This window comes from Variovorax sp. 10N420, assembly GCF_056394705.1.
On sequence record NZ_JBFTIJ010000006.1, the window covers coordinates 1 to 452,226 of the forward strand.

Here is a 452,226-nt window from a genome sequence, read left to right on the forward strand (position 1 = left end):
TCGCACACGCCGGAGACCACTGCCGTCTTCTTGATCTTCTTGGCCGTGGACATGACCGTCGCGAGCACGTCCTTGGCCGTTGCCTTGCCGCGCACGACTTCGAGCAGCTTCATCACGTTGGCGGGGCTGAAGAAGTGCATGCCGACCACATCCTGCGGACGCTTCGTGAAGGCGGCAATCTTGTCGACGTCCAGCGTGGAGGTGTTCGACGCCAGGATGGCACCGGGCTTGGCGACGCGGTCCAGTTCCTTGAAGACTTTTTCCTTGACGCCCAGTTCTTCGAACACCGCCTCGATGATGAGGTCCGCGTCCTTCAAGTCGTTGTAGTCGAGCGTGGTGCTCAGGAGCGCCATGCGCTGCTCGTACTTGTCCTGCTTGAGCTTGCCCTTCTTGACCTGGGATTCATAGTTCTTCTTGATGGTGGCGATGCCGCGATCGAGCGCCTCCTGCTTCATTTCGAGAATCTTGACGGGGATGCCCGCATTCAGGAAATTCATCGAGATGCCGCCGCCCATGGTGCCCGCGCCGATCACGCCGACGGACTTGATGGCGCGCTGGGGCGTGTCTTCCGGCACGTCCGGAATGCGAGAAGCCGCGCGTTCCGCCATGAACAGGTGTCGCAGCGCCATCGATTCGGGCGTGAACATCAGCGCCGTGAAGATGCGGCGCTCTTCGGCCATGCCGTCGTCGAACTTCATCTTCGTCGCGGCTTGGACTGCGTCGACGCACTTCAACGGCGCCGGATAGTTCTTCGACATGCCGCCCACCATGTTGCGCGCGAACGCGAAATACGCGTCGCCCTGCGGGTGCTTGCATGGCAGGTTGCGCACCAGCGGCAGTGCCTCGCCGGTCTTGCCGGCAACGGATTTCGCGAACTCGACCGCTTCATCGAACAGGGACTCTGCCGATCCGGCGAGCTTGTCGAACAGCTTCTGGCCGGGCAGCGAAGCGAGCAATTCGCTCTTGACCGGCTCGCCGCTCACGATCATGTTGAGCGCGGTTTCGACGCCGAGCACGCGCGGCAGGCGCTGCGTGCCGCCGGCACCGGGGATGAGCCCCAGCTTGACTTCGGGCAACGCAATGCTGGTGCCCGGTGCCGCGACGCGGTAGTGACAGCCGAGCGCGAGCTCGAGACCGCCACCCATGCACACGGAGTGGATCGCGGCGACGATCGGCTTGGTCGACGCTTCGAGCGCGAGGATGACGCTCAGCAGGTTCGGCTCTTGCAGGGCCTTCGGCGTGCCGAATTCCTTGATGTCCGCGCCGCCCGAGAAAGCCTTGCCGGCACCGGTGATGACGATCGACTTGACGGCCGGATCGTCGATCGCCTTGGCGAGACCGTCGGTGATGCCGATGCGTGTCGAGAATCCGAGGCCATTGACCGGGGGGTTGGTCATGGTGATCACGGCGACATCGCCGAGCACTTTGTATTCAGCCGTCATGCTGCGTTCCTTTGGGATGGGAGAGGATCGAAAAAACCGGTCTTCGAAAGCCATGGCACCCTCGGCACCACAACCTTCGCACTTAAAAAGCACGAGTGTTCTTTTTTTGGTGAAATTCTAGGCGTTTCGCATGCGTGGGCAACAGCCCCAAGTCGCTGCGGAGACAAATTCATTGCAGCCCCTCACCCCCACGACCTGCCCCAATCCCAGAAATACCGCGGAACCGGCTTAGCAGGGCCGCTGGTATTGCCCCCGGTAGGGGGTAGGCGAAGCGACACGAAGTGCGCGAAGCCTGGGGGCGAGCTAGACCTCCAGCCATTCCTTGCGAGTGGCAGCGTCTGCGCGGAGCGAATCAGGCGTGCCATCGAAGACGATGCTTCCGTGGCCCATCACCAGCGCGCGGTCCGAAATCTGCATGGCGATGGTCAGCTTCTGCTCGATCAAAAGCACCGACACACCCTTGTCCTTCAGGGTGCGCAGGTACTCCCCCACCAGTTCGACGATCTTCGGCGCGAGACCTTCGGTCGGCTCGTCGATGATGATCAGATCAGGATCGCCCATCAGCGTGCGGCAGAGCGTCAGCATCTGCTGTTCGCCGCCCGACAGGACGCCTGCTTCGGTGTGCTGGCGCTCCTTCAGCCGCGGGAACATGGTGTACATGTCTTCGAACGACCAGCGACTGCCCTTGCCCTTGCCTTTTTGTCCGAGCAGCAGGTTCTGATGCACCGTCAGCTTCGGAAAGATGTCGCGGTTCTCGGGCACATAGCCGATGCCCTGGTGAGCAATCTCATACGCCTTGCGGCGCAGGATGTCCTGCTCTTTCCACTGCAGAGTGCCTTCGGCGTGAACGAGGCCCATGATGGCCTTTGCCGTGGTCGAGCGCCCGGAGCCGTTGCGGCCCAGAAGTGCCACGATCTCCCCGGGGCCAACGTCAAACGAAACACCATGCAACACATGGCTCTTGCCGTAATAGGCGTGGATGTCGTGAAGCTTCAGCATGTCAGTGTCCAGCCCCTTGCGCATCGGCGACCGAGGAGCCCAGGTAAGCTTCCTGGACGCGCGGATTGGCGCGCACGGCGGCCGGTGTGTCGAACGCGATGACCTCGCCATAGACAACCACCGCGATCTTGTCGGCCAAGCCGAACACCACGCCCATGTCGTGCTCCACCGTCAGCAGCGTCTTGCCGACCGTGACCTGCTTGATCAGCGCGATGAAGTGCGACGTCTCGGTCTTGCTCATGCCGGCAGTCGGCTCGTCGAGCAGGATGACGTTGGCGCCGCCGGCAATGGTGACGCCGATCTCCAGCGCGCGTTGCTCCGCATAGGTGAGGTTCACCGCGAGCACGTCGCGCTTCTTGTCCAGGCCGACCTGGTGAATCAACTCCTCTGTGCGTTCGTTCGCATCGTCGAGCCTCGACAGAAAGCGCAGGAAGCTGTAGCGATAGCCCAGGCTCCACAGAACGCCGCAGCGCAGGTTCTCGAAGACGCTGAGCTTCGGAAAGATGTTGGTGATCTGAAAGCTGCGCGACAGCCCGAGCCGGTTGATCTCGAAGGGCTGCTTGCCGTCCACGCGCTGGCCGTTCAGCAGCACTTCGCCACTGGTGGGCGCGAGCCTCCCGCTGATCAGGTTGAACAGCGTCGACTTGCCCGCCCCGTTGGGGCCGATGATGCCGATGCGGTCGCCGGCCTCGATGGCCAGGTCGACACCGCGGATGATCTCCGTCTTGCCGAAGCTCTTGCGCAGGTCTTTGAGTTCGAGTGCGCGGGTCATGCCGCTTCCCTCCGCTTGATCTCGGCTTCGATTTCTTCTTGCGCATGGCCCCAGGCGCGGACGAAGCGGCGCCGCACGATCTCGAACAGACCCAGCCCGACGAAGAACAGCGCCGCGGCGGTCGTCCAGCTCGTGCTCGATGAAGTGTCGAGCGTCAGCCCGGCGAAGGGCAACTCGGGCCCCAGCGCTGCGTTGAGTTGCATGTGATAGATCATCTCGACAATGGCAGCGGCACCCGCGACCATGAGCGCGCCCGTGGCGATCAGGCCCACATAGAGCGCCCAGAAGCGATGGAACTTGCCGAACTTGGCGACCCGCAGGTTCATCATGATCAGGCTGGCCACGCCACCCGGCGCGAACATCACCATGAAGAGGAAGACCAGGCCCAGGTACAGCAGCCAGGCTTTGCTCAGTTCGGAAAGCAGCACCGAGGCGAACACCAGCAGCACCGCGCCGATGATCGGCCCGAAGAAGAAGGTCGCCCCGCCCAGGAAGGTGAAGAGCAGGTAGCCGCCCGAACGGATGCCGCTCAGGCTGTCCGCTGCGTTGACGATCTCGAAGTTGATCGCTGCCAGCCCGCCGCCAATGCCCGCAAAGAAGCCCGCGATGATGAACGCGAAGTAGCGCACGCGCTGCGTGTTGTAGCCGATGAAGGCCACCCGCTCGGGGTTGTCGCGCACTGCGTTGAGAATGCGGCCGAGCGGCGTGCCCGTGAAGGCATACATCAGCCCCGTGCAGATGAAGCAATACACCGCGATGAGGTAATACACCTGCATCTGCGGCCCGAAGGTGAACCCGAGAAACGGCGTGCCATAGACGCGGTTGGTCGTGATGCCACCTTCGCCGCCGAAGAAGCTCGGGAACATCAGCGCCATCGAAGCCACCAGTTCGCCGATCCCGAGGGTGATCATCGCGAAGGTCGTGCCGGCCTTCTTCGTCGTCACGTAGCCGAACAGGATGGCGAAGACCATGCCGCCGAGGCCACCCACGAGCGGGATCAGCACAAGCGGGACCGGAACGCTGCCTTTGGCTGCGAGGTTCATCGTGTGAATGGCAATGAACGACCCCATGCCCACATACACCGCATGACCGAAGCTCAGCATCCCGCCCTGCCCCAGCAGCATGTTGTAGCTCAGGCAGATGATGATGAGATAGCCGATCTGCGAGAGCATCGTGAGCGCGAGGCTGCTCTTGAAGACCAGCGGCGCCACGATCAGCGCGATCGCGAACACCGACCAGATCACCATGCGCGAGACGTTCGATGGCTTGGCGCGCTGATACGGCCGCGCCGCTCTGCTATCGCCGACTGCTTGAATGGGTTGTGTATTCTGCTGATTCATATCAGTGCTCCACCGCGTGAGGCGGGACCCACGACGCGTGAGACTGGCGTAGTCAAGGCCGGGAATACCGCGGAACCGGCTTTGCCGGGCCGCTGGTGTTGCCCCCGGCAGGGGGTTGGCGCAGCGACACAAAGTGCGCGAAGACTGGGGGCGAGCTTCATCCTAGTCTTCCCGCGTGCCGAGCAGACCCTTGGGCCTGAAGATGAGCATGAGCACCAGGAACAGGTAGGGAAGAATCGGCGCAACCTGCGAAATCGTGAGGCGAAGCAACTCGTAGCCTGGCGTCTGGTCCGTCACCGTGAGTCCTAGCATCTGAAGTCCACCCGCGAAGGATTGATCCATCGCGACCGCGAAAGTCTGGATGATGCCGATCAGCAGCGACGCGAGGAACGCACCCGCCAGCGATCCCATGCCGCCCACAACCACGACGACGAAGATGATGGAGCCGACCGACGCGGCCATGGCCGGTTCGGTGACGTAGGTATTGCCGCCGATCACCCCGGCAAGGCCGGCAAGCGCCGCCCCCCCGCCGAAGACCAGCATGAAGACGCGCGGCACGTTGTGTCCGAGCGCCTCGACCATCTCGGGATGCTTGAGTGCCGCCTGGATCACAAGCCCGATGCGCGTGCGCGTCAGCAGCAGCCACACGGACAGCAGCATCAGCATCGCGACGAGCATGATGAAGGAGCGCGACTTCGGAAACTGCGTGCCGAAGAGCGTGAAAAGTGGACCCTGCAACTGGGTCGGCAAGCCATACGGCACGGTGGAGCGACCCCACACCAACTGCACGACTTCGAGGATCAGGTAGGAAAGCCCGAAGGTGACGAGCAGTTCAGGGACATGGCCGAACTTGTGGACGCGGCGCAGGCAGTAGCGCTCGAAGGCTGCGCCAAGCGCGAACACGATCAACGGCGACAGGATCAGCGCCGGCCAGAAGCCGATGACCTGCGAGATGCTGAACGCGAAGTACGCGCCCAGCATGTAGAAACTGGTGTGAGCGAAATTCAGCACGCCCATCATGCTGAAGATCAGGGTCAGGCCAGAGCTCAGCATGAACAACAGCAAGCCGTAGCTGACGCCGTTGAGCAGCGAGATGACGAAGAATTCGACGTTCATCGGTCCTTGGGATCGCTAGGAAAAAAAAGAGGCCCGAGTTTTGAAGTCGGGCCTCGACCGGTCAATGTGCTGTCATCGAATCAGGGGCTGGGCCGCTTCATCTGGCACGTCGTGGGCGTGCTGGCGACATAGGCGTCGTAGTACTTCACAGGTGCGAGCGTGTAGCCGGTGTTCTCAGGGCTGTAGGGATACTTGGCGCTCGCCTTTTCCCAACGTGCAATGTAGAGGCCCTGCTGCATCTGGTGATCGGACTTGCGCAGTTCGACGTCACCGTTGAAGCTCTTGAAGCGCAGGCCCTCCATGGCCGCGGCGACCTTCACCGGGTCGGTCGACTTGGCCTTCACGAAGGCCTCGGTCAGCGCAGCGAACACGGTGTAAATGTCGCTCGTGTAGAGGTCGTCGTTGAACTTCTTCTTGAATTCGTTGGCGTATCTCTGCATGTCGCCGCCCATGTTGTAGTGGGCGTAGCCGACCTGGTAGACCTTGCCGTCCGAAGCCGCGCCCATGGCGGTGGGCGTGCCGGTCGTCACGGCGTAGTAGGTGTAGAACTTCACGTTCAGGCCGGCGTCGTTGGCGGCCTTGATCAGGAGCGCCAGGTCGGAACCCCAGTTGCCGGTGATCACGGTGTCGGCGCCCGACTGTTTGATCTTGGCGATGTACGGTGCAAAGTCGCGCACCTGGGCCAGCGGATGCAGGTCGTCGCCGACGATCTCGATGTCAGGACGCTTGGCCTTGAGGTCTTCCTTGGCGTACTTGGAGACCTGCTGCCCGTGCGAATAGTTCTGGCCGATGATGTAGACCTTCTTGATCTCCGGCTGTTCCTTCATGTAGGTGGTCAGCGCTTCCATCTTCATCGACGTGTCGGCGTCGAAGCGGTATTGCCAATAGCTGCACTTGGAGTTGGTCAGCTCGGGGTCGACCGCAGCGTAATTCAGGTAGAGCGCTTCCTTGCCCGGATTGCGCGCGTTGTTCTTCTCGAGCGCATCGATGATCGCCAGCGCCGGGCCGGAGCCGTTGCCCTGGACGATGTAGCGCGCGCCCTGGTCCATTGCAGAGCGCAATGCGCTCGTGGTTTCCTGCGGGCTGAGCTTGTTGTCGATGCCGATGATCTCGAACTTCACGCCTGCGGCGTTCTTCTTGTTGAACTCCTCGGCAAAGAACTGGAAGGTCTTGAGCTGGTTGGTCCCGACCGCTGCCATCAGACCCGAGAGCGGATCGAGCCATGCGATTTTGACGGTTTCACCCTTTTGAGCGAAGGCGCCGGTGGCGCTCGCTACAAGGATGGCGGCAGTTGCAATTTTCAGAGCGAACTTCATTGTGAGTCTCCTGGGTCAAGCTGTCGGAATGCGGCACGAGATTACAAGTGTTTGGAACCTCGCCCGTCAGGGAATGCCCGTAAGGGAACCGCCGGGAAGGCGGTTTCTATCACTCATGCGACACGGTACAAGCCGTTGGTGCTACCGGCCGGTAGAACGGCCTCATCAGACGGTCGGAAGCCGGTAATCGCGCAGTTGCTCGCGCAGGCGCGTCTTCAGGATCTTGCCGGTCGCACCGATCGGAATCGCATCCACGAACACCACGTCATCGGGAATCTGCCACTTGGCTGTCTTGCCCTCGTAGAAGGCCAGCAGTTCGTCGCGCGAAACCTCGCTTCCGGGCTTCTTCACGATGGCGACGATGGGCCGTTCGTCCCACTTGGGGTGCGCGACGCCGATGCAGGCCGCCATGGCAACACACGGATGCGCCACGGCGATGTTCTCGATGTCGATCGAACTGATCCATTCGCCGCCGGACTTGATCACGTCCTTGCTGCGGTCGGTGATCTGGAGAAAGCCGTCGGCGTCGATGGTTGCAACGTCGCCGGTCGGGAACCAGCCGCGGCCGTTTTCGTCGGGCATCAGCGGATTGCCGCCTTCGCCCTTGAAATATTCCTTGACCACCCACGGCCCCTTGACCAGCAGGTCGCCATAAGCCTTGCCGTCCCAGGGCAGTTCCTTGCCGTCCCCGTCGATGATCTTCATGTCCACACCGAAGATCGCCCGGCCCTGCTTCATGCGGATGGCGGTCTGCTGCTCGGGCGACATGTCGAGGTGCTTGTTCTTCAAAGTGCAGAGCGTGCCCAGCGGCGACATCTCGGTCATGCCCCAGGCGTGCAGCACTTCCACGCCGTATTGCTGCTGGAACGCGTTGATCATCGCCGGCGGGCATGCGGAACCGCCGATGACCGTGCGCTTGAGCGTGGAGAACCTGAGCCCGTTGGCCTGCAGGTGCCCCAGCAGCATCTGCCAGACCGTCGGCACGCCGGCGGCGACATTCACCTTCTCGGCTTCGATCAAGTCGTAAACCGATTTGCCGTCCAGGGCCGGTCCGGGGAAGACCACCTTGGCGCCGACCAGAGCGGCCGAGTACGGAATGCCCCAGGCGTTGACGTGGAACATCGGCACCACGGGCAAGATCGAGTCGCGCGCCGAAAACATCATCACGTCGGGCAAGGCCGCGGCGTATGCATGCAGCAGGGTCGAGCGATGACTGTAGAGCGCCGCCTTTGGATTGCCGGTGGTGCCACTCGTGTAGCACATGCTCGACGCGGAGTTTTCATCGAAGCTCGGCCACGCGTAGTCGGTGGAGCGCTGGCTCATCCACGCCTCGTAGCTGACGAGATTGGGGATGCCGGTGTCCGCTGGCAGCTTGTCCGCATCGCAGAGCGCGATCCATTTGCGCACGGTCGTGCACTTGGCGTGCACCGCCTGGATGAGCGGAAGGAAGCTCGTGTCGAAGCACAGGATCTGGTCTTCGGCATGGTTGGCAATCCACGCGATCTGATCGGGGTGCAGCCGCGGATTGATCGTGTGCAGCACGCGACCGGAGCCGCTCACGCCGTAATACAGCTCCAGATGGCGATACCCGTTCCAGGCGAGAGTTGCCACGCGGTCGCTGAACAGCAGCTGCTCATCGTCGAGCGCATTGGCGACCTGGCGGGAGCGGGACGCGATCTCTTTCCAGGTGGAGCGATGGATGTCGCCCTCCACCCGCCGCGAAACGATTTCCGCGTCGCCGTGATGGCGCTCTGCGAACTCGATCAGCGACGAGATCAGCAATGGTTGGTCCTGCATCAAACCCAGCATCTAGTGGCTCCTTGTTGAATGGGCTTCTTGAAAACGGGGCGCCGAAGCGGCGATCCCTTACCGCCCGAGGTTCGCCGATGTTGTGCACCGCACACAATGACACAAACCCGCAGTTGCGGGCTTCTGATCACCCCTGCGGGGCAGGTTTATTGCGCCTGTTGCGCGTGGATTCGGGCGGCGTCTGGACTGGCATCAAAGACGATCTTCGAGGGCCAGGGCGCCCAGTGGGCACCGAGCTCCGGCGTGTTCGGATCGCCAGTGCGGAGGAAGGCGGCGATGCTCGCGATCATCGCGTCCGACAACGCCAGGCGGCCGGCGCGGTTGGCAACGCTGTTCGTCACATTGGAAAACAGCGACGGTCCGAAATTTCCGAAGACGAAGGCAAGATCCAAAACGTGCGCCGCACCGTAGACGGCGTCCCACGGCGCCGGCTCCTGCGCCCAATCGAACTGGCAATGCCAGATGTTCGCCTGCTGCGTTTCCAGGGTGTCGAGCAGGTTGTCCCTGCTGCGCATCATGAAGCTTTGCGTGATCCTGCCGGTCATCGCGTCGTAGCCGGTATCCGGCTTTTCCACCGGCAGGTAGGACGGATCGATGAGGTCGGCCGCGGTCAGGCTGCCCGGCGCATCCGGATCGAAGTTCTGCATCATCGTGAAGCGCGTGGCGTCGTCGATTTTCAGTCCGGGCTTGCCGCCGAACAGCGTCAGGAACTGCGAGAACAGCTTTCCCTCGTCGCGCGTGACGCCGACGACCATGGGCATCCTGGCGTAGCGCCCGGCCGCGAGCGCTGCAATCGGGTCGGTCGGCAAGAGCGCGCCATCCGGAATCGGCCCGGAGCCCGTCAGGCCCTTGGCAAGGACGGTGTTCAGGATCGCTTTTCCGTCCAGCGATCGCATGAACGCGGCGATTTGCTCATTCGTCTGGCTGGCGGCCAACGCCCCGGCGGCATCCAGGTCGGCCGCCTTGCCGTCAGCTACCAGAAGATTCAGCAGCAGCGCGTGGCCTTGGGCGAGGTAGGCCGACGCAGGCATCAGCGTCGGCAGGCTGCCTTGCGGCAGGTTGCTGGGGAGCGAAATCCCGCCGCTCAGTGGCATCGCCTTGTGAATGAGCCCGGCCGACAGGGGCGAAGCGATCAGCGCCAGCAGATTGATGGCCCCAGCGGACTGCCCCATGGCCGTGACATTGCCGGGATCGCCCCCGAAAACGGCGATGTTCTGCTGGATGTAGCGCAGCACCGCCAAGTTGTCGAGGAGCGCGAAATTGCCGGAGTCGTCGCCTTCCGATCCGCCGACGCGCAACTGCGGCATGTTCAGGAAACCGAAGATACCGAGCCGGTAGTTCGCCGTGACGACCACGGCGTTCGCCTTGCGTGCCAGGTTCGCGCCGTCATAGAGCGGGTCCGCGCTGTAGCCAGAGATGTTGCTGCCGCCATGGATGAACAGCATCACCGGCAACTTTTCTTCGATGCCAGCGGGGCGCCAGATGTTGAGCGTCAGGCAATCCTCGCTGCCGACGGGTGTGTTCAGCGTGCTGGCAATGGTCGCGTCGCAAGTGTTGTTGGCGCCCGGCCCGTAGATGCGGCCGATCTGCAGGCTGGCATGGCCGAATTCGCGGGCCTGGCGGATGCCGGTCCACGGTGCCGGTTCGATGGGAGCGCGCCAGCGCAGATCGCCAACGGGCGGCTGGGCGAAGGGAACACCCTTCCAGAAGTAGGTACCGCTTCCGGCGGTGTCGTCGACGCCTTCGAGCTTGCCTTGCGCCGTAGCGCGCACCATGAGTCCGTCCATGGGCGCGACGGTAGCACCATTCCCCTTGGAGTTTGGGGGGCTGGGTCCGGTGCGGGACAATCCGCGCATGAGCATGCTTGCAGACGAAGCCGAAGTCATTGACCTCGGCCTGCGCTGGGTCCCCGGCTTTTCACGCCTGGGCTCCCAATTCTTCACCGAACTCCGCCCTCGCCCGCTTCCGGAGCCCTACTGGGTCGGCCGCAGCCTGGCCGCCGCGCGCGCACTCGGACTCGACCCCGCGTGGCTCGAATCCGACGAAGGGCTGGCGGCTTTCACCGGAAACGCGCCAATCGCCGGTACTCGGCCGATCGCCACGGTCTACAGCGGGCACCAGTTCGGCGTCTGGGCGGGCCAGCTCGGCGACGGCCGGGCGATCCTGCTCGGCGAAACCACGAGCGGCCTCGAAGTCCAGCTCAAGGGCAGCGGACTCACGCCCTACTCCCGCATGGGCGACGGCCGGGCGGTGCTGCGCTCCAGCATCCGCGAATTCCTCTGCAGCGAGGCGATGCACGCGCTGGGCATCCCGACGACCCGCGCCTTGTGCGTGACCGGTTCCGACGCGCGCGTACGCCGCGAAGAACTCGAAACCGCGGCCGTCGTCACCCGCGTGGCGCCGAGCTTCGTTCGCTTCGGACACTTCGAGCACTTTGCGGCCAACCAGCGCGACGAAGAACTTCGCGCCCTGGCCGACTTCGTCATCGATCGCTACTACCCCGCTTGCCGCACGACCGACCGCTTCAACGGCAATGCCTACGCGGCCTTGCTCGAAGCAGTCAGCGAGCGCACGGCCGCCCTGCTGGCGCAGTGGCAGGCGGTCGGCTTTTGCCATGGTGTGATGAACACCGACAACATGAGCATCCTGGGGCTCACCATCGACTACGGGCCGTTCCAGTTTCTCGACGGCTTCGACCCCGGCCACATCTGCAACCACAGCGACACCGCGGGCCGCTACGCGTACAACCAGCAGCCCAACGTCGCTTACTGGAACCTTTTCTGCCTCGCCCAGGCGCTGCTGCCGCTGATCGGCGAGCAGGACGTGGCGGTTGCGGCGCTGGAGTCGTACAAGACCGTCTTCCCGAGCGAATTCGAGTCCCGCATGCGCGCCAAGCTGGGTTTGGCGGAATCAGCCGAGTCCGATCGCGCGCTCATCGAAGGCGTGCTCAAACTGCTCGCACAGGAAAAGGTCGACTACACGATCTTCTGGCGCCGACTTTCCGGGCTTGTGGCAGGCGACAATCCCGATGTCGTCCGCGATCTCTTCATCGACCGCGCCGGCATCGACGGCTGGCTGTCCTCGTATTCGGAACGCCGTGCGGGCATTCCGGCGGCACAGTCGGCCGACCTCATGACCAAGACCAATCCCAAGTTCGTGCTGCGCAACCACTTGGGCCAGCAAGCCATCGAAGCCGCGCAGCAAAAGGACTATTCGGGCGTTGCCACCTTGCTCGGGCTGCTCGAAACCCCATTTGAAGAGCATGCCGGCCACGATGCCTTTGCCGGTTTTCCGCCCGACTGGGCTTCCACAATTGAAATCAGCTGCTCATCATGACCACACCCATCCAGAAGACCGACGCCGAATGGAAAGCCCTGCTCGCGGAGAAAGGCGCTGAACCCGCCGCTTTCGAAGTCACCCGGCATGCCGCGACGGAGCGCCCTTTCACCGGCAAGTACGAAGCCCACTGGGACGACGGCACCTACCATTGCGTCTGCTGCGGAGCCAAGCTGTTCGAATCGGCCACCAAGTTCGATGCGGGCTGCGGCTGGCCCAGTTTTTCGCAAGAGGCAGTGCCTGGGGCGATCCGCAACATCGTCGACCGCTCGCACGGGATGGTCCGCACTGAAAACGTGTGCGCCAATTGCGGTGCGCACCTCGGCCACGTGTTTCCGGACGGCCCCACCGAAACCGGCCTGCGCTACTGCATGAACTCGGCCTCGCTGGATTTCCAGAAGCGCGAGACCGACTGACCCACACCATGAAACTGATCCTCGACTTCTTCCCGATCCTGCTGTTCTTCGGCGCGTTCAAGCTATACGACATCTATACCGCCACAGGCGTCCTCATGGCCGGCACGGTCATCCAGATGGCGATCATCTGGTTCACCGAGCGCAAGCTGCAGCCCATGCAGAAGGCGACGCTGGTGCTGATCCTGCTTTTCGGAACGCTCACGCTGGTGCTGCACGACGACCGGTTCATCAAGTGGAAGCCGACCGTGCTCTACGGCGCGATGGCTTTGGCGCTCGGCGTGGCGCTGTGGGTCTTCAAGAAGAACTTCCTCAAGATGTTGCTGGGTGCGCAACTCGAATTGCCCGGCAACATCTGGGGTCGCCTGAACGTCGCCTGGATCGCCTACTGCGTCTTCATGGCGGTGCTCAACGGCTATGTGGCGGCGTATTTCAGCACCGAGGCCTGGGTCAACTTCAAGCTTTGGGGCTATGCGTTTCCCATCGTCTTCCTGATCGCGCAGGGCTTGTATATCTCGCCCCATCTCAAATCCGACGAGCCGGCCGCATGACCCTTCCCACGCCTGCCGATCTCGAAGCGCGGCTGCGCGACGCTTTGGCGCCAACGCATCTCGAAGTGATCGACGAAAGCGCTGCGCACGCCGGTCATGCGGGTGCCAACGCCGAGGGCTACGGCACGCATTTCCGGGTTCGCATCGCCTCGCCGATGTTCGCCGGCAAGCCGCGCGTGGCGCGCCATCGGCTTGTGTATGATGCGCTGCAACTTTTCATCGCACAGGGTCTTCACGCGATTGCCATCGAAACGCTTTGATGCGTTCTTGATCACACCCGCCGCCCCGTGCGGCCAAAGATTCCCCCCTTTTTTATCCCAGCGTTTTTCGCTCCCCCTATGAAGAAACACATCTTGCAGGCCCTCGCGGCCGCCGTGCTCGTTGGCGCGGTTCCTCTCGCGGCGCTCGCGCAGAACGCAGCCATCGTCAACGGCAAGCCCGTGCCGAAGGCGCGCATGGACGTGCTGGCACAGCAACTGGCCGCGGCAGGCCGCCCGGTCACGCCGGAGATGCAAGGGCAACTGCGCGAAGAAGTGGTGACCCGGGAAGTCTTCATGCAGGAAGCGCAGAAGCAAGGTCTCGACGCGACGGATGACTACAAGAATCAACTCGAACTCGCGCGCCAGGCCATCCTGATCCGCCAATTGTTCGAAAACTATCGCAAGTCCAATGTCGTTTCGGATGCCGACGCGAAAGCCGAATACGACAAGTTTGCCGCCGCCAACAGCGGCAAGGAATACAAGGCTCGTCACATCCTCGTCGAGACCGAAGACCAAGCCAAGAAGATCCTCGCCGACCTGAAGAAGGGTGCCAAGTTCGAGGACATCGCCAAGAAGCAAAGCAAGGACCCGGGTTCGGGCGCCAATGGCGGCGACCTGGATTGGGCTTCGCCGTCGAGCTTCGTGCCCGAATTCTCCGAAGCGATGATCAAGCTCAACAAGGGCGAGACCACGGCTGCACCGGTGAAGACGCAGTTCGGTTATCACATCATCCGCGTGGACGATGTTCGCCAGGCGCAGTTGCCGAAGTTCGATGAAGTGAAGCCGCAGATCGTGCAGCAGCTGCAGCAGCAGCGATTGCAGAAGTATCAGGAAGAACTGCGGGCCAAAGCCAAAGTTGAGTGATTGACTCGCCCCCAGGCTTCGCGCACTTCGTGTCGCTTCGCCTACCCCCTGCCGGGGGCAACACCAGCGGCCCGGCGGAGCCGGTTCCGCGGTGTTCCTTGAATAAGAAAAGCGGCCTTTGGGCCGCTTTTTTGTTGGGTACGATCCTCGGCTCTCCTTCCAAGGAACACCCCTGAGGCTGCCATTGAGGCGCATCCATGCGTATTGAACCGATCGTCCGCTTCCGGGAATGAACCGTTCCGGTCGGCAAGCGCCGTCCGAATCAAAATCGGCTGCGGAGCGCGCCGAGCGAACGAGGCATGGCATGACCCCAGGAGCATATATCGGAGCGGTACTTGTTGTGCTTGCCACTATGACGCCTGCCCATGCCCGCACCGAAGTCATGGGTGGTGGCCCGTCCCACCGTGGCGTGTCACACCGACCGGTCGAGAGCACCGAGTCGCCCGACGATGACTCGAATATCGCGAAGACCGAGGCCACGGTGAGCCCCGGAGGGGCAATTTACAACCCCTTCGCCGACGCATCCAAATCCAACAACCCGCCTGAAGCCACTGCGAAGCCATCCTCGGATGCCGACAACGCAGGCGTGAGTCTTGTGGTTGCAGCGGCGCTCGCGGGTGTCGCCGTGTTCGCGTACATCCTGCGTCGCGCCATGCGCGCCCATTGAGGGTCCTGTCGCCACCGCCCGTGCCAGGCGAACGCCGTGCGGGCTTTTGCCGACATGGGTATTGAACCGATCGTCCGTCTCCGCGAATGAACCGTTCCGGTCGGCAAGCGCCGTCCGAGTCCATGTCCCGATCTGCTTGGAGGCAACCATGAATATCCGACCGTCGTCGACCGCCCGTCAGCTTCGCCTCAGTCGCGTTGCCGGCGCCTGCCTTGCCGCCGTGTGCGGCATCGGCCTGTGGAGCGTCGAGGCTTGCGCAGCGCCGAACCAGCCGCCGCCGCCTTGCCATCCGAACCCGCATGCCAGGGCCGACGGCGAGGCCGTCGAGCAACGCGGCGACGTGCGGCATCTACCGGATCCATTGAGGGAGCGCCTGGAGGCGTTGGCCGAGCGTCCGCATTCTGCACTGCCGACCCAGGCCTACGCCGAAGCCGATCAGGCGAGCCAGCTGTTCCAGTACTACCTGCTCGACACCACAGGCTTCGAGCCGAATCCGTTCACCAGTCGGTTCCCAGGTGTCAACGACCAGGTGCAGTTGACCGCCACCGGATTCGACTGCGGTCTGTCCACGATCGGAGCGGTGAGGCTCGTTGTGGAACCCAAACCGGGGCTGCCGACCGACCCGACCGACGTTCGTGCGTTCATCGACATCTTCACCGACCTCTCGGGCTTGTTCGTCATCAACAACGAAAGCGGCTGGTACGAAGGCTGGATGATTCACGATCTCCGCGTCGCACCGGTGGCTGCACCGGCGTCCGGCAGGCCGGCGTTCGGCACGATCACCGCGGAGGACGCTGCCGCGCTGAAAGCAATGGGCGGTGGGCACAATGTGCCGGGCCAATTCTTCACGATGGACGGGCGCGACGTGCATTTCCCAAGCGCCAATGACCAGTTCCCGAGCCGGCAGACCAACGTCGTGCCGATCCAATTGAGCATGGGGGCGTACAACTGCCTGCAGCAAAGCGACTGCCATTCGTACTGGGAATTCAACTACACGACGAACTGGACCCATCCGACCTATGAGCTGCCATTCACCGGCGGCTTGCCGGGCAGCTTCGAGGCCGGCCAAGTCGGCGCACTGTCCTCACTCGTGCCGGGGTCGGGCCCCGCCGGCATGAAGAACAACCCTTTGACCTATGGCGACAACCCGAACACCCTCGGCACGCTGATGGGCAGCGGACCGCGCGACCCTGACAGGTTCGACGGGGAAGCCGACGCACAGCGCGAGTACCGGATGCGATTCATCCCGAGCGGCTTGGCGCACGAGATCTACCTCGATGTCTACGAGCGGGTCAGGTCCTTCGAGCCGGGTACGCCGTTCCCGCAGCGCTTGTTCGACGCGTACGCGATCGAAGTGAAGCGCGTCGACACCAATGGCGACGGCGTGATTTCGGCCGTTGAAGGCGACGTCGACACGGCCTCCGATGGCTTCGCGGACAACACACGGCTGTTCCTTCCGCCAACCTCTTTCGACCGCTTCGCGGTCACGCGTGAGATCAACGACGGGATGCTGGCACCGCGCTTTGCCCCGAGCCAGAGAGGCTGGGTGCTGAGCGGAAGCCAAAAGTCCGTGCGCCCTGCGGTGCCCGCATCCGAAGGCCGCGATGGTGACGATCGTTGATGTCGCCCTGGCTCCGACAGCCTGGGGGTTCGCTTGGTTAGCCTATCCACTTTCGCGCGTTGCGCCAGATTCGCATCCAGGGGCTGAACTCGCTTTTGTCGCCGGAGGTCCAGCTCATCTGGATGCTGCGGAACACTCGTTCGGGGTGGGGCATCAGGGCCGTGAAGCGGCCGTCGGCGGTGGTTACTGACGTGAGGCCGCCTGCGCTGCCGTTGGGGTTGAACGGGTAGCGCTCTGTGGGCTGACCATGGTTGTCGACGAAGCGCATGGCGGCGATGGCTTTGGCTGGGTTGCCGCGGTGCTTGAAGTTGGCGTAGCCCTCGCCGTGCGCGACCGCGATTGGCAGACGGCTTCCGGCCATGCCGGCGAAGAAGAGGCTGGGTGAATCGAGAACCTCGACCATCGACAGGCGCGCTTCGAAACGCTCGCTCTGGTTGGTGGTGAAGCGTGGCCAGTCCTCGGCGCCGGGGATGATCTCGGCGAGTTCGGCGAACATCTGGCAGCCGTTGCAGACGCCCAGCCCGAAAGTGTCGGTGCGGCCGAAGAAGCCTTTGAACTGCTCGGCAAGCTTCGGATTGAAGGTGATGCTGCGCGCCCAGCCGATGCCGGCACCCAGCGTGTCGCCGTAGCTGAACCCGCCACAGGCGACGACCCCCTTGAAGTCCGCGAGGTCTGCCCTGCCCGTCTGAAGATCGGTCATGTGGACGTCGAAAGCCTCGAAGCCGGCTTCGGTGAAGGCGTAGGCCATCTCGACGTGCGAATTGACGCCCTGCTCTCGAAGAATGGCGACCTTCGGCTTTGCGAGATTCAGGAAAGGCGCGGCGACGTTTTCGGCAACGCCGTCCGCAAGCCGCACGTGCGCGCCCGGGTCCTGCGGGTCGCCGGCTGCGGCGTGTTCGGCATCGGCGCAGTCGGGGTTGTCGCGCTCGCGGCAGATCTTCCAGCTGACGGAATCCCACACCTGGTGCAGATCGCTCAGGTTTGCGCTGAAGACGGACTTGGCGTCGCGCCAGACTTCGACCTTGCCCTTGCCGGCGTCCATGGTGGACGCAGCTGGGCGGGTCTTGCCGACGAAATGGCTGTGGGCACTCAGCCCGTGGGCGCGCAGGATCTGCATGACTTCGTTGCGATCCGCCGTGCGCACTTGCAGCAGCATGCCGAGTTCTTCGTTGAAAAGCGCCTTGAGCGTGAGTTCCTCGCGGCGCGCGCTGACTTGTCCGGCCCAGTTCTTGGCATCACCGTATTCGGCGCGGCTGTCGCTGATGCCGTCGCCTTCGGTGACCAGCAGGTCGACATTCAGCGCCACGCCGACGTGCCCAGCGAAGGCCATTTCGCAGGCGGCGGCGAACAGGCCGCCGTCGCTGCGGTCGTGCATGGCGAGGATCTTGCCCTCCGCGCGCAGTGCGTTGACGGCAGCGACCAGTTTGACGAGGTCTTGCGGATCGTCCAGATCGGGGACGGTATCGCCGCTCTGTTCGAGCGTCTGCGCAAGGATGCTTCCGGCCATGCGGTGCTTGCCATGGCCGAGGTCGATGAGGACCAGCGTGCTGTCGGCCTCTTCGGCATCTAGCTGCGGCGTGAGCGTGCCGCGCACATCCGTCAGCGTTGCGAAGGCGCTCACGATCAGGCTCACGGGCGAAGTCACCTTCTTCTGGGTGCCGCCGTCCTGCCATTGGGTTCGCATCGACAGCGAATCCTTGCCGACCGGAATCGAGATGCCGAGCGCCGGACACAGTTCCATCCCGATGGCCTTGACGGTCTCGTAGAGCGCCGCATCCTCGCCGGGCTCGCCGCAAGCCGCCATCCAGTTGGCCGACAACTTCACGCGCGACAGCTCGATCGGCGCGGCAAGCAGGTTCGTGATGGCTTCGCCCACCGCCATGCGGCCGGATGCGGGGGCGTCGATGGCAGCCAGCGGCGTACGCTCGCCCATGCTCATCGCCTCGCCGGCAAATCCCTTGTAGTCGGCCAGCGTGACGGCGCAGTCGGCCACCGGCACCTGCCAGGGGCCGACCATCTGGTCGCGGTGCGTCAAGCCGCTGACGGTGCGGTCACCGATGGTGATGAGGAAACGCTTGGACGCGACGGTGGGATGCGACAGCACGTCGATCGCGGCCTTCTGCAGATCGACGCCGGTCAGATCGAGCGGCTTGAAGCGGCGCTCTACGGTCTTGACGTCGCGAAGCATCTTGGGTGGCTTGCCGAGCAGGACATCCATCGGCATATCGACCGGCTGCGCCTCGGCGCTTTCGTCGCCCACCAGAAGCTGGCGCTCTTCGGTCGCGACGCCCACCACGGCAAACGGGCAGCGCTCGCGCTCGCAGAAGGCTCGAAACTGATCGAGCGACTCGGGCGCAATCGCCAGCACGTAGCGCTCCTGGCTCTCGTTGCACCAGATTTCCTTGGGCGCCATGCCGGATTCTTCGAGCGGCACGGCGCGCAGGTCGAAGCGCGCACCGCGCCCCGCGTCGTTGGTCAGTTCCGGAAAGGCGTTGCTCAGGCCGCCAGCGCCCACGTCATGGATCGCCAGGATCGGATTCGCATCGCCCTGCTGCCAGCAGTGGTTGATGACCTCCTGCGCGCGGCGTTCGATTTCGGGGTTGCCGCGCTGCACCGAATCGAAGTCCAGTTCGGCCGCATTGGCGCCCGTCGCCATCGAGCTCGCGGCACTGCCGCCCATGCCGATGCGCATGCCGGGTCCGCCAAGCTGGATCAGCAGCGCGCCGGCCGGGAACTGGATCTTCTTGGTCTGGTCGGCGTCGATGCTGCCCAGCCCGCCGGCGATCATGATGGGCTTGTGATAGCCGCGCTGCACCGTGCCGCCATCGCTCTCGACAGCCTGCTCGTATTCGCGGAAGTAGCCGAGCAGGTTCGGCCGGCCGAATTCGTTGTTGAAAGCGGCCCCGCCCAGCGGACCTTCGGTCATGATCTGCAGCGGGCTCGCAATGTGATCCGGCTTGCCGTAGCTGCCGTCCTTGGGCCAGAGCTTCGACACCGTGAAGCCGGTCAGGCCCGCCTTCGGCTTGGAGCCGCGGCCCGTCGCGCCTTCGTCGCGGATTTCGCCGCCGGCACCCGTCGAGGCGCCTGGAAACGGCGAAATCGCCGTCGGATGGTTGTGCGTCTCGACCTTCATGAGCACGTGGCTCAGCGCGTCCTGCTTGGCGTAGGCGCCGGCGTCGGACGCTGCAACGAAGCGCTCGATGCGCGTGCCTTCCATGATCGACGCGTTGTCGGAATAGGCGACGACGGTGTGCTGCGGGTTCTGCCGCTCGGTGTGGCGGATCATCGAGAACAGGCTCTGTGGCTGCGGCTGGCCGTCGATGATGAAGTCGGCGTTGAAGATCTTGTGGCGGCAGTGCTCGCTGTTGGCCTGCGCGAACATCATCAGTTCGACGTCGCTCGGGTTGCGGCCCAGGCGGGTGAAGGCGTCGACGAGGTAGTCGATCTCGTCCTCGGCAAGGGCAAGGCCGAAGGTCTTGTTGGCTTGCACCAGCGCGGCGCGGCCGCCGCCCTGCACGTCGACCTGTGCCATCGGCTGGGCCGGCAACTCCGCGAAAAGACCGGCGGCCTGGTCGAGCCGGGCCAGCACCGATTCCGTCATGCGGTCGTGCAGCAGATCGGCGACGGCGGCGAGCTTGTCGCCTTCGAGAGTGGCCGCCTTGCCCAGCGCCTTGTCGAGCAGCGGTGCTTTCAGCGTCAGGTGGTATTCGGTGACGCGTTCGACGCGGCGCAGTGCAAGGCCGCAGTTGTGCGCGATGTCCGTCGCCTTGGAAGCCCACGGAGACACAGTGCCGAGGCGGGGTGTCACGATCACTTTCGGGCCCGACCTGCCCGGCGCGAAGAAGGGTTCGCCGTAGCCCAGCAGCGCCGCAAAGCGCTCCTTCGCCGAAACGTCCAGCGCGGAATCGGTGACGACGAGATGGACGAAACGGGCGCTGAGCCCCTCGATTCGGGAGTCGACCGCCTGAAGCTTCGGCAGCAGTTGCTGCGCCCGGAATTCGCTGAGTGCGCTGCCGCCCTCGAAGAAAGTCACCACAGGTGCAACGGAATGGAGGGGCGGTTTCACGGGCAACGTCACGTTCGGATCGGCCGGTCGGCCGCGTTGGGAATGAAGAAAATGAGGCGGCAACCGCTGACTGGGGCCATCCGCGCTAACCCTGAATTTTAGCGGTCCCGATGGGATAATTCCCGCCATGAGCATTACCTACAAAGACGCCGAAGGCGTGGCCGGCATGCGCGTGGCGTGCCGCCTCGCCTCCGAAGTGCTGGACTACCTCACCCCCCACATCAAGCCTGGCGTCACGACCAACGAGATCGACAAGCTCGCACACGACTTCATCACGCAGGTGCAGGGCGCGGTCCCTGCGCCGCTGAACTACATGGGCGCGAGCAGCGTCCCTTACCCCAAGTCGATCTGCACCTCCGTCAATCACGTCGTGTGCCACGGCATCCCGAACGACAAGCCGCTCAAGAAGGGCGACATCATCAACTGCGACATCACCGTCATCAAGGACGGCTGGCATGGCGACACGAGCCGCATGTTCGTGGTCGGCGACGCATCCATCGCGGCCAAGCGGCTCTGCGCTTTCACGTACGAAGCCATGTGGCACGGCATCGTCAAGGTCAAGCCGGGGGCCCACCTGGGTGACATCGGCTTCGCGATCCAGCGTTTTGCCGAAAGCAATGGCTTCTCGGTGGTGCGCGAATTTTGCGGGCACGGCATCGGGCGCGGGTTCCATGAAGAGCCGCAGGTTCTGCACTACGGCAGGCCCGGCACGCTCGAAGAGCTCAAGCCCGGCATGACCTTCACCATCGAGCCGATGATCAACGCGGGCAAGCGCGAGATCAAGGAAGACGCCCGGGGCGGCCAATATGACGGCTGGACGATCGTGACGCGCGACCACTCGCTGTCCGCGCAGTGGGAGCACACAGTGCTCGTCACTGAAACCGGCTACGAGGTGCTCACGCTCTCGGCCGGCAGCCCGCCGCCACCCGCCTTCGTCGCCGCTGCCGTTGCGGCCTGACGTGGCATTGGCCTTGCAAGGCTGCCACGGTGGATATTTCCTCGTTGCGTGACGCCTACCGAACCCACAAGCTGGCGCTGTTCGACCAGCTCCGGAGCGCTCGCGCGCCCGCGCGCAGCGTGCATACGGTACTGCGCCAACTTGCCGCGCTGGCCGACGAAACCCTGAGCGCGCTCTGGGCGGATGCCGGCTTCGGCACCCAGATGGCGCTGGTCGCCGTCGGCGGTTTTGGGCGTGGCGAGCTGTTTCCGTATTCGGACGTCGACGTGTTGCTGCTGCTGCCCGAAGACCATGGAACGGACATCGAACCCGCCCGCCTCGAAGCCTTCATCGGCCATTGCTGGGACGCCGGTCTCGAAATCGGCTCCAGCGTGCGAACCGTGTCCGAATGCCTCGCCGAATCGGCGAAGGACGTCACGGTACAGACTTCGCTGCTCGAATCGCGCCTGATCATTGGCGACAAGAAGCTTTACGCCACCTTCCGCAAGAGCTTTTTCGCGGCCATCGATCCGCAGGCGTTCTTCACCGCCAAGTCGCAGGAAATGCGCCATCGGCATCAGAAGTTCGAAAACACGCCCTACGCGCTCGAACCCAACTGCAAGGAATCGCCCGGAGGCCTGCGCGATTTGCAGACGATCCTCTGGATGACCAAGGCGGCTGGTTTCGGCAACCGCTGGGACGACCTTGCCAAGAACGGCCTTGCGACAACCTTCGAGATCCAGCAGATCAAGCGCAACGAAGCGCTTCTGAGCCTGATTCGCGCGCGTCTGCACGTCACGGCCAACCGCCGCGAGGATCGCCTGGTGTTCGACCTGCAGACCGCCGTGGCCGCGACCTTCGGCTACGTCGGCGAATCGCAGCGCAAGGCCAGCGAAGCCCTCATGCGGCGGTACTACTGGGCGGCCAAGGCAGTGACGCAGCTCAATCAGATCCTGCTCCTGAACATTGCCGACCGTCTCCAGCCGCAGATCGAGCAGCCGACACCGATCAACGAGCGCTTCTATGAAAAGGCCGGGCTGATCGAAGTCGCGAGCGACGATCTCTACGTCAAGGATCCGCACGCGATCCTCGAGACCTTCCTGCTCTACCAGAAGACCATTGGTGTCAACGGCCTATCGGCCCGCACGCTGCGCGCGCTCTACAACGCGCGCCACGTCATGGACAGCAAGTTCCGCAACGACCGCGTGAACCACATGACCTTCATGCGCATGCTGCTGCAACCGCGCGGCATCACGCATGCGCTGCGGCTCATGAACCAGACGTCGGTGCTGGGCCGCTACCTGCGCGTCTTTCGCAGCATCGTGGGGCAGATGCAGCACGACCTGTTCCATGTCTACACGGTCGACCAGCACATCCTGATGGTGGTGCGTAACGTGCGGCGCTTCTTCATCGCCGAGCACGCGCACGAATACCCCTTCTGCTCACAGCTCGCGGCGGGCTGGGACAAGCCGTGGATCCTGTACATCGCTGCACTCTTCCACGACATTGCCAAGGGCCGCGGCGGCGACCATTCGACGCTGGGCGCGCGCGACGTGCGGCGCTTCTGCCGCCAGCATGAGATTCCGCGCGAAGACGCCAAGCTGATCGAATTCCTGGTCGGCGAACACCTGGTGATGAGCCAGGTCGCGCAGAAGCAGGACCTGGGCGATCCGGAAGTGATCGGCGCCTTTGCCAAGCGCGTGGGCAATGAGCGCTACCTGACGGCGCTCTATCTGCTCACCATCGCGGACATCCGGGGAACGTCACCGCGCGTCTGGAATGCGTGGAAGGGCAAGCTGCTCGAAGACTTGTATCGCCTGACATTGCGCGCCTTGGGCGGCCGCATGCCCGATCCGGGTGCGGAGATCGAATCGCGCAAGCGCGAAGCGCTGGTGCAACTCGCGCTGCATGCGGAGCCTCTGGACTCGCACAAGGCGCTCTGGGAAACGCTCGACGTCGGCTATTTCATGCGGCACGATGCATCCGAGATCGCCTGGCACGCGAAGCAGTTGTCGCGCCACGTGCCGCACCGGGGCGTGCCCATCGATCCGCGCACGCCGCCGCTCGTCCGCGCGCGCCTGTCGCCGGTGGGCGAAGGCTTGCAGGTGGCCGTGTATACGCCCGATCAGCCCGATCTCTTCGTGCGGATCTGCGGCTATTTCGACCAGTCGTCCTTCAGCATTCTGGATGCCAAGGTGCACACCACCACCAATGGCTTTGCGCTCGATACGTTCCAGGTGGTCACCACCTTCATTCCGGAGCATTACCGCGACCTGATCAACATGGTCGAGGCCGGGCTGACCAAGACGCTGAGCGAAGCCGGGCCGCTGCCGACGCCGAGCAAGGGTCGTGTGTCGCGCCGGGTGCGCAGTTTCCCGATCAAGCCGCGCGTCAGCCTGCTTCCCGACGAAAAAGCGCAGCGCTGGCTGCTCAGCATCTCCGCGAGCGATCGTGCGGGCTTGCTGTATTCGGTCGCGCGGGTGCTGGCTCGGCACCACCTCAATCTGCAGCTTGCGAAGATTTCGACGCTGGGCGAACGTGTCGAAGATACGTTCCTGATCAGCGGGCCGGAGTTGCAAGGGCAACGGGCCCAGGCGGCGATCGAGACGGAATTGCTGGACGCGCTGGCTTCGTGACTTTGAACGTTGGACTTTGGACTGTGGCGGCTACATCCTCCCGCTCGCCAGCCGCCGCTCCAGCCACACGCTGTACCTCGACAGCCCGAAGCACAGCACCCAGTACACCAGCGCGATAAACAGGTAGCCCTCCAGGTAGAACGGCCTCCACGTGGGATCGCCGCCGAGGGCAAGCCCCAGCGCGCCCGTCAACTCGAACAAGCCAACGACCGTCACCAATGAGGTGTCCTTCAAGGTGCCCACCACGCTGTTGGTGAGCGCCGGAACCACGATGCGCAACGCTTGCGGCAGCACGATGTCGCGCTGCACCGGCCACCGCCCGAATCCGAGCGCCATCGCGACTTCAGTCTGCCCGCGCGGCACCGCCTGCAGTCCGCCACGAATGATCTCCGCCAGATAGGCCGCAACGAACAGCGAAAGCCCTGCAAGAACACGGATCAACACATCGGGCTGCCATCCCGCTGGCCAGAGCAACGGCAACAGGAACGAGGCCATGAACAGCACCGAGATCAGCGGCACGCCCCGCACCAGTTCGATGTAGGTCGCGCATAGCGTACGGACCGCCGGCCATTGCGAGCGCCGCCCCAGCGCAAGCGCCAGCGCCAGTGGAAACGCAAGCGCCAGGCCGACGACCGCCAGCCCGATGGTGAGCGGCAACCCGCCCCAGCGGTTGGTCGGCACCGAGTCGAGCCCGAAAATGCCGCCGCGCATCAATACGAGGAACAACGCGAGCGTCGCCACCCAAAGCGGCAGCAGCCACCACCGCCAGGTGCGCGGCCACGCGCTCAGCATGGTTGTCGCCGAAAGCACCGTGACGGCGATGGCCGGCCGCCATTGGTCTTCGTACGGGTAGCGGCCGAAAAGGATCGGACGCCATTTTTCGGCGATCACGCCCCAGCACGCGCCGTGCTGCACCGCCCGGCAAGCTTCGGCATCCGGTCGAAACACGGCATGCAGCACAGCCCAGTCGACGATGTGAAAACCGGCCCAGGCGAACACAAGGATCAGCGCAATCGTCGAAGCTGCACGCAGCGGCGATCCCCACAGCTCGGCGCGCCATGCGATGGCCTGGCTTGCGCTTCTCGCGCCGCTCACCGCCAGCCCCTGAGCGCGACGCGCGCGTTGTAGCGATTCATCCCGCCTGAAATAAGCAGCGACAGCGCCAGGTACACCGCCATGATCACAGCGATGCACTCGAAGGCGCGGCCGGTTGAATTGATCGACGTGTTGGCGATGGACACCAGTTCCGGATAGCCCACCGCGACGGCGAGCGAAGAGTTCTTGGTCAGGCTCAGCAACTGGTTGGTGAGCGCCGGCACGATCACGCGCAGCGCTTGCGGCAGCACGACGATTCGAAGCTGTTGCCGCGGCGAAAGCCCGAGCGCTTGCGCTGCGAGTTTCTGCCCCTGCGAGACCGAAGTGATGCCGGCTCGCACGATCTCGGCGACGAAGGCCGCCGTGTACAGCGCCAGCGCGATCACCACCGCAAGGTATTCAGGGCTGAGCGCCGCACCGCCGCTAATGTTGAAGCTGCCACGCTCGGGCCAGTCGAAATGGCTCGGCCACCAGCCCCCATCTTCGATGACCGGCCACGGCATCGAGAGACCGCCCTTGCTGAGCCAGAAGCCGCTCGCCAGTTCAATCGGCTCGGTCGAATCCGGCAGCAGTTGCGTGAGGGCGAAGTACAACATCAGCAACTGCACCAGCAGCGGCACGTTGCGAATCGTCTCGACGTAGGCACCGCAAAGGCCACGCACCAGCACATGCGGCGCAAGCCTGCCGATACCGAGCAGCGTCCCGAACACCACCGCGATGACGGCAGCGGGAATCGCCGCTCGGATCGTGTTGATCAAACCGGCCAGAAAGGCACGCCAGAAGGGCTGGCCCGCGTTGAAGTCGAGCCATCCTTCCGAGATCTCGAAACCGGCTGGCTGAAGAAGGAAGTCGAAGCCGGACCGCACGCCGCGCCCCCGAAGCACTTCGAGGGCGTGCAGGACAAGCCAGAAGGCGGCGCCCACCACCAGCGCGATCAGCAAAGCCTGCACCGCCCAGGCAAGCCAGACGGCGCGGCGCCCGCTGGCCGCCGGCCGATTCATCGGACCGGCAATCCGTACATCAGGCCGCCCTTGTTCCAGAGGTTGTTGACGCCGCGGGGCAGCTTGAGCACCGACTTCGGACCGACGTTGCGCTCGAAGACCTCGCCGTAGTTCCCCACCGCCTTGATCGCACGGTAAGACCAGTCCTTGTCGAGACCGAGCAGCTTGCCGAGGTCTTCGCTCGTGCCCAGCAGCCGTTGCTGTTGCGGGTCCTTGCTGTTGGCTTTCAGGTCATCGACGTTGGCCTGCGTGATGCCGAACTCCTCGGCCTCGATCAGTGCATTGGGCACCCATTTGGCGATCGCGAACCATTCGTCATCGCCCCGGCGCACCAGCGGCGCGAGCGGCTCCTTGGAGATCAGCTCGGGCAGGATGACATAGTCATCGGGGTTCGATGCTTCCTTGTTGCGCAAGCCGGCGAGCGCCGATGCGTCGGTCGTGAACGCCTGGCAGCGGCCGGAGAAAAACGCCTTGAACGACGCCTCGAAGCTCTCGAACACGACGGTCTTGACCGGAATGTTCTGCGCCTTGAAGTAGTCGGCGACGTTCTTCTCGTTGGTCGTGCCCGACTGCGTGCAGATGGTGGCGTTCTTGAGCTGCTTGGCGCTGGTCACCTTGATCTTCTTGGGTACAAGGAAGCCCTGGCCATCGTAGTAGGTGATGGTGGTGAAGTGAAAGCCGAGCGATGCATCGCGCGTCAGGGTCCAGGTGGTGTTGCGCGCGAGGATATCGATCTCTCCGGCCTGCAGTGCTGAAAACCGCTGCTGCGAATTGAGCGGTACGAATTCAACCTTCTTGCCGTCCCCGAGCACCGCCGCCGCGATGGCACGGCAGGTGTCGACGTCCAGCCCCGACCAGTTGCCCTGCGTGTCAGGCGCGGAGAAGCCGGCGACCCCGTTGGTCACGCCGCACTTGACGCTGCCGCGTTGCTTGACCGCGTCGAGCGTCTTGCCGGCAAAGGCCGGCGCGGCAATGAAAGCCATGGCGGCGGCTGCGGCGGCAAGCGCCGGGCGAAAACGTTGGTTCATTGGGAGACCCTCTTCATTGTTGGAAATTGCTGCAGCGGGCAGTTTACGAGGCAGGTGACAGTCTGCCAAAGAACCGGGGGTTCGAAGCAAATTCGCAAAATGCTCATCCAGATCGAACACAATCGGGCCTCTTCAAACGACCAAAAAGGTTCCTCGTCCATGATCCGTTCCGATGACACCGGCAAGCTCGTTCTGCGCCTTGCGCTTGGCGTGCTCATTCTTCTTCACGGCATCGCCAAGCTCACCGGCGGCATCGGATTCGTCTCCGGCCAGCTCACCGCGCAGGGCCTCCCGGGTGCTTTGGCCTACCTCGTGTTGGTCGGCGAAGTCCTGGCACCGGTGCTTCTGATTGTCGGGATCTACACGCGCGCGGCGGCGTGGATCGTGGTGCTCAACATGCTGGTGGCAATCTGGCTGGTGCATGCCAAGCAGATGTGGGCCCTCGGAAGCAACGGCGGCTGGGCACTCGAACTGCAGGGCATGTACCTGTTCGGGGCCCTCGCCCTCGCCTTCCTCGGCGGCGGTCGATTCAGCGTCGCCGGCAGCGGCGGCCGCCTGAACTGATCAGTCGTCCTCGCTCGCATCGAGGCCCGGAAACAGGACCTCGGTGAAGCCGAAGCGCGTGAAGTCGCGCACACGCATCGGATAGAGCTTGCCCCATAGGTGGTCGACTTCGTGCTGGACGACGCGGGCATGGAAGCCGCTCACGGTCCTGTCGACCGGGTCGCCGTAGGGGTCGAAGCCGGTGTATCGAAGATTTGCAAAGCGCGGCACCACGCCGCGCAGGCCGGGCACGGAGAGGCAGCCTTCCCAGCCCTCTTCTTCTTCGTCGCCGATGGGGGTGATGACCGGATTGATCAGCACCGTTCGCGGCACGACGGGGGCATCGGGGTAGCGCGGGTTCACAGCGCCGGTGCCGAAGATCACGATCTGCTGGTCGACTCCGATCTGCGGCGCGGCAAGGCCGGCGCCGTTGGCGGCATGCATCGTCTCGAACATGTCTCGGATGAGCAGATGCAACTCGTCAGTGTCGAAGGCAGCGACCGGTTGCGCGACGCGCAACAACCGGGGATCGCCCATTTTCAGGATTTCGCGGATGGCCATGGCGCGATTATCGCGAGGCCAGGGCCGTCAGGAGTGTCGGCCTCCACCGCCCCCGCCGCCCCAGCGCCCGCCGCCTCCACCCGCCCCCCGTCCTGGACCGGGACCGCCGTGGCCCCATCCCCCATGACCCCAACCGCCGTAACCCCATCCTGCGCCGTGCCCCCAATAGGGGTGCCCCCAGCCACCGCGGTAGTAGCCGGATCCGTAGACGCCGCCGATGACGAGCGACGATCCGCCCCACGCCCCATAGGGGTAGGCATAAGGGTAGTAGTAAGGATAGGAGGCGTAAGGGTAAGCCCCTGAGTACACGGCACCGCTGTAGTAGGGCCCTGTCGGGTACGCCACGCAAGCGCTGAGTAAGGCGGCACCCCCGATGGCGATGCAAGCGCCCAGACGACGAATTCGATTCATGAGGACTCCTGTCGACACGCATCAGTTCAACGCCCCATCGTCCGCCTTGTTGACAGGGCTTGCCGGGCCGGCGTGTAAAGCGCCTTCTGCGGTTCGTTCAGGGCGACCGAAGGATTTCCAGCATCTGCGCCTCATCGATCACTGCGACACCGAGATCGCGCGCCTTGTCCAGCTTGCTGCCCGCTTCGGCGCCCGCAACGACGTAATCGGTCTTCTTGCTGACGGAACCCGACACCTTGGCGCCGGCCGCCTCAAGCTTGTCCTTTGCCTCGTCGCGGCTCAGCGTAGGAAGCGTTCCTGTAATCACAAAAGTCTTGCCCGCCAGCGGCTTCGGCACTCGCGCGGCAGGCTCGCCCTCCTCCCAGTGCAGCCCGCAGGCGCGCAACTGCTCGACCACTTCGCGGTTGTGCGGCTGGTCGAAGAAAGTACGCACGCTCTGCGCTACGACGGGGCCGACGTCGTTGACTTCGAGCAGTTGCTCTTCGGTCGCATCCATGATCGCGTCGAGCTTGCCGAAGTGCTTGGAAAGGTCCTTGGCGGTGCTTTCGCCCACGTGGCGAATCCCCAGCCCGAAGAGAAAACGCGGCAATGTGGTTTTCTTCGATGCCTCCAGCGCATCGACGATATTCTTTGCGGACTTTTCCGCCATCCGTTCCAGGCCGGCCAGCGTCGACAAGCCGAGCTTGTAGAGATCGGGCAAGGTTCGGATCAGTTGGGTATCGACCATCTGCTCGACCAGCTTGCCGCCAAGGCCCTCGATGTCGAGCGCGCGTCGCGCCGCGAAATGAAGGATCGCTTCCTTGCGTTGTGCGCCGCAGAAAAGTCCGCCCGTGCAGCGGTAGTCGACTTCGCCCTCCTCGCGCACGGCATCCGAATCGCACACCGGGCATTTGTGAGGCATCGTGAAGATCGGCCCCCGCTGGTCGTCGGGCTTGGCGACACTCTCCGGCAGTACGCTGACCACCTCGGGAATGACGTCGCCCGCGCGTCGGACGATCACGGTGTCGCCCACCCGCACGTCCTTGCGACGCACCTCGTCTTCGTTGTGGAGTGTGGCGTTGGTCACCGTCACGCCGCCGACGAACACCGGCTTGAGCTTGGCCACGGGCGTCAGCTTTCCGGTGCGGCCGACCTGCACCTCGATGCCGAGAACTTCGGTCATCTGCTCTTGCGCCGGATATTTGTGCGCCACGGCCCAGCGCGGCTCGCGCGAGACGAAGCCGAGTTGCCGCTGCAATTCGAGGCTGTCGACCTTGTAGACCACACCATCGATGTCGTAGGGCAACGCATCGCGCTGACGGCCGATCGTCTCGTGGAAGGCGATCAGTTCCAGCGCGCCTCGGGCGCGCGCGGTCTGCGTGGCAACCGGAAATCCCCAGGCATGAAACTGCTGCAGCCAATCGAACTGCGTCGGCCAGTTGGGGCCACCCTGCTCCGGCGGCGTGACCTCGCCAAGGCCGTAGGCAAAGAAGCTCAGCGGACGATCGGCCGCGATCGCGGGATCGAGCTGGCGCACCGCGCCGGCCGCGGCGTTGCGGGGGTTGACGAACACCTTTTCGTTCTTCTGCCCGGCGGCGATCTTCTGGCGTTGACGCTCGTTGAGCGCGTCGAAATCGTCGCGCCGCATGTAGACCTCACCGCGGACTTCCACGACCGCCGGAATCTCGGATGCGTTGCCGCGCAGCCTGAGCGGAATCTGCTGCACCGTCCGGATGTTCTGCGTGACGTCTTCGCCCACTTCGCCGTCGCCACGGGTTGCGGCCTGCACCAGTACGCCGTTTTCATAGCGCAGGTTGAGCGCCAGGCCATCGAACTTGAGTTCGCAGACATAGTCGACCTGCGCCGCGTCTTCCGCGAGCCCGAGTTCCCTGCGAACGCGCGCATCGAAGGCGCTGGCACCGCCCGGCGTGATGTCCGTCTCGGTGCGAATGGACAGCATCGGCACCTTGTGGCGAACCTTGATGAAGCCCTCGAGCGGCTTGCCGCCCACGCGTTGTGTCGGCGAATCGGGCGTGCGCAGTTCCGGGAATTCGGCCTCCAGCGCTTGAAGACGCTGAAACAGCCTGTCGTACTCGGCGTCCGGCAACTCCGGCGCGTCGAGAACGTAGTAGAGATGAGCGTGCCGGTGAAGCTGCTCGCTCAGAGCGGCGGCTTCGCGAACTGCGTCTTCATGCGTAGTCTTCATGGGTATCGAATGGCAATGTACCTAGTTCTGTACCTAGTTCCAGAGATACCGCGGAACCGGCTTCGCCGGGCCGCAGGTATCGCCCCCTCGAAGGGGGGTGGCGGCCACACGAAGTGGGCAAGCCTGGGGGTAGTCAACTAAAAAGTCGCCGCGCCAGCGGCGATCCCGCCGAGAGATCGCGCGAGTCGAGCGTGTCGTAGAGCTGCTGGAGATCGGCGCCGATGACGTCCATGGTCTCATCGCGCAATGGCTGCCCGTCGCTGTCGGTCACGACGCCGTCCATTTCGCGGGCCAGCGCCGCGGCAGCCTCTCGCATGCGGTCGAAGGGCCGTTCTTCGCGTCCGACTTGCGGCACATCGAGGCTCAGCGTGAGCTCGCGGATCGCCGATTGGGCGGGGTCGTCCGCCAGCGCCGCCTGCGTATCGAAGGACAAGCCAAGGATCGGTGGCAAGCCCGGTTCGGCGGCGGGCAGAACCATGCGCCCCGGAATCATTCCGGCGACGAAGCCCATGCGAGCGGCGTTCTGCTGCACATAGCCAGGGCTCCAGGCGGCATGGCGCGCGCGCAGCACAAAGCCGAGCTGTGCATCATGCGTGCTCGCGAACTGGTCAAGTTCGCGGCCACGGGCGACTTCATCGAGCATTTCGGGGAACTCGGGCGCACCGTTCACTGCGTCGGCGAAAGCCTGTGCCTTGACGACGAATTCGGAATATTCGATCTCGTTGAGCGCGCCTGTCCGATTGGCCAGCTGCACGCCGACCTGGAAGGCGCCGTAGCGCTGGCCCGGCACGGGCGGCTCCCAATTGCCCGTGTGTTCGTTCAAGCCTTCGACCGCGACGGGCTTGCTGCCGGCGCGCCGGGTCGAGGGCATCGCGGCAATCGCAGCGTCACCGGAAGCCAGCCCTTCGAGCGATATCGGCGCGATGACGTCGATCAGCGGATCGAGACCCCCACGGCGATCCGCCGTTGGTAGGGGCAAGGCCGCCGGCGCCGGCAGATCCGGATCGAACAGCGGCTCGTGCCGCTCGGTGCCGGGCGACCGATGCGAATCGCGGTGCAGCACGGGCTCCTGGTCGTCACGCGGCGGTGGGTTCGATTCGGGGGGCTCGCTGTCGACGGCATCGGGTTGTCGCGGCGCATTGCGACGCGACATCCAGGTGTTGTAGCCGACCACCGCGGCGAGGACGAGACCGCCAAGAATGGCGAGGGCGACGGTCAGGCTGCTCATGCAGCCTCGACCATCGACACCGCCGACTCCATGTCGACCGCCACGATGCGCGATACGCCCTGCTCCTGCATGGTCACGCCGATGAGTTGTTCCGCCATTTCCATCGCGATCTTGTTGTGGCTGATGAAGAGAAACTGGGTTTCGCGGCTCATGGCCGTGACCAGCTTGGCATAGCGTTCGGTGTTGGCATCGTCGAGCGGTGCATCGACTTCGTCCAGCAGGCAGAACGGCGCCGGGTTGAGCTGGAAGATTGCGAACACCAGCGCGATCGCGGTCAACGCCTTTTCACCGCCCGAAAGCAGGTGGATGGTCTGGTTCTTCTTGCCTGGCGGCTGGGCCATCACCTGAACACCGGAGTCGAGGATCTCGTCGCCCGTCATCATCAGCTTGGCATTGCCGCCGCCGAACAGTTCCGGGAACATGCGGCTGAAATGCTCGTTGACGGTCTTGAAGGTGCCGCCGAGCAGATCGCGCGTTTCTGCGTCGATCTTGCGGATCGCGTCTTCGAGCGTGCCGATGGCTTCGTTCAGGTCGGCCGACTGGGCATCGAGGAAAGTCTTGCGCTCGCGCGCGACGGCCAGTTCGTCGAGCGCTGCGAGGTTGACGGCACCCAGCGATGCGACTTCGCGATTCAGACGGTCGATTTCGCCTTGCAGGCCAGTGAGGCGGACCTTGTCGGTTTCGATCGACAGCGCGACGGTTTCGAGATCGGCCTGGGCGTCGACCAGCAGTTGCTGATATTGCTCGAAGCCCAGGCGAGCGGCCTGTTCCTTCAGCTGGAAATCGGTGATGCGCTGGCGCAGCGGATCGAGTTCGCGCTCCAGTTGCAGGCGGCGCTCGTCGCTCGCGCGCAACTTGAGGGTGAGGTCGTCATATTGGCTGCGCGACGCGCCCAGCGCACTCTCGCGTTCCAGCTTGAGCGACAACGCGTCCTGCAAACCAGCCTGCGCGGCTGCGTCGGAAAGGCGCCCGAGTTCGGCGCGCGCGCGCTCGTCTTCTTCGGTGAGCGCCACGGTCTGCTGGGTCGCGGTTTCGATCGCGCGGCTGAGCTCGCCACGGCGGGCTTCGAGCGTGCGCTGAGCGAAGGTCGCTTCCTGCGCCTGGCGTTCGAGGCTGCGATGCTGGTCGCGGCTCGCCGCCAGCGCGCGGGCCGCTTCGATGACGCGCTCGTCGAGTTGCGCGTGCCGCTCCTGGCTGTCGGCAAGCTGCATGTCCAGCTCTTCGAAGCGTGATTCGGCTGCGATGCGACGTTCCTGCAGCTCCTCGAGCTGGGCAACGACTTCGCCGAGATCATTCGACAGTTGCTCGCTGCGCGCGCGTGTCTGTTCGGCCAACTGCGTCAGGCGCAGCGTCTCCACCTGGAGCTCGTGCGCGCGCGATTGCGTGTCGGCGGCTTCGCGGCGGGCAGTGATGAGGCGCTGCGCCGCGTCGGCGTAGGCGGCCTCGGCGCGAGCGAGCGCGGTGCGCGATTCATCGGCGATCAGCGTCTGGGCGCGCAACTGGCGCTCCAGATTTTCCATTTCCTGCTGGCGCGCGAGCAAGCCGGCCTGCTCGGAATCCTGCGCATAGAAGCTGACGCTGTGCGCCGTGACCGCGTGGCCGCTCTTGACGTAGATCGCCTCGCCGGGCTGGAGCTTGTCGCGCTGCGCCAGGGCTTCTTCGAGCGTGGCAGCCGTATGGCAGCCGTGCAGCCATTCAGCGAGCAGCGCCTGCTGGCCGGCATCGTTCAATCGCAGCAGGTCGGAGAGACGCGGCAGCGCGGCGGCGCTCTGAGGCGCGGCGGCGACGGGCGGCGTATAGAACGCGAGCTTGGCCGGTGGTGCGTCGCTGCCGAATGCGCGGACCATGTCGAGCCGGCTGACTTCGAGCGCACCCAGACGCTCGCGCAACGCCGATTCGAGTGCGTTTTCCCAGCCCTGCTCGACGTGGATACGGCTCCACAAGCCTTGCAGGCTTTCGAGACCGTGCTTGGCCAGCCAAGGTGCGAGCTTGCCGTCGGTCTTGACCTTTTCCTGCAGCGCCTTGAGCGCTTCGAGACGCGCGGACAGCTCGGCATGGCGCGCGCCTTCCGTGTTGACTGCCTGCTGGCGTGTGCGACGGTCGTCGTCCAGCTGCGGTACCGCTTCCTGCAAATCCTGCAGCCGCGCGTCCGCTTCGGCAGCGGCCTCTTGCGCAGCGGCGAGCTGTTCCTGCAAGTCGCGCAGCCGCGCCTCGTCGGGGGCGGCGAGCGCGTTCTGGTCCGTGCGCAGACGCTCTGCGCGCTGATTGAGCTGACGGCTCTGTTCCTCGATGTTGCGCTGGTCGGCGGCCAGCACCTGGATCTGCTGCTGCACCTGCGCGACCGAAGCGCGTTGGGCATTCGCCTCGTCCTGTGCGCGTTGCTGCGCGTCCTCGAGTTCAGGAAGGCGCGCGTCATGCTCTTCGAGTTGCGCGGCCAGCAATTCGGCTTGCTCTTCGGCGTTGATGCCTTGGCCGGCGAGCGTTTCGATTTCGGCCTCTGCATCCTCCTTGCGGGCGCTCCACTGCGCGATCTGCTCTCGCAGTTGCACCAGTCGCTGCTCCACACGCTGACGGCCTTCGACCACGAAACGGATCTCGCCTTCGAGCCGCCCGACCTCGGCGCTGGCTTCATACAGCTTGCCCTGCGCCTGGTTGACCTGATCGCCGGCGGCATAGTGCGCCTGGCGAACGGTTTCAAGCTCGGCCTCGATGTGGCGGAGATCGGCGGTGCGGGATTCGAGATCGTTGATCGCCTTTTCGGCATCGGCCTTGATCTTGGCTTGGTCGGCCTCGCTCTCGGTCCGCTTCATGAACCAGAGCTGATGCTGCTTGCGTGTGGCATCGCTTGTCAGCGTGTTGTAGCGCGCCGCGACCTCGGCCTGCTTCTCGAGCTTTTCGAGGTTGCTGTTGAGTTCGCGCAGGATGTCTTCGACCCGCGTGAGGTTTTCGCGCGTGTCGCCGAGGCGGTTCTCGGTCTCGCGGCGGCGCTCCTTGTACTTGGAAACGCCGGCCGCTTCTTCCAGAAAGAGGCGCAGTTCTTCAGGCTTGGATTCGATGATCCGGCTGATCGTCCCCTGCCCGATGATGGCGTAGGCGCGAGGGCCCAGGCCGGTGCCGAGGAACACGTCCTGCACGTCGCGCCGGCGCACCGCCTGGTTGTTGATGTAGTAGCTCGAATTGCCGTCGCGCGTCAGAACGCGCTTGACCGCGATTTCGGCAAATTGCGACCATTGGCCGCCGGCACGGTGGTCGGCGTTGTCGAACACCAGCTCGACGCTCGAACGGCTGGCCTGCTTGCGCGTCGTGGTGCCGTTGAAGATGACGTCCTGCATGGACTCGCCGCGCAGTTCAGAGGCGCGCGATTCGCCGAGGACCCAGCGCACGGCATCCATGATGTTCGACTTGCCACAGCCGTTCGGGCCGACGACTCCGACGAGTTGGCCGGGCAAGAGGAAATTGGTGGGTTCGGCGAACGACTTGAAGCCGGAGAGCTTGATGGAATTGAGACGCACGGCAGGTCGGCCCTAAGCCAAGGTGTTGATTTGTAAGGAGATTTCACTGGCCTGGATCCGGAGGACCGGCCGCCACCCGAGGGCAGGATGATAACGTGCGGTCCATGCGCGCGATCCCCCGTTTTCCCCCTCTTGAACCTCATAGCTGGCGGCCTGGAATCTGCACGGCGGCCCTCCTGGCCCTGGTCGTCCTCGCACTTGGCGGTTGCTCGTCCACACAGCGGGCGGAGCCCTACAACAACCAGGAATGGCTCCAGACCGGAACCAACCGCATCGCGAACCTGGCGCTGCGCGACAACGTGCAGTCGATCAAGCGCGTGCAGCTGTCGCTCTACCGGCGCAATCCGCGCGAATGGAAAAAGTGGGCGACCAGCGCGGACGAAGCCATCCAGCGCACATGGGATGCAATCCAGCAGGAACAGCCGCTGCCCGATCTTCACGGCACCACAGGCATCGACGCCATCCGGCTGGCATTCGAGACCGCTCCCAAGCCCTACGAGGGCGACCGCGTCGCGGCTCTCGTGGTCGGCTGGGCGGCGCTGCTCAAGCAGGCCAACGGCAACACATGGGAGCAGACCATGCTGGACGGCGTGAACGCCGAGAACAGTTTTCGCGCGGCCCGCAACGTCGAGATCTCGCTATGGCTCATAGGCTCGAAGACTGGCGCGGACGGCAAGCCTCTGCTGTTTGCTACGGAAATCAGCGAGCACGGGCGCAACCTGCTGGTCGATCGCGAGCTGTCGAAAGTGGTTGCGCGGCTTGACCTGATGGCCGCACAGGCGGACGAAAAATATCGGCGCGCCGCGCTCGATTTCAGCCAGAACTGGCTTCTCGGCAGTCTGGGGCCCTTCTTTTCAATGGTGCCCAAGAACTGAGCCAGACGAACCCCGCCCCCTAGAATGCTTCGCACTTCCCCATCCAGGAACCTCATGAGCTCACTCAACTTCATCGGCGGCGAAAAAGGCGGTGTCGGCAAGTCGGTCACCGCGCGGGTCCTGGCGCAGTATTTCATCGACCACAGCCGGCCGTTTGTCGGATTCGACACCGACCGCTCGCACAGCTCCTTCACTCGCTTCTACGAGGGATTCGCGTCGCCGATCGTGGTGGACAGCTTCGAGGGACTCGACACGGTCGTGAACGGCTTCGAAACCAATCCGCAACAGAGCGTCATCGTCGACCTCGCCGCGCAGACCCTGGCGCCACTCTCGCGGTGGATCAAGGAGTCGGATCTGTTCGATGTATTCGCCGAACTCGGCGTCGCCGTCAACTTCTGGCACGTGCTGGACGACGGGAAGGATTCAACCGATCTGCTGGGAACGCTGATCGACACCTTCGGCAATCGGCCGAACTACATCGTGGTGCAGAACTATGGCCGCGGCAACGATTTCGGACTGCTGCTCGGTTCGCAATCGCTCAACAAGGCGACTGCACATGGCGCGCGCGTGATCGCCCTGCCGCGCCTGCACGAAGCCAGCATGCGCAAGATCGATGGGCGCAACACGAGCTTCTGGAAGGCGGTCAACGACCGCGAAGGACCGCACGCGCTCGGACTGCTCGAACGGCAACGCGTGAAGACGTGGCTGGCGACAGCCTACGCGGCATTCGACACGCTGCCTCTTTAGTCGTTCGGCACGACCTCAGGCACTTCAACGACCCAGCCCGCTCGCGTGAGGGCTGCGGGTGCATGCCTGCCTTGTCGCAATCAGACAACGCAAATCTCAACTTCTAGGGTCGATCTTGCAGGGTTATGGGGCGATCTTGCAGGAGCGCGTCTGCCGCAAGGAGGGGCCTCTGATGGAATCGACTCAACTTCCCAATGGGAGGTTGGCCCGGGGGCCGGTGGGGAGCACAAACGTGCCGTCACGGTGAGCCTGTCACACCGGTGCCTTTGTTGAACCTAGGAGAACCCTGAATGAAAAAATCCTTTGTCGCCCTGGCTGCCCTGGCCACCTTGACCAGCGCAGGCATTGCCTCGGCACAGTCTTCCGTCACGCTCTTCGGCGTGGTTGATGCTGCTGTGAGCAGCTACTCGAACCGGGCAGAGACCCCCCTGGGCAATAGCCTCACGACGAGCCAGACCGCTCTCACCAACTCCGGCTACAACTCCAGCCGCCTGGGCTTCCGCGGGACGGAAGACCTGGGCGGCGGCTTGGCTGCCAGCTTTTGGCTCGAAGCTGGGCTGAACAACGACGACGGCAGCGGGAAGGCAACTGGCGGTGGGCTCAGCTTCAACCGTCGCTCGACGGTCAGCCTCGCCGGAGCATTCGGTGAAGTCCGCCTCGGTCGCGACTACACCCCGACTTACTGGAACGACACCGTGTTCGACCCGTTCGGCGCCAATGGCGTTGGCACGAACCTGATCGTGTCGGCAGGCCAGTCAATGAACAACGAAAACTACACGCGCGCCAGCAACTCGGTCGGCTACTTCCTGCCACCAAAACTTGGTGGTGTGTACGGACAGTTCATGTACTCGTTCAACGAACACGCAAAGTTCGATCCGGCAGTTCTGACCCCTCGTGTGCCCGACTCGCAGCGCACCGGCCGCTATATCGGTGGTCGCGTCGGATACGCCAACGGCCCGGTGGATGTGGCTCTCTCTTACGGCCAAAGCACTGTGGCGGACGATTTCTTCCTCGGATTGACTGCAAACTCGGTCAACTGGAGCCTGGGTACTTCGTACGACTTTGGACCGGTCAAGTTGTTCGGCGAGTACTCTGACAACAAGCTCGAAATCGACACCGATAGCTTTGGCTTGCTGGCTGATCCCGGCACGAAGGGTTGGTTGCTCGGGGCCACCGTCCCCGTCGGTCCAGGTCTTATCCGTGCCTCGTACTCGTCAGTGCGTTATCGCGGCATCGAACTCGGCGAAGAGCCAAAGGCCGACAAGTTCGCGATTGGCTATGTGCACAACCTTTCGAAGCGCACAGCTCTGTACACCACGGTTGCTCGCGTGAACAACAAGAACGGAACTGCCTTCACAGTTGGAGGCCCAGCCTACAACGCAGTGTTTGACGGCGTCTGGACCGTGCCGAAATCCTCCACCGGTTACGACATCGGTATCCGTCACGCCTTCTAACGCCACCTGACAGCAAGCTGAAAAATATCAGCATCCTTAGGCAGTTCTTGAGGGCTGTCCGGCGAGAGTCGGGCGGCCCTTTTCATTTTCACAATAGCCATCAGCCGACGACCCGCACATGCCAACGGCGGATTGTTCGGTCAAAGATATGGCAAGGGAGCCTCAATGCCGAACAGTATCCTGTCCAAACACATCGCAGACAAAGCCCTGGACCTCAATGACTTGCGCGTTTTTGCGTACGTCGCATCACATGCCAGCTTCTCGATGGCGGCGGACGCGTTGCAGATTCATAAATCAAGCGTCAGCAGAAGCATCACGCGACTTGAATCGATGCTGAAAGCACCATTGATTCAGCGCACGACGCGCAAGGTTCAACTGACGCGATGCGGCATGGCCTTGAAGGTCCGCTCCGTCGAGATCCTCTCCCACGTCAATGACTCGATCGCCTACATCGGCAGCATCAACGATGCTCAGTCAAAGCGCCACGGCGGGGAGCAAGGCTTGCGCATGCAAGGCGCCTGAACGAGCGGGCGCATGGGTCATGGCTGATCAGACTGCGCGTGCGAACGCTTGCTGCCGCGCAGTCGCCATGGCCGCCCAGTTCACATGAGCTCAGCCGGACTGCGGCAGATCAATGAGCGGCGGAGCGCAAGCTCTGCCGCATCTTGCTGGGCGCGACGCGATACCAGGTCTTGAACTTTCGACCGAAGCTGGTCGGGTCTGAATAGCCCAGTTGCGACGCAATGGCTTCCATCGACAGTTCGGTGTGCTGCAAGTACCAGGCGGCGTGCTCTTTGCGCAGGTTGTCCTTGATATCGGAGTAATTGATGCCCGCATCTGCAAGCCTGCGCACGAGCGTTCGCCCGGAGATTCCGAGATCGACAGCCAACTCACCCGCTTCCGGATTGATCGCCAGCCGCTCGAGAAGCGCGCGGCGGACGCGCTGCACGAAGTCCCCCTGCCCCTGTTCCGATGCCGCACGTCCGCAAGCCTCCGCGGCTGCGACAAATGCCTTTGCATCAGCGGAAGTACAAGGCCAATGAAGCATCTCTGTCGGCAACTGAAACGTCAGGCATTCCTGGTCGAATGCCGCCCGTCGCACGTACCGCAGACACGGCACGTCGTTGCCCGCAGGCCGGGGGTAAGGCAACCCCACCGTGAGTTCGTCAGCGGGCCGCCCCAACATTGCCTCCAGCAGTCTGCAGTGCGCGCCAACGATGGACTGCGTAACGAAGACGTGGGTCTCGCACAACGGACGCGACGGCCTGACCTTGAGGATGCTCCATTGGCGCCCGTTTTCCATCTGGAACTCCACACCACCGAAGATCTGCCCGGCATGTCGGCTCACAAATTCAAGGCCTTGGCCGAGACTTTCGCTCGTCACGGCGGCGATGCCGACAGGGCTGTGATAGGGCTGGATCATCGAGCCGGCCATCAGGCCCAAGGCCGGCTCTCCGCTGCACAGCACCGCTTGCGCGACGAAGCGGCGAAAGACCGAGAAGTCCACCATGTCCTGCCCGTCGCAGAGGTCCTGCCATGCCAAACCCGCGTTTGAGAGCACTGTAGATGGCGACACGCCACGGCTGTTGAGGCAGTCGAGCACGCTTCGAACATAGACGGGATGCGCAAACGGAATGGAGACCTCGGCCTTGGGATTCATAGTCGATCGTGGATTGCATCGGCGAGTCCGTGCGCGAGGTGCCCATGTCAGAAAGGGCAATGCATTCGACTTGGAGGGATCTTCAAATCGCAGTCGGAGCCGACCGCGCCAAATCTACTCTCCGCGTCTCTTTGTTTGGCCTTCAAATGGCCGAGAAGGATCGCGAAGCTGGTCCAGAAAGGTCCAGAAAGGTCCAGAAAGGTCCAGAACTTCAATCGGAGTGCAATGATTGACGCACTCCGCGCGCCACATTGCATGGCGCGCGATATGTTTGGCCGTGCGCTGGAATCAGCGCACGTTGTTGGAGGCTCCGCGGCGGAACATCAGAGCGATCAACAGCAGTCCCAACACGGTGAATGCAATGAAAGACCAGTTGGCCAACGACAGCCCCAGCAGCGTCCAATCGACTTTCGAACAATCACCGGCCCCGCGAAAGATCATGGGCAGCGCGCGCTGGAGAGGAAAAGTCTCGATCATCCCGTAGATGTCGCGGCCGCACGTCACGACTTCCGGCGGATGCCATTGCAGCCAGCTCTGGCGCGCGGCGGTGTATGCGCCGCCCACAGCCATGATCAGCCCGAGCAGCGAGCCCGTCACCTGCAGCCCCTTTCGGCGGCTCAGTGAGGCCAGCCCCGCGAATACCGCCACCAGCACCAGCGCGTACCGCTGCACGATGCACATGGGGCAAGGTTCGAGCCCGACCACGTGCTGCAGATACATGCCAAATGCAAGCATCGCCACACATGCGGCGCAAATCAAAGCCAGGGCACGCCGAGGCGCGCCGAAATACCAGTCGATCATGGTGAAACCCAGTCCTCTACGAACACCCGGGCCTTGCGCGGCGTGGCGACAACGGTGTCGCCCTCGTGCAGACCCAGGTCCCGGAACTGTTGCGCAGGGAGTTGCGCTTCGATAATGGTTCCGGAGCCCGGATTATCTGGATTCGATTCGGTGGGTTCGAGTTCCAGCCGCGCAATGGGGCCGACCACGATCGCGCGAGTCAACGTTGCGACGATTCCGGTCGCACCGGGCGCATAGCGCCTGACCTCGAGGTCATGCGGCCGCACGTAGGCCAGTGCCTTTCCGTTCCGGAGCTCGCTGTTTTCCGGGGAGTCGATGCGGATGCCTTCGACGTGCACCTCGCCCTCGTGAGCGCGCCCGTGGAAGAGGTTCACGTCACCGAGGAAGCCGTAGACGAACGGACTCGCCGGATGGTCCCACACGTCTTGCGGAGAGCCGACTTGTTCGACCTGCCCGCTGTTCATCAGCACCACCCGGTCGGCGACTTCGAGCGCCTCTTCCTGGTCGTGCGTGACGAAGATGCTGGTGACGTGCAGTTCGTCGTGCAAGCGCCGAAGCCACCGGCGCAGTTCCTTGCGCACCTTGGCATCGAGCGCGCCAAAAGGCTCGTCGAGCAGCAACACCTTGGGCTCGACTGCAAGCGCACGCGCCAGGGCGATGCGCTGGCGCTGGCCGCCCGACAGCTGAGCGGGATAGCGATCGGCCAGCCAGTCGAGTTGCACCAGCTTCAAAAGCTCATGCACCTTGGCCTTGATCTGCGCTTCGCTAGGACGCGCACTGCGCGGCTTCACACGTAGACCGAACGCCACGTTCTCGAACACCGTCATGTGCCGGAACAGCGCGTAGTGCTGGAACACGAACCCCACCTGCCGCTCGCGCACGTGCACATCGGTCGTGTCTTCGCCCGAAAAGAGAATGCTGCCCGCGTCGGCCGTTTCCAGTCCCGCGATGATGCGCAGCAACGTGGTCTTGCCGCAGCCCGAGGGGCCGAGCAACGCGACCAATTCGCCCGACGAGACGTCGAGGCTCACATTCCGCAAGGCCTGGAAGTCGCCGAAGGCCTTGTTGACGTTGCGAATTTCAATACTCATGTTTCCTCTCCTTCACTTTCCACCGACTGCGTGGCCGCGCCACCCGATGAAACTGCCATAGTCCCCAAGCCAGGAACACCGCGGAACCGGCTTCGCCGGGCCGCCGGTGTTGCCCCCGGCAGGGGATGGGCGCCCGACACGAAGTGCGGGCAACCTGGGGGCGAGCTTCATGTCCGGGGCCGCTCTGGCGGCAGGTCGGCGATGGCCTTCATTTCACGCTCGTGCCGCCATTCGACGAAGGACTTGATCACCAGCGTGACCAAAGCCAGGATGGCCAGCAGCGATGCCACCGCGAAGGCGGCGACGGACTGGTATTCGTTGTAGAGCACTTCCACATGCAGCGGCATCGTGTTGGTCTGGCCGCGGATGTGACCCGACACGACCGACACGGCGCCGAACTCGCCCATCGCACGCGCATTGCACAAGATCACGCCGTAGATCAGGCCCCACTTGATGTTGGGCAGCGTCACGCGCCAGAAGGTCTGCCAGCCGGTCGCACCCAGCACGATGGCGGCCTGCTCTTCTTCCGTGCCCTGCGCCTGCATCAGAGGGATCAGTTCGCGCGCGATGAACGGAAAGGTCACGAAAACCGTCGCCAGCACGATGCCGGGCACGGCGAAGATAATCTTGATGTCGTGCGCTGCAAGCCAAGGTCCGAACCAGCCCTGCGCGCCGAAGATCAGCACGTAGATCAAGCCGGCGACCACGGGCGACACGGCAAACGGCAGATCGACCAACGTGGTGAGAAATGCCTTCCCGCGAAACTCGAACTTGGCGATGGCCCATGCGGCCGCGACCCCGAACACGAGGTTCATCGGCACGGCAATGGCGGCTGTCAGCAAGGTGAGGCGGATGGCGCTCCACGCATCGGGCTCCTTCAACGCATCGAGGTAGGCCTCGAAGCCCTTGCGCAGTGCTTCGGTGGCGACGGCGGCCAGCGGCAGCACCAGGAACAGCAGCATGAACAGCATCGCGATGCCGATGAGCGTTCGGCGCACCCATGCGGATTCGGTCGTTCCGGCCTGCGCGCGGCGAACGGTGGTGGAACGCGCGCTCATGACGAACTCCCCGCGCGGCGCCGCTGCCACGCTTGCAGGCCGTTGATGACCAGCAGCAGCACGAACGAAATCACCAGCATCACCAGCGCCACCGCGGTCGCACCGCCGAAGTCGTATTGTTCGAGCTTGCCGATGATGATCAGCGGCGTGATCTCCGAGATCATCGGCATGTTTCCGGCAATGAAGATCACGGAGCCGTATTCACCGATGGCGCGCGCAAACGCCATCGCGAAACCCGTCAGCAGCGCCGGCGCGATCGAAGGCAGGATCACCTTCGTGAAGGTCTGCAGGCGCGTTGCGCCGAGGCTCGTGGCGGCTTCTTCAAGTTCTTTTTCAGTGTCTTCGAGCACCGGCTGGACGGTCCGGACCACGAAAGGCAGACCAATGAAGATCAGCGCAATCACGATGCCGGTCGGGGTGAAGGCCACCTTGATGCCGAGCGGTTCGAGGTATTGGCCGATCCAGCCATTGCCGGCAAGTAGCGCGGTCAGCGAGATGCCGGCGACCGCCGTCGGCAATGCGAAAGGAAGGTCGACGAGCGCGTCCACGATCCGCTTGCCGGGAAACTTGTAGCGAACGAGCACCCAGGCGACCAGCAACCCGAACACCAGGTTGACCAGCGCGGCAATCAGCGATGCGCCAAAGGTCAGGCGATACGACGCCATCACACGAGGTGCTGTGACCGCGACCCAGAACTGGTCCCAGGTGAGCGTGAAGGTCTTGAAAACCAGCGCCGAAAGCGGAATCAGGACGATCAGGCTCAGGTAGAGCAGCGCATAGCCGAGCGTGAGGTGAAAGCCCGGCAGCACGCGCCGAGATACACCTGTGCCACCCGCACGCGCAAGCGGCGCCGCCGAGGACGGCAGCGCCGAAGACACGGCACCGCTCATTTATTTGCCGCCGGGCGTGTACAGCCGGTCGAACTGCCCGCCGTCGTTGAAGTGCACCTTCTGCGCTTCGCTCAGGCTGCCGAACAGTTCCTGCACGGTGAAGAGTTGCAGCGGTTTGAAGGTCGCGGAGAACTTCTTGAGCACCGCTTCGGAACGCGGGCGAAGCGCATGCTTGGCCGCGATTTCCTGCGCCTCGTCCGAGTAGAGGTACTCGAGATATGCCTTGGCAAGCTCGCCGGAGCCGCGCTTTGCGGTCGTGCGCTCGACGACAGCGACGGGGTTCTCGGCCAGGATGCTGATGGACGGATACACGGCCTGTGCCTTGCCTGCGCCGAATTCGCGGTCGATGGAGACCACTTCGGATTCGAAGGTGATCAGCACGTCGCCTATGTTTCGTTGCAGGAAGGCGGTCGTCGCATCGCGGCCGCCGCGCGCGAGCACCGGCACGTTCTTGAAGAGCTTGCCGACGAACTCGGCCGCCTGGGCGTCGGTGCCTCCCTTCTTCTTCACGTAGCCCCACGCGGCGAGATAGGCGTAGCGGCCATTGCCGCCGGTCTTGGGGTTGACGATCACGACCTGAACGCCGGGCTTGATCAAATCGTCCCAATCCTTGATGCCTTTGGGATTGCCGTTGCGCGTGAGGAACAGCATCGTCGACGTGGTCGGCGACGCGTTGTACGGGAAACGCTTGGCCCAGTCCTTTGCGACCACGCCAGCGTTGGCGAGGAATTCGATGTCGGTGCTGGTGTTCATTGTGACCACATCGGCGTCCAGCCCATCCGCAACGGCGCGAGCTTGCGCGCTGGAGCCCGCATGCGACTGGTCGATCTTGACGTCCTTGCCGGTGGTCTTCTTGTAGTTCGCAACGAAGGCGGCGTTGTAGTCCTTGTAGAACTCGCGCGCCACGTCGTACGAGACATTGAGAAGCGAGGTCGGTTGCGCGGACGCAGCGCCGGCGGCGGCGAGCACCAGCGCGCCGAGGATCGTCTTGATTCTGGAAGTCATAGAGTTGCCAAAGGTTCGAAATTTCGACGGCCGTCCATCAGAGTGGTCGGCTCGTCCGTCAAGGATTGGAGCAGAGCGAGGCCCAGCGGCCAGTCCCCATGCCCGGATTCGATGTTGATGTGGCCGGCATTCTGCATCCGAACGAATTCGCTTCCCCAAGCGCGAGCATAAGCACCCGCCAAACGCACGGGGCAAAAGGGGTCGTTGCTGCTCGCGACGACGATGCTTCGATAGGGCAGCTTGGCGTGAGGGACCGGCGCGAAATCGGACAAGACGGCACGGCGCTCGGGGTCCGCCGGCGCCACCAGCAGCGCGCCGCTGATGCGAGCGGCCGCGGCTTCGCAGAGGTGTGCCGTCGCAATGCAGCCCAGGCTGTGTGCGGCGATGACGACCGGCGTGGGACTCTCGAGCACAAGCTTTTCGAGTGCAGCGACCCACGCCGCACGTGTCGGCGTGATCCAGTCATCCTGCGTCACTCGAACTGCGCCTTGCATCCGCTCGGCCCACAGGCTTTGCCAGTGGCCCGGACCGGAGTCACGCCAGCCCGGCACGATCACGATGGTTTGTTTTGTCACACGGAGAATACGTTGGAGGCGTTGGTGGGCAGCCCCGGATTCTGCGAAGCATCGCTTCAAAGACAAACGAATATCTGCTTGTTTGAATATGGTGTTTTGCGCATAAGGAAAAGCGGTGGAACTCACCCGGCAAGATCGTGCGGCTCATCGCTGTCGAGGTTTTCCACGAGGAAATCGATCAGCCGGCGCACCGCCGGGACCAACGCGCGCCGGGCGGGGAACATCATGTGCGTGATGCCCGGAGCCGGCCCCCAGCCCGGCAGCACCTCAACCAGCTTTCCTGCTTTCAGTTCGCTGCGGCACATGTAGTCAGGCAGAACTGAGACTCCGGTGCCTTGCACCACGGCGAACTTGAGCGTAAGCAGGTCGTCGGCCACGTAGCGCGGCACATGCGAATGAACGGTCACCTTGCCACTCGGCCCTTCGAGGCGCCAGTTGGCACGACCATCGCCAGTCGACATCGAAACGGTGTCGAGCTTCGACAAGTCCGCTGGCGCCGACACGGGCCCCTGCTGCCGGATCTGTTCTGGATTGCCGACCAGGATGCCGCGGCTGATTCCGAAAATCTTGGCTACAAGTGTTGTGCTGTCCTCGACCTCGGGTCGCACGCGCAGCGCCAGGTCGACGCCCTCCTCGACCAGGTCGACCGGCCGGTTCAGCACACGCATCTCCACGCGCACTGCGGGATAAAGCGCCATGAAACGCGGTAGCAAAGGCCCCACGCTGCTCTGCGCCAAGGTCACGGGGCAGCTCAAGCGGACCGTTCCGCGCGGCTCCGTCTGGGCTTGCGCCACCGCCTCCGCCGCCGCTTGCGCCGCATCGCGCATGGCAGCGCAATGCTTCAGGTAGATCTCGCCGGCAGACGTGAGGGATAGGCGCCGGGTGCTGCGCTGCATGAGTTGGACGCCGAGTTGGGCCTCCAGATCGGCGACGCGGCGCGAAAGCCGCGACTTTGGAATGCCAAGCGCGCGGCTGGCAGCTGCAAAGCCGCCGCGCTCCGCCACTTCGGCAAAGAACACCATGTCGTTCAGGTCTTGCATGATCCACTGTCCTATTTTTGGAACGAACTGGGCCATTTTTACTTACTTATCAGCCAATCGCCACAAAAATAGAATCCTACTCACGCCGACCGATTTCAGCGCCGGCACTGTTCAAGAAAGACTATCGATCATGAAACTGCTGCACGTCGACTCCAGTGTCCTGGGCACCAACTCCGTTTCGCGTCAACTGAGTGCCGAAATCGTGGCCGACTGGCGCAAGGCCCACTCCCACACTACCGTCGAGTACCTCGACCTGGCCGTGGACACCCCCAACCACTTCAGCGCCGATGCGCTCGGCATCAAGGTCGGCGTTCAGGCTGAACCCACCGAAGCGCAGCGCCGCGAAAACGAAGTTTCCGAGCGCCTCGTGACGCAATTCCTGGCTGCGGATGTCATCGTGATCGGCGCTCCGCTCTACAACTTCACGGTGCCGACCCAACTCAAGGCGTGGATCGACCGTCTGGCTCAAGCCGGCCGCACCTTCAAGTACACCGACAAGGGCCCAGTCGGCCTCGCAACCGGCAAGACCGTGATCGTCGCTTCGACGCGCGGCGGCATGTACTCGACCAGCGACGGCGGCCAGGCGATGGAGCACCAGGAGAGCTACCTGAAGGTCATTTTCGGCTTCTTCGGAATTACCGATGTGCGCATCGTGCGCGCCGAAGGACTTGCCATGGGCGATGCTGCAAAGTCGGCTGCGATCGCCGCTGCACGCGCAAATATTGGCGGAGCGACAGGCAAGGCTGCCAATCAGGACGTCGCAACGCTGGCCGCGTAAGCCACACACTGGCTCGCGCACCTCTGGGTGCGCACCACCCGAATTGGCAGATTTGAGAGGTGCGCCAACGCGCAGAGCCGGTTTGCGGACACGTAGGCCAGCTATGCGAGCGCCTTCTCAGTGGTTCGAGCCGCTTTCGCTACCTTCTCGCGCAGCCAAGCGTGACCCACGTCATGCTCGTCGCGGCCATGCCAGATCGCACGCATGGTCGATGGTCGAGCTTGGTAGGGCGGCGGTCGGCGAATAAGGTCTTCGCGCTTCGTGAGAGCCACTGCCAGAGACGCGGGCACGATGGACAGCATTGAAGTGTCACGAAGCAGCGCGGGAATGGCGAGCGCGTGGGGGACGGTGATTCTCACCCGCGGCCCCTCCTTCGATTCAATGAGTGCCTCTTCCAACGCATGCCGGTCAAACATTTCCGACTGGCGTGCGAGGCCACGTTCAACGATAAACCCTCCCACTGCGCCCTCCTCCTGTCCTCCGACGGACAGGGTGACCAGCGGGTACTTCGTCAAATCCTGGAGCGTGAGTTTCCGGCGGGAGGCGGGGTGTCCCTTGCGCATCAAGATCGCCTCTCCCTGGGACAACAACGTTTGAGAGTTGAGTCGCGACGGCACCTGCGAAAAAATGCCAATAGCCAGGTCGATGCGCCCCAAGTCAATCTGCTCAGCCAAGTCCAGTCGCGTGGACGGACGGATGACGAGATCGATATGCGGAGCAATTTCTTGCAGTTCTCGGGACAAGGGCACAACAATCACCTCGGTCACGTGGTCGTTCGCCGCAATGACGAAACGCCGCTTGGATGTTTCGGGTGAAAACGGCTCCACTCCCACGATAGCCTCGATCTGGCGCAATGAGTCCCGCAGGCCCGGCGCCATCGCCGTTGCACGGCCGGTCGGCACCATGCCTTTCCCCGTACGCATAAAAAGCTCGTCGCCCACAAGTTCGCGCAGCCTCCTGAGCGCATGGCTAACCGCCGATGGCGTCAGATTGAGGCGCTTACCCGCCACTAGCAGATTGCGGTCCTCGTAGACGGCCTCGAACACCTTCAACAGGTTGAGGTCCATGCGACCAATGCTCACGACTTCACCTCCTGCAGTTGAATTGCGTTCATTATGGAACTGCAGATCTATCGTTTCCATTCAGTTCGAGTTTCGCCCATGATCGTGTCCAGGCATTCCGCAAAGGCGAGACCACGATGACCGAAACAAACATTCAGGACAGACAGGCGCTCATCGAGCGCTGCATCCCCTTCCTCGAAGAAGTGAAGGACATGACCGCCGGAGCCGCGGTCGAAAACTGGTTGAACCAGAAGTACGGGGCTGACAGCGAGCTCTATCGGACCCTGGCTCACTTGGTGTTGAAGGGCGTGCAAGACGGCTGGGCAGCGAACGTCCCGATCGACGGTCAGGCTTACCGCCGCAGCCGCATCGCGGAGCCCTCGGAGCGCACACTGCACTTCAGCATCACAGCCGTATACATGGACAGCACAGGGAATCAGCAGGGTCATCCTGATCATCACTTCCTCGGGCAGTACCACGGCCATCCCTATGGCGAGATCAACATGGTCATTCCGCTCAATTCCGGCGCCGCATTGAAGGGGCCGAATGGCTGGTGCTTTGGTGGCTGGACCGCACCGCCGCCGGGCAGTCACCACTATCCGGAAGCAAAGGGCGGCGCCGTGATTGCGCTGTTCTTCCTCCCCTCCGGACGGATTTCGTATCACGACGCGCCGCTGCAGGGGTGAACCATGGTCCAGACGGCAACTGAATGGTCCCAGGAGACCATTGCGAAATGCGTCTCCTCCGTCATGCATTCGCGCCGAGCGGTTCGTGCATTCAAGCCGGAGCCTTTGCGCCGCACGCTTGTGGAAGCGATCTTGGAGGATGCAGCAACTGCCCCAAGCGGTGGCAACATCCAGCCCTGGCGGGTGCATGTGGTCAGCGGCGTGGCCAAGGAGCAGCTGGCAAATGCGTTGGTCGCAGCGTTTCGTGCCGGAACCGCACCGGCGCCGACGCACTTCCCCGAACCGTTGCCGGATGTATTCCGTACGAGGTTGCTTGACTTCGGCGCGCGGTACTACGCCTCCCTCAAGATTGATCGCAACGATGCTTCGGCGCGCATGCGCCAAACCGAGCGAAACTTCTCATTTTTTGGCGCCCCGGTCGGTCTCATTTTCAGCATCGACCGCAGACTGAAGGCACACAGCTGGATCGACCTCGGCCTCTTCGCGCAGAACGTGATGATCGCCGCGAAAGCACGTGGCGTCGACACCTGCCCGCAGGTCGCATTTGCGCAGTTTCATGACCAGATCGCATCCCATCTTGCGATGCCCCCGGAGGAAGTAACCGCCTTCGGCATGTCCATGGGATACGGCGATCTGGAGGCCCCGGTGAATCAAGCAAGCATGCCTCGGGAACGCAGGCACGATTTCGCGCGACTTCTCGGTTTCCCGGCCTGAAGATCAGCAGAACCATGACCATGAGCAATCGAATCGACTACAACGAAGTCGCCCCAACGGGCATCAAGGCACTTGGCAACGTGTACGGGTACATCTCGCAGAGCGGTCTTTCACCGGTTCTGGTGGATCTGGTGTACTTGCGTGTTTCGCAGATCAACAACTGCGCCTACTGCTTGGACATGCACACGCGTGACCTGTTGAAGAAGGGGCAGGCAATCGAAAAGCTCGCACTGCTGCAAGCATGGAGAGAGGCAGGCGCCCTCTTTGACGAGCGGGAACGTGCCGCGCTGGCTTGGGCTGAATCGGTGACACGCGTGGCGGAGACCGGGGTCCCCGACAGCGACTACCAAGCTGCTCGCACCGTCTTTGACGAGCGGGAGCTAGTGGACCTGACCATTGCCATCGGGCTGATGAATACCTACAACCGCATGGCGATCAGTTTCCGCAACACCCCTATGGCGGTCATTCCAAAACAGGTAGTCAACGCCAGGAGAGAGTCATGATGCTTAAGGAAATATCAGGGGTGCGTATCCCGGACAGCAAACTCGCGCGCGAACTGACTCAGCTCATTCGCGATACCGAGAGTGATTTGCTCTTCCACCACTCGGTCCGAGTTTATTGCTGGGGAGTCTTGGCAGGAAACCGAACAGGATTGAAATTCGATCCTGAACTGCTTTACGCGGCTTCCATGTTCCACGACATTGGCCTCACCGCACGCTATAAAAATAGTCAGCTACGCTTTGAAGTGGATGGCGCGAATGCCGCGCGTGAATTTCTTCGGGGGCACGGCATCGCCGATAGCGATATCGAGACGGTTTGGAACGCCGTCGCTCTCCACACAACGCCTGGCATACCGCAATTCATGCGTCCGGAGATCGCATTGGTGCAGGCGGGGGCTGGCATGGATGTAGCCGGCCGCGGCTATGACCAATATACCAACGCTCAGCGGGAGGCCGTTGTCGCCGCCTTTCCCCGAGAAACTGACTTCAATCAGGGAATCATCGACGCCTTCTACCAGGGCATGAAGCACCGCCCCGACAGCACTTTCGGAACCTTCAACGATGACGTCCTGGCGTTCAAGGATCCACAGTTTCGGCGGGTTGATATGTGCAGCGTCATCCTTGCATCAAGCTGGAACAGCCGAAATGTCCCAACAGGTTGTTCATCCGCCCACGACCATCTGGGAAGCTGCGGTCACTAGGCCATCGCAACGAAGGATGGGACAACGGATGAACAGTCATAGCGCGCGCGATTGATTCGGTCGACCTAGGTCTCAGCGGTTCAGCGTTTGGGATGGCAACTCGCCGTACTTCTCGCGATAACGTGCGCTGAAGTGCCCAAGGTGAGCGAAGCCCCACCGCAATGCGACATCGCGCACCGTTTCACCGGCAAGGCGCCCTTGCGACAGCTCGTCGCGCACGCGCGCCATGCGCACATCGGACATGTAGCGCATCGGCGTGGTGCCCTTGTACTTCCGAAACCCGAGGAACAGCGCCCGCGTGCTCACGTCCACGTGGCCGGCGACGTCCGCGATCGAAATCGACTCGTGTGCGTGATCGTGGATGTAAGCCTCCGCCCGCCGCACGAAACCGGGAGAGACGCTGTGCTCGGCCGCGCCGAGAACTTCGCGGTACGTGTGCGGCTGGCATTGCAACAGTGCGGCAATGCCCGCTTGCTCAATTTGCGAAGCCAGCAGCGGGGAGTCGACCCATGGCGAACTTTTCGAGAGGTCGTCGCCGAGCTCCTCGAACAACCAGCGAATCCACCGTGCCCATGCCGCCACCTGCGGCTGATCGAGCACCATCGCTGGCGTAAAGACGAGCGGGTCGCGCAAGGGCCGGCCGAGCTGGCCGGCGCAATGCTTTTCGAGTGCCGCGCGCTCCACGCGCACGAACAGCTTCTCGCAACCTTCATGGTGGAGCATCGTCATCGACTCGCTGGGACTGACGACCGACGCGACGGCGCTCGTCGACTGCACCGTTTCACCCGCCGTGCGCACGCTTTCGTTCCCTTTCAGAAGGACCTGAACGAGATAAAAGCTCTCAAGCCGTCCCGGATCGATCGCCACAGTGGCGCCGTAGCCCATCCGCCCCAAACCCAAAGCGCCGATTCCGCGATAGTGCATCGATGCCTTGACGCGCTGGCGGCTGCCGACGACCGTCAGCTTGTGATCGCAGAACACCTGCGTGACGCGGCTGCGCGCCTCGTCGAGATCTGAAGTCTGAAAGTGGCCGACGTGAGCCAACGGGCTCTGGGCATCGGCAACAACTGAAGCTTGAATCACGCTCTCTCCGGAAATCTGGTCTGAAACGCGTCTGGGCAGTCCCGTGTCCCGATACTGGGCGCTCGCGCCGAGCCCGGACTTCGGGGATAACCCTCGACCGCCGCGCTCCCTGCGGCCATGGCGGCACAAAGACTTGCACTCATGGGACAGCGCTTGCGCGCCCGGGACACTGCCCTCGCGCCGTGCCCCTATCGTGAACCCGTCCAAGTCCACACATGCACGCCCCATGCCAATCCAAGCAACTCCCCTCCTGCAACGCAAGCACTTCCTGCTCGGCACCTTTGCATCCAACTGTTCCAGCGGCATGTCCGTCACCAAAGTGCCGGAACGTTGGCAGAACACCTGGGACAACAACCTGAAACTCGCCCAAATGCTCGACGACGCGGGCATCGACTTCATGCTGCCCATCGCACGCTGGATCGGCTACGGCGGCGAAACCAACTTCCACGGCGATGTTCTCGAAACCGTGACCTGGGCAACCGGACTGGTCGCCCAAACCAAGCAACTGACGGTGTTCGCGACCACGCACACCGCGGCCAACCATCCGGTCGTTGTCGCGAAGCAGATTGCCACCATCGACCAGCTCGGCCAGGGCCGGGCCGGCCTGAACATCGTGGCCGGATGGAACAACCCGGAGTACGAGGCGCTGGGCCTGAAGCTCCCGCCCGATCACGAGACGCGCTATGCCTACGCCGAAGAGTGGTATCAGCTGGTGCGCAAGCTTTGGCAAGACCCGGGCATCTTCGACTGGGACGGCGCGCATTTCCAGCTCAAGGGCATACACAGCCATCCGAAGCCCTACGGCGAATTGCCGCCGATCCTCAATGCGGCAGGCTCGGGGCTGGGGCGTGAATTCGCCACGCGCAATGCGAACTTCCTCTTCACGCCGGCTATTGATCTTGCCCGCTCGAAGGATGAAGTCGCCGAATTGCGAAGCTCGGCAAACGCCAAGGGGCGCGAGGTCGGAGTACTGACTTTCTCTCATGTGGTCTGCCGGCCGACGGAGGCAGAGGCGCGCGCCTATCTCTCGCATTTCGGGCAGGAGCATGCGGACTGGGCGGCCGTGGACAACCTGGTCAACCTTCAGTTCGCGCACGCACAATCGTTTCCGCACGATCTGCTGGCGCTGATCCGCGACCGCATGGCGGCGGGCCACGGTGGCTATCCGCTGGTCGGCACCCCCGAGCAAGTGGCTCAGGGGATCATCAGCCTCGCCGAGGCCGGCTTCAGCGGCACCACGCTGTCCTTCGTCGACTACGTCAAGGAGTTCCCGTACTTCCGAGACACGGTTCTCCCGATCCTCCATGCACATGGCCTGCGCGATGCATGACACGGCCGATCCAGTCGACGGCCACGCCTTCCGCACGGCCATGCGGCAGCTCGCGGGCGGGGTCAGCGTCATCACCGTTGGCACTCTTGGAGCGCGCACGGGTTTCACGGCCACGTCCGTCGTCTCGCTGTCGGTCGAACCCGCGGTATTGCTGGTGTCCGTCAACGCCTCGTCTTCGTCCTGGCCGTTGATGCGCGAGCACGGACGGTTTGGCGTCAACGTACTTGGGGAGCACCAGCAAACCGTCGCAGAGCGCTTTTCGGGCCGACAGGGCATTCAGGGCGAGGGCCGCTACGCGCGATCGAGGTGGCATCGGATCGAAGAAGCGTGGCTGCTCGACGGCGCAACGGCTGCCTTCGCCTGCGAGATCGAGGAAAGCTTCGAGCGTCACGGCCACTGCGTCGTGCTTGGCCGCGTGCGCGCAGTTCGCACCGGCGAGCGCGACGAGGGCGCGCTCGTCTACTGGAAAACCAACTACACGGCCTTGACCATTCCCACTGCTCTCACTGCTCTCACTGTTCCCACGGAGATCCGCACCCATGACACATGCCACTCTTGATCGCCTCGCCTCCGAACTGCTCGAAGGGCGAATCCGCGTCGTCGACCTCACCCAGACCTTGTCGCCCGACTTTCCAGCGCTGCAACTGCCGCCGCAGTTCGGCCAAGTCTGGGGCTTCAAGATGGAGAAGATCTCGCACTACGACGAAGCGGGTCCGGGCTGGTACTGGAACAACTTTTCTTGCGGCGAACACACGGGCACGCACTTCGATGCACCGGTGCACTGGATCAGCGGCAAGGACCATCCGAACAACAGCGTCGATACCATCGACGCCCGGAATTTTGTCGCGCCGGCTGTGGTGGTCGACGCCTCCGCTGAAGTCGCCGGCAACCCTGACTGGCTGTTGACCGTGCCCTTCCTCGAAGCGTGGGAATCAAAGCATGGCCGCATTCCAGCCGGTGCGTGGGTATTGTTTCGCACGGACTGGTCCCGCCGCGCGAGCGATCCGGCGGCGTTCCTGAATCTGCGCGAGGACGGCGCCCACACGCCGGGGCCCACCCAGGAAACAGTGCAATGGCTCATCGAGCAGCGCGACGTGCATGGCTTCGGCGTGGAGACCATCAACACCGACGCCGGGCAGGCGCATTCGTGGCCACTGCCCTATCCGTGCCACACGCTGATGCACGGCGCCAATCGCTACGGGCTGCAATGCCTGACGAACCTGCATCAGTTGCCGCCGAGGGGCGCCATGATCTGGGCAGCGCCACTGAAGATCCAGGGCGGCTCCGGCAGCCCGCTGCGCGTTCTTGCGCTTATTTCGAGTGGTCCTTGATCCAGGCGACGTACTTGTCGACCCAGCTCTGCAGAAACTGCTTGGTCGAACCTTCCGCGACATGTCCCTTGTCGTCGAAAAGGCCTTCCTTGTTCTGCAGGAAAACCTCGGGCTGGCCTAGCGTCGGCATGTCCAGGTAGGCCAGGATCGTGCGCAACTGCTGCTGCGCAATGGCGGTGCCGATCTGGCCCACCGAAATACCGATCACGCCGGCTGGCTTGCCCGCCCAGGCGCTCTGGCCATAGGGGCGCGAAGCGTTATCGATTGCGTTCTTCATCACGCCCGGGACTGCGCGGTTGTATTCGGGGGTAACGAACAGCACCCCGTCAGCCGCCGCGATCTCGGTCTTGAGGCGCTTGACCGAAGGCGCCTGATTGCCGTCCTGGTCCTGGTTATAGAGCGGGAGATCGTCGATCTGCAGATGCTCGAAAGTGAAGTCCTCGGGGGCAAGATGCGCAATGGCCAGCGCGAGCTTGCGGTTTAGCGAGTCCTTCCGCAGGCTGCCGATGACCACGGCGATTTTTTTCTGGGCCATGAAAACTCCTTGTCTATGGTTGAAGGAAGTTGCAATGAACGATGGGCGGGTCAGGCCTGCCGACGCTGCGGCGCGTTCTGCAGGCTGGCCTGCGTCACATTGGCGCCGGGCGGCACATCATCGGTGATCCACACATTGCCGCCGATGGTCGCGCCCTTGCCCAGCGTCACGCGCCCCAGGATGGTCGCGCCGGCGTAGATGACCACGTCGTCTTCAACGACCGGGTGGCGCGGCAGGCCCTTTTGCAGATTGCCCTCGACATCGGTCGGAAAGCGCTTGGCACCGAGCGTCACCGCCTGGTAGATGCGAACGCGCTTGCCGATCACGGCTGTTTCGCCAATGACGACGCCCGTGCCGTGGTCGATGAAGAATCCGGCGTCGATCTGAGCACCGGGATGGATGTCGATGCCGGTCTGTCCGTGCGCCAGTTCGGCCACGATGCGCGCCAGCAGCGGCAAGCCCAGGCCGTACAACCGATGGGCCAGGCGATGATGAATCATCGCGAGAATGCCGGGGTAGCAGAGCAGCACCTCGTCAACGCTTCGCGCCGCGGGGTCGCCCAGGAAGGCGGCGAGCACGTCGCCGTCCAGCAACCGGCGGATGCCCGGCAGCGCCGCCGCGAAGTCGCGGACTGCCGCGTCCGCGTCGGCGTCGATTTCTTCGGGAGCGCGCGGCTCATGGCGCGCCGTGTAGCGCAGTTCGAGCCGCGCCTGCGCGAGCAATGACTGAAGCGCCGCATCCAGCGTGTAGCCCACATAGAAGTCTTCGCTTTCCCTGCGAAGCTCCGGCGGACCGAGCCGCATCGGAAAAAGCGCGCCCTTCAGCGACTCGACAATGCCTGCCAGCGCATCGCGTGAGGGAAATTCGCGACTGCCGGGCTCGCGCGACCGCTTCTGGGCATCGCGCCATTCGTCGCGGGCCTCATGCAGGCCGGCGACGATGTCACTGACGTCGAACAGGGACATGCCATTCCTTTGGTGTTCGGTGTTGGGGCTTGAACCTTGCACCATCGCACAAAACCCCACCCTGAGCGGGTTTCTACCTCAAACCCGGCCCACGGTCTTCAGGCAAGTCCGGCCGTCCCTCTTACCAGCCCGCCAGCACCGAGCCCTTGAACTCGGTCTGGATGTAGTTGCGCACCTCATCGGAGTGATAAGCCTTCACCAGCTTGGCGACCCACGGCTTGCTCTTGTCCCGCTCGCGCACGACGAGGATGTTCACGTAGGGGCTCTTCGCGCTTTCCTTGGCAATCGCATCCTTGCCGGGGTTGAGGCCAGCAGACAGCGCGAAGTTGGTGTTGATGCCGGCGGCATCGAGGTCATCCAGCGTGCGCGGCAACTGGGCCGCATCGACTTCCACGAACTTGATCTTCTTGGGGTTCTCGATCACGTCGAGCGGCGTCGCCTTGAGCCCGGCTTCGGGCCTGAGCTTGATCAGCCCTTGGTCCTGCAGCACGAGCAGCACACGCCCGCCATTGGTCGGGTCGTTCGGCATGCCGAAGCGGGCGCCTTCCTTCAGGTCGTTCAGGCTCTTGACCTTTTTCGAATAGATACCAATGGGGAAATTGACGGTGTAGGCCACGTCCGCCAGCTTGTAGTTGCGGTCCTTGATCTGCTGGTCGAGGTACGGCTTGTGCTGATAGCTGTTGGCGTCGAGGTCGCCCGCGGCCAACGCGGCATTGGGCTGAACATAGTCACTGAACTCGATGATCTGGATCTTGAGTCCGTCCTTTTCGGCCACCTTCTTGACCTGCTCGAAGATCTGGGCGTGCGGCCCGCCGGTGACGCCGACCTTGATCGGCTTGTCCTGAGCGAGCGCCGGCACGGCCGCAAAGCCCGAGACGATCGTCATTGCGATGATCGACTGAAGAAGCTTGCGTTTGGGGTGAATCATGAAACGAGTTCCTTGAGAGAAAAAAAGAGAAAAGTCACTTGTGGCTGAGCCTGCGCACGAGCCAGTCACCGCCGCTTTGCAGCGCCTGCACGAAGAGGATCAGCACGATGACCACAGCCAGCATCACTTCGGGCAGAAAGCGCTGATAGCCGTAGCGGATGCCGAGGTCGCCCAGTCCGCCGCCGCCGATCGCGCCCGCCATCGCCGAATAGCCGGTGAGGCTGACGAAAGATATTGTCACGCCGGCCACGATGCCCGGGAGAGCCTCGGGCAACAGCACCTTCCACACGATCTGGCGCGTGGTTGCGCCCATGGCCTGCGCAGCTTCGACCAGTCCGCGATCGACCTCGCGGAGGGATGTCTCCACCAGCCGCGCGACAAAAGGAGCGGCGGCAAGGCTCAACGGCACCACGGCGGCCGCAGTGCCGATCGACGAGCCCGTGAGCAAGCGCGTCAACGGAATGATCGCGACCAGCAGGATGATGAAGGGCGTGGAGCGCACCGCATTGACGATGGCACCGACGATCCGGTTGGCCGGGCGGTTCTCGAGCACGCCACCGGTGTCCGTGAGATGCAGGTACACGCCGAGCGGCACACCCACCAGCGCGCCGATGAAGCCCGAGATGCCGACCATCACGATGGTTTCCCACAACGAAGCGGCGAAGAGTTCCAGCATCGGCCTGGTGAAGACGTCAAACATGGGCGACCTCCTGCACCACCACGCCGGCGCCCCGCAGATAGGCCACAGCCGAAGCGACCGACTCCCCCGCTCCGCGCGCCAGCACGGCAAGCGAGCCGAAAGGCCGGCCCTGGATTTCGTCGACTTGCCCATGCACGATGGACAGGTCGATGCCAAACCGGCGGATCACCTGCGAAAGCAGCGGCTGGTCCGCCGCATCGTCCCCTGCAAAGGCCAGGCGCAGCAACTGAGGCGCATGTGCGGCGTCGTCTTGCATCAGCGCGCGGATGCGCGCAAGCACGCTTTCAGGCAGTTCTTGTGGCGCAATGTCGTCGAGCAGGCTGCGCGTCGTTTCATGCTGCGGCCGCGTGAAGACATCGAGCACGGCCCCCTGCTCCACGATGCGGCCATGGTCGATGACCGCGACTTGTTGCGCGAGCTGCTTGATGACCTGCATCTCGTGGGTGATGAGCAGGACAGTCAGGCCGAATTCGCGGTTGATGTGCTGCAACAGCGCGAGGATCGAGCGCGTGGTCTCGGGGTCGAGCGCCGAGGTGGCCTCGTCCGAAAGCAGCACCTTCGGCCGGTTGGCCAATGCCCGCGCGATGCCGACGCGCTGCTTCTGACCGCCGCTGATCTGCGCCGGATAGCGGTCGCGCAGGCCGGTGAGGCCCACCAGTTCCAGCAGCGGATCGACCCGCCCCTTGATCTCCGAGGCACCGAGGCCGGCGAGTTCGAGCGGCAAGGCCACGTTGTTGTACACGGTGCGCGACGCCAGCAGGTTGAAGTGCTGAAAAATCATGCCGATGCCCTGCCGCGCGCCGCGCAGTTCGACATCGTTCATGGCCGTGAGCTCGCGCCCATCCACCCGCACGCTGCCGCGGATGGGGCGATTGAGGAGATTGATAGTGCGCACGAGCGAGCTCTTGCCCGCGCCGCTGCGCCCGATCACGCCGAACACTTGGCCCGGCGCCACCGTCAGGTCGATGCCCTTGAGAGCCTCGACCGGCCCGCTCGGGCCGTCGTAGATCTGATGAATATCTTTGAGTTGAATCATCCCCGTATTAGAGCTTGGCGATCGACACTTCGGTCGACTTCACCAGCGCGACCACGTCGGAGCCCGGCTTGAGTTGAAGCTCGTCGACCGAGCGCGTCGTGATGACCGAGGTCACGATGCCCCAGGCGGTCTCGACATCGACTTCGGAGACGACGTCGCCGCGGATGATCTCGCGGACCTTGCCCTTGAACTGGTTGCGAACGTTGATGGCTTGGATGGACATGGAAAACTCCTTCGGTTGGGTGATTGAACTGGATGAAGGGCTCATACGGCCCAGCGCAGCACGTGCGCGGGCCCATCGGCCCAGCGGGTATCGTTGGCCGGTTGGGCTTCGGGGCTTTGCGGCTTTTGCAGGACCCGATCAAGAATGCGCTTCTCGATCGCCGCGAAGGCCGGGTCGCCCTGCGAGCGCGGCCGTGCGAGCGCGATGTTCTCGTCCAGCGCGATGCGCCCGTCCTCGATCAGGATGACGCGATCGGCCAGCGCCACCGCCTCCTGCACGTCGTGCGTGACTAGCAGCGCAGTGAAGCGATGTCGTTGCCAGAGGTTCTCGATCAGGCGATGCATCTCGATGCGAGTCAGCGCGTCGAGCGCACCCAGAGGCTCATCGAGCAGCAACAGGCGCGGCTGATGCACGAGGGCGCGCGCGAGCGCCACACGCTGTCGTTGCCCGCCGGAAAGCCGCGCCGGCCATTCGTTCTTGCGCTCGGCAAGGCCGACTTGCGCCAGGACTTCTTCGCCATGAGGGCGGCTCTGCGCGGGCAGGCCCAGCGTCACGTTGTCGAGCACGCGCCGCCACGGCAGCAGTCGCGCCTCCTGGAACATGATCCGCGTGTCGTCGTGCAGGCCAGCGACCGAGTTGCCGTCGGTATAGAGCGCACCCTCCGAAGCCTCTTCAAGACCTGCGACCAGCCGCAGCAGCGTGCTCTTGCCGCATCCGCTGCGGCCGACGATGGCGATGAATTGGCCAGGCTCGACCGAAAGCTGCGTATTGCGCAGCACTTCGCGCTCGCCGTAGCGCTTGGAGAGGCCGCGAATATCGAGCCGGACGCCGCCGGGCTCTTCCGATGGACTGTGCGGGATTTGCGGGATGTAGGGGATGGCGCTCATGGTGTTCACTTTGCTGTCGTCACTTCATCACTTCGCAACGCGATAGCCCGGATGCCACCGCAGCCACCAGCGTTCGAGGCCGCGCGCGAACAGATCGGCCAATTTGCCCAGCAGCGCGTAGAGCAAGATGCCGACGAGCACGATGTCCGTCTGCAAAAACTCGCGCGCGTTCATCGTGAGATAGCCGATGCCCGATTGCGCAGAGATGGTCTCGGCCACGATGAGGATCACCCACATCAGCCCGAGCGAAAAGCGCAGGCCGACCAGGATTGACGACATCGCGCCCGGAAGAATCACTTCCTTGTAGAGCTGCCAGCGCGTGAGGCCGTAAGTGCGGCCCATCTCGATCAATTGCGGATCGACATTGCGGATGCCGTGGAAGGTGTTGAGGTAGATCGGAAAGAACACCGACACCGAGATCAGGAACAGCTTGGCCGACTCTTCGATGCCGAACCACAGGATCACGAGCGGAATCAACGCCAGCGCCGGGATGTTGCGCACCATCTGGATCGTCGAATCGAGCAGCGTCTCGAAGAAGCGGACCGACCCGGTGAGCAGCCCCAGGGCAAGGCCGAAGCCGCCGCCGATGGCCAGGCCGCCCAGCGCGCGACCGGCGCTCACCTTGACGTGCGTCCACAGCTCGCCCGACGCAGCCAGCGTCCAGGCCGCCTTGATGACGTCGACCGGTGCAGGCAGCACGCGCGTCGAAAGCCATCCGAGGGATGACGCAATCTGCCACGCCACGATCAGGCCTACCGGCACCAGCCAGGGCACGAGGCGCTTCGCTACCGAGACCCCGAAGCCTTTGACGGCGCCCAGCAACGGCGCCGACGTGGATGCGGGAGTTTGTGCGGGCAAAGTCTGCACTTGTTCAGTCATGTGAATCCTTTGGCTGGGTACTGCTGGGTACTGCTCAGCTCTGCGACAGAAGACGCGAAGGCGCATCGAGATTGGCGACCACTTCGCCGAAGGGGCCGGTCAGCGTCTCACCTGGCAAGCCCGGGCGCTGCTTGCGTGGCAGCAGCGGAAACACCAGTTCGGCGAACCGATAGGACTCTTCCAGATGCGGATAGCCCGAGAAGATGAAGCTCTCGATGCCAAGCGCGGCGTATTCCTCGATGCGCGCGGCGACGGTCTTCGGATCGCCCACCAGCGCCGTCCCCGCACCGCCGCGCACCAACCCTACGCCGGCCCAGAGGTTCGGACTGATCTCCAGATCGGCGCGCGTGCGCTTCGCACCGCCCGCGTGCAGCGCAGCCATGCGGCGTTGGCCTTCGGAATCCATGCGCGCAAAGGCGTTCTGTGCGCGAATCACCGTTTCATCGTCGACGCGGCTGATCAGCGATTCGGCCGCCCGCCACGCCTCGTCCTCGGTCTCACGAACGATGACGTGCAGTCGGATGCCGAACTTGACCGTGCGGCCCTTGCGCGCTGCACGTTCGCGCACGTCCGCGATCTTCTTTGCCACCTCTGCTGGCGGCTCGCCCCACGTGAGATAGGCATCCACCTGCTCGGCGGCCAAGTCGTGCGCCGCTGCCGACGAACCGCCGAACCACACCGGTGGATACGGCTTTTGCGTCGGCGGGAAAAGCAGCTTCGCGCCCTTCACGCTCAGGTGCTTGCCGTCGTAGTCGAAGCTCTTTCCTTCATGGCTGCGAGCGATGATCTCGCGCCAGATGCGGATGAACTCGGCCGACTGCTCGTAGCGCGCCGCATGGTCGAGGAACACCCCATCGCCTTCGAGCTCGGTCTGGTCGCCGCCGGTCACGAGGTTCACGAGCACACGACCGCCGGAGAGCCGGTCGAAGGTCGCGGCCATGCGCGCGGCGAGGCTGGGTTGATGCAATCCTGGTCGTACCGCGACGAGGAACTTGAGCCGCGTTGTCGCACCGATCAGGCTCGACGCGATCACCCACGGATCTTCGCAAGAGCGCCCTGTCGGGATCAGCACGCCTTCATAGCCCAGCTTGTCGGCCGCGCCGGCGATCTGCTGCAGGTAGGCCAGGTCGACCGGGCGAGCGCCCTCGGTGGTGCCGAGATAGCGACTGTCGCCATGCGTGGGAAGGAACCAGAAGATATTCATGGGATGTGCTTTCAGGGTTTGGCGGCGTCGGGGTGCCAGACGATTCGGGCGACTTCCACCGGCTTGGGGATAAGCCCCAGCTTGAGAAAGGCGTCCGCGACGCGTTGCTGGTCGGCGGTGGTCGCGGGCTGGATCGGACCCACCGGCGATGGCGGCCGCCGCTGCAGGAACAGGCTCACGATGCCGGCATCCAGTCCGCTGAATTCCGCGATGAGCTTGATCGCGGCGGGCCGGTCCTGCTGCACCAGCCGGTCGGCGCGCGTCAGCTCTTCGAACAGCGCATTGATCACCGCCGGGTGCCGCTCCGCAAGCGCACGCGACGCCAGGTAGAAAGAGTTGTTGTTCGAAAGCCCGCGGCCCGTCGCCAGCGCACGCGGATGGATTGCAAGCTCCGTCGCGGCGTAGAACGGATCCCAGATCGCCCATGCGTCGATGCTGCCGCGCTCGAAGGCCGCACGCGCATCGGCCGGCGCGAGGTAGATGGGCTGGATATCGCTCCATTGCAGCCCGGCCTTCTCGACCGCGCGCACGAGGAGGAAGTGCGCGCTCGAGCCCTTCTGCAGCGCCACCTTTCGTCCCTTGAGGTCAGCCAGAGTCTTGAGCGGCGAGTCCTTCAGCACGAGCACCGCGGAGCTGTCCGGCTTGGGCGGCTCGGCGCCGACATAGACGAGATCCTTGCCGGCCGCCTGGGCAAAGACGGGCGGCGAATCACCGGTGAGTCCGAACTCCAGACTTCCGACCGACAAGGCTTCGAGCAACTGCGGTCCGGCCGGAAACTCGATCCAGCCGATCTTCGTGGTCGGAAAGCGCTTTTCGAGCCAGCCCGACTGTTTGACGATCACCAGGTTGGCGGCGGATTTCTGATAGCCGATTCTGAGCAGCTGCAACTGCGGGGAAGGCTCAGCGGCCGAAGGCGACGCGCTCACAGGCTGTGCCAGCGCGATAGGACCGCCCAGCCCCCAGGTGCCTGCGGTGAGCGCAAGCAACTGCAGCAGGCGACGGCGAGCAGCCGACGAGCTCGGAAGCGAAGCAGTCATGGTGGTGCCTCCGTGCGCTCAGGCGATATTGGCCGAGGCGGCGTCGAACACGCGGATCTTTCGCGGGATCAAGCCAAGGGCAAAGAAGGTGTCGGCGATCTGTTGCTGCTCACCGAGGATGGCCTTGGTGATTGGCGACGTGCCGTATGCCGAGCGCGCAACCGTCACATCGACGACGGGCTTGGGCAGCCCCCAGATGGTCGACAGTTCCGCGGCAAACGAATCCTTGTTGGCAGCGGCCCAATGGTCGACGCGGTTGATCTCTTCGGTCACCGCGGCCAATACGTCCGCATTTTTCGCCACGTAGTCGAGCGACGAGAAGTAGTAGGCGCGATTGCCCACCACCCCGCTCGCATCGGCCAGGATGCGGGCGCCGAGCAACTTTTCCGCGGACGCGAGGAAGGGATCCCAGATCACCCAGGCATCGACGGAGCCCTTCTCGAAGGCGGCGCGCGCATCGGCCGGCGGCAGGAAGACGAACTTCAGGTCGCTGTACGGAAGCCCATGCTTCTCGAACAGCTTGACGATGAAATAGTGAACGTTGCTGCCCTTGTTGAGCGCAATCTTCTTGCCTTTCAGGTCAGCGACCGTCCGAATTGGCGAATCCTGCTGAACCAGCACTGCTTCCGCCGCAGGCCGGGGCACGGTGGCGGCGACGTAGGCCAGCGGCGCGCCCGCGGCCTGCGCAAAGATGGGGGGCGCCTCGCCCACATCGCCGAAGTCGATCGAGCCGACATTGAGCGCCTCGAGTTGTACCGGGCCCGCCGTGAATTCCGTCCATTTGACCGTCACGCCCAACGGCGCCAGCCGCTTCTCCAGCGTGCCGCGAGCCTTGAGCAGGCTCAACTGGCCCTTCTGGTTGCCGATTCGGAGCTGGCGTTCGCCCCGAGGTGCCGGTGCCTGTGCCCATGCGCCCATTGCTGGCAGCGCGATCGCTGCGGCGGCGCCCTGGATCAGCTGCCGGCGGGTCGAGGATGATTGCATTTGCTTCTTTCAGACGTAGCTCGCCCCGGACCGCGCAGCGGCCAAAAATCGGAACGAAATGGAATTGGGGAAGTGGGAAAGAAAGCGCCGCCATGGGCGCTGCGTCAACGGACGATCCGTCAGACGCTACATCGCACGCGCGAGAAAGCCACAGGCTCGAAGCCCCAGGTCGCCGGCAGCTTGAGGCCTTCGCTCGCCAATGTCTCGACCGCATCGTCCAGGCGCTGCGCCAGATCGGCCTGCAACTGATACGCCCCTTCTGGCTGCAGCGTCACCTGCCCGTCTGTTGCATACACACCCGGGAGGATGTGCCGCGCTGCGAGCGACTGCAGCACCGGCCGCAGCGCATAGTCGAGCGCCAGCATGTGATGCGGACTGCCGCCGGTCGCCAGCGGCAGCACCGTCTTGCCCTTGAGTGCCGACTGCGGCAGCAGATCGAGAAACACCTTCAGCACACCGCTGTAGGCAGCCTTGTAGACCGGTGTCGCGATCACGATGACGTCAGCCCGACGGACCTGCTCCACCGCGTGCTGCACCGTTGAATGCGAAGCCTCCCCCAACAGCAAGGCGTGGGCGGCCAGTTCGCGGATCGCGAGCCGATCCACCGGCACACCGCGCTCCGCAAGCCGCGCCGAGACGGCGTCGAGCAAAACGGCCGAGCGCGAAGGCGCAGAAGGGCTGCCGGCAATCAGAAGAACAGTCATGGCCGCGCGCGTTACTTGTTGCTCAGGTAGATCTGGTCGAAGGTGCCGCCATCGGCGAAGTGCGTCTTGTCGGCCTTGGTCCAGCCACCGAATGCATCGTCGATCGTGAAGAGCGTGAGCTTGGGGAACTGCTTTTCGTACTTTGCCTTCGCCTTCTCCGATGTCGGCCGGTAATAGTTGCGGCCGACCACGTCCTGGCCTTCATCCGAATACAGATACTTCAGGTATTCCTCCGCCACGGCGCGCGTACCCTTCTTGTCGACGACCTTGTCGACCACAGCCACCGTCGGTTCCGCCAGGATGCTGACCGACGGCACGACGATGTCGAACTTCTCCGGCCCGAATTCCTTCAGCGCGAGGAAGGCCTCGTTTTCCCACGCCAGCAGCACGTCGCCCACGCCGCGCTGCACGAAGGTGATGGTCGAACCCCGAGCGCCGGTGTCGAGCACGGGCACGTTCTTGTAGAGCTTGCCCACGAAGTCCTTGGCCTTGTCATCGCCGCCGTACTTGCGCTTGGCAAATTCCCAGGCGGCAAGGTAGTTCCAGCGCGCGCCGCCTGAAGTCTTCGGGTTCGGGGTGATCACCTGAACGCCCGGCTTCACGAGATCGTCCCAGTCCTTCAGGCCCTTGGGATTGCCTTTCTTCACGAGAAAGACGATGGTCGAGGTGTAGGGCGCCGAGTTGTGCGGCAGGCGCTTTTGCCAGTCAGGCTTGACGAGGCCGCCGTGCGTGACGAGCGCATCGGTGTCACCGGCCAGCGCGAGCGTCGCGACGTCGGCGTCCAGGCCGTCGATGATCGAACGGGCCTGCTTGCCGGAGCCGCCGTGCGACTGCTTGATCGTCACGTCCTGGCCGGTCTTGGCCTTCCAGTACTTCGCAAAAACCTGGTTGTAGTCGACATACAGTTCGCGGGTCGGGTCGTAGGAGACATTGAGCAGCGTCACCCCCTGTGCAAACGACGGCAATGCCGTCAGGGCGAAGCCCGCAACGGCGGCGACACCGAGGGAAAGCTTGATAAAGTCGCGGCGAAGGCTCATGGTCTAGTGCTCGTAAATGGCATAAAGCTGAAGCGACGTATTCTGGATACGGCATATGGAATAGAGAACGACTGAGTTCTCAGTTCTAAATAGCAAAATCAACTAAGACACCCCAAAGGCATCCAAATGGCACGCATGGTCCAGTGCATCAAGCTCGGCAAAGAGGCCGAAGGTCTCGACTTTCCGCCCTACCCCGGCGAACTCGGCAAACGCATCTGGGAAAACGTCAGCAAGGAAGCGTGGGCGGCCTGGCTGAAGCAGCAGACGATGCTTGTGAATGAAAACCGGCTGAACCTGGCCGACGCGCGGGCGCGGCAGTACCTGGCGCGCCAGATGGAAAACCACTTTTTCGGCGGCGGTGCGGACGTCGCTCAGGGCTACGTGCCGCAATAGGGCTCGCCCCCAGGCTCGCGCACTTCGTGTCGCTCTCCACCCCCTACCGGGGGCAATACCAGTGGCCCGGCGGAGCCGGTTCCACGGTATTCCTGTTGCTCGCCCCCAGGCTCGCGCACTTCGTGTCGCTCTCCACCCCCTACCAGGGGCAATACCAGCAGCCCGGCTGAGCCGGTTCCGCGGTATTTCTGGACTTGCGCTGTCGGCATAGCTCGGATTTGACATGGCTGAACCTGTTGATTGGCGGTTGGACGGGGTTCCGCGTAGCGCGCGGTTCGACGATATCTATCACTCGGAGACGGGGGCGCTGGCGCAGGCGCGGCATGTGTTTTTGGGGGGATGTGGGCTGCCTGCGGCTTGGGGCGGGGAGGCGCAGTGGCGGATTCTCGAAACCGGGTTTGGGTTTGGACTCAATTTCCTGACAAGCTGGGAGGCCTGGCGGGCTGATCCGCGGCGGCCTCGGTTGCTGCACTTCGTTTCCGTCGAGGGGCATCCGGTCTCGAGGGAAGACTTGCTGCGGGCTGCGTGCGCCTATCCCGAGCTGATGCCGCTCGCCGAAATGCTGGCCGATCAATGGCACGGGCTGCTGCCGGGGTTTCATCGGCTTTGGTTCGACGAAGGTCGGGTGCTGCTCACGCTCTGCGTTGGCGACGTGCAGCCGATGTTGCGCGCCCAGCGCTTTGAAGCGGACAGCATTTTTCTCGATGGATTCAGTCCGCAGCGCAATCCGGCGATGTGGTCGGCCGAAACGTTGAAGGCGGTTTCACGTTTTGCTCGGCGTGGAACGCGTGCGGCCACCTGGACGATTGCCAGTAGCGTTCGGGCGGCGCTGACGCAATTCGGATTCGAAGTGGCCAAAGCGCCTGGCTTGCCACCCAAAAGGGATTGCCTTCAGGCGGTGTTCGCGCCTGCATGGGAGGTCCGGCGGCGTGGGCCCGAGCCGGCACCGCCAGTAACGCCGGGCCATTGCGCCGTCGTCGGCGCGGGGCTGGCCGGTGCGGCGGTCGCGGCAAGTCTCGCGCGGCGTGGCTGGGAAGTCACCGTGCTGGATGCGGCTGTGCGCCCTGCGGCTGGCGCATCCGGCCTGCCGGTCGGTGTGCTGGCGCCGCATGTGTCGCCAGACGATGCGCTGCTCTCGCGCCTCACGCGAGCGGGCATTCGTGCGGCTTGGCAGCAGTTGACGCAATGGTTGGACGAAGGGCGCGACTGGCGCGCGAGTGGCGTGATCGAGCGGCGCGCCGCCGGAGATGCACGTGTACCCGACGGCTGGACTGCCGAAGGTCCGAACGAGTCGTGGCATGCGACGGCGGCGCAACTGCGAGACGCGGGTTTGCCGTGCGATGCCGTCGCGCTGTGGCACGCACGCGCCGGATGGGTGCGGCCCGCGCGGCTCGTCGACGCATGGCTCAAGCGACCGGGCGTTCGTGTGGAGACAGGCCGCCACGTGGCACGCATTGAACGCATCGGGTCGGGCTGGACGCTCCATGACGACACCGGCGCAGTCTTGGCGCAGGCCGATCGCGTCGTGATTGCCGCCGGCTTTGAAAGCCGCGCCTTCGCACCCCGCTTTCCGCTGCAGCCCGTGCGTGGCCAAGTGGCTTGGGGCGTCGCGCCTTCGGGTGCGCGTTTGCCTGATGTACCGGTCAACGGCGACGGTCATCTGATTGCCGGGGTGCCGGACGAAGCCGGCAAGTTGTGGCTGGCTGGCGCGACCTTCGACCGAGACAGCAGCGATCCATCGGTGCGACCCGGCGAGCGTCAGGTCAACTTCGAACGACTCCGACAACTGCATCCCGATGCGGCCGCTCAGCTCGCCGAAGCCTTCGCCGAGGGCAATGTGCAAGCGTGGGCCGGCGTGCGCTGCGCTTCCGGCGACCGGCGCCCGCTCGTTGGCCCGGTGGATGCATTGAACGAAAACAGCGCCTGGCTCTGCACCGCCATGGGCTCGCGCGGGATGAGCTTCGCCGCACTCTGCGCCGAAGTGCTTGCCGCGCGCTGGCACGGCGAGCCGCTGCCGCTGCCGGCGAAGCTCGCGAGCGCATTGGACACGTCGCGCGCGACATCGTCCATGTGATGGGGTCGCCCGATCTCCTTCCGCGCAGCACAATGCGCGCATGCCCATTCACTACGACGTCACGCACACCACGGTCTACAGATACAGGGCGCCCGTCACCTTCGGGATGCATCGCGTGATGTTTCGGCCCCGCGAGAGCCATGACTTGCGTGTGCTCGCGACCGACCTGCAGGTGAGCCCGACAGCCAACGTACGGATGATCCTGGACCCTCACTCCAATTCGGTCGCGCTCGTGTATCCGCTGGGCGAAGCGACTGAATTGCGCATCGTCTGCCGCTTCACGATCGAGCACGTGCCCAGCACCGTCGACATGCTGGCGCTGGACCCATCGGCCGAAGTCATTCCGTTTGCGTATTCCCTGCAAGACCGCTTCGACCTCGACTGTTACCTGCGCCCGCACCACGACGATCCCGACGCCACGCTGATCCGTTGGGCCCACCAGTTTCTCCAGATCGATGCGCCCAATGCCACCTTCGACGTGCTCAAGCGCATGAACGCGCACATCGGACAGACCCTGACGTACGCCGCGCGCGACGAGGAAGGCACGCAGACACCGCTGCAGACGCTCGCTCTCGGCAGCGGCAGTTGCCGCGACTACGCTTTGCTGATGATGGAAGCCGCTCGCCGACTGGGCATCGCGACGCGCTTTGTCACAGGCTATCTTTACGACGCCGCACTCGACACGCAAGTCGCTAGTGACTCGGCCGATGGCTCCGTCACAGGCGCCGGCAGCACGCACGCATGGCTTCAAGCCTACTTGCCAGGCGCGGGCTGGGTGGCCTTCGACCCGACCAACAACTTCCTCGGCGGCAACCAGTTGATCCGCGTGGGCGTGGCGCGCGATCCGGCGCTCGCGGCGCCCATCTCCGGCACCTGGTATGGCGAGCCAGGCGCCTATGAAGGGCTCGACGCCTCGGTCGTGATTCGGCGCATATCCGCCTGATGCCCGTCGCCTCACTCCGGCAAGCTGGCTCGGCCATTGCTTGCGTGCATCCTCTCTCTACAACGTCCGCTTGAGCAATGGCTTCGGCCTTGGAGGTCTCCCCTTGAAAACTCTCCCGATCGATCTTGCACTGCAAGGCGGTGGCTCGCATGGCGCATTCACCTGGGGCGTGCTCGACCGGCTGCTCGAAGAGCCATGGTTTCGGATCGACGGCATTTCGGGCACGTCCGCTGGCGCGATGAACGCCGCGGTGCTGGCTTGCGGCCATGCAAGGGCGGGTGCCGATGGCGCACGCGAATCGCTCGAGACCTTCTGGCGCGGCGTTTCCGAGGCGGCCCGCTTCAGTCCTTTCCGCCGCAGCTGGATGGAAATGATGAGCGGCCGCTGGACGCTCGACAATTCGCCGGCCTTCATGGCGATCGACATGGCGACGCGCCTGTGGTCGCCCTACGACCTCAACCCGCGGGGCATGAATCCATTGCGCGGCATCCTGGCCGAGCTGATCGACTTCGACCGGCTGGCCTCCTCCCCCATCAAGCTGTTCGTGACCGCGACCAACGTGCGCACCGGCCGCGGGCGCGTCTTCCGGAATGCGGAGATCGGCCCCGACGTGCTGCTCGCATCGGCCTGCCTGCCGACGATGTTCCATGCGGTCGAGATCGATGGCGAGCCCTACTGGGACGGGGGCTATGCGGGCAATCCGACCATGACTCCGCTGATCCGTGAATGCAGTTCGAGCGACACGATCCTCGTGCAGATCAACCCGGTGGAACGTCCCGGCATTCCGCGTTCGGCGCAGGAGATCAACAACCGCCTGAACGAAATCTCGTTCAACTCGCCGCTGCTGAAGGAATTGCGCATGGTCGCGATGCTGCATCAGGTGGCGGACCCGGGTCACGGCGAAGGCGCAGCCTGGGCGCGCATGCGCATTCACCGGATTTCCACGGACGCGATGCTCGAACTCGGCTACTCATCCAAGCTGATCGCGGAGTGGGAGTTCCTCTGCAAGCTGCGCGACGAAGGCCGGCGCTCGGCAACCGCATTTATCGATGCGCATGCAGGCGACATCGGCAAGCGTTCGACGCTCGACCTCGACGCGCTGCTCGAAGGAGTCTGAAGCATGGGACTCGCAGGAATCTTCGTCGGCCTCGGGCTGCTGATCTGGCTCTCGTATCGGGGCTGGAGCGTTCTGGTGCTGGCGCCGATGGCGGCCCTCATTGCCGCGCTCTTCGCCGGCGAGCCCTTGCTCGCGCACTGGACGCAGACTTTCATGACCTCGGCGGCCGGCTTCCTGGCGCAGTTCTTCCCCCTCTTCCTGCTCGGAGCGATTTTCGGCAAGCTGATGGACGACAGCGGTTCGGTGCAGACAATCGCACGCTTTATGACCGAAAAGCTCGGGCCGAAGCGCGCCATGCTCGCCGTCGTCCTGGCGGGCGCGCTCGTGACCTATGGCGGCGTCAGCTTGTTCGTCGCGTTCTTCGTGCTGGCGCCGATGGCGCAGGCGCTGTTCCGCGCAGCGGACATTCCGGGCCGCCTCATGCCGGCGGCGATCGCGCTGGGGACTTCCACCTTCACGATGTCGGCATTGCCTGGAACTCCCGCCATCCAGAACGCAATTCCGATGCCCTTCTTCGGCACCACGGCCTTTGCCGCGCCGGGGCTGGGTTTGATCGCCTCGGCCATCATGCTCGGCTTCGGCATGTGGTGGCTGCGGCGCGCTGAAGGGTCCGCGCGGCAGGCCGGCGAAAGCTACGGCGCGGTGGCGCTGGATAAGCACGTGAGCGCGTCCGAAGACCCTGTCGTGCGCGAACGTGCAACGACGTCAGGCAGTTTCGATCCCGCGGAAATCGAGCACGGCGAACACGGCACCGGGCAACCCAGCGTCGTCGTCGCACTGCTGCCGCTTGCCATCGTGGTACTGGTCAATCTGGTGATGGCGCTGGTGGTCCTGCCGCGCATGGATACCGATTTCCTTTCCGAGCCGCGCTTCGGTGGCATCACGCTGGCGAACGTCGGCGGCGTGTGGGCCGTGCTGGTGGCACTCACGGTGGCCATCGTGGTGCTGATCGCGCTCAACTGGAAACGCTTGCCGTCGCTGCGCGCGACCGTGGACGCAGGCGCCAACGCGGCAGTGCTGCCGGTGGTGGGCGTCGCCAGCCTGGTGGGTTTCGGCGCCGTGGTCGCGGCGATGCCTGCGTTCGAGGCGGTGCGTGAATGGGTGCTCGGGATCGGCGGAGGCCCGCTGGTGTCGCTGGCACTGTCGACCAACATCCTCGCGGCGCTGACTGGATCGGCCTCGGGCGGCCTGACCATCGCGCTCGATGCGCTGGGCAGCACCTACATGCAACTCGCGGCGACGATCGGCCTCGACCCTGCGCTGATGCACCGGGTCGCGGTGATCGGCGCAGGCACGCTGGACAGCCTGCCGCACAACGGGGCGGTCGTCACCCTGCTCGCGGTGTGCGGCCAGGGACATCGCGAGAGCTATTTCGACATCGTGATGGTCGGCATCGTCGGCGCCCTGTTGGCGCTGGTTGCGGTGATTGTTCTCGGGTCGACTTTCGGTTCGTTCTGAACGGCTCCCACAGCGCACCCGCTACAGGTGCGTTCGGCTGCGCCGCAGCCGTGCGACCAGTGCATTGGAAAGGACCGCGATGTGCCGCGCATATTCGGCCTCGGCTTCCTCTTGCGCTGCGGTGAGAAGCGCGAGTGCTTCGATCTCCCGCACGCCGGGCGGAGTACCGCTTCCGCAGAGCCAATCGCCGAGCGCCTCGACAAGCTCTCCGCGCGCCTGCTCGACCCTCAGGCGACTGCAAACGACTGCTTGGTACAGCGTCGTCATCTCGCGTCCTTGAACTTGCGCCACGTCAGACTTTTCCTCGGTTGTGATCGGGTTTGCAGACTACTTATGTATTACGGGTGCCGCTGTAGGTCTATACCGCTTAGGCCGTAGCCGTTCAGTCCGATAGGCGATGAGCCTATGCATCGATGGGCGTCGGCGGGATGATGGTGTCCTTTCAAAAGTAACAAGGAGACTGAATCGATGACCGCTACGAATCGCCGAGCCATGCTGCAACTCTCTACCGCGGCAATGGCGGCGGGAGCGCTCTCCGGCTGTGCCTCGACGGCTGGCGCGCAGGACGCGAGGAAGCCCATGTTCGCCGTCGCCGGGTCGACCATCCCGGTAATGGGCAGCGAGCAGTCCTTTCCGGTTCGCCGCATCTACTGCATCGGCAGGAACTACGCAGCGCACGCAATCGAACGCGGTTCGGACCCGACGCGCGAGCCGCCCTTCTTCTTCCAGAAGCCCAGCGACGCAGTGCAACTGGTGCCGAAAGGGGTGACGATCGATCATCCCTATCCGCCGGTGACGAAGAACTATCACTACGAGGTCGAACTGGTCGCCGCGCTCGGCAAGGGCGGCCGGAACATTCCGGCCAGCCAGGCGCTGGACTGCGTCTTCGCCTACGCGGTTGGTCTGGACATGACCCGTCGCGACCTCCAGAATGCCATGGCGAACGAGAAGAAGCCCTGGGAAATCGGCAAGTCCTTCGACCATTCGGCGGTGGTGAGCCACCTGCATCCGGTGAGTCAGGTCGGCCATTTCAGCAAGGGCGGCATCTGGCTCAAGGTGAACGGACAGACAAAGCAGTCGAGCGACCTTTCGCGGATGATCTGGAGCGTGGCCGAACAGATCGCGAACCTCTCGACCTACAACGAACTATTCCCGGGTGACATCGTTTACTCGGGTACCCCCGAAAACGTCGGGCCGGTGGTGCCGGGCGATGTGATGACGGGGCACATCGACGGCCTTTACGACATCAGCGTGAAGGTCGTCTGACGCGAAACGTTGCGGACGTTTTTTCCTGAGAGGACTGCGCGATGAACAAGCTCACATCCCTCCTGGTCTGGTCAGCCGTCGCCATCCTCGGCGCCTTTTCGTTTGCCGCGCTGGCGCTGGGCCGCGGCGAAAGCGTCAATGCGGTGTGGCTGGTCACCGCCGCCTTGTGCGTCTACTTCATCGCGTATCGCTTCTACAGCAAGTTCATTGCGGACAAGGTTCTGCGCCTGGACGACTCGCGGGCGACGCCGGCTGTTCGGCACAACGACGGAATGGACTACGTGCCCACCAACAAATGGGTGCTGTACGGCCATCATTTCGCGGCTATCGCCGGTGCGGGGCCGCTCGTGGGGCCGGTGCTGGCCGTGCAGATGGGCTTTCTGCCCGGCACGATCTGGATCCTCGCGGGCGTGGTGCTGGCGGGCGCGGTGCAGGACTTCATCGTGCTCTTTGCCTCTGTTCGGCGGGACGGCAAGTCGCTCGGCGAGATGATCAAGATGGAACTCGGCCCGGTTCCGGGTTCGCTGGCTCTCGTCGGCGTGCTGGCGATCATGATCATCATCCTGGCGGTGCTCGCGCTGATCGTCGTCAAGGCGCTCACGGGAAGCCCGTGGGGGCTGTTCACGATCTTCGCGACCATTCCGATTGCGCTCCTGATGGGGCTCTACATGCGCGTCATCCGCCCCGGGCGCGTTGGCGAAGCGTCCGCGTTCGGGGTGGTGCTTCTGCTGGGATCGATCTTTCTCGGCCGCGCCGTGGCGGGCGACCCGACATGGGGGCCGATGTTCACCCTCACCGGCCCGCAGCTTGCCTGGGCGCTGATCATCTACGGCGCAATCGCCGCCAGCCTGCCGGTATGGCTGATGCTGGCGCCTCGCGACTACCTGAGCACTTTCCTGAAGATCGGCACCATCGTCGCGCTGGCGCTCGGCATCTACTACGTCGCGCCGCAGTTGTCGATGCCCGCCACCACGCGATTTATCGACGGCACGGGGCCGGTCTTCTCGGGCAAGCTCTTTCCGTTTCTTTTCATCACGATCGCGTGCGGCTCGGTTTCGGGCTTTCATGCGCTGATCTCCTCGGGCACGACGCCGAAGATGATCGAAAAGGAATCTCACATGCGCATCATCGGATTCGGCGGCATGCTGGCCGAATCCTTCGTCGCGGTGATGGCGCTGACCGCCGCGAGTGTGCTCGACCCGGGCATCTACTTTGCGATGAACGCACCCGCTGCGGTGATCGGAACGACCGCTGCAAACGCCGCACAGGTCATCTCGAGTTGGGGCTTCACCATCACGCCGGACCTCATCGCGCAGACTGCCAAGGACATCGGCGAAACCAGCATCCTCTCGCGCGCAGGTGGCGCCCCGACGCTGGCAGTCGGCATGGCGCAGATCCTCGGCCAGGCGTTCGGTGGAAAGTCGATGGAAGCCTTCTGGTACCACTTCGCGATCCTGTTCGAGGCGCTGTTCATCCTGACGGCCGTCGACGCCGGAACGCGGGTGGGACGCTTCATGATCCAGGACATGCTGGGCCACGTCTACAAGCCGCTCGGCAATACCGACTTCCTGCCAGCCAACCTTGTCGCCACCGCGCTGTGCGTCGCGATGTGGGGGTACTTCCTGTATCAGGGCGTGGTCGATCCATTGGGCGGCATCAACACGCTTTGGCAACTGTTCGGCGTGGGCAACCAGATGCTGGCCGGTATCGCGCTGCTCCTGTGCACCAGCGTGCTGGTCAAGATGAAGCGGCAGCGCTACGTGTGGGTCACTTTGCTGCCGACGGCCTGGCTGCTCATCACCACCCTGACTGCAGGCGTGCAGAAAATCTTCCATCCGGACCCCGCCATCGGTTTCGTGGCGCTGGCGCGAAAGTTCGGCGATGCCGCCGCACAAGGCATGCTGATCGCACCGGCCAAGTCCATCGAGGAAATGCAGCGGGTCGCCTTCAACAACTACCTCGACGCGATCGTGTGCGGCTTCTTCGTGCTGCTCGTGGTGGCGATGTGCGTCTTCGCGGCCAAGATCTGCATGCAGGCGCTGAAGCAGTCGAAGCCGACGGCGCATGAGATTCCGCCGTTCTCTGGCGCGCAAGGGGCGATGCCTTGAACACGCCTGCAACGACGCCTGCGGGCGATACCGATCGCTGGCTGGGACGCAGCATGCGCAGCGTCTGTTCGGTGTGCCGTCAGGTTTTCGGCATGCCCGACTATGAGCGCTACCTTGCGCACGCCGAAGCCACGCATCCCGGGGCGCCGGTGATGTCACGCAACGAATACTGCGCTCGGGTGATCGAACGGCGGTACGGCCAGGGCACTGGGCGCTGCTGTTGAGTCCTGGCGGCCGTGCCGATCTGCCGCGAGCGCCGGCGCGCCGCAGTTCCTAGAATCGCTCACGTTCCGAGCCCGGTTTCGGGTGCGCGGCGGCGATTCGGCTCGCTGCTCGCCTTATCCGGAATAAGCATCCAATCGCCCGCAAACCCGCATGAAACCTGGTGAATATGCTTATCCGCATAAGGCGCGAACCAAAAAATAGTTCGTTTCCATAAGGCTCGCTTCTACATTTCGTGCCTCGCATCGGCGGGCCGTGGACGCACCGCCTTCCAGCAAGTCAAACACGATGTACCAATACACAGATTTCGACCGTCAGTTCGTGCACCTGCGCGCAGCGCAATTCCGCGACCAACTGGAGCGCTGGCAAACCGGCAAGCTTTCGGAAGACGAGTTCCGCCCTTTGCGCCTGCAAAACGGCTGGTATGTGCAGCGCTATGCGCCCATGTTGCGCGTGGCGGTGCCTTACGGCGAACTGGCGAGCCGTCAGCTGCGCGTGCTCGCAAAGATCGCCCGCGAGTACGACGCACCCGAAGCCGAGGTCTACAAGAACGCCGTCGCCACCCAGGGCAAGCTCGGCTCGCAGAAGCTGCCGACGCACTACGCGCACTTCACGACGCGCCAGAACGTCCAGTACAACTGGATTCCGCTGTCGAAGTCGGCTGACGTGATGGAGCTTCTGGCTTCAGTCGACATGCACGGCATCCAGACCAGCGGCAATTGCATCCGCAATATCACGAGCGATGAACGCGCCGGCATCGCCGTCGACGAAATCGCCGACCCGCGCCCCTTTGCGGAAATCATGCGGCAGTGGAGCACGCTGCATCCTGAATTCGCCTTCCTGCCGCGCAAGTTCAAGATCGCGATCACCGGCGCCACCGAAGACCGTGCCGCCACGGGCTGGCACGACGTAGGCCTGCATCTGCTGAAGAACGACAAGGGCGAACTGGGCTTTCGCGTGCAGGTCGGCGGCGGCATGGGCCGCACGCCGATCATCGGCACCGTGCTGCGCGAGTTCCTGCCGTGGAACCAGATCATGAATTACCTCGAAGCGGTGGTTCGGGTCTACAACCGCTACGGCCGGCGCGACAACATCTACAAGGCGCGCATCAAGATCCTCGTGAAGGCCGAAGGCCAGCGCTACATCGACGACGTCGAGGCTGAATACAAGCAGATCGTCGAGCACGACGGCGCACCGCACACCATCACGCAGGCCGAGCTGGACCGCGTGAGCGCGTCTTTCGTGCCGCCGACGCTCGCGACCCGCGTTTTCCGCAGCGCCGAGGAAACCGACGCGGACCTGCGCGCGCAGGCTGCCGACGACGTGATGTTCGCACGCTGGCTTGCACGCAACGTGGCGCCGCACAAGAACCCGTCGCTGCGCGCCGTGACGCTGTCGTTCAAGCGCCGTTTGCAGGCGCCCGGCGATGCATCGGCCGAACAGCTCGAAACGGCCGCGCGTCTGGCCGACCGCTTCAGTGCCGGCGAGGTCCGGGTCACGCACGACCAGAACCTGCTCTTGCCATGGGTGCATGCCGAAGACCTGCACGCTCTTTGGTTGGCTGCCCGCGAAGCCGGCTTCGCCAGCGCCAACGTGCACCTGCTGACGGACATGATCGCCTGCCCCGGCGGCGATTTCTGTGCGCTCGCCAATGCGCGTTCGATCCCGATCGCCGAAGCCATCACCGAGCGCTACCAGGACCTGGACGAGCTCGACGACCTGGGCGAAATCGACCTGCACATCAGCGGCTGCATCAATTCGTGCGGCCATCATCACAGCGGGCATATCGGCATTCTCGGCGTCGACAAGGACGGCAAGGAGTGGTATCAGGTCACGCTCGGCGGCTCCGATGGTTCCGCACTCAGCGGCGCGGCGCAGCCCGGCAAGGTGGTCGGCCCTTCTTTCTCGGCGGCCGAAGTGCCCGACGTGATCGAAGCCGTGCTGAACACCTACCGCGATACGCGGGAAGCGGGTGAAACCTTCATCGATGCGCTGCGGCGTGTCGGCATCGAGCCCTTCAAGGCCGCCGCGAACGGCGCGCGCTTCAAGGTCGAGGTGGCCGCATGAACAAGACGCTTCAACTGATCGCTGCCGAAGATCACATCGACAACGGCGATCCGACCGTGCTGCAACTGTCCAACGACGCCGATCCACTCGCGATCGAGCAGTGCCTTGACGACGTGGAGCGCATCGACCTGGACTTCCCGAAGTTCACCGATGGGCGCGCCTACAGCCAGGCATTCCTGCTGCGTCGCCGCCTCGGCTTCAAGGGCGAGATTCGCGCGACTGGCGACGTGCTGGTCGACCAATTGGTGCAGATGCAGCGCATGGGTTTCTCCAGCGCCGTTCTGAAGGAAGGCGTTGATGCATCCGCGGCTCAACGCCAATTCGACAGATTCGCGGCCTTCTACCAGGGCGACGCGGTGCAAGCCACACCCATCTTCAAGCGCGCCTGAACGGTTGCCTTCGCCAAATGAACATCGATCTCGAACAAATCAACGCCAAGCTCGGCCGCAACGCCGAGGGCCTCGTGGACTGGGCTATCGGCCTGGGCCGGCGGGCGATCATCACCACCAATTTCAGGCCCTTCGAGGCGGTGATCCTGCACATGGTCACGCGCGCGAAACCCGACGTGCCGGTGGTCTGGATGGACAACGGCTACAACACTGACGCCACCTATCGCTTCGCCGACGAGGTGACGAAGCTGCTGAACCTGGATCTGCGCATCTTCGTGCCCCGGCGTTCGCGAGCGCATCGCGAAGCGGTGGAAGGTCCGACACCGACGCTCGACGATCCGCGCCACGCCGCCTTCACCGAGGAAGTGAAACTGGAGCCCTTCGCGCGCGCGCTGCGCGAAATGTCGCCGCAGGTCTGGTTCACCGCGCTGCGGGCCACCGACACCGCCGTGCGTGCGCAGATGGATCCGGTCAGCATCAATCCAGACGGACTGATCAAGGTCGCACCGCTGCTGCACTGGTCTTCCAAGGATCTGCACGCCTACTGCCAGGCGCATGGACTGCCCAACAACTTCGACTACCTCGATCCGACCAAGGGCGAGGACAACCGCGAGTGCGGTCTGCACCTCGCGCATTGATGTCCCACGTCGCATTCGATTCAATCTCTGAGCGCCCCATTTCATGAACGCCCGTACCGAACACGATCTGCTGCTGCAAACTTCGCAGTCGCTTGCGCGCCTGTCCAACACGCAACTGGACGCACTCGAAGAAGAAACCATCTTCATCCTGCGCGAAGTCGCCGCCTCTTTCGAACGGCCGACGCTGCTGTTTTCGGGCGGCAAGGATTCGCTGGTACTGCTCAAGTGCGCGGAGAAGGCTTTCGGCGCTGGCCGCATCCCCTACCCGCTGCTGATGATCGACACGGGCCATAACTTTCCCGAAGTGACGGACTTTCGCGATGCGCGCGCCAAGGAACTCGGGGCGGAACTGATCGTGCGCAACGTCGAGGACTCAATGAAGCGCGGCACGGTGCGCCTTGCGCATCCTGACGAATCGCGCAACGTGCATCAGTCGGTCACGCTGCTCGAAGCCATCGAGGAATTTCGCTTCGACGCGCTGATCGGCGGTGCACGCCGCGACGAAGAAAAGGCGCGCGCCAAGGAACGCATCTTTTCGCACCGCGACAGCTTCGGTCAGTGGCAACCCAAAGACCAGCGGCCTGAACTCTGGACGCTGTTCAACACGCGCCTCTCTCCCGGAGAACACTTCCGCGTGTTCCCCATTTCGAACTGGACCGAGCTCGACGTATGGCAATACATCGAGCGCGAAAACATCGCGCTGCCGTCGATCTACTACACGCACAAGCGCGAAGTAGTCGAGCGGCGCGGGCTGCTGGTTCCGGTGACCGCGCTCACTCCGCCGCGCGACGGGGAACAGGTCGAAGTGCGTGACGTGCGCTTCCGCACCGTGGGCGATATCACTTGCACGTGCCCAGTCGAAAGCCTCGCGTCCGATGCCGCCGACGTGGTGGTCGAAACGCTCGCTGCCGATGTGAGCGAACGCGGCGCCACACGCATGGATGACAAGACCTCGGAAGCTTCCATGGAGAAGCGCAAGAAAGACGGGTATTTTTGACTCGCCCCCAGGCTTGCCCACTTCGTGTGGCCGCCTACCCCCTGCCGGGGGCAACACCAGCGGCCCGGCTAAGCCGGTTCCGCGGTGTTTCTCGAATAAGGCCTACGCGCCGCTGATGAATTGAACTGATCATGACTACTTCGATTGCTGCTTTGCCTGATCACACTGCTGCCGAGACGGGGGCTGCGCTGCGGTTTATTACTTGCGGGAGCGTGGACGATGGCAAGAGCACGTTGATTGGGCGGCTGCTGGTTGACAGCAAGACGGTGCTGCAGGACCAGCTTGCGGGGGTTCAGCGGGGGGGTGAAACTGATCTGGCGCTGCTGACGGATGGGTTGTCGGCCGAACGCGAACAGGGGATCACGATTGACGTGGCGTATCGGTACTTTTCTACGGCGCAGCGCAAGTTCGTGATCGGGGATGCGCCGGGGCATGAGCAGTACACGCGCAACATGGTGACCGCGGCTTCCAGCGCGGATGCGGCGGTGGTGCTGGTCGATGCGACCAAGCTGGCCTGGGCTGCCGAATGCGGGGACGGGGAAGTAGTGAGGCGCGAGCTTCTGCCGCAGACGCGCCGGCATACGCTGCTTTGCCATTTGCTGCGGGTGCAGTCGATTGTGTTCGCCGTGAACAAGCTCGACGCCATGGACGATGCCGAACTGGCGTTCGAGCGGATTTCGGCCGCGCTGTCGAACTTTGCCGAAGCCGCCGGCGTGCAGGTCGCCGCCACGGTGCCGATTTCGGCGCTCAAAGGCTGGAACGTGGCCTCTCGGCACGCCGACTGGGCGGGCTACGAAGGTCCCAGCCTGCTCGAACTGCTCGAGAAACTGCCGGTCACGGCGCAGGACGAAGCAGTGCCTTTTGCGTTTCCGGTGCAATGGGTGGAGAAGTTCTCTGCTTCGGCGGACACATCGCGCGGTCGCCGTGTGTTCTGGGGCCGAGTTGCCAGCGGCCACATCGAACCGGGACAACGCGTGACGGTCCTGCCGGGCAACCAGACGGCCACGGTGGCGCAGGTGCTGAGCCATACGCGCCAGCCGAAAGCCGTGCATGCGGGTCACAGCGCCGGCATCGTGCTAGACCGCGAACTCGACGTGTCGCGCGGCGACTGGCTGCTGGAACCCGGCGCCTTCGAACCGTCGCGCGAGATCACCGCCACCATCGCGTGGCTCGACGACGAACCGCTCGTGGCGGGCCGCGTCTACTGGGCGCTGCAGGGCCATCGCTGGGTCAAGGCGAAGGTGGCGCGCATCGTGGATCGCGTCAACATCACCACGCTGGATTCCGAGCCGGCCGACCGGCTCGAAGCCAATGCGATTGGCGACGTGGTGCTCAGCCTCCAACAGCCTCTGGCCGTGCTGCCTTTCACGCAATCGCGTGCGCTTGGTTCCCTGATCCTGGTAGACACCGCTTCGCATCGGACTTCCGCAGCCGTCCTCGTGCGGCCTGCCGCAAACGCCTAAAATTGCCGGTTCCCGCTTACCTTCCCGCTTTGCAATCACCATGACCCACGTCGTCTCCGAATCCTGCATCCGCTGCAAATACACCGATTGCGTTGACGTTTGTCCGGTCGATTGCTTCCGCGAAGGTCCGAACATGCTGGTGATCGACCCCGACGAATGCATCGACTGCGCGGTTTGCATTCCCGAATGCCCGGTCAACGCGATCTACGCCGAGGAAGATCTGCCCGGTGACCAGATCGCCTTCATCAAGCTCAATGCCGAGCTGGCCATGGCCGACGGCTGGAAGAGCATCACCAAACGCAAGCCCGCGCTGCCTGACGCCGAAGAGTGGAAAGACAAGACCGGCAAGATTTCGGAGCTCGTGCGCTGAGCGCGCAAGCCCCCATCGAGACAGACGCGCTGATCATCGGCGCGGGTCCGGTCGGGCTGTTCCAGGCTTTTCAACTCGGCCTGCTCGAAATCTCCTTCCATATCGTCGACGCCCTGCCCCGGGCCGGCGGCCAATGTGTCGAGCTTTATGGCGACAAGCCGATCTACGACATCCCCGGCACGCCTGTGACCACTGGTAGAGGCTTGTCGGAGTCGCTGGTGCAGCAGATCGCGCCCTTCAAGCCCCACTTCCATTTCGGTGAGCAGGTTGCCACGTTGGCGCGCCAGGACGACGGACGCCTCCTCCTGACCACTTCGCGGAACACCGCGTTTCTTGCCAGGACAGTGTTCATAGCGGCCGGCGTCGGCGCATTCGTGCCAAAGCGGATTGCCGTCGAGGGCATCGAAGAACTGGAAGGCACCAAGCTTTTCTATCACCCTGACGCATTGGATCGCTTTGCCGGCCAGCGGGTGGTCGTCAATGGCGGCGACGATGCGGCCCTTGAGACCGCACTGGCGCTGGTACCCTTCGCGCGGCACGTCACCCTGCTTCATCGAAGAGACGTCTTCCAGGCTGAAGATGCCAACGTCGCAGCATTGCGGACACACGTCGCGGCGCGGTCGATCCAGCTCGCGATCGGCCAGCCGTCCGCCTTTGACGACGCCCATCTGCAGATCATCACGCCCGACGCGCAGACCGTGTCCGTGCCATTCGATGCGCTCATCGGGTGCCTCGGCATCTCGCCGCGCCTGGGTGCTATCGCCGAATGGGGTTTGGAACTGGTTCGCAAGCAAATACCAGTGGACACGGAAAAGTTCGAGACTCGCGAACGGGGCGTCTTCGCGGTCGGCGACATCAACACCTATCCAGGCAAGAAGAAGCTGATCGTCTGCGGCTTCCACGAAGCGACCCTGGCGGCTTGGGGCGCGACAGCCGTCGTCTTTCCGGGCAAGTCGATCCCGCTGCAGTACACGACCACCAGCACGCGACTGCATACGCTGCTCGGGGTCCAGCATTGACCTTGCCGCTAGGATGCGAGGCATGCAGGAGTTGAATGTCTCGCTTTTTCACTGGCTGGCGGCCGGCAACACGCCGCATCCGCAGATCCTGTGGATCGCATCTCTTTTGGCGGTCGGCACGGCTTGGCTTTGCGGGGCCTTGGTCATCGGGGCCGCTTGGCGTCACCCTTCGCAGCGCAAATATGTGATTGCGACGCTGGTCGCAGCAGCCGCCGCATCGGTGGTTGCCCACGCCATAGCCGCCGCCATCAATATGCCTCGGCCCTTCGTCGCGGGTCTGAGCCCAAGCTACATCGAGCACGGCGCACGCGGGTCAATGCCCAGTACACACGCAACGGTCATGTTCGCGGTCGCCTTGATCCTCTGCCTGCGACCGACTCTGCGCATGACCGGTCTTGCGGTCCTTTTGATCGGGATCGTCACCGGATGGGCACGCGTCTACGTGGGCGTTCATTTCCCTTTGGATGTGCTCGGCGGCTTCGTCTTGGCAGTGGCGATCACGGGAGTGTTCTGGGTGCTGGTGAAGCTGTCGCACCGGTTCATCGATCCGCCGCACAGTTCTACAATCAGATCCGCTTCGCCAGATTGAAGCAATGCTAGGGGTGCCGGTCCGCCGTTTGCGGTGTACCGGCTGAGAGAGTCCCTTTGAACCTGACTGAGGTAATCCTCGCGCAGGGAAGCTGGTCCGGCGGCCGTCACGTTTCTCGCGTGCCTGTCGTGCCGCCGTCGCCTCGCCCACCTGCCAAACAATTTGCATTGGAGCAAATGGATGGCACACACAAAGAACGAGCAGGCGTCGACAGGCGCCAATGAGGCGCTGACGCCGCTCCGCGAATCCGGACGCGTCTTCCGATGGCACGACCACATGGCGCTGTGGTTCAGTCTTGGCGTGGGCTTGCTGGTCATGCAGATCGGCGCCTACCTGGTGCCCGCGGTCGGCACGCGCGAGGCGGCCATCGCCATTGTGCTGGGTTCGTGCATCGGCGCAGGTCTGCTGGCGTGGACTGCGCGGGTCGGCTGCGAAAGCGGACTGGCGAGCGCCGGCTTGATGCATGCGACCTACGGCAGCGCATTTGCCCGACTGCCCGTCGTCCTGAACATCGTGCAGCTGATCGGCTGGACCACCTTCGAGATCGTGATCATGCGCGAGGGCACCCAGGCCATCGGCAGGCAGGCGTTTGGCTGGTCGCTGGACGGACAAGTGGGCGCGGTCGCAACGACACTCCTCTGGGGCGCCGTGCTCCTGGCCCTGCTTTCTGGATCGATGGTCAAGCTTGTTCGACGGTTCGTGAGCCGGTTCGGCCTGCCGCTGGTCGTGCTGTCGCTGATATGGCTGAGCTGGCAGTTCGCTGCACGGCTTCATGCGAAGGGGCTCGAATCATTCTGGACAAGGCCCGGCGACGGCAGCATGAGCATGTTCGGAGCACTCGACCTGGTTATTGCGATGCCGGTGTCCTGGCTCCCGCTGGTGGCCGATTACGCACGTCACGGCAAGCGGTCCATTGGTGGGCTGGGCGGCGCATTCGGCGGCACATGGTTCGGCTATGCCGTGGCCAACATCTGGTGCTACGCACTGGGGGTGATGGTGGTGAGTGTGGCCGACCCCGGCACGGACATGCTGGCCGCGCTGCTTCTGGCGCAAGGCGGGCTGGTCGCGCTCGGTCTGATCCTGGTCGACGAACTCGACAACGCCTATGGGGATGTCTATTCAGGCTCTGTTTCGGCTCATAGCCTGATGCCGCGCTGGAGCATTCGCCGCTGGGGATTGCTGGTCGCGGCGGTCTGCATTGCCTTCGCACTGGTGTTGCCAATGCACTCGCTCGAGCCGTTTCTCCTGATGCTCAGTTCGGTCTTCGTGCCGCTGTACGGAGTGATTCTCGGGCGGCTCGGCCTCGGTACGTTGGTCGAGTCGGTGCAAACGCGGCGGGTGGACTGGACTGCCGCCGCCATCTGGATCGGCGGCATCGTGGTCTATCACGCCTGCGCCGCATGGGCTCCGCGCTGGGGGTCCGCGCTGCCGACGCTCGTGATCACCTTCGTGTTTGCATGGATCACCCGCCCTGCGCCGGCAGGCGGACGGTCGGCACTGGCGCAAAGCCGTGGTTGAGAGGCCCATGCCCGCGACCGATCTTCACATCAGCGCCGGCCGCCATCGCGGCAACGACATAGCCGCGCGCGCGCTCGACAGCCTGCGGCAAGTCATAGCCAAGCGCCAGGTTCGACGCGATGGCGGACGACAGCGTGCATCCCGTGCCATGAAGATTGCGGCTGGCGATGCGCGTCGAAGCCAGGCGCAATCGATCGCCGTTCGCCTGTGCCAGGAGATCGACCACGTCGTCGCCCGGGAGATGACCGCCCTTGAGCAGGACGGCAGTCGTTCCGAGCGCCAGCAGCTCACTTGCCGCGTCGTCGAGCGCGTCGGCGCCGTCGATCGAATGACCGATCAGCAATGCCGCTTCATCGAGATTGGGCGTCACCACGACCGCGCGCGGAAAGAGTTCGCGTACCAAGACCTGCACTGTTTCCGCTGCGATCAGCCTGTCTCCGCTGGTAGCCACCATCACCGGGTCGAGCACGACGTTCGGCAGTTTGTAGTGATCGATCGCCCATGCGACGACTTCGACGATCTCGGGCGCATGCAGCATGCCGAGCTTGACGGCATCGACGCCGATGTCTTCGACGACCGCCTGAATCTGCGCCTTGAGGAAGGCCGGCGGCACGCCATGGATTCCCGTCACGCCCAAGGTGTTCTGGGCCGTCAGTGCAGTGATGGCCGTCATGCCGTAGCAACCCAGGGCCGAGAAAGTCTTGAGATCGGCCTGAATGCCCGCGCCGCCGCCGCTGTCGGAGCCGGCGATCGAAAGGACGCGCGCATAGCGGGAAAATGCATTGGTCATGTCGAAAATTATCGACCACGCGATCAACGACTGTGCCGGAGGGGTGCGTGAAGGCTGACAAGCGCATCGGGCTCAGTCTTCCTTTCGGGTCCGCAGCCATCATCGGCGCCGGTCTGATGGGGCGGCTGCTTGCCGTGACACTGGCGCAAGCTGGCTGCAAGGTCGACCTGTTCGATGCTGCAGGCCCCGACGCCGGCGGCGCCGCAGCGCGGGTGGCCGCCGCCATGCTGGCGCCGCTGGCCGAATCCGCGGTGGCGCCGCCTTCCGTGGTGCGCATGGGCCACTACGCACTCGAACGCTGGCCCGAGTTGATCGAATCCCTCGCCGGGCCGGTCTTCTTCCAGCGCGAAGGAACCTTGGTGCTGTGGCATCGGCAGGACAGCGCGGAGGCGTCTCGGCTGTCGCGCGTGCTCGCCGGGACGCGCGCGGCAGTGCCTGATCTCCCCGCCATGCAAACGCTCGACGCTGAAGGCATCGTTGCCGTCGAGCCCTCATTGGGGCGGCGATTCGCGCAAGGCCTGCTCTTGCCAGGCGAAGGCCAACTCGACAATCGCGAGTTGTTAGCCGCTTTGCTCGAGACGCTCCAAGCGCTGCCTGGGGTGCGCCTGCACTGGCACACTCCGCGCACGCTCGACGACTTCGCGCCCGGATCGCCGGGCCAACCCGAACGCGTGATCGACTGCAGGGGCCTGGGCGCGCGTCCTCAGTGGAACGCGATTCGCGGCGTGCGCGGCGAAGTCATCCGCGTGCACGCACCTGAGGTCACGCTGCGACGCCCGACGCGACTGGTGCATCCGCGATATCCGCTCTACATCGCGCCCAAGCCTGGGAGCGTGTTCGTCATCGGAGCGACCGAGATCGAGTCGGATGACATGTCGCCCGCCAGCGTGCGTTCCACGCTCGAACTGTTGAGCGCAGCGTATTCCGTGCATAGCGGCTTCGCGGAGGCCCGCATCATCGAAATCGCGACACAATGCCGTCCCACCCTTCCCGACAATCTGCCAGCCGTGCGCCACCCGCGCCCCGGTGTGATGCAGATCAACGGCCTGTACAGGCACGGGTTCATGATCGCACCCGCCATTCTCGATATGGCGATGGAGATGCTCGCGAACGGGCACTCGACCCTAGCTGGCCGTTTCGATCTGCCGGCCGGCCTGGAAGAGGCAATCTCATGAAGATTCTGATCAACGACCTTCCTCATACGCTCCCGCCCGAATCCAAGCTCGTCGACGCGCTGCGCCTCATCAACGCCACGCCGCCTTTCGCCGCGGCAGTGAATCGCCAGTTCGTCCCGCGATCGAGTTACTCGTCGCACACGCTGCACGCCGACGACCGCATTGAAGTGATCCGTCCGGTGACGGGCGGCTGAGAACACCATGAATTCCTCTTACCCCGCGAATGACCCGCTCGTGCTGTACGGGCAGCCTTTTCAGAGCCGCCTTCTGCTCGGCACTGCGCGTTACCCATCGCCGGATATCCTCGAAGCTGCGGTTTGCAGGGCGCGACCCGCGATGCTGACCGCCTCGCTGCGCCGCCAGACGGCGGCGTCGGGCACATCCGGCAGCGACAACGGTTTCTGGGACCTTCTGCGGCGACTTGATGTGCCGGTGCTGCCCAACACTGCTGGCTGCCACAGCGTGCAGGAAGTCATCGCCACGGCGCAGATGGCGCGCGAACTGTTCGACACGCCGTGGATCAAGCTCGAACTCATCGGCGACGACTACACGCTCCAACCCGACACGCTGAACCTGGTCGATGCCGCATCGCAATTGATCCGAGACGGGTTTCAGGTATTGCCATACTGCACCGAAGACCTCGTGCTATGCCAAAGGCTCGTCGATGTCGGATGTCAGGCCGTGATGCCTTGGGCAGCGCCAATTGGCACCGGCCGCGGGCCGGTCAATCCATATGCGCTCCAGATGCTGCGCGAGCGCTTGACGGTGCCGCTGCTCGTCGATGCCGGCCTCGGTCTGCCGTCTCACGCCTGCCAAGTCATGGAATGGGGTTACGACGGCGTGCTGCTCAACACTGCCGTTGCACTCGCCCAAGATCCGGTCGCCATGGCGGGTGCATTCGCGGACGCGGTGCACGCCGGTCGAGAGGCGCATCGTGCCGGCGCCATGGCCGCACAGCTCTCTGCTCAGCCGAGCACGCCGGTGCTTGGGACCCCCTTCTGGCATCAAGCCTGAATATCAACCCCGAATGCGGTGGACGCAATGAACATCATGAATTCGCCTGAAGACGCGAGCGCCATCGCACATGCCATCGTCAAGGCGCACGCAGGTCGCTTTGGGGAGAGCAGCAACACGGCCGATGCTTTCTCGTCGACAGGAAGCGTCTATCGCGGCGCCAAGCAAGCATGCGCCGCATTCGGCTTTATCGAAGTCGACGCCGAGTGCCTTGCAAATGCATGGGATGCGCAAACGCGACGCACCGGCACCTTCGATGCAAACGCGTGGCCCGACAACCCGGTCGACTTCGGCATGAGGGCATTCCCGCCCGCTTCTCGCGAAGACGCGTTCCCCCAGTGTCCGCAGAAGTTGGGCCTCTATGCCGTACTGCCAGATTCGCAATGGGTGGGGCGCATGGCCAAGTCTGGCGTGCCGACTGTTCAGTTGCGCTTCAAATCGAAAGACGCGAAAGCAATTGCCCAAGAGGTCCGCGCGGCGGTGGAAGCGGTGCGCGGCACGGAGAGTCTTCTGTTCATCAACGATCATTGGCGTGCAGCCATCGAGGCGAGAGCCTACGGCCTTCATCTCGGTCAGGAAGACCTCGACGCGCTGACACCACAGGATCTGAAGTCGATCCAATCGTCGGGCCTCCGCCTTGGCGTCAGCACGCACGGGTACGCGGAGATGGTGCGCGCTGATGCCGTGAGCCCGAGCTACATCGCGATGGGTGCGGTGTATCCCACTACCCTGAAGCAGATGGCCACGGCACCACAAGGCGTCGCACGACTGGATGCTTACGCTCGGCTGCTGCGAGGCTATCCGCAGGTCGGCATCGGAGGTATCGATGCGGCACGCATGGCCGATGTTCTGGCGACAAGTGTGGGGTCGGTGGCGGTGGTGCGCGCGATCATTTCCGATCCCGATCCCGAAGCCGCTGCGGGCCGACTGATGACCATGATGCGAACGTCGTCGAACTTGGGATGAAAAAAATGCAGGTTGTTGCGTCGAGTCTGAAAAGCCAAAAAACGACGCTATAATTTGAGGCTTGTTCCTCGATAGCTCAGTCGGTAGAGCGCCGGACTGTTAATCCGTAGGTCCCTGGTTCGAGCCCAGGTCGAGGAGCCACTACAAGCCGCAAGGCCTCTGGAAAGCCCGCTACATTTTTGTAGCGGGCTTTTTCTTTGTGATTTCGGTTTGTGCCATTGTTTGCGCCTTTCACTCGCTGCACTTGCGACTTCCGGACTGCGGCCGCGTCTTAGACCGGAGAAGTCAGGCGGGTGGCGCCCCTACTTCTCCACTTCCGATCTACTTCTTCTCAGCCACGAGCTTCCGCAAATCCTCTTCGGCGCGATCAAGATCGAGCCTCAATTGCAGGACCACATTCTTCTGCCGCATGACGCGCGCTTCGTGACTTTCCTGCGAGGCGATTTCATCGCAGCGGCTTCGCAAGGCGTCCAGGGATTCCTGGAGTTGGCGCCGACGCAGCATCTGCCCTCTCGAACGAGCGGCACGCATGTCTTTTTCAAGCGCGGCCTGCTGCGCATAGCAATCAGCCTCAATCTTCTTGGAGGGTTGCGACTGAGCGTTGACATGCGCCGAACACAGAAGGCCAATAGCAACTGCGCTAGTACAAAGGTGCAATTTCATGAGATGGATCGAGTCAAGGGTCGTGACATCTTGCACCAAGTCCATCCGCGGACAAAGCCGCAGATGGAACGAACACTCGATCAGGCGGGGAAGCCTGTCGCAGTTGACATGCCGCGCCGATATGGTTGCGGCGCCACGTATGATCCGAGAAAGCCAAGAACCCGATCGGACGTGACGCGCCCCATTCCGCGGAAAGAAGCAACGTCTCCTTGAGCAGCGACGCTTCGGAGACTGCCGAGCGTATCAATGCCGCAAGCACTCAACGAGTCCACCGACGTGCCCAGCCAAGGCCGCAATTCGGCAATGGGGGTTTCGCCTGCCGTAGGGACCGGGAGTTCCTTCGCCGTCATCAGACCATGGCGCCAAAGATCGATTGGAGAGGCTGAACTGGTGAAGGGACGATCGGTGGCCAGCAACAGGTCGTAGATCTCTCGCGCTTCGCGCTTGCCGAAGTTTTCGCATAGCGAAGCAAGTGTCAGCCGCCGCAATTGGCCGACCGTCTCGAAGCCATGGGCGAGCGCCCTGCTCAATGTGGATGACCTCAGCCCCAGCGAGGAAACGAACGCTGAGTCCACGAGCCCGCGCAGGGCGAGCGCGCGAGCGTCGGACGGCAAGGCGAGCACCGCCTTGCTTTGCTCATGCGCGCGCTCTTCGACATTGGGGTTCGGAAGAAAGTCGAGTCCCACGCGAGCCAGCATTTCACGCAATCTTCCGACAGTTCTTGCGCCGATCGCCTCTTCGTTCAGCAACTCTTGCTCGCTGATGGCCGACAGATCCTCGATGCAGAAGATGCTGAGTTCGCGCAACGCTTCTCTCGCGCTTGCACGCACGGCAAGTTCATCGATCGGCGTCTCGGGCTTGAGTTGGACGGGTGTATCGAGGCGCTGTGGACCTTTCGGGCGCCAGTTGAACGAAGGAAAGGTGAACGGTGATCCAGAAGGTATGACGTGTTCCCGCACAGCGACTCCGTGTTGTCGCTTTGCTTCAACGATCGCAGCGCGCAGGGCGCCGAGACTTGCCAGCAATTCTTCATCCGGCAGTTGTGCCAGGTCGTCAACGGTTCGAATGATTCGATAGGACATAGCAGAGACATATAGCGGCGACGGGCAAAGTATTGGGAGTCGAAGGATCGTTGTCCATGGCGGGCGCGGATATGCGCTATGCGCCAATTGGATTGGCGCGCTGGGCACGCGCCAGCCTTGACGGCTAAGAGGCCTGAGTAAGCGGCTGGAGGCTCTTCACGACCTGGTCGCGAAACCAGGTGTGGGCGGCATGCCGATGCGTGCGGTCATGCCAGGAAAGATAGATATCCAACGGAGGTACATGCACCGGCAATAGCACTTCCGCCAAACCCAGTTCATTGCTGAAACGCTTCAGCAAAGATGCAGGCAAAAGCGCGACCATGTCAGAATCAGCAAGCAGGTGCGGAGCAGTCAGGTAGTTGGGTGTGACGAACCGGCGATTGCGCCGGTACCCTTGTGCGCCGAGGACCTGGTCCACCGATTCGCCAAAGCAGTTCACTGTGTTTGGCATGATCACAAGGTGCTCGAGCGCCGCAAACTCCTTGGGCGACAGGGTTCGGCCCACTGCGGGATGATCCTTCCGAGCGCCGCAGACGATGTGATCTCTGAACAGCAAACGGTGCCGCAAGTCGCGAAGACTCATGGGCAAAATTCCAGCGGCGAAATCCACTTCGCCGGCCTCCAGCACCTTGTTGAAGTGGGAAGGATGCACGGGATGGCGCGTCAATACGCTGATTCGCGGGAAGGCGGCGCTCAATCGTTTCAGCAGACCTTCAATGAATACGCATTCGAGGTAATCGGTGACCACCATCCGGAACTCATATTGGGTAGTCCCGGGATCGAAGGCCACCGCGTCACCGAGCAGTTCGTCCATCTCTCGGAGGATGCGATCGGCAAAGTCGCGCAGCTGAATCGCCTTGGCGGTGGGTATGAGCCCGCTTCCGCCTCGTACAAGAATCGGGTCTGCGGTGACTGCACGCAGTTGGCTCATCGCACGGCTCATTGCGGGCTGGCTGATTGAAAGCGCGTCCGCCGCTCGCGATACGTGTGAATGATCGATCAGCGCGACCAGGCACTTCAGTAGATAAAAGTTCAGCTCGCCGCTGTCGTTTCTCTTTTGCTGCATGGGTGCTGTTTTCTGCCGGGCACCGGGAGTATCGCACCCGCTTCAGGGGTGCCATGCAGGCCTCGGTTGCTCCCCGAAGCCGCGCCGACCTCAGGCTTTGCCGCTGAGCTTGAGCATGTCGATGTCGGATAGTTTGCCGGGAATGGTCACGAGCCGAAGCGCCTCGGCTGCACCAATCGGAGATTCGCTTGCCAGAAAACGGATCTGATAGCTGCCGATCTTGATCTCGTCACCGCTGCTCAAGGCGCTCACATCACCCCGATCACCGTTGACGTAGGTTCCGTTGTGGCTTTGAAGATCGCGGATCGTCATCGCATTCCCGACGGTTTCGAAGACAGCATGAGACCTGCTCACCAACGGACTGTCCAGAACCAGATCGCAGCTGTCGGCGCGACCGATGACAAATGGCGTCCCCGTGATGTTGACCTGCTTGGCCGACCCGTTTTTCTGCAGCACGATAAGTCTTGGCATCGTTCAAATCCTGGAGGCGGGAGAGACTCCCGATCGAAACCCGATCGCGCAACAGCAGCGACGCTCGACTACAACACCGGGTGACCGGTCGTGAACATACACGAGTCAGGGCCGTTGGCGGAGCTAGATGAATTTGACGAGGACTTGTCTTCCTTCTCCAGGAAGTCGCCGGCGACGCTTTCGCCCATGCCCACCGGATTCCTCGGCTTGCCGAACGGCGCGAGCCCCTGCAACACCCGTAGGGCTGACGCACCCTGGATCAGCGCTTCCGAATAATCGGGCAATCCTTGCGTCGACGAATCGATCGGCCGGTACCCAAGGCAGTCCTCGGTCTCCGCCTGTACCGGTTCCATCAGCACCCAATGAAATTCATTCGGTTCCAACTCGAGAACAGTGAGCGCAATGTCGCGGAGTGCCATAGGGAAATCTCTTATTCAGCCGTTTCAAGAATTGTTACAGCTGCCAGAAATATCCGCCAAGGTAATTTGGCACATTGCGCCTCGGCCGGGCCGCGAACCGGGTACTAAGTCTCGAACACGGTGTCGCAGCCCGTATCCGGGTCAGCTCAGGCGAACAGGCACGAAGATCTTGTCGCCATCGCGCTGGATGAGCAAGGCAACCGACTTGTCGGCCTTGGCCACGACGGCGCGGACCTGATCGATGTTTTTCGCAGGCGTGCCGTTGATGGCAAGCAGAACGTCGCCAGTCTGGACGCCGGCCAAGGCAGCCGGACCACCGACGTTGACGATCAGCAGGCCACCGTCGACCGAGGCCTCGCGCTGCTCTTCAGGTTGCAGCGGTCGCAGAGCCAAGCCGAGCTTGCCTTGATTCCCTGCGTCGTCGTTCTTCGCGACGGTTGCGGCCTTGTCCGAGGCGTCGCCGAGCTTGGCGGTGATCTCTTCGCGCGAGCCCTGGCGCCACACTTCAAGCGTGATCTTGGTGCCGGGCTTCTTCTGGCCGATCACTGCGGGCAGATCGCCCGAAGACACGATCGCATCGCCATCGACCTTGCGGATGACGTCGCCCGAGCGCAATCCGGCCTGATCGGCGGGGCCGCCCTTCTCGACGTTCGAGACCAACGCGCCTTCGGGCTTGTCGAGCTTGAAGGAATCGGCGAATGTCTGATTGACCTCTTGCACCGCGACGCCCAGACGGGCATGGCTCGCCTTGCCAGTGGCGACGATCTGATCCTTGATCTGGATCGCCACGTCGATCGGAATCGCGAACGAAACGCCTTGGTAGCCACCGCTGCGGCTGTAGATCTGCGAATTGATGCCGACCACTTCGCCGCGCGTATTGATCAGCGGACCACCGGAATTGCCGGGATTCACTGCCACGTCGGTCTGGATGAACGGAACGTAGCCGTCGTCAGGCAACGAGCGGCCCTTTGCGCTCACAACGCCAGCGGTCACGGTGTTCTCGAATCCGAACGGGGAACCGATTGCGAGCACCCATTCGCCGACCTTCAGATCCTTGGTCTTGCCCATGGCGAGAGTCGGCAGGTTCTTCGCATCGATCTTGAGAACGGCGACGTCCGTCTTCGGATCAGACCCCAGCACCTTCGCGTGGAACTCGCGGCGGTCGGTGAGCTTCACGGTGACGTCCTTGGCGTCCTTCACCACGTGGGCATTGGTCAGGATGATGCCGTCGGCGCTCACGATGAAGCCGGAGCCCTGGCCGCGAACCGGCACTTCACGCTGCTGCTGCTGACCGCGCGGGCCGATCTGGCCCTGGAAGCGGCGGAAGAATTCGAACATCGGATCATCCGGGTCCATTCCCTGCATGGCTTGGGGCCCTTCCGAAGCAGCCTTGGTACCGACGACGCTGATGTTGACGACAGCAGGGCCGGTCTCGGCGGTGATGCTGGAGAAGTCAGGCATGGAAACCTGCGGTGCGGCGGCGAGCGCTGTGGCCGTGGGCGTGGAACCCAGGGCGTTGGCGCTGGTGTAGGCACCTGTGGCGGCGGCGCCGATCAGACCGGCTGCGGCCAGCGAAAGGACAAGCGCCCGGGGAGAGTTCAAACGGTTCTTCATTTGTGATCCTTTCGAGGGTTTTGAAATCAACGAAAGGAATGTCGCGCCGCACGCTTAAGCGCGCCTTAAATTCAGGCGCGTCTGATGGCGCTCCGGGCGCACTTAGATGTCGGGTGCGAAACGAACCACTACGCGAAGACCGCCGAGGGTTTTTGAATGATCGAGCGATACGGTGGCACCGTGCAGCTCGGCGATTGACTTCACGATGGCGAGACCGAGTCCACTGCCGGGCACCTGCGGCTCGCCGGAACGGTAGAAGCGATCGAGCACCCGCTCGCGTTCATCTGCGGCAATGCCAGGGCCGCTGTCGTCGACCGTGAGTTCGACTCCATCTGCGAGCCTGAGAACAGCGACGTCCACGCGGCCACCGCCCGGCGTGTACTTGACGGCGTTGTCGAGGAGATTTCGGACCATCATTCGCACTGCCTCTGCCTGACCGGTGACCGTCGCCGGATCCGCCCGTACGAGTCCGACGTCGATGTCTTGCGCCTGCGCTGCGGCAACTGCATCGGAGATTGCCAGACGGACTACCTCCGGCAGGCTGATGGTTTCGCGCTCCGCCCCCGCCGCCGCGCTGGCCTCGTGCCGCGCCAACGCGAGCATCTGCTCGACAAGCCTGGCCGCACGGTCGATGCCCGCAGCCAGCCTCGCGACAGCAAGGTCGCGGGTGGGTTGATCGGGCGCGCGCTGCAGCCCCTGCACCTGCAGCTTGATCGCGGTCAACGGCGAGCGCAGTTCGTGGGCCGCATCGGCCACGAAGTGCTTCTGCGCGTCAAAGGCCTTCTGAACACGATCGAAAAGCAGATTGAGTTCATGCACCAGCGGCCGAACTTCCTCGGGAAGGTCGTCTTCGCTCAAGGGCGACAGATCATCGGCCTGCCGCGCGGCAACCTGCCCGCGGACGCGCGCGACCGGCGCAAGCGAACGGCTTACCACCCACCAGACGACCAGCATCAGCAAAGGTGCAGCGAGCGCGATGGGCCCGACCGTGCGCAACGCCAGCGATCCCGCCATTCGGCGGCGAGCGGCCATGTCCTGTGCGACCTGGATCACCAATGGGCCGGCTTGCATCGAAAACACGCGATAGGTCGTGCGCCGCGCCTGGACGTTCGAAAACCCCAGGACCGCTCGCTGAGGCAGTGCCGCCTGTGCGGCGGATTCGAAGATGCGGATGCCGTCGGCGGTCCAGACCTGCACGATGAATTCGAAGTTCTCTTCGCCGGCGCCAAGACCACCGAGTCCGCCCACAGTCGCGCTGGGCGGCAGCCCGGCACGCAGCGAAAGCGCCATTTGCTGCATGTGGTGATCAAAGATGTCGTCGGCTTCGTGAAGCACTGTCCTGTAGGCCACGAAGCCCTGGATGCCAGCGGCCATCAGGATGGCGGCAAGGAGAAACCACAGGAGACGCGCACGAAGTGATTTCATGTGCCCGTCATTCCTTGGGAACCATGTAGCCGACGCCGCGCACATTCCGGATCAGGTCGGCGCCGAGCTTCTTTCGCAGTCCGTGTACGTACACCTCCACGGCATTGCTGCTGATCTCGTCCTTCCAGCTGTAGAGCTTTTCTTCGAGCTGCGCCCGGGACAGCACCATCCCCGGACGCGCGAGCAGCGGCTCCAGCACCGCCCATTCGCGGGCGGAAAGCATTACCGGCTGCCCGGCAACGCTGACTTCGCGGGTGGCCGGATTGACCGTCACACCCTTGTGCTCATAGACCGGCTCCGCCCGCCCGGAGGCTCGGCGCAAAAGGGCGCGAATGCGCGCCAGGAGCTCGTCGAGATCGTAGGGTTTCAGCACGTAGTCGTCGGCGCCGGCATCCAATCCCTCGATACGCTGCCGGACGGAATCGCGCGCGGTGGCGATCAGCACCGGCATGCGCTGCTTGCGGGCACGCAGCGCACGCAGCACATCGAGGCCGTCCCGGCGCGGCACACCGAGGTCGAGCAGGACGAGGTCGTATTGCTGCGAGCGAAGCGCACTGTCCGCGGTTTCGCCGTCCTTGACCCAGTCGACCGCATACTGCTCCGCACGCAGCAAATCGAGCACGGTCTCACCGATCATCACGTCATCTTCAAGCAGCAGGAGTCGCATGGTCAGTCGTCCGTACCCGTCTGGGCTGATTGGAGATCGTAGCGGCGATCAGGTTCATTGCTCACAGAAGCGCCCTCACCTCACGCGCAGCCTCGAACAGCAGCGGCAGCATGTCGCGTCGCAATGCCTCTTCCTTGTGGTGGCCCCCTGAAAGCACGACGTTGAGTGCCGCAACGGTGTGGCCCTGCATGTCGCGCAGCGGAACCGCCAAGGCCTGCACGCCGAGTTCGTGTTCTTCGCTGGCAAAGCAGAAATCGTCCTTGCGAACCTGCGCCACGCGCTGACGGAGCATCCGCAGCTGGGTCAGCGTGTGCGGAGTGAGGCGCGGAAGGCTTCGCCCTTTGAGCCACTGGGTGAGCTGCGCGGCGCTGAGGGCTGCGAGCAGGACACGGCCCGTCGAAGTCGCATGCGCCGGCAGACGCGCACCGAGATGAAGTCCGTAAGCCAGCACTCGATTGGGCGCCCCGTAGCTCCCGCTGCGCGCGACGATGACCACTTCCTCGCCGTCGAGCACCACGGCCGAGAACGATTCCTGCGTCTGGGCGGCGAGCCGGTTCAGCGTCGGCTGCAGTGCGCGCGGCAGCCTGGAGGACGCGAGATAGCTGCCTGAAAAGCGCAGGACCTTGGGCGCCATCCAGAAATAGCTGCCGTCGGTTTCGAGGTAGCCGAGGTGGGAAAGCGTCAGCAGATGCCGACGCGCCGCAGCACGCGTCAGCCCGGCACGTTCCGCAGCCAGCGTCGCGTTGAGCCGTTGGCGCTCGGTATCAAAGCTTTCCAGTACGGCCATTCCTTTGGCGACGCCTTCGATGAAGTCTTGTTTTGCGATGGTCATGAAAGAACTGTTGCGCGATGATCGCGCAGGTGGCCTCATGATCGCACAGAGCATGAACTCGCGCCGTCACGAAACCACCTTGGCGCCCTACGCTCGGCGGCACGCCATCAGGAGACAACCATGCGAACACAGGTCGCCATCATCGGAGCAGGTCCTGCCGGACTCTTGCTCGGGCAGTTGCTGCACAAGGCAGGCATCGACAACATCATCATTGAACGCCAGACGAGCGAATACGTGCTCGGACGCATCCGTGCGGGCGTCCTGGAACAGGTCACGATGGACCTCCTGTCCCGCGCAGGCGTCGACGCCCGAGCCAAGGCCGAAGGGCTGCCGCACGAAGGCATCGAGTTGCTGTTCAAAGGTGCCCGCCATCGCATCGACATGCATGGGCTCACCGGCGGGAAACAGGTCACTGTCTATGGGCAGACGGAGGTCACTCGCGACCTGATGGCCGCCCGCGACGCCGAGAGCCTCACCACCGTCTACAGCGCATCGCAGGTCAGCCTGCACGATTTCGACACGCTTGCCCCGCGCGTCCGATACGAAAAAGACGGCGCAACGCACGAAATCGAGTGCGACTTCATCGCCGGATGCGACGGCTATCACGGCGTGAGCCGCGCCAGTGTTCCTGCGCAGTCGCTGCACATGTACGAAAAGGTTTATCCCTTCGGCTGGCTGGGCGTGCTGGCGGATGTCCCGCCTGTTTCGCATGAACTGATTTACGCCAACACGTCGCGCGGATTTGCCCTTTGCAGCATGCGCAGCGCCACGCGCAGCCGCTACTACGTTCAGGTGCCGACAGATGAACGGGTCGAGAACTGGAGCGACGACGCATTCTGGAATGAACTGCGACTGCGGCTGGACCCTGAAGCCCGCGAGCGTCTCGTGACCGGCCCTTCGCTCGAAAAAAGCATCGCGCCGCTGCGCAGCTTCGTGGCCGAGCCGATGCGCTTCGGGAGCCTCTTCCTGGCAGGCGACGCGGCGCACATCGTCCCGCCCACAGGTGCCAAGGGATTGAACCTGGCGACGGCGGATGTCGGTTACCTCTCGCGCGCCCTCGAAATTTTCTATGGCGAGAAGTCCGCTTCGGCGCTGGACCGCTACTCCGACCTCTGTCTGCGTCGCGTGTGGAAGGCCGAGCGCTTCTCGTGGTGGTTCACGTCACTGATGCACCGATTTCCAGAAACCGGCGAATTCGGCCAGAAGATCCAGGAAGCCGAACTCGACTACCTGGTTCATTCGCGCGCGGCCTCGACGTCCCTGGCTGAAAACTACGTCGGATTGCCGCTCGAGGATTTCTGAATTTCTGACAGCGGGCGGCTCAACCCGCCGAAGCCATCAACTGCCAGACCCGGGCCGGCGTCAGCGGCATGTCCAGGTGCGGCGTGCGGTCGGCCATGCCGTTCCGCGCCAGTGCGTCGGCCACCGCATTGACAATGGCCGGCGTCGCGCCGATGGTGCCGAGTTCGCCGACTCCCTTCACGCCCAACGGGTTGTTCTTACAGGGCGTCGACTCGTCCATCTCCATGCGGAACATCGACGCAAGCGTCTCGGCTCTCGGAGCGGCGTAGTCCATCAGGCTGCCTGTCAATGGCTGCCCGGTTTGGGGGTCGTACACCACTTGCTCGTAAAGCGCCTGGCCGATCCCCTGCACCGCCCCACCCTCCAACTGGCCGCGGACGATCAGTGGATTGACCACACGTCCGACGTCATTGACTGAGGCATAGCGCAGCACACTGACTTCGCCCGTCGGCGGGTCGATTTCCACCTCGGTGATGTGGCATCCGTTGGGCCACGTCGGGCCCGACACCGTGCTGGTCGAGTCCACGAAGATCTGCCGATCAGGTTGATGGCCTGCCAGCGTGAACAGATCGACCGAAAGATCGGTGCCTGCGACCTTGAAGACTCCCGCCGAGTACTCGACGTCGGCTGGGGAAACTTCGAGTTCCTGCGCCGCGAGTTCCTTGGCCTTGTCGATGGTCCGTTCGGACCCCACCCGAACCGCGGATCCGCCCGTGAAAAGCGATCGGGAACCCGCGCTGCCGAATCCATCCCCACGATCCGTGTCGCCCAGGATGATCTTCACTTTTTCGATGGGTACGCCGAATGCATCGACAACCAATTGCGCCAAGGTGGTCGCGATGCCCTGTCCCATTGCGTTGACGGCGGAAAACACTTCGATCATGCCGTCGGCCTGGACCGATACAGTCACCCGTTCCTCGAAGACATTGCCACCAGTCCACTCCAGGAATGTGGCGATGCCGAGCCCGCGAACGCGCCCGGCCTGCTTCGACTCGGCTGCGCGCGCATCGAAACCCTGCCAGTCCGCCAGCGCCAATGCCTGGTTCATGACCGATTCGAACTGCCCCGTGTCATAAGTCTGGTGCATCGGATTCGTGTACGGCATCTGCTCTGGACGGATGAAATTGCGCCGGCGCAGCTCGATACGGTCGATGCCCGTCTGGCGGGCAGCTTCGTCCATCAAGCGCTCCATCGTGTAGATGGCCTCCGGACGGCCTGCTCCCCGATAGGCGCCCGTTGGTGCCGTGTTGGTCAGCACCGCCTTGAAATGGAAATCGATGGTCTGGATGTCGTAGACGCTGGTTTGCACCCATGGCCCGATGAGCAGTTGGATCGCAACCCCGGTGCCGGTCGCATAGGCACCGACGTTCGCATGGGTCTTGATCCGAAGGCCAAGGATTTTGCCCTGCGCGTCGAGCGCCAGCTCGGCGCGCGCCTCGATGTCGCGGCCATGCGACGTCGAAAGAAATTCTTCGCTTCGCTCGGCGATCCACTTGACCGGCCGCCGCAGGGCGCGCGCTGCGAACGCGACAGCGATGTCTTCGGGATACGCACCGGTCTTCATGCCGAAACCGCCGCCGACATCGCCGACGACCACGCGCACTTTTTCCTTGGGCAAGCCGATGGCGTCGCAAACGGAGTCGCGAACACCCGAGGGCATTTGCGTGCTCATGCGGATCGTGAGCCGCTCCGATGCAGCGTCGAAATCGACGACCACGGAACGCGGCTCGATCGTGAGCGCGACAACCCTCTGGTTGATAACGTCGAGCGCCACAATGTGCTTGGCCTTGGCGAACGCTTCGGCCGTGGCCTCGCTGCTGCCGTGGCGCATCTCGGCCGCGATATTGCCAGTGGCCTCATCCCAGATCAGCGGCGCACCGTCCGCGGTTGCGCCAGGCAGATCGACAACCATAGGCAGTTCTTCGTACTCAACCATCACCGCTTCGGCGGCGTCCCGCGCTTGTTGCGCAGTCTCCGCGACAACGACGGCCACCGGCTCGCCCACAAAGCGCACCCGCTCGACGGCCAGCGCGCGTCGCGGCGGCGTGGCGCAGTCCGAGCCGTCGGCGCGCTTGAACCCGGCAGCGCCTGGCATCGGCTTGACGCCGGCCTGCGCCAGATCGGCACCGGAGTAGACGCCGAGCACGCCCGGCATGCCGGTGGCGGACGCCGTGTCCACCGAGACCAGCTTGGCGTGCGGGTACGGAGAGCGAACGAAGCTCAGCCAGGCTTGGCCCGGCAGCGCGACGTCATCGGTATAGCGGCCGGCACCGGCCAGCAAGTCTTCGTCTTCGAGCCGCCTGACTGCCTGGCCGCTCCCGAAGCGCGCGGGGTTCGTTTCAGTTGTCACCGTAGTCCTTTTTGTCTGGAGGAAATTTTCGGAACAGATAACGACTATATGGGCTTCGGGTACTTTCGGCATTGACTGACTGCGATCTGGCCGAAGCGTGTAACCATTCCAAAATGCAATTGCCCTGGCTAGACCCCGGTGACCCCTTGCCTGACGCGGCCATGGCGTGGGGCGATGCCGACCCGGTTCCCGGTCTGCTCGCAGCCGGCGGGTCGCTGGACGTCGCAAGCCTGCTGCAGGCGTACGCCCAAGGAATCTTCCCGTGGTTCAGCGACGGCCAGCCCATTCTTTGGTGGAGTCCCGATCCGCGCATGGTGCTGGAAACCGCTCGATTCAAGCTTCACCGCTCTCTTCGCAAGACGCTCCTTCGATTCGTCGCCGCCGAAGGCTGCGAAGTCCGCATCGACCAAGATTTTGTGAAGGTGATCTCGAACTGCTCGCAAACCCCGCGTGCGGGCCAGAGCGGCACGTGGATTCTTCCGGAAATGGTGCGCGCCTACACCGCACTTCATCGCGCGGGGCATGCCCACAGCGTCGAAACGTGGGTCGACGGCCAACTCGTCGGCGGACTCTACTGCGTCGGAATCGGGCGCGCGGTCTTCGGCGAATCCATGTTCGCGCGAAGACCGGACGCATCCAAGATCGCACTGGCTGCGCTCGTCTCCTTCTGCTTGCATCACGGCATCGCCATGATCGACTGCCAGCAGAACACGGCCCATCTTGCCAGCCTCGGCGCCCGGGAAATGCCGCGCCAGCGCTTCGTGTCGCACGTCGCCCACGCGCACCTCATGGACGCTCCTGTGTGGCGCTTCGACCCCGTATACTGGAACGAACTCCTGTCCGCGCGACCCTTGCCAAAGACGTGACGCACCTCAAGGACCTTCCGCTCCATACGCTGCAGTTCTACGCGACGGCTCCCTATCCGTGCAGCTATCTGCCGGACCGGCAGGCGCGCTCGCAGGTTGCCACGCCCAGCCACCTCATCCACAACGACGCCTATTCGGATCTCGTACTGAGCGGGTTCCGTCGAAGCGGCATGTTCACCTATCGGCCCTATTGCGACGGATGCAATGCATGCATTCCGTTGCGTGTGCTAGTCAACGAGTTCCGTCCGACCCGAAGCCAACGCCGCGCCCAGACCCGCCACGCCAATCTGCAAGCGCGCGTGCTGAAACTGTGCTTTGTCCCCGAGCACTATCAGCTCTATTTGCGCTATCAGAACGGGCGGCATGCGGGCGGCGGCATGGACCACGACAGCATCGACCAATACACCCAGTTCCTGCTGCAAAGCAGGGTCAACTCGCGCCTCGTGGAGTTTCGCGAAACCCTGCCCGACGGCAGCCCAGGCGCTCTGAAGATGGTTTCCATCCTCGACGTGCTCAACGATGGGCTTTCGGCCGTCTACACCTTCTACGAACCCGAGCCGGGCGCCGGGTATGGCAACTACAGCGTGCTTTGGCAGATCCAGCAGGCGCGCAAGCTTGGGCTGCCGCACGTGTATCTGGGCTACTGGATCGAAGGAAGCTCCAAGATGAACTACAAGGCGCGCTACGCACCGCACGAGGTACTGATTGACGGACGGTGGCAGGCGCCAAGTCATTTCACCACGTAAAATCGCGACCGGTCCAAAACCGTGTTGCACATGCGAAAAATCCAATCCGACGTTCCAGCCACGCCCGTGATCCAGGTCATCGAGCGAATGTTTTCCTTGATCGACGTCCTCGCTTCACGCGAAGAGGCGATATCGCTCAAGGAGATCAGCGAGAAAACGGGGCTTCATCCGTCGACCACGCACCGCATCCTGAACGACCTGGCGGTCGGCCGCTTCGTGGATCGCCCCGAAGCTGGAAGCTACCGGCTCGGCATGCGCCTGCTGGAACTCGGCAATCTGGTCAAGGGACGCCTCAACGTGCGGGACGCCGCGATGGCGCCCATGCGGGAGCTGCACAAACTGACCCAACAACCGGTGAACCTGAGCATGCGCCAGGGCGACGAGATCGTCTACATCGAGCGGGCCTATAGCGAACGCTCGGGAATGCAGGTGGTGCGCGCGATCGGTGGCCGGGCTCCGTTGCATCTGACCTCAACGGGAAAGCTCTTTCTGGCGGTGGATGAACCCCAGCGCGTCCGAAGCTACGCCACGCGCACCGGGTTAGCTGGCCACACGCGCAACAGCATCACGCAGCTGCCGATTCTCGAGAGGGAGCTTTCGAAGGCTCGCCAGTACGGCATCGCGCGTGACAACGAGGAGCTCGAACTCGGCGTGCGCTGCATGGCGGCAGGCATCTACGACGATCAGGGAAAGCTGGTTGCCGGTCTCTCGATCTCCGCACCGGCGGATCGCCTGGATGATGGATGGCTACCCAAGCTTCAAGCGACCGCCAACGAAATATCGAACGCGCTCGGCTACAAGGCCGACGCCGCGAGCGCCGCATCGCCATAGCCCTTGAAGGGCTGCGGTGGAATCATCCTGCGTTGTTTGCCGCCAGGCGCTGCTGCGCAGCCTTGCTCACCATGTGGTTCGCTTCCACCCAGCGCCGCACACGTTCGGCGTCGGCTATGCGGCTGAACTTGCCGGCCGAGTCGAGGAACACCATGATCAGCTTGCGGCCCGCGATCTTCGCCTGCATCACAAGACACTGGCCCGCCTCAGAGATGTAGCCGGTCTTTTGAACGCCGATGTCCCAGTCAGGACTCTTGACGAGCCGGTTGGTGGTGTTGAACTGCAACACGCGATTGCCGACTTCGACCTGGTATTCCGGCGAGGTCGATAGTTGCCGCACCGTCGGATCGGAATAGGCGGCATTCACGAGCAGGGCAAGATCCTGCGCGCTGGATTGATTGCGGCTCGATAGGCCGGTCGGTTCGACATACCGGGTGTCCTTCATGCCGAGCATCTTGGCTTTGGCGTTCATGACGCTGACGAAAGTCGTCAATCCGCCCGGGTATGTACGGCCAAGAGCATGGGCCGCGCGGTTCTCGCTCGACATCAAGGCCAGGTGCAGCAACTCGCCGCGCGGCAGGGTCGAGCCGACGGTCAGGCGCGAACTGCTTCTCTTCTCGGTATCGACGTCGTCCTGGGTGATGGTGATCAGCTCATCCGTTGGAAGCTGGGCTTCGCTGATGAGCAGGCCTGTCATGAGCTTGGTCAACGAAGCGATCGGCAGAACGGCGTGATCGTTCTTGCTGAGCAGCACTTCGTGCGTGTCCTGATCGATGACGAGGGCAACGCTCGACTTCAGATCGAGTGCATCCTCCGTGCTGTGCAAGCCGGCGATCTGGCCGAAGGATTGGCGGGCAGGTTCGGCGACGCGAACGACCGAGCGCCGCTGCACGGCCACTTCGGTACGGCCATTCTTCTTGCGAATGGATGCGACCACGTTGCGTCCGCCGCTGACAACCTTCTCGCTCTTCGCGGCGCTCGTGCTGCGCTTGGACACCGCAGTGCGCGTGCTCGAGACCGTCTTGCGCTTGGTATCCGCGTTCAGGGTCTTCTTCGTGGGCTCTTTCTTGGCCGCATTGGCAGCGGGCAATAAAAACGCCGTGGCGCAAAGCGCGACGGCGAGTAGGCGAAAGGCGGGAAGAAACCGCTGGCTGGAAACTCGGTGGGGACGGGCTTCGGGCATTAAAAATCTCCAGCGGCGACAAAGAAAACCGCAGTGTATCGAAATCAAAAAAAACGCGCAATATCAGTTACTTGCATCCTTTTCTTCAATCGAAAACAAGGAGCACGAGAAACTAGCCTTGTGCTGCCACTCGCTCAGCTTGGCTCTGCAACTTGTTGAGCGCACTTAAATAAGCCTTGGCCGACGCGACCACGATATCGGGATCCGCCCCCACACCGTTGACCACGCGGCCCGCATTCTGCAATCGCACTGTCACCTCCCCCTGGCTTTCGGTCGATCCGCTGATCGCATTGACTGAATAGAGCACCATCTCGGCGCCACTCTTCACATGCGACTCGATCGCCTTCAGCGAAGCGTCCACCGGGCCATTGCCGTCGGACTCTCCAGTGACTTCCTTGCCGCTGACCGTGAACACGACGCGAGCCTTGGGACGCTCGCCCGTTTCGCTGTGCTGCGACAAGGACACAAAGCCAAACTGTTCTCCAACGTGCGAGAGTTCTTCGTCGCTGACGAGCGCGAGGATGTCTTCGTCAAATATTTCACTTTTTCGGTCGGCAAGCTCCTTGAACCGGGCGAACGCGGCGTTGATGTCCGCTTCGCTTTCCATCGTCACGCCCAGTTCCTGCAAGCGTTGCTTGAACGCGTTGCGACCGCTGAGCTTGCCGAGGACGATCTTGTTGGCCGCCCAGCCCACGTCCTCCGCCCTCATGATCTCGTATGTGTCGCGCGCCTTCAGCACCCCGTCCTGGTGAATGCCGGACGCATGAGCAAAGGCATTGGCGCCGACCACAGCCTTGTTGGGCTGCACCACAAACCCCGTCGTCTGGCTCACCATGCGGCTTGCGGCAACGATGTGGCGCGTATCGATGCCCAACTCGAGCCCGAAGTAATCCTTGCGGGTCTTCACTGCCATCACGACTTCCTCAAGGGAGCAGTTGCCCGCGCGCTCCCCCAGGCCGTTGATGGTGCATTCGACCTGCCGGGCGCCGCCGATCTTCACACCCGCGAGCGAATTGGCAACCGCCATGCCCAGGTCGTTGTGGCAGTGCACCGACCAAACCGCCTTGTCGCTGTTCGGGATGCGCTCGCGCAACATCTTGAGGAAATTGCCGTAGAGCTCCGGTATGGCATAACCCACCGTGTCTGGGACATTGATCGTCGTCGCGCCTTCGTTGATGACCGCTTCTAGCACCCGGCAGAGAAAGTCTGGATCACTCCGATAGCCGTCTTCGGGGCTGAACTCGACGTCGGCGACGAGGTTGCGCGCAAAGCGGACGGAAAGCCTGGCCTGCTCGAAGACCTCGTCGGGTGTCATCCGCAGCTTCTTCTCCATATGAAGCGGCGACGTGGCGATGAAGGTGTGGATCCGGCCATTGGCCGCACTCTTGAGCGCTTCGGCCGCGCGTGAGATATCGCGGTCGTTGGCACGCGAAAGACCGCAAACGGTGGAGTCCTTGATGGCAGTGGCGATCGCCGCCACGGCGTCGAAATCGCCATTCGAACTCGCCGGGAAGCCGGCTTCGATGACGTCGACTCGCAGGCGCTCCAACTGACGCGCGATGCGCAACTTCTCGTCCTTGGTCATGGACGCGCCGGGCGACTGCTCGCCGTCGCGCAAGGTCGTGTCGAAAATGATCAGTTTGTCAGCCATCGTGGATCTCCTTTATTCAGCGCGAGGCGGAGGGCGCGCCGCTGCGGCCCTCCTCTGCCGCTCATCAGACAGGTTCGGGCACCGATTGTGCGCTGACCGCCGTCTGCGTCCGAGCCCTCGTCAGGCCCGAAACGATCGCCTTGAGCGAAGCCGAGATGATGTTGGCATCCATTCCGACGCCGAACAGCGTGACCGCCTCGTCCACGCGCAACTCAAGGTAGGCCACGGCTTGCGCGTCGGCGCCCGCGCCAATGGCATGCTGGTGATAGTCGATCACGCGCAGGGCATGACCGGTGGCACCGGCAATGGCATGGATGAAAGCGTCGATCGGTCCGTTGCCACGACCTTCGATTCGGCAAATTTCGCCGTTCCAGGGCAAGTCGGCGCGCAGGACCACCGATGCGTCTGCGCCCTCGCCCTGCTCTTCGAGCACGCGATGCTGCGGCCCGATTTCGTCCCTGAGGCCGTATTCGCTCTCGAACAGGTCCCAGAGGTCGGCTGCGGTGAGTTCCTTGCCAGCGACGTCCATCACGCGCTGCACAGTCTGGCTGAACTCCATCTGCAGGCGGCGCGGCAACTCCAATCCGTACTCGCTCTCGAGCAGGTAGGAAATGCCACCCTTGCCCGATTGGCTGTTGACGCGGATCACGGCTTCGTAGCTGCGGCCGACGTCCTTCGGGTCGATCGGCAGATAGGGCATGTCCCAGACGTCGCCGTCCTTGCGGGCGCTGAATGCCTTCTTGATCGCGTCCTGGTGCGAACCGGAGAACGACGTGTAAACCAGATCGCCTACGTAGGGATGGCGCGGATGCACCGGAAGCTGGTTGCAGTGCTCGACCGTCGCCCGGATTTCGTCGATGTTCGAGAAGTCCAATCCAGGCGAGACGCCTTGGGTGTAGAGATTGAGCGCCACGTTCACGAGATCGAGGTTGCCGGTGCGTTCGCCGTTGCCGAAAAGACAGCCTTCGATGCGATCGGCGCCTGCCATCAGCGCAAACTCGCCGGCCGCAGTGCCGGTGCCGCGATCATTGTGGGGGTGCACTGAAAGCACGATTGCATCCCGGCGGGCGAGGTTGCGGTGCATCCATTCGATCATGTCCGCGAAGAGGTTCGGGGTCGAGTGCTCGACGGTCGACGGCAGGTTGACGATGCACTTGTGGGCCGGCGTTGGCGCCCAAACCTCAGTCACTGCATCGACCACGCGCTTCGAAAACGCGAGATCGGTGCCCGAGAACATTTCGGGCGAGTACTGGAATGTCCACCGGGTGTTCGGCTGTCTGGCCGCCAATTCGTTGAACATGCGCGCATGCGATGTGGCGAGTTCGACGATCTGGTCCTCGTCCATGCCGAGCACGACCCGGCGCATGATTGGGGCCACGGCGTTGTACAGGTGAACGATCGCGCGCGGCGCGCCCTGCAGCGCCTCGAAGGTGCGCTCGATCAGGTGGTCGCGCGCCTGGGTGAGTACCTGAATGGTCACATCATCAGGGATGCGGTCCTCCTCGATGAGCTTGCGCACGAAGTCGAACTCGATTTGCGACGCGGATGGAAACCCCACTTCGATTTCCTTGAAGCCGATCGCAACCAGCGTCTCGAACATCCGCATCTTGCGGGCGATGTCCATCGGCTCCACCAGCGCCTGGTTTCCATCACGCAGGTCAGTTGACAGCCAGATGGGAGCCTGGCTCAGCACGGCGTCAGGCCAAGTGCGATCCTTGAGGCCGACCGGTGCGGAGGCACGGTACTTGAGGTTGGGTTGCTTCAACATCTGATATTTCTCGCTGTGGTTGGATCAACCAGCAACCCCAAAACAAACGGCCCGTTGCTGGTGCGAACGGGCCGTGGTGAGGGATTTGCGCGCGCGCTACCTTCTCCGCCCGTGGGGGATTAGTAGTAGGGCCAGCGAAATCTTGTTCATGGGAGGCGCGAATGTAGCACAGGCCTGATCAGTTGTGGAGACCGCGTTCGTCGGGCTCGTCCGTCGAAATGCTGATCACGCTCACCGGCTGTCCGTTGGCCTTGCGCCATCCATAGACAACATATCCACTGAGGCCGTAGGCCACGAACAGGCTGAACAGTACGGTCGGCGGATGGATGTTGATGACAGCGATCCCAAGTGCGATCAGCACGATCACGGCAAATGGAACGCTGCGCTTCACCTGCACGTCCTTGAAGCTGTAGAACGGCGCGTTGGTCACCATCGAGAGCCCTGCGTACAAAGTGAAGGCGAAAGTAATCCAGGTGATCTGCTGCCAGGAGAGATAAAGCACCTCACCGCCGCGCTTGCCCCATTCGGTCATGAGCCAGATGAAGCCCGCCACGAGCGCCGCCGCCGCGGGCGAAGGGAGGCCCTGGAACCAGCGCTTGTCGACGACGCCGGTATTGACGTTGAAACGCGCAAGTCGCAGCGCAGCGCACGCGCAATAGACGAAGGCAGCAATCCAGCCCCAGCGGCCGAGGCCCTTGAGCGACCATTCGTACGCGATCAGCGCGGGCGCCGCGCCAAAAGACACCATGTCGGATAGCGAATCCATCTGCTCGCCGAACGCGCTCTGAGTATTGGTCATGCGCGCGACCCGCCCATCCAGGCTGTCGAGGATCATCGCCGCGAAGACACCCAGCGCCGCGAGATCGAAGCGCGCATTCATCGCCATCACGATCGAATAGAAGCCTCCGAACAGCGCTGCAAGGGTAAACAGATTCGGGAGGATGTAGATGCCTTTTCGACGCTTGCGCGGCGGCGCATCATCAGGAAGCGTGTCGTCATGCATGCAACCGGCCTCCAGTGCACGTCAGGAGGGTGCAACAGGCTTCGGAAATCACGGCAAATAGGGGGGACGATCGCATCGGAGGCAGTGTAGTTCAGGCGCCGCGGCGCCCCGAAAGAAAAGGGCCACCGATCGGTGGCCCCTGCAAGCTATGAAAAAGGCCCCGATCAGTTGCGGGTCTGGTCCACCAGCTTGTTCTTCTTGATCCAAGGCATCATGGCCCGCAGCTTCTCGCCGACCACTTCGATCTGGTGCTCGGCGTTGAGGCGGCGACGGCTGATCAGCGTGGGCGCGCCGCCCGCGTTTTCGAGCACGAAGCTCTTGGCGTATTCACCCGTCTGGATGTCCTTCAGAACCTGCTTCATGACCTTCTTGGTTTCTTCGGTCACGATGCGCGGGCCGGTCACGTACTCGCCGTACTCGGCGTTGTTCGAGATCGAGTAGTTCATGTTGGCGATGCCGCCTTCATAGATCAGGTCGACGATCAGCTTCAGCTCGTGCAGGCATTCGAAGTACGCCATTTCAGGGGCGTAGCCGGCTTCCACCAGCGTCTCGAAACCGGCCTTGATCAGTTCGACGGTGCCGCCGCACAGCACGGCTTGTTCGCCGAACAGGTCGGTTTCGGTTTCTTCGCGGAAGTTGGTCTCGATGATGCCGGCCTTGCCGCCGCCATTGGCTGTGGCATACGACAGAGCCAGGTCGCGCGCCTTGCCGCTCTTGTCGGCATGCACGGCGATCAGATGGGGCACGCCGCCACCTTGGGCATAGGTGCTGCGCACGGTGTGACCGGGCGCCTTCGGTGCCACCATCCACACGTCCAGATCCGCGCGCGGCTGCACGAAGCCATAGTGCACGTTGAAGCCGTGCGCGAAGACGAGCGAAGCGCCTTCCTTAATGTGCGGCGCGACATCGTTCTTGTAGACGTTGGCGATCTGCTCGTCAGGCAACAGAATCATGACCACGTCGGCTGCCTTCACGGCATCTGCCACTTCGGCCACCTTGAGGCCGGCCTTCTCGACCTTGGGCCACGAAGCGCCGCCCTTGCGCAGGCCGACGACGACCTTCACGCCGCTGTCGTTCAGGTTCTGCGCGTGTGCGTGGCCCTGGCTGCCGTAGCCGATGATTGCAACCGTCTTGCCCTTGATGAGGCTGAGATCAGCGTCCTTGTCGTAGTAGACCTTCATGAGATTTCTCCTTCGTTGATTCGGTGGATGTGGAACTTTGTTTTCAGACGCGCAGAATGCGCTCGCCCCGGCCAATGCCACTTGCGCCGGTACGGACGGTTTCGAGGATCGCGCCGCGATCGATGGCTTCGAGGAACGCGTCATTCTTGCCGTGATCGCCAGTGAGCTCGATGGTGTAGCTCTTGTCGGTCACGTCGATGATGCGCCCGCGGAAGATTTCGGTCATGCGCATCATCTCTTCACGCTCTTTGCCGACTGCGCGCACTTTCACCATCATGAGCTCGCGCTCGGTGTAGGCGCCTTCGGTCAGGTCGACGACCTTGACGACTTCGATCAGCCGGTTGAGGTGCTTGGTAATCTGCTCGATCACGTCGTCCGAGCCGGCGGTGACGATGGTCATGCGCGAGAGGCTGGGGTCCTCGGTCGGCGCAACGGTCAGCGATTCGATGTTGTAGCCGCGCGCCGAGAACAAGCCGACGACGCGGGAGAGTGCACCGGGCTCGTTCTCGAGCAGCACGGCAATGATGTGTTTCATGGCGAGAGGACTCCTCTTTTCGCCGCCCTCCCCCGCGCACGGTAATGCGCGGGCTTGGCGGGCAATAGATTTGTCGTAAAAATTGACTGGAAACCCGGTCCCTGCGGACACGGGGACGAGGGACATTGCGTCAGAGGTCTTCGGAGCCGAGGAGCATTTCGGTAATGCCCATGCCTGCCTTGACCATCGGGAACACGTTTTCGGTCGGATCGGTGCGGAAATCCATGAACACCGTGCGGTCCTTGAGCTTGCGTGCTTCGCGCAATGCCGGCTCGACGTCCTGGGGGCGTTCGATCAGCAGACCCACGTGGCCATAGGCCTCGGCCAGCTTCACGAAGTTGGGCAGCGCGTCCATGTAGCTGTGGCTGTAGCGGCCCGAATACTCGATCTCCTGCCACTGCCGCACCATGCCGAGATAGCGGTTGTTGAGAGAGCAGATCTTGATCGGCGTGTTGTATTGCAGGCAGGTCGAAAGCTCCTGGATGCACATCTGCACCGAGCCTTCTCCCGTGATGCAGAACACCTCGGATTCGGGCTTGGCGAGCTTGACGCCCATCGCATAGGGAATGCCGACACCCATCGTGCCAAGACCGCCCGAATTGATCCAGCGACGCGGCTCGTCGAAACGGTAGTACTGGGCCGCCCACATCTGGTGCTGGCCGACGTCCGACGTGACGTACGTGTCGGCGTCCTTGGTCATGTTCCAGAGGGTTTCGACCACGTATTGCGGCTTGATGACGTCCTTGTTGCCGCGGTCGTACTTGAGGCAATCCTTGCCGCGCCAGCTCTCGATGGTCTCCCACCAGTTGGCGAGCGCCGCCGCATCGGTGCGGACGGAGCTTTCGCGAATCATCGAGATCAGTTCGGTGAGAACGTCCTTCACGTCGCCGACGATCGGGATGTCGACCTTCACCCGCTTGGAGATGCTCGACGGATCGATGTCGACGTGGATGATCTTGCGTTCGTTCTGTGCAAAGTGCTTGGGATTGCCGATCACGCGGTCATCGAACCGGGCGCCGACCGCCAGCAGCACATCGCAGTTCTGCATGGCGTTGTTGGCTTCGATGGTGCCGTGCATGCCGAGCATGCCCAGGAACTTGCGGTCGCTTGCCGGGTAGGCGCCAAGACCCATCAAGGTGTTGGTGACCGGGTAGCCGAGCATGTCGACCAGCGCGCGCAACTCGTTCGTCGCGTTGCCGAGAAGCACGCCACCGCCGGTATAGATGTAGGGGCGCTTGGCAGCCAGCAGAAGCTGCAGGGCCTTGCGGATCTGGCCGCCATGGCCTTTGCGCACGGGGTTGTACGAGCGCATCTCCACCTTGTCGGGATAGCCGCTGTACGGTACCTTTTTGAATGAAACGTCCTTGGGCACGTCCACCACCACCGGGCCCGGACGGCCGGTGCGTGCGATGTGGAAGGCCTTTTTCATCGTCAGCGCCAGATCCTTGGGATCCTTGACGAGGAAGTTGTGCTTGACGATGGGACGGGTAATGCCGACCGTGTCGCATTCCTGGAATGCATCGAGCCCGATCGCAGCAGTCGGGACCTGCCCCGAGATGATGACCATCGGGATGCTGTCCATGTAGGCGGTCGCGATGCCGGTGACCGCATTGGTCAGCCCGGGACCGGAAGTGACCAGCGCCACGCCGACCTCGCCGGTGGCGCGCGCATACCCGTCGGCGGCGTGCACAGCGGCTTGCTCGTGCCGCACCAGCACATGCTGGATGGTGTCTTGCTTGTAGAACGCGTCGTAGATGTAGAGCACCGCGCCGCCGGGGTAGCCCCAGACGTACTGGACGCCTTCAGCCTGCAGTGCCTTGACCAGCACTTCGGCGCCCATGAGCTCTTGTGTTTGATTGCCCATCGCGGAGGATGCGGCTGCCGCGGAAGTGATTTCCGCCTTTGAGATTTCCATGATCAACCTTTGTGATTTTCGGGAACGAAAAACCTTGGGTGCCCCTTCGCCAGCTCTCTTGAAGCCGCGTCAGGACTTGAGGCCACGACCATGGGCGAATTTGTCATACCGCCGGACCGTGACCCGTTTGCCTTTTGACTAGCAGCGCGGATTATGACACCGGAAGTGGCGCCCAAAGAGCAACCGGCGCCCCTTCTCACGGCCAGGATGGGTGCGGGGCATAATCCGCGGCGACAAGAAAACCCGATGTCCTCGAGACACTTTCCCACTCGGCGCGTCCCCGGCGCCAGATTCGCTTGGCCACTGAAAAAGAACTTTCCGACTTCCTGAAGAGCGTCGAACGTCGCGCGTTCAAGCGGTCCGTCTATCACGTGCGGGACGAAGAAGCCGCGTTGGACATCGTCCAGGACAGCATGATGAAGCTGGCCGAGCACTATGGCGACAAGCCGGCCAACGAGCTGCCGCTTCTTTTCCAGCGCATCCTCTCCAATTGCACCCTCGACTGGTTCCGGCGGCAGAAGACGCGCAAGGCGCTTTTCTCCAATCTAAGCGATTTCGAGAGCCTGGACGATGACGGTGATTTCGACCTGCTGGAGCACTTCCAGCTCTCGACCAACGGCCAGGAAACCGAAAGCGCCGAAGACACGACACGGCGGGCTCAGGTCTTCCGCGAAATCGAGGAACAAATTGCCGCGCTCCCCGGTCGTCAACGTGAGGCCTTTCTGATGCGTTACTGGGAGGAAATGGATGTCGCCGAGACGGCCGCTGCAATGGGGTGCTCCGAAGGTAGCGTCAAGACTCACTGTTCGCGCGCCGTTCACGCCTTGAGCAAGGCGCTCAAAGCCAAGGGAATTTCGCTATGAATACATCGCTTTCCGCCTCTTCCGCTGCACTTGAGGAGCAGTTCGGCCGCCGCGTGGCCGCCCGGCTCTCGGCCGGCAATGTAGAACTTTCGCACGAGGTCAGCGAAAGGCTCCGCGTCGCCCGGGCGCAGGCGATGGCGCGTCGGAAGGTCGTTGAACACGTTCGCAGTGCGCCGGTCGTCCTGTCGCACGGCGGTAGTGCGTCGCTCGGGCTGGGCGCCCGCTGGTGGACCCGCATCGGATCGGTCGTCCCCCTCGTCGCGCTCGTCGCGGGGCTCGTGGCGATCAGCGTGATGCAGGACGACAACCGCACCAACGAATTGGCCGCGATCGACTCGGCGCTCCTGACCGACGCGCTCCCGCCGGCGGCCTATACCGACCCGGGATTTGCCCAGTTCCTGAAGACGTCCGACACCGAGCCCGAACACTGATTGCCGCGCACCGAATGCCGCTACGCCCTCTTTCTCGCGCCGAAGCGCGCAGCCTCGCGCGGCCGCACACCTGGGCGGCCGTGTGGCTGAGCGCGGGTCTTTTGCTGTGTGCCTGCGGTATGGCCGCGACTTCGGCCAAGGCCCAGCCGGGCAAAGCGACCGGCTCGGCAACCACCTCCGCAGTCGCGCCCAAGCCCCCCTCGAAGCCGCTCTGGCGCGAGCTCACCGCCCGCCAGCAAAAGGCCCTACAACCGCTGGCCCTGTACTGGGACGAGCTGACCGAGCCTCACAAGCGCAAATGGCTTGCCATTTCGCGCGATTACGCCAGCTTGCCTGCGTCGGATCAGGAAGTTCTCCATAGCCGAATGACCGAATGGGCAAAGCTGAGCAATCAGCAGCGAGAACAGGCGCGGCTCAACTTCGCGGACGTCAAGCAAGTCCCCGCTGACGAGCGCAAGGCGAAGTGGGAGGCCTACCAAGCCTTGAGCGACGAAGAAAAAAGCAAGCTGGCGGCCCGTGCCACGACCGTGAAATCTCCAGGCGCGGCATCGACGATCCGCCCAGTGCCACGCCAGAAGCTGGCGCCCGTCCCCGCCGTCGGCCCCGACAACCTGCACATGCCCCGCATACAGCTGGCCCCGCCCGCGACCACTGCCGCGGCGGCTTCTGCGCCTGTGGGAACGGCACATCCGGTGCCCGCGCCATCTGCGGCAAACACGCCCGCGCCCGCACCCACGTCCGCAGCCTCGGCTTCCTTTCCGCCCGTGAGCGCAGAGGCTCAGGTGCCGGCTCCGTCCGCATCTGAAGCGCCCGTGCGCGTGTCCGACCAACCCGCCTCCGCGCCCTGAGCCGCTGTCGATGTCTTCCACGTCCTCCGGCACCCCTGGCTCCGATCGTGCTGCCGCCGCTGGAGCGCCCGCACAGAGTCCGCCTGTCTCGCCCGCCTCGCCCGCTTTGCCAGCACCCGGTCTGTGGCGCCGCATGGCTTGCTGGCTCTATGAAGGCATGCTGCTGTTTGCGGTAGTGTTCGTTGCAGGCTGGCTTTTCAGCACCCTCGGGCAGATGCGCGACGGCATGGATTCCCGCCGGCATCTGCTGCAGGCCTTCCTGTTCGTGGTATTCGGCGTCTACTTCGTCTGGTTTTGGTCGAAGGGGCAGACCCTCGCCATGAAAACCTGGGGGATCCGGGTCGTTGACCGTTTCGGGCGACCCCTGACGCAAGGTCGCGCGCTGCTGCGATATTTGTTGAGCTGGATCTGGTTCTTGCCGCCGCTGGCCGCCATCTCCCCGTTCAAGCTCGGCGGCGGCGAAGCGTCGGTGCTGGTTTTTGGCTGGGTCCTGGTGTGGGCGCTGTTGGCCCGGTTTCAGCCAGAGCGACAGTTCTGGCATGACGCATGGGCTGGCACGCGCCTGATTCCGTCGAAGCCGCTCAGCCGCAGATGAGCACCACGGAAACGGCCAACCCGCAAAAAGCACGTCGGGGTTTGGTTCGCATCTGGCACGCAGCGCGGATTTCAGTCGACGGCTTCCGCGCCGGCTGGCAGGAGCCCTCATTCCGGCAGGAAATCTATTGCGCCATCGTCATGGTGCCGTCTGCGTTCTGGGTGGGCCAGCGCTGGATGGAGATCGCGCTGCTTCTTGCCGTACTGGCTCTCGTGGTGATCGTCGAACTGCTCAATACGGCCATCGAGGCCGCCATCGACCGAGTGGGTGCCGAGTGGCATCCACTTTCCAAGACGGCGAAGGACGTGGGCAGCGCCGCGGTGCTTGTGTCCATCCTCCTGTGCGCCGGCGTCTGGATCACCGCAGTTTGGCAGCGCCTGGCGGGTTGACGCATGGCCCCGGAGCCCGAACGTCACGCTGGCGCGGCATGATACGGAGATGACTCCTAGATTTTCGATATGCGTTTATTGCGGCTCCCGCCCAGGTGAGCAAGCCGAATTCACCGCCGCCGCCCAGACGGTCGGCCGCTGGATCGGCGAACAAGGCGGCCAGCTGGTCTACGGCGGCGGTCGAACGGGCCTGATGGGCACCGTCGCCGACGCCACCCGTGCGGCCGGCGGCCGTGTCGTCGGCATCATCCCCAAGGCCCTCGTCGACAGGGAACTCGCCAACCGCCAAAGCGACGAGCTTCACGTTGTAGACACCATGCACGAGCGCAAGGCCATGATGGGCGAGCGAGCCGACGCCTTCCTCGCCTTGCCCGGCGGCATCGGCACCTTCGAGGAACTGTTCGAGATCTGGACCTGGCGCCAACTCGGCTACCACGACAAGCCAGTCGGCATCCTCAACGTGGCCGGCTACTACGACGCCCTCCTCGCCTTCCTCGCCCACAGCGTCCGCGAAGGCTTCATGGGCGAATGGCAAATGGACCTCATCCGCTCCGCCACCGACGCGCCCGCCCTCCTGGAAGCACTCCGGCAAGAGCACACCCGCCACCCCAAGTCCGACAAATTAGCCCAGATCCTATAAGGACCGCGTCGCAACGAGTTCCTTCCAGAAACACCGCGGAACCGGCTTTGCCGGGCCGCCGGTGTTGCCCCCGGGCAGGGGGAAGGCGAAGCGACACGAAGTGCGCGCAGCCTGGGGGCGAGCCAGCCGTCAGACCGCAGCTTCGTCCTCTTCCCCCGTGCGGATGCGCACGACCCGCTCCACGTTCGTCACGAAGATCTTGCCGTCCCCGATCTTGCCGGTGCGCGCAGCGCTGACGATCGCATCGACACAGCGATCGACATCCGCCTCGTTGACCACCACCTCGACCTTCATCTTCGGCAGGAAGTCGACCACGTATTCAGCGCCACGGTACAGCTCGGTATGACCCTTCTGGCGGCCAAAGCCTTTCACTTCGGTCACGGTGAGGCCAGTGACGCCCACTTCGGCCAAGGCCTCGCGCACGTCATCGAGCTTGAACGGTTTGAGGATGGCAGTGATTTGCTTCATAGGGGCTTTCTTCCGGCGGTTTCGTTGAATTTGCTGGTAATAGGGTAGCGCCAATCTTTGCCGAAGCTGCGATGGGTGACCCGGATTCCCACGGGTGCCTGACGCCTTTTGTACTCGTTGATCTTGATCAGGCGCGCCACTCTTTCGACCACGTCCCGGTCATAGCCCGCCGCGATGATCTCGTCGATCCCTTCGTCGTCTTCCATGTAGCGCGACAGGATGCCATCAAGGATGTCGTAGGGCGGCAGACTGTCCTGATCGGTTTGGTCCGGCCGCAACTCGGCGCTCGGCGGGCGCGTGATGATGCGCTCGGGGATTGGCTCGTGGCCTGTGCCGTAGGGGTCATGCGCATTCCGCCAGCGTGCCAGCGCGAACACCGTTGTTTTCAGCAGATCCTTGATGACCGCGAAGCCCCCCGCCATGTCGCCGTAAAGCGTGCAGTAGCCCGTCGCCATTTCGCTCTTGTTGCCGGTGGTCAGCACGATAGAGCCGAACTTGTTCGACAGCGCCATCAGCAAGGTACCGCGGATGCGCGCCTGGAGGTTTTCTTCGGTGGTGTCTTCGCGCAGCCCCTCGAACTCATTGGCCAATGCACCGAGGTACGACTCGAAAGTGTGCTTGATCGAGATTTCGTCGTAGCGCACGCCCATGCGCCGAGCCATTTCACGCGCATCGATCCAACTGATGTCAGCGGTGTACGGCGAAGGCATCATCACGGCCCGCACCCTGTCCTTGCCGAGCGCATCGACCGCAACCGCGAGCACAAGCGCCGAGTCGATCCCGCCCGAAAGGCCGAGGATCGCGCCCGGAAAGCCGTTCTTTCCGATGTAGTCCCGCACGCCGAGTACGAGGGCGTCCCACAGTTGCGCTTCGGCTTCGCGCGGTGCCGAGGCGGCGGAGTCGTCGGGCATGAAGCGCATCCCTTGCGCACTGCGCTCCATTTGCGCGAGGACCAGTTGTTCCTTGAAACTTTCCGCTTGCAGCGCGCGCGTGCCTTCAGCCTGCAGCGCGAAGGAGCCCCCGTCAAAGACCACTTCGTCCTGGCCGCCGACGAGGTGCGCATACACCAGCGGCAGGCCCACCGCCTGAGCGCGCTCGGCCATGCGCGTCAGGCGCTCGCCGCCCTTGCCGACGTGAAACGGCGACGCGTTGATGACCGCGAGCACTTCGGCACCCGCCTCCCTGGCAAGTCGCGCGGGAGTGTCGAACCAGGCGTCTTCGCAAATCAGCAGGCCGACGGAGACGCCGCCCGCCTGGAACACACAGACGCCTTCGCCGGGCGTGAAATACCGGCGCTCGTCAAAAACCTGGTAGTTGGGCAGTTCGCGCTTGGCGTAAGTCTCGAGGATGCGCCCTTCGCTGAGCACGCTGGCCGCGTTGTGCCGCAATTGCACGGCGACCGACTTGCTGCGCAGGCTGCCGCCCGTCGGATGGCCAACCACAACCACCATGCCATCGAGATCGGCGAGTTCGGCGGCCACCACCTTTACGGCATCGTCGCAGGCGGCAACGAAGGCGGGCCGCAGGAACAGGTCTTCCGCCGCATAGCCGCAGATCGAAAGCTCCGGTGTAAGCAGGAGGCGTGCCCCTTGCTGATAGGCGGATCGCGCGGCGTCGACGATCTTGTGCGCATTGCCGGTAAGGTCGCCGACCACGAAATTGAGCTGCGCGATGGCGAGTTTCAGAGTCATATGAGAGCAAACAAAGGGCTGATCGATTATGTCATCCACATATCGGCGCCCACGCCTTGCAACCCTCGGGCCACGCGGCATCGCAGGGGCTGTTACCCTCATGAAGCGATGCGCACCGGCTCTTCAATTTCCGCCTTCTTCGATTCCGTCGTTCCGAGCCCACAGGGCCAGGCCTATCTGCTGCTGGTCTTCACCACGCTGATCTGGGGCGCCAATGCCGTGGCTGCGCGGCTCGCCGTGGGTGAGGTCTCGCCGATGATGCTGACCTTCTCGCGCTGGATCGTCTGCTGTCTTGCGCTCGGTCTTACGTCGCGGCAACAGATCGCCATGCACTGGCGCTCCCTGCTGCCGTTCTGGCGGTCCATCGTGCTGATGGGTGCGCTCGGCTTCACGGGTTTCAACGCGCTGTTCTATGCGGCGGCCCATCACACAACGGCCATCAATATCGCGATCATTCAGGGCACCATTCCCGTGCTGGTGCTGGTCGGCAGCTTTTTGTTCTTCGGCACGCGCATCACTGGCCTGCAGATCGTGGGCGTTGTCATGACACTGGCCGGCATCGCGGTCGTCGCGTCTCGCGGTGAGTTTGCGTTGCTGGCGAGTCTTGCGTTCAATGTCGGAGACGTCTGGATGGTGATCGCGTGCCTCCTGTATGCGGGATATGCACTGGGTCTGCGCAGAAGACCCGCGGTGCCAGCGATCGTCTTCTTTGCTGCCACCGCCCTGGTGGCGTGCCTGGTCTCACTGCCGCTGGTGGCTGCGGAGGTCGCAATGGGCCAGTTCTTCATGCCCACGGGCAGGGGCATCGCACTGGTGATCTTCGTCGGCCTGCTGCCGTCTTTCATTTCGCAGATCACCTTCATTCACGCAGTGGGACTGATCGGGCCGGCGCGGGCCGGCGTTTTTCTCAATCTGGTTCCGATCTTCGGGCCGCTGCTGGCCGTGATGATCCTGGGCGAGCCCCTGTCGATCTACCACGCGGTAGCGCTGGCCCTCGTGCTCGGCGGCATTTACGTGGCCGAGACGCTCGGGGCCCGCCGCAGTTGACGAGTTTGCAGTGACTGACCCTATCGTTCGCATCCATCGCTCGATCGCCGAGATCGACGCCGCCGCGTGGGACGGCTTGCTCGCCAAGCAGGCCGCGCCCTCCCCCTTCATGCGCCATGCCTACCTGAACGCGCTCGACGCCAGCGGCAGCGCTTCGCCGAAGACAGGATGGGCGCCGCACTTCGTGGCGCTCTGGCGCGGCAAGCAGCTGTTGGCGGCATGCCCGCTCTATGTCAAGGACCATTCGTACGGGGAGTACGTCTTCGATTGGGCCTGGGCCAATGCGTACGAGCAGCACGGGCTGGCCTACTACCCCAAGGCGGTCGTCGCGGTGCCTTTCACGCCCGTGCCGGGTACCCGGCTGCTCGCGCGCGACGACATCAGCCGAGCGCTTTTGGCACGAGCCTTGGTCGCCTGGTGTGAGCAGACGGAAGTGTCTTCCCTGCATCTGCTTTTCGGCGCCGACGAAGATATCGCTGCGTGCGCCGACGCCGGACTCATGCTGCGGCACACGGTCCAGTTCCATTGGAACAACGCGCAATGGAGCGATTTCGACGCGTTCCTTGCGAGCCTGGCTCATGACAAGCGCAAGAAGATCCGCCAGGAGCGCCGCAAGGTCCATGAGGCAGGTGTGAGCTTTCGCTGGTCGCGTGGAACCGACATTGACAGCGCCGACTGGGATTTCTTCTATCGCTGCTATGCGCGCACTTACCGCGAGCACGGCAATCCGCCCTATCTGAACCGCGACTTCTTTCATCGCATGGCGGCGAGCATGCCGGAAGCCTGGCTGCTCTTCATCGCCGAGCGCGGCGGCAAGCCGATCGCGGCGAGCCTGATCACATTGTCCGCCGGCGTCGGCAGAAGCAACGCATCGGAGCATCCGCTCATCGCCTACGGCCGCTACTGGGGCGCGCTCGAACGGGTCGACTGCCTGCACTTCGAGGCTTGCTACTACCAGCCGCTGCAGTGGTGCATCGAGCATGGCGTTCTGCGCTTCGAAGGCGGCGCGCAGGGCGAACACAAAATGGCGCGCGCGCTGATGCCGGTCAAGACCACGAGCGCGCATTGGCTGGCGCACCCGTCTTTCGCCGACGCGGTCGAGCGCTTTCTGGAACGCGAAGGCGCGGGCATCGAGAACTACATGGACCATCTCGAAGAGCGCAGCCCATTCCGCCAACAAGAATGAAGGCATGAAAAAAGCGCCTCGCGACACATGCCACGAGACGCCCTGAAAAATGATCGACCGCGAAACTTACTTGTTGAAGTTAGCGATGCCGTCCATGATTTCCTTCTTGGCCGAGTCGATGCCTTCCCAGCCCAGCACCTTGACCCACTTGCCGGCTTCGAGATCCTTGTAGTGCTCGAAGAAGTGCGTGATGGCCTTCAGGCGCATCGGGTTCACGTCCTCCACCTTCTTCCAGTGGCTGTAGATCGGCAGCACCTTGTCGGTCGGAACGGCCAGCACCTTGCCGTCCACGCCTGCTTCGTCTTCCATCATGAGGATGCCGATGGGCCGGCACGGCACCACCACGCCAGGCACCAGCGCGTAGGGCGTGATGACCAGCACGTCCACCGGATCGCCGTCGCCCGACAGGGTTTGCGGCACATAACCATAGTTGGTCGGGTAGTGCATCGCCGTCGTCATGAACCGGTCGACGAAGATCGCGCCCGATTCCTTGTCGACTTCGTACTTGATCGGATCAGCGTTCATCGGGATTTCGATGATGACGTTGAAAGATTCGGGAGCGTCTTTTCCGGGGTGAACTTTGCCGAGGGACATGGTCTGTCTTTAGGAGTAGGAGGAGGTTAGCGAGATGCGGACAAACCCGAAGTTTACTTTCCATGTCACGGCACAGTCGCACACAAAGCCGCATTTGCCTGTAAATTGAACCCGTTGGCCAATCGGCCCCTGCCTTTGCGGCACCGGGGCTTCGAGGAAGCAACGCGGCGGAAGCACTGACCCGTACGCGTTGCGCACAGGTCGAGCTTTCGTCTCCACAAAGTTAAGTCGAACTAATGGAGAAGCAAAGGCATGACTGGCAACACCCCTCTCGTCCTCGCCATTGTCTGCGGCCTCGTGGCCGTGGCTTATGGGTTCTGGGCGCGCAGCTGGATTCTTTCGAAAGACGCGGGCAACGCCCGAATGCAGGAAATCGCAGCCGCGATCCAGACCGGCGCGGCGGCCTACCTCGCGAAGCAGTACCTCACCATCGCCATCGTAGGCGTGGTGCTTGCAATACTGATCGCCATCTTTCTCGACTTGACCACGGCAGTGGGCTTCATCATCGGCGCGGTGCTTTCAGGCGCCTGCGGCTTCATCGGCATGAACGTTTCGGTCCGGGCCAACGTTCGCACGGCGCAGGCGGCCACCAAGGGCATCGGCCCGGCGCTCGACGTGGCGTTTCGCGGTGGGGCCATCACCGGCATGCTGGTCGTGGGGCTCGGCCTGCTGGGCGTGTCGGCCTTCTACTGGTACCTGGCGGGCAGCGCCACGATCACACCGGACAAGAGCCTCGCGAGCCTGCTCAATCCGTTGATCGGTTTCGCCTTCGGCTCTTCGCTGATCTCGATCTTCGCGCGCCTGGGCGGCGGCATCTTCACCAAGGGCGCCGACGTGGGCGCCGACCTGGTGGGCAAGGTCGAAGCGGGCATCCCTGAAGACGATCCGCGCAATCCGGCCGTGATCGCCGACAACGTGGGCGACAACGTCGGCGACTGCGCCGGCATGGCCGCCGACCTGTTCGAGACCTACGCCGTGACATTGATCGCGACCATGGTCCTGGGCGCGCTCATGGTGTCCGCGGCACCGGTCAACGCGGTGATGTATCCCCTGGCGCTCGGCGGCGTGTCGATCATCGCTTCGATTATCGGCTGCTTCTTCGTGAAAGCTTCTCCAGGCATGGTCAATGTCATGCCCGCGCTCTACAAGGGCTTGGCGGTAGCGGGCATCCTGTCGCTGATCGCGTTCTGGTTCGTGACGAGCTGGCTGATCCCCGACAACGCCATCGCTCCCACCGGCAGCCAGCTCAAGCTTTTCGGTGCCTGTTTTGTCGGGCTGGCGCTGACGGCTGCACTGGTGTGGATCACCGAGTTCTATACCGGCACGCAATATTCGCCGGTACGTCACATTGCGCAGGCTTCGACGACCGGCCACGGCACCAACATCATTGCTGGCCTTGGCGTTTCGATGCGTTCGACCGCTTGGCCGGTGATCTGCGTCTGTATCGCAATCTTGGCCGCCTACACGATGGCCGGCCTCTATGGCATCGCAGTGGCGGCAACGGCGATGCTGAGCATGGCCGGCATCGTCGTCGCGCTCGACGCCTATGGCCCCATCACCGACAACGCCGGCGGCATCGCCGAGATGGCCGAACTGCCAGCCAGTGTGCGCGACATCACCGACCCGCTCGACGCTGTCGGCAACACCACGAAGGCCGTGACCAAGGGTTATGCGATTGGCTCCGCAGGGCTTGCGGCGCTGGTGCTCTTTGCCGATTACACGCACAAGCTCGAAGGCTACGGCCTTGCGATCGACTTCAATCTGAGCGATCCGATGGTGATCGTTGGACTGTTCATCGGCGGCATGATCCCCTACCTTTTCGGCGCCATGGCAATGGAAGCCGTCGGCCGGGCGGCGGGTTCCGTCGTGGAGGAAGTGCGCCGCCAGTTCCGCGAGATCAAGGGCATCATGGAAGGCACCGCCAAGCCCGAATACGGTCGCGCGGTGAGCATGCTGACTGGTGCGGCCATCAAGGAAATGATGATCCCGTCACTGTTGCCGGTGGTCGTGCCGATTCTGGTCGGCCTGGTGCTCGGGCCGAAGGCGCTCGGTGGCTTGCTGATGGGCACCATCGTGACCGGTCTTTTCGTGGCGATCTCCATGTGCACGGGCGGCGGCGCGTGGGATAACGCGAAGAAGTACATCGAGGATGGCCACCACGGCGGCAAGGGCTCGGAGGCGCACAAGGCCGCCGTGACCGGCGACACCGTGGGCGACCCCTACAAGGACACTGCCGGCCCGGCCATCAATCCGCTGATCAAGATCATCAACATCGTGGCGCTCCTGATCGTCCCGCTGGTGGTCAAGTTTCATTCGGGTGAAGCGGGTGCAATGACCAAGCCGGCAGAAACGCCAGCACCGCTAACCGCACCTGCTACGCCCGCAGCCCCCCCCGCAGCCCCCGCCGCGGCTGCGCCGGTATCGGCCCCGGTGGCCGCGGACTCAGGCGCGTCGATCAAGACCGAAGGCGGCGTGGTGAAGTTCTACTTTGCCAGCAGCAGCGCCGAAGTACCGGCCGGCGCGAACGAAGCGCTGGCCGACATCGCGAAGAACGTACAGGCCGGTGGTCATGTGGTGGTGAGCGGCTTCCACGATGCCAGCGGAGACGCAGAGAAGAACGCCGAACTCGCCAAGCAACGCGCAATGGCGGTAGGCGCCGCGCTTCGGATGGCGGGCGTGCCTGACGACAAGGTCGAACTCGCCAAGCCCGCGCAAGCCCAGGGCGACGGCTCTGCGGGCGAAGCCCGCCGCGTCGAGGTGAAGGTTCAGTAGCGAGAAACGGTCAGTTCAGGCTGACCGAGCGCGTGGGCGAGGCGCCCTGCTCGCTTCGCAATGGCACGCCCTGGAGCGTGTCGAAGTCCGATGGCGCCTCGGGGACACGCATTTCGTCGAGCTCATGCAGCGAAGCGACCCAGCGTCCGGCCGCTGAGTCCGCCGGCTCGTCATTGGTGAAGATGCCGTCGCGGATGTAGAAAGTCTCGCCCTCGGGTCGCTCCACGTGAAGCTCGATCAGCCTCGCGATAGGAAAGGTATAGGTGACCAGCTTTTCCTTGGTCTTGCGGTCCTTGGCCCCGCAATTGAAAAAACCTTCGGCAGCGATCACGATGCAAGACCCGTCGACCGAGCTGTCGATGTCAACGCCGCATCGCCACACAGCCGTCGGCAAGCGCACGCGGACCTTGTCGATGACGAGGTCGCGTTGCTTGTTCAGGGCGTTCAGGGGTGGAACGAGCGAGCGCAATTGCCGCAGTCGCTCGGCGAAGTTGTCGTCCATCGAAAACTCGACGTGGTGCGTCGCACCGCCGGATCGTTTGACGACCTGCATGATCACGTGGCGTTGGCGGCTCACAGGGCACGTCCTTTCGCATTGAATCGAAGCGTGCTCAGGGCTTGAAGAGCTATCGAATTCATCGGAAACATGGAATCAACCATCAATTGGAACTTTGCTCTGATGCAAATAGTTGCGTCAGTTGTTTCCAACTGTAGTTCGAATTCTTCCGATTTGATAGGCGGTACGAAGTACTAATTCGGCGGCCGATCGCCCCCGAGAAGGGGGCTTAGCCGCCCCCGGAAGCCACGAGTTCGTCGAGTGCCTTGCAGGAAGGCGCGCAAACCGTCTGCGATTTGCCGAGCAATTGACGGGTGCGCATCTGCGAGCGCACGCGGTGCTTTCCGCACATGAAGCACGACATCGTCGCGCCGCTGAACGACGCCGAAGCGCGAAATGGGGATCCGGACGCCTTCGCCTTGTAGCGCAGGCCGTCCTCTAGAACGGTGGTCTTGACTTCAGTCTTACTCATGGGCGGCTTCCGGGCCACGCTTCATGGCGCGCTCTATAGCGCTCTTGGCGGCCAGTTCAGCGGATAGCGATACGTCCAGCGCGGTGCGGCACAGGCCCGCATGCTGGTAGTTGAGATTTTCGTACACCTCGGCGGCGGCCGGGTAGGCGTCGAGCAATTGGCCCAGTTGGGCACCTGGTTCTACATCGCGGAATTCATCCACGAGGTGCATGACGACGGACCGATATTGCTCGGCCCCGACGGGCTCGGAACTGTGCTCGATGCGCTCGAGGAGTTGGGCCAGCACGTGCGTTACAGCCAGGTCGGACTTGTTCGCAGGAGTATGTGTAGCGTTCATGCGAAGCATGTGGGGAGCCGGAGCCGAATTGCAAGGACGGGGTGCCGTGGTGACCATCCGGGGATTACAACAGCATTTCCGGAACGATCGGCCCGACCAGCACGTTGTAAAAACGTTGAAAAAAGCTGGCCTCAGGTTCGGAAGTCAGGATTATTTCTTTTTCGCCATCGGTGGTCAGCCATTGCAAGGCTCCCGTTTCCTTGTTCAGGCGAAGGCGATACGAATTCTGGAGCTTGCTGATGTTGATGACTCGCAGCATTTCGCGCGCAAGTTGCGGGCTTTCGGCCACGACACCCATTTCGGTGTTCTGCGTCGCCGATCGTGGGTCGAGGTTCATGGATCCGATGAAGATGCGCTGCTTGTCGATCGCTGCCGTCTTGGCGTGCAGGCGGCCGAGCGAGTTGCCGAACATGCCGAAGCGTTCGCTGGCGATCGTTCGCTCGGGGCTCAGCTCGTAGAGGTCGGCGCCGCTGCGAAGGAGCCGCTCCCGATAGCGGGCATAGGCCGTGTGCACCAGCGGCTCGTCGTTGGCGGCGAGCGAATTGGTCAGCAGCGTCAGTTTGACCTTTCGCCGCGCGAGATCGTCGAAGGCGGCCATGCCCTTTTCCCCCGGCACCAGGTAGGGGGAAGTCAGGTTCACTTCGGTCTTCGCATCCATCATCAGCCCCCAGACCTTCATGGTCACGCTGGTGGCAAGCGCCTCGTCGGCATTCATGTAGGTGGGCTTCTTCGGCGGATCGGCAATCACATGGGCTTCGCCCCAGAGCAGCCCCATGCGGCCGCCGTCCAGTTCCTCCGTGATCGGGCCGTATCCCAGGACGTCCACCGGCGGAAGCTCCAGCCGGGGCGCAGGCGCGGACATGCCGATCCAATTGTCGAAATCTTCGGCCGTGGGCTTTTTCCCCCGAGTGGCGTGCACGATGTCTTCGATGGGCCAGACCTGCTCGGCGTTCCAGAAGGTGTCGAAGACTGCCTCGAGCTCCGGCACCACTTTCCCGACGACAACGGCGTCCATGTCAATGAAGTTCTGCGCCTGGCTAAGCACAAAATACTCATCGGCGATGTTGCGTCCGCCCACGACCGCCACCACGCCATCGGCAATGAAGAGCTTGTTGTGCATGCGGTGATTGAGACGCGGGATGTCCTGCGGCGAAGCGGCAAAACGCGAGATGAAGCCGTTGCGCCCGCAGCAGAACGGATTGAACAGCCGCACCTCGACGTTTGGCACCTGCGCGAGCTCCAGCAGCGGCTCCTGGCTCTTGGCGGTGTAGAGGTCGTCCACCAGCACCCTCACCTTCACGCCCCGCGCCGCGGCTTCCCGCAAAGCCCGCATCAGCAATCGGCCGGTGCCGTCGTTTTCGAGCTGGTAATACTGCACCACGAGCGCCTGTTGGGCCCGCTTGGCGAGCTGGATCCGGGCGTCGAGCGAATAGACGCCCAGCGGCATCAGGCGAAAACCGGAGTGCTCACCGGGCGGCGTCGAATCATCGACGATCTTTGCGAGCCGGGTGGACTGATCGGGTGGCGCAGCGTACTCGTCCGCGCGTTCATGCATCTGCGGCAAAGACCCGCAAGCGGTCAGCATGGCAAGCAAGGCGCATGAAAAGGCGGCGTGCAGCCAGCGGGTCGTTCCGAAAGTCATCGTCTTTCCACCTCGGTTGCTATTGCGCCCTTGCGTCCTAGAATTCGTCGGACCTTCCGCAGGGTTACATCATGACGCTCACGATCTCTGCCCGTCCGGCTTTGCTTGGGATTGGCATTGCAATTGCCGCAGTTCTGGCACCGCCCGCTTTCGCGGCACTGGACATCGGCGATCCTGCTCCCAAGTTCACGGCCACGGCGGCTCTTGGCGGAAAAACATTCCAGTATTCGCTTGCCGAGCAACTCGCCAAAGGTCCGGTGGTGGTCTATTTCTTCCCCGCCGCTGATTCGAACGATTGCTCCATCGAGGCGCACGCCTTTGCCGAAGCGATCGACCAGTTCGCGGCCCTCGGCGCCACCGTGATCGGTGTGTCGGCCGACGACATCGAGACGCTGACCAGGTTCTCGGTGAAGTCATGCCAGAACCGCTTTCCGGTCGCGTCCGACTCAGCGAAGACAGTCATCCAGGGCTTCGATGCACTCATGCAAACGCGCCCGGATTTTGCCAACCGGCTGTCGTATGTGATCGCCCCCAATGGCAACGTCGCCTATTACTACCAGAACCTGAACCCCGACAAGCACGTGGAGCGGATGCTCAATGCCGTGCGCGCCCTGCCGAAGGCCACGGCTTCGCGCTGAAACCGCCGCCTCACGAAAGCAGCGGGAGGCCGCTAAGATTTCGCCCCATGCAACTCAACTACATCGGCAACGAAAGCGTTGCCTCATCGTCCGGCCGCACGCTGCCGGTGATCGACCCTTCCGACGGCCAGACCTTCGACGAACTGCAGCGCAGCAACGCCTCGGACATCGACAACGCGGTGCGCGCCGCGCGCCACTGTTTCGAGTCGACCTGGCACAAGGTGAGCGCCGCCGATCGCGGAAAGCTGCTCTACAAGCTCTCGCAAAAGATTGCCCAGCACACGGACGAGCTGGCGCTTCTCGAGCAACGCGATTGCGGCAAGCCGGTCAAGCAGGCTCGGGCCGACGCACTGGCGCTGGTGCGCTACTTCGAGTTCTATGCCGGCGCATGCGACAAGCTGCACGGCGAAACCATCCCCTACCAAGACGGCTACAGCGTGCTCACCTGGCGCGAGCCGCACGGTGTCACGGGCCACATCATTCCGTGGAACTACCCGATGCAAATCTTCGGGCGCAGCGTGGGTGGCGCGCTCGCTGCGGGCAACGTGTGCGTCGTCAAACCTTCGGAAGACGCTTGCCTGTCGCTGATCCGCGTGGCGCAACTCGCGGCCGAGGTGGGTTTCCCGCCGGGCGCCCTCAACATCGTGACGGGCTACGGCCACGAAGTCGGCGATTCGCTGGCGCGCCATCCAGGCATCGACCACATCAGCTTTACTGGCAGCCCTAGCGTCGGGACGATCATCCAGCAGGTCGCGGCGGAGCGCCATTGCCCGGTCACGCTCGAGCTTGGCGGCAAGAGCCCTCAGATCATCTTCGCGGATGCCGACCTGGGCGCTGTCATTCCGGTGGTGATCAACGCCATCGTGCAGAACGCGGGCCAGACTTGTTCGGCGGGCTCGCGCGTTCTCATCGAGCGCGAAATCTACGAGCCCCTGCTCGAACGGCTGGGCCACGCGTTCAATGCGCTGCGCGTAGGCCCTGCGGCGATGGATCTCGACGTGGGCCCTCTGATTCGCCAATCGCAGCAGCAGCGCGTGTGGGACTTTCTGTCGGACGCGCATGTTGCGGGCATTCCCATGATCGGCCAGGGCACCGTGGTCGACGAAGCGCCCGAGAGCGGCTTCTATCAGGCGCCCACTCTCCTGCGCGACGTGCCTGTGGACCACCGTCTTGCGCAAGAGGAAGTCTTCGGCCCCGTGCTGGCGGCGATGTCGTTCCGGGATGAGGACGAAGCCGTGGCGCTTGCCAACGCGACGAGGTTTGGCCTCGTCGCGGGCATCTGGACCGAAAACGGCGGGCGGCAGTTCAGGATGGCGAAGCGCCTGCAGAGCGGCCAGGTGTTCATTAACAACTACGGGGCCGGCGGCGGAGTCGAGTTGCCTTTTGGCGGCGTCAAATCATCGGGCTATGGCCGTGAAAAGGGTTTCGAAGCGCTCTACGGATTCACGACCCTCAAGACCGTCGCCATCAAGCACGGCTGAACAACAGCAACAGGAAACAACAAAATGCGCGTCAAGGACAAATCCATCATCGTCACCGGCGCCGGCGGCGGCATCGGCGAAGGCATCGCGAAGCGGCTGGCGGAAGAAGGCGCCCAGGTGATCGTCAACGACATCAATACGGCACTGGGCGAGCAGGTGGTCGAAGCCATCCTGCGTGCGGGCGGCCGCGCATCGTTTTTTGCTGGAGATGTCACCAAATCAGCCGACATGAAGGCGCTGGTGGGCGCTGCGGTCGAGCGCCATGGCAAGCTCGACGCCATGGTCAACAACGCCGGCTGGACGCACCGCAATCGTCCGGCACTCGAAGTGAGCGAAGACGAGTTCGACCGCTGCTATTCGGTCAACGTGAAGAGCATCTATCTTTCGACCATTCACGCGGTGCCCGCCTTTCGTGCCAATGGCGGTGGGTCGTTCATCAACATCGCCTCGACCGCAGGCGTGCGGCCCCGCCCCGGCCTCACCTGGTACAACGGATCGAAAGGTGCCGTGATCACCACGAGCAAGTCGCTGGCCGCCGAACTGGGCCCCGACAACATTCGCGTGAATTGCATCAACCCGGTGTTCAACCCCGACACCGGCCTCGCCGCCGAATTTGCCGGCGGGCCCGTCACGGAAGAACGCAAGGCGAAGTTCCGGGCGACCATTCCGCTGGGGCGTTTCTCGACAGCGCTCGACGTAGCCAATGCGGCGCTTTATCTGGCGAGCGACGAAGCTTCGTTCATCAGCGGGGTCTGCATCGAGGTCGACGGCGCTCGGTGCGTGTAACGCACAAGACCAAAGTTGTGGTCGGCTCGCGGCAGGGTCAAACGGCCCTGCAGCACCGATGCCGCGGGCGATGCGTTAAATTGCTCTTTCCATGAGCCAGCATGTCGTTCCCCTCTCCGAGATCGGCCGCGCACGCCGCGCGACGGTCTCGGCCGGGCTTCCGGTCGCGGCAACGGGCGTATTGCTCGATCGCCTGGCTCGCCCGCTGACCGACCTGCGAATCAGCGTCACCGATCGATGCAACTTCCGCTGCAGCTATTGCATGCCGAAGGAAATCTTCGACAAGAACTATCAATACCTGCCGCACAGTGCATTGCTGAGCTTCGAGGAGATCACGCGCCTGGCGCGCGTTTTTGCGACGCACGGCGTGCGCAAGATCCGCCTCACGGGCGGCGAACCGCTGCTGCGCAAGAACCTCGAAGTGCTTGTGGAGCAGCTGGCCGCCCTGCGCACGGCGGATGGCGAACCCTTGGACCTGACGCTGACGACCAATGGCTCCCTTCTCGCCCGCAAGGCCAAGGCCCTGAAGGCGGCTGGGCTTCACCGCGTGACGGTGAGCCTCGACGGTCTGGATGACACCGTCTTTCGCGCCATGAACGACGTCGACTTTCCGGTGGCCGAGGTGCTCGCGGGCATTGAAGCTGCACAGGCTGCCGGGCTCGCGCCGATCAAGGTGAACATGGTGGTCAAGCGTGGCACCAATGAGCAGGAAATCCTGCCGATGGCACGGCATTTCCGCGGCACTGGCGTGGTGTTGCGCTTCATCGAATACATGGACGTCGGTGCGACCAACGGCTGGCGCATGGATGAAGTGCTTCCGTCCGCAGACGTGGTGCGGCGCATCGCAGAGGAATTCCCGCTCGTGCCGCTCGAAGCCAGCGCGCCCGGCGAAACCGCGCAGCGCTGGGCCTATGCGGATGGCGCCGGCGAGATCGGCGTGATCAGCAGCGTGACCCAGGCGTTTTGCCACGATTGCACCCGCGCGCGACTCTCCACCGAGGGCAAGCTCTTTCTCTGCCTCTTTGCCAATTCCGGCCACGATCTGCGTCCTATGCTGCGCGGCGGCGTGGACGACGCGCAGATCACATCCGCCATCGCAGACATCTGGCAGGGCCGGAGCGACCGGTATTCCGAGTTGCGGTCGCTGCGCGAGCCGGACAACGATGCGGGCGCGCCGCGCCGCGTCGAAATGAGCTACATCGGCGGATGAGCGCGGTGGCCGGCATCCCCGTCCAGGACATCACAGGCCTCGTGCTGGCCGGCGGCCGCGGCTCGCGCATGGGCGGCGTCGACAAAGGCTTGCAGAACTTCAACGGCTCGCCACTTGCCGAGCATGCGGTCAAGCGCCTGGGCAGCCAGGTCGGGCAGATCATGGTGAACGCCAATCGGAATCTCCCGACTTATCGAGCCTTTGGCGTTCCGGTGTGGCCTGACGAACTTGCGGACTACGCGGGGCCGCTGGCGGGTTTTCTCACAGGGCTGGAGCACTGCGAGACGCCTTATCTTCTGACCGTGCCGTGCGACACGCCGCTGTTTCCGCTCGACCTCGCGCGCCGGCTATCCCAAGCCCTTGTCTCCGACGGCTCCGAAATCGCCATGGCGGCCGCGCCCGAGTCATTGGATGAGGCTGATGTCACGCGACCCCAACCCGTGTTTTGCCTCCTGAGCGTCCAACTGCGCGAAAGCCTGGTGCGCTTCACGGAGGACGGGGGTCGCAAGATCCAGCGGTGGACTGCACAGCACCGGACAGTGATCGTGCCTTTCGATGGGCCAGAAGACGCGCCGGGCGCATTCTTCAACGCCAATACGCTGGCCGAGTTGCACGCACTCGAATCCCAGCGACGTCCTTGACGGCCGGCCCGATCGTTCTCGTCATCCTTGCCGTTCTTTCTCCATGAGCCGAATTGCCGACATCGCCGCCGCCCTGGCGGGCTACGACCCCAAGGCGATGGGCGTCGATGCGGTGCAGGCGTTCCTGGCGCGGCTTGCCGACCAATCCGCCGTCACGCGAGACGAAACCGTCGCGCTGCGCGATGCGCTCGGAAGGGTTCTGTCGGAGGACATCGTCTCGCCGCTGAGCGTGCCCCCGCACGACAACTCGGCCATGGACGGGTTCGCCTTCAATGGCGCGGTGCTCGACCGCCATGACGACGATGCGACCGTGCGCCTGCGGGTGGTGGGCACGGCGCTGGCAGGTGCCGCCTGGCACGGTTCGATCGCCGCTGGCGACGCCGTCAAGATCATGACCGGGGCCGTCATGCCGGAGGGCCTGGACACCGTCATTCCGCAGGAGTTCTGCACCATCGAGGGCGCGGCCGTCAGCTTTTCCGCCGCCGCGCTGCAGCGCGGCGACAACCGGCGACTGGCCGGCGAAGACCTGATGCAGGGCAGGCCGGCACTCCAACGCGGCGAGATCGTCTCTCCGGCTGCGTTGGGCATGATGGCCAGCCTGGGATTGCCCACCGTGCCGGTGCTCAGGCGCCTGCGGGTCGCTTATTTCTCGACGGGCGACGAGATCCTGAGCGTGGGCGAATCGCCGCGTGAGGGTGCGGTCTACGACAGCAATCGCTACACGGTCTTCGGACTTCTCGCGCGCCTGGGTGCCGAGGTCGTCGACCTTGGCTTGGTGCGCGACGACCCCGCCGCGCTCGAATCCGTCCTGCGGCGTGCTGCGGGCGATGCCGACGCCATCATCACCAGCGGCGGCGTCAGTGTCGGCGAGGCCGACCACACGCGCACGGTAATGCAGCGCCTGGGCGACATGGCCTTCTGGCGTGTTGCCATGCGGCCCGGGCGTCCAATGGCCGTCGGGCTCATTCACGCGGGCACCGAGATGCGCGCACCAGCGGTGCTCTTCGGCCTGCCCGGCAATCCTGTCGCGGTCATGGTGACTTTCCTCGCGTTCGTGCGCCCTGCGCTGCTGCGGATGATGGGCTGCAATGCAAGCTCGGCGGCGGCCCCACCCCTCCTTCGCGCAAAGAGCGTCAGCGCCATTCGCAAGAAGCCCGGCCGCACCGAATACCAGCGTGGCCGCGTACAGGCCGTCGCTGGCTCACTGCCGGAGGTTCGGGTTGCCGGAAACCAGGGCTCTGGCGTCCTGAGCTCGATGGTCGAAGCCAATGGGCTGGTGGTGCTCCACCATGATCAGGGAGACGTGGCCGCAGGCGATGCCGTCGACGTGATGATGTTCGACGGTGTGGTGTAAGGTCTGGCCCCGCAGATCGAAGGAGCGGAAGGAGCGGCAAGTGGGCGCGACAAGAATCGAACTGATGCAACAGATGCCCATCTTCGGAGCCGTGGGCTCTGAAACGATGGAATTCCTGCTGGCGCCGGCGCCGGTGGTCCGCATGAAGGGCGGCGACTACTTCTTCCATGAAAACGATGAGCCCGACTGCATGTACGTGCTGGAAACCGGGCACGTCACTGTCTCGAAAAGCTGGCAAAGCCACGAACTCCTCATCCGCCGGCTCGGGCCGGGCGACTGCTTCGGTGAGATGGCCCTTCTCGATCTTTCGCCACGCAGTGCGTCGGTGCGCGCGGACGAGGATTGCAGCGCAATTCAGCTTTCGTCGGCCAATCTCTATCGGGTGTTCGAGCGCGACGTCGAACAGTTTGCGCTGATCCAGATGAACATCGCGCGCGAGATGAGCCGGCGACTGCGGGTCACCGATGACCTGCTCTTCAGGGCCCAGATGGGCGAAGCACTGGAAACGCCGCAGCGCATCTGAAGCGCGTCAGATCCTCCCCAGCGCCCGCTCGACTCCCTTGTTGGCGAGCGCATCCGCACGCTCGTTGCCCGGGTCTCCCGAATGCCCCTTGACCCATCGCCACTCGATTTGATGGCCGCCCTCCGACACCAGCTTGTCGAGTTGCTGCCAAAGCTCGACATTCTTGACGGGCTGCTTCGTCGAAGTGCGCCAGCCCTTGGCTTTCCAGCCGCGAATCCATTCCGTGATGCCCATCCGCACGTATTGGCTGTCCAGATAGAGAACGACCTTGCATGGGCGCTTGAGGGCACCGAGCCCTTCGATCACCGCCTGCAGTTCCATCCGGTTGTTGGTGGTGTTGAGTTCGCCGCCGAACAATTCTTTTTCGGTGGCACCCGACTTGAGCCATGCGCCCCAGCCGCCGGGGCCCGGGTTTCCCTTGCAGGCGCCGTCGGTATAGATCTGTACTTCGTTCAAGAAACGTTCCTTGTCACTGTCGATGAGAGGGATCGCGGTGCATCCTGCCCGCGATCGGCACCGGCGCGCTCGCGCGGGCCGCAGCCCGGCGCCAGTCGGCGCTCAGCAGCCGGAGGCCGCGGACCCGTTTGACCGCGACCAGAAAATAAACCGCGCCGAAGATCGGCCACCAGCGCTCCCCTGCCGTGTCGAACCAATGGCAGCGCTCCAGCCATGCCTCGCTGCGCACCGCAGGTCGGTAGACACCGAAGCGCCCTGATTCGACCTCGAAGCTCAGCAGACGCAGCCAGTCGCGCATGCGCCTGTAGCCGATGAAGTCGCCGGCCTCCGGCAAAAAGAGCTCGCCGAATCCAAGGCGCCTGTAAAGACGCGCCCTCCGTTGCCGCATGCCCCACAGGCTTGCGGGATTGAGCCCGCAGATCACGACACGGCCTTCGGGCACCAGCACGCGCTCGACTTCACGCAGCGTCGCATGGGGGTCGAGGCTGAGTTCGAGCGTGTGCGGAAGCACCACCAGGTCAAGGCTGTTGGCCGAAAAAGGCAACGCGGAAAAATCGGTGACGAGCGCGCATCTCGCCGCCATCGCCGGGTCGGATACCGAAAGCCAGCGATACGGCATGCGATTGGCACGCAGGCCGTCCAGCTCCGGCAAGCCCAGTTGCAGCGCGTGATAGCCGAATACGTCCGCCACGGCCTGATCGAACTGGGACTGCTCCCAGGCCAGCAGATAGCGGCCTGGGGGGGTCTCGAACCAATCATGCAAACCTATAATTTGACCGCTCATGACCCTCGTTCCGCTGCCCGCCTTTGCCGACAACCACATCTGGATGCTGCAGGAAGTGTGCGACGCGAACTCGGTCGACCCGGGAGATGCCAGGCCGGTGTCCGATGCACTCGAGCGTGGCAATCTGCAGTTGGCCGCGATTCTAGTCACGCACTCCCGTCATGCCGACCCGATGAGGCGAATGTCGAATTTTCTTCCGCCCGGCGCGCATTGGCGACGAGGGCGACCTGGCATACACACTTGCTAACCCGAGATTTGCGTGTGCAGCGGAACCCCCTGCCGCAGAGATCGATCAGTAAGCGGCCGCTGCGGTGTTCGCGGCGCTGCGTTAATGGATGAACCACTTTTGATGAGACTTATCGTTGCCGCCTGCCTCGCGGGCTCCTTGTTTCTCGCGGGCTGCGCCACCGGTACAGGCAATTCGTCCTTGGCTGCATCGGAGCGCGCGACTCCGGTCTATCCGGGCGGACCCCTGACGCCGATTACTTCGGGCCAGACGAAATCACGCGCTGTCGTCACCTTGGCACCTCCCACGGACATGTGGGACCGCATCCGCAAGGGCTTCAAGATGCCCGACCTCGACAACGACCTCGTACACGATCGCGAGCAGTGGTACGCAAGCCGGCCCGACTACATGCAGCGCATGACAGAGCGGTCGAGCCGCTACATCTTCCACATCGTCGAGGAACTCGAGCGTCGCGACATGCCGACGGAGATTGCGCTGCTGCCGTACATTGAAAGCGCCTTCAATCCGCAAGCGGTTTCGACCGCTCGTGCTGCCGGCATGTGGCAGTTCATGCCCGCCACAGGCACCGACTACGACCTCAAGCAGAACATCTTTCGTGATGACCGCCGGGACGTGGTCGCGTCTACTCGCGCAGCGCTCGACTACCTGCAGAAGCTCTACGGCATGTTCGGCGACTGGCAACTGGCGCTGGCGGCATACAACTGGGGCGAAGGCAACGTGAGCCGCGCCATCGCGAAGAACCAGCGCGCCGGCTTGCCGACCGGCTATACCGACCTCAACATGCCTGCCGAAACCCGCATGTACGTCCCCAAGCTGCAGGCCGTCAAGAACATCGTTGCCAATCCGGAACGCTTCAACGCAGAGCTGCCGCTGATCGCAAACCACCCTTACTTCCAGACCGTCACGCTCAAGCGGGATCTCGACGTCGACCTTGCCGCAAAACTGGCCGACGTCAAGATCGAAGACTTCCGCGCGCTCAATCCCTCGGCGCACAAGCCGGTTCTGCTCGCCGCCGGAACACCCGAGATCCTGCTGCCCTGGGACAACGCAGCCGTGTTCCAGCGCAATTTCGAGGCTTACTCGCAAGGGCAGTACGCCAGTTGGACCGCCTGGTCCGTGCCATCGACGATGACGGTCGCGGACGCCGCCCAGCGCACAGGCATGAGCGAAGCCGACCTGCGCGCCGTCAACAGCGTGCCTCCGCGGATGCTCATCAAGGCGGGCTCGACTCTGATAGTGCCGCGTGGCGCCCGCGTTCAGGAAGACGTGGCGGCGCTTGTCGCTGACACCGGGCATCTGAGCTTTCAGCCCGAAATCGTCACGCGCCGAACGATCGTGCGCGCCGGCAAGAAGGACAGCGTCGCGAGCATCGCCCGTCGCTACAGGCTCAGCCCGGCCGCCGTCGCCGAATGGAACGACGTGAAGCCCAATCACGCCTTCCAGAAGGGCTACGAAGTCGTTGTGTATCTGCCCGTGCGCGCGGCATCGACGGCGCACGTCGGCAGCGGTGCAGCGCGCTCGAGCGGAAACCACATGCTCAAGACGACGAGCCTCTCGCCCAAGAGCACCAGTCCAAAGGCAAAGGCCGTCAAGAGCGCGCCCAAGACCTCCAAGAAAAAGCGCTAGGCGCTCAGAGCTTCTCGGATTCGCCGCTGCGGGGCTGCCACTTCATCAGGCGTTTTTCGAGCACGCCGACGATAGCGTCGAGCACCAGCGCGAAGGCTGTCAGCACCACGATGCCAGCGAACACCGTGTTGACGTCGAAGGTGCCTTCGGCCTGCAGGATCAGATAGCCGACGCCGCGCGCCGAGCCCAGGTATTCGCCCACCACCGCACCGACGAAGGCCAGCCCGACCGAGGTGTGAAGGCTCGAAAACACCCAGCTGGTCGCGCTCGGCAAATACACCGTGCGCAGCAATTGACGTTGATTCGCGCCCAGCATGCGGGCGTTGGCGAGCACCACCGGGCTCACCTCGCGAACTCCCTGGTACACGTTGAAGAACACGATGAAGAACACCAGAGTGACCGCAAGCGCCACCTTGCTCCAGATCCCCAGCCCAAACCAAAGGGCAAAGATCGGCGCGAGGATCACGCGAGGCATCGAGTTCGCTGCCTTGATGTAGGGGTCGAACACGAGGCTCGCCGTGCGCGCGAGCGCCAGCCAGAGTCCGCAGGCCAGCCCCAGCACAGTCCCGATGAGGAATGCGAGGACGGTCTCCAGCAGCGTCACCCCGAGGTGCAGATAGACATCGGCATTGCCGGGCAGCCCTTCGGGAAAGAGCACGTTCGGCGGGATCGCGACGGGCATGAACCAGCTCCAGATTCGCCCCGCGACCTGGATCGGTTCGCCGACGAAGAAGGCGAACTGCTCGTTGCGCGACGCGACGTGCCACGCCACCAGAAGCACGATCAGCAGCGCGATCTGCCAGAACGGTGCGTTGTTTTCACTGGGTCGAAGGCGCATGTCAGGCCGCCTTCTTCAGTTGTTGCGCGTAGCCCTTGAGGACTTCGTCGCGCAGCACGCCCCATATCTGCGTGTGCAGTTCGACAAACCTTGGATGCGCCCGCACCTCGGCCACGTCGCGCGGACGCGGAAGGTCGATGACGAATTCACCGATCGGATGCGTTGCCGGACCGGCCGACAGAACCACTACGCGATCACTCATCGCGATCGCCTCGTCGAGATCGTGCGTGATGAAAAGCACCGCCTTCTTCTTCGCCGCCCACAGGTCGAGCACCTCGTTCTCCATCAGTTGCCTTGTCTGGATATCGAGTGCGCTGAACGGCTCGTCCATGAGGATGATGTCAGGGTCCAGTGCCAGCACCTGGGCAAGCGCCGTACGCTTGCGCATGCCGCCCGAGAGTTGATGCGGATAGCGGTCGCCGAATCCGGCAAGACCCACGCGGGCGAGCCAGTCTTCGGCCTGTGCCTTCGCCTGCGCATCGGCAACGCCGCGGTATTGCAGACCCAGCATCACGTTGTCCAGCGCACTGCGCCACGGCATCAGGGCTTCGGTCTGGAACATGTAGCCAGCCCGCGCATTGATGCCGGCCAATGGTTGTCCAAACACCTTCACGCTGCCCGACGACGGCGCCAGCAGCCCGGCGCCGATGTTGAGCAGGGTCGACTTGCCGCAACCGGTCGGCCCGACCACGGACACAAATTCGCCCTCGCGAATGCGCAGCGTGGTGTCCGAAACAGCGGTGTAGCGCTGCCCCTGATCGTCCTTCGATCGAAAGATGCAGCTGATGTCTAGGAGTTCGAGCGCGTAGTCGACCATGGAGTGCCAGAAAAAACCCGGCCGGAGCCGGGTTGCGAGGCGTAAAGGTCAGGCTTTGAACCTGTCCTTTGCGCGCCGCGCAAAATCGTTGGTGTAGAGCTTCGACAGGTCGATCTTGTCGGCCTTGACGCTGGGATCGAAACTCGCGATGGCGTTGAGCGCCGTCTTCGGACCATCCGCCGGCACCATGCCGTCCGTGGCGATGGCTTCACGAACCTTGTCGAACGACGCGAGATACAGCGCGCGGTCGCCAAGCAGATACGTCTCCGGCACTGTCTTGATGATGTCACCCGGGCCGGCCGTCTGCAGCCACTTGAGGCCATGCACGATGGCATTCGCCAGCGCCTGGCACGTGTTCGGATTCTTCTGGATGAACTCCGCAGACGCATAGAGGCAAGCGGCCGGCATCGGGCCGCCGAACACTTCCTGCGTGCCCTTGAGCGTGCGCGTGTCGCTGATGATCTTCACGTCGCCCTTCTGCTCGAGCATCGTCATCACCGGATCGGTGTTGCTGATGGCATCGATTTGACCCGAGCGCAGTGCGGTGAGCGCCCCTGCCGCAACGCCGACGCCGATGTAACTCACGTCGCTCGCCTTGAGGCCGCCGCGCGAGAGCACCAGGTTGGCCACCATGTTCGTCGACGAGCCCGGTGCCGAGACGCCCAGCTTCTTGCCCCTCAGATCGACGATGCCCGAATAGCTCGGCATGTTCTTCGTCGAAACGCCGATCGCGATCTGCGGTGCGCGCCCTTGCAGGACGAAAGCCTGAAAGATCTGGTTCTTGGCCTGAAGGTTGATCGTGTGCTCGAAAGCACCCGAGCAGACATCGGCCGAGCCGCCGACAACGGCTTGCAGGGCGCGTGAGCCTCCTGCGAAATCGGAGATTTCCACATCCAGGCCCTCGGCCTTGAAGTAGCCGAGCTGCTCTGAGATCGTCAACGGAAGGTAGTAGAAAGCGGCCTTGCCGCCGACCGCGATAGACACCTTCGATTTTTCAAGCTTGGGCTGGCTGTGGACCAGGGGCGCGCCGACGGCTGCAGCGCCAAGTGCGGTGGCGATGGTGAAGGTGCGGCGATTGAGCATGAGTGGCGCCTTGAGGCCCTGTGTTCGAATGTTTTCGAAACGAGCTTAGGGGTGTGCATGTCCCTCTGCATCGGGAACATCCCGTGCGGGTTTTCACGTAAACATGAAGACTACTGGCGGCCCGCGAACAGGATCGCGACATTCACGAAAAACGCGAGCGCCCAGACAGCGCTGCGAATGGTGCCGAGACCTGCGATATAGACACCGATATAGACCAAGCGCAGCAAGACGTAGGCCGCTGCAAGCATGTCGAGCCGCGCCTGCGCAGCGCCCAGTTGATGCGCGATGATCACGGCGCCGATGAAGAACGGAAGCCCTTCGAAGCCGTTGGCCTGTGAGCTGTTAGCCCTCGCGCGCCATCCAGACTGGCGCGCACCCCACTCGCGCGGCTTCTGGTTGTCGCTGCCCTTGAAAGCGCCCGCCTTGGCAATGTAGGCCGACACATAGGGCAGCAAGGCAGCGATCAACACGCACCAGTAGGCCAGAGAGAGGTGGGGCATGCTCATGTGCTTCTCGCCTTGGAGAGGGTCAACGACGGTCGACCAACGCGTGCGCGATGGTGCCCAGGTCGACGTATTCGAGCTCACTGCCGGCAGGCACGCCACGCGCAAGCCGCGTCACCGTGAGCCCCCGTTGCTTGAGCGCTTCGCCGATCACGTGAGCCGTGGCCTCGCCCTCGGCGGTGAAGTTGGTCGCAAGGATCACCTCGCTCACAGTGCCATCGAGCGCGCGATCGAACAGCTTCGCAAGGCCGATGTCCTTGGGTCCAATGCCATCGAGCGGGCTGAGCTTGCCCATCAAAACGAAGTAGTAGCCACGGAACGCGCCGGTGCGCTCGAGTGCGGCCTGGTCGGCCGGTGTCTCGACGACGCAAAGCTTGGTCGCATCGCGGCGCGGATCTCCGCAGACATTGCAGATGGCGGCTTCGGTGAACGTGTTGCATCGCTCGCAATGCCGCACGTTGCTGGCCGCCTGCTGCAACGCGCGAGCCAGCATCTGTGTGCCTTCGCGATCGTGCTGCAGCAAGTGAAACGCCATGCGCGAAGCAGACTTCGCGCCTACGCCGGGCAAACGCCGCAGCGCTTCGATCAGCGCATCGAGCGAGCTGGAATCCGCCATTCAGGTGCGGCGAACCGTCAGAACGGCAGCTTCATGCCGGGCGGCAAGCCGGGCATGCCGGCGGTGAGCTTGCCCATCTTCTGCTCGCTCGTTTCTTCAGCCTTGCGCACCGCCGCGTTGAACGCAGCGGCCACCAGGTCTTCGAGCATGTCCTTGTCGTCGGCCAGAAGGCTCGGGTCGATGGTGATGCGTTTGACATCGTGCTTGCAGGTCATCACAACCTTCACGAGGCCCGCGCCCGACTCGCCTTCGACCTCGATCGTGGCGAGTTCTTCCTGCGCCTTCTTGAGGTTGTCCTGCATTGCCTGCGCCTGCTTCATGAGGCCGGCCAGTTGTCCTTTGTTGAACATCGTTGGTCCTGTGAGTAAGAAATGTTGGATGGATGAGACCAGGTGGCGCCGGCTCGGCGCCGCCGGCTCAAACCGTCATGCGGGTCGCAATGTACCTGGGACGATCCTCGCATCCCAGTCTCGCATCATCGATTGCACTTCAGGATCGTTGCGTATGGCCTCTTCGGCGATCCGCTGACGCTCCTCTGCAGCCTGCTTGTTGCGTCGTGCCGGACTGTCGACGACGGCACCGACTTCGATGGCGATTTTCACACCATGGCCGAACGCAGCAAGTGCTGCCTGAACCTTGTCTCGACTGCCGGGCTGGTTGAGTGATTCACGCTCGACCCGCAACAGCCACTGGTCGACGTCGCGAGCCACCAGCTGCGACTGCAAAGCCAGTTCGCGGGCCAGCGCGGTGATCGACTCGGCGGCCACCATCTGCGTGACGGTGGCGTGCCAGAAGTCGCCCTCCTCGCTCGGCGGGATCGGCGCCGACGGCGCGGTGGACTCGCCTTCTCGCACACCGGGTGGCGGCTGGATGCGTACGGGCATCGCCATGACCTTGGTCGCCGTTGGTGCGGATTCTTCGGCGGCTGGGCGGGGCGGTGGCGATGTATGCAGCGCCGGAGCGTCGAACACGGGGAGACGGTGACCAGGGCGCTCGACGGGAGTGGCTGAAGGCGCGGGTGGCGATGAAAGCCGTTGCACCGCCGGTGCTGGCATGGCGGGCTTGGCGGACTCGACAGACGCCGCGCGCGGCAGCGCCGGTTCGGCCTGCGGAGCTTCATTCAGAGTTTTTTTTTCCTCCGATGCTGCGCCACCGGGCTTGAACGCCAGCAAACGCAACAGCACCATCGTGAGCGCCGCATATTCGTCGGGCGCGAGACCCAGCTCGGCACGTCCGTGCAAGCAGAGGCTATAGAGCAACTGCGTTTCGTCCGCCGGCATCATCGCAGCGAGCCGCGCCGTTTCCGCAGCATCGGGGTCTGCGCCGTTGTCAGATCCGACGCGCGACGGCACCGCCTGCAAGACTGCCATGCCCTGCAGCACGGCCGTCATCTCTTCGAGTGTCGAAGCGGCGGAAAGCCCATCGCGCCGCAATCCTTCCGATGTCTCGACGACTGTCTTGCCGTCGCCCTTGGCGAGCGCCTCGATCAGCTGAAATACGTGACCGCGATCGACGCTCCCGAGCATCTGCCGCACACCGGCTTCCAGCAACTCTCCGTTGCCGAATGCGATCGCCTGATCGGTCAGGGACAAGGCGTCGCGCATCGATCCGCGCGCGGCGCGTGCGATGAGCCGCAGCGCATGCGGCTCGGCCGGCACCATCTCGGTCTGCAGGACGCGCGTGAGGTGTTCGAGCACCGTCTCGGGCGCCATCGGCCGCAGGTTGAACTGCAGACAGCGCGAAAGCACGGTGACCGGCACCTTCTGCGGATCGGTCGTCGCCAGCACGAACTTGAGGTATTCGGGCGGCTCTTCCAGCGTCTTCAGCATGGCGTTGAACGCGTGGCCCGTGAGCATGTGCACTTCGTCGATCATGAAGACCTTGAAGCGCCCCTGGACGGGTTTGTAGACCGCTTGTTCCAGCAATGCCTGCACTTCATCGACGCCCCGGTTCGATGCCGCATCGAGTTCCGTGTAGTCGACGAATCGACCTGAATCGATGTCGCGGCACGCCTGGCATGTGCCGCATGGCGTGGCGGTGATGCCGCCCTGCCCGTCCGGCCCCTGGCAGTTGAGCGACTTGGCCAGAATGCGTGAAACCGTGGTCTTGCCCACGCCCCGCGTTCCGGTGAAAAGATAGGCGTGGTGCAGTCGTTGCGAGGTCAGCGCGTTTTCGAGCGCCTGGACGACATGTTCCTGGCCGACCATCTCGCTGAAGGTTTTCGGGCGGTGTTTGCGAGCGAGCACGAGATAGGCCATCGGCGCATTTTAGGGTCGGCCGACCGAGGTCTCCGTTGCTTCATCCCACGCAATATCGGGGTGAAGAAACGTCGCCTACAATCCCCCGCTGACGGGCCTCCCCGCATGGTGAAGTGGCCAACCGGGTCAGGTGGGGAACCAAGCAGCCCTAACTGCGTAGCCAGTGCCGGGGGTAAGGCTCGTCAACCTCATATCGCGCGAAGCATCGCGCCGCGGATCGCGCCAAGGGCCTCACGCCCTCGGCGTTCCAGCCTCGCAAAACACTGTACGCAAATACAGTGACTCCGGTAGAATTCGTCGTCCCCAAGAACAACATCGAGGCGACGTCATGATTCCCCCTTCTCCCTTTGCTCCCCTTCGAGCCACTGCGCGTGGGCTTCCAGTGCTTCCATTCACGCCGAAGCCGCTCGTCAGCCGAGCCTCCTGGCCGTTTCCGGTTGCGCGTGACCGGTCAGGCCTCGGGACCATCAGGGAACAGGCAGCGAAGGTGATCGCGACGACGATACGGCACTGGCAGCCATCGCAGCGCTGACGCCAGCAGCGTTTGGGCGAGCGCCACAACAAAGTTCTACTTCAACCGCAGCAGCACGCCGTCCGCCGCCACTGCGCCGCTGGCCATCGTCGCCGTGAGCAAATAGCCGCCCGTGGGAGCCTCCCAATCGAGCATCTCACCAGCAAAGAACACGCCCGGCATCGAGCCGCTCATCAAATGGCGGTCGAGCGCCTCGAAACGCACGCCGCCAGCGGTGCTGATGGCTTCATCGATAGGCCTTGGCGCAGTCAGTTTGAGCGGCACCGCCTTAATGGTGTCGGCGACCTTTTCAGGGACATGCATGTCGTCACGCGTGAGCACTTCGTGCAGCACGGCCATCTTGATGCCGTCCAGGCTCAATCGACTTTTTAGATGACTCGCCACCGAACGCGAGCCACGCGGATGCGATACAGCGGCGCGCACCTGCTCCAAGGTTCGGTCGGGCAATAGGTCGAGGAGAAGCGTGGCGCCGCCGTTGCGGGCGATCTCATCGCGCAGCAGCGCCGAGGCAGCGTAGACGAGGCTGCCTTCAATGCCGGTGGCCGTCGCAACGAACTCGCCTTTTCGCGCGAAGGTGCGACCCTCCGAATCAGTGAACGAGATGGCCACCGACTTGAAGGGCACGCCTGCAAATCGTTCCGCGAAATAGGGAGTCCAGACGAGATCGAAGCCGCAGTTGGCAGGCAGCAAGGGCGCAACATCGACGCCGCGATCGGCCAGCCACGGTGCCCACGCACCGTCGGACCCGAGCCGCGACCAACTGGCGCCGCCGAGCGCAAGCACCACGGCGTCATGCTGCGACCTCATCTCACCGCCGGGTGTCGCGAATCGCAACGAAGTCGGCGATGCCGTCGCCTCATCCCATCCGAGCCAACGATGTCGCATGTGAAACTGCACGCCAGCCTGCCTGAGACGGTGCAGCCACCCACGCAGCAACGGCGCTGCCTTCATGTCTTTCGGGAACACTCGGCCCGAGGTGCCGACGAAGGTGTCGATCCCGAGTCCGTGCGCCCATTCGCGTACCGCATCAGGGCCGAAACGATGAAGCAAGCCCTCGATCTCGGCACGGCGGTCGCCGAACCGTTCGACGAACTTGCCGAGCGGCTCCGAATGCGTGAGGTTCAGGCCACCCCGGCCGGCAAGCAGGAACTTGCGCCCGACGGATGGCTTGGCGTCGTACAGATGCACCTGAATGCCGCGCGCGCTGAGCACTTCAGCCGCCATCAATCCGGCGGGCCCACCGCCGACCACGGCGACGTTTTTTTCTTGAATCATTCGAGTGTGACCAGTTCGCCCTGGCCGGTCAGGAACGCGGCGCGCACCGTCTCGCCGGGATAGGCTTCTTGTACCGCATCTCGATAGCGGTTCAGTTGAGCGATCAATTCCGCATCCCGCTCAGGTCGCGCGGCCGATTTATAGTCGAGCACCCACCACGCGCCGCTCTCGCGATGGCGCACCAGGCGATCGATGCGCAGGGTCTGGCCCTGGTGGATCAACGTGACTTCGTTGCCATGCCAGTCGAGTGCTTCGGCGTCCCACGCCCACGCGCCTGCGCCGGCACGAATACGCTCCGCCAGTGCGGCCGCCGAGCGGGTCGCGTGAAGATCGAGTGCAAATTCGCGTGCTGCGGCGCGCACGTGTTCCGTTGGCAAAGGCACTCCCGGTTGAGCCCATTCGAGCAGACGGTGCATGGCCTGCCCCAGTGCAGAAGCGCGCGTTTCGGCATCGCGAGGTTGAGCCATGACAGGATGGCCGTGATCGGCAGTCGCTAGCGCGGGCAGCTCCAGCATTGGGAATTCAGCCGGCGCCGTCGAGGGAGACACTGCAGCCACGGGCGCCACATCGTCGATCGGATCACTCAGCGCTTCCAGCCGTGCCCACCAACTCTCACCGCTGGACCTCGCGGCGGCGACAGCCGAGATGACGAGCTCCGCCCGCGCGCGGGTCGTCGCGACGTAGAGCCCGTTGATTTCCTCCCGACGACGCGCGGCGTGCTCCTGTGCAAGGTCTTCCGTGGCGCACGCGGGCGGATTCTTCTCGCTCGCCACGAACACGAAGCGCTCGGGCGCAACAGCATGTCCAGGCCACTTCACGAGCACGCCCATGGTCTGCGCCCGCTCCGCCGAGGCGTCCGTGTCCAGGAGCAGCACCAAGTCCGCCTCCAGGCCCTTGGCGCCGTGAACCGTCAGCAACTGAACGGCGTCGATGACCGCCACCGACGGCGCCCTGACCCCCCCAGCGCGCAATGCCCGAACCAGCCCGTAAGGTGTCGCGAAGCGCGCACCATCGAGTTCGAGCGATGCTGCCAGCAGCCCACGCAAGTTCGCGAGCACGCTGGCGCGCATGGCCGTCGGCGCCGCTGCGGCAAAGGCCGAGAGCACCCCGGCATCGTGATAGATAGCACTCAACGCATCGTGCGGCGGCAACGTGTCGAGCCAGCCTTGCCAAGTCCGCAGCCGCGCGCCGACGCCGGCGAGCGGTGCGGGCCACCCCGGGGCCTGCAGCACATCGAACCAGCTCGCTCGTGTTTCACGTCGCTTCAGCGCGATCTGCACGAGCGCGTCGTCGTCGAGGCCGAAGATCGGTGATTTCAGCGCTCGTGCAAGAGACAGATCGTGGTCCGGCGACACCAGCGCATCGATGAGCGCGACGACGTCCTGCACCTCGGGCGCGTCGTTCAGTTCATTTTTTTCCGGCTGCTGGACGGCGATGTGCAGCTTTCGCAGTTCGTCCTGCATCACGGCCAGTCGACTGCGGCGCCGCGCCAACACCATGATCCGGCTCGGAGCAAGCCCCGACGCAATGCGCCCCGCAATCCAGCGCGCCGCCTGCTCGCATTCCTTCTGCAGCAGCTTTTCCTCGGGGAGCACGCGAGGCGTAGTGAGGCTGTCGCGCCAAGGCAGCAAGCCGTCTGACGATGCTTCGCCGGGCGACGCGGCACTGGCGATCGCATGCCGGCCAATCTGCGGCAGCTTGCGAACCTGACCCACTGTGATCGATTCAGTCGTATGGTCGCGAAATCCGCTGAATTCGCCGACTCGCTGCGCCTCTTGCATGGCAGCGTTGACGAGCCCGATCACCGCTTGCGCATTGCGATGCGTGTGATCGCAATTGAGCAGATCGCCGTTCAGCCCCTGCTGGACGAACTGCTTGGCGGCGATGAAGACCTGCGGTTCCGCACGCCGAAAGCGATAGATGCTTTGCTTCGGATCGCCGACGATGAAAACGCCCGGTCGCCGCCCTGCCGCTCCAGCGTAGCTTCCGAGCCATCCGTTGAGCGCCTGCCATTGCAGCGGGTTGGTGTCCTGGAATTCGTCGATGAGCAGATGGCGCACCCGCGCGTCCAGGCGCTCCTGCACCCATCCCCACAGTTCGGCGTTGCCCAGAAGCAGGTGTGCCGCCTGTTCGACGTCGTTCATGTCGACCCAGCCGTTAGAGATCTTTACGTCCGCGAAGCAGGTGATCAGCAAACGCGTCAATCTCGCCATTCGCTGCTGATAGAGCCACGCATCGTGTTGGGCCCGCGCCGCGCAGTACTGCAACACGCGCTCCTGTGCGGCGCGCACGTCATCGAGCCCCGCGAGCTTTTCGCTGAACTTGCGGGGCTCGCCCTTCTGCGTGAGGAGTGCGTCGAGCACCCCGTCGGCGTGCCGTTCGGTGACGGCCTGTTCGAGTTCTACGCCGCGTCGTGAAAAGGTTGGAGCGCTGGCGCGGCCGAGTGCGCGAGCAGCTGCCAGCAGTGCACCGCGCCACACCGAGTCACCGAGCAATACGTCTTCCGGAGATTCAGCCCCCTCAAATGCGGGATACATCTCTGCCATTGGCGTGACGGCGCGATCGACCGCTGCATGAGCATCGGCGAGCACGAACTCGACACGCCGCGTCAGCGCTTCGTCCAAGGCCTTGCCGATCTGCCAACGGCCATGCGTCGCGACCAGCGCGCGGTAGTCGGCCGAGGCGTCCTCGTCAGCCGCCACTGCCGCATAGAACGGGCGCCGCACGCGCACCCTCGCCTCGGCGTCGTCTTCGAGCAGTTGATAGTTGGCCGGTAGCCGCAGCTTCTCGAGAACGGCCACCGGAGCGCTTCGCAGCAGGCCGGCGAACCAGGCGTGGAAGGTGCGAAACTGAACGGGCCGTCCGCCCGCGAGAAGCTCTCGATAGAGGCCCTGCAGCCGCGGGGCGGCGGCTTCCGCATCGGGCCATGCCATGCCGCGCATCACAAGTTCAGGCACCAGTTCGGCCACCGGCTGTTGCGAGAATTTCTCCAGCCACTGGTCCAGACGTTCCCGCATTTCGCCGGCTGCCTTCTTGGTGAAGGTGATCGCCAGAATCTCGTGCGGTGCGCAAGCGCTTTCGCCCTCTTCGAGCAACGCGCGCAAGATGCGCGACACCAGCATCCAGGTCTTGCCTGCCCCCGCGCAGGCTTCCACTGCGACGGAGCGACGGGGGTCGCACGCGATCGCATAGAAGCGCTCACGGCTGACGTGCGCGCCGTTGTGTTCGTAGGCCGGTGCGGTCATGCCGGACCCTCCCAGAAGTCCTTCCGGCATAGCCCGCGCGCACCGCAGTGTTCGCAGACCTGGCCCTCTCCCAACGCGGGCAGCGCGGCGCCGCCTGCGATGCGCGCAAGGTCATCCATCACACCGGTCACCAGTGCGTCCCGCGCAGCGACGACGTCCAGTTGCTCGAAGGTGCGTGTCCCGGAGGCCTTTTCGCCGACGTTGACGTAGGCTGCCCGCAAGCTGTCGTCCGGAAAGAGCGCGGCATAAAACGCAAGCTGCGTGTCTTCTGACGGATCCTTGATTCGCTCTCGCGTCTTGTCGGCGGACTCGGTCTTGTAGTCGATCACGAAGACCCTGCCGTCGGGAACCGCATCGACACGGTCGAGCCGCCCGATCAGCTTCACACGACCCAGTGGCACTTCCTTCCACGGCTCGGATTCGACAAAAATCGCGCCTTCGGCAGCTTCGTGCCCGGCTAGCCAAGCCAGGTAACCATCGCGGGTCGCCGGCCACGCAGCGGCGAATGGCAGGAATTCAGCTTCGGACAATCCGAACTCACTGGTGGCCTGCACCTCGGCAGCAGCCATCATCGTTCGCCGAATCTCCAAGTCGGTTGTGGGATCTGCTTTCAAAGCTTCATGGAAATGGCCGAGCACGGCATGCAGCCAGTTGCCGAAATCGCGCTTGTCGACCTCTGCATCCAATTCGTCGCTGCTGCGCAGACCCAACTGGCGCATGGCAAAAAACCGATAGGGGCAGCGGCGGAGATCCTCATAGGCAGTCGATGACAAAGTCGCTGGCACAAGCGCGCCGCCTCGCGGCAGCGGGTGCAGCGTGGGGCGCGCAGCGACTGTCACCGAAAGCCGCGGATCGGCAGCCATTTCAGCCGCGTGATCCAGGTGCAGCATCTGAACGAGCGGGCTCGGCCGCACCGGCTCGCCGCTGGCGTCGAACTGACGCCATAGAACATCACAATGCGGCGCGCTCATTGCAATGGCCCACGCGGAGCGCTGCGCCGCCTCCAGCGCATCGCGCGAAGGCAGCGACAGCGCAGTGCGCTGTGCCGCGCTCCAGTCGCCGGGAGGTTCTGGCGAAGCGGGCAAGCGCTGGTCATCGCAGCCGGGCACCACAACGGCGGCAAAGGCGCGTCCGAGCAACTGATACAGCGGGAGAACGACGACCTGCGGCGCATCGGCATCGGTCGGTACGTGCACGAAGCTCGCCGCTTCCAGCACGTCGCGAGCCCAACCAGTGAACTCGGCCAACGTGCAGCGCGCTCCTCGGATCTCCCCCTCTTCAACGTCGAGATACAGGGCGCCAATCAGTTCAATACCGACGGCATCGCTGGTGAGCGCAGACCATTGGCCGCTGGCTTGCAGCAGCGTGCGCGCCGCTGCGAGCCATTCGCCAAGCGGCCTGGCACGCGCCATCTCGCTGCGCATGTTCTCGAGCACATCAGTGGTAGCGACGAGCTCGACATCTTCCGGCCTCGTGCTCGCCACGACGTACGAACGCCACGTGCGCCAGTCGCGCATTCCGCGGTCCCGCAGGCGTGATTCCAGCAGCAGGACTTCGCGACGATTGAACTTGCTCGCATGCTTGAGCCAGTCCAATACCTGATCGCTGCTGGCGTCGTGGGCACAAGCTCGCAGTGCGCTCATCAGGCTCGCGGCCACTCGCGTGGTCGACAGCTTCCAGCCGGTTTCATCGCGAGGAATGACTCCGCGTGCAACCAGATGCGCCATGATCCGGCGGGTCAGCGCGCGGTCGGTCGCCACCAGCGCAACGGGTGCGTGGCCTTCCGATAGCTGACGGACGACACACGCCGCAGCGCGCTCGGCTTCGTCCTCGGGACCGGCCGCCGCATGCAGGCTGGCGACGCATGACGGCGCATCCATCGTTGCAAGCGGCAGACGCAAGCAGCGCTCGCCGAAAAGCTCTGCCAGCTTTCGAGTGAGCGGATCAGCCTGAAGGCCATCGAGGACGATGAGCTGATCGACCTGCGCCTGTGCGGCGTTCGAATAAAGCACGTCGGTGGCGTAGCCCGAGTTGGCCGTCCAGGCGAGCGCGATGCCGTTCAAGGCGCTTTCCATGTTGAACCACTCCGAGCCCTTGCCCGCATCGATGGCCCCGCGGACCCGATCGGCCCAGGCGGAACGTTCTTCGGGCCGCTCGGCAGCGGCCAGTGGCGAGAGTTGAAGCGCAATATCCACCAACCTGCCGGCGAGCGCATTCCGCGAACCCGAGAAGCCTGCGCGAACCAGCAATGACTGCGCCGTGATCAGGTCGCGCGCCATGTCGAATGCGAGGTCGTCGGCATCTGGCACGAAGCCGCCCACGCTGCGCGCCCAGTTGCGCGTGGTCTCGAACCGGGGGGCGAAACCCGACGCGCCGTTCGCGATCCACATGTTGCGCGCGACCTGCATCAATTGCGCATAGGGCACGAGAACCATGGTACGGGAAGGGTGCAGGCGACGCTCGGCCAGCAGGCGGGAAATGCGCCCGACGAGACCGGCTTCGGGGTCGCACCAAAGCGCATGCGCGGGATGGCGCTCAAAAGGATGCATTGGGGGTTCCAAGGGGTGTTGACTATCGGCGCCATAGCTTTCCGCCCGACCACGCCAATACTTGGTTTCTGTCACAATGAACCGCACTTTAGCTGCACCGAAACTCCCCGCGCACAAGGACACATCCATGGCCAGCGACCTCATCAAACATATCTCCGACTCTTCTTTCGAAGCCGACGTGCTCAAGTCCGGCAAGCCTGTCTTGGTGGACTATTGGGCCGAGTGGTGCGGTCCCTGCAAGATGATCGCGCCGATCCTGGACGAAGTCTCCAGCACCTATGAAGGCAAGCTGCAGATCGCCAAGATGAACGTCGACGAGAACCGCGACATCCCGGCCAAGTTCGGCATCCGCGGGATCCCGACGCTCATGCTGTTCAAGGACGGTCAGTTGGCCGCCACCAAGGTCGGCGCAATGAGCAAGGCCCAGCTCACCGCCTTCATCGATCAGCAGCTCGCTTGATGTTCCCTGCTGCCGCCGCGCAACGCGTCGGCAGCTTTCTCGTTTTTCCTGTCATAATTCCCCACAGTTCACCGGCCCATTCAGGCACCCGGTTCGAGTTCCCCGGTTTGTGAGGCATCTCTCGCCTCACATCAGACCTCCCCCTCCTCGTTTTGACAGATTTCCCCGCAAGGGGTCGCTCCATGCACTTAAACGAACTCAAGGCACTCCATGTGTCCGAAGTCCTCAAGCAGGCTGAAGCCCTTGAGATCGAAAACGTCGGCCGCATGCGCAAGCAGGAGTTGATGTTCGCAATCATCAAGAAGCGTGCGAAGGCTGGCGAACAGGTTTTCGCCGACGGCGTGCTCGAGATCCTGCCGGACGGCTTCGGCTTCCTGCGCAGCCCCGACACCAGCTTCACCGCCAGCACGGACGACATCTACATCTCGCCCAGCCAGGTTCGACGCTTCAATCTGCACACCGGCGACATGATCGAAGGTGAGGTGCGCACGCCCAAGGACGGCGAGCGCTACTTTGCGCTGACCAAGCTCGACAAGGTCAACGACGGCCTGCCTGAAGCGAACAAGCACAAAGTGATGTTCGAGAACCTGACGCCGCTGTTTCCCAAGCAGCTGATGCGCCTGGAACGCGACAACTTCAAGGGCGACGAAAACATCACCGGGCGCATCATCGACATCATCGCGCCAATCGGCAAAGGCCAGCGCGCCCTGCTGGTAGCGCCGCCCAAGAGCGGCAAGACGGTCATGATGCAGCATATCGCGCACGCGATCAGCGCGAACTATCCGGAGGTTCACATGATGGTGCTGCTCGTGGACGAGCGGCCCGAAGAAGTGACCGAAATGCAGCGCACCGTGAAGGGCGAAGTCATTGCGTCGACCTTCGACGAACCGGCGGCCCGCCACGTGCACGTTGCCGAAATGGTCATCGAGCGCGCCAAGCGCCTGGTCGAGCTCAAGAAGGACGTCGTGATCCTGCTCGACTCGATCACCCGCCTCGCCCGCGCCTACAACAACGTGGTGCCTTCATCAGGCAAGGTGCTGACCGGCGGCGTGGACTCCAACGCCCTGCAGCGCCCCAAGCGCTTCCTCGGCGCAGCGCGCAATGTCGAAGAAGGCGGCTCGCTCACGATCATCGGCACAGCCCTGATCGACACCGGCAGCCGCATGGATGAGGTGATCTTCGAAGAGTTCAAGGGTACGGGCAACTCCGAAATCCATCTGGACCGCCGCCTGTACGAAAAGCGCGTGTTCCCCTCCATCCAGCTCAATCGCAGCGGCACCCGCCGCGAGGAACTGCTGTTGCCGCCTGAAATTCTTCAGAAAACCCGGATCCTTCGCCAGCTCATGTACAACATGGACGAGATCGAGGCGATGGAGCTCATGCTGAAGAACATGAAGGCCACCAAGACCAATGTCGAATTCTTCGACATGATGCGTCGCGGCGGCTGATCAGCGAGCCGGCAATGCGCGCCCTTCGGCTGCGCTTTGTCGGCCGAGGTCGAGCAATTCCATCAGCTCGACCGCCTGCTCCGGCGTGACCGGATTCGGGCCTTTACCGAGAATCGCATCCCGCACGGCGACGTAGTAGTCGACGTAGTTGCCCGCACGCGTGGGTAGCTTTCGCGTCTGCATCCGACCATCCTTTGCCGCAACGGTGAGTTCGCCTTCTATCGGATCGGCACCCCATCCTGGATCCGTGGGTCGCCCACCGGCACGCAAGGCGTCTTCCTGTGGATCGACGCCGCGCTTGAGGTAGCTGCCGCGCACGCCGTGGAGGATGTAGCGCGGCGCGGCATGTCCGGCCAACGTCGTCGCGTGCAGAATCACTCGCAGCGGCGCGTGCGGCCCGCTCTCGTAGCGAAGCACCGCATGGAAATAATCTTCGACCAATGCGCCGTCTCGCAAGATGGCGCTGTCCAGTTGCAGTGTGTCCGGTCGCCCGAAGAGTTGGATCGTCTGGTCGAGCAGATGCGACCCGAGATCGACCCACAATCCCGCACCCGGCACCGGCTGTTCGCGCCAACGCGCGCGCACCTCGGGTCGATAGCGGTCGAAATGCGATTCGAAGTACACCGGCCGTCCCAACTCCCCGCTCGCGAGGACGTCTCGCAAGGTCAGGAAATCCGCGTCCAGGCGGCGGTTTTGATAGACCGACAGCACGCGCTTTTTGCCTGCAGCCAACCCGGCGAGTTCGCGCGCCTGGGCGGCGTCCAGGGTAAAGGGTTTGTCCACCACCACGTGCTTGCCGGCCGCGAGTGCAGCCTTGGCGACCGGATGGTGCTGGGCGTTGGGGGTCGCCACGACGATCAGATCGATATCGGCTCGGCTGACCAGCGCATTAACGTCGGGAACCACGTCCACACCCGGCCAATCGGCGTGGACTTTGTGCGGTTGCGAACTTGCAACGGCGCCGAGTTCAAGGCCCGGAACGGCGGAAATGACCGGGGCATGAAAGGTCTGCCCGGCAAATCCATAGCCGACGAGGCCGGCGCGCAAATTCGATGGTGGCATGGGGTGAGCCTCTGGCGCTAAAAGAGACCAGTATGCGATAATTGCCGGCTTCGCGAAAAGTGCAGCGCGACGTTGTGTCGTGTCATCCGTCAAGGTAAATCAACCACCAAGGACGGATTTTTGTGGCTCTCGCATCGACCCAAAGGAAAGATCATGAAAGAAGGCATTCACCCGAACTACCGTGAAGTTCTGTTCGTCGACCTGTCGAACGGCTTCAAGTTCGTGACCCGTTCGTGCGCGAACACCAAGGAAATGGGCAAGACCGACGACGGTCGTGAACTGCCTCTTTACAAGCTCGACACATCGAGCGAATCGCACCCCTTCTATACCGGCACGCAAAAGTCGGTGGACAACATGGGCGGCCGCGTCGAGAAATTCCGCAACCGCTTCGGCAAGACTGCTTCCAAGTAAGGAAGGCGCTTCCGTACATAGGGCAGCCCGGGTCACCGCGCTGCCCTTTTTCTTTCCAACTGACCGTCCCCTCCCCTTCCTTCGCAGTTGAACCAGCCGACGCCCGCCATCGTTGCCCAGAGCGCTGTGCGCCGCCTACCGCGCGTTGCATTGCTGCTGCTGTGCGCGGCGTACCTCATGCCGGGCCTGCTGGGCCGCGGTCCATGGAAAAGCGCCGATATCACCGCATTCGGCTACATGGCGGAGCTGGCTCGCACCACCGAAGGCATCGCGCGGTGGTTCGACCCGATGCTTCTCGGAATGCGGCCCGAGACGCCCGCGCTGATTCCCTACTGGATCGGCGCCTGGGCCATCAAGATCGCGCCGGCCTGGATCAACCCCGATCTTGCGGTGCGCATCGCGTTCGCCCTGCTCCTCGCCGGCACCTTCACCGCAACCTGGTATGCCGTCTACTACTTGGCGCGCACTTCGCGGGCACAGCCGGTGGCTTTCGCTTTCGGGGGTGAAGCTCAGCCGACGGACTATGCGCGCGCGATTGCAGATGGCGCTTTGCTGGCGCTGATCGCCTGCCTCGGACTTGCTCAGCTGGGGCACGAAACCACTCCCGCACTCGCCCAGCTCTTCTTTGCATCACTCCTGTTCTATGGCGTTGCCGCACTGCCATATCGGCGCGCGGGTGCCTTCGTCGTCCTGTTGATCGGCACGGTTGGCATGACGCTGAGCGGCGGCCCGACCGTCGGGCTCGCACTGGGCATCGGATGCGGGGTGATCCTCGTCGAAGAACGCAGGCGCGGCGCGGCCGATCAGCCCGGAGACTCCGAGCCCATCTACACGAAGGGCGCCATCGTGGCCGTGTTCGGCGCGACGCTTCTTGCAGGAATATTGGCTGCGATCCTCGGCCTGCTGCAATGGAAGATCGAACTCCCCGGAAGCCACCGCGCCGTCGCCGAAATACGCGATCAGGCCAAGCTGTTGCTGTGGTTCACTTGGCCGGCCTGGCCGCTGGCCATCTGGACGTTGTGGCGATGGCGCCGGCAATTGACGGCCCGGCATGTCGCCCTGCCTCTGTGGTTCGTGGTCGTGCCCCTGCTCGCCACCTGGACCACGAATTTTTCGGAACGCTCGCTGTTGCTCGGCTTGCCCGCGTTCGCTACCTTGGCAGCGTTCGCGCTCCCGACTTTCCGCCGAAGCGTGGCGGCGCTGATCGACTGGTTCACGCTGCTGTTCTTCAGCGGTTCGGCCATCATCATCTGGGTGATCTGGGTTGCAATGCAGACGGGCGTGCCCGCCAAGCCCGCGGCCAACGTCGCGAAGCTCGCGCCGGGCTTCGTGCCAGAGTTTTCCGCGGTCGCCTTTGTCTTTGCACTGACGGCGACGCTCGCCTGGGCATGGCTGGTGCGATGGCGCACCGGGCGCCACCGCGCCGCCCTGTGGAAGACGCTGGTCTTGCCGGCCGGCGGTGCTGCCTTGTGCTGGACGCTCGTGATGACGCTGTGGTTGCCAGCGCTCGACTATGCGCGCAGCTACGCCCCGCAGGTGCGCGCGATTTCAGAGCGCGTCGGCCAGCCTTCGTGCATTTCCGAGCTCGCACTCGACCGGCCGCACATCGCCGCGCTTCGCCATCACGGCAACTTCGACTTGCAGCCGCTGCTGAGCGGGCAAGCCTGCCCTTGGCTGCTCGTCAGCCCGAGTGCGATCGTGAGCCTTCACGAGATCGTCAACCTCGATGCCTGGCGCCTCATCGGGACGCTGCGTCGTCCGACCAGCCCAGCGGACGACCTGCTGCTCTTCCAACGGATCGTTCCCGCAGGTGACTAGCGAACGGCGTGTGATCGCGCGCCACGCAGGGACGGTACTGGTGGGGCAGCTGGCCGTGATGGCCTTCGGCGTCACCGACACGATCGTGGCCGGGCGCTATGCCGAAGGCGCTCTTGCGGCGCTGTCGGTCGGCTCGGCGATATTCATCAGCGTCTTCGTTGCCTTGATGGGTGCCCTGCAGGCGCTCTTGCCGGTATGGGCCGAACTCCACGGCGCGCAACGTACGGCGGAAGTCGGCCGCTCGGTGCGCCAGTCGCTCTATGTCTGCGCCGCCGCGGTCGTCATAGGCATGACGATCCTGCTTTTTCCGGCGCCGATGCTCCGTTGGACCGAAGTGCCGGCAGGCATGCAAGACGACGTCCAGGCGTATTTGCGGGTGCTGGCGTTGGCGTTGCCGCCGGCCTTGCTGTTCCGGCTGTTCAGCACGCTCAACCAAAGCCTTGGCAAACCCCAGCTGGTGACTTGGCTGCAATTGGGATCGCTGTGCGTCAAGCTGCCCTTGTCGATCTGGTTCACCTTCGGTGGCGCGGGGGTGCCCGCGATGGGGCTGGTCGGCTGCGGATGGGCTACGTTGGTCGTCAACTACACCATGCTGGGCGCAGCGATCTGGCTGCTGCGCAATGAGCCCTTCTATCGCGAATATCGCTTCTGGCAGCGCATCGAAGCGCCGGACTGGGCGCAGTTGCGCCAATTCGCGAGGCTCGGTGTTCCCGCTGGCCTGGCGGTGCTGGTCGAGGTGACCTCGTTCACACTGATGGCACTCTTCATTGCGCGCCTTGGCACGGCGGCATCGGCTGCGCATCAGATCGCGGCGAACCTCACCGCTGTGGCCTACATGATGCCGCTGTCGCTCTCCATCGCGACCAGCGCGCGGGTCAGCTACTGGCTGGGCGCCGGCGAGGATGGCCTCGCCCGAAGCGCCGGCCGCAGAGGATTCGAACTGACGATGTGCCTCGCCCTGCTCTTCGCCGGATCGATGGCCTTGTTCCGCTGGCAACTCGCTGCCATCTATTCAGCCAATCCCGACGTGATCGCTCTCGGTGCGACGTTGATTCTGGTCACCGCCGGCTATCACTTCGCCGATGCTCTGCAGACACTTTGCGTCTTCGTCCTGCGTTGCTATCGGGTCACGGTGATGCCGCTGATCCTCTACTGCACTCTGCTGTGGGGCGTCGGACTCGGCGGCAGCTACCTGCTGGCCTATCGCGGCATCGGCCCGTGGCCCGCGATGCAATCTCCACTGGCCTTCTGGCTCATGGGCGGGATTGCGCTTCTCATCAACGCCTTGCTGTTTCTGATCCTGCTTGCGCGAACCGTCAGGCGACCGCGCTGACTGCCGACGCCAGTCGCAGCCGCACGACCGGAAACACGAGCGCAAAGCGCGACCCCTTGCCGACCGTGCTCTCGATGCGCAGTTCGGCCCCATGCCGCTGTGCGATGTGCTTGACAATCGCGAGCCCGAGCCCGGTGCCGCCCGTTTCACGTGATCGGCTGCGGTCGATGCGATAGAAGCGCTCGGTCAGCCGTGGGATGTGCTCGGCAGCGATGCCGGGTCCGCTGTCGCGTACTGCATATTCGCCCCGGCCATCGGGCAGAAGACGCCAGGTCACGGCCACCTGTCCGCCGGCGGGCGTGTAGCGAATCGCGTTGGTCAGCAGGTTCGACATCGCGCTTTGCAGTTCAGTCGGCGCGCCTGCAATCTCGCTGTCCGCTTCCAACGAAAACGACAACTGATGCCCTTGCGGCGAGAGCCGGCTGGAGAGCCCCCGGCCCTCGTCTTCGCATTGCGCCATCAGGGCCCGCAGGCGGGTCCAGCGGTTGGCCGGCGGTGGCGCACTGCCTTCCAGGCGCGACAAGGTCAGCAGGTCATTCACCAGTGTTTCCATGCGATGGGACTGCTGACTCATCAGCCCGAGATAGCGCGAGCGCTCCTCTGCATCGAGTGGGAGGTTCTGCAATGTCTCGACGAAGCCGGCAAGCACCGTGAGCGGCGTGCGGATTTCATGCGAGACATTGGCGACGAAATCGCGCCGCATCGCGTCCGCCTGCTCCAGAGAAGTGATGTCGCGCGTGAGCAGCATCCGCCGGTTGCCTGCATAGGGATGCACCTGCACCGAAAGCCGCACCGGATGGCTGCGTTGGGGCAGCGTCGACGGAGCATCGATGACGACGTCGCGGCTGTAGTTCCACGAGGCCAGGTACGCAACGAAAGCCGGATCGCGGACCAGATTGGCAAGATGCTGGAGCAGATCGCGCTCGGCGTCGATGCCGAACTGCCCCGCCGCCGTCTGGTTGCACCATTCGATGCGACCTTGCTGATCGAGCAGCACCACACCGTTGGGCGATGCCTGGATGGCCGCCAGAAACTCCTGGAGGCGCTCCTCGGCTTGCTGAGTCTGCTTTTCGCGGTCCCGCAGCAGTTTGCGGATCCGCTCAGCGAGTTCGCCCCAGACGCCTGATCCGCGAGAAGGCAGCCCGGAAGCATCCTTGCGCAGCACATCGAGAAGCCGCTGAGCACGCCAGGCGTCGAGCACCAGCCAAACGACCGCGCCCAGCCATGCCCCCAGCCAGGCGAAACGCCAGCCGAAGGCCGCAGCCACGCCGCCGCCGACGAGCGAAGCAATCAGGAAAGTCGCGATACGAAACGGCATGCAGGTTCATTATCTCGCCCGGTCTTCACCGGCGAGCCTTCTCAAACCGTAGCCTGGGCCGTGAGCCGGTAGCCTGCGCCGCGCACCGTCTCGACCATCGGCGCGGCCGGGCCGAGCGACTCGCGCAGGCGCTTGACGTGCACATCGACCGTGCGCTCCTCGATGTAGACGTGGTCGCCCCAGACCTTGTCGAGCAACTGCGCGCGGCTGTGCACGCGTTCGGCGTGCTGCATGAGAAAGCCCAGCAGCTTGAATTCGGTCGGACCCACTTTCAGCGGAGTGCCCTGCCAGGTGACGCGGTGCGTGGCCGTGTCGAGCGCGAGTTCGCCGATCTCGACACGTTCCGTCACGACCTCCGGCGCGCGCCGGCGCAACACCGCGCGGATGCGCGCCAGCATCTCCTGCGTCGAAAAAGGCTTCGTGATGTAGTCGTCCGCACCGGCGTCGAGGCCCGCCACCTTGTCGGGCTCGTCGCCGCGCGCAGTCAGCATGAGGATCGGGATTGCCTTGGTGCGCGAATCCTTGCGCCATTGACGGGCCAACTGCAGGCCGCTTTGGCCCGGCAGCATCCAATCCAGGAGCACGAGGTCGGGCAAGAAAGCATCGATCTCGCGCTGCGCCGCGGCGCCGTCTTCGGCCCAGATCGGCTCGAAGCCGTTGTGCCGCAAGTTCACTGCGATCAGTTCGGCGATCGAAGACTCGTCTTCAACGATCAGGATGCGGGGTTTCTTCATGAATCCTCAAATTTTCCATTCGATGGCGATCACTGCAACGCCGACTCGATTTCCTGCATGGAAGTGTGCCGCACGTCCGCGCCCTTGACGATGTAGATGATGAATTCGGCAATGTTCTTCGCGTGGTCGCCGATGCGCTCGATGGCCTTTGCCAGGAACAGCAGGTCCAGGCTCGCGGAAATCGTGCGCGGGTCTTCCATCATGTAGGTGACCAGCTTGCGCACGAAGCCGTCGAATTCCTTGTCGATCAGGTCGTCGTCCTTCAGGATCGACAGCGCTGCGGCGGTGTCCAGCCTTGCAAAGGCGTCGAGCGCCTTACGCAGAAGCCCCGAAGCCAGGTCGGCCGCTATGCGCAGTTCCATCGAAGGCAAGGCGCGTGCCGATCCGCTTTCGATGATCGACTTGACCATGCGGGCGATCTTGTTGGCCTCGTCGCCCACTCGCTCCAGATTGGCGGTTGTCTTCGAAATGGCGATCAAGAGGCGCAGGTCGCGCGCGGTCGGCTGGCGGCGGGCGATGATCGACGACAGATCACGGTCGATCTCGATTTCCATCGCGTTCACGCGGTGCTCTGTCTCCATCACACGGTCGGCCGTTTCAGCGTCGAATTGCTGCAGCGCATACACCGCCTGGTGGATCTGCGCTTCGACCATTCCGCCAAGCTCCATCACGCGGGAGGAGACGGCGTTGAGCTCGCTGTCGAATTGGCTGGAAAGATGCTTTTCGGTCATGTCGGTCTCCTTAGCCGAAGCGGCCCGTGATGTAGTCTTCCGTCTCTTTGCGCTTCGGCTTGAAGAAGAGTTCTTCGGTCGCTCCGAACTCGATCAGGTCGCCGAGGTACATGTAGGCGGTGTAGTCGCTGCAGCGAGCAGCCTGCTGCATGTTGTGGGTCACGATGACAACGGTGTACTCGCTTTTCAGCTCGGCGATCAACTCTTCGATCTTGGCCGTGGAAATCGGGTCGAGCGCCGAGCACGGCTCGTCCAGCAATAGCACTTCGGGCTTGATGGCGATGCCGCGCGCGATGCAAAGGCGCTGCTGCTGGCCGCCTGAAAGGCCCGAGCCGCTCTGCTGGAGCTTGTCGCGCACTTCGGTCCACAGGGCGGCCTTCTTGAGCGCCCACTCCACCCGATCGTCCATCTCGGAAGCGCTGAGGTTCTCGAACAGCTTCACGCCGAACGCGATGTTGTCGTAGATCGACATCGGGAAAGGTGTCGGCTTCTGGAACACCATGCCGACCTTGGCGCGGATCAGGGCGACGTCCTGTTTCGACGTCAGCAGGTTTTCACCGTCCAAGGCGATGGTGCCTTCCGCGCGCTGTTCGGGGTAAAGCTCGAACATCCGGTTGAAGGTGCGGAGCAAGGTCGATTTGCCGCAGCCTGAAGGTCCGATGAAGGCCGTGACCTTGTTCTCCGGGATTTCGAGGTTGATGCCCTTGAGCGCGTGGAACTTGCCGTAATAGAAGTTCAGGTCCTTGACCGAGATCTTCGCGCGGGTCGGTTGAGCGATGGTGGTTGACATGGTGTTCAGAGCTTGTTTCGCGTGAGAACGCGCGCGAGGATATTGAGGGCGAGGACCGCGACGGTGATCAGGAACACGCCGGCCCAGGCCAGGTGCTGCCAGTTCTCGTACGGGCTCATCGCGAACTTGAAGATCGTCACCGGCAGGCTCGCCATGGGCTGACGCATGTCCGCCGTCCAGAACTGGTTGCTGAGCGCGGTGAAAAGCAGCGGCGCGGTTTCGCCGGCAATGCGCGCCACTGCCAGAAGCACGCCCGTTACCACGCCGGCTCGCGCTGCGCGCAAAGTGATGCTCAGGATGACCTTCCACTTCGGTGTGCCGAGCGCATAGGCCGCTTCGCGCAAACCAGGCGGCACGAGTTGCAGCATGTTTTCGGTCGTGCGGATCACGACCGGAATCACGATCAACGCCAGGGCCAACGCACCGGCCAAGCCTGAGAACGACTTCAAGTACGCCACGACGATCGCATAGACGAACAGGCCGATGACGATCGACGGCGCCGACAGCAGGATGTCGTTGACGAAGCGCACCACGCTCGAGAGCCACCCCTTGGGGTTGTATTCGGCAAGGTAAATGCCCGCCATGATCCCGATCGGCGTACCGATGAAAGTGGCAACCCCCACCATCGCAAGCGAACCGAAGATGGCGTTGGCAATGCCTCCCTCTTCGTTGGGTGGCGGCGTTATTTCGGTCAGCGCGCTCAAAGTGAGGCCACCGATGCCCAGGCGCAGGGTCTCCCACAGAATCCAGACGAGCCAGAAGACCCCGAAAGCCATCGCAGCCAATGACAGCGTCAGCGCGACGATGTTCACCCGCTTTCGGCCGGCGAACTTGGCCGCGCGCGTTTCCTGGAGTGTCTTGGCGCTCAGCAGACGTTCAGCCGTGGTCATGATTTGGTTCCTTCGCTCTTGCGCATCTGCTGGAGCAGCAGCTTGGACAGCGACAGCACGACGAAGGTGATGAAGAAAAGCACCAGGCCGAGATACATCAGCGAAGCCTGGTGCAAGCCAGCCCCCGCCTCTGCAAACTCATTGGCAAGCACCGAAGTGATGCTGTTGGCCGCCTCGAAGACCGAGAGTGAGTTGAGTTGGTTGGTGTTGCCGATCACGAACGTGACGGCCATGGTCTCGCCCAAGGCACGGCCGAGGCCGAGCATGATGCCCCCGACGACACCGGCCTTGGTGTAAGGCAGCACGACCTTCGACACCACTTCCCAGGTGGTCGAACCGAGCCCGTAGGCGGATTCCTTGAGCAGCGGCGGCGTCACTTCGAATACGTCCCGCATCACCGAAGCAATGAACGGAATGATCATGATCGCCAGGATGATGCCGGCCGACAGAATGCCGATGCCTACCGGCGGCCCCGACACCAGTGCGCCCAGGTAAGGAACGCCCGCAAAGAGCTTCTGCAGCGGCTGCTGCACGAAGGTGGAAAGAATCGGCCCGAAGACCAGCAAGCCCCACATGCCGTAGACGATCGAAGGCACCGCCGCGAGCAATTCGATGGCGGTGCCCAGCGGGCGCTTCAGCCAGGACGGGGACATTTCGGTCAGGAACAGCGCGATGCCGAAGCTCACCGGCACCGCGATGACCAACGCGATGGCGGAGGTCGCGAGCGTCCCGTAGATCATCACGAGGCCGCCGTACTGGTCCTGCACCGGATCCCAGACGCTGCTCGTGAGAAACCCGAGCCCGAACTTCGAGATGGCCGGCCAGGCGCCGACCAGCAGCGAAAGCAGGATGCCGATCAGCATCGCGAGCGTGAGCAGCGCGGCGCCCTTGGCGGCCATGCCGAACAGGCGATCGGTGGTGGCGCCGCTGCGTGGCCGCTTGGCCGGCGGCGGACTTGCCGTGACGCGGGCACGCTCGGCTGAGCGATCGAGCGGGCTGGCGCTTGCGGGGAATGTGGTTGACACGGTTCGCTCCGAATGGGGCGCGCGATCAAGCGGAGTGCTCATGCGCGCGCCGTCGTGTCTTGCTTACTTGAAAGCGACGGGCTTGCCCGACGCGTCCTTGATGTCGCCCCAGGCGCTGGAGATGACGCCCTTGACCTTGTCGGGCATCGGCACGTAGTCGAGATCCGCAGCGGTCTTGTCGCCAGTCTTGTAGGCCCAGTCGAAGAACTTGAGCGTCGTGGCGGCTTGCACGGGCTTGTCCTGCGTCTTGTGCATCAGGATGAAGGTCGCGCCGGTGATGGGCCACGAATCCTTGCCCGGCTGGTCGGTCAGCACCTGGTAGAAGGTCTTCGACCAGTCCGCGCCTGCCGCGGCGGCCTTGAATGCCGAATCGTCCGGCGACACGAAGGCGCCGTCCTTGTTCTGCATCAGCGCGTAGTTCATCTTGTTCTGCTTGACGTACGCATATTCGACATAGCCGATCGAGTTCGGCAGGCGGTTCACGAAGGCTGCGACACCTTCGTTGCCCTTGCCGCCCGCACCGTTGGGCCAATTGACTGCCGTGCCGTCGCCGACCTTGGCCTTCCACTCGGGATTGGCTTTGCTCAGGTAGTTGGTGAACAGGAACGTCGTACCCGAACCGTCGGCGCGGCGCACCGTGGCAATCGGTGCATCGGGCAGCGCCAGGCTGGGGTTCAGCGCCTTCACGGCCGGATCGTTCCACTTGGTGATCTTGCCCAGGTAGATGTCGCCGAGAACCTGTCCGCTGAGCTTGAGTTCGCCCGGCTTGATGCCCTGGATGTTGATCACCGGGACCACACCGCCGATGACGGTCGGGAACTGCATCAGCCCTTTGGTCTTGAGCTCATCGTCCGAAAGGGGCATGTCCGATGCGCCGAAATCGACCGTCTTCGCATCGATCTGCTTGATGCCCGCGCCAGAACCCACGGACTGGTAGTTGATTTTGGCCCCCGTGGCCTTGTTGAAGTCGGAGGCCCACTTTGAATACAGCGGCGCCGGGAAGCTGGCGCCGGCACCGGTGGCCTCGTCCGCAAAGGCGGAAACATGGAAGAACGCCGAGGCCAGGAGGCCGACAGCTGCGAATTTGAACGTCGTTTTCATGATGCTTCCTTTAGCTGCATAGAAACCCTTCAGAGGGCTTGGGACGGACTCTAGAAAGCTTCTGTGACAGTGCGATGACATCTGCCCACAGAGGGGAAAATGCCCCGATGCGCCGGACTCGGAATGACGTTGTCACACAACCGTCATGCGCCGCACCTAGCCTGCGGCGCTACGATCAGGCCCCGACATTTCCTCCTCACCATGCAAAACGGAACCCGCCTCGCTGCGGTCGATCTCGGCTCGAACAGCTATCGCCTCGAAATCGGTCGCGTCGATCACGGCCAGATTCACCGGGCCGAATACATCAAGGAGACCGTTCGCCAAGGCAACGGACTCGATTCTTCGCGCAACCTCACGCCCGATGCGATGCAGCGCGGCTGGGATGCGCTGGCGCGCTTCGGCGAACGCCTCGCAGGATTCAAGCGCTCCGAAGTCCGCGCGGTCGCCACGCAGACCCTGCGTGAAGCGCGCAACCGGGACGAGTTCCTGCTGCGCGCGCGCACCATTCTGGGATTCGGCATCGACGTCATCACGGGCCGCGAAGAAGCGCGCCTGATCTACCAAGGCGTGGCGCACATGCTGCCGCACACCGAAGCGACGAACCGCGAGCGCCGTCTGGTCATCGACATCGGCGGCCGTTCCACCGAAATGATCATTGGGCAAGGCCCCAAGGCGGAGGTGATGGAGTCTTATCGCGTCGGCAGCGTGGCCTGGTCGATGAAGCATTTTCCGCAAGGCGTCTTCACGACTTCGGCTTTCAAGGCCGCCGAAGTCGCTGCCAAGGCGGTGCTCGACGACGCGCTATCGACCTATGTGCCGGATCGGTGGGACGTGGCCTATGGCGCGTCCGGAACGATCGGCGCGGTGGGCGACGTGCTGGCGGTTGCCGGCAACGAGCCGGGCCTGATCACTCGCGAGGGCCTGGATTGGCTCCTCGACCGCCTGCTGAAGGCCGGCAGTGCCGACCGCCTGCGCATCGAAGGCATGCGGGAAGATCGCAAGGCGGTGATCGGCGGCGGCGTGAGCGTGCTTCGCGCGGTATTCGATCTGCTGGAAATCGACGAGATGAGAGTCGCCCAAGGCGCACTGCGCCACGGCGTGCTCTACGAATTGCTCGAGCGCGACGACACGGTTGCCGACCTGCGCGTCGGCACGGTGGCCCGGCTGGCAACCCGCTTCGCCGTGGATGGAGCGCAGGTCAAGCGCGTCGGCGAAACGGCCGCGACGCTGTTTCTGCAGCTGGATCCGAGCGCCCGGGGCGCCGACACCGCAAGCCGCGCCGGCCGCTCGCTGCGAAAACTGAGCTGGGCCGCGCAGTTGCACGAGATCGGCACCCACATCTCGCACAGCGAATACCACAAGCACGGCGCATACATCCTCGACAACGCCGATGCGCCGGGTTTTGCCGTCAACGAGATGCACTGGCTGAGCCAACTGGTGCTCGGCCACCGGGGCAAGCTGCGCAAGCTCGAAACCGTGCTGGACGACCCCACCTTCGTGCTGCAACTGCTGGCGCTGCGGGTGGCCGTGATCCTTTGCCATGCCCGGCGAGATCCCGACCTCGCCGGACTGCGCATCTCGCGGCGCGACGAGAAGATCTTCACGATCGCCTGCCGCTCGCAGTGGGTCGAACTCTATCCGCAATCCGCGCATCTGCTGCGCGAAGAGGTACTGGCCTGGCAGAAGACCAACTGGCGGGTCGAGCTCGCCAAGGTCTGAGGTCAGCGGGAGCTCAAAGCAACTCCGGCGCCTGAACCGTGACGACCACGGTCTGCACGTCGCCGTCGCGCTCGCGGGTGCGAATCCACCAAACTGCGCCCTTGCGCACGGGGCAGCTGTCCTGCTGCAGACCCAGCAGCAGCGAGATGGCCTGCCCGAGCGATGGCTGGTGGCCGATCAGGAGCACCACCGACTTGCCGTTCGGCCAACCCGCCACGGAAAGCAGCGCGTCGGGCGTGGTGTCGGGCGCCAGTTCGCCGCGCAGCTTGTACTTGCGGCCGAGCGCCAGCGCCGTCTGCTCGCAGCGGCGCGCCGGGCTGCAGACGATGCGGGTGCCGTCGGGCAATTGGCGATCGAGCCATGCGGCCATGCGCTTGGCCTGTTTTTCGCCTCGCGACGTCAGGGAACGCTGCATGTCGTCGCAGCCCTCCGTCCAATCGTCCGCTTCAGCGTGGCGCCAGAAAATCAGGTCCATGGATCAGTCTCGTAATGCGGCGCGCCGCAGTCCGCGCGACGCGTAGCGGTTCATCAGGGCCGTCTGCGCACCATGCGCTTCAATGGCGCGCGAAGCGCCCTCCTCACCCGGATGGGTGTCCTTGTCGACGCGCCTGTAGACGCCGTCCGAACCCAGGTCCCAGGCATCGCGCCCATCGTGCAGATAGGCCACCAGGCATTCGTCGATGAGACGCTGGCGCAGCACCGGATCAGTCACCGGCCAGGCCAGCTCGACCCGGCGCAGCATGTTGCGATTCATCCAGTCCGCGCTCGACAGGTAAAGCGATTCGTCAAGCGCCTGCCGGAAGTAGAAAACCCGCGAGTGCTCCAGAAAGCGCCCGATGACCGAACGCACGCGGATGTTGTCCGTCACGCCCGGCATGCGGGCCGGCAGCGTGCATGCACCGCGCACGATCAGGTCGATCTTCACGCCCTTCTGCCCCGCGCTGACGAGTGCGGCGATCAGGTCTTCGTCCGTCAGCGCATTCATCTTGGCGACGATGCGCGTCGGCTCGCCGGCTTCCGAGGCCGCACCGAGCGCGTTGATGCGGGCGATGAGATTGCGATGCAGGTCGAAGGGCGCGACCCACATGCGATTGAGCTTCGGCAGGCGGCTCTGGCTGGCCATGTGGACGAAGACCGCTTCCATGTCCGCCGTCAACAAGGGGTCGGCGGTCAGATGGCTGATATCCGTGTAGAGCGCCGCCGTGCGCGGGTTGTAGTTGCCGGTCGAAAGATGGCCGTAGCGGCGCATGTGCTTGCCTTCACGTCGCGTGATCAGCAGCATCTTCGCGTGGGTCTTCAGGCCGACGACGCCGTAGACGACCTGCGCGCCGATCGACTCCAGCATTTCCGCCCAGTTGATGTTCGCCTCTTCATCGAAACGCGCCTTGAGCTCGACGACCACCGTCACTTCCTTGCCACGGCGCACTGCCTCGCGCAGCAGGTCCATCAGCTCGGAGTCGGTGCCCGTGCGGTAGATCGTCTGCTTGATCGCCAGCACCTGCGGGTCCTGAACTGCCTCTCGCAGGAAGGCCAACACGCCCTCGAAGCTCTCGAACGGCTGGTGGATGAGCGCGTCGCCGCGCCGCAGCCTGTCGAAGAAGGACTGTCCCGGCGAAAGCGTGATCGGGTAGGAGGCCTCATAAGGCTGAAACCGCAGCTGCGGCTCGTCGAGCAAGTCGATGAGCTGCGTCAGGCGGGCGAGATTGACCGGCCCGTGCACCCGGTAGAGCGCCTGCGTCGGCAGATTGAACTGCGCCAGCAGGAAGCTCGCCAGCGATTCGGCACAGCTCGATGACACCTCCAGCCGAACGGCCTGACCGTAATGCCGGTGCTGCAAGCCCTGGCGCAGCGCGGTACGCAGGTTCTTGACGTCTTCCTCGTCAACGGCGAGGTCGGAATGGCGCGTCACCCGAAACTGCGAAAACTCCCCAACTTCGCGCCCCGGAAACATGCTCGAAAGATGCGCCCGCACGATGCTCGACAGCGCGATGAACAGCGTCTTTCCGTCAGATACCTTGGCCGGCAGCCGGATGAGGCGCGGCAACACCCGCGGCACCTTCACGATGGCGATCGGGTTCTCGCGACCGAAAGCATCCTTGCCGCTGAGCCGCACGATGAAGTTGAGCGACTTGTTGGCGACTTGCGGAAACGGATGCGCCGGGTCCAACCCGACAGGGATCAGCAGCGGCCGAACTTCGCGCTCGAAATAGTCGCTGACCCACTTGCGCTGGACCGGATTGCGCTCCCCATGCGAGACGATCCGGATGCCTTGGCTCGCAAAGGCAGGAATCAGCTTGTCGTTGTAGAGCGAGTATTGCTGCGCCACCAGCGCATGCGCCGCCTCGGCCAGCCGCTCGAAGGAATCGACGCTGTAGCTGCCCTTGCGCACGCCCGCCACGCTCGCCCCCAGGTGCGGCGCGGCGCGAACTTCGAAAAACTCGTCGAGGTTGGACGAAACGATGCAGAGATAACGCAGCCGCTCTATCAGCGGCACCTCGGGGCGCTGCGCCCAATCGAGCACCCGTTCATTGAAAGCCAGGATGCTGTGGTCGCGGTCGAGCAGCGTCAGTGCCGGCTTGCCGGCGACAGCCAGACTGTCGACGGTTTCGGGCGGCGTGGATAAAAATTCTGGTACGACCGGCACGGACTCAACCATAAGCCAAAACATGACAGTTTCCACGTCCATCGTGACAGTTGCATGACAACGGCGTGACGGCCTCGTCGCCCTTTGTGTCGCCCTTGGTATCAATGGCCGAGAAAGTGCTTTCGATAGCGTGCAGGCAGATCGTCGATGCGCATCAGCATCGGCAAATCGGCCGTGTTGAAGTCCGGGTCCCAGGCCGGTGGCCCGAGAACCTTGGCCCCCAGCCGAAGGTAGCCTTTGATCAGGGCCGGCGGCTCGATGTCCAGGGCGCTGTCGAGCCGATGCACCGGCAGCGGCAGCCGCGGCTGGACGTGGTACTGGATCGGCGCCATGTGGGTTGCCGAAAGCTGGCGCCAAATGCTGGCGGCCGCATCGCCGCTGGTCACACCGTGATGGCACATCGGGATGCTGGCGCAGCCGATCATCGTGTCCAGCTTGTTGCGCTTCATGAAAGCAGCCAGTGCGCCCCACAGCGCCAGAATCACTCCGCCTTGACGATGGTCCGCATGCACGCAGCTTCGGCCCAGCTCGACCATGCGCTCGCGCAAGTCACGCAGGCGAGTCAGATCGAATTCAGTGTCGCTGTAGGTGCTGCCGACACGCTTCGCCTGCGCGGGCGTAAGCACGCGATAGGTGCCGATGACGCGGCCAGTCGCGTCGTCTCGGACCAGAAGATGCTCGCAAAAGTCGTCGAACAGGTCGATGTCGTGGTTTTCGATCGGCGTCGCCAGGCGCGCGCCCATTTCGCCTGCAAAGACTTCGAAGCGCAGGCGCTGCGCTGCACGGACGTCGTCCTGGTGGCGCGCCCAGCTCACGCTGATGCCGCCGGCCAAAGGCTCTGGCGCCGCCGGCACCTGCGATGTTTTGGGCACAAGTATTGCTGCTGGACGCTGAGTCGCACCCGAGCCCGGCCAGAAAGCAGGACGCAAACCCAGTTGCGAGAACGGAAACGTCGGTGTGGGCAGTTCTTTCATTCGGGTCCCTTTCTGCAGACGGAGTCTCGGGACATGAAGTGAAACAAGCATGTCAGTCGGGTGGCATTTGCGTGACGCGCGCGAAGCCTCGCGCTTCATCGTTTAATGCCGAAGATTCGCCAACGGAGATTTCATGGCCAACGAAACCAGGGTGGAGGTCGAAACCCGCCGCCATCAGATGTTCCCCAAGCTGAGCGCGCAGGACATCTCACGCATCAGGCGCTTCGGGAGCGTCCGTCATTACCACGCCGGCGCCTGTCTCTTCACGGCCGGGGAACCCGGACCCGGCATGTTCGTCGTGCTCGAAGGCGTGGTGGCGATCAGCCAGCGCGACGGGCTCGGGCATGTCGTGCCGATCGAACGCCAAGGGCCAGGCCAGTTCCTCGCCGAAGTCGCGCAGCTTTCGGGCCGGCCGGCGCTGGTCGACGGGCACGCCGAAGGCGAAGTCGAAACGCTGCTGGTGCCGCCGGAGCAATTGCGCGCCCTCATCATTGCCGAGGCCGATCTCGGCGAAAGGCTGGTCCGCGCCATGATCCTGCGGCGCGTGGCGCTCATCGAATCGGGCGCCAGCGGCCCTGTGCTGATCGGCCCGCCGCAATCGGCCGAGGTGATGCGAATCCAGAACTTCCTCAGTCGCAACGGGCATCCCTACCATGTCGTCGACGCCACGCAAGACGCCGACGCCGCCGCGCTGCTCGAGCAGTACGGCGAGGTCGATCTGCTGGTTGTGTGCCCGAACGGGTCCGTCATGGCCAATCCGACCGAGAACGCGCTGGCGCGCTGTCTCGGCATGGTCGACTCCATCGAGCACGAAGATCTTTTCGATGTGCTGGTGGTCGGCGCCGGACCGGCGGGCCTGGCAACCGCCGTCTACGCCGCATCGGAAGGCTTGCGCGTCATCGTCGTCGACTGCCGCTTCTTCGGCGGCCAGGCAGGCGCCAGCGCCCGTATTGAAAACTACCTCGGCTTTCCGACCGGCATCTCCGGAGGCGCCCTTGCCGGCCGCGCCTACGTGCAGGCGCAGAAGTTCGGCGTCGAGATGCTGATTCCGGCGCAGGTCGCCTCGCTCGATTGCAGCCGGGCCGAGTCGGACGGCGAAGTCTCCGTGCAGCTGGTCGACGGGCGCAAGCTCCGGTGCAGGACTCTGGTGATTGCCAGCGGCGCGCGTTATCGCCGCCCCGAAGTGCCGCGGCTGGCCGAATTTGAGGGGCGCGGCATCTGGTACTGGGCGTCGGCGCTGGAGGCCAAGCTCTGCGCGCATCAGGAGGTCGCCTTGGTTGGCGGCGGCAATTCTGCAGGGCAGGCGGCGGTATTTCTTTCGCAACACGCGGCCAAGGTCAACGTGCTGGTGCGCGGGCCCTCGCTCGCGGCAACCATGTCGCGCTACCTGATCGATCGTATCGAAGCGACACCCAACATCGAGCTTCATCCGCATACCGAACTCGTGGAGTTGCAAGGCGAGCCATCGACCGGCCTGAACGGCGCCACATGGCGCGACCGCCGCAGCGGCAATCAGCATGACTGCCCCGCGCGCAATATCTTTCTCTTCATCGGCGCCGTGCCCGAGACGGATTGGCTCGAAGGCTGCGGCGTCGCGCTCGACAAGCACGGCTTCGTGCTGACCGGGCCGAAGGCGCGCGGCGGCTTTCCGGCGAAAGTCGCGGCACCGCTCGAATCGAGCGTGCCGGGCGTCTTCGCGGTTGGCGACGTGCGCTCGGGCTCCGTCAAGCGCGTCGGCGGTGCAATCGGCGAAGGCGCGGCAGTGGTCGCACTCATCCATCAACACCTTGCGTCATCGACTCAACCTTGAGGAAGCACCCGATGTCCAGCATCCGTCCTTGTTCCCACGTGCCCGACACGATCGTTCCGCCCAAGTCGGCCGGATGCGAGGAATGCCTCGCCATGGGCGACCAGTGGGTTCATCTGCGCCTTTGCGTCCACTGCGGCCACGTAGGCTGCTGCGACTCGTCCAAGAACCGGCACGCGACGCGGCACTACAAGGCGACCGGACATCCGGTGGTCGCATCGCTCGAGCGCGGCGAAGACTGGATGTGGTGCTACGCGCACGAAGCGCAGGTGGGCTGATCCCTCTGGCGCCCGCCCTGCCTGCCCCTGCCCTGCACGAAAGGCCGGCAAAAGCTATGCTGGCCGGCCTTGTCACCACATCTGGATCCAGAGACATGCCCCAAGCACCCATCGACGCCTATTCCTGGGCCACGCCCAACGGCCACAAGATTCACATCATGTTGGAGGAATGCGGCCTCCCTTATCGCGCACACCCGGTCAATATCGGCAAAGGCGATCAGTTCGATCCCGCATTCCTGAAGATCAGCCCCAACAACAAGATCCCGGCCATCACGGACCCCGAGGGCCCGGACGGCAAACCGATCTCGCTCTTCGAGTCGGGTGCGATCCTCGTCTACCTTGCGGGCAAGACCGGCAAGTTCCTGCCGACCGATGTTCGCGGCCGGTATGCGGTGCTCGAGTGGCTGATGTTCCAGATGGGCAGCGTCGGCCCGATGCTCGGCCAGGCTCATCACTTTCGCAACTACGCACCCGAGAAGATCGGCTATGCGATCGACCGCTATTCGAACGAAGCCAAGCGCATCTACGGCGTGATAGACAAACAGCTTTCGGCCAACGAGTTCATTGCCGGCGAGACCTACTCGATCGCCGACATCGCGATCTTTCCCTGGTTGCGCAGCTGGGAAAACCAAGGCATCGTGCTCACCGAGTATCCGCACCTCAAGCAGTGGTTTGACGGCGTCGCGGCCCGGCCCGCAGTGCAACGCGGCGTCAAGGTGCTCGCAGACCTGCGCACGCCGATCACAGGCGACAAGGAACGGGAAATCCTGTTCGGCAAATCGCAATATCAACGTCGCTGACCGCAAAAAAGCAAAAGGCGCTTTTCGTCAGGTTAGAATCGCGGGCTTGTCGGGGTGTAGCGCAGCCTGGTAGCGCATCTGGTTTGGGACCAGAGGGTCGAAGGTTCGAATCCTTTCGCCCCGACCATCCATCGTGAACGGGGACAACGGCCAATGCCGTTGTCCCCGTTGTCATTTGAGCGCCCTGCAAGCTCAGCCCGCTCTCCCACCCGACTCCAGATGCTCCCGCACGGCGCTCACGTGGTTGCCGACTTTGGACAAGGCGCTCTGCAGCGCCTCCTCGCTGCAGTGCAATTGCCCGCACCAGTACCTGATCTCGACCCGGTCGTCAGTGTTGATGCGACCTGGATCCAGCGGCTTGAAATTGCTCAGATCGTCCGACATTTGGCCTCCCGAATGCGGTTTCCGGCTGATTCTTATAGGCCTGTGCGAACCGCTTTGCAAGCGCCCTTCAGCCGTGCGCCAGCAACATCTTCATGAAAGCAATACCGTTGCGCTGGCCTTTGTCTTCGTCGCAGTTGTTGAAGATCAAATGCGTGTTGCGCACTTTGTAGGCCAGCCGAATGACCTCGACCATGATTTCGCGCAGTTCCTGATCCGGGTAGTCGTAGTCGAAACGCTCCGCAGCGGAGCTTGCGCCCTTGGTGTTGTAGGTGTCGACGTTGCGGCCGTGCAACCGCACGAGCGCGTAGTCCGGGTTCGTGGTCTCGGCCAGCAAAGGAACGCTGTTCGCAAAGCCCTGAGGCCCATCCACCACGGTGTGAACAGCGCGCAATTCACGCAGAAAGGCCATCGTGTCCGCGCGATTCGATTCATCGAACCATGAAGCATGGCGAAACTCGACGCCGACCGTGTGCCCATCCATCTGTTCGACGCAATGCTCGACATGCGCATAGCCCTCCCGGTTGCACATCAGCCAGGGCGGGAACTGGAAGTGAACCAGACCCAGCTTGCCGGCCGCCTTGAGCGGCGCGATGGCATCGATGAACCGCCTCCACAACTCGGTTCGGATCTCCGGCGGCGTGGTGCGGTAGTAGAGCGTCTTGGTCGAGCCCAATGCCTCCTTGATGTCCTTGTGCAGCACCTTCGGGTCGGTCTGGTGGCCGGTGAAGAGCCGGAACGCCTTCACATTGAAGACGAAGTTCTCGGGCGTGCGTTCGGCCCAATTGAACACAGTCATCGGCGCAGGAATGCCGTAATAGCTGCTGTCCACTTCCACCAGCGGAAAGATGGACGAATAGAAGCGCAGGCGCGCCTCGGGTGTCTTCACTTCCTTTGGATAGAAGCGCCCACAGTCGATCAGCGTCTTGTCAGTCCATGAAGCGGTGCCGACAAGAATGGCCATGACTTTGCCTATGCCCTTGCTGCGCCGCTAGCGGCACTCGCAGACCGCGCCGCGCGTGCACATGCTCGCGGTCGTGGCGCCCGCCCTGCAGCTCGCCCTGGGGCTGGCGCCGGCCGGACACGAGATGTTGCAGCCCAGGCAAGCGCCCGCGACCGGCGCCTCGCAGTAGCTGCCCACCTGCGGATCGTTCATGGCGGTGCCTGACACTTTTCCGAATTGAGCACAGCCGGACAACAGCACGGCCGCAAGGATCAAGGCGAACTTCATTCAAAACTCCAGAACATCGAACACTCGCGCGGGCGAAAACTCTCTCGCAGGGTAGCCAGCGGAACGGAACGGAAAAAAGGGAGTATCGGCCAAAGTCCAGCCCGCGCGCACGCCGTCGCTGACGCACTCACAATTCAGGCTTTTCGATCGCATCGGAGCTGACATGGATCTTCAACTGGCTGGCAAACATGTGCTCATCACCGGCGGTAGCCGGGGCATCGGCCTGGCGTGTGCTTTGGCGTTCCTGCAAGAAGGCGCCCGCGTGAGCCTGTCCGGACGGACGCAGGCACATCTCGATACCGCGCTGGCAAAAATGGGTTCGGCGGGGCACAAAATGAGCGGCTATTGCGCAGACCTCACGGACGCGCGCGCGGCTTTGCAGATGGTGGAAGCAGCGCAGGTCGGATCGGGCCCGATCGACATCCTGGTCAACTCCGCCGGGGCGGCACGGCGGACCCCTTTCGACGAATTGCAGCCGCAGACGTGGCACGACGCCATGCAGGCGAAGTTTTTTACCTATGTGAACGTGATGGATCCGGTCATCAAGCGGATGGGCGAGCGCGGTTCCGGCTCCATCGTGAATGTGATCGGCATGGGCGGCAAGGTCGCCTCGCCCACTCATCTCGCGGGCGGCGCGGCCAACGCTGCGTTGATGCTCGCAACCGCCGGCCTTGCTGCCGCCTACGGGCCGCGGGGCGTTCGCGTGAACGCCGTGAATCCGGCGCTGACCCTGACCGATCGGATGGCCGAAGGCATTGCGGCCGATGCGCGCCTGCGAAAGGTCACGGAAGCCGAAGTGCTGCGCGACGCCGAGGCTCGCATGCCGCTCGGCCGGCTCGCCAAGCCGGAGGACATTGCCAACGCGGTCGTCTTTCTCGCATCGCCGAGCGCAGGCTATGTCTCTGGCGCCATCCTGTCGATGGATGGGGCCGCCGTGCCGATGGTGGTTTGAGTTTCGAGCGACCGGGGAGACTCGGGAAAGTGCGGGGTCGATCGGCACCGTAAAATCCCGGCCACATATTCACTGCCCGTAGCTCAGTTGGATAGAGCACCTGCCTTCTAAGCAGGTTGTCGGGGGTTCGATCCCCTCCGGGCAGGCCATATCACGGTCTACATTCCTCGAGTCCGCAAAGCGTTGCGTCGGCTCAGCACCGCGCTCAGGTTTTCGGCATCAACTTTTCAACCACTTGGTCGATGCTGAAACTCGCGGCACGCGCACGTGGCGGAAACTCCTTGAAGGTCTCCAGCCACTTGGCAAGCAGCGGGGGTGCCGCGTATTGCAGAGGAACGTTTTCGACGAACCAATCGTTGTACTTGAAGCTTTCCTCTCCACGCTCGAACGGATCGGCCCGCAGGTCGAAGAATTTCGGAATCCGCATCTGCGATAGCGGCTCGCGCCAGACAGCGAGTCCCGTGCTGCGCTGCTCGGCAAAGACGATCTTGAAGCGCCCCATCCGCATCGCCATCATGTCGCCGTCGTCGCTCCAATAGAGAAACCCTTCGCGTGGGCACTTTTCCTCCTTGCCCGACAAGAAGGGCATCAGGTTGTAGCCGTCGAGATGGACTTTGTAGGTTTTCTCGCCGATCTGGTAGCCCTTCTTCACCTTGGCTGGCAGATCGGGTTCGCCGTTGGCCGCCGCGAATGTGGGTATGAAATCCTGCAGCGAGCAGATGTCGTTGATGACCCGTCCGGGCTCAATGACGCCCGGCCAGCGCATCACGCAGGGGATGCGCCACCCACCCTCCCAGTTGGTGTCCTTTTCGCCGCGAAACGGCGTGGCGCCACCGTCGGGCCACGACAGCACTTCGGCGCCGTTGTCGGTGGTGAAGACGACGATGGTGTTGTCGGCGACGCCGAGGTCATCGAGCTTCTGCAGCAGTTCCCCAACGTAGCCGTCGAGCTCGACCATGCCGTCGGGATAGAGTCCGATGCCGGTCTTGCCACGCGACGATTCCTTCAGGTGCGTGAAGACGTGCATGCGCGTGGGATTGAAGTAGCAGAACCACGGCGCGCCTTCCTTCGTCTTGCGATCCATGAAGTCCAATGCGGCGCCGATGAACTCCTCGTCCACGGTTTCCATGCGCTTGCGCGTGAGCGGGCCGGTGTTCTCGATGACCTGCTTGCCGACTTTGCCAAACTGCTCGTCGACGGTCGCATCATCCTTGTCCGTCGCCTTGCACTTCATCACGCCGCGTGGACCGTACTTCTTCCGGAAGGCAGGGTCCTTCGGATAGTTCTCGTACTCCGGCTCCTCTTCAGCGTTCAGGTGGTACAGGTTGCCAAAGAACTCGTCGAAGCCATGCACCGTCGGCAGGTGCTCGTTGCGGTCGCCCAGATGGTTCTTGCCGAACTGCCCAGTGGCATAGCCAAAGCCCTTCAGGAACTCGGCAATGGACGGGTCCTCCGCACTGAGGCCCAACGTGGCACCGGGAGTTCCCACCTTCGTGAGGCCGGTGCGGATCGGCGCCTGCCCGGTGATGAACGCGGCGCGTCCTGCTGTGCAACTCTGCTGTCCGTAGAAGTCGGTGAACAAGGCCCCCTGTCGGGCGATCCTGTCGATGTTCGGCGTCCGATACCCCATGACGCCGAGGTTGTAGGCGCTGACATTGAACCAGCCGATGTCGTCGGCCATGATGAAAAGAATGTTCGGCTTGCTTGCGGTGGACATGGATTCTCCTTCGGCAGTAGGAAACACGTGTGGAATCGGCGACCCACATCTTCCGCCGACAGAGCGCCCAACGAAATTGCACCTTTGTGCATCGCTTGTTGCACCTCTACGCCCGCCAGCACAAACCAATCCCCGGCATCCGCACCGGCGACGTGCGCAACACCAGCGTCACCAACGTGGACGTGAGCAACGTCCCAGCCAGCTGCGTGCCTGTGAACGGGGGGCTGATCTATGGCAGTGCGGAGCGCTGACAGCGACGCGCTGGTGTGGACCGGCGCTATTGCCTCACATACCAATCATCAAAACCAGAGATTTCCTCGAGTTTCCGTGTGTATCCGTTGCGACTTAAAAGGGTAAAGATCTTCTCGCGAGCGGGCGTGTAGTTGTGCTCGCAAGTGATCACCTTGAACGAATGTTTCCCGAAATCGAACGCGCTCAAGATTTCGTACTCACTGCCTTCCGTATCTATCGACAAATAGTCGATGTCCTGCGGTGCGTGGTGCCTGTCGAGCATATCGTCCAGCGAGATGGTCTTCACCAGGTAACGACTGCCTGACTGCCGGTCGTGCGCGTCGCCGCTTGCCACCGATGCGACGGTCGATAGTTCCGCATCGTCGACTTCGTTGAATTCGAGGCTCAGTCCCGATTTCGACCACACGCACTCGTGTTCAATCGCGGCGGTCCTGTTTCGCGAAAGCTGGCTATGCCAGGAGTGCGCTGGCTCGGCAAGGATGCCGGACCAGCCGAACTCCTTTTCCATCAAGTGCGTGTTGCTCAGGCCGACGCCGTCAGTGGCGCCGAACTCAACGAAGGACCCGCCTCGCTTGAATTGAAGTTCCGAAAGCACGAAAAGATCTTGCCGAAGCTGACTTTTCGACAGCGGGAAGTTTTGCAGTATGGCCGCTGCGCAGCTTGAGTCGGACATGGTCATGAGGAACTTCATGTCAGCATCCGTCTTCAGCATGTGATCCAGGCTGGCCGCCTTCACCAGAGCAAGATCGAATTTTCGAAGAACGCTCTTCAGGGCTTGTTTCGGTTCGATCATTGTTCTTAACAGTGGTCCACTGAATTTGTGAAAGCCGGCGCCAAGGTGCGCCCGCACTTTAGCGCGCCACCGCTTCCTCGGCAATCCACGTTCGCCCGTCAGCATGGGATGCTCGGGCTCGGGCGAGGGGGTTGACCGTCAGCGCCCGGCTCAAAGACTTTGCCCGTCTCTCTCGGCCTGCGCCCTGATCATCTGCTGCAGCACTGCCATCAGCGCGGCGCCTGTCAGGCCGAACATCAATACGCCGTTTGCGGCCTCCAGTGGGCCGAGCAGCTTCCAGGGCTTCGTCATCACGACATCGCCATAGCCGAGCGAGCTGAAGTTAACTGCCGAGTGGTACACCGCCTCATACAACTCGCTGAACTCGCCCAGCATCATGAACAGAAATCCCCAAATCATGATCTGAAGGAAATTGCCAAGCACCAGCACGACCATCACGACGAGAAGCGAGCGGATCTGCACAAACGGTCCCGCGATGACCGCGTGATGAATTGCCCTGCCAGAGTAGTAACGAACGCTCCAGAACGTGAAGCTCGCCTGCAGCACCAGGCAAAACAGGATGGTCGGTAGCCCGACCGCCAGGTTCCTCAGCACGTCGTGCCCTGCACCACGGGAATCAAGGCAAGTTCGGCAAATCCGCCTCCACGACGACGACGTTGGGGTCCGTCGCCACCCACCGCATGAGGATCTGATAGCCAAGGCTCAACGCGGTCGCGCCGATGAACATGCCGAGAATGCCGGCGCCGGCCAGCCCGCCCAATGCACCCAGCAGCACCACCGGCATGGGCGCATCCACGCCCCGGCCCAGCAGGAGAGGCTTGAGCACGTTGTCGAGCATGCCCGCAACAGCCAATAGCACCGAGTAGATGACAGCCGGCATGGTGTCGTAGTTGCCGCTCAGCCAGATGTAGGCAATGACGGGCAGCGTCACCAGCAGCGCCGGCACCTGCGCCACGCCAAGCACCAGGACAACCATTGCGAGCACGCCGGCAAATGGAACGGCGGCGACGATCATCACGATGCCCACCACCATCGCCTGGATGAAGGCTACGCCCACGACGCCCAATGCGACTGCGCGGATGGTCGACGTGGCCAGCGCAGCGAACTCCACGCCCCGCTGGTTGCCAACGATGCGCCCAAGGATCGATCGCGACGCGTCGGCGCCCGACTCCCCGAAGGCCATGATCACCCCCGCGATGACGAACGAGAACATGAATAGAAGCACCGTGCCCGCGATGCTCGCCACCATCTCCAGTGCCTTGGAGGCCAGCTCGCCAAGCTGCGGCTGCATTCTCTGGACGACCGACGGCAAGTCGTTGTGTGCCAGCGACCAGGCGCCACTCACCTTCGGCCCGATGACCGGCCAATCCGCGAGTCCTGGCGGCGGCGGCGGAACTGCGAACTTGTTGTCCCGCAGGCGCTCAACGGTCTCGTGCACCGAATCACCCATCGAGCCGAGGACCACCGCCATCGGCACCACGATCAGCGCGATGCCACCCAGCACGACCAAAGTGGCCGCCAGCCCCTGTTTGCCGCCCAGCTTGGCGGCCAATGCCTGATGGCCTGGATAGATCGTCACTGCCAGAATCAGCGCCCAGGCCATCATCGAGATGAAGGGCGCGAAGATCTTGAAACACAACAGCGTCAGTGCGAGGACCAGCCCGGCGCGGATGAACACATCCATCAGCTTTCGGGCGACCCGTGTTTCGAGGACCAGGTCCGGCTTTAAAAGCGTAGTCATGGGTCGACCTTCGAAAGTAGACGACTTCGGAATTCTCCGGCGATGGGTTTTGCTGGACTTGACAACTCTCAAGCGCGAAGCAATCAGCCAGTGGCAGGATGCAGGCTCTGATGCGCCTTGGTGACCTGCCAGTCGAACCGCGACACGAACAACTGCGCTGGACGCTGATCGCGGTGGCGAGCATCGCGCTGGCCTTTCTGGGCGCATGGCTGTTGCTGAGTGCGATTCCGCGCCATATCGTTCTTGCGTCGGGCCTGCCGGACGGCATGTACCACCAGTACGCACAGCGCTACAAGCAGATCCTGGCGCGGGACGGTGTCACCGTCGAAGAACGCATCACTGGAGGCGCCGACGAAAACGAGCGCCTTCTGCGCGATCCGAAGTCGGGGGTGGATGTGGCTTTCGTGCATGGCGGCGTGGTGCGCCCGCACGAGCGCGACGACCTGGTCATGCTCGCCGCGCTGTATTACGAGCCATTGTGGATCTTCTACCGCGACACGGTCGTCCACGAGCACTTCGACGAGCTTCGCCACAGGCGCCTCGCCGTCGGTTCACCGGGCAGCGGGGTGCGGGCCTTCATGGAGCCGCTGCTTGCCGCCAACAACATCACCAGCCTCAACTCCGAACTGGTGCCGCTGGTCAATCTGGAGGCCTTGCGCGCGCTGCAGGCTGGAACGGTAGACGCCGCGTTCCTGATCGGACCCGCGCAGTTTCCGGCCATATGGCAGGCCCTGCACGACCCGGAACTGAAGCTGCTGAGCCTGGGGCGCGCGGAGGCTTATCAGCGCCGCTTTCCCTACATCACCAAACTGACCTTGCCGCCAGGGACCATCGATCTCGAAGAACACATTCCGAAGGAAGAGGTGAAGCTGATCGGCACCAAGGCCATGCTCGTCGCGCGCGACGGTCTCTCGCCGGCGATCATCAACCTGCTGCTGGAGGCCGCGCGCGAGCTGCATGGGAATCAGGGATTTTTCGAGGCCGACGACGAATTTCCGAATACATCGATGGTCGACCTGCCGGTGTCGAGCGATGCGAGCCGCCATCATCGATTCGGCCCGAGCATGCTTCACCGGTACCTGCCCTTTACGGTCGCCGCCTACCTAGAACGCCTGATCGTGCTGCTGTTGCCGGTGATCTTCGTGATTGTTCCATTGACCAATGTCCTGCCGCGACTGATTCGCTGGCGCATGCGCTCGCGCATCTATCGCTGGTATGGAGAGCTGGCACTGCTCGAACGGGATGTCAGGACACGGACCGGCACCCTGCCACTCGACCAGTGGTTGCTCGACCTCGGCCGCATCGAGCAGGCTGCTGCACGCATCCGCGCGCCGTTGAGCTACGCGAGCGAGGCCTACACGCTGCGGGAGCACATCGGCCTGGTGCGGAGCGCCGTGATGGCCAAGGCACGGGGCGCCAGCGGAAACGGCAACGGAAACGGCAACGGCGATGCGCCTGCGCCTTGACAGAGCGCGTCAGGACTTTCGGGCCTCGACACCGCCATCGATGCCGACCGCATGATCTTCCGGGTTGATCCAGAAGTGGGCGACCATCACATCACCATTGGCCATGGGCGTCACATGCATCCGGAACCACCGCAACTCGTCGGGCGAGTGACAGGAGTATTCGCAAGTAAATGTCTTGCGATCCTCGTAGACCACGCCTTCGAGGCCCCGAAGCACCTTCATTGCCGATTCGTCGCTGAGCGAACTGCGCCGACACACCTCCATGTAATTCACGCCCGGACCGACCAAGCTGAAATCAGGCTGTCCGTTGTGGTTTGCGAATTCGCTCCATGCGCGGTTGACAAAACGGATCGTGCCGCGCCGGTCCATGACTGCGACAGTCCCTGCAATCGCATCGATCACGTCCTGCAGCATCTTGTCCGTCGCGCGAGTCAACAGTCTTGGCAGTGCCTGGGCGTCGTCGAAGTCGCTACGCGGTCCGTCTCCATTCATTGCCCCTTTCAACGGGGCACCGTGGTCCAGCAACCCCGGAGCACCTGCACATGGAACCAGCACATCGAGCACGGTGCCTCCTTCCGGCCCGCGGTCGATCCGCACGACACCACCGTGGGCACGAATCCGTTCGCGAATGCCCAGGATTCCGAAAGACCCGTGCTTATGCATGTCCCCTGCATCCAGTCCGCATCCGTTGTCGCTGATCTGCAGCGAGATCGACTCGGGAGTCGCACTTCCGAGCCGGATCTGAACTTCGCTCGCGTGCGAATGCTTGGCCACGTTGTTGAGCGCTTCCTGGGCGACGCGATAGAGGCAAATGGCAATCGGCTGCGCTTCGACCCATTCGCTTGAAATGACTTCCTCGGGCGCATCGACGCTGCACGCAATGCCGGTCTGTTGACCGAATTGCGCAGCCATGGCCTCCAGCGCAGGCACCAGGCCCAGGTCTTCGAGCATCGGCGGACGGAGGTCGTTGACGATACGCCGCGTCGAAACGACTGCTCTTTCTGCGAGACGATCGACATTGCCAAGGAGGAGCGGCAACTGCGGCGCATCCTCTCCCAAGCGCTCGGCAATGAAATGCAGATCCATGCGGATCGCGGACAAGGTCTGTTGCAGATCGTCGTGCAGTTCTCGTGCGATGCGCTTGCGCTCCTCTTCCTGCACCCGGTCGCGTGAGGCAATAAGCCGTTGCAGCGCCAAATGCGACGACGCAAGGTCGGCTTGCACCTCTCTCATCTCAGTCACATTGCGAACCGTCACCACGGCGCCCGCAATCGCGCCGCCTTCGGAGCAAATCGGCGCGAAGCTGTAGCTGCCGATCAATGACGCGCCTGAATCCAGGCGTCTCAACCGGTATTCGACATTGGTCGCCGTTTCTCCTCGCAGCGCCCTCGACAGCGGCCATTCTTCACGTGTCGACGGTTCGCCGTCGAGCATGAACAATTCAAGCCTCTTGAGGTATTCCGCCAGGCCGCGTCGGCAAGCGGCTTTGTCGGCAAAGCCGTGCAAGGATGCGAAGGCGTCGTTGAACTCGATGATTCGCCCTTGCGCGTCAGAGATATAGACGGCATCGCTCATGCTCGTCAGCGCCGCCTGAAGCTTCCAGGCGCTCTCGCGAAGGTCTTGCTCACTCAGCGCCTTGGCATCCATCACCCGATTGAGTTCTTGCGCCACCGCCCTGATTTCCGGCGGCCCGATGAGGCTGGCCCGAGTGGCTTCCTTGCCGGCTGCGATCAAGGTGGCGGTTTCCTTCAGGTGAGCGATGGGATCCACGATGCCGGCGCCCAGCCGCCACGCGAAGGCAAGTGCGAAGAGGCACAAACCGAGGGCGATCACGATCGCCAGCACGGCCGAACTCGGCTCCTCCGCGATCTCGGCCTTGATGAGCCAAGTCACGAGCACCGCGAGAGGAAGCAGCGCGCCCGCCACAAGAAGGACGATTCGGCTCCGGATCGACAGGTTCTCAAACCATGAAGCCATGAGGGATGGATCAGTTGCGTTAGGGCTTTAGGCCGCCGCTAGGATGCCTCAAAAATGCCGTGCTTTCTGATGAATCATTGACCAGACGCATTCTGCGTGCGGCTGTTCGGCGGCAACATGGCCGCAGGGTCAACAAACGACTTTGCGAGGGCCGGACGTGAAAGTGCTGCTGGTCGATGATTCCGTGGCAATACAGCGAAGCTTCGGCGCGCTGCTGGCGACTGCGGCGGGCGTCGAAATCGTCGGTTATGCGGATGACCTGGCGACGGCTGTCGAAGCCATCGCGTCGAGCACGCCCGATCTCATCGTCCTGGACGCCAAACTGCGCGGGAACGACCGCGGCATCGATGTCTTGCGCCATGTCAGGCTGCACGAGCCTCACATCAAGATCGTCATGTTTTCGCAGTTCAACTGGACGTCGATGCGCCACACGCTCATCAAGGCCGGCGCCCTCGCCTACTTCGACAAAAGCACCGAATTCCAGCAGGCGCGAGACTTCATTGCGGATCTTTCGATCGCCCAGTCCGCCCGATCCGCGCAGTAGTCCGAGTTGGCCGAGTTAGGCCGCGCTCAGGAATTGAGTGCCGGTCTTTGCGTCTTTGCAGGTGCGCGCGTGCCCTGCGCATACGACTGCAATGAACCGAGGTCGAGAATCTCCACCTTGCGTTGCTCGACTTCGATCAGGCCGGCTTCCATCAATGCAGCAAACGACCGGCTGATCGTTTCGTGGGCCACCCCCAGGTAGCTTCCGATGTCGCGGCGCGTCATCTGTAGGCGCAGCGATCTTGGCGATTGCCCGCACGTCGACATGCAGCGCGACACATGCAGCAGGAATCTCGCCAGCCGCACCTCGGACGCGGCGGCAGCCATCATCTCCGACACGCGCGTCAGGTCGAGCATGGCCCTGGCCATCGCCCGCAGGATGCCGCGGTCGAAGGAGGGCAGATGTTGCGCCAGAGCATGGAAGTCGGGCAAGGCGATGGCGAAGACACTGGCGTCCTCCAGTGCGACGGTTGCCATCTGGTGGCGAGCGTCGAACAGCGCGTCGCAGCCAAGCAGTTCCCCCCTGCGGACGAAGCCGAACACCTGTTCGTAGCCGTCCTCGGCAGTCCTGAAGACCTTGAAGACGCCGGTACGAACGATGTGGATGGAGGTCGCCGGCGCACCTTCTAGAAACAAAAGTTCTCCTGTTTGCAGTCGGCGCACCGTCGGCTGAAAGGTCGACATGGGCCAATCGTCGCCAGCGGTCACGCCGATGAGGTCGAGCATGTCATGAAGAGGGGTCGAGTCGCGACGATCACTGCCGTGAAGCCTCAGGCCGATGTTGCCGCTGAAGTACGACGGAGTCTCATGGGCTTGGGGGATGTTCATTGCGTGCTCTCCAGGTTGTGGGCACTGGCCGGGAGGCCGAAGCTTGCCTCGCAAGCTGCCCGACGAACATCGGTGCGATGCTTTGCACAACGGCGGATTCAACCCGAGAGATTCGGATTTCGCCGAACGCTGGCTAGGAAAATTCCGAACGTCGCAGTCTGTCAACGTCTTGTGAAGCCGCGCGTTTGGCGTCATAGTCGATCGAAATAAACACTGAGATCCGGGCAGCTCTGTTCTGCTGGGTCCGAGGAGGTATTGAGATGGACGCCACTGCTTCCGCGCCGGCGCTGCGAATACTCCTGGTCGACGATCACATGGTCGTCCGGGAAGGCCTCATCCGAGTGCTCGATCCGGCCGCCAACAACTGGGTCTTGACCGAGGCGACGACTGGCTATCAGGCGCTCGACCTTCTCGCAGGGAGTGAGTTCGACCTCGCACTCATCGACCTGTCGATGCCCGGCATGACGGGGCTTGAACTGGTTCAACGCATCAAGTCGGGGTTCAACCGTGTCCGCATTCTTGTCCTCAGCATGCACGCCGAAGAGCAGTACGCAATGCGCGCCTTCAAGGCGGGGGCCAACGGCTACGTCACCAAGGACATTGCCGCCAGGGAGCTCGTTGGTGCGGTGCGCAAGGTTGCGGCGGGCGGCGCCTACGTCACCGAGAGCCTGGCCGAGAAGTTCGTGCAGCAACTCAATGGATCGTCGGAAGCTCCCCGACATGCGCAGCTGACCGATCGCGAACTCGAAGTGCTGCGGCGCGTGGCTGCAGGCCAACCGCTCACCGCCATCGGCGATGCGCTTCACCTGTCGGTGAAGACCGTGAGCACCCACAAGACGCGGATTCAGGAAAAGCTGGATCTCTCCAGCACCGCCGAATTGATTCGCTACGCTCTGGAGAACCACATTGACGACGCTTTCGTGCAGACCTAGGCTTTCGCTCCGTTTCCGCTCTTCGTTCTCAATTAAGGAAGGCGAACCATGCGTGCACTGATCGTCCGCTTTGCCCGTTCGCTGATGGTCGCTGCGTCGCTGTTCACGGCGCTCGCCGGGGCGCAGCAGGGGCAGACCTTCTCGCGCGAACAGTTGGACCAGATGATGGCGCCCATCGCGCTGTATCCGGACCAGTTGCTGTCGCAGGTGCTGATGGCCTCGACCTATCCATCGGACGTCGCGGATGCAGCGCGATGGTCCAAGGCGCATCGGGACGAGAAAGGCGATGCGGCGCTGAAGCTCGTGGCCGATCAGCCATGGGACCCGAGCGTGCAGTCGCTGGTTGCGTTTCCCCAGGTGCTCCAGATGATGGGCGACAAGCCGGATTGGGTGCAGAACCTGGGCGATGCATTTCTCGCGTCGTCCAAGGACGTGCTCGATTCCGCACAGCGGCTGCGCGCCAAGGCCCAGCAGACGGGCAACCTCAAGAGCTCCGAGCAGCAGAACGTCATCGTCCAGCAAGAGCCGCAGACGCAGCAGACAGTCATCAAGATCGAGCCCGCCAACCCTCAGGTGGTCTACGTGCCTTCCTATAACCCGACGGTGGTTTATGGCGCCTGGCCCTATCCGGCCTACCCGCCCTATTACTACCCGCCCGCTCCCTACTACTACCCGGGCGCGGCACTCGCGACCGGCATCGCCTTCGGCGTGGGCGTGGCTGCCACTGCTGCACTTTGGGGCAATGCCAATTGGGGCGGCGGTAACGTCAACGTGAACGTCAATCGGTACAACAGCGTCAACGCCAATCGGCAGATCAACGCCAATCAGACGAACTTCCAGCACAACGCGGCGAATCGGCGCGGAGTGCCATATCGCGATTCGGCCAGCCAGCAGCAGTTCGGAAAGAATGTGGCAGGCGCAGACCAGCGCGGCGACTACCGCGGCCGGGATGCGCAGCGTCAGCAGGCTCAATCTCAGTTGCAACAGCGCGGCATGGACCCCGGCCAAGGGCGCGATCAGCTTCGCAATGACCCGGGCACACGCGATCGAGCGCAGGCTGCTGCCGGCGGCGCGGGTCGCGGTCCCGGCGGCGCAGGGGGCGTGGGCGGTCCGGGCAGCGCTGGCCGTCCCGGGGGCGCTGGCGGCCCCGGAGGCGTCGGTGGTGCCGGAGGCGTCGGCGGGGTCGGCGGCGCGGGTGGCCCCGGAAATGTGGGTGGACCTGGAGGCGCTGGACGTCCGGGCGGCGCTGGTGGTCCAGGGGGCGTCGGGGGCGTCGGAGGTGCCGGAGGCATCGGCGGTCCTGGAGGACCGGGCAGCGCCGGAGGCGTCGGGGGTCCCGGGAGTGCCGGGGCACGCGGCGGCGACAACGCCTTGAGAGGCGCCGGCGACGGAAATCAGGCCCGCCAGCAGACAAGCCGCGGAGACGCAAGCCGGCAGTCGATGTCGCACAACTACGGGGGCGGCGGTGGCGCTCGTGCCGGTGGTGGTGGCGGAGGCGCACACATGAGTGGTGGCGGCGCTCGCGCGGGCGGCGGAGGTGGCGGCATGCGAGGCGGCGGCGGTGGTGGGCGCGGCGGCGGCGGCCGTCGTTGAAGCGATTGGAGGAATTCATGACGCAACACACTCAACGACACTCGCGGACATCGTGGCTGAACGTGGGCAAGTTCAAGTCCTTGGCGGCCGGGACGGCGATGGCGCTGTCCCTGTCGCTCGCATCGGGCCCTGTATTCGCGCAGCACGCCTACCCCTCTCCGGACGCGGCCGCGCAAGCGTTCGTCGATGCCGTCACCCGCAGTGATACCGCCGCCCTGACACTCGTGCTCGGCCCCGACTGGAGGCGCTTCGTTCCTGAGGGCGGCGTCGATGTGGACGACATCTACGACTTCCTCGGCGCCTGGTCCAGGCAGCACAAGATCGTGCTCGAAACGCCGGGCAAGGCCATGCTCGCCGTGGGCGACAGCGACTGGACCCTGCCGGTGCCGATCGTGAAGAGCGCCGCCGGCTGGAAGTTCGACCCGAAGGCGGGTGCGGACCTCATGCGCACCCGGCGCATCGGGCGCAACGAACTCGCCGCAATGCAAGCCGCGCTCGCGTACTTCGATGCGCAGAAGGAATATGCGCAGAAAGACCGCGACAACAATGGCGTGCTCGAATACGCGCAGAAGTTCGTGAGTTCACCCGGCAAGCACGACGGCCTCTACTGGCCCGACGCCACGGGCCAGGACGAGAGCCCGCTCGGCCCGCTCTACGGCGGCCAGAAGAGCAGCGAGGGCTATCACGGCTATCACTTCCGCATCCTGAAAGCCCAGGGCAAGGACGCACCGGGCGGTGCTTACGACTATGTGATCGGCGGGCGCATGCGTGCCGGCTTTGCACTGATCGCATGGCCGATCCGCTACGGAGACACGGGCGTGATGAGCTTCATGGTCAGCCATGACGGCACCCTGTACGAGAAGGATCTCGGCTCCAACACCGATGCCGCGGCACGCGCCCTCACGCGCTTCAACCCGGATTCGAGTTGGCGCAAGGTGGACGTGCCCGGCAGCTGATCCGCCCCTTCCAGAGCATCAGGCAGTGGCTCGATGCCGCGCAATGGCTTGTTCGACGCCGAAGAACATGCCATCGCGGCCGAGACGTTCGCCCAGCGGTGAACGCTGCACCATCGCCAGCACGCCGGGATTCAGGCCCGCGAGCCAGAGCGCGATCCCGTCATTGCGCAGCCTTTCCTCGCCTTCGGTCAGCATCTTGAGCGCGGTGTATTCGATATCGAACACACTGCTCATGTCGAGAACGACCACCTGCGGGTGCGCCGCATCGACCAGCGCCATCATCTTGAGACCCATGCGCTCCGCGTTGGCGAAGAAGATCCGCCCTTCCGGCCGCAGGAGAAGCAATCCACCGAAGGATTCATCTTCGGGATGCTCATCGCTTCGCGGCCGCAGCACGCTCGTTCCCGGCTTGCGTCCGAGCACATGCACGGGCGGATCGGACATCTGGTAGGCCAGCGCGACGAGCGACACCACGATCGCGGCGACGATGCCTTGCAGCGTTCCGAGAAGCACCACGCCCGCCATTGCAACGAGCGCCCACACGAACTCGGTGCGCCGAATCTTGATGATGGCCCTGAACTCCGCCGGCTTGATCAAGCCCATCGAATAGACGATGACCACCGCTGCCAGTGTCGCGTGCGGCATCAGCCCGATGAAAGGCGCCAGGAAGAGCGCAGTGCCCAATGCGGCTGCTGCGGTGACCAGTTCGGCAAGCTGGGTGCGCGCGCCACCCAGCTGGTTCACGGCCGTCTGCGTGGTGCCTCCGCCCGCCGGCATTGCATTGAGCAGCGCGCCGCCGACGTTCGCGAGTCCTGTCGCCCAAAGCTCCCGATTGGGCTCCGGCGTCGGATCTCCGCTGCGCGCGAAAGCCCGCCCCGCGGCAATCGTCTCGGTGAAGCTCATCAGCGCAATCCCCAGCGCCGCAGGCCAGAGCGGAATGATCAGCTGCAAATCCGGCAGCGTCACTGGCGGCAATCCGGTTGGCACCGCCCCTACCGGTGCAACGCCATAACTCTCGAGCCCCAGGAACTTCATCGCGGCGATGCCTCCCGCCACTGCGATCAGCGGAGCGGGCGCGCGCGGCGTGAAGCGCTCCATCGCCACCAGCGCGATCACGGTGATAACGCCGACAAGCACCGTCGGCACCGATGCATCCGGCAGGCTGTGCACGACGGAAACCACGTTGTGCAAGAACGAGCCCTTCGCAAAGTGAATGCCGAGCAGCTTGGGGATCTGGTCCACCACGATGACGATGCCGATCCCCGCCTTGAAGCCGATCAGCACTGGTTCGGAGATGAAGTTCGCGACAAAGCCGAGCCGTAGCAATCCCGCCACGACCAGGATGATGCCGGTCATCAGCGCCAGAGTCGCGGTAGCGGTCACCAGGCCCGCAGCGTTGTCGTCCGGCACCACGGCCGCCAACGCGGTGCCGGTCAGGATGGCGATCGTGGTGGTCGTGCTCACGCTGAGTGGACGCGAGGTCCCGAGGAGCGCGTAGATCACCATCGGGACGAACACCGTATAGATGCCGACCTGCACCGGCAGGCCCGCGATCGTCGCATAGGCGAAGGCTTTGGGAATGACAACCGCCGCCGCGATCAGGCCCGCGACGACGTCCGCGGAGAGCCATTCAGACCGATAGTCGCGAAGCCATCCCGGGATCGGCAATCCCACGCGGCCGCGCATGTGATGGCGCATGCTCAATAGATCTCGGGCACCACCCTCAACGGGTGGTCCGACTCGCGGTAGTCGCCGCGCGCTTGCCGCTTGGGGAGCTTGATCTTCTCGCGCGGCACTTCTTCATAGGGGATATGAGCCAGCAAGTGCTTGATGAGATTCAAACGCGCCCGCCGCTTGTCGTTCGAGTTCACGACAAACCACGGCGCCGCCGGCAAGTCGGTGGCCGTGAACATCTCGTCGCGTGCGCGCGAATAGTCGAACCAGCGGTTATAGGACTTGAGGTCCATCGGCGACAGCTTCCAGATCTTGCGTCCGTCCTGGATGCGGGCTTCGAGCCGCCGGGTCTGCTCTTCGGCGCTGACTTCCAGCCAGTACTTCAGCAGGATGGTTCCGGAATCGATGATGGCGCGCTCCACCAGCGGTGTGCCCGCCAGGAAGGCTTTGGCCTGCGCCTCGGTGCAGAAACCCATCACGCGCTCCACGCCCGCGCGGTTGTACCAACTGCGGTCGAAGATCACGATCTCGCCGGCCGCGGGAAGATGCGCGAAGTAGCGCTGAAAGTACATCTGCGACTTCTGCCGCTCCGTCGGCGCCGGCAGCGCGACCGTGCGGAACACGCGCGGACTGACGCGCTCGGTGAGCGCCTTGATCGTGCCGCCCTTCCCCGCCCCGTCGCGGCCTTCCAGGACCACACACACCTTCAGGCCGGCGTGCTGCACCCACTGCTGCAGCTTGACCAGCTCGATGTGAAGTTCGCGCAGGGACTTGTCATAGTCCTTGCCGGACAGCGGCTGCGACTTGTCGCCTGCAGCAACTTTCGCGTCGCCTTGTTGTGCCGCCTCGGGCAACTCCTGTGCGCCGTCCTTGTGGTTCGATTTGCCCTGATGGTGTCTCTTGTCGCTCTTTGACATTGCCAGCTCCTCGTTGATGAAGGTCCTGTGTCACAGCAGCCGGGCGGCGTCGTCCAGCAGATTGCGGCGCTGCGGCACATCCGCCCGCATCACCCGCACCAGCGCGAACGCGCGCTCGGTGGGTGGATCGCCGGGGACACGCGCGATCTCCAGATCGAGCGTGTGGCCGCCGTCTTCGTCCTGCTCGTTTGGATGCTCTTGACGCTCTGGCAGCACCACGTTCATGCGGCTCAGCCGCAGGCGCCGCTTCGTGACGTGGATCAACCGGCCTGCATCCGCGAACGCCTCGCACATGACCTCGAGTTGCCGGTCAAGCGCCTCGGCGCGCGATCCCAGGCTCTTGAGCTCGCGGTCGTTCTCTTCCATTTGCGTGCGCAAGCGTGCCGGGTCGGAGTCGGCTTTGGCATCACCGCCCAGCATCGATCGCATGCCCGTGCCCTGGCGCTCGATCAGGCGCAAGCGCGTTGTCAGCAGCGCTCGCTCCTGCTGCAGGACATCTCGCCGCGAGGTGTCCGCCTCGATCCGCGCCAGTGCCTCGATGGCCAACTGATCGATCATCCGAAACACGATCTCGCGCCGAAGCCCGGCGTCTTCGGGGCCGCAGATGCGGATCTGTTGGTCGCTGAAGCTCAGCGTCGTCTGCGGAACGTCCGAGCGCGTGATGCCACCTTCCTGGACGACACCGAGGGTTCGGCGTTCGCTCATCGCCATGCCGAGCACGGCGAACACTTCGCCCAATGCGGGCTCCTGGTCGAGAAAGCGGCGCAGATCTTCAGACCGGCTGAGCGCCGGCCCGATGTCGTCCGCCGAGCCGAAGAACGCCCTGATGTAGGGATCGGATGCCCAACTTGCCGCATCGAGCGTTCGCAGCGCGGGAAATCCGGCGACGAGTTCGCGAAGATGGCGCGCTGCTTTCGAGACTGCCGACTTCAGGCGCGCTTCATGCCCGCGGGCCAGTCGAAGGCGCGGATTCAAGGTCATGACGCGCTCCACCATCCGCTCGATGTCCTCATCCGGCGGCGCGTCACTGTCGCCGCCCTTGTCGCCGCCTTTGTTCCCGAAGAGCCGACCGATGAGTCCCATGGCCCGTCCTTGTAGAGGATCGATCAGGCGAAGTCGTCGCTCAGTACTTGCACTGTGAGGCGTCCCGTTTTCCAGAACATGTCATGGATCCTCTCTTTGACCTTCTTGAGTGCCTCCGGGTGCACTCCGTTGAAGGTCATGATGGCCGCAGGCCTGGTGCCAGCGCCCGGCACGTGCTGGATTTCGTCGAATTCCGGGCAGCCGTATTTGACGAGGAACGCCTTGATCTCGTCATCGGTCGTCCCATCCGGAATGTTTCCAATGAACAGTCGCGCCATTTGGAATCTCCTTCACTGCGTGCAGCACGGCGAAGCAGCCGTTGCCAGGGGCGGCTCGTCAAAGCCACCGCCCAATGCGAGATACAGGTTGGTTCGCTGCGCCAACTGCTCGGCCTGAACGCGCAGCCGCGAGGTCCGCGCCGCATAGACGGTGAGCTGGCTCTCCTGCACACTGCGCAGATCGATCGAACCCACTCGAAACTGGATGCGCGTGAGGTCCAGCGCCTGCTCGCTGTCGCGGATCGTTGCGGTGAGGATCGCTTCGCGCTCGCGCAGGATCGACTCCGCGCTCAAGGCACTTTCGACCTCGCCGAACGCCTTCTGGCCTGCGCGCGCGTAGTCAGCCACGGCCACCTTCTGTTCGGCCGTGCGGATTTCCACCTGCGCCCGCAACGCGCCGCCCTGGTAGATCGGCGCGATCAGGTTGGCGCCCAGGCTCCAGATCGGGCTGCTCTGGTCCTTCAGCACGAGCAGGTCGCTCGATACGTTGCTGCCGCCGGCGGTGAGGCTGATGCGCGGAAGCTGCGCCGCCTTGGCTTCGCCCACTCGATCGAACGCGGCGGCGACGCGGCGCTCCGCAGCCACGAGGTCGGGACGGCGTTCCAGCAGTTCGGACGGCACTCCGACCGGCAGAGGGGGCGGCATGGGCGCAAGCTGTGTCGCCACGGCAATTTCCGCCGAGGGATAGCGGCCGAGCAGAAGTTCGAGCGACCGAAGCGCCTGCTCGCGTGCGAACTCCACCTGCTTCAGTGCATCGCGATATGAACCCGCGCTGGCTCGTGCCTGGGCCACGGCCACGTTGCTGCCGTTGCCGATGCGAAAGCGGTCCTCCGACATCTGCAGCAACATTTCGGAAGACCTGAGCGCATCCTTCGTGATGGCGTGCTGCAAGCCCGCTTCAACCGAGAGGAACCACGCCTTGGCTACGGTGGCCGCCAACGACTGGCGTGCGTAGGCGTAGTCGGCCTCTGCAGCCAGCGACTGCTCCTTGGCCGCCGCTTTTGCATAGCGCAGCCGCCCCCACACATCCAGTTCGAGCGATGCATTCAGGAAGATGCCTTGCAATCCTCCGCTGCCGCCCGACTTGCCGCCGCCCAGGCCGACGACGCCCACGGCAGGAAGCAAAGCGGCCGATGCGACCTCGACGTAGCCCCCGGCCTGCTCCACGCGCGCCGCCGCGACGCGCAAGTCGACGTTGTAGGCCAGGGCTTCGTTGACGAGCGCCGTCAACGCCGGATCGCCGAAGGTCGCGAGCCAACCGTCGGCGACGGGCGCGGTCACTCCACCGCCAGCCCTGAATCCCGGAGGCACTGGCGCCTGGGGCAGCACTTCCTTCTGCAACTCAACAGACGTCGGCGGAAGCTTCAGCGCACAGCCGGAAACCACAGCGGCGAGCACCAGCGCCGTCGCGACAGTCCTTCGATGAAGCGCAAGTGTTCGCATCAGTGCAGCTTCAGCACAAGGTAGTTGGTGATGGCGCCGACCCGAAGGATCACCATCCGAATGATGTGGATCATCTCCACATGCTCCGTATAGATGGCCCCCTGGCCATCCGCACCCGCCGCAAGAAAAAGCCCCGCGTCCTTTTCATCGACGATGAACTTCACCGGAAAACGCCCCGGCATCTGCGGATACGCGGCTGTCTGCGGCAGTTGGCCCGATTGAGCCACCTGCCCCTGGCCCTGCGCCCAGACGATCGAGTCGACCTTGGCCGAGATGACGCGGCCCGGGTACGTCTTGAGCGTGAACTCTGCTGCGTTGCCCGGCTCGACAAGGCGCAATTCGTTCTGGTCGTAAAGGCCGACCACCTGGTAGGTCTCCTCGACGAAGCTCATGGCGGGCGCCAAGGGCACTGAGACAACGTACGAGCCTGGCCTCAGCTGGACGTTGATGGCATATCCGCTGGTCGGCGCATAGACGGCAGTCTGGTCCAGGTTCCATTGCGCATTGCCGAGGTCCGCGCGACTGATGTCGACCTGCGCCTTGGCGGTTGCAAGCTGTGCGCGAGCCGATGCCACCGAAGCCTGTTCGCCGTTCACGCGTCCAGACAGCTTTTGCGTAACCTGCGCTTCGTTCGCATTGGCCGTCGCGATCTGCCCTTGCAGGTCATAGAGGTTCGATTCCGCCTGTTCCAGTGCGAATCGATCACCAGCACCGCTGGACACCAGTTCGCGGTTTTGCCGCACCCGCATCTGTGCGAGTTCGTACTTCGGCTGCAGCGACCTGACCTGTCCGGTCGTGGCCTTGAGCTGCTCCTGCAACTGCCGGGCGCCTGCGGAAGCTTCGATCAAGGCCGCCTGAGACGCCGCGAACTTGGCCTCGTCCGCCACCAGCCTCGCCTTGGCGGCAGCGAGTTCGTTCTCGTACTGCGTCGGATCGATGCGAAACAGCAACTCGCCCTTCTTCACGAGGCGGTTGGGTTCGACGGGCACCTCCAGTACGCGGCCTCGCACTTGCGGCACGATCTGCACAACGTACTTGATGACGCGCACGTCCCCTGTAGACGGCGCGACGACGTTGAGCGTCAGGACCAGAATGGTCAGGGCAACGATCGGGATGATCACCACCGTGACCTGCGTCGCCGTGTTCCAAGGCAGCCACTTCAGCTTGATGAAGAAGAGCCAGACGAAGAAGGCGTAGATGCCAAGGAGCAGTGCTTCCATCAGTTGCTCGCATCTCTGGCCGCGGCGGCGAAGCCTCCGCGCGCCGTGACCGCCGCCAGGTTCTTGCGCAGCACCCTGAGTTCGGCGGTCAATCCTCCCTTGGCATCCATGGCGTCGAGCTCTTCGCGCAGGTGCTCGATCTCATGCTCCAGAAGCTCGCCCGACAGTGCCCGCGCGCCCGTCTCGTGGTAGTAGTCCTCGTGCTTCTCGGTGCCGTAGGCGACCTGGTAGCCCACCGGCTTGATATAGGCCCACAGCCATGCGAGCGGCCAGAGCAGGCCTCCGAAAAACAGCGACAGGAGGCACAGCGTCTTGATGGCGTCCCGCTGCGGATGGTGCCGCTTGTGCGCGATCTTTTCCGGCAGCACGTGCACCATCCAGAACAGGACGATGCCGGCGATCGGCACGGCGAAGATGATGAACCAGGCGAGCCCGGTTGCCGCCGAGCTCATCATCTCGGGCGGAAGAAACGATGCGTTCGCGCTCTTCGGAGCGGCCAGGCTGACCGCCAAAAACACAAGGGACGAAAGGCCAAGACCTGATCGGGACCTCTCCCTCGCTCTGCATCGCATACCGGCTCCTGGACTTCCGTGGTGACCCGGCAAATCCTAGATGAGTCGCGAAGCGCCAAATTGAGAAACGTCAATTCCCGTCGACGAAGAGCGCCGAGACTTGGGCGTCACTTGTGGAGGACGAGATGAAACGACACGCCGCCGGCGTGGCAGTCGTGCTCGCCCTCGCCGGCGCAGCACATGCGCAGTCCGACAACGCGGACGGGGCCAACGCGCCCAAGGAAGGAAAGGCCGGCGTCGAGTTCTACGGACAGGCCATGCTCGACGCCATCTACGACGCCGGGCGCATGCACCCTGACTGGCGCGCGACGCTGCGACCATCGCAGATTCCGATCGTCTGCCCGGGCACGCCAGGGTGCGGCAGCAACGGCACGGGTTTGTTGAGCGTGCGGCAATCCAGCCTGGGCTTCAAGTCCTTCATCCCGACGTCGGCAGGTCCGATCAGGACCGACCTGAGCCTGGACCTGTTCGGAACCAGTGGCGGCACCCAGCCCCACCTGCTCGACGCGTGGATCGAATGGAACAGGTTCGGCATCGGGCAGACGTATTCGAACTTCATGGACATCGATGTGCTCCCGGACGTCATTGACTACTGGGGGCCGAGCGGCATGGTCTTCGTGCGAACGCCGCAGCTTCGATTCGTGGCGCTCGACCGGCCGGGAATGCTGGCGGCGATCACGCTGGAGTCGCCCAGTTCGGCGATCGACGCAGGAAGGTTGGCAAGGGTCGATCCGGCCCTCGGCCAAGGCATCACGGGCCACAACCCGGTGCCGGACGTCGTCGCGTCGTTCAGGCTCGAACGGGAGTGGGGGCACTTGCGTGCCGCCGCCATCTTTCGGGAACTGGGCTATCACAACACCGAATCGGTCAGTGGAAAGCCGTCCGGCACGGTCAACGGCTATGGCCTGAACCTCGGCGGCGCATTCGAGATCTCCGCCAAGGATCATCTGAATTGGCAACTTGCAGCGGGGCGCGGCATTGCCAGCTACATGAACGACGGCGGCGTCGACCTCGCGCCCGGCGGCAACCTGCGGGCCGAGGCGGTCCCCTCCGTCGGATGGCTTGTTTACTTCACCCATGCCTGGAACGACAAGTGGAGCAGTTCGATCGGCTACAGCGCGCATCGGCAGAACAATACCGGTGGGCAGATTGCCACGGCCTTTCATGAGGGAAGCTATTCGTCCGTCAACGTGCTCTATGCCATCGCCAGGAACTTGACCATGGGCACCGAATTGATCTGGGGGCGCCTCGAAGACAAGGTCGGCGGCTCGCAGGTGGACTACCGCTTGCAGTATTCGACGAAGTTCACGTTCTGAAGGCTTTCCGAAAGCTAAATGCCAGGAAAAAACAATGATCAAAGTGGTCGACTACCCCCTTCTCGTCTTCGTCATCACGTTCTTCTTTTTGACCTTTTGCATGTGGGCCGGGGCCCGGCTGCTCAGAAGATGGGGCCGCCCGCAAGAGAGCACGCGCGACAACTTCGGCATCATCGTGGGGGCGACGCTGACGCTTCTGGGGCTGCTCGTCGGGTTTGGCTTCTCGATGGCCGTTGGCCGCTACGACCAGCGCAAGAACCTCGAAGAAGCGGAAGCCAATGCGATAGGCACCGAGTACGTGCGGGCCGACTTGCTGCCTGCGGCGGACGCGGAAAAGGTTCGCGGCCTGCTGCGCGAGTATTTCGATCAGCGTGTTCTGTTCTACACGACGCGTGACGAGCGGCAGTTGGGTGAAGTCAACGCGCGGACTGCGAAGCTGCAGACGCAGTTGTGGGCGGCGGTGGTGGCCCCTGTAGCAGCGGCACCGCTGTCGCCGACAGTCGCGCTCGCGGTGTCGGGCATGAACGATGTGCTCAATGCGCAGGGCTATACACAGGCGGCCTGGTGGAACCGGATTCCCCGCGCCGCATGGCTCCTGATGCTGGGCATCGCGGCCTGCTGCCATCTGCTGGTGGGCTATGGCGTGCGCGACGCCACGGCCGAACGCAGCCAGCTTGCGGTTCTGCCGCTGGTCCTGGCCATTGCGTTCTTCCTCATTGCCGACATCGACAGCCCTCGCGGCGGCGTGATCCGCGTAAGTCCCCAGAACCTGATCAGTCTGGGCGACTCGATGCGCCCATCCGAAAAGAAATGATGCAGCCCGAAAGCGAAAACAACAGCGAAGTGGCGAGAGAGCCGGTCCTCAGCCCGGTCGATCGCGTATCGGAGATGCTTTTCGGGCTTTTCATGGCGCTCACCTTCACGGGCGCCGTGTCGGTGGCCGACTCAGGGCGCGAGGATCTGCGGCAGATGTTCATCGCCGCGCTGGGCTGCAACCTCGCCTGGGGACTGGTCGACGCGGTCATGTACCTGGTTCGCACGGTGACCGATCGCGGGCGATGGATCACGCTGGTGCGCTCCGTTCGCGATGCGGCGGATGCACAGAGAGGTCGTGATCTTGTCGCCGGCTCCATGTCGCGTGTCGGCGCGCGCTTCGTGATGGCAGCCGACCTCGAAGCCATTCGCAGCCGAATGGTGGCCCTGCCGTCCATCCCGTCGCGGCCGAAGCTGTTGTGGCGTGACGCGCTCGCCGGGGTCGCGATCTTCCTGATCGTCGTGACGGCGACATTTCCGGTGGTGCTGCCCTTTGCGCTGATCCAGGATGTCAGGACGGCAATGAATGTGTCCCGCATCGTCGCGCTGACGATGCTCTTCATCGGCGGCCTCGCCTTGGGCCGCTACGCCGGGTACGGCAGCTGGAAGGTCGGCCTGATGATGGTCGGTCTCGGCACTGCGCTGGTGGCTGCGATCACGGCGCTCGGCGGCTGAGCGCCGCTCCAGACTTTCCCTACCCCCCTCCCCCCTCCACCAAGGAGGGGGTGGCGAGTGCGCGCGAATCCCAGAATTCCGCCCGGTCACTGCTCATATGCAGGAGAGACCTCCCACTCACCAACGAAGAAACTGGAAACACGTGCATCACTCCCACCACAAGACGGGATCCGCCGAAACCCGCTCGTCCTTTCGCCTCGCAGCCGTTGCCGCTGCCACCTTGCTGGCGACCTTGTCGTCAGGCGGTGCGCATGCATTCGAGTTCGACACGGGCAATCCGGACGTCTCCGTCCGCTGGGACAACACGCTTCGCTACAACTACGCGAATCGCGTTGCCAATCGCGATCCGAAGATCGGCAACTACGTGGTTTCGGACGAGGGTACCTACAGTTTCAACGCCGGTGAGACGGTGGCAAACCGCATTGACGTCCTCTCCGAGTTCGACCTCACCTATCAGAAGCGCTACGGCATGCGCGTGAGTGCCGCGGGCTGGTACGACAACGCGTACGGCAGCACCAGCCAGTCCAACCCTTACCCGCCGCTGGTGAACATCCCCAGTTACGTCAACCACCAGTACAGCCCTTACGTCCAGCGCTACTACGCCGGGCCTTCGGGCGAATGGCTCGATGCCTTCCTGTTCGGCGGCTTCGACATCGGGAACGTGCCGGTCAACATGAAGCTCGGCCGCCATTCCCTCTACTGGGGCGAATCGCTCTTCGTGAACGGCAACCTCAATGGCATCGCCTATTCCCAGAATCCGCTCGACCTGCAAAAGGGGTTCGCAACGCCTGGCGTGGAAGCCAAGGAACTGTTCCGGCCGCTCAGCCAGATCTCGATGCAGGCGCAGGTGACGGACACGGTGTCGGTCGCGGCGCAATACATGCTGCAGTGGGAAGCCTTCCGCTACCCCGAAGGCGGCACGTACCTCGGCCCCGTGGACTTCGCGTTCAATGGGCCGGACCGCCAGTTCATCTCGGGTCCCCTGGGCTTTGCACAGAACGGCGGCGCACTCAAGCCGCCGCAGCGGGGCGAAGGTGGCCTGTCGACGCGCTGGAGCCCCGAGTGGCTCGATGGAACGATGGGCTTCTACTGGCGCAACTTTGCCGACAAGCTGCCGCAGACCCTGCTCACGCGCGTCGGGCCGAACATCAGCCGCTACAACCTGGTCTACGCCGACAACATCGATCTGTTGGGCGTCAGTCTTGCGAAGAACATCGGCGGCATCAGCTTCGGCTCCGAGCTCTCGTATCGCCACAACACGCCGCTGAACAGCACGGTGCTCGGCATTGCACCAGGCGTGCCTGCGCCGGGCGATACCAACGGGCCACGCGGCGACACGTATCACGGCCTGGTCAATGCAGTGGGCGTGATACCGAAGACTGCCGTTTTCGACACGGCGACCTACGGCGCAGAACTTACATGGTCCAGCTGGTCGAAAGTCACCAGCGGCAAGAACCTCTTCTTCGCCGAGGGCTTTGCGGCCTGTGCCGGCAAGGACAAGTGGGACGGTTGCACCACGAAGAACTACTTCGGCGCCGGTCTCTCCTTCACGCCCACCTGGTTCCAGGTGTGGCCGGGCGTCGACGTGTCGGCACCCCTTACGTACGCCGTCGGCCTCTACGGCAATGCGGCAACCGTCTTTGGCGGCAATCAGGCGAACGGCAACTACAGCGTGGGCGTCGGCTTCGACGTCCGCCAGAAGTACCGCATCGACCTGAAATACATCAACTACGTCGGCCGCTACCGCGACAACGGGTATGCCGTGACCAGCCAGAACGGCCTCACGACCTTGCTCGACGACCGCGCATTCGTGAGTCTGACTTTCAAAGCCACTTTCTGAGAATCCCAACATGAAATTCACCCACTCGGTGCTTGCAGGCGTCGTCGCCGCAACGGCCGCCTTGGCGGCGCAAGCGGCCATCACCGCCGACGAAGCCAAGGCCCTCGGCACGACCCTCACGCCCGTCGGCGCCGAAAAGGCCGGCAACAAGGACGGCACCATTCCCGCCTACGACGGCGGGCTGAAGGCGGCTCCCGCTGGCTTCAAGGCTGGCGACGGCATTCGCCCGGATCCGTTCGCCGGCGAAAAGCCGCGCCTCGTGATCGATGCCAAGAACATGGCGCAATACGCCGACAACCTGACCGACGGCACCAAGGCGCTGCTGCAGAAGTACCCCGGCTTCCGCGTCGATGTCTACCCGACGCACCGCACCGTCGCCTTCCCGAAGTTCGTCACCGACAACACGGCGGCCAACGCAGTGCAGGCGAAGACGGCCAACGAGGGCCGCTCCATCGAAGGCGCGCACGCCGGCTTCCCGTTCCCTATTCCGAAAACCGGCTACGAGGCCATGTGGAATCACCTGGTGCGCTTCAACGGCCAGAGCTACGAAGCCAAGTACCGCAACCTGAACGTCGACGCCAGCGGCCACTCGGCGCTGGCCACTGAAGGTCTGAGCGTGCAGGACTTTCCGTTCTGGGACTCGAGCAAGCAGACGGCCGACACGTACTGGCGCATCAAGCTCACCTACACCGGCCCGGCACGCCGCGCCGGAGAGGCGCTGCTGATCGTCGATCCGCTCGACATCGGCAACAAGGACCGCCGCGCCTGGATGTACCTGCCCGGCCAGCGCCGCGTCAAGGTCGCTCCGGACCTGTCGTTCGACACGCCCAACCCTGGCACCGCCGGTGCGACGACCTTCGACGACACCTTCATCTTCAACGGCTCCATGGACCGCTTCGACTTCAAGCTGATCGGCAAGAAGGAGATGTACGTGCCCTATAACGATTACGCCGCGGTGTACCAGTCCAAGCAGGACGACCTGCTCAAGCCGAACCACCTGAACCCGGACCTGGTTCGCTGGGAACTTCATCGCGTATGGGCCGTGGAAGCCACGCTGCGCGACGGCAAGCGCCACGTCTACAGCAAGCGCACCTTCTACCTCGACGAAGACTCGTGGGCAGCGCTGGCTTCGGACAACTACGACGCGCGCGGCCAGCTCTATCGCTCCGGCTTCGCCTACATGACGCCGAGCTACGACCTGCCGGCACCGTACACCGACATGTTCGGCCACTACGACTTCGCATCGCGCGTCTATTCGCTGACCGGCTACATCGCCGAAACCGGCGGCATGCGTCACACGAAGCCGCTGTCCGACCGCGAGTGGACTGCCGACTCGCTGGCCGGCGCGGGCGTTCGCTGATCGAGGCCCTGCGATGAACGCGAAGCGATTCACGATCGGTGCCCTGGCACTTGCCGCAGTGTTGGCCGCGGCGTTGGCCGCGACGGTCTCGGCACGCGAGGTCCTGCCAGTGAAGCCCGCCGGATGGCGTGACGTGCTGGACACTCCCGCCACCAAGAGCCCGCTCGCTTCGCGCACGTTGCTCAACGGCCTGGCCAACGCCGGCGACCGCGTGGTGGCCGTGGGCCAGCGCGGGCATATCGTCTGGTCGGACGATTCAGGCAGGAACTGGCGGCAGGCCGATGTGCCCGTCAGTTCCGATCTGGTGGCCGTCACCTTCGCGAACGTCACGACCGGCTGGGCCGTGGGGCACGACGGCGTCGTGCTGCGCAGCACCGATGGCGGCCAGAGCTGGACCACCCAGCTGGACGGCCGGCGCGTCGGGGAAATGATGGTCCGCTACTACCAGCGCGAAGCTGCCGCACTGGCGGCCGACGATCCGAAGCGCGCCGGACTGCTGGTGGACGAGGCTCGGCGCTTCGAGGCGCAAGGGGCGGAGAACCCGTTCCTGGACGTCTGGTTCCGCGATGCGTCCGAAGGCTTCGTGGTCGGCGCGTTCGGGCTCGTGCTGCATACCAACGACGGCGGCATCACCTGGGAACCGTGGCTGCACGCGGTGGACAACCCGAAGGGCCTGCACCTCTATGCGGTGCGAGGCATCGGCGCGGACATCTACATTGCCGGCGAGCAGGGACTCCTGCTCAAGCTGGAGCGCGGCGACACACGTTTTCGCGCACTCGAACTTCCTTACAAGGGCACCCTCTTCGGCGTCACCGGCAATGCCCGATCGGTGATTGCCTATGGCCTGCGCGGCACGGTGCTGCGCAGCGTCGATGCCGGAAAAGTCTGGCAGCAGACACCGACCGGCCTGCAGGTCGGACTGACCGCCGGCACGCGCCAGGACGACGGACGCATCGTCCTCGTCAGCCAGGCCGGCCACATCCTGACCAGCAACGATGACGGCGCCAGTTTCAAGGCCGCCGTTGTCGAACGCACCGTCCCCGCCGCGGCGGTGGTCACCCCCGCCAAGGGCGCGCTCGTGATAGCAGGGCCGCGCGGCGCCCAATCGCTTCAGCTGCCCTGACCGGCAGCGGGATCTCGCACATGCACACCCCTATCTCCGCGGACATCTCCGCGCCGAGCTCGCTCGAGCAATTCGACACACGCTCTGGCTCCCCGCTCGAGCGCCTGATCTTCAATCACCGCTTCGCCGTGATGGTCGCCTGCGGCCTGATCACACTGCTGCTGGGTTTCATGGCCGTGACGCGGCTGACGCTCAACGCCAGCTTCGAGAAGATGCTGCCGCAGGGCCATCCCTACATCCAGAACTACCTCGACAACCGCACCGAACTGCGCGGGCTGGGCAACTCCCTGCGCATCGTGGTGGAGAACACCCAGGGCGATATCTACGACCCGAAGTACCTCGCCGCGCTCAAGAAGATCCAGGACGATCTCTTTCTGACGCCCGGCGTCGACCGCGCGTGGATGAAGTCGCTCTGGGCACCGGCCGTGCGCTGGACTGAGGTGACCGAGGAAGGCTTCCAGGGCGGCCCGGTCATGCCAGACAACTACGACGGCTCGCAGGTCTCCACAGAAAAGCTGCGCGGCAACATCGCACGCGCCGGGCTGGTGGGCAGCCTCGTGGGCAATGACTTCAAGTCGAGCATGATCGTCGTGCCGCTGCTGGACCAGGAAGCGACGCCGGGCAAGCGGCTTGACTATCGCGGCCTGTCGCACACGCTCGAACAGATGCGCGCGCGCTACGAGACCGATGCGCAAGGCCAGCCGACGGGCATCCGCGTGCACAGCATCGGCTTCGCCAAACTCGTCGGAGACCTGATCGACGGCCTCTACCAGGTGGCGCTGTACTTCGCATTGGCCGCACTGGTGGCAACGCTCATCATCTTCTTCTACACGCGCTGTGTTCGAAGCACGACGCTGGTCGTCGCGTGCTCGCTGGTGGCGGTGGTCTGGCAACTTGGGCTGGTGGCCGGGCTCGGCTTCGAGCTGGACCCCTATTCCATCCTCGTGCCCTTTCTCGTCTTCGCGATCGGCGTGTCGCACGGCGCGCAGAAGATGAACGGGATCATGCAGGACATCGGCCGCGGCGCGCACCGGCTGGTTGCTGCGCGCTTCACCTTCAGGCGCCTGTTCCTTGCTGGCTTGACGGCGCTGGTGGCCGACGCTGTCGGCTTCGCCGTGCTGATGATGATCGACATCCCCGTCATCAAGGACCTGGCGCTCACCGCGAGCATCGGCGTGGCCGTGCTGATCGTGACCAACCTGATCCTGCTGCCGGTGCTGCTGTCGTACATCGGCGTCAGCGCCAAGGCTGCGCAGCGCAGCCTGCGCGCCGAACTGGACGAGACAACGAGCGGAGCCAGCCCCGTCTATGCATGGCTCGACCGGTTCACCGAGCGGCGCTGGGCGCTCGGCACCGTCATCTCGGCCGCGGTGCTGCTGGCCGTCGGCCTGGCGGTAAGTACCCATCTCAAGATCGGCGACCTCGACCCCGGAGCGCCCGAACTGCGGCCGGACTCCCGCTACAACCGCGACAACGCCTTCATCACTTCCAACTATTCGCTCTCCAGCGACACCTTCGCGGTGATCGTCAAGACCGCCAAGGAAGGCTGCCTGAAGTACGAAACGCTCATCGAAGCCGACCGCCTCGCCTGGGCGCTCCAGCAGGTACCCGGCGTGCAGACCACGATGTCGCTGGCCAACGCCGTGCGCCAGATCACCGCCGGCAGCAACGAAGGCAGCCCCAAGTGGCTGACCATCGCCCGCAACCAGGACGTGCTGAACTACGGTGCGCAACAGGCCAGCGTGAACAACCCGGAACTCTTCAATACCGAGTGCTCTGTGATGCCGGTGATCGCCTACCTGGCGGACCATCGCGCGGAAACGCTCGATCGGGTGGTGCAGGCCAGCGCCGCCTTCGCTGACGCACACAGCAATGGCGATCGCAAGTTCCTGCTGGCAGCGGGCGGCGCCGGCATCGAGTCGGCCACCAACATCGTCGTCCACAAAGCCTGGACGCAGATGCTGATGCTGGTCTACGCGGCAGTCATCGTGCTGTGCTTCATCACCTTCCGCAGTTGGCGCGCCGTGGTAGTGGCGGTGGTTCCGCTGGTGATCACGTCGGTCTTGTGCGAAGCGCTGATGGTCTGCCTGGGCATCGGCGTCAAAGTGGCGACCCTGCCGGTGATTGCACTCGGCGTGGGCATCGGCGTGGACTACGCGTTGTACCTGCTGAGCGTGCAGCTTGCCCGCCAGCGCGCCGGCGCAACGCAGGCGCAGGCTTACCGCGATGCTTTGCAGTTCACGGGCAAGGTGGTCGTGCTGGTCGGTGTCACGCTCGCGGCGGGCGTGCTCACCTGGGCACTGTCCCCGATCAAGTTCCAGGCGGACATGGGCATCCTGCTGGCTTTCATGTTCATCTGGAACATGGTCGGTGCGGTGCTGCTGATTCCGGCGTTGTCTCACTTCCTGCTGCGCCCGCGTGCCACCTCTACCCTGCTTGGCGAGACGCGGACGGTCGCGATCGCATAGCGGAAGGCGTCCCGGACTGGTCCTTCACCTGGCTTCGCGCACGGGTTCGCGCCGTGCATAGAAGTCCGCGACGCTGTCGAGCTCCTGCGCTGTCAAAGGCCGCACCATGTTGCGCATCTGTCCGAAGCTGTCGTTGCGGCGATCGCCCGCCGCAAAGGCCTTGAGCTCTTTCAGGAGGTACTCCTTGGGCATGCCTTCCAGCCACGGCGCGCCCAGTTTGTGGTCAATGCCGCCATGACACGCGACACAGGGCACGATGTTCCTGAGCGGGTCGCCGACGCGCACCAGCGCGGGCGCATCGGGTTCGTCAGGCCGCACGAGGGCGGCGCGCGCCTTCGGAAGCGAATCGTAATAGGCGGCGACGTCCTGGATGTCCCGCTCCGACAGCCTGTTGGCGATGGTCTGCATGAACGCGCTGCTCCGGTCGCCGCGCTTGTAGTCATGAAGTTGCTTGATGATGACTTCAGGATACTGTCCGGCGAGATTGGGCGAGCCGCCATCGCTCATGCCCTGCGCGCCATGGCACATGCTGCATTGCTGGATCGCGATCGTCGCGCCGCGGCCAGTCGCGTCGCCAGCGCCGGAGCGGCCCATCGCGTTCGTCAATACGACGCGGGTGGTGCCCGTGCCCGGCTTTGGCCATTCACCAGCGGTCGTCCATTCGCTGGGTACGCCCGCCGCTCGGCAGATGCTGTCCCAGAGGCTCTTGGCAGTGAAGTCGCCATGTCTGGACGGCAGCCAGACGAACCCGACCAGCAGCGTCGCCGCGGTGAGCGCGATGATGCCGACCAGGCTCCATCGAAACCATCGGTTGCTCCATGCGAACAGGCTGGCTTGCTGCATCACCGCCCTCCGATGGGAATGACAGGCACAGAGGCATTCTCGAGCGAGGCCAACTGCGCAATGGGAAAACCGTAGTTCACGACCGTGAGAGCGATCATCAGCACGACCCAGAGCGCAAAGCCGTTCAAAGCGACCGGGATGGTCGCAGGCATATGGATTGGCGTGCTGAACCTGTAGGGCGCGGGCACCGCTTCGCTCTTGCCCGCACGCGCCAGGATGAAGATGAAAAGCAGCGCGGACACCACCAGCAGCAGGCCTCCAAGAGTCCCCGCCACAAGCGTCCAGCCCTGGTTGCTGAGCGCGGGGTTCGAGAAGTCGAAGTACGCCATGCGCCGCGGCTGTCCGAGCAATCCGACCCAATGCCAGGGCAGCGTCATCACCATCATTCCGACGAACCAGAGCCAGAGTTGAGTCCGCATAAGGCCGGCGGGCAGCGGCTTGCAGCCGGTGAGCTGCGGCCACAGGTCATAGGCGACCACGAAGTACATGATGACGATCGCGCCCGCAAAGATCAGGTGAAAGTGCCCCGTCACCCACTGCGTGTTGTGGATCGCCTCGTTGAGTTGAAAGCTCATGTTGATGAGCCCGCCCGCACCGCCCAGGCCCAACATGACGAACGAGAAAGCGACGGCCAGCATCATCGGATTGCCCCATGGCAAGGCCTTCACCCATCCGAAAGCCCCCCTCCCCCCGCGCAAGCGCGCCGCGATCTCGACCGACGCGACGATGGTGAAAACAGTGAGAAAGGTGGGCACGGCCACCATCGCCGTGAAAGCTGCGTGCACGAACTTGAACCCTGCGCCCACCTGCGGATCGGCGAAGAGGTGATGAATGCCGATGGGCATCGAGAACACAAGGAAGAGCACGAAGGCGACGCGCCCCATCGTGTCGCTGTAAAGGCGCCCGCCAATGGCGCGAGGCACGATCGTGTAGAACGCGATGTAGGCTGGCATCAGCCAGAAGTACACGATGGCGTGCAGCGTCCATGAGAAGAAGACGCGTGCCAGGCCGGCGTTGATGGTGTCCGTCAGGCCCACTGAAGCCGGCAAGATCAAAAGCAGGATCTCGAGGGCGGCGCCCACCGATGTCCACGCCCACAAATAGGCACCGGCGACGTTGCCGAACATCGCCAGCGGCACAGCCGAGCCGGCATTCTTTTTCTTCCATGCGCTCAGGTTGATCGACATGAGCGCCACCCAGATCCACGAGCCGACCACCACCAGCACGATGCCAAGGTAGTAGAACGGGCTGGCGATCATGGGCGGATAGAAGGTGTAGAGCACCGATGCAAGGCCCAGCGCGACCGGCGTGGCAGCCATGACCGTGCCAACGACCACGAGCCAGAAGCCGGCCCATGCCCAGCGCAGGCCAATCAGCGGCTGCTTCAGCGCGAGTTCGCTGATCGCATAGCCGAAGCCCATCGCCACCAGGGTCGGGAGGACATAGCCCATCACCGTGCCGTGCGCGGTCACGGAGCGGTAGTAATGTTCCGGGTCGCCCACCCACGCACTGAGCGGGCTGCGCACGAACATCTGCCATTCGCCCAACACGATGGCCGCGCCGAATGCGATGAAGGCCACCCAGAAGTGCGCGAGGACGAGTTTTCTAGCGAGGAACACAGCTCATCCTCTCTGCGCCTTTGGCATTGGCGAGGAATTCATCGGCGGGCAGCACCTGCACGCGGCCCCACATCGCCTCGTGGCCCGTGCCGCAATACTCATGGCAGGGCATCAGGCGGTCGCCAGTCTTCTCGAAAGTCGCGGTGAAGGTGGCGATAAACCCCGGAATCAGCATCACATTGGCGTTCGTCTTGTCGACGATGAAGCCGTGGACGGCATCGGCGCTGGTCGCGCGAAAGGTGACCGGCACACCGGCCGGAACGACCAGGCATTGAGGCTCGAACGAATACTGCTGTGCGACGAGCCTGACCACGACCTTGCCATTTGCGTCGACGGTGGTGCCCAGGTTGTTTTCGACGAACTCGCCCGAGACGTGCAGCGTGCGCGGATCGATCGTCTCCACCCGCGACGGCGGCATCGACGCCCAATGCAGTCCGGTGATGATCATCATCGCGAGCAGCAGCGCGATGATGATCATCACGACGATCGCCCAGCGCCTTTCCGCCCCTGCCGCGACGGCTTCGGATGCGCGCGACACGTCGGCGTTTGTCGATGTCACTGGATCACTCCTCGCGGCACGAAGACCAGGAAGTAGAAGAGGAACACGATCGCGACGACGATGAAGGTGGCGACTCCGACGACGGCGAACGTGCCCGCTGGTCCGAGAGAGACGATCTCGTCGATGCGCGCTTCTTCTCGCGCCTGCTCTCGCGCCAACTCGGCGGCTTCGACGGCAGTTGGAAGATCGTCGGGAGTTGCGGTGGCCATGGCGCGGACCTTCCTTGCTGCTATTCGGGAACGAGCGTTCGCAATTCGCTCACGCTGGCGGCGGTCACCGGCGTTCCGCTGTTCTCCCAGGCGACGCGGACATAGGTGACGACCGCCGCCACCTCGTCGTCATTGAGGATGTGCGAGAAAGGCGGCATACCGTGGGGCTTCGGGTTGCGCTTCGTGCCGGGCGCATAGCCGCCGTTCAGCACCATGCGGATCGAGTTGACCGGGGAGCTCATCGTGATCGACTGATTGCCGGCGAGCGGCGGAAACTGCGGCGGATGTCCCTTGCCTTCCTCGCCGTGGCACATGACGCATTGCGTCGCATAGATCTTGCGTCCGAGCTCCATCACGTTCGGACTGACCAGCCGCGCACTGCTCGGCGGCGGTGGTTCGGAGTCCCGCTGTGGAAGCTCCTTCAAATAGACCGCCATCGCCTCGACATCCGCGTCGGAGAGGTATTGGAGGCTGTTGTAGACCACCTCTGCCATGGGCCCGTAGACAGTGGCGCGATCCGAAATGCCGGCCTGCAGCAGATCGCCGATTTCCTTCAGGTTCCAGTTGCCGAGTCCCGCCTCGCGGTTGGAAGTGAGGGACGGCGCATACCAGTTCTGATTCGGGATCATCCCGCCTTCGAACTCCTGCGATGTCTTCGAGCCGCCAAGCTTGTTGATTGCCGTGTGGCACATGGCGCAATGCCCGAGGCCTTCGACCAGATAGGCGCCTCGATTCCACTGCGCCGACTTGCTCTTGTCGGGCGCGTATTCGCCCTGCTTGAAGTAGAGCGCTCGCCAGCCGATCAGCAGGTCGCGCTGATTGAACGGGAACTTCAATTCATGGGGCCGATTCTTCTGGCTGACCGGCGGCACGGACATCATGTAGGCGTAGATGGCGTCCGAGTCCTCGCGCGTGACCTTGCTGTACGACGCAAAAGGCATCACCGGGTACATCAGCGAACCGTCTCGCGAGACACCCTGATGCATCATCCGGTAGAAGTCCTCGGAGGTCCAACGGCCGATGCCGGTCTCGTCGTCGGGAGTCACATTGGGAACATAGAGACTGCCAAAGGGGGTCGCCATCGCGCGTCCGCCCGCGAATTCCTTGCCCCCGGGTGCGGTGTGGCAGGCGATGCAATCTCCGGCGCGTGCCAGATATTCGCCCTTGTTGATCGTCTGCGTCGTCGCGCTCACTTCGACCTTCCCCGGCTCCTCCGGAAGGTATCCGGGCATGAAGTAGAAGAAGCCGGCGACGAGCACCGCGACGACCACAAGTCCGGCGAGAAGGAGGTTGCGTGTTCCTCTGCGCATGACGCCTACATCTGGCTGCCGCATGACAAGGGCATGCGCTGGAGGTTGGAGGACGCGGGAGAAGGATCGTGCGGCGGGTCCTGGCTCGACAGCCAGGTCGCCACCGCGTACACATCCGCTTCGGACATCCGGTCGGCGATGCGCTTCATGCAATCGGGCTGCGCGGCCTGCCGGTTGCCCGTGCGCCACCGCGTGAGCTGCGCAACGATGTAGGACGAACGCAATCCCACCAGCCCCGGGATGCCCGGCTCCATCCCGGTGAGTCCGGGGCCGTGGCATGAAATGCAGGGCGGTATCTGCTTGCTCGCATCGCCCGCGACGGCGATCGTCGCGCCGCGCTTGATCACCGAATCCGGCCCCGTAGGCGGCAGATTGGCTTCAAACGCGGGACGCTGCTTGGCGAAGTGCTCGGCGATCTCCCGCAGATAGGCGTCCGGCAGATAAGCCACCAGGTAGTTCATCGGCGGATAGACCCGCTTGCCGTCACGGAAGGCGACCAGTTGGTTGTAGAGATAGGCCGCAGGCTTGCCCGCGATGCGCGGAAAGTACGGGTTGCTGGTGCCTTGTCCGCTCTGGCCGTGACAGGTGACGCAGCCTTGGACCCGCGCTTCCATCGAATCGACCGTCTTGAAAGCGGGGATCGCAGGGTCTTGCTGCGCCAGCGCCGCGCGCGCAAAGGCCAGGACGAACATCGCCGTCAGCAGCGCCGCCCGTCCTGGTCTGATGCGAAGGGGTGGCATTCTGTGATCGGCCGTTCCGTCGAGCCTCAGTCCAGACCCGAGACCATGAGGCCGGCGGAAGCAACTGAACATGAAGCCGGCAACGCGTGGAGCTTCATCATCATGGACGTTCCTTTCTGCCTTCTGGTTACGAGCCCAGCAAAAAATTATGATTCCGCCGCAGATGCACGTATTGACGATTGTCAGTTCATCGCAAAGCGCCGTTCAGGACAACCAGTGCATCATCGCAAGGACGAGTCCGATGAGAAACACAGTCTCACCGACCATCAGCGCCACCGGTTTGAGGCCCACCGTCGCCAGCTCGCGCAATTGCGTCTTCATGCCGATCGCAGCCATCGATGTCACCAGACACCATTGCGAAAGGTCGGTGCCCAGCTTGGTCAGGCCGGCCGGAACCCATCCGGTGCTGTTGATCGCGAGCAGCACCGCAAATGCCACCGCGAACCACGGGAGCAACGGTGGCCGGGGTCCGCCGGCGCCTTTGCCGCCAGCGCGTGTACACATCACGGCAAAAGCGATCACCGGCAGCAGCATGGCCACCCGCATGAGCTTGACGAGGGTCGCCACGTCGCCGGTCTCGCGCGACATGCTGTAGCCCGCCCCGACGACTTGCGCCACGTCATGGATGGTGCCGCCGAGGAAAATCCCGGCCGCGCGCGGGTCCAGTCCAAGCAGATGCGCCAGCAGGGGGTAGACGACCATCGCCAGCGTCGACAGCGCCGATACGCCTATGACCGTGAACAGCGTTGCGCGCTCCTTGCCCGGATGGGCAGGCAGTGCGGCTGCAAGTGCCAACGCGGCCGAAGCGCCGCAGATGGCGGTTGCGCCACCGGTGAGCAAGCCGAACAGGCTCTGGAATCCGAGCAACTTCGCGGCAATCATCGAAACGGAAATGGTGACCACGACGCAGATGACCACCAGCAGCACCGGATGCCAACCTAGCGCTGCGACCTGGCCCATGGTGATGCGAAACCCCAGCAGCGCGACCCCGCAGCGCAGCACTTCGCGCGCAGTGAACCCGATGCCGGCCGCGCAGGCGCCGTCGCTCGAGAGGAAGTTCATCGCCATGCCGAGAATCAGCGCGAACAGCATGACGGGCGCGCCATAGTGCTGCGAAAGCGAAGTCGCGGCGATCGCCACAACCAGGCTGGCAAGTACGCCAGGAAAGAGCGTGCGGCCGCGAGTCGGCAAGGCCGCGAAGGTCGTGATCATTGGGTTGTCAGGCTTGTGCGAGCAGGTGGTTCTGGAAAACGTCGCGCAGCTTGTTCTTCTGCACCTTGCCAGTCGGCCCCAGCGGAATGCTGTCGACGAAGACCACGTCGTCCGGCGTCCACCATTTGGCGATTCGCCCGTCATAGAAGGAGAGAAGTTCATCGCGCGTGACGGACTCACCCGGCTTGCGCGTCACCACGAGCAGCGGGCGCTCGTCCCATTTGGAGTGACGGGCCGCAATGCAAGCCGCGAGCGCCACTGAAGGGTGTGCCATCGCGATGTTTTCGAGGTCGATCGAGCCGATCCACTCGCCGCCGGACTTGATCACGTCCTTGCTGCGGTCGGTGATCTGCATGAAGCCCTCGGCGTCGATCGTGGAGACATCGCCCGTGGGGAACCAGCCGTCGACCAGAGGAGCATCGCCCTCGCCCTTGAAGTAGTCGGAGATGATCCACGGACCACGCACCATCAGCTCGCCGGCGGTGACGCCGTCGTGCGGCAGCTCGGCACCGTCTTCGCCGACGATCTTCATGTCGACGCCGAACACCGGCCTCCCCTGCTTGGCCTGGATGGCGAGACGCGCCTCGGCATCGAGACCCTGTTGGCGTGGCTTGAGCGTGCAGACGGTACCCACCGGGCTCATCTCGGTCATGCCCCAGGCGTGCAAGACCTTGACGTCGTAGCGTTCCTGGAAGGTGCGCATCATCGCGGGCGGGCACGCCGAGCCGCCGATGATGGTGCGGCGCATGGTGCTGAATTCGAGTCCGTTGCCTTCGACGTGCGTCAACAGGCCTTGCCAGACGGTGGGCACGCCAGCGGAGACAGTGACGCCTTCGCTTTCAAAGAGGTTGTGCAGCGATTTCCCGTCGAGCCATGGGCCCGGAAACACCAGCTTCGCGCCGACCATGCAAGCGGCGTACGGCAGACCCCACGCGTTGACGTGGAACATCGGGACGACCGGCAGGATGACGTCGTTGGCGGAGCAGTTCAGCGCATCCGGTAAAGCGGCCGCATAGGTGTGCAGCAGGGTCGAGCGGTGGCTGTAGAGCGCGCCCTTTGGATTGCCGGTCGTGCCTGACGTGTAGCACAGCGACGAAGCAGACTTTTCGTCGAACACAGGCCAATCGAATTCAGGCGAATGCGCCTCGACCAGCTCTTCGTAGCACAGCAGATTCGGCACCTTGGACGATGCAGGCATGTGCGCCCGGTCGGTCATCGCGACGAAAGCCTTGATCGTCGATACATTGGACGCGATCGCCTCCACCAGCGGCAGAAAGGTCAGGTCGAAGAACAGGATCTGGTCTTCGGCGTGGTCTGCGATCCACGTCACCTGATCGGGATGCAGGCGGGGGTTCAGCGTGTGCAGCACGGCACCCGAACCCGAGACTGCGTAGTAAAGCTCCATGTGGCGGTAGCCGTTCCACGCCAGTGTGCCGACGCGGTTGCCGAACGCAACGCCGCGCGCGGCCAAAGCACCGGCAAGACGCCGTGAGCGCTCGGCCAGATCGCGATACGTGTAGCGGTGAACATCGCCCTCCACGCGCCGCGACACGATCTCCTGCTCGCCATGATGGCGTTCCGCGTGCGTCAGGAGCGTGGAAATCAGCAGCGGCTGCTCCATCATCAATCCGTTCATGGATGTCTTCTCTTTCAATTCGTCGAATTCATTGGATGGAGCGGTCCGCTCAAGCCATTGCCTGGCGCCCGGGGGCGACGGAGTCGGCTCGCGCCTCGTGCTCGGCTGCCTCTCCCGCACGCTGCAGATCGCTCTCGTAGGTGCGCGCTGCAATCAGGAGCGCTGCGGCAGCCAGCAGGCTGAAGAGCGGCACGACCATCAGCGCCCGCTCCAGCGACCACGCATCTGACAGGAAGCCTGCAATGAGCGGCCCCAGGGCCAGGCCGAACAGGTTCTGGAAAAGCGAGAGCACCGAAGCGCCGGTTGCGCGAATGCCAGGATGGATCACTTCGATCACTGCGGCAGCCACAGGGCCGACGGTGCAGGTCATCAGAAAGCCCCCAAAGGCAAGCACGCCGAACTGCGCACTGGCAGTGAGCTGAACGCCGATGCTCGAAGCGCCGAAGGCCAACATCAGCACGACCATGGAAGCGACGCACAGCAGCGCCGTCGAGTACAGCTTGAACTTCGGGCGACGACGCCCCGAGTAGTCGACCACGGCGCCCCAGACCACACTTCCCAATGCGCCGCAGAGAACGACCAGCGAAGCCTTGATGGCGGCCTGTTCCGGCGCCATGCCATGAACCCGGTTCAGGAAGCTCGGCAGCCATGACCAGATCGCCGAGACCGCAATCAGTTGCAAAGGAGCGGCGATGCACAGCCAGAGCATGGTGCGCGAGCGAACGAGCGCATGCATGATGGCACTGGCCGTATTGCGCGCCGAGCTGGTCGCCTGGTCGAGCCGCGCGGTGAGCTTGACTGTCGGGTAGTCGCGCACCTTCAGGTACAGCAGCGCAAGGATCAGCCCAGGAATGCCGACAGCACCGAATGCAGCCTTCCACCCGAAATGGGCGGCAATGACGCCACCCAGCATCACACCCAGAACGGAGCCCACCGAAGCCGAAGCGAAGAAGCCGGCGAGGACCGCGCCGCGAAGCCGCGACGGAAAGTGGCTGGCGATCAACGCGGCGCCGACGGAGCCGTAGCCCGCTTCGCCCAGGCCGACCGTTGCACGTGCCGCGAGCAAGGTGCCGTAGCTGCGGGTGAACATGCAGGAGATGGATGCCAGGCTCCAGATGGTGGCCATGACAACCACGCTCTTGACGCGGCTGGCGCGGTCGGCGAACAAAGCGACCGGAATGCCGGCCAGCGCAACCGTGACCGACACCGCCGAGACAAGTCCGCCGAGTTGCTTGTCGGAGAGGCTCCATTCGCTCTTCAGGTACGGGAAGAGCGACACGATGACCTGTCGATCGATGTAGTCGAACATCATCAGGGCGACTGTCATGGCAAAGGCGAACCAGGCCTGCCCGCGGGTGAACAGGTAGCCGTCCCTGCCCGACATTGCTTGTGTTGCAGCGATATTCATTGCATCCCCCATCAGGGCACAAGAACGGTCGCGCCGACCGTCTGGCGGGACTCCAGCGCAGAGTGCGCGTCCGCCGCGTCCGCCAGCGCGAAGGTCTGCTTCGGCTCGCTCACGATGCCGCCGGACAGCACGTGCCCGAACAGCTCGTCCGCCATCGAGAGCATGTGCGCGCGCGGCATGATGTAGTGCATCATCGCCGGCCGCGTGATCCAGATGGACCCCTTGACGGCCAGAGTCATCGTGTCGATGACAACCGGCCCGGACGTCGTGCCGTTGCTCACCAGCACACCGCGCGGGCGCAGGCTGTCGAGCGAAGCTTCGAGCGTGTCCTTGCCGACCGAGTCATACACCACCGGCACGCCCTTGCCGTCCGTGATCTCGCGCACGCGCTCGGCGATGTTCTCGCGCGAGGTCACGATGACATGAGCGCAGCCGTTCGCCTTGGCGATCTCTGCCTTCTCGTCCGAGCTGACGGTGCCGATCATCGTGACGCCCATCGCCTTCGCCCACTGGCAGGCGATCGAGCCCACGCCACCGGCAGCCGCGTGATAGAGGATCGTCTCGCCGCCGTGGAGCGGAAAGACTTGGCGGAACAGGTACTGCACCGTCATGCCCTTCATCATCAAGGTGGCTGCAGTGCGATCCGAGACGCCATCGGGCAGCGGAATCAGCACGTCGGCAGGCATGACGCGAACGTCCGAATACGCGCCCTGGGGGCCGATCAGGTAACCGACGCGGTCGCCGACCTTGAATTCCGTCACGCCCGGGCCGATGGCTTCGACGACGCCCACTGCATCGGAGCCCAGTCCACTGGGCTTCGGCACGGGATAGCGTCCGGTTCGAAAGTAGATGTCGATGAAGTTCACGGCCACAAAGGTGTGGCGTACGCGAACCTGGCCTTGGCCGGGCTCGCCGACTTCGACGTTTTCGAGCTTGAGCACTTCCGGACCACCGGTGTCGTGCAGGCGAATGGCGAGTGCCATGTTGTCTCCTTGGATCTTGATTCAGGAATGGCGGGCGCTCAGCCAGCCGCGTTGTCGTTGTCTTTGTCGTCGTCGGCGAGTTCATCGATGAACTGCTCGGCCTCGGGCCAGTGGCCGAAGCCAGAGGCCGGATTGAGGTGGCCAACCTCACCGAGGTCGACGAGGCGGCTGCCCCAGTCGCGCGCGAGGTCGGCAACTCTCTCGTACTCGGCGAGCGGATCGTTGCGGCTGGCGGCAACGATGCTCGGAAACGGAAGACGCTGACGCGGCACGGGCAGCCAGCCGCTCGCATTCAGTTGTGCCACTGTGGGATAGCCGTCGGGCATGGGCCGCTCGAAGTCCGGCGGCGCGGCAAGCAGCGCGCCCAGAACGGGGCGCCTTGTCTGCAACGCCCAATGCGCCAGCATCACGACGCCGCCGCTGTGCGCGACGATCAACAGCGGCCCTTCGATCGCCTGCGCTTCACGCTCGATGGCATGGACGCGGGCTGCGCAGTCCAGATCCTCGCGGCCCATCGGCGGCACCACGCGCACGCGCGCCAGGCGCTCCGCGAGCAGCGTCTGCCAGTGCGCGGCCACATGGTCGCGCAAGCCGGGGACGATCAGGACAGTGGCAGGCCGCGCAACCATCGCTCAGGCCACCTTGCGCAGGAAGCCCTGGTGGGCGCCGTTGCGGTTGGGAGCGAAGCCGTTGGCCAGCAACGACTCTTCGACCGTGTCGTAGAAGACGCCGATCTTGCTGATCTCACGCGCTTGCCGGGCGGTCGCAATGGGGCGGCCGAATTCGCGTGAGATCCGCACCAACTGCTCGATCTGCTCGACCGTGCTTGCCTTTTTGGTGCGCGACTGGTTCCACAGGTTGTCTTCGGTGCCGGTGCGCACGTGCAGGCCCATGGCGATGCCCATCATGTTGACCGGCAGCACGTTGCGCATCGAGCTTTCGACCGTCAGCACAGCGCCATCAGGTGTGGCGCGCACGAAATTGGCCAGGTTGTAGATGCTCGGCACGTCCATGCCGCCGCCGATCGCCACCCAGTTCATGACCAGCGGGCCCTTGTAGATCCCGCGGCGCATCAGGCGCTCGACCGACTCGAAGCTGTTGATGTTGTAGCACTGGAAAGCGCTCTGGATGCCGGCTGCGTTCAGGCGGCGGATGTGCTCCTCGGCCCAGCCGGGCTGGGAAGGCACTGTCATTTCCTTGTAGGCGTTGAAGACTGCCGGGTCTTCCATCGAAGTGCCCTTGTAGTCCTCGTATTCCCAGTGCTCGACGACGTTCATCTGCGACGTGTTGATCGTCACGGTGACCTGATCGGGCTTGGGATCGAGATCGGCCAGCATGTGGCGCGTGTCGTCGCTCAGCCACTTGGCAGCCGCGCCTTCGTTTTCCGGTGCGAAGCTGATGGAGCCGCCCACCTGGATGATCATCTCGGGCACGGCATTGCGGACGCCAGCGATCAGTTCATTGAACTTCGACAGGCGCTTGCTGCCCTTGCCGTCGAGTTCACGAACATGCAGGTGCAGCACGGTGGCGCCGGCGTTGTAGCAGTCCACTGCCTTCTGGATCTGGTCTTCCATCGTGACAGCGATGTCCTCGGGGAAGTCGGAGGGCACCCACGACGGCGCGTAGGGCGCTGCCGTGATGATCAGGGGCTGCTGGTTTTCGGGGTAAAGGGAACCGTCGAGATAGTTCATGTTGAAGGCTCGTGGAAAAAGTAAATGGGACGGAAGAAGAGCGAAGAGGCGTTGCCTAGGAGGTGGCTTCACCGACGATGCCGGCGCGCTCCATCTTTCGACGGCACGGCGGGTAGTCCATCACCGCGTAGTGCTGCGTGCAGCGGTTGTCCCACATGGCCACGCTGTTGGGCTTCCAGCGGAAGCGCACCTGGTATTCAGGGATGGCCGCCTGGCTGATCAGGTACTGCAGCAGCTGGCTTGCGCCCGGCGCGTAGTCCTGGCCGTAGCGCACGTTGTCGACATTGTGGAAATTGGTGAAGTGCGTCGTGTATGCATTGACGAACAGGACCTTCTCGCCCGTCTCAGGATGCGTGCGCACCACCGGGTGCTCGGCATCCGGGAACTGCGCGTGCAACGCGAGGCGCTTTTCGATCGGCATCGCGGCGCCGAAGCTGGCTTCGATGCTGTGGCGGGCGCGCAAGGGCGCGATCCGATCCTTCACATGCTGCGGCAGCCGCTCGTAGGCGAGCGCCATGTTGGCCCACGTCGTGTCGCCACCCACCGGCGGGCATTCCACGCAGCGCAGAACGGCGCCGAGCGGTGGCTTCTCGCGCCACGTGGCGTCGCAATGCCAGGAGTTCTCGTAGCGGTCGTTCGGCTGTTCGGGCGACTTGTAGATTCGCACCAGTCCCGGGTTCTCCCGATCGCTGCCGAGCACCGGGTGGGGCTCGAGTTCGCCGAAGTGCCGGGCGAAGGCCACGTGCTCGGCGCGCGTGATGTTCTGGTCCCGAAAGAAAAGTACTTTGTGCTTGAGCAGGAGAGCGCGGATTTCGGCAACCAGCCCGGCGTCGCGCGAGGCGGCGCCCAGGTCTACGTTGCGCAGTTCGGCGCCGATACTGCAGGTCAGCGGTTCGACCTCGATGGAGGTCTTGAGTTCGGGTGTATTCGTCGGGTTCATGGGCCTGTTGTCTCCTGACTCTTGTCGGTAGGAACGGTCCGCGAACAGGCGGCTCCGTAGGCCATGAGAATAGGGAGATGGCCCTTGCGGCGCCCCCTCCTTGCAGCAGGGGCCCTCCCCTTCAGGCCCCTGTAGCGGCGTAACCGCTTGTCAGTCGGACGACTTGATCAGCCCGAGGATCCGGGCGCGGAGAACGACCTGCTTGCGCGTGCCGGCGTCAAGCTTGGCGAAAAGGTTCTTGACGTGCCATTTGATAGTGGTTTCCCCCACCTGCATGGCCCGCCCGATTTCCTTGTTCGACAGGTTATGGGCGAGCAGCTCCAGCACCTCGCGCTCCTTGGGCGTGAGCACCATGCCGTAAGGCGCGGACGGCCGTTGCAGCTCCGGCTGGCTCGAGCGCAAGCCCGGCGCCGCGGCAGGCTCGGGCGCAGCGCCGTGGCGGCTCGATCGGGCGGAGTCTCCAGCGGAGACATTTCGGACCCAGTCGCCCAAGTCCGGATGCGCATCGGCAAACACTCGGCGCAGCCCGAAGGTTTCCGCAAGATCCATGGCCTCGCGCAGCTGCTTCTGCGAATCCTCTCCGCACTGGTACAGGGCAAAGGCGTGCAGTCCGAGAACCTCGATGCGCAGGCGCCCCTGCTTGATCGTGCGCGCCAGTTCGCCGGCCCGGGACAATGGCGCCATCGCACCGCGCCAGTCCTTCGCCGCAATCGCCGTGTAGCACTGCGCAAGCTCACGAAGAACATCCACGCTCTCCCGCCAAAGCGGCCCCTTCGGCATTGCCGGGTCTTCCAGCAGCGCATCGATCTCCCCGCAAAGCTGGCGGCAAGTCACGGCGCGATATCGCCTGGCGTGCATTCGCACCTGCTCGCACAGGCTGGCAATGCGCAAGCGCGGCAGATTGCGGGCCCGCCCCGCCGCATCCATGGCACCGAGCAGTTCCAGCGCGCGATGTTCTGCGCCTTCAGCCGCTGCGCTACGCGCCATGGTCCGATAGGCCAGCAGCAGCGATTCAGGCACGCCGCTGTGCTCGAGCACGTCGAGCCGGTCTGCCAGCAATGCCGCGGATTCGCCCGGCCGATCGCACTCCCAGGCCGCCGTGGCAAGCAGCGCGGCGAGCATGCAGCTGAACCGGTTGCGACGGCCCAGTTCGGCTTCTGCACGCGCGACTGCGGGGCGCAGGAGACTTTCGGCAAGCAGCACCTGCCCTTCCCAGATGTAGCTGAGCCCGACGATGAATTCGCCCCAACGCACGGTGTAGCCGACGCCGCCGAAGTCGCCACGCGGCGCCTGTTGCTCACGCAGGCGCGCCAGGGCCGGTTCGCCGGACAGGAGCGCCCGATAGGCGGTGCGGTTGGCATGAACCTGCAGCAGCACCGGATCGTTGATGGGCGGTGCGTCGGACCAGGGGCCGTGCAGTTCGGCGAATCGATCGGGATCGTCCGCGAACACCGACGCGCCACCGAGAATCAGCGCGCACTCATAGCGAAGATCCGTGCCGACCTCGGGCTGCGCCAGGATGCGCGCCACAAGCTGCTCGGCCTCCTGATGCCGCTCGCTGACGCCCAAAGTCCAGGCTGCGGCAAGCAAGAGCCGGGGCCGCCGGTCCAGTTCGTCGGCCGGAAGCTGCGCAAGCCATTCGAGCACGGCGCCCTGCCTGCCGTGTCTCATGATGGATTCGTAGAGGCTGCGTTCGGCAAGCCCATAGGCCTTCTGGTGCTCGCCCGCCGTCAATGCGTGCCGCGCCGCGTATTCGAGCAGCCCGTGCTCGGCGAGCCATTCGGCCGCGCTTGCATGCACTGAAGCCTGTTGCGTCGCATCGAGCGCCGAGAAGAGCTTGCGCAGTACGTCGCGCGCGAGCGTATGCATGCGCAGCCACTCGCCGCCCTCTGATTCAGCGAAGACAGGCGTGTCCCGGCTCAGGCGCGCCAATCGTTCGACGGCGTCTTCGTATCCGCTCACCGAGCGACACAGGTCCGGATGCAGGTGATCGAGGATGGAAATGCGAACGAGGAAATCGCTGTCGCCGGGGTCGAGATTGGCCAGCAGCAGCTTCACGAAATGATCGTGAAGCCTGCCGTCGAGCATCGCCATACCGGCAACGTCGGCATGCGCATCGACGCCGCGCGAGATGATCGTCAGCGCAACCTGGACGCCGAGCGGCCATCCTTCAGTGACTTCGTGCAGGCGTGCCGCCGTGTCGTTGTCGACGCGCGCACCGAGGCGGCTGCGCACGAGTTCCATGGTTTCGTCGAGCCGAAAGCGCAACGATGCGGGTTCGACCACGGCGCACTGCCCATAGGCGACGAGGTCGTCTATGTCCAGTTGGCAATCGGGGCGCGCAGCAACGATCACGCGCAGGTTCGGCGGCGCATTGCGCATGAGGTAGACAAGGGCTTCGCGCGAAGCCATCGGCAGGCGCTCCGCCTCGTCGACGAACAGCACGACATCGAGGGCCGCCTGCGCCAGCTCCGCGAGCCAGACGGTGATTCCCTCGAGACCGCCCGGACCCACGGCTTCGAGCAAGGTGTGCCCGAATGTCGAACGCCCGGAACCGCGCCGCACTGCGAGCGCGAGGCTTTGCGCCAGGCGTTGAGGTTCGTCCTGCGGCTGCGCGAAAAGCCATGCGACGGTGGCGCCGCGGGACAAGTGTTCGAGCCGCCACTGCGCCAACAGGGAAGTCTTTCCGAATCCGGCCGGGGCTTGCACGACCACCGCGGGAAAGTCCCGGATGCCGGGTGCGGTCGACAAAAAGCGCGCACGCGAAACAAGATCACGCGGCACCCGAGGTGGCGAGACCTTGAGCAGCAAGTCGTCGTCGACCTGGTCGGAAGCACGCGTCACAGACGTCCTCTCTTCGAGCGGAGGTTGAGGGCGCCGGTCCGGTGCGGACGGGTGGCTCGGAGGTGCCCAAGTGCGCGTTTGCGACGCCCGCGGGCGCGAGAATTCTAGCGACACGCATCGACCGCACAGGGGAAAGTCCCCCTCCTCGCCTACTTCTTCGCAGGCTCCATCGACAGCGCTACCGCCTCCGTGTAGACCGCATGAACCTGGTCGCCCACCTTGATCATTTTCAGTTGCTCGGGATCGCGGATGGTCAGGTCGACCTCGTACTCCGTCCCGCGAAGCGTGATCATGTGGGTCTTCCTGTTGACGGCAACCACATTGGCAGTCACCTCGACCTTCTGGCCGACCATGCCGCCCGGAAGCTGGCCTGCCGCCGTCCTGTCGGCCATGGGGGTCTGGACGCTGCTGCGCAGTTCCTTGCCGTCTTTCATGAGGGTCAGTGTCAGCGCCTGCGCGTACCGCACCGATACGGTATCGCCCACCTTGACCTGGTCGAGGTTGCGCGCCTCCGGGCCGACGGTGAAGGCATGCACCCGGCCATGCGAATCCTTGATGGTCACATGGCGATTTGCGAGATCGATCGACTGGACCACGCCTGTCGCCCGGATGACCTCCTTGACGGTACCGGTGCCGGGGCTGGTCGAGGCCGCGACCTCATGGCCGGGCTTGCCCTGCGAAAGAGCAGGGGTCGCCAGCGTGCCCAGAACTGCCGTCGCTGCGAGTAATGCCAGGAACTTCATCAACGTCTCCTTAGTGACTGTCGGAAGATGGTGAGTAGCATGGCCCCAAGGGGGGCGCATGCGATTGATATTCGTCAACGAGCCTATCGAGCCACGCGCGCATGCTCTCTTTTTTTCGAGGTGGATGCCATGAAACTCGCAGGACTCGCATCGGCCATGCTGGCTTTGTCACTGACGACACCGGGGGTCGCGCAAACGCCCCCGGCAGGCACGACAGCACCCACCGCGCCGGCCGCACCCGCTGCGCCAGCCGCCAACGCGGTCGATCCGGCGTCGATCCAGGCTCTCAAGGACATGGGCGCGTACCTGCAGACATTGGGACGCTTCCGGACGTCGACCTCGCTGATGGGCGAGCGCGTTCTGGTCGACGGCCAGAAGCTGCTGCACACCGCCTCGGCGACCCTCGACGTGCAACGGCCGGACAAGCTGCGCGCCCGGATGTGGAGCGTTCGATCGGAACGCGAAATCATCTCCGACGGCAAGACGGTCACCCTCGCCTTTCCCGAGCAGAAGTACTACTCGTCTGTCGAGTTCTCGGGAACGAACGGAGAACTCGTGAAGAAGCTCGAAGACCGCTACGGCTTCGAAGTTCCGCTTTCGGATCTGTTCCTGTGGGGCACGCCCGCTGCGCCCGTGGACAAGATCGAGTCGGCGATGAATGCCGGCCAGGATCTCGTCGGCAATGACCTTTGCGACCACTATGCGTTCAGACAGGGAGATTTCGATTGGCAGATCTGGATCGCCACTGGTGCCAAGCCCTTGCCGCGCAAGCTCGTCATCACCAATCGCGCCGACGAGGCCCGTCCCCAGTCGGTCAGCGTCATGGACTGGAACCTGAAGCCGGCATTCACCGAAGCGACGTTCAGGTTCACACCCCCAAAGGGCGCGACAAAGATCGAATTTGTTCCGGCGAAGACCAACTAGAGGAGACCACCATGAACGGATCTTTCAACAGGTTGCTCGCTGCCCCTCTGGCTGCTCTCATGCTGGCCTCCTTCGCCATGATTCCGGCGGCGGAGGCTGCGGGTCGGGACGGCGGCGGCCGGGGAGGTGGTGGTGGCGGTGGTGCTCGCGCAAGTGGCGGCGGCGGCGGTGGCGGTGGCGGTGGCGGTGGTGGAGCTCGCGCTCAAGCGGGGGGCGGCGGGGGCGGCGCTCGCGCAGGTGCGGCCGCAGGAGGTGGTGCGGCTGCGGGCGCGGGCGGTGCTCGCGCCCCAGGCGCTGGCGGCGCTGGCAACAGGCAGGGCCAGCAAGCCAACAACGCCAGAGCCGACACGCGCACCAATGACGTTCGCAGTTCCAGCGTCAACAACGTCAACAACAGCACTCGCAACAACAACGTCAATGCGAACCGCAATACCAACGTCAACACCAATGTCAACGCCAATCGCAACACCAACGTCGTCGTCGCCGGCGGCAACAACAACAATTGCTGTGGCGGGTGGGACAACGACTATCACCCCGTCGCCGGTGCGGTAGCGGTCGGCGCTGCAGTCGCGGTTACCACCGCGGCCATCGGGTCGATGGTGAACACCGTGCCTGCCAACTGTGTGCCGGTCAACTATGGCGGCATGGTCTACCAGCAATGCGGAAGCGCCTGGTATCAACCGCAGGGTGGGCAGTATGTGGTGGTGAATCCGCCCTACTGACGCGTTGGCCGCCGGCACGCCCAAGGGAGTGCCGGCCTCACCCAAACTTGCCGATGTCTATGACTTCCTCGTCAGCTTGACCCCTTTGGCCCGTTCGAACGAATCGACGTAGCCTCGAGCCACCGCTCGCACCGCACGGCCGATCTTTTCATAGACCTCTTCATCAAGATTGGCGAAGGAGATACGCGCCGACCAGTCCGGCGCCTCGAAGCCACCGCCGTTCAACAGCACGATGCCGTGATCCTCGGCAAGCCTGAAGACGATGTCCAGCGGATGCACGTTTTCCTTGACCCACGCCACCAGTTCCTCGGTGCCGTATTTGCGCAGCCAGAACTCGAAGTCGATCAGCCCGTAGTAGTAGTCGAAATGCGGGTTGGCCGACACATCGATGCCGAGGCCTTCGACCGTCAACATCGCACGCCGATGGCAGATTTCCATGCAGGCCTTCTGGTAGGCCTTCTGCTCGTCCATGAGCTCATAGAGCGAGAAGAGCGACATCATCACCTGCTGGGGCAGCGAGAGCCCCGCCGTGTGATTGAGTGCCACATCGCGGCTGTCGGCGACGACGCGATCGATGAACCGCACTTCGCGCGGATGCGGCGTCAGTGTGCCGTAGCGCTTGTCGAGCTTCTTCAGCGTGGCGTCATCGTGCTCGCCGATGAGTTGATCGAAGACGTTGTCCTCATGCACGGCAATGACCCCGAGGCGCCAGCCCGTGCAGCCGAAGTACTTGCTGTATGAATACACGCCGATCGTGTTGCGCGGATAAGCACCGAGCAACGACCGGAAACCTGGCACGAAGGTTCCGTAGACATCGTCGGTGAGCAGCATCAGGTCGGGCCGCTTCTTCAGGATCTCCCCGATTTTCTTGATCACCGATTCGGACAACGCCATGGCCGACGGATTGCCCGGATTGACCACGAAGAAGGCCTTGATCTTGGGATCGAGAAGCTTGTCCAATTCTTCGTCGGTGAACTGGAACCTGTTCTCCTGCGGCGCATGCACCGTCACGATGTTGAGGTCATAGTCCTCCAGGTGCGGCATCTCCAGGTAAGGCGTGAAGATCGGAACCCCCAGCGCGATCGTGTCGCCGGCGTTGAGCAAGCGGTTGTTCTTCAGCGCCTTGAACGTGTAGCACATGGCGGCAGTGCCGCCTTCGACCGCATAAAGCTCGAAAGTGCCCTTCGGCCTCGGGTCGCCGCACATCGCCCATTGCAGGAACTCGCGCACGATGATCTCGTTGTGCACCAGCATGCGGTCGGGCACAGGGTAATGGTCGCCGATGATGGAGTCGACCAGTTCGTTGACGAAAGCATCGGGCTTGAAGCTGAACTTCAGCACCGCCCATGGAACCATCCGCTTCAGGAAATCGACGCCCGGCAGATCGTCGTGCTTGGCGAGCCATGCTTGCAGGCGTTCAGCACAGCCTTCCTCACGCGGGATGCCGCCGATGCCCGGCGGCACGTCCATCACGCGCTTGGTTTCCTGCACCGCGAAGAGACCCAGCGTGAAGAATGCTTCGCGCGGCTCCGTCGCAACCCAGTTGGGGTTGCCTCGCCCGGCATTCAGATAGGAGATCGCCGCGGCCTTGGCCGCCTTGGTCGCCGAGTCGGCGAGGAAGTTCTTGATCTCGAAAGGGCCGAGCGCTTCGTAGTTGCGCAATGTCAGAAGGTCCATCACTTGCTCCTTGATACGAAAAGGCCGCGGTCGTTGTCACGACCGTGGGCGACGAAGGCACCGATCAACCTGGATTGATCTTCATCATCACGATCACGATGAAAAGGCCCCAGATCGTCAGGAAGGTATTGCCTACTGCGTAAGGCATGCCGTAGCCGAGCGCCGGGATGTTGCTCTTCGCCGCGTCCTGCACCATGCCGAGCGCAGCGGTCGTGGTGCGTGCACCGGCACAGCAACCCAGCAGGATGGCCGGGTCGAAGTGGAAGATGAAGCGCGCCACCACGATGGCGAGCAACAACGGGACAGACGTGGCGACCACTCCCCAGAGGAACAGGCTCACACCGAGCTTCTGCAAGCCGCTGATGAAGTCCGGCCCGGCGTTGATGCCGACGATCGCGATGAAGACGTTCAGGCCGAGGTTGTTGAGAATCCAGAGCGCAGGCGCCGGGATCTGACCGAACTTTGGCTTGATGGTGCGGTAGTAGCCCAGGAACAAACCCGCCAGCAGCGCACCGCCCGAAGTCGACAGGCTGATCGGCACGCCGCCGATCGTCACGCTCAGCACCCCGATCAAGCCACCGATCAGGATGCCGGCCGACATGAAGGAGATGTCCGTTGCGTCGGTCGGGCGGTCCGCATAGCCGAGGACCTTCACGACCGCGTTCACGTGGTCGATGCTGCCGCCGATGCGGATCACATCGCCTCGGAGGATCTCGGTCCCCGGAAGCCGCGGAATGTCGACCAGCTGCCGGGTGATCTTGGCGAGATACACGCCACGCGCCGCCGGCATCTCGGCAAGCTCCGCGATGGTCTTGCCATTGATCGCCTTGTTGGTGATGAACACATCGACCACCGTCGCGCGCATGTCCAGCAAATCGCGGTCATCGATCTCTTCGAGAACCGCCTCGACGTTGTCTACCAGCAGCTTGCGAGCACCGGAGATCGCCACGAGATCGCCGACCTGAAGCACCGAATCGCCCTGCGCCACCATCATCTGGTTGCCGCGCTTGATGCGCTCGAAGAAAACACGCACGCCCGGAAAGGTGTCCTGGCAGCGCTTGCCCGCAAGACCGCTCTTCTCGGTGATGCGATAGCCGCGCAGGCCGAAGCCGTGATAAGCGGAGAGGATACCGGGCTGCGTCGATGCCGCGCCGCCGCCAAGCCGGGTCTCATAGTCCTTGCAGGCCTCCACCAGGTTCACTCCGATCAACTTCGGCCCCAGCTTGGACAGCAGCAGCGCCGAGCCGACGGTGCCGAAGATGTAGGTCACCGCATAGCCGACCGGAATCGCCCCCAGGATGCTCTTGGTGGCCTCGGGCGACAGGCCGGACTTGTTGATCTGGTCGGTGGCTACGCCGATCGAAGCGGAGATCGTCTGCGAGCCGGCATACAGACCCACCGCATAGCCGACGTCGAGACCCGCGAAATAGACGCAGGCAATCGGCACGACGAGGCAAGCCACCATCACGATCAGCGTGAACGCAATCTGCTTGGGACCGTCCTTGCCCAAACCCGCAAAGAACTGCGGCCCGACACCGTAGCCGACAGCGAACAGGAACAGCAGGAAGAAGGCGGACTTGATCGGCCCGGGGATCGAGAGCCCCAACTGCCCGATCGCCACGCCCGCGATCAGCGTCGCCGTCACAGCGCCCAGGTTGAACCCGAAGAACTTCTTCGGCCCCAGCCAGAAGCCGAACGCCAAAGCGGCAAAGAGACCGAGTTCCGGATACTGCCTCAGCGTTTGCACAAGCCAATCCATGGGGGATCTCCTTCTTTGTGTCAGGCCATGATGTTCACGCCGCCATCGACGTAGATGGTTTGGCCGGAGAGCCGCCTCGCATACGGCGTCGCCAGGAAAGCGCACGTGAATCCCACATCCATGATGTCGACCAGCTCACCGATGGGCGCCCGTTGCGCAGCCTCGGTAAGCAGCAGATCGAAATCCTTGAGTCCCGAAGCCGCGCGTGTCTTCAGCGGCCCAGGCGAAATCGGATGCACGCGGATGCCCTTCGGCCCTAACTCGTGCGCGAGGTAGCGCGCCGTCGACTCGAGGGCAGCCTTCACGGGGCCCATCACGTCATAGTTCGGCACCACCTTGTTGGCACCGACATAGCTCATCGCGAACATCGTGCCGCCGCTCGTCATCAGTGGCACGGCGAGGCGGGCCATCCGGATGAACGAGTGGCAAGACACGTCCATGGCCTTGGCGAAGCCCTCGGCAGAGCAGTTGAGCAAACCACCTTGCAAGTCGTCCTTCGGCGCCCAGGCGATGGAATGCACGACGACATCCAGCCGGCCCCAGGTCTTCTCTTTCTCTATTTCCGCAAAGACGGCTTCCAGCTCGCCGGGCTTGGACACGTCCAGCGGCACGAAGATGCCGGCGTTCAGTTGTCTGGCGAGCGGTTCGACGTGCGCCTTTGCCTTCTCATTGAGATAGGTGACGGCAAGGTCCGCGCCAAGCTCCTGAAACGCCTTGGCGCATCCGTACGCAATCGAATGCTCATTCGCGATGCCGCAGACCAGCACCTTGGCACCCTTGAGCAGCGGGCGAGAAATCTCGACGGTCACGATGCGGCTCCTTGCATGACTGCCACCCTCAACGTGTGGCGCGCGATCATCAGCTCTTCATTCGTCGGCACGACCCAGACCGCGACGCGACTGCCCGAGGTGCTGATGCGTTCGGCGCCGGCCTGGTTTGCCTCGGCATCGAGTTCGACGCCGAGCCATGCAGCGTCCCGGCACACACGCTCGCGAATCGCGCTCGCGTGCTCGCCGATTCCCGCCGTGAAGACAAGGGCGTCCACGCCGCCAGCGGCAGCCGCGAGCGAGCCCAGTTCACGCCCGATGCGATAGGTGTAAAGGTCGACCGCGAAACGTGCGCGCTCGTCATCGCTCGCCAGGAGCGCACGCATGTCGCTCGACACACCCGAAACGCCGAGCAGCCCCGATTGCTTGTAGATCAAGTCTTCGATCGCCCGGGTGTCCATGCCCCGTTCATCGATCAGGTAGAGGATCACGCCCGGGTCGAGCGTGCCCGATCGCGTGCCCATCGGCAGGCCGTCGACGGCCGTGAACCCCATGGTGCTGCACACGCTTCGGCCCCCCACCATCGCGCACATGCTGCTGCCGTTGCCCAGATGCGCGACGATCGCGCGGCCAGCGGCGGCCTTCGCATCGATGTTGGGCAGCGCGCTGGCGATGTACTCGTACGAAAGCCCGTGGAATCCGTAGCGCCGCACTCCAAGGTCGGTGATGGACGGCGGCAGTGCAAAGGCCTGCGCCACCTCCGGCTGGGCGCGATGAAAGGCCGTGTCGAAGCAGGCGACCTGAACGATGTCCGGCCGCAACTTCGCGACCACTTCGATGGGCTTGAGGTTATGCACCTGGTGCAGCGGTGCGAGGGGACTGAGCTTTTGCAGCGCCGCGACGACTTCGGGCGTTGCACGAACGGCCTGTGTGAAATCCAGACCTCCGTGAACCACGCGATGACCGACCGCGACCAAGCTGTGGTTGGCAGAGTGATCGCGAAGGAAGCCCACCAGGTGCCCCACCGCGCCGTCGTGTCCCAACTCCGCCCCCTCGCCCCAGGCTTTGGACCCGATTCCGGCGCCATGCGCGTCGCGAGCGACGAATTTCGGGGCCGTGTAGAGACCTTCGATCTGGCCATGCATCAACGCGCGCCCGTCGTCGGCACCGGCGTCGAAGACGCTGAACTTGATGCTGGAAGAACCGGCATTGAGCACGAGGACTACATCCGCCATGCCGTCACCCGATCGCCTTGCCGCTTTCGCGACGGGCATTCGCCACCAGTGCCGCGACGGCGCACGACGCGAGTCGCGTCATGATCGAATCGGCCCTGCTCGTGAGGATGATCGGAACGCGCGCGCCGAGCACGATGCCTGCAGCGTCCGCGCCGGCCAGAAAGGTCAGGCTCTTGGCGAGCATGTTGCCTGCTTCCAGGTCAGGCACCAGAAGCACGTTCGCACGTCCGGCCACTGGCGAATCGATCTTCTTGATCTTCGCGGCTTCAAGGTTGATCGCGTTGTCCAGCGCCAATGGCCCGTCGACCAGTCCGCCGGTGATCTGGTGCCGGTCCACCATCTTGCAGAGCGCCGCAGCCTCGACGGTGGATGGCACCTTCGGGTTGACCGTTTCCATGGCCGAGAGGATCGCCACCCTGACCTCCGGCGCGCGCAACGCATGCGCAAGATCGATCGCGTTCTGCAGGATGTCGGCTTTTTCCGCGAGCGTCGGGGAGATGTTCACGGCCGCGTCCGTGATGATCAGCGCCTGCTCGTGCCCCGGCACATCCATCACGAAGCAATGGCTGACGCGACGCGCGGTGCGCAAGCCTGTCTCGCGCTTGACCACGGCAGCCATCAGTTCGTCGGTGTGGAGACTGCCTTTCATGAGGGCTTCGGCCTTGCCTTCGCGCACGCTCTGCACGGCCGCGGCGGCGGACGCCTCGCTATGAGGTGTATCGACAATCGGCACCCCCGAGAGGTCAATGCCGGATGCGGCCGCCACAGCCTCGATGCGCGCGCGTGGCCCGAAAAGGACTGGTGCGATCAAGCCGAGCCGTGCGGCCTCCACGGCGCCCTCCAACGAACTCTGGTCGCACGGGTGCACCACGGCAGTCGGCGTAGGCGGCAAGGTCTTGCAGTAGTCGATCAGTCGCTGGTACTTGGCGTGTCTTGCTTCCATGTGGCACCTGTTTCGGCTAGGCACGGCGCGCCGCTGCCGGGCTGGCGCGCACGCGCTTCGGCCTCGGTTCTGGCTTGGGCTTGGGTTCGGCTTTGGGCTTGTGTTTGGGCTCAATGGCGAGCGTCTCCCGAATCCGCCGCAGCATGGCCGCCTGAGCGGCTGTGGGAGAGGTGCCCTGCACTCGTTTGTCGGCAACCAGTTTCTGGAGCAGCGTCATCAGCCGCTCGCGCGCTGCCGGATCTTCGAGCAGCAGAGGCAGCGACTCGATGGCTTTCTCCGCTTCATAGCGCACGATGATTTCCTGCTCCCCGCGCACCCGGCGCCAGTCGTGGGGCGACATGCCGGGCAAGTAGTCCGCGTATTCCGCTACGAGCTCTTTCTTGAGTTCCAGCCGCGACAAGGGCAGCGGTTCGCCCTTCCTGCTCAGCAGGAAGGCCACCCGCGCCAGAGCTTCGACATAGCCGCCGTGCTCGATGGAGGCCAGCGCTTCGCGCACCACCGGCATTGCCCGAGCGTTCTCGCCATCGGTTTGGCTCCTCGAAGGCGCGCGAGTCGCTTCGATGGATTCCGGCGAATCGACATTGGCGTAAGTAGCAAAGAATCCGGCCTCCGTCATTGCATCGCGAACTGCGCGATAGTGATCCAGCATGGCGCTGAACAACTCGGCGTTTCGGTTCTCCGCCTTCCGAAGCGGATGGCTTTCATCGAGCGGCCGCCGATGGCTCTTGACCGTCTCGGCCGCCGGCGCGAGCCACGCCATCCAAGGATTGAATTGCGACAGGGCCCAGTTCTGGACCCGCAAGGGATGGAACGCGCGCAACGCCTTCGCCGTCTGCTCGTTCGACATCGCCTGCACAAAGGGCTGCGCAAAGCGTTCGTAGGCGCTCTGATTGAAGTCCGACACTTCGGCCACCGCTTCGAACGGCTTCTCGTCCAGGCGCTCGAAGCGATTGAAATGCGCCGCGATGTCTTCGAGCCGATGCTCCTGGAACTCGACTTCGTACTCGACCTTGCCGCCCTTCTTGTGCGTGTCGGTGATCGCCATCCCATAGAGCCCGGGCGGCAGCGCCTCGATCGTTTCGAGCACGGACACGATCTGCGCGTGCTCCTTCTTCGCCACCTTCCCAGAGACGAAGATGCCGAGATGGCCGATGTCCTCGTGCAGAAGCCCCACGATGACTTGCCCGCGCGCCTTGATCTCCTCGGTGCTGCCGTACACGTCGGCCACCCAGTTGAAAGCCTGCTGCGGTGGCGTGATGTTGTCGCCCATGGACGCGAACAAGATGATCGGCGAGGTGATTTCGCGCAGGTCGAAGCTCTTGCCGTCCGCGCCCTTGACCTCGCCCTTCCAGAGCTTGTTGCCGACGAAGAGATTGCGCGTGATCCACTCGATCTCTTCGCGATTCATCAGGTAGTAGCCGCCCCACCAGCGTTCGAATTCCAGAAAGCGCGGCGGCTCGGTGTCGGCCTTGTCGAACAGGTGGTAGTACTTGTCCCAGAGGCTGTTGGCGGGGTGCAGGTTCTCGAAGTTCTGCACCAGATGGGCGCCGTCGAACTTGCCGTCGCCCAGGTCGGCTGCAAAGGACGCCAGCCAGGAGCCGCCCATCATGCCGCCCGCATAGCGCATGGGGTTGTCGCCCTCGCCCTCGGACCATGCGCCACCCCAGTACGACATCGGCGCGCCGTTGATGACGATGGGGCCAGTGTCGTCGGGATCGGATGCCGCGAGCATCATGGCCGCCCAACCGCCTTGGCAGTTGCCGACCAGCGCGGGCTTGGCGCTGCGTGGGTGAAGCGCGCGAACCTTCTTGACGAACTTCTGTTCGGCCTCGCAGACGTCCAGCAGCGTCTGGCCGGGCTCCGGGTCGCGGAAGAAGATGACGAAGTACACCGGATGCCCGGCGCGCAGGGCGACGCCAACCTGCGAGTCGTCCTTGAATCCTCCGATGCCCGGTCCGTGGCCCGCTCGCGGGTCGATGATGATGTACGGCCGCTTCGCCCCATCGATCGTCACGCCGGCCGGCGCGACGATGCGCAGCAGCGCATAGTTGACTGGCCGCTCGAACTGCCGGCCGTCGAGCACGGTCTCCGACTCGAAATGCAGAACCGGTTTGAGGCCCTGGGAGGTGTTCTCGACAAAATTGTCCCCGCGCTGGCGCAAGGTGTCCCAGAAGAGGATCGAACGCTGCGCGGCATCGGCCGCATAGCTGTACCAGCCGACCGGATCCATGAGCGAGGGCATGCCCGACAGCGCACTCAAAGGTGCGGTCGCGGCGAACGCATGCGTGACGCGCAGGGCGAACTTCTCGTTCGCCGTCTGCATGCGCTTGCTGAACACCGCCGCAACCTTCGTTCCGACGATCTGGCTCCGCGCCAACCGGGCTCCTGCATTCATGACGAAATCTCCAGGATCGCGAACACGCTCACAACGATTCTTGCAGCAGGCATCGCCCGGGCAATTGATATCCGTCAAGCGCAGGAGCCGCTTGCGCTTCTTTGCAATTGCAGATCGACGAGTCGGAGCGTGGCGTCGCCGGGGTACGGCTTGTCGGTAAAGCCGAGCCGGCCGGCCAGCCGGCGCATGCCCGTGTTCTCCGACAGCACGAAGCCTTCCATGCGCTGAAGGCCGCGCGCACGCGCGAGCACGATCAGGGTTTCGAGCATGCGCCGCGCAAGCCCGATGCCCTGCCAGTCGTCGGCGATGGTGACGGCGAACTCGCCGGCGTCCGCCCCTGGTGTCCAGATGAAGCGAGCGCCACCGACGATCCGCGGGGCTGCGCGGTCGGCGGCAATGGCGACGAGTGCGATCTCGTGGTCCGCCGATGGATGCACTGCGGCATGAAGCATCTTCGGCGGCAGTTGTCGCATTGCCGCCATGAAGCGCGTGTAGCGCGAGTGGGACGAGAGGCGATTGAATGCGGCTTCGAACGCGCCTTCGTCTCCGGGCTCGACCGAGCGCACCGTGACGCTGCGCCCGTCGCGAAGTGTCGCGATGAGCGGGAAGAAGGGTGCTCCGGATTCACTTTGTTGCATGGTCACTCCGCATGCCGTGGGACGGGCGCTGACATTAAGCCTCGTTCGAGGCTCGGAGAGCAACTCGCACGGGGGCGACTATTGACAACCATCAAATCAAGCCCGCCGCACGTCAGGACAATCAGGCGGTTTCGCGCGAGCAAAGCCCGTTTTGCAACGTCCACCTGGAGGTGCAGCATGTCCCGAGACAAGGCCGAAAGTCAGACTGACGACATGTCGATGGCGGATTTCTTTTCCGCCGCCGAAGCGAGACGGGAGCGCTGGAGCAGGCTCCAGGTCTGCACCGAAGCGCTGGCCGGCGGGCGCGGGCAGAAGGACAAGCTCGATACTGAAGTTCGTACCCTGCTCGATCAGATCGAGCCGCTCGAGGGCTATTGGGCCTACCCAGGCGCGGTGCTCATGCGCGCCCTTCGCGACCTGGTGGCGGCAGAAGACGCGACCGGGCTCTCGAACGCCGTGCATCGCATCAAGACATCGATCTTCTCAGGCTCCTACCGACGCGATCCGTCAGCCTGGAACATCGACGAAGAAACGGAAGTCGATTTGGGCGACCGGATGCCTCCGGGACTCGCGGCCGACGCGCCCCATCGCCCCTACTTCGAAGTGCTGACCGTCGCCCCCGAGATCTCGAGGAGCAGCAATCAACAGCGCGAACTGCGCAAGCTCCGGCGGCCGGAAGACCCCTTCACCTACGAGGCGGTGCAGACCTTCAGCCTCGAAGATGCGATCGTCGCGACCATCGTCAACTTCAACCTGCAAGCCGTCGTCATCTATGACGGCTTTCGTTACGAATCGCGGCACTCGTTGCCCGCGCTCGACGAGTTGATCAAGCGCTTCGGCCATCTCGAGCCGGACGGAATGCCGCAGGACTACGGTTTGGTGCTCGCCAACTTCCTGAAGAAGATCAGGCCCGAAATCGACGTTTATCTCGTGACCGAACGCGGCGTCGATGCCGCCGCCACGAGCACGGACGCGAAGGCAGTCAGGCGCGTGTTCTACGAGGTAGAGGAACTGATGGAGATCCATCTGAGCATCCTCGCTGGCGTCAGCGAACGCTACGAGACGCCCTTCTTCGACAACCTGAAGAAGTACGCAGCCCGCCCGATCGGCACCTTCCACGCGCTGCCCATCGCGCGCGGCAAGTCGATCTTCAAGTCGAACTGGATCAAGGACATGGGCCAGTTCTATGGCGCCAACCTGTTCCTGGCGGAATCGTCCGCCACCACGGGCGGCCTCGACAGTCTTCTCGACCCGACCGGCAACATCAAAGATGCGCAGGACATGACTGCGCGGGCTTTCGGTGCGGACCACGTCTACTTCGCCACCAACGGCACTTCGACATCCAACAAGATCGTCGTGCAGGCGCTGTGCCGGCCCGGCGACATCGTGCTGATCGATCGCAACTGCCACAAGTCGCACCACTACGGTCTGGTGCTGGCGGGCGCGCAGCCGTTCTATCTGGAGGCCTATCCGATGGTGGCCTATTCGATGTACGGCGCCGTCCCGCTGCGAAGCATCAAGCAGGCGCTGCTGACGCTCAAGGCCGAAGGCAAGCTGGACAAGGCCCGCCTCGTCGACCTCACCAACTGCACCTTCGACGGCCACATGTACAACTGCCGCCGCGTGATGGAGGAATGCCTCGCCATCAAGCCCGATCTGATCTTCCTGTGGGACGAGGCGTGGTTTGCCTTTGCGCGCTTCTCGCCGTTCCACCGGCGCCGCACGGGCATGGGCGCTGCGCAGGATCTCGAAGAGCGGCTCCTGACGCCGGCCTACCGCGCCGAATACGAAAGCTGGAAATCGAAGCTCAAGGGCAAGGTCGGCGACGACCTCGATCCCAAGGATCCGGCGCTGCTCGACATGCGCCTGATGCCGGACCCCGACCGTGCGCGGGTGCGTGTCTACCAGACCAATTCGACGCACAAGTCGATGTCGGCCCTGCGGCAGGGCTCGATGATGCTGGTGCGCGACCAGGACTTCCATCACGTCGAAGAGCAGTTCCACGAGGCCTTCTACACGCACACGTCCACCTCGCCGAACCAGCAGATCATCGCGTCGCTGGACGTCGCGCGCAGGCAGATGGAACTCGAAGGCTACGAACTCGTCATGCAAGCGGTGGCGCTCTCCATCGACCTGCGGCGGCAGGTCAACACGCATCCCCTGATCTCGAAGTACTTTCATATCCTCACACCCGGCGAGATGGTGCCCAAGGAATTCCGCGCCTCCGGTGTCGAGGACTATGCGAAGCCGCACGCCACGTGGATCGAGATTCTTGCCGCCTGGGACACCGACGAGTTCGCGCTCGACCCCACGCGCATCACGCTGGTCACCGGTCGCGCCGGCTACGACGGAACCGAGTTCAAGGGACTGCTGGCTTCCAAGTACGACGTGCAGATCAACAAGACTTCGCGCAATTCGATCCTCGTGCAGATCAACATCAACAACACGCGCAGTGACGTCGCCCACCTGTTGAAGGTGCTCGCGGATATTTCGCGCGACAAGGAGCGCAGCCTTCAAGAAGGCGGCAAGGCGGTACAGGCCGTGTTCGCGGAGCGCGTCAAGGCGCTGATCGAGGACGTCCCCGACCTGCCGAACTTCAGCCGCTTTCATGACGTGTTCCGCGACGACGCGAAGAGCGCCACCACCGAAGGCCATATGCGCGCGGCCTTCTACACGGCCTATCGGGAAGAGGACTGCGAACACATCAAGCTCGGAGACAAGGCCATCGACGATCGCCTGAAGAAAGGCCCGGACCTGGTTGCGGCGAACTTCGTCATTCCCTATCCGCCAGGCTTTCCGATCATGGTGCCGGGCCAGGTGATCGCGGCCGACACGATCCAGTTCATGCGAAAGCTCGACGTGAAGGAGATTCACGGCTACAACGCGAGCCTTGGCTTGAAGCTGCTGAAGCCGGAGGTGCTCGGCAAGCGCAAGAAGAGGGACGATTTCGCGTAGCCCTGAAAACACAAGGCCGTGAATGGGCGCAAGAAGATGAGGAGAACCACATGAGGGAACTCGGGGCAGTCTTGGCGGCCGGTCTGTTCGTCACGTCCGGCGCTTTCGCGCAATCGAGCGTCGTACAGGCGCCGGCGACCAGCAGCAGCGTCACGCTATTCGGAGTTGCCGATGCGGCCATCTCCTACGGCACCGGCAGCATCGGCACAAAGACCGCCCTGACGAGCGGCGGCAACACGTCTTCGCGCGTGGGCTTTCGCGGTGTGGAGGACTTGGGCGGTGGTCTCGCAGCGGGCTTCTGGCTGGAGTTCGGCTACAACGTCGACGACGGGACGGGCGGCAGCACCAACATCAATAACCAGCCCAATGGCTCTGTGGCGGGCTTCAGCCCGAATCGTCGCTCGACGGTCAGCCTGATGGACTTCTGGGGCGAAATGCGATTGGGGCGGGATTTCTCGGCCACCTATCGCAACCGCGACCAGACCGATCCTTTCTCGACCAATGGCGTCGGCGCCTCGCAACCCTACGTGGGCTCGATCGCGGGGACGACCGCCACGCGGGTATCGAACATGGTCGGCTATTTCCTGCCGGGCAACCTCGCCGGATTCTTCGGCGAAGTTCAGTACTTCATGGGCGAGAACGACAACACCACCGGGTTGCCGCACGTGAGTGATGGCAACGGCTATGCCGCTCGCATCGGCTGGGGCGCCGGCCCCTTCGGTATTGCGGTATCGACAGGCAAGACGCTGTATGCCCGGACGCTCACCACAGGCGACATTCCGGTGGTCAACGTCGGCGCCTCCTACGACTTCAAGGTCGTGAAGGTCACTGCGGGCTACTTCCACGACAAGGTCGACCAGTTCATCCCGGTGACCGGCACCGGGTACATCGTGGGCGCCGTCGTTCCGGTCTTTGCGTACGACCAGTTGAAGCTTTCCTATTCTTCATACGGCACGAACGCGATCGGCGATCCCCGTGCGGACAAGTTCGCCATCGGCTATGTCTACAACTTCTCGAAGCGCACGGCCCTCTACGCGACGTTCGCACACGTGAGCAACTCGGGCTTCTCGACCGTCGCGGTAAACGGCGGGATCACAGCGCCGAACCAAAGCTCTCATGGGTACGACTTCGGCATGAAGCACAGCTTCTAGGCCGCGGATTCAAGTGGTGAAGTGCGCCTCGAATCCTCGCCACATCAGATTCATCAAGAGATCCACGACAACCGAACGTTCGACCTGTTCATTCTCAACCCACCACTTGGCCAACTGCTCGGCGGCACCCGAGAGGGCGTGAGCATGCATGACGACAAACGGCTGGGCGACTCCGGGCATGAATGGCGTGAGGAGTCCTGCGATTCCATCGACCGTGTCGAAGCGCATCCGCCGGGCCTCGTCAACAGCGGATCCTGCCACCGCCACACCACCACCAAACAGCAAACGCCACGCTGCGCGATCTTGTTCCACGAATTGGAAATAGCCTTCGATGCCGGCTCGCAAGCGTTCACGTCCGGTGGTATGGGTGTTTGCGCCGAACGCTTCGCTGAGGCGTTGATCGAGGTGTCCGCGGGCGATCCGAAGGCATGCCAGATAAATCGTGTCTTTCGCGCCAAAGAGGTTGTAGACAACGGGCCGGGTCACTCCGGCAGCCTCGGCGATGTCTTCCATCGTCGTCCCCTGGTATCCCTTCGAAATGAACAAGTCGAGCGCAACGCCCAGGATCTGGCGCTCACGCTCGGGCCGGGGCATCCTGAGCTTTTTCGGAATGGGAGGAGTCAAGTTGACGCTTTCGTCTTGGGTGGGGTGGGCCGTATTGTGTCCGGGCGGCGCTACGGAACCCGTCGGTGCCGAGCAAGTGCACCAGAAAAGAAAAGGCCGGTTTCGGATGGACCCATCCGAAACCGGCCGGGCCTCATGGCCGTTCGATGCTCAGCCGATGCTCGGCCTATATGCCAGCAGGGCGGCCCTGGTCCGGCTTGCTGTAGTCGCACACGCCAGTAGCAAAGATCTGCAGTAGGCGCTGTTCCTGGGCGACGCTGAAGAACACGCCGCCATAGGTGCCGTCATGCAAAGCGCTGACGACCGGTTTGAGCGCGCACTTGAAGATCGATCCCGACACGGGCGCGCCCGATGCCAAGCGCGCATCCGAGTAGATCGGGAACTGCTTCGTGCAGGCACCGCCGTTCAGGGTGTCGGCCACGATCTGGGTGCCGTCTGCCGAGAGTTGGCCGTCCCAGACGTGCGGGCCCGATGCGATGACGCTGCCGTTGCTGTCATAGCACTGGTCCTGGACGCTGCTCGGGCGGCTGCCGGTCAGCAACCACTGCGTCTCGGCCTGCAGCGCCTGTTGCACGATGGGCGCCTCCTTGGAGTCATCGTCGCCCGCGGCCGTCATCCAGATCACCTGGTTGTCAGCATTGCCTCTGGCTTCGATCAGGCGTTGGCGAGATGCGAATGGTTCGCGGGTCGCATGCTCGTTCAGTTCGGCCTCCAGGTAAGGCTGAATGTGGATGAAGGGAATGTCGACCTTGCCACGGAAGACCAGGCCCGCCTTGTACGCATTCTGGATAGCCGCCAGACTGGCCGGGCTTGCGACGGTACGGGGCGCGATGTCGTTCGGATTGCGGGCATGGCTCATGGCGGACGCGTTGCGCGCGCTCCATGGATCCCAGTCGCTCGTGTTGCTGCCGTCGCCCAGGTATGGAAAACCTTCTGGCAGGAAGTCTTGACCGGCCTTCCAGCCGCCGACGTGTGCGTTCAGTGACAGGAACTCGTCGACGGTGATCTTGCCGGCCTTGAGTGCGGTCAGGCCGTACTGCACGCCTTCGTTGTCATAGGTCGTCGGCGTCGTGTTCGAAGGCTTCGCGGAGAGGTCGCCGGTTAGAACCGTCACTACATCGTTGAAGTACCCCCAGAAGGTCGACGCGATGCCCTTGGCGCCCAGAACTTTCACACTGCCGTCGGCGTAGCTGACTTGGCTCCAGTACGGGTCCATGAACATTGGAATGGCACCACGCCACTCCTCCATGCAGACATCCGAGCCTTTGACTGCGGTTGTCGTGCCCGGCAGGATCGCCGAAGTGGGCTTGGCAAAGCCGTCAATAGCGTGCAGGCCGGTGACCCATGCGCGATTGGCCCATGACGTCCATTTGGGGTTGACCACGCCGGTCCCGTTGACCTGCGCGTCGACCTTGTCGAAGTAGTAGTGCAGCAGTTCGCAGTCGCCGACAGGTGCAAACTGAGTGATCATGTCCGGGAAGTTCTGGATCGGAATCGCGGCGTCCAGGAGCCCAGGATAGTTTTGCGCGTAGATCGACTGCTGCACGGCGCCACCGGAGGAGCCGACCCCGAACGTGAAGCGCGGCTTGCCGTAGGCAGCCGTGAACTGCTGCTTGATCATCGATGCGGTCTGACCGGTGAGCATCAGGTTGTACGTGGTGGAAGTGGCCATGCCGGACGACAGCGCAACCGCGTAGCCTTGCTGCAGCAAGTAAGGCAGCTGTTCCTGCTGGGCAGGGTTCACCAGGCCGCGCGTTGCATTGCCGATATGGGCTTGCGTATGGCCGACGCCCGTTCCGCCAATAAACTGAAAGACCAGATCCTTGTTCCAGGCCGACGAATCGATGGCGCCTGGATTTTTCGGGTCCGGATTGGGCGCCAGCATCGCTATGCCGTACAGGAAGCGATTGATCGATCCCCGCTCGTAGCGGACGATGAACTTCACGTCCTTGCCATTGACGTTGATTGTTGCGACGTCGTTCGGTGGATTGGCAGGGTCGTAAGGCGTGAAGTTCGAATTGTCATTCGGAGCGCCCACCTTCCGGTAGAAGTAGTCGACCCGCATCGCCATGCCGCAGTCGGCGCTGTAGCCGACGACCTTGCCGTTTGTGTCTGTCACTGGCAGGCCGATACCGTTCTGGTTGTCGACGACCGGCTGCCCCAGCCCGATCTGCTGGGTGACGCACGCAAAGGGCTGCTGACGGGGGTTGTCCGAAGCAATGGGACCGACCTTGCCCAACTGCACAGGATAGTCGGAGGGAGCCCCGGGAACAGGTGCGCTCGGGCCAGGGTCGCCCGCGACAGGTGCGCCGGGAGCGGGTGCACTTGGTGCCGGGGCAGCGGCACTGGGCACGCTCGGGAAAGTGCCAGAGCCCCCTCCTCCTCCACAGCCATAGAGCAGGGTCGCCGCAACTGCGGCAACAGTAATGGATATCCGATTCGACACGTTTGTCTCCTTCGCTATTCGAGCAATCCGCTTCAGTTGTTTTCGTACCCACGTACTTACGACCATGTAAGTTACATAACTGTAATTTGGCGGAATGCCGAGAGAATCGGGGAAATCCCTGCGAAGGTGCGAACCGAAAACCCCTGTGGCCTGAGGAGAGCCGCGAGCCTCAATAGCTAAGCCACACGCCCTTCACTTTCGACTGCCCGACGCCCGTCTTCGAGAAGTCGCACACGCCCTGCGCGAAGATGCCCCGCAGCCGCTGCATTTCGGGGTCGGTGAGCACGACTGGCGCGTAGTCCGCGGGGTCGATCGGCTTGAGTTGACACTTGAGCACGTCATCGGACAGCGGTCCACCGGCCACCATGCGCGGCGAGGGAGTCTTCGGGTACAGGGTGTTGCACTTGCCGCTGCCGTTCAGCGTTGCGACTTCCTTGTAGCGCGCGCCATCGTTGACGTCCCAGCAGGAGTCGACCGCGTCGACCGGCTTGTGCTGCACGACCTTGTCGAGCGTGAGTGGGGCGGGGTCATCGGCGATTGCATCGAGCCAGTTCGTCATGAGGGTAAGGCGCGTCAACGTCACGTCGCGCAGCAACTGCGACAGTGGCGCCACTTGGGCGGGCTTGCCCAGCACCTGCGCCAGTTGCGGGTTCGGAAACAACCAGATCACCTGGTTGTCGGCGCGCCCGTTTGCCTTCGTCAGTTGCTCGCGAATCTTGATGTCGTTGAAGATGGTGTGGATGTCGCCTCCCGGTTCAGCGTACGGATGCACGCTCAGGATCGGCACGGTGGCCAGGCCGCCACTGCCCGAGCCGATGCGCCCCATGGCGTAGCTGCGCGCAAGGGCCTCGGCGTCGGCCTGGGTGCGCTGCGGCTTCATGATGTTGCCGTCGCCGTCGTAGCCTCCGATGTTCTCGTTGAGATCGAGGAACTGTGTCGTCGAGATGATGCCCTTGCGCAATCCGTCGAGACCGTACTGCACACCGATGTTGTCCAGCGGCCGGCGAACGAATCCCTTGGTCGCGTCACGTCCGAGGGTGTTGACGTTCATGTCGTAGACGCTGCAGCGCGCGCCCGCCGGATTTGTCACTGCGTTGTAGACCTTGCTCGAGTCGATGAGCCCGCATGCAGGCGACACCGAACCGCTGGTGGCCACCACCGCGTCGCCGTTGCCTGCGTCCCATGTGGCGCAGGTGGTGCCCAGCGGCGTGTTCATGTGGCCTTCGAAGGCCTGGCGAACGGCCGACGTCACAGGATTTGCGCCGAAGTACCGGTTGAGCAGGCGGCAATCCGACACCTCCATCGCTGTCCCGAACACATCGGCAAAGGCGGAGTCCGGCATGATGCCGTCAAGAACGCCGGGGTAGTTCTGCGCAATCATCATTTGCTGAATCGCGCCGCCGGAGCCTCCCATGCCGACCATCCAGCGCGGCAGGCCGTAAGCCTTGGCAATGTGCTCGCGAATCATGGTGGCGGTTTCCGCTGCCACGACGTCGTTCACGTTCACCTTGTTGATGTTGAGCGTCGACACGACGTAGGCAAAGCCCCGTTGAAGCGCCGTGATGCTCTGCTGGTCGATGGCGTCCGACTTGAACGCGTCACTCAGCGAGTTGGAGCCTTGGTTGTATTGCGCGCCGGTCGATTCGCCGAATCGGAAGACGACCCGTTGATTCCAGCCTGTGCCGTTCCATTGGCCGGCGACAGAGGGGTCATCCAGAACAGCGATGCGATAGATAGAGCGATTGATGGTGCCGGACTCCACGCGGACGATGAACGGCACGGTCTTCCCGTCGATCGTCGTGGCGGTGCCAACGTCCGCAGGTCTGGGGCCAAGGGGATCGGTCAGCGCCTTGCGCACACCGGCACTCGTGAAATAGAACCAGTCATAACGCGTGGCAACCGAGCAGTTGGCATCCAGTGGTGCGCCGAGGCCGGATTCGGTGGTGCGGCATTCGAATGGCGCGAGTTGCGCGCCGGAAAACATCGGGCCGGTTATCGAGTGATTGGTGATCACAAGCTCGCCGCGGGCCCTGTTCGTTCCGATCGTGGCGACCAGTTTGTTGTCCCCGATGGAAAGTCCCGATACCAGGCCACGCAAGTTGCGCCCGTCGCCGCTGGCTGTCAGGCCCGCCGTGACGTCATCTCCGTTGCGAGTCAGTCGAACGTCCTTGGCATCGAATCCGGTGGGCAGACTCACCTCGACCAAGGTGTCGCCGCCGCTGACCAGGTCGGCGCGGCTGGACAGCGTTGCGATCTTGAGTTGGGCCGGTTCTGGCGTCTGCGGTGCGCCCGGCGTGCCTGCGTTGCCTGATGCACCTGCGTTCCCTGAGGCACCTGCGTTGCCCGACCCACCGATGGGAAAGCCGCTCGCGCTGCCGCCCCCTCCGCAAGACGCCAGTCCACCTATCAACATGCACCCCAGGATTGCGGCGAGCGAAACCTTCCGCAGTCGGAGGGTTGATTGTCTGTTCATCTGTCGTCTCCAGAATTGCTGACCGGCCGTACCGCCTTCACGCGCAGCGATGCATGAGGCGGGGAAAGAACTTACAAATACGTAAGTTACGGCACTGTAATTTGAGACAGCGCGCCGAAAATTGGGGAAATCCCGCGCGGAATCGCGAACGGTCGGCGGCCCTTGGCTTGATCGCGAGTCGAAGAGAGCGAGTCGAAGAGGATCAGACCGGCCGACTGTCGCGCCACCGGTAATAACGAACCGAAGGCGCGAGGAACCACGGATTCCCGGTATAGAGAGGCCGGGTCTGAAAGGCCAGCCCGTCGAGCGCCGTGCGGCCCTCGGCCAGGCCCAGCACCTGCTGGCCGACGCGCATGCCGAAGTAGCTGGAAGTCCCCACTCCAGCGCCGCAGTAACCCATTGCATAGTGCATGCCGTCGTGCTTGCCGACGTGCATCAGCTCGTCGAAGGTGTAGGCCACCAAGCCGCACCACGAATGACTGACTCGCGTACCCGCCAGCTCCGGAAAAACCTTCACCATGTCCGCGTGCAGCTTCGGTCCGCTGACGCGCGGATCCGTCTCCTGATGCGAGACACGGCCGCCGAAGAGGATGCGCGTGCGATCCGGCGAGGAACGGTAGTAATAGACCACCTTGCGCGTATCGCTGACGATCCGGTTCTTCGGGATCAGGCGATCCATCAGCCCAGGCGGCAATGGGTCGGTCGCGATCATGTAGCTGCCGATCGGAATCACGCGCCTCTGCAGCCACGGCGTGACTCCGCCGGTGTAGCCGTTGGTCGCCACGACCACGTCCCGCGCAGAGACCGCACCTCGCAGGGTCTGCACCACGAAGCGGTCGCCGAGCTTGTCGACGCGGGTCACGGCCGTGCGCGGCGCCACTTGCACGCCGGCTGCCAGTGCGCGCTCCAGCAGTCCTTGGTGGTATCGGGCCGGATGCACGGAGCAATGCTGCGTGTAGACCGCCCCGCCCCAGTACGCGTCGGTGCCGAGTTCGCTGCGCTGCTCGGCGCGCGGCACCATGTGGGCATCGACCTCGAGGCCATGGGGCTGATTACGCATCCTCGCGGCGAGCGCCTCGTACTGCGCGGGGTTGTGCGCGGCGTGAAAGCGGCCGACCGCGCCGAAATCACAGTCGATCTTTTCGCTGCGAATGAAATCGCTGACAAAAGCCAGCGACCGCTGCCCTTCCTGCAGGATCTCGAAGGCCAGCGAGGAACCATGGCGGCGCGCCAGCTGGTCGAAGCTGGGCTTGATGCTCGTGGAGACCTGCCCGCCATTGCGCGTGCTGCAGCCCCAGCCGGCCTCCTCGCCATCCAGAACGAGGGTCGAGCGCTGGCCGCGCGCGGTCTGCAGCGCCGCATGCAGGCCGGTGTAGCCGGCGCCGATGACCGCCACGTCGACGCTTGGCGGCAGCGGGGCCTCGGCGATGGCGGGACGCGGCACGTCGTCCCACCAGTAAGGGGCGAGCTTGCAATCGGCCAGCAGGTCAACGTCGGGATTTTTCATCGAAGGCTCGTTGGCTCATGGTCGGCGAGGACCGCCGCTGCGCCCTTCTCGGCCAGCATGAGAGTTGGGGCATTGGTGTTGCCTGAAGGGAGGGTGGGAAAAACCGAGGCATCGATCACACGCAACCGCTCTATGCCGTGCACCCGCAGTCGCGAATCGACGACCGAGTCCTCGGCTCTTGGACCCATGCGGCAAGTCCCGACAGGATGAAAGACGGTCGATGCGCGCTGGCGGATGTCCTCCTGCAGTTGTTCGCGCGACTCGATCTGCGGGCCCGGAACCAGCTCGCTCTCGATCACCGAGCGCAGCGCCGGCGTGGCCGCGAGCTTGCGCAGGAACAGCGTCGCTTCGAGCATGTCCTGGCGGTCGCTCTCGGTGTCCAGCGAGCGCGGCATGATGAGCGGCGCCTGCAGCGGATCGACGCCTTGCAACTGAAGCTCACCGCGGCTGGTGGGCTTGCACGGCTGTGCGCCCAGCAGGAAGCCGGGATAGGGGTCGGGCCGCATCAATTCCCGCTTGCCGGTGCGCGCACGCAGATAGCTCAAGGGTGAGAAATAGAGCTGCAGGTTGGGCCGCTCCAGGCCCGGACGCGAACGCACGAAGCCACCGCCCTGATTCACGCTGAGCGCCAACGGTCCGCGCCGGCCGGCCATATACCGCATGCCTGCCCAGAGCTTCGCGTGCCATGGCCCCAGCTCGGTGTTGAGGCTCGGCACTCGCGACCGATACAGGTGATCGATGCACAGGTGGTCCTGCAGGTTCTGCCCCACCGCGGACCGCTCGGCAACGGTGGCAATCCCGTGTGCCTGCAATTGCGCGCCCGGACCGATCCCCGAGAGCATCAGGAGTTGGGGCGAGTTGATCGCCCCGGCGGACAGGATCACCTCGCGCCGCGCACGCGCTTCGTGCACGTGACCACCGAGCCGGAAACGGACGCCGGTCGCTTGCGTGCCGGACAACAGGATCCGCGTGACCTGTGCGTCGGTACGCACGGTGAGTGCCGCGCGTTTCATCGCCGGATGAAGATACGCCGTGCTGGCCGATTCACGCAGTCCATTGCGGGTCGTGATCTGGTAGATGCCGACGCCCTCCGCGCTGGCGCCGTTGAGGTCGTCGTTGACCGTCAGCCCAAGCTCCGCGCCCGATTGCAAATAGGCTTGGCACAGCGGATGCACCGAGCCGCTCACATCGCTGACGCGCAGCGGACCGCCCGCACCGCGCGATGCGCTGGGCCCATGGTCGCTGTCCTCGAGCTTCTTGAACCACGGCAAGACGTCATCCCAGCCCCAACCGCCGTTGCCCATCGCGGCCCACTCGTCGAAATCGGCCGGCTGGCCGCGCACGAACACCATGGCATTGATGCTGCTGGATCCGCCGAGCACCTTGCCGCGCGGCCAATAGCCTTGGCGTCCGGCCAGGCCCGGATCTGCCGCGGTGCGGTACATCCAGTTCACGGCGGGGTTGTAGAACGAGGTGCCGTAGCCGATCGGCACCTTGAGCCAGAAGCGCCGGTCGCTGCCGCCCGCTTCGAGCAGAAGTACCGAATGCTGCCCCGAAGCGGTGAGTCGATTGGCCAGCACGCAGCCCGCCGACCCTGCGCCGATGACGATGAAGTCGAATTCCGTCACGGCGCGGGCGGGCCTTCAGCGCACATCCCGTTTTCCGATGAACTGGGTGAAAACCAGCAGCAGCGACGACACGGAAATGATCAACGTCGAGATCGCGCCGATGGTCGGATCGACCTGATCGCGCAGCGCATTGAACATGTTGCGCGTCAAGGTCGAATGGTCGCCGCCCGAGACGAAAAGCGACACCACCACCTCGTCGAAAGAGGTCAGGAAAGCCAGCACGGCAGCGGTCACCACGCCGAAGCGAATCTGCGGAAGCGTCACCAGCCAGAAGGCGCGCAGCCGCGAGGCGCCCAGGCTGCGGGCCACCAGCTCCTGGTTCAGGTCGAAAGACTTCAGCGCAGACGCGACCACCATCATGACGACCGGCACCGCGAGCATGCTGTGCGCGAGCGCCAGGCCCAGCAGCGTGTTCACGAGCTTGAGCTTCACGTAGGCGTAGAACACGCCGATGCCGATCAGGATCACGGGCACCACCATCGGCGTCAGCAGCAACATCGTCAGCAGCCCCGCGAAACGCCAGCGGGAGGCATGCAAGCCATAGGCGGCCATCGTGCCGAGCGGCGTCGCCACCAGCGTGGTCAGCGCCGCTGCCTTGAGCGACGTCGCGGTGGCCTGCATCCAGGACGGCGAAGCGAAGTAGCTCGTGTACCAGCGCAGCGACCACTCGCGCGGCGGAAACTCGAGGTACTGCGAGGCCGAGAACGACATCGGGATCACGATCAAGGTCGGAATCACCAGGAACAGCATCACGAGCCCCGCCAGCGCGTAGAGCCAGAGCCGCCCGCCGCGCGTGACCTGGGTCTGCGTGACCGGTCGCCTAAGCCAATCGAGCACGCTCATCGCGCCTCCTGCCCGCCGAACAGGCCGCGCGCACCCATCAGCTTCGATGCAAGCATGATGACCGCCACCGTGAGCACCAGCAGCACCACACCCAGCGCGCTGGCCGCTCCCCAGTTGAAGAACACTTCGATGTCGTTGGCGATGCGGCTCGACACCATGATCACCTTGCCGCCCCCGAGTACCGCCGGCGTGATGTAGAAGCCCAGGCACAGAATGAAGACGATCACTGCGCCGCTGGTCAGGCCCGGCAGCGACAGCGGCAGGAACACCAGCCAGAAGGTGCGTGCCGGCGAAGCACCCAGGTTGGCAGCGGCCTTGAGGTAGTCGCGGTCGATGGCGCGCATGCATGAATACAGCGGCAGGATCAGGAAAGGCAGCATCACGTGCACCGTGCCGATCAGCGTGCCGGTAAGGTTGTGCACCAGTGCCAGCGGCTCTTCCCACAAGCCCAGCGCGATTCCCCATTCATTGATCAGCCCCTTGCGCTGCAGGAGCACCAGCCACGCATAGGTGCGCACCAGCAGCGATGTCCACAGCGGCAGCAGCACGGCGATCATGCAGAGGTTGGCCGCCCGCCGCGGCAACTCGGAGAGGCAATAGGCCAGCGGATAGCCGATCAGCATGCACAGGCCGGTGGTCATCAGGCTGACCTGGAAGGTGGTCGCGAAGGTGCGCCAGTAAGAGGGCTGCTCCCACATCCGCTGATAGTTCTCGAGAGTCCACTGACCGCTATCGGACAACAGCGACAGGTAGAACAGCCAGGCGACCGGCACCAGCATCGTGACAGCGATCAATACCAGTGCCGGCGCGACCAGCCCGAGCAGGCCCAGCCGCTCCCATTGCGCGACGCGGCGCAGTGTCTGCGCATTGGGTTCGGCGTGGCCTTGTGCTGGCAGCGGATCCGCACACGCGGCGGCCAGCACCGTCATGGCGAGGCTCCTTCGGGGGGCAGCAGCACGGTGTCCCGCGGACTCAGGCCCAGCCGCACTGCAGCGCCCTGCTCGGGTGGCGATTGGCCCGCGGCATGGATGGCATGGCGCAGCCAGATCATCGTGCCATCGTCGAGCGCTACGTTCAGCAAGGCGCTGTCACCCTGGTACACCTGCGCCACCAGCCTGCCATCGAAGACATTCAGCTCAAGGTCGGTGTCGGCCTGCCCCGCCGCCAGCAAGCGCAAGCGCTCAGGACGCAACATCAACAGCCGCGCGCCATCGGCGCCAGGATGCTCGGCCGCACGCAGCGTGCGCTCGGCCAGCATGACCCGCCCCTGCTCCACCGTCACCGGCACGAAGGTCGATTCGCCGATGAATTCGGCCACGAAGCGATGAGACGGGCGCTCGTAGATGGCACGCGGCGTGTCGAGCTGCACGATGCGGCCGCCATTCACGACGGCGATGCGGTCCGACATCGTAAGCGCCTCGCGCTGGTCGTGCGTCACGTAGACGGTGGTCATGCCGAGCTTGTCGTGCAGTTGGCGCAGTTCGATCTGCATGTGCTCGCGCAATTGCTTGTCGAGTGCCGACAGCGGTTCGTCCATCAGCATGATGCGCGGCTCGAAGACCATTGCGCGGGCCAGCGCCACGCGCTGGCGCTGGCCGCCCGACAACTGGTCGATGGCACGCGCGCCGTAGCCGCCGAGCCGCACCATCTCCAGGGCCTTTTCCACGCGCTCTGCGCTCTCTCGGCGGCTCACCCCGCGCAGCCGCAGCGCGAACGCCACGTTGTCCGCCACGCTCATGTGCGGGAAAAGCGCGTAGTTCTGGAACACCATGCCGACGCCGCGCCTGTGCGGCGGCGTGGCGATCATCTCGGCATCGCCGAATTTCAGGCTGCCATGGTCGGGCCGGGTGAAGCCGGCCAGCACGGTCAGGAGCGTGGTCTTGCCCGAGCCCGAGGGCCCGAGCAGGGTCAGGAATTCACCGCTGCGGATGTCCAGGTCGACATGGTCGAGCGCAAAGACGTTGCCGTACTTCTTGGTCACCTGGCGCATCGAGATCGGCAGCGACGAATTGCGCACCATGCATCAACCTGCTTTCTGAAAAGTTTGTGCAGTCCGCCGCGCGGGCCGCCAAGTATCGAGGAGCCCGCCCTGCGCGGGCTACTCCGTCAGCATGTTCTGGTACATCTGGGCCGCACGGGCTTCGTTCTTCAGGTACCAGGCGGGATCCAGCAGGATCTGCTTCGCGGCGTTCTGAGGATAAGTGGGCAGGCCCTTGGCCACTGCCGGGTCGATGGCGCTGCCCTCGAAGGTCTTCTTGTTGGTCGGGCCGTAGTTGATGTACTTCACGAGCTCCGCCTGGTACTGCGGCTTGCCGATCTCGTTCAGGAACTTCATGGCGAGCGCTTGGTTCGGCGCGCCCTTGGGCACGGCGTAGCAATCGACGTCGAGGATCGCCTGGTCGTAGCCGTACTTGACGTTTCCGCCGTCCTTGATGACGCCGTCGAAGCGGCCGTTCCAGCCGGTCACCATGTCCACCTCGCCGTCCTTCATGAGCTGCGCGTGCTGCGCGCCCGAGGACCACCACACTGCGATGCTGGGCTTCAGGTCCTTGATCTTCTTGAGCGCACGCTCGATGCCGCCGGGAGCCGACAACACTTCGTAGACCTTCTCGGGCGGCACGCCGTCGGCCATCAGCGCTGGCTCGAGCGAGCCGGCCACCGCGTTTCGGTAAGAGCGCTTGCCGGGAAATTTCTTCACGTCCCAGAAATCGGCCCAGGTCTGCGGCTGCGGACGCCCGTCCGGGTAGGTCTTGGTGTTGTAGGCAAAGACGTTGGAGAACACGGTGCCGCCCACGCAGTATTCGGTGGCCAGTCCGGGCCCGAAGGTCGAGACGTCGACGGTCTTGTAGTCGATCGGCTCCAGCAGACCTTCAGCGCCCGCGCGTGCGGCACTGCCGGCGCCGCTGCCCACGATGTCCCAACTCACCGCGCCGGCCTTGGCCTTGAGGCGCAGGTCGGCGATGCCGGTGTACGTTTCCTCCTTGAGCGTGATGCCCAATGCCTTTGCTGCCGGGGCCCACTTGGCCTTCATCTGCGCCTCCTGGAAAGCGCCGCCGAAGGACACGATGGTCAACTGCTGCTGCGCGGCGGCATGCCCGGCCAGCAACACACTCAACGCGGCGAGAGTTCCCAGCGTCAGGCGCCTGCGGATCGAAAGTCTCTTCATGGATTCACTCCTTGTCGAATCATCTTGCACAGTCATTCCCAACGCGGCGAGGTCCGGCGTCGCCGATTCCGATCATGCGATACGCGCCGCCACCGACTTGATGCGGCTGTAGCTGCGCAAGGCCTCCATGCCCTTTTCGCGGCCGAAGCCCGACAGCTTGTTGCCGCCGAAGGGCACCGCGATGCCGCCAGCGAAATACTCATTGATGAAGACCTGCCCCGCGTCGATGTCGCGTGCGAGCCGATGCGCCGCCGAGAAGCTACCGGTGTAGATGCCGGCGACCAACCCGAAGGCGGTGCCGTTGGCCAGCGCCACCGCCTCCTCCAGGTCGTCGAAGACCTGCACGGCAAGGACCGGACCGAAGATCTCTTCTTGCACCGCCTCGTCCTGCGGTTCCAGGTCGTCCAGGATGGTGGGCTGATAGAACCAGCCGCGCCCAGTCAGCGGGTCGGCGCTGGTCTGGCCGCCGGTGCGCACGCACACGCCGCGCTCACGCGCTCTATCGACGTAGCCCGCGATCTTTTCCCGGTGTGCGAACGAATTCACCGGGCCCATGCCGGCGTCGCGCAGGCCATGTGCCAACGTCATCGCCTCGACCCGCGCCTGCAGTCGCTCGACGAAGGCCTGGTGGATCTCGCGCGCGATGACCAGCCGCGATCCGGCCGAGCAGATCTGTCCCGCGTTCTCGTAGATGGCGCCGAGCACGCCCTCGATCGCCGCATCCATGTCGCAGTCGGCCAGCACCACCACGGGCGACTTGCCGCCGAGTTCGAGCACCAGTCGCGTGACGTGCGCCGCGGCCGCCTGCATGACCTGAATGCCGGTCGCCACCGATCCTGTGAAGCTGATGTGCTGCACGCCCGGATGCCGCACCAGCGCCGCACCGGCCCCGGCGCCGGTGCCCGTGACCACGTTGCAGACGCCATCGGGCAGGCCCGCCTCCCCGCACAGCGCGGCCAGCATCAGCGCGGTCAGCGGCGTCTGCTCGGCCGGCTTGGCGACCACGGTGCAGCCGGCAGCGAGCGCGGGCGCGATGCCGCGCGCAGCAGTCGACAGCGGGTAGTTCCAGGGAATGATGTGGGCCGTGACGCCCACCGGCTCGTTGACCGTGTAGGCCAGGTGATCGGCGCCCAGCGGAATGCTGTCGCCCTGGTGCTTGTCGCAGGCACCCGCGTAGTACTCGAAGGTGGCGGCCGCGCCGGCGACGTCGGCCTGCGCCTCCGACAGGCGCTTGCCGGAATCGAGAGTCTCCGCCACGGCGAGCCGATTGGCCGAGGCACGGATGTGCTCGGCGATGCGCGACAACAGGCGCCCTCGCTGCGCCGGTGCGAACGCGCGCCACGGGCCCCGCAGCGCAGCCTGCGCGGCACGCACCGCACCATCGACATCGTCGGCGTCACCCACGGCAAAGCTTGAAAAAGCCTGGGCCGTGCCCGGATCGAAAGTCTCCATGCGCGCGCCTTGCGCAGAAGGCGTGAAGCGGCCGTCGATGAAGTGTTCACCCGGCAGGCCGGAGATACGGCCCGTGGCCTGGGCCTCGCGCACCAGTGCCTTAAGCTCGGTGTTCATCGGCCCAACTCCGAGAGCTGGTAGCTGGAGCGCGCCAACCATTCCGGGTCGATTTCCACGCCCCACCCGGGTTCGTCCGGGACTGTGACATGGCCGTCGCGCACCGCATAAGGCGCGCGCACGAACAGGCCTTCCTGCCATGGGTAATAGTCGGCGCCCTCGATCGAGAATTCGAGGTACTTCCCCGCATTCGGAATGGCGCGCAGCATGTGCATGGTGAACACAGTGACCATGGAAAGGTTGGCGCTGTGCGGGGTACACGGCAGGCCGGCTTCGGCCGCCATCCGCGCCACGCGCAAGGTGCGCGAGATGCCACCCACATAGCAGACGTCGGGCTGCACGATGTCCACCGTGTGGCTCGCGATCATGTGCTTCCACATCGGGAGATAGCAGTCCTGCTCGCCGCCGGTGACGTCCAGCGTGAGCGCCTCACGCACCTGCCGCGTCTGGTCGAGTTCCCAATAGGGGCACGGCTCCTCGAAGTGCTCGATGCCCTGGTCGTGCAGCAGGGCGCCGACCTCGATGGCCCGGCCCGGCGAGAAGCCGCTGTTGCCGTCGACCAGGAGCGCGGCGCCACTGCCGAGCGCGCGCCGCACCGTGGGCACGATCTCCTCCGTGCGGCCCGGCCATTCGTCGACGTCGTGGCCGCACTCGGCGCCGACACGGAACTTGAAGGCATCGAAGCCGTCACGGTCGCGCAAGGCCAGCAGGCGGCGGGCTTCGTCCTGCGGCCGGATGTCGCGCTTCATCGATGAGGCATAGGCGCGCAGCGGCCCCGGCGTGCCGCCCAGCAGTTCGCACACGCTCTTGCCTGCGCGCTTGCCACGCAAGTCCCACAAGGCGGTGTCGAGGCCGCCGATCGCCCGGTACAGGTAGGCGCAGGGAAACTTGTGTTCGCGCTCGGCGATGTGGTCGGCCAGCGCATCGAGATCCTCATCGTCCTGGCCCAGCGACCAGGGCGCGACCTGGCGGTGCAGCACCTGCGAGGTGATATCGGCGTTGTAAGGCGAGACCTGGCCCCAGCCCTGGCGACCGTCTTCGCCGGTCACCCGCACGAAACCGACATGGCGATTGGAAAAGGTCTCGATCTTCAGGATCTTCATGAGGCGGAACCGGTGGAACCGATGGAAGCAAGGCCTCCATATTGGGCGCGAAGTGGCCTGCAAGACAGGTCCATTCTGATGTTTGACTGATACCATTTTGAAAACGACAACAAGGAGATTCCATGGTCAAACGCGCCGGCGGATCATTGCTGCTTTCGCTGCGCATCGACCCTGGTTCGCAGCAGCCGATCAGCACTCGCCTGTGCGTCGCGCTGCGCGAGATGATCCTGAGCGGCGGCTTCAATGCCGGCGACCGATTGCCCGCCAGCCGTACCCTGGCCAAGCAGATCGGCGTCTCGCGGACCACCGTGATCGAAGTCTTCGACCGCCTTGGCGCCGAAGGGCTGGTCGAGTCGCGCACCGGCGCCGGCACCTTCGTGAGTGCCGTGCTGGCCGCGGCTCGCCCGTTGCCCCTGAAGCCGGCATCGAAGTCGACGCAGGCCGCCCCGCGGCCCGAGCCGCCGGTGCTCTCGACCGTGATGCAGCAGGCGGTGCAGCGCTTCGGCACCCGCCAGCGGCTCCCGCACGTGACCCGCGCCTTCACGACTGCGCTGCCCGCCTTCGACGCCTTCCCGCAGGCCCAGTGGGCGCGGCTGTCCGCCAAGTACCTGCGTGGGGGGCGCGACGAGCTCATGGGCTACGGCGACCCCAACGGATCGCCCCAACTGCGCCGCGCGATCGCCTCGCACCTGCGTGCCAATCGAGGCATCACCTGCGACCCCGAGCAACTCTTCATCGTCGGCGGCGCCCAGCAGGCCTTTCACCTGATCGGCTCGACACTGCTGAACCCGGGAGACAAGGTCTGGTTCGAGAACCCGGGAGCGATCGGTGCACGCAACAGCTTGATCGCGACCGGCGCCGAACTGGTGCCTGTGCCCGTCGATGACGAAGGCCTGCGCGTGAGCGAGGGGCTTCGGCTGGCGCCGCGCTTCCGGCTGGCCTTCGTCACGCCTTCGCACCAGCAGCCGCTGGGCAATGTGATGAGCCTGGAGCGCCGTTTCGGGCTGCTGCATGCGGCGGAGCGCGCGGGTGCCTGGATCATCGAGGACGACTACGACGGCGAGTTCTTCTTCCGCGGGCGTCCGCCGCCGACGCTCAAGAGCGTGGACACCACCGGCCGCGTGATCTATGTGGGTACCTTCAGCAAGTCGCTGTTTCCGGCGCTGCGGCTGGGTTACCTGCTGGCGCCGCCCGCGCTGGTCGACACCTTCAGGATCATCATGAGCCATTTCCTGCAGGGCGTGCCTTCGCACACGCAGGCGGTGGTCGCCGAGTTCATTGACGAGGGCCATTTTTCGGCCCATCTGCGCCGCATGCGGCAACTCTATCTGGAGCGGCATGAAACCCTGGTCGACACCTGCCGCGCGCGATTGGGCGGACTGCTCGACATCGTGCCCACGCATGGCGGGCTGCACACGATCGCGCAGCTACCCCGTCATGTCTCCGAGGGCGCGATCGCGCGCGACGCCGAACTGCACGGCATCAGCACGTCGGCCATCGGGCGCTTCGCGCTGACGCAGGTCAATGACAACGGGCTGGTGCTGGGCTTCGGCAGTGTTCCGCCGGCGGCCATCTCGGCCGGGGTGGAAGTGCTCGCGAAGGTGCTGGAGGCGCGATCGATTCACGCGCGTTGACCGTCGTTGCCGGTCAATGATGGATGACCGTCGATGCCGGTCAGGGAATCCTGCACTTCGTCCTCGAACCCCGCCACAGGCTGCGCCTTCGCAAGCGCCATCCAGATGCCGAAAGGCATGCGCGGGAGGGCACGGTGGACGGCCGCACGCGCCACGACCAGCCGCTCCGCCTGCGCGACCAGCACGCCGCATTCCGCCGGAATCTCGTCCGGCTCGCCGATCGGCCTCCCGCGCGCATCGCAGCCCAGCACGTACCAGCATTCGCCGCCCAGGTCGAGATAGGCCGCACGCTTGTCGGGCTTGCGCAAGTCGCTCAGAAGATCGGCCCGGCTCACCTTGACCTCATGCACGACAGGTTGCGCATAAGCCTCCACACTGGTGTTGCGGATCGAAAACACATCCGGTCGCGCAATGCACCATCGGGCCTTGTCGTCTCCGGGAACGGGCGCGAGCCGCGCGCGGAGGCTGAGTCCCCGCCATGCGATGCGCCCTGCCCGCGTCATCTCGCGTGCGATCCGCTCCACGAGCGCCTCGTGCCGCGAGAGCGCCCCGCGATGGATGACCAGCGAAGTCGCGATGTGCGCGATGCCTGCGTCGGTCACGCGCAGCGTTTCGTGGCCGTGCGCGGACCGCACGCGTTCCAGAAGCCCAGCGGCGAGCAGGTCGATCTCGATCGCATCGCAGCACGGCCAGCCGGCCGACCGATAGACCTCGCGCAACCGTCGCGCGTGTACGCGTCCGAGCACCCCGAGCGCCCCGATGGCGGACGCGCCGGGCGGCGGATCGGCCACCGGCGCCGGCGCGCCGGGCTCCACCAGTGGAGGATCTGCCGCGGGTGGATCGACCACGGGCGGCGGCGGCGGAGGTGGGGCGGGTGGCAATGGCGTGGGCAGGTCGGGTGCCGGTGGAGGGGGCCCGATCGGTGCGCCGACAAGATTGCGCTGCAAAGCAAGAGCGTCCATGGCGCTAGGTTAACGCTGCGGAGCGCGCGTTTGAAGCGCCGGTCGTCAAGCCCAGGCTTCGAGCACCGCGCCCCTGACCGCGTCGACCGCCGCGGTGCGCTTGCCGCCGGCAGGCGCAACCCAGCATAGCCAGGTGTGCGAACGCCATCCTTGCCAGATGGAGAGCTCACCCTGTCGCTCGCCCTGCTCGGCTTGATCGAGACGCAAGAGCCCGGCGCCAAGTCCGCTGGCGACCATCGCGCGCATGGCGGTTTCGCTGTCGGCCGTCTGCGTCGGACGGTACTCGCGGCCAATGCTCGCGAAGAGGCCGTCCAGATGCGCGCGCAGGATGCACGAGGCCGGCGTGCCGACCCACGGCAGGGTGGTGAGTGATTCGAGGGTGAGCGCCGGATGCGCCTTCGCAAGCGGCGGCGGCAGCGTGACGACCAAGTCGACGATGCCGAGGCGCTGCACGACCAGGCCCTCGATCTCTTCGCTGTCACTCAGGGCGTAGGCGCAGTCCAGCTCGCCGCGCCGCACGCCTTCCAGCGTCTGGTGCGACAGCCCCTGTTGCAGTTGCAGCGTGACCTGCGGATGTCGCTCGGCCAGCTTCACCAGCACATCGCCCAGCCGCAGCGCCACTGGGTCGACCACGGTGCCGAAGCGAACGACGCCCTGCGCGGCGCCGCGAATCTGCTCCGCCGTCGACCGCATGCGCGTTGCCGAGGCCAAGGTGCGCTCGGCTTCTTCGAGCAGGCTCACGCCGGCTTCGGTCGGCGTCATGCCACGCGGGGTGCGGTCGAAGAGCTTCACGCCCAGTTCGTCCTCCAGTGCCTTGAGTTGCGCGCTCACCGCCGGCGCACTGGTGAAGACGCGTTCGGCAGCGCGCGTCAGGCTGCCTTCGCGCGCGATGGCGACGAAGGTCTTGAGTTGGTAGAGCTCCATGCGGCAAATTGTGCGTGCATCGCGGGCCTTCGGCCATTCGCTTTTCCTGAGGCCCCGGTCCAAAGAAACGAATGGTCGCCGGCCGCTTCCGCGCCCATGCTCCAGGCATCGAATTCAATGCCTGAGGCACTCTATGACAAATCATCCCCGTACGCTCGGCATTGCCGCACTGCTGCTTGCCACATCCGCCTGGGGCGGCATGTTCCTCGTCAGCAAGGGCGTGCTGCACCACGTCGACCCCTTCTGGCTCACGCTGATCCGCTACAGCCTGTCAGCGATGCTCTTTGTCGCGCTGCTGGCGCCACGCGGCGCCGCGCCGTGGATCAAGCTGCAAGCGTATGCGGTTCCGCTTGCAATGCGAGGCTTGGCGGGCTTCGGGGTCTTCAGCGTGATGCTGCTGACCGGGCTCGCGCATTCGGTACCGTCGCACGGGGCGATCATCATGGCCACCACGCCGATGACGACGCAGTTGCTGCGCTGGGCGCTCGACGGCATTCGCCCCTCCAGGGTCACCGTCCTGACGAGCCTGCTCGCATTGGCCGGTGTCGTCATCGTCTCCGGCGTCTTGTCGCCGCATGGCGCGGGCACCGGCGAGTCCACTGCCTTCGGCGATGCGATGGCCTTCTTCGGCACGCTCGGGTGGGTCTGGTACACACGCGGCGCCGCGCAGTTTGCCGACAGGCTCGATGTCGTCGAATACAGCGCACTCACCGTCGTCGCCTCATGGCCGCTGCTTGTGCTGGGTGCCGTGGTCGCCACCGCCACGGGAGTGGCCGATGTTCCGAGCGCCTCCGGACTGATGCTGTCGTGGCACGCGCTGGCCTATGTGGGCCTGATTTCTTCGGCGGTGGCCGTGCTTGCCTTCAACTACGGCGTACGCACCATGGGCGCTGTCACCGGCACCGCTTTCCTGAACTTCGTCCCCGTCTCGGCGCTGTTGATGAGCGTCGCGCTCGGCAAGCTGCCTTCGGCGAACGAACTCCTGGGAATGTCCATGGTCGTTGCTGCACTTCTGATCCATACCGCGAGCACCCGCACAGCCGCTGCGTCCGCGCGCCTCAATCGGCCAGCGGCGCTCGCAGCATCGGGAGTCTGCCGCGCGGCTTCCTGAAGCGGGCTAGAAGAGATCGAGGCCGGCTGCCACCATGAATGCAATGCCGGCCGAGACGCTTGCCCAGTGAGCGACGTTCGCGAAAAGATCCCAGCCACAGTACCTGTCCTCTGCGCTGTGGGCGAAGAATTCCGCGATCGCGTCGCCGCCCTTGTTGTCGCCCGCGACCTCTGCACGTTGAAAGTCCATTGTCATGACTGCCACCTCGTGCTTCATCGTAGGGCCGGGGCGGCGCTTGCTTCGATGAAAACGGCGGGCAGCATTGATGCGGACTGGACATCAATGAAAGAAGAAGGCGCCCACCAGAAGCCGCCCGATGCGGCATCAATCGCGCCTGCCGCCGCCCGCGCTCAGTTCGGCCCAATCGAGCTCCTGCACCAGCACGCGAAACGCATCGTCGCCGATGACATCATCGCGCCGCATCTCGAAGGCACGCTGCCGGGCGACCGCGATGGCGCGGCGCCTGAGCGGCCCGCCGGGGACTTCGTCGATCCTTGCCTCGCGGGATTCGCTGGTGTTCAGTTCGACCACCGCGCCGTATTCCTTGCGAAGCAGCTTCGCAGGCAGCGTCTCGTCGTCCTTGATTGCATCGAGCAGCGCGCCGTACGCATTCGCGCGCCCCAGGCGCACTTCGCGACCGACGGGATCGTCGTCGGTCAGGCCCAGGCGCTTGATCAGAGGGCCGATGGTCAGTCCCTGAAGCACCAGCGTGCCGAGCACCACTGCAAACGCGCACAGCAAGATGAGATCGCGATAGGGAAAGGGCGAACCGTTCGGAAGCGTCTCCGGAATGGCAAAGGCCGCCGCCAGCGTGACGATGCCGCGCATCCCCGCCCACGAGAGCACGACCGCACTGCCGACGACGGGCCGGGCCGGAACATCCTCGCGGCTTGCACGGCGATGCGTCAGCACCTTGTAGCTCATCACCCATGCAAAGCGCGCGGCGATAGTGACGCAGAGCACCACCGCCGCGGTGACGACCGCGTCATTGCGCGAACCGCCGGCTTCGAGACGCTGCCAGATGGGCCGCAACTGCATGCCGATCAGCACGAACGCAAACGCGTTGAGCACGAAGACCACCGTCTCCCACACAGCGAAGATCGGCACGCGCATGTGCGCCGGCATTTGCGTGCCACCGCGGCGCGCCACCGTCATGGCATAGGCCACCAGCGTCAGGATGCCGGAAAGACCGATCGCCTCGGCGGCAATCCAGACCCCGAACGTGAGCGAGAACTGAATGATCAGCGCAATGGGCACTTCACGAAGCCCGCTCGTCAGCGGCCGCAACACGAACGCGCAACCGACGCCGGCCGCGAGGCTGCCGAACACCGTCAGCAGGAACACCGGCGCGAAACTGCCGAAGCCCAGATGGCCCGCCACCACGCTCATGATCGCGAGCCGGTAGACCAGCAGCGCACTCGCGTCGTTCAACAGGCTCTCGCCTTCGAGGATTTTCAGCAGCTTGTGCGGCAGCTTGACCTGCCGCATGACCGCTGTTGCGGCGGCGGCATCGGGCGGCGCGACGATCGCGCCCAATGCAATCGCCACCGGCCACGGCATCTCGGGCACCAGCCAACGCGCAACAAGTGCGACTGCCAACACCGTGGTGCCGACCGCCGCGAGCACAAGCCCGGCGATCGGGCGCCAGTTCATGCGCAGGTCGCGCAAGGAGGTGTCGTATGCCGCATCGAGCAGCACCGGCGCGACGAAGAGTGTCAGCGCGAGTTGCGGATCGAGCGTCCAGTTCGGGCTGGCGGGAACGAACGCGAGCGCGGCACCACCGAGCGCAAGAAAGGTCGGATACGGTGCGCCCACCTTGCGTGCGAGCGCGGCGAGCAGCGCCGCGCCAAGCAGCAGCATGATGATCCATTCGAAAGTGGCCATGATTGCGTCGCGATGAGTTTTTTTCGAGGCGGCATGCTACCGCCTCCAGACTGCGACGCGTTGCGGCTCACTCCTTGTAGCGCAGGGCCCAATGCCACAGCGAACGCGGCGTGGACAGCATCACCAGCACCCAGGCCGAGCGCAGCGTGAACCGCTGCCACCATGGAATGTGCGGCGACAGGAACGCGCGCCATCCGTTCATCCGCTCTCCGTCCCGCACATAGCGGCTTGCCACGACCAGCATGTGGCGATAAAGGCGCTTGGCCCTCGCCTTTTCGAACTCGGCCGGCACGCGCAGCTCGCGGGCGAGTTCGAACGCCCGATGCGCGTCCACGCCACGTCCGCTGCTGGTGACCGACCCTTTCTGCACCCTGTAGCGCGAGACCGGCTCCGCAACCAGACGCGCCCAGTTGCCGCTGTTGGCCAGCCTCACCGAGAAGGCCCAATCCCCGACATTGCCGTCGCGCTCACCTCGCATGAGTTGCAGATACGTGGCCTTCTCCACCAGATAGGCGTCCGCGGGGATGGACTCCGTGAGGCACCATTCCCACACAGGGCGGGCACCGCCCGGCCCGTCCCTGCCGTACCAGAAGTCGTTGCTCGCCGAATTCCACGTGTCCACCGCACCGGACTCGTCGATGATCTGCTGCTTGCCGAACCAGAGCTTCACGCGCGGGTCGCTCTCGTTGGCACAGGCATCGGCCAGCGCTCGCAAGGCGAAGGGGCGGAGCAGATCGTCGTTGTGCAGGAAGAGCAGATGTTCGAAGCGCGCCTTCGATGCCAGAAACCAGTGATTGGGATAGATCCCCTTGGGCGGATCGCTCGGCACGTATTCGATGAGCTCTGCCAGCCCGCTCGCGGCAACGGCCGCCCGGTTCGCGGGCCAGTAGCGAGGCGGACTGTCGTCGCCGATGATGATCTCGCCGATCAGCGCGCGGTCTTGCATCGCGATGCTTTGAAGCGCTTCGCCGAGCTGCTCGGGTCGGGCGTATGCCGGAATGAGGATGGAGATCTGCACGATGCGACATCCCCGAGCGCGTCACTGCAGGACCCGTCGCACCGCCTCGATCACGTCGTCGACATCCTCATCGGTCAGCTTGGCGGAAAGGGGCAGCGAAACCGTCTGCCTGCCCACGCGCGTGGCGTGCGGCGTATCTTCAGGCCGCCACCCGAACGTGTGCTGGTAGTACGGGTGCTCGGTCAAGGCGAGATAGTGCACGCCGATGCCGATGCCCTGCGCGGTCATCGCGTCGAGGAACTCGTCGCGCGCAATGCCGCATCGCGCCTTATCGACCTGGATGCTGAAGAGGTGATGGGCGTGACGCGTATCGGGTGCGATCTCCGGCGGCAGCTCGATGGGCAGGTCGGCCAGTTCTTCCATGTAGCGTTCCCAGATCGCCTTGCGCCGCTGCCAGTACGCCTCGACGCGTGCGAGCTGCTTCAGGCCGATGGCAGCCTGCAAGTCCATCATGTTGTACTTGAAGCCCGGCGCGACGACGTGATAGTGCTTGTAGCCTTCGTCACCGAATCGTTTCCATGCATCCTTGGTCATGCCATGAAGACCGAGCACCTTGATGGTGGCTGCGTCTTCCTCCCTGCGCGCGAACACCATGCCGCCCTCGCCCGTCATGAGGTTCTTCGTCACGTAGAAAGAGAAACAGCCGAAGTCCCCGATCGTCCCGACGTTGCGCCCGCGGTACTCGGTTTCGATGGCGTGAGCGCAGTCTTCGATGACCTTGAGGTTCTGGTCGCGTGCCATCGACATCAGCGTGTCCATCTCGCAAGGGCGGCCTGCGAAATGGACCGGAACGATGGCGCGCGTTCGAGAAGTCAGTTTGGCGCGCACTTGGGAGGGATCGATGTTCAGCGTCTTCGGATCGATGTCGGCAAGCACCGGCGTTGCGCCTGCGTGAATGATCGCGTTGGCCGTCGCGCAGAAGGTCATCGGCGTCGTGATGACTTCGTCGCCAGGCTGGACGCCCGAAGCCAAGAGCGACAGATGCAATGCCGCGGAGCACGAATTCAGTGCCACGGCATGCGGCGCGCCGCGGTAGCGGCCGAACTCCCGTTCGAACTGCGCAACCCGAGGGCCAGTGCCCAGCCAGCCGGAGCGCATCACGGCTTCGACTTCACGAATCTCGTCTTCCTCGATCCTCGGCGAGCCGAAAACCATGAAATTGTCTTTGCCGCGCACGGACATCTGGCACCTCCCTCAAGGGTCTGGATCAGCGGATCAGCCAGTGACTTGCTCTTGTCGCGTTGTTTTTAAACGTTATTTCTTGACGTTGGGCTGGCTGCCCTCGTCTTTAACCCCGATTTCGTAACCAGGTTTGTCGGACGATGGCGCTTGATGGCGTCCGCAAGCCGGGTGGTGTGCCCCGGCCGACCCTGACCCTGCCCAACAGGGCAGTAGCGGCAAGCCCTTGCGGCTTCACACAATGAAGCCATCTAAGGAGCTCCCATGGCCGATATCCGCGAAACCCCCCGTTCTTTCTCTCTCGAACAACTGTCGGCAGCAATGGCTGACGTCGTCGCCGCTGCAGCGGGCAGCGTGGTCGCAGTGCATGCCGGGCGCGCGCGCACCAGCGGCATTGCGTGGCGCGACGGGCTGGTCGTCACCAGCGAAGAAGCACTGCCTGACGACCTGACGGGCACGACCGACCTGACGGTGCGCCTGCCAGGCGGAGCAAGCACCAAAGCTACGCTCGTCGGGCGCGATGCCGGCACTGACGTTGCGCTGCTTCGTCTCGAAAGTGCTGCGCCTTCCCCGGTCACGTTCGATGCAATGCCGGTGCGCGTCGGTTCGATCGCGCTTGCAATCGGGTCTTTCGACGGCACGCCGACCGCGGCTGCTGGCTTGGTTGCGCTCTCCGGCCCCGCATGGCGCAGCCTGCGCGGCGGCGAAATCGACGCACGCATCGAACTCGGGCTCACGATGCGCCGCAGCGCCGAAGGCGGACTGGCGCTCGATGCGCTGGGCCGTGCCATCGGCATGAGCGTGTTCGGGCCGCGCCGGCGCGTGATCGTCATTCCGGGCGCGACCATCGACCGCGTCGCCGCACAGCTTGCCGCCCACGGGAGAGTGCCGCGCGGCTATCTCGGCGTGGCGCTCCAGCCAGTGAAGGCCGGGCCGGAGGGCATCGGCGCGATGGTCATGAGCATCGACGGCGACGGCCCCGCTGCGGCAGCAGGACTGCATCAAGGCGACGTGATCCTCGCCTGGAACAACGAACCGCTGCGCAGCGTGCAGACGCTGTTGCGCTCGCTGGGACCCGCCAGTGTAGGCACCATCGTCAAGTTGTCGCTGCAACGCGCCGGGCAGCCGACAGAAGCACAAATCACCATCGGCGAAAGGCCGGCCGATTGAACAAGACGAGCACCACGGATGCGATCGTGATCGCGGTCGATGTCGAAGACGCCGAATTGTCCGAACGGCTGCTGGCATCGCTTGCGGACGCTCCCGGTGTGCGCATCGCGCGGCGTGGCGAGCCCGCGGATGTCGCTCTGGTTGTGGCCAACGCCAACCCCGAGACCGACTCGAATGCAGACAGCTCCCTGACGCGGCGGGAACTCGAAGTGCTGGCGCTCATGGCCGAAGGCGCATCGAACAAAGGCATCGCGCGGCGATTGGGCATCTCCGTCCACACGGCCAAGTTCCACGTGGGCTCGCTGCTCGACAAGCTCGACGCCACCGGCCGCACGGATGCAGTGGCACAGGCCGTCCGGCAAGGCGTCATCCATCTCTGAGGTCATGAGGTCATCATGTTTGACGACAACACACCTTCCATCCTCACCAGCGGCGAAGAGGCCGAGCCGGCCCAGGACGCGCTCATCGATGCCTACTCGCACGCGGTCGCAACCGTGGCCGACAGTGTGGGTGCGGCTGTCGTGCGCGTACAGGGCGGTTCCGGGCGCCGCAGCGGTCTCGGCTCCGGCGTGGTGATTGCCGGCGACGGATTGGTGTTGACGAACAGCCATGTCGTCGGCGGTGCGCGCCGGGTTCGCATCGGGCTTACTGAGGCGGGCGACCGGGAAGCCGAAGTCCTGGGCGACGATCCCGCAACCGATCTCGCGCTGCTGCGCGTGGAACTGCCGCGCGGCGCGGCAACGGCGAAGCTGGGCGATTCAAAGGTGCTGAAACGTGGGCACTTGGTGGTGGCCATCGGCAATCCGCTCGGTTTCGAATCGACGATCACCGCGGGCATCGTCTCGGCGCTGGGCCGGTCGCTGCGCTCCCAGAGCGGACACCTGATTGACGACGTCATCCAGACCGATGTGGCGCTCAACCCGGGCAACTCCGGCGGTGCGCTGGTGGCTGCCTCGGGGCTGGTGGTGGGCATCAACACGGCGATGATCGCCGGTGCGCAGGGCCTCGCTTTCGCGGTGTCGAGCAACACGGCGCGCTTCGTGATCGGCGAGTTCATTGCCCACGGCCGCGTGCGGCGCGCGCATCTGGGCATTGCGGCGCAGACAGTCCCCATGTCACGGCGGGTGGCGCTGGCGATTCATTCAGGCGCGCACGCCGTGCGCATCGGCGAAGTGCAGTCCGGGAGCGCGGCGGATCTGGCGGGCTTGCGCGTCGGCGACATCCTCATCGCGCTCGACGATGTCGTCGTGCGGGGCGCGGACGACTTGCTGCGGCTGCTGGGTGCCGAGCGCGTTGGGCGACCTGTTCAGGTGTCGCTGCTTCGCGAAGGCAAGCTCATCAAGCGCACGGTGACCGCGCACGAGCGGCCGGCGCCGCCATTTTCGTGAAGACGGCAACCGTTCCCCGCCGCTGCGCTTCTTCGAATCGCGTTGAACTCGGAGCGGTTCGCCGCAACTACCCTTCCTTTTTAGTCATTCAAGCTGCTTTGCGAGCGTGAGGCATCGCGGGAGTGGTGCGCGAAATGCCGGATGGCGGTGCCCGGAAGACGCCGCCGTTTACGGTTCGCAGGTGTCGTAGTTGGGGAGAGTCGTGCTGCTGCCGGAACGTGCTTTGTTGTATTGCATGTAGCGCTCCGCGCGCTGCCGGGTATTTGCGGTCATGGCTTCGATCTTTCCCCCCAACTTGGAGAACTGCGCATGGGGAGTAAATCTGTCTCCACCGCAGTTGACCGCAGCCATGATTTTTTCTCCCGCTAGTTGCACTGCAGCCTTGTCCGTGAGGTCAATGATCAGAGTTTGCTGAATAGCGCTCGCATTCTGCGTAAGCGCCTTGCGCTGCGGCTCGGTCACGTCGAGCGTGCCGATCCAAGTCTCGATATCGTCGCGTACGCCATTCTTGTTGGCGTCCGGCCCTGCAATGTCGGACGAACGATCCAGTGTGGGATAGCCCCCTTTGCGCTCCAGCTGTTCGCTCTGCTGGGCGAGCGTGAGACTTCCCGGCGCAGTGGGCGACGAACCGAATGACGAGCCAGACGACGGTTCGGACGAGCTACCGGTCGATGACGTGGACGAACCTGTGCCCGCTCCGAAGGAGCCTGAGCCACCGCCACTACCGCCGCCGCAGGCCCCAAGAATTGCTGCCAAGAGAACGCCACCGATGAGCGATTTCAAAAATCCTGCCATTTTCATTTCTTCTCCCCGTATAGAACCTAGAGCTTGCCGAGCACGGCCTGAACCATCCCGTTGATCTTTTCCCGCGCCGCACGGGTCGGGTCAAGATAGGTGTCAACCAAGGTATGTCCGCTCAGGTCGCTCTTGCTTGCTGGCAGATTGATGTTGATTGGCGCCACAGCGCTGATGCCCTGAACACGCAGACCATTGATGACGAGATCGATATCGGCCAACAGGTGTTCGCCTCTCTGCGTCGGCGAAGCCGGGGCAACGTGAATCACACCGGCCTTGGTGTCCGGGTGACTGCCGCGAAGCCCGTCATAAGCGCTGTTCACGAACAGATTGCCTTGCGAATGCGCGATGAGCGCGAAGGAATAGTCTTCGTCGGCCAAGCCCCTGAGCTTTTGAAGTTGTGCCGCCACGTCCGCAGCGGTGGGCGGATTGCGCAGTACTTGAAGGCACCGCGGAACCCACGAATGAGATTCTGGTTTTCCGCCTGACAGGCTTCTGCCTCCGTGGCGACGTTGAACACGGGTGGTCTTTGTTGCCTATCGGCCTCGTAGAGGTCCAATACTTCGCCATATCTGGCCGGCCATGTCACTGGAGCCGCATGGGCGGCAGTTCCATGCAATGCTAGGAAGGCCACGAATGCCAGAACCACCAAGGATATTGGCGTGCTGGCTGCTGCGAGCCATCTGCGCAATAGGCCGGCATTGCTTAAGGCAAAGCCCCGGGCGGGGCACGCGCGGAAATGCGATCGGCGCTGCGCCGACCGCGAACGGTTCGTCATATTGAATCTCCCTGAATCTTTTTTTTACCGGCGCAACTGCGCGTCGGCGCGGCCACTATAAGCCAGGGACCTCACGCAAAAGCGAGCAAGCCTGAGTCAATGAAAGTCGCGGCTGCTGTTGCTTTGAGCGAGCCTTCCCAGCAGCGGCGTCAGATCCTTGAATCCGGTCGCCACCACATGCCGCACCTCGCCTCCGGTGTCCATGTCGCGCTGCCAGGTGCCCTGCACAGCCAGCAGCTTCGCCTTGAGCACCTGCTCGCGCCAAGTCTCGACCACGTGGCTCCAGACGATGATGTTGACGTTGCCGGTCTCGTCTTCGAGCGTGACGAAGATGGTGCCGTTGGCGGTCTGCGGACGCTGGCGGACTTGCACGATGCCGCAGGCGCGCACGGTCCGTCCGCTGGGCAGTGAACGGAGTTGCTCCGCGCTCATGAGGTTCATGCGCGCCAGCCGCGAGCGCAGGAGCGCCAGCGGATGGCGGCGCAGCGTGAGGCCCAACGATGCGTAGTCGCCGACGATCTCCTCGCCTTCGGACGCAACGGGCAGTTGCAACGCCGGCTCGTTGATCGGCACACCCTTGAGCAGCGCGGGCGCGCGGCGCTGCGCGGTTGCATCCCACACCTGCTGTCGACGATGGCCGGAGAGCGCCATCAGCGCATCGGCCGCGGCCAGTGCCGCCATGTCCTTGCCATCGAGTTCCGCACGAAGCGCAAGGTCTTCGGTGCTGGTGAAAGGCGCCTGCGCACGCGCGGCCAGAAGACGTTTGGCGCCCGCCTCGCTGAGGCGCGAGACGCGGCGCAGACCCAGGCGCACGGCTGGCTGCGGCGCGCGCCCCAGCCGATCGGCATAGCGAGCCTCGGTGCCAGTCGGCATGCGCGGTGCATCGGGCGCGCGAGCTTCGAGGCTGCTGTCGAATTCGCTCGTCGTCACATCGACCGGCCGCACCTCGACGCCATGGCGCCGCGCATCCTGCACGAGCTGCGAAGGGCTGTAGAAGCCCATCGGCTGGGCATCGAGCAATGCGGCCAGGAAGCAGGCGGGCTCGTGATACTTGATCCACGAGCTCACCGATACCAGCAGCGCAAAGCTGGCCGCATGGCTTTCAGGAAAGCCGTAGTCGCCGAAGCCGAGCACCTGCTGAAAGATCGCCTCGGCAAACGGGCGCTCGTAGCCCCGCTTGACCATGCCGTCGACCAGCTTGTCGTGGAACTTGTCGAGACCGCCCTTGCGCTTCCAGGCCGCCATGGCGCGGCGCAACTGATCGGCCTCGTCGGCCGAGAACTCGGCCGCGATCATGGCGATCTGCATCACCTGTTCCTGGAAGATCGGAACACCCAGCGTGCGCTCCAGTGCGACGCGCAGTTCTTCCTTCTCGTACTTGATCGGCAGCCCCTGGCGCAATCGATCGCGCTGCTTGAGGTAGGGATGCACCATGCCGCCCTGGATGGGCCCGGGCCGGACGATCGCCACCTGGATCACCAGGTCCTCATAGGTGCGCGGCTTCAGGCGCGGCAGCATCGACATCTGCGCCCTGCTCTCGATCTGGAACACGCCGACAGTGTCCGCGTCGCAGATCATGTCGAACACCGCATCGTCATGGGGGATCTGGTGCATCTGCCGCGTCGTGCCGCGCCAATGGTTCATGAGTTCGAGCCCACGCCGGATGGCGCTGAGCATGCCTAGCGCGAGCACGTCGACCTTGAGCATGCCCATCGCTTCGAGATCGTCCTTTTCCCACTGGATGACCGAGCGGTCTTTCATGGACGCCTTTTCCACCGGCACCAGGCGCGTGAGCCGCGTGTGCGTGAGCACGAAGCCGCCGACGTGCTGGCTCAGGTGGCGCGGAAAACCCCTGAGCTCCCGCGTGAGCTCGATCCATTGCAGCAGCTTGAGCTCGTCCTCCTGCACGCCCACGCGCTCTGCGGCGGCGCGCAGTTGCTCGCCCAGCACGGCTTCGTCGAACCAGTAGTGGTCCTTGGCGAATTCGTCGACGAGCCGCGCATCGATGCCGAGCGCCTTGCCCACGTCGCGCAGCGCACTGCGGGCGCGATAGCAGATGACGACAGCAGCAATGGCTGCGCGTTCGCGCCCGTATTTTTCATAGATGTACTGGATGACTTCTTCGCGCCGCTGGTGCTCGAAGTCGACGTCGATGTCGGGCGGCTCGCGGCGATGGCGGCTGAGAAATCGCTCGAACAGCAGATGGCCTTTGTCCGGGTCGATCGCAGTGATGCCCAGGCAGAAGCAAACCGCCGAATTGGCCGAGGAGCCGCGTCCCTGGCAAAGAATGTCTTTCGAGCGGGCAAAGCGGACGATGTCCTCGACCGTGAGAAAGAACATCTCGTATTCGAGCTCGAGGATCAATCGAAGCTCGCGCTCGATTTGCAGCGACACCTTCTCCGGGATGCCCGAAGGATATTTGTCGCGCGCGCCCTCCCAAGTCTTGCGCACCAGCGTCTGCGCCGGCGTCTCGCCATTGCCGACGCTTTCGAGCGGGTACTTGTAGTTCTCCCGGATCACCTCGGGATCGAAGCGGCAACGCCGCGCCACTTCGAGCGTGTTCGCCAGCATCTCGTCGGTGTAGAGCGCGGCCAGCCGCACGCGCTGGCGCAGATGCCGCTCGGCGTTGGACTGCAATGCGAAGCCGCATTCAGCCACCGTCTTGCCTTCGCGCACGGCAGTGAGCACGTCCTGCAGCGGCTTGCGCGCGCGTGCGTGCATGTGTACGTCGCCGGCCGCCACGAGCGGCACGCCGGACCGCTCGCCGGCTTGGAACAGCGTGACGAACCAGAGGTCGTCATCGAGTTCATTGAGCATCTCCACCGCCAGCCACAGGTTGCCGTCGAACAACGCCTTCGCGGCCGAGAGGTCTTCGTGCAATTGCTCGATGTCGATGGCGCCGCCGGGCTTTCGGTCGGGCACGAAAAGAATCTGGCAGTGCTTCAGCGAAGCGACGTCGCTGCCGTCCCAGGTCACCCGGTATTGGCCTTTGGGCAGCTCGGTGGTTCGCGCGGCGGTGATGAACTCGCAGAGGTTGCCCCAACCTTCGGTGTCGTTCGCGATGACCACGAGCCTGAAGCGATCGAAGCGGAATTCGCTGCCGAACAGCAGGCGGAAATCAGGGTTGCGCGGAATGGGCGGCTCGTCAGGATGTTCGCGCTCGTAGACATCGAGCTTGGCGGGCAGTTCGCGCAGGCCGACGTGCGCACGCACCACACCGGCCACAGAGCATTCATCGGTGATTGCAAGCGCCGTGTAGCCGAGCTGATAGGCGCGCTCCACCAGTTCTTCGGGCGTGGAGGCACCGCGCTGAAAGCTGAAGTGGGTCAGGCAATGAAGCTCGGCATAGCCCGGCAGTCCGGGCGCGGGCGGTTGCCGCTCCGGCTGCGGCAAGGCGTGTACCTCGGCGAGCGTCAGCGCACGGGTTTTCTTGCCGCTGAGTTCAGGCATAGAGGCCTTGCAAGTACCAGCGGACCTCGCCTTCGGCGAAGCAGGCGGTCGAGCGCTCGCGGAAGATCCACACCAGGCCGGCTTTGGGGCTTTCGGCGACGTAGTAGTCGCGCACTGCGGGTTGGCCGCCCTCTTCCACGCCGCCCCACCAGCCTGCTTCGACGCGCTGGGGGCCGATCAGCCTGCGCAGCGGTCCTTGGTAGCAGGGGCGCTCGCCGTCCATCTCAAGAGGCAGCGGCTCCGGCAACAACCACCCCGGGTAGATGGACTCACCCCCAGGCTTCGCGCACTTCGTGTCGCTTTGCCTACCCCCTTGCAGGGGGCAACACTGGTGGACCGGCGGAGCCGGTTCCACGGTGTTTCTGGAAGGGCGCTGTTTTGGGGCTTGCAGGGCGGGTTGCCACACTTGCATGCGTTCGGGGCGGTGGTCGGGCTGTAGCTTGGGCACCAGGACTTGCTGGGGGCCCAGGCGTGCGCTGAGGCGCTCTACCATTTCGTGGAGTTTGTCGCCCTTGCGGTTGTCTTCGGGCAAGAAGCTGGTGCTGGCGCCGGCCCAGGGGTCGGTTTCGAGCGAACGCAGGCGCAGCCAGCTTGCGGGGGCCGCCAATGTGGTGAGCGCGAGTTTCTCGGCCAGGAGCCGGCGCAGGTGCGCCATGTCCTGCGTGGGCTCGGCAGTGCGCACGGTGATGTTCTGGTGCGGCGGCAGGTTCACGCCGTTGAAACGCTTGAGGTCGAGCGTCCATTCGAGTTCGAGCGCGCGTGCCCCGCGCTGGCGTGCGCGCAGCCAGATCTGCAGCCCCGCCAGCAGACGGTTGGCCGACCACATGAGCTCGTTGGCGCCTTCGGCCAGCGCAGGCAGTTCGAGCTTCTGCTCGAAGACGTCGGGCAGGCTGAGCCACGCATGGCTTTCGGGACGCGAGCCCCAGGCGATGTCCAGCGCATTGCGCAAGCCGGTGCCAAAGCGCCGGGACAAGCCGCCGCGCGGCAAGGCGGCCACATCGCCCCAGGTGCGGCAACCCAGGCGCGCGAGCAGTTCGAGGTGCTCGTGCGCGGCGCTCAATGTGTCCAGCGGCAGGCCGGCGGGCATGTCGTCGGGCCGGCGTTCGCCGCGCACGAAAAGACGCAGCCGCGCCAGCGCCTCCAGGCTGGTCGCGCCCTGCGCTCCTTTCAGGGCCGCGTCGGGCGCAGGGTTGGCGCTGGTGAGTTGGCGCATCAGGCCCAGCCGACCGCCCCAGAGTCTTTCGCAGGCGGAGACTTCGAGCATCAGCGCTTCGTCCTGCCAGGCGACGTGCGGCGTGAATTGCAGCGCCCACCAGCCCAGGGCTTCGGCGGGCGGAAGGGGCGGCCCGGCTTGTGGCGGCCCAGCGGACTCAGGCAACCACTGCAAGGCGATCCAGTGCATGGCGTCCTTCTTTCCAGGCATCGATGTGCACTACCGTGGCGGCATCGTGCGCCGGGGCCGTGCCCTGCTGTTGCAGGCGCAGCTTGCGGCGCAGCCGGGCGGCGGCGAGCAAGGCGCTCATGCGCTCGCTGCGTGCCGGCAGCATCACCGGGGCCGCAAGCGGCGGGCCGCGGCGCTTGAGGATGTGGAGTTCGATCTGGGCCGCATCGGCCTCGCTGCGCATGATCTGCAGCCGCAGCCGCGCCGGAGAGGCCGTCTGTGCCACCGACCAGGGCCGGCAGACGAACAACACCGCATCGTGCTGCGCGGCCGCCAGCTGGAGCCGCCGCAATTCGCCGACCCGAGCCTGCGGCAACCAGGCCAGCACGGCGCCCACGTCGGCGCAGCGCAACGCCTGCTCGCAGGCCCACAGCCGCGCGGCTGCGGCCTCGCTCCGAACCCACATCAGCGCCTCGGGCCTGAGGCCATGCGCGGCCAGCGAGGCGCCGAAGGGCTCGCAGGGTGCGCCGATCAGCACCACCGGCCCGCCCCGCGCTTCCGCCGCCTGCACCAGACCGGGCAGCACCAGCTGCCAGAGCGGGTCTTCAGGCGCCGCCTGCAGCAGTTCCGTCATGGCGCCGACCGGCCAGCCGCCGCCCGGCAACTGGGCGTCCAGCGCAGCGTGGCCGGTCCCGATGACCTGCGCATCGGCGCTGCCGAGTTCGTCGGCATGCCAGACGCCGCGTCCGGCGCCAGCGGAAAAAGAGTCGAGGAAAGGAAGGCCCATGATCAAAAGGTGAATAACTGTATTTTCATCCAGTATTTTCAGCCCTGCAACCGGAAGGACAAAAGAGAAAAGAGAGACACTGGCACGCCAAAAAGGAGATTTCTTCATGACTTCATCCCCGCAGCTTTCCCAAGCCGACAAGGCCAGGACCTTCCGCGCCCTCCACGAATCCACCGAGGGTTTCATCATTCCGAACCCCTGGGACGTCGGCACGGCGCACCTGCTCGCGGGGATGGGTTTCAAGGCATTGGCCACCACCAGCGCCGGCCTGGCTTTCTCGCTCGGCCGGCCCGACAACGCCATCTCGCGCGACCACGTGCTCACGCATCTCCGAAGTCTTTCGGCCATCGACCTGCCCGTGAGCGCCGACCTGGAAAACGGCTTCGGCGACGCCCCGGAGGAAGTCGCGCAGACCATTCGGCTCGCAGCCGAGGCGGGCGTCGTCGGTGGATCGATCGAGGACGCCACCGGCCGCGCCGACGATCCCATCTATGCCCGCGACCTTGCGGCGGAACGCATTCGCGCCGCCGCGGAAGCGGCCCGCGCGCAGCCCTTTCCCTTCACCCTCACCGCGCGCGCCGAAAACCATCTTCACGGGCGCAACGACCTGGCAGACACCATCGCGCGCCTGCAGGCCTACCAGGAAGCCGGCGCCGATGTGCTCTTTGCGCCCGGCCTGGTCACGCGCGAAGACATCTCCACCGTACTGCGCGAGATCGATCGCCCGCTGAATGTGCTGATGGGCCTGGGCGCCGTCACGCTCGACGCGAAGACGCTGTTCGGACTCGGCGTGCGCCGCATCAGCGTCGGCGGTTCGCTGGCGCGCGCCGCAATGGGCGCCTTCCTGAACGCCGCCAACGAGTTACGCGAGCACGGCACCTTCACCTACGCCAGCAAGGCGGTGAGCCATCGAGAAATCAACGCGATGTTCTCAGCGCATTGAACCGGCAACGACCGGGATAACGGGCGATGATGGCCAATGACCTTCTCCTCACGCGCACCCAGTTGCTGCGGCTGGGCATCGCGCTCTGCGCCGGCGTCGCACTCCCTGGATTCGCGCAGCAAGGCAGATCGAAGATGAACACTCGCCCCATGCCCTCCACGAAGGAAGCCCTGCCGGTGGTCGGCTGCGGCACCTGGATCGGATTCGACCAGCGGCCCGGCACCGCCGCCTACCAGCAGCTTCCCGGCGTGCTCGAAGCGTTGTTCGCGGCCGGCGGAACCGTGATCGACAGTTCGCCGATGTACGGCCGCTCCGAAGAAACCACCGGCGAATTGCTGGCCGAATCGAAGCAGCGCGACAAGGCCTTTCTTGCGACCAAGGTCTGGACCTCGGGCCGCGAGGCCGGCATTGCGCAGATGGAGAAATCTTTCGAGCGGCTGCGCACCGAACGCATCGACCTGATGCAGGTGCACAACCTCGTCGACTGGAAAACCCATCTCGCCACGCTGCACGGCTGGAAGGACAAAGGCCGCGTGCGCTACATCGGCATCACGCACTACACCGAATCAGCGTACGGCGAAGTCGAAGCCGTGCTGCGTGCGCAGAAGCTCGATTTCTTGCAGATCAACTATTCGCTCGATGCGCAAGGCGCCGCGCAACGATTGCTGCCCCTGGCGGCCGAACGCGGCGTGGCGGTGATCGTCAATCTGCCTTTTGGTGGCGGCGGGCTGCTGCGCAGGCTGCGCGACAAACCCGTGCCAGTCTGGGCGACGGAGATCGGTTGCACGAGCTGGGCACAGGTGCTGATCAAGTTCGTGCTGAGCCATCCGGCCGTGACCTGCACCATTCCCGGCACCAGCCGAGCCGAGCACATGGCCGACAACGCGGCGGCCGGCACAGGGATCTTGCCGGACGCGGCATTCTGGAAAAAGAACCTGGCGTCGTTGCAGATCTAGGCACTGGGCTATCCGACGGATGGCAGCCAGAGATGCACCGTCGCAGCACACTCGAATTCCTCGCGCCTTTCAGGGGCTTGCCAATTGCCGAACATGTCCGTTGGGAGCGTCGCCGTTCCCTCCCCTTCGCAAACCAACTTCGCGGGAGCCAATCATCATGAATCATCGACATCAGCGAGAACGACAAAGCGGCAGGGAAGCGCGAGCGGCGTGCTGAAGATTGAATAGTCATGACATGACCATCCAATGGGACGAGCTCCGGGCCGCGTATGACGAGTGGCGCGCGGAGCGCGACAAGTACGACCGCTGGATGACGGTGCTGGCGGCCGCCGAGCCGTACGACAAGGCCGAGCTGCAGAAAGACATGGAAGAGCTCGATGCGAGGCACAAGGTCTTTCTGGAGAAGATCAGGCCGTTCGTCCGGTCGCTCGCCTAGTTTGCGATGAGCACGAGGATCGTCCAGTTCCTGGCCATCCTGATTGGCGCGCTCGCGCTGATTCCTTCAGGCGCGCACCTGGCTGCGCTTCCGAACAAGATCGGCCTTGACCAGTCGGAGTATTTTCTGGTCCAAGGCATCTATCGCGGCTGGTGGGTGCTCGGGCTGTTCTGGGTTGCGGCGCTCGTGGCGAACATCGTCCTGGCGATCGTCGTTCGCTCGCAAGCCGGACCGTTCTGGCTTGCGCTGTGCGCTGCAGCCTGCATCGTCGCCATGTTCGCGATCTTCGTCGCCTGGACCTTGCCCGCCAATCAAGCGACGCAGAACTGGACCGATGTCCCAGCCCATTGGGAGTCATTGAAACGCCAGTGGGAGTACTCCCATGCGGCAAATACGGCCATCGTGTTCATCGCTCTCTGCCTGGTTGCTGCGTCGGCGCTGTCCTGGCGGCAGGCGTGATGCCTATGCCGCCACCCACACCGTCTTGATGTTCACGAACTCCCTGATGCCGTAGCCCGACAGCTCGCGGCCATAGCCGCTGTCCTTCATACCGCCGAAGGGCAGCCTCGGATCGGAACGGACGGCGTCGTTGACGAACACGCATCCGGACTCGATCGACTCGGCCGCGATGCGCTCGCCGCGGCCCAGGTCGCGCGTGAAGATAGCGGCGCCAAGCCCGAACGAGGAGTCGTTGGCGGTGGCGATGGCCTCTTCCTCGTTGCGCACCGGAATGACCGCCGCTACAGGGCCGAACAGTTCCTCGTCGTAGGCCGGCATGCCCTTCGCAACATCGGTCAGCACGGTCGGCGGATAGTAGGCGCCCGGTCCCTCCGGAATCTTGCCGCCGAGCAGGCACCGCGCGCCGCGCTGCACGCTCTGCTCCACCTGCCGGTGCAGGGCCTCGCGCAAGTCGTGCCGCGCGAGCGGGCCGATTTCCGTAGCCATGTCCAGCGGATCGCCCTGCCGCGCCGCTTTCATTTTCTGCACAAAGCGCTGTTCGAACTCCTGCCGCACCGGCTCGACGACGACGAAGCGTTTGGCGGCGATGCAGCTCTGGCCGCCGTTGACCAGCCGGCCTTTGGTGCAGACGCTCGCGGCGAGCTCGATGTCCGCGTCTTCCAGCACCAGATAGGGGTCGCTGCCGCCCAGTTCGAGCACGGTCTTCTTCAGCATCTCGCCGGCCTTGCGCGCCACTGCGCTCCCGGCCGGGCCGCTGCCGGTCAGCGTGACCGCGCGCACCAGCGGATGCTCGATGGCCGCGTCGACCTGCGCACTGCCGATCAGCAGCGTTCGAAACAGGTGCTCGGGAAGGCCGGCTTCACGCAGGATCTGCTCGATCGCGAGCGCGCAGCCCGGCGTGTTCGATGCGTGCTTGAGCACCGCCGCGTTGCCGGCCATCAGCGCCGGAGCGGCGAACCGGAACACCTGCCAGAACGGAAAGTTCCAGGGCATCACGGCGAGCACGACACCCAACGGATTGAAGGTGACGAAACTCGCGCGCGCCTCCGTGTCGACCGGCTCACGCGCCAGCAGCCGCGCGGCGTTGTCGGCAAAGAATTCGCAGCAGCCGGCACACTTCTGCGCCTCGGCAATGCCGTCGCGCAACGGCTTTCCCATTTCGCGCGCCATCAGGCGGGCCCAGGTGTCGGACTTCGCGCGCAGTATCTTTGCCGCCTCACGCAGGAGCTGCGCACGCTGCTCGAACGATGTACCGCGCCAGGCCAGGAACGCCTGGTGCGTCTTGCCGATGATCTCGTCGACGGCAGCGCGCGACATCTGCGCACGCGTCTCGAGCTTTTCGCCGGTGGCGGGGTTCATGGATTCGATGGCCATGTGGCTGGGCTCCTTCCGGGTGAATGCAATGCGCCGGCCGGGCAGCGCCCGGTTACCTGCCGGCCTTGTGCGCGGCCCGTGTCCGAGCCGCCTTGCGCGCCGCTGCCGAGCGCTCTGCCGCGGTGCGCTCCTTGGACACGGCCTTTGCATGGCGGGCCAGCGCCGGCTTCGACGCCGCTGCCGGGCTCTCGTGCTGCAGGGCGCCGATGGTCGCGCGCGAGCGCTTGCGCGACACCTTGGCATCGGGCTTGCGGCCGGCTTCCAGCGCATGCTGCGCGCTGTGCCGCGTTTTCTCGGAAGCTTCACCCTTCTTGGGCGGAGGCAGGTCGACGCCGGCGCGCCGCGCCTTGGACAAGCCGATCGCGATGGCCTGCTCGGGCGAACGCGCCCCGTGCTTGCCTTCACGGATGTGCTCGATCTCTTCCCGAACGAACTCGCCGGCCTGCGTGGTCGGCGCCTTGCCTTCGCGCTTGTCGCGCCTGGCGCGCTCGATGGTTTTCTTCTCGGGCATGGTGGATCTCCTGCAGTTGGAGTTTCCGGAGCGGCGCGAAGGGCTTCGCACTCCGCTGCCACGAACGATCACTCTAGGCCGACGATCCGCGGCGCGTGTAGGGCGCCGCGAGCGCATCGGTGTAGGCCCCCAAGCTACCCGGGCCCGCAGCTCGGATCTACGCAAGAAAGCGCAGCAGCAGCGCGTTGACCTCGGCCGCGCGCTCGAATTGCACCCAGTGCCCGGCGTTTTCGACCACCGCACCTTCGCGCAACGGATGACCGGCAACGAGCTTCTCCACCAGAGGACGCGCGTCGGCCGTGACGTCGTGCTCGCCCCAAATCAGCAACTGCGGCCCGCCGATGGTCTCCAGTGCCGCCTGCAGCCCTCCGGAGAGCGAGATCTCCTTGCTGCGAAAACGCGTGCCGTGGCAGGAGATGTCATGAATGGCAAAGGCCAGCGCGTCGATGGCCGCCCTGTCGTGCAGCATCAGCGCGGCCAGGTTGTGCAGCAACGCGGCGCGTTCCTCGTCGCGATCCTCTGCGGCGCGCCAGTTGATCATCTCGACGGTCATGCGGCGCAGGGTGCCGTGCCCGCCGCTGCCCATGAGCACCAATCGCCGAATGCCGCCGCGCCGTTCGCCGAACTTCGATGCGACCAAGCCGCCGAAGGAGAAACCGCCGAGGTCGATCTCGCTGCCCGCGCCGACAAGGCTGTCGAGCGTCGCGCCCAACGCGCCGAGCACCACATCCAGCGATGACTGGCCGGGCGCCGGCTCCGGCGGAGTGCCTGAATCATTGAAGCCCGGCAGATCGGGCAGCCACAGCGTGTGTTCGGCCGAAAGCGCCTCGATATTGCGCAGCCAGTGCATCCAGCTGCCGTGGCCGCCGTGCAGCAGCACCAGCGGCGGACGCGAATCGTCGGTGCCGAAACGCCGCCACCGCATGCGGACGCCGTCATGCTCCACGTCGTAGTGGGTGGAAAGCGCGTCGACGCGCTCGATCAAGCGGACGGCGTCCGCCTCGGCTTGCGGTTCAAAGGTCGAGTAGTAAGGCACCGCCCCATTGTGACGCGCCGCCACTCCCAGCGCCGCGAGGAGACCTATTCGCAGGCACCCGCGGAACCGGCTTTGCCGGGCCGCAGGGGTGCGCCCCCTTGAGGGGGTGCTGAGCCACACGCAGTGGGCGAGGCTGGGGGTGGGCTATCCAAACCTGAAGCTCGACACCGCAATGCCGCCCATGAACTCATCCTCGTGATAGATGCGCTCGCCGGCTTCGCCCTCTGCGGCGCCGACGGCGACCATCAGCGGAATCAGGTGCTCCTCGCGCGGATGCGCAATGCGTGCGGCCGGCGCCGTCGCCCAGCGCAACAGCTTTTCGTCGCGCTCGCCCGATTTCGCGTGGACGACGGCCTCGTTCAGCCAATCGTCGAACGCCTTGGACACATCGCGCGCCTGCGGGCCGAACGCGCGCAGGTTGTGATAGCTCAGCCCGCTGCCGACGATGAGCACGTTTTCATCACGCAGCGGCGCGAGCGCGCGGCCGAGCGCCAGATGTTCTGCCGGATCGAGCCCGCGCCGCAGCGACAACTGAACCACAGGCACTTCTGCATTGGGGTAGATGGCCGCCATTGGCGAGAACGTGCCGTGATCGAAGCCGCGCTCGGGATCCGTCCGCGCAGGCAGGCCCGCAGCCTCGATCAGGCCCTGCACGCGCCGCGCAAGTTCCGGCGAGCCGGGCGCGTCGTAGTGCACGCGATAGGTATGTTCCGGAAAGCCGCCGTAGTCATAGATCATGGGCGGCCGCGGATTGCCCATCACCGTGAAAGCCGGTTCCTCCCAATGCGCCGAGATCATCAGGATCGCGGCCGGATTGCGGCCGATCTGGCGCGGCATGTCGGCCAGCGCGGCTTCGAGCTTGTCGTAGGTGGGGCCCATTTCCTTTTTCATCCACGGCCAGGGGCCGCCGCCGTGCGAGATGAAATAGGTGGGAAGTCGTGGGTTGATGTTGCTCATGGATCACTCCTTGAGAGCGAGTCTAGAGATTTCCGCATGAGAAATCGATGGGCTACGATGCATCGATTCGTTTCTCCACAGGAAATCGACATGGACCGCCTGACAAGCCTTCGCGTGTTCCGCGAAGTGGTCGAATCCGGCAGCTTCGCCGCAGCGGCGGAGCGACTCGGAATTTCGCCGCCGATGGCGAGCAAGCATGTGGCACAGCTCGAAAAGTCCCTCGGTGCTCGCCTTCTTCACCGTTCCAGTCGCCATCTGAGCCTCACCGAAGCCGGACAAGCCTGGTACGAGCAAAGCAGCCGCGCGCTCGACCTGCTCGATGCGGCCGAGGCGGCCATCGGCCAGACCAGCGCCACGCCGCGCGGGCAGCTCAAGGTGAGCGCGCCCGTGTGGTGCGCGACGCCGCGTTTCGCAAACGTACTGGCCGGCTACCGCGACCGATACCCTGAAGTCGTGGTCGACATGCATCTGGAGAACCGCAAGGTCGACCTGGCGGCCGACGGCTATGACCTCGCACTGCGCGCGACGCAGGAGCCCTCGCCCGCGCTGATCGCAAGGCCCCTGTGCAAGCTGCAGTTTCATCTGGTGGCTGCGCCTTCATGCATCGCGCGCAGCGGGCTCCCGGCTTCGCTGGCCGATCTCGCGAAGCTCGATGCCATCGTCCCCAGCTACGTGAACCTCGAGGGCTTCACACTCAAAGGCCCCGGCGGCAGGCAGGCACCATTGCGCTTGCAGCCGGTGATGAAGTCCGACGACACCAACCTGACGCTGCATTCGGTGCACGCAGGCATCGGCATCTCGTTCCTGCCCGAATGGCTGATCGACGACGATCTGGCCGCGGGGCGGCTGGTGCGTCTGGTGCCCGACTACGCAGCGCCGCCAGTCACCTTGTTCGCGGTGTATACGAGCCGGCAATATATGGCGCCCAAACTGCGCAGCTTCATCGATTTCCTCGGCGCGCGATTGGGCACGGCCTAGCGCGCAGCCTGCTATCCAGCGGTCAACGCTTGCTCGGCACGGAACATGGTTCGTCGGGTATTTCGGAACAGGGGCCTGACTCGGCTGCTCCACGAGGTGTGCCGCACCTCGAGCCATGCCGGATGCTCCAGCGTCGCCGGCGTGGTCAAGTCATAGCAGGCGATGTAGCGGGGCGCGCCGGAGTTGCGACGAAAGCGCCTGGCCAAGACGGTGCCCGGCACCCGCGCCAACCCGGGTAGATGCTCCTGCTCGTACCAGGCATTGAATTCAGCCTCGTCCTGTTCCGCCACGTCGGTTTCGACGACATAGTGGTACGTGGCCTTCTCCAGCCACGACGCGCCCTGAATGGATCGCAAAGAGGTCAGCCCAGTCGCGCTGGCGGGGGGCACGCCGACGCCGTACATCCGCGCCCACGTGCCGTCGGGACTCCACCAGATATCCGAGACGTCGATCCCGTCGACGTGGGTCAAGTCCGTCTTTGCGACGTCGCACGTCCATGAAACGTTCATGTCCTCTTCCGACCGATGCACGACATTCAGGGCAACGAGCAATCGCGACACCATGTTGTACGCAGCGACGGTCGCGACGACTTCGACGATGCCTCTGGGATCGAAGTGCTCGCCCAGGCGATCCATCAGCTTGCCCGGCACGGCGATGTCCCGTGTCATCGCATCGGCGAGTTCCAACACCAGGGTCTCAAGTGCCGAGAACTCCGTCGAAAGCGCCGTCTGGCGACAGGCCGCGATCTTGGCCGCGGAGATACCGGCGGCGCGGGCGTGGGGGATATGGGCGTCGAACTCGAACTGCGCACCGTTCAGCACGGCGACACGCAGGATCATCAACTCGCGCAGATCAGCCGCCACGCGGGTCTGGTTGCGCACGGCGGTAAGCATGCGTTCCCATCCGGAGGCGATAGGCTCGCTGTTGAGAAGCACTTGGTACAGCAACGAAATGCGGCCTCGTTCCGCCAAGATACGGCCTTCGAGTTCTGCGAGTTCGGGGCGCGTGCCTGGTTGAACCAGAGGGACACGAATTTGTTCGGTATTCATCATTCAGCCTTGATGTTCTTGGCCTGGATCATCCGGGTCCATTTCTCGGAATCACTCTTCACCAGCGCGGCAAGTTCTTGCGGCGACGACGCTGCCGGGTCTGCACCGATCAACAGCATCCGGTCCCGCACGGCGGGGGTGTTCAAGGTGTTGCGGACCGCGTTGTTGAGTGCCTCGATGACGGCAGGCGGTGTCTTCGCCGATACGAACATCCCGTACCAGTTGATCGTGTCTACGCCCTTGATGCCCTGTTCTTCCAGGGTCTTCACGTCGGGCAATGAAGGATGGCGTTCGTTCGACGCGATGCCAAGCGGCCTGAGAGTACCGCCCTTCACCTGATTGATGAGGCCGGCGACGTCACCAAAGAAGGCGCCTACCTGCCCGCCCATCAGGTCCGAGATTGCCGGTGCCGCGCCCTTGTACGGAACATGCAGGAACTTCACGCCAGTGCTGTCGGAGATCTGTTCGATGGCGAGATGAGGAATGCTGCCCACGCCGGACGAGGCGATTGCAACAGGCTGCTTGCTGGTCTTGGCATTGGCGACGAACTGCGCGGCATCTTTTGCGGGATTTGCGGAATTCACTACGAGCAGTTCGACGTTGTTCGCGACCAGTGACACGGGCGCAAAGTCACGCTTCATGTCATAGGGCAGCTTCTCGTAAAGAGACGGGTTGATCGCCGCAGCGCCAACGCTGGTCAGCCAGATCGTCGAACCATCGGGCTTGGAGCGCGCAACGTCCATCGCCCCGATGGCGCCGTTGGCTCCCGGTTTGTTGTCCACCAACACGGTTCCACCCAACTCTTTTCCCAGTTGCTCCGACAGCGCGCGTGCAACCACATCGACAGGCCCGCCGGCAGTGAAGGAAACCACGATCCGGGTGACCTTGGTTTGGGCCAGCGTGGTGGCGGTCGCAACGAGCATCATCAGCGCAAGGGCCGTGGATTTCAATTTCATGATTCGTCTCCGATCTTGTCATTCAAGTTCAATTCCGGCCTCCGGCGAGGTCACCAAAGCGGCAAAGCGGTACAGGCGCTGGGGGTTGTCGACCAGCAGCAGTTGCCGTTGAAAGGGCGTTGGGGCAATGTCGGCAATCAGATCGACCAGTTCCTCTTCGTCGGGAATCGGGCCTGCGTGATTCGGGTGTGGCCAGTCGTTGCCCCAGAGCACGCGATCACCGAATTCGCGGATCAGCGCGCTGGCGTATGGCTGCGCGTCCGCATAAGGAGGCCCCTCGCGGCTGATGCGGTCCATCCCGCTGACTTTGACCCAGATCCTCGGATCGTCCATCAGGCTCACAAGCGCTTCGAATGCGAGTTGGGAGGTGCCCAATCTTGCGTCGACACGGCCGAGGTGGTCGATGACAACCGGCACAGGGGATCGCTGCAGCTTCGGCGCCATTTCAGCCAACAGCATCGGGTCGCCATGGATTTGCAGATGCCAGCCAAGAGGCTCGAGGCGGGCCGCGAACTTCAATACGTCGTCAATCGGCGTACTGTGCCCCAAGTGATGCATGTAGTTGAATCGAACGCCCCGGAATCCCGCCGAATCGAGCCTCTGAAGCTCCACGTCCGACACGTCGGTCTGGAGCAGCGCGATGGCTCGATATGTCTCCGGGCGTGCGGCAACCGCCTCCGCGCTGACGCTGTTGTCGAAGCCGTGGCAAGCCGATTGCACGACCACGCAGCGCGACAATCCCAGCGTATCGTTGAGTTTGAAAAGCGCTTCTTTCGGTGCGTCTTTCGCCGGAATGAAAGCCGCACCTCGCGCATACGGGAACCGGTTGCGTGGACCGAACACGTGGCAATGTGCATTGCAGGCGCCGGGCGGAAGTAGAAGTTTCATGGCGCCTTACTGCCCGACGCCATACACCCTGCGCGCAAAGACCGAGATCGCGTTGGCCACCGCCTGCGGTTGTTCGGGAATGAGTGCGTGGCCTGCATCGGGAATGACGACGATGGACACGCGATCGCCCAGCATTGACTTCAAGACGTGCGAGAAACGACGCGGCGCGACTGTGTCGGCTCCGGCTTGCAGGTCCAGGATGGGCGCCGCACCGGCCGAGAAGTAGTCATCGACCGGGGTGGTGTTCCGGGCATGCGATTGGGCTTCATGGGTCTCGTGGTACCAACCATTGAGCCAGACCTTCGGGTCGTTGCCGGGTGCGAAAAATGCGGTTCGCAGGTATTCAAGCCTCTGGGCCTCCGGCAACGACAGGTCGCTGGAGCCATCAATGGCCTTGCGCATCTCCGGGCCGATCGGGAGTTCTTTCGATCCGGGCGGCACCTTGCCGGAGGAGCCCGCTGCGATGACAACGCCTTTCACCAGGTCTGGGCGATCCGCCGCCAACTGGCGCGCGGCGAAATTGCCCCAGGCATGCCCGACCACGACGACCGGGCCCTTTCCTTCGGCTTCGACGACCGCCGCGACATCGGCTGCAAAGTCATGGATGCTGAGGTTGTGCATCGGGCCACTACTCCGGCCAATACCTCGCGGCTCGGGCCTCAGCACCCTGAAGCCGTCGGCCGCCAGATGTGCTGCGACAACGTCGTAGTCGCGGCCCGATCGGCCGAGCGATGGCAGCATGACAATCAACGGACCCTGGCCTTGGGAGGTCACTTCGATTTGCACCGGTCCCTTGGTCACGATGCGTTGTTCGGCCTTTGCTGCGTCTGCCGCGATGGCGATGGCAGGCAGTCCAGCGCACAAGGCGAGGACGAAGGCGAGAAGTGTGCGAGAAGTGTTTTGTCTCATGATCCCTGCTTCTATGGTGTGGTTGGAGAGGATGGAGTGTGGCCTTCGGCGGGACAAAGCGATACGGCATTGCTTCGATACCAGCTATGCTTATCTTCTATGGATCTGCGCCAGCTCGAATACTTCGTCAACGTGATGGAGAACGGAAGTTTCAGTCGTGCCGCCGTCGTGCTGAATCTGGCTCAGCCGAGCTTGAGCCGGCAGGTCGCACTATTGGAAGCGGAGCTTGGTCAGCGCCTCCTGGTGCGAAATGGACGTGGCGTGACTGCCACGGAGGCCGGTGACGCGCTGCTGGTTCACGCGCGTGTGATGCTCAACGCCTCGCGCCGCGCGCGCGAGGAATTGCACGACATGGGGGAAAGTCCCAGCGGCAGGGTCATTGTCGGCCTGCCGCCACGCGTTGCGTATGGGTTGAGCGTCGCGTTGGTCCAGCGCTTTCGAGAACGCTTCCCGCGGGCGGTCATCACCGTACTTGAAGGGCTGAGCTCTTCACTGCACGAGTCGTTGATCGCGGGGCGGATGGACATGGCACTGCTGTTCGATCCACCATCCTCACCGCAACTCACCTATACGCAGCTGATGCGTGAGCGCCTCTTCCTGGTCGCGCCGCCGGGAAACAAGCTTCCCCCGCGCGTCAGGCTGTCCACCCTTGCAAACTACCCGATGGTCCTTCCGAGCGCGCCCAATGCGATCCGCAGCCTCGTGGAAGCCGTGCTGCTGCCCAGGCGCGTGGAGTTGCAAATCCTGGCGGAAGTTGGCGCCGTCAGTACGCTGCTGGCCTTGGTGGCCAGCGGCATCGGTTCTACGATCGTTCCCGAGAGTGCCATCACTGCGGGGGGGTACGGCGACAAACTTCCGCACGCACCGCTCGGTCCTCCGAGCATATGGAATGCCTTGACATTGGCGGAACCTATGGCCGGGCCGGCGACGAGACTGACGCGGGGGACCGCCCAACTGCTGAGGGAACTGGATTTCCGCCGTGTTGGCACGTGACGTCGCAGGTCTTTCGCGTCGCGGCCATACTCTGCCGCGGTGCTGCGCAGAATGCGTTTCGCTCACTGGAGACTGTTCGCCTTGTTCCGCTTCTTCGAAAAACTTCTACACCCCTATCCGACGCCCGAGCCCCGTCTGCCGCCGAACGGCCTGTTCCCTTTTCTGTGGGCCTGCACCGAAGGCCTGCGCGGAAAAATCGCAGCCATGGCGCTGCTGGTGGCGACCGTGTCGGCCTTCGAGGCGCTGCTCTTCGCGGTGCTTGGGCGCATCGTCGACTGGCTCGGCGGACAGGCGCCATCGCGCTTGTGGGAAGACCGCGGCACGACGCTGACCTGGTTCGGCCTTGCGATGCTTGCAAGCGTCGGCGTGGTCGCGCTGCAGACCATCGTCAAGCACCAGACGCTTGCGATCAACCTGCCGATGCGGCTGCGCTGGAACTTCCACCGCCTGATGCTCGGCCAGAGCATGGCCTTCTACCAGGATGAGTTTGCGGGCCGCATCACCGCGAAGGTCATGCAGACGGCGCTGGCCGTGCGCGACGCCATCTTCGTGCTGGCCGACATGCTGGTGGCGATGGGCGTCTACGTCGCGACCATGATCGTGCTCGCGGCGGTGCTCGACCGCCAGCTCATGCTGCCTTTCCTGGCCTGGCTGGTGCTGTATGCCGTGCAGTTGTTCTTCTTCGTGCCACGCCTGGGCAGCATCGGCAAGGCGCAGGCCGATGCGCGCGCCCTCATGACCGGCCGCGTGACCGATGCCTACACCAACATCGCGACCGTCAAGCTCTTCTCGCACACCCAGCGCGAGGCCGGCTTCGCGCGCGCGGCCATGAAGGAATTCATGGAAACCGGATACGGCCAGATGCGGCTCGTGAGTGCCTTCGAGATCACCAACCATGCGCTCAGCATGGGTCTGACCGCGGGCATGGCGGGCATGTCGCTGTGGCTGTGGTCGCAAGGCTCGGTCGGCATCGGCGCTGTGGCTGCGGCGACCGCGATGGCGCTGCGCCTGCAGGGCATGTCGCACTGGATGATGTGGGAGATGACCAGCCTGTTCGAGAACATCGGAACGGTGCAGGACGGCATGAAGACACTGTCGCGCCCACGCACCGTGGTCGATGCGCCGGACGCCGTCACGCTGCAGGTGCCGCGCGGCGAAGTCCGCTTCGAGCATGTGAGCTTTCGTTACGCCGACGGCGGCCGGCGCGTGATCGACAACCTCTCGCTGACGGTGGCCCCCGGCGAAAAGATCGGGCTCGTCGGCCGCTCAGGCGCCGGCAAGTCGACGCTGGTCAACCTGCTGCTGCGCTTTCATGACCTGGACGGCGGGCGCATTCTCATCGACGGCCAGGACATCGCCCACGTCACGCAGGACAGCCTTCGCGAGCACATCGGCATGGTGACACAGGACACGTCGCTGATGCACCGGTCGGTGGCCGACAACATCGCCTACGGCCGGCCCGATTCCAGCGATTCGGCCATCCGAGCCGCGGCAGCGCGTGCGGAGGCGCACGAGTTCATCCAGACGCTGGGCGACCCGAACGGCCGGCGCGGCTACGAAGCCCATGTCGGCGAACGGGGCGTGAAGCTCTCCGGCGGCCAGCGCCAGCGCGTCGCCATCGCGCGCGTGATGCTGAAGGACGCGCCGATCCTGCTGCTCGACGAGGCCACCAGCGCCCTCGACTCGGAGGTGGAAACCGCCATCCAGGCGAGCCTCTATCGCCTCATGGAAGGCAAGACGGTGATCGCTATTGCGCACCGCCTGTCGACCATCGCAGCCATGGACCGGCTGATCGTCGTCGACGAAGGCCGCGTGGTCGAGGAAGGCGATCACCGCACGCTGCTGGCGAAAGGCGGCCTCTATGCGCGCCTGTGGTCGCACCAGAGCGGCGGCTTCCTCGGGGACGGCAACGATGGCAGCGATGACGAGGACTACGCCGGCGCCGAGGCATCGACGGTCTGACCTGCGAGTCCTACAGTGGCCCGTGCCGCTCGCCGACATCGCAAAACCCACCCGCGGGCATTCTGGACGGGTCTTCAACACAGAGGAGTTTCCACCGTGAATTCCATCATTTACATCGTCGGTCTGGTCGTGGTCGTTGTCGCCGTGCTTTCGTTCTTCGGCCTCCGCTGAAGCCGCGCCCTCCTCATTCCTTCCGCCTGAAACCCCGCGCGCGGGGACGACGGGGCCGCGCTACGGCCCCTTTTTCGTGCCGCATCGACTGACTTGGCACGGGCATAATTTCGCGCACTCACCCGGTGCGCCGGCATTGCCCCGTATAGCTCAAAGGAAGTTGTTGAATTCAGTGGCGCATCACTCTTCGTTGCAGGACGCGGCGATCACCGAAGCGATCCAGTTGATCGAAGAGGCCGGCCCGCTCGACGACGCGCAGGCCCTGCGCGAAGCCTCCTTCCTTCGATCGGACAGCGCCGGACGCATTGCCGAACGCGCGCGCGTCCTGGGTCAGCGCATCGGCCTTCAACCCGAGATTTCCCGCGCCCGCGCATGGGCGCCGTGGGTGCTGCTCGGCCTGGTCGCGCTCATCGTCTTCGCCGGGCTGTCGCTCGCGGGCAACGTGCTGGACACCGGAGAGCGGCGCATCAACGTGGTGGTCGCGCTGGTCAGCCTCCTTGGGCTACACCTGGTCACACTGCTGTTCTGGCTCATCGGGCTTTTCTTGCCGCTGGGTTCATTCAGCGCCTCGTTCGGATGGCTCTGGCTGGCGCTCACGGCGCGTGTTGCCGGTGGGCGGCACGGGCAGGCGCCGGTGCTGCTGCGAGCCGTCACACGGTTGCTGACGCGGGCGCGGATGCTGCATTGGGCGCTCGGCTTCGTCAGTCACGCGATCTGGTCGCTGTCGTTCACGGTGGTGCTGGTGGCGATGCTCTTTGCGCTTTCGTTCCGCAACTACACGCTGGACTGGGAGACCACCATCCTGGACCCCGATTTTTTTGTGCAGGGCGTGCAATGGCTCGGGCAACTGCCGGCGCAATTGGGCTTTCCCGTGCCCGCCGCCGAAGTGGTGCGATCGCCCACGGCGGCGGCTTCGGGTCAACGCGAGCTCGCGCTGTGGCTCACGGGCTGTCTCATCGTCTACGGACTGCTGCCGCGCATGGTGTTCGCTGCGCTGAGTGCCGCAGTCTGCCGGGCGCGCAGCAAGGCTCTGCGGCCCGATCTGTCGCACCCTTATTACCGCAAGCTGCTTGCGCGCTTCGATGCGCTCGCGCCGCCGAGGATCGTCGATGCCGATCCCGGACCGCTGCCGCATCTCATGACGCAGAGCCTTCCGGCGGGCGACACCACCGCCGCGCTGATGGCCATCGGCTTCGAACTGCCGGACGAACTTCCGTGGCCGCCGGCCGCGCTCGAGATGCGCGACGCCACCGCAATGCGCATCGACGGGAGCGCCGACGCACGGCACCGGGTGCTCGATGCGCTCGCCCGCCTGCGGCCGCGACGCGTTCTCGTGGGTTGCCATGCGGCGTCGAGCCCCGACCGCGGCACCGAGCGCTTCTTGCGCGAAGTCATGGCATCGTGCGGCGATTGCCGGCTGTGGCTTTTCGGTGCCACCGTCGACGACGACGCTCGCCAGCGCTGGCACGCGTGGTTGGCCCATGCCGGGCTGGACACGCTCCGCGCGGGCGATGCGCTGGAGCCTTTGCTCCACGACTGGAAATGAGCTCCGGCACACCGATCCGCATCGCGGTGGTCGGCCACACCAACGCCGGCAAGACATCGCTGTTGCGCACGCTCACGCGGCGAGTGGATTTCGGCGCGGTGTCAGAGCGGCCGGGCACCACGCGGCATGTCGAAACCATCGATCTCATCGTCGACGGTGCTCCCGCGGTGCGCTTCTTCGACACGCCCGGCCTCGAAGACGCCGTCGCGTTGCGCGAGCATCTCCAGGCCTTCGACAAGGACCTGACTCCCCCGGATCGCATTCGCAGATTCCTGCAAGGCCCCGAAGCGCACGGTGTGTTCGAGCAGGAAGCCAAGGTGCTTCGCGCCCTGCTGGAGGTCGACGCCGCCTTTCTGGTGATCGATGCGCGCGAACCGGTGCTGCCGAAGTTTCGCGCCGAGATCGAGCTGTTGAATGCCTGCGCGCGGCCCGTGCTGCCGGTGTTGAACTTCGTGCGCCATCCCGCGAGTCGCGAAGCGGCCTGGCGCGAATTGCTCTCGGCGTACGGCTTGCACGTGGTGGTGCGTTTCGATGCGGCGGCGCCTTTCGTGGGATCGGAACGGGAGCTGTACCGCGATCTTTCGACGCTGCTGCGCGACCGGCGCGCCGCGCTCGACGGCGTCGCGGCATCGCTCGAAGCGGAGTTCGCGCAGCGCCGTGAGGCCGCGTCCGGGCGCATCGCTGAACTGCTGGTCGATGCGACCGCCATGAGGCGCACCGCCACGGCGGCCGATTTTGCCGACGAGCGCGGCCGCAAGCGCCTGATCGCCGATCTGCAGAAGTCGCTCTTCGACAAGGCCCAGCGTTGCGCCGACGACTTGCTCGGGCTGTACGGATTTCGCGAAGGCGATGCCGACGAGGCGTCGCTGCCGCTGCTGGAGGGCCGCTGGACGATGGACTTCTTCCATCCCGAGGCGCTGAAGGATGCCGGCATCCTGCTCGGCAAGGGCGTGGCTGTCGGGGCGGCCGTGGGCGTGGTTGCCGACATTGCGCTCGCGGGGCTTTCGCTCGGCACAGGCGCTGCGCTCGGGGGTGCGATCGGCGGCGCGATGTCGCAAGGCTGGGGGCCGATGGGCCGCAAGCTCGTCAACAAACTGCGCGACGTGCATGAGCTCACGGTGGAAGATCGCGTGCTCTTCGTGCTCATGGGATGGCAACTCAGGTTGTTGGGTGCGCTTGAACATCGCGGCCATGCGGCCGTCCAGAGGATCGCGACGAGCACCGCGAACGCGACCGACCAACGCGCGCTCGTTGACGTGGTTCGCGCGGCGCAGCCCGCACGCAGCCATCCGGACTGGGAGACCGGCGTCCGGCTTCGATGGCGCGATGCGCCTCAGCGGCAGGATCTCGTGGCAGAGGTGGCTCGCCGTATCGGCGCCACGATCGCGGCCGGCGACCCCGGTTGAACGAGCCCACGCTGCTGCGGCATGATCGCGAAATGGAAAACCTCTCCCCCCGTCCCCTGGCCATCATCAAGGCGGGCGACACGCTGGATGCGCTGCGCGATCGACATGGCGATTTCGAGCACTGGATCGCCGCAGGGCTCGGCGACACTTCGCTGCCTGTGATGGTGTTGGACCCGCGTCGTGGCGACATGCTGCCGTCCCCCGCTTCAATCTCGGGCGCTATCGTGACCGGCTCGCACGCGATGGTTTCGCACCGCGAGCCGTGGAGCGAAACAACGGGCGCATGGCTTGCGCAACTGGTGGCGCACGGCACACCGGTGTTGGGCATCTGCTTTGGCCATCAATTGCTGGCGGACGCCCTCGGCGGTGAGGCTGGCGATCATCCGGCAGGCTTGGAGCTCGGCACGGTGGAGGTCGAACTGCGGCCCGAGGCTGCCGACGATCCTCTTGTGCGCGATCTGCCGAGGCGCTTCGATGCGCACGTGGTTCACCGGCAGAGCGCATTGCGGCTTCCGGATGGCGCGGTGCGATTGGCGGGCAACGAGTTCGAGCCGACGCAGGCGTTCCGCGTCGGCAAGAACGCATGGGGCGTGCAGTTCCACCCGGAGTTCGACGACGATGCGATGCGCGGCTATGTCGATCACTTTGCCGAGTCGCTGCGTGCCGAGGGCGTTGATGCGGCGGCATTGCGCGAACGCGTGAAGCCGACTGCATCGGCGTCGGGTCTGCTTGCCCGCTTCGCGCAAATCGCCGAGGCGCATGACGCCCCATCGGCTGGCACCTTGGCGACTGCGATTCAGGGTTAGCCCGCATCGCCTTCGCGGGCAGGGGCACCTTGTAATCAACGGCTCGTCCCTTTTCTCTTCGAAAGCCTTGTTCATGACATTGACCCCCACGCGATTCGCGTTCGGCGCCGTCGCATTGGCCGCCCTCCTCGCGGGCTGCGCCAGCACACCCGCTCCAGGCACGCGCAGCGTGACCATCGAGCGGACCACCTACGGCATTGCGCACATCACCGCACCGGACTTCGAAGGCGTCTCGTACGGCGTCGGCTACGCCCATGCGCAGGACAACGTCTGCCAGACGGCCGAGCATCTGCTCACGGTGCGGGGCGAGCGCGCGCAGTTCCTCGGACCGCAGGGCATGGGCGAACTGGGCCTCGGGCGCATGCCGAATGCGCAGATCGACCTCTTCGTGCGCGCGCACATGGACGACGCCGCACTCGCGCGCGCCGCGGCCGACCTGAGCCCTGAAGTGCGGGCATCGTTGCGCGGCTATGTGGCGGGCTACAACCGGTATTTGCAGGACACGGGTCCGAACGGCCTGCCCGAAGCGTGCCGTGGCAAGCCTTGGGTACGACCGATGACGATGGCCGACCTCGCGCGGGCCACCGAGATGTCGATGATCCAGGGCGGCATCGGTGCATTGGCCGGCGCGGAGCTGGCCGCGGCGCCGCCAGCCGCGGGCGCGAAGACTTCGTCGGTGGCGGTCGATCTGCAAGAGGCGGTGGCTGAAATCTCGCGCCACAGTTTCAATGCGAATCCTGAAGGGGGCGAACTCGGCTCCAATGGCTGGGCCTTCGGGCGCAATGCCACGCCGGATGGGCGCGGGCTGGTGCTCGGCAACCCGCACTTTCCGTGGGTGGGCACGAACCGGTTCTGGCAGATGCATCTCACGATTCCGGGGCAGCTCGACGTGATGGGTGCGACGGGTGGCCTGAGCCCAGTGGTGGCAATCGGATTCAACAAGGACGTGGCATGGACGCACACGGTGTCGACGGGCAAGCGCTTCACGCTGTATGAGCTGAAGCTCGACCCGAGCGATCCGACGGTCTACATCGTCGATGGGAAGCCGCGCAAGATGATTGCGAAGACTGTCACGCTGCCGGCATCCTCGGCGGAGGCAGGCAAGGCGCCGGCGCAGAAGACGTTCTACAGCACCGAATGGGGGCCGGTGATTTCGCTACCGCGTGCGGGGCTCGACTGGACTGCGACGAAGGCTTATGCGATTCGTGATGTGAACACGCTGAATACGCGGTCGGCGCAGAGCTGGATCAAGATGGCGCAAGCTCACAACGTCGCAGAATTGCGTGCGGCGATGGGCAATCAGGGGATGCCGTGGATCAATACGATTGCGGCGGATCGCGATGGCAATGCGATGTACGCGGACCTTTCGGTGGTGCCCGATGTCTCGGCGGAGATGCTGAAGACGTGCGCGCCCTCGCCTGCTGCTGCGGCACTCTTGAATGCGGCAGGTTTGCCGGTGCTCGATGGTTCGCGTTCGGCTTGCGCATGGAATCGCGACACTGCAGCTGCGATGCCGGGCGCGATTCCGCCGGCGCGGATGCCTGTGGTGGTGACGCCGGACTGGGTACAAAACAGCAATGACAGCTTTTGGCTGAGCAATCCGCACATTGCGCCGATGGCGGGTGTTTCCCCGTTGGTAGGCTTCATCGGAACGCCGCAGCGGTTGCGCACGCGCAGCGGGATCATGGAGATTGAAGGCCGGCTTGCGGGCAACGATGGGTTGAGCGGCAACAAGATGGGCGCGCAAGATTTGCGCACTGTGATCTTCCGCGACAAAAACCTGGCGGGCATGCTGGTGATGGACGATCTGGTTGCGGCATGCTCTGCGAATGCTTCGGCACTGACGCAAGATCAAAAGCTGGGCTGCCGGGTGTTGGCGTCGTGGGACCGCACGAGCAACAGTGCTTCGAAGGGCGCACCGCTCTTCCGTGAGTTCTGGCGCAAGACGAAGGACATCCCGAAGGTGTGGCGCGTGCCTTTCGATGCTGCCCGTCCGGTGGTGACGCCAGCGGGGCTCGATATGGCAACGCCTGCGACGCGTGATGCTGTGTTCAAGTCGCTCGGGGATGCTGTGGGTGTGGTTCGCACTGCAGGCTTCGCGGCTGATGTGCCGCTGGCGGAGGTGCAGACGCGCACGGTGCGCGGGCAGAAAATTACTATTCCTGGGGGCGATGAGTTCGAAGGGGTGCTCAATAAGGTGGAGAGTCAGGGGCAGTCTTATATCGACCCGAAGGGGTACAACATCAATTACGGCAGCAGCTATATCCAGACCGTGACGTTTGATGAACGTGGGCCTGTGGCGCAAGGGTTGCTGACTTATGGGCAGAGTACGGATCCTGCTTCGCCTTATTACTACGATCAGTTGGCGCTGTTCTCTGCCAAGAAGTGGAATCCGTTGCCGTTTCATCGGGCTGATGTGCAGGCGCAGCTTGTGGGGGGGCCGTTGCGGTTGGCTTATTGAAGGCTGTTCGTTGTCGTTGGTGGGGCCGCCCGGTATGCGGTGCGGCTGTGGGCGACCCCGCTGCGCCGGCCCTTCGGGCTTCCCTGCAGTGCTCGACTCAGGCGGGGGCCGCGTGAAACTCGCTTCGCTCAGACACACGCAGCCCTGATCCGCCTGAGTCTCCGCGCTTCGGCGGCGCAGAAGGGTCGCCCACAGCCGCACCGCATACCGGGCTCTGTCGTTGTTCTACGAGGGTGCTCTTAGGCTAGGACTACTACTGCGTCGGCTGCGCTTACGCCTGAGCCCTGCGGGAGCACGAAGAGGGGGTTGATTTCGGCTTCTATCAGGCGTTCGCCTAGCTTTGCAGCCATGCGGGAGAAAGCGACTATGGCCTCTACCAGTGCTGGGACGTCGGCTTTGGGGCGTCCTCTGAAGCCGTCCAGTAACGGCCATGTTTTGAGTTCACGGGCCATGTCCAAGGCTTCGCTGCTGCTCAGGGCTCCTTCTGGGGGGAGCAGGCGAATGGTGGTGTCCTTGAACAATTCGGCGGTGACTCCTCCCATGCCCAGCAGGATGGCCGTGCCCAGTGGGTCGCGGTGCATGCCCAGGATCAGTTCGATGCCGCCGGTGACCATTTCCTGAACCAGAAAACGCTTGGGGCGCGCGCCTGTGTTTCGCTCCACTTCATCGGCCATGGCCTGGAGGCGCGATGCGATCTCTGCGGGCTCTACGTTGACTGCGACGCCGCCTACATCGCTCTTGTGGGTGATTTCGCTGGAGAGGATTTTGAGGACCACACGGCCGCTCAGTTCGCGCGCGGCGCGTTCGGCGGCTGCGCCGTTTTCAACGACCGTTTCTCTTGCGCAAGGGACGCCGAAGCTTGCGAACAGTTGTTTGGCCTGCGCCTCATCCAGTGAGCCCGTGGGGAGGTCTTGCGTCGGCGCGTGAACGGATGCGCGCGGCGGCTCGATGCCTGGCGGGGACCATTGGCTTGCCTGGAGCATGCCGGCGAGCGCTGCCGCACAACTCTCCGCGGAAACGAATGCGGGGACGCCGCGTTGCGTGAGCAAGGTGGCGGCTTCGGGCGCGTGGGGGCTGACGTAGGCGAGCACGGGCTTGTCGGACTGTGCAAGGCCGCCTTCGATGGCGCCGGCCATCAGTTCGGGTCTGCCGACGCCGGACGAGCCGACGATGATGACCAAGGCGTCGTAGGTGGGACTGGACAGTAGCGCCTTGATGGCGCCGCGCAGCAGGTCGGGTTGCAGGCCGGCCAGGGTGACGTCGATGGGGTTGCGGTCGAGGGCGGCGTGGTCGCCGGTTTGCAGGGCGCGCAAGGCCGACGCTGTTGCTTCGTCGGGGGCGGGGGTCTCGAAGCCGCAGACGCCGAGGCTGTCGGACACGAGGGTGCCTGCGCCGCCTGTGGAGGTGAGGACGGCAACGCGTTTGCCGCGCAGGGTGCGTCGTGTGGCGAGAGCCGCCGGCACGTCGAGCAGGTCGCCGAATGTCTGCGCGCGGATGACGCCGGTTTGCTTGAACAAGGCGTCGTACATGCGGTCCGCGCCTGCGAGCGCACCTGTGTGCGACACGGCGGCCTGGGCGCCGGCTTCGGAGCGTCCGATCTTGAAGGCGACGATGGGCTTGCCTGCGCGTGCGGCCCGGAGGGCGGCAGTGCGGAATTTCTGCGGGTGGCGGATTGCTTCGATGTACAGGGCGATGACTTGCGTTGCGGGGTCGTCGACGAGGGCATCGACGAAGTCGGCGAGTTCGAGATCGACCTCGTTGCTGGTGGAGATCAGCTTCGAGAGACCGATGCCTCTGGCAGCAGCACGCGACAAGAGCGCACCGAGGATGCCGCCGCTTTGCGACACCACGCCGATGGCGCCTGCGTGGAAGTGGTCCATCTCCAGCGCACCACTGGCGGAGAGCACGATGTCGTCGGTCAGGTTGACCAAGCCGATGGTGTTGGGGCCGAGGATGCGCATGGTTCCTGCGGCTTCGAGCAACTGCTGTTGCCGGCGCGCGCCTTCGTCGCCGGTTTCCGTGTAGCCGCTTGCCAGCACGATGGCTGCGGCGGCGCCGCGTTCGGCAAGCTCGCGAACGGCGATGTGGGCGCGCTCGGCGCCGAGCAGGACGATGCCGACGTCGGGGACTTCGGGCAGCGACGCGATGTCGCGGTAGCAGGGCAAGTCGCCGATGCGCTCGAGCTTCGGGTTCACCGGAAAGACCTTGCCGGCAAAGCCGTGCTTCAGGAGGTACGACACGGGGCGGCCAGCGGTCTTCGCGGGGTCGCCCGATGCGCCGATGACGGCGACGCTTCGCGGCTGGAGCAATCTGGACAGAGCAAAGAGAGCTTCCATGGCCATCAGCCCTTGGTGGTGCCGGCGGCGTTGGAGGACTTGGCGAGAAAGGCCTGGACCGATTCACGGTGCTCGGTGCTGGTGTAGCAAATGCCTTGCGCCTGGCTGCCTTGGGCGAAGACCTGCTGGGCCGGCAGTTCGAAGGTCTGATTCAGGATGGTCTTCGACAGTGCGAGGGCGGTCGCGGAGCCTTGGCTCAGTTCGGCAGCCCAGGCCTGGGCATCGGCGAGGAGCCGGTCGGCCGTGGTCTTGCGATCGACGATGCCCAGCGCGAGCGCTTCATCGACTTCAACCTTGCGCCCCGTGAAGATCAGTTCCTTGGCCTTGGGCAAACCGACGCGGCGCGGGAGGAAATACATGCCGCCGCCATCAGGAATGATGCCGCGGTGGATGTAAGACCAACTGAAGGTGCCCCACTCGCTCGCGATGATGAAGTCGCATGCGAGCGCGGTGTCGGCGCCGAGGCCCGATGCAGCGCCATTGACTGCGGCGATCACCGGCTTGGGCATGGTGTGCAGCAGGGCTTGGGTGTGATGCACGCGCTGCTGCCGGTGCCAGCCGTTGAATGCGACCTCGCCGGCGGGCGCGTTCATGCGGCGCTCCATGCCCGCGATGTCGCCACCGGCGCAGAAGCCTTTGCCGGCGCCGGTGAGCACCAGGGCTCGAATGCGCTTGTCGGCGGCGACGCGCTCCAGTGCGTGAATGAATTCGGTACGCAGTTCATCGCTCATCGCATTGCGCTTTTCCGGGCGGTTGAAGGTCAGCGTAGCGATGCCGCGCTCTACCTGGAGTTGGATCAGGGCGTAGTCCATGGGAGTCATCCTTCTTCGCTCAGTCGATCTTGACGTTGTTTTCCTTGACGATCCGCGACCAGCGTTTGGTCTCGCCGTTCACAAAATCGCCGAGCTCGGCCGGAGCGCCGGCACTCACGGTGAGGCCTTCGGGTTCGAGCATCTTGCGAAACTCGGCGCTCTCGGTGGCCTTCTTCGCCGCTTCGTTGAGCTTGCCGATCACGTCGGCGGGCGTGGCCGCCGGGACGAACAGGCCATACCAGCTCTCGACGGCGTAGCCTGGAATGGTCTCCGCGATGGCTGGCACGTCCTTCAGGGCCGCCGCGCGACGTGGCGACGTGACGCCGATGGCGCGCAGCTTGCCGCCTGCAACCTGGGATGAGGCCGCTGCCGCGGTGGCGAACATCATGTCGACCTGACCGCCCAGCAGATCGGTCAGCGCGGGGCCGGCGCCTTTGTAGGGCACGTGCGTCATCTGCACCTTGGCGAGGTTCGTGAACATCTCGCCTGCCAGATGCGCCGAAGTGCCATTGCCTTGCGATGCGTAGGTGAGCTTGCCGGGATTGGAGCGCGCGGCTGCGACCACGTCCGCCACTGATTTGTAGGGACTGTCCGCGCGCACCACGAGGACGTTCGGGCCCCGGGCCAGCAGGATCACCGGAGCGAATGCCTTCTGCGTGTCATAGGGGAGCTTGGCCATCAGGCTCGGGTTCACCGCATGTGCAAAGGTCGACACCAGCACGGTGTAGCCGTCAGGGGCGCTCTTTGCCACCGCATCGCTGCCGATGATGGTGCCTGCGCCGGGCTTGTTGTCGACGATGACCGACTGGCCCAGTGCCTTGGTCATCCCCACTCCCAGTGCGCGTGCAATGGCATCGGTGCCGCCGCCGGGCGCGAAAGGGACGACCAGCTTCACGGGCCTGTCGGGGAAGGCGGCGACTGCCGCGGAGGCTGCCAGCGCGGTCGCGGCCAGGCAGCCGGCGAGACGGCACAGAAAGGAACGGAAGAGCATGGTCATCGGGTTGTCTCCTGCAATGCGGGCAAATGAACGGGACGGGAGTAGCTTAGGAAGCCTTGCTCCGTTTGACATCCCCGCAATTCCATTCAGTGGAATTCACTAAACTTCGCCGCACACATGAATTCGCCGACAAACGCGCACACGCTGGGGGCCACGAAGCCCGGCACATCCCCCGCGAACAGGTCTCTGGAGCGGGGTATCGAGATCCTGCGGTCGTTCCGCCCCGGCTCCGAGCTCCTGGGCAATGCCGAGATCGCCGAGCGCACCGGCCTTTCGCGCGCCACGGTAAGTCGTCTCACGCAAACGCTGGTCGGGTCGGGATATCTGCAGGTGGAACCGCGCACCAGGGCCTACCGGCTGGCGCCTCCGGTGTTGAGCCTCGCGCATGCGATGCGCAGTGGTTCGACCGTGCTCGCCATCGCGGCGCCGCACATGCGCGATGCCGCGCAGCAGCATCGGGTCAACGTCGGCCTGGCCGCTCCCGACCGCGACGAAATGGTCTACCTCGAATCGATCCGCTACAACCGCAGGCCGTCCCTGCGCAAGGTCGTGTCGGGCCAGCGCGTGCCGATGGAGTTGACCTCGCTCGGTCGCGCCTATCTCGCGAGCGCGCCGCAGGAGCAGCGCAAGCTGTTGCTCGCCTATTTCCGCCGGGTGCGCCGCGCGCAATGGGCCGAACTGGGGACAGCGCTCGCGGCGGCCATTCGCAGCGTGGCGCAAGAAGGCTACTGCGCAGCGGCGTGGCAGCCCGAAGTCGTCGCGGTTGCCACGCCGCTGATGTTCAGGGGCTCGCCCTATGCGTTGAACATGAGCGTGTCGACCGCAGAGCCCTTTGCTGCCGTCGTGCACGAACTCGCACCGACGCTGCTCGCGCTGAGAACGCGCATCCAGCACGAGTTGGACGTCGCAACGGATGAATGGTGAAAAGAATGGTGAAAGCGCGCCCAAAGGCGGCCGCCCGCGAGATGGCGCCCGGGCTGACCCACTTCGGGCCCGGGATGCGCTAAGGTGTGGGCGAAAAGTTCGCCCAAGGACCCTCAAGGACCCCCAGAATGGCCACATCCGCCTCCGCCCAGCGCCCGCCCCGCAAGCATTTCTCGATGATCCGGGGCTTTCATCTGGCCGACTTCTTCACGCTCGGCAATGCGGCCTGCGGTGTCGGCGCGATTTTCCTTGCGATGGCCTATATCGCGAGCCGGTCTGTCGAGCACTTCTTCTGGGCTGCAGCGCTCGCACCCGCTGCCTTCATCTTCGACGTGTTCGACGGCCGCATCGCGCGCTGGCGGCAGACGCACTCGGCACTCGGGCGCGAACTCGACTCGCTGGCCGACATCATCTCCTTCGGGGTGCTGCCTGCCGCCCTCGCCTTCGCGGCGGGACTCAATGGCGGCTGGGACTGCGTCATCCTCATCTATTTCGTGTGCTGCGGCGTCAGCCGGCTCGCACGCTACAACGTCACCGCCGAAGCGCTCTCCGAAGGCGCCGACAAGGTCAAGTACTTCGAAGGAACGCCCATCCCGACCAGTGTCGTGCTTGTCGGCGTGCTGGCACTCGCGGCCTGGCAGGGACGCATCGGCGAGGCGATCTGGGGCGGCGCCTGGACGCTCGGCCCCTGGGTGCTGCATCCGTTGAGCCTGCTGTTTGCGCTTTCCGGCACGCTGATGATCAGCAAGACCTTGCGCATCCCCAAGCTCTGAGCATCGAGCCCATGATTGCCCCACGTGTATTCGTCGCCTTAGCCCTCGCCCTTCTCATCACCGGATGCGCCAGCCTGCCGGGCCATGTCGAGCGAACGCCGTCCACCGCCATTACCCAGACGGCCGACACCCGGCTCGGCAAGGACGTGCTTCCGCTCGTCGCGGCCCATCCGGGCAAGTCCGGCATCCATCCGCTCTCGAATGCGGAGGACGCCTTTGCCGCGCGCATCGTCCTGGCACGGCTTGCCGAGCGAAGCCTCGATCTGCAGTACTACATCTGGCATGCCGACACCACGGGCCAACTGCTCTGGGAAGCCGTCTGGCAAGCAGCAGAGCGCGGCGTGCGCGTGCGCCTGCTGCTCGACGACGCCAACACCGGCGGGCTCGACCCCACGCTCGCCGCGCTGGATGCGCATCCCAATATCGAGGTCCGCCTGTTCAATCCCTTCGCGAATCGCGGCTTCAGGGTCGGCGACTTTGCGCTCGATTTCTCGCGCGTCAACCGGCGGATGCACAACAAGTCATACACCGCCGACAACATGGCCACGATCGTCGGCGGCCGCAACGTGGGCGACGAGTACTACGGCGCCAACATGGAAGTCGGTTTCCAGGATCTGGACGTCCTGGCGATCGGACCGGTCGTGAGCGAAGTGTCCAACCAGTTCGACCTGTTCTGGAACAGCGCATCGGCCTACCCGGCTTCGAGCCTGATGGCGCCCGCTCCGGCCGGAAGCGCAGCAACCCTGCGCGCCGGCTGGGACAAGGTACGCCAGAACCCCGAGGCGATTCGCTACGCCGAATCGGTGCGGCAGACGCCGCTGATGCGCGAGCTGGCCGAGCATCAGCTCAGCTTCGGATGGACGGCGGCGCACGTCATCCATGACGACCCTGAGAAGGTGCTCCAACCCACCACGCGCACCGATCTCCAGATGGCCCCGGCGCTGCGGGAGTTGTTCGGCAATCCGAAGCGCGAGATCGACCTGGTGTCGCCTTACTTCGTGCCCGGCAAGGAAGGGACGAAGGTGCTGAGCACCATGGCCGAGAACGGCGTGAAGGTGCGCATCCTGACCAACTCGCTGTCCGCAACCGATGTCAGCCCGGTGCATGCCGGCTACTCCAAGTACCGCAAGGAACTGCTCAAGAGCGGCGCGGTGCTCTACGAATTGAAGCCTGGTGCGGCCGTGCCTCCACCGGACAAGAGCGGCAAGAACGCCGCCGGCGGCAGCGGCGACCGGGAGCGCGGCTTTCCGGGCAGCGGCGGCAGCGGCAGCGGCGGAAGTTCCGCATCGAGCCTGCACGCCAAGACCTTCGCCGTGGACCGCGAACGCATCTTCGTCGGTTCATTCAATCTCGACCCTCGCTCTTCGCGCCTCAACACCGAGATGGGCGTGGTCATCGACAGTCCCGAATTCGCCGGGATGCTCACCAATCAGTTCGAAACGGTCATTCCGTCGAAGGCCTATGAAGTGCGCCTTCAGCCGGACGGCGAGAAAATCGAATGGATCGACAACGACCCCGAAGGCAAGGCCACGCTCACCACCGAACCAGGCTCGGACGCCCTCCAGCGTCTCTGGATCGACTTCCTCGAAATTCTTCCTATTGAATGGCTTCTTTGAGATGACCGCCCCCCCTGGCCTCCGACAACTCGCCGCCCTGGCGGCCGAACGACCGCTCGCACCGGCGTGCGACCACTTCTACTTTCTGCGCCACGGGCAGACTGAATGCAATGCGCGGCGGATCTTCCAGTCGGTGGACGAGCCGCTGAGCGCGCTCGGACTGCGGCAGGCGGCACGCGCCGCCGAATTGCTGGCCGGCGAGCCGATCCGCAGCATCGTGAGCAGCAACGTGCATCGCGCGCTGACCACCGCGCACACCGTATCGAGCCCGCACGGCATTGCGCCCGTGGTGCTCGAAGGTCTGCGCGAGCGCAACTTCGGTGCGCTGATCGGCACGTCGTCGCTCCACATCGACTGGGCCTGCGAACCCGAGGGTGGCGAAACGCTGGCCGAGTTCGTCGAGCGCTCGCGCATCGCGCTCGAACACGCGCTGACGCATCCCGGGCCGGTGCTGCTGGTCGCGCACGGCGGCACGCTCTATGCGCTCGCAGCGCTCATCGGCGTGCCAGTCGACCTCAGTGTGCTGGGCAACGCGCAGCCCTTGCGTTTCGAGCGCAGCGGCACCATTTGGCGCATGACACCGCTGATGCAGCAGGTCGAAGGCGGCGCAGCCTTGGCCTGACCCTCCTCCTCGTATCTGCCGGATCTTCAGGAAACAAGCGACATGGAATTCAAGGACTACTACAAGATCCTCGGCCTCGAGCGCGGCGCCTCCGAAGACGAGGTCCGAAAGGCCTACCGCAAGCTCGCGCGCAAATACCACCCCGACGTCAGCAAGGAGCCCGACGCCGAGACGCGCATGCGCGACGTCAACGAAGCCAACGACGTCCTGCGCGACAAGGAAAAGCGCATGGCCTACGACCAACTCGCCGACCACGTCGCGCGCGGCGGCAGCCCCGACGGCAGCTTTCAGCCACCGCCGAACTGGGACGAAGGCTTCGAGTTCCATCGCGGGCCGCACGCCGGGCCGGCCGATCACGCGGACTTCAGCGAGTTCTTCTCGTCGCTCTTCGGCGCGGCCGAACGCCGCGGTGCCGAGCGCCGAAACTACCGCGCGCGCGGCGAAGACCATCACGCCGCGATCGAAATTGCGCTCGAAGATGCGCTCAAGGGTGCGGAGCGCGAGATCACGCTGCGCTCGCAGGAGATCAACGCGCAAGGCATGCCCGAATGGAAGACGCGCACGCTGAGCGTGAAGATCCCGGCCGGCGTCCATCCCGGGCAGTACATCCGCCTGGCGGGCCAGGGCATGCCCGGCCATGGTGGCGAGCCTGCCGGCGACCTTTACCTCGAAGTGCGCATCGCGCCGCATCCGCTCTATCGCATCGAAGACCGCGACCTCTACATGACGCTGCCGATCACGCCGACCGAAGGCGCGCTGGGCGCACAGGTGCAGGTGCCCACGCCGACAGGCGGAGTCGTCGAAGTCACCGTGCCGCGCAACGCGCGCAATGGCCTCAAGCTTCGGTTGAAGGAACGCGGTCTTCCAGGCAAGCCGCCAGGCAATCTCTATCTGCTGCTTGAAATTGCGCTGCCGCCGGCCGACACCGACGCGGCCCGCAAGGCTTACGAACAACTTGCACAGGCGGCCCCCTTCAATCCGCGCCGCCATCTCGGAGTTTGACGACCATGGCCACAGTTTCCGTCACGACCACGGCGCTCAGCGCCTTGCACCCTCTCGCCGCCACCGAACTCGCCCACGCCTGCGGCGCGGAAATCGAGTGGGTGGTGCAGTTGATCGAGGTCGGCATCATCGAATCGCAAGCGCCCGCCGAAAGCCCTGAGCAATGGCGCTTTCAGAGCACGGACCTGCAATGCGCGCTGGCTGCGCGAAGGCTGGAGCGCGACTTCGGCGTGAACCTCGACGCTGCGGCGCTGATCCTCGATCTGGAGCACGAAGTGCGGCGCCTGAAGGCCGTGCTGCGGGCGCGCGGGCTCGATCGGGAGATCTGAGGATCTGAGGAAGCCGCGCGGCGTTCAAGGCAATGGCATCGAAGCGATGGTTGCCTTGACGATCTGAAGGCGACGCTCGAATTCTGAATTGACCAGCGTGATCAGGGCGCGCAGATCGTTCGGGGTGGTGAAGAACTCATCGTCGCGTGCTGCGCGCGCTGACACGACAAGACCGTGGATGCATCCGGCAGCGCGATAGGCCTCCTTCAATGCGTTGATTTCGCCGACTGCTTGTTGGGTGAGCGTGGCGAGATTGCCTTGTGTCGGAACGTCTGGGTGGCGCGCGAGCGCGCAAGTAGGGTGGACCATCAATGGCCTCCAAAGGGTGCGATTTGCAAAAACCGCCGCCCTCGCTGTCAAACGTAGGCGGCAGCTCGAACGGGTTGACAGACCGGGCACCCCTTGCGAGAACCGGCAGGGCGTGAGCCCTCCCATCCGAGCCGCCTAAAAATGGCGCGCGAACGAAAGAGCCGCAGGTCCCGCGGGAGTCACTGCGGCTTTCGTCGCAGGGGTGCTGGTCGAGCTGTCAAACCCGGTCACGCTGAGTGTGCGCGACGGGTCGGAGTATAGCCAGCGGTGGTCGAGTGACCATGATGCGCAGCGGGCCGATCTGCGGCTTTTTTTTCTGACGTAACCGCAGTAGCGCGGCGCCCGAATTACAGAGAGCCAATGCAACCTCGAGGAGCAAAGCCATGCAGCAAATTGACAACGACAAGCTCAACGCCCTGCTCGACAGGATGGTCACCGAGTTCGGCGCGTTGGCCAGTGCGCCGCTAGTGATCCTGGGTGATCGCCTCGGGTTGTACAAGGCAATGGCGGGCGCCGGGCCGATATCGGTGGATGAGTTCAGCGAACGCACGCATCTGCGTCTGCGCTACGCACAGGAGTGGCTCAGCGCGCAGGCCGCCAGCGGCTTCGTCGACTATGACCCGAATGCGCAGACCTACACACTCTCGCCCGAAGCCGCACTGGTGCTGGCGGACGACAGCAGCCCTGCCTTCATGGGCGGCGGATTCGAATGCCTGATGTCGATGTTCTACGACATCGACAAGGTGCAAAAGGCATTTCGCGACGGCACCGGCCTCGCCTGGCACGAACACCACCCCAGCTTGTTCACAGGCACGGAACGCTTCTTCAGGGCCGGCTACAACGCGAACCTGGAGCCGAGCTGGATTCCGGCGCTGGACGGCATGAGCGAGCGGTTGCATGCAGGCGCTCGCGTCGCCGATGTCGGCTGCGGTTTCGGCGCTTCGACGATCGTGCTGGCCCAGGCCTACCCTGCTTCGACCTTCATCGGCTACGACTATCACGAGCCTTCGATCAACGCTGCACGTGAGCGCGCGGCCGCGGCGGGCGTCGCCGATCGCGTCAGCTTCGAGGTGGCTGGCGCGAAGACGTATCCTGGCCGCGATTTCGATCTCGTCGCCTTCTTCGATTGCCTGCACGACATGGGCGACCCGGTGGGAGCGGCCAGGCACGTGCGCGAGACGCTGTCGCCGGACGGGATGTGGATGATCGTCGAGCCTTTCGCCAACGATCGGCTGGAGGACAACCTCAATGCGGTCGGACGCATCTACTACAGCGCCTCCACGATGGTCTGCACGCCCTGCTCGCTGTCGCAGGAAGTGGGGCTCGGGCTTGGCGCCCAGGCCGGCGAGCAGCGCTTGGGCACCGTCGCGCGCGAAGGCGGGTTCAGTCGCTTTCGGCGCGCCGCGCAAACGCCGTTCAACCTTGTCTTCGAGGCTCGGCCCTAGAGCCGCAGGTCAATAGCCCAACACAGCATCCCAGACCTTCAATTGATTCAGCTTCGGCACCGCACCCAGCACGGTGTCGCCTGTTGCGCCTTCGCCCCAGCGCACGGCAGTGGCGGTGCCGGGCCGATATAGCGGCCAGGTCTCGCCTGTGCCGAGCGTGGGTTGCGCCTCGCTGGCGAACGACACCATGGCCGCCATGAATTGGTTGCATAACTGCGCCTCTTGCGGTGCGGCACCCAGCTTGTCGCGGTAGTAGTTCAGTCCGTAGGTTCCGAACAGCATGGGAACATCAGCGCAGTGCGGCACGCCACGCCCGGGCGCCTTGACCGCGTGCATGTAGGTACCAAAGCGAACCGGCACACCGGCCGTGGAAAGACGCGCTGCATAGCGGGTTCCGAAATTGCGCAGCAACTGGTCGCCGAAGATGTCCGTCCACAGCAGCGATGGCGTCGTCGGCCGTCCTTCCGCAAGCGCGGCTTGAACATACGCGTCGATGACTGTATTGGCAGCGTCGGTTCGGCCGCCGAGTTGGGCCGCCAGCGCGGCGCCCAGGGCTGGCAGCGTGGCGGGAGGTGTCGGCGTGAGCATGGTGTTGGTCGCCGGATCGTAGAGGTCCCACCAGAAAGCGCCTTCGTCGAGCGTGTAGTCGATGACGACAGGCAGGTCCGACGGCCAGTCGCGCCGAGTCCAGTCCGCCAGATAGGTCTTGCCGTCGACGACGGGCGCGAGCTTGTAGGGTGACGCACCCGAGGTGAATCCTGCCGGCAAAGGCGCCGCGTTCTGAGCCAGCTCGGCATCGTGCAACGCCTTTGCCGGCAGGTCCCGCAGCCCGCGGGGCGTGGTACCGAAACTCGTCGCGAGCAGTTCGGTGTAGGCCGCTGCATCCGTCATGGTCAACGAGGCCGGCGGTGTCACGTTCGGCGGACTGAGCAGCACCGCCTTGTGGAAAGTGCTGCGGTACGCAGGGTTCTGGGCCAGCATCGCCGTGTGCATGGCGCCACCCGATTGGCCCACGACGCAGACACGCGCTGGATCGCCGCCGAACGCGGCAATGTTGTCGCGCACCCATCGCAGCGCCGCGTCCATGTCCTGCAATTGCCAATTTGCCGTCGAGCCATTGCCGGCATCGGCGAAGTCCGGATGGGACAGCAAGCCGAGAGCACCCAACCGATAGTTGGCCGTGACCACGATGACACCGCGCTGCGCAAGCAACTTGCCGTTCATGAGCGGCATACCGGTTGCGCCGGTGCGGAAGCCGCCGCCATGAAACCAGACGATCACCGGCAGGCGCTGAGCTCCTGATGGGCTCCAGACGTTGAGCGTCAAGCAGTCTTCGCTTTGAAGGTCCGGCGATGGATAGATCCAGGACACCATGCCTCCGACGGTCTGCAGGCTGGCTGCCCCGAAAGCAGCGGCGTCGACGATTCCGGTTGCAGGCTGGGCCGGTCGCGGCGCCTGGAACCGTAGCGGCCCTACAGGGGGCTGCGCATAGGGAATCCCCAACCACGAAGTGACGCCATCTTGCTGTCGGCCGCGAAAACGGCCGGACGCGGTTGCGGCCACGAGATTGGCATCGCCGCCGACACCGATGCCGATGCCGCTATCACCGCCACCGCCGCAGCCCACCAGGGGCGCGGCTGCCAGTGCGGCACTTGAGAGCAGGAAGCGCCGGCGTGTGGCCGCTGCGCGAAGCGCGTCTGTTTGCATATGTCTCCTGTGGATGCACCGCCCGGGCGCGAGCGGCTAGGGAGAATGCTAGGCATCGCGCGTACTTCGCATAAGGCCGCCACCGCAATGCAGCGTTCCAGAGGTGCAACGATCCGGGTCAGCGCGGATCGCGTTCGAGCGAGGCCATGCCTTCTTCCAAAGCATCGATGAACCGGCGACCCGCCAGCGTGAGGGCGCGCCGCGAGGGATACAGCGCGTAGATGCCGACCTGAGGTGCAGCCCAGTCGGGCGCGATCACGCGCAGGCGGCCTTCTTCGATGTCCCGGCGGCACAGTACATACGGCAGCTGTGCGACACCCACGCCTGCCAGTGCCGCTTCGCGAATGAGCAGCAGGTTATCGGTGCTGAAGCGCACGTCCACGGTGATCTCATGCCTGCCATGGCGGGAATGCTGCAAAGACCAATGCGCAGGATCGGGGAAGAACGTCCATCCCACCGCCGGAAAGCAAGGAAAGTCTGTCGGTCCGGGATCCTCGGGGATTTCGTGCGCCAGACCCGGTGCGCTCACGACCGCGTAGTGCGCATTCGCCAGACAACGTGCGACCAGGCTCGAATCGCGAAGTGGCTGCAGACTCGGCTGTATGGCCAGGTCTGCTGGCGCCATGAAGGGACGGCTCCTGCCATCGGTCGACTCGATCACGATCTTCACGCGGGGATATCGCATCATGAACTCGATTGCGATACGGCCGACCAAGGCCGAAGCCAGCGCCATTGGACACAAAACCCGCAACAAGCCCGAGGGTTCGCCGCGTGAATCGCTCGCAGCGGCCGCAGCGCCTTGCAACCGCGCGCGAACACTCACCGCATCGTCGTAGGTTCGCCGGCCAATATCGGTCACCGTGAAACGCCGCGAGGTGCGCACAAGAAGATGGACGCCCAGGTTGTTTTCGAGCGCCGCGACCGAGCGGCTCAGCCGCGAGGGTGGAACCCCGAACCTCGCGCCTGCAGCATTGAATCCCCCGGCGTCGACGACAGCAGCGAATGCCATCAGGTCCTGGAACAGCTTCGACAATTCATCCATGAGGACGTCAGCTTGAGGTGGTCACGAACGACTCCAGTGGAGTGGTGAGGCAGTCTTCTCTTGTTCTGCTGTTCTGCTGCTGTGCTGGCAGGCCGGCGCCAACAACGTCATTCTGATCACTTCTTCCGAGTCGCCGTCTTGCGTCGCACGGTCGCGCCGCCCTTGCGCAGGACAGCCTCCCAGGCCAAGCGGGCCCAGCGTGCCGCTTCCTCGCGGTCTTCGTAGATTTCGGGCGGCGCTTCGACATACGAGGTCTGCGTCAGCTTGCCTGATCGCATGTACGCGAAGGGCGCCATCCCTTTCGATTCGAAATCGGATCGGCTCGCCTCGTCGGTCTTGAGGTACAGGCGCTCGCCAATCACCAGCCCGAACATACGCCCTTCGTGGAAGACGCCGTGACCGCCGAACATGCGCCGGGCCGACACGCGCCCGAAGCGCTCGAACAACTCGGGAAGTTCTTCAGCTAGTGCCATCGTGTCCCCTGCTTTGTCTCGAGGGCCTCAGGCGCTCGAAACCAGATCTTGAACGTCACATACATCGCATAGCCAAGCCCGAGCACCATCCACGCGAGGTATGACACGTTGGCCCAGTACTCGCCAGCATGTGCCGCCAAGGTGTAGATCTGCATCTTGCAACCCCTGCCCACGCAAGACACCTCACCTCGAAACAGCGCACGCAACAAGCCAAACAGGAGGCCGCACGTCACAACGGCCGTCACGAGGAATCCCATCGGCCCCATGAGTCCTTTCGTGAGTTCGCCGTTCTCGTCGCGATAGCCCTTCCGAAGCAGGCTCTGCCCGAACTTGTACCAGGCGAATCCAAGCAGAAGCATCAGCAAGTAGTAGATCGCAGTACGCATACCGTCAATCGTAATGGACCACTCTTCGCTTCAACGGAAGACACTGCGCCGTAACGGCCGTTGCGCGGATCAAGCGCTCTGCCGCGCCGCGATCTGCCGGGCCAGGCTCACCGCACGCAGCGCCGCCGGCGACATCGTCCGGCCCTTCAACCAGATGGCGTGGATGTTGACCGCCAAAGGTGCCTTCACCTTGATGTCGAGGCGGCGCAGGTCCAGCCTGCTCGCCTCGGTCAGCCCGTCGGGCAACAGGCCCAGCACGTCGGTTTCGGCAACAAGGCGGCCGAGCAGGTTCAGGTCATCGCATTCGACCGTCAGCGGAAAGTCATGCACCGATTCGAAGCCGTAGCTGACGGCAATGTGCTCCATGACGGAGTGCGTCGCAGAAATTCCGGCGATGCCATAGCGGCGCAGGACCTCGACGTCGATCTTGCCGATGCGCTCGATGGGATGGCCCGGCCGGCAGAACAGGGCCCCACCTTGCACACCGACCAAAGCGGTCGAATAGCGACTGCTACGGGCCAGCAGTCTGGGCTCGCCGAGGCAAAAATCGAGTTCCTGCGCTTCGAGCTTTTCGATCAGGGCCATCAGGTTGCCGAGACGAACTCGCGTGACGAGCCGCGGGCTGTTGCGGCCAAGCTCGGACAACAGGCTCGGCATGATGATGGCCGCGGGAATGGGCGCGGCACCGATCGCGAGTTCGCCGGCATCGCCTTGCCTCATCAGTTCGATGTCGCGCTGCAGGCAGCTGCTGTCGAAGACCAGGGCGCGCGCACGCTCGAGCACCATCTGGCCGGCCTGGGTGAGCGACACCCGCTGGGCATCCCGGTCGAACAATCGCATGCCGACCTGATCCTCCAGACTTCGGATGCTGCGCCCGAAGGCCGCTTCGCTCAGGTGGACGCGCACGGCGGCGCGCGAGAAGCGACCTTCTTCGGCCAAGGCGATCAAGTGCGTCAAGCGACGCAGGTCGGTGGCGAGCTTCGGGTCAGGTTGCATGAAACGCAATGTACTCGGGCTATTTTTGCGTTGGACACATTTTTGCCGCGTGTTCAAACTCCCATCTCGCGCGTTCGCCGCCCGGCGTTTTGCCGCACAAAGACCGGAGACAGACAAATGACGAAAAGATGGGCCAAGGTCCGAGGCTTGACGTGTTCGCTCGCCGCCACGGCGCTGCTGGTGTCGAGCGTGCACGGCGCGACAGCCGACCCCGCCGACAAGCCAGCGCAGCCTCGCCCGAACATCGTGTTCGTGGTGATCGACGATGCCGGCTTCAGCGACCTCGGCGCCTATGGCAGCGAGATCAAGACACCCAACATCGACGACATCGCGAAATCCGGCGTCCGGTTCACCAACTTCCACACTGCATCGACCTGCGAATCGTCCCGCGCGATGATGCACACCGGCATTGACCACCATCGCGCCGGCGCAGGCTCGCTGCGCCCCGTGATGGCCGACAACCAGAAGGGCCAGCCCGGGTACGAGGGTTTCCTGAGCCCGAACGCGCACAGTCTTGGGCAATTGATGCACGACGGCGGCTATGCCACCTACTTCGCCGGCAAATGGAACATGGGTGACGGACTCGATCACGCGCCCGGCGCAAAAGGCTGGGACCGGTACATCTCCCTGGAGCAGACGGGCGCCGACAACTTCGAAGCCAAGGTCTACGCGCCGCTCAACATGGAGGCCGTCTGGTGGGAAGACGGCAAGCGCGCCGTGCTGCCTGCCGACTTCTACTCGACGCGGCATTACGTCGACCGGATGATCAGCTATGTCGAGGACGGCAAGAACGGCAACGACGCCCACAAGCCTTTCTTTGCCGTGCTCGCCTTCCAGGCCGTGCATTCGCCACTGCAGGCACCCGAAGTGGACATCGACAAGTACAAGGATCGCTACACGCAGGGCTGGGACAACTTGCGTTCCGAGCGCTATCAGCGCCAGGTCGACATGGGCCTGGTGCCCGCCGGGTTGAAGCTGCCCGAGACAGTGCTGCGCAAGAGCTGGGACAGCCTGGACGCCAAGGACCAGAAGCTCTATGCCAAGAAGATGTCAGTCTTCGCAGCGATGCTGGACAGCGCGGATCAGCACATCGGCCGGTTCCGCGATTACCTGAAGCGCACCGGCCAACTGGACAACACCGTCTTCGTGGTCATGTCGGACAACGGCGCGGACCCCTTCGAGCTCAACAACCTCAACCTGCCGTTCAAGCTCTGGTATCACGTGAACTATGCGCTCGGCATCGAAACGTTGGGGCAAAAGGGCAGCTATGTCCACTACGGGCAGGACTGGGCGGAAGTGTCCAATACCCCCTTCGCGAGCTTCAAGGGCACGTCCGCGGAGGGAGGCATGCGGGTGCCATTCATCGTGAGCTATCCGGAGCGCATCAAGCCGGGCGGCATGACCGACCAGTTCGCCTACGTCACCGACTTTCTGCCGACCATGCTCGACATCGCCGGCATCCCCATGCCCGGCGACGTGTACAAGGGCAAGAAGCTGAACCGTCCGACCGGCACGAGCATGCTGCCCTATCTGGAGGGACATGCGCCGTCGATCCACCCCGCCGACTACACGGTCGGCTTTGAAGCGACGGGGGCCGGCGCGCTGTTTTTTGGCGACTACAAGATCAGCCGCAATGTTGCGCCGTTCTTCGACGGTCAATGGCACCTCTACGACATCAAGTCGGACCCGACCGAATCGCGCGATCTCAGCGCCGAGAAACCTGAACTGATGAAGACGATGCTGGCCAAGTACGACGACTACATCCGCCAGAACGGCGTGATCAATCCGCCCGCCGGCTACAACCCTCTCTTTCAGCTGCTGAAGAACAACTGGCCGGTGCTGGTTCGGCAGATGGCAGGCGTTCTGGCCGCCGCGGTGCTCCTGATCGTCGTCTTGATCGCCGCCATCGTGTTTGGATTGCGCAAGTTGCGCAGGCGCAGTGCGGCGGGTGGACGGGTGACGACGCGCCCCCGCCACGCTCACACCTGAGGCCCGCGCCGTGCGCATCCAGCAAGGCCGGCTTGTTGCGATTGCGCTGGCTGTCGGCGCCGGGTTGCTCGTGCTGGCCTGGCTGCTGGGTTCGCCGCAAACCGGGCCTCGCAAGATCGCCTCGGGCGCCGATGCGCCTTCGTCAGCCGCCAGGTTCGTCGGGTCGCAGGCCTGCGTGGCCTGCCACCAGGCTCAAGGCCAGGCATGGCAAGGTTCGCACCACGATCTGGCGATGCAGCACGCGACGCCCGCGACCGTGCTGGCGCCCTTCCGCGGAGAAGCTTTCACCGAAGCTGGCATCACGTCGCGTTTCCGGCAGCGCGACGGCAAGTTCTACATCGAGACGCAGGATCGCGACGGACGCGAACAAGAGTTCGAGGTGACCCACACACTCGGCGTCTATCCGCTGCAGCAGTTCCTGGTTCCGATGCCCGACAAAGGCATGCAGGCGCTGACGATGGCCTGGGATGCCCGCCCGCAGGGCAAGGGAGGCCAGCGCTGGTTCGATCTGCACGCAGGGCAAAACGTCAAGCCCGGCGACCCGCTGCACTGGACGGGCCGCCAGAACAACTGGAACTTCATGTGCGCCGAATGCCATACGACCAACTTCAAGAAGAACTTCGACGTCGTCACGCGCACTTACGGCAGCACGTGGTCTGAAGGAAATGTCGGCTGCGAAAGCTGCCATGGCCCGGGGTCGCGCCATGTGGCCTGGTCCGGATTGTCAGGAGCAGCACGGCTGTCGGATGCCACGATGGGACTGGCGCAGCTGCTTCGGGACCGCAAGGATGCGCAATGGAACATCAGCGCGGAAACCGGCAACGCGGTGCGCAGCCCGGCCGTATCGCCCGACAGGGCCGAGGTCGAGTTGTGCGCGCAATGCCATTCGCATCGCAGCCAGATCTCGGACAACTACGTGCATGGCAAGCCGCTGCTGGACACGCACGTGCCCTCGCTGCTGGACAAGTCCCTGTTCTGGCCCGACGGGCAGATGAAGGCCGAGGTCTACAACTACGCGTCCTTCCAGCAGAGCCTGATGTACCAGAAGGGGGTGACCTGCAGCGACTGCCACAACCCGCATTCGCTCCAGCTGCGCGCGCCGGGCAACGCCGTGTGCTTTCAATGCCATGCGCCGGCCAAGTACGAGGCGCAGACCCACACCTTCCACGAACTGAATTCCAAGGGCAGCAGTTGCGTCGCATGTCACATGCCGACCACGACCTACATGTCCATCGACCCGCGGCACGACCACGGCATCCGCGTGCCGCGGCCCGATCTTTCGGTGGGCACCGGGATTCCGAACGCCTGCAACAAGTGCCATGTCGACAAGTCGCCGGAGTGGGCCTCGCAAGCGCTGCTGCGCTGGTATCCGGGCATCGAAGCGCGTCACCCGCCGCTGCAGACCGCATTCGCGGCCTTCGACAAGGGCGACGAGAAGGCGCTGTCGCTGCTGTCGAAGGTCTTCGAAGACGCCGGCCAATCGTCGATTGCGCGTGCCAGCGCGTTGTCGAGGGCCGTGCCCGCGATGGGGCCTGAAGGGCTGAACCAGATCGGCAAGCTGCTGCAGGACCGCGATCCGTTGGTGCGGCGAACGGCGGTGGAAGCATTGGCCACCGCGCCACCAGAGATCCGCTCCCAATGGCTGCGCCCCATGCTCGCCGATCCGGTCAAGGCCGTTCGCATGTCCGTCGCCCGCTGGCTGGCCGGTGTGCCGGTCGCAGGATGGGACGCGAAAGACCGGGCGCAGCTTTCCGCGATCGTCGATGAATACGTCAAGGTGCAGTTGTTCAACGCCGATCGTCCGGAGTCCTATGACAACCTCGGCACCCTCTATGCGGACCAGGCCAAGTGGAAACAGGCGGAGGCAGCGCTGAACAAGGCGATCGAGTTGGCACCGGACATGGCCGCGTCTTCGTTGAATCTCGCGGACGTGTATCGCGCCCAAGGTCGAGAGGACGATGCGCAATTGCTGCTGCGAGATGTTGCCGCGAAGTTTCCGGGCGACGCCACCGCCCAGCATGCCCTGGGCTTGTCACTGCTGCGCCAACGCCGTCTCGACCAGGCACTCGTGCACTTGCGTCGCTCCGCAGAACTTGCGCCGGACAACGCTCGCTTCGCTTATGTCTATGCGCTGGCTCTCGAGCGCGATGGCCAGGACCGACTGGCGCTCGCAACACTGGAAAACGCGCTGAAGCTCAGTCCAATGGACCAGGATGCCGCCGCGGCCGCCGCAGCGATCTGCAAGCGCAGCGGCGACGATGCGTTCTGCAGGAAGCGATATTCATCGCGATAAGATGATTGCAGACCACTCGATCGCCCACCACTCGACGATTGACCAGCGTCTGAGCACCGAGGTCGACACCTCTCCCATTCGATGCTGCCTCCGCCCGTCACCATTCCAATGACCTTTGTGCAGGGGATGCTTTCGGGTGTCCACGCGCGCGGCCAGGGCTGCGACGAATTCCTGCTCGAAGCCGGCATCGCTCCCTCGCTCATGCAACAGGCCAGCGCCCGGGTGACAGCGAGTCAGTACTCCGAACTGTTCCGTATCCTGATGAAGCGCCTCGACGACGAATGCCTCGGCTTCTTGTCGCGGCCCTTGAAGCCTGGCAGCCTCGGCTTGATCACCCTGTCTGCTGTCGGGGCCGAAACGCTCGAACTGGCGATGCGCCGGATCGCTCGCGCCTTTTGGCTGCTGCAGGACGATGTGCTTCTGGAGCCTGTGCAAGACGGCGCATTGGCAGGCCTGTCGCTGAAGTTCGCGAACGCTTCGGTCATTTATCCGAACTTTCTTCACGAGTTCTTTCTTCGGATGTTCTGGCGCCAGCTTGCCTGGTTGATCGGCGGCAAACTCCCCGCGGAGCGCTTCGATTTCGCGTTCGGATTGCCCGCTTACGCCGGTAGCTACGGCCAGGCGTTTCCTGCGCCGCTGCACTTCGATTGCGTGCGGTCGACCTTCTGGTTCCAGGCTGCCTGGTTGAAAGAACCGGTGCGACGCACGGAAGCCGAAGTGCGCACGGCACTTCGTTATGCGCAGGCCGAAATCATCGTTCCCAGGCGAGTCGATAACTTTGTGAGCGCGCGCGTGCGACGTCACTTGCAGGGCACGCAGCCCGCATGGCCCGATCTTGTCGCCACGGCCGAAGCGCTGCATATGTCGACCTCCACTTTGCAGAGGCGCCTTGCGAGCGAAGGCACTTCGTTTCAGTCGCTCAAGGACGAACTCCGCCGCGACACGGCCATCGTCCGGCTGAACACCAGCGGCATTTCGCTGGCGGCGCTGGCCTATGAGCTTGGGTTTGCGGACAGCGCGGCTTTTCAGCGGGCCTTCAAGGGATGGACGGGCAGCGCGCCCGGAGCCTATCGCCGCAGCGGAAGGTGATCCGGACTTCGCGGGAGTGAGGTCTTTTGCCATCGGATCAGGGCATTGCGCAATCGTGCGCGAGGCCGGCGCTTCCTACGATCGGGTGCATATCAATGGGCCACGTTTTTCCGTGGCCGAATGGAGACAAGCACCATGTATCTCACGCAATCCCTGCACCGGGCGGCGCAGCAACACCCCGAGCGCGTTGCAGTGCGCTGTGGCGATCGCCATCGCACCTTCGGGCAATTGGTCGATCGCGTAGCGCGGTTTGCTGGTGCCTTGCAAGGGCTCGGCATGCAGGTCGGCGATCGCGTCGCGATGCTGTCGCTCAACTCCGATCGGTACCTCGAATACCAGATGGCCGTGCCTTGGGCCGGTGGCGTTCTCAATCCCTGCAACATCCGCTGGACTGCTGCAGAGATCCTCTATTCGCTGGACGACTCTGGCTCGACGATCCTTCTGGTCGACGAGACCTTTCGCCCGATGGCCGAGCAGTTCCGGCGCAGTTCGCGCACCTTGCGTGAAGTGGTCTATTGCGGCGATGGCGAGGTGCCCGAGGGCATGCACGGCTATGAAGCGCTGATCGCAATCACGGACCCGGTGCCCGATGCCCTGCGACGCGGCGAGGACTTGGCCGGCATCTTCTACACCGGCGGCACCACGGGATTTCCCAAGGGCGTGATGCTGAGCCACACCAATTTGTGCAGCTCCGCGCTTGCCGCGCGGGCCGAAGGGCTCGCTTCGCCTGCGGGGACCTACCTCCATGCGGCCCCGATGTTCCATCTTGCCGACATGGGCTGTGCCATGGCGCACTGGCTGGAGGGCAACACCCATTCGATCATTCCGGCATTCAATCCCGAAGGGGTCCTTGATGTGCTGGAGCGCGACCGCGCCACTCATGTGTTGATGGTCCCGACCATGATCCAGATGATGGTCGACCACGCGGCGATGCAGAAGCCGCGCGACCTGAGCGCGCTGCGCACCATCATCTACGGCGCCGCGCCCATCTCGGAGGCCCTGGTCGACCGCGCCATGGCCGCGCTGCCCGGCGTGAGCTTCGTGCAGGCGTACGGCATGACCGAGCTTTCGCCGGTTGCCACCATCAACCCCGCCTGGACTCACACGGTGGAGGGCCGCAAACGCGGCAAGTTGCGCGCAGCCGGTCGGGCCAGCTTCGTTACCCAGGTCAAGATCGTCGACGAACAGGGCAACGAAGTGCCCCGCGGAACCGTCGGCGAGGTCGTGGTGCGAGGCCCCAACGTGATGCAAGGCTATTGGAACAAGCCCGAGATGACCGCCCAGGCCGTGCGCGACGCGTGGATGCACACCGGCGACGGCGCATGGATGGACGAGGACGGCTTCATCTTCATCGCCGACCGCCTGAAAGACATGATCATCACCGGCGGAGAAAACGTCTTCTCGGCCGAAGTCGAGAACGCCCTCGCCCAGCATCGCGCCGTTGCGGCCTGCGCGGTCATCGGCATTCCGAGCGCGGACTGGGGCGAATCGGTGCATGCGGTGGTGGTTCTCAAGCCCGGCGAGGAAGCCTCCGCGGAAGCGCTCATCGCCCACTGCAAGTCACTGATCGCTGGCTACAAATGCCCGCGCAGCCTGGTCTTCACCGAAGCGCTGCCGCTGTCCGGTGCAGGCAAGGTCCTCAAGACCAAGCTGCGCGAGCCCTTCTGGCAAGCGCAATCCCGGCAAGTGGCCTGACAGCAGGGCATGTCCCGGCAAGCCGATGCCTTTTGCCATGCGATCGATGCGATGTGTCATCGCCGGCGGGGCAACGAATTCCTACCATCGAACCATTCAAAGGGCGCGATCCCGCTGCCCTCTTCAGCACCTCCAGGAGTCCTCCATGAACCGTGACGTCTTTGTCAGCGGGGTCGGCATGATCCCCTTCACCAAGCCAGGCGCCAACGAGCCCTATCCGCAGATGGCCGCCAAGGCCACCCGCCAGGCCCTGGCCGACGCAGGCATCGGCTATGAGCTGGTTCAACAGGCGTATGTCGGCTATGTGTACGGCGACTCCACCGCCGGCCAGCGCGCCGTGTACGAAGTCGGCATGACCGGCATTCCGGTCGTCAACGTGAACAACAACTGCTCCACCGGCTCGACCGCGCTCTTCCTGGCGCGCCAGGCCGTCGGCAGCGGTGCCGCCGAATGCGTGCTGGCGCTGGGCTTCGAGCAGATGAGCCCCGGCGCGCTCGGCTCGATGTACACGGACCGGACGAGCCCGTTCGAGCGCTTCGACGAACAGGCCGCGGCGCTGACCGACGTCGACCTGCCGTTGGCCTTGCGCTATTTCGGCGGCGCGGGCCTCGCGCACATGAAGGAGTTCGGCACGAAGCTCGAGACCTTCGCCAAGATCCGCGCCAAGGCAAGCCGCCACGCGGCCAACAATCCGCTCGCCCTCTTCCGCACCGTGATCACCGAAGAGGACGTGCTGAATGCTCCCATGATGTGGCCCGGCGTCATGACGCGCCTGATGGCGTGCCCGCCCACCTGCGGCGCGGCGGCGGCAATCATCTGCTCGTCCGAGTTCGCCGAGCGCCATGGTTTGAATCGCCAGGTTCGCATCAAGGCGCAGGCCATGACGACGGACCAGCCGATCACCTTCAAGGCAGGTGACATGCGCGAAGTGGTTGGCTTCAGCATGGCTCGCTCGGCCGCGCAGCAGGTCTACGAGGCCGCCGGCGTGGGACCGCAAGACATCGATGTCGTCGAGCTGCATGACTGCTTCGCACAGAACGAGTTGGTGAGCTATGAGGCGCTTGGCCTCTGCCCGGTGGGCGGCGCGGAGAAGTTCATCTGCGACGGCGACAACACCTATGGCGGCACGGTCGTCACCAACCCTTCGGGCGGCTTGCTCAGCAAGGGCCATCCACTGGGCGCCACCGGCCTGGCGCAATGCTTCGAGTTGACGCACCAGCTGCGCGGCACTGCCGAGCAACGTCAGGTCGAAGGCGCCCAACTGGCGCTGCAACACAACCTCGGCCTGGGCGGCGCCTGCGTGGTCACGCTGTACGAACGCGTCTGAGGGAGAAATCATGATCGACAAGAAATGGATCGGCCATGAGCTGCCCGCGTCGGTGTTGCCCATCGAGCGCAGTCGGCTGCAGTTCTTCGCCAAGGTGATCGGCGAGACCGATCCCGTCTACACCGATGCGGCCGCCGCACGCGATGCCGGCTACCCGGACTTGCCCGCGCCGCCGACCTTTCTGTTCGCGGCCGAACTCGATTCCGGCGCCTCCGAGCGCATGCTCGCGGATTTGCAGATCCCCATCGCGAGGCTTCTGCATGGCGAGCAGAGCTTCAGCTACCACCGCGCCGCCTGCGTGGGCGACACGGTAACGGTGCGCTCATCCATCAGCGACATCTACGACAAGAAGAACGGCGCACTCGAATTCGTCGTCAAGACCGCGCGCGCGACCAACCAGCGCGATGAGCTCCTGGCCGAACTGCGCACGGTGCTTGTCTGCCGCAACTGAAGGACCTTCACATGACCTTGCCTACCTTCGATACCGTCCAAGTCGGCGACGAGCTGCCCGCGCTGCAGCTTCCACCTGTCGATCGCACGACGCTGGCTCTTTTCGGCGGCGCCTCGGGCGACCACAACCCGATCCACATCGACATCGACGTCGCACGTCGTGCCGGCATGCCGGACGTCTTTGCGCAGGGCATGCTCGGCATGGCCTGGCTGGGCCGCCTGCTCACCGGCTGGACGCCGCAGAGCCGCTTGCGCCAGTTCGAAGCGCGCTTCCAGGGCATCACCCACCTCGGCAATGCGATGCGCTGCAGCGGTCGGGTGATCGAGAAACTCGAGCACAACGGCGAGCGCTGCGTGCGCATCGAACTGCAAAGCGCCAACCAATTCGGACAAACCAAGATCGCGGGCATTGCACTCGTTGCATTGCCTTGAACACCTCACCCCAGGAGACATCCCACATGACACGCAAACTCGAGGGCAAGGTTGCCCTCATCACCGGCTCGGGCCGCGGTATCGGCCGTTCGATCGCACTCAAGCTGGCCAGCGAAGGCGCGCGCATCGTCGTCAACGACCTCGACAGCGACCCAGCCCAGGAAACCGTGCAGGCCATTCGCGAGGCTGGCGGCCAGGCCGTCGCCTGCGTCGGCAGCGTCACGGCGCCGGACTTTGCCGAGCGCTTCGTCGGCACTGCCGTCAGCGAATACAAGGGCCTGGACATCATCATCAACAACGCCGGCTATACCTGGGACAACGTCATTCAGAAAATGACCGACGAGCAGTGGTACGCCATGATGGACTGCCATCTGACGGCACCGTTTCGCATCCTGCGCGCCGCGCAACCGGTGATTCGCGCGCTCGGCAAGACCGAAACGGAGGCGAGACAGCGCGTGATGCGCAAGGTGGTCAACATCTCGTCGGTGGCCGGGCTGTTCGGCAACGCGGGCCAGACCAACTACTCCGCGGCCAAGGCGGGCATCGTCGGGATGACGCAGACCCTGGCCAAGGAATGGGGGCGCATGAACGTCACCGTGAACTGCGTGGCCTATGGCTTCATCAAGACGCGCCTGACCACCAGTGCGGCCGGCGAGTCCACGGCCAACATCGAGGGCCGCGAGATCAAGGTCGGCGTCAACCCCGAGTTGATGGCGATGATGGAGCGAAGCATCCCACTGGGCCGCGGCGGCACGCCCGAAGAGGCCGCGGGCGCGGTGTATCTGCTGTGCATCCCCGAGTCGGACTACGTGAGCGGCCAGACGCTGATGTGCAGCGGCGGCCTGACGGGGATCTGAACCATGCTGCCACAGCTCTACCGCCATCGCTGGATGGACGAAGACATCGAAGCCTTTCGCGACCAGGTGCGCCGTTATGTCGTCGGCGAACTGGTGCCATCCCTTGAAGGATGGCGACGCCAGGGTTACATCCCGCGCGAAGTCTGGCGCCCCTTCGGTCAGATGGGCTTCATGCTGCCCGAACTCGCCGAGGAGTACGGAGGGGCCGGTGCATCGGTGGCCTATCAGCTCGTGGTGCAAGACGAACTCGCCAAGGCCGAAGTGCCGGCGAACTCCGCCGTTCACACCATTGCCGCGCACTACATCCTGGACTACGGGACCGAGGCACAGAAGAAGCGATGGCTGCCCAAGCTCGCCAGTGGTGAATTGCTGGCCGGCATTGCGCTGACGGAGCCCGGTTGCGGTTCGGACCTCAAGGCGCTGCGCACCCGGGCCAGGCGCGATGGCGACGACTACGTGATCGATGGCGCCAAGACGTTCATCACGAACGGCTTCACGGCCAACCTGCTCGTGGTCGCGGTACGCACCGGCGATGCGGGCAGCCGCGGCGTGTCGCTGATGGTGCTGGAAACCGAGAACCTGCCGGGCTTCCGCGTCGGCCGCCGCCTCGAAAAGCTGGGCCAGCATGCATCGGACACCGCCGAACTGTTCTTCGATGGCGTGCGCGTGGCGGCAGACCAGTTGCTTGGCGCGAAGGAAGGCGAAGGCTTCATCCAGTTGATGAGCCAGCTCCCGTATGAGCGCATGCTGCTCTGCGTACCGGCAGCGGCGGTGATCGAGCGCGCGGTCGAGCTCACGGTCGAATACACACAGCAGCGCAAGGCCTTCGGCCAGACCGTGTTCGACTTCCAGAACACGCGATTCAAGCTTGCTGAATGCGCCACCCTCGCGCACGTGGTGCGCACTTTCGTCAACGACTGCATCCAGCGCATGCTCAATGGCACGCTCGACGACGAGGCCGCGTACATGGCCAAGTGGTGGTGCACCGAACAACAGGGCAAGGTCGTCGACGAGTGCGTCCAGCTGTTCGGCGGCTACGGCTACATGGCCGAATATCCGATCGCGCGGCTGTATGCGGACGCGCGAATCCAGCGTATTTACGGTGGCACCACCGAAATCATGAAGGACCTGATCGCACGAAAGCTGGCGCCATGAACCCGCCGCTGCAAGGCGTACGCGTCGTCGAGTTCGAAGGCATCGGCCCCGGTCCGCTGGCCGGCCGCATGCTTGCCGACATGGGTGCCGATGTGACGCTGATCACGCGCCCTTCTCGAGGCGCAGTGAGCGCGCAACTGGGAGGCGGCGGCGAAGACCCGATGCGTGCCGGCAAGGCAGTCGTCGCGCTCGACTTGAAGCAGCCGGGCGCGATCGCCGAGGCGATGGCGCTGGTCTCGGCCGCGGACGCGCTGATCGAGGGCAACCGGCCGGGCGTCATGGAACGACTCGGGCTCGGCCCTGCCGACTGCGCAACGCGCAACCCGCGGCTGGTCTATGGCCGCATGACCGGCTGGGGCCAGAGCGGGCCCTTGGCCCAGGCGGCGGGCCACGATCTGAACTACGTGGCGCTGACGGGATTGCTGTCCTTGTCCGCCCGCCGCGGCGAAAGACCGATGGTGCCGCCGACCGTCGTCGGAGATGCCGCCGGTGCCCTCGGGTTGGCTTTCGGCATTGCCTGCGCGCTGTTCGACGCGCGTGAGAGCGGCCATGGACGCGTCGTGGATGGCGCCATCGTCGACGTGCTCGCCATGCTCGGTGGCATCGCGCAGATGGTGCGCTCCGGCGGCCAGATCGATGGACCCGAACCGAGCCCGTTCCACGACTCGCCGTTCTACGACGTCTATGCCTGCGCCGACGGCGGCTTCATCACACTGGGAGCACTCGAACCGCAGTTCTACGCACTGCTGCTGGAGAAGCTCGGTTTTGCCGATGTGAACCCGTCCGCCCAGTACGACAAGACCACGTGGCCAACGCTGAAGGCGCGATTCACGTCCTTGTTCGCAAGCCAATCGCGGGCGCATTGGTCGATGCTGCTCGAAGGAAGCGACGTGTGCTTTGCACCGGTGCTGAGTCTCGCCGAGGCGGCGCGGCACCCGCACAACGCGGCGCGAAGCATCTACAGCGTCAGGCCAACCGGCGAGTTCACGGCCCGCGGCGCTCCACGCTTCACTCCGCTGACAGACGGCCCGACCGCCTGAAGCGAGATCCGACGGGCCGCGGTCCGTCGATCCATCCGATGCCCGATCGCAGCAGCAAGGCCGGGGTCAGAGCAAGTCGAACTCGAAAGCCCCCATTGGCCAGAGAGCCCGTACGTGGAGATAGGTAGCTGCCGGGATTGCCTGCCTGTGCGGCCCTCTCGACAATCCGAGATGCGGCGCTCTGTCGCTGCGCAGCTGGTTCGTCAATGACCGCGAGATCAATCGATCGAAGGGATGTATATGCCAAAGCAGCCGAACATCTTCCTCATCCTGACCGACCAGCAGCGATTTCCGCCGTCCTATGAGAACGAGGACCTGAAGACTTTCCGCCGTGAAGTGCTCAAGGGAGAGCAGAGCCTGCACGACGCGGGCGTGTCGTTCGAGCGCCACTACGCGATGTCGGCAGCCTGCACACCCAGCCGTGCATCGTTGTTCACCGGCCAGTATCCGTCGCTGCACGGCGTCACCCAGACGGATGGGATTTGCAAAGGACCGGACAGTGCGGATATGCACTGGCTCGCGCCTGACACGGTGCCGACCATGGGCGACTGGTTCCGCGCTGGCGGCTACCGGACCTTCTACAAGGGCAAATGGCACGTGGCCCACAGGGACCTGCCAGCGCCGGATGGCGAAGGACAATTGCAGACGCTGACCAAGGAAGGCGCGCCGATTCCCGAGAACATCGCCACTTGCCTCAAGGCGGACCTGATGGAGCCGTACGGCTTTTCGGAGTGGGTCGGGCCGGAGCCCCACGGGCTCGGGCCGCAGAACACCGGCACGCTCCGCGACCCCTTCACGGCGGACGACACCATCGCACTGCTCAAGCGCCTCGATGCCGACGGCAGCGACCAACCCTGGCTCACGGTGTGCTCGTTCCTCAATCCGCATGACATCGCAATATTCGGCGTAATCGGGCTGGCGCAGGGCCTGCGCTTCGACACCAGCGAAATTCCCTCGATTCCGAATTCGCCAACGCACGACGAGGATCTGTCGACCAAACCGAGCGCCCAGCAAAGCTATGTCGACGTCTGGGGCAAGATGCTCGCGCCCCAGCCGTGGGTCGAGCTCCAGCGCAAGTTCTACTTCCAGATGCAGCGCAATGTCGACGAGCAGATCTCGCGCGTGCTTGAGGCCCTGCGCGCCACGAAGCAGTTCGAGAACACGATCGTGGTGTTCAGCACCGATCACGGGGACATGCTCGGCGCCCACGGCGGTATGCACCAGAAATGGCACATCGCCTACGAAGAGGCGACCCGCATTCCGTTCGTGGTCGCCAGTCCCCTGCTCAAGGGACCCAAGACAATCGACACGCCGACGAGCCATGCTGACGTCATTCCGACCCTGCTGGGACTTGCAGGCATCGATCCGGCCGCCGCACTGAAGAAGGTGTCGGCTACGCACAAGGAAGCGCATCCGCTCGTGGGCCGCGACTTGTCGGGCGTGGTCCTCGGGAGCGGCCAGGCGCCGGCACGCGAACCGATACTTTTCATGACCGACGACGAGATCACCGAGGGCAGCGAGCACCCGAAGAGCCCATTCCAGATCTGGGCTCGCATGACCGGCGCCTACTTCAACGTCATCCAGCCCAACCACATCGAGATGGTGGTTGCCGAGGTCGACGTGAACGGTCAGAAGCACTTGGCCAAACTGGCGCGCTACTACGACAACCCTCAGTTCTGGACAGTGCCGGGTGTACGCGACGAGCGTCTCATGCGCCGCAACAAGGTCGAGAAGGTCAGCGAACGCGCCGCTGACGAGTATGAGCTCTATGACCTCACCGCCGATCCCACCGAGACGCGCAACCTCGCACATCCGAGATACGCTGACGAGCACTCACGCGAGTTGCTGGCGCGCATGAAGCAGGTGCTCGGCGAGCAGCTCGCGAAGAAGCGACTGGTCCCACACACCGGGGGAGCGCCGGGTTATGTGCCGCCCGAAGTCACTCAGGCTTCTTCTGTGCTGAGCTGAGCCGCGGACCAGCGTCGTCACGGCGCCGGAACGACCTCGTAATACACACCGCTGGAGCCGAAGTAAGGCTTGTACCAAGTGGCGCCGGACTGGTAGTAGTTGGCGCCGTTCACCACCATGCTGCGCGCCCCACCGGGTAGCGCAGCCATCTGCGTACCGAGCGGCGGGCCGCCCTGCACCACAACCGGGAGAGGCTGCACGGCCACGACAGGCTGCTGGACCACCACGGTGGCGGGGCGGCTCGCGATCGCTGCGCCCACGGCCATGCCCGCGACCGCACCTGCAGCGGCGCCGCAGCCATAGCAACCGGCAGGACGGTAGTACGGGTGATAGGGGTGGTAGCCGCCTACCGCCACGGCACCACCTCGCCAGCCGCCCGCAGCGGCGATCCATGCATTCGCGCCGGAGAGCGGAGCCAGGACGCCGGCCACAAGAGTGGCCGCAAGGGCGAGGGTCTTGATCTGATTCATGGCTACGCTCCTTTTCACGGTCACTTGGCCTGACCCATCTGCTTGAACTCGAGTCTCGCCGCACCGGGAGGGATCGCGGCGATGAAGGTCTTCGCCGGCACCGGCGCATTGAGCTTCCAGTCCGAGATTCCGACCGTGAAGGTCGGTTGCCTCTCGCCCGTGCGGTACGAGACGACCATTTGGCGCGGCAGCTTGTCGGAAGCACCGATCCATATCTCCCAGTCAAGTCCCGGGGCGGTGAACGCCAAGTGCTGGGTCATGACACCGCCGATGACCGTCTGGCCGACGAAGAGTGCACTCGAGAGATCCTTTGTCAGGAGGGCGTACGGGTCTGGAACCAACAAGTCAAAGAAAGGCGCCGTGGCGTCGGAATCCGGCTGCACGCCGTTCATCAGTGCCTCGATCGCGCCCCCAGCGGCGTCACGCTGCGTATAGAACTTGCGATCGACCCCAATCACGGTGACTGACTTGCCGTCATAGAAGCTGTCGCTCGGAAACAAGTCGCCGCGCGCTTCCACAAAGAGTTTGTCCGGCCGCTGCATCACCACCCGCGAGGACGCGAAAAGGCTCACGAACTGCCCTGTCGGCGAGTGTGTTGGCACGATGCCGCGCACCTTGAAGCTCAAGGTCTTCGCGCCCGCGAGCGTGTCGCTCATGCTTCTGAGCAGCGCGAGCGCGCGCTCGTCCTTCAAGTCCTTCGCGGGCGCCACCTCTTGCGCGGGCTTGTTGTCCTGCGCGAGAACAGTTGGTCCGGCGCCAAGCAGCGCCATTGCGGCAAGCAAAGACACGGCAAGACGACGACTGAGTTGATCCATGGCGAGAGTCATCGGTGTGCTCCGAAGTTGAGATCAAAGGGCATGGCCTTTTCGCCACGCCAAGCCTGCGGCGATCGCAACGACTTTGTTGCGCGCATCGACACGGTCCATGCGACCTCCTGGAGGATTGTTTGATGACTGCGTCACGCCATCGGCGGACGCCTGCGCTCGTGCGCAGTCCTCACGGACGACCGGCCGCCGCGATCACGATCTCGACGCGGCGGTTCTTGGACCTGCCCTGCGACGAGTCATTGCTCGCGACCGGACGCGCATCCCCGAAGCCCTGCGCCGAGATCGAGTTCTGCGGCACGCCCTTCGACGTCAGGAAGCGCACGACGTCGTCCGCACGCGCCGACGAGAGCTCGACATTGGACGGGAAGCGCGACTTCAGCTCAGGCCCGATCGGCACGTTGTCGGTGAATCCTTGCACGATGATCTGCTGACCCGGGAGATTGGAGAGCGTCGGAGCGATCTTGCCGAGCGTCTGCTCGCCCCTCGAACTGAGCTTCCAGCCGCCTTCAGGAAAGAGAATTTCGTTGACCATCGTCACCTTCAGCTGGTCCTGCAGCTTCGTGATCTGTGCCTGGTCGCTGCTCAGCTCTCCGGAGAGCTGCTTGTCGAGCGACGCATAGGTGTTTGCCTTCTGCACTTCGGTGTTGTAGGTCTGCTTCGAGACACAACCCGCGACCAGTGTCATTGCGCACAGCGCGAGGATGAACTTCGACTTCATGCTTGCCTCCTGAAAGCTGCGTCCGTCCGGTGTCGCATACGTCATGCGACTTGCCGGCCGGAAGCGACTTCATCTTCGGCGGTCGACAAAAGCGCGTAAATCCCGGCCCACACGTACATGCACGTACGTGGAAGGGGCCCCGCACCATCGGCTTTCGCTTCGTAGCTGCCCTCATTGCTTCACCTTCGCTGTCGCGCGCAGCACGCTCGCCCGTTGTTGGAACGCCCACCACGTGCAGGGATGCATACGGCGCACACCGCCCTCCCACTGCTTCCACGTGATTTCGCTGTACCAGATGAGCGCAGCGGCATGCTCTTGAGTGAGTCCGGCATCCAGGCGTGCGGTCCTGATCTCCTGGACAGACGGCGTGCCGGGCAACAGTGGTTTCGTGCGATGCGGACGGTTGTTTTCACTCACGACGCGAATCCTTGAGGGTGAACCGGCGCCCGATCGGCCGGTTCTCGCACCGCTCAGGCTGCGGCCGCGCCACTTTGCCCGCACTCAGGCGCGGCGTCTACGAGGACTTGCGTCAAGAGGCCTGCGAGGCGTTGCTGATAGGCATCATCGGGATGTACACCGTCGTCCATCAGGTCGGAAGGCGACCAAGGCACAGCAGCCCAGTCCACGAAAAGAGCGCCGTATTCGTTCGCAAGTTGGCTGCCCTTCAAGTTGTTCACTGCGCGGTAAGCCATTTCGCCTTGAGTGGCGTTCGACAGTCCCACCACGACCGGCGTGCGGCCCTTGGCCTTGACCGACTCCAACATCGAGCGCATCGGAGACTCGAACAGCGTCTTTCCGTTGCTGTCGTTCGTGCCGTATTCCAGCACGACGAAGCGAGCATCGAGGGGATCTTGAAGAAAGGTTGGCACCGTCGCTGCGGCGGTTCCGCCAATGGTGCCGCGAAGCTGGACTTGCAGGCCCTCGCCCAAGTGAGGCGCCGTCAAGACCGAGATCGAGTCGCCCCAAAAGGCGACGGAGCAGGAGGACACCATCGGAGCCGGAGGCGGCTTCGCTTGGCCTGTTTGCTTCTGCGCATGCGCAGTCACCGTCGCAATTGGCAAGCCTTCTGCAACACCGCCAGCGTCCGTTCCCCCTCCACCGCTGCCACCGCAAGCACCCAGGAGAGCTGGCAGCGCCAAGAGCGCGTGGCACAGCATCTTTTTCGCATTCATCTACTTTGTCTTGCCCCTGATGCTGCGGGGCGCCAGCGGCAGCAACGCGCTGCCGCGGCAAATTTTCAGTATTCATTGAATACTCTTTCGCCGACGCTAAAGGATATTCAACGAATTCCCGTGAATTCTTTCTCGTTCGCGAACAACACGGAAGGCCTGCAAAAACAGTCGCACCGCCCCGAACGCGCAGCTCTACGCTGCAAGGCCGGTGTCGAGCCCTGTCAAGACGTCCACTTCGGCGCGCGCTTTCCCAGAAACGCATCGATGCCTTCACCCGCGTCTTCTTCCATCATGTTGCGCGCCATCACGTCCCCGGCATAAGCGTATGCCTCCGCGAGCGCCAACTGCCGCTGCCGATAGAACATCGCCTTGCCGTAGCGCACTGCGGTCGGACTCTTGGCGATGATCTCGGCGGTTTTCTGTTCAACGGCTGCGTCCAGCGACTCGTCGGCAACGGCCTGGTTGACGAGGCCCCAGTCCGCCGCCGTCGCAGCATCGATGAAGCGCCCCGTCACCAGCATGTCGAAGGCACGCTTGGCAGACACGTTCCGTGACAACGCGACCGATGGCGTCGAACAGAACAGGCCGACGTTGATTCCCGACACCGCAAAGCTGGCCGATTGCGCCGCGATGGCGAGGTCGCAACTGGCCACCAGCTGGCAACCCGCCGCCGTCGCGATGCCGTGCGCCCGCGCGATGACGGGCACGGGCAGCGCCTGGATCGCCTGCATGACCCGGCTGCACCGTGCAAAGAGCGCCTGGTAGTACGCAAGCTCAGGCTTGCCCCGCATCTCACGAAGATCGTGCCCCGCGCAAAAGGCCTTGCCCTTTGCGCCGATGACCACGCAGCGCACTTGAGGGTCGGCGGCCAGCGCATCCAGTTGCTCATGCAACGCGTCCAGCATGGCTTCCGACAGCGCGTTGAATTGCGCCGGACGATTCAGCCACAGCGTCGCGACGCCGCGCAGGTCTTCGCGCAAAACGATCTGCATCAGTCTTCCTTCATGCCGGTGGCCTTCACCACGCCACCCAGGCGAGTGCGCTCTTCGTCGACGAACTTCGTGAAGGACGCGCGATTGCCGCCGATCGGCTCGATGCCCATGCTCTTGAGGCGCTCCACGGTGGCCGGCATCTTCATTGCCTTGTCGATGGCATCGGCCATCTTGTCGAGGATCGCGTCGGGTGTGCCGCGCGGCGCATGCACGCCGGCCCAGTGCGCGATGCGGATTTCAGGGAAGCCTTCTTCGCTCGCGGTCGGAAGCTGCGGATAGGCGGAAATGCGCTGGGTCCACGTGCCGGCCAGCGGCTTCAGCTTGCCGCTCTTGATGTAGGGCAGCACCACGATGCTGGCCTCCGAAGTGGCCTCGACCTGGCTGCCAAGCACGGCGGTGATGGATTCGGAACCGCTCTTGTAAGGCACCACGTCCAGCTTGGCGCCGTACTTGGTTTCGAGAATGCCTTCGACGAAGTGCGGCGTGCTGCCGGTGCCCGCAGTCGCCCAATGGAAGCCGCTGCCCGCCTTCTTCGAGGCGGCGACGAATTCCTTGAGGTCTTTGTAGGGTGCGTCCGCGGGCACCACGATCACGGAGGGCGCGAGTCCGATCAACGCGACCGGCACCAGCTCGCTGTCCTTGTACGGCATGCTCTTCTTGATCATGCTGTTGGAGATCACGCCCGCCGCGCTCACGAGGAATGTGTAGCCGTCCGGCGCGCTCTTGGCGACGACGTCCGCGCCGAGGATGGCGCCAGCGCCTGGCTTGTTGTCGACCACGATGGGCTGGCCCAGCACCTTGGAAGCTCCTTCGGCGGCTGCACGCGCCATCAGGTCGTTGGCGCCGCCGGCCGAGAACGGCACAACCAGGCGGATCGGCTTGGTGGGCCAGGTCTGCGCGCCCGCACTGCCGGCCGCAAATGCGGAAGCGATGGCGGCCACAAGGCCCACTTTGAACGAAAGGCGGCGGGACGATGACATGCGCATGAGTGTCTCCAAATGTTGTTTCTATTGCCAGCGATTCTGCCGCCCCAACAGCCCCCAAAGAGTAGGAGGCCGCTGGCAGACATCGATGCGCCGTGCATCGAAAGTGACGCATCATCATCCCGCCTGTTGCATCGGAGTCTTGAATGCCCGTGATCTGCGCCGCCTGCCACACTGAAAATCGCGATGCCGCGATGTTCTGTCACGGATGCGCACGCAAGTTGCCAGCTTTTGCGCCCACAGCGCCGTCCGTGCTCGAAACGATGCGGGCCCGGGATGCAGCGGCCTCCGCCAGGCCCTCCAGCCAGGCTGCGTCCATGCTCAGGCGGGCCGTGCGCGAGCCCTTGTTTCCGCTGGGCGTGGCGCTTCTGGTCGCCGCACTGGCGGTCGCCTGGTACGTGCAAGCGTCGCGCAGCTCCCACAAGGCGGCGCGCGTCGCGAGCACTGCGCCGGCTACGATCGTGGCGTCCTCCGCCGTCGCAACCGTGAAGGCGGATCCGCCCCGTCCGGCGAATCAGGCGCCTGCTGATTCCGTTCCGCTGGTGGCCTCGCTGTCGCCGGGCGAACTCGAGCTCGCGCCGACTCATCCCCATCCGGCGGCGGAGCCGCCCGCCGCAGTCGCGCCGCCGACCCCGGCGCCGCCTGTCGCTTCCACAGCTCCGGCCGCTCCGAGCTATCAACCGGCACCCGAGCGCCGGTCGCCTCCGCGCACGGCGGCGCCGCAACGGCCCGTCGCGCTCGATCCGCGCCACGGGTGCGAGACGCTCAACTTCGTCTTCGCCGCGCGCTGCGAAGCCGCGCACTGCGACAAGCCCGAATACTCGCGACACCCGCGCTGCAACCTCGTGCGCGAGGAGCGCAAGCGCGACGAAGCGCGCCGCAATCCGACGCTGGGCTTCTGAACCAGCGGCGAATGACCGAAGGCGGCGGGCTTTTTGTCGGAGCATCCTTCGCGCCGCACGATGGTCGCCCCCTCGCATGAGCACGGCTGATTCAGGCCCATCGGCCTAACATGCCTGCGTGCCCATCTCCTCTTCCGCGCCCTCTTCTGCGCCCTCTTCCGCTTCCACGTTCGACTCGTCTGCAGACTCGCACTGGCGACGCAATCTCTACGTCTGCATGTTCGGCTCGTTCACGACCATCGTCGCGATGACGCTGCTGCTGCCGTTCCTGCCGCTCTTCGTCGAGCAACTCGGTGTGACGGACCCCGCGGGCATTGCGCAATGGTCGGGCGCGGCCTATGGCGCCACCTTCCTGTCCGCGGCCTTCGTTGCGCCGCTCTGGGGGCGCCTGGCCGACTTGTACGGCCGCAAGCTGATGCTGATCCGCGCGAGCCTCGGCATGGCCGTGGCCATGGCGCTCATCGGCACGGCGCAGAACGTCTGGCAGCTGGTGGGGCTGCGGCTGCTTGCGGGCTTCCTGGGCGGCTATGCGTCGGGCTCGACTCTGCTCATTGCCACCCAGACGCCCAAGGAACGTTCCGGCTGGGCGCTCGGCACGCTGTCGTCGGCCATCATGGCGGGCAGCCTCGCGGGGCCGCTCATCGGCGGCGTCCTCCCGCCATTGATCGGCATCCGCTGGACTTTCTTCGCTGCGGGCGCTGTCATCTTCGTGGCCTTTCTTGCGACGCTCTTCCTCATTCGCGAAGACAAGCGGCCGCGAATCGCGAAGACGGCCAAATCGAGCGGCGGGTGGCCGAGCATCGACGACAAGCGGCCGGTGGTCGTCATGTTCATCACGGGCACGCTGCTGATGCTCGCCAACATGTCGATCGAGCCGATCATCACCGTCTATGTGCAGCAGCTCGTTGCCGACCCCCGCCACATCACCATGGTGGCGGGCCTCGTCATGTCGGCCGCGGCGCTGGGGAGCATTCTTTCGGCGGCGCGACTGGGCAAGCTTGCCGACCGCGTCGGTGCATGGAACGTCATCGTCGGTTGTCTTGCTGTGTCCGCCGCGCTGCTGATCCCGCAGGCTTTCGTCACCGCAAGCTGGCAACTGGTCATGTTGCGGTTTTTGATGGGCCTGTCGCTCGGCGGATTGCTGCCGTGCATCGCGCATGTGATCAGGCACAGCGTTCCCGAGCGGTCGGCGGGCAGCATGCTCGGCTATTCAGTGTCCGCGCAGTACACGGGGCAGGTGGTCGGCCCGCTCATGGGCGGCTTTGTCGGCGGGCATTTCGGCATGCGCTTCGTGTTCCTGGCGACGTGCGTGCTGATGGCGGCCGGCGCCTTCCTGAACTGGCGGGCACAGCGTCCGGTCTTGCGTTGATTTGACGCGCTAGCAGATGCCGTCCAAAGAAGGAAGCGGCCCGAACATGCTTGGTGTGGGCGCAAATCAACGCCAAACTGTGGCCTCAGCAGTCACACACACGAGGCGATTCTTCATGGCATTCAATCTTTACTCCCGCATCGCGGCGATTGCGACAGCGCTCGTACTGACAGCATGCGCGGCACCGGGCGGCCCACAGTCGGCGCCGATGTCGATCCGTCAGGGCACGATCGAGCAGATCACGCCGACCACCATCCGAAGCCCGGCACACACGGGCGTAGGTGCAGTCGTCGGTGGTCTCACGGGCGTGGGCCTGGGCAGCCTGATCGGCAACGGGACGGGACGCGACGTGGCGATGGTCGCAGGGGCGATCGGTGGGACGATGGCGGGCGCGGAGGTCGCCAACAGGGCCGCACAGCCCATGCCAGGGCAGGAAGTCTTCGTTCGCACCGACAGCGGCGTGCTGGTCGAAATCACGCAGCCGGTGGTTCCCGGGCTTCGCGTGGGCCAGCGCGTCTTCATCCAGGGCAACGGCGAAGCCGCCCGCGTGACCCCGCAATAACCTCAGTAGTCGAGCCACTCGATCTCGCCGGCCAACGGACGCCCGGCAAGGCGCTGGACAAGCTCCGTCATGACGACGATGTTGTTGTCGAACGAGCCGTGTGTCGCCTGGATGCGCCCGTGCTCCCGGGTGTTCTCCACCTGCGGCGTGACGACGACGTCGAGCAGTGCCTTGCCGCCAGCACTGATCGGCGGCCATGCAGCCTGCCATTGCCGCACCGAAGGCAGTTCGCTGTCCGCCCATTGATCGTTGTCGTTGGCGTACTTGGGGTCATGCGCACGCACAAGCCCCAGCAGCGGCATCTTGCGTACGTCGTCGAGCGCACGCGACACCAGATAGAGCAACGACTTGCCGTAAGCGGGCACTGAAGGCGAAGGCAGCGCGTCGTTCTTTTCGTTCTCGTCCGAGAGCACGTGCAGCCTCAGCTCGCCCAGGTCGATCACGCCGTCCTGCGCGGCAGCAAGGTAGTGCTGCACGGCGAATCGAACCGAACATGCAGGCGCCAGCAACGTGCAGCTTGCGACGCGAACCTGCTGCGCGGCAGCAGCTCGCGCGTTCAACGCGACCATCCGATCCAGCAGATGCCCGAAGAGGATCGATCCGGCCGAGTGCCCGATGAGATGCAGTTCGAGTCCGCCGCCGAGCCCGTTGCCCTCGGCCGCGAGATCGCTCGCCAGCGCCACCAGTTGGCGCGAGAGGAGGTCGAGTCCCTTGCCCGGCGAAGCGCCCGCCTCCGCGTTGTCGCGCATCTCGCCCCAGACGCCCTTGCCCAGCACATGGGCCAGCGCTTCGATGGCCCGGTCTTTGGCGTCGCCCAGCGCATCGAGCACGCCGGCAGCTCGGACCGCGTCGGCACCGAAAAGCTTCCGAACCCAGTCCTGGGTCATGTCGGCGAGGGTTTCGCCCGCGCCCGTCTTCCATGTCAGAAAGATCGGGTACACCCCATTCGCCTCGAAGTACGGCGCGAGCACGCGAATGCGGCGGATCGACTCGTCCTCCGAGTTCAGTCCGCCGTGCGCGTAGATGACGAGCTTGAGGGTCTTGGTGTTGGCAGGCTGCTTGGCGAGCCAGGCCAAGGGCCGGTCATGCACGACTTCGGCGACGAGCCCGGTCATGTCGGCCGCTCCACGCGTGAAATCGGTGGCGACGAGTTCACCGTTGTTGCCGGTAACCAACGTGTGCTCGTAGGCGCGGGGCGTCGTCCATGGCTGGTAGGCCGGCACCTTGAATGGGTGGTCTATGGGCCATGGATCGTCCGCCGGGTTGTCCGGCACGCGTGTCGCACGATCGAGAGTGACCAGCGACTGCCCGCTCGGCACGCGAAACCCCGAGACGCTCACCCGCCGTGGCTTGCCGCCGGCATCTGTCAACGCGAGCGGCACGCCAAGGGCGCAGGCCCATGCATCGGTGCCATGCACGACCCAGTCGTCATACGGCAACACGCCAAAGCCGGAAGCACCCCAGCGCCTGCCCCAGGAGTTCTGCACCACGAAACCATGCTCGTTGTAGCCGACCAGCGCGAAGGCGTGGCCTCCCAGCTTCTTCGGATCGGCCGGCGGCGGAATGACCGGCAGCCCGGCGTGGTTCATCGGAGGCGGCTGCGGCGTATCGCGAAGCAGGTCGTCCCATCCGTCGTGTACGTCTCCGGACACATACACAGCGCCGATCTCGCAGATGGCGGACTGAAGGTCCACCACCGAAGTCCGATCGATGCGGTAGTAGACGCCCAGCGGCCGCTTGCCCGCGTCGGTCTGCCAGCCGTCCAGTGGCCGCTGGAAATTCACGGCCCCGCCTTTGCCGAGGTCATACGGCCAGAACTTGCGGCCGCACACGCCATGCTTGTTCCAGCCCTTCAAGGCGCCGCGGCAACTCGATCCTTCATAGTCGGTGCCGGGCCATTCGTCGTAGCGCCGCGCCAGTTCGTAGAACATGCGCGGGCTGACTTCGTCGAAAGGTTGCGAAGGGTCCACTTCGATGTGCGCAACCCACAGGAGGTAATTGGCGACACAGGCCAGTCCGAAGCCAGTGCAGGCACCCTCCTGGCCTTGATCGAGCACGAGGCCCGCTTGCACATAGCTGCCGAGAAAGCGCGCGACGTTGGTTTCGCGCGGCCAATTGGGCGGCAGCGAACGCAATGGGGCGCGGTAAGGCAGATCGCGAAAATCCAGCCGGTCGGGCCGCGCATCGAAAAGCCTGCCCGGAACCGGTGTGCGAATCGCCGTCGCCGCCGCKATCTCGTTCGCGGCGGCGACTGCAGCGCTGGTCTTCTTGTTGCCGCGTGGCTTCGCGCGTGCTGGCTGGGCCATGGCGTGCCTTCTCCTACTTGTCGAACCTCTGGGGCGCGATTGTGAGAAGCGCGACCCCTGCGTCGCAATAGCTCGAAGGCTCTAGGCCGACCGTGTCAGCCCCAGGCTGGCGCGGTCTTCAGCCGCCCTTGGCCTGCACCAGCTTGATGACGCTGGAGAAGTCAAGCGCGCCATGGCCGGCGAGGCTGTGCGCCGCATAGAGATTGCGCGCAAGGCCACCCAGGGGCGTCGCAGCGCGCACTGCCGCGGCGTTTTCCTGCGCCAGTCCGAGATCCTTGAGCATCAGATCGGTGCCGAAGCCACCCGCATAGCCCTTCGAGGCCGGTGCGGCCTCCATCACCCCAGGCAGCGGGTTGTACTTTTCGAGCGCCCAGTTGCCGCCCGAACTGCGCCGCATGATCTCGGAGAGCACCTTCGGATCGAGCCCGTTCGCGACGCCCAGCGCAATCGCTTCCGAAGTGCCGATCATCAGGATGCCCAGCAGCATGTTGTTGCAGATCTTCGCGGTCTGGCCCGCGCCCGCACCGCCTGCGTGGAAGATGTTGGCGCCCATCTTCTCGAGCACGGGCCGCGCGCGTTCGAGATCGGCCTCCGCGCCGCCGACCATGAAGGTCAAGGTGCCGGCGATCGCGCCACCGGTGCCGCCGGAGACGGGCGCGTCGATCACGGCCACGCCGCGCTTCGCCCCTGCCTCTGCCACCTTGCGCGAGGTTGCGGCGGCGATGGTGCTGCTGTCGATCACCAGTGTGCCGGCAGGGATCGCCGCCATCAGTCCGGGCTTGCCTTCGCTGCCGAGGTAAAGCGCTTCGACGTGCTGGCTCGCAGGCAACATGCTGATCACGACTTCGGCGCCTGCGAGCGTTTCGGCCGCCGACGACGCGATGATCACGCCCTCGCCTGCCAGCTTCCTGCAAGCTTCGGCCGAAAGGTCGAAGGCGCTGACCGCGTGGCCGGCCTTGTGCAGGTTCAGCGCCATCGGGCCACCCATGTTGCCGAGTCCGATGAATGCGATCTTCATGTGCTTGTCTCCACTGTTTCGATGATTGGACTGGATGGCGCTCAGACGAGCGCCGCCAGCGGGTGCGGCCCTTCGGCGCGCACGCGGAGGTGGTCTTCGATGAACTCGGGCGTGATCTCTTCGAGCGTCGGCGGGTTCCAGCGCGGATTGCGGTCCTTGTCGATCAGCAGCGCGCGGATACCTTCGGCAAAGTCCTTGTGCGCGCAGCAGCCGAGCGATGCCCAGTACTCCAGACGGAACACTTCAGCCAGCGACATGCGCAGCACGCGCTGCCACAGTGCAAAAGACAATGCCGCCGTGCTCGGAGCGCCTTTCATGAAGGTGGTGGCGGCGGTCTGCAGCCACGCATCGTCCGACTTCAACTCGCGCAGGCGCTTGGCGATGTCGAGCAGATCGTCGCCGGCCATCAGCGCATTGATGGTGTCGAAGTGCTCCCTGAGCTTGGAATGCTGCTTTTCGGTGCCCTCCCCAGCGTGCGCCAGCAGACGCGACAACGTCGCGCGATCTGCCTTCGACTCGCCTTTCCATGCACTCGACGCAACGGCTTCCAGCAGCTGCGCCTTGCGCTCCTGCGGCACGACGATATCCGCGAGGCCGCAGAAAATCGCGTCAGCTGCATTCAATGGCGCCGCCGTCAGTGCGAGGAACAAGCCGACTCGCCCGGGCGCCCGCCGCAGGAACCAGCTTCCGCCCACGTCGGGATAGAGACCGATATTGATCTCCGGCATCGCAATGCGGCTCTGCAAGGTGACCACGCGGTGCGAGGCCCCCGCCATGAGGCCGACGCCGCCGCCCATGACGATGCCGTGTCCCCAGCAGAGGAAGGGCTTCGGAAAGGTGTGAATCAGGTAGTCGAGCTCGTACTCCTCGCTGAAGAACGACTCCGCATAAGTGTTGCGCGCAGGCCCGCATTCGAGCAGCGTCTGGTAGAGCTGGCGCAAGTCACCGCCGGCGCAGAAAGCCTTCTCGCCCGCGGCGTCGAGCAACACGCCGGCGACGCCATCGTCATTCGCCCATTCCTGCAGCTTGGGAATGAGCAACCGCACCATCGCCACCGAGAGCGAATTGAGCGAAGCAGGCGCATTGAGGGTGGCCACGCCGAAGCGCTTGCCGGTGGCTGTCTTGATTTCGTTGAAGAGGACGACTGGATCTGTCATTTGTTCTGGGTTGGGTTCATCGGATGTCGCTGTCGCCTTCGAGGAGCTTTCTCGCGACGATCATTCGCATGATTTCATTGGTTCCTTCGAGGATCTGGTGCACGCGCGCATCGCGCACCAGCCGCTCCAGCGGGAATTCGCTCAGGTAACCATAGCCGCCATGCAACTGCAAGGCGTCGTTGCACACATTGAAGCCAGCATCCGTGGCGAAGCGCTTTGCCATCGCGCAATAGGTGCTGGCGTCGGCATGGCCGGCGTCGAGCTTGCTCGCGGCGAGGCGCACCATCTGGCGCGCGGCCACGAGTTCGGTCGCCATGTCGGCGAGCTTGAACTGCAGCGCCTGGAAGCTTGCGAGAGGCTTGCCGAACTGCTGGCGTTCATGCAGATAGCGCCGGGCTGCATCCAGCGCGCCCTGCGCCGCGCCGACCGAGCAGGTCGCGATGTTGATGCGCCCGCCGTCGAGCCCCTTCATGGCGATGCGAAAGCCTTCGCCTTCGCTGCCGAGCAGGTTCGCCGCAGGCACTCGCACGTTGTCGAAGTTGATGGTGCGCGTGGGCTGGCTGTTCCAGCCCATCTTGTGTTCCTTCTTGCCGTAGCTGATGCCTGGCGCATCCGCCGGAACCGCGAAGGCCGAAATACCGCCGGCACCGCCGCCGCCGGTGCGCGCCATCAGCACCAGCACGTCCGTCGCGCCAGCCCCGGAGATGAAAGCCTTGCCACCATTGATGACGTAGTCGTTGCCGTGCAGCTCGGCGCGCGTCTTGAGTGAGCCGGCGTCCGATCCGGCGCCCGGCTCGGTCAGGCAATAGGACGCGAGCTTGCGGCCGCTGGTCAGATCCGCGCCCCATTGCTCACGCACGACAGCGCTGCCCCAGGTGCCCAGCATCCACGTCGCCATGTTGTGAATGGTGATGAAAGCCGTCGTCGACGGATCGACTGCGGCCATCTCCTCGAACACCAGAGCGGCATCGAGCCGCGGCAGCGCCAGCCCCTCGATGCTCTCGGGCGCATAGAGGCCGCAGAAGCCGAGTTCGCCAGCCTTGGCGATCGCCTCCTTGGGGAAGATCGCCTCGGCATCCCAGCGGGCCGCATGCGGTGCGAATTCACTCAGCGCGAAATCGCGCGCGGTCTGCGCGAATGCGCGCTGTTCTTCAGTCAGCTCGAAGTCCATGCGGACGAGCTTACTTGAGGCTGATCGTGGTGTTGACGCCGTGCGAGACGGTGCTGTCGTCGAACCAGCGCGCGGTCACTGTCTTGGTCTGCGTGTAGAACAGAACGACCTGCTTGCCGTAAGGCCCGAGATCGCCGAGCTTGGATGCTCGCGAGCCCGTGAACGAGAACATCGGCACTGGCACCGGAATCGGCACGTTGATACCGACTTGGCCGACGTCGATGTCTTCCTGGAAGCGGCGCGCCGCCGCACCGGACTGCGTGAAGATCGCCGTGCCGTTGCCGTTCGGGTTGGCGTTGATGAGCTCGATGGCCTCGTCGATGGTCTCTGCATTCGCAAGGCACAGCACCGGGCCGAAGATCTCCTGCTCGTAGATCGACATCCCGGGCTTGACGTCAGCGAACACCGTCGGGCCGACGAAGTTGCCCTTCTCGTAGCCTGGCACTGTGGGCTTGCGTCCATCGAGCGCGAGCGTCGCGCCATCGGCCACGCCGCGTTCGATCAGGCCGCTGACACGGTCATACGCAGCGCACGAAACCAGCGGGCCGACGTCGACGCCCTTCTCCGTGCCCGCGCCGACCTTCAGCGTCTTTGCCTTGGCGACCAGATCGGGCACCCACTTCTGCGCCTCGCCCACCAGCACCGCGACCGACACCGCCATGCAGCGCTGGCCGGCAGCGCCGAAGCTGGCACCCGCGAGTGCGTTGAGCGTCTGCTCCTTGTTGGCATCGGGCATGACGATGGCGTGGTTCTTCGCGCCCATCATGCATTGCACGCGCTTGCCGGCGAGCGTCGCGCGGTTGTAGACGTGCGTGCCGACCTTGGTCGAGCCGACGAAAGAGATCGCCTTGATGTCCTTGTGGTCGCAGATCGCGTTGACCACCGCTTCACCGCCATGCACGACGTTGAGCACGCCCGGCGGGATGCCGGCTTCGAGCGCGAGCTCGCACAGGCGCATCGTCACCATCGGGTCCTGCTCGGAAGGCTTGAGCACGAAGGTGTTGCCCGTGACGATGGCCATTGGGAACATCCACAGCGGAATCATCGCGGGGAAATTGAAGGGCGTGATGCCGGCGCATACGCCCAGCGGCTGCAGCAGCGTGTAGGTATCGACGCCGTTGGCCACGTTGTTGGCCAGCTCGCCCAGCTGCAGGTTGCCGATGCCGGCTGCATGCTCGACCACTTCGAGCCCGCGGAACACGTCGCCTTCGGCGTCGGGCAGTGTCTTGCCTTGCTCCGCCGTGAGAATCGCCGCCAGCTCGGCCATGTTCTCGCGAATGAGCTGCTGGTACTTCAAGAAGATGCGCGAGCGCGCGCCGATGGGCGTCTTGCGCCAGGTCTTGAAGGCTTCCTTGGCCGAATCGACCGCCGCATCGACTTCGGCCTGCGTCGCGAAAGGCACCTTCGCGAGCACTTCCTGCGTCGCGGGATTGACGATGTCGCGCCATTCGGCGGTCTTCGACTCGACGAACTTGCCGCCGATGAGCAGCTTGACGGTGGCGACCTTCGTCGCGGGTGTGGTGGTGGCGTCCATGAATCTTGTCTCCTGAATGGGGTGCAGGAGGTGATGCTAGCTTTGCACTTTTGCCATGGCAATAGACAAATACGCATCCCCGATCTGCATAATTGCAACGCATGGACTGGGACAACCTTCGCTTTTTTCTGGAGCTCGCGCGCTCGGGCACCTTGGTGGGGGCGGCGCGCCGTCTGGCGGTCGATCACACCACGGTGGCGCGTCGCATCCAGACGCTGGAAAAGCAGGTCGGCACCGCCCTCTTCTCGCGCGAGGCCGACGGGCACCGGCTGACCGAAGCGGGCCGCCGGTTGCAGCCCCAGGTCGAAGCGATGGAAAGCGCCTTTCTCACGGTCGAGAGCACGACGCCGGCCTCCGATGAGGGCTTGTCAGGATTGGTGCGCATCGGCGCGACGGAGGGCTTCGGCACCATCGTGCTGGCGCCGCACCTGGCACTCTTCGCGCAGCAGCATCCCAAGCTCGTGATCGACCTTTTGGCGATGCCACGGCTGGTTCATCTGTCTCGCCGCGAAGCCGACATCGTGATCTCACTCGAACGCCCCGCGCGCGGGCCGGTGGTGGTGACCAAACTGACGGACTACGTGCTGCGCCTCTATGCCTCCAGGCAGTATCTGGCCAAGCATGGCGCCATCCGCAAGCGCGACGACCTGCGCGGCCACACCTTCATCAGCTACGTGGACGACCTGCTCTTCAGCAAGGAGCTCCAGTACCTGGACGAGCTTTATCGCCCGGACTCCTTCGCGCTGCGCAGCACCAGCATCCTGGCGCAGCACCAGGCGACGGTTGCGGGGGCCGGCATTGCGGTGCTGCCGGCCTTCATTGCGGAGCGGGACAAATCCTTGCGGCGCGTGCTGCCGGACGAGGCGAACTTCACGCGCACGTTCTGGATGTCGGTTCCGGCGGAGACGCGCCATCTCGCCCGAATGAAGGCGACCTGGGACTTTTTGCGAGAGATCGTGGAGGCGCAGCGGGCGTTGTTGCTGCCGTAGCAGAGGAAATCGCATATCGATCGAAGGGCAGGCTCCTGGTCGAGGAACACCTGTCGAGCGTGATCGTCGTGACGCCGCTCGGCAGTGCGTCGAAGTCGACGACCCTTGCGATCACGTGCAGTCCGCCCGTGAAATGGCCATCGAAATCGCCGTCTTCGGTGCGACATCCGAAGCTGATCAGATGGACCTGGTCGACGTAGTAGCCGGTGGTCGTGCCAAAGCGCCGGAGATCGAGAGCGACCCGGCGACCGAGCAAATCGGCGAGGTGATCCGGCTCATAGGCGATCGACTGCACCGCACTGACGACCTTGTCATAGGTCATCGGCTCGTCATTGGGCCGCGAGCATGCGGTGACTACGGCGGCGAATGCCGCCAGCAGAATCACGCGGGCGAAAAAGCCCATTATTCGTTGGATGCGCACAGCCAGTGCCACCGAATGACGCGCTGCCCGCAATACTGAGTGGTGATGCGCGCGGCCAATTCGGTCTTGGAGGAATCGTCCCACCGCCTGTCGATCCAGACCACGGCTTCGTACAGATCATCCGAGTTGCCGCTCACGTCATACCTGTCCAGCAAGGCAGCGGTGAGTTCGCGATTGGCGAAGTCGTCTCCGCTGGCCGCTGCATTGCGCAGCGAATTGAAAGTCGACGGCTCCGGCGGAACCGAACCGGTTGCCTTTGCAGGCTGCGGGTGTATGGCCGCCTCGACATGCCCCGCCGGACTCTTCCAGATCAGCGCCAGAAGAACCAACACGACCAGCGTGACGTAAAAGCGCACCGATGCCCTCTTGGCGCCTTCGTGGAGGTAATGAAGAGTGCGATTGAACATGGCCGGAATCTCCCGCTCATCAACGTGCTGCAGGAGATTAGACGACCACCCTTGGCGAGTCATCATCCAAAGCGATGATGAAAAAGCGGCTCGACTCGCCGTTCCAACCTCAGGGCCAGACCGCCGGATGGCTCCCAGGCGGCATCGATGGCCGCGGCCATGCGGCAGGCGTGCGCGAAAGCTGCGCGCTGTGCCTGAACCCGGTCAGTTCGCCGAAGCCTGACGGAGAGATTTCCAGGTAGGGTGCCTTGTCAGGCACTTCGATACGGAATCCATCGGGCACCCGGCCGAGTCCTCGCAACCAATCGCCGGTTTGTGCGAGCGACACCTGCACGAGCCAACTGCCACCCTCGCGTTGTTGCCGCCAAAGCGCCGCGGCCGCGCCCATGGCGATGAGGTAACCGGTCGCCTCATCGAGGATCTGCATCGGCAAGGGCCTCGGCTTGCCGCCCCCAGCGGCTTCGCCCTCGGCATGGTTGAAGCCTATGGCGGTCTGCACGAGCGAATCGAAGCCGCGCCGTGCCGCCCATGGGCCAACCGTTCCGTAAGCCGAGAGCGAAACATAGACCATGCCCGGCCGAGTCCGCGCGACATCCTCCGGACCGAAGCCCAGCGATGCAATGCCGCCGGGGCGGTAGCCCTGGATGAAGACATGTGCATCTTTCGCCAACCGATGCAGCGCGTCTCGGCCAGCCTCTTCATGAAGATCGATATGCGTCGAGAGCTTGCCGCGGCTGGTGTCGGCGATGGCCTCGATGTTGGGCAGCTTCGGTGAATTGACCAGCATCACGTCGGCGCCATAGGCCGCCAGCGCACGGCCGCCCACGGGCCCGGCGAGGATGCGCGTGAAGTCCAGCACCCGCACACCGGACAAGGGCCGTACGTCGTCCGCGAGAGGCGGCAGCGCAAGCGGCGGTGCATCGCCGATGCGTTCGATGCTGAACAAGGGCTGCGACACCAGTGCCCTGCCCTGCGGGGTGGCGTCCCAGTCGTCGAAACGGCGCAGTGCGGTTGCCACCAAGCCCTTGGCGGCCGCTGCGTCTTCGAAGTCGATCGACTTCCACGTCTGCATGGCCGCTTCGGCATCGGCGCGCTGGGCGGTGGCCGGATCGAGCCCCAGCAGCCGGAGCGCGCCGTCGCGATGGTGCGCAAAGTTGGCATGGATGCGCACCCAACCATCCGCCGTGCGATAAAGGCCCGAGAACGGGTCCCAGGCGTCGGGCACCCGCCCGTCGACGCTGTACCAGGCCGTGCATTCGAGCGCGGCATGCAGCATGTCGACCTCGACCTGCTGGCGCGGCACGCCTCGCACGTGCCCCAATTCGCAGGCGGCAAGTGCTGCGGCGGCAATCGTGCTCTGCGCCGCCACGCCGACGGCAAAAGAGGAAGGCAGCACGGGGTCAGCGCCGCCGAGGCGCGCAAAGGCCAGCGCATCCAGCGGCAAGCCTGACAGTTGCCAGATGTCCTTGAGAGCTTCCGCCCCGTCCATGTTCGTGCTCCTGTCCTTGCGCACCAGACAGCGCTGCCGGTGACCTCGCTACTGGATCAGCTTGGCACCGGTCTTCGACTGCAGGGCGTCGAAGGTCACGCCCGGCGCGAGTTCGACCACCTTCAAGCCTTCGGGCACGACGTCGATGACAGCCAGATCCGTGATGATGCGGTCGACCACGCCCACGCCCGTCAGCGGCAGCGAGCACTTCTCGAGGATCTTGAGGTCCTCGGTGCCGTCCTTCTTCTTTGCGACGTGTTCCATCAGCACGATCACGCGCTTCACGCCGGCGACGAGGTCCATGGCACCGCCCATGCCCTTGACCATCTTGCCCGGGATCATCCAGTTGGCGAGATCGCCCTTGCTGCTCACTTGCATGGCGCCGAGGATGGACAGGTTGATCTTGCCGCCGCGGATCATCGCAAAGCTGTCGTGGCTGCCGAAGATGGCCGAGCCGGGAATGGTCGTCACGGTCTGCTTGCCGGCGTTGATAAGGTCGGCGTCGACCTGGTCTTCGGTCGGGAAAGGGCCGATGCCCAGCATGCCGTTCTCGCTCTGCAGCCACACCTCCTTGTCGCCGACGAAGTTCGCGACCAGCGTCGGGATGCCGATGCCGAGGTTCACGTAGAAGCCGTCTTCGAGTTCTTGTGCCGCGCGTGCGGCCATCTGGTCCTGGGTCCAAGGCATGTCAAGCTCCCTTGCCGTTGTTGCTTTTGATGGGGGCCGGCACTTCGCTGCCGGCGGCTGCTTGCGCGATGGCGGCTTGCGCCTCGACCTTCGCGGCGACCGCATCGACCGGGGCCGCAGCGCTCACGGTGCGCTTCTCGATGCGCTTCTCGGGGTTGCTGTTGAGGACGATGCGATGCACGTAGATGCCCGGCAGATGAACATCGTCCGGTGCGATCTCGCCGACTTCGACGATCTTCTCGACTTCGACGATGCAGACCTTGCCGGCCATGGCCGCGGCGGGATTGAAGTTGCGCGCCGTCAGGCGAAAGCGCAGGTTGCCCGACTTGTCCGCGACGTCGGCCTTGACCAATGCCACGTCTGGCACCAGCGAGCGTTCCATCACGTAGGTTTCACCATCGAATTCGCGAAGCTCCTTGCCCTCGGCGACCTGCGTGCCGACGCCGGTCTTGGTGAAGAAGGCCGGGATGCCGGCACCGCCCGCACGCAGCTTTTCGGCCAGCGTGCCTTGCGGCGTGAATTCGAGCTCCAGTTCGCCCGCCAGGTATTGGCGCTCGAACTCCTTGTTCTCGCCCACGTAGCTCGCGATCATCTTCTTGATCTGGCGCGTCCCCAGCAGCTTGCCGAGGCCGAAACCGTCGACCCCCGCGTTGTTGGAGATGCAGGTGAGGTTCTTGACGCCGGAGTCGTGCAGGGCATCGATCAGCGCTTCGGGAATGCCGCAGAGGCCGAAGCCACCGACGGCGAGAGTCTGGCCGTCGGCCACGACGCCCTTGAGTGCCGCATCGGCGGAGGGGTAGATCTTGTTCGCCATGGTTCCTCGTTGGTGATGATGGTGGTGATGGTGGTGATGGATGTTGACCGTGAATCGCCTTCGACGATACTACGTAGAGGCATACGTAGTATTTCGTAATGGAGACACCCGACAAGGCCCCCGCCAAGGAATGGCAGACCGTCGACTACCGGCTCGCCTTCGAGCTCGCGCCGGTCGGCATGGTGCTCTCCCGTCATCGCAACATCGTCGGCTGCAATGCGCGCGTTTGCGAGATGTTCGGCACCACGCGCGATGCGCTGGTCGGTCAATCCTTTCAGGTGCTCTACCCGAGCGTCGCCGAATTCGAACGGATCGGCAAGCGGATGGAGCCGATCCTGAACGCCAGCGGCCGTTATGCCGACAACCGGATGATGAAAAGGCTGGGCAACCTGCACGGCGCATTCGCAGGCGAGACCTTCTGGTGCCACGTGAGCGGCCAGGCGCTGAATCGAGCCGCGCCGCACGAGGCGGGCATCTGGACCTTCGAGGACCTGGGATCGCGGCGCTCGGCCAAGGCCGAACTCACGCCGCGCGAACGCGAAGTCGCCGCGCAGGTGATGCAGGGCCGCACCTCCAAGGAAATCGGCAAGGCGCTCGCGATCAGCCACCGCACGGTCGAGATTCATCGCGCGCGGCTGATGCGCAAGTACGCGGCGGCGACGACCGCCGAATTGGTGCAAAAGCTGATCGCAGGATAGATTCCGGCCAACGATGGCCTCTTCGCACGACCCCGAAAAACCCCACCACCGCGCACGCGGATTCCAGAACAACTACATCGAGTTTCAGCCGAAGAGCCTCTCGGAGCTTCTGCGCTGGCGCAGGGATGCGATCCGCAATCACCTGCCGCCACCGCCGCTCGCGCCCACGCCGCGCGTGGCGGCCGACCTGCCCTGGCTGCGCGCCAACGGCAGCGCGGGCGTTGCAATGCTGCCGGCCGTGAACTGGATCGGCCATGCCACCGTGCTGGCCCAACTCGGCGGCCTCACGATGCTGACCGATCCGATGTTCTCGCAGCGGGCGTCTCCCGTGCCACTGGTCGGCCCCACGCGGCAGACGCCGCCGGGCATTGCGCTCGCCGACTTGCCGCACATCGATCTGGTGCTGGTCTCGCACAACCACTATGACCACCTCGACCTGGCTTCCGTGGCCGCTCTGAACGGGCAGCGCGGGGGTCCGCCCCTCTTCATCGTTCCGTTGGGGCTCAAGGCCTGGCTGGCTGCGCACCACGTGCACAACGCAGTCGAACTCGATTGGTGGGAACGGCATCCGGTAGCGGGGCCGCAAGGCGCTGTCGAAGTGGCTCTGGTGCCCGCGCAGCATTGGTCCTCCAGGAGTCCGAGAGACGCCATGGCGACGCTATGGGGCGGCTTTGTGGTGCTGGCGCCGGACTGCCATCTGCTCTTCACCGGAGACACGGGCTATTCGCGCGACTTCGCCGACATTCGCCGTCACTTTGCCGATCGGCAAACGCCCGAGCAAGGCGGCGGCTTCGACATTGCGTTGATACCGATCGGCGCCTATGCGCCGCGCTGGTTCATGCAGACACAGCACGTGGACGTCGAAGAAGCACTGCGGATTCATCGTGATGTGGCTGCCAAGCGCTCGCTGGGCATTCACTGGGGAGTATTCAATCTGACTGACGAGGCTCTCGACGAGCCCCCCAGAAAGCTGGCCGAGCTGCGTGCCGCACAGGGCATGCCCGAAGACGAATTCTTCGTTCTTGCCGTAGGCGAGACACGCAAACTCACATTGCGAACCCCCAAAGCGTTGGATTGACGCAAACGTAGGTCAATAATCAAAATGCCGCCGTCATCGTGTAATACATTCGATTTAAGTAATGATGAACATGGCCGATCCGGACCCGTCGATGTCAGTGCCTTGCAAGCACTGCGCTGCACTGCTGCAGAAAGGGGTTCAGTTTTGTCCGTATTGCGGCAGAGACCAATTTCCCGATCATGTTTCTCCGGTCAGGCGCGCAGCGCCGGCACCCATGGATGTCGTGGACTTCGCCGACACCGTGCAGCCGGACGCACAGACCTCCGAATCGCTTGGCTACCCTGTCCCGACGACCGCAGCAGCCAACGACGAAACGGACCCTGAAATCGGACTCGTGCGCCCCGGAGGCTACTGGCAGAAGGAAGTGCTGGGGGGCCGCGGAATGCCGCGGCATTGGGCCGGCAGTTCACTATTGCCAATACGCCTCGTCATCAGCGTCGTGGCTGCGCTGGCCCTCGTGGCGATCGCCCTGTTGATCGACAACCTGTACCTCGACAACGGCAGCGAGGCCGGCAGGCAGCGGGAGTTCAAGGCGAACCTGGAGCAAGTGCACAGTGCGATGGATCGCGGCGACCTCGGCGGCGCGGCGCGCATCCTCGAAGGACTCGAGACCGAACATGCGGACGATGCAGGCGTTCAGGCCCTCCGACAGGCGTTCGATCGAAGATTACAGGAGCAGGTCGCGAAGCGCGAGCAACTCAGGGAGGCCGCGCTGAAGGCATCGAAGGCGATCGGTCTTCCGCCGCCGGCGCAGTCGGCGCCGGTCCAAGCCCAGAGCCGCGTCCAGGCACCGGCGCCGGTCAATGACGCCGCCCGTCAAACAACCAATGCGCTCGGACTCGGCGAGCCCGCGGCTCCCCGTGCTCCGGCAAACACAAGCGCCCCGCCCCCTCCCTCTTCATCCCCTGCGCAAGCGGCGGGCGCGGCGAAATCGACTGAAAAGGATTGCACCACCACGCTGACGGCGCTGGGCCTCTGCCAAAAGTAGAAGCAACGAGACACCGATAACAATCACAACCGATCGACTTCAAGGAGCCAGCATGCCAATCAGAACCTTCCTGACCGCGTTGTTGATGATGGTCTTCCTGTCCCCTGCGCTGGCGCAGAACCGGGCGGCGTACAAGATCGTCACCGCATCGAAGACGGGCACCTACATCCAGATCGGCAACGACATTGCCAAGTGGATCGCCGAGCCCGCGGGCATCGACCTCGAAGTGCTCGAGTCCAAAGGGTCGGCGGAGAACGTTCAGCGCATGCGCTTCGAGCCCGGGGTCAAGCTGGCCCTGGTGCAGTCGGACGTCTACCAGGCTTTCCTGGACGAAGCGAAGGCAGGCAACGCAGAGGCCGGAAACATCATTCGTCCGCTGCGGCTCATCATGCCGCTGTATGACGAGGAGATCTACTTCGTCGCCCGCGCAGACGCGCCGATGAACTCCATCAACGAGATCAAGAACAAGAGGATCAGCGTCGGCCCCCTGGGCAGCGGCACGGCGCTCACTTCGCGAACCATCTACAACCTGATGTTCGGCGAACAGATCCCTGCCGCCAACATCGAGTACCTGGGCAACGAGGATGCACTCGTGAAGCTCACGGTCGACAAGACGATCGACGTCGCGATCATCGTCGCCGGGCAGCCCGCCAAGCTTTTCGCGGACATGAAGCCGGAGGCGCGCAACTACATCAAGATCCTGAAGCTGGACAATGCGGCGCCCGAGACAGCGCGCGCGAAGAAGACCTACTTTCCGGCCGTGATCCGCGCCAGCAGCTACCCGGCATGGCTGTCCGCCGACATCCCGACGCTGACGGTGAAGGCCTACCTGGTCACCTACGAATACAACCTTCAATCGACCGTCGGAAATCTCATCCGCTTCGCGGACTCGCTGTGTACCAACTTCGACAAGCTCCAGGCCAACGGACATCCGAAGTGGAAGCAGGTGAAATTCGAACTGCCTCCCCTCAGCCAGGGATGGCGCTACTACGCTCCGATGGAGAAGCGGATGCGAGCCTGCATCGCTGGCCAGCAGGCGGCCGCCACAGCCCGGGCGACGCCGGTGAAGGCGGCGCCACCCCAAGCCAGACCGTGCTCTGACCAGGAGCTGGTACTCGGCATCTGCAGAAAGTAGCTTCCGGTTCGGGCAAGGCTTCGGGCGCGAGGCTCAGGCACTCGCTGCCGCGACCGCTGCGCGCGGACGCAGCGTCGCCATGACGAAATAGACACCGCCGCCGATCACCACGCCGAAGAACCAGCCGTAGATGTTCCACCAGGTAGGCAGCAAGGTCGTGAAGGTAGGCAGCAAGGTCGAGAACACGCTGCCGATGCCTGCGGCGACCAGGGCGTTGACGTTCCAGCCACCCTCGTAGCGGTACTCGCCGTATTCCTGATAGAGCGCCGCCACATTGATGTTGCCCTTCGCGACCAGGTAGTAGTCGACCAGGATGACCCCGAGCAGCGGCCCCATGGTGGACCCGATGGCGTTCACGAAATGCGCGGCGTTGCCTTCCCACGGTGCGAACGGATAGAGCACCAGCGCAATCGCAGCTGCGATCAGGCCCCCCTTCTTGAAGCTGATCTGCCTCGGGAAGGTGTTTGAAATGTCGAACGCCGCCGACACGAAATTGGCCACCACGTTGATGCCCAGGGTCGCGACGGCGAAGGTGATTGCGGCAATCAGCGCCAGCACCCAGCTGTCGAACTTGGCGGAGATCTGCTCGGGATGCAGCAACACTTCTCCGTAGACCTTGAAGGCTGCGAGCGTCGTGACGCCGGCAACCAGCGAGAACGCGACGAGGTTGATCGGCAGGCCCCAGAGGTTGCCCCTTCTTACCGCGTCCTTGTCCTTGGCGTAGCGCGAGAAGTCGCAGAAGTTGAGGTACAGCGCCGCGAAGTAGGTGATCCATGTCGCACCGACCGCCATCAACGCCCAGAACGAGCCCGGTTCGCCAGGGACGCCAGCGTCCTGGGTCTTCTGGATCAGCGCGTCCATCGGGATGCCATGGTCGAACGAGATAGCGCCGGCCTTGACGCACAGTCCGACCGCAAGCAGCAGCATCGCGATCCACACTGCGGGGCCCGCCCAGTCCTGGAACCGCCGCACGGTTTCCATGCCTTTCTGGATGATGAGCAGTTGCAATGCCCAGATCACCAGATAGCAGATCACCTCCAGTGCCGAGTGCCCGAGGATGTGCGTGCCCTTGTGGAATTCGAGCATCGCATCGCTGCGGATCAATAGCGCGACCACGGCGCCTGAAGCCGCCGCTGTTTGCGCGCCATACCAGAAGCAGGCCACCACCGCCCGCACCATCGCCGCCAGATTGGCGCCCCAGACGCCGAAGGAAGCTCGCGCGAGCACCGGATACGGCACGCCCGTCTTTTCACCGGCATAGCCGATCAGGTTCATCAGCCCGAAGATCACCAGGGAGCTGAGTCCGATGGCGATGAGGAAGTTGACGAAGCTGCCGCACAGCAGGAACAGGCTGGCCGCGAGGTAGTAGCCCCACAGGCTGTGAACGTCGGAAGTCCAGACGTTGAAGATGCTGAAAGCGCCCCAGTTCCGTTCCTTGGCGGGTGCCAGGTCCTCGTTGTAGAGCCCGGGTGAGGGATTGCGGATTTCCATGGATCGCTCCTGTTGTACGCACGAGGCCAGCGTAGGCACTCGCCATCCGATGGAGATACTGGTTTTCCCGAACGCTTCCCGAACGGATTCAACGGATTCAGCCGGCTTTGCGAAAAGTGAGATTGATCCGGCAATCGCCCAGAAGCGGATGCGTGCCCTCCTTCAACGGCAGCACGCCGTGGAAACGCAGACGCGCCGGCCCTCCCCAGACCACCACGTCGCCATGCCCGAGCGGCACGCGGCGCGCCTTGTCGGCCCGTTTCGCGCCGCCGAACAGGAAGACGGCCGGAATGCCCAGCGACACGGAGACGATGGGCTGGCCGTAGTCGCGCTCGTCGCGGTCTTGATGAAGCGAAAGCCGCGTGCCGGGTTCGTAGCGATTGATGAGGCACGCATCGGGCACGAAATCGGCGAACCCGGCTTGCGAAGCCGCATCCGCCGCCAGCCGTGTGAAGGCCGCCGGCATGCGCGGCCATGGCCGTTCGCTGTCGGGGTCGATCGGGTCGTAGCGGTATCCGGTGCGGTCGGTCACCCAGCCGAGCTCGCCGCAGTTGGTCATCGCCACGGACATGCGGAAGCCGCCCGGCGTGACCATGTGGCGCAGCGGCGCTCGGTCAATCACTTGCTGAACGGCGGCGAGCAACTCGGTCTCGCGCTCGATCGCATGGCGTCGCAACACGACCGCACCCGGCTCCAATGGCTCCGCGGTGGGCACATCGGATTCAGCGGTGTCTTCGAACAGGTCCAGCGTCATGCAATCCTCTGGCTCATGCTCATTTTCCGGCTCAAGCCGCATCATGAAAGATGATGCCCAGCGTGTGGCGGCGACCGGACCGGACCCGGCTCACCCCATGGCGCAGGTTGACCCGATACACCCCCCGCGTGCCTTGCACCGGCCGGTGGTGCACCGCGATCACCGCCGCATCGCCTTGCCGCAGCGGCAGCACCATCGGCCGCGATTGCATGCGTGGTCGCTGCTCGGTCATCACGAATTCGCCGCCCGTGAAATCGCGTTCGGGCTCTGACAGGAGAACCACGACTTGCAGCGGAAAGACGTGCTCGCCGTACAAGTCCTGATGCAGGCAGTTGTAGTCGTCGGCCCCATATTGCAGGAGCAGCGGCGTGGGTCGCAGCTGGCCACCGGCATGGCAGCGCGCGATGAATTCGGCATGCGCCGGCGGAAAGCGCACGTCGATGCCCATCGCCTGATTCCATCGGTTCGCGATCGGCGCGAGGTGTGGATAGATGTGCGCGCGCAGGTCCCCGATCAACTCCGGCAAGGGATAGGCGAAGTACTTGTATTCGCCTCGCCCGAAGCCGTGCCGCTCCATCACCACGCGGCTGCGGAAGAGCGCATCGGCCGGATACATCGTCGCCAGGGATCGGCACTCGGCCGGCGTGAGCAGACCCCCGATCACGGCGTTGCCCTGGTCATCGAGTTCGTCGGCCACCTGTGCCCAATCGATGGCCGCGACGCGAGGCCCGGTCTCGTCGCGCAGCGGCATTTTGTCTCGTGCGTTCATGCCGTCTTCGCTTCGCGTTCAAGCAACGCACTCTTGCGCTCCACGCCCCAGCGATAGCCCGACAGGCTGCCGTCGCTGCGCACTACGCGGTGGCATGGAATCGCCACCGCCAGCGCGTTGGCGCCGCAGGCTTGCGCCACCGCACGCACCGACTTCGGTGCACCGATGCGTTTCGCGATCTCGCTGTAGCTCGCGGTCTGGCCCAGTGGGATCTCGCGGAGCGCACGCCAGACGCGCTGCTGGAAGGCCGTGCCGCGAACGTCGAGCGGGAGGTCGAGCCCCACCCCCGGCGCCTCCACAAAGCCAACGACCTTCGCGACCAGTGCTTCGAATTCCGCGTCGCCACCGATCAGCCGAGCCCGCGGAAACTGGTCCTGCAGATCGCGCGCCAAGGCTTCAGCGTCATCACCCAATGCGATGGCGCAGACGCCGCGTTCGCTTTGCGCAACCAGGATCGCGCCCAGTGCGCATTCGCCGATCGCAAAGCGAATGTCCGTGTCGGCGCCGCCTGCCCTCCATGCCGTCGGCGTCATGCCGAGCATGTCGTTCGAGCTTTCATAGAAGCGGCCGTTGGAGTTGTAGCCGGACCCGTAGATCGCATCGGTCACCGTGTCGCTGCGCAACAGCTCTCGGCGTACGCGAGCCGCGCGATGCGCCGCTGCATAGGCTTTGGGCGTGACGCCGGTCACTTGCTTGAAGAGCCGGTGAAAGTGCGAGCTGCTGAGCTTCGCCCTTTGCGCGAGTTCGTCCAGCGTCGGCGTCTGCTCGGCGGCTTCGATGAAGCGGCACGACTCGGCCACCATGTCCGCCTGCTGCGCAGCCTGCGCAGGCGCGTCAGGCTTGCAGCGCCTGCACGGCCGAAAGCCGGCGCGCTCCGCTTCGGCCGCGCTCGCATGAAAGGCCACGTTCTCGGGCCGTGCCTGGCGTGCGCCGCAGGAAGGCCGGCAATACACCCCCGTCGTGCGGACCGAATAGAAAAAGCTGCCGTCCGCCGCCGCATCACGGGCCATGACGGCGGCCCAGCGCGGGTCGCTTACTGTGGCGAGGGCCCGCATCTCGTTGGGATTGCGCATGTTCATTTGCATCCTTCAGTCATGTCGTTGTCGATGCGTCCACTGTAGGGATCGTCGCCGCGCGCCGCACTCCGGCTCTTGCTTTCGAATTCGACGCAGGGCCGTTCCTCAGATCGTAGGACGATGCCGACATCACCGTGCTTTCTTCAGCCCTCGGCCTACGGGGGCTGCCTGGCGGCCTCGTTACCATTTGGGCCACATGATCGATCGACGTTCACTCCTCACGGCCAGCGGAGCATCGCTGGTACTCGCCGCGCTCGGCATTCCTGCCGAAGCAATGGCCGCCGCCGGACTCACACTGAGCCAGCCTCGGCCCTTTTCCTTCGAACGTCTTGTTGCACTCGCGAAGTCGCTCGGCGCCCAGCCCTATGCGCCCGATAAATCGCTTCCGGCGGACGTGCTCGAGCGCATCGACTACGACGCACACGGCAAGATCAAGTTCAACACCGACAACGCGCTATTCCGGGATGGTCCCGGCCAGTTTCCGGTGACCTTCTTCCACCTCGGCCGATTCTTTCAGGTGCCGGTGCACATGTACGTGCTGGAAAACGCGGGCGATGACGGCTTCGCCCGCGAAATCGTCTACGACAGCGCCTACTTCACCATGCCTGCGGACAGCCCGGCGCGAAAACTGCCCGACGGTGCCGGATTCGCTGGATTTCGCCTTCAGGAAAGCCGCCTCGGCGATCAGAAGAAGTTGCCTTGGCAGACCAACGATTGGGCGGCTTTCCTTGGCGCGTCGTACTTTCGCGCGATCGGAGAGCTGTACCAGTACGGCTTGTCCGCGCGCGGCATCGCGCTCGACGCGGCCATGCCCGATCGCGCCGAGGAGTTTCCGACCTTCACGCGCTTCTACTTCGAGCCGCCCCCGTCGGACAGCGCCAACTCCATGACGATCTACGCCCTGCTCGAAGGGCCCAGCATCACCGGCGCCTACAAGTTCGTGCTCACGCGCGACAAGGCAGTCTTGATGGACATCGATTCGCGGCTGTTCCTGCGCCGGGACGTCGCCCGCTTCGGCCTTGCGCCGTTGACGTCGATGTACTGGTATTCCGAAACCGTGAAGCCCACCGGCATCGACTGGCGGCCGGAGGTGCATGACTCCGACGGCCTGGCCATGTGGAACGGCGCCGGCGAGCGCATCTGGCGGCCCCTGAACAACCCGACGCAAACCCGCGCATCGGCATTCACGGACACCAATCCACGTGGGTTCGGGCTGCTGCAGCGCGATCGCTCCTTCGATCACTACCAGGATGGCGTCTACTACGACAAGCGCCCCAGCCTCTGGGTCGAGCCGCTCGGCAACTGGGGTGAAGGCACCGTGCAGCTCATCGAGATTCCCACGGATGACGAAATTCACGACAACGTGCTCGCCTGCTGGGTGCCCAAGGCGCCGGCCACGGCGGGGTCGAGCTACACCCTCAAGTACCGCCTGCATTGGGCGGCCGACGAGCCCTTTCCTTCGCCGCTGGCGCGCGTGCTGGCCACACGCATTGGCCGCGGGGGTCAGCCCGGCCAGCCGAGACCCGCGGGCATCCGCAAGTTCATGGTCGAATTCATCGGCAAGCCGCTGGAGTCACTGCCTTTCGGCACCAAGCCCGAACTGGTGTTGACGGCCTCGCGCGGCAAGTTCTCGTACATCTTTGCCGAAGCCGTGCCGGATGGCGTGCCCGGTCATTGGCGCGCGCAGTTCGATTTCACGGCGGAGGGAACGGATCCGGTGGACATGCGCCTGTTCCTGAAGACTGGCGACCAGACGCTGTCAGAAACCTGGCTCTACCAGTTCCAGCCGTTTTAGCGGTTGCTCGCCCCCAGGCTTCGCGCACTTCGTGTCGCTTCGCCTACCCCCTGACCGGGGGCAATACCAGCGGCCCGGCTGAGCCGGTTCCGCGGTATTTCTGGCAAGGGAATGGAGGCCGGGACGAGGCCGGAGCTGTTTCGGTTACTTGCCTTTGATCGAGATCAGTTCGATCTCGAAGTCGAGGGTGGCGTTGGGGGGGATGACGCCGCCTGCGCCGCGGGTGCCGTAGGCGATGGCGGGTGGGCAGGTCAGCTTGGCTTTGCCGCCGACTTTCATGAGCTGGACGCCTTCGGTCCAGCAGGGGATTACGCCATTCAGGGGAAATTCGGCAGCCTCGCCGCGCTTGTAGGAGCTGTCGAATTCCTTGCCGTCGGGGAAGGTGCCGCGGTAGTTGACTTTCACGACATCGGTGGCGGCGGGCGAGGCTCCCTTGCCGTCGACCAGCGACTGGAAGATGAGGCCGCTCGGCTTGGTGACGGGCGCCGACTGCGCAAAGGCTGACGGCAGGACGAACATCGAAACAGCGGCTGCAACAAGAATGGATCGCACGATTTACCCCTTGGTCGAATGAATGAACGGGCCCATTATTGCCGGGTGGCCGAGTCCATTCGGCACTGCCTTCGGGCCTTCTCACCTTCTCACCGACGCTCATGCGCTACCGAACCACCATCGATTCGCAGGTCTTCGAGTTCATCGACTTGAAGCAGGTCATGGCGTTCGCGAGTCCGGCGCGCTCCGGGGACTATCTCGCCCAGATCGCCGCAGCCACGGCTCAGCAGCGCATGGCCGCACGCCATGTGCTGGCCGAGACACCGCTCAAGCAGTTCCTCACGGAAGCGCTGGTGCCTTATGAGGACGACAACATCACGCGGATCATCATCGACGAGCACGACGCCCAGGCCTTTGCGCCGGTGTCGCACCTCACGGTGGGCGACTTTCGCAACTGGCTCTTGTCCGAACAGGCGAGCACCGAGACATTGACTGCGCTCGCGCCGGGACTCACACCAGAGATGGTGGCCGCGGCGTCCAAGCTCATGCGCAACCAGGATCTCGTCGCGGTCGCGCGCAAGTGCAGCGTGATAACGCGGTTCCGCGACACGATCGGCCTGCCCGGCCATCTCTCGGTGCGGCTGCAGCCCAATCATCCGACCGACGATCTGCAGGGGGTGGCCGCATCCACGCTCGACGGCCTGCTCATGGGCGCGGGCGATGCGGTGATCGGCATCAATCCGGCATCGGACAGCATGCAGGTGCTCGGAGACCTGTTGCGGATGCTGGATGAGGTGATCCAGCGCTTCGAGATTCCGACCCAGAGCTGCGTGCTGACGCATGTCACCCACGCGTTGAAGCTGATCGAATCGGGCGGCCCGGTCGATCTGGTGTTCCAGTCGATCGGCGGCACCGAGAAAACCAATCGATCTTTCGGTGTGACGCCCGAACTTCTCGACGAGGCGTACGCCGCCGCATTGGCAACGAAGCGCGGAACGATCGGAGACAACGTGATGTACTTCGAGACCGGCCAGGGCAGCGCCCTGTCGGCCAATGCCAACTTCGGCGTCGACCAGCAGACCTGCGAAGCCCGCGCCTATGCGCTCGCGCGGCGCTACAAGCCGCTGCTGATCAACACCGTCGTCGGCTTCATCGGGCCTGAATATCTCTACGACGGCAAGCAGATCGTCCGCGCGGGCCTGGAGGATCACTTCTGCGGCAAGCTGCTCGGCCTGCCCCTGGGTTGCGACGTCTGCTACACCAACCACGCGGAAGCCGACCAGGACGACATGGACACGCTGCTGGTGCTGCTCGGTACCGCGGGCATCAACTTCATCATGGGCGTGCCGGGTGCGGATGACGTGATGCTCAACTACCAGAGCACTTCGTTTCACGACGCGTTGTTCATGCGCGAGACGATGGGCTTGAAGCGCGCACCGGAGTTCGAAGCCTGGCTCGAGCGCATGCAGATCACGGACATGGCCGGCCGGCTCCTGCCGCCCTCTTCCAACCACCTGCTCACCGACATGCGCGCCTTGAGCGCTCTCGGCCGATGACGAACGACCTCGTCAGCCCCAGCCCGTGGAGCGATTGGCGCAAGGCGACGCCAGCGCGCATTGCGCTCGGCCGAGCCGGGGCGGGCATGCCGACCGACGAAATACTGCGCTTCGGATGGGCGCACGCGATGGCGCGCGACGCCATTCACGCCGAGCTCGACACCAATGCGCTCGCGGCATCGTTGAATGCGCAGGGTTGGGAAACCGCCCAAGTCCGAAGCCGCGCGGCCGATCGCACGACCTATCTGCGCCGCCCCGATCTCGGCCGGCAGCTCGAAGACGACGACGCATCGCGCATGCGCGCCATGGCCGGGACGCCGAAGGACATCTGCATCGTCATTGGCGACGGCTTGTCTTCGCTCGCGGTCGATCGGCATGCCGTGCCGCTGGTGACTGCGTTCCGGCAGCAGTTGCAGCAGTTGCCCAAAGGCCTCACCCTCACGCCCGTGGTGATTGCGTCGCAGGCGCGCGTGGCCCTGGCGGACGAGATCGCTGAAGCGCTCGGCGCCCGGTTGTCAATCATGCTGATCGGCGAGCGCCCGGGCCTCAGTTCGCCCGACAGCCTCGGGGCCTACATCACGCACGCACCCCGCCGCGGGCGCAACGACGCCGAGCGCAATTGCATTTCGAACATACGTCCCGAGGGCCTCGCCTACGGCGCGGCTGCGAACAAGCTGGCCTGGCTGGTGCGCGAGTCATTGCGACGCGGCCTGACGGGCATCGGGTTGAAGGATGAAAGCCACCTGGCGGTGCTCGACGCGGACGGCCATCCGGGAGCGCTCGGTAGCTCCTTATGATGAGCCTCATACCAGCCTATCAGGAGACCTCATGACCCAACGCTATCCGCTGGCCGAACTCAAGGATTTGCCCGACGACATTCGCGCCTCGATTCTCCAAGTGCAGGAAAAGGCCGGCTTCGTACCCAACGTGTTCCTCGCGCTCGCTCGCCGCCCGGCCGAGTGGCGCGCCTTCTTCGCCTATCACGACGCATTGATGCTCAAAGAAGAAGGCTCGCTCACCAAAGGCGACCGCGAAATGATCGTGACCGCGACGAGTGCGGCCAACCGGTGCCTCTATTGCGTGGTGGCGCACGGCGCGCTGTTGCGCATCTACGAGAAGAAGCCGCTGGTGGCCGATCAGGTCGCAGTCAACTGGCGCAAGGCGGACATCACACCGCGCCAGTACGCGATGCTCGAATTCGCGATGAAGGTCTGCGAGCATTCGCACGAGATCGGCGACAGCGACTTTCCGCCGTTGCACGCGCACGGCTTCAGCGACGAAGACATCTGGGACATTGCCGCAATCACCGCGTTCTTTGGTCTTTCAAACCGGATGGCAAGCTTCAGCGGCATGCAGCCGAATCCGGAGTTCTACCTGATGGGCCGGCTGCCACGTGACAAGAAGTGAATCGAGGGGACAGCGAAGTGCGCATATTGCTGGTTGAAGATGACTCGGCCCTCGCGGATGCCGTCTGCAGCTACCTCGTGGCGAAGGCGTTCATCGTCGATGTCGCGCCCGGACTTGCGCAAGCACGCGCCGCGCTGCTGACAGTGCAGTACGCAGCGGTTCTGCTCGACCTGCATCTGCCGGATGGGGACGGGCTTTCGCTGCTGCCCAATGTTCGTGCGTTGCGCGACCGTCCCATCGTGATCGTGTTGACGGCGCGCGACCAGGTGACGGATCGGATCCGCGGCCTCGACGCCGGCGCGGACGACTACCTCATCAAGCCCTACGATCCCGCGGAACTGCTCGCGCGACTGCGGGCGGTCGAACGCCGGCGCAGCACGAGCAGCTCGCCGGTGGTGCGGCTCGGCACGCTGGAGATCGATCTCGCCCGCGACTTGGTCCTCAAGGACGGAATGCCCGTCCTGCTGACGCAGAAGGAATGGGCGCTGCTGCGCGTGATGGCCACCCGGCCCGATCGCATTCACACGCGCGACAACCTCGCCGACGCACTCTATGGCTTTGGCGACGAGGCCGACAGCAATACGCTGGAGGTGTTCATCAGCCGTCTGCGACGCAAGCTCGGCCGCAGCCACATCCAGACGCTTCGCGGCCTGGGCTATCGGCTGTCCTTTGCGCCTGAAGTCGAAGAAGAGGACGAATGAACCCCAGGCTTCCGCCTTCGGGCGGTGCCGATTCCTCCGGCAAGCGCGATTCGCTCGCGGGCCGGCTGACGCGCACGCTCATCGTCTGGATCGGCGGCGTCTGGCTGATGGGCGTGCTGGGCGTCGTCTGGTATGTGAATCGCGAGATCAATCACAACTTCGACCACGAGCTGGTGGAGGTCTCGCATCGCATATTCGCCATGGCCCTGCACGAACTCGGCGAACGGCAGCAACCTGATTCCGGCGCGAAGAAGCCGCTGATCGCGGCGCCTCAGACGATGTTTCCGAGCGATGCGGTGAAGTACCAACTGGTCGATCTGCACGAAGGCGTTCTTCTGCGATCCGCCGAAGCCACGGGCACCTCGTTCGATGTGCCGCTCACGCCCGGCTTCGCGAGCATCGGACCGTGGCGGGTCTACACCGTGCGGCATCCGACGCGCGAGCTGTTTCTGCAGGTCGCCGATCCGCTGACCGAAAGGCAGAAGGCACTCAACCACACGCTCTTCGGGCTGATCATTCCGCTGGGCGCCGTTCTGCCGCTGCTGGCGCTGGTGCTTCGCAATGTGGCGCGGAGCGAACTGCGTGCGCTGGAGATGCTCGCGGCCGAGATCGAGCAGCGCAGCGGGGCCGACCTGCGGCCGATCCGGCTGCCAGGGCTGCCCAGGGAACTCCGGGCGGTCGGTGATCACGTCAATCAGCTGCTCGAACGGCTCTCGCAATCGCTCGACGTCGAACGCGCGCTGGCGGCGAATGCGGCGCACGAGCTGCGCACACCGCTTGCCGCCGCCCGATTGCGGCTGCAGACCGCGCTGGAGCACGACTTGCAGCGCGACGAAGTGCTGGCTGCGCTCGAAGCGCTTCAGGTGCTCGGCCACCGCACCGAAAAGCTGCTGCAGCTTTCAAGAGCCGAATCGGCCGCTTCGCTGGCGCGTGAGCGCATCGATCTCGTGCAACTCTCAGGCGCGGTGGCACAGGAGTTCTGGCAGAGCGCCGATGCCAACGAGCGCCTGGCACTGAAGGTGCCCGACACGGAGCCGCCCACCGCGCTCGGCGACGTGGATGCGCTGGCGATCGCGCTGCGCAATCTGGTGGAGAACGCATTGCGGTACGGCCGCGGCCGCGTCGTCATCGAAGTGATGGCGCCCTGCACGCTTTCCGTGCGCGACGCCGGACCGGGCGTGAGCCCGGAGCAACTGCGCACCCTGCGGCAGCGGCATGTCCGTCACGACCTGGGGCATGCAGGCTACGGACTGGGCCTGTCGATCGTCGCAACCATCGTCGAGAAGCTCAGCGGGCGGCTCGAGCTGAGTTCACCGGCCGTGGGCGCGACGACGGGCTTCGAGGCTCGCATCGTCCTGAAGCCGGTGTGAGCCGACCAGCGCGTAACGGACTCAGAGCGCGAAGCCGTCGTCCGCCGCAATCACCGCGCCATTGACGAAATGGCTTTGCCCGCTCGCAAGCAGGACGATCAATCCGTCGAGATCTTCCGGCTTGCCGACGCGCTTTCGCGGCAGCATGCCCACGAGCTTCTGGCCGCCATCGGTCACCCAGTGTTCTTCGTTGAGCTCCGTCGCGATGTAGCCCGGGCACAGGGCGTTGACGTTGATGCCGAAGCGCCCCCATTCGAGCGCCATTGCCTTCGTCATCTGCACCACGGCCGCCTTGCTCATGCAATAGACGCCGATCTGAGGCAGCACCTTGAGCGCGGCGACCGAAGCGATGTTGATGATGCGCCCGCCGATATAGGTGCCCGGCGCCGATCCCTTGGCGCGCGCGAGCATGCGCTTGCCCACCTCCTGCGCGACGAAGAAAGTGCCTTTGACGTTGGTGTCGAAGATGAAGTCGTAGTCCTTGCTCGACACTTCCTGGAGGCGCTGCGTGGTGCTGACGCCGGAGTTGTTGACCAGGATGTCGATCGGGCCGACTTCGGTTTCGGCGCGCGCCACGGCGGCCTTGATGCTGTCGATGTCGGTGACGTCGAGGTCGACCACATGGGCGTCGCCGCCCTCGCCTTCGATGCGCGCGCGAAGCTCCTTGAGCTTGTCGGTGCTGCGGCTGGCCAGGACCACTGCCGCACCGGCGCGCGCCAGGGTCTTGGAGAACTGCGCGCCGAGTCCGCTGGACGCACCCGTGACGAAGGCCACCCGGCCGGAAAGATCGATGCTGTAAGCCATGGAAGATCCTCTTGGAGTCGCCGACGCGACGGCCCGGGACCCGCGCAACCGCCGCATAAAATGGTCCGGCCTAAGCGGTGCCTCGCACCCCCGAATCATTATCGACGAGACCCACAAAATGACGCATGACGAAATACTTGCCCAGTTTGGCCCCCGCGAAGCCATGGAATACGACGTGGTTGTCGTCGGCGCTGGTCCGGCAGGCCTTTCAACCGCCATCCGTCTGAAGCAATTGGCCGCATTGCACGGCAAGGAAATCTCGGTCGTCGTGCTTGAAAAGGGTTCGGAGCCCGGCGCGCACATCCTGTCGGGCGCGATCATGGACCCACGCGCGCTCTATGAATTGATTCCCGACTGGGAAGAACTGGGCGCACCGCTCAACCAGCCTGTCACTCAGGACACCTTCCTGATGCTGACAGAGACCGGCGCGACGCGCACGCCGAACTTCCTGCTGCCCAAGAATTTCCACAACGATGGCAACTACATCGTGAGCCTCGGCAACGTGGTGCGCTGGCTCGCCCAACAGGCCGAAGCACTCGGGGTCGAGATATTCCCGGGCTTTCCCGCAGCGGAAGTGCTCTACACCGAAGACGGCAAGGTCCGCGGCGTTGCCACGGGCAACATGGGCATCGGAAAGGACGGTGAACCCACCGAGAACTTCCAGCTCGGCATGGAACTGCTCGGCAAGTACACCGTGTTCGCCGAAGGCTCGCGCGGACATCTGGGCCGCCAACTCATCTCCAAGTACAAGCTGGACGCCGGCAAGGATCCGCAAAGCTACGGCATTGGCATCAAGGAACTGTGGGAGATCGATCCCGCACGCCACGAACCCGGGCTCGCCGTGCACACCGCCGGGTGGCCGCTGCCTTCGGACACCTACGGCGGCTCGTTCCTCTACCACGCCGAAAACAACCAGATCGTCATCGGCTACGTGGTCGGCCTCGACTACCAGAATCCATACCTGAGCCCCTTCGAGGAATTCCAGCGCTTCAAGACGCATCCCAACATCCGCTGGTATTTCGAAGGGCAGGACAAGGGCCTCAAGGCACCCAAGCGCCTGAGCTACGGCGCACGTGCGATCACGGCGGGCGGTTTGCTCTCGCTGCCAAAGACGGTGTTCCCCGGTGGCGTGCTGGTCGGTTGCGATGCCGGCTATCTCAACGCCAGCCGCATCAAGGGCAGTCATGCCGCCATCAAGACCGGCATGCTGGCCGCAGAAGCTGCTTTCGAGGCGGTCACTTCCGGTCGCCAGCATGACGAACTCACGGCCTATCCGGCCGCCTTCGAAAAGAGCTGGCTGCACACCGAGCTCCACAAGGCGCGCAATTTCAAGCAGTGGTTCAAGAAGGGCCTCGCGGTCGGCACGGTCATGACCGGTATCGAGCATTTGCTGCTGCGCGGCAACGTGCCCTGGACCATTCATCGGACACAGGCTGACAACGAGCGGCTCAAGCGCGCGTCGGCCTCGAAGAAGATCGCCTATCCCAAGCCCGATGGCAAGCTGACCTTCGACCGGCTTTCTTCGGTGTTCATCAGCAACACCAACCATGAAGAGAACCAGCCCCCGCACCTGACGCTGAAGAACGCGGCGGTGCCGACGACCATCAACCTGCCCGAGTACGCCGGCCCCGAACAGCGCTACTGCCCGGCCGGGGTCTACGAGTTCGTGCCCGATTCAGAAGGCAAGGAAAAGCTGCAGATCAACGCCCAGAATTGCGTGCACTGCAAGACCTGCGACATCAAGGATCCGACGCAGAACATCGTGTGGGTAACGCCGGAAGGCGGTGGCGGACCGAACTACGTGGGGATGTGATTCACCGATTCAATGAGGTGATTCACTTGCCGATCAGCTGAGTCAGCCGCTCGGCTTCGAAGCACTCGTCCTTGGCGGCATCGCGAGGGACGCAGTCTTTCTTGCCGGGCTGCGCCGACAGTGCCTCGATGGCCTGCCAAAGCAAGGCGATTTGATGGTCCTGGCCCGCCGCGCTGTCGATCAGCCCCTTCATTGCCTGGCTGAGCGGATCGTCTTCCTGGGTGACGCCATAGGCCGAGAAGTTGGTCACAGGCTTGGCAAGATCGGCACTCTCGCCAGCCTTCGAGGGAATGATCCGTGCCGGAATGCCCACCGCCGTCGCGCCGGCGGGGACCGGCTTGATCACGACGGCATTGCTGCCGATCTTGGCGCCATCGCCCACCACAAAGCCGCCCAGCACCTTGGCGCCGGCGCTGACCACCACATTGCGCCCGAGCGTCGGATGCCGCTTGGCGCCCTTGTAGAGCGAGGTGCCGCCCAGTGTCACGCCCTGATAGATCGTGCAGCCGTCGCCGATCTCAGCCGTTTCGCCGACGACCACGCCCATCGCATGATCGAAGAAGACTCGCTTGCCGACGATCGCGCCAGGATGGATCTCGATGCCGGTCAACCAGCGCGAGCCCTGCGAGATGAAGCGCCCGACCCACTTGAAGCCGTGGGTCCAGAACCAATGCGCGAACCGGTGAAGCACGACCGCGTGCAGGCCCGGATAAAGAGTCAATACTTCCCAGCGGGTCCGCGCCGCGGGATCGCGGTCGAGGATGCACTGGATGTCGGAACGCAGCCGCGAAAACATGCTCGGTTGTTGTTATATCGATAGAGGGCAGGCAGTCTATAGCGAAGGATCTTCGCGCACCGCGGAAGGGGTCTTGGGCCCCCCATGCGCGGCATCCGCCATGGCTTTGGCGATGCCGCGCAGGATATGGATCTCTTCCGGCGTGGGCCGCGCCCGGTTGAACAACTGCTGCAGCCTCGGCATGAGCTTCTTCGGCGCCTCCGGGTCGAGAAAACCGATCTCGACGAGCGAACGTTCCCAGTGATCGAGCATTCCGGCGACCGCCTTCGCATCGGCCGCGCGAACAGGTGCAGTCGCATCGCGCACCGCATAGCCGCCCAGCGCAAGACGCCATTCGTAGGCGATCACCTGGACCGCCGCGCCGAGGTTGAGCGATCCGAAATTCGGGTCGGTCGGGATACTGAGGGCGACATTGCAGCGATAGACATCCTCGTTGCGCATGCCGAAGCGCTCCGAGCCGAACAGGAACGCCACGTGCTGCGCCTCGTCCCTGGCGAGCGGTTCGAGATGCTCGCGCGGCGTGCGCGTCGGCGGTCCGAAGTCGCGGGGCACCATCGCCGTTGCGCACAGGTGCGTGACTCCGTCCAGCGCCTCTTCGAGCGTGTCGACGATGCGCGCGTTGGCCAGCACGTCGAGCGCGCCGCTTGCCCGCTGGATGGTTTCTTCGCGCCGCAGCACGTTGGCCCATCGGGGCGCGACCAGCACGAGGTCGCCAAAACCCATGGTCTTCATGGCGCGGGCCGCGGCGCCGACGTTTCCGGCATGGCTGGTCTGGATCAGGATGAATCGGGTAGGCATGAAGACTGGATTCGGGCCGCCACTGCAAACGCAAGGCACGACGGCGAGGAGTCGCTAAAATCCCTCGATTCTCGCCGCCCGCATCGCCGGGCCGCATTTCAGGGGGCTACACGCACAGGGCGCCCTTCTAACGTTCTTCACACAATTCATGTCGTCCCCCAACCTGCACCCCATGCTCAATGTGGCCGTCAAGGCCGCCCGCGCCGCCGGCGCCATCATCAATCGCGCCGCGCTCGACGTCGAAGCCGTTCGCGTCTCCCAAAAGCAGGTCAACGACTTCGTGACCGAAGTCGACCACGCGAGCGAGCACGCCATCATCGAAACGCTGCTCACCGCGTACCCGGGGCACGGCATCCTGGCCGAAGAATCGGGCACCGAACACGGCGCCAAGGATTCGGACTACGTCTGGATCATCGATCCGCTGGACGGCACCACCAACTTCATCCACGGCTTTCCGGTCTACTGCGTCTCCATCGCGCTCTCGGTCCGGGGCAAGATCGAACAGGCCGTCATCTACGACCCGACGCGCAACGATCTCTTCACATCGACCAGGGGCCGAGGCGCCTTCGTCAACGACCGTCGGTTGCGCGTCAGCAAGCGCACGCGGCTCAGCGAATGCCTGATCTCCACGGGCTTTCCCTTCCGCACTGGAGACAATTTCAAGCAGTACCTGGCGATCATGGCCGACCTGATGCCGCGGGCTGCCGGCCTGCGGCGCCCCGGTTCCGCGGCGCTCGACCTGGCCTACGTGGCCGCGGGCTTCACCGATGCCTTCTTCGAGACCGGCCTGAACATCTGGGACATCGCGGCAGGCTCGCTGATCGTCACCGAGGCGGGCGGCCTGATCGGCAATTTCACGGGCGAACCCAATTTTCTCGATCAACGCGAATGCCTGGCCGGTGCGCCGCGCATCTATGGGCAACTCGTGCCGCTGCTGTCCAAATACTCCAAGTTCGCGGGCGTGGACGACAAGTTGCGCGCCAGCGACCGCATCCGTGCCGTGGATCCCTCGGCCTCCAAGGCCGACACCTACGCGCGCAGCACGGTCGAGTTCGCGGCGCCATCGAGCGAAGGCGCCGCAGCCGACCCGGCCGCTGAAGCCGCCCCACCGCAACGCAAGCTCACGCGCATCCGCCGTGACGCGTCCGTCGCACCCGGCAAGGGCGACGCTTCCGCGAAGTGATGCAGGCGCCGCGCGCCGCCGCCGACAGAGGCCGCGCAGCAATGCGCGTGGCCTTGAGCCACTACATCGCGAACGGAATCTCCGTCGCCGTGGGCCTCCTTCTGATCTCCGGCGGCGTGCACCTGTGGCTGGGGGCGATAGCGGCATCGGCCGCATCCGTCGGCGTGATCGTGTCCGCACCTCCCGACCTCGCCGCCCCGCGGCGCGGCAAATTCCTGCAGATGCTCCCGGCACCGCTGATCGGTTTGCCGTTGTTCTTCCTCGTCCAACTGCTTCATGCGGCGCCCGTCCGGCTGGGCCTGTTGCTGGTGCCGGCAACGTTCTTCGCATTTCTTGCGATGGCCTGGGGCAAGCGGGGCATCCCGATCGCCATCGCAGTGATGTTCTCGATGATCTTCTCGATGGCGACGCCCACGCCCACCGGGATGCACCAGGCCTTGGAGCGCACGCTCTACTTCGGATTCGGCGCGGGGCTCTACGTCATCTACGCGACGCTGGCGAACCTGGCGCTGAACGCACGCTATCGCGTCCAGGTGATGGCCGATCTGCTGCTGTCGCTCGCCGCTCTCATGCGCACCGAAGCGCGGCAGTTCACGTCCAAGGACGAGCTGCGCGACGTGCGCGAAGTGCCGGCGTCGCTGCTTGGGCAACTGCTGAGGGAACAGGCGGCGCTCGCCGACCAGCTGCAGGCTGCACGCGACATCGTTCTCGAATCTCCGCGCACGCCGCGCCGGCAAAGGCTGGCCGGCATGCTGATCACGGTGCTCGAATTGCGGGACATGCTGCTGGCGAGCGAACTGGACTTGGACATGCTCCGTTCGCAGCCGAGCCACGCGCCGGCCCTGGCCGAGATGCGGCGCATCCTCGAGGAGCTGGCCGACGATACCGCGGCACTCGCCGATGCCCTGTTGCTGGGCCGCCAACCGGCTGAACTGACCGACCGGCGTGCGCGTCTCGCGGGCATTAGGGTCGATGAAGACCCCTTGGCAAACCAGGGCTACACCGGTCCCACGCCCGCCATGCTTGCGCGCGGTCTGGCAAGCCGCATCGGCCATATCAACGACGAAGTACTGAGACTGTCGGCGCTCGCCCGCGGCGACCGCGAACCCGATCTGGCAGTGGTGCGCGCGAGCTGGCAGGTGTTCGTCAGCCCTACCGAATGGTCGTGGCGGCCGTTTCTTGCGCTCTGGCGTTGGGACGCCCCGCCGCTGCGCCATGCGATTCGCGCGTCGCTCGCCATCGCGGCGGGCTACGGCGTCGCGCTCGCCATGCCCTGGGGCTCACACGACTACTGGATCCTGCTGACCATCGTGGTAGTGCTGCGGGGGAGCCTCTCGCAAACATTGGACAGGCGCAACAGCCGCGTCGCCGGAACCCTGCTGGGCTGTATCTTTGCGGTGGCGCTGCTCTCCGCCCAGCTTGGGCCGCTGGAACTGCTGTTCACGATGACGGTGGCGCAGGCCATTGCACACGGATTTGCGGTGCGCCGCTACCTGATCACCGCAGTCGCGGCGACGGTGCTTGGGCTGATCCAGGCGCACATGCTCAATGTGGGCATCAGCACGACTTTCGCGCTGTTCGAACGCGTTGCCGACACATTGATCGGCGCCGCGCTGGCGTGGGCCTTCTGCTATGTGCTGCCCTCATGGGAGCGCAACCAGTTGCCCGCACTCGTGAGCCGCGTGCTCACGGCGCAAGCCCGGCATGCACGCCTGGCGCTTGGCCTCGGGCAGTTGCGATCCGTCGACGCCAGCGCCGAACTCGAATGGCGCCTCGCCCGCCGCGAGGCTTTCGACAGCCTTTCAGCACTGGTGCAGGCGACGCAACGCTCTCTGTCCGAACCCCGCGCGGTGCGTCCGCCGGTCGGGCCGCTCGAACACCTTCAAGCGCACAGCTACCAGTTGCTGGCTCAACTGAGCGCCGTCAAGTCGATGCTCGTGCTGCGGCGCGACCGGCTCACCTTGTCCGACATCGAAGGGCCGCTGGCGCGCACCGCGCAGCGCATCGAGGCGATCATCGGCTCGGCGCCCAGCGGCGGACCGGCGATGCCGGAAAGCGCATCTTCAAGCACGATTGCAGGCCCGATTCCGCTGCCGGATCCTTTCGAGAACGACATCACGCCATGGATGTTCCGGCGCCTCGACATGGCCACTGGAATCGCCGCGCAATTGCGCGACGATGCGGCGCGTATCCTGCAATCTCTCGAAGAAACCGACAACGAACCCGGAACCAAGACCGAAACCGCCTGATGACGATGACCAAGGACATGCTCGCCAATCCGTGGGTCGGCCTCCTGATTGCGGCGCTCCTGATCGTGCCGTTGGCCCTGCTTGCGCATCGTTTGGGCGGGCTGGTGCTGGAGCGCGTGACCCGCTCCGTGCCGGTGCTGCACACGATGCTGCTCAACATCAAGCGCATCGCCAAGATCGTGCTCCCGCTGATCGGGCTGCAATTGCTTTGGCAGGCGGCGCCCGATGACCTGCGCTTCATCGGCAACATCCGGCATCTCAATGGCCTGTTGCTGATCGCCGCGGCGACGTGGCTTGCGGTCCAGGCGGTCAGCGGGTTTGCCGAAGGCATGGTCAAGCAGCATCCTTCGGACGTGAGGGACAACCTGGAAGCGCGGCGCGTGCTCACGCAATCACGCGTACTGGCGCGCACCGCGAATTCGGTGCTGCTGGTGGCCGGCGCGGCGCTCATGCTGATGACGTTTCCGGGCGCGCGACAAGTCGGTGCCAGCTTGCTGGCATCGGCGGGCGTGATCGGCATCGTGGCCGGCCTCGCCGCCAAGCCGGTTTTCAGCAATCTCATTGCCGGCCTGCAGATCGCGCTGGCGCAACCGATTCGGCTCGACGACGTGCTGGTGGTCGAAGGCGAATGGGGCCGCGTGGAGGAAATCAGCGGCACCTTCGTCGTGCTGCGGATCTGGGACGACCGGCGCCTCATCCTGCCGCTCACCTACTTCATCGAGCACCCTTTTCAGAACTGGACTCGCCACAGTTCGCAACTGCTGGGCTCCGTCTTCGTCTATGCCGACTACGGCATGCCGCTTGCGCCGCTGCGGACCGAGGTGGAGCGCATCGTCAAGGCGGCACCCGAATGGGACGGGCGCTTCTTCAACCTGCGCGTGACGGATGCGACCGAGCGGACGATGCAGATTCGTGTGCTCTGCACCGCTGCATCGTCGGCGCTGGCATTTGACCTGCGCTGCACGGTGCGCGAAGGGCTGATCGATTTCATGCGGCGCGAGTACCCGCAGTTCCTGCCGAAGATGCGCATCGAGGATTCCGGCGGCACGATGCGCGAACGGTCCGGCGATCGGCTCGAGGCGATGCCGGAAGAGCGCTAGCAGGCTGCGCGGCAGGCTCCGCGCGAGGTCGTTCTTCAGCGCCGGCGCAGAACTTCAGCGCGAGGTCGAATGAACCGTTGACCTCCGATTTTTTGCAGATAGGCACGCACAGGGCGGTCGAACAGCCGGTCCGCGACAACGCTCAGCAGGATCAGACAGGCGATCGACGCAATCGCCCACGCGGGCTCCCCGTCGGGTGAAACGCCAAGGAAAGTCGTCAGCGCCGCATAGGCAGTGCCGACAGGGGCATGAAGCATGTAGACGGCATACGAGACGATACCCAACTGGCGCAGGGCCCGTCCCGGGATGGACAGGCGCAGGTCGCACTCGGCCAGCAGCAGGATGAGCAGCGGAAAGATCAGCAACGTGCTCTCGAGTTGCAATGCTGGATGAGCGGGAGCCGCCAGGCAGGCCAGCAGAGCCACGAGTGCCAGCCAGGCCCAGGCGCTTTGCCGAGCGCGACGTCCCTCTCCCTCATCAGGCGCGCGGCGCTTGTGCCAGTCGTAGAGTTGAACGCCGACCAGAAACGAGAACACGACGCGCGGAATGCCAGCGATTGCGGCGCTCCATGTGGCACCGCCCTGCTCGATGCCGAGTACGGCGACCTGAAACACCAGGATGGACGCTGAGACCGCGATTGCCGTCCAGCGTATCCGGGCGTCCATGAGCGGCCGGCAAAAGACGGCGAACAGGAAATTGGCCAGTACTTCAAAAAAGATCGACCAGGCCGGAACGTTGAACGAATAGAGGTACCCGCCTGGGTCCAGCGAAGGTGACGGCAGCATCAGCACCGCGAACGGCAGCTTGGCCGCGAGCGCCGTCCGAGACCACGGCAAATTCATCGACAGCGCCCACATGATCACCAGCGTGAGCACGATCAGTGCCAGTGCGAGCAGGTACATCGGGTACAGGCGATTGAAGCGGGCCCTCATGAATTCGCGCGTGGTCATCCGTCCGGTGACCAATTTGCTTCCGTACGCGTGCGCGATCACGAAGCCGCTCAAGCCGAAGAAGAAGTCAACGGCGAGAAAGCCACTTTGAAACCACTGTGCGCCAAACAGCAAATGACTGTGGTAAACGACCACCGCGATGGCCGCCACTCCCCTTGCGGCGTCGAGCGAATGAAAAAGACGCTTCTCAGGAAGCGGCGCCATGCAGGCTCCTTGGCTTGATGTGGGTGGAAGGGGAATGCCAGTTGGCGCGTCTGCCCGGGGCCGTCCTGAAGGTGAAGGACCGTCTCCGGCCGTCGGCCAGCATCGCGTGGGCGCCACTCGCTCAGCGTCAGATAAAGCGCCATCCGAGGCGAGTCCATCGTCCTTCGCGGAACATTGACTTCGACACTATTTAGATATATCTTTTAGACTTTCGATAAACCAGACAGAGGTCACCCATGCGAGATATCAGACACTTCCTTCACGGCATGCCGCGTGCCGAACACGGCGACGGGTTGGGCGGCGGGCGCTTCGAAGGCCACGACCACCATGGCGGCCTGCGCGGCGGTCGAGGCGGAGGAAGGGTTTTCGGGCACGGCGGTCTGCGCTTCGTGCTGCTCCAACTGATCGCCGACAAACCCAGCCACGGCTACGAATTGATCAAGGGCATCGAGGAACGCCTTGGCGGACGCTACAGCCCGAGCCCCGGCACCGTCTACCCGACGCTCACGCTACTGGAGGAGCTGGGTTACGTGAACGTCGACACCGCCGACAGCGGTGGCCGCAAGCGCTATAGCGTCACCGATGCCGGGCGCGAATTCCTCGGGGCCAACCGCGCGATGACCGATGAAATGATGGCTCGCATGAGTGGCGGCGTCGACGGCGCCGGACTGCGCGCGGGGCGGCCGCCGCAAGTGGTTCGCGCCCTCGAGAACCTCAAGCTCGCGATGCGCATGCGTCTGGCGCGAGAACCGCTCACCGAAGAACAAGCCCACAAATTCGCCGCAGTGCTCGACGGCGCCGCTCAACAACTTGAACGCATCTAGCCTCATGACTGAAACAACCGAAACAACCGGGGCAACTCACTCGCCCGCGTCCGACATTCATCCCGATCGACTTCCTCGCCGCGTCCGCCATGAGCTGCGCTTTCGCAAGCTCCAGGTGCAGTCGGTAGAGCGCGTGACACCCCATCTCATCCGGGTGACCCTCGGCGGGGATGAACTCACCGGCTTCGCGAGCCCCGGCTTCGACGATCATGCGAAAATCTTCTTTCCGGACGCAACCACCGGCCAACTCACACTCCCCACGATCGGCCCCGATGGCCCACAGTGGCCGGGCCCGAAGCCAATGATGCGTGACTACACACCGCGCAGGCACGATGCCGCGGCCGGCACGCTTGAGATCGACTTCGCCCTGCACGACGCCGGTCCCGCCACGCAGTGGGCTGAATCCGCAAAGCCCGGGGACATCCTCGGCGTGGGCGGTCCGCGCGGGTCCTTCATCATTCCGACCGCATTCGATTGGCACTTGCTGATTGGCGATGACACTGCCCTGCCAGCCATCTCGCGCCGGCTCGCTGAACTACCGGCCGGTTCGCGCGCTGTGGTGCTGATGGAAGTCGACGGCAAAGCCGACGAGATCCCGCTCGAATCGGCAGCCCTTGTCGAACTTCACTGGGTGCATCGCGCCGGTGCCGAGCCTGGCGAAGGCACGCCGCTGCTCGATGCGCTGCGAGCTCTGACCTTGCCCCACGGCGACTTTCACGCCTGGGTGGCGTGCGAATCGAGCGCTGCGAAGTCCCTTCGCGCGCACCTGGTTGGCGGACGTGGCGCAAACCCGAAGTGGACCCGGGCCTCAGGCTACTGGCGCCGCGGTGCGGTCGCGACCCACGACACGCACGAAGATTGATACGGCCATCCCCTGAACGAAAGGCCTATGGCGCGTAGCGATTGACGCTGCCAGGGTCCGGGTCGAAAATTCTTGTCTTGGATTTTTGAATACTTAGGCACTAAGACCAGACAAAGATCGGGGAATGGGCATGAGCATGGTGCAGTGGCAGTTCTTCATTTCATTGTTGACTGGCGTACTGCTGCTCTTCGGTGTGATGTGGGCTTGGCGCCATTTGGCCGGACGGCGCGAAGCGGAACGCCGCATCGAAGCAGCCAGGGTGCGCTCCGGGCATGTTCCCCTCGAGATCCCCACGGTTCGTGGCGGCGTGAGTACGTCGGGCGATTCGGTTCCCGACACCCTCCCCGAATGGTTCATCCAGGGCAAGGGCGAACACGCGGTGGTGGACGAACATCCGCGCATTCGCGTCCGCTACATGGATTCGCATGACAAGAAGGTTGAATCCGTGATGCAGGTCGACCATCTCGATCTGCAGAAAAAAATCATCCTCGGCCACTGCGAACTGCCTGGCGAAATCAGGCGCCTGCCTCTGCACCGGATCACGTCCGCGCGCATCGCGGACTCGGGCCAGCGCTTCAACGTCGACACGTGGGTGGAAGCCGTGCGTGTCGCGCGCCGCCGGCGCGGCGAGCATTGAGCGGTCGGATACCCCCGCTTCGATTGGACGTCCCGCACGGCTGCGCCGGGTGGGCGTTCCTTATGATGCGTACTTGCCGGCGCATCGCCGCGCGCAGCTTTCCTTTCGATGAACTTCCCCGCGACCGCACCCCACACGCCGATGATGACCCAATACTTGGGCCTCAAGGCAGACCATCCCGAGACCCTCCTCTTCTACCGGATGGGCGATTTCTACGAACTCTTCTATGCCGACGCGGAAAAGGCGTCGCGCCTTCTCGACATCACCCTCACGCAACGCGGCCAATCTGCCGGGCAACCCGTCACGATGTGCGGCGTGCCGTTCCATTCGGTCGACGCCTACCTCGCACGGTTGATCAAGCTTGGCGAATCGGTCGCCATCTGCGAACAAGTCGGTGAGGTCGGCGCGGCCAAGGGCCCTGTCGAGCGCAAGGTCGTCCGCGTCGTCACGCCTGGCACGCTGACAGACGCCGAACTGCTGAACGACAAGAGCGAATCGCTGCTGCTCGCGGTACACGCCGGATCTCGCAACTTCTGCGGTCTGGCGTGGCTCAGCGTCACGGGCGCCGAGCTTCGCCTCGCCGAATGTCCCGCCGATGCGCTCGAGGCCTGGATCGCCCGCATTGCACCCAGCGAACTGCTCTATAGCGCCGAAGTCACGCCCGCCTTCGAACTCCGGCTGAAGGCCGCGCGCAGCACCACGCCTTTCACGCTTTCTGTCCGGCCGGCGTGGCAATTCGACGGCGGCCTTGGCGAGCGCAAGCTGTGCGAGCAGATGGGCAGCACCAATCTGGCCGCCTGGAACGCCGAGTCGCTGACCAACGCGCACGCCGCCGCGGCCGCATTGTTGGGCTTTGCCGAACACACGCAGGGACGTGCGCTGTCGCACGTGCAGCGGCTTTCGGTGGAGCGTGACGGAGATCTGATCGAACTTCCGCCGACCACGCGCCGCAATCTCGAACTCGTGCAGACCTTGCGCGGCGAAGACTCGCCCACACTGTTTTCTCTGCTCGACACCTGCATGACGGGCATGGGCAGCCGCTTGCTGAAGCGATGGCTGCTCGCACCGCGCCGCGAACGTGCGGATGCGCAGGCGCGCCTGGACGCCATCGCGGCGCTCCAAGAGGCACCCTTCGGCAGCACTGCGGCGCCCTGGCGCACCTTGCGCGAGCAGTTGAAGAACACGAGCGATGTCGAACGCATCGCCGCTCGCATCGCGCTGCGCCAGGTGCGGCCGCGCGAGCTCGTCGCGCTGCGCATGGCGCTCGCCAAGGCCGAGCAGCTTGCTCCCGCCTTGCCCGCTTCGGCAGCGCTGCTCGGCGAAATCGCATCGCGCCTTGCGCCGCCCACGGGCTGCGTCGAATTGCTCGTCGCCGCCATCCACCCCGAGCCGGCCGCGCTGGTGCGCGACGGTGGAGTGATCGCCACGGGGCACGACGCCGAATTGGACGAACTGCGCGCCATCAGCGAGAACTGTGACGATTTCCTCCTGAAGCTCGAAGTCAGCGAACGCGAACGCACGGGCATCACGAATCTGCGCGTGCAATTCAATCGGGTGCATGGCTTCTACATCGAAGTCACACAGAGTGCGCTCGACCGCGTACCCGACAACTACCGTCGCCGCCAGACGCTGAAGAATGCCGAGCGCTTCATCACGCCCGAGCTCAAGGCTTTCGAGGACAAGGCGCTCTCGGCGCAAGACCGCGCGCTGGCCCGCGAAAAGTGGCTCTACGAGCAACTGCTGGATGCCCTGCAGCCCTTTGTTTCCGATCTGACGGGGCTCGCCACTGCCGTGGCCACACTCGATGCCATCTGTACGCTTGCCGAACGGTCGCACACGCTCCACTGGCGCGCGCCAAGCTTTGTCGCGCACCCGTGCATCGAGATCGAGAAGGGACGACATCCAGTGGTCGAAGCGAGGTTGGCCGAAAAGTCGTCAGGCGCATTCATCGCCAACGACACGCGGCTGGGCCCGCAGCAGCGCATGCAGGTCATCACCGGCCCCAACATGGGCGGCAAATCGACCTACATGCGGCAGGTGGCGATCATCGTGCTGCTGGCTTCGATCGGCTCGCACGTGCCGGCACAGGCGTGCCGACTCGGCCCCATCGATGCGATTCACACGCGCATCGGGGCGGCCGACGACCTGGCGAACGCGCAATCGACCTTCATGCTCGAGATGACCGAAGCCGCGCAGATATTGCATGGCGCGAGTGCCCATTCGCTCGTGTTGATGGACGAGATCGGCCGCGGCACGAGCACTTTCGACGGCCTCGCGCTGGCGGCCGGCATTGCGGCGCAACTGCATGACCGCACGCGCGCATTCACGCTGTTTGCCACGCACTACTTCGAGCTGACCGAGTTCCCGGCGACCCATCATGGCGCGGTCAACATGCACGTGAGCGCGACTGAAGCCGGCCGGGACATCGTCTTTCTGCACGAGATGCAGCCCGGGCCGGCCAGCAAGAGCTACGGCATCCAGGTGGCGCGCTTGGCCGGCATGCCCGCTGCGGTGGTCAATCACGCCCGCCAGGCGCTCGAAGCGCTGGAGGCGCAGCAGACCCACGCGCGCGCTCAGGTCGACCTTTTTGCCCCCCCTCCGGTGGAGGAGGCGCCGACGATCAGCGCCGTAGAATCCGCGCTGACCGCGATCGATCCCGATGCGATGAGCCCGCGAGAGGCGCTCGAAGCGCTCTACTCTTTGAAGAAACTCCAGATGCGCGAAAACGGCTAGGCCGTCGTGGTCCGTTTCGTGCAAGAACATCTCATGACTTACTGCGTAGGCATCAAACTCAACGCCGGACTGGTGTTCCTCTCGGATTCGCGCACCAATGCGGGCGTCGATCACATCAGCACCTTCCGCAAGATGATCGTCTACGAAAAGCCAGGCGACCGTGTCATGGTGCTGCTGTCGGCCGGCAACCTGAGCATCTCGCAATCGGTACGCGAAATCCTCCAGATCGAAGAGTTGCGCGAAGCCCATGAAGACGGCGAGGACGGCACGCCCATCACCATCTGGAACGCCAAGAGCATGTTCGATGCGGCCCGCGTTCTCGGCTCCGCCGTGCGCCACGTGTACGACCGCGACGCCGAGGCGCTCAAGCATGCGGGGCTGGACTTCAACGTCTCCTTTATCTTCGGCGGGCAGATCAAGGGCGAAGGCATGCGCCTATTCCTCGTCTACGCCGCCGGCAATTTCATCGAGGCGACGACCGAGACGCCCTACTTCCAGGTCGGCGAATCGAAATACGGCAAGCCAGTGCTGGACCGCGTGCTCACACCCGACACCCCGCTCGACGAAGCCGCCAAGTGCGCGCTGGTGTCGATGGATTCAACGATGAAGTCGAACCTGTCGGTGGGACTGCCGCTCGACCTCGTCGTGTACGAGGCCAACCAGTTGCAGACCGACAAGGTGATCTGCATCGACGCGGACAACCCCTACTACCGGATGATGCACAACAGCTGGGGACAGAAGCTGCGCGAAGTTTTCGACAGCATCGAGGACCCGGTCTGGGATGACGCCTACACCGAGCATCCGCTGAAGATGCCGGCCACGCGGCACGGTGCGCTGCGCAAGATTTCCACGCCCGACGAAAAGTTGATCTGAGGTGAGAGCTCTCCCCCAGGCTTGCCCACTTCGTGTGGCCGCCACCCCCCTTCCGGGGGCAACCCCTGCGGCCCGGCAAAGCCGGTTCCGCGGGGTTCCCGGTCTTGGCCGCGCGCGCTCGATGCGGCGGCAGTGATGCCCATGCTCCCTCCTGTCATCTTCTCCCACGGCAACAGCTTTCCGGCGAGCACCTATCGCGTGATGCTCGACAGCCTGCGCAATCGAGGCTTCGACATCGATGCCATCGAGAAATTCGGCCACGATTCGAAGTATCCCGTCACCGACAACTGGCCGCACCTGGTGGAACAGCTTGCCGACTTCGCGCGCGAACGCATGAAGCAGGCCGGGCAACCGTTATTTCTCGTCGGCCATTCCCTCGGCGGCTTCCTGAGCCTCATGTGCGCCGCGCGACATCCCGAGCTCGCGCGCGGCGTGGTGCTCATCGACTCCCCCATCATCGGCGGATGGCGCGCCGGCACCATCAACCTCATGAAGCGCACGCCGCTCATGAAGAGCGTGTCGCCCGGCATGATCAGCCGCAAGCGCAAGAACATCTGGGAGCATCGCGAGGCCGTCTTCGAGCACTTTCGCAGCAAGAAGGCCTTCGCGAAATGGGATGAGCGAGTGCTGCGCGACTACATCGAGCACGGCACCTTCGACATCGAGGACGCCCGCGCCTTGAGCTTCGATCGCGACGTCGAAACCGCCATCTACGACACCATCCCGCACAACCTGAGCGCACTCCTGCGCGCCCATCCCCTCAAGTGCCCCGCAGCTTTCATCGGCGGCCGCCAGTCCGTAGAAATGCGCCGAGTAGGCATGACCATGACCCACCAGGTCACCAAGGGCCGCATCATGATGCTGGACGGGTCCCACCTCTTCCCCATGGAAAAGCCCATAGCCACCGCCGCCGCAGTAGAAGCATCCCTGAGAAACCTACTCCCCTAATCCTCGCCGCCCCCCGGCACGCCCCGCCCCCTTCCAGAAACACCGCGGAACTGGCTTTGCCAGGCCGCCGGTGTTGCCCCCGGTAGGGGGTAGGCGAAGCGACACGAAGTGCGCGTAGCCTGGGGGCGAGCCTTATTCAGCCCAGACCACCATTCCGCTCCACGCGGTGGCCAGGACAACGATCCCGAAAGCGATCCGGTACCACGCAAACGGCACGAAATCGTGCGTACTGATGTACCTCAACAACCACCGCACGCAAAGCCACGCGCTGATGAACGAAAACACCAGGCCCACCGCAAACAACGGAATGTCCGCCGCCGACAGCAGCGCACGTTCCTTGTAGAGGCTGTAGACCGCCGCCCCGATGAGCGTCGGAATCGCGAGAAAGAACGAAAAATCCGTCGCCGCCTTGCGCGAGAGCCCCAGCAGCATGCCGCCGATGATGGTCGCTCCGCTTCGGCTGGTCCCCGGAATCATCGCCAGGCACTGAACGAGCCCGACTTTCAGCGCATCCCATGGCGTCATGTCGTCGACGTTCTCGATGCGCACCGATCCGGGCGGCCGCTTCTCGGCCCATAGGATGATGAAGCCGCCGATGATGAAAGTGCTGGCGACGACGATCGGAATGAACAGATGCGCCTTGATCGCCTTGCCGAACAACAAACCGAGGACCACCGCGGGCAGGAAGGCGATCAGTACGTTGAGTGCAAAGCGCCTCGCCTTGGGTTGCCGCGGCAGCGCCACGATGGTCGAGTGGATCTTGTGCCAGTAGACGAGGACGACCGCGAAGATGGCGCCGGTCTGGATGGCGATGTCGAATACCTTGGCCTTGTCGTCGTCGAAACCGAGCAGCGAGCCCGCGAGGATCAGATGGCCGGTCGATGAGATGGGAAGAAATTCGGTCAGCCCCTCCACGATGCCCATGATGGCGGCCTTGACCAGCAAAACGATATCCACGCGCGCTCCTTGAAAGAGCGTCGATTATCGCGATGCCCGCGTTCAGGACCTCGTCAGTTTCAGCACGGCGAAATGACCCGGACCACCGTTTCGCAATGGTCCCGAAAGCCCATGCGAAGGTAGAGCCGATGCGCGCTGTCGTTGTCGTGCATGACGTGCAAAAACGGTGTTTCGCCACGAAGCAACTGGCCGCGGATCAGTTTTGCGGCCAAGCGGCGCGCAAGGCCCCGTCCTTGAAAATCAGGATGCGTGCAGATGCCGCTGACCTCGTGCAAGGTCCCGGCGCACATGCGCTCGCCTGCCATCGCGATCAGGCGATCTCCTTGAAAGCAACCGAAGTAATCACCGAGTTCGAGCGTTCTCGGACCGAAAGGGCCGGGGCGCGTCAGCGTCGCCAGTTCGACTGCTTGCGCGGCGTGCTCCGGCCTCAGCGGAACGGCAGCGAGCAATTCGTCTTCATCGGGAATTGCGCCGTCCCACACCATCCTGAACATGGTCGAATCCACTTCGATCCGCCAGTTGGCGGGTGCCGCGCCTGACCAGTCCATGCAATAGAAGTGTTCGCCGGGATCGCAGTACGGCGTCAGCGCGTCGAAATCAGGATGGCGAGTGTCCGCAAAGCCGACGATCGGCGAAAAGCCCTGCGCGTAGCGGCGAGCTCGGTCGGTGCCGGTGGCGTACTTTGCGTGAGGCCCGGCCAGGGTGTGCCATGCGAGGTTGTCGAGCAGCGTCTTCATCGTTTTGCCAACCCTTGCAGCCAACTCAGGAGCCCGACTTGGCGACCGGCTGCGCGGTGCCCTGCGCCATCCATTCGGCCTGCCAACCGCCGCCCAGCGACTGGATCAACGCCACTGCGGCGATCTGACGGTTCGACTCCACTTGGAGCAACGTTCGCCGCGCATTGAGCGCGGAAACCTGGGCGACCACGACACTGGTGTAGTCGATCGTCCCTGCGCGGTAGCGGTTGAGGAACTGCTGTTCGGTGCGATCGGCGGCGACGGACGATACCCGGCGATTCACTTCCTGCTGCGCGAGGCTGCTGCCCGACGTGAGCTGGTCTTCGACGTCCTGGAACGCGGCCAGCACCGTCTGCCGATAGCGTGCCACTGCCGAATCGTGACCCGCCTTGGCTGCATCGACGCTCGCGCCGATCGCACCCGCATCGAACACCACCTGCGCCACCGACAGGCCCAGCGACCACAGCGTGTTCGAAGCATTGAACAGATCGCCGACCTTGCTCGCCGCGCTGTTGACTCCGCCGTTGAGGGTGAAGTTCGGGTAGTAGGCAGCCCGCGCAATGCCGATCTGGGCATTGGCGGCAGCCACTGCGCGCTCGGACGCAGCGATGTCCGGCCGACGCTGCAGCAGCGTCGTCGGCACGCCCGCTGGAACGCCTGGGATGACCGGCTTCCATTCGGCCACGGGCAGCGAGAAGTCCGCCGGCGCTACGCCCACCAGCACGGCGATGGCATGCTCCAGCGTGTCGCGGGTGCTCTGCAGTTGCTGGCGCTCCGCCTGAGTGGACGCGTAGAGCGTCTCCGCCTGCAAGACGTCGCTCTGCGCGGCGATGCTGGCCGCATAGCGGTTGCGCGTGATCTCGAGGCTGCGCTTGTAGCTTTCGATCGTGACGTCGAGGATATGGATTCCGGCGTCGGCTTCGCGCAACGAGAAGTAGTTGGTCGCCACTGCGCCGACAGCCGACAGCCTCGCCAGCGCGAGATCGGCTTCGCTCGCCTGCGCATTCGCCTGCGCGCTGTTGACCGCCTCGCGCAGGCGGCCCCAGACGTCGGGCGCCCAATCCGCGTTCAACGATGCGGTGGTGCTCGTCACCGGCGACTTGTTGCGAGCGCCACTGCGATCCGCGCCCGCACCTGCCGAAATGCTGGGGAACAGCGCCGCGCGCTCTCCCCGAACCAACGCCTGCGCTTGCGCGTAGTTGGCAACCGACGTCGCGATGTTCTGGTTGGACACTTGCACGCGTGCGGCGAGGTCGTCGAGAACAGGGTCCTGAAAAAGCTTCCACCATTCGCCACGATCCAGCGCATCGGCGGGTGCTGCGGGAAGCCAGCCCTCGGCGGCAGGCGCGGACTTCCAGGCAGCCGGCGCCGCTGTCGTTGGTTGCACATACGCAGGGCCTACCGCGCAGCCGGCCAGGGCCGCAGCTATCGCCACTGCCAGGCAGGTGCGCACAACGGCGCGGTGCTGAGAACGACGAAAGAAAAGTCGGTTCGATACGGTCATGATGTCGGGGACGCGTCGGCGGCGCGGCTCAGGAATTTTTCGTTGGCCGGACGGCGGCGCAGCTTGTCCAGCAGCACGTAGACCACCGGCGTGGTCAGCAAAGTCAGCAGTTGGCTCGCGATCAGTCCGCCGATGATCGCGACGCCCAGCGGCTGCCGCAACTCCGCACCCAGCCCGAAGCCGATGGCGAGCGGCAACGCACCGAGCGCCGCAGCCAGCGTCGTCATCAGAATGGGGCGGAAACGCAGCAGGCAGGCCTCGCGCACGGCCTCGACCGCGGTGAGGCCGCGCGAGCGCTCGGCCTCCAATGCGAAATCGATGATCAGGATGGCGTTTTTCTTGACGATGCCGATCAGCAAGAAGACCCCGATCAGCGCAATGATCGAGAACTCCATGCGGAACAGCAGCAGCGCCAGCACCGCCCCCACCCCTGCGGACGGAAGCGTGGTCAGCACGGTGATGGGGTGAATCAGGCTTTCATACAGCACGCCGAGCACGATGTAGATCACCACCAGCGCGGCGACGATGAGAAACCATTGCTGCGCCTGCGATTGCTGCGCCGCCAGCGCAGTGCCTTGAAAGCTCCCGCGCACGTTGACCGGCATCGCGATGTCCGCCTCGGCCTGCGCAACGATGCGCTTCGCATCGCTCAGGCTGGCGCCATCGGCCAGGTTGAACGACACCGTGCTGGCAAGCTCGGTGTCCTGGTGATCGATCGACGTCGGCACGGCGCGCTCGCTGAATTTCGCGAAGGCGGACAGCGGCACCATCAGCGTCGTGTCGGTCGCCACCTGCTGGCCGGTCGAGGCAGTGCGCGACGAAGGGTTGGCCGACGTGAGGGTCGACGTGCCTGTGGTCGCATCCCTGTTTTCATCGAGCGAACTGACAATCGACGCCCCGTTCGCCGCCGTGGTGGTCGCCAGCGTCGATGGCACGTAGAGGTCCTTCAGCACGATCGGCGAGCGCTGGAATCGCGGTGCCCACTCCATGATCACCGAGTACTGATTGAGCTCGTCGTAGATGGTTGCCACCGAGCGCTGGCCGTAGGCGTTGTAGAGCGCGTTGTCCACCGCGCTCGACGTCACGCCCAGCCGAGCGGCGGCTTCGCGATCCACGTCGACGAAGGTTTCGACGCCGTTGTCCGCATCGTCGCTGTCGACGTCCGTCAGCAAGGTCTCCTGCCGCAAGCGGTCGGCCAGCTTGGTCGACCACGCCCGCAGATCGGCAAGGTTGTCGCTCTTGAGCGTGTATTGGTAGGTGGAATTGCTCGACCGGCCGCCCATGCGCAGATCCTGAACCGGACTGAGGAACACCCGCAGTCCCGTCAGCTGGTTGAGCTGCGGCCGCAGGCGATCGATGACTGCCTGGGTGCGCTCCGTGCGTTCGGACACTGGCTTCAGGTTGACGAACATGAACCCGCCACCCGCGCGGCTGCCGCCCGCAAAGCCGACGACGCTGTCGACCGCCGGGTCCTTGTTGATGATGTCCACCGCCTGCCGCAGCTTCTCGTTGATGGCCTCCGACGAGATGCTCTGGTCGGCCCGCAAGCCCGCATTGAGCTGCCCGTTGTCCTGCTGCGGAAAGTAGCCCTTCGGAATTGCGCCGAAGAGATAGACATTCAGCCCGATCACCGCCAACAGCACCAGGATCACGATCCCCTTGCTCGCGAGCGCCCAGTCAAGGCTGTGCGCATAGGTGCGCAGCGTGCTGTCCCACATGCGCTCCGAGACCCGGATGAACCACGCGCGCACCTTGCCCGGCGGCTTGCCGGCTTCTTCGGATTCGCTGCGCAGCAACAACGCGCACAGCATCGGCGTGGTGGTCAGCGAAATGACCAGCGAAATCAGCACCGACACCGACAGCGTCACCGCGAACTCGCGGAACAGCCGCCCGACCTGCCCGCCCATGAAGAGCAGCGGAATGAACACCGCCACGAGAGAAATGCTGATCGACAAGACCGTGAAGCCCACCTCGCGCGCCCCGCGCAGTGCCGCTTCGACACGATTCATGCCCTTCTCGACATGCCGCATCGTGTTTTCGAGCACCACGATCGCGTCGTCCACCACGAAGCCCGTCGCAACCGTGAGCGCCATCAGGCTCAGATTGTTCAGGCTATAGCCCAGCAGATGCATCACCCCAAAGGTGCCGAGCAGCGAAACCACCGTCGCCACCGCCGGAATGATCGTGGCGCGTGCCTTTCGCAAGAACAGCCCGACCACCAGCACCACAAGCACGATCGAAATCATCAACGTGCCCTCGATCTCGCGCAGCGACGCGCGGATCGAGTTCGTGCGATCAGAGGCGACCTGGATGTCGATGTCCTGCGGCAACTGCGCGCGCAACTCCGGCAGCAGCTTTCGCACGCCGTCCACCGTCTCGATGATGTTCGCACCCGGCGCCTGCGTCACCAGCACGATCACCGCCGGCGCGCCATTGAACAGACCCAGCGTGCGCGTGTTCTCGACCCCATCGATCACACGCGCCACATCGCCCAGGCGCACCGCCGCGTTGTTGCGCCAGGCGATCACCAGATCCTTGTAGTCCGCCGCGCGCCTTCCGGGCGAAGGCGTGTAAATCTGCAGCTTGCGATCGCCGCTTTCGATCGCGCCCTTCGGCCGATTCGCGTTGTTGGCCTGGATCGCCGCGCGCACGTCCTCCGTACTGATGCCCAGCCTGTTCAGCGAGAAAGGCTCCAGTTCCACCCGCACCGCCGGCAGCGAGCCGCCACCGATCTCCACCTCGCCCACGCCTTCGACCTGCGACAGGCGCTGACTGACGATGTTCGAAACCTCTTCGTAGATCTGCCCCGGCGTACGCGTCTTCGACGTCAGCGCAAGAATCATCACCGGCGCTGCCGTCGGATTGCGTTTTCGATAAGTCGGATTGCTCCGCAGCGTCGCCGGCAAATCGACACGGGCCGCATTGATGGCCGCCTGCACCTCGCGCGCCGCACTGTCGATATTGCGGCTCAGATCGAACTGCAACGTCACCCGAGCCGACCCGTTGGAACTCGTCGAAGTCAGCTCGTTGACCCCCGGAATAATCCCCAACCTGCGCTCCAGCGGCGTCGCCACACTTGAAGCCATCGTGCTGGGACTGGCCCCGGCCAGCTGAGCCTGCACCGAAATCGTCGGAAAGTCGACTTGCGGAAGCGGTGAAACAGGCAGCACCAGAAACGCGACGATCCCCGCCAGTGCCACCCCAATGGTCAGCAGCACCGTAGCGATCGGCCGCTCGACGAATGGCTTGGAGAGATTCAAAGCACGCCCCCCGAAAGCCCGTCGAAGCACCAGCCGCCTTCGCAAAACAACGCAGCCCGGTATGCGGTGCGGGCTGCACAACCCCTCTGCACCGCCGAAGCGCGGAGCGTCAGGCGGATCAGGGCCGCGTGTGTTTGAGCGCAGCGAGTTTCACGCGGACCCCGCCTGACGTGAGCACTGCAGGGAAGCCCGAAGGGCCGGCGCAGCGGGGTTGTGCAGCCCGCACCGCATACCGGGCGGACCCACCAAACCAGCGGACCGCAAACCAAGACAGTCACACCTCAGCCCCCCGCCCAAACCGCCGCCCCAACCGATCAAACCCAAGATAAATCACAGGCGTAGTGAACAGCGTCAACACCTGGCTCACCACCAGCCCACCAAATATCGCCAGCCCCAAGGGCCGCCGCAGCTCAGCCCCCTCGCCCCATCCGAACATCAGAGGCACAGCCGCAAACAGCGCAGCCAACGTAGTCATCAAGATAGGCCGAAAGCGCAGCAGCGCGGCCTGGTGAATCGCCTCCTCAGGCGACTTGCCCTGATGGCGCTCCGCATCGATCGCGAAGTCGATCATCATGATCGCGTTCTTCTTCACGATCCCGATCAGCAGGATGATCCCGATGATCCCGATCACCCCCAGGTCGTTGCCCGTCACCATCAGCGCCAGCAACGCACCCACACCCGCCGAAGGCAGCGTCGACAAAATCGTCAGTGGATGGATGTAGCTCTCATACAGCACCCCCAGCACGATGTACACGCACACCACCGCCGCAAGAATCAGCCACAACTGATTGGTGAGCGACTTCTCATAGGCTCCAGCCGCGCCGAGGAAAGTCATCGTCACGCTCGGCGGCAGGCCGATCTCCTTGGCCGCCGTGCGGATCGCCGCCACCGATTTTCCGAGCGCCAGGTTTGGCGCCGTATCGAAGCCCACCGTCGCGCCCGGATACTGCGCCACCCGCGTCACCTGCAGTGGCGCGTACTGCTCGCGCACCGTCGCCAATGAAGACAGCGGCGTCGGCGCGCCCGTGCCCGTGCGCAATTGCAGGTTCCCCAGCAGCTCCGGCGAAGACAAGGCATCGCGCTGCGCTTCGAGGATCACCCGGTATTGATTCGTCTCCGTGAAAATCGTCGATACGATCCGCTGCCCGAAGGCACTGTAGAGCGCGTCGTCCACCGAGCTTGCCGTCACCGACAGCCGCGATGCGGTATTGCGGTCGATGTCCACATAAGCGGCCAGCCCCTGCGCCCCTGCATCCGTCGTCGGATTGCGCACCTCCGGCACAGTGCGCAGACGCTCGACCAGCTTGCGCGCCCAGTCGTTCACCGTCGCCGTGTCCACGCCTTCGAGCGACAGGCGGAACTCCGTCGGCCCCGTCTCCGCATCGATCGTCAAGTCTTGCGTCGGCTGCAGATACAGACTCACGCCCGCCACGCTTTCATTGACGCGGTCGCGCAGACGCTGCATCACAGTGCTCTGCGAATCGTGGCCCTTGCGCAAGTTGACCAGCATGCTTCCGGCGTTGAGCGCCGTGTTGTTGGCAGCATCCACACCCACCACAGAACTCAGGCTTTGGACGTCAGGGTCCGCCAGGATCGCATTCGCCGCCGATTGCTGCAGCTCGGCCATTCGCACATACGACACCTCCTGCGCCGCCCGGATGCGCGCCTGGAGCTGACCCGTATCCTGCGTCGGAAAGAGCCCCTTCGGAATGACGACGTAAAGCAGCACTGTCAGCGCCAGCGTCAGCGCCGCGACCAGGAGCGTCAGCGGCTGATGCCGGAACACCCACTGCAGCCATTGGTCGTAGCGTGCGATCACCCGGTCGAAGAATCGCTGCACGCTCACGCCGAAACGGCCACCCTCTTCCGATTCGGGCTTCAACCAGCGCGCCGACATCATTGGCACCAGCGTCAACGAGACCACCGCCGAAATCAGGATCGTGATTGCCAGCGTCACCGCGAACTCGCGGAAAAGCCGCCCCACCACATCGCCCATGAAGAGCAGCGGAATCAGCACCGCGATGAGCGAAACCGTCAGCGAAATGATCGTGAACCCGATCTGCGTCGCGCCTTTGAGTGCTGCCTGGAACGGCGGTTCGCCCTTCTCCAGATAGCGGGCGATGTTCTCGATCATGACGATCGCGTCGTCCACCACGAAGCCTGTCGCAATGGTCAGCGCCATCAGGCTCAGGTTGTTGAGGCTGTAGCCGAGCAGATACATCAGCCCGAAAGTGCCGATCAACGAGATCGGTACCGCGATGCTCGCGATCACCGTCGCGCGCAGGCTGTGCAGGAAGAAGAAGATCACCAGCACGACCAGCACCACCGCCAGCGCGAGTTCGAGTTGCACATGGCTCACCGACGCGCGAATGCCCGTCGTGCGATCGCTCAGTACCTCCACCTTGATCGAGCCGGGCAGCGATGCCTCGAGCTCAGGCAACTGCCGCTTGATCGCGTCGACCGTGCCGATCACATTGGCACCCGGCTGCCGCTGGACGTTCAGGATGATCGCCGGATAGAGCTTGGGTTGCGCCTCCTGGGCCTCCTGGGTCTCTTGCGCCCCTGGCGTCGTACCAGTCGGCTTCGCATCCGAACGCAGCGCCGCCCAGGCGCCGAGCTGCGTGTTCTCGGCGCCGTCGACCACGCGCGCGACATCGCTCATGCGCACAGGCGCGCCGTTCTTCCACGCGATGATCAGGTTTTTGTAGTCGGCGGCGGTTGCAAGCTGGTCGTTTGCGTTGATGGTGTAGGCGCGCTTCGGCCCGTCGAAGCTGCCTTTGGCGCTGTTCGAATTGGCCGCCGCGATGGCCGTGCGCAACGTATCGAGACCGATGCCTACCGATGCCAACGCATCGGTGTTCGCCTGGATACGCACGGCTGGCCGCTGGCCGCCCGAGAGCGACACCAGCCCCACCCCGCTGACCTGGCTGATCTTCTGCGCAAGGCGCGTGTTCACGAGGTTCTGCACCTCGGTCAGCGGCATCGTCTCCGAACTCACCGCCAGCGTGAGAATGGGCGCGTCCGCCGGATTCACCTTGGCATACACCGGTGGCGCCGGGAGGTCTGCCGGCAGCAGCGAGCCACCAGCGTTGATCGCGGCCTGCACCTGCTGTTCGGCGACATCGAGCGTCTGGTCGAGCGCGAATTGCAGCGTGATGATCGACACGCCCGTCGCGCTGGTCGAACTCATGCGGTCGAGTCCGGCCATCTGCCCGAACTGGCGCTCGAGCGGCGCCGTCACCGTGCGGCTCATGACCTCCGGACTGGCGCCCGGATAGAGCGTCTGGACCTGGATCGTCGGGTAGTCGACTTGGGGCAACGCGGCAAGCGGCAGGAAGCGAAAACCCACCAGCCCCGCGAGGACGATCGCCACCATGAGCAGCGCGGTCGCGACCGGCCGCTCGATGAAAGCGCGCGACGGACTCATCATCTCGGTCCCCTCACTGCGGCGGCGGACGCTGGCGACGGCCCTGGCCCTGGCCTTCGCCGCGCGGGCCCTTCTGACCCGGAGGCTTTGCCGCGGCGGGCTTGTCGCCCTGCAATTGCACGCGCGCGCCGTCCTTCAGGCGATCGCCACCTTCGGTCACGACGATGTCGCCTTCCTTGACGCCATCGACGATCGACACCAGGTCGACGGTCGCGTCGCCCCGCTTCACAGCGCGCATCGACACCGTGCGGTCGTCGTTCACGATATAGACGAAGGTGCCGTTGGGGCCGGTGCGCACGGCAGTCACGGGCACGACGATGGCGCTCACGGTGCGCAGCGTCATCTGCACATTGACGAACTGGTTGGGAAAGAGCGGTGTTCCGGCATTCGCAAAACGCGCCTTGGCCCTGACCGTGCCTGTGCTGGTGTCGACCACGTTGTCGAGCGTCGAGAAAAAGCCGGTGTCGAGTGTCGAACTGCGAACGCGGTCCAGCGCCTTCACGGGCAGCTTCTCTCCCTTGGAGAGTTGCGCCTGAATGTCGGGAATGCGGTCCTGCGGCACGGCGAACTGCACATCGATCGGGTTCATCTGCGTGATCATCGCGATGCCCGTGGTCGCGTTGGCGGTCACGGTATTGCCGGGATCCACAGTGCGCAGTCCGATGCGTCCGGCAACCGGCGCGACGATTCGCGTGTATTCGAGGTTGAGCTTGGCAGCGGCCTCGGCCGCGCGGTCGGTAATCACGGCCCCTTCGAGTTGCTTGACCAGCGCGGCCTGCGTGTCGACGTCCTGCCGCGCGATCGAATCCTGCGTGAGCAGCGTCCGGTAGCGCGACAGCGTGACGCGCGCCGCTTCCAGTTGCGCCTCGTCGCGCACCCGCGTGCCCTGGGCCTGCGCCAGCGCCTGCTCGTAAGGGCGCGGATCGATGCGCGCCAGAAGTTGCTCCTTGGCAACCATCTGTCCTTCGGTGTAGTGAACCTCGGTCAGCACACCGCCGACCTGCGGCCGGAGAGTGATCGTCGCCAGCGGCGTCACCGTGCCGAGCGCGTCGATGAGGATCGGCAGGTCGGCGCGCCGTGCCACCGCGTGGCCGACGGTCGAAGCAGCACCGAAAGCGCCGGCACCGCCTGTGGGCGCGGGCGGGCGCTTGATGAGATAGACGGCGCCGCCGATCAGCGCGAGCGTCACCAGAACGGCCAACAGGCTGCCAAGCCAGCGCCGCTTGCGGGAGGGAGCGCGATGGTTGGGCTGGGGGGCGGGAACGGGCTCGGCGGCGGAGGGTGACGACATCGGTGCTTTTGGGCAGGTATGCAGAAATGCAGGTTGCCTGTAGTTGATCGCCGAATCGTAGCGCTCCACCGCGACGAACCGTAAAGGGACGGTAAAGCACAGGTTGACGTCTGCGTCTGGCGCCGCCCGATCGCAATTGGCGCCGCCAGCTTGCGTTTCGTCGCACAGCGATGGCGAGTCCGTGAATCGATCGGCACAGTCCGCCCATCGACATTCATCCCTGACCCCTCATCCCCCATCCTTACGGAGAAACACGATGCTGACCCAGATCCTGATCCACACGCCCAAGTGGGTGTTCGTCTCCTTTGCTCTCCTGCTTTGGTTCGGCGCCAAGCAGTTGCTCGCAAGCAGCGTGAGCCTGACCCGCGTCACCATCGTGCCCGCCGTGATGATCTGCCTGTCGCTCTTCGGCGTCGCTTCGGCTTTCGGTGAATCCTTGATGGCTCTGCCGGCCTGGGCCGCAGCGGCGCTTGCCGTGCTAGCCCTTGTGGTGCAGCGGCCCGTGCCGGCGAGCACGCGCTATGACGCCGCGGCGCGCCGCTTTCATCTCGCAGGCACGGCCGTGCCGCTGATGCTCATGATGGGCATCTTCTTCACCAAATACGTCGTGGGTGTACTGCTCGCCATGCATCCGGAACTCGGACACCAAGCCACTTTCGAGATCGGCATCAGCGCGCTCTATGGCGCTTTCACGGGCATATTTGCCGGCCGGGCGATCCGCCTCTGGCGCCTGGCAATCCATGCCGACCGCACTGCAACCATCGCCATCTGACATTCCATTTACCCATAAATCCACCCATACATCCGGAGATATTCGCCATGGACTCAAATGACATCGAACGACTGGCCCGCCGACGCGCCAAGGCCAAGATCGGCTGGTTCATCCATCTCGCCGCTTATCTGGCGGTCAACTTGATGCTCGTCGTGCTCTCGTTCGCAAGCGGCCATCGCTGGGCGATTTTTCCGCTCCTGGGCTGGGGGGTGGGTCTGGCCTTGCACGGCGCAGCGGTGTGGCTCTTTGCGCCGGGAAGCAACATGCTCGAGCGCATGGTCGAACGCGAACGCGCCAGGCTGTCCGGTGCCAAGGGAGACCGGTGGTGAGCGCCCGGTACCTCCGCGCCCTGGCGCTCGTCGCGGTCTGCGCGCTCGCTTCGGCTGCGCAAGCAGCCACGGGACTGGCAGTGCTCGCGGCGCCCGCAGGTTCGGGGCCGATCACGGTGTTCTATCCGACCGATGCGCCTCCTAAGACGGTGCATCGCGGCCCCTTCACGCTGAGCGCCGCCGTCGACGCCGCTCCTGTCGCGGGCAACGGCCATTTGATCGTGGTGTCGCACGGCTCGGGCGGCTCCGCCTGGCCGCAGGCCGATCTGGCGATCACGCTGGTGAACGCAGGCTTCACCGTCGCCATGCCGGAACATGCTGGCGACAATTTTCACGACATGAGCGACGTCGGCCCCAGGACCTGGCGCCGCCGTCCCAAAGAGGTGTCGCAAACCATCGACGCGATGGCCGGGGATGCCCGATTCGCGCCGCTGCTCGACTTTCAGCATGTCGGCATCTACGGCATGTCGGCAGGCGGCCTCACCGCGCTGACCCTGGCAGGTGCGCGCTGGTCGCCGGCCTTGCTGAACGCGCATTGCCAGGCGCATCTGGCGGAAGACTTTCCATCCTGCGTGGGCTTGGCGACGTCCCTCACCGGCGGCGTGCTCGACCCGTTGCGCCTCGCGGTTTCCCGCCGCGTGATCGATTTCAAGCTGGGCAGCCAGACCACCCTCGAAGGCTGGACCGATCCGCGCATCACCGCCGCCGTGGCCGCGGTGCCCATGGCCGCGGCCATCGACATGGCTTCTCTCGCGACGCCGGGAATTCCGCTCGGTCTGGTGCGAGGCGGCAAGGATGCGTGGCTGGCGCCCCAATGGCACATCGACGCGGTGCGTGCCGCGTGCAAGCGGTGCGTGCTGGTCGCGGACATGCCGGGCGGCGGCCACGGCTCGACACTGTCGCCCCAGGTGCCCGATCTGCCCCCGCGCCTGGCTGCCTTGCTGGATGACCCGCCGGGCTTCGACCGAGCAACGCTGCCGGGCGTCTACGCGGCGATCACGCAATTCTTCGTCCAGAATCTGCAGCGATGAACATCCGATGGAGCGACGCCGCCCGCCACGGCCTTCAAGTGGCGGCGTTTTGCTGCGCAGTCGCTGTATTGACAACGCTGATCTGGCCGCGCAAGACCTATCTGGTGCAGCTGGGATATTCGCTGACGATCGGCTTCGTGTCGTGGATCGTGATCGAGTTCGGCCGCTATTTCGTCGACGAGCGCAACTGCCACCACAGCAGCAGCGGCGGACATGGGTGGCCCAAAGGCTGGCGCGGCGTGGTGTTGACCGCTGTCGGCATCGCCTGCGGATTCCTGTTTGGCGACCGGTTGGCGGATTTCTTCCTCGGTGACGGCGGCGTCGGCACGCCGCGCGACAGCTCGATCAGCCTCGCCATCACCATCTTCGCAGGCGCCATTGCCAGCTTCTTCTTTCATGCCCGCGGACAAACCGCGGCGCTGGCCGCCCAGATCAGCGCAGCGGAACGCGATGCGACGGAGGCCAAGCTGAAGCTGCTCGAAACGCAGCTTGAGCCGCACATGCTCTTCAACACGCTCGCCAATCTGCGCGCGCTCATCACCACCGATCCGCCACGCGCCGTGGCCATGCTCGACCATCTCAACAGCTACCTGCGCGTCACGCTCACCGGCTCACGGGCGCTCTCGCATCCGCTGTCCGCCGAATTCGACCGGCTCGGCGACTACCTCGAACTGATGTCCGTGCGCATGGGCGAGCGCCTGCGCTACAGGCTCGATCTGCCCGCCGACCTCCGCGATGTGCCCGTGCCGCCGCTGATGCTTCAGCCCCTGATTGAAAACAGCATCCGCCACGGCCTGGAGCCCCAGGTGGAAGGCGGCGAAATCACCGTGCGGGCCAAGCGCGAAGGCGCGCAGCTCGTCATCGAGGTGACCGATTCTGGTGTCGGCATCGACGGCGATAGCGCTTCTGATGGAACCGGCGGCTTCGGGCTGGCCCAGGTGCGCGAGCGGCTCCATACGGTGTATGGCCCTAAAAGCACGATGATCCTGACCCCTCTCGACACCGGCGGCACGCGCGCCGTCATCAGCTTTCCCTCGCCGACATGAAGACGACTGCCCTGATTGCCGAAGATGAACCGTTGCTGGCACAGGCCCTGCGGGCCGAGCTGGCCGCCGCATGGCCCGAGCTCGAAATCATCGCTGTCGTGGGCGACGGGCGCAGCGCGGTGCGCGAGGCTCTGGCGAAGTTGCCGCAAGTGCTTTTTCTCGACATCCGCATGCCGGGAATGGACGGCCTCGGTGTCGCCGCCGAACTGGCCGATACATGGCCCGGCGACGAGGCGCCGATTCCGCAGCTGGTCTTCGTCACGGCCTACGACGAATACGCTGCGCGCGCATTCGATGCGCAAGCCATCGACTACGTGCTCAAGCCCGTGCAGCCCGACCGCCTGCGGCGCACCGTGGAACGACTGCGGAAGACCCTGCAATCCACCCCATCGCCCGCCGCGGCGCCGGCCGATGCGCTCGCCAGCACGTTGGCGCAGTGGCACAAGGTTCTGGCCGCAGCCAGCGAAGGCATCCTGCCCTCAGGCGCGACAGCCGGAGCACCGCTCAAGCTAATTCCGGCCAGCGAAGCGGGCTCGTCGGGCAACAGCGTGCGCATGGTGCCCATCGACGAAGTGCAATATTTCGAGGCTGCCGACAAATACGTGCGGGTGCTGACCGTCCGGAATGAATACCTGATCCGCACGCCGCTCAAGCAATTGCTGCCTCAACTCGATTCCAACGTCTTCTGGCAGGTACACCGGGCCGTGGTGGTGCGCAGCGACGCGATCGAATCGGTTTGCCGCGACGACGCCGGCAGGCAGCACCTCACCTTGCGGGGCCGCCCGGAAAGGATCCCGGTCAGCCGGCTCTACGCTCACCTCTTCCGCGCGATGTAGCCGTCCATGAAAAAACCGACCCCCTGTGACAGAGGCCGGCTTTTCATGTGACAGCAGGCAAATTGCTGACGGCTAACGCTCATTAACTTTCAACCGCGCTCAATAGCGATAGTACGGTCCGCGGTGGTGACGATGGTAGTACCCAGGCGCCGGACGGTAGTAGACCGGCGGGGGTGCCATGTACACCGGTGCGGGCCGGTAATACACAGGTGCGGGCGCGACGTACGCGGGGGCCGGTGCGTAGTAGACCGGCGGCGGCGCGTAATAGGGTTGCGGCGACGCAACACCCACGGCGATGCCGGGGACGTTCACGCCGACGGACCAGTTGGCTGCATTGGCCGAAGCCATGCCAAAAAGCGCACCTGCGGCAACCGCACCGGCAGCAGCCCATTTGAAGAGAGTGGATCGGGTCGTGGTCATCTCTGGATCTCCTGTTGAAGCGGTGTTGGCCGCCATGTAGGTATTGAACGCGGCAAGTGTCAATGTGGTGTACGCCGCACTGTGAAGAAAGTTGCCAAAAGTAACGCCCGCAGACCGCCCCCTAGAATGGGCGAATGACCTCCCCTGCAGCCGACAACGACACCGCCAAGCCAAGCAATTTCCTGCGCCACGTGATCGAAAACGACCTCGAACAGGGCACCTATTCGACCCGTAAATGGGGCGGCACCCCAGGCGATGCCGCACACCACGGCCAGGGCATGCAGGACCCGGCCAAGGTCCGCATGCGCTTTCCGCCCGAACCCAACGGCTACCTGCACATCGGCCATGCCAAGAGCATCTGGCTGAACTTCGAGCTTGCCAAGGAATACGGCGGCATTTGCCACCTGCGCTTCGACGACACCAATCCCGAAAAAGAAGAACAGGAATACGTCGACGCCATCCGGGACGCCGTGAAGTGGATGGGCTACAGCACCACGATGACGGACGATCCCGCCCACCCCGGCGCACCGAACGATCACGTGTACTTCGCAAGCAACTACTTCGATTTCATGTATCGCGCGGCCGAATACCTCATCGGCGCCGGCCTTGCCTATGTGGACGAACAGAGCGCCGACGAAATCCGCGCGACTCGCGGCGACTTCAACACGCCCGGCACCGACAGCCCTTTCCGCGACCGCACGCCCGAGGAGAACCTGCTGCGCTTCCGCGCCATGCGCGACGGCCGGCTCGAAGACGGCGCCGCCGTGCTGCGCGCCAGGATCGACATGGCGAGCCCCAACATCAACATGCGCGACCCTGCGCTCTACCGCATTCGCCGCGCCACGCACCACAACACCGGCGACAAGTGGTGCATCTATCCGATGTACACCTTCGCGCACCCGATCGAGGATGCGCTGGAACAGATCACCCACAGCATCTGCACGCTCGAATTCGAAGACCAGCGGCCCTTCTACGACTGGCTGCTTGACCGCCTCGCCGAAGGGGGCCTGATCGCCTCGCCGCATCCGCGCCAGTATGAATTTGCGCGGCTGAATGTGACCCACGTCATCACCAGCAAGCGCAAGCTGCGCCAGTTGGTGGAGGAAGGCCACGTCGACGGCTGGGACGACCCCCGCATGCCGACCCTTGCCGGGCTGCGCCGCCGCGGCTACACACCCGAGGCGCTCAGGCTGTTCTGCGAGCGTTCGGGCGTCACCAAGTCGGGCGGATGGATCGACTACGCCAGTCTCGAAGCCGCGCTGCGTGACACGCTCGATCCGATCGCGCCGCGGGCCATGGCGGTGCTCGACCCGGTCAAGCTGGTCATTACCAACTGGGGTGAGCTGATGGGCGGTGACGACGTCCTCGACGACTGCTCGGCGCCCGTGCATCCACACCACCCGGAGATGGGCCGACGCGACTTCAAGCTGGGGCGCGAAGTGTGGATCGAGCGCACGGACTACGAAGACGTGCAGCCAAAGGGCTTCTTCAGGCTCTTCCCGGGCAACAAGGTGCGGCTCAAGTACGGGCATGTCGTCGAATGCACCGGCGGCACCCGCGACGCGGACGGCAAACTGGTCGAAGTGCAGGCCAGGCTGGTGCCGGACACCAAGAGCGGCACACCAGGCGCAGATGCCATCAAGGTGAAGGGCAACATCACGTGGGTTGCGGTGGCCGACGCGGTGCCGGTCGAAGTTCGGCTTTACGAGCGCCTGTTCGCCGCGTCCCAGCCGGGCAGCGGCGAGTTGCTGGAAGAACTCAACAAAGCGAGCCTGCAGACGACGCAGGCGTATGCCGAGCCCTCACTTGGCGTGTCGGTGCAAGGCGCGCCCTATCAGTTCGAGCGTCACGGCTATTTCGTGCTGGACTCCCGCGCGAACGCATCGGGCGGGCGTGTATTCAATCGCGCAGCCGGCATGCGCGACAGTTGGGGCAAGTAGCCGCGCGGCTGCCCGCTTTCAGAGAGGCTTCGTCAGGTAGACGGCCTCTCGCCCCACGATCACCCGTTGCGCCGGCATGAACACGGTGCATTCGTCGCATGGCGCGCGAATTTCGTCCGGGCCATTGATTGCTATCAGCTCGCCTTTCGCAAAAGTCTCGAAGCCGATCAGCGGGCGCACGAAATGGAAGTCCTCCGACTGGATGACGTGCGTCTGCAGCAATTCAAAGCGCCGCTGCGGCTCGGGCGCGGCGACCGGTTCTCTCTCGATCAGCCCGAAATGCGCCAGAAAGCGCAGCGACACTTCGGTCGCGAGGTCCGCCGCAGCCTTCTTGAAATGCTGGCCGCATTCGACGACCACCGCCGCGCCGGGCGCATCCGCTCCGGCATGCAGGCCATGCTGGATCAGCGGCGTGCCCGAACCCAGCCCACTCGGCATCGCGAGGTGAACGGGCGGCAACCCGATCGCCATCGCCACGCTGGCATTGCGCTCGAATGCCGGATAGACCCAGAAAGGCACCACGTCCTGGCTCGTCGAATGGATGTCCAGGATGTGGTCCGCCGCCGCGACCACCGGCCGCAATTCGCGGGCGCGGCGCAGTTCGGGGCTGTCCTCAGGCCCGTCCAGCCACTCATCGGACCACACGCGATTCAGGTTGTGCACGATCTGGCGGTTGTCGAAGGGCCGTTCGATCGCGAAGGCGTTGTAGGCCTCCACGTGCGCGAAGCTCACGGTCAGCGTGCCGATCTTGGGGCGGACGCCGGTGTCCAGCAGATGCGTGGCCGCGACCATGCCGCAAATCTCGTTGCCGTGCGTCAGCGCATTGATCAGCACGTGCGGACCGGGCTGGCCGGATTCGAAGCGGTGGACGTAGTCAATGCCGGTGTTGCCGTGGCGATAGGCGGAAATGTCGCGCGGGAGCACTTCGAATGCGGGGAGATCCTGGGTCATGAGGCTGCGTTTCCTGCGTTTCTCTGGTCATGGCGGCATTCGCCGGGTCCCCGGAGTTTGCTCCAATTTGCCTCTTAGACTCGTGGGCTCATCATGCGAATCGCCCAAGCCCTGTCCCCATGCCTTTGACCGCTGAAATGCGACGGTCCATCGACCAGATTCGCGACTATCTCTTTGGCGGCGGCTACCCCGATCCTGTCAGCAACGCCGAACAACTGTCGTTCCTGTTCTTCTTCTATCTGCTGGAGACCATCGACGACGAAAACGCCCTGCGTGCCAAGACGCTGAACGAGCCCTACACCAGCATGTTCAGCGGCGATTGGCCCCTCAGGAATGCGTCCAACGCTTCTCTGCCCTCCGCGCGCGAGGGCGTGCTGACGGCAACGGTCCTCCAGACCGGCACGTCCGTGATCCCGCGCTCGCGCTTCAGGTGGTCCGCCTGGGCGACCGACTTGACGGGCGATGCGCTCGTGCACTTCGTGCGCGACGAGGTCTTTCCGTTCTTCTCCGAAATTGGCGCGGCCGGCGCGCACGACTTCATGCGCGGTGCGCGCCTGGGCATCAGCGAGCCGACCGTGCTGTCGCAGGTCGTTCGGCTCGTGGATGGCCTCGGGCTGGCCGACGCGGACTCCGACACCAAGGGCGACCTTTTCGAGCACGTCTTGCGGCAGATCAGGCAGGCGGGCGAACTGGGCCAGTTCCGCACACCGCGCCACATCATCCGCCGCATCGTCGAGATGGTCGACCCGACCATCGGCGAAACCATCTACGACCCGGCGGCCGGCACTGCGGGGTTCCTGGTGGCGGCCTACAACCACATCCGCCTCGCTCATTCATCGCCCGGTGCCATCGTGGAGGCCGAAGCCGACGGCAAGCTCCTGAGGCGCGGCCTCGGCGACAAGCTCACGGACGAAGAGCTCGCGATCCTCCAGGACAAGACCTTCTACGGCAACGACGTCGACCCGAAGATGGTCCGCCTCGCGACGATGAACCTCACGCTGCGCGGCCTCGCCAACGTGCGCATCCTCCAGCGGAACGTGTTGACCTCGGCGCTCGACCATTCAAAGAAGGCCGAGCTCGACCTGCCGCCCGAAGGCTTTCACGTGGTCCTGGCGAATCCGCCTTTCTCCGGGCGCGTCGACAAGGACCGCATCATCGATGACGTGCGAGTGGGCACCACCAGCAGCACCGAACTGCTCTTTCTCAAGTACATGATGGACAGCCTCCGCGCCGAGGGCCGGGCCGCCGTGGTGGTGCCGGAAGGCGTCTTGTTCGGCTCGACCACGGCGCACAAGGAATTGCGCCGCCAGCTCGTCGAGAACAACCAGGTCGATGCGGTACTGAGCCTTCCGGGCGGCGTGTTCCAGCCCTACTCGGGCGTCAAGACTTCGGTGCTCTTCTTTCGCAAGTGCGGCAACACCGAGCATGTGCTCTTCCTGCATGTCGAAGATGACGGCTATGCACCCGATGCCAATCACGACCGGCCCATCGAAGCCGACGACCTGCCGCGCCTGGCGCAAGCCTATGCGCAGCGCGAAACGTCGCTGGCCCGCTGGGAAGCGCGCGAACCCGAGGTCGAATGGGGCGAGAAATGGTGGTTCGCAGACGCCGCCACGCTGCGCGCCAACGACTTCAATCTCTCGGCGGCGCGCTACCGACCCCTGACCGAAGCGCAAGCCGAGCATCGCAACCCGCGCGAACTGGTCGACGAGGTCATCGCGCTCGAACTGGAGTTCGCCAAGGAAATGGAAAACCTGCGAATCCTGCTCACGGAGCGGGAAGAAGAATGACGGCGCCACGGATCGCGCTGCGGGAGGTGGTCGAGGCGAAGACGGGCACGATGAACCCGTCGGCCTGGCCGGGCGATCCATTCACCTACGTCGATGTCGCCGCCGTCGACAACAAGAAGAAAACCATCACCGGCGCTCGCAAGATGATGGGCGCCGAAGCGCCCAGCCGCGCGCGCAGGCAGATCCGCACTGGCGACGTGCTGGTTTCAACCGTCCGGCCGAAGCTCAACGCCGTCGCGCTGGTGCCGCCGGAACTCGATGGAGAAATTGCAAGCACCGCCTTCTGCATATTGCGTGCGACCCCGCGCGTGCTGCCCGAATACATCTACTTCTTCGTGCGGTCGAGGCAGTTCGTCAATGGCGTGTGCAAGCTCGCGACCGGCGCGCTGTATCCGGCGGTGTCGGATGCTCACGTCCTCGACCAGAAGATCCCGCTGCCCGACTTGAATGAACAGCGCCGGATCGTCGACCTGCTGTCGTGCGCGCAGAGCGCCATCCGCCTGCGTCGCGAAATCCGCGAGCGGACCGTCCAGATGGTGCCGGCGCTCTATGCCGACGTATTCGGCGATTCGATCGGCAATCCCAGGCAGTGGCCCGTCGTGCCTCTCGAAAGCCTTTTGAAGACCGGTCCGCAGAACGGGCTCTACAAGCACAAGTCCGCATACGGCGCCGGTACGCCGATCGTTCGCATCGACAGCTTTCGCGACGGCGAACTGCGCGAACCCGGCTCGCTCAAGCGCCTTCAGATCGAGGACGACGAAGCGAGGCGCTATGCGCTGGACTCTGGAGACATCCTGATCAACCGCGTCAACAGCCCGGAGCACCTCGGCAAGAGCGTCTTGATCCGCACCGTGGCCGAACCGACGGTCTTCGAATCGAACATGATGCGGCTGGTGCCGAACACCGAACGTGCTTTGCCGCAATACCTGATCGCCGCGCTGCAGACGCGCCGAACCTCTCGGCATTTTCAGACCCGCGCCAAGCGCGCGATCAACCAAGCGAGCCTGAATCAGCAGGATCTGAAATCGCTGCCGGTGATGCTGCCGCCGCTGGACAAGCAGCTTGCCTTTGCGCGCTATGCGGATGCCACCGCCGCGGCTCAGGCGACAGAGGCGTTGCTGCTGAAAGGCGCTGAGGAAACGCTGGAGTCGCTGCTGGCGCGTACGCTGCGCTGAGCCGTATTTGCTGAAAAGCGGCTCATGGTCCGCCGGAAGCCGGCTCCTGCATCCACGCAGGTATATGCCTGTGGCCGTGCAGGACCCGCCAGACGTCGATGCAGTCTGTCTGCTCAAAGTAAAGAACAAGGTACGAAAAGCGGGTCAAAGACCAGAAACGCAGGCCGGGCAAGTCGAGCTCAATGGCGTAGCGTGTAGAGCCCGTTCCGGGGTTTCGGCTGATGTGGATGTAGGCACTCTCGAGCTCGTCGATGAAGCCGAAGGCGGCGCTTTCCGCGCCCTCTTTCATGTAGTACGCGATGACGTCGTCAATGTCGCGGTTTGCCTGTTCTCGGGGGACGACCGCTTTCGCCCTCACCTCTTACCGCCGGCCCGGGACGCCTTTTTTCCGGCGCTGCGCACTCTCTCGCGCAAACCGTCGAAGTAGGCCTTGTCCGCAGTGGCGGCGGGCGCGGAGAGCCCTCCCTGGAGAAGAAGAGTCCGCAACTGAAGCTTTTGTTGATCCTTGCGGATGAGCTCGCGAACATATTCACTGCTCGTGCCATAGCCGCGCTCCACCACTTGCTCATCGACGAACGACTTCATGGCGTCCGGGAGCGATACGTTCATAGTGCTCATCAGAAGAGCCTACGAGTTTTGGCAAAAATTGGCAAGACCGCCGGATCCTCAGTGCCCGCCTCCAAGATACGCTGCCTTCACTCCGGGATCATTCCTCAGCTTCTCGGCCGGCCCGTGCAGCGAAATCCGGCCGTTCTCCAGCACGTAGCCATAGTCGGCCACGCCAAGCGCGGCAGCCGCGAACTGTTCGACCAGCAGCATCGTCACGCCCTCTTGCTTGAGCCGCTCGATGATTCGGAACACTTCGGCCACCAGGATGGGTGCGAGCCCCATCGACGGCTCGTCGAGCAGCACAACCTCAGGGTTCAACATCACCGCGCGCGCCATGGCGAGCATCTGCTGTTCACCGCCCGACAAGGTTCCTGCCAGTTGCGTACGGCGCTCTTTCAAACGCGGAAAGAGCTCCATCGCCCGCTCGAGATCGGCTGCCACGTCGCCGCGCGGGCGGCTGCCGGTCAGCCTCGGGAATGCACCCAGCGTGAGGTTGTCCGTGACGCTCATGGTCGCGAACACGCGACGGCCTTCGGGCGAATGCGCGAGCCCGAGCTTGGCGATGTGGTAGGACTCCAAGCCCTCGATGCGCTTGCCGTTGAGCGCGATTTCACCGGCGGTCGCGCGGATCATGCCCGACACCGCGCGCATGGTCGTGGTCTTGCCGGCGCCGTTGGAGCCGATGAGGGTCACGACCTTGCCCTTGGGCACTTCGATCGAAATACCGTGCAGCACTTGCACCTTGCCGTAGCCGGCGGAAAGATTCTGGATGGTCAGCATCTGTTGATCCTCACGCCGCCTGCGCGGCCGGTGCCGCCGTTTCCTGTCCGCCGAGATAGGCCTCGATGACCTTCTCGTCCGACTGCACCTGCGCAGGCTCGCCCTCGGCAATCTTCTGGCCGAAGTCGAGCACCGAAACCGTATCGCACATGCTCATCACGACGTCCATGTGGTGTTCGATCAGGATGACGGTCACGCCGTGCTCGCGGATCTTGCGGATGATCGCGATCAGCTCCTTGATGTCGGGCGCCGTGAGTCCGGCTGCGGGCTCGTCGAGCAGCAGCAGTTGCGGGTCGAGCGCCAGTGCGCGGGCGATCTCCAGCAGGCGTTGCTTGCCGTAAGGCAGGTTGCGAGCCTCTTCCGCGGCGAACTGCTCCAGGCCGACGAACTTCAGCAACCCGAGTGCGCGGTTGGCCGCGGCAAGACTTTCGCGGCGATAGCGCGGCGTGTGCACCGCCACGTCGAAAAGATTGCTCCTGAACGTATGGTGCAGGCCGACCTGCACGTTCTGCTGCGCGGTCATTTCGCCGAAGAGCTGCACGTTCTGGAAGGTGCGCGCGATGCCCGACAAAGCGATGTCCGCCGACGTGCGGCCCACGAGCGAGCGTCCGCCGAATTCGATGTTGCCGGCGGTGGGCACGTAGATGCCGGTCAGCACGTTCATCATCGTGCTCTTGCCCGAGCCGTTCGGACCGATCAGCCCATGGATCGCGCCGCGCTTCACCTTCAGGTCGACGTTGTTCAGTGCCTTGAGGCCGCCGAACTGCATGAGCACGCCCGAAGCCTGCAGCAACTCCGCACCGCCGCTGCCCGATGCGGCGACGCTCACCGCGTCCGACGGCCCCGCGACCTGGCCGACCACATCGGCCTGTGCCTTGGGCCGGCGCAGATTGAGCGCGTTGCGCACGAAACCGACGATGCCGTCCTGCAGGTAATAGACGACGAAAAGCATGATCACGCCGAAGATCGACAGCCGCCAGTCAGTCATCGTTTCGAGCCAGAACGAGAGCCCCGCGAGTGCGATGCTGCCGACCACCGGGATCGCCATCTGCTTGGGCGTCACGCGCTGGCGCTGGATGCCGATCACGGCCGTGATCATCACCAGCACGGCCAGGCCGACCGACACATAGCGGAACAGCACCACGTCGTCCAGCAGCTTGGGCAGCAGCACGATGATGGCCGCGCCGAGCATCGACCCGATGCGGCTCTTGCGCCCGCCCATGATCACCGCCAGCAGGAAGAGCACCGTCAGTTCGAAGTTGTAGGTGTTCGGCGAGATGTATTGCTCCGAGTACGCATACAGGCTGCCGGCCAGCCCGGCGAATCCGGCGCTGATCACGAAGGCGTAAACCTTGTAGCGATACACCGAAACACCCATGCAGTCCGATGCGACGGGGCTGCCGCGCAGCGCCTCGAAAGCGCGCCCGAGATGCGAGCGCAGGATGCGGTGCACCACGATCAACGACAGCACCAGCATCACCGCCACCAGCCAGAAGAACTCGCGTTCATCGAGCTTGTGGCCGAAGAGCGGCGGCTTGCTGAGCTTGATGCCCATCGGCCCTTCGGTGATGAAGCTCATCTCGTTGATGAGAATCTGGATGATGGTCCCGAAGGCCAGCGTCACCATGGCGAGGTAAGGCCCCGTCACCCGCAGCGCAGGCAGCGCGAGGATGGCGCCGAAGACCGCCGTGACACCGATTGCGGCGACCAGCGAAACCAGCAGAAGCGCGCCCGTCTTGTACACCAGCACACCGGCGGTGTAGGCGCCGAGACCGAACAACCCCGCATGCCCGAGCGATACCTGTCCCGTATAGCCCACCACGATGTCCAGCCCGAACAGCAGGATCGCGTAGATCATGATCGTTTCGAGCAGGTGGATGTAGTAGGGGTTGTCGATGCCGATCGGGAACAGCATCAGCGCTGCAAACCCCGCGATGGCAAGAAGAAAGCGACCAGTTTTCATTGTGTTGACTTCGATGCCTCGCGCTCAGACCTTCTTGATGGCCGTCTTGCCGAACAGACCCGCGGGCCGAACGGCCAGTACGATCAGCAGCAGCACCAGGCCCGGTACGTCCTTGTAGCCGGTGCTCAGATAGAAACCGGTGGTGGTCTCGGCAATGCCGAGGATGATCCCGCCCACCACGATGCCCATGCCGCTGGTCAGCCCGCCGATGATCGCCACGGCAAAGGCCTTGAGCCCCAGCACCGCGCCCATCGTGGCACCCGTCAGCGTCAGCGGCGCAATCAGCACGCCGGCAAATGCGGCCGTGAGCGACGACAGCGCATATGAAAAGGTGATCACCAGTCCGGTATTGATGCCCATCAGCTTGGCCGCATCACGATCGTTGAAAGTCGCGACCACCGCCTTGCCGTAGATCGAGCGGCGATTGAAGACTTCCACCGCCAGCATCATCAGGATGGCGCCGACCACCACCAGGATTTCCATCGGCAGCACATTTGCGTTGAGGAACTTGATGGGTGCTTCCGGCAGCGGCGAAGGAAATCTCAGGTCGTCGCGGCCCCAGACGTTTTCCGCGACGTTCTTGAAGATGATGCCCAGCGCAATGGTCGACATGATCCAGCCAAACTCCGACTTGATCTTGATCGCGGGCCGCACGCCAATGCGCTCCACCACCGCGCCCTGCACTGCGCCGAACAGGCACACGATCGGGATCATCAGCCAGTAGTTCACGCCCAGCGTGACCAGCGTCAAGCCAACGAGCGCGCCGAGCATCAGCGCATCGCCCTGCCCGAAATTGAGAGTGTCCGAAGTCGCGAAAGTCAGCTGATAGCCGAACGCGATCACGGCATAGATCATGCCCAGCGCGATACCGCTGAAGATGAGTTGAGTGAGGATTTGCATGGCGGCTCTTGCGATGCGTTGAACATGAAAAGGCGCCGCCCCAGGGAAATCCCCGGGGCGGCGCCTGTGGGAGGCGCAGCTTAGTTCTTCAGCAGTGCGTCGTTGGCAGCGTTGTTCTTGATCTGCACCTTCGACGCATTCTTCATGTCGTCGGCGTTGGCATAGCTCACGCGGCCGCCCTTGACTTCACCGAACACCGGGATGTTCGCGGTGATCGCGTCATGGTCACCCTTGGAAAAAGGCTTGTTGTAGGTCGTCACCACACCTTCGACCGGCGTCTTCAGGTCTTCGAGAGCGGCCATGATCTTCGGGCCTTCGGTGCTGTTGGCCTGCTTCATCGCGGCGGCCAGCAGGTAGATGGAGTCGTAGCCCTGCGCAGCCGACACCGGCGAATCGATGCGGTTGTTCTTCGGCTTGAAGGTCGCGATGTAGCTGGTGATGAAGCTCTTGCGCTTGGGCGTGGTCGGCTCCTGGATAAAGGTCTGCGGCATGCGCGCACCGTCGCCGCCGGGGCCGGCGTTGTCGATGAAGTTGGCCATCGACAAGGTCCAGCTGCCGATCATCGGGACTTTCCAGCCCAGCTTCGTCATGCCGTTGGCGATCTGCGCCAGCTCGGGGCCGATGCCGTAGGTCAGCACTGCTTCGGCGCCGGCTTCCTTGGCCTTCAGCAACTGGGCCGTCATGTCGACGTCCTTGATGTTGAACTTCTCGACCGCGACCGGCGTGATGCCCTTGGCCTTGAGCGCCTTCTCCAGATCTTCGCGACCGAGCTGTCCATAGTTGGTCGAATCAGCCAGGATCGCGACCTTCTTGTAGCCGCGACGCGTGACTGCTTCCTCGACGATCATCGGAGCCTGGATGCTGTCGTGCGCCGAGTTGCGGAAGACGTAGTTCTCAGGATCCTTGTCGAACTGGTGCGTGATGACCGAGCCGGTCGCCACGTTGTTCATCACCGGGATCTTCGCTTCCTGGAAGAAGCGTTGCGAGGCCAGCGCCACGCCCGTGTTGATATAGCCGACAACCGCGACGACCTTCTCCTTGTTGATGAACTCCTGGGCGATCTGCACGCCGCGTTCATTCTTGGCTTCGTCATCGCGTTCGACGAGCTGAATCGGCCGGCCCAATACGCCGCCAGCCTTGTTGATTTCTTCCGTTGCCAGGCGCACGCCGTCGCGCATGCTCACACCCATCGAGGACGACCCGCCGGTAAACGGACCGTCCACGCCGATCTTGATGGGATCGGCTGCGAATGCTCCCGCGGAAAAGGCGATAGCGCCTGCCACGGCGAGAAGCTTGAAACTCAAGGGCATGTCGAAAATCTCCAAGTGTCTGAATGTGTCGGAACCATAGGCGAGAGAGAGAAAACCGAAGAGAGTGACAACCCTAAATGGATGCAAATCGGACGCATTGGGCCGTCCGCGCAAACCAATTACATGCACCCATTCGATGCACCCATCCGGCTCTCATGGCTGCGCCGCTTCAACGCTGCGATTCGGCAAGTTGCTTCCGGCGGTTTTCCCCTTGCCGGGCGAACATCCATCCGGGGTATTCCGCAGGCAACCGGCTGACTTCATCGAGTTGCGCCAGCTCTGCCGCGCTCAGCTCCACTTTGGTGGCGGCCATGTTGTCGGCGAGTTGATCCGGCCGCTTGGCGCCGATGATGACGCTGGTGACCTGCGGTTGATGCAGCAGCCACGCCAGCGCGATCTGCGCGACCGACACGCCGTGCGCCTCGGCGATCGGACGCATCGCATCGACGCAGTCGTACGCGCGGTCCTTGTTGACGGGCGGAAAGTCGAAGCTGGTTCGGCGGCTGCCCTGTTCGCCCTGTTGTTCGCGGCCGTATTTGCCGCTGAGCAGGCCGCCCGCGAGCGGACTCCACACCATCAGCCCCACGCCTTCGCTGCGAAGCATCGGCACCAGCTCGCGTTCAAGATCGCGTCCGGCGATGGTGTAGTAGGCCTGCAGCGATTCGAATCGTGACAGCCCCCATCTCTCGGAGATGCCGAGCGCCTTCACGATTTGCCAGGCGGCCCAGTTCGAAACGCCGACATGGCGCACATGCCCGTGACGCACGAGCTGGTCGAGCGCACGCACGGTTTCTTCGATGGGCGTCGCCGGATCGAAGCCATGGATCTGATAGAGGTCGATGTGATCGAGTTGCAGCCGCTTCAGGCTCGCCTTGACGCCATCCATGATGTGGCTGCGCGAGGCGCCGCGTGCATTCGGCCCGGGGCCTGTTTCGCCGAAGACCTTGGTCGCGACGATCACGTTCTCGCGCGGCACCTTGAGGTTCTTGAGCGCCTGCCCGGTGATCTGCTCAGAGACGCCGTTCGAGTAGACATCGGCCGTGTCGATGAAATTGATGCCGGCATCGAGCGCCGAGCCGATCAGGCGTTCGGCGTCGCTCTGCTGCAGATCGCCAATTTGAGCCCAGATGCCTTCGCCGCCGCCGAAGGTCATGGTTCCGAGGCACAGCTCCGACACGAAAAGGCCAGTGCGGCCGAGAGGATGGTGACGCATGGAAGACAACTCCTTGTTGTGCAGACAAACAAATCGGACTCGCAGCATAGGCGCCCTCCGAAATTCCTGCAGGCGCCGCTACCGCATCCTTTTGGGGCGCCCGAACGTCTTGTCTTTGTCACAGAATGGTTCCGGCGCCGCCGGAGAAAGGATCCCCACGTGAAGCACATGATTCGATACAAGGTCAAGGCCGACCGCGTCGCCGAAAACGAGCGTTCCTCGGCCAAGGTTTACGAGGAACTCCATAAGCTCAAGCCGAAGGGCCTGCGCTATGCCACTTTCCGGCTCGACGATGGCGTGAGCTTTGTGCACATCGTCTCGTATGACCAAGCCGATGGCACCAGCGTGCTGACCGACATGCCGGCATTCAAGGAATTCACCGCGGGCGTTCGCGAGCGTTGCGAGGAGCCGCCGGTCAGGACGGAACTGAAGGAGATCGGCTCATATGGATTCTTCGGCGACTGAGCCCGGCAACGACATCATCGCCACGCTCGAGGAGGGCCGGCGCCAGTTTCTGGCGCTGGTCGATGGCATCAGGCCTGACCTGCATCGCTACTGCACGCGCATGACGGGCTCGGTGGCCGACGGCGAAGACGTCGTGCAGGACACCCTCGCGCGGGCCTACTACCAACTGCCCGAGCTGAAGGAAATGCCGCCGCTGCGGCCATGGCTCTTTCGGATTGCGCACAACAGGGCCATCGACCACTGGCGGCGCGATGCGCATCGCATGGCCGAGCCCATCGAATCGGTGCTCGACATTGCCGACGACGAAACGCGCGAGCCGGACCAGACGCTTGCTCGCCAGCAGGCGGTGCGCGCCGCGCTCTCGTGCTTTCTGCAGCTCGCACCGGCGCAACGCGGCTGCGTGATCCTCAAGGATGTGCTGGACCATTCACTGGAGGAAATCGCCGGGGAACTGGATCTGAGCGTGCCAGCAGTCAAGGCCGCGCTGCATCGGGGACGAACGCAGCTGCGCCAGTTGTCCGCTTCGACGATCGATATTTCTTCGGTGCGCCCGCCCACTGCAATCTCCCCTGCCTTGCGCCGTTATGCCGATCTCTTCAACGCGCGCGATTGGGACGGCGTCCGGGCGATGCTGGCGGACGAAGTTCGCCTGGACCTCGTCTCACGGCGCAAGGCAGCCGGCCGGCGCGAGGTCGAGATCTACTACACGAACTACAGCCGACAGGACGATTGGCGGCTGGTGCCTGCGTGGCTCGACGGGCGCGAAGTGCTGGCTGTCATGCGCGCGCCCGGGGCGACGCTGCCCGGCTACTTCATGGAACTGCAGTGGCGTGAGGGGCGCGTCAGCTTCATAAGGGACTTCCGGCACGTGCCCTACATCACACTGGAAGCGCCGATCGAACTGGCGGATTGAGCGCAAGACCAAAGCGACCAAAGCGCCCTTGTGCCTTGCATCAGGCCGTTGGCGTTTCTCCGGCGGCATCGTCTCCGGTCTCGCGCCGCCCAGAGCCCTTCTTGTTGGCCCTGGCTTCCTTCTTCGCCTTGCGCTCGGCATCCAGCAGTTGCCCGGCCGCAAGCCATTGCGCGAATTCTTCCGGCGTTTCGAGCGTGATGCGCCCCAGATTGCCGCTGCGGAACTCGTGCATGACGATCTCGGCGGCCTTCTGCAAATTCACGCGGCCCTTGCCCAGCAGTGCGCCGCGCTTGCGGCCGATGGCTTCGAGCACCTCCTCGTCGCGGAGGCCCGCAATCGGCTCCAGCTTGAAGCGTGCTTCGACAAGGCCTGCGTAGTGCTGCTTCAGGTACGACAGCAGTTCCAGCGCCACCTCTTCGTCATCGAAAGCATTGCGGCCGATGGCGCCGCTTGCAGCCAGGTTGTAGCCGCTCTTGGCAACGATGATTCGCGGCCACAGCATGCCCGGCGTGTCCCACAGATAGAAGTCGTCGGCCAGCGTGATGCGCTGCTCCAGCTTGGTGATGCCGGCCTCGTCGCCCGTCTTGGCCTTGCGGCTGCCGGTGAGCGTGTTGATCAACGTCGACTTGCCCACGTTGGGGATGCCGCAAATCAGCACCCTCATCGGCTTGGCCATGCCGCCACGTTGCGGGGCCAACGCGTGGCAGGCGTCGATCAGTTGCCGGGCGGGCGCGGCCTGGCCGGCATCGAGACCGATGGCGCGCGTCTCGGGTTGGGCGTTGTAGTGTTCGAGCCAGCGCGCCGTGCATCCCGGGTCCGCCAGGTCCTGCTTGTTGAGCACCTTGAGCCCCGGTTTGTGGCCGGTGAGTTCGGCCAGCATGGGATTGGCGCTGGAGCCGGGCAAGCGCGCATCGAGCAGTTCGATGACGACGTCGATGTCCTTGATGCGCTCGGCGATGGCTTTCTTGGTCAGGTGCATGTGACCGGGGAACCACTGGATGGCCATCGCGAATGTCTTTCTCTGTCTGTGAACGACCCGGGATTGTCGTCAATTCAGATCGTCGCGATAGTCGATCGGAAGGCTGTAGGCTGGCTCGCGGTGCCAGTCCCAATAGGTCTCGAGAAGCCGCTGCGTGATCGGCCCCGGGGAGCCCTGGCCGATCATCTGGTCATCGACTCGCGTCACCGGCAGCACGCCGCCGCCCGAAGTGCTCAGGAACACTTCATCAGCCTCGCGCAGTTCGCCCGCAGGCAAGTCGCGCAGTTCGACAGGCAAGCCGAGTTTCTGCGCGATCTCGATCACGGTACGGCGCGATACACCTTCGAGCACCCCCTCCTTCGGCGTGACGACCACGCCATTGCGCACGCAGAAGATGTTGAAGCCGGGCCCTTCGACCACATTGCCCGCGGCGTCGGTCAGAACGACGGTATCGGCACCCGCATCGAGCGCGCTCAACAGTCCCATGGTGAGATCGTTCCAGTGATAGTTCTTGGCTTTCGGGTCGACCGAACGCGCCGGAATACGCTGCACATCGCTCACCTGCAGGTGCAGGCCGCGCTCCCGCTGCGCTTCATTGGCGATCCACACGAAAGGCACCGCGAAGGCATAGAACTGATTGACCGCCTGCCGCGGATCGCGCGAACCCCACGGCGGTTGTCCGCGCGTCACGATCATTTCGACATACGAACTTCGCAGGCCGCTCTTGCGCACGCATTCGGTCAGCACCGCAACGATCTGGTCGGGCGTGAGGCCAGGATCGAGGCGAAAACGCTCGCAGCTTCGCATGAAGCGCTCGAGATGCACGTCCAGCCTGAAGAACGCTCCATCCCAGACGGTGACCACGTCATAGGTCGCATCCGAACGCAGGAAACCCCAGTCGGTGATGGGAATCGCGGCCTCGGCAATGGGCACGTATTGGCCCCGAATGAAGGCAACCCCGTTCGAGTAGTCAGGCGCAAGCCCAGGTTGGACGGAAGAATTCATGGTTCTGCAAGTTCCTTCGAATGAGTGCACGGCCATTGTGGACATTGGAGCCCGAGGCCCAACTGACCGCATGCTAGAGCCTCTCGCCCAATAGTCGCGAAAGGTAGCAGCATGCAGATTCAAGTGAGAACGAGCAACGGCATCGAGAACAAGGAGGCGCTCGAACGCTGGGCCGATGGCCAGATACGCCAGACCCTCAGCCGCTTCGTCGAAGACGTCACCCGCGTCGAAGTCCATCTCAGTGACGAAAACCATGACGCCAGCGGCGGCGGCGCCAAGCGCTGCGCCATGGAGGCGCGCCTGGCGCATCACCAGCCACTGGCCGTCACCCACCACGCATCCAACATCGACGAGGCGTTTCGCGGAGCGTCGGAAAAGCTGAAGCGTTCGCTGGAGAGCGTGCTCGGACGGCTCTACAACCATCGCCAACGCGATTCGATCCGCAATGGCGCCGAAGGCGATGCGATCGACGCCGAGGGGGATGCGCCTTGAGGGGCGTCCGGGCCCTCGGGCTCCTTGGGACGCTGCTTCTGGCGTGCGGCGTGTCGAATCACGGCTTCGCGGGGAGTCTGAAGGGCAAGATCGTGTTCGCCGGCCCTGCGCCGGCGCCGGTCAAGGTGCCCGTCACGATCGATCAGTATCTGTGCGGCAACGAAAAGGCCGCCGACGACTTGCAGGTGTCGGCGAATCGCGAAGTCCGAAATGCCGTCGTCTGGATCGAGAACGCGCCCGCCGACGTTGCGCCGTCCGTGAATCAGAAGGTCGAGGTCGACCAGAAGGGATGCGCCTTCATCCCCAGGGTCGTCGTGGTCCGAGCCGGCGGGACAGTCGATTTCCTCAACAGCGATCGACTGCTGCACAACATTCACGCCACGCCGAAGGCGAACGTTTCTTTCAATCGAACGCAGCCCATGGGGCGGACGATTCCAATCACCTTTGCCCAGCCTGAAATCGTCCGCATCAACTGTGACTTGCATTCATGGATGACCGCATGGGTGGTCGTCGCGGCGCACCGCTTCTATGCGGTCACCGGCGCCGACGGAACGTTCGCATTCGACGACCTTCCGCCGGGCCAGTACAAGCTGCAGATCTGGCATGAACGCCTGGGAACGACACCGGCGAGTGTCACCGTGAGCGATCGGGAGCCCGCGCAACTCTCGGTGGAACTGAAGCCACGGTAGAGCCGAACGCACAGTCAGACGCCCTCAAGGCACAACGGCGATCTTCTTCGTCGTTTCCCACGCGGCAGAGTGGGTCGGCTCCTCGACTGCCCGGAGCGATCCGCCCTCGTCGAGCGCGATCGTGAAAGTCACGGTCGGCGACGAATACACGGGGTGCAGGTAGGCGCGCGCGATCTCCACCGAGTCCTTGTAGAGCGCGATGTAGCGCACGAAGTGCTCTGACAGAGACGGGTGCTGCGAATCGGCACCGACGCTGATCGTGACGTTGAACCACGCGCCCCGTCGCACGCTGTCCGGCGCTGTGATCTTGGGCGAGTGTTTCGGGTCGGAGCCTTTGTGAACTTCGCGAAACTCCGGCGTGAACTGCTGGACCTGCTCTTCTTCCGCACGCACGCCTGCAGCAGCAAAGCACATTGCCATCGCAATCGTGGCAATGACGACGCGCTGCGCGCCTGGAATGTTCGCTGTTGTCATGAAACCCTCCGCTGACTGATCAGATGTCCGGCAGAAACTGCTTGATCATTCCCAGCAGTTCGCTGGGGCTGTAGGGCTTGGCCAAGTAGCTGGCGGCGCCCGCCTGCAGCGCCTTTTCCCGGTCGCCGCTCAGCGCATATGAGGTGATGACGATGATTGGGATATGCCGTGTAGCCGCCTCGGTGGTCAGGAGCCGCGCGGCGTCGAGCCCGGACATCTTGGGAAGCTGCACGTCCATGAGGATGAGATCGGGCAACTCCTGCTGCGCGAGCGCCACGCCGGCTTCGCCGTCCCCCGCTTCGATCAGTTGACAGGCAGAACGCTTGAGCAACTGCCGGACGATCTTGCGGTTGTACTCGTTATCCTCGACATAGAGGATCTTGCGCTCGGTCATGGATCAACCTCCTTGCTGCGCCCGCCCGCGCGCAATGGCACGGAGAAAAGAAAGGTGGAGCCCTTCCCCAGTTCGCTTTCGACCCAGATGCGCCCGCCGAGCCTCTCAACGAACTTCTTCGAGATGCTGAGCCCGAGCCCCGTGCCGCCGAATTCACGCGTGATGGTCGTATCCACCTGGCGGAATTCCGTGAAGATGTTGTCGAGATCGCACTGAGCAATGCCGATGCCCGTGTCCGAGACGCTGTAGATCAGGTCGTCATCTACCAATTCCACTGCGATCTCCACGCGGCCTTGTCGCGTGAACTTCAGTGCATTGCCGGCCAGGTTGGTCAGGCACTGTGCAAGCCGACCGCTGTCGCCGAACGCTACGGGCAAATCCTCCGGCACGCGCGCGGTGAATGCGAGCCCCTTTTCAGCAGCGATGGAGCGCAGCGATGTTCGCACTGTGTTCACGACGTCACTGACCGCGTAATCGCTGAGCGCGAGTTCCATGCGCCCTGCCTCGATCTTCGACAGATCGAGCACTTCGTTGATCAGACGCAGCAGATTGCGGCCGTTGACCTGTATGTCCGTCAGCGGCTCTTTCAGTTCAGCCGGAACCTCGCCGTAGATCCCGTCGATCATCATTTCGCTGAATCCGAGGATCGCATTCATTGGCGTGCGCAATTCGTGGCTCATGTTGGCCAGGAACTCGGACTTTGCCTTGCTCGCGCGCGAAAGCTGCTCGTTGAGGTCCACGAGCTTCGCGGCCGCCTGCCGCTGGGATTCGTCCAAGCGCTGAAGTTGCTGACTCATGTGGTTCATCCGGTCGGCGAGCACTCCGAATTCGTCACGGTTGGGCACGGAGATTCTGCGCCCGAAGTTTCCGGCCGCCACATCGTCCATGAAAACGGCCGCCGCGCGTACCGGCAAGATGAAGGACCAAGAGATCACGAATCCGCAGAGCCAAGCCAGCAAGACGGCGCTGACTGCAAAGACGGACGTGAGGATCAGCGATCGGCGGTTGGCCGCGCCGACGCTGTCGCGCAGACGAGCCATCCGGCTTTGCTCGACCTCGACGAGTTGGCCCATACGCGACGCGATCCGGTTGTCGAGGAGTTCCTCGCGCTGCAGCAAATCGGCCGTGATGTCCCCCAGCTTGCCGTCGCGAATGGCATTGGCGATGTCGGCCACGACGCCCATGGCATCGTCCTGCGAAGCGCGGATCTGGTCGATCAGCCCTTTCTGGCCGCCGGCCGCCGAGGTGTCCAGCTTGGCCAGTGTTTCGTTGAACCGGTTGTTCTCGCGGAGGATGCGTTCAATAGCGGCCTCGTCTTTCGACAGCAGTGCGAGTGCAGTGAAGTGCATCTGCCGGTCCAGCGCATGCTGGCTCTGCTGCGCCCAGCTGACCCGCTCATGGGCTTGGTCCAGCATGCGGCTCTGCTCGGTGATGTTGACGATGATGAGCAGGCTGGCCACCGCCATGGCGATGAACAAGAGCGTGATGATCAGGAATGCCAGGAGCAGCTTGGTGTGCACCGAAGCGCGAACAGCGGCGACCCTTTGCACCAGCCCGGCAAAAGGCGACTGTTTCAACACCCGCGTTACAAGCTGTTCGAGTTTGATGGCCACTCCATCAAGGGACCGAAGGTAGCTCGCAGCCTTGTGGAACCACCATGAAGCCGCTACATTTTTCGTCTCGGGAGAAAGACGGTGAGAACCCCCCCACGCATCCTCATCGTCGACGACAACGCGACCAACGTCAAGATTCTGCAGGCCCGCCTTGGCAGCGAGGGCTACGAAGTGGTCTCGGCCTCCGATGGCCTCGAAGGCCTGCAGGCGGCGCGCGAACTCTCGCCCGACCTGATCCTGCTCGATGTGATGATGCCCAGGATGGATGGGCTGGAGGTTTGCCGCCGCCTGCGGGCGGACCCCGACTTTCCCTTCACGCCGATCATCATGGTGACGGCAATGTCCGACCTGAAGGACGTCATCGCGGGCCTGGAGGCGGGCGGCGACGAATACCTCACCAAGCCTGTGGACCACGCCGCCCTTGCCGCGCGCGTGCGCTCGATGCTGCGGATCAAGCGGCTGCACGACCAGGTCGAATCGTTGGTTGCACAGGTGAAGGACTGGAACGCTTCGCTCGAGCACCGCGTCGCCACCCAGGTCGCCGAACTTGAACGCGTGGGCCGCCTACGCCGATTCTTCTCGCCGCAACTGGCGGAGCTCATCGTCAGCGGCGACGCCGAGGACCCTCTGCAAAGCCATCGTCGCGAGATCACCGTGGTGTTCCTCGATCTGCGCGGCTTCACTGCCTTCGCCGAAAGCGCAGAGCCTGAGGACGTCATGGGCGTGCTGCGCCAATATCACGCGGCGACCGGCGAACTGATCCTCGCGCATGAAGGAACACTGGAGCGCTTCACCGGCGACGGCATGATGATCTTCTTCAACGATCCGGTGCCCGTGCCGGACGCGGCCGAACGCGCGGTGCGCATGTCGCTGGCGATTCGTGAATGCGTGGGCTCGATCGCCAAGACCTGGGTGCGCCGCGGCTATTCGCTCGGGCTTGGCATCGGCATTGCCCAGGGCTTTGCCACGATTGGCGCCATCGGGTTCGAAGGCCGCTGGGACTATGGCGCGATCGGCACTGTCACCAATCTCGCCGCAAGGCTGTGCGGCGAGGCGGAAAGCAACGAGATCCTGATTTCGCGCAAGGTGTTTGCGCAGCTGGAGTCGATGCTTGAGGTGGACCCGCCTCGGGCTCTCAGCCTGAAGGGGTTTCAGCGGCCGGTCGATTGCTTCAGTGTGCAGGGCATCGCGGCGCCGGCGAGCTGAGGCGTCGACTGCCTCAATGCCGACGCGAGTTCGCCATCGCCTTGCCCACTTCGTTCGTGCCCTGCGCCGCGCCGCTCTGAGGCACGATCTCGCCGTGGCGATCGGTCACTTCGGCCAGACGCGCAGCAAGCTGTTCCGGCGCATCGGCGTCGAGCCCGATCCACGTGCCTTGCGTCAAGGTGATGTGCGCAGCCTCGAACACGCCGGCACCGGCGCAAAGGATGGTGCGGTTCGGCGCGTCCTGGGCCGCCAGCACGAGCATCGCGGGCACCACGGCTTCGGGCTTGAGGGCATTCAGCACTTCCTCGGGCATCAGGTCCTCGGTCATGCGCGTGGCGGCCGTGGGCGCGAGGCAGTTCACGCGGATGTCGTTCTTGGCGCCTTCGATGCTCAAGGTCTGCATGAGTCCGACCAGCGCGAGCTTCGCAGCGCCGTAGTTGCTCTGGCCGAAGTTGCCGTAGAGGCCGGAAGACGACGTGGTCATCACGATGCGGCCGTATTTCTGCTCGTTCATGATCGCCCACACGGCCTTGGTGCAATGCACCGCACCCATCAGATGAACATCTACCACCAGGCGAAAGTCGGCCAGTTCCATCTTCGCAAAGCTCTTGTCGCGCAGGATGCCTGCGTTGTTCACTAGGATGTCGACGCGACCCCAGGCGTCTACAGCCTGCCGGACCATGGCCTGCACGGCTTCGAAGTCGGTCACCGAAGCGCCATTGGCAATCGCCTCGCCGCCAGCGGCCTTGATCTCGTCGACCACGGCCTGTGCCGCACTGACCGATCCGCCAGACCCGTCGCGCGCACCGCCCAAATCGTTCACCAGAACCCTCGCGCCGCGCGCCGCAAGAGCCAGTGCGTGCTGGCGGCCCAGGCCGTTGCCCGCGCCAGTGACGATGGCCACGCGGCCCTTGAAGTCGAGATTGCTCATGCCGGAATGCTTTCGTAGGAGTCGTTGACGCGGTGCGTTTTACCCGAAAAGCAGCCGCGAGCACGTCTCCTGCGTGCCAAGTCGAGCGTCCGGTTTACCCAGCGCCCGTTTCGCCGGATTCCTCCGCTCAGGTCTTCTCGCTCAGACGCTCGCAGTAATCCAGCAGCAAATCGATCTCGGCCGATTTGTCGAAGAAGGCGTCCGCGCCCATGGCCCTGGAGCGTGCGCGCATGTCCGGCGTTGCGTAGTTGCTCAGCACGACGATCTTCTGGTGCGCGGCGCGCTTGCGGCACGCATCGACGACGCCGAAGCCGTTGCCCTGCTCGAGAAAAAGGTCGACGATGGCGACGTCCCAATCATCACCGTGCCTTCGCAGCCACGCCACGGCTTCGTCTTCGCCGCTGGCGTGGGCCACTACGACGGCGTCCGTGATGTCTTCCAGAAAACCGGCAAGGTTGTCGCGTATGACGGGGTTGTCTTCGACCAGGTAGGTCTTGAAAGTCATGGAAGAGTCGGCAGTCAGGTTGGAGAGGAGGCTTGCGCCGTGCCGCCCATCTTCGCCAACAATCTTGACGGCCTCGTGAGCGCGGAAGGCCAATCCGGGTAGGCTTCAACCTACCCTGCCCGTCCTCAGAGGGCCGCGCGCTGGCTCACGGGACCTGCTGGCGCTTCCGCCCAGTGGTTCTTGAAGCCCAATCGAGCCGGCGAGACGTATTGCTCCCGGTAGATCTCGAAGGGCATGGTGTCGGCGGCCTCGATCTGCTTCTGCGCATCGATGGACGTTTGCGTCATCTGCTCGAAGGCGGCGCGTTGCTCGGCCGAAAACGGCAAATCCAGCAAACCCTGGCGGGTCGCCTCGGACCGGGCGCGCACGAAGCTCACGAACGAATCGTCGTGCGACTTCATCTCTGCCAGCACGCGCGCCGAAGGCAGGATGGACGGGTCGTCCAAGGCAGCGCCGGCCGCGCGCACGGCCTCGGCGTGCTTTGAGCCGCCGTGCGCGGCGTCGAGCGCAGCCGCGATCGGCTCGAATTCGCGCAGCAGTTCCGAGCCCCATTCGGTCAGCGTCACCTGCGTATCGCCGCGCCGCAGTTGCAGGCCGGGCTCGCGTCCACGGGCCGCCGTGAGATGCTGGTTGTGCGCCAAGTCGGCAATTTCCTTGCCAGTGTCGGGCGGACTGTCCGTCAGCAGACAGTGCAACAGGAACACGTCCAGAAAGCGCATGGTTTGGGCATTGATGCCGACCGGCTCGAAGGGATCGAGATCCATCAGCCGCACTTCGACGTATTCCACGCCGCGCTCGCGCAATGCATGCAGCGGACGTTCGCCCGGATAGATCACGCGCTTGGGACGGATAGTGCCGTAGAACTCGTTTTCGATCTGCAGCAGGCTCGTCGCGAGCTGGTTGTAGTCGCCGCCCAAGCTGCGAATGCCGATGGCCTCATAGGCAGGCCAGGGTCGCGTCAGCGCGTCCTGCAGCGACGCGCCGTAGCCGTCGAGGCTGTTGTAGCTCACCGCCAGCGACGCTTGCGCCTCGCTCTGGTAGCCCAGACGGCCCATTCGCAGTGAAGTGCCATAGGGCATGTACATGCTGCCCTCGCCCAGCGGCTGCAGCTCGTGCGGCCGGCCGTCGACGAAGGTCGAACACAGCGACGGCGAGGCTCCGAACAGATACAGCAGCAAGAACGCATGACGGCGGAAGTTGCGAATCAGCGCGAAATACTGTTCGCTCGACACATCAGGCAGCGACCAGTTGTAGTGAATGCCCGAAATGGTCTGCATGCGCCGCCCATAGCGGTGGCTCAGCCCCATCCGGTAGACGCTCTTCGCACGGCCGATGTTCGAGGAGCCATAGCGCCCGATCGGGATGGTCTCGTCCGTCGGCAGGCCGCAGGGCATGCTGGAAACCCAGAGGCGCTCGTCGCCGGCTTCGTTCAGTACGTGATAGGTGAACTGGTGTACCTGCACCAACTCTTGGAGCGCCGCTTCGACATCCTTGTGCGCGCCGGTGATGAGTTCGAGCTGAGATTCACTGAAATCCGTCGTAATGTGCGGATGCGTCAGCGCGGAACCCAACGCGGCCGGATGCGGCGTCAGCGCGAGCTTGCCGTCGGGCTGCGCGCGCAGGCTTTCCTTCTCGATCCCCCGCCGCACGCCCCTCAGCCGTGCAGCCGAGAGCGCATCGAGGCGCTCCTTCAAATTGCTCATATGGATATGGCTCGTCGTTCTTCGTGGGGCTGGAAGGTAGCAGAAGCCAGAAAGGCGCGCACGGAGCCTGAAATGTGGCCTTTCGGCTTCAGGCCAGGACGCGCAGCAAGAAGCGATTCAGGTCGGCGATTTCCTCCATGCAGACGGAGTGCTCCATCGGGTATTCGTGCCACTCCACCTCGTAGCCCAGCGCCTTGAGCGCATCGCGGCTGTCGGCGGCGCGGGCAATCGGAATGACGCCATCGCGCAGGCCATGCGCCTGGAAAATGGGCGTTTTCTGGTTGGCGGGATGGCGCTCGGCAGCCACCGTGCCGGCCACGGGCAGATAGCCTGAGAGGCCGACGATGCCGGCCAGCCGCTCGGAATGCCGCAGCGCGGTCATGAAAGTCATCGCGCAGCCTTGGGAGAATCCGGCGACGACGATCCGGTGCGCCGGAATGCCGCGCTTCTTTTCGTTTGCAATCAACGACTCGATCGCTACTTGCGAGCTGCGCAAACCAGCTTCGTCCTCCGGCTGTCCGGGGCCAAGAATGTCGTACCAGGCGGGCATGCGATAGCCGCCGTTGATGGTCACGGGCATGACCGGTGCATTGGGAAACATGAACCGCACCGGGCCGACGGCCGAGAGGTCCATCTCATTGGCGATGGGCACGAAGTCGTTGCCATCGGCGCCAAGGCCGTGCATGACGAGGATGGAGGCCGTCGGATTCGGGCCGGTTTCGATTTCGATGGGAGGAAGTGACATGGCCCCGAAGTTACCCCAGAACGCCTTCGTCCTCACGCCGCAGGACTATGCGCGTCGCTGCGCGGCGGCGCGCTGGATGCACTCGACGAACTGCTGCGCCGCCGGCGGCAGGCGCTGTTCGCGGCGCTTGATCACGCACATGCCGAGAGCCGGAATGTCCTCCTTCATTTCGACGCGCTCGATGCCATAGCGCTCGAACGACAGGTCGACCACGGGCTCGACAAAGAGACCCACCAGGTCCATTTCTCCCACCAGCCCGAGCGCGACCGTGACCGATTCGCCAAAGATGACGCGGGCCGGCGGCGTCAGCCCCATTGGCGAAAACAGAGGTACCACCGACTCTCGGCCGAGTTCGCTTTCGCCGGGCAGCACCCATTCTTCCCCGTGCAGATCACGCAACGAGCGGCAGTGGCGCATCGGATGGCCGGTGCGCATTCCGACCGCAAGTTGCACCTGAAACAGCTCGATGCTCTCGAACTCAGGATCGAGCGTGTGGGGCATCACGTGCGCGATCGCGAAGTCGAGGCTGCCGTTTCGCATGCCCGAAAGCATCCACGGGAGAACCGCTTCACTGAAATGCACGTCGACGGCAGGCAGGCGTGTGTGGAATTCCTTGAACGCCGCAGGGAGCACGGTGATCGCGGCCGAATTGCTCACGGCAACCGAGATCTTGCCGGTCGCGCCATCGCGGATCTGAGCGATTTCATCGCGTGCCCGGCGCATGTCCGCCAGCAGAAGACGCGCCCGCGGCGCAAAGGTTTCGCCATAGGTGGTGAGCTCCACGCCCTTGACGCTGCGGGCGACCAGCGGCGCACCCACCGCACGCTCGAGTTCCCGCACGATCTTGGTCACCGCAGGCTGCGATATCCCAAGAAGCCGCGCCGCGCCGCGAATGCTCATCTGCTCGGCCACGGCGACGAAGGCCAGGAGCTGGTTCGGCTTCATGTGAAAACCAAAAGTTATCTTTGAAGCTCAATTATTGTCTTTTCACGATCAGCGCTATTCCCCTAGCATCCCTGCGCGATAACCACATGACACATCAAAACCCATGACCACCGCTTCAAGCCCGGCGCCAATGAGCCGACGCCGGACCATCGTTGCCACCACCATCGGCAACGCCCTGGAGTTCTTCGACTTCACCGTGTATGGCTTTCTCGCCCTGGTGATCGGCAAACTCTTTTTTCCGACCTTCAACTCATATGGCCAGTTGCTGCTGACGGTCGCCAGCTTCGGGGTGGGATTCATCATGCGGCCGCTGGGCGGCATCGTGATCGGCGCCTATGCCGACCGGGCCGGCCGCAAGAAGGCCATGACGCTCACTATCTTCATGATGGCACTGGGCTGCGCGATGATCGCCTTCGCACCGACTTACGTGCAGATCGGCGTGGCGGCGCCGCTGCTGATCGTGCTGGCGCGGCTGATTCAGGGCTTCTCGGCCGGCGGCGAGGTGGGCGCATCGACGACGCTGCTGGTGGAACATGCCACGCCGGCCAATCGCGGCTACATGGCCAGTTGGCAGTTCGCGAGCCAGGGCCTCGGCATCCTGCTGGGCGCGCTGGTGGTCGGCGTGCTGTCCGCGACGCTGTCGCCCCAATCGATGGAAAGCTGGGGCTGGCGCGTGCCGTTCGTGATGGGCATGTTGATCGCTCCGGTCGGCATGTACATCCGCCGCCACCTCGAAGAGTCGCTCGACGTGGCCGACGAACCGGCCCATGCCGCTCCGCGCCGCAGCAGCCTTTCGGAAGTGTGCGGCGAACACGGCAAGACCGTGCTCGCTGCGATCCTGAGCATCATCGGCGGCACGGCGGCGGCTTATGTGATTACTTTTTATATGCCGACCTACGCCATTCGCGAACTGGGGATGCCGCCGCCGGTGGCGCTCTTCGGCGCCGCGCTGACAGGGCTTCTGTCTTTCGGGCTCGCACCGTTCGTGGGCCGCTGGTCCGATCGCGTCGGGCGCAAGCCGCTGATCATCTGGAGTCGCATTGCCGTGGCGGTGCTGATCTACCCGGGTTTTCTGTGGCTCAACGCTTCGCCGACGCCCGCCGTGCTGTTCATTGTGGTGGGCGTGCTCAGCGCGGCATTGGCGATCCAGACCGTGCCCGGCATCACGATGCTGCCGGAGCTCTTTCCCAAACACGTGCGCGCCAGCGGCATGTCGCTCGTCTACAGCGTGGGCGTTGCGCTTTTCGGCGGCTTCTCGCCTTTCATCAGCGCCTGGCTGCTGAATGCCACGGGCAACAAGCTGGCGCCCGCGTGGTATTTGCTGGCGGTCTCGCTGGTGTCGCTGATCGGACTGCTGTGGATGAAGGATTTCACCGGCAAGGACATCGATGCCGCGGACGCGTACCAACCCGCCTGATCGACACTCTCTTCAAGGACCACGACCATGTACAACAGTGCAGCCAGCCGCTACTTCTCGGGCACCTACGCCGAGGCGCGGCACAAATTCCTCGATGCAGCGGCGCAGCGCGGCGCCGCCATCGAATCGTTCGAGCATCCGCAACATCGCGGCGCCCTCGGTGAAACGCTCGCCACGGATGTGGCCTGGCTGGGCAAGCCCGGCGCAACCAAGCTGCTGATCGTCAGCTCCGGCACGCACGGGCCGGAAGGCTTCTGCGGCTCCGGCTGCCAGGTCGCCACGCTCAGCGATGCCGAGCTGCTCTCGCGCATGGAGCAAGCAGGCGTCGGCCTGCTGATGGTGCACGCAGTGAATCCGCACGGCTTCTCGCACCTGCACCGCACGAACGAAGACAACATCGACCTGAACCGCAACCACATCGACTTCAGTGCCCCGCTGCCGGTGAATGCCGCCTATGCCGACGTCGAGCCGTTCGTGCTGCCCGCCACGTGGCCGCCCGGCCCCGCCGACAACGTCGCGATGGCGGCCTACATCGAGAAGCACGGCATGTGGGCGTTGCGCACGGCGATGTCTGCAGGGCAGTACACCTCGCCACAGGGTGTGTTCTACGGAGGCACCGCGCCCTCATGGAGCAACCGCACGATGCGTGGCATCCTGCGCAAGTACGGAGCGGCGGCCACGCACATCGGCTGGATCGACGTGCACACGGGGCTCGGGCCCTATGGGCACGGCGAGAAGATCTACGCGGGCCGCAACGCCGCGGCCGATCTCGCCCAGGCGCGCGCTTGGTGGGGAGCCGACGTGTTCGCGCCTTTCGAGGGGCAGTCGGCCTCCGCCGACGTGTCGGGTCCGGTGGTGTCGGCGGTGTATGACGAATGCCCGCAGGCAAGCGCCGCATTGATGGGGCTCGAATTCGGCACCCTCCCCGACCAGGAAGTCATGACGCGCCTGCGCGCCGACACGTGGCTGCGCCGCCATCCCGAAGCACCGGAAGAACAGCAGCGCACCATTCGCCGGGAACTGCGGGACGCCTTCTATTGCGACAACGAAGAATGGAAGGGCATGGTGCTCGGACAGTCCCGCGTGGTGCTCCTGCAGACGGTGCAAGGGCTCAAGGCGGCATCGGCGGCCTAGAGTCCGAATCTCGCATCAGTGCCGCGCCGCCAGGTCGCGGCACTTCTTCAGGTTGGCATCGAAGCGCTGCGCCAGGCCGGGCTCGCAGGCGTCCGCCGTGGTCATGATGCGGCACATGCCCACGGCCAGAAAGTCCGACACCACTTCGGTACACATTGAATAGCGTGCGAGCGCAGGGTTGTCCCGCGTCTTGAAGCCCCAGCTCTCGGAGAAGTTGAGCATTCGGCCCATGGCGTTCTCGAAATAGTCGCGGTCGCGCTCGGCAATGGCCGTTTCCATCTTGGGGAGCTCTTCGCCCAGGAAGCCCATCGCCGCGCTCGGGAACTGGCTTGCGTCTTGCTGCGAGAACGCGGCATTCGCCGTGAACAGGCACAACAGCGGAGCCATGAGGCGCGCGGAAGACAAGAGAGTGCGGGGGCGAAAAGATTCCATGGTTTTCGGTGGGGCAAGAAGCTGAAAGGCCCGGCTGCCGTAAATCGGCAGCCGGGCCTGTATTTGAACCGATGCCAGCGACTACCAGCTCAAGCGCAGGCCCACCGATCCCTGGATCGACGACTTCACCTTGGCGTCGCCGCTCGTGCTGTAGAGCTGGCCGACTTCGCCATAGAGCGTGGTCGAAGGCGTCAGCGCGAGCGTCGCGCCGGCAGCGACTTCGGTCGACGTATAGCCGGTCGCGCTGGCAATGGACGTGCTCGCTGCCGGCCCGATGAAGGTGGCGACGTCCGTGCCGGACGTTGCGTGATAGACGTTCACTCGCGCATAAGGCTGCAAGCGCCCGGCACTCGTCGCGATGTCGCCCTTTACGCGCACGCCGAGCCGGCCGATCCAGCCGCTGTCGGCGTCCTGTCGAACGACGGCGCCGCTGATCAGCGCGTCGTCGAATCGGCTGTGCTGGTAGGCGATCTGCGCTTGCGGCTCGATGCTCCAGCCTTCGGCGAGCGGGAACGACTTGCCGGTCTCGATCGACGCCGTGGTGCTGTCGGCCTTGCCCGAAGCGCTCAGGTTGCCGTCCGGATGCACGGTGTAGCGATGGCTGCCGCCCTGGAGCACGGCGTCGGCATACAAGCCGCTGCCGTCCATCCACGTCGCATAGCCGGCGAGATAGCGCGATTGCAGGTCGTTGCTGCCGACACGCCCGAAGGTGCCGCGCGCATTGCCGCTCACATCGGCGCTGCCGTCCAGCTGGCCCACATAGAGGCCGGCGCGCCAGTTGCCGCTCGCCAGCAGGTCGGTTCCGGCCTGGAGCCCGCTCACATGACCTTCGCTCTGCGCGGCGGCGACGCCGTTCTGGCGAATGTCGAGGTCGGTGTAGACGGCACGGGCCCATGCCTGGCGAGCGCCGCTCGCGTCAGCCGCCGCGGGCGCGTTTTCGTCGCCGACGCGGCGATGCAGGTTGCCCAGCATCGCCAGATCGGACTGGCGCGATTGGGCCGGCAGTGCGGCGAAGAGCGGGACTTCGGCGCGGTAGGTCGGCACGGTCACCGGCGGAAGCTGGGGCAACTGCGGCACCTGAGGTGCTTGCGGTGCTTGCGGTGCTTGCGGTGCTTGGGGCGCTTGCGGAACCTCGGATGCCGGAGGCTTGCCGATTTCCGGCGGCTCGTTCGGCACGGAGGGGTCCGTCGGCTTGAGCGTGGTTTCCGAGCGCAGGTACCAGTTCTCCCCGGCACCCTTTGCATCGGTCGCATAGAGGCGGTATTCGTACGCGCCAGCGTCGACGTGGCCGTTGGCGAGCGTGAAGGCGTCGCGCGTGGTCTGCGCCGTTGTCTTCGCGCCGTTGAGCGCACTCACCAGCTCGATGCCGTTGCCCGTCGTCTGCGCGCCGAGCCCGCCGAGGTTCGTGACGCGAATCGTCGTATGGCCGCTTGCACTGGCGGTGGGGCCGTTCAAGACCAGGCGATCGCTCACGCTGCTGCTGCCGCCCAGGACGGTGCCGAGTTTGAGCACGGCGTTGTTGCCGACGTAGGCGCCGTTCACGGTCAACGTGCTTCCGGGTGCCGCGCCCAGCAGGCTCACGGTGCCGCTGTTGTTCAACGATGCAACGCTCTGGTTGAAGCCTGCGGTGTCGAGCATGGCGCCGGAGGCCACGGTATGTGCCGACGCGCCGCTGAACACATTGGCCGCGCCGGCCTTGAGCGCGCCCGATGCCACGGTCGTCGCGCCGCTGTAGCTGTTGGCGCCCGAGAGCACCGTGGTGCCGGTGCCCGCTTGCCGCAACGCACCGGTGCCCGAGATGGCACCCGAGAGATCCAGCGTGTCCGAGCGATTCACAACCAGCGTGCCGTTGTCGAGGATGTTGCCCTTCACGCTGCCGGCTGTTCCGCCGTTGCCCAATTGCAGCGTGCCGGCCGAAATCGTCGTGCCGCCCGTGTAGGTGTTGTCGCTGGTCAGCGTCGTGGTGCCGGTGCCCACATGCGAAACCGCGCCGGCGCCGGAGATCAGGCCAGCGAAACTCACCGCGTCAGATCGATTGAAAGCCAGCGTACCGCTGTTGGCGACGTCGCCGACGATGGAGCCCGTCGTGCCGCCGTTGCCCAGTTGCAGCGTGCCCGCCGAAATCGTCGTGCCGCTCGTGTAGGTGTTGTCGCTGGTCAGGGTCGTGGTGCCGGTGCCCACATGCGATACCGCGCCCGTGCCGGAGATCAGGCCCGCGAAGCTCACCGCGTCCGATCGATTGAAGGCCAGGGTGCCGTTGTTGACCACGTCCCCAAGAATGGAGCCCGTCGTACCGCCGTTGCCCAGTTGCAGCGTGCCGCCCGAAATCGCCGTGCCGCCCGTGTAGGTGTTGGCGCCTGTCAGCGTGAGCGTGCCCGCGCCGGTCTTGACCAGCGAGCCGCCGGTATCCGTCACCGGGTTGTTGTACGACGCGCCCTTCACATCGAGGAATCCAGGGCCGGTGTCGGAGATCACACCCCCGATCGCGCTGCTGGTACCCAGCGCGCCAACCGTCAGCTTCTTGCTGCCGAGCACCACGTCGCCGTCGCCCGAGAGTTCGCCGACGGAAATGCCGGTGAGCGCGTTGGCGTTGTTGATGAAGACGTGGCCGCCCGCGCCATTGGCGATCCTGGCGCCGCTCAGGTCCGCGTTGTCTTGCAGGTAGATACGACCGCCTGCCGCGTCGATGTCGTTGTTGATGGTGGCAATGCCGCCCGTGCTGTTGCCTTCGAAGTACACGCGCGCGCCGCTGCCGTTGTTGATCGTCGAATTCGCTGCCGTCGTGCCGGTCTGGAACTGGATCAGGCTGCCTTCGGCCTTGTTCGTCAACGTGGCGGAACCCGCGCTGGCGCCATTCGCGAACGTGACGCCGGAGTTTGTTCCGAGGTTGTTCGTGCTGACGTGCGTCGTGATGTTCAGGTTGCCCGCATTGGCATTGGCGCCGTCGAAATCGAGTTCGCTGTTGTTGTAGATATCGACAGTGTTGTTGCTCGTGCCCAGCGTGCCGGTGCCTGTCACCATCACGTTGATCCGGCCGGCGGTCGCATCGGCGCTCGTGAGCGAGCCGAGCCGGGTCGAGCCGGTGAATGCGCTGTTGCCGCTGCTGCTGAGCGTCAGGCGCGTGACGCTGTCGTGGCCGTCGAAAGGCGTGCTGTTGATCAGCGACAGAGTCCCGGCGCCGCTGATGCTGCCGCTCATCTTGCTGCCGGCGGTGCCTGCAACGTCGATGGTGCCGTCGGCGGCCATGGTGATCGGCCGGGCGGAGTTGACGGTGTCGGTCAGCTTGAGCGTGCCGCCGTTGAAGGTCAGCCTGCCGGTCGACGCCCCCAGGTTGGCATCGGTGCTCACCTGCAGGGTACCGCCGGAGATGGTCGTGCCGCCGGAATAGCTGTTGCTGGTCGAGGCAAGCGTCAGAGTCCCGCCACCGGTCTTCTCGACCATGCCGGTGCCTGACAGCACGCCCGCGTAGGTCGCATTCGTCGGCTGCGCAAACCGCACCAGTCCGTTGTCAGTGATGGCGGACGGCGCGAATTCCGCCTTCGTCTCCAGCGTGCCAGGCGCATCGACCGTCATGCTGCCGGTGTAGTTGCTTGCATCGGCGCCCAAAACCAGCGTGCCTTCAGCGACGCGTGTACTGGTGACGCCCGAGCCCTGGAGCGGATTGCCGAGGGTCCACGTGCCGCTGTCGTTCTTTACCAGCGACTGAAAGCCCGAAATCGTGTGCGTCAGCGTGTCCGCGCCCGTGCCGTTCAGCGTCAGCAGATTGTTGCCACCGCCGCCGTTGATCGCGCCCGAGACCGTCGAGCCGTCATACAGGTTCAGCGTGTCGTTGCCATTGCCAAAATTCAGCGAGCCGCGCACCTCGCCCTTGTTGGTGAAATCGACGGCGCTGTTGCCGCCGAAGCCCATGATGTTGCCCGTCGTGCCGTTCATGTACTGCATGACGCCGGTCTTGCCGTTCACGACCGTGTTGCTGCCGCCCGATGACTCGAACCAGATCGCCGCACCGCCGGCTTGCGAATTGATCGTGCCGTTGTTGATGATCGTGTTGCCGACGCCGATGGGGTTGACGGCTTCCGCATTGCCTGCCGGTCCGTTCGACTGCACGAGCGCTCCCTGCTCGATCGTCAGCGTCGTGCCGTCGTGGAACTCGATCGTGTTTGCGCCCGTGCCGTAGTGCCCGTTGGTGTTGCCAGGCGCACTGTTGACGACCGTCGCTCCGCTTCGAATATGGATGTCGGCGTTGTCGCCCATGCTGATGGCCGTTTGTCCGCCGGTGTTGACCGCTGCGCTCGCCTGCACGTCCACCACCGTGCCGGAGGGGGTGCTCAGGCCGGTTCCGATGGTTGTCTGCTGAACCGCGGGCGGTGCGCAGGTGATCGTTGTTCCACTGGTGGCGCAGTCTGCCGCCGCAGCACCCGCCAAAGCTAGCAGCGTCGATGCGAAGGCGACCTTGAGGGCTGGATTGCTCGAAGCAGGGGCAATGGCGGTGGTCGATTTGCCGGCGCTGTGGGCCAATTCAGACGCAACGGCCCAGACTTGTTGCGAATGGTTCCAAACGACTCTGAAGACACGGTTCATGGGCTGACTCTTTCCTCTTCCAATGTGAAATCCGCATAAAGTGCGAAATGAATACTTACGAATGTAATTCTTCGGTATTCATTTACATTGGAAGAAAATCACAGAACCGGTGCGCGAATGTCCAAAAGCAACAGGAATGTGACAATTTTTCGTACTCTTCTCATGGCGGTAGCCGCTCATCCGTGAGATAGCGCACAAAAATGGGGCATGCGCGCCCCTTAGACTCGCCCCATGGCTTCCAGACCCACCCGAACCCCGCGCATGCTCGAGCGCGGCGTCATGTGCATCCTCATCGGCGCGGCCGTGTTGATTGCCCCGAGCTTTCTTCAGTCGCCGGTGTGGCGCGACACCGTCGGCGGCGCCCACGTGGTCGGCTGGTTTGCCGTGGTGCTGGGGATTGCGCTGGTGTTCGTGGACCTCGTCCAGCGCGCGAAAGGCAAGAAGCGCTGAGGCTCAGTGCCTGCCGAGCGCCTTCTTCGCGCCTTCGACCGCGGCGAGGACGATGGCGCCGGCAATGACGCCGATGCCGGCGTTGGCGCCTATCGACGCGAGGCCGCCCGCCATGGCGCCGGCGTTGGCGGCCCAGGCCTCCAAGGCATGCGCCAGGGGCGGGACACCATGCACGAGGATGCCGCCACCCACGAGAAACATCGCGATGGTGCCGGCGACGGACAGCAGCTTCATCAACCACGGCGCGGCGGCGAGAAGCGCACGGCCCGAGACGCGCGAGACCGCATCTTGCCGCTTGCTCAGGTAGAACCCGGCGTCGTCGAGCCGGACGATGCCCGCCACCAGGCCATAGACACCGATGGTCATGACGATGGCAATGCCTGCCAGCACCGTCAGCTGCGTCACGAAGGGCTGGCCCTGCACGGTGCCCAAGGTGATGGCGATGATCTCGGCGGAGAGAATGAAATCGGTCCGGATCGCGCCTTTGACCTTGGCCTTCTCGGCCGCGACGATGTCCACCGTCGCGTCGGCGATCAGCCTTTCATGGCGCGCCGTTTCGGCAGCGCTGTCTTTCTTGTGCAGGAATTTGTGCGCCAGCTTCTCGAAGCCTTCGAAACACAGAAAAGCGCCGCCGACCATCAGGAGCGGCGTCACCAGCCAGGGCAGCCAGGTGCCGATCAGCAGCGCGGCGGGCACGAGGATTGCCTTGTTGACGAACGACCCCTTGCATACGGCCCAGACGACGGGCAGCTCGCGGTTGGCCCGAACGCCCGCCACCTGCTGCGCGTTCAGCGCCAGGTCGTCGCCCAGCACGCCGGCGGTCTTCTTGGCCGCCACCTTGGTGAGGACCGAGACGTCATCGAGCACCGTCGCGATGTCGTCCAGCAGCAGCAAGAGACTGGTGGCCATCCGGTCGCGCTCGCGTCAGACGTTTCGCTTCAGGCGGATTTCCTCGATCTTGACGCCGCCGATCGCGGTCGTCTTGGCTGTCTTCATCTCGCGCTTGAAGCCGGCCAGTTCATGGAAGCGCATGGCGCGGTCGTTTCGCAGCGGAACCCAGACGGTGACCACGGTGCAGCCTTCTTCCTCCAGGCCGTCGCGCGCGGCGTCCCAGAGCGCCACGCCGACGCCCTTGCCCCAGTGCTCGGGCTTGACGTAGATCGCCCAGATCTCGCCGGTGGTCGATGGGGTCTTGGGATCGCGCGACCGGTCGAAACCGACGAAACCGACGATCTCGCCGTCCAGTTCGGCCACTTGCACCTGCGGTTCGCTGAATTCGATGGCCTCGCGCCATTTGGCTTCGCGCGTGGCCGGCGCCAGTGCGCTCAGTTGGTCTTCGGGGAGGATGCCCTCGTACGCGGCCCTGGCGGCGGCGGCGTGGATTTCAGCGACGGCCTTGGCGTCGCGCAGGGTGGCGGGGCGAACTTCGTAATCGGACATGAATGCAGGAAGCGAAACGGTAGAAAGGCCTATTGTCGCTGCGCTATAAACTCATCCGCACATTCGCATCATCCGGAGAGATATTCATGGCCAAAGGTCAACAGCGCACCAACAAGGAAACCAAGAAACCCAAGAAGGACACCTCGCCGCCGAAGCCGCCGGGCGCAGGCATCGAGCCGGTACGCACCGTCACGACCGCAGTCATTCCGCGCGGCAAGCTCAAGAACAAGTAATGAACGACGGCGCGCAGCCCCCGGCAGCGCAGAAGCAGGCCCGCAATCCGCTGCACGGCCTCACGCTGGAAGCGATCGTCACCGCGCTCCAGGCGCACTACGGTTGGCAGGGGCTGGGCGAGCGCATCCCGTTGCGCTGCTTCACGAGCGACCCGAGCGTGTCGTCCAGCCTCAAGTTCCTTCGCAAGACGCCCTGGGCGCGCGAGAAGGTCGAAAGCCTCTATCTCTTCATGCTGCGCGACCAGCGGCGACAGCAATCTTCCGATTCCCCGCCGTGATGAAGGCCCTGGTGCAACCGGGCGGATTCAGCTTCGAGACCGAACCGGACCGCACGCTCCTTCAATCCGCCGATGCCGCCGGCGTCGAGCTGCCCAGTTCATGCCGCAACGGCACCTGCCGCACCTGCATCTGCAAGCTGGTGGCGGGCGAGATCCGCTATCGCATCGAATGGCCCGGCGTGAGTTCCGAAGAAAAGGCCGAGGGCTGGATCCTGCCTTGCGTTGCGGAGCCGCTGGGCGACGTCACGCTCGACGTGCCCGGCGCTTTCTCAGCCTTCTAGCTTGACGAGCCGGTCCCTCCGTGCGAGCGAGGGAAAAAGCCTGAACCATGCGGCGGCCACCAGCACGGTGCCGATGCCGCCCGCCACGACCGAGCCCACCGGCCCCAGCAGCGCCGCCGTGGCGCCGGATTCGAATTCACCCAACTGATTGCTCGCGCCGATGAAGATCGAATTGACGGCGCTCACCCGGCCGCGCATCGCATCGGGCGTTTCGAGCTGAACCAGCGTCTGCCGGATCACGACATTCACCATGTCCGCGCCGCCCGAAACCGCCAACGCAATCATCGACACGACGAAGCTGCGCGAAATGCCGAAGACGACCATGCATACGCCGAACATCGCCACCGCGAGTAGCAGCGTGCGGCCGACGCGGCGCTCCACCGGCCGGCGGGTGAGCATGATCGACATGAACAGCGCGCCGACCGCCGGGGCGCCACGCAACAATCCGAGACCCCACGGCCCCGTATGCAGAATCTCCTTGGCGTAGATCGGCAGCAGCGCGACGGCACCGCCCAGCAGCACGGCGAAAAGATCGAGCGAAACCGCGCCCAGCACTGGCTTGCGGTTCCAGATGAAATCGACACCGGCCAGCACCGTCTTGAGCGTCACGGGCTCGCGCGGCGGCAGCGCGTAGACGTACTTCAGACGCAGCACCAGCGCCGAAGCCATGGCAAAAAAGGCGACGGCGGTGCCGTACACCACGCCCATGCCCGCGACGAAAAGGAGCCCGCCCAAGGCGGGCCCGCCGATGATGGCGCCCTGCATGCCTGCCGAACTGAAGGCCATGGCGCGCGGCAGCATCATCGGCGGCACGAGCAACGGCGTCAGCGCCTGCTGCGCGGGCATCTGAAAGGCACGGACGGCGCCGAGCACCAGCGACAACCCCAGCAGCAGCGCGCGCGAATCGTGTGCGCCGTGCACCGCCAGCAGCAGCACGAGCGCAACCGCCCCTTGCACCGCGAAACAGGCGGCGACGATGCGCCCGCGATGATGGTTGTCCACCACGTGCCCCGCGACCAGCGCCAGCAACAAGGCCGGCACGAACTGATAGAGCCCGACCAGTCCGAGATCCCAGGCGCTGTGCGTGATGTCGTACATGTGCCAGCCGATGGCGACCATCAGCATCTGGCTCGCGGCGGTGCCGAACAGCCGCCCCAGCCAGAACTGCATGAAGGCCCGCTCGCGCGTCAGGTCGGAAAAACTCGAAGATCGGGAGGAGGAAGCTGCAGGAGCAGGGGCGGGAACGGGAGCGCGAACGGACATCGCCGCGAGGATAGCCGAGGCCGGTCTTCTAGACTTGGCCCACCGCAACCATGACGACCGAGACTCACCTGCACCTGATCCACGAAGACGCGCATCTGCTGGTCTTCGACAAACCCGCGGGCCTGCTCTGCGTGCCCGGCCGCGGCGATGACAAGCAGGATTGCCTGAGCGCGCGCGCCACATCGCGCTGGCCCGATGCGCTCGTCGTGCATCGCCTGGACATGGCAACCAGCGGCCTGGTGCTGATGGCCCGCAGCCTGGAGGTGCAGCGCGCGCTGGGAGATGCATTCGCGGCAAGGCAGATCGGGAAGCGCTATGAGGCGATCGTCGACGGCCTGCTGCCTGTCAGCGATGAATGGTCTTTGATCGACGCTCCGCTGATGGCCGACTGGCCGCGCAGACCGCTGCAGAAAGTCGACGCGGCCGGAAAGCCGAGCCAGACACGCTGGCGCGTCAAGCGGCAGCTGCCCGATCGCCATTCAAGTCATTTGTGGCTGGAACCGCTCACCGGGAGAAGCCATCAACTGCGGGTGCATCTTCTGTCGATCGGCCACCCCATCCTCGGCGATGCACTGTATGGCGACGAGGATGTCCGCCAACGCGCGCCGAGATTGTTGCTGCACGCCACGGCGCTCGAATTCGTGCACCCGGTTGAACGGCGACTGTGCCGATTCGAAAGCCCGCCGCCCTTCCCCTTCTAAAGCGGCCTCAGAGTTCGCCCTTCACGACGAGCACGGGTACCTTGGCGTCTTGCAGCACGCGCTGCGTCACGCTGCCGAGCAGCAGCTTCTCGATGCCGGTTCGGCCATGCGAACCCATCACGATCAGGTCGGCGCCGATCGCTATGGCGGTGTCGACGATGCCTTCGTGGACCACGTGGCCGTCGATCACACGCTGATCGCTGTGCAGGCCTTCGGCGGCCAGCGCCGCCACACCGCGTGCCAGCGCGGCATTGGCGCTGCTCGTCGCGGCTGCGAGGTATTCGTTCTGGCCGAGCGCGTAATCAGCGCCAACCCCGATGAAGGGGTAGTTGTCCACCACATGAATGAGCGTGATCCGACTGCCGAAGGCAAGAGCCAGCCCGCTGGCCTTGCTGACGGCCAGCATCGACGTTTCGGAGCCGTCGATGGGCACGAGGATGTGATTGAACATGCGAGACCTCTTTCATACACAGAACGGGATGTGCGGGCGCACCGGGCCCCGAATTTACATCCAACCATGCACTGCGCATGTAGGACTTTCTATGGTGCTTGGCGCAGCGCTATTCCCCTTGGAAACTGCCCGCCCGGCAAGTCACGACCAGGGTGTCGCGCCAGCCCGGCTCGCCTTCCACCAGGGGCTGGATCGGCGTCGATTCGTGGATGACGCGCGCGTCGTCCAGCAGCAGCAAGGTCCAGGGTTCCGTCATCGTGAAGCGTTCGCCACGCCGGCCCGTGGCCTCGAAGACGCGGGTTTCGCCGCCCTTGATGTTGTGCCGGCCGACCAGCGCCACCGCCACCACGTCGACGCCGTCCCGGTGTGCGCCCTCGGGCGTCGGCCGACCGATGCCGTCTGCCGTGTCGATGCGAAACTGGTGTGCCTCGACAAACCAGGGCTGCATCCCGCGCAGGCCGCCGGCGACGTCGCCCAGCGCAAGCATCATGCGTCGCCATACCGGCTGCGCCACGGTTTTTTCTTCCATCGGCGCGAACCACCGCTGCATGCCGCCATGCAGCGCGTTGTATTCGACCGGCTGCCAGTGCGCGCGATGCGGCACCTGCGCGAGCGCTGCGCCGTCGACGGTGAAGCAGGCGTGCCGCCGGGTGCGATAGCGGCCGCCGTCCTTGAGGTAGTCGTCGGGCGGCAGTTGGAACCAGTCGCCGTGCAGCGCGTCGAGCTCGGCCAACGGTGCGTCCAGCCATTCGGCGACGCCTTGCGGGCTCAGCACGGCATAGCCGTCCTGGCGCAGTGTGGAGACGAGGCGATCGGGCGGTGTGAATGGCGGACTGAAGGCCGCGTTCACTCCGTCACCTTCACGCCCTTCCAGAAGGCGACGCGGTCCTTGACCATTTCGGCTTCCGGCTTGGGATCGGCGTAGTACCAGGCGGCGTCGGTGTTGAGTTCGCCGTTGACCAGCAGCGAGTAATAGCTTGCGGTGCCCTTCCAGGCGCAGGTGGTCTTGTGGTTGCTGAACGTGACATGGTCGCGGTTGAGCGATTCCATGGGGAAATAGTGATTACCTTCGACGAGCACTGTGTCGTCGCTCTCGGCGATGGTGACGCCGTTCCAGGTTGCTTTCATTTCATATGACTCCAAGGCGCCAGGTTGCGCCGATCGCTATTTCGATTTACATCCACGAAAGTAGCACATTCAATGTGGATGGCGGGAATCCAGCTGCATCAGGAGCGCGCGAATCTCGCGCAGGGGCAAGACGTGGTCGGGCACATGAAGCGCGAGCGCCGAGAGCGGCATCATCGGTGCAAGGGCTTCGTCCGGGTCCTGGACGATCGTCAGGCCACCGGCCTCGTGAATCTGCAGCAGCCCGGCGGCGCCGTCTTCGTTCGCACCCGTCAGCAGAATGCCGACGAGCGCAGGGCCGTAGGCGTCCGCGGCGGAGCTCATCAGGACGTCGATCGCGGGGCGCGAGAACAACACCGGCGGCTCGCAGCTCAGAGAGAAGCAGAGGTCGGACTCGATCGACAGGTGATAGCCCGAAGGCGCGAAATAGAGCGCACCCTCCTCGATGGGCAACTTGTCCTCCGCCTCTCGGACCTCGATCGAAAGGCGCTGGGCGAACACCTCCGCCAGCCTGCTGTCGTGTGGGTCCGGAAGATGGATGACCACGACGATCGGGAGCCGCCAGCCGGACGGAAGGTCCGACAGCAGCGTCAACAACGCATCCACGCCGCCCGACGAGGCGCCGATGACCACGGCGCGCAGGTCCCGTCCCTCGTGCTCGACCGATGAATCGCCCGGCGTACTTGTCATGGGGTCATGTGCCCTTCCTGTAGATGCGCTCGCTGCGGGACAGGACTTCGAATGCGCCCGCATAGCCTGAGAAATCGATGCTCTCCTTGGCGCCGAGTCCGAGAAAGCCGCGATGGCAAAGCGACTCGTGGAACAGCCCGAGGGCGCGGTCCTGCAACTCCCGATTGAAGTAGATGAGTACGTTGCGGCACGACACCAGATGCGTCTGCGCGAAGACGCTGTCGGTCGACAGGCTGTGGTCGGCAAAAATCACACCCGCGCACAGCGAAGGATCGAAGCGACCCGCCTCATAGGCGGCGGTGTAGTAATCCGAAAAGGAGCGCCGGCCGCCGGCGCGCTGGTAGTTGGCCGTGTAGCCCTTGATCGAATCGATCGGGAAGATCCCCTTGCGCGCCTTCTCCAGCGACGCCGGGTTGATGTCCGTCGCATAGATCAGCGTGCGCTCCAGGAGCCCTTCCTCCCGCAGCAGGATGGCGAGTGAAAACACCTCTTCGCCGGTGCTGCAACCAGCGACCCAAATCTTCAGCGAGGGATAGGTGAGCAGGTGCGGAACGACCTGCCGGCGCAAGGCGAGAAAGTAGGCCGGGTCGCGGAACATCTCGCTCACCGGAATCGTCAGGAACTGCAGCAGCAGCGCAAAGGTGGCCGGTTCGCGCAGCACCTTGTCCTGCAGCGCGGAGATGCTCGACATCTTGAGCTGGTCCAGCGCATAGAGCACTCGCCGCTTCTGCGATGCGCCGGTGTAGTTGCGAAAGTCGTAGCTGTACTTGAGATAGATGGCCTCCATCAGCAGCCGCACCTCGATGTCGACGTGCGAGGGCGGACGCAGTGGGGCGGAAGGTTTGCCGGCTGTCACAGGCGCTCCATCTTCGGCATCCACACGCGCAGGAGAGAGAACAGCCGATCGAGGTCCACTGGCTTTGCGGCGCCGACCACCCCGCGGACGAGGGGCAATTTCAGGTTGCGATTGAGCAGGCGCTGGAAATCCTCGGTGTCGATCGTTGCCTGTGGCTTCATGAGTGCTGGGTTCGAGCGCAAAAGGGCAAAACCCTTCGACGATGCACAACCCCGCCCGAATTCATGTCGGACTGCGCCTCGCCGGTGCGTGCGCCCAGCACCCGAAGCCAGCGGTCCGGCAACCGAATACCGCCACACTTGTTACTCCCCGCCTTCGATGTTCGCTGCCAGACTTTGACTTTCCGTATGCAAACATCAGGAGATTCGCCATGAGTGCACCCATCGAGAACCAAGGCAAGCCCGGAGCGCCGGCCATGCAAACGCCGCCGGTCGTATCGGCGCAGGCATGGAAAGCGGCCCACGCTGAAATGCTGGTCAAGGAAAAGGCCCAAAGCCGCGCACGCGACGCCTTGGCCGCCGAGCGCCGGCGAATGCCGTGGATGGAGGTGAAGACGTCGTATGCGTTCGAAGGGCCGCAGGGCAAGGTGAGCCTGCTCGACCTGTTCGACGGGCGGCGTCAATTGATCGTCTATCGCGCCTTCTATGAACCAGGCGTCTTCGGTTGGCCTGAACACGCCTGCCGCGGCTGCTCGATGGTGGCCGACCAAGTGGCCCACGTCGCCCACCTGAACGCCCGCGACACCACCCTCGTCTTCGTCTCGCGCGCTCCCCAGGCGGACATCGCGAGGCTGAAGGAGCGCATGGATTGGAAGATGCCTTGGTACACCATCACCGACGACTTCGACGCCGATTTCGACGTCGACCAATGGCATGGCACCAACGTGTTCTACCGTGATGGCGATCGCGCATTCAGGACCTACTTCGTCAACAACCGCGGCGACGAGCAGATGGGCGGTACTTGGAACTACCTGGACATCACGCCTCTGGGCCGGCAGGAAGTCTGGGAAGACTCACCCGAGGGCTATCCGCAGACGCCGACCTACAAGTGGTGGAACTGGCACGACAACTACGCCGAAGAGGCGGCGCCCGACAAGAGGTGGGTCGAGGTGTCGGACGCTGGTGAAGCGGCATTCCGGGCGGAAGCGGCGAAGTCGAAGGCGTAGGCTGTCGACAGGGGTTCGGCAAGGCTTCAGCGGCGCGCCTGGATCATCTTCCAGCCGTTGCCCGACGGATCGCGGAAGCCGGCGTCGATGGAGCCATAGCGCTCGACCGGCTCCTGGGTGAACTCCACGCCCCGCGCACTCATCTGGTCATACGCCGCGCGGCAGTCGTTCACGACCAGCACCAGTGGCGGCATCGCACCTTTCGCAACGATCGCGCTCAGTGCTTGCGCGGTGGCGGCGTCCAGCATCGGCGGGCCGGGCTTGAACAGGCCGAGCTGGAACGTCGGCTGGTCCGGATGCTGGATCGTGAGCCAGCGATAGTCGCCGTTCTTCACGTCCGTATGGACCTTGAATCCGAGCTTCTCGACATAGAACGTGAGCGCCTCATCCTGATCGCGCACGTACAAACCAGCAACTTCAACACCTTGACTCATGGGATCTCCTTTTATCGAGACCCGTTTATATCGGCCGCGATGCGGCGGCGCTTCTCCAAAACTGCCATCGTGAGATCGGGCCGATGCGCCGCGCTGAGGATGCACGCGGGCACGCGGCCGAGTTCTTGCGCGGCGGCCCTTCTCCGCGTCCGGATCTCGCCGGGGCTTTCGCCGGTGATGTCGCGAAAGATGCGGCCGAACGTGCCGAGGCTGCCCCAGCCGGTGTGAAAAGCGATCTCGGTCACTGACAGTTCGGTGTCGCGCAGCAATGTCGTCGCTCGCTCAATGCGCCGCGTGAGCAGATAGCGATGCGGCGGGAGGCCGAAGGCTAGCTTGAAGGATCGTGCGAAGTGCGCTTCGGAGACGCCGCTTACTTCCGCCAGCCGCCGAACAGGCCAGTCCTCGTGCGAGGCGGCGTCCATGCGATCCTTGGCGCGCAGCAGACGGCGCAACAGCTTGGGGTCCTGCGTCAACCTTGGCTCACCGGAAGTTCATGGCGGGCAAATGATACGGCGCCCCCTCCCCCGATGATCAATCCTTCGCCTGGAGCCAATGCACGCTGAACAGGTGCTCCGGATCCGTCCAGACTGCCGCCGGACTGAAGCCCGCTTTCACGGCCAGGGCGCGCAGTCCATCGATGGTGAACTTGTGCGAGTTCTCGGTGTGGATCGTCTCGCCTTCCTCGAAGCTGAAAGAATGGCCGTCCAGCTTCACCGTCTGGGCGCGGCGGCTCACGAGATGCATCTCGATGCGCCGAAGCGGCGAGTTGTAGAAGGCGCCATGCGTGAAGCCGTCGAGATCGAAATCCATGTCGAGCTCGGCGTTGGCGCGCCGCAGCAGGTTGAGGTTGAAGGCCGCCGTCACGCCTTGCGCATCGTTGTAGGCCGCGTGCAGCAGCGCCGGATCCTTCACGAGATCGACCCCCAGCAACAGCCCGCCACCACGAAGCAGCCGCCGCGCAAGCTGCAGAAAGGCCAGAGCTTCGTCAGGGCTGAAGTTGCCCAGCGTGGAACCGGGAAAGAACCCGACGCGCTGCCCCAGGCCCTTCTCGCGCGAAGGCAGCACCAATGGCATCGTGTAGTCGGCCACCATCGGCTGCACCGCAAGGTGCGGATAGTCCTTGCGCAGACGTTCGGCCGCGGCTTCGAGGTGTTCCCCCGAGATGTCGATGGGCACATAGCGCTTGGGCGCTTCGAGCGCGTCGAGCAACAGCCGCACCTTGGTGAGGGAGCCCGCACCGAATTCCACGATCTCGGCATTGGGTCCGATCTGCGCGGCGATCTCCGGCGCGCATTCGGTCAGGATGCGGACCTCCGTGCGTGTCGGGTAGTACTCGGGCAGTTCGCAGATGCGATCGAACAGCGCCGAACCCGCGACGTCGTAGAAGAACTTCGGCGAAATACTGCGCGCATCGAGACTCAGGCCGGCGTGCATCTCGCGGGCGAAGTCGGACAGTGGCGCAGCCCGTTGTGCCGCACGGAATGCATGGAGATTGAATGCTGGAGTGCCCATCAGAGGTCTTTCGCGAGCCGCAGCCCCGAGAACTGCCAGCGTGCCGCCGGCGGAAAGAAGTTGCGATAGCTGGCCCGTGCGTGCCCTGGCGGCGTGGCAATGCTGCTGCCTCGCAACACGAGTTGGCCCACCATGAACTTCCCGTTGTATTCCGCCGCGATGCCCGCGAGCGGCCGAAAGCCAGGATAAGGATCGTAGGAAGAACGTGTCCACTGCCAGACGTGCCCGGTCATCTGGGAGATGCCCGGAGCGTCGTACGCCGCTTCCCATTCGAATTCGGTCGGTAGCCTCGCGCCCGCCCACTCTGCATAGGCGGCGGCTTCATAGAAGCTCAACTGCGCGACAGGCGCCTCCGGCTCCAGCGGCCGGACGCCGTGCAGGCCGAAGATCTGCCAGGCCGAGGTGCCTCCGTTCGAGCCCTGGTTGGGGCCCTGGTGCATCAGCCTCTGATCACCGGCAGCGATCCAGTACGCCGGGCAACGCCATCCCTGCGCCTGGACCGTCGCCCAGCCGTCCGAGAGCCACAGTTCGGGCCGCTCGTAGCCACCATCGGCGATGAACTGCGCGTAATCGCTGCAGTTCACGAGGCGGTCGGCAATGGCATGGGGCCGCAGAATCGCGGCGTGGCGCGGGGTCTCGTTGTCGAAGGCGAAGCCTGGTCCGTCGTGACCCACCTCGACCAGGCCGCCGGGCATGGACAACCATTGCATCGGCCGTGCGACCGAAGCCAGGCGCAACGAAGGACCCGGCGCTGGACGATAGGCCGGCAACAAGGGATTGCACGACAGCGCATGCAGGATGTCAGTGACGATGAGTTCCTGATGCTGCTGCTCATGATGAAGCCCCAGCGTGACGATGCTCTCGATCGCATGCCAGTCCGTGTCGCTCGCGCTGCCGAGCAGCGCACACACCGCCTCGTCCACATGGCGGCGATAGGCACGCACCTCCTCGAGCGACGGGCGCGTCAGCAAGCCGCGCTGCGGACGCGGATGGCGCGGCCCCAAGGCTTCATAGTAGGAATTGAAGAGGTACTGAAACCGCGGATCGAACACGCGGTAACCACTCGCGTGTGCCTGGAGCAACACGGTCTCGAAGAACCAGGTGGTGTGCGCGAGATGCCATTTGGTGGGGCTGGCATCGGGCATCGACTGGATGCACTGGTCTTCGGCCGAAAGTGGCGCCGCCAGCGAGAGGCTGTGGGCACGCACCGACTGGAAACGCTCGCGCAGTTCGTCCGCCGCGGGCGCGGCCGGCCGGATCAGGTTCATGGAGTCTCCAAGATTCGTCTTGACGGGTTTTAGCCCACGCACGGAGGAATGCGCCGTAGGACAAGGGCTCGCTCAAAGCTGCAGGCGAACCATGACCAGGGCACAGCGAAACGTGCCAATGTCGCACAAGTCGGGAACGCTTGCATGACCCCGCGCTGCGTATCATCCGGCGCATGAGCACCACTACAAACACCGGCCGCCCTCATGTCGTGATCGTCGGCTGTGGCTTCGGTGGCTTGGAGGCTGCACGCAAGCTGCAAAAGGCCGAAGTGGACATCACGGTGATCGACAAGACCAACCATCACCTCTTCCAACCCTTGCTCTACCAGGTCGCGACGGCGGGACTGGCCGCGCCGGCCATTGCGGCGCCTGTGCGACTGCTCTTCAGGGAACAGTCGAACGTCACGACATTGCTCGGAGAAGTCATGCACATCGATCCGGCAGCGCACGAAGTCCAGTTGGCGGACGGCACGCGCATTGCATGGGATCACCTCATTGTTGCGGCAGGCGCGACGCACAGCTATTTCGGCCACGATGAGTGGGAAAAGATGGCGCCCGGTCTCAAGACGCTTGCCGATGCCTTCGAGATCCGTCGCAGGATCCTGCTGAGCTTCGAGGCGGCCGAAGTCGAAAGCGACCCCGAACGCCGCCGCGCGCTCTTGACTTTCGCGGTGATTGGCGCGGGGCCGACCGGCGTCGAGATGGCGGGCACGCTTGCCGAGATCGCCCGCCACACGTTGTCGGGCGAATTCCGGCACTTCGATCCGGGCAGCGCGGAAATTCTGTTGATCGAAGGTGGTCCGCGCGTGCTGCAGGCCATGCCGGAGTCGCTGAGTCAACGTGCACTCGAACAACTCCAAAAGCTCGGCGTGCAGGTGCGCCTCAACGCAAGGGTCACGTCGGTCGACGCCGGAGGGTTGCAGGTCGAATCGCCCTTCAGCGATGGCGGCGCAGGCGTCGGCAGCCATCGCATTGCGTGCAACTGCGTCATCTGGGCCGCAGGGGTTGCCGCATCGCCGCTGGGCCGTTTGCTGGCGAGCGTCACCGGTTCCGAAACGGACCGCGCGGGCCGCATCAAGGTGTTGCCTGACCTGAGCTTGCCGGGCTATCCGGACATCAGCGTGGTGGGCGATCTTGCGGCCGCGATGAGCTACAGGCCGGGCAAGGAGCCCACGCCCGTGCCCGGCGTCTCCCCCGGCGCCAAGCAGACGGGCCGCGCCGCCGCGTCGAACGTCCTTCGGCGAATTGCCGGCCAGCCCACAGAGCCTTTCCGCTACAGCGACTACGGCAACCTCGCGACCATCGGACGCAACTCGGCTGTGGTCGACCTGGGCACACCCTTCGGTCCCTTGCGCTTCTCGGGGCGCATGGCGTGGCTGTTCTGGCTCTTTGCACACGTGTATTTCCTGATCGGCTTTCGCAATCGGATCGTCGTGCTGATGGATTGGGCCAGCGCGTACTGGAGCTTCCAGCGTTATGCGCGCGTGGTCGCGGACGTCAGGGAAAGAGGTGAATCGTGAGAATCCGCCCGTTCGAGCCGGCGGACGAAAGCACTGTCGTTGCGCTCTGGCGCGAGTGCGGCCTGACCCGTCCTTGGAACGATCCTCATCGGGACATCCAGCGCAAGTTGAGCGAACAGCCGGAGCTGTTCTTGATAGCCACGATCGACGATGCGCTGGTCGGCACGGCCATGGTGGGCTTCGACGGACACCGCGGCTGGGTCTATTACCTGGCGGTATCGCCACTGCACCGCAAGCAATCCGTCGGTCGCGGGCTCATGCGCGAAGCCGAGAGGCTGCTCATGGAACGCGGTTGCCCCAAGATCAATTTGCTGGTGCGCTCGTCGAACACGGACGTGATCGCGTTTTATCGCGAATTGGGGTACACGCAGGACGATGCGGTCAGCCTCGGTCGGCGCCTCATCCGCGATACCCACGATACGGACATCTAGGCCAAACGCCTACGGCTTCGCCGGATGATCGCCCGCGGGCAGCAAATCGGCATCCGTCAACGTCTTCAGGAAAGCGACCACGTCGCGAATCTCCGCTTCCGTCAATGCCGGCTTGCCCCCGCGCTTCTGGCCGAAGGGGGGATCGGTGTTGATGTTGCCGCGGTATTCGGGCGGCAAGTCGTCGAAAGGCTGCGTCTTGCCGTTGGCATCGCGCCCGTACCAACGCTCCGGCGTGGTGTCGCGCTGCGCATAGAAGCGCACCGCGTCTTCCAGCGAATGAAAGACGCCGTTATGAAAGAACGCCTGTCGCACCGCGACGTTGCGAAGGCTCGGCGTGCGGAACAGGCCGCAATACTCGGCATGGTCCTTGAGGTCGGTTCGGATGGGCCCGCACAGGCCGAGGTCGTGATAGTCCGGGTCGGCGTTCGCTGCGAGGCCCCGGTGGCGCGGCACGCCGATGGCGATCATGCCGAAGTCGGTGAAGAGTGGAAACGCGCCGTCCGCCGTGCGGTCGCTCAGGTGGCATGAAGCGCAATTGCCTTTGTCCTCGGCCTTGAAGAGCCGCAGGCCGCGCGTTTCGGCGGCGCTCAGCTTTTGCTCTCCGCGCAGGGCTGCGTCGTACTTGCTCGTGAAGGGGTAGAACTCGGCGGGCGACTGCTGAAAGACTTCAAGCGCCAAGCCCGCCGCGCGGAATGCCGCCCCTGGCTCCTGGAATACTTCGGCGCCGAAGACAGTGCGCATCTCGTCTGCATAGGCCCCGCGCTGCAGCTTGCGAGAAACCTCATCGATCGAGGCATTGCCCATCTCGGCCGGCGACAGGAGCGGCAACCCGGCCTGTTCGTGCGCCGAACCGGCACGGCCGTCCCACATGTGCCCACCTGTCGGGCCGGCGTCGATGCTGTCGTCGCCGTCGTTGTCATGGTGATGCTCCGAAAACGCCGTGAGCGTCTCGAGGTAGCGGAGCGACGGCGTAGCGCGCGGGCCTTGCGTGCGGCCGTCAGCGCCGCCCCATTGCACCGACAGCGCATTGGGTGGACCGAACGCATGTTGCGGATCGTGGCAACTGGCGCACGACTGCGCTCCCGATGCCGACAGCGACGGATCGAAGAAGATCCTGCGCCCAAGCGCCGTCAGTTGGGCGGCTGTGGGCTGCGGTTTGCCAGGCACCGGTGCGTAAGTTGCGCCGACATACGCGGGCACCGGCGACACGGGATGTGCAACAGGAGCGGTCGGTGCAGCCCGCTCGCAGGCGGCAAGGGCGACACATGCCAGCGTGAGAACACCCAGCCGGAACCGGATCGACAGGAACAGAGTTGAGAGCCGCATTGCGCGCGCAGCTTAGGCATCGAACATGACAGACGCATGACTCCCACAGCGCTCCCACAGCGATCCGTCTTTCATCTGCAACGGATTTGTCACGGAGGGGAGCGAACATCTCGGCCGCCGGTGTTCGCCGGACTCATCGACATCTCATAACTCCACACATGATGAAAAGCTCTGCAACTTCCCGTGCCACTTTGGCGCGAATCGTGCGCAACCCGATGGTTCGCCTTTCTCCATGGCCCATCTCGATCGTGGCGGCCGCAGTCGTGGCCGCGTGCGGTGGCGGCAGTGGAGGGTCGGGCTTCGGCGTCGCGCCCGTCGGCACGGGCGGCACGGCCACCACTTCGGGCGTGGTCACCGGCAGCTACTACCGCAATGCCAAGGTCTGCATCGACGCCAACAACAACGGCCACTGCGATGGCAACGAAGCCAGCACGACCACGGATGCCAACGGCGCTTTCAAGCTGACCGGACAAGGCGCTGTCGTGGCCGAGATCGGCACGTCGAGCAAGCGCTTCGACCCGGCGACCGGCGTAGAAAGCCCCGTGACGCAGCCCCTGGTGTTTCGCGCACCTTCGGGCGCAAACAACGTGATCAGCGCCATCAGCACCGAATTGGTCGCGATCATGGATGACAACGGCGGCGACCTCGCCGCCGCGCGCACCGCCCTCGCCAAGCGCCTGGGCGTGAGTGAAGCGCAACTGACGGCTGACCACAACAAGATCGACGACAAGGGTGTCAAGGGCCTGCTGCAGGCCGAGATCGACCAAGCCATCGAACGCATCGCCGAAGCCGTTGCCGAAGCAGGCTCGGGCGGCGACGTGGTCCAGGCACTGCGCAACCGCCTCGCGCTCGACAAGATCCAGAACGTGGTCGTCATCTACGCCGAGAACCGCGGCTTCGACAATCTCTACGGCCTCTATCCCGGCGCGAACGGCATTCCGGGCGTCAATCCGACTTCTACCCCGAGCAATCCGGAACCCCAGAAGGACTTCGACGGCGCTGCCCTGCCCGCGCTGCCGCCAGTCTGGAGCGGCGTGACGATCGCCGGCCAAGCGGTCACCATCACGCAGGCGCAGACCGTCGGCATGCCGAACAAGATGTTCCGCATCGACGATTCGGCCGGCTTCTTCAACACCGGGATCATGGTCGGCCAATCGACCATCACGCGCGATCTGGTCCACCGGTTCTACAACAACCAGATGCAGATCAACGGCGGCAAGAACGACAAGTTCGCCGCCTATTCCGATGCGGGCGGCCTGAGCATGGGCTACTTCGACGGCAGCAAGATGCAGTTGTGGAAGATCGCTCAGCAATACACGCTGGCCGACAACTTCTTCATGGGGGCGTTCGGCGGCTCGTTCCTGAACCACCAGTACCTGGTCTGCGCCTGTGCGCCGACCTACCCCAACGCCGATGCCGATACGTCGCCAGCCAAGGGCGCGATCTCGGCCATCGACGTCGATGCCAACGGCAACTTCGTCCGGCTGACGCCCGCAGCCACTTCGCCGGCATCGGTGCTCAGCGGCGCGCCCGTCTACAAGAACGACAACACGCTCACGCCGAAGGATGCGAGCGGGATGTTCTATGCCGTCAACACCATGCAGCCGCCCTATCAGCCGAGCGGCAACGCACCCGCGGCGGGCGACACGACCAAGCTCTACGCCGATGCAAGCAAGGCCAACACGCTGCCGCCGCAGACGCAGGCCACCATCGGCGATCTGCTCGACAAGAAGGGCCTGAGCTGGGCCTGGTACGGCGGCGCATGGAACAGCACCACGGCCACCGCCGAAGGTGACCGCAAGTTCCCTTCCACCGATCCGGCGGCGCCTGCGGCAGCGGTGACGCCGAACTTCCAGTTTCACCACCAGCCCTTCAACTACTACGCCGAGTTCGATCCGGTCGCGCACCCCGACGTGCGCGCGGCTCACCTGAAGGATTTCGACGCCGACTTCCTGAAGGATGCCGCCGCCGGCAAGCTGCCTGCCGTGGCCTTCTACAAGCCGCAGGGCAATCTCAACCAGCACAATGGCTACGCCAACATCACGGATGGTGACGCGCACATCGCCGACGTGATCGCCAAGCTGCAGGCCAGCCCGCAATGGAAGAACATGCTGGTCGTCGTCACATACGACGAAAACGGCGGCTTCTATGACCACGCCACCGTGCCGAAGGGCGACCGCTGGGGTCCCGGCACGCGCGTCCCGGCGTTGATCATCTCGCCCTATGCCAAGAAGGGCTTCGTCGACAAGACGCAGTACGACACAGCGTCGACGCTGCGCTTCATCACGCACCGCTGGTCGCTGCCGCCGCTGCCGGGGCTGGTCGAACGGGACGCGGCGCTGCTGAAGAACGGCGGCAAGCCGATGGGCGACCTGACGGCCGCACTGAACTTCAGCAACAAGTAGTCGGCAGGTCCATCCCAAGAGACGCCGAGCGGCGTAGCATCTGCGGCCATGTCGCGCATCGAACAGAAGCTCCAATCGCTCGGCCTGTCATTGCCACCGCCGCTCTCGCTGCCACCGGGCGTGGCCTTGCCTTTTCCTTGGGTTCGCATCGTGGGCCGCCGCGTGCTGATCTCCGGGCACGGGCCTCAAACGCCCGTGGGGAGCGTGGCGGAGCCACGGGGCAAGGTCGGGCGAGAACTCACCCTCGAGCAGGGCTACGAGGCGGCGCGACTCACGGCGCTGGCCGTCCTTGGCAGCCTGCAGCGGGCGCTCGGCGACCTGGACCGCATCTCGGCGTGGGTGCGCGTGTTCGGCATGGTCAACGTGGCGCCTGGCTTCAACAGGACGCCCGCTGTGATCAACGGGTTCTCAGACCTCATCATCCAGCTCTACGGACCGGAAGCCGGCGCTCATGCGCGCAGTGCGATCGGGGTGGCGGAGCTGCCTTTCGATATTCCGGTCGAAGTCGAGGGTGAGGTCGAGCTTCGGGACTAGCGACTGGCTGTCGACGCTAGACGAGTGCCAAGTCCTTCGGCGGCACCGCGTCGAAGACCCGCCCGAGTTGCGCCGGTGAGAGCCCGTACATCCTGCGGAACAAGCCGCCGAACACTGCCCGGTATTCGTTGAGCACGGGATAGTCGCGGTTCTGGAAGAGACGATCCTGCGTCACCGCCACCTGTTCGCCGAGCACGCGACCGCCTGCTTGCGCCGAAAGTCCGCCGCCCATGACCCAGTAGACCGTGCCATGGCCGTGATCGGTGCCACGGTTGCCGTTCTCGCGGAAGGTACGGCCGAATTCGCTGATGACCACGACGACCGAGTCACGCCACGCGTCGTCACCCATCTCCGTTGCGAAGCCGGCCAGCCCGCGCCCGAGCTCGTCAAGACGATTCGCCAGATAGCCCGTTGCACCGCCCTGCCCCACGTGCGTGTCCCAACCACCCACGTCGACGAAGCCCACGTCAAAGCGCTCGCGCATGAGCCGCGCCATGCGCCGCGCGACGAGTTCAAAGCCCCTGGCGCTCATTGCATCGCGGCTCGCCGCCTGCATTTCTGCCTGTACCGCGCGCTGCACTTCGTCGCGCACCTGAAACCCTTCCGCCACGGGCTGCGCCAGCGCCGTGTTCCGGTACATGGCCTGGATCACCTTGCTCTGGCTCTCGTCGATGCCCTGGCGCCCGACGCCGGCGAGCGCCATGTTGGCCGCCTTGGCGTCGCCGCGTAGCGCGATCGGCAACTGGTTGGTGAAGGCGATCGGCGCGACCTCGGTCACCGGGCCTGCCCCCAGCACACCCGCCAGACGATTCAGGAAGCCTGAGCGGTAGTCGCGGCGCCGGTCCAGCGCCTGTCCGAGTTCGATCGAGTCCTGCGTTTCGAAATGGCTTCGCGTGAGATCGTCCGTGCCGGCAAAAGCAACGAAGGCGGCCTGCTTCTTCTGGAACAGCGGAATCACGCTGGTGGAGAGCGCCGGATGCAGGCCCCAGTCGGCGTCGACCGAAACCGCGCCGTTCGGTTGGCCCGGCCGCGCAATGGCGATGTTCGGGCGCGACGCATAGTAGAAATCGCTCGACACCGGCACCAGCACGTTGGCGCAGTCATACGCGCCACGCAAAAAGACGATCAGCAGCTTCGCGCCGCCGGCCGCGGGCGCCGCCATCAGCCGGCCTGCCGAGGCGCAGGCCGATGTCGCTGCGAGCAGTTGGAGGAGATCGCGTCGCTGCATGTCGGCTCCTTCAACGGTGCATCAGCTCGGGTGATGCGAGCAGGAAAGTGTTCCATTCCTGCGGAGACTTCGCCTGCGCCAGTGCTTCGCGCGTGTCAACACTCATCGACGGCAAAGCCGCTTTCACGGTCGGCGAATCTGCCAGACGGGGCGGCTTCGGCTTTTCGCCTGCTGCACCGTCATCGCCGCGGAACAGCACGGCGCCGATCGCACCGATGGCACGGGCGATCTCGAAGCGGGTGGTCATCTGCCCCGCGCTCGCCCAGGCGTCCTGCGTCAGCGAATAGCCGTCCGGCGTCTCGCGGGCGTACAGCGGCTCGCCCATCCGGTTGAGCCAGCCGATCATCGGGTTCACGTTGGTCACGACCCGTCCGTCGTCGGCCAGGCGCACGCTCGCGATCACGTAGTGCACCGGATCGCGAAACTTCTGGCCGAGAGATGCGGTGAATTCGGGCGACTCGAACATCGTCTGCAGCGTGGCGGCAATATCTCCGTCCGTGCGCTGGAAGGTGCCAGCCATGCGGTCGACCAAGGCTTGCGGTGGATCGTCGGCAACGAAGTAGATCGCCAGCTTGCGCGAGATGAAGCGCGCCGTCGCGGGCGCCCGCGCCAGTCGATCGAGTGCCTCGTCGACTTCGGCAAGCGCGCGCTGGGTCATCGGCTGGCCCAGCAGCACTTTCGGGCCATAGTCGTGACGGTTGGGATTGAACTCGAAAAGCCCTTGCTGGACGTAGTCGCCGCGAAGCTCGGGGCGGATGTTCGGCGCGGGCGCGTCCGGCGTGCGCCTGCGGACGCCGACGCCCGTCAGCACACGCGCCAGCTCCTGCACGTCGGTCTGCGAATAGCCGCCGCCGACGCCCAGGGTGTGCAGCTCCATCAGCTCACGCGCGTAGTTTTCATTGATTCGGTTGGCGGCGTTCTGCGCGTTGTCGAGGTAGCCGAGCATCGCGTGGTGATGCGCCGTCGCGCCCAGCAGGTCGCGAAACCTGCCGAGCGCATGGGGACGGATCGCCGTTTCCTCGTAGTCGCCCACGAGCGCTCGAAGGTTGTTCTTGCGGGCGTTCACGTTGAAATGGTTCATCCAGAACCAAGTCATCTGTTCCTGGAGCTGGTTGGGCGAATAGAGCGCGCGCAGCAGAAAGCGCTCCTGGGCCTCGCGGGCAAGGCGTGTCAGATCCTGCTGGTAGGTCCGCTGCGCTTCTTTCTTCTGGTCCTCGCCGGGCAGCGTGTCGAGTGCGCGCCGCTGGGCGGCAAGCGAAGCGACCATTTCATCCAGGGGCACCCGGGAAATCGTCATCGCATCGATCCGCGCCTGCGCCTGGGGCGGCAGCGCCGCGGCGGCGGGGTGCAACTGGTCTCGCAGCCATGCGGGGAGGCCTTCATGCGCGAGCTGCTTTTCGGTGGCGGCGTCGGCGCCCCAGGTCACGCGATCGAGCCAGCGCAGCTGGGTCGCTTCGTCGGCGGCGACCACCTTCGGCAATGGTCCGCGAGCAGAAGGCATCGCACAAGAGCCCAGCGCCATCGCGCACGCAAGCGCTAAACCTGAAGCGGCGGATCGGCCATCCATCATCGGGACTCCATTCCCCGTTCGGCGCGGGGCTGCCTCACTCAACCGGCTGGCGACGCCACCGGTTGACGTTCTTTACACGACGCCGCCGCGTTCAGGCCATCGCAACACTGGGCGGCGCCGCACCGGCGATCTGCCGCAGGGCGCGCTCGAACACTTCCACCGGCTGGCCGCCGGAGATCAGGTGCCTGTTGTTGATGATGACGGCGGGCACCGAATGAATGCCGGCGTCGGTGTAGAGCCGCTCGCGTTCGCGGGTTTGGGCGGCGAACTCGTCGCTTTGCAGGATGGCGCGGGCACGCTCCCGATCGAGGCCGGCTTCGCCCGCGAGGCGCACGAGCAATTCCGGGTCCGAAGGGTTCTCGCCATCGGTGTGGCAGGCCTTCAGCAGCGCCTTCTTCAAGGCGACCTGCTTCGCCACATCTTCCAGCTCGGCCCAATGGAGCAGCCGGTGCGCATCGAAGGTGTTGTAGACCCGGGCGCGCCCCTCGGGCCGGAATTCGAAGCCGACGGCCGCCCCCCGCGCCCGGATCGCTTCGCGTGACTGCGCCTGCTGCTCGCGGGTGGAGCCGTACTTCTCGTGGATGTGCTCAAAGGCGTCCTGCCCTTCGGGCGGCATCTGCGGGTTCAGCTCGAAAGGCTGGAAGTGCAGTTCGGCGGTCACTTCGGGGGCAACGTTCTTGAGAGCGGCTTCGAGCGCGCCAAGCCCGACGGCGCACCAGGGGCACGAGATGTCGGACACGAAATCGATGTGGAGTCGGGTAGGCATCCCCCAATGATGGCGCCGCCCGCGCGGCTTTTCAACCTTCGGGTGCGGAATCTCGCTGCTGAAGTTGCGCCGTCGCGGGCGCTGCGAGTTCACGCTCGAATTGCGCGACCAGCCCGCGCAGCGAGTTGCTCGACCTATCGCGGGAGTCAATCGCCCGGCGTGCCTCGGGCGCGGGTGGAAATCAAAGGCTGCGCCAGAAATCCATCAGCAGTTGCGTGAACTCGACCGGCCGCTCCACGGCGCTCAGGTGGGCCGCATCGATCGTGGCAAGACGCGCCCCCGGAATGGCTGCAACCATGTCTTCGGACAGCGCGGGCGGCGTGGCCTCGTCGCGCGTTCCGGCGATCACCAGCGTCGGCACGGCAATGCGCCGGTTGCTTTCGCGAAAGTCGATGGCGGCCACGGCGTTGCAGCTCGCGATGTAGCCCTTGGCATCGCAGCCCAACAGCGTCTGATTCAGGGCGCGGCCGGCTTCCGCGCCCTCTGGCGTCGATACGAACTCAGGCGTGAGCCAGCGCGCCACCGCGCCGGGAGCGATCGCCTCGATGCCCTGCGCTTCCACCATCTCGACGCGCGCGCGCCAGGGAGCGGAGTCGGGATAGTGCGCGGCCGAGTTGGCAATGACCACGCTCTTGAGCAGCCTCGGATGCCTGGGAGCCAGCGCCTGCGCCGTCATGCCGCCCATGGACAGCCCGACGAAGTGCACGGGCTCGCCCGACGCTTCCCGCGCAATCAGTTCGGCCGCATCTTCAGCGAGGTCCTCGATCGTCAGCGAACCGGCAACCACTTCGGAGCCGCCGTGGTTGCGATGGTCGTATCGCACGACCGTGTGCGCGCGGGCGAGCTGCGCGGCCACGCCGTCCCACATGCGCAGGTCGCAACCCAGAGCGTGGCTCAGCACGACGATGGGGCCGCTGCCCTCGCGGACGATATTCAAGCGGGTCATGGTGTTTCCTTTCGATGTGGATGGGTGGGCAAGGGCAAGCGCGGCAGCCAGGCATGGGCGATCAGCACCAGCACGACGCCCGCGAGCGCCATCGGCACCACCATGGGCCAGGCGCCATGGCTGAATTGCGGATTGACGAAGCTTGCGGCGATCTGGCCCACGATGAACGCAACCGCCATCATCGCAAAACCCGACCACGAGACGGCGCGACCAGCCAGATGCGGCAAGTCGCCGACGGCGCCGGCCTGTCCGCAAGGTTGGTGAATGCCGTGCCCGATGCAATAGATCGCATGGCCGAGCAGGAGCGGCCAAGCCGACAACGGCAGCAGCCAGCAACCCAGCGCTTGCACCAGGGGGCCGGCGAGGCTGAGCAGCGATCCGAGCTGCACCGTGCGCACCGCTCCCCTGCGCGTCAGCAAACGGCGGCACAGCGTGGTGCTGAAGATGTAGACGAGCGATCCGCCCGCCGGAATCCATCCGTACAACGCGGGCGAAAGCCCGAGATAGCTGATGTAGACCATCGGCGACAGCAGCAGGAAGCAGAACAGCCCACCGTAGGTGGCGGCAGCGAGCGATGCCCACGCGCGAAAGCTCTGGCTGGCAAAGACCTCGCGCACACTGCCCTTTGCCGCGTTTGGGCCCGCTGCCTTCACCCTCGTTTCACTGAAGCCGTGAAAACACATCGCGAACAGGATCAGGGCATAAACGGCCATGCCGCCCAGCACCCAGCGCCAGCCCAGCCCCTGCACGGCATACGCGCCCAGAACCGGCGCTGCGAGTGCGACCACACCGAGACCGGTCAGCCCGCGCGCCATCACATGCGGGCCCTCGTGCGCCGGATACAGGTCACGCACCGCCGCGCGCGAGCACACGAGGATGGCCGCCATCGAAAAGCCCTGTACCGCACGACAGGTGACCAGCATCGGAATATCTGGCGACAGCACGCAACCGAGCGCCGCCAACGCGTAGAGCGCTAGGCCGGTCAGCAGCACGGGCCGGCGACCGAAGTGGTCGGAGAGCGGGCCACAGGGCAACTGACCCAACCCGAAGGCGAGCACGAAGACCGTCAGGCTCGAACTGGCCGAGCCCAGGTCCTGTGCAATCGCCGGCAAGGCCGGCAAGTAGCTGTCCGTGGCCACCGGCTGGGCCGCCAGCAGCAAGGGCAACAACAGCGCGAACGAGATGCCGCTGCGCGCGGCGGCTCCGTTCACTTCGAGGCGTCTGCGAGCAGACCTTTTTCGCGCAGGATCCCCGTTGCAATGCCGAACGCATGGTTGGCAACGGGAACGCCGCAGTAGATCGCGGCCATCATGATGACTTCCTTGATGTCATCGGGCGTCAAGCGCGACTCGGGTGGCCCGTCGAGTGCCGCGCGCACGTGCATCGCGAACTCCTCGTAGGCGTGGATGCCGAGCATCATCGACAGAACCATGAATCTGCGGGTCTTGTCTCCGAGCGCCGGACGTCCCCAGATGTCATTCCAGGCGTGGCGCGTGATCAGCGCCTGGAACTCGCTGTTGAATTCATTGCGATTCGCGAGCGACTTGTCGACCCAGGCGTCGCCGAGCACGCGGCGACGATTGACGAGGCCGGATTCATAGTCGCCGGCCGGAGTGGAAGGAGTGGTCATCTTGAAGATTGGGAAGAGTTGAGTTCAGCCTGCAACACCAACACCTGTGCCAGTGCCGTCTCGCCGGCCGGCCCGGCCAGCGCCGGATCGAACCATTGGTCTGCGGCATCGCGCGGCAGTTCGGCGCGCAGCCGGTCGATATTGGAACGCATCCGCGCTTCGTCCACCTGCAGGCCAGGCAGTGCCCCGGCCAGCGCACGCACGCTGCCATGCGCCGACATCAGCAACTGAGGCCATTCGGCCAATTCGGCCTGCCAGGCGCCAAGCGCGCGCTCATGTTCCTGGGGCATGGCCTGCAGCAGCGCCGCCACCCGCTGCGGCGCGCGCTGCGCAGCGGCAATGGCAACCATCGACGCCACGGGATTGCGCTTGTGCGGCATCGCCGACGAGCCGCCGCGGCCGGGCTCGCTGGGCTCCGCCACTTCGGCGACCTCGTACTGGCCCATCAGCGCGATGTCCTTGGCGATCTTGCCGAGGCTGCCGACCATGAGGCCGAGTTCGCACCCGAGCGCGATCCATTCGTCGCGCTGCGTATGCCATGTCGCGCCCGGATCGCCGAGCCCCAGTTCCTCGGCCATGAGCCGGCGCACCTGCGGGCCCTCGCCCTTCATTTGCGCCAACGTGCCCACGGCGCCACCGAGCTGCACGTGCAGTGCGTTGCGCGAAGCCTTGGCGATGCGCGTGCGGCTGCGCACGAGCGGCGCCGCCCAGCCGACGCACTTGAAGCCGAAGCTCGTCACCGAGGCCGGCTGCATCAGCGTCCGCGCGAGGATGGGCGTGGTCGCGTGCTGTTCGGCCTGGCGCAACAATGCGTGCGCGGCGCGCGTGAGGTCAGTCTCGATCAGCGTCGTCGCCTCGCGCGTGACCAGCGCCATCGCGGTGTCGATCACGTCCTGGCTGGTGCTGCCGAAATGCACGTAAGGCAGCGCGTCGGCGTTGAAGAGGCCCACCGCCTCTTTCAGGCTCTTGACCAGCGGAATCGCGACGCTGCCCGCCCGGCCGCTTTCGCGCACGATCTTGGCGACGTCGAACAGTTCGACCTTGCAGCTGCCGATGATGGAATGCGCGGCCGATTCGGGAATGAGCCCGATCTGCGCCTGCGCGCGCGCGAGTGCCGCTTCGAAGCGAAGCATCGCGTCGACGAAATTGCGGTCGCTGAAGGCCGCCAACGTTTCGGATGTGGAGAGGAAGCCCTCGAAGATGCTCATGGCGAATGTTGTGATGGGTCTGTGGTCGATCAGTAGGCGAGCGTAGCAACCGCGCGCAGGTCTTCGGGCGTGGCTGTGCCGTAGCCGAAGAATTCGAGGTAGGCCGGGATCATCTCGAACAGCATGTCGGTGCCGACTTGCACTGCGCAGCCTTTTTCTCGCGCGGCACGCAGCAGGGGCGTGTATTCGCTCTTCATCACGACTTCGCCGACAAAGGTCGATGGCGCGATGCGGCTGACGTCGAAGGGGAGCGGGTCACCCTCCTTCATGCCCAGCGGCGTGGCGTTGACGACCAGATCGAAGCCCGCCGGGTCGTTGGAGCCGGTGCTGACCTTCATGGCCGGGTAGTGCGCGCGCAGACGTTGGGCAAGCCCTTCGGCCGAGGCCTCGCTGGCGTCGAAGAGCGCCATTTCGGCGACGCCCGCTGCAGCCAGCGACGCGGCAATGGCCGAGCCCACGCCGCCGCTGCCGGACACCAGCACGCGCGCGCCTTCGAGCGAACGGCCCTTTCGCTGTACGCCGCGCACGAAGCCGGCGCCGTCGAACTGGTCGCCCAGCAGCGTGCCGTCAGGCCGCTTCAACACGGCGTTGCAGGCGCCCGCGATTTTGGCCGTGGGCGTCACCTCGTCGACCAGCGACATGGTCGTGATCTTGTGCGGCATGGTCACCAGCGCGCCGCGGATGTTGGTCAGGTGGAAGAGCGCCTCGAACACGCTCGGATACACCTCGGGCTTGACGCCCATCGGCATCACCACCGCATCGATGCCCTGCTTGTCGAACCAGGGGTTGTAGATCATCGGAGCCTTGAAGCTCTCGGTCGGATAACCGAGGTGGGCGATGAGCGTGGTCTTGCCGGAGATCATGGGGGAATCCTTTGGGTCAATCAGAAAAGACGGTCACGTCGACCGCGCCGCGCTTCCACCGGCGACATGCGATTCGCTGATCCAGCGCGCGCTCTTCATGGCACGCTCGCCGATCACCATCGGGTCGGAATTGACGTAGTCGTCGTTGAACACTTCGAAGGTGTAGTGGCCGCGGTAGCCCTTGTCTTCGAGCAATTGCACGAGGTCGCGCACGTCGTGCAGGCCCTCTCCGGGAAACAACCGCTGGTGGCGCGCCAGCTCGATCATGTCGGCCTGGCGGTCGCTGTACTCGAAAAAATAGTCTGCAAGCTGCACCAGGAAGATCTTTTCGACCGGCACGTCGGCCAGTTGAGCGAGCGTTTCGGCCGTGTCGTCGCCGTGCACGGACATGTGAAAGAAGTCGAGGTTGAGGCCGACGTTCTCGCGGTCGCAGCGACGCACGATGTCCCACGCCTGATGCCAGCGATTGGTGTGCCGCCCCCACGAAAGCGCCTCATAGCAGATGCGGATACCGAGCGGCGTTGCCAATGTGGCGAGCGTGCGCAGATCCTCGGCGGCACGGTCGGGGTCGTCGATGGCGAGCGGCGAGGTGGTCGAACAGCACAGCAGCAGATCGGTATCGACCAGCGCCATCTGCCGCAATTGCTCGCGCGCCATTTCGAGCCGGTGCGGACGCATGGCGTCCGGCGCGCATTCGAAGTCGCGCAGCGGCTGGAAATCAGTGACCTTGAGTCCGCTTTCCTTGACGAGTTGCGCCGCCTTCTCGACACCGGCCGGATGGTTGATCAGGTCGCGCGCCCACAACTCGACGCCCGCGAAGCCGGCTGCCTTCATGCAGTCGAGCTTGTGGCCGAGTTCTCCGCCCATCGTGACAGTGTTGAAGCCGAAGCGGTCAAGGGCGATGGCCATGGGTTGTTTTCTCTGTGGAAGTTGCTAGGCAACGCTGGCCGAGTGATATCGCAGCGGTTGATGGATTTCGTTCGCCATTGCGGCGGGATAGATCAGTTCGCGAAGGAAATCCGCGTTGTGGCGAACCGTGTTCGCCGCTTCCTTGTGGCCGAAGAAGTCGAGGTAGTGCGGCATCTGCTGGACCAGCATCTCGAAGCCGGCTTGGGCATTGAGGCCGCGCTCGCGCGCGGCACGCACCAGCGGCGTCGGCTGGTTGCGCAAGAGGATGTCGAACAGCGCGGCATGAGACTCCATGCGTGCCACGTCGACAGGCAGCGGGTCCTCGGGCTTCAGGCCGAGCGAAGTGGCGTTGATCACGAGGTCGTAGCCGGCCGGATCGCTGCTTTCGACCGCAACGCTCGTCGCATCGAAGAACGAGTCGATCTTGGCCGCTACACCGGCCGCCTTGCCGGCTGCGACGTCATAGAAGGCAATGTGCTCCGCGCCATTGACAGTGCCGCCTTCGGCCAGCGCGACACCGATGGCTGCGGCGCTCACGCCCGCGCCGAGAATCAGCACGCGCTTGCCGCGAAACGGGATGTTGTAGCGGTCGAGCGCCCCCAGGAGCCCCTCGCCGTCGAACAAGTCGCCTTCGAGTTCGCCGTTGTCGATGCGACGCACCACGTTGACCGAGCCCGCCACGCGGCCGAAGAGCCCGCAGCCGTCGAGCAGGTCGACCAACAGCGGCTTGTGCGGCGGCGCGATTGCCATTCCCCGCACGTTCCTGGCGAGGAAAGCCGCCTTCACGAAGACCGCCAGATCGCGCCTTGCAACTTGCACAGGCGCCATCACGGCATCGATGCCGCAATGCTCGAAGGCGGCGTTGAACATGCGCGGAAGGCGGACGTTCGTCACCGGATCACCGGGAAGAAGGTAGAGAGACGTGCTGCCGACGATGGAAGGGAACATGGAATCGTGCCTCGCTTCAGCTTTGGAATGTTCGACTATCGCTCGAAATGCCACGGAAGCGCTGCTAATGTAGTCGTGCGTCTGTGAGATTCGTCCGAATGGAACGCGTGTAATTTCGATCACCGAACTACACTGATCGATCATCGAACGATTTCAGGGTTTCTCCCAAGCGCAAACCACATGACTGCCGAAGAAACATCCATCGTCCCTGCCGGCCTGGACAAGCGCGACTGGATCGCGGGGCTCGAGCGCGGCGTCTCGATCATCGAAGCCTTCGACGACGCGCACCCGCGCATGACCGCGAGCGAAGCCGGCCAGCGGACCGGCATGACACGCACCGCCGCCCGCCGATACCTTCTCACGTTGCAGCACATGGGCTATGTGGCGGGCGACGGCAAGCTCTTCTGGCTGACGCCGCGCGTGCTGCGGCTCGGGCAGTCGTATCTCGAATCGGCGCGGTTGCCGCGCATCGTGCAGCCCTTTCTGCAGCGCGTTGCAGCCGGCACACACGAGATCGCCTACCTCAGCGTGATGGATGGCGACGAGGTGGTCTACATCGCGCGCAACGGGCCGAATCGCAGCATGAGCACGGGCTACGTGCTCGGCGCGCGCGTGCCGGCGCAGGTCACGGCCGCCGGGATGCTGATGCTGGCGATGCGAACCGATGAGGAACGCAGCGCCTGGCTCGAGGCGCGTCAGTTGGCAGTCTTTACGTCGCACACGATTTCGAGCAAGGAACGGATGAAGCTCGAACTGGCTCGCATCCGCGCCCAGGGTTGGGCTTTGTCGGAGCAGCAGTTGGATCTGAATTCACGGGGCATTGCTGTGCCGCTGCGCGACCGGCACGGCGACCTGGTCGGCGCGCTCAACGTGACCATGCCCATGGGCCACGAAAGCAGCGAGGACGCGGTCGCCCGCGTCCTGCCTGTGTTGCGCGAAACCGCGCAGGCGATGCGAGGCTTGATCTGACGCGCACGTTTCTTGGCCTGTAGCACAGCAGTGCTACAGTGCGGCAAACCGCGAGACTCAAATGCCGACCACCACCATTCGCATCGACGACAAGCTCAAGGACCGGGTCGCTGCCGCAGCGGACAGGGCGGGCAAGACTGCTCACGCATTCATCGTCGACGCGATCGCGCAGACCGTTGAACGTCTGGAAGCAGAGGACGAAATCCACCGCATTGCCGACGAGCGCTGGTCCAAAGTGCTGGCGACTGGAAGGACCGTCAGATGGGACCAGGCAAAAGACTATCTCGCTGCCCAGGCCCGAGGCGAAAAGCCTGCGAAGCCAGCGGCACGAAAGCTGGGGCGCTGACCCCCGGATGACGCGAATCGAACTTGCTCCCGAGGTTCTCGACGATTTCAACCGATTTATCGAACACCTGGCGCGCTTCGAGGTTGCGGACATCCCGCAACGATTGGGCGAGATCATGCAGGCCATCGATATCCTCGCCCACAGTCCCTTGATCGGAAGGTCGGTCAAAGGCGCCAAACGGGAACTGCTCATCGGCCGAGGATCGCGCGCGTATATCGCGCTCTACCGCTACGTTGCCGACATCGACGCGGTCTTTGTGCTGGCTTTTCGCCACCAGCGTGAAGCGGAATACAAGCGCTGAAGCGGACACGTCGCAAAGGCTGAGCGCCTTCGCGACGAGGTGTCCGTGAACTGGCTGGCGAGTCAGGCCAAGCGGGTTGGGCAGGTCAGGCAGCGGCCTTCGTCAGCCGCGCATCCGCCAGGGTCTGCGCACGCATCCTCTCGTAGTCCTGCTTGGGCACCGGCACTGCGTTCGGATTGCCCAGGTCGTTCAGGTGAATGCGGTAGGTCTCCCGGGCACTCAGCACGGCGATCGCCGAGATGACCGTGATGCCGAAAGTGAGCGCGCCGATGGTCAGCGGAATGTTCGCGGCACCGGGGGGCGCCACAGCGACGAACAGCGCCGGCAGCAATGCGGTGATAGTGGTGCCGATGTTCTGCGAGATCGCCATCGCCGAGCAGCGCGAACGCGTCGGGAACAGTTCCGGGTAGAAGCTCGGGAAGACGGCGTTGTAGCCCTGGTACACGATGCCCCACATGAGCAGCGACATCACTATGGCCAGCGGCACGTTGTGGATGCTGATTGCGTACAGATAGCCGAATGACAGCAACCCCGCACCAAGAGCACCGATGACGATCGGGGGCTTGCGGCCGACCTTGTCCGAAAGATTGCCGACGAACGGAATGACGGCTACCGCAAGGATATTGCCGAGCACCGGAATCCACAGGTAGATGTCTTTCTGGAACCCGATGCCGTACGCCGGCTGCACCGCATAAGCAGCGCCGAACACGGTGGCGACCACGGGGATGACGTTCATCAGCGCCGCGCAAATGACGCGCACCATGTCGCGCCAACTGTTCGTGAAAGCCTCGACGATGGGCGCCTTCTGCAATTCGCCCTGGCGCG

General features: G+C 64.3%; 420 protein-coding genes, 3 tRNA genes, 1 other RNA gene, 1 pseudogene and 1 riboswitch (1 of these 426 only partly in view). Of the genes and pseudogenes, 182 read left to right on the forward strand and 243 right to left on the reverse strand.

From position 1 onward, the window contains the following. The 8 genes from AC1DEK_RS16415 to AC1DEK_RS16450 all read right to left on the reverse strand — a co-directional run. A partial coding sequence (locus AC1DEK_RS16415; RefSeq protein ID WP_478126332.1) for a 3-hydroxyacyl-CoA dehydrogenase NAD-binding domain-containing protein occupies positions 1 to 1,442 on the reverse strand: 1,442 nt, incomplete at its 3' end. 303 nt (positions 1,443 to 1,745) lie between these two features. After that, positions 1,746 to 2,441: an ABC transporter ATP-binding protein gene (locus AC1DEK_RS16420; protein WP_478126333.1), complete on the reverse strand. Its 696-nt coding sequence runs from the start codon at positions 2,439 to 2,441 to the stop codon at positions 1,746 to 1,748. A gap of 1 nt (position 2,442) precedes the next feature. Continuing rightward, positions 2,443 to 3,213 (reverse strand): ABC transporter ATP-binding protein, encoded by a 771-nt coding sequence (locus tag AC1DEK_RS16425; RefSeq protein WP_478126334.1) that lies wholly within the window; start codon positions 3,211 to 3,213, stop codon positions 2,443 to 2,445. Further along, the gene (locus AC1DEK_RS16430; protein WP_478126335.1) at positions 3,210 to 4,553 is read right to left on the reverse strand and encodes a branched-chain amino acid ABC transporter permease; all 1,344 of its coding nucleotides are present in this window, start codon (positions 4,551 to 4,553) and stop codon (positions 3,210 to 3,212) included. The genes AC1DEK_RS16425 and AC1DEK_RS16430 overlap by 4 nt, the downstream gene beginning before the upstream one ends. 162 nt (positions 4,554 to 4,715) lie before the next feature. Further along, positions 4,716 to 5,669 (reverse strand): branched-chain amino acid ABC transporter permease, encoded by a 954-nt coding sequence (locus AC1DEK_RS16435; RefSeq protein WP_478126336.1) that lies wholly within the window; start codon positions 5,667 to 5,669, stop codon positions 4,716 to 4,718. A gap of 80 nt (positions 5,670 to 5,749) precedes the next feature. Then, the gene (locus AC1DEK_RS16440; RefSeq protein WP_478126337.1) at positions 5,750 to 6,985 is read right to left on the reverse strand and encodes a branched-chain amino acid ABC transporter substrate-binding protein; all 1,236 of its coding nucleotides are present in this window, start codon (positions 6,983 to 6,985) and stop codon (positions 5,750 to 5,752) included. Between the two features lie 165 nt (positions 6,986 to 7,150). Continuing rightward, the gene (locus tag AC1DEK_RS16445) at positions 7,151 to 8,794 is read right to left on the reverse strand and encodes a 3-(methylthio)propionyl-CoA ligase (RefSeq protein ID WP_478126338.1); all 1,644 of its coding nucleotides are present in this window, start codon (positions 8,792 to 8,794) and stop codon (positions 7,151 to 7,153) included. A 146-nt stretch (positions 8,795 to 8,940) separates the two neighbouring features. Beyond that, positions 8,941 to 10,581, reverse strand: coding sequence for a carboxylesterase/lipase family protein (locus AC1DEK_RS16450; RefSeq protein ID WP_478126339.1), 1,641 nt, complete (start codon positions 10,579 to 10,581; stop codon positions 8,941 to 8,943). Between the two features lie 67 nt (positions 10,582 to 10,648). Here AC1DEK_RS16450 and AC1DEK_RS16455 point away from each other — a divergent pair, with 67 nt between their 5' ends. The 7 genes from AC1DEK_RS16455 (at position 10,649) to AC1DEK_RS16485 (ending at position 16,506) form a co-directional block, all read left to right on the forward strand. Beyond that, complete coding sequence (locus tag AC1DEK_RS16455; protein ID WP_478126340.1) at positions 10,649 to 12,130, forward strand: protein adenylyltransferase SelO; 1,482 nt, start codon at positions 10,649 to 10,651, stop codon at positions 12,128 to 12,130. Next, on the forward strand, positions 12,127 to 12,546 hold the full coding sequence (gene msrB, locus AC1DEK_RS16460; protein ID WP_478126341.1) for a peptide-methionine (R)-S-oxide reductase MsrB: 420 nt from the start codon (positions 12,127 to 12,129) through the stop codon (positions 12,544 to 12,546). The genes AC1DEK_RS16455 and msrB overlap by 4 nt, the downstream gene beginning before the upstream one ends. Before the next feature lie 8 nt (positions 12,547 to 12,554). Beyond that, on the forward strand, positions 12,555 to 13,094 hold the full coding sequence (locus AC1DEK_RS16465) for a septation protein A (protein WP_478126342.1): 540 nt from the start codon (positions 12,555 to 12,557) through the stop codon (positions 13,092 to 13,094). Then, a complete protein-coding gene (locus tag AC1DEK_RS16470; protein WP_478126343.1) occupies positions 13,091 to 13,354 on the forward strand; it encodes a BolA family protein in 264 nt (87 codons plus the stop codon). The genes AC1DEK_RS16465 and AC1DEK_RS16470 overlap by 4 nt, the downstream gene beginning before the upstream one ends. A gap of 78 nt (positions 13,355 to 13,432) precedes the next feature. Then, the gene (locus tag AC1DEK_RS16475; RefSeq protein WP_478126344.1) at positions 13,433 to 14,218 is read left to right on the forward strand and encodes a peptidylprolyl isomerase; all 786 of its coding nucleotides are present in this window, start codon (positions 13,433 to 13,435) and stop codon (positions 14,216 to 14,218) included. 304 nt (positions 14,219 to 14,522) lie between these two features. Beyond that, complete coding sequence (locus AC1DEK_RS16480; RefSeq protein WP_478126345.1) at positions 14,523 to 14,885, forward strand: hypothetical protein; 363 nt, start codon at positions 14,523 to 14,525, stop codon at positions 14,883 to 14,885. A 148-nt stretch (positions 14,886 to 15,033) separates the two neighbouring features. Then, positions 15,034 to 16,506: a hypothetical protein gene (locus AC1DEK_RS16485; RefSeq protein ID WP_478126346.1), complete on the forward strand. Its 1,473-nt coding sequence runs from the start codon at positions 15,034 to 15,036 to the stop codon at positions 16,504 to 16,506. A gap of 37 nt (positions 16,507 to 16,543) precedes the next feature. Here AC1DEK_RS16485 and purL read toward each other — a convergent pair whose 3' ends face one another. Then, positions 16,544 to 20,572 carry a phosphoribosylformylglycinamidine synthase gene (gene purL, locus AC1DEK_RS16490; protein WP_478126347.1) on the reverse strand — a complete coding sequence of 1,343 codons (4,029 nt, stop codon included), beginning with the start codon at positions 20,570 to 20,572 and terminating at the stop codon, positions 16,544 to 16,546. Positions 20,573 to 20,699: 127 nt separating this feature from the next. On the opposite strand from purL, the gene map reads away from it, so the two are divergent. Together map and AC1DEK_RS16500 are read left to right on the forward strand one after the other, a co-directional pair. Beyond that, a complete protein-coding gene (gene map, locus AC1DEK_RS16495) occupies positions 20,700 to 21,530 on the forward strand; it encodes a type I methionyl aminopeptidase (protein WP_478126348.1) in 831 nt (276 codons plus the stop codon). A gap of 29 nt (positions 21,531 to 21,559) precedes the next feature. Continuing rightward, a complete protein-coding gene (locus AC1DEK_RS16500; RefSeq protein ID WP_478126349.1) occupies positions 21,560 to 24,145 on the forward strand; it encodes a [protein-PII] uridylyltransferase in 2,586 nt (861 codons plus the stop codon). Between the two features lie 30 nt (positions 24,146 to 24,175). On the opposite strand, the gene AC1DEK_RS16505 is transcribed toward AC1DEK_RS16500, so the two are convergent. The 3 genes from AC1DEK_RS16505 to AC1DEK_RS16515 are packed head-to-tail and all read right to left on the reverse strand — an operon-like array spanning position 24,176 to position 27,269. Next, positions 24,176 to 25,240, reverse strand: a complete 1,065-nt coding sequence (locus tag AC1DEK_RS16505; protein ID WP_478126350.1) for an amino acid ABC transporter permease — start codon at positions 25,238 to 25,240, stop codon at positions 24,176 to 24,178. Beyond that, positions 25,237 to 26,241, reverse strand: coding sequence for an amino acid ABC transporter permease (locus AC1DEK_RS16510; protein ID WP_478126351.1), 1,005 nt, complete (start codon positions 26,239 to 26,241; stop codon positions 25,237 to 25,239). Before AC1DEK_RS16510 ends, AC1DEK_RS16505 begins: the two co-directional genes overlap by 4 nt. Then, on the reverse strand, positions 26,238 to 27,269 hold the full coding sequence (locus AC1DEK_RS16515; protein WP_478126352.1) for an amino acid ABC transporter substrate-binding protein: 1,032 nt from the start codon (positions 27,267 to 27,269) through the stop codon (positions 26,238 to 26,240). Before AC1DEK_RS16515 ends, AC1DEK_RS16510 begins: the two co-directional genes overlap by 4 nt. 159 nt (positions 27,270 to 27,428) lie before the next feature. Between AC1DEK_RS16515 and AC1DEK_RS16520 the strand changes: the two genes are divergently transcribed. After that, positions 27,429 to 27,833 (forward strand): DoxX family protein, encoded by a 405-nt coding sequence (locus AC1DEK_RS16520; protein WP_478126353.1) that lies wholly within the window; start codon positions 27,429 to 27,431, stop codon positions 27,831 to 27,833. On the opposite strand, the gene def is transcribed toward AC1DEK_RS16520, so the two are convergent. The 5 genes from def to smc all read right to left on the reverse strand — a co-directional run bounded on the left by def (position 27,834) and on the right by smc (position 35,709). Continuing rightward, positions 27,834 to 28,373 carry a peptide deformylase gene (def, locus tag AC1DEK_RS16525; RefSeq protein ID WP_478126354.1) on the reverse strand — a complete coding sequence of 180 codons (540 nt, stop codon included), beginning with the start codon at positions 28,371 to 28,373 and terminating at the stop codon, positions 27,834 to 27,836. Positions 28,374 to 28,400: 27 nt separating this feature from the next. Beyond that, positions 28,401 to 28,784 (reverse strand): hypothetical protein, encoded by a 384-nt coding sequence (locus tag AC1DEK_RS16530; protein ID WP_478126355.1) that lies wholly within the window; start codon positions 28,782 to 28,784, stop codon positions 28,401 to 28,403. 97 nt (positions 28,785 to 28,881) lie between these two features. Then, positions 28,882 to 30,969 (reverse strand): NAD-dependent DNA ligase LigA, encoded by a 2,088-nt coding sequence (gene ligA, locus AC1DEK_RS16535; RefSeq protein ID WP_478126356.1) that lies wholly within the window; start codon positions 30,967 to 30,969, stop codon positions 28,882 to 28,884. 133 nt (positions 30,970 to 31,102) lie between these two features. Next, the gene (locus AC1DEK_RS16540; RefSeq protein ID WP_478126357.1) at positions 31,103 to 32,197 is read right to left on the reverse strand and encodes a cell division protein ZipA C-terminal FtsZ-binding domain-containing protein; all 1,095 of its coding nucleotides are present in this window, start codon (positions 32,195 to 32,197) and stop codon (positions 31,103 to 31,105) included. Beyond that, positions 32,194 to 35,709 carry a chromosome segregation protein SMC gene (gene smc, locus AC1DEK_RS16545; protein WP_478126358.1) on the reverse strand — a complete coding sequence of 1,172 codons (3,516 nt, stop codon included), beginning with the start codon at positions 35,707 to 35,709 and terminating at the stop codon, positions 32,194 to 32,196. Before smc ends, AC1DEK_RS16540 begins: the two co-directional genes overlap by 4 nt. Positions 35,710 to 35,813: 104 nt before the next feature. Between smc and AC1DEK_RS16550 the strand changes: the two genes are divergently transcribed. From AC1DEK_RS16550 to AC1DEK_RS16565, 4 genes are all read left to right on the forward strand, one after another. Further along, positions 35,814 to 36,584, forward strand: a complete 771-nt coding sequence (locus AC1DEK_RS16550) for a hypothetical protein (protein ID WP_478126359.1) — start codon at positions 35,814 to 35,816, stop codon at positions 36,582 to 36,584. 54 nt (positions 36,585 to 36,638) lie between these two features. Next, positions 36,639 to 37,331, forward strand: coding sequence for a P-loop NTPase family protein (locus AC1DEK_RS16555; RefSeq protein ID WP_478126360.1), 693 nt, complete (start codon positions 36,639 to 36,641; stop codon positions 37,329 to 37,331). Between the two features lie 290 nt (positions 37,332 to 37,621). Then, a complete protein-coding gene (locus AC1DEK_RS16560; protein ID WP_478126361.1) occupies positions 37,622 to 38,785 on the forward strand; it encodes a porin in 1,164 nt (387 codons plus the stop codon). A gap of 165 nt (positions 38,786 to 38,950) precedes the next feature. Further along, positions 38,951 to 39,307 (forward strand): LysR family transcriptional regulator, encoded by a 357-nt coding sequence (locus tag AC1DEK_RS16565; RefSeq protein ID WP_478126362.1) that lies wholly within the window; start codon positions 38,951 to 38,953, stop codon positions 39,305 to 39,307. 109 nt (positions 39,308 to 39,416) lie between these two features. Here the strand turns inward: AC1DEK_RS16565 and AC1DEK_RS16570 are convergent, their stop codons facing one another. The 8 genes from AC1DEK_RS16570 to AC1DEK_RS16605 form a co-directional block, all read right to left on the reverse strand. Continuing rightward, positions 39,417 to 40,445: an AraC family transcriptional regulator gene (locus tag AC1DEK_RS16570; RefSeq protein ID WP_478126363.1), complete on the reverse strand. Its 1,029-nt coding sequence runs from the start codon at positions 40,443 to 40,445 to the stop codon at positions 39,417 to 39,419. Positions 40,446 to 40,733: 288 nt separating this feature from the next. Continuing rightward, positions 40,734 to 41,246, reverse strand: a complete 513-nt coding sequence (locus AC1DEK_RS16575; protein ID WP_478126364.1) for a disulfide bond formation protein B — start codon at positions 41,244 to 41,246, stop codon at positions 40,734 to 40,736. Next, entirely contained in the window at positions 41,243 to 42,337 is a 1,095-nt protein-coding gene (locus AC1DEK_RS16580; protein ID WP_478126365.1) for a sulfate/molybdate ABC transporter ATP-binding protein, read from the reverse strand. The genes AC1DEK_RS16575 and AC1DEK_RS16580 overlap by 4 nt, the downstream gene beginning before the upstream one ends. A gap of 167 nt (positions 42,338 to 42,504) precedes the next feature. Continuing rightward, a complete protein-coding gene (cysW, locus tag AC1DEK_RS16585; RefSeq protein ID WP_478126366.1) occupies positions 42,505 to 43,395 on the reverse strand; it encodes a sulfate ABC transporter permease subunit CysW in 891 nt (296 codons plus the stop codon). After that, positions 43,392 to 44,285 carry a sulfate ABC transporter permease subunit CysT gene (gene cysT / locus AC1DEK_RS16590; protein ID WP_478126367.1) on the reverse strand — a complete coding sequence of 298 codons (894 nt, stop codon included), beginning with the start codon at positions 44,283 to 44,285 and terminating at the stop codon, positions 43,392 to 43,394. The genes cysW and cysT overlap by 4 nt, the downstream gene beginning before the upstream one ends. Further along, positions 44,286 to 45,290 carry a sulfate ABC transporter substrate-binding protein gene (locus AC1DEK_RS16595; protein ID WP_478126368.1) on the reverse strand — a complete coding sequence of 335 codons (1,005 nt, stop codon included), beginning with the start codon at positions 45,288 to 45,290 and terminating at the stop codon, positions 44,286 to 44,288. Further along, a complete protein-coding gene (locus AC1DEK_RS16600; RefSeq protein WP_478126369.1) occupies positions 45,287 to 45,865 on the reverse strand; it encodes an RBBP9/YdeN family alpha/beta hydrolase in 579 nt (192 codons plus the stop codon). Before AC1DEK_RS16600 ends, AC1DEK_RS16595 begins: the two co-directional genes overlap by 4 nt. A 122-nt stretch (positions 45,866 to 45,987) precedes the next feature. Then, positions 45,988 to 46,905, reverse strand: a complete 918-nt coding sequence (locus AC1DEK_RS16605) for a LysR family transcriptional regulator (RefSeq protein ID WP_478126370.1) — start codon at positions 46,903 to 46,905, stop codon at positions 45,988 to 45,990. A 130-nt stretch (positions 46,906 to 47,035) separates the two neighbouring features. Between AC1DEK_RS16605 and AC1DEK_RS16610 the strand changes: the two genes are divergently transcribed. Continuing rightward, on the forward strand, positions 47,036 to 47,683 hold the full coding sequence (locus tag AC1DEK_RS16610; protein ID WP_478126371.1) for an FMN-dependent NADH-azoreductase: 648 nt from the start codon (positions 47,036 to 47,038) through the stop codon (positions 47,681 to 47,683). Positions 47,684 to 47,784: 101 nt separating this feature from the next. Here AC1DEK_RS16610 and AC1DEK_RS16615 read toward each other — a convergent pair whose 3' ends face one another. After that, a complete protein-coding gene (locus AC1DEK_RS16615) occupies positions 47,785 to 48,765 on the reverse strand; it encodes a LysR family transcriptional regulator (protein WP_478126372.1) in 981 nt (326 codons plus the stop codon). 116 nt (positions 48,766 to 48,881) lie between these two features. Between AC1DEK_RS16615 and AC1DEK_RS16620 the strand changes: the two genes are divergently transcribed. From AC1DEK_RS16620 to AC1DEK_RS16635, 4 genes are read left to right on the forward strand one after another with little or no spacing between them, the layout of a single operon-like run. Further along, positions 48,882 to 49,430: a 4-hydroxylaminobenzoate lyase gene (locus tag AC1DEK_RS16620; RefSeq protein ID WP_478126373.1), complete on the forward strand. Its 549-nt coding sequence runs from the start codon at positions 48,882 to 48,884 to the stop codon at positions 49,428 to 49,430. 3 nt (positions 49,431 to 49,433) lie between these two features. Further along, entirely contained in the window at positions 49,434 to 50,144 is a 711-nt protein-coding gene (locus AC1DEK_RS16625; protein WP_478126374.1) for a nitroreductase, read from the forward strand. Positions 50,145 to 50,164: 20 nt separating this feature from the next. Then, on the forward strand, positions 50,165 to 50,647 hold the full coding sequence (locus AC1DEK_RS16630; RefSeq protein ID WP_478126375.1) for a carboxymuconolactone decarboxylase family protein: 483 nt from the start codon (positions 50,165 to 50,167) through the stop codon (positions 50,645 to 50,647). Continuing rightward, on the forward strand, positions 50,647 to 51,345 hold the full coding sequence (locus AC1DEK_RS16635) for an HD domain-containing protein (RefSeq protein ID WP_478126746.1): 699 nt from the start codon (positions 50,647 to 50,649) through the stop codon (positions 51,343 to 51,345). The genes AC1DEK_RS16630 and AC1DEK_RS16635 overlap by 1 nt, the downstream gene beginning before the upstream one ends. 72 nt (positions 51,346 to 51,417) lie before the next feature. On the opposite strand, the gene AC1DEK_RS16640 is transcribed toward AC1DEK_RS16635, so the two are convergent. After that, positions 51,418 to 52,428: an AraC family transcriptional regulator gene (locus AC1DEK_RS16640; RefSeq protein WP_478126376.1), complete on the reverse strand. Its 1,011-nt coding sequence runs from the start codon at positions 52,426 to 52,428 to the stop codon at positions 51,418 to 51,420. Between the two features lie 226 nt (positions 52,429 to 52,654). Here AC1DEK_RS16640 and AC1DEK_RS16645 point away from each other — a divergent pair, with 226 nt between their 5' ends. The 3 genes from AC1DEK_RS16645 to AC1DEK_RS16655 are packed head-to-tail and all read left to right on the forward strand — an operon-like array spanning position 52,655 to position 55,089. After that, positions 52,655 to 53,758 carry an LLM class flavin-dependent oxidoreductase gene (locus AC1DEK_RS16645; RefSeq protein ID WP_478126377.1) on the forward strand — a complete coding sequence of 368 codons (1,104 nt, stop codon included), beginning with the start codon at positions 52,655 to 52,657 and terminating at the stop codon, positions 53,756 to 53,758. Beyond that, complete coding sequence (locus tag AC1DEK_RS16650; protein WP_478126378.1) at positions 53,751 to 54,317, forward strand: flavin reductase family protein; 567 nt, start codon at positions 53,751 to 53,753, stop codon at positions 54,315 to 54,317. The genes AC1DEK_RS16645 and AC1DEK_RS16650 overlap by 8 nt, the downstream gene beginning before the upstream one ends. Then, on the forward strand, positions 54,298 to 55,089 hold the full coding sequence (locus AC1DEK_RS16655; RefSeq protein WP_478126379.1) for a cyclase family protein: 792 nt from the start codon (positions 54,298 to 54,300) through the stop codon (positions 55,087 to 55,089). The genes AC1DEK_RS16650 and AC1DEK_RS16655 overlap by 20 nt, the downstream gene beginning before the upstream one ends. On the opposite strand, the gene AC1DEK_RS16660 is transcribed toward AC1DEK_RS16655, so the two are convergent. From AC1DEK_RS16660 to AC1DEK_RS16720, 13 genes are all read right to left on the reverse strand, one after another. Beyond that, positions 55,070 to 55,624, reverse strand: coding sequence for an NADPH-dependent FMN reductase (locus tag AC1DEK_RS16660; RefSeq protein ID WP_478126380.1), 555 nt, complete (start codon positions 55,622 to 55,624; stop codon positions 55,070 to 55,072). The genes AC1DEK_RS16655 and AC1DEK_RS16660 overlap by 20 nt on opposite strands. Positions 55,625 to 55,674: 50 nt before the next feature. Next, positions 55,675 to 56,589, reverse strand: a complete 915-nt coding sequence (gene epsC, locus AC1DEK_RS16665) for a serine O-acetyltransferase EpsC (protein WP_478126381.1) — start codon at positions 56,587 to 56,589, stop codon at positions 55,675 to 55,677. 121 nt (positions 56,590 to 56,710) lie between these two features. Further along, the gene (locus tag AC1DEK_RS16670) at positions 56,711 to 57,517 is read right to left on the reverse strand and encodes a MetQ/NlpA family ABC transporter substrate-binding protein (RefSeq protein ID WP_478126382.1); all 807 of its coding nucleotides are present in this window, start codon (positions 57,515 to 57,517) and stop codon (positions 56,711 to 56,713) included. 34 nt (positions 57,518 to 57,551) lie between these two features. Continuing rightward, positions 57,552 to 58,217: a methionine ABC transporter permease gene (locus AC1DEK_RS16675; protein ID WP_478126383.1), complete on the reverse strand. Its 666-nt coding sequence runs from the start codon at positions 58,215 to 58,217 to the stop codon at positions 57,552 to 57,554. Beyond that, entirely contained in the window at positions 58,210 to 59,253 is a 1,044-nt protein-coding gene (locus tag AC1DEK_RS16680) for a methionine ABC transporter ATP-binding protein (RefSeq protein ID WP_478126384.1), read from the reverse strand. The genes AC1DEK_RS16675 and AC1DEK_RS16680 overlap by 8 nt, the downstream gene beginning before the upstream one ends. 7 nt (positions 59,254 to 59,260) lie before the next feature. Next, positions 59,261 to 59,476, reverse strand: a complete 216-nt coding sequence (locus tag AC1DEK_RS16685; protein WP_028250350.1) for a TOBE domain-containing protein — start codon at positions 59,474 to 59,476, stop codon at positions 59,261 to 59,263. A gap of 41 nt (positions 59,477 to 59,517) precedes the next feature. Beyond that, a complete protein-coding gene (locus AC1DEK_RS16690) occupies positions 59,518 to 60,363 on the reverse strand; it encodes an ATP-binding cassette domain-containing protein (protein WP_478126385.1) in 846 nt (281 codons plus the stop codon). A 27-nt stretch (positions 60,364 to 60,390) separates the two neighbouring features. After that, complete coding sequence (ssuC, locus tag AC1DEK_RS16695) at positions 60,391 to 61,242, reverse strand: aliphatic sulfonate ABC transporter permease SsuC (RefSeq protein WP_478126386.1); 852 nt, start codon at positions 61,240 to 61,242, stop codon at positions 60,391 to 60,393. A gap of 34 nt (positions 61,243 to 61,276) precedes the next feature. Beyond that, positions 61,277 to 62,446: an FMNH2-dependent alkanesulfonate monooxygenase gene (gene ssuD / locus AC1DEK_RS16700; protein ID WP_478126387.1), complete on the reverse strand. Its 1,170-nt coding sequence runs from the start codon at positions 62,444 to 62,446 to the stop codon at positions 61,277 to 61,279. A gap of 11 nt (positions 62,447 to 62,457) precedes the next feature. Beyond that, positions 62,458 to 63,483, reverse strand: coding sequence for a sulfonate ABC transporter substrate-binding protein (locus AC1DEK_RS16705; RefSeq protein ID WP_478126388.1), 1,026 nt, complete (start codon positions 63,481 to 63,483; stop codon positions 62,458 to 62,460). A gap of 18 nt (positions 63,484 to 63,501) precedes the next feature. Then, positions 63,502 to 64,467 carry a sulfonate ABC transporter substrate-binding protein gene (locus tag AC1DEK_RS16710; RefSeq protein ID WP_478126389.1) on the reverse strand — a complete coding sequence of 322 codons (966 nt, stop codon included), beginning with the start codon at positions 64,465 to 64,467 and terminating at the stop codon, positions 63,502 to 63,504. Between the two features lie 119 nt (positions 64,468 to 64,586). Then, the gene (gene ssuE, locus AC1DEK_RS16715; protein WP_478126390.1) at positions 64,587 to 65,171 is read right to left on the reverse strand and encodes an NADPH-dependent FMN reductase; all 585 of its coding nucleotides are present in this window, start codon (positions 65,169 to 65,171) and stop codon (positions 64,587 to 64,589) included. 11 nt (positions 65,172 to 65,182) lie between these two features. Continuing rightward, the gene (locus tag AC1DEK_RS16720; protein ID WP_478126391.1) at positions 65,183 to 66,208 is read right to left on the reverse strand and encodes a sulfate ABC transporter substrate-binding protein; all 1,026 of its coding nucleotides are present in this window, start codon (positions 66,206 to 66,208) and stop codon (positions 65,183 to 65,185) included. 126 nt (positions 66,209 to 66,334) lie between these two features. Here AC1DEK_RS16720 and AC1DEK_RS16725 point away from each other — a divergent pair, with 126 nt between their 5' ends. The 5 genes from AC1DEK_RS16725 (at position 66,335) to AC1DEK_RS16745 (ending at position 72,193) form a co-directional block, all read left to right on the forward strand. Next, a complete protein-coding gene (locus AC1DEK_RS16725; RefSeq protein ID WP_478126392.1) occupies positions 66,335 to 66,601 on the forward strand; it encodes an oxidative damage protection protein in 267 nt (88 codons plus the stop codon). Between the two features lie 223 nt (positions 66,602 to 66,824). Further along, positions 66,825 to 68,675 carry a bifunctional tRNA (5-methylaminomethyl-2-thiouridine)(34)-methyltransferase MnmC2/FAD-dependent 5-carboxymethylaminomethyl-2-thiouridine(34) oxidoreductase MnmC1 gene (mnmC, locus tag AC1DEK_RS16730; protein ID WP_478126393.1) on the forward strand — a complete coding sequence of 617 codons (1,851 nt, stop codon included), beginning with the start codon at positions 66,825 to 66,827 and terminating at the stop codon, positions 68,673 to 68,675. Positions 68,676 to 68,715: 40 nt separating this feature from the next. Then, positions 68,716 to 69,618: a transglutaminase family protein gene (locus AC1DEK_RS16735; protein ID WP_478126394.1), complete on the forward strand. Its 903-nt coding sequence runs from the start codon at positions 68,716 to 68,718 to the stop codon at positions 69,616 to 69,618. A 103-nt stretch (positions 69,619 to 69,721) separates the two neighbouring features. Further along, complete coding sequence (locus tag AC1DEK_RS16740; protein WP_478126395.1) at positions 69,722 to 70,735, forward strand: patatin-like phospholipase family protein; 1,014 nt, start codon at positions 69,722 to 69,724, stop codon at positions 70,733 to 70,735. Positions 70,736 to 70,738: 3 nt separating this feature from the next. Next, positions 70,739 to 72,193 (forward strand): GntP family permease, encoded by a 1,455-nt coding sequence (locus tag AC1DEK_RS16745; protein WP_478126396.1) that lies wholly within the window; start codon positions 70,739 to 70,741, stop codon positions 72,191 to 72,193. A gap of 21 nt (positions 72,194 to 72,214) precedes the next feature. Here the strand turns inward: AC1DEK_RS16745 and AC1DEK_RS16750 are convergent, their stop codons facing one another. Continuing rightward, a complete protein-coding gene (locus AC1DEK_RS16750) occupies positions 72,215 to 72,484 on the reverse strand; it encodes a hypothetical protein (RefSeq protein ID WP_478126397.1) in 270 nt (89 codons plus the stop codon). 177 nt (positions 72,485 to 72,661) lie between these two features. Between AC1DEK_RS16750 and AC1DEK_RS16755 the strand changes: the two genes are divergently transcribed. The 12 genes from AC1DEK_RS16755 to AC1DEK_RS16810 all read left to right on the forward strand — a co-directional run bounded on the left by AC1DEK_RS16755 (position 72,662) and on the right by AC1DEK_RS16810 (position 84,839). Then, positions 72,662 to 73,459, forward strand: a complete 798-nt coding sequence (locus AC1DEK_RS16755) for a fumarylacetoacetate hydrolase family protein (RefSeq protein WP_478126398.1) — start codon at positions 72,662 to 72,664, stop codon at positions 73,457 to 73,459. Positions 73,460 to 73,500: 41 nt separating this feature from the next. Further along, the gene (locus AC1DEK_RS16760) at positions 73,501 to 75,567 is read left to right on the forward strand and encodes a carbon starvation CstA family protein (RefSeq protein ID WP_478126399.1); all 2,067 of its coding nucleotides are present in this window, start codon (positions 73,501 to 73,503) and stop codon (positions 75,565 to 75,567) included. Then, the gene (locus AC1DEK_RS16765; RefSeq protein WP_478126400.1) at positions 75,564 to 75,791 is read left to right on the forward strand and encodes a YbdD/YjiX family protein; all 228 of its coding nucleotides are present in this window, start codon (positions 75,564 to 75,566) and stop codon (positions 75,789 to 75,791) included. The genes AC1DEK_RS16760 and AC1DEK_RS16765 overlap by 4 nt, the downstream gene beginning before the upstream one ends. Positions 75,792 to 76,077: 286 nt before the next feature. Next, the gene (locus tag AC1DEK_RS16770; protein ID WP_478126401.1) at positions 76,078 to 77,856 is read left to right on the forward strand and encodes a nitrite/sulfite reductase; all 1,779 of its coding nucleotides are present in this window, start codon (positions 76,078 to 76,080) and stop codon (positions 77,854 to 77,856) included. Further along, positions 77,853 to 78,245 (forward strand): DUF934 domain-containing protein, encoded by a 393-nt coding sequence (locus AC1DEK_RS16775; protein ID WP_478126402.1) that lies wholly within the window; start codon positions 77,853 to 77,855, stop codon positions 78,243 to 78,245. The genes AC1DEK_RS16770 and AC1DEK_RS16775 overlap by 4 nt, the downstream gene beginning before the upstream one ends. Positions 78,246 to 78,262: 17 nt before the next feature. Then, the gene (locus AC1DEK_RS16780; protein WP_478126403.1) at positions 78,263 to 78,883 is read left to right on the forward strand and encodes a phosphoadenosine phosphosulfate reductase domain-containing protein; all 621 of its coding nucleotides are present in this window, start codon (positions 78,263 to 78,265) and stop codon (positions 78,881 to 78,883) included. A 43-nt stretch (positions 78,884 to 78,926) separates the two neighbouring features. Beyond that, on the forward strand, positions 78,927 to 79,880 hold the full coding sequence (cysD, locus tag AC1DEK_RS16785) for a sulfate adenylyltransferase subunit CysD (RefSeq protein ID WP_478126404.1): 954 nt from the start codon (positions 78,927 to 78,929) through the stop codon (positions 79,878 to 79,880). A 131-nt stretch (positions 79,881 to 80,011) separates the two neighbouring features. Next, a complete protein-coding gene (locus tag AC1DEK_RS16790; protein WP_478126405.1) occupies positions 80,012 to 81,343 on the forward strand; it encodes a sulfate adenylyltransferase subunit 1 in 1,332 nt (443 codons plus the stop codon). A 40-nt stretch (positions 81,344 to 81,383) separates the two neighbouring features. Further along, entirely contained in the window at positions 81,384 to 81,713 is a 330-nt protein-coding gene (gene fdxA / locus AC1DEK_RS16795; RefSeq protein ID WP_478126406.1) for a ferredoxin FdxA, read from the forward strand. Next, a complete protein-coding gene (locus AC1DEK_RS16800; protein ID WP_478126407.1) occupies positions 81,671 to 82,732 on the forward strand; it encodes an NAD(P)/FAD-dependent oxidoreductase in 1,062 nt (353 codons plus the stop codon). Before fdxA ends, AC1DEK_RS16800 begins: the two co-directional genes overlap by 43 nt. 22 nt (positions 82,733 to 82,754) lie before the next feature. Then, entirely contained in the window at positions 82,755 to 83,321 is a 567-nt protein-coding gene (locus AC1DEK_RS16805; protein WP_478126408.1) for a phosphatase PAP2 family protein, read from the forward strand. Continuing rightward, positions 83,321 to 83,427, forward strand: a riboswitch (TPP riboswitch). (Overlaps the previous gene by 1 nt.) A gap of 74 nt (positions 83,428 to 83,501) precedes the next feature. Beyond that, on the forward strand, positions 83,502 to 84,839 hold the full coding sequence (locus AC1DEK_RS16810) for a purine-cytosine permease family protein (RefSeq protein WP_478126409.1): 1,338 nt from the start codon (positions 83,502 to 83,504) through the stop codon (positions 84,837 to 84,839). Here the strand turns inward: AC1DEK_RS16810 and thiD are convergent. Then, positions 84,784 to 85,629 carry a bifunctional hydroxymethylpyrimidine kinase/phosphomethylpyrimidine kinase gene (gene thiD / locus AC1DEK_RS16815; RefSeq protein ID WP_478126410.1) on the reverse strand — a complete coding sequence of 282 codons (846 nt, stop codon included), beginning with the start codon at positions 85,627 to 85,629 and terminating at the stop codon, positions 84,784 to 84,786. The two genes, AC1DEK_RS16810 and thiD, sit on opposite strands and share 56 nt — an antisense overlap. 47 nt (positions 85,630 to 85,676) lie before the next feature. On the opposite strand from thiD, the gene AC1DEK_RS16820 reads away from it, so the two are divergent. From AC1DEK_RS16820 to AC1DEK_RS16840, 5 genes are all read left to right on the forward strand, one after another. Next, positions 85,677 to 86,804 carry an FAD-dependent oxidoreductase gene (locus AC1DEK_RS16820; protein ID WP_478126411.1) on the forward strand — a complete coding sequence of 376 codons (1,128 nt, stop codon included), beginning with the start codon at positions 85,677 to 85,679 and terminating at the stop codon, positions 86,802 to 86,804. After that, positions 86,801 to 86,998, forward strand: coding sequence for a sulfur carrier protein ThiS (gene thiS, locus AC1DEK_RS16825; RefSeq protein WP_478126412.1), 198 nt, complete (start codon positions 86,801 to 86,803; stop codon positions 86,996 to 86,998). The genes AC1DEK_RS16820 and thiS overlap by 4 nt, the downstream gene beginning before the upstream one ends. A 7-nt stretch (positions 86,999 to 87,005) precedes the next feature. Continuing rightward, the gene (locus AC1DEK_RS16830) at positions 87,006 to 87,818 is read left to right on the forward strand and encodes a thiazole synthase (protein WP_478126413.1); all 813 of its coding nucleotides are present in this window, start codon (positions 87,006 to 87,008) and stop codon (positions 87,816 to 87,818) included. Positions 87,819 to 87,854: 36 nt separating this feature from the next. Then, positions 87,855 to 88,784, forward strand: a complete 930-nt coding sequence (locus AC1DEK_RS16835; RefSeq protein ID WP_478126414.1) for a thiamine phosphate synthase — start codon at positions 87,855 to 87,857, stop codon at positions 88,782 to 88,784. A gap of 65 nt (positions 88,785 to 88,849) precedes the next feature. After that, positions 88,850 to 88,925, forward strand: a tRNA-Asn gene (locus tag AC1DEK_RS16840). Between the two features lie 180 nt (positions 88,926 to 89,105). Here the strand turns inward: AC1DEK_RS16840 and AC1DEK_RS16845 are convergent. The 9 genes from AC1DEK_RS16845 to AC1DEK_RS16885 all read right to left on the reverse strand — a co-directional run bounded on the left by AC1DEK_RS16845 (position 89,106) and on the right by AC1DEK_RS16885 (position 97,023). Then, on the reverse strand, positions 89,106 to 89,447 hold the full coding sequence (locus tag AC1DEK_RS16845) for a DUF1090 family protein (RefSeq protein ID WP_478126415.1): 342 nt from the start codon (positions 89,445 to 89,447) through the stop codon (positions 89,106 to 89,108). Positions 89,448 to 89,527: 80 nt separating this feature from the next. Beyond that, positions 89,528 to 90,529: a helix-hairpin-helix domain-containing protein gene (locus tag AC1DEK_RS16850; RefSeq protein WP_478126416.1), complete on the reverse strand. Its 1,002-nt coding sequence runs from the start codon at positions 90,527 to 90,529 to the stop codon at positions 89,528 to 89,530. A 124-nt stretch (positions 90,530 to 90,653) separates the two neighbouring features. Next, on the reverse strand, positions 90,654 to 91,595 hold the full coding sequence (locus tag AC1DEK_RS16855; RefSeq protein ID WP_478126417.1) for a LysR family transcriptional regulator: 942 nt from the start codon (positions 91,593 to 91,595) through the stop codon (positions 90,654 to 90,656). A gap of 90 nt (positions 91,596 to 91,685) precedes the next feature. Further along, positions 91,686 to 92,066 (reverse strand): FHA domain-containing protein, encoded by a 381-nt coding sequence (locus AC1DEK_RS16860; RefSeq protein WP_478126418.1) that lies wholly within the window; start codon positions 92,064 to 92,066, stop codon positions 91,686 to 91,688. Positions 92,067 to 92,134: 68 nt separating this feature from the next. Beyond that, entirely contained in the window at positions 92,135 to 92,485 is a 351-nt protein-coding gene (locus AC1DEK_RS16865) for a hypothetical protein (RefSeq protein ID WP_478126419.1), read from the reverse strand. 141 nt (positions 92,486 to 92,626) lie between these two features. After that, a complete protein-coding gene (locus tag AC1DEK_RS16870) occupies positions 92,627 to 94,099 on the reverse strand; it encodes a DegQ family serine endoprotease (RefSeq protein WP_478126420.1) in 1,473 nt (490 codons plus the stop codon). Between the two features lie 102 nt (positions 94,100 to 94,201). Beyond that, positions 94,202 to 95,524, reverse strand: coding sequence for an ATP-binding protein (locus AC1DEK_RS16875; protein WP_478126421.1), 1,323 nt, complete (start codon positions 95,522 to 95,524; stop codon positions 94,202 to 94,204). Positions 95,525 to 95,531: 7 nt separating this feature from the next. Next, the gene (locus tag AC1DEK_RS16880) at positions 95,532 to 96,191 is read right to left on the reverse strand and encodes a response regulator (RefSeq protein WP_478126422.1); all 660 of its coding nucleotides are present in this window, start codon (positions 96,189 to 96,191) and stop codon (positions 95,532 to 95,534) included. Positions 96,192 to 96,252: 61 nt separating this feature from the next. Further along, complete coding sequence (locus AC1DEK_RS16885) at positions 96,253 to 97,023, reverse strand: IclR family transcriptional regulator domain-containing protein (RefSeq protein ID WP_478126423.1); 771 nt, start codon at positions 97,021 to 97,023, stop codon at positions 96,253 to 96,255. A 120-nt stretch (positions 97,024 to 97,143) separates the two neighbouring features. On the opposite strand from AC1DEK_RS16885, the gene pobA reads away from it, so the two are divergent. Next, positions 97,144 to 98,325, forward strand: coding sequence for a 4-hydroxybenzoate 3-monooxygenase (gene pobA, locus AC1DEK_RS16890; RefSeq protein WP_478126424.1), 1,182 nt, complete (start codon positions 97,144 to 97,146; stop codon positions 98,323 to 98,325). A gap of 19 nt (positions 98,326 to 98,344) precedes the next feature. Here the strand turns inward: pobA and AC1DEK_RS16895 are convergent, their stop codons facing one another. After that, positions 98,345 to 100,675, reverse strand: a complete 2,331-nt coding sequence (locus AC1DEK_RS16895; RefSeq protein WP_478126425.1) for a xanthine dehydrogenase family protein molybdopterin-binding subunit — start codon at positions 100,673 to 100,675, stop codon at positions 98,345 to 98,347. A gap of 113 nt (positions 100,676 to 100,788) precedes the next feature. Here AC1DEK_RS16895 and aat point away from each other — a divergent pair, with 113 nt between their 5' ends. The 3 genes from aat to AC1DEK_RS16910 are packed head-to-tail and all read left to right on the forward strand — an operon-like array spanning position 100,789 to position 103,118. After that, entirely contained in the window at positions 100,789 to 101,541 is a 753-nt protein-coding gene (gene aat, locus AC1DEK_RS16900; RefSeq protein ID WP_478126426.1) for a leucyl/phenylalanyl-tRNA--protein transferase, read from the forward strand. Continuing rightward, the gene (locus AC1DEK_RS16905; protein ID WP_478126427.1) at positions 101,538 to 102,287 is read left to right on the forward strand and encodes an arginyltransferase; all 750 of its coding nucleotides are present in this window, start codon (positions 101,538 to 101,540) and stop codon (positions 102,285 to 102,287) included. The genes aat and AC1DEK_RS16905 overlap by 4 nt, the downstream gene beginning before the upstream one ends. Before the next feature lie 30 nt (positions 102,288 to 102,317). Continuing rightward, on the forward strand, positions 102,318 to 103,118 hold the full coding sequence (locus AC1DEK_RS16910) for an IclR family transcriptional regulator (RefSeq protein ID WP_478126428.1): 801 nt from the start codon (positions 102,318 to 102,320) through the stop codon (positions 103,116 to 103,118). 22 nt (positions 103,119 to 103,140) lie between these two features. Here AC1DEK_RS16910 and AC1DEK_RS16915 read toward each other — a convergent pair whose 3' ends face one another. From AC1DEK_RS16915 to AC1DEK_RS16945, 7 genes are all read right to left on the reverse strand, one after another. Beyond that, on the reverse strand, positions 103,141 to 104,301 hold the full coding sequence (locus AC1DEK_RS16915; RefSeq protein ID WP_478126429.1) for a serine hydrolase: 1,161 nt from the start codon (positions 104,299 to 104,301) through the stop codon (positions 103,141 to 103,143). 112 nt (positions 104,302 to 104,413) lie between these two features. Next, a complete protein-coding gene (locus AC1DEK_RS16920; protein ID WP_478126430.1) occupies positions 104,414 to 105,952 on the reverse strand; it encodes a 2-isopropylmalate synthase in 1,539 nt (512 codons plus the stop codon). 64 nt (positions 105,953 to 106,016) lie between these two features. Then, positions 106,017 to 107,720, reverse strand: coding sequence for a 2-isopropylmalate synthase (gene leuA / locus AC1DEK_RS16925; RefSeq protein WP_478126431.1), 1,704 nt, complete (start codon positions 107,718 to 107,720; stop codon positions 106,017 to 106,019). Positions 107,721 to 107,898: 178 nt separating this feature from the next. Beyond that, positions 107,899 to 108,723, reverse strand: a complete 825-nt coding sequence (gene pssA, locus AC1DEK_RS16930; protein WP_478126432.1) for a CDP-diacylglycerol--serine O-phosphatidyltransferase — start codon at positions 108,721 to 108,723, stop codon at positions 107,899 to 107,901. Positions 108,724 to 108,887: 164 nt separating this feature from the next. Continuing rightward, entirely contained in the window at positions 108,888 to 109,904 is a 1,017-nt protein-coding gene (gene ilvC, locus AC1DEK_RS16935; RefSeq protein WP_478126433.1) for a ketol-acid reductoisomerase, read from the reverse strand. 43 nt (positions 109,905 to 109,947) lie between these two features. Further along, positions 109,948 to 110,439, reverse strand: coding sequence for an acetolactate synthase small subunit (gene ilvN, locus AC1DEK_RS16940; RefSeq protein ID WP_478126434.1), 492 nt, complete (start codon positions 110,437 to 110,439; stop codon positions 109,948 to 109,950). 130 nt (positions 110,440 to 110,569) lie between these two features. Next, on the reverse strand, positions 110,570 to 112,354 hold the full coding sequence (locus tag AC1DEK_RS16945; RefSeq protein WP_478126435.1) for an acetolactate synthase 3 catalytic subunit: 1,785 nt from the start codon (positions 112,352 to 112,354) through the stop codon (positions 110,570 to 110,572). A 296-nt stretch (positions 112,355 to 112,650) separates the two neighbouring features. On the opposite strand from AC1DEK_RS16945, the gene AC1DEK_RS16950 reads away from it, so the two are divergent. Genes AC1DEK_RS16950 through AC1DEK_RS16975 form a run of 6 tightly spaced genes read left to right on the forward strand, consistent with a single transcriptional unit; the run spans position 112,651 to position 116,120 of the window. After that, the gene (locus AC1DEK_RS16950) at positions 112,651 to 113,217 is read left to right on the forward strand and encodes an RNA polymerase sigma factor (protein WP_478126436.1); all 567 of its coding nucleotides are present in this window, start codon (positions 112,651 to 112,653) and stop codon (positions 113,215 to 113,217) included. After that, positions 113,214 to 113,648: a DUF3619 family protein gene (locus tag AC1DEK_RS16955; protein WP_478126437.1), complete on the forward strand. Its 435-nt coding sequence runs from the start codon at positions 113,214 to 113,216 to the stop codon at positions 113,646 to 113,648. The genes AC1DEK_RS16950 and AC1DEK_RS16955 overlap by 4 nt, the downstream gene beginning before the upstream one ends. A 14-nt stretch (positions 113,649 to 113,662) precedes the next feature. Further along, positions 113,663 to 114,496: a DUF3106 domain-containing protein gene (locus tag AC1DEK_RS16960; RefSeq protein ID WP_478126438.1), complete on the forward strand. Its 834-nt coding sequence runs from the start codon at positions 113,663 to 113,665 to the stop codon at positions 114,494 to 114,496. Between the two features lie 10 nt (positions 114,497 to 114,506). Further along, positions 114,507 to 115,091, forward strand: coding sequence for an RDD family protein (locus tag AC1DEK_RS16965; RefSeq protein WP_478126439.1), 585 nt, complete (start codon positions 114,507 to 114,509; stop codon positions 115,089 to 115,091). Continuing rightward, a complete protein-coding gene (locus AC1DEK_RS16970; RefSeq protein WP_478126440.1) occupies positions 115,088 to 115,480 on the forward strand; it encodes a diacylglycerol kinase in 393 nt (130 codons plus the stop codon). The genes AC1DEK_RS16965 and AC1DEK_RS16970 overlap by 4 nt, the downstream gene beginning before the upstream one ends. Before the next feature lie 49 nt (positions 115,481 to 115,529). After that, positions 115,530 to 116,120 carry an LOG family protein gene (locus AC1DEK_RS16975; RefSeq protein ID WP_478126441.1) on the forward strand — a complete coding sequence of 197 codons (591 nt, stop codon included), beginning with the start codon at positions 115,530 to 115,532 and terminating at the stop codon, positions 116,118 to 116,120. A 129-nt stretch (positions 116,121 to 116,249) separates the two neighbouring features. Here the strand turns inward: AC1DEK_RS16975 and AC1DEK_RS16980 are convergent, their stop codons facing one another. Then, positions 116,250 to 116,588, reverse strand: coding sequence for a P-II family nitrogen regulator (locus AC1DEK_RS16980; RefSeq protein ID WP_286565984.1), 339 nt, complete (start codon positions 116,586 to 116,588; stop codon positions 116,250 to 116,252). After that, a complete protein-coding gene (locus AC1DEK_RS16985; RefSeq protein WP_478126442.1) occupies positions 116,585 to 118,279 on the reverse strand; it encodes an NAD+ synthase in 1,695 nt (564 codons plus the stop codon). Before AC1DEK_RS16985 ends, AC1DEK_RS16980 begins: the two co-directional genes overlap by 4 nt. A 108-nt stretch (positions 118,280 to 118,387) precedes the next feature. Between AC1DEK_RS16985 and AC1DEK_RS16990 the strand changes: the two genes are divergently transcribed. Continuing rightward, positions 118,388 to 119,326: a DMT family transporter gene (locus AC1DEK_RS16990; protein ID WP_478126443.1), complete on the forward strand. Its 939-nt coding sequence runs from the start codon at positions 118,388 to 118,390 to the stop codon at positions 119,324 to 119,326. Between the two features lie 10 nt (positions 119,327 to 119,336). Beyond that, positions 119,337 to 120,512 carry a GNAT family N-acetyltransferase gene (locus AC1DEK_RS16995; protein ID WP_478126444.1) on the forward strand — a complete coding sequence of 392 codons (1,176 nt, stop codon included), beginning with the start codon at positions 119,337 to 119,339 and terminating at the stop codon, positions 120,510 to 120,512. Between the two features lie 66 nt (positions 120,513 to 120,578). Here AC1DEK_RS16995 and ppa read toward each other — a convergent pair whose 3' ends face one another. After that, positions 120,579 to 121,106, reverse strand: a complete 528-nt coding sequence (ppa, locus tag AC1DEK_RS17000) for an inorganic diphosphatase (protein WP_478126445.1) — start codon at positions 121,104 to 121,106, stop codon at positions 120,579 to 120,581. A 252-nt stretch (positions 121,107 to 121,358) separates the two neighbouring features. On the opposite strand from ppa, the gene AC1DEK_RS17005 reads away from it, so the two are divergent. Further along, the gene (locus AC1DEK_RS17005; RefSeq protein ID WP_478126446.1) at positions 121,359 to 123,878 is read left to right on the forward strand and encodes a sodium-translocating pyrophosphatase; all 2,520 of its coding nucleotides are present in this window, start codon (positions 121,359 to 121,361) and stop codon (positions 123,876 to 123,878) included. Positions 123,879 to 123,888: 10 nt separating this feature from the next. On the opposite strand, the gene AC1DEK_RS17010 is transcribed toward AC1DEK_RS17005, so the two are convergent. From AC1DEK_RS17010 to AC1DEK_RS17025, 4 genes are all read right to left on the reverse strand, one after another. Then, positions 123,889 to 124,455, reverse strand: a complete 567-nt coding sequence (locus AC1DEK_RS17010) for a hypothetical protein (protein WP_478126447.1) — start codon at positions 124,453 to 124,455, stop codon at positions 123,889 to 123,891. A 208-nt stretch (positions 124,456 to 124,663) separates the two neighbouring features. Continuing rightward, positions 124,664 to 124,906 (reverse strand): hypothetical protein, encoded by a 243-nt coding sequence (locus AC1DEK_RS17015; protein ID WP_478126448.1) that lies wholly within the window; start codon positions 124,904 to 124,906, stop codon positions 124,664 to 124,666. Continuing rightward, complete coding sequence (locus AC1DEK_RS17020; protein WP_478126449.1) at positions 124,899 to 125,243, reverse strand: hypothetical protein; 345 nt, start codon at positions 125,241 to 125,243, stop codon at positions 124,899 to 124,901. The genes AC1DEK_RS17015 and AC1DEK_RS17020 overlap by 8 nt, the downstream gene beginning before the upstream one ends. A 64-nt stretch (positions 125,244 to 125,307) precedes the next feature. Continuing rightward, positions 125,308 to 126,885: a phospholipase D-like domain-containing protein gene (locus AC1DEK_RS17025; RefSeq protein WP_478126450.1), complete on the reverse strand. Its 1,578-nt coding sequence runs from the start codon at positions 126,883 to 126,885 to the stop codon at positions 125,308 to 125,310. Between the two features lie 71 nt (positions 126,886 to 126,956). Here AC1DEK_RS17025 and AC1DEK_RS17030 point away from each other — a divergent pair, with 71 nt between their 5' ends. From AC1DEK_RS17030 to AC1DEK_RS17060, 7 genes are all read left to right on the forward strand, one after another. After that, a complete protein-coding gene (locus tag AC1DEK_RS17030; RefSeq protein ID WP_478126451.1) occupies positions 126,957 to 127,523 on the forward strand; it encodes a peroxiredoxin in 567 nt (188 codons plus the stop codon). A 47-nt stretch (positions 127,524 to 127,570) separates the two neighbouring features. Beyond that, entirely contained in the window at positions 127,571 to 129,004 is a 1,434-nt protein-coding gene (locus tag AC1DEK_RS17035) for an aldehyde dehydrogenase family protein (RefSeq protein WP_478126452.1), read from the forward strand. Positions 129,005 to 129,028: 24 nt separating this feature from the next. Continuing rightward, a complete protein-coding gene (locus tag AC1DEK_RS17040) occupies positions 129,029 to 129,790 on the forward strand; it encodes an SDR family oxidoreductase (RefSeq protein ID WP_478126453.1) in 762 nt (253 codons plus the stop codon). 91 nt (positions 129,791 to 129,881) lie between these two features. Beyond that, a complete protein-coding gene (gene moaA, locus AC1DEK_RS17045) occupies positions 129,882 to 131,000 on the forward strand; it encodes a GTP 3',8-cyclase MoaA (RefSeq protein ID WP_478126454.1) in 1,119 nt (372 codons plus the stop codon). Next, positions 130,997 to 131,641 carry a molybdenum cofactor guanylyltransferase MobA gene (mobA, locus tag AC1DEK_RS17050; RefSeq protein ID WP_478126455.1) on the forward strand — a complete coding sequence of 215 codons (645 nt, stop codon included), beginning with the start codon at positions 130,997 to 130,999 and terminating at the stop codon, positions 131,639 to 131,641. Before moaA ends, mobA begins: the two co-directional genes overlap by 4 nt. Positions 131,642 to 131,684: 43 nt before the next feature. Continuing rightward, on the forward strand, positions 131,685 to 132,995 hold the full coding sequence (gene moeA, locus AC1DEK_RS17055; RefSeq protein WP_478126456.1) for a molybdopterin molybdotransferase MoeA: 1,311 nt from the start codon (positions 131,685 to 131,687) through the stop codon (positions 132,993 to 132,995). Between the two features lie 64 nt (positions 132,996 to 133,059). Then, positions 133,060 to 133,518: a cyclic nucleotide-binding domain-containing protein gene (locus tag AC1DEK_RS17060; RefSeq protein WP_478126457.1), complete on the forward strand. Its 459-nt coding sequence runs from the start codon at positions 133,060 to 133,062 to the stop codon at positions 133,516 to 133,518. Positions 133,519 to 133,524: 6 nt separating this feature from the next. On the opposite strand, the gene rnhA is transcribed toward AC1DEK_RS17060, so the two are convergent. Next, entirely contained in the window at positions 133,525 to 133,974 is a 450-nt protein-coding gene (gene rnhA, locus AC1DEK_RS17065; RefSeq protein WP_478126458.1) for a ribonuclease HI, read from the reverse strand. A gap of 13 nt (positions 133,975 to 133,987) precedes the next feature. Next, entirely contained in the window at positions 133,988 to 134,758 is a 771-nt protein-coding gene (locus AC1DEK_RS17070) for a class I SAM-dependent methyltransferase (protein ID WP_478126459.1), read from the reverse strand. A gap of 349 nt (positions 134,759 to 135,107) precedes the next feature. On the opposite strand from AC1DEK_RS17070, the gene AC1DEK_RS17075 reads away from it, so the two are divergent. Next, on the forward strand, positions 135,108 to 136,631 hold the full coding sequence (locus AC1DEK_RS17075; protein WP_478126460.1) for a transglycosylase SLT domain-containing protein: 1,524 nt from the start codon (positions 135,108 to 135,110) through the stop codon (positions 136,629 to 136,631). A gap of 4 nt (positions 136,632 to 136,635) precedes the next feature. Here AC1DEK_RS17075 and AC1DEK_RS17080 read toward each other — a convergent pair whose 3' ends face one another. From AC1DEK_RS17080 to dnaX, 7 genes are all read right to left on the reverse strand, one after another. Beyond that, on the reverse strand, positions 136,636 to 137,469 hold the full coding sequence (locus AC1DEK_RS17080; protein ID WP_478126461.1) for an ABC transporter permease: 834 nt from the start codon (positions 137,467 to 137,469) through the stop codon (positions 136,636 to 136,638). 1 nt (position 137,470) lies between these two features. Next, positions 137,471 to 138,286 carry an ABC transporter ATP-binding protein gene (locus AC1DEK_RS17085; protein ID WP_478126462.1) on the reverse strand — a complete coding sequence of 272 codons (816 nt, stop codon included), beginning with the start codon at positions 138,284 to 138,286 and terminating at the stop codon, positions 137,471 to 137,473. Between the two features lie 48 nt (positions 138,287 to 138,334). Further along, positions 138,335 to 139,369, reverse strand: coding sequence for an ABC transporter substrate-binding protein (locus AC1DEK_RS17090; protein WP_478126463.1), 1,035 nt, complete (start codon positions 139,367 to 139,369; stop codon positions 138,335 to 138,337). Between the two features lie 110 nt (positions 139,370 to 139,479). Continuing rightward, on the reverse strand, positions 139,480 to 139,875 hold the full coding sequence (locus AC1DEK_RS17095) for an MAPEG family protein (protein WP_478126464.1): 396 nt from the start codon (positions 139,873 to 139,875) through the stop codon (positions 139,480 to 139,482). 22 nt (positions 139,876 to 139,897) lie between these two features. Continuing rightward, on the reverse strand, positions 139,898 to 140,488 hold the full coding sequence (gene recR / locus AC1DEK_RS17100) for a recombination mediator RecR (protein WP_478126465.1): 591 nt from the start codon (positions 140,486 to 140,488) through the stop codon (positions 139,898 to 139,900). Between the two features lie 17 nt (positions 140,489 to 140,505). Beyond that, on the reverse strand, positions 140,506 to 140,838 hold the full coding sequence (locus AC1DEK_RS17105; protein WP_012747441.1) for a YbaB/EbfC family nucleoid-associated protein: 333 nt from the start codon (positions 140,836 to 140,838) through the stop codon (positions 140,506 to 140,508). 75 nt (positions 140,839 to 140,913) lie between these two features. Further along, entirely contained in the window at positions 140,914 to 142,746 is a 1,833-nt protein-coding gene (dnaX, locus tag AC1DEK_RS17110) for a DNA polymerase III subunit gamma/tau (protein ID WP_478126466.1), read from the reverse strand. A 90-nt stretch (positions 142,747 to 142,836) separates the two neighbouring features. Here dnaX and ffs point away from each other — a divergent pair. Beyond that, positions 142,837 to 142,933, forward strand: an RNA gene (gene ffs, locus AC1DEK_RS17115) — signal recognition particle sRNA small type. A 381-nt stretch (positions 142,934 to 143,314) separates the two neighbouring features. Here the strand turns inward: ffs and AC1DEK_RS17120 are convergent. The 3 genes from AC1DEK_RS17120 to AC1DEK_RS17130 are packed head-to-tail and all read right to left on the reverse strand — an operon-like array spanning position 143,315 to position 150,347. Continuing rightward, entirely contained in the window at positions 143,315 to 144,553 is a 1,239-nt protein-coding gene (locus AC1DEK_RS17120) for a TIGR03862 family flavoprotein (RefSeq protein ID WP_478126467.1), read from the reverse strand. Next, positions 144,550 to 147,798, reverse strand: a complete 3,249-nt coding sequence (locus AC1DEK_RS17125; protein WP_478126468.1) for a UvrD-helicase domain-containing protein — start codon at positions 147,796 to 147,798, stop codon at positions 144,550 to 144,552. Before AC1DEK_RS17125 ends, AC1DEK_RS17120 begins: the two co-directional genes overlap by 4 nt. Further along, on the reverse strand, positions 147,795 to 150,347 hold the full coding sequence (locus tag AC1DEK_RS17130) for a PD-(D/E)XK nuclease family protein (protein ID WP_478126469.1): 2,553 nt from the start codon (positions 150,345 to 150,347) through the stop codon (positions 147,795 to 147,797). Before AC1DEK_RS17130 ends, AC1DEK_RS17125 begins: the two co-directional genes overlap by 4 nt. A gap of 127 nt (positions 150,348 to 150,474) precedes the next feature. On the opposite strand from AC1DEK_RS17130, the gene trxA reads away from it, so the two are divergent. Together trxA and rho are read left to right on the forward strand one after the other, a co-directional pair. Beyond that, positions 150,475 to 150,807, forward strand: a complete 333-nt coding sequence (gene trxA / locus AC1DEK_RS17135) for a thioredoxin TrxA (RefSeq protein ID WP_183023723.1) — start codon at positions 150,475 to 150,477, stop codon at positions 150,805 to 150,807. A gap of 182 nt (positions 150,808 to 150,989) precedes the next feature. Next, positions 150,990 to 152,255 (forward strand): transcription termination factor Rho, encoded by a 1,266-nt coding sequence (gene rho, locus AC1DEK_RS17140; RefSeq protein ID WP_478126470.1) that lies wholly within the window; start codon positions 150,990 to 150,992, stop codon positions 152,253 to 152,255. Here the strand turns inward: rho and AC1DEK_RS17145 are convergent, their stop codons facing one another. Next, positions 152,256 to 153,317, reverse strand: coding sequence for an oxidoreductase (locus AC1DEK_RS17145; RefSeq protein ID WP_478126471.1), 1,062 nt, complete (start codon positions 153,315 to 153,317; stop codon positions 152,256 to 152,258). It lies immediately after the preceding gene. A 153-nt stretch (positions 153,318 to 153,470) separates the two neighbouring features. Between AC1DEK_RS17145 and AC1DEK_RS17150 the strand changes: the two genes are divergently transcribed. The 3 genes from AC1DEK_RS17150 (at position 153,471) to AC1DEK_RS17160 (ending at position 156,879) form a co-directional block, all read left to right on the forward strand. Further along, positions 153,471 to 153,728: a type B 50S ribosomal protein L31 gene (locus tag AC1DEK_RS17150; protein WP_478104079.1), complete on the forward strand. Its 258-nt coding sequence runs from the start codon at positions 153,471 to 153,473 to the stop codon at positions 153,726 to 153,728. Positions 153,729 to 153,815: 87 nt separating this feature from the next. After that, on the forward strand, positions 153,816 to 155,546 hold the full coding sequence (locus AC1DEK_RS17155) for a hypothetical protein (protein WP_478126472.1): 1,731 nt from the start codon (positions 153,816 to 153,818) through the stop codon (positions 155,544 to 155,546). Further along, the gene (locus AC1DEK_RS17160) at positions 155,539 to 156,879 is read left to right on the forward strand and encodes an MATE family efflux transporter (RefSeq protein WP_478126473.1); all 1,341 of its coding nucleotides are present in this window, start codon (positions 155,539 to 155,541) and stop codon (positions 156,877 to 156,879) included. Before AC1DEK_RS17155 ends, AC1DEK_RS17160 begins: the two co-directional genes overlap by 8 nt. Here AC1DEK_RS17160 and phoR read toward each other — a convergent pair. From phoR to pstS, 7 genes are read right to left on the reverse strand one after another with little or no spacing between them, the layout of a single operon-like run. Beyond that, a complete protein-coding gene (gene phoR / locus AC1DEK_RS17165) occupies positions 156,863 to 158,197 on the reverse strand; it encodes a phosphate regulon sensor histidine kinase PhoR (protein WP_478126474.1) in 1,335 nt (444 codons plus the stop codon). The genes AC1DEK_RS17160 and phoR overlap by 17 nt on opposite strands. Before the next feature lie 41 nt (positions 158,198 to 158,238). After that, complete coding sequence (gene phoB, locus AC1DEK_RS17170; RefSeq protein WP_478126475.1) at positions 158,239 to 158,931, reverse strand: phosphate regulon transcriptional regulator PhoB; 693 nt, start codon at positions 158,929 to 158,931, stop codon at positions 158,239 to 158,241. A 29-nt stretch (positions 158,932 to 158,960) separates the two neighbouring features. Then, the gene (gene phoU / locus AC1DEK_RS17175; protein ID WP_478126476.1) at positions 158,961 to 159,662 is read right to left on the reverse strand and encodes a phosphate signaling complex protein PhoU; all 702 of its coding nucleotides are present in this window, start codon (positions 159,660 to 159,662) and stop codon (positions 158,961 to 158,963) included. Positions 159,663 to 159,672: 10 nt separating this feature from the next. Further along, the gene (gene pstB / locus AC1DEK_RS17180) at positions 159,673 to 160,452 is read right to left on the reverse strand and encodes a phosphate ABC transporter ATP-binding protein PstB (protein WP_478126477.1); all 780 of its coding nucleotides are present in this window, start codon (positions 160,450 to 160,452) and stop codon (positions 159,673 to 159,675) included. A 5-nt stretch (positions 160,453 to 160,457) separates the two neighbouring features. Further along, complete coding sequence (gene pstA / locus AC1DEK_RS17185; protein WP_478126478.1) at positions 160,458 to 161,342, reverse strand: phosphate ABC transporter permease PstA; 885 nt, start codon at positions 161,340 to 161,342, stop codon at positions 160,458 to 160,460. Continuing rightward, a complete protein-coding gene (gene pstC, locus AC1DEK_RS17190; protein WP_478126479.1) occupies positions 161,339 to 162,409 on the reverse strand; it encodes a phosphate ABC transporter permease subunit PstC in 1,071 nt (356 codons plus the stop codon). The genes pstA and pstC overlap by 4 nt, the downstream gene beginning before the upstream one ends. Positions 162,410 to 162,430: 21 nt before the next feature. Next, positions 162,431 to 163,468: a phosphate ABC transporter substrate-binding protein PstS gene (pstS, locus tag AC1DEK_RS17195; RefSeq protein ID WP_478126480.1), complete on the reverse strand. Its 1,038-nt coding sequence runs from the start codon at positions 163,466 to 163,468 to the stop codon at positions 162,431 to 162,433. Between the two features lie 201 nt (positions 163,469 to 163,669). Here pstS and AC1DEK_RS17200 point away from each other — a divergent pair, with 201 nt between their 5' ends. Next, entirely contained in the window at positions 163,670 to 165,187 is a 1,518-nt protein-coding gene (locus AC1DEK_RS17200; RefSeq protein ID WP_478126481.1) for a Ppx/GppA phosphatase family protein, read from the forward strand. A 13-nt stretch (positions 165,188 to 165,200) separates the two neighbouring features. On the opposite strand, the gene AC1DEK_RS17205 is transcribed toward AC1DEK_RS17200, so the two are convergent. The 3 genes from AC1DEK_RS17205 to AC1DEK_RS17215 all read right to left on the reverse strand — a co-directional run bounded on the left by AC1DEK_RS17205 (position 165,201) and on the right by AC1DEK_RS17215 (position 168,805). Next, entirely contained in the window at positions 165,201 to 165,662 is a 462-nt protein-coding gene (locus tag AC1DEK_RS17205; protein ID WP_478126482.1) for a SixA phosphatase family protein, read from the reverse strand. A 3-nt stretch (positions 165,663 to 165,665) separates the two neighbouring features. Further along, positions 165,666 to 167,843, reverse strand: a complete 2,178-nt coding sequence (gene ppk1, locus AC1DEK_RS17210) for a polyphosphate kinase 1 (RefSeq protein ID WP_478126747.1) — start codon at positions 167,841 to 167,843, stop codon at positions 165,666 to 165,668. 89 nt (positions 167,844 to 167,932) lie between these two features. After that, positions 167,933 to 168,805, reverse strand: a complete 873-nt coding sequence (locus tag AC1DEK_RS17215) for a GNAT family N-acetyltransferase (RefSeq protein ID WP_478126483.1) — start codon at positions 168,803 to 168,805, stop codon at positions 167,933 to 167,935. A gap of 133 nt (positions 168,806 to 168,938) precedes the next feature. Between AC1DEK_RS17215 and AC1DEK_RS17220 the strand changes: the two genes are divergently transcribed. The 4 genes from AC1DEK_RS17220 to AC1DEK_RS17235 all read left to right on the forward strand — a co-directional run bounded on the left by AC1DEK_RS17220 (position 168,939) and on the right by AC1DEK_RS17235 (position 171,817). Beyond that, positions 168,939 to 170,615 (forward strand): FAD-dependent oxidoreductase, encoded by a 1,677-nt coding sequence (locus AC1DEK_RS17220; protein WP_478126484.1) that lies wholly within the window; start codon positions 168,939 to 168,941, stop codon positions 170,613 to 170,615. A gap of 11 nt (positions 170,616 to 170,626) precedes the next feature. Continuing rightward, complete coding sequence (locus AC1DEK_RS17225; protein WP_478126485.1) at positions 170,627 to 170,890, forward strand: UBP-type zinc finger domain-containing protein; 264 nt, start codon at positions 170,627 to 170,629, stop codon at positions 170,888 to 170,890. 95 nt (positions 170,891 to 170,985) lie between these two features. Next, a complete protein-coding gene (locus AC1DEK_RS17230; protein WP_478126486.1) occupies positions 170,986 to 171,690 on the forward strand; it encodes a glutathione binding-like protein in 705 nt (234 codons plus the stop codon). A 50-nt stretch (positions 171,691 to 171,740) separates the two neighbouring features. Further along, positions 171,741 to 171,817: transfer RNA gene (locus AC1DEK_RS17235), tRNA-Pro, on the forward strand. 65 nt (positions 171,818 to 171,882) lie between these two features. Here the strand turns inward: AC1DEK_RS17235 and AC1DEK_RS17240 are convergent. The 3 genes from AC1DEK_RS17240 to AC1DEK_RS17250 form a co-directional block, all read right to left on the reverse strand. Then, positions 171,883 to 172,074: a DUF3606 domain-containing protein gene (locus AC1DEK_RS17240; protein WP_478126487.1), complete on the reverse strand. Its 192-nt coding sequence runs from the start codon at positions 172,072 to 172,074 to the stop codon at positions 171,883 to 171,885. A gap of 67 nt (positions 172,075 to 172,141) precedes the next feature. Continuing rightward, positions 172,142 to 173,035, reverse strand: coding sequence for a DUF72 domain-containing protein (locus AC1DEK_RS17245; RefSeq protein ID WP_478126488.1), 894 nt, complete (start codon positions 173,033 to 173,035; stop codon positions 172,142 to 172,144). 27 nt (positions 173,036 to 173,062) lie between these two features. Then, positions 173,063 to 173,302, reverse strand: a complete 240-nt coding sequence (locus AC1DEK_RS17250) for a hypothetical protein (protein WP_478126489.1) — start codon at positions 173,300 to 173,302, stop codon at positions 173,063 to 173,065. Between the two features lie 163 nt (positions 173,303 to 173,465). Here AC1DEK_RS17250 and AC1DEK_RS17255 point away from each other — a divergent pair, with 163 nt between their 5' ends. Further along, on the forward strand, positions 173,466 to 174,254 hold the full coding sequence (locus AC1DEK_RS17255) for an SDR family NAD(P)-dependent oxidoreductase (RefSeq protein WP_478126490.1): 789 nt from the start codon (positions 173,466 to 173,468) through the stop codon (positions 174,252 to 174,254). Between the two features lie 72 nt (positions 174,255 to 174,326). After that, positions 174,327 to 174,403: transfer RNA gene (locus tag AC1DEK_RS17260), tRNA-Arg, on the forward strand. 56 nt (positions 174,404 to 174,459) lie between these two features. Here the strand turns inward: AC1DEK_RS17260 and AC1DEK_RS17265 are convergent. Beyond that, positions 174,460 to 175,971, reverse strand: coding sequence for an arylsulfatase (locus AC1DEK_RS17265; RefSeq protein ID WP_478126491.1), 1,512 nt, complete (start codon positions 175,969 to 175,971; stop codon positions 174,460 to 174,462). A 29-nt stretch (positions 175,972 to 176,000) separates the two neighbouring features. Between AC1DEK_RS17265 and AC1DEK_RS17270 the strand changes: the two genes are divergently transcribed. Next, entirely contained in the window at positions 176,001 to 176,222 is a 222-nt protein-coding gene (locus AC1DEK_RS17270) for a hypothetical protein (protein ID WP_478126492.1), read from the forward strand. A 26-nt stretch (positions 176,223 to 176,248) separates the two neighbouring features. On the opposite strand, the gene AC1DEK_RS17275 is transcribed toward AC1DEK_RS17270, so the two are convergent. Genes AC1DEK_RS17275 through AC1DEK_RS17285 form a run of 3 tightly spaced genes read right to left on the reverse strand, consistent with a single transcriptional unit; the run spans position 176,249 to position 178,757 of the window. Then, positions 176,249 to 177,121 carry an FkbM family methyltransferase gene (locus AC1DEK_RS17275; RefSeq protein WP_478126493.1) on the reverse strand — a complete coding sequence of 291 codons (873 nt, stop codon included), beginning with the start codon at positions 177,119 to 177,121 and terminating at the stop codon, positions 176,249 to 176,251. A gap of 45 nt (positions 177,122 to 177,166) precedes the next feature. Next, positions 177,167 to 177,610, reverse strand: a complete 444-nt coding sequence (locus AC1DEK_RS17280) for an ion channel (RefSeq protein WP_478126494.1) — start codon at positions 177,608 to 177,610, stop codon at positions 177,167 to 177,169. A gap of 22 nt (positions 177,611 to 177,632) precedes the next feature. Beyond that, positions 177,633 to 178,757, reverse strand: coding sequence for an AI-2E family transporter (locus AC1DEK_RS17285; RefSeq protein ID WP_478126495.1), 1,125 nt, complete (start codon positions 178,755 to 178,757; stop codon positions 177,633 to 177,635). A 110-nt stretch (positions 178,758 to 178,867) separates the two neighbouring features. On the opposite strand from AC1DEK_RS17285, the gene AC1DEK_RS17290 reads away from it, so the two are divergent. Continuing rightward, positions 178,868 to 180,223: a TAXI family TRAP transporter solute-binding subunit gene (locus AC1DEK_RS17290; protein ID WP_478126496.1), complete on the forward strand. Its 1,356-nt coding sequence runs from the start codon at positions 178,868 to 178,870 to the stop codon at positions 180,221 to 180,223. 9 nt (positions 180,224 to 180,232) lie between these two features. Here the strand turns inward: AC1DEK_RS17290 and AC1DEK_RS17295 are convergent, their stop codons facing one another. Continuing rightward, a complete protein-coding gene (locus AC1DEK_RS17295; protein WP_478126497.1) occupies positions 180,233 to 182,200 on the reverse strand; it encodes a PAS domain-containing sensor histidine kinase in 1,968 nt (655 codons plus the stop codon). 157 nt (positions 182,201 to 182,357) lie between these two features. Between AC1DEK_RS17295 and AC1DEK_RS17300 the strand changes: the two genes are divergently transcribed. After that, on the forward strand, positions 182,358 to 182,744 hold the full coding sequence (locus tag AC1DEK_RS17300; RefSeq protein ID WP_478126498.1) for a response regulator: 387 nt from the start codon (positions 182,358 to 182,360) through the stop codon (positions 182,742 to 182,744). A gap of 26 nt (positions 182,745 to 182,770) precedes the next feature. Here the strand turns inward: AC1DEK_RS17300 and AC1DEK_RS17305 are convergent, their stop codons facing one another. After that, the gene (locus tag AC1DEK_RS17305) at positions 182,771 to 183,571 is read right to left on the reverse strand and encodes a Crp/Fnr family transcriptional regulator (protein ID WP_478126499.1); all 801 of its coding nucleotides are present in this window, start codon (positions 183,569 to 183,571) and stop codon (positions 182,771 to 182,773) included. Between the two features lie 260 nt (positions 183,572 to 183,831). On the opposite strand from AC1DEK_RS17305, the gene AC1DEK_RS17310 reads away from it, so the two are divergent. Genes AC1DEK_RS17310 through AC1DEK_RS17320 form a run of 3 tightly spaced genes read left to right on the forward strand, consistent with a single transcriptional unit; the run spans position 183,832 to position 187,052 of the window. Beyond that, a complete protein-coding gene (locus tag AC1DEK_RS17310; RefSeq protein ID WP_478126500.1) occupies positions 183,832 to 184,503 on the forward strand; it encodes a response regulator in 672 nt (223 codons plus the stop codon). 48 nt (positions 184,504 to 184,551) lie between these two features. Continuing rightward, positions 184,552 to 186,096, forward strand: coding sequence for a DUF3300 domain-containing protein (locus tag AC1DEK_RS17315; protein ID WP_478126501.1), 1,545 nt, complete (start codon positions 184,552 to 184,554; stop codon positions 186,094 to 186,096). Positions 186,097 to 186,113: 17 nt separating this feature from the next. Continuing rightward, positions 186,114 to 187,052, forward strand: a complete 939-nt coding sequence (locus tag AC1DEK_RS17320) for a DUF2950 domain-containing protein (RefSeq protein ID WP_478126502.1) — start codon at positions 186,114 to 186,116, stop codon at positions 187,050 to 187,052. Between the two features lie 18 nt (positions 187,053 to 187,070). Here AC1DEK_RS17320 and AC1DEK_RS17325 read toward each other — a convergent pair whose 3' ends face one another. The 7 genes from AC1DEK_RS17325 to AC1DEK_RS17355 are packed head-to-tail and all read right to left on the reverse strand — an operon-like array spanning position 187,071 to position 194,119. After that, positions 187,071 to 188,750 carry a SulP family inorganic anion transporter gene (locus tag AC1DEK_RS17325; protein ID WP_478126503.1) on the reverse strand — a complete coding sequence of 560 codons (1,680 nt, stop codon included), beginning with the start codon at positions 188,748 to 188,750 and terminating at the stop codon, positions 187,071 to 187,073. Between the two features lie 2 nt (positions 188,751 to 188,752). Next, positions 188,753 to 189,643 carry a polyphosphate kinase 2 gene (gene ppk2 / locus AC1DEK_RS17330; RefSeq protein WP_478126504.1) on the reverse strand — a complete coding sequence of 297 codons (891 nt, stop codon included), beginning with the start codon at positions 189,641 to 189,643 and terminating at the stop codon, positions 188,753 to 188,755. 30 nt (positions 189,644 to 189,673) lie between these two features. Continuing rightward, the gene (locus AC1DEK_RS17335) at positions 189,674 to 190,726 is read right to left on the reverse strand and encodes a hypothetical protein (protein ID WP_478126505.1); all 1,053 of its coding nucleotides are present in this window, start codon (positions 190,724 to 190,726) and stop codon (positions 189,674 to 189,676) included. Between the two features lie 23 nt (positions 190,727 to 190,749). After that, the gene (locus tag AC1DEK_RS17340; RefSeq protein ID WP_478126506.1) at positions 190,750 to 191,004 is read right to left on the reverse strand and encodes an RNA-binding protein; all 255 of its coding nucleotides are present in this window, start codon (positions 191,002 to 191,004) and stop codon (positions 190,750 to 190,752) included. Positions 191,005 to 191,016: 12 nt separating this feature from the next. Continuing rightward, positions 191,017 to 192,447, reverse strand: a complete 1,431-nt coding sequence (locus tag AC1DEK_RS17345; RefSeq protein ID WP_478126507.1) for a TolC family protein — start codon at positions 192,445 to 192,447, stop codon at positions 191,017 to 191,019. Beyond that, complete coding sequence (locus AC1DEK_RS17350) at positions 192,447 to 193,667, reverse strand: HlyD family secretion protein (protein WP_478126508.1); 1,221 nt, start codon at positions 193,665 to 193,667, stop codon at positions 192,447 to 192,449. The genes AC1DEK_RS17345 and AC1DEK_RS17350 overlap by 1 nt, the downstream gene beginning before the upstream one ends. Next, on the reverse strand, positions 193,667 to 194,119 hold the full coding sequence (locus AC1DEK_RS17355; RefSeq protein WP_478126509.1) for a DUF3302 domain-containing protein: 453 nt from the start codon (positions 194,117 to 194,119) through the stop codon (positions 193,667 to 193,669). Before AC1DEK_RS17355 ends, AC1DEK_RS17350 begins: the two co-directional genes overlap by 1 nt. A 245-nt stretch (positions 194,120 to 194,364) precedes the next feature. Here AC1DEK_RS17355 and AC1DEK_RS17360 point away from each other — a divergent pair, with 245 nt between their 5' ends. From AC1DEK_RS17360 to AC1DEK_RS17390, 7 genes are all read left to right on the forward strand, one after another. Then, positions 194,365 to 195,555 carry a hypothetical protein gene (locus tag AC1DEK_RS17360; protein ID WP_478126510.1) on the forward strand — a complete coding sequence of 397 codons (1,191 nt, stop codon included), beginning with the start codon at positions 194,365 to 194,367 and terminating at the stop codon, positions 195,553 to 195,555. A 34-nt stretch (positions 195,556 to 195,589) separates the two neighbouring features. Then, positions 195,590 to 196,369: a bestrophin-like domain gene (locus AC1DEK_RS17365; protein ID WP_478126511.1), complete on the forward strand. Its 780-nt coding sequence runs from the start codon at positions 195,590 to 195,592 to the stop codon at positions 196,367 to 196,369. Further along, positions 196,366 to 197,043, forward strand: coding sequence for a hypothetical protein (locus tag AC1DEK_RS17370; RefSeq protein WP_478126512.1), 678 nt, complete (start codon positions 196,366 to 196,368; stop codon positions 197,041 to 197,043). The genes AC1DEK_RS17365 and AC1DEK_RS17370 overlap by 4 nt, the downstream gene beginning before the upstream one ends. A 142-nt stretch (positions 197,044 to 197,185) precedes the next feature. Then, positions 197,186 to 198,883, forward strand: a complete 1,698-nt coding sequence (locus AC1DEK_RS17375) for a DUF1302 domain-containing protein (RefSeq protein WP_478126513.1) — start codon at positions 197,186 to 197,188, stop codon at positions 198,881 to 198,883. Positions 198,884 to 198,893: 10 nt separating this feature from the next. Then, positions 198,894 to 200,243, forward strand: coding sequence for a DUF1329 domain-containing protein (locus AC1DEK_RS17380; protein WP_478126514.1), 1,350 nt, complete (start codon positions 198,894 to 198,896; stop codon positions 200,241 to 200,243). Between the two features lie 13 nt (positions 200,244 to 200,256). Beyond that, positions 200,257 to 201,366, forward strand: a complete 1,110-nt coding sequence (locus AC1DEK_RS17385) for a YCF48-related protein (RefSeq protein ID WP_478126515.1) — start codon at positions 200,257 to 200,259, stop codon at positions 201,364 to 201,366. 20 nt (positions 201,367 to 201,386) lie between these two features. Next, positions 201,387 to 203,834 carry an efflux RND transporter permease subunit gene (locus AC1DEK_RS17390; protein WP_478126516.1) on the forward strand — a complete coding sequence of 816 codons (2,448 nt, stop codon included), beginning with the start codon at positions 201,387 to 201,389 and terminating at the stop codon, positions 203,832 to 203,834. A 24-nt stretch (positions 203,835 to 203,858) separates the two neighbouring features. Here the strand turns inward: AC1DEK_RS17390 and AC1DEK_RS17395 are convergent, their stop codons facing one another. The 15 genes from AC1DEK_RS17395 to AC1DEK_RS17465 all read right to left on the reverse strand — a co-directional run bounded on the left by AC1DEK_RS17395 (position 203,859) and on the right by AC1DEK_RS17465 (position 220,571). Then, complete coding sequence (locus AC1DEK_RS17395; protein ID WP_478126517.1) at positions 203,859 to 204,677, reverse strand: c-type cytochrome; 819 nt, start codon at positions 204,675 to 204,677, stop codon at positions 203,859 to 203,861. Further along, positions 204,677 to 206,296 (reverse strand): cbb3-type cytochrome c oxidase subunit I, encoded by a 1,620-nt coding sequence (locus AC1DEK_RS17400; RefSeq protein WP_478126518.1) that lies wholly within the window; start codon positions 206,294 to 206,296, stop codon positions 204,677 to 204,679. The genes AC1DEK_RS17395 and AC1DEK_RS17400 overlap by 1 nt, the downstream gene beginning before the upstream one ends. Next, positions 206,283 to 206,855 (reverse strand): cupredoxin domain-containing protein, encoded by a 573-nt coding sequence (locus AC1DEK_RS17405; RefSeq protein WP_478126519.1) that lies wholly within the window; start codon positions 206,853 to 206,855, stop codon positions 206,283 to 206,285. The genes AC1DEK_RS17400 and AC1DEK_RS17405 overlap by 14 nt, the downstream gene beginning before the upstream one ends. Continuing rightward, on the reverse strand, positions 206,852 to 207,064 hold the full coding sequence (locus AC1DEK_RS17410; protein ID WP_478126520.1) for a hypothetical protein: 213 nt from the start codon (positions 207,062 to 207,064) through the stop codon (positions 206,852 to 206,854). Before AC1DEK_RS17410 ends, AC1DEK_RS17405 begins: the two co-directional genes overlap by 4 nt. A 20-nt stretch (positions 207,065 to 207,084) precedes the next feature. Beyond that, complete coding sequence (locus AC1DEK_RS17415) at positions 207,085 to 208,296, reverse strand: c-type cytochrome (RefSeq protein WP_478126748.1); 1,212 nt, start codon at positions 208,294 to 208,296, stop codon at positions 207,085 to 207,087. Between the two features lie 83 nt (positions 208,297 to 208,379). Then, positions 208,380 to 209,066 carry a c-type cytochrome gene (locus AC1DEK_RS17420; RefSeq protein ID WP_478126749.1) on the reverse strand — a complete coding sequence of 229 codons (687 nt, stop codon included), beginning with the start codon at positions 209,064 to 209,066 and terminating at the stop codon, positions 208,380 to 208,382. 252 nt (positions 209,067 to 209,318) lie between these two features. Then, entirely contained in the window at positions 209,319 to 210,326 is a 1,008-nt protein-coding gene (locus AC1DEK_RS17425) for a YeiH family protein (RefSeq protein ID WP_478126521.1), read from the reverse strand. 7 nt (positions 210,327 to 210,333) lie between these two features. Continuing rightward, positions 210,334 to 211,962 (reverse strand): 3-(methylthio)propionyl-CoA ligase, encoded by a 1,629-nt coding sequence (locus tag AC1DEK_RS17430; protein ID WP_478126522.1) that lies wholly within the window; start codon positions 211,960 to 211,962, stop codon positions 210,334 to 210,336. 49 nt (positions 211,963 to 212,011) lie between these two features. Next, entirely contained in the window at positions 212,012 to 213,370 is a 1,359-nt protein-coding gene (locus AC1DEK_RS17435; RefSeq protein WP_478126523.1) for an MFS transporter, read from the reverse strand. A gap of 11 nt (positions 213,371 to 213,381) precedes the next feature. Further along, on the reverse strand, positions 213,382 to 214,353 hold the full coding sequence (locus tag AC1DEK_RS17440) for a quinone oxidoreductase family protein (protein WP_478126524.1): 972 nt from the start codon (positions 214,351 to 214,353) through the stop codon (positions 213,382 to 213,384). Between the two features lie 38 nt (positions 214,354 to 214,391). Then, positions 214,392 to 214,982 carry an RBBP9/YdeN family alpha/beta hydrolase gene (locus tag AC1DEK_RS17445; RefSeq protein ID WP_478126525.1) on the reverse strand — a complete coding sequence of 197 codons (591 nt, stop codon included), beginning with the start codon at positions 214,980 to 214,982 and terminating at the stop codon, positions 214,392 to 214,394. Between the two features lie 3 nt (positions 214,983 to 214,985). After that, entirely contained in the window at positions 214,986 to 216,044 is a 1,059-nt protein-coding gene (locus AC1DEK_RS17450) for a beta-keto acid cleavage family enzyme (RefSeq protein ID WP_478126526.1), read from the reverse strand. 55 nt (positions 216,045 to 216,099) lie between these two features. After that, a complete protein-coding gene (locus AC1DEK_RS17455) occupies positions 216,100 to 216,948 on the reverse strand; it encodes a TauD/TfdA dioxygenase family protein (RefSeq protein WP_478126750.1) in 849 nt (282 codons plus the stop codon). 186 nt (positions 216,949 to 217,134) lie between these two features. Next, on the reverse strand, positions 217,135 to 219,828 hold the full coding sequence (locus AC1DEK_RS17460) for a helix-turn-helix transcriptional regulator (RefSeq protein WP_478126527.1): 2,694 nt from the start codon (positions 219,826 to 219,828) through the stop codon (positions 217,135 to 217,137). A 149-nt stretch (positions 219,829 to 219,977) separates the two neighbouring features. Further along, positions 219,978 to 220,571 (reverse strand): hypothetical protein, encoded by a 594-nt coding sequence (locus AC1DEK_RS17465; RefSeq protein WP_478126528.1) that lies wholly within the window; start codon positions 220,569 to 220,571, stop codon positions 219,978 to 219,980. Positions 220,572 to 220,700: 129 nt separating this feature from the next. Between AC1DEK_RS17465 and AC1DEK_RS17470 the strand changes: the two genes are divergently transcribed. Continuing rightward, entirely contained in the window at positions 220,701 to 221,495 is a 795-nt protein-coding gene (locus AC1DEK_RS17470) for a DUF2092 domain-containing protein (RefSeq protein WP_478126529.1), read from the forward strand. 11 nt (positions 221,496 to 221,506) lie between these two features. Next, the gene (locus AC1DEK_RS17475) at positions 221,507 to 222,217 is read left to right on the forward strand and encodes a hypothetical protein (RefSeq protein WP_478126530.1); all 711 of its coding nucleotides are present in this window, start codon (positions 221,507 to 221,509) and stop codon (positions 222,215 to 222,217) included. A 57-nt stretch (positions 222,218 to 222,274) separates the two neighbouring features. On the opposite strand, the gene AC1DEK_RS17480 is transcribed toward AC1DEK_RS17475, so the two are convergent. From AC1DEK_RS17480 to AC1DEK_RS17510, 7 genes are all read right to left on the reverse strand, one after another. Then, positions 222,275 to 223,894, reverse strand: a complete 1,620-nt coding sequence (locus AC1DEK_RS17480; RefSeq protein WP_478126531.1) for a bifunctional aspartate transaminase/aspartate 4-decarboxylase — start codon at positions 223,892 to 223,894, stop codon at positions 222,275 to 222,277. A 64-nt stretch (positions 223,895 to 223,958) separates the two neighbouring features. Next, positions 223,959 to 225,653, reverse strand: a complete 1,695-nt coding sequence (gene aspT, locus AC1DEK_RS17485) for an aspartate-alanine antiporter (protein ID WP_478126532.1) — start codon at positions 225,651 to 225,653, stop codon at positions 223,959 to 223,961. Positions 225,654 to 225,673: 20 nt separating this feature from the next. Next, the gene (gene fabI, locus AC1DEK_RS17490; protein WP_478126533.1) at positions 225,674 to 226,462 is read right to left on the reverse strand and encodes an enoyl-ACP reductase FabI; all 789 of its coding nucleotides are present in this window, start codon (positions 226,460 to 226,462) and stop codon (positions 225,674 to 225,676) included. Next, positions 226,459 to 227,655: an acetate/propionate family kinase gene (locus AC1DEK_RS17495; protein ID WP_478126534.1), complete on the reverse strand. Its 1,197-nt coding sequence runs from the start codon at positions 227,653 to 227,655 to the stop codon at positions 226,459 to 226,461. The genes fabI and AC1DEK_RS17495 overlap by 4 nt, the downstream gene beginning before the upstream one ends. 4 nt (positions 227,656 to 227,659) lie before the next feature. After that, the gene (locus AC1DEK_RS17500) at positions 227,660 to 228,598 is read right to left on the reverse strand and encodes a phosphate acetyltransferase (RefSeq protein ID WP_478126535.1); all 939 of its coding nucleotides are present in this window, start codon (positions 228,596 to 228,598) and stop codon (positions 227,660 to 227,662) included. 16 nt (positions 228,599 to 228,614) lie between these two features. Further along, positions 228,615 to 230,993, reverse strand: a complete 2,379-nt coding sequence (locus tag AC1DEK_RS17505) for a DUF3141 domain-containing protein (protein WP_478126536.1) — start codon at positions 230,991 to 230,993, stop codon at positions 228,615 to 228,617. Positions 230,994 to 231,067: 74 nt separating this feature from the next. Further along, positions 231,068 to 231,631, reverse strand: a complete 564-nt coding sequence (locus AC1DEK_RS17510; RefSeq protein WP_478126537.1) for an N-acetyltransferase family protein — start codon at positions 231,629 to 231,631, stop codon at positions 231,068 to 231,070. A 177-nt stretch (positions 231,632 to 231,808) separates the two neighbouring features. Between AC1DEK_RS17510 and AC1DEK_RS17515 the strand changes: the two genes are divergently transcribed. Continuing rightward, positions 231,809 to 234,586, forward strand: coding sequence for a decarboxylase (locus tag AC1DEK_RS17515; protein ID WP_478126538.1), 2,778 nt, complete (start codon positions 231,809 to 231,811; stop codon positions 234,584 to 234,586). A gap of 50 nt (positions 234,587 to 234,636) precedes the next feature. Beyond that, entirely contained in the window at positions 234,637 to 235,737 is a 1,101-nt protein-coding gene (locus tag AC1DEK_RS17520) for a porin (RefSeq protein ID WP_478126539.1), read from the forward strand. Positions 235,738 to 235,746: 9 nt separating this feature from the next. Here the strand turns inward: AC1DEK_RS17520 and AC1DEK_RS17525 are convergent, their stop codons facing one another. From AC1DEK_RS17525 to AC1DEK_RS17575, 11 genes are all read right to left on the reverse strand, one after another. Beyond that, positions 235,747 to 236,361, reverse strand: a complete 615-nt coding sequence (locus tag AC1DEK_RS17525) for a TetR/AcrR family transcriptional regulator (protein WP_478126540.1) — start codon at positions 236,359 to 236,361, stop codon at positions 235,747 to 235,749. 166 nt (positions 236,362 to 236,527) lie between these two features. After that, positions 236,528 to 238,807 carry a DUF6351 family protein gene (locus AC1DEK_RS17530; protein WP_478126541.1) on the reverse strand — a complete coding sequence of 760 codons (2,280 nt, stop codon included), beginning with the start codon at positions 238,805 to 238,807 and terminating at the stop codon, positions 236,528 to 236,530. A gap of 169 nt (positions 238,808 to 238,976) precedes the next feature. After that, positions 238,977 to 241,280 carry a DUF6351 family protein gene (locus AC1DEK_RS17535; protein ID WP_478126542.1) on the reverse strand — a complete coding sequence of 768 codons (2,304 nt, stop codon included), beginning with the start codon at positions 241,278 to 241,280 and terminating at the stop codon, positions 238,977 to 238,979. A 202-nt stretch (positions 241,281 to 241,482) separates the two neighbouring features. Further along, positions 241,483 to 242,787 carry an NAD(P)/FAD-dependent oxidoreductase gene (locus AC1DEK_RS17540; RefSeq protein ID WP_478126543.1) on the reverse strand — a complete coding sequence of 435 codons (1,305 nt, stop codon included), beginning with the start codon at positions 242,785 to 242,787 and terminating at the stop codon, positions 241,483 to 241,485. Then, entirely contained in the window at positions 242,784 to 244,415 is a 1,632-nt protein-coding gene (locus AC1DEK_RS17545; protein ID WP_478126544.1) for a GMC family oxidoreductase, read from the reverse strand. Before AC1DEK_RS17545 ends, AC1DEK_RS17540 begins: the two co-directional genes overlap by 4 nt. Before the next feature lie 15 nt (positions 244,416 to 244,430). Next, a complete protein-coding gene (locus tag AC1DEK_RS17550) occupies positions 244,431 to 245,258 on the reverse strand; it encodes an ABC transporter permease (RefSeq protein ID WP_478126545.1) in 828 nt (275 codons plus the stop codon). Then, positions 245,255 to 246,187 (reverse strand): ABC transporter permease, encoded by a 933-nt coding sequence (locus AC1DEK_RS17555; protein ID WP_478126546.1) that lies wholly within the window; start codon positions 246,185 to 246,187, stop codon positions 245,255 to 245,257. Before AC1DEK_RS17555 ends, AC1DEK_RS17550 begins: the two co-directional genes overlap by 4 nt. Continuing rightward, positions 246,184 to 247,278, reverse strand: a complete 1,095-nt coding sequence (locus AC1DEK_RS17560; RefSeq protein WP_478126547.1) for an ABC transporter ATP-binding protein — start codon at positions 247,276 to 247,278, stop codon at positions 246,184 to 246,186. Before AC1DEK_RS17560 ends, AC1DEK_RS17555 begins: the two co-directional genes overlap by 4 nt. Before the next feature lie 78 nt (positions 247,279 to 247,356). Next, positions 247,357 to 248,424: an ABC transporter substrate-binding protein gene (locus tag AC1DEK_RS17565; RefSeq protein WP_478126548.1), complete on the reverse strand. Its 1,068-nt coding sequence runs from the start codon at positions 248,422 to 248,424 to the stop codon at positions 247,357 to 247,359. Positions 248,425 to 248,496: 72 nt separating this feature from the next. Further along, positions 248,497 to 249,993: an aldehyde dehydrogenase family protein gene (locus AC1DEK_RS17570; protein WP_478126549.1), complete on the reverse strand. Its 1,497-nt coding sequence runs from the start codon at positions 249,991 to 249,993 to the stop codon at positions 248,497 to 248,499. Next, entirely contained in the window at positions 249,990 to 251,096 is a 1,107-nt protein-coding gene (locus tag AC1DEK_RS17575) for a mandelate racemase/muconate lactonizing enzyme family protein (RefSeq protein WP_478126550.1), read from the reverse strand. The genes AC1DEK_RS17570 and AC1DEK_RS17575 overlap by 4 nt, the downstream gene beginning before the upstream one ends. A gap of 122 nt (positions 251,097 to 251,218) precedes the next feature. Here AC1DEK_RS17575 and pdxR point away from each other — a divergent pair, with 122 nt between their 5' ends. Beyond that, positions 251,219 to 252,730, forward strand: a complete 1,512-nt coding sequence (gene pdxR / locus AC1DEK_RS17580) for a MocR-like pyridoxine biosynthesis transcription factor PdxR (protein ID WP_478126551.1) — start codon at positions 251,219 to 251,221, stop codon at positions 252,728 to 252,730. On the opposite strand, the gene AC1DEK_RS17585 is transcribed toward pdxR, so the two are convergent. Continuing rightward, positions 252,718 to 253,692, reverse strand: coding sequence for a hypothetical protein (locus AC1DEK_RS17585; protein ID WP_478126552.1), 975 nt, complete (start codon positions 253,690 to 253,692; stop codon positions 252,718 to 252,720). The genes pdxR and AC1DEK_RS17585 overlap by 13 nt on opposite strands. A gap of 45 nt (positions 253,693 to 253,737) precedes the next feature. Then, positions 253,738 to 254,616, reverse strand: coding sequence for a LysR family transcriptional regulator (locus AC1DEK_RS17590; RefSeq protein WP_478126553.1), 879 nt, complete (start codon positions 254,614 to 254,616; stop codon positions 253,738 to 253,740). A 133-nt stretch (positions 254,617 to 254,749) separates the two neighbouring features. Between AC1DEK_RS17590 and AC1DEK_RS17595 the strand changes: the two genes are divergently transcribed. Beyond that, positions 254,750 to 255,727, forward strand: coding sequence for a DMT family transporter (locus AC1DEK_RS17595; protein ID WP_478126554.1), 978 nt, complete (start codon positions 254,750 to 254,752; stop codon positions 255,725 to 255,727). Positions 255,728 to 255,733: 6 nt separating this feature from the next. On the opposite strand, the gene AC1DEK_RS17600 is transcribed toward AC1DEK_RS17595, so the two are convergent. From AC1DEK_RS17600 to AC1DEK_RS17615, 4 genes are all read right to left on the reverse strand, one after another. Further along, entirely contained in the window at positions 255,734 to 255,922 is a 189-nt protein-coding gene (locus AC1DEK_RS17600) for a hypothetical protein (protein ID WP_478126555.1), read from the reverse strand. 129 nt (positions 255,923 to 256,051) lie between these two features. After that, complete coding sequence (locus AC1DEK_RS17605; protein ID WP_478126556.1) at positions 256,052 to 257,611, reverse strand: cation:proton antiporter; 1,560 nt, start codon at positions 257,609 to 257,611, stop codon at positions 256,052 to 256,054. Between the two features lie 67 nt (positions 257,612 to 257,678). Next, positions 257,679 to 258,629 carry a glycosyltransferase family 2 protein gene (locus AC1DEK_RS17610; protein WP_478126557.1) on the reverse strand — a complete coding sequence of 317 codons (951 nt, stop codon included), beginning with the start codon at positions 258,627 to 258,629 and terminating at the stop codon, positions 257,679 to 257,681. A gap of 21 nt (positions 258,630 to 258,650) precedes the next feature. After that, a complete protein-coding gene (locus AC1DEK_RS17615; RefSeq protein WP_478126558.1) occupies positions 258,651 to 259,811 on the reverse strand; it encodes a DegT/DnrJ/EryC1/StrS family aminotransferase in 1,161 nt (386 codons plus the stop codon). Between the two features lie 261 nt (positions 259,812 to 260,072). On the opposite strand from AC1DEK_RS17615, the gene AC1DEK_RS17620 reads away from it, so the two are divergent. From AC1DEK_RS17620 to AC1DEK_RS17630, 3 genes are read left to right on the forward strand one after another with little or no spacing between them, the layout of a single operon-like run. After that, the gene (locus AC1DEK_RS17620; RefSeq protein ID WP_478126559.1) at positions 260,073 to 260,978 is read left to right on the forward strand and encodes a S1C family serine protease; all 906 of its coding nucleotides are present in this window, start codon (positions 260,073 to 260,075) and stop codon (positions 260,976 to 260,978) included. Next, the gene (locus AC1DEK_RS17625) at positions 260,975 to 261,358 is read left to right on the forward strand and encodes a helix-turn-helix transcriptional regulator (RefSeq protein ID WP_478126560.1); all 384 of its coding nucleotides are present in this window, start codon (positions 260,975 to 260,977) and stop codon (positions 261,356 to 261,358) included. Before AC1DEK_RS17620 ends, AC1DEK_RS17625 begins: the two co-directional genes overlap by 4 nt. Positions 261,359 to 261,373: 15 nt before the next feature. Beyond that, complete coding sequence (locus tag AC1DEK_RS17630) at positions 261,374 to 262,366, forward strand: S1C family serine protease (protein ID WP_478126561.1); 993 nt, start codon at positions 261,374 to 261,376, stop codon at positions 262,364 to 262,366. A 168-nt stretch (positions 262,367 to 262,534) separates the two neighbouring features. On the opposite strand, the gene AC1DEK_RS17635 is transcribed toward AC1DEK_RS17630, so the two are convergent. The 5 genes from AC1DEK_RS17635 to imuA all read right to left on the reverse strand — a co-directional run bounded on the left by AC1DEK_RS17635 (position 262,535) and on the right by imuA (position 269,557). Further along, complete coding sequence (locus tag AC1DEK_RS17635; protein ID WP_478126562.1) at positions 262,535 to 263,167, reverse strand: hypothetical protein; 633 nt, start codon at positions 263,165 to 263,167, stop codon at positions 262,535 to 262,537. Positions 263,168 to 263,187: 20 nt separating this feature from the next. Continuing rightward, a complete protein-coding gene (locus tag AC1DEK_RS17640) occupies positions 263,188 to 263,541 on the reverse strand; it encodes a hypothetical protein (RefSeq protein WP_478126563.1) in 354 nt (117 codons plus the stop codon). A 494-nt stretch (positions 263,542 to 264,035) separates the two neighbouring features. Then, complete coding sequence (locus tag AC1DEK_RS17645; RefSeq protein WP_478126564.1) at positions 264,036 to 267,389, reverse strand: error-prone DNA polymerase; 3,354 nt, start codon at positions 267,387 to 267,389, stop codon at positions 264,036 to 264,038. After that, complete coding sequence (locus AC1DEK_RS17650) at positions 267,382 to 268,791, reverse strand: Y-family DNA polymerase (protein ID WP_478126565.1); 1,410 nt, start codon at positions 268,789 to 268,791, stop codon at positions 267,382 to 267,384. The genes AC1DEK_RS17645 and AC1DEK_RS17650 overlap by 8 nt, the downstream gene beginning before the upstream one ends. After that, on the reverse strand, positions 268,760 to 269,557 hold the full coding sequence (gene imuA / locus AC1DEK_RS17655; RefSeq protein WP_478126566.1) for a translesion DNA synthesis-associated protein ImuA: 798 nt from the start codon (positions 269,555 to 269,557) through the stop codon (positions 268,760 to 268,762). Before imuA ends, AC1DEK_RS17650 begins: the two co-directional genes overlap by 32 nt. A 106-nt stretch (positions 269,558 to 269,663) precedes the next feature. Here imuA and AC1DEK_RS17660 point away from each other — a divergent pair, with 106 nt between their 5' ends. The 4 genes from AC1DEK_RS17660 to AC1DEK_RS17675 all read left to right on the forward strand — a co-directional run bounded on the left by AC1DEK_RS17660 (position 269,664) and on the right by AC1DEK_RS17675 (position 272,351). After that, positions 269,664 to 270,500, forward strand: coding sequence for an isocitrate lyase/PEP mutase family protein (locus AC1DEK_RS17660; RefSeq protein WP_478126567.1), 837 nt, complete (start codon positions 269,664 to 269,666; stop codon positions 270,498 to 270,500). A 26-nt stretch (positions 270,501 to 270,526) separates the two neighbouring features. After that, a complete protein-coding gene (locus AC1DEK_RS17665; protein ID WP_478126568.1) occupies positions 270,527 to 271,456 on the forward strand; it encodes an aldo/keto reductase in 930 nt (309 codons plus the stop codon). Positions 271,457 to 271,691: 235 nt separating this feature from the next. Further along, positions 271,692 to 271,892 carry a hypothetical protein gene (locus AC1DEK_RS17670; protein WP_478126569.1) on the forward strand — a complete coding sequence of 67 codons (201 nt, stop codon included), beginning with the start codon at positions 271,692 to 271,694 and terminating at the stop codon, positions 271,890 to 271,892. Between the two features lie 6 nt (positions 271,893 to 271,898). After that, entirely contained in the window at positions 271,899 to 272,351 is a 453-nt protein-coding gene (locus AC1DEK_RS17675) for a DUF1772 domain-containing protein (protein WP_478126570.1), read from the forward strand. Between the two features lie 3 nt (positions 272,352 to 272,354). Here AC1DEK_RS17675 and AC1DEK_RS17680 read toward each other — a convergent pair whose 3' ends face one another. The 4 genes from AC1DEK_RS17680 to AC1DEK_RS17695 all read right to left on the reverse strand — a co-directional run bounded on the left by AC1DEK_RS17680 (position 272,355) and on the right by AC1DEK_RS17695 (position 276,229). Continuing rightward, a complete protein-coding gene (locus AC1DEK_RS17680) occupies positions 272,355 to 273,725 on the reverse strand; it encodes an NAD-dependent succinate-semialdehyde dehydrogenase (RefSeq protein ID WP_478126571.1) in 1,371 nt (456 codons plus the stop codon). A gap of 52 nt (positions 273,726 to 273,777) precedes the next feature. Continuing rightward, positions 273,778 to 274,236, reverse strand: a complete 459-nt coding sequence (locus AC1DEK_RS17685; protein WP_478126572.1) for a DUF6496 domain-containing protein — start codon at positions 274,234 to 274,236, stop codon at positions 273,778 to 273,780. Positions 274,237 to 274,393: 157 nt separating this feature from the next. After that, positions 274,394 to 275,296, reverse strand: a complete 903-nt coding sequence (locus AC1DEK_RS17690; protein ID WP_478126573.1) for an alpha/beta fold hydrolase — start codon at positions 275,294 to 275,296, stop codon at positions 274,394 to 274,396. 120 nt (positions 275,297 to 275,416) lie between these two features. Further along, the gene (locus AC1DEK_RS17695; protein WP_478126574.1) at positions 275,417 to 276,229 is read right to left on the reverse strand and encodes a DODA-type extradiol aromatic ring-opening family dioxygenase; all 813 of its coding nucleotides are present in this window, start codon (positions 276,227 to 276,229) and stop codon (positions 275,417 to 275,419) included. A gap of 90 nt (positions 276,230 to 276,319) precedes the next feature. Between AC1DEK_RS17695 and AC1DEK_RS17700 the strand changes: the two genes are divergently transcribed. Beyond that, entirely contained in the window at positions 276,320 to 277,207 is an 888-nt protein-coding gene (locus AC1DEK_RS17700) for a LysR family transcriptional regulator (protein ID WP_478126575.1), read from the forward strand. Between the two features lie 524 nt (positions 277,208 to 277,731). Here the strand turns inward: AC1DEK_RS17700 and AC1DEK_RS17705 are convergent. The 4 genes and pseudogenes from AC1DEK_RS17705 to AC1DEK_RS17720 form a co-directional block, all read right to left on the reverse strand. Continuing rightward, a pseudogene (locus AC1DEK_RS17705) lies at positions 277,732 to 278,256 on the reverse strand (carboxymuconolactone decarboxylase family protein); the annotation flags it as partial. Next, on the reverse strand, positions 278,256 to 279,212 hold the full coding sequence (locus tag AC1DEK_RS17710; RefSeq protein ID WP_478126576.1) for a Bug family tripartite tricarboxylate transporter substrate binding protein: 957 nt from the start codon (positions 279,210 to 279,212) through the stop codon (positions 278,256 to 278,258). The pseudogene AC1DEK_RS17705 and the gene AC1DEK_RS17710, both read right to left, overlap by 1 nt. Before the next feature lie 18 nt (positions 279,213 to 279,230). Continuing rightward, positions 279,231 to 280,100, reverse strand: coding sequence for an amidohydrolase family protein (locus tag AC1DEK_RS17715; protein ID WP_478126577.1), 870 nt, complete (start codon positions 280,098 to 280,100; stop codon positions 279,231 to 279,233). Between the two features lie 6 nt (positions 280,101 to 280,106). After that, complete coding sequence (locus AC1DEK_RS17720) at positions 280,107 to 281,009, reverse strand: alpha/beta fold hydrolase (protein ID WP_478126578.1); 903 nt, start codon at positions 281,007 to 281,009, stop codon at positions 280,107 to 280,109. A gap of 99 nt (positions 281,010 to 281,108) precedes the next feature. Here AC1DEK_RS17720 and AC1DEK_RS17725 point away from each other — a divergent pair, with 99 nt between their 5' ends. The 6 genes from AC1DEK_RS17725 (at position 281,109) to AC1DEK_RS17750 (ending at position 290,354) form a co-directional block, all read left to right on the forward strand. Further along, complete coding sequence (locus AC1DEK_RS17725; protein WP_478126579.1) at positions 281,109 to 282,002, forward strand: LysR substrate-binding domain-containing protein; 894 nt, start codon at positions 281,109 to 281,111, stop codon at positions 282,000 to 282,002. Between the two features lie 81 nt (positions 282,003 to 282,083). Next, on the forward strand, positions 282,084 to 283,964 hold the full coding sequence (locus tag AC1DEK_RS17730; RefSeq protein ID WP_478126580.1) for an ABC transporter ATP-binding protein: 1,881 nt from the start codon (positions 282,084 to 282,086) through the stop codon (positions 283,962 to 283,964). A gap of 343 nt (positions 283,965 to 284,307) precedes the next feature. Then, a complete protein-coding gene (locus AC1DEK_RS17735; RefSeq protein WP_478126751.1) occupies positions 284,308 to 285,681 on the forward strand; it encodes a DUF2868 domain-containing protein in 1,374 nt (457 codons plus the stop codon). Further along, positions 285,678 to 287,087, forward strand: a complete 1,410-nt coding sequence (locus AC1DEK_RS17740; protein ID WP_478126581.1) for a GTPase/DUF3482 domain-containing protein — start codon at positions 285,678 to 285,680, stop codon at positions 287,085 to 287,087. Before AC1DEK_RS17735 ends, AC1DEK_RS17740 begins: the two co-directional genes overlap by 4 nt. Before the next feature lie 32 nt (positions 287,088 to 287,119). Further along, positions 287,120 to 287,893 (forward strand): glutamine amidotransferase, encoded by a 774-nt coding sequence (locus AC1DEK_RS17745; protein ID WP_478126582.1) that lies wholly within the window; start codon positions 287,120 to 287,122, stop codon positions 287,891 to 287,893. Between the two features lie 73 nt (positions 287,894 to 287,966). Then, positions 287,967 to 290,354 (forward strand): acylase, encoded by a 2,388-nt coding sequence (locus AC1DEK_RS17750; protein WP_478126583.1) that lies wholly within the window; start codon positions 287,967 to 287,969, stop codon positions 290,352 to 290,354. A 239-nt stretch (positions 290,355 to 290,593) separates the two neighbouring features. On the opposite strand, the gene AC1DEK_RS17755 is transcribed toward AC1DEK_RS17750, so the two are convergent. From AC1DEK_RS17755 to AC1DEK_RS17765, 3 genes are read right to left on the reverse strand one after another with little or no spacing between them, the layout of a single operon-like run. Then, positions 290,594 to 292,690, reverse strand: a complete 2,097-nt coding sequence (locus tag AC1DEK_RS17755) for an acetate--CoA ligase family protein (RefSeq protein ID WP_478126584.1) — start codon at positions 292,688 to 292,690, stop codon at positions 290,594 to 290,596. 5 nt (positions 292,691 to 292,695) lie between these two features. Continuing rightward, the gene (locus tag AC1DEK_RS17760; RefSeq protein WP_478126585.1) at positions 292,696 to 293,502 is read right to left on the reverse strand and encodes an enoyl-CoA hydratase/isomerase family protein; all 807 of its coding nucleotides are present in this window, start codon (positions 293,500 to 293,502) and stop codon (positions 292,696 to 292,698) included. Between the two features lie 19 nt (positions 293,503 to 293,521). Continuing rightward, the gene (locus AC1DEK_RS17765; RefSeq protein WP_478126752.1) at positions 293,522 to 294,493 is read right to left on the reverse strand and encodes a tripartite tricarboxylate transporter substrate binding protein; all 972 of its coding nucleotides are present in this window, start codon (positions 294,491 to 294,493) and stop codon (positions 293,522 to 293,524) included. Between the two features lie 123 nt (positions 294,494 to 294,616). On the opposite strand from AC1DEK_RS17765, the gene AC1DEK_RS17770 reads away from it, so the two are divergent. From AC1DEK_RS17770 to AC1DEK_RS17795, 6 genes are all read left to right on the forward strand, one after another. Next, positions 294,617 to 295,423, forward strand: coding sequence for an IclR family transcriptional regulator (locus AC1DEK_RS17770; RefSeq protein ID WP_478126586.1), 807 nt, complete (start codon positions 294,617 to 294,619; stop codon positions 295,421 to 295,423). 128 nt (positions 295,424 to 295,551) lie between these two features. After that, a complete protein-coding gene (locus AC1DEK_RS17775) occupies positions 295,552 to 296,196 on the forward strand; it encodes a CDP-alcohol phosphatidyltransferase family protein (RefSeq protein ID WP_478126587.1) in 645 nt (214 codons plus the stop codon). An 11-nt stretch (positions 296,197 to 296,207) separates the two neighbouring features. Next, entirely contained in the window at positions 296,208 to 297,812 is a 1,605-nt protein-coding gene (locus tag AC1DEK_RS17780) for a phospholipase D family protein (RefSeq protein WP_478126588.1), read from the forward strand. 1 nt (position 297,813) lies between these two features. Then, positions 297,814 to 298,434: a histidine phosphatase family protein gene (locus tag AC1DEK_RS17785; RefSeq protein WP_478126589.1), complete on the forward strand. Its 621-nt coding sequence runs from the start codon at positions 297,814 to 297,816 to the stop codon at positions 298,432 to 298,434. 42 nt (positions 298,435 to 298,476) lie between these two features. Next, positions 298,477 to 299,436, forward strand: coding sequence for a DnaJ C-terminal domain-containing protein (locus AC1DEK_RS17790; protein WP_478126590.1), 960 nt, complete (start codon positions 298,477 to 298,479; stop codon positions 299,434 to 299,436). A 5-nt stretch (positions 299,437 to 299,441) separates the two neighbouring features. After that, entirely contained in the window at positions 299,442 to 299,765 is a 324-nt protein-coding gene (locus AC1DEK_RS17795) for a chaperone modulator CbpM (RefSeq protein ID WP_478126591.1), read from the forward strand. 24 nt (positions 299,766 to 299,789) lie between these two features. On the opposite strand, the gene AC1DEK_RS17800 is transcribed toward AC1DEK_RS17795, so the two are convergent. Further along, positions 299,790 to 300,074 (reverse strand): hypothetical protein, encoded by a 285-nt coding sequence (locus AC1DEK_RS17800; protein WP_478126592.1) that lies wholly within the window; start codon positions 300,072 to 300,074, stop codon positions 299,790 to 299,792. Positions 300,075 to 300,457: 383 nt separating this feature from the next. On the opposite strand from AC1DEK_RS17800, the gene AC1DEK_RS17805 reads away from it, so the two are divergent. Further along, the gene (locus tag AC1DEK_RS17805; protein ID WP_478126593.1) at positions 300,458 to 301,519 is read left to right on the forward strand and encodes a class I SAM-dependent methyltransferase; all 1,062 of its coding nucleotides are present in this window, start codon (positions 300,458 to 300,460) and stop codon (positions 301,517 to 301,519) included. A gap of 9 nt (positions 301,520 to 301,528) precedes the next feature. Here the strand turns inward: AC1DEK_RS17805 and AC1DEK_RS17810 are convergent, their stop codons facing one another. The 5 genes from AC1DEK_RS17810 to AC1DEK_RS17830 form a co-directional block, all read right to left on the reverse strand. Then, positions 301,529 to 303,226, reverse strand: a complete 1,698-nt coding sequence (locus AC1DEK_RS17810; RefSeq protein WP_478126594.1) for a carboxylesterase/lipase family protein — start codon at positions 303,224 to 303,226, stop codon at positions 301,529 to 301,531. Positions 303,227 to 303,344: 118 nt separating this feature from the next. Then, positions 303,345 to 304,268, reverse strand: coding sequence for a LysR substrate-binding domain-containing protein (locus AC1DEK_RS17815; protein ID WP_478126595.1), 924 nt, complete (start codon positions 304,266 to 304,268; stop codon positions 303,345 to 303,347). Between the two features lie 116 nt (positions 304,269 to 304,384). Further along, positions 304,385 to 304,741, reverse strand: coding sequence for a TfoX/Sxy family protein (locus tag AC1DEK_RS17820; RefSeq protein WP_478126596.1), 357 nt, complete (start codon positions 304,739 to 304,741; stop codon positions 304,385 to 304,387). Next, positions 304,732 to 305,127 carry a hypothetical protein gene (locus AC1DEK_RS17825; RefSeq protein ID WP_478126597.1) on the reverse strand — a complete coding sequence of 132 codons (396 nt, stop codon included), beginning with the start codon at positions 305,125 to 305,127 and terminating at the stop codon, positions 304,732 to 304,734. Before AC1DEK_RS17825 ends, AC1DEK_RS17820 begins: the two co-directional genes overlap by 10 nt. Before the next feature lie 69 nt (positions 305,128 to 305,196). After that, on the reverse strand, positions 305,197 to 306,123 hold the full coding sequence (locus AC1DEK_RS17830) for a LysR family transcriptional regulator (protein WP_478126598.1): 927 nt from the start codon (positions 306,121 to 306,123) through the stop codon (positions 305,197 to 305,199). A gap of 117 nt (positions 306,124 to 306,240) precedes the next feature. Between AC1DEK_RS17830 and AC1DEK_RS17835 the strand changes: the two genes are divergently transcribed. The 11 genes from AC1DEK_RS17835 to AC1DEK_RS17885 all read left to right on the forward strand — a co-directional run bounded on the left by AC1DEK_RS17835 (position 306,241) and on the right by AC1DEK_RS17885 (position 320,418). Then, positions 306,241 to 308,112, forward strand: coding sequence for an arylsulfatase (locus AC1DEK_RS17835; protein WP_478126599.1), 1,872 nt, complete (start codon positions 306,241 to 306,243; stop codon positions 308,110 to 308,112). Positions 308,113 to 308,122: 10 nt separating this feature from the next. Then, positions 308,123 to 310,405 (forward strand): tetratricopeptide repeat protein, encoded by a 2,283-nt coding sequence (locus AC1DEK_RS17840; protein WP_478126600.1) that lies wholly within the window; start codon positions 308,123 to 308,125, stop codon positions 310,403 to 310,405. A 108-nt stretch (positions 310,406 to 310,513) separates the two neighbouring features. Next, on the forward strand, positions 310,514 to 311,494 hold the full coding sequence (locus AC1DEK_RS17845) for an AraC family transcriptional regulator (RefSeq protein WP_478126602.1): 981 nt from the start codon (positions 310,514 to 310,516) through the stop codon (positions 311,492 to 311,494). A gap of 120 nt (positions 311,495 to 311,614) precedes the next feature. Then, complete coding sequence (locus AC1DEK_RS17850) at positions 311,615 to 313,189, forward strand: acyl-CoA synthetase (protein WP_478126603.1); 1,575 nt, start codon at positions 311,615 to 311,617, stop codon at positions 313,187 to 313,189. Positions 313,190 to 313,334: 145 nt separating this feature from the next. Continuing rightward, positions 313,335 to 314,516 carry a lipid-transfer protein gene (locus AC1DEK_RS17855; protein WP_478126604.1) on the forward strand — a complete coding sequence of 394 codons (1,182 nt, stop codon included), beginning with the start codon at positions 313,335 to 313,337 and terminating at the stop codon, positions 314,514 to 314,516. Between the two features lie 10 nt (positions 314,517 to 314,526). Continuing rightward, positions 314,527 to 314,967 (forward strand): MaoC family dehydratase N-terminal domain-containing protein, encoded by a 441-nt coding sequence (locus AC1DEK_RS17860; RefSeq protein WP_478126605.1) that lies wholly within the window; start codon positions 314,527 to 314,529, stop codon positions 314,965 to 314,967. Positions 314,968 to 314,978: 11 nt separating this feature from the next. Then, complete coding sequence (locus AC1DEK_RS17865; RefSeq protein ID WP_478126606.1) at positions 314,979 to 315,398, forward strand: MaoC family dehydratase; 420 nt, start codon at positions 314,979 to 314,981, stop codon at positions 315,396 to 315,398. Positions 315,399 to 315,424: 26 nt separating this feature from the next. Continuing rightward, complete coding sequence (locus AC1DEK_RS17870) at positions 315,425 to 316,255, forward strand: SDR family NAD(P)-dependent oxidoreductase (RefSeq protein WP_478126607.1); 831 nt, start codon at positions 315,425 to 315,427, stop codon at positions 316,253 to 316,255. Between the two features lie 3 nt (positions 316,256 to 316,258). Continuing rightward, entirely contained in the window at positions 316,259 to 317,410 is a 1,152-nt protein-coding gene (locus tag AC1DEK_RS17875) for an acyl-CoA dehydrogenase family protein (RefSeq protein WP_478126608.1), read from the forward strand. Then, positions 317,407 to 318,450, forward strand: a complete 1,044-nt coding sequence (locus AC1DEK_RS17880; protein ID WP_478126609.1) for a CaiB/BaiF CoA transferase family protein — start codon at positions 317,407 to 317,409, stop codon at positions 318,448 to 318,450. Before AC1DEK_RS17875 ends, AC1DEK_RS17880 begins: the two co-directional genes overlap by 4 nt. 240 nt (positions 318,451 to 318,690) lie before the next feature. Then, the gene (locus AC1DEK_RS17885; protein WP_478126610.1) at positions 318,691 to 320,418 is read left to right on the forward strand and encodes a sulfatase family protein; all 1,728 of its coding nucleotides are present in this window, start codon (positions 318,691 to 318,693) and stop codon (positions 320,416 to 320,418) included. A gap of 17 nt (positions 320,419 to 320,435) precedes the next feature. Here the strand turns inward: AC1DEK_RS17885 and AC1DEK_RS17890 are convergent, their stop codons facing one another. The 7 genes from AC1DEK_RS17890 to AC1DEK_RS17920 form a co-directional block, all read right to left on the reverse strand. Continuing rightward, on the reverse strand, positions 320,436 to 320,888 hold the full coding sequence (locus AC1DEK_RS17890) for a hypothetical protein (RefSeq protein WP_478126611.1): 453 nt from the start codon (positions 320,886 to 320,888) through the stop codon (positions 320,436 to 320,438). A gap of 20 nt (positions 320,889 to 320,908) precedes the next feature. After that, complete coding sequence (locus tag AC1DEK_RS17895) at positions 320,909 to 321,715, reverse strand: DUF2092 domain-containing protein (protein ID WP_478126612.1); 807 nt, start codon at positions 321,713 to 321,715, stop codon at positions 320,909 to 320,911. 169 nt (positions 321,716 to 321,884) lie between these two features. Further along, positions 321,885 to 322,433 (reverse strand): OmpA/MotB family protein, encoded by a 549-nt coding sequence (locus tag AC1DEK_RS17900; RefSeq protein WP_478126613.1) that lies wholly within the window; start codon positions 322,431 to 322,433, stop codon positions 321,885 to 321,887. A gap of 171 nt (positions 322,434 to 322,604) precedes the next feature. Then, entirely contained in the window at positions 322,605 to 322,850 is a 246-nt protein-coding gene (locus AC1DEK_RS17905) for a hypothetical protein (protein ID WP_478126614.1), read from the reverse strand. A 53-nt stretch (positions 322,851 to 322,903) separates the two neighbouring features. After that, positions 322,904 to 323,605 carry an SGNH/GDSL hydrolase family protein gene (locus tag AC1DEK_RS17910; protein WP_478126615.1) on the reverse strand — a complete coding sequence of 234 codons (702 nt, stop codon included), beginning with the start codon at positions 323,603 to 323,605 and terminating at the stop codon, positions 322,904 to 322,906. Positions 323,606 to 323,826: 221 nt separating this feature from the next. Further along, positions 323,827 to 324,597, reverse strand: a complete 771-nt coding sequence (locus AC1DEK_RS17915) for an enoyl-CoA hydratase (RefSeq protein WP_478126616.1) — start codon at positions 324,595 to 324,597, stop codon at positions 323,827 to 323,829. Continuing rightward, a complete protein-coding gene (locus AC1DEK_RS17920) occupies positions 324,597 to 325,577 on the reverse strand; it encodes a tripartite tricarboxylate transporter substrate binding protein (protein WP_478126753.1) in 981 nt (326 codons plus the stop codon). Before AC1DEK_RS17920 ends, AC1DEK_RS17915 begins: the two co-directional genes overlap by 1 nt. Before the next feature lie 320 nt (positions 325,578 to 325,897). Between AC1DEK_RS17920 and AC1DEK_RS17925 the strand changes: the two genes are divergently transcribed. The 3 genes from AC1DEK_RS17925 (at position 325,898) to AC1DEK_RS17935 (ending at position 328,413) form a co-directional block, all read left to right on the forward strand. Continuing rightward, a complete protein-coding gene (locus AC1DEK_RS17925) occupies positions 325,898 to 326,482 on the forward strand; it encodes a hypothetical protein (protein WP_478126617.1) in 585 nt (194 codons plus the stop codon). Positions 326,483 to 326,699: 217 nt separating this feature from the next. Then, positions 326,700 to 327,851 carry an MFS transporter gene (locus AC1DEK_RS17930; RefSeq protein ID WP_478126754.1) on the forward strand — a complete coding sequence of 384 codons (1,152 nt, stop codon included), beginning with the start codon at positions 326,700 to 326,702 and terminating at the stop codon, positions 327,849 to 327,851. A gap of 115 nt (positions 327,852 to 327,966) precedes the next feature. Beyond that, entirely contained in the window at positions 327,967 to 328,413 is a 447-nt protein-coding gene (locus AC1DEK_RS17935; protein ID WP_478126618.1) for an outer membrane lipoprotein, read from the forward strand. A 2-nt stretch (positions 328,414 to 328,415) separates the two neighbouring features. Here AC1DEK_RS17935 and AC1DEK_RS17940 read toward each other — a convergent pair whose 3' ends face one another. The 5 genes from AC1DEK_RS17940 to AC1DEK_RS17960 form a co-directional block, all read right to left on the reverse strand. After that, positions 328,416 to 330,719 (reverse strand): C1 family peptidase, encoded by a 2,304-nt coding sequence (locus AC1DEK_RS17940; RefSeq protein ID WP_478126619.1) that lies wholly within the window; start codon positions 330,717 to 330,719, stop codon positions 328,416 to 328,418. Between the two features lie 118 nt (positions 330,720 to 330,837). Next, positions 330,838 to 331,737, reverse strand: coding sequence for a 3-hydroxyisobutyrate dehydrogenase (mmsB, locus tag AC1DEK_RS17945; RefSeq protein ID WP_478126620.1), 900 nt, complete (start codon positions 331,735 to 331,737; stop codon positions 330,838 to 330,840). 41 nt (positions 331,738 to 331,778) lie between these two features. Beyond that, positions 331,779 to 332,894 carry an enoyl-CoA hydratase/isomerase family protein gene (locus tag AC1DEK_RS17950; protein ID WP_478126621.1) on the reverse strand — a complete coding sequence of 372 codons (1,116 nt, stop codon included), beginning with the start codon at positions 332,892 to 332,894 and terminating at the stop codon, positions 331,779 to 331,781. Between the two features lie 16 nt (positions 332,895 to 332,910). Beyond that, positions 332,911 to 334,065, reverse strand: coding sequence for an acyl-CoA dehydrogenase family protein (locus tag AC1DEK_RS17955; RefSeq protein ID WP_478126622.1), 1,155 nt, complete (start codon positions 334,063 to 334,065; stop codon positions 332,911 to 332,913). Between the two features lie 10 nt (positions 334,066 to 334,075). Then, the gene (locus tag AC1DEK_RS17960; RefSeq protein WP_478126623.1) at positions 334,076 to 335,599 is read right to left on the reverse strand and encodes a CoA-acylating methylmalonate-semialdehyde dehydrogenase; all 1,524 of its coding nucleotides are present in this window, start codon (positions 335,597 to 335,599) and stop codon (positions 334,076 to 334,078) included. A gap of 101 nt (positions 335,600 to 335,700) precedes the next feature. Between AC1DEK_RS17960 and AC1DEK_RS17965 the strand changes: the two genes are divergently transcribed. Both AC1DEK_RS17965 and AC1DEK_RS17970 read left to right on the forward strand, forming a co-directional pair. Further along, a complete protein-coding gene (locus AC1DEK_RS17965) occupies positions 335,701 to 336,588 on the forward strand; it encodes a LysR family transcriptional regulator (RefSeq protein ID WP_478126624.1) in 888 nt (295 codons plus the stop codon). A 133-nt stretch (positions 336,589 to 336,721) separates the two neighbouring features. Continuing rightward, positions 336,722 to 337,048, forward strand: a complete 327-nt coding sequence (locus AC1DEK_RS17970; RefSeq protein ID WP_478126625.1) for a hypothetical protein — start codon at positions 336,722 to 336,724, stop codon at positions 337,046 to 337,048. Here the strand turns inward: AC1DEK_RS17970 and AC1DEK_RS17975 are convergent. The 4 genes from AC1DEK_RS17975 to AC1DEK_RS17990 all read right to left on the reverse strand — a co-directional run bounded on the left by AC1DEK_RS17975 (position 336,991) and on the right by AC1DEK_RS17990 (position 340,406). Further along, a complete protein-coding gene (locus AC1DEK_RS17975) occupies positions 336,991 to 337,416 on the reverse strand; it encodes a hypothetical protein (protein WP_478126626.1) in 426 nt (141 codons plus the stop codon). The two genes, AC1DEK_RS17970 and AC1DEK_RS17975, sit on opposite strands and share 58 nt — an antisense overlap. Positions 337,417 to 337,525: 109 nt before the next feature. Continuing rightward, positions 337,526 to 338,905, reverse strand: a complete 1,380-nt coding sequence (locus AC1DEK_RS17980) for a CoA transferase (protein ID WP_478126627.1) — start codon at positions 338,903 to 338,905, stop codon at positions 337,526 to 337,528. A gap of 48 nt (positions 338,906 to 338,953) precedes the next feature. Further along, positions 338,954 to 339,592: a 3-oxoacid CoA-transferase subunit B gene (locus AC1DEK_RS17985; protein WP_478126628.1), complete on the reverse strand. Its 639-nt coding sequence runs from the start codon at positions 339,590 to 339,592 to the stop codon at positions 338,954 to 338,956. Position 339,593: 1 nt separating this feature from the next. Beyond that, a complete protein-coding gene (locus tag AC1DEK_RS17990; RefSeq protein WP_478126629.1) occupies positions 339,594 to 340,406 on the reverse strand; it encodes a CoA transferase subunit A in 813 nt (270 codons plus the stop codon). Between the two features lie 98 nt (positions 340,407 to 340,504). Between AC1DEK_RS17990 and AC1DEK_RS17995 the strand changes: the two genes are divergently transcribed. From AC1DEK_RS17995 to AC1DEK_RS18010, 4 genes are all read left to right on the forward strand, one after another. Continuing rightward, positions 340,505 to 341,104: a LuxR C-terminal-related transcriptional regulator gene (locus tag AC1DEK_RS17995; RefSeq protein ID WP_478126630.1), complete on the forward strand. Its 600-nt coding sequence runs from the start codon at positions 340,505 to 340,507 to the stop codon at positions 341,102 to 341,104. 13 nt (positions 341,105 to 341,117) lie between these two features. Continuing rightward, a complete protein-coding gene (locus AC1DEK_RS18000; protein WP_478126631.1) occupies positions 341,118 to 342,182 on the forward strand; it encodes an MBL fold metallo-hydrolase in 1,065 nt (354 codons plus the stop codon). Positions 342,183 to 342,396: 214 nt separating this feature from the next. Beyond that, positions 342,397 to 343,170, forward strand: coding sequence for a hypothetical protein (locus AC1DEK_RS18005; protein WP_478126632.1), 774 nt, complete (start codon positions 342,397 to 342,399; stop codon positions 343,168 to 343,170). Positions 343,171 to 343,222: 52 nt separating this feature from the next. Then, on the forward strand, positions 343,223 to 344,305 hold the full coding sequence (locus AC1DEK_RS18010) for a TAXI family TRAP transporter solute-binding subunit (RefSeq protein WP_478126633.1): 1,083 nt from the start codon (positions 343,223 to 343,225) through the stop codon (positions 344,303 to 344,305). Positions 344,306 to 344,338: 33 nt separating this feature from the next. Here the strand turns inward: AC1DEK_RS18010 and AC1DEK_RS18015 are convergent, their stop codons facing one another. The 4 genes from AC1DEK_RS18015 to ada form a co-directional block, all read right to left on the reverse strand. Then, positions 344,339 to 345,796, reverse strand: a complete 1,458-nt coding sequence (locus tag AC1DEK_RS18015; RefSeq protein ID WP_478126634.1) for an NCS1 family nucleobase:cation symporter-1 — start codon at positions 345,794 to 345,796, stop codon at positions 344,339 to 344,341. Between the two features lie 97 nt (positions 345,797 to 345,893). Continuing rightward, the gene (alkB, locus tag AC1DEK_RS18020) at positions 345,894 to 346,550 is read right to left on the reverse strand and encodes a DNA oxidative demethylase AlkB (protein ID WP_478126635.1); all 657 of its coding nucleotides are present in this window, start codon (positions 346,548 to 346,550) and stop codon (positions 345,894 to 345,896) included. Positions 346,551 to 346,581: 31 nt separating this feature from the next. After that, positions 346,582 to 347,319 (reverse strand): 2OG-Fe(II) oxygenase, encoded by a 738-nt coding sequence (locus AC1DEK_RS18025; RefSeq protein WP_478126636.1) that lies wholly within the window; start codon positions 347,317 to 347,319, stop codon positions 346,582 to 346,584. Continuing rightward, complete coding sequence (ada, locus tag AC1DEK_RS18030) at positions 347,316 to 348,398, reverse strand: bifunctional DNA-binding transcriptional regulator/O6-methylguanine-DNA methyltransferase Ada (RefSeq protein WP_478126637.1); 1,083 nt, start codon at positions 348,396 to 348,398, stop codon at positions 347,316 to 347,318. The genes AC1DEK_RS18025 and ada overlap by 4 nt, the downstream gene beginning before the upstream one ends. A 193-nt stretch (positions 348,399 to 348,591) precedes the next feature. Between ada and AC1DEK_RS18035 the strand changes: the two genes are divergently transcribed. After that, complete coding sequence (locus tag AC1DEK_RS18035) at positions 348,592 to 350,190, forward strand: OpgD/OpgG family glucan biosynthesis protein (RefSeq protein ID WP_478126638.1); 1,599 nt, start codon at positions 348,592 to 348,594, stop codon at positions 350,188 to 350,190. Positions 350,191 to 350,334: 144 nt separating this feature from the next. On the opposite strand, the gene AC1DEK_RS18040 is transcribed toward AC1DEK_RS18035, so the two are convergent. Further along, positions 350,335 to 350,709 carry an FKBP-type peptidyl-prolyl cis-trans isomerase gene (locus AC1DEK_RS18040; protein ID WP_478126755.1) on the reverse strand — a complete coding sequence of 125 codons (375 nt, stop codon included), beginning with the start codon at positions 350,707 to 350,709 and terminating at the stop codon, positions 350,335 to 350,337. Positions 350,710 to 350,843: 134 nt separating this feature from the next. Between AC1DEK_RS18040 and AC1DEK_RS18045 the strand changes: the two genes are divergently transcribed. From AC1DEK_RS18045 to AC1DEK_RS18065, 5 genes are read left to right on the forward strand one after another with little or no spacing between them, the layout of a single operon-like run. After that, positions 350,844 to 352,238 (forward strand): ethanolamine ammonia-lyase subunit EutB, encoded by a 1,395-nt coding sequence (locus tag AC1DEK_RS18045; protein ID WP_478126639.1) that lies wholly within the window; start codon positions 350,844 to 350,846, stop codon positions 352,236 to 352,238. After that, complete coding sequence (gene eutC / locus AC1DEK_RS18050) at positions 352,235 to 353,035, forward strand: ethanolamine ammonia-lyase subunit EutC (protein WP_478126640.1); 801 nt, start codon at positions 352,235 to 352,237, stop codon at positions 353,033 to 353,035. Before AC1DEK_RS18045 ends, eutC begins: the two co-directional genes overlap by 4 nt. A gap of 31 nt (positions 353,036 to 353,066) precedes the next feature. Next, positions 353,067 to 353,645: a peroxidase-related enzyme gene (locus AC1DEK_RS18055; protein ID WP_478126641.1), complete on the forward strand. Its 579-nt coding sequence runs from the start codon at positions 353,067 to 353,069 to the stop codon at positions 353,643 to 353,645. Between the two features lie 17 nt (positions 353,646 to 353,662). Then, on the forward strand, positions 353,663 to 354,346 hold the full coding sequence (locus AC1DEK_RS18060) for a response regulator (RefSeq protein ID WP_478126756.1): 684 nt from the start codon (positions 353,663 to 353,665) through the stop codon (positions 354,344 to 354,346). Continuing rightward, entirely contained in the window at positions 354,343 to 355,716 is a 1,374-nt protein-coding gene (locus tag AC1DEK_RS18065) for a sensor histidine kinase (protein WP_478126642.1), read from the forward strand. The genes AC1DEK_RS18060 and AC1DEK_RS18065 overlap by 4 nt, the downstream gene beginning before the upstream one ends. Before the next feature lie 21 nt (positions 355,717 to 355,737). Here the strand turns inward: AC1DEK_RS18065 and AC1DEK_RS18070 are convergent, their stop codons facing one another. Next, the gene (locus AC1DEK_RS18070) at positions 355,738 to 356,520 is read right to left on the reverse strand and encodes an SDR family oxidoreductase (RefSeq protein WP_478126643.1); all 783 of its coding nucleotides are present in this window, start codon (positions 356,518 to 356,520) and stop codon (positions 355,738 to 355,740) included. A gap of 118 nt (positions 356,521 to 356,638) precedes the next feature. On the opposite strand from AC1DEK_RS18070, the gene AC1DEK_RS18075 reads away from it, so the two are divergent. Beyond that, positions 356,639 to 358,333, forward strand: coding sequence for an electron transfer flavoprotein-ubiquinone oxidoreductase (locus AC1DEK_RS18075; RefSeq protein WP_478126644.1), 1,695 nt, complete (start codon positions 356,639 to 356,641; stop codon positions 358,331 to 358,333). A gap of 22 nt (positions 358,334 to 358,355) precedes the next feature. Here the strand turns inward: AC1DEK_RS18075 and cysE are convergent, their stop codons facing one another. Both cysE and AC1DEK_RS18085 read right to left on the reverse strand, forming a co-directional pair. Next, on the reverse strand, positions 358,356 to 359,129 hold the full coding sequence (gene cysE, locus AC1DEK_RS18080) for a serine O-acetyltransferase (protein WP_478126645.1): 774 nt from the start codon (positions 359,127 to 359,129) through the stop codon (positions 358,356 to 358,358). Between the two features lie 36 nt (positions 359,130 to 359,165). Further along, on the reverse strand, positions 359,166 to 359,927 hold the full coding sequence (locus AC1DEK_RS18085) for an RNA methyltransferase (RefSeq protein ID WP_478126646.1): 762 nt from the start codon (positions 359,925 to 359,927) through the stop codon (positions 359,166 to 359,168). A 148-nt stretch (positions 359,928 to 360,075) separates the two neighbouring features. Here AC1DEK_RS18085 and AC1DEK_RS18090 point away from each other — a divergent pair, with 148 nt between their 5' ends. Genes AC1DEK_RS18090 through AC1DEK_RS18100 form a run of 3 tightly spaced genes read left to right on the forward strand, consistent with a single transcriptional unit; the run spans position 360,076 to position 364,459 of the window. Then, entirely contained in the window at positions 360,076 to 361,110 is a 1,035-nt protein-coding gene (locus AC1DEK_RS18090) for an inositol monophosphatase family protein (protein WP_478126647.1), read from the forward strand. Then, positions 361,110 to 363,359 (forward strand): FUSC family protein, encoded by a 2,250-nt coding sequence (locus AC1DEK_RS18095; protein WP_478126648.1) that lies wholly within the window; start codon positions 361,110 to 361,112, stop codon positions 363,357 to 363,359. The genes AC1DEK_RS18090 and AC1DEK_RS18095 overlap by 1 nt, the downstream gene beginning before the upstream one ends. 5 nt (positions 363,360 to 363,364) lie before the next feature. Continuing rightward, positions 363,365 to 364,459, forward strand: a complete 1,095-nt coding sequence (locus AC1DEK_RS18100; protein WP_478126757.1) for a mechanosensitive ion channel family protein — start codon at positions 363,365 to 363,367, stop codon at positions 364,457 to 364,459. 35 nt (positions 364,460 to 364,494) lie between these two features. Here AC1DEK_RS18100 and AC1DEK_RS18105 read toward each other — a convergent pair whose 3' ends face one another. Then, a complete protein-coding gene (locus AC1DEK_RS18105; protein WP_478126649.1) occupies positions 364,495 to 365,613 on the reverse strand; it encodes an acyltransferase family protein in 1,119 nt (372 codons plus the stop codon). Positions 365,614 to 365,849: 236 nt separating this feature from the next. Here AC1DEK_RS18105 and AC1DEK_RS18110 point away from each other — a divergent pair, with 236 nt between their 5' ends. The 6 genes from AC1DEK_RS18110 (at position 365,850) to AC1DEK_RS18135 (ending at position 372,490) form a co-directional block, all read left to right on the forward strand. Continuing rightward, positions 365,850 to 366,437 (forward strand): PadR family transcriptional regulator, encoded by a 588-nt coding sequence (locus AC1DEK_RS18110; RefSeq protein WP_478126650.1) that lies wholly within the window; start codon positions 365,850 to 365,852, stop codon positions 366,435 to 366,437. Between the two features lie 4 nt (positions 366,438 to 366,441). Next, a complete protein-coding gene (locus AC1DEK_RS18115; RefSeq protein ID WP_478126651.1) occupies positions 366,442 to 367,299 on the forward strand; it encodes a siderophore-interacting protein in 858 nt (285 codons plus the stop codon). A 124-nt stretch (positions 367,300 to 367,423) separates the two neighbouring features. Next, positions 367,424 to 367,936 carry a hypothetical protein gene (locus AC1DEK_RS18120; RefSeq protein WP_478126652.1) on the forward strand — a complete coding sequence of 171 codons (513 nt, stop codon included), beginning with the start codon at positions 367,424 to 367,426 and terminating at the stop codon, positions 367,934 to 367,936. Positions 367,937 to 368,044: 108 nt separating this feature from the next. After that, positions 368,045 to 370,669, forward strand: coding sequence for a DNA mismatch repair protein MutS (gene mutS, locus AC1DEK_RS18125; RefSeq protein ID WP_478126653.1), 2,625 nt, complete (start codon positions 368,045 to 368,047; stop codon positions 370,667 to 370,669). Between the two features lie 33 nt (positions 370,670 to 370,702). Beyond that, complete coding sequence (locus AC1DEK_RS18130) at positions 370,703 to 371,542, forward strand: proteasome-type protease (RefSeq protein ID WP_478126654.1); 840 nt, start codon at positions 370,703 to 370,705, stop codon at positions 371,540 to 371,542. 135 nt (positions 371,543 to 371,677) lie between these two features. Then, positions 371,678 to 372,490, forward strand: coding sequence for an alpha/beta fold hydrolase (locus tag AC1DEK_RS18135; protein ID WP_478126655.1), 813 nt, complete (start codon positions 371,678 to 371,680; stop codon positions 372,488 to 372,490). 132 nt (positions 372,491 to 372,622) lie between these two features. On the opposite strand, the gene AC1DEK_RS18140 is transcribed toward AC1DEK_RS18135, so the two are convergent. From AC1DEK_RS18140 to AC1DEK_RS18165, 6 genes are all read right to left on the reverse strand, one after another. Next, positions 372,623 to 373,447 (reverse strand): undecaprenyl-diphosphate phosphatase, encoded by an 825-nt coding sequence (locus AC1DEK_RS18140; protein WP_478126656.1) that lies wholly within the window; start codon positions 373,445 to 373,447, stop codon positions 372,623 to 372,625. Between the two features lie 59 nt (positions 373,448 to 373,506). Then, entirely contained in the window at positions 373,507 to 374,184 is a 678-nt protein-coding gene (locus AC1DEK_RS18145; protein WP_478126657.1) for a GNAT family N-acetyltransferase, read from the reverse strand. Positions 374,185 to 374,209: 25 nt separating this feature from the next. Continuing rightward, positions 374,210 to 375,688 (reverse strand): efflux transporter outer membrane subunit, encoded by a 1,479-nt coding sequence (locus AC1DEK_RS18150; protein ID WP_478126658.1) that lies wholly within the window; start codon positions 375,686 to 375,688, stop codon positions 374,210 to 374,212. Further along, on the reverse strand, positions 375,685 to 378,948 hold the full coding sequence (locus tag AC1DEK_RS18155; RefSeq protein ID WP_478126659.1) for an efflux RND transporter permease subunit: 3,264 nt from the start codon (positions 378,946 to 378,948) through the stop codon (positions 375,685 to 375,687). The genes AC1DEK_RS18150 and AC1DEK_RS18155 overlap by 4 nt, the downstream gene beginning before the upstream one ends. A gap of 274 nt (positions 378,949 to 379,222) precedes the next feature. Then, a complete protein-coding gene (locus AC1DEK_RS18160) occupies positions 379,223 to 382,375 on the reverse strand; it encodes an efflux RND transporter permease subunit (protein WP_478126758.1) in 3,153 nt (1,050 codons plus the stop codon). 13 nt (positions 382,376 to 382,388) lie between these two features. Continuing rightward, positions 382,389 to 383,666, reverse strand: coding sequence for an efflux RND transporter periplasmic adaptor subunit (locus AC1DEK_RS18165; protein WP_478126660.1), 1,278 nt, complete (start codon positions 383,664 to 383,666; stop codon positions 382,389 to 382,391). Between the two features lie 256 nt (positions 383,667 to 383,922). Between AC1DEK_RS18165 and AC1DEK_RS18170 the strand changes: the two genes are divergently transcribed. The 5 genes from AC1DEK_RS18170 to AC1DEK_RS18190 are packed head-to-tail and all read left to right on the forward strand — an operon-like array spanning position 383,923 to position 387,680. Next, a complete protein-coding gene (locus tag AC1DEK_RS18170; RefSeq protein WP_478126661.1) occupies positions 383,923 to 384,438 on the forward strand; it encodes a DUF6622 family protein in 516 nt (171 codons plus the stop codon). Between the two features lie 47 nt (positions 384,439 to 384,485). Continuing rightward, on the forward strand, positions 384,486 to 384,767 hold the full coding sequence (locus AC1DEK_RS18175; protein ID WP_478126662.1) for a 2TM domain-containing protein: 282 nt from the start codon (positions 384,486 to 384,488) through the stop codon (positions 384,765 to 384,767). After that, positions 384,764 to 385,798, forward strand: a complete 1,035-nt coding sequence (locus AC1DEK_RS18180) for an alpha/beta hydrolase family protein (RefSeq protein ID WP_478126663.1) — start codon at positions 384,764 to 384,766, stop codon at positions 385,796 to 385,798. Before AC1DEK_RS18175 ends, AC1DEK_RS18180 begins: the two co-directional genes overlap by 4 nt. Then, a complete protein-coding gene (locus tag AC1DEK_RS18185) occupies positions 385,795 to 386,844 on the forward strand; it encodes a sensor histidine kinase (protein WP_478126664.1) in 1,050 nt (349 codons plus the stop codon). The genes AC1DEK_RS18180 and AC1DEK_RS18185 overlap by 4 nt, the downstream gene beginning before the upstream one ends. Continuing rightward, positions 386,841 to 387,680, forward strand: a complete 840-nt coding sequence (locus AC1DEK_RS18190; protein WP_478126665.1) for a LytR/AlgR family response regulator transcription factor — start codon at positions 386,841 to 386,843, stop codon at positions 387,678 to 387,680. Before AC1DEK_RS18185 ends, AC1DEK_RS18190 begins: the two co-directional genes overlap by 4 nt. 99 nt (positions 387,681 to 387,779) lie before the next feature. Here the strand turns inward: AC1DEK_RS18190 and AC1DEK_RS18195 are convergent, their stop codons facing one another. Further along, entirely contained in the window at positions 387,780 to 388,100 is a 321-nt protein-coding gene (locus AC1DEK_RS18195; RefSeq protein ID WP_478126666.1) for a hypothetical protein, read from the reverse strand. Between the two features lie 134 nt (positions 388,101 to 388,234). Between AC1DEK_RS18195 and AC1DEK_RS18200 the strand changes: the two genes are divergently transcribed. Beyond that, positions 388,235 to 390,040 carry a glutamine--tRNA ligase/YqeY domain fusion protein gene (locus AC1DEK_RS18200; RefSeq protein ID WP_478126667.1) on the forward strand — a complete coding sequence of 602 codons (1,806 nt, stop codon included), beginning with the start codon at positions 388,235 to 388,237 and terminating at the stop codon, positions 390,038 to 390,040. An 18-nt stretch (positions 390,041 to 390,058) separates the two neighbouring features. Here AC1DEK_RS18200 and AC1DEK_RS18205 read toward each other — a convergent pair whose 3' ends face one another. Next, on the reverse strand, positions 390,059 to 390,991 hold the full coding sequence (locus AC1DEK_RS18205) for a M14 family metallopeptidase (RefSeq protein ID WP_478126668.1): 933 nt from the start codon (positions 390,989 to 390,991) through the stop codon (positions 390,059 to 390,061). Between the two features lie 137 nt (positions 390,992 to 391,128). On the opposite strand from AC1DEK_RS18205, the gene AC1DEK_RS18210 reads away from it, so the two are divergent. Then, positions 391,129 to 392,781 carry an HsdM family class I SAM-dependent methyltransferase gene (locus AC1DEK_RS18210; RefSeq protein WP_478126669.1) on the forward strand — a complete coding sequence of 551 codons (1,653 nt, stop codon included), beginning with the start codon at positions 391,129 to 391,131 and terminating at the stop codon, positions 392,779 to 392,781. Further along, a complete protein-coding gene (locus AC1DEK_RS18215; protein ID WP_478126670.1) occupies positions 392,778 to 393,956 on the forward strand; it encodes a restriction endonuclease subunit S in 1,179 nt (392 codons plus the stop codon). The genes AC1DEK_RS18210 and AC1DEK_RS18215 overlap by 4 nt, the downstream gene beginning before the upstream one ends. A gap of 22 nt (positions 393,957 to 393,978) precedes the next feature. Here AC1DEK_RS18215 and AC1DEK_RS18220 read toward each other — a convergent pair whose 3' ends face one another. From AC1DEK_RS18220 to AC1DEK_RS18250, 7 genes are all read right to left on the reverse strand, one after another. Then, on the reverse strand, positions 393,979 to 394,314 hold the full coding sequence (locus AC1DEK_RS18220; protein ID WP_478126671.1) for a type II toxin-antitoxin system RelE/ParE family toxin: 336 nt from the start codon (positions 394,312 to 394,314) through the stop codon (positions 393,979 to 393,981). Then, the gene (locus AC1DEK_RS18225) at positions 394,311 to 394,574 is read right to left on the reverse strand and encodes a ribbon-helix-helix domain-containing protein (RefSeq protein ID WP_478126672.1); all 264 of its coding nucleotides are present in this window, start codon (positions 394,572 to 394,574) and stop codon (positions 394,311 to 394,313) included. Before AC1DEK_RS18225 ends, AC1DEK_RS18220 begins: the two co-directional genes overlap by 4 nt. Before the next feature lie 48 nt (positions 394,575 to 394,622). After that, positions 394,623 to 395,345: an ABC transporter ATP-binding protein gene (locus AC1DEK_RS18230; RefSeq protein WP_478126673.1), complete on the reverse strand. Its 723-nt coding sequence runs from the start codon at positions 395,343 to 395,345 to the stop codon at positions 394,623 to 394,625. Between the two features lie 10 nt (positions 395,346 to 395,355). Continuing rightward, entirely contained in the window at positions 395,356 to 397,308 is a 1,953-nt protein-coding gene (locus AC1DEK_RS18235; protein ID WP_478126674.1) for an ABC transporter permease subunit, read from the reverse strand. 24 nt (positions 397,309 to 397,332) lie between these two features. After that, positions 397,333 to 398,208, reverse strand: coding sequence for a branched-chain amino acid ABC transporter permease (locus tag AC1DEK_RS18240; protein WP_478126675.1), 876 nt, complete (start codon positions 398,206 to 398,208; stop codon positions 397,333 to 397,335). A gap of 80 nt (positions 398,209 to 398,288) precedes the next feature. Then, positions 398,289 to 399,518 (reverse strand): ABC transporter substrate-binding protein, encoded by a 1,230-nt coding sequence (locus AC1DEK_RS18245; RefSeq protein WP_478126676.1) that lies wholly within the window; start codon positions 399,516 to 399,518, stop codon positions 398,289 to 398,291. Positions 399,519 to 399,687: 169 nt separating this feature from the next. Further along, complete coding sequence (locus AC1DEK_RS18250) at positions 399,688 to 400,731, reverse strand: aldo/keto reductase (protein WP_478126677.1); 1,044 nt, start codon at positions 400,729 to 400,731, stop codon at positions 399,688 to 399,690. Positions 400,732 to 400,890: 159 nt separating this feature from the next. Here AC1DEK_RS18250 and AC1DEK_RS18255 point away from each other — a divergent pair, with 159 nt between their 5' ends. Both AC1DEK_RS18255 and AC1DEK_RS18260 read left to right on the forward strand, forming a co-directional pair. Continuing rightward, a complete protein-coding gene (locus AC1DEK_RS18255; RefSeq protein ID WP_478126678.1) occupies positions 400,891 to 401,196 on the forward strand; it encodes a hypothetical protein in 306 nt (101 codons plus the stop codon). Then, positions 401,177 to 402,109, forward strand: a complete 933-nt coding sequence (locus AC1DEK_RS18260) for a sigma-70 family RNA polymerase sigma factor (RefSeq protein WP_478126679.1) — start codon at positions 401,177 to 401,179, stop codon at positions 402,107 to 402,109. Before AC1DEK_RS18255 ends, AC1DEK_RS18260 begins: the two co-directional genes overlap by 20 nt. A 40-nt stretch (positions 402,110 to 402,149) precedes the next feature. Here AC1DEK_RS18260 and ylqF read toward each other — a convergent pair whose 3' ends face one another. Together ylqF and AC1DEK_RS18270 are read right to left on the reverse strand one after the other, a co-directional pair. Next, the gene (gene ylqF / locus AC1DEK_RS18265) at positions 402,150 to 403,115 is read right to left on the reverse strand and encodes a ribosome biogenesis GTPase YlqF (protein ID WP_478126680.1); all 966 of its coding nucleotides are present in this window, start codon (positions 403,113 to 403,115) and stop codon (positions 402,150 to 402,152) included. Between the two features lie 42 nt (positions 403,116 to 403,157). After that, entirely contained in the window at positions 403,158 to 404,093 is a 936-nt protein-coding gene (locus AC1DEK_RS18270) for an aminotransferase class IV (RefSeq protein ID WP_478126681.1), read from the reverse strand. Positions 404,094 to 404,204: 111 nt separating this feature from the next. Here AC1DEK_RS18270 and AC1DEK_RS18275 point away from each other — a divergent pair, with 111 nt between their 5' ends. Continuing rightward, positions 404,205 to 404,585: an HPF/RaiA family ribosome-associated protein gene (locus AC1DEK_RS18275; RefSeq protein ID WP_478126682.1), complete on the forward strand. Its 381-nt coding sequence runs from the start codon at positions 404,205 to 404,207 to the stop codon at positions 404,583 to 404,585. Between the two features lie 50 nt (positions 404,586 to 404,635). Then, positions 404,636 to 405,274, forward strand: a complete 639-nt coding sequence (locus tag AC1DEK_RS18280; protein ID WP_478126683.1) for a carboxypeptidase regulatory-like domain-containing protein — start codon at positions 404,636 to 404,638, stop codon at positions 405,272 to 405,274. Between the two features lie 24 nt (positions 405,275 to 405,298). Here AC1DEK_RS18280 and AC1DEK_RS18285 read toward each other — a convergent pair whose 3' ends face one another. From AC1DEK_RS18285 to AC1DEK_RS18295, 3 genes are read right to left on the reverse strand one after another with little or no spacing between them, the layout of a single operon-like run. After that, complete coding sequence (locus tag AC1DEK_RS18285) at positions 405,299 to 405,748, reverse strand: desulfoferrodoxin family protein (RefSeq protein ID WP_478126684.1); 450 nt, start codon at positions 405,746 to 405,748, stop codon at positions 405,299 to 405,301. A 19-nt stretch (positions 405,749 to 405,767) separates the two neighbouring features. Next, positions 405,768 to 406,142 carry a response regulator gene (locus AC1DEK_RS18290; protein WP_478126685.1) on the reverse strand — a complete coding sequence of 125 codons (375 nt, stop codon included), beginning with the start codon at positions 406,140 to 406,142 and terminating at the stop codon, positions 405,768 to 405,770. Then, positions 406,139 to 407,719, reverse strand: coding sequence for a sensor histidine kinase (locus AC1DEK_RS18295; protein WP_478126686.1), 1,581 nt, complete (start codon positions 407,717 to 407,719; stop codon positions 406,139 to 406,141). Before AC1DEK_RS18295 ends, AC1DEK_RS18290 begins: the two co-directional genes overlap by 4 nt. Positions 407,720 to 407,836: 117 nt before the next feature. Here AC1DEK_RS18295 and AC1DEK_RS18300 point away from each other — a divergent pair, with 117 nt between their 5' ends. Continuing rightward, positions 407,837 to 408,961, forward strand: a complete 1,125-nt coding sequence (locus AC1DEK_RS18300; protein ID WP_478126687.1) for an adenylate/guanylate cyclase domain-containing protein — start codon at positions 407,837 to 407,839, stop codon at positions 408,959 to 408,961. 13 nt (positions 408,962 to 408,974) lie between these two features. Here AC1DEK_RS18300 and AC1DEK_RS18305 read toward each other — a convergent pair whose 3' ends face one another. From AC1DEK_RS18305 to AC1DEK_RS18325, 5 genes are all read right to left on the reverse strand, one after another. Next, a complete protein-coding gene (locus tag AC1DEK_RS18305; protein ID WP_478126688.1) occupies positions 408,975 to 409,892 on the reverse strand; it encodes an SDR family NAD(P)-dependent oxidoreductase in 918 nt (305 codons plus the stop codon). Between the two features lie 127 nt (positions 409,893 to 410,019). Further along, positions 410,020 to 410,397: a response regulator gene (locus tag AC1DEK_RS18310; RefSeq protein ID WP_478126689.1), complete on the reverse strand. Its 378-nt coding sequence runs from the start codon at positions 410,395 to 410,397 to the stop codon at positions 410,020 to 410,022. Positions 410,398 to 410,522: 125 nt separating this feature from the next. Beyond that, positions 410,523 to 412,100 (reverse strand): glutamate--cysteine ligase, encoded by a 1,578-nt coding sequence (gene gshA, locus AC1DEK_RS18315; protein WP_478126690.1) that lies wholly within the window; start codon positions 412,098 to 412,100, stop codon positions 410,523 to 410,525. Between the two features lie 88 nt (positions 412,101 to 412,188). Beyond that, complete coding sequence (locus AC1DEK_RS18320) at positions 412,189 to 412,845, reverse strand: alpha/beta hydrolase (protein WP_478126691.1); 657 nt, start codon at positions 412,843 to 412,845, stop codon at positions 412,189 to 412,191. Between the two features lie 45 nt (positions 412,846 to 412,890). Next, positions 412,891 to 413,790, reverse strand: a complete 900-nt coding sequence (locus AC1DEK_RS18325; protein ID WP_478126692.1) for a LysR substrate-binding domain-containing protein — start codon at positions 413,788 to 413,790, stop codon at positions 412,891 to 412,893. 103 nt (positions 413,791 to 413,893) lie between these two features. Here AC1DEK_RS18325 and AC1DEK_RS18330 point away from each other — a divergent pair, with 103 nt between their 5' ends. Both AC1DEK_RS18330 and AC1DEK_RS18335 read left to right on the forward strand, forming a co-directional pair. Continuing rightward, on the forward strand, positions 413,894 to 415,207 hold the full coding sequence (locus tag AC1DEK_RS18330) for an MFS transporter (protein ID WP_478126693.1): 1,314 nt from the start codon (positions 413,894 to 413,896) through the stop codon (positions 415,205 to 415,207). 27 nt (positions 415,208 to 415,234) lie between these two features. Continuing rightward, positions 415,235 to 416,341, forward strand: a complete 1,107-nt coding sequence (locus AC1DEK_RS18335; protein ID WP_478126694.1) for a M14 family metallopeptidase — start codon at positions 415,235 to 415,237, stop codon at positions 416,339 to 416,341. 15 nt (positions 416,342 to 416,356) lie between these two features. Here AC1DEK_RS18335 and AC1DEK_RS18340 read toward each other — a convergent pair whose 3' ends face one another. Both AC1DEK_RS18340 and AC1DEK_RS18345 read right to left on the reverse strand, forming a co-directional pair. After that, positions 416,357 to 416,773 (reverse strand): hypothetical protein, encoded by a 417-nt coding sequence (locus AC1DEK_RS18340; RefSeq protein WP_478126695.1) that lies wholly within the window; start codon positions 416,771 to 416,773, stop codon positions 416,357 to 416,359. Positions 416,774 to 416,854: 81 nt separating this feature from the next. Then, complete coding sequence (locus AC1DEK_RS18345) at positions 416,855 to 421,354, reverse strand: autotransporter outer membrane beta-barrel domain-containing protein (protein ID WP_478126696.1); 4,500 nt, start codon at positions 421,352 to 421,354, stop codon at positions 416,855 to 416,857. 231 nt (positions 421,355 to 421,585) lie between these two features. On the opposite strand from AC1DEK_RS18345, the gene AC1DEK_RS18350 reads away from it, so the two are divergent. Next, positions 421,586 to 421,804, forward strand: a complete 219-nt coding sequence (locus AC1DEK_RS18350) for a hypothetical protein (protein WP_478126697.1) — start codon at positions 421,586 to 421,588, stop codon at positions 421,802 to 421,804. A 3-nt stretch (positions 421,805 to 421,807) separates the two neighbouring features. Here the strand turns inward: AC1DEK_RS18350 and AC1DEK_RS18355 are convergent, their stop codons facing one another. Next, positions 421,808 to 422,713 (reverse strand): DUF808 domain-containing protein, encoded by a 906-nt coding sequence (locus AC1DEK_RS18355; RefSeq protein ID WP_478126698.1) that lies wholly within the window; start codon positions 422,711 to 422,713, stop codon positions 421,808 to 421,810. Positions 422,714 to 422,728: 15 nt separating this feature from the next. Further along, positions 422,729 to 423,244, reverse strand: coding sequence for an N-acetyltransferase family protein (locus tag AC1DEK_RS18360; RefSeq protein WP_478126699.1), 516 nt, complete (start codon positions 423,242 to 423,244; stop codon positions 422,729 to 422,731). 86 nt (positions 423,245 to 423,330) lie between these two features. Between AC1DEK_RS18360 and AC1DEK_RS18365 the strand changes: the two genes are divergently transcribed. The 3 genes from AC1DEK_RS18365 to AC1DEK_RS18375 are packed head-to-tail and all read left to right on the forward strand — an operon-like array spanning position 423,331 to position 424,036. After that, complete coding sequence (locus AC1DEK_RS18365) at positions 423,331 to 423,477, forward strand: hypothetical protein (RefSeq protein ID WP_478126700.1); 147 nt, start codon at positions 423,331 to 423,333, stop codon at positions 423,475 to 423,477. Further along, positions 423,477 to 423,755 (forward strand): VF530 family protein, encoded by a 279-nt coding sequence (locus AC1DEK_RS18370; protein WP_478126701.1) that lies wholly within the window; start codon positions 423,477 to 423,479, stop codon positions 423,753 to 423,755. The genes AC1DEK_RS18365 and AC1DEK_RS18370 overlap by 1 nt, the downstream gene beginning before the upstream one ends. Further along, a complete protein-coding gene (locus tag AC1DEK_RS18375) occupies positions 423,755 to 424,036 on the forward strand; it encodes a 2Fe-2S iron-sulfur cluster-binding protein (RefSeq protein ID WP_478126759.1) in 282 nt (93 codons plus the stop codon). The genes AC1DEK_RS18370 and AC1DEK_RS18375 overlap by 1 nt, the downstream gene beginning before the upstream one ends. Here AC1DEK_RS18375 and AC1DEK_RS18380 read toward each other — a convergent pair. Next, a complete protein-coding gene (locus tag AC1DEK_RS18380; RefSeq protein WP_478126702.1) occupies positions 424,025 to 425,206 on the reverse strand; it encodes an MFS transporter in 1,182 nt (393 codons plus the stop codon). The two genes, AC1DEK_RS18375 and AC1DEK_RS18380, sit on opposite strands and share 12 nt — an antisense overlap. Positions 425,207 to 425,349: 143 nt before the next feature. Between AC1DEK_RS18380 and AC1DEK_RS18385 the strand changes: the two genes are divergently transcribed. Beyond that, on the forward strand, positions 425,350 to 426,000 hold the full coding sequence (locus AC1DEK_RS18385) for an RluA family pseudouridine synthase (RefSeq protein WP_478126703.1): 651 nt from the start codon (positions 425,350 to 425,352) through the stop codon (positions 425,998 to 426,000). 7 nt (positions 426,001 to 426,007) lie between these two features. Here AC1DEK_RS18385 and AC1DEK_RS18390 read toward each other — a convergent pair whose 3' ends face one another. From AC1DEK_RS18390 to AC1DEK_RS18415, 6 genes are all read right to left on the reverse strand, one after another. Further along, positions 426,008 to 426,451, reverse strand: a complete 444-nt coding sequence (locus AC1DEK_RS18390; protein ID WP_478126704.1) for a universal stress protein — start codon at positions 426,449 to 426,451, stop codon at positions 426,008 to 426,010. Positions 426,452 to 426,560: 109 nt separating this feature from the next. Beyond that, a complete protein-coding gene (locus tag AC1DEK_RS18395; protein ID WP_478126705.1) occupies positions 426,561 to 427,301 on the reverse strand; it encodes a 2OG-Fe dioxygenase family protein in 741 nt (246 codons plus the stop codon). Next, entirely contained in the window at positions 427,298 to 427,579 is a 282-nt protein-coding gene (locus tag AC1DEK_RS18400; RefSeq protein ID WP_478101006.1) for a DUF427 domain-containing protein, read from the reverse strand. The genes AC1DEK_RS18395 and AC1DEK_RS18400 overlap by 4 nt, the downstream gene beginning before the upstream one ends. 69 nt (positions 427,580 to 427,648) lie before the next feature. Further along, positions 427,649 to 428,266, reverse strand: coding sequence for a chemotaxis protein CheB (locus AC1DEK_RS18405; protein WP_478126706.1), 618 nt, complete (start codon positions 428,264 to 428,266; stop codon positions 427,649 to 427,651). A gap of 4 nt (positions 428,267 to 428,270) precedes the next feature. Further along, positions 428,271 to 429,053: a CheR family methyltransferase gene (locus tag AC1DEK_RS18410; protein ID WP_478126760.1), complete on the reverse strand. Its 783-nt coding sequence runs from the start codon at positions 429,051 to 429,053 to the stop codon at positions 428,271 to 428,273. Between the two features lie 65 nt (positions 429,054 to 429,118). Further along, the gene (locus tag AC1DEK_RS18415) at positions 429,119 to 429,283 is read right to left on the reverse strand and encodes a hypothetical protein (protein WP_478126763.1); all 165 of its coding nucleotides are present in this window, start codon (positions 429,281 to 429,283) and stop codon (positions 429,119 to 429,121) included. Positions 429,284 to 429,492: 209 nt separating this feature from the next. Here AC1DEK_RS18415 and AC1DEK_RS18420 point away from each other — a divergent pair, with 209 nt between their 5' ends. Then, entirely contained in the window at positions 429,493 to 430,287 is a 795-nt protein-coding gene (locus AC1DEK_RS18420) for a DUF899 domain-containing protein (RefSeq protein ID WP_478126707.1), read from the forward strand. 26 nt (positions 430,288 to 430,313) lie between these two features. On the opposite strand, the gene AC1DEK_RS18425 is transcribed toward AC1DEK_RS18420, so the two are convergent. The 4 genes from AC1DEK_RS18425 to egtB are packed head-to-tail and all read right to left on the reverse strand — an operon-like array spanning position 430,314 to position 433,501. Beyond that, on the reverse strand, positions 430,314 to 430,721 hold the full coding sequence (locus tag AC1DEK_RS18425) for a VOC family protein (RefSeq protein ID WP_478126708.1): 408 nt from the start codon (positions 430,719 to 430,721) through the stop codon (positions 430,314 to 430,316). 11 nt (positions 430,722 to 430,732) lie between these two features. Continuing rightward, a complete protein-coding gene (locus tag AC1DEK_RS18430) occupies positions 430,733 to 431,194 on the reverse strand; it encodes a helix-turn-helix domain-containing protein (RefSeq protein ID WP_478126709.1) in 462 nt (153 codons plus the stop codon). A gap of 58 nt (positions 431,195 to 431,252) precedes the next feature. After that, a complete protein-coding gene (gene egtD, locus AC1DEK_RS18435) occupies positions 431,253 to 432,233 on the reverse strand; it encodes an L-histidine N(alpha)-methyltransferase (protein ID WP_478126710.1) in 981 nt (326 codons plus the stop codon). Then, complete coding sequence (gene egtB, locus AC1DEK_RS18440; RefSeq protein WP_478126711.1) at positions 432,233 to 433,501, reverse strand: ergothioneine biosynthesis protein EgtB; 1,269 nt, start codon at positions 433,499 to 433,501, stop codon at positions 432,233 to 432,235. Before egtB ends, egtD begins: the two co-directional genes overlap by 1 nt. A 173-nt stretch (positions 433,502 to 433,674) precedes the next feature. Between egtB and AC1DEK_RS18445 the strand changes: the two genes are divergently transcribed. Both AC1DEK_RS18445 and AC1DEK_RS18450 read left to right on the forward strand, forming a co-directional pair. Then, positions 433,675 to 435,021 carry an NAD(P)/FAD-dependent oxidoreductase gene (locus tag AC1DEK_RS18445; RefSeq protein ID WP_478126712.1) on the forward strand — a complete coding sequence of 449 codons (1,347 nt, stop codon included), beginning with the start codon at positions 433,675 to 433,677 and terminating at the stop codon, positions 435,019 to 435,021. Further along, entirely contained in the window at positions 435,018 to 435,452 is a 435-nt protein-coding gene (locus tag AC1DEK_RS18450; protein ID WP_478126713.1) for a GNAT family acetyltransferase, read from the forward strand. The genes AC1DEK_RS18445 and AC1DEK_RS18450 overlap by 4 nt, the downstream gene beginning before the upstream one ends. A gap of 9 nt (positions 435,453 to 435,461) precedes the next feature. Here the strand turns inward: AC1DEK_RS18450 and AC1DEK_RS18455 are convergent, their stop codons facing one another. Beyond that, the gene (locus AC1DEK_RS18455) at positions 435,462 to 436,778 is read right to left on the reverse strand and encodes a cytochrome-c peroxidase (protein WP_478126714.1); all 1,317 of its coding nucleotides are present in this window, start codon (positions 436,776 to 436,778) and stop codon (positions 435,462 to 435,464) included. A gap of 215 nt (positions 436,779 to 436,993) precedes the next feature. On the opposite strand from AC1DEK_RS18455, the gene acpA reads away from it, so the two are divergent. Both acpA and AC1DEK_RS18465 read left to right on the forward strand, forming a co-directional pair. Continuing rightward, complete coding sequence (gene acpA / locus AC1DEK_RS18460; RefSeq protein WP_478126761.1) at positions 436,994 to 439,183, forward strand: acid phosphatase; 2,190 nt, start codon at positions 436,994 to 436,996, stop codon at positions 439,181 to 439,183. A 48-nt stretch (positions 439,184 to 439,231) separates the two neighbouring features. Next, positions 439,232 to 439,717, forward strand: a complete 486-nt coding sequence (locus AC1DEK_RS18465) for a RidA family protein (RefSeq protein ID WP_478126715.1) — start codon at positions 439,232 to 439,234, stop codon at positions 439,715 to 439,717. 16 nt (positions 439,718 to 439,733) lie between these two features. Here AC1DEK_RS18465 and AC1DEK_RS18470 read toward each other — a convergent pair whose 3' ends face one another. The 10 genes from AC1DEK_RS18470 to AC1DEK_RS18515 form a co-directional block, all read right to left on the reverse strand. Beyond that, entirely contained in the window at positions 439,734 to 440,945 is a 1,212-nt protein-coding gene (locus AC1DEK_RS18470) for a DUF1501 domain-containing protein (RefSeq protein ID WP_478126716.1), read from the reverse strand. Positions 440,946 to 440,955: 10 nt separating this feature from the next. Next, positions 440,956 to 442,515: a DUF1800 domain-containing protein gene (locus tag AC1DEK_RS18475; RefSeq protein WP_478126717.1), complete on the reverse strand. Its 1,560-nt coding sequence runs from the start codon at positions 442,513 to 442,515 to the stop codon at positions 440,956 to 440,958. Between the two features lie 91 nt (positions 442,516 to 442,606). After that, positions 442,607 to 443,281 carry a DsbA family oxidoreductase gene (locus tag AC1DEK_RS18480; protein ID WP_478126762.1) on the reverse strand — a complete coding sequence of 225 codons (675 nt, stop codon included), beginning with the start codon at positions 443,279 to 443,281 and terminating at the stop codon, positions 442,607 to 442,609. A 181-nt stretch (positions 443,282 to 443,462) separates the two neighbouring features. After that, positions 443,463 to 444,227 carry an alpha/beta fold hydrolase gene (locus AC1DEK_RS18485; protein WP_478126718.1) on the reverse strand — a complete coding sequence of 255 codons (765 nt, stop codon included), beginning with the start codon at positions 444,225 to 444,227 and terminating at the stop codon, positions 443,463 to 443,465. Continuing rightward, complete coding sequence (locus AC1DEK_RS18490; RefSeq protein WP_478126719.1) at positions 444,224 to 445,438, reverse strand: Bcr/CflA family efflux MFS transporter; 1,215 nt, start codon at positions 445,436 to 445,438, stop codon at positions 444,224 to 444,226. The genes AC1DEK_RS18485 and AC1DEK_RS18490 overlap by 4 nt, the downstream gene beginning before the upstream one ends. Further along, entirely contained in the window at positions 445,435 to 445,857 is a 423-nt protein-coding gene (locus AC1DEK_RS18495; RefSeq protein ID WP_478126720.1) for a carboxymuconolactone decarboxylase family protein, read from the reverse strand. The genes AC1DEK_RS18490 and AC1DEK_RS18495 overlap by 4 nt, the downstream gene beginning before the upstream one ends. Further along, positions 445,854 to 447,065 (reverse strand): 3-carboxy-cis,cis-muconate cycloisomerase, encoded by a 1,212-nt coding sequence (gene pcaB, locus AC1DEK_RS18500; RefSeq protein WP_478126721.1) that lies wholly within the window; start codon positions 447,063 to 447,065, stop codon positions 445,854 to 445,856. Before pcaB ends, AC1DEK_RS18495 begins: the two co-directional genes overlap by 4 nt. Positions 447,066 to 447,094: 29 nt before the next feature. After that, entirely contained in the window at positions 447,095 to 447,928 is an 834-nt protein-coding gene (locus AC1DEK_RS18505) for a shikimate dehydrogenase family protein (protein WP_478126722.1), read from the reverse strand. 33 nt (positions 447,929 to 447,961) lie between these two features. Next, positions 447,962 to 448,837: a sugar phosphate isomerase/epimerase family protein gene (locus AC1DEK_RS18510; RefSeq protein ID WP_478126723.1), complete on the reverse strand. Its 876-nt coding sequence runs from the start codon at positions 448,835 to 448,837 to the stop codon at positions 447,962 to 447,964. A 24-nt stretch (positions 448,838 to 448,861) separates the two neighbouring features. Next, positions 448,862 to 449,785: a shikimate dehydrogenase family protein gene (locus AC1DEK_RS18515; protein ID WP_478126724.1), complete on the reverse strand. Its 924-nt coding sequence runs from the start codon at positions 449,783 to 449,785 to the stop codon at positions 448,862 to 448,864. A gap of 180 nt (positions 449,786 to 449,965) precedes the next feature. On the opposite strand from AC1DEK_RS18515, the gene AC1DEK_RS18520 reads away from it, so the two are divergent. From AC1DEK_RS18520 to AC1DEK_RS18530, 3 genes are all read left to right on the forward strand, one after another. Further along, on the forward strand, positions 449,966 to 450,754 hold the full coding sequence (locus AC1DEK_RS18520; RefSeq protein ID WP_478126725.1) for an IclR family transcriptional regulator domain-containing protein: 789 nt from the start codon (positions 449,966 to 449,968) through the stop codon (positions 450,752 to 450,754). Positions 450,755 to 450,815: 61 nt separating this feature from the next. Then, on the forward strand, positions 450,816 to 451,100 hold the full coding sequence (locus AC1DEK_RS18525) for a CopG family transcriptional regulator (protein WP_478126726.1): 285 nt from the start codon (positions 450,816 to 450,818) through the stop codon (positions 451,098 to 451,100). A 7-nt stretch (positions 451,101 to 451,107) separates the two neighbouring features. Further along, a complete protein-coding gene (locus AC1DEK_RS18530) occupies positions 451,108 to 451,401 on the forward strand; it encodes a type II toxin-antitoxin system RelE/ParE family toxin (RefSeq protein ID WP_478126727.1) in 294 nt (97 codons plus the stop codon). Between the two features lie 85 nt (positions 451,402 to 451,486). On the opposite strand, the gene AC1DEK_RS18535 is transcribed toward AC1DEK_RS18530, so the two are convergent. After that, positions 451,487 to 452,226, reverse strand: partial view of an MFS transporter gene (locus AC1DEK_RS18535; RefSeq protein ID WP_478126728.1) — the 3' portion only. 670 nt of this gene lie beyond the right edge of the window; only the last 740 of its 1,410 coding nucleotides appear in the window; its start codon lies beyond the right edge, outside the window; it ends in the stop codon at positions 451,487 to 451,489.

Excerpts from the sequence above, each read along its gene's own strand:
- AC1DEK_RS16420 (WP_478126333.1), bottom strand. The coding sequence starts at position 2,441 with ATGCTGAAGCTTCACGACATCCACGCCTATTACGGCAAGAGCCATGTG.
- AC1DEK_RS16425 (WP_478126334.1), bottom strand. The coding sequence starts at position 3,213 with ATGACCCGCGCACTCGAACTCAAAGACCTGCGCAAGAGCTTCGGCAAG.
- AC1DEK_RS16430 (WP_478126335.1), bottom strand. The coding sequence starts at position 4,553 with ATGAATCAGCAGAATACACAACCCATTCAAGCAGTCGGCGATAGCAGA.
- AC1DEK_RS16435 (WP_478126336.1), bottom strand. The coding sequence starts at position 5,669 with ATGAACGTCGAATTCTTCGTCATCTCGCTGCTCAACGGCGTCAGCTAC.
- AC1DEK_RS16440 (WP_478126337.1), bottom strand. The coding sequence starts at position 6,985 with ATGAAGTTCGCTCTGAAAATTGCAACTGCCGCCATCCTTGTAGCGAGC.
- AC1DEK_RS16445 (WP_478126338.1), bottom strand. The coding sequence starts at position 8,794 with ATGCTGGGTTTGATGCAGGACCAACCATTGCTGATCTCGTCGCTGATC.
- AC1DEK_RS16450 (WP_478126339.1), bottom strand. The coding sequence starts at position 10,581 with ATGGACGGACTCATGGTGCGCGCTACGGCGCAAGGCAAGCTCGAAGGC.
- AC1DEK_RS16455 (WP_478126340.1), top strand. The coding sequence starts at position 10,649 with ATGAGCATGCTTGCAGACGAAGCCGAAGTCATTGACCTCGGCCTGCGC.
- msrB (WP_478126341.1), top strand. The coding sequence starts at position 12,127 with ATGACCACACCCATCCAGAAGACCGACGCCGAATGGAAAGCCCTGCTC.
- AC1DEK_RS16465 (WP_478126342.1), top strand. The coding sequence starts at position 12,555 with ATGAAACTGATCCTCGACTTCTTCCCGATCCTGCTGTTCTTCGGCGCG.
- AC1DEK_RS16470 (WP_478126343.1), top strand. The coding sequence starts at position 13,091 with ATGACCCTTCCCACGCCTGCCGATCTCGAAGCGCGGCTGCGCGACGCT.
- AC1DEK_RS16475 (WP_478126344.1), top strand. The coding sequence starts at position 13,433 with ATGAAGAAACACATCTTGCAGGCCCTCGCGGCCGCCGTGCTCGTTGGC.
- AC1DEK_RS16480 (WP_478126345.1), top strand. The coding sequence starts at position 14,523 with ATGACCCCAGGAGCATATATCGGAGCGGTACTTGTTGTGCTTGCCACT.
- AC1DEK_RS16485 (WP_478126346.1), top strand. The coding sequence starts at position 15,034 with ATGAATATCCGACCGTCGTCGACCGCCCGTCAGCTTCGCCTCAGTCGC.
- map (WP_478126348.1), top strand. The coding sequence starts at position 20,700 with ATGAGCATTACCTACAAAGACGCCGAAGGCGTGGCCGGCATGCGCGTG.
- AC1DEK_RS16510 (WP_478126351.1), bottom strand. The coding sequence starts at position 26,241 with ATGAATCGGCCGGCGGCCAGCGGGCGCCGCGCCGTCTGGCTTGCCTGG.
- AC1DEK_RS16515 (WP_478126352.1), bottom strand. The coding sequence starts at position 27,269 with ATGAACCAACGTTTTCGCCCGGCGCTTGCCGCCGCAGCCGCCGCCATG.
- AC1DEK_RS16520 (WP_478126353.1), top strand. The coding sequence starts at position 27,429 with ATGATCCGTTCCGATGACACCGGCAAGCTCGTTCTGCGCCTTGCGCTT.
- def (WP_478126354.1), bottom strand. The coding sequence starts at position 28,373 with ATGGCCATCCGCGAAATCCTGAAAATGGGCGATCCCCGGTTGTTGCGC.
- AC1DEK_RS16530 (WP_478126355.1), bottom strand. The coding sequence starts at position 28,784 with ATGAATCGAATTCGTCGTCTGGGCGCTTGCATCGCCATCGGGGGTGCC.
- ligA (WP_478126356.1), bottom strand. The coding sequence starts at position 30,969 with ATGAAGACTACGCATGAAGACGCAGTTCGCGAAGCCGCCGCTCTGAGC.
- AC1DEK_RS16540 (WP_478126357.1), bottom strand. The coding sequence starts at position 32,197 with ATGAGCAGCCTGACCGTCGCCCTCGCCATTCTTGGCGGTCTCGTCCTC.
- AC1DEK_RS16550 (WP_478126359.1), top strand. The coding sequence starts at position 35,814 with ATGCGCGCGATCCCCCGTTTTCCCCCTCTTGAACCTCATAGCTGGCGG.
- AC1DEK_RS16555 (WP_478126360.1), top strand. The coding sequence starts at position 36,639 with ATGAGCTCACTCAACTTCATCGGCGGCGAAAAAGGCGGTGTCGGCAAG.
- AC1DEK_RS16560 (WP_478126361.1), top strand. The coding sequence starts at position 37,622 with ATGAAAAAATCCTTTGTCGCCCTGGCTGCCCTGGCCACCTTGACCAGC.
- AC1DEK_RS16565 (WP_478126362.1), top strand. The coding sequence starts at position 38,951 with ATGCCGAACAGTATCCTGTCCAAACACATCGCAGACAAAGCCCTGGAC.
- AC1DEK_RS16570 (WP_478126363.1), bottom strand. The coding sequence starts at position 40,445 with ATGAATCCCAAGGCCGAGGTCTCCATTCCGTTTGCGCATCCCGTCTAT.
- AC1DEK_RS16575 (WP_478126364.1), bottom strand. The coding sequence starts at position 41,246 with ATGATCGACTGGTATTTCGGCGCGCCTCGGCGTGCCCTGGCTTTGATT.
- AC1DEK_RS16580 (WP_478126365.1), bottom strand. The coding sequence starts at position 42,337 with ATGAGTATTGAAATTCGCAACGTCAACAAGGCCTTCGGCGACTTCCAG.
- cysW (WP_478126366.1), bottom strand. The coding sequence starts at position 43,395 with ATGAGCGCGCGTTCCACCACCGTTCGCCGCGCGCAGGCCGGAACGACC.
- cysT (WP_478126367.1), bottom strand. The coding sequence starts at position 44,285 with ATGAGCGGTGCCGTGTCTTCGGCGCTGCCGTCCTCGGCGGCGCCGCTT.
- AC1DEK_RS16595 (WP_478126368.1), bottom strand. The coding sequence starts at position 45,290 with ATGACTTCCAGAATCAAGACGATCCTCGGCGCGCTGGTGCTCGCCGCC.
- AC1DEK_RS16605 (WP_478126370.1), bottom strand. The coding sequence starts at position 46,905 with ATGCAAGACCTGAACGACATGGTGTTCTTTGCCGAAGTGGCGGAGCGC.
- AC1DEK_RS16610 (WP_478126371.1), top strand. The coding sequence starts at position 47,036 with ATGAAACTGCTGCACGTCGACTCCAGTGTCCTGGGCACCAACTCCGTT.
- AC1DEK_RS16620 (WP_478126373.1), top strand. The coding sequence starts at position 48,882 with ATGACCGAAACAAACATTCAGGACAGACAGGCGCTCATCGAGCGCTGC.
- AC1DEK_RS16625 (WP_478126374.1), top strand. The coding sequence starts at position 49,434 with ATGGTCCAGACGGCAACTGAATGGTCCCAGGAGACCATTGCGAAATGC.
- AC1DEK_RS16630 (WP_478126375.1), top strand. The coding sequence starts at position 50,165 with ATGAGCAATCGAATCGACTACAACGAAGTCGCCCCAACGGGCATCAAG.
- AC1DEK_RS16635 (WP_478126746.1), top strand. The coding sequence starts at position 50,647 with ATGCTTAAGGAAATATCAGGGGTGCGTATCCCGGACAGCAAACTCGCG.
- AC1DEK_RS16645 (WP_478126377.1), top strand. The coding sequence starts at position 52,655 with ATGCCAATCCAAGCAACTCCCCTCCTGCAACGCAAGCACTTCCTGCTC.
- AC1DEK_RS16650 (WP_478126378.1), top strand. The coding sequence starts at position 53,751 with ATGCATGACACGGCCGATCCAGTCGACGGCCACGCCTTCCGCACGGCC.
- AC1DEK_RS16655 (WP_478126379.1), top strand. The coding sequence starts at position 54,298 with ATGACACATGCCACTCTTGATCGCCTCGCCTCCGAACTGCTCGAAGGG.
- AC1DEK_RS16660 (WP_478126380.1), bottom strand. The coding sequence starts at position 55,624 with ATGGCCCAGAAAAAAATCGCCGTGGTCATCGGCAGCCTGCGGAAGGAC.
- epsC (WP_478126381.1), bottom strand. The coding sequence starts at position 56,589 with ATGTCCCTGTTCGACGTCAGTGACATCGTCGCCGGCCTGCATGAGGCC.
- AC1DEK_RS16670 (WP_478126382.1), bottom strand. The coding sequence starts at position 57,517 with ATGATTCACCCCAAACGCAAGCTTCTTCAGTCGATCATCGCAATGACG.
- AC1DEK_RS16675 (WP_478126383.1), bottom strand. The coding sequence starts at position 58,217 with ATGTTTGACGTCTTCACCAGGCCGATGCTGGAACTCTTCGCCGCTTCG.
- AC1DEK_RS16680 (WP_478126384.1), bottom strand. The coding sequence starts at position 59,253 with ATGATTCAACTCAAAGATATTCATCAGATCTACGACGGCCCGAGCGGG.
- AC1DEK_RS16685 (WP_028250350.1), bottom strand. The coding sequence starts at position 59,476 with ATGTCCATCCAAGCCATCAACGTTCGCAACCAGTTCAAGGGCAAGGTC.
- AC1DEK_RS16690 (WP_478126385.1), bottom strand. The coding sequence starts at position 60,363 with ATGAGCGCCATCCCCTACATCCCGCAAATCCCGCACAGTCCATCGGAA.
- ssuC (WP_478126386.1), bottom strand. The coding sequence starts at position 61,242 with ATGACTGAACAAGTGCAGACTTTGCCCGCACAAACTCCCGCATCCACG.
- ssuD (WP_478126387.1), bottom strand. The coding sequence starts at position 62,446 with ATGAATATCTTCTGGTTCCTTCCCACGCATGGCGACAGTCGCTATCTC.
- AC1DEK_RS16705 (WP_478126388.1), bottom strand. The coding sequence starts at position 63,483 with ATGACTGCTTCGCTTCCGAGCTCGTCGGCTGCTCGCCGTCGCCTGCTG.
- AC1DEK_RS16710 (WP_478126389.1), bottom strand. The coding sequence starts at position 64,467 with ATGCAATCATCCTCGACCCGCCGGCAGCTGATCCAGGGCGCCGCCGCA.
- ssuE (WP_478126390.1), bottom strand. The coding sequence starts at position 65,171 with ATGACTGTTCTTCTGATTGCCGGCAGCCCTTCTGCGCCTTCGCGCTCG.
- AC1DEK_RS16720 (WP_478126391.1), bottom strand. The coding sequence starts at position 66,208 with ATGAGCCTTCGCCGCGACTTTATCAAGCTTTCCCTCGGTGTCGCCGCC.
- AC1DEK_RS16725 (WP_478126392.1), top strand. The coding sequence starts at position 66,335 with ATGGCACGCATGGTCCAGTGCATCAAGCTCGGCAAAGAGGCCGAAGGT.
- mnmC (WP_478126393.1), top strand. The coding sequence starts at position 66,825 with ATGGCTGAACCTGTTGATTGGCGGTTGGACGGGGTTCCGCGTAGCGCG.
- AC1DEK_RS16735 (WP_478126394.1), top strand. The coding sequence starts at position 68,716 with ATGCCCATTCACTACGACGTCACGCACACCACGGTCTACAGATACAGG.
- AC1DEK_RS16745 (WP_478126396.1), top strand. The coding sequence starts at position 70,739 with ATGGGACTCGCAGGAATCTTCGTCGGCCTCGGGCTGCTGATCTGGCTC.
- AC1DEK_RS16755 (WP_478126398.1), top strand. The coding sequence starts at position 72,662 with ATGACCGCTACGAATCGCCGAGCCATGCTGCAACTCTCTACCGCGGCA.
- AC1DEK_RS16760 (WP_478126399.1), top strand. The coding sequence starts at position 73,501 with ATGAACAAGCTCACATCCCTCCTGGTCTGGTCAGCCGTCGCCATCCTC.
- AC1DEK_RS16770 (WP_478126401.1), top strand. The coding sequence starts at position 76,078 with ATGTACCAATACACAGATTTCGACCGTCAGTTCGTGCACCTGCGCGCA.
- AC1DEK_RS16775 (WP_478126402.1), top strand. The coding sequence starts at position 77,853 with ATGAACAAGACGCTTCAACTGATCGCTGCCGAAGATCACATCGACAAC.
- AC1DEK_RS16780 (WP_478126403.1), top strand. The coding sequence starts at position 78,263 with ATGAACATCGATCTCGAACAAATCAACGCCAAGCTCGGCCGCAACGCC.
- cysD (WP_478126404.1), top strand. The coding sequence starts at position 78,927 with ATGAACGCCCGTACCGAACACGATCTGCTGCTGCAAACTTCGCAGTCG.
- AC1DEK_RS16790 (WP_478126405.1), top strand. The coding sequence starts at position 80,012 with ATGACTACTTCGATTGCTGCTTTGCCTGATCACACTGCTGCCGAGACG.
- fdxA (WP_478126406.1), top strand. The coding sequence starts at position 81,384 with ATGACCCACGTCGTCTCCGAATCCTGCATCCGCTGCAAATACACCGAT.
- AC1DEK_RS16805 (WP_478126408.1), top strand. The coding sequence starts at position 82,755 with ATGCAGGAGTTGAATGTCTCGCTTTTTCACTGGCTGGCGGCCGGCAAC.
- AC1DEK_RS16810 (WP_478126409.1), top strand. The coding sequence starts at position 83,502 with ATGGCACACACAAAGAACGAGCAGGCGTCGACAGGCGCCAATGAGGCG.
- thiD (WP_478126410.1), bottom strand. The coding sequence starts at position 85,629 with ATGACCAATGCATTTTCCCGCTATGCGCGCGTCCTTTCGATCGCCGGC.
- thiS (WP_478126412.1), top strand. The coding sequence starts at position 86,801 with ATGAAGATTCTGATCAACGACCTTCCTCATACGCTCCCGCCCGAATCC.
- AC1DEK_RS16830 (WP_478126413.1), top strand. The coding sequence starts at position 87,006 with ATGAATTCCTCTTACCCCGCGAATGACCCGCTCGTGCTGTACGGGCAG.
- AC1DEK_RS16835 (WP_478126414.1), top strand. The coding sequence starts at position 87,855 with ATGAATTCGCCTGAAGACGCGAGCGCCATCGCACATGCCATCGTCAAG.
- AC1DEK_RS16845 (WP_478126415.1), bottom strand. The coding sequence starts at position 89,447 with ATGAAATTGCACCTTTGTACTAGCGCAGTTGCTATTGGCCTTCTGTGT.
- AC1DEK_RS16850 (WP_478126416.1), bottom strand. The coding sequence starts at position 90,529 with ATGTCCTATCGAATCATTCGAACCGTTGACGACCTGGCACAACTGCCG.
- AC1DEK_RS16855 (WP_478126417.1), bottom strand. The coding sequence starts at position 91,595 with ATGCAGCAAAAGAGAAACGACAGCGGCGAGCTGAACTTTTATCTACTG.
- AC1DEK_RS16860 (WP_478126418.1), bottom strand. The coding sequence starts at position 92,066 with ATGCCAAGACTTATCGTGCTGCAGAAAAACGGGTCGGCCAAGCAGGTC.
- AC1DEK_RS16865 (WP_478126419.1), bottom strand. The coding sequence starts at position 92,485 with ATGGCACTCCGCGACATTGCGCTCACTGTTCTCGAGTTGGAACCGAAT.
- AC1DEK_RS16870 (WP_478126420.1), bottom strand. The coding sequence starts at position 94,099 with ATGAAGAACCGTTTGAACTCTCCCCGGGCGCTTGTCCTTTCGCTGGCC.
- AC1DEK_RS16875 (WP_478126421.1), bottom strand. The coding sequence starts at position 95,524 with ATGAAATCACTTCGTGCGCGTCTCCTGTGGTTTCTCCTTGCCGCCATC.
- AC1DEK_RS16880 (WP_478126422.1), bottom strand. The coding sequence starts at position 96,191 with ATGCGACTCCTGCTGCTTGAAGATGACGTGATGATCGGTGAGACCGTG.
- AC1DEK_RS16885 (WP_478126423.1), bottom strand. The coding sequence starts at position 97,023 with ATGACCATCGCAAAACAAGACTTCATCGAAGGCGTCGCCAAAGGAATG.
- pobA (WP_478126424.1), top strand. The coding sequence starts at position 97,144 with ATGCGAACACAGGTCGCCATCATCGGAGCAGGTCCTGCCGGACTCTTG.
- aat (WP_478126426.1), top strand. The coding sequence starts at position 100,789 with ATGCAATTGCCCTGGCTAGACCCCGGTGACCCCTTGCCTGACGCGGCC.
- AC1DEK_RS16910 (WP_478126428.1), top strand. The coding sequence starts at position 102,318 with ATGCGAAAAATCCAATCCGACGTTCCAGCCACGCCCGTGATCCAGGTC.
- AC1DEK_RS16915 (WP_478126429.1), bottom strand. The coding sequence starts at position 104,301 with ATGCCCGAAGCCCGTCCCCACCGAGTTTCCAGCCAGCGGTTTCTTCCC.
- AC1DEK_RS16920 (WP_478126430.1), bottom strand. The coding sequence starts at position 105,952 with ATGGCTGACAAACTGATCATTTTCGACACGACCTTGCGCGACGGCGAG.
- leuA (WP_478126431.1), bottom strand. The coding sequence starts at position 107,720 with ATGTTGAAGCAACCCAACCTCAAGTACCGTGCCTCCGCACCGGTCGGC.
- pssA (WP_478126432.1), bottom strand. The coding sequence starts at position 108,723 with ATGCATGACGACACGCTTCCTGATGATGCGCCGCCGCGCAAGCGTCGA.
- ilvC (WP_478126433.1), bottom strand. The coding sequence starts at position 109,904 with ATGAAGGTCTACTACGACAAGGACGCTGATCTCAGCCTCATCAAGGGC.
- ilvN (WP_478126434.1), bottom strand. The coding sequence starts at position 110,439 with ATGAAACACATCATTGCCGTGCTGCTCGAGAACGAGCCCGGTGCACTC.
- AC1DEK_RS16945 (WP_478126435.1), bottom strand. The coding sequence starts at position 112,354 with ATGGAAATCTCAAAGGCGGAAATCACTTCCGCGGCAGCCGCATCCTCC.
- AC1DEK_RS16955 (WP_478126437.1), top strand. The coding sequence starts at position 113,214 with ATGAATACATCGCTTTCCGCCTCTTCCGCTGCACTTGAGGAGCAGTTC.
- AC1DEK_RS16960 (WP_478126438.1), top strand. The coding sequence starts at position 113,663 with ATGCCGCTACGCCCTCTTTCTCGCGCCGAAGCGCGCAGCCTCGCGCGG.
- AC1DEK_RS16965 (WP_478126439.1), top strand. The coding sequence starts at position 114,507 with ATGTCTTCCACGTCCTCCGGCACCCCTGGCTCCGATCGTGCTGCCGCC.
- AC1DEK_RS16970 (WP_478126440.1), top strand. The coding sequence starts at position 115,088 with ATGAGCACCACGGAAACGGCCAACCCGCAAAAAGCACGTCGGGGTTTG.
- AC1DEK_RS16975 (WP_478126441.1), top strand. The coding sequence starts at position 115,530 with ATGACTCCTAGATTTTCGATATGCGTTTATTGCGGCTCCCGCCCAGGT.
- AC1DEK_RS16980 (WP_286565984.1), bottom strand. The coding sequence starts at position 116,588 with ATGAAGCAAATCACTGCCATCCTCAAACCGTTCAAGCTCGATGACGTG.
- AC1DEK_RS16985 (WP_478126442.1), bottom strand. The coding sequence starts at position 118,279 with ATGACTCTGAAACTCGCCATCGCGCAGCTCAATTTCGTGGTCGGCGAC.
- AC1DEK_RS16990 (WP_478126443.1), top strand. The coding sequence starts at position 118,388 with ATGCGCACCGGCTCTTCAATTTCCGCCTTCTTCGATTCCGTCGTTCCG.
- ppa (WP_478126445.1), bottom strand. The coding sequence starts at position 121,106 with ATGTCCCTCGGCAAAGTTCACCCCGGAAAAGACGCTCCCGAATCTTTC.
- AC1DEK_RS17005 (WP_478126446.1), top strand. The coding sequence starts at position 121,359 with ATGACTGGCAACACCCCTCTCGTCCTCGCCATTGTCTGCGGCCTCGTG.
- AC1DEK_RS17015 (WP_478126448.1), bottom strand. The coding sequence starts at position 124,906 with ATGAGTAAGACTGAAGTCAAGACCACCGTTCTAGAGGACGGCCTGCGC.
- AC1DEK_RS17020 (WP_478126449.1), bottom strand. The coding sequence starts at position 125,243 with ATGAACGCTACACATACTCCTGCGAACAAGTCCGACCTGGCTGTAACG.
- AC1DEK_RS17025 (WP_478126450.1), bottom strand. The coding sequence starts at position 126,885 with ATGACTTTCGGAACGACCCGCTGGCTGCACGCCGCCTTTTCATGCGCC.
- AC1DEK_RS17030 (WP_478126451.1), top strand. The coding sequence starts at position 126,957 with ATGACGCTCACGATCTCTGCCCGTCCGGCTTTGCTTGGGATTGGCATT.
- AC1DEK_RS17035 (WP_478126452.1), top strand. The coding sequence starts at position 127,571 with ATGCAACTCAACTACATCGGCAACGAAAGCGTTGCCTCATCGTCCGGC.
- AC1DEK_RS17040 (WP_478126453.1), top strand. The coding sequence starts at position 129,029 with ATGCGCGTCAAGGACAAATCCATCATCGTCACCGGCGCCGGCGGCGGC.
- moaA (WP_478126454.1), top strand. The coding sequence starts at position 129,882 with ATGAGCCAGCATGTCGTTCCCCTCTCCGAGATCGGCCGCGCACGCCGC.
- mobA (WP_478126455.1), top strand. The coding sequence starts at position 130,997 with ATGAGCGCGGTGGCCGGCATCCCCGTCCAGGACATCACAGGCCTCGTG.
- moeA (WP_478126456.1), top strand. The coding sequence starts at position 131,685 with ATGAGCCGAATTGCCGACATCGCCGCCGCCCTGGCGGGCTACGACCCC.
- AC1DEK_RS17060 (WP_478126457.1), top strand. The coding sequence starts at position 133,060 with ATGCAACAGATGCCCATCTTCGGAGCCGTGGGCTCTGAAACGATGGAA.
- AC1DEK_RS17070 (WP_478126459.1), bottom strand. The coding sequence starts at position 134,758 with ATGAGCGGTCAAATTATAGGTTTGCATGATTGGTTCGAGACCCCCCCA.
- AC1DEK_RS17075 (WP_478126460.1), top strand. The coding sequence starts at position 135,108 with ATGAGACTTATCGTTGCCGCCTGCCTCGCGGGCTCCTTGTTTCTCGCG.
- AC1DEK_RS17080 (WP_478126461.1), bottom strand. The coding sequence starts at position 137,469 with ATGCGCCTTCGACCCAGTGAAAACAACGCACCGTTCTGGCAGATCGCG.
- AC1DEK_RS17085 (WP_478126462.1), bottom strand. The coding sequence starts at position 138,286 with ATGGTCGACTACGCGCTCGAACTCCTAGACATCAGCTGCATCTTTCGA.
- AC1DEK_RS17090 (WP_478126463.1), bottom strand. The coding sequence starts at position 139,369 with ATGCTCAATCGCCGCACCTTCACCATCGCCACCGCACTTGGCGCTGCA.
- AC1DEK_RS17095 (WP_478126464.1), bottom strand. The coding sequence starts at position 139,875 with ATGAGCATGCCCCACCTCTCTCTGGCCTACTGGTGCGTGTTGATCGCT.
- recR (WP_478126465.1), bottom strand. The coding sequence starts at position 140,488 with ATGGCGGATTCCAGCTCGCTCGATGCGCTGATCGAAGCGCTGCGGCGT.
- AC1DEK_RS17105 (WP_012747441.1), bottom strand. The coding sequence starts at position 140,838 with ATGTTCAACAAAGGACAACTGGCCGGCCTCATGAAGCAGGCGCAGGCA.
- dnaX (WP_478126466.1), bottom strand. The coding sequence starts at position 142,746 with ATGGCCTATCTCGTGCTCGCTCGCAAACACCGCCCGAAAACCTTCAGC.
- AC1DEK_RS17120 (WP_478126467.1), bottom strand. The coding sequence starts at position 144,553 with ATGATTCAAGAAAAAAACGTCGCCGTGGTCGGCGGTGGGCCCGCCGGA.
- AC1DEK_RS17125 (WP_478126468.1), bottom strand. The coding sequence starts at position 147,798 with ATGACCGCACCGGCCTACGAACACAACGGCGCGCACGTCAGCCGTGAG.
- AC1DEK_RS17130 (WP_478126469.1), bottom strand. The coding sequence starts at position 150,347 with ATGCATCCTTTTGAGCGCCATCCCGCGCATGCGCTTTGGTGCGACCCC.
- trxA (WP_183023723.1), top strand. The coding sequence starts at position 150,475 with ATGGCCAGCGACCTCATCAAACATATCTCCGACTCTTCTTTCGAAGCC.
- rho (WP_478126470.1), top strand. The coding sequence starts at position 150,990 with ATGCACTTAAACGAACTCAAGGCACTCCATGTGTCCGAAGTCCTCAAG.
- AC1DEK_RS17145 (WP_478126471.1), bottom strand. The coding sequence starts at position 153,317 with ATGCCACCATCGAATTTGCGCGCCGGCCTCGTCGGCTATGGATTTGCC.
- AC1DEK_RS17150 (WP_478104079.1), top strand. The coding sequence starts at position 153,471 with ATGAAAGAAGGCATTCACCCGAACTACCGTGAAGTTCTGTTCGTCGAC.
- phoR (WP_478126474.1), bottom strand. The coding sequence starts at position 158,197 with ATGCCGTTTCGTATCGCGACTTTCCTGATTGCTTCGCTCGTCGGCGGC.
- phoB (WP_478126475.1), bottom strand. The coding sequence starts at position 158,931 with ATGAAGAAACCCCGCATCCTGATCGTTGAAGACGAGTCTTCGATCGCC.
- phoU (WP_478126476.1), bottom strand. The coding sequence starts at position 159,662 with ATGACCGAAAAGCATCTTTCCAGCCAATTCGACAGCGAGCTCAACGCC.
- pstB (WP_478126477.1), bottom strand. The coding sequence starts at position 160,452 with ATGTCAACCACCATCGCTCAACCGACCCGCGCGAAGATCTCGGTCAAG.
- pstA (WP_478126478.1), bottom strand. The coding sequence starts at position 161,342 with ATGACCACGGCTGAACGTCTGCTGAGCGCCAAGACACTCCAGGAAACG.
- pstC (WP_478126479.1), bottom strand. The coding sequence starts at position 162,409 with ATGAGCACTCCGCTTGATCGCGCGCCCCATTCGGAGCGAACCGTGTCA.
- pstS (WP_478126480.1), bottom strand. The coding sequence starts at position 163,468 with ATGAAAACGACGTTCAAATTCGCAGCTGTCGGCCTCCTGGCCTCGGCG.
- AC1DEK_RS17200 (WP_478126481.1), top strand. The coding sequence starts at position 163,670 with ATGCAAAACGGAACCCGCCTCGCTGCGGTCGATCTCGGCTCGAACAGC.
- AC1DEK_RS17205 (WP_478126482.1), bottom strand. The coding sequence starts at position 165,662 with ATGGACCTGATTTTCTGGCGCCACGCTGAAGCGGACGATTGGACGGAG.
- ppk1 (WP_478126747.1), bottom strand. The coding sequence starts at position 167,843 with ATGGTTGAGTCCGTGCCGGTCGTACCAGAATTTTTATCCACGCCGCCC.
- AC1DEK_RS17215 (WP_478126483.1), bottom strand. The coding sequence starts at position 168,805 with ATGAAAGAACTGCCCACACCGACGTTTCCGTTCTCGCAACTGGGTTTG.
- AC1DEK_RS17220 (WP_478126484.1), top strand. The coding sequence starts at position 168,939 with ATGGCCAACGAAACCAGGGTGGAGGTCGAAACCCGCCGCCATCAGATG.
- AC1DEK_RS17225 (WP_478126485.1), top strand. The coding sequence starts at position 170,627 with ATGTCCAGCATCCGTCCTTGTTCCCACGTGCCCGACACGATCGTTCCG.
- AC1DEK_RS17230 (WP_478126486.1), top strand. The coding sequence starts at position 170,986 with ATGCCCCAAGCACCCATCGACGCCTATTCCTGGGCCACGCCCAACGGC.
- AC1DEK_RS17240 (WP_478126487.1), bottom strand. The coding sequence starts at position 172,074 with ATGTCGGACGATCTGAGCAATTTCAAGCCGCTGGATCCAGGTCGCATC.
- AC1DEK_RS17245 (WP_478126488.1), bottom strand. The coding sequence starts at position 173,035 with ATGGCCATTCTTGTCGGCACCGCTTCATGGACTGACAAGACGCTGATC.
- AC1DEK_RS17250 (WP_478126489.1), bottom strand. The coding sequence starts at position 173,302 with ATGAAGTTCGCCTTGATCCTTGCGGCCGTGCTGTTGTCCGGCTGTGCT.
- AC1DEK_RS17255 (WP_478126490.1), top strand. The coding sequence starts at position 173,466 with ATGGATCTTCAACTGGCTGGCAAACATGTGCTCATCACCGGCGGTAGC.
- AC1DEK_RS17265 (WP_478126491.1), bottom strand. The coding sequence starts at position 175,971 with ATGTCCACCGCAAGCAAGCCGAACATTCTTTTCATCATGGCCGACGAC.
- AC1DEK_RS17275 (WP_478126493.1), bottom strand. The coding sequence starts at position 177,121 with ATGCTGACGGGCGAACGTGGATTGCCGAGGAAGCGGTGGCGCGCTAAA.
- AC1DEK_RS17285 (WP_478126495.1), bottom strand. The coding sequence starts at position 178,757 with ATGACTACGCTTTTAAAGCCGGACCTGGTCCTCGAAACACGGGTCGCC.
- AC1DEK_RS17290 (WP_478126496.1), top strand. The coding sequence starts at position 178,868 with ATGCGCCTTGGTGACCTGCCAGTCGAACCGCGACACGAACAACTGCGC.
- AC1DEK_RS17295 (WP_478126497.1), bottom strand. The coding sequence starts at position 182,200 with ATGGCTTCATGGTTTGAGAACCTGTCGATCCGGAGCCGAATCGTCCTT.
- AC1DEK_RS17305 (WP_478126499.1), bottom strand. The coding sequence starts at position 183,571 with ATGAACATCCCCCAAGCCCATGAGACTCCGTCGTACTTCAGCGGCAAC.
- AC1DEK_RS17310 (WP_478126500.1), top strand. The coding sequence starts at position 183,832 with ATGGACGCCACTGCTTCCGCGCCGGCGCTGCGAATACTCCTGGTCGAC.
- AC1DEK_RS17315 (WP_478126501.1), top strand. The coding sequence starts at position 184,552 with ATGCGTGCACTGATCGTCCGCTTTGCCCGTTCGCTGATGGTCGCTGCG.
- AC1DEK_RS17320 (WP_478126502.1), top strand. The coding sequence starts at position 186,114 with ATGACGCAACACACTCAACGACACTCGCGGACATCGTGGCTGAACGTG.
- AC1DEK_RS17325 (WP_478126503.1), bottom strand. The coding sequence starts at position 188,750 with ATGCGCCATCACATGCGCGGCCGCGTGGGATTGCCGATCCCGGGATGG.
- ppk2 (WP_478126504.1), bottom strand. The coding sequence starts at position 189,643 with ATGTCAAAGAGCGACAAGAGACACCATCAGGGCAAATCGAACCACAAG.
- AC1DEK_RS17335 (WP_478126505.1), bottom strand. The coding sequence starts at position 190,726 with ATGGGACTCATCGGTCGGCTCTTCGGGAACAAAGGCGGCGACAAGGGC.
- AC1DEK_RS17340 (WP_478126506.1), bottom strand. The coding sequence starts at position 191,004 with ATGGCGCGACTGTTCATTGGAAACATTCCGGATGGGACGACCGATGAC.
- AC1DEK_RS17345 (WP_478126507.1), bottom strand. The coding sequence starts at position 192,447 with ATGCGAACACTTGCGCTTCATCGAAGGACTGTCGCGACGGCGCTGGTG.
- AC1DEK_RS17350 (WP_478126508.1), bottom strand. The coding sequence starts at position 193,667 with ATGGAAGCACTGCTCCTTGGCATCTACGCCTTCTTCGTCTGGCTCTTC.
- AC1DEK_RS17355 (WP_478126509.1), bottom strand. The coding sequence starts at position 194,119 with ATGAGCTCGGCGGCAACCGGGCTCGCCTGGTTCATCATCTTCGCCGTG.
- AC1DEK_RS17360 (WP_478126510.1), top strand. The coding sequence starts at position 194,365 with ATGAAACGACACGCCGCCGGCGTGGCAGTCGTGCTCGCCCTCGCCGGC.
- AC1DEK_RS17365 (WP_478126511.1), top strand. The coding sequence starts at position 195,590 with ATGATCAAAGTGGTCGACTACCCCCTTCTCGTCTTCGTCATCACGTTC.
- AC1DEK_RS17370 (WP_478126512.1), top strand. The coding sequence starts at position 196,366 with ATGATGCAGCCCGAAAGCGAAAACAACAGCGAAGTGGCGAGAGAGCCG.
- AC1DEK_RS17380 (WP_478126514.1), top strand. The coding sequence starts at position 198,894 with ATGAAATTCACCCACTCGGTGCTTGCAGGCGTCGTCGCCGCAACGGCC.
- AC1DEK_RS17385 (WP_478126515.1), top strand. The coding sequence starts at position 200,257 with ATGAACGCGAAGCGATTCACGATCGGTGCCCTGGCACTTGCCGCAGTG.
- AC1DEK_RS17390 (WP_478126516.1), top strand. The coding sequence starts at position 201,387 with ATGCACACCCCTATCTCCGCGGACATCTCCGCGCCGAGCTCGCTCGAG.
- AC1DEK_RS17395 (WP_478126517.1), bottom strand. The coding sequence starts at position 204,677 with ATGCAGCAAGCCAGCCTGTTCGCATGGAGCAACCGATGGTTTCGATGG.
- AC1DEK_RS17410 (WP_478126520.1), bottom strand. The coding sequence starts at position 207,064 with ATGGCCACCGCAACTCCCGACGATCTTCCAACTGCCGTCGAAGCCGCC.
- AC1DEK_RS17415 (WP_478126748.1), bottom strand. The coding sequence starts at position 208,296 with ATGCCCGGATACCTTCCGGAGGAGCCGGGGAAGGTCGAAGTGAGCGCG.
- AC1DEK_RS17420 (WP_478126749.1), bottom strand. The coding sequence starts at position 209,066 with ATGTTCGTCCTGGCCTTTGCGCGCGCGGCGCTGGCGCAGCAAGACCCT.
- AC1DEK_RS17425 (WP_478126521.1), bottom strand. The coding sequence starts at position 210,326 with ATGATCACGACCTTCGCGGCCTTGCCGACTCGCGGCCGCACGCTCTTT.
- AC1DEK_RS17430 (WP_478126522.1), bottom strand. The coding sequence starts at position 211,962 with ATGAACGGATTGATGATGGAGCAGCCGCTGCTGATTTCCACGCTCCTG.
- AC1DEK_RS17435 (WP_478126523.1), bottom strand. The coding sequence starts at position 213,370 with ATGAATATCGCTGCAACACAAGCAATGTCGGGCAGGGACGGCTACCTG.
- AC1DEK_RS17440 (WP_478126524.1), bottom strand. The coding sequence starts at position 214,353 with ATGGCACTCGCCATTCGCCTGCACGACACCGGTGGTCCGGAAGTGCTC.
- AC1DEK_RS17445 (WP_478126525.1), bottom strand. The coding sequence starts at position 214,982 with ATGGTTGCGCGGCCTGCCACTGTCCTGATCGTCCCCGGCTTGCGCGAC.
- AC1DEK_RS17450 (WP_478126526.1), bottom strand. The coding sequence starts at position 216,044 with ATGAACTATCTCGACGGTTCCCTTTACCCCGAAAACCAGCAGCCCCTG.
- AC1DEK_RS17465 (WP_478126528.1), bottom strand. The coding sequence starts at position 220,571 with ATGAAGTTCCTGGCATTACTCGCAGCGACGGCAGTTCTGGGCACGCTG.
- AC1DEK_RS17470 (WP_478126529.1), top strand. The coding sequence starts at position 220,701 with ATGAAACTCGCAGGACTCGCATCGGCCATGCTGGCTTTGTCACTGACG.
- AC1DEK_RS17475 (WP_478126530.1), top strand. The coding sequence starts at position 221,507 with ATGAACGGATCTTTCAACAGGTTGCTCGCTGCCCCTCTGGCTGCTCTC.
- AC1DEK_RS17480 (WP_478126531.1), bottom strand. The coding sequence starts at position 223,894 with ATGGACCTTCTGACATTGCGCAACTACGAAGCGCTCGGCCCTTTCGAG.
- aspT (WP_478126532.1), bottom strand. The coding sequence starts at position 225,653 with ATGGATTGGCTTGTGCAAACGCTGAGGCAGTATCCGGAACTCGGTCTC.
- AC1DEK_RS17495 (WP_478126534.1), bottom strand. The coding sequence starts at position 227,655 with ATGGCGGATGTAGTCCTCGTGCTCAATGCCGGTTCTTCCAGCATCAAG.
- AC1DEK_RS17500 (WP_478126535.1), bottom strand. The coding sequence starts at position 228,598 with ATGGAAGCAAGACACGCCAAGTACCAGCGACTGATCGACTACTGCAAG.
- AC1DEK_RS17505 (WP_478126536.1), bottom strand. The coding sequence starts at position 230,993 with ATGAATGCAGGAGCCCGGTTGGCGCGGAGCCAGATCGTCGGAACGAAG.
- AC1DEK_RS17510 (WP_478126537.1), bottom strand. The coding sequence starts at position 231,631 with ATGCAACAAAGTGAATCCGGAGCACCCTTCTTCCCGCTCATCGCGACA.
- AC1DEK_RS17515 (WP_478126538.1), top strand. The coding sequence starts at position 231,809 with ATGTCCCGAGACAAGGCCGAAAGTCAGACTGACGACATGTCGATGGCG.
- AC1DEK_RS17520 (WP_478126539.1), top strand. The coding sequence starts at position 234,637 with ATGAGGGAACTCGGGGCAGTCTTGGCGGCCGGTCTGTTCGTCACGTCC.
- AC1DEK_RS17535 (WP_478126542.1), bottom strand. The coding sequence starts at position 241,280 with ATGAACAGACAATCAACCCTCCGACTGCGGAAGGTTTCGCTCGCCGCA.
- AC1DEK_RS17540 (WP_478126543.1), bottom strand. The coding sequence starts at position 242,787 with ATGAAAAATCCCGACGTTGACCTGCTGGCCGATTGCAAGCTCGCCCCT.
- AC1DEK_RS17550 (WP_478126545.1), bottom strand. The coding sequence starts at position 245,258 with ATGAGCGTGCTCGATTGGCTTAGGCGACCGGTCACGCAGACCCAGGTC.
- AC1DEK_RS17555 (WP_478126546.1), bottom strand. The coding sequence starts at position 246,187 with ATGACGGTGCTGGCCGCCGCGTGTGCGGATCCGCTGCCAGCACAAGGC.
- AC1DEK_RS17560 (WP_478126547.1), bottom strand. The coding sequence starts at position 247,278 with ATGGTGCGCAATTCGTCGCTGCCGATCTCGATGCGCCAGGTGACCAAG.
- AC1DEK_RS17565 (WP_478126548.1), bottom strand. The coding sequence starts at position 248,424 with ATGAAGAGACTTTCGATCCGCAGGCGCCTGACGCTGGGAACTCTCGCC.
- AC1DEK_RS17570 (WP_478126549.1), bottom strand. The coding sequence starts at position 249,993 with ATGAACACCGAGCTTAAGGCACTGGTGCGCGAGGCCCAGGCCACGGGC.
- AC1DEK_RS17575 (WP_478126550.1), bottom strand. The coding sequence starts at position 251,096 with ATGAAGATCCTGAAGATCGAGACCTTTTCCAATCGCCATGTCGGTTTC.
- pdxR (WP_478126551.1), top strand. The coding sequence starts at position 251,219 with ATGGTCAAACGCGCCGGCGGATCATTGCTGCTTTCGCTGCGCATCGAC.
- AC1DEK_RS17585 (WP_478126552.1), bottom strand. The coding sequence starts at position 253,692 with ATGGACGCTCTTGCTTTGCAGCGCAATCTTGTCGGCGCACCGATCGGG.
- AC1DEK_RS17590 (WP_478126553.1), bottom strand. The coding sequence starts at position 254,616 with ATGGAGCTCTACCAACTCAAGACCTTCGTCGCCATCGCGCGCGAAGGC.
- AC1DEK_RS17595 (WP_478126554.1), top strand. The coding sequence starts at position 254,750 with ATGACAAATCATCCCCGTACGCTCGGCATTGCCGCACTGCTGCTTGCC.
- AC1DEK_RS17600 (WP_478126555.1), bottom strand. The coding sequence starts at position 255,922 with ATGACAATGGACTTTCAACGTGCAGAGGTCGCGGGCGACAACAAGGGC.
- AC1DEK_RS17605 (WP_478126556.1), bottom strand. The coding sequence starts at position 257,611 with ATGGCCACTTTCGAATGGATCATCATGCTGCTGCTTGGCGCGGCGCTG.
- AC1DEK_RS17615 (WP_478126558.1), bottom strand. The coding sequence starts at position 259,811 with ATGTCCGTGCGCGGCAAAGACAATTTCATGGTTTTCGGCTCGCCGAGG.
- AC1DEK_RS17620 (WP_478126559.1), top strand. The coding sequence starts at position 260,073 with ATGGCCGATATCCGCGAAACCCCCCGTTCTTTCTCTCTCGAACAACTG.
- AC1DEK_RS17630 (WP_478126561.1), top strand. The coding sequence starts at position 261,374 with ATGTTTGACGACAACACACCTTCCATCCTCACCAGCGGCGAAGAGGCC.
- AC1DEK_RS17635 (WP_478126562.1), bottom strand. The coding sequence starts at position 263,167 with ATGAAAATGGCAGGATTTTTGAAATCGCTCATCGGTGGCGTTCTCTTG.
- AC1DEK_RS17645 (WP_478126564.1), bottom strand. The coding sequence starts at position 267,389 with ATGCCTGAACTCAGCGGCAAGAAAACCCGTGCGCTGACGCTCGCCGAG.
- AC1DEK_RS17650 (WP_478126565.1), bottom strand. The coding sequence starts at position 268,791 with ATGCACTGGATCGCCTTGCAGTGGTTGCCTGAGTCCGCTGGGCCGCCA.
- imuA (WP_478126566.1), bottom strand. The coding sequence starts at position 269,557 with ATGGGCCTTCCTTTCCTCGACTCTTTTTCCGCTGGCGCCGGACGCGGC.
- AC1DEK_RS17660 (WP_478126567.1), top strand. The coding sequence starts at position 269,664 with ATGACTTCATCCCCGCAGCTTTCCCAAGCCGACAAGGCCAGGACCTTC.
- AC1DEK_RS17665 (WP_478126568.1), top strand. The coding sequence starts at position 270,527 with ATGATGGCCAATGACCTTCTCCTCACGCGCACCCAGTTGCTGCGGCTG.
- AC1DEK_RS17670 (WP_478126569.1), top strand. The coding sequence starts at position 271,692 with ATGACCATCCAATGGGACGAGCTCCGGGCCGCGTATGACGAGTGGCGC.
- AC1DEK_RS17675 (WP_478126570.1), top strand. The coding sequence starts at position 271,899 with ATGAGCACGAGGATCGTCCAGTTCCTGGCCATCCTGATTGGCGCGCTC.
- AC1DEK_RS17680 (WP_478126571.1), bottom strand. The coding sequence starts at position 273,725 with ATGGCCATCGAATCCATGAACCCCGCCACCGGCGAAAAGCTCGAGACG.
- AC1DEK_RS17685 (WP_478126572.1), bottom strand. The coding sequence starts at position 274,236 with ATGCCCGAGAAGAAAACCATCGAGCGCGCCAGGCGCGACAAGCGCGAA.
- AC1DEK_RS17695 (WP_478126574.1), bottom strand. The coding sequence starts at position 276,229 with ATGAGCAACATCAACCCACGACTTCCCACCTATTTCATCTCGCACGGC.
- AC1DEK_RS17700 (WP_478126575.1), top strand. The coding sequence starts at position 276,320 with ATGGACCGCCTGACAAGCCTTCGCGTGTTCCGCGAAGTGGTCGAATCC.
- AC1DEK_RS17710 (WP_478126576.1), bottom strand. The coding sequence starts at position 279,212 with ATGAAATTGAAATCCACGGCCCTTGCGCTGATGATGCTCGTTGCGACC.
- AC1DEK_RS17715 (WP_478126577.1), bottom strand. The coding sequence starts at position 280,100 with ATGAAACTTCTACTTCCGCCCGGCGCCTGCAATGCACATTGCCACGTG.
- AC1DEK_RS17720 (WP_478126578.1), bottom strand. The coding sequence starts at position 281,009 with ATGAGACAAAACACTTCTCGCACACTTCTCGCCTTCGTCCTCGCCTTG.
- AC1DEK_RS17725 (WP_478126579.1), top strand. The coding sequence starts at position 281,109 with ATGGATCTGCGCCAGCTCGAATACTTCGTCAACGTGATGGAGAACGGA.
- AC1DEK_RS17740 (WP_478126581.1), top strand. The coding sequence starts at position 285,678 with ATGAGCTCCGGCACACCGATCCGCATCGCGGTGGTCGGCCACACCAAC.
- AC1DEK_RS17745 (WP_478126582.1), top strand. The coding sequence starts at position 287,120 with ATGGAAAACCTCTCCCCCCGTCCCCTGGCCATCATCAAGGCGGGCGAC.
- AC1DEK_RS17750 (WP_478126583.1), top strand. The coding sequence starts at position 287,967 with ATGACATTGACCCCCACGCGATTCGCGTTCGGCGCCGTCGCATTGGCC.
- AC1DEK_RS17755 (WP_478126584.1), bottom strand. The coding sequence starts at position 292,690 with ATGGAAGCTCTCTTTGCTCTGTCCAGATTGCTCCAGCCGCGAAGCGTC.
- AC1DEK_RS17760 (WP_478126585.1), bottom strand. The coding sequence starts at position 293,502 with ATGGACTACGCCCTGATCCAACTCCAGGTAGAGCGCGGCATCGCTACG.
- AC1DEK_RS17765 (WP_478126752.1), bottom strand. The coding sequence starts at position 294,493 with ATGCTCTTCCGTTCCTTTCTGTGCCGTCTCGCCGGCTGCCTGGCCGCG.
- AC1DEK_RS17770 (WP_478126586.1), top strand. The coding sequence starts at position 294,617 with ATGAATTCGCCGACAAACGCGCACACGCTGGGGGCCACGAAGCCCGGC.
- AC1DEK_RS17775 (WP_478126587.1), top strand. The coding sequence starts at position 295,552 with ATGGCCACATCCGCCTCCGCCCAGCGCCCGCCCCGCAAGCATTTCTCG.
- AC1DEK_RS17780 (WP_478126588.1), top strand. The coding sequence starts at position 296,208 with ATGATTGCCCCACGTGTATTCGTCGCCTTAGCCCTCGCCCTTCTCATC.
- AC1DEK_RS17785 (WP_478126589.1), top strand. The coding sequence starts at position 297,814 with ATGACCGCCCCCCCTGGCCTCCGACAACTCGCCGCCCTGGCGGCCGAA.
- AC1DEK_RS17790 (WP_478126590.1), top strand. The coding sequence starts at position 298,477 with ATGGAATTCAAGGACTACTACAAGATCCTCGGCCTCGAGCGCGGCGCC.
- AC1DEK_RS17795 (WP_478126591.1), top strand. The coding sequence starts at position 299,442 with ATGGCCACAGTTTCCGTCACGACCACGGCGCTCAGCGCCTTGCACCCT.
- AC1DEK_RS17800 (WP_478126592.1), bottom strand. The coding sequence starts at position 300,074 with ATGGTCCACCCTACTTGCGCGCTCGCGCGCCACCCAGACGTTCCGACA.
- AC1DEK_RS17805 (WP_478126593.1), top strand. The coding sequence starts at position 300,458 with ATGCAGCAAATTGACAACGACAAGCTCAACGCCCTGCTCGACAGGATG.
- AC1DEK_RS17810 (WP_478126594.1), bottom strand. The coding sequence starts at position 303,226 with ATGCAAACAGACGCGCTTCGCGCAGCGGCCACACGCCGGCGCTTCCTG.
- AC1DEK_RS17815 (WP_478126595.1), bottom strand. The coding sequence starts at position 304,268 with ATGGATGAATTGTCGAAGCTGTTCCAGGACCTGATGGCATTCGCTGCT.
- AC1DEK_RS17820 (WP_478126596.1), bottom strand. The coding sequence starts at position 304,741 with ATGGCACTAGCTGAAGAACTTCCCGAGTTGTTCGAGCGCTTCGGGCGC.
- AC1DEK_RS17825 (WP_478126597.1), bottom strand. The coding sequence starts at position 305,127 with ATGCGTACTGCGATCTACTACTTGCTGATGCTTCTGCTTGGATTCGCC.
- AC1DEK_RS17830 (WP_478126598.1), bottom strand. The coding sequence starts at position 306,123 with ATGCAACCTGACCCGAAGCTCGCCACCGACCTGCGTCGCTTGACGCAC.
- AC1DEK_RS17835 (WP_478126599.1), top strand. The coding sequence starts at position 306,241 with ATGACGAAAAGATGGGCCAAGGTCCGAGGCTTGACGTGTTCGCTCGCC.
- AC1DEK_RS17845 (WP_478126602.1), top strand. The coding sequence starts at position 310,514 with ATGACCTTTGTGCAGGGGATGCTTTCGGGTGTCCACGCGCGCGGCCAG.
- AC1DEK_RS17850 (WP_478126603.1), top strand. The coding sequence starts at position 311,615 with ATGGAGACAAGCACCATGTATCTCACGCAATCCCTGCACCGGGCGGCG.
- AC1DEK_RS17855 (WP_478126604.1), top strand. The coding sequence starts at position 313,335 with ATGAACCGTGACGTCTTTGTCAGCGGGGTCGGCATGATCCCCTTCACC.
- AC1DEK_RS17860 (WP_478126605.1), top strand. The coding sequence starts at position 314,527 with ATGATCGACAAGAAATGGATCGGCCATGAGCTGCCCGCGTCGGTGTTG.
- AC1DEK_RS17865 (WP_478126606.1), top strand. The coding sequence starts at position 314,979 with ATGACCTTGCCTACCTTCGATACCGTCCAAGTCGGCGACGAGCTGCCC.
- AC1DEK_RS17870 (WP_478126607.1), top strand. The coding sequence starts at position 315,425 with ATGACACGCAAACTCGAGGGCAAGGTTGCCCTCATCACCGGCTCGGGC.
- AC1DEK_RS17875 (WP_478126608.1), top strand. The coding sequence starts at position 316,259 with ATGCTGCCACAGCTCTACCGCCATCGCTGGATGGACGAAGACATCGAA.
- AC1DEK_RS17880 (WP_478126609.1), top strand. The coding sequence starts at position 317,407 with ATGAACCCGCCGCTGCAAGGCGTACGCGTCGTCGAGTTCGAAGGCATC.
- AC1DEK_RS17885 (WP_478126610.1), top strand. The coding sequence starts at position 318,691 with ATGCCAAAGCAGCCGAACATCTTCCTCATCCTGACCGACCAGCAGCGA.
- AC1DEK_RS17890 (WP_478126611.1), bottom strand. The coding sequence starts at position 320,888 with ATGAATCAGATCAAGACCCTCGCCCTTGCGGCCACTCTTGTGGCCGGC.
- AC1DEK_RS17895 (WP_478126612.1), bottom strand. The coding sequence starts at position 321,715 with ATGACTCTCGCCATGGATCAACTCAGTCGTCGTCTTGCCGTGTCTTTG.
- AC1DEK_RS17900 (WP_478126613.1), bottom strand. The coding sequence starts at position 322,433 with ATGAAGTCGAAGTTCATCCTCGCGCTGTGCGCAATGACACTGGTCGCG.
- AC1DEK_RS17910 (WP_478126615.1), bottom strand. The coding sequence starts at position 323,605 with ATGAATGCGAAAAAGATGCTGTGCCACGCGCTCTTGGCGCTGCCAGCT.
- AC1DEK_RS17915 (WP_478126616.1), bottom strand. The coding sequence starts at position 324,597 with ATGCAGATCGTTTTGCGCGAAGACCTGCGCGGCGTCGCGACGCTGTGG.
- AC1DEK_RS17920 (WP_478126753.1), bottom strand. The coding sequence starts at position 325,577 with ATGTCATCGTCCCGCCGCCTTTCGTTCAAAGTGGGCCTTGTGGCCGCC.
- AC1DEK_RS17925 (WP_478126617.1), top strand. The coding sequence starts at position 325,898 with ATGCTCAGGCGGGCCGTGCGCGAGCCCTTGTTTCCGCTGGGCGTGGCG.
- AC1DEK_RS17930 (WP_478126754.1), top strand. The coding sequence starts at position 326,700 with ATGTTCGGCTCGTTCACGACCATCGTCGCGATGACGCTGCTGCTGCCG.
- AC1DEK_RS17935 (WP_478126618.1), top strand. The coding sequence starts at position 327,967 with ATGGCATTCAATCTTTACTCCCGCATCGCGGCGATTGCGACAGCGCTC.
- mmsB (WP_478126620.1), bottom strand. The coding sequence starts at position 331,737 with ATGAAGATCGCATTCATCGGACTCGGCAACATGGGTGGCCCGATGGCG.
- AC1DEK_RS17950 (WP_478126621.1), bottom strand. The coding sequence starts at position 332,894 with ATGACAGATCCAGTCGTCCTCTTCAACGAAATCAAGACAGCCACCGGC.
- AC1DEK_RS17955 (WP_478126622.1), bottom strand. The coding sequence starts at position 334,065 with ATGGACTTCGAGCTGACTGAAGAACAGCGCGCATTCGCGCAGACCGCG.
- AC1DEK_RS17960 (WP_478126623.1), bottom strand. The coding sequence starts at position 335,599 with ATGGACGCCACCACCACACCCGCGACGAAGGTCGCCACCGTCAAGCTG.
- AC1DEK_RS17965 (WP_478126624.1), top strand. The coding sequence starts at position 335,701 with ATGGACTGGGACAACCTTCGCTTTTTTCTGGAGCTCGCGCGCTCGGGC.
- AC1DEK_RS17970 (WP_478126625.1), top strand. The coding sequence starts at position 336,722 with ATGGCCATCGAAATCGCCGTCTTCGGTGCGACATCCGAAGCTGATCAG.
- AC1DEK_RS17975 (WP_478126626.1), bottom strand. The coding sequence starts at position 337,416 with ATGTTCAATCGCACTCTTCATTACCTCCACGAAGGCGCCAAGAGGGCA.
- AC1DEK_RS17980 (WP_478126627.1), bottom strand. The coding sequence starts at position 338,905 with ATGGACGGGGCGGAAGCTCTCAAGGACATCTGGCAACTGTCAGGCTTG.
- AC1DEK_RS17985 (WP_478126628.1), bottom strand. The coding sequence starts at position 339,592 with ATGCCTTGGACCCAGGACCAGATGGCCGCACGCGCGGCACAAGAACTC.
- AC1DEK_RS17990 (WP_478126629.1), bottom strand. The coding sequence starts at position 340,406 with ATGGCGAACAAGATCTACCCCTCCGCCGATGCGGCACTCAAGGGCGTC.
- AC1DEK_RS17995 (WP_478126630.1), top strand. The coding sequence starts at position 340,505 with ATGGAGACACCCGACAAGGCCCCCGCCAAGGAATGGCAGACCGTCGAC.
- AC1DEK_RS18000 (WP_478126631.1), top strand. The coding sequence starts at position 341,118 with ATGGCCTCTTCGCACGACCCCGAAAAACCCCACCACCGCGCACGCGGA.
- AC1DEK_RS18005 (WP_478126632.1), top strand. The coding sequence starts at position 342,397 with ATGGATGTCGTGGACTTCGCCGACACCGTGCAGCCGGACGCACAGACC.
- AC1DEK_RS18010 (WP_478126633.1), top strand. The coding sequence starts at position 343,223 with ATGCCAATCAGAACCTTCCTGACCGCGTTGTTGATGATGGTCTTCCTG.
- AC1DEK_RS18015 (WP_478126634.1), bottom strand. The coding sequence starts at position 345,796 with ATGGAAATCCGCAATCCCTCACCCGGGCTCTACAACGAGGACCTGGCA.
- alkB (WP_478126635.1), bottom strand. The coding sequence starts at position 346,550 with ATGACGCTGGACCTGTTCGAAGACACCGCTGAATCCGATGTGCCCACC.
- AC1DEK_RS18025 (WP_478126636.1), bottom strand. The coding sequence starts at position 347,319 with ATGAACGCACGAGACAAAATGCCGCTGCGCGACGAGACCGGGCCTCGC.
- ada (WP_478126637.1), bottom strand. The coding sequence starts at position 348,398 with ATGAACATGCGCAATCCCAACGAGATGCGGGCCCTCGCCACAGTAAGC.
- AC1DEK_RS18035 (WP_478126638.1), top strand. The coding sequence starts at position 348,592 with ATGATCGATCGACGTTCACTCCTCACGGCCAGCGGAGCATCGCTGGTA.
- AC1DEK_RS18040 (WP_478126755.1), bottom strand. The coding sequence starts at position 350,709 with ATGTTCGTCCTGCCGTCAGCCTTTGCGCAGTCGGCGCCCGTCACCAAG.
- AC1DEK_RS18045 (WP_478126639.1), top strand. The coding sequence starts at position 350,844 with ATGCGCTACCGAACCACCATCGATTCGCAGGTCTTCGAGTTCATCGAC.
- eutC (WP_478126640.1), top strand. The coding sequence starts at position 352,235 with ATGACGAACGACCTCGTCAGCCCCAGCCCGTGGAGCGATTGGCGCAAG.
- AC1DEK_RS18055 (WP_478126641.1), top strand. The coding sequence starts at position 353,067 with ATGACCCAACGCTATCCGCTGGCCGAACTCAAGGATTTGCCCGACGAC.
- AC1DEK_RS18065 (WP_478126642.1), top strand. The coding sequence starts at position 354,343 with ATGAACCCCAGGCTTCCGCCTTCGGGCGGTGCCGATTCCTCCGGCAAG.
- AC1DEK_RS18070 (WP_478126643.1), bottom strand. The coding sequence starts at position 356,520 with ATGGCTTACAGCATCGATCTTTCCGGCCGGGTGGCCTTCGTCACGGGT.
- AC1DEK_RS18075 (WP_478126644.1), top strand. The coding sequence starts at position 356,639 with ATGACGCATGACGAAATACTTGCCCAGTTTGGCCCCCGCGAAGCCATG.
- cysE (WP_478126645.1), bottom strand. The coding sequence starts at position 359,129 with ATGTTTTCGCGGCTGCGTTCCGACATCCAGTGCATCCTCGACCGCGAT.
- AC1DEK_RS18085 (WP_478126646.1), bottom strand. The coding sequence starts at position 359,927 with ATGCCTACCCGATTCATCCTGATCCAGACCAGCCATGCCGGAAACGTC.
- AC1DEK_RS18090 (WP_478126647.1), top strand. The coding sequence starts at position 360,076 with ATGTCGTCCCCCAACCTGCACCCCATGCTCAATGTGGCCGTCAAGGCC.
- AC1DEK_RS18095 (WP_478126648.1), top strand. The coding sequence starts at position 361,110 with ATGCAGGCGCCGCGCGCCGCCGCCGACAGAGGCCGCGCAGCAATGCGC.
- AC1DEK_RS18100 (WP_478126757.1), top strand. The coding sequence starts at position 363,365 with ATGACCAAGGACATGCTCGCCAATCCGTGGGTCGGCCTCCTGATTGCG.
- AC1DEK_RS18105 (WP_478126649.1), bottom strand. The coding sequence starts at position 365,613 with ATGGCGCCGCTTCCTGAGAAGCGTCTTTTTCATTCGCTCGACGCCGCA.
- AC1DEK_RS18110 (WP_478126650.1), top strand. The coding sequence starts at position 365,850 with ATGCGAGATATCAGACACTTCCTTCACGGCATGCCGCGTGCCGAACAC.
- AC1DEK_RS18115 (WP_478126651.1), top strand. The coding sequence starts at position 366,442 with ATGACTGAAACAACCGAAACAACCGGGGCAACTCACTCGCCCGCGTCC.
- AC1DEK_RS18120 (WP_478126652.1), top strand. The coding sequence starts at position 367,424 with ATGGGCATGAGCATGGTGCAGTGGCAGTTCTTCATTTCATTGTTGACT.
- mutS (WP_478126653.1), top strand. The coding sequence starts at position 368,045 with ATGAACTTCCCCGCGACCGCACCCCACACGCCGATGATGACCCAATAC.
- AC1DEK_RS18130 (WP_478126654.1), top strand. The coding sequence starts at position 370,703 with ATGACTTACTGCGTAGGCATCAAACTCAACGCCGGACTGGTGTTCCTC.
- AC1DEK_RS18135 (WP_478126655.1), top strand. The coding sequence starts at position 371,678 with ATGCCCATGCTCCCTCCTGTCATCTTCTCCCACGGCAACAGCTTTCCG.
- AC1DEK_RS18145 (WP_478126657.1), bottom strand. The coding sequence starts at position 374,184 with ATGAAGACGCTGCTCGACAACCTCGCATGGCACACCCTGGCCGGGCCT.
- AC1DEK_RS18150 (WP_478126658.1), bottom strand. The coding sequence starts at position 375,688 with ATGACCGTATCGAACCGACTTTTCTTTCGTCGTTCTCAGCACCGCGCC.
- AC1DEK_RS18160 (WP_478126758.1), bottom strand. The coding sequence starts at position 382,375 with ATGAGTCCGTCGCGCGCTTTCATCGAGCGGCCGGTCGCGACCGCGCTG.
- AC1DEK_RS18165 (WP_478126660.1), bottom strand. The coding sequence starts at position 383,666 with ATGTCGTCACCCTCCGCCGCCGAGCCCGTTCCCGCCCCCCAGCCCAAC.
- AC1DEK_RS18170 (WP_478126661.1), top strand. The coding sequence starts at position 383,923 with ATGCTGACCCAGATCCTGATCCACACGCCCAAGTGGGTGTTCGTCTCC.
- AC1DEK_RS18175 (WP_478126662.1), top strand. The coding sequence starts at position 384,486 with ATGGACTCAAATGACATCGAACGACTGGCCCGCCGACGCGCCAAGGCC.
- AC1DEK_RS18185 (WP_478126664.1), top strand. The coding sequence starts at position 385,795 with ATGAACATCCGATGGAGCGACGCCGCCCGCCACGGCCTTCAAGTGGCG.
- AC1DEK_RS18190 (WP_478126665.1), top strand. The coding sequence starts at position 386,841 with ATGAAGACGACTGCCCTGATTGCCGAAGATGAACCGTTGCTGGCACAG.
- AC1DEK_RS18195 (WP_478126666.1), bottom strand. The coding sequence starts at position 388,100 with ATGACCACGACCCGATCCACTCTCTTCAAATGGGCTGCTGCCGGTGCG.
- AC1DEK_RS18200 (WP_478126667.1), top strand. The coding sequence starts at position 388,235 with ATGACCTCCCCTGCAGCCGACAACGACACCGCCAAGCCAAGCAATTTC.
- AC1DEK_RS18205 (WP_478126668.1), bottom strand. The coding sequence starts at position 390,991 with ATGACCCAGGATCTCCCCGCATTCGAAGTGCTCCCGCGCGACATTTCC.
- AC1DEK_RS18210 (WP_478126669.1), top strand. The coding sequence starts at position 391,129 with ATGCGACGGTCCATCGACCAGATTCGCGACTATCTCTTTGGCGGCGGC.
- AC1DEK_RS18215 (WP_478126670.1), top strand. The coding sequence starts at position 392,778 with ATGACGGCGCCACGGATCGCGCTGCGGGAGGTGGTCGAGGCGAAGACG.
- AC1DEK_RS18225 (WP_478126672.1), bottom strand. The coding sequence starts at position 394,574 with ATGAGCACTATGAACGTATCGCTCCCGGACGCCATGAAGTCGTTCGTC.
- AC1DEK_RS18230 (WP_478126673.1), bottom strand. The coding sequence starts at position 395,345 with ATGCTGACCATCCAGAATCTTTCCGCCGGCTACGGCAAGGTGCAAGTG.
- AC1DEK_RS18235 (WP_478126674.1), bottom strand. The coding sequence starts at position 397,308 with ATGAAAACTGGTCGCTTTCTTCTTGCCATCGCGGGGTTTGCAGCGCTG.
- AC1DEK_RS18240 (WP_478126675.1), bottom strand. The coding sequence starts at position 398,208 with ATGCAAATCCTCACTCAACTCATCTTCAGCGGTATCGCGCTGGGCATG.
- AC1DEK_RS18245 (WP_478126676.1), bottom strand. The coding sequence starts at position 399,518 with ATGCCCTTGAGTTTCAAGCTTCTCGCCGTGGCAGGCGCTATCGCCTTT.
- AC1DEK_RS18250 (WP_478126677.1), bottom strand. The coding sequence starts at position 400,731 with ATGCGTCACCATCCTCTCGGCCGCACTGGCCTTTTCGTGTCGGAGCTG.
- AC1DEK_RS18260 (WP_478126679.1), top strand. The coding sequence starts at position 401,177 with ATGGATTCTTCGGCGACTGAGCCCGGCAACGACATCATCGCCACGCTC.
- ylqF (WP_478126680.1), bottom strand. The coding sequence starts at position 403,115 with ATGGCCATCCAGTGGTTCCCCGGTCACATGCACCTGACCAAGAAAGCC.
- AC1DEK_RS18270 (WP_478126681.1), bottom strand. The coding sequence starts at position 404,093 with ATGAATTCTTCCGTCCAACCTGGGCTTGCGCCTGACTACTCGAACGGG.
- AC1DEK_RS18275 (WP_478126682.1), top strand. The coding sequence starts at position 404,205 with ATGCAGATTCAAGTGAGAACGAGCAACGGCATCGAGAACAAGGAGGCG.
- AC1DEK_RS18285 (WP_478126684.1), bottom strand. The coding sequence starts at position 405,748 with ATGACAACAGCGAACATTCCAGGCGCGCAGCGCGTCGTCATTGCCACG.
- AC1DEK_RS18290 (WP_478126685.1), bottom strand. The coding sequence starts at position 406,142 with ATGACCGAGCGCAAGATCCTCTATGTCGAGGATAACGAGTACAACCGC.
- AC1DEK_RS18305 (WP_478126688.1), bottom strand. The coding sequence starts at position 409,892 with ATGAGCAATCTCGACTTCAAGGGCCGCGTGGCCATCGTCACTGGCGCG.
- AC1DEK_RS18310 (WP_478126689.1), bottom strand. The coding sequence starts at position 410,397 with ATGACTTTCAAGACCTACCTGGTCGAAGACAACCCCGTCATACGCGAC.
- gshA (WP_478126690.1), bottom strand. The coding sequence starts at position 412,100 with ATGAGCAATTTGAAGGAGCGCCTCGATGCGCTCTCGGCTGCACGGCTG.
- AC1DEK_RS18320 (WP_478126691.1), bottom strand. The coding sequence starts at position 412,845 with ATGTCACTTCCTCCCATCGAAATCGAAACCGGCCCGAATCCGACGGCC.
- AC1DEK_RS18325 (WP_478126692.1), bottom strand. The coding sequence starts at position 413,790 with ATGAAGCCGAACCAGCTCCTGGCCTTCGTCGCCGTGGCCGAGCAGATG.
- AC1DEK_RS18330 (WP_478126693.1), top strand. The coding sequence starts at position 413,894 with ATGACCACCGCTTCAAGCCCGGCGCCAATGAGCCGACGCCGGACCATC.
- AC1DEK_RS18335 (WP_478126694.1), top strand. The coding sequence starts at position 415,235 with ATGTACAACAGTGCAGCCAGCCGCTACTTCTCGGGCACCTACGCCGAG.
- AC1DEK_RS18340 (WP_478126695.1), bottom strand. The coding sequence starts at position 416,773 with ATGGAATCTTTTCGCCCCCGCACTCTCTTGTCTTCCGCGCGCCTCATG.
- AC1DEK_RS18345 (WP_478126696.1), bottom strand. The coding sequence starts at position 421,354 with ATGAACCGTGTCTTCAGAGTCGTTTGGAACCATTCGCAACAAGTCTGG.
- AC1DEK_RS18350 (WP_478126697.1), top strand. The coding sequence starts at position 421,586 with ATGGCTTCCAGACCCACCCGAACCCCGCGCATGCTCGAGCGCGGCGTC.
- AC1DEK_RS18355 (WP_478126698.1), bottom strand. The coding sequence starts at position 422,713 with ATGGCCACCAGTCTCTTGCTGCTGCTGGACGACATCGCGACGGTGCTC.
- AC1DEK_RS18360 (WP_478126699.1), bottom strand. The coding sequence starts at position 423,244 with ATGTCCGATTACGAAGTTCGCCCCGCCACCCTGCGCGACGCCAAGGCC.
- AC1DEK_RS18365 (WP_478126700.1), top strand. The coding sequence starts at position 423,331 with ATGGCCAAAGGTCAACAGCGCACCAACAAGGAAACCAAGAAACCCAAG.
- AC1DEK_RS18370 (WP_478126701.1), top strand. The coding sequence starts at position 423,477 with ATGAACGACGGCGCGCAGCCCCCGGCAGCGCAGAAGCAGGCCCGCAAT.
- AC1DEK_RS18375 (WP_478126759.1), top strand. The coding sequence starts at position 423,755 with ATGAAGGCCCTGGTGCAACCGGGCGGATTCAGCTTCGAGACCGAACCG.
- AC1DEK_RS18380 (WP_478126702.1), bottom strand. The coding sequence starts at position 425,206 with ATGCAGTTCTGGCTGGGGCGGCTGTTCGGCACCGCCGCGAGCCAGATG.
- AC1DEK_RS18385 (WP_478126703.1), top strand. The coding sequence starts at position 425,350 with ATGACGACCGAGACTCACCTGCACCTGATCCACGAAGACGCGCATCTG.
- AC1DEK_RS18390 (WP_478126704.1), bottom strand. The coding sequence starts at position 426,451 with ATGTTCAATCACATCCTCGTGCCCATCGACGGCTCCGAAACGTCGATG.
- AC1DEK_RS18400 (WP_478101006.1), bottom strand. The coding sequence starts at position 427,579 with ATGAAAGCAACCTGGAACGGCGTCACCATCGCCGAGAGCGACGACACA.
- AC1DEK_RS18405 (WP_478126706.1), bottom strand. The coding sequence starts at position 428,266 with ATGACAAGTACGCCGGGCGATTCATCGGTCGAGCACGAGGGACGGGAC.
- AC1DEK_RS18410 (WP_478126760.1), bottom strand. The coding sequence starts at position 429,053 with ATGGAGGCCATCTATCTCAAGTACAGCTACGACTTTCGCAACTACACC.
- AC1DEK_RS18415 (WP_478126763.1), bottom strand. The coding sequence starts at position 429,283 with ATGAAGCCACAGGCAACGATCGACACCGAGGATTTCCAGCGCCTGCTC.
- AC1DEK_RS18420 (WP_478126707.1), top strand. The coding sequence starts at position 429,493 with ATGAGTGCACCCATCGAGAACCAAGGCAAGCCCGGAGCGCCGGCCATG.
- AC1DEK_RS18425 (WP_478126708.1), bottom strand. The coding sequence starts at position 430,721 with ATGAGTCAAGGTGTTGAAGTTGCTGGTTTGTACGTGCGCGATCAGGAT.
- egtD (WP_478126710.1), bottom strand. The coding sequence starts at position 432,233 with ATGGGCACTCCAGCATTCAATCTCCATGCATTCCGTGCGGCACAACGG.
- egtB (WP_478126711.1), bottom strand. The coding sequence starts at position 433,501 with ATGAACCTGATCCGGCCGGCCGCGCCCGCGGCGGACGAACTGCGCGAG.
- AC1DEK_RS18445 (WP_478126712.1), top strand. The coding sequence starts at position 433,675 with ATGAGCACCACTACAAACACCGGCCGCCCTCATGTCGTGATCGTCGGC.
- AC1DEK_RS18455 (WP_478126714.1), bottom strand. The coding sequence starts at position 436,778 with ATGCGGCTCTCAACTCTGTTCCTGTCGATCCGGTTCCGGCTGGGTGTT.
- acpA (WP_478126761.1), top strand. The coding sequence starts at position 436,994 with ATGGTTCGCCTTTCTCCATGGCCCATCTCGATCGTGGCGGCCGCAGTC.
- AC1DEK_RS18465 (WP_478126715.1), top strand. The coding sequence starts at position 439,232 with ATGTCGCGCATCGAACAGAAGCTCCAATCGCTCGGCCTGTCATTGCCA.
- AC1DEK_RS18470 (WP_478126716.1), bottom strand. The coding sequence starts at position 440,945 with ATGCAGCGACGCGATCTCCTCCAACTGCTCGCAGCGACATCGGCCTGC.
- AC1DEK_RS18475 (WP_478126717.1), bottom strand. The coding sequence starts at position 442,515 with ATGATGGATGGCCGATCCGCCGCTTCAGGTTTAGCGCTTGCGTGCGCG.
- AC1DEK_RS18480 (WP_478126762.1), bottom strand. The coding sequence starts at position 443,281 with ATGCCTACCCGACTCCACATCGATTTCGTGTCCGACATCTCGTGCCCC.
- AC1DEK_RS18485 (WP_478126718.1), bottom strand. The coding sequence starts at position 444,227 with ATGACCCGCTTGAATATCGTCCGCGAGGGCAGCGGCCCCATCGTCGTG.
- AC1DEK_RS18495 (WP_478126720.1), bottom strand. The coding sequence starts at position 445,857 with ATGACCACTCCTTCCACTCCGGCCGGCGACTATGAATCCGGCCTCGTC.
- pcaB (WP_478126721.1), bottom strand. The coding sequence starts at position 447,065 with ATGAGCATCTTCGAGGGCTTCCTCTCCACATCCGAAACGTTGGCGGCC.
- AC1DEK_RS18505 (WP_478126722.1), bottom strand. The coding sequence starts at position 447,928 with ATGATCTCCGGCAAGACCACGCTCATCGCCCACCTCGGTTATCCGACC.
- AC1DEK_RS18510 (WP_478126723.1), bottom strand. The coding sequence starts at position 448,837 with ATGGCCATCGCCCTTGACCGCTTCGGCTTCAACACTGTCACGATGGGC.
- AC1DEK_RS18515 (WP_478126724.1), bottom strand. The coding sequence starts at position 449,785 with ATGTTCCCTTCCATCGTCGGCAGCACGTCTCTCTACCTTCTTCCCGGT.
- AC1DEK_RS18520 (WP_478126725.1), top strand. The coding sequence starts at position 449,966 with ATGACTGCCGAAGAAACATCCATCGTCCCTGCCGGCCTGGACAAGCGC.
- AC1DEK_RS18525 (WP_478126726.1), top strand. The coding sequence starts at position 450,816 with ATGCCGACCACCACCATTCGCATCGACGACAAGCTCAAGGACCGGGTC.
- AC1DEK_RS18530 (WP_478126727.1), top strand. The coding sequence starts at position 451,108 with ATGACGCGAATCGAACTTGCTCCCGAGGTTCTCGACGATTTCAACCGA.